At 63.4% G+C, this 457,961-nt stretch carries 410 protein-coding genes, 3 tRNA genes, 1 other RNA gene and 2 pseudogenes (2 of these 416 running past the window's edge); 205 read left to right on the top strand and 211 right to left on the bottom strand.

Annotated elements, in window-relative coordinates; translation table 11 throughout:
- Positions 1-1,827 carry the 5' portion of a DNA polymerase III subunit gamma/tau gene (locus NKH28_RS02355; protein WP_352540491.1) on the bottom strand. Its footprint begins 6 nt before the window's first position, so 1,827 of the gene's 1,833 nt are visible here — the first part of the coding sequence; it begins with the start codon at positions 1,825-1,827; the stop codon falls past the left edge of the window.
- Between the two features lie 104 nt (positions 1,828-1,931).
- Positions 1,932-2,028, bottom strand: an RNA gene (gene ffs, locus NKH28_RS02350) — signal recognition particle sRNA small type.
- Positions 2,029-2,386: 358 nt separating this feature from the next.
- Here ffs and NKH28_RS02345 point away from each other — a divergent pair.
- From NKH28_RS02345 to NKH28_RS02335, 3 genes are read left to right on the top strand one after another with little or no spacing between them, the layout of a single operon-like run.
- Positions 2,387-2,806 carry an HIT family protein gene (locus tag NKH28_RS02345; protein ID WP_023676868.1) on the top strand — a complete coding sequence of 140 codons (420 nt, stop codon included), beginning with the start codon at positions 2,387-2,389 and terminating at the stop codon, positions 2,804-2,806.
- A 38-nt stretch (positions 2,807-2,844) separates the two neighbouring features.
- Entirely contained in the window at positions 2,845-3,786 is a 942-nt protein-coding gene (gene nudC, locus NKH28_RS02340; RefSeq protein WP_352470042.1) for an NAD(+) diphosphatase, read from the top strand.
- Between the two features lie 25 nt (positions 3,787-3,811).
- Positions 3,812-4,114, top strand: coding sequence for a Dabb family protein (locus NKH28_RS02335; protein WP_023676866.1), 303 nt, complete (start codon positions 3,812-3,814; stop codon positions 4,112-4,114).
- A gap of 25 nt (positions 4,115-4,139) precedes the next feature.
- On the opposite strand, the gene NKH28_RS02330 is transcribed toward NKH28_RS02335, so the two are convergent.
- From NKH28_RS02330 to NKH28_RS02300, 7 genes are all read right to left on the bottom strand, one after another.
- Complete coding sequence (locus NKH28_RS02330; protein ID WP_352455091.1) at positions 4,140-5,081, bottom strand: 2-hydroxyacid dehydrogenase; 942 nt, start codon at positions 5,079-5,081, stop codon at positions 4,140-4,142.
- A 94-nt stretch (positions 5,082-5,175) separates the two neighbouring features.
- Entirely contained in the window at positions 5,176-6,807 is a 1,632-nt protein-coding gene (locus NKH28_RS02325; RefSeq protein WP_352977667.1) for an ABC transporter ATP-binding protein, read from the bottom strand.
- Positions 6,804-7,943 (bottom strand): ABC transporter permease, encoded by a 1,140-nt coding sequence (locus tag NKH28_RS02320; protein WP_352540489.1) that lies wholly within the window; start codon positions 7,941-7,943, stop codon positions 6,804-6,806. Before NKH28_RS02320 ends, NKH28_RS02325 begins: the two co-directional genes overlap by 4 nt.
- Complete coding sequence (locus NKH28_RS02315; RefSeq protein ID WP_352470038.1) at positions 7,943-9,037, bottom strand: microcin C ABC transporter permease YejB; 1,095 nt, start codon at positions 9,035-9,037, stop codon at positions 7,943-7,945. The genes NKH28_RS02320 and NKH28_RS02315 overlap by 1 nt, the downstream gene beginning before the upstream one ends.
- A gap of 279 nt (positions 9,038-9,316) precedes the next feature.
- On the bottom strand, positions 9,317-11,185 hold the full coding sequence (locus tag NKH28_RS02310; protein ID WP_352977665.1) for an extracellular solute-binding protein: 1,869 nt from the start codon (positions 11,183-11,185) through the stop codon (positions 9,317-9,319).
- On the bottom strand, positions 11,185-13,068 hold the full coding sequence (locus NKH28_RS02305) for an extracellular solute-binding protein (protein ID WP_352540487.1): 1,884 nt from the start codon (positions 13,066-13,068) through the stop codon (positions 11,185-11,187). The genes NKH28_RS02310 and NKH28_RS02305 overlap by 1 nt, the downstream gene beginning before the upstream one ends.
- A 174-nt stretch (positions 13,069-13,242) precedes the next feature.
- Positions 13,243-13,896 carry a c-type cytochrome gene (locus tag NKH28_RS02300; protein WP_352540486.1) on the bottom strand — a complete coding sequence of 218 codons (654 nt, stop codon included), beginning with the start codon at positions 13,894-13,896 and terminating at the stop codon, positions 13,243-13,245.
- A gap of 192 nt (positions 13,897-14,088) precedes the next feature.
- On the opposite strand from NKH28_RS02300, the gene NKH28_RS02295 reads away from it, so the two are divergent.
- Both NKH28_RS02295 and NKH28_RS02290 read left to right on the top strand, forming a co-directional pair.
- The gene (locus NKH28_RS02295; protein ID WP_352470034.1) at positions 14,089-14,817 is read left to right on the top strand and encodes a 3-deoxy-manno-octulosonate cytidylyltransferase; all 729 of its coding nucleotides are present in this window, start codon (positions 14,089-14,091) and stop codon (positions 14,815-14,817) included.
- 30 nt (positions 14,818-14,847) lie between these two features.
- A complete protein-coding gene (locus tag NKH28_RS02290) occupies positions 14,848-15,711 on the top strand; it encodes a prephenate dehydratase (RefSeq protein WP_023717847.1) in 864 nt (287 codons plus the stop codon).
- Between the two features lie 7 nt (positions 15,712-15,718).
- Here the strand turns inward: NKH28_RS02290 and NKH28_RS02285 are convergent, their stop codons facing one another.
- Both NKH28_RS02285 and NKH28_RS02280 read right to left on the bottom strand, forming a co-directional pair.
- Complete coding sequence (locus NKH28_RS02285) at positions 15,719-16,075, bottom strand: hypothetical protein (protein WP_352470032.1); 357 nt, start codon at positions 16,073-16,075, stop codon at positions 15,719-15,721.
- A gap of 55 nt (positions 16,076-16,130) precedes the next feature.
- Positions 16,131-17,075 (bottom strand): methyltransferase domain-containing protein, encoded by a 945-nt coding sequence (locus NKH28_RS02280; RefSeq protein ID WP_352470031.1) that lies wholly within the window; start codon positions 17,073-17,075, stop codon positions 16,131-16,133.
- A gap of 107 nt (positions 17,076-17,182) precedes the next feature.
- Here NKH28_RS02280 and NKH28_RS02275 point away from each other — a divergent pair, with 107 nt between their 5' ends.
- Both NKH28_RS02275 and NKH28_RS02270 read left to right on the top strand, forming a co-directional pair.
- On the top strand, positions 17,183-18,193 hold the full coding sequence (locus NKH28_RS02275; protein ID WP_352470029.1) for a ligase-associated DNA damage response exonuclease: 1,011 nt from the start codon (positions 17,183-17,185) through the stop codon (positions 18,191-18,193).
- 73 nt (positions 18,194-18,266) lie between these two features.
- A complete protein-coding gene (locus NKH28_RS02270; RefSeq protein ID WP_352540485.1) occupies positions 18,267-19,868 on the top strand; it encodes a cisplatin damage response ATP-dependent DNA ligase in 1,602 nt (533 codons plus the stop codon).
- A 103-nt stretch (positions 19,869-19,971) separates the two neighbouring features.
- Here NKH28_RS02270 and NKH28_RS02265 read toward each other — a convergent pair whose 3' ends face one another.
- Positions 19,972-21,123 (bottom strand): hypothetical protein, encoded by a 1,152-nt coding sequence (locus NKH28_RS02265; RefSeq protein WP_352540484.1) that lies wholly within the window; start codon positions 21,121-21,123, stop codon positions 19,972-19,974.
- Positions 21,124-21,477: 354 nt separating this feature from the next.
- Between NKH28_RS02265 and NKH28_RS02260 the strand changes: the two genes are divergently transcribed.
- A tRNA-Thr gene (locus NKH28_RS02260) sits at positions 21,478-21,553 on the top strand.
- 35 nt (positions 21,554-21,588) lie between these two features.
- Here NKH28_RS02260 and NKH28_RS02255 read toward each other — a convergent pair.
- The 8 genes from NKH28_RS02255 to NKH28_RS02220 form a co-directional block, all read right to left on the bottom strand.
- Positions 21,589-22,209, bottom strand: coding sequence for a LysE family translocator (locus tag NKH28_RS02255; protein ID WP_352470025.1), 621 nt, complete (start codon positions 22,207-22,209; stop codon positions 21,589-21,591).
- Between the two features lie 109 nt (positions 22,210-22,318).
- Positions 22,319-22,996: a hypothetical protein gene (locus NKH28_RS02250; RefSeq protein WP_352501693.1), complete on the bottom strand. Its 678-nt coding sequence runs from the start codon at positions 22,994-22,996 to the stop codon at positions 22,319-22,321.
- A 268-nt stretch (positions 22,997-23,264) separates the two neighbouring features.
- Positions 23,265-25,949 carry an ATP-binding protein gene (locus tag NKH28_RS02245; RefSeq protein ID WP_352977661.1) on the bottom strand — a complete coding sequence of 895 codons (2,685 nt, stop codon included), beginning with the start codon at positions 25,947-25,949 and terminating at the stop codon, positions 23,265-23,267.
- 259 nt (positions 25,950-26,208) lie between these two features.
- Complete coding sequence (locus tag NKH28_RS02240) at positions 26,209-27,798, bottom strand: indolepyruvate oxidoreductase subunit beta family protein (protein ID WP_352540482.1); 1,590 nt, start codon at positions 27,796-27,798, stop codon at positions 26,209-26,211.
- Entirely contained in the window at positions 27,791-29,944 is a 2,154-nt protein-coding gene (locus tag NKH28_RS02235; protein WP_352977658.1) for a thiamine pyrophosphate-dependent enzyme, read from the bottom strand. Before NKH28_RS02235 ends, NKH28_RS02240 begins: the two co-directional genes overlap by 8 nt.
- A gap of 42 nt (positions 29,945-29,986) precedes the next feature.
- Positions 29,987-30,466 (bottom strand): MarR family winged helix-turn-helix transcriptional regulator, encoded by a 480-nt coding sequence (locus NKH28_RS02230; protein WP_352455076.1) that lies wholly within the window; start codon positions 30,464-30,466, stop codon positions 29,987-29,989.
- A complete protein-coding gene (locus NKH28_RS02225; RefSeq protein ID WP_352501691.1) occupies positions 30,466-32,037 on the bottom strand; it encodes a phytoene desaturase family protein in 1,572 nt (523 codons plus the stop codon). Before NKH28_RS02225 ends, NKH28_RS02230 begins: the two co-directional genes overlap by 1 nt.
- Before the next feature lie 131 nt (positions 32,038-32,168).
- On the bottom strand, positions 32,169-32,960 hold the full coding sequence (locus NKH28_RS02220) for a cyclase family protein (RefSeq protein ID WP_352540480.1): 792 nt from the start codon (positions 32,958-32,960) through the stop codon (positions 32,169-32,171).
- Between the two features lie 117 nt (positions 32,961-33,077).
- Between NKH28_RS02220 and NKH28_RS02215 the strand changes: the two genes are divergently transcribed.
- The 16 genes from NKH28_RS02215 to NKH28_RS02140 all read left to right on the top strand — a co-directional run bounded on the left by NKH28_RS02215 (position 33,078) and on the right by NKH28_RS02140 (position 49,986).
- Complete coding sequence (locus NKH28_RS02215) at positions 33,078-34,652, top strand: phytoene desaturase family protein (RefSeq protein ID WP_352540479.1); 1,575 nt, start codon at positions 33,078-33,080, stop codon at positions 34,650-34,652.
- 107 nt (positions 34,653-34,759) lie between these two features.
- Positions 34,760-36,286, top strand: a complete 1,527-nt coding sequence (locus NKH28_RS02210; protein WP_352540478.1) for an ABC transporter substrate-binding protein — start codon at positions 34,760-34,762, stop codon at positions 36,284-36,286.
- 64 nt (positions 36,287-36,350) lie between these two features.
- Complete coding sequence (locus tag NKH28_RS02205; RefSeq protein WP_352540477.1) at positions 36,351-37,358, top strand: ABC transporter permease; 1,008 nt, start codon at positions 36,351-36,353, stop codon at positions 37,356-37,358.
- A complete protein-coding gene (locus tag NKH28_RS02200; protein ID WP_352540476.1) occupies positions 37,351-38,199 on the top strand; it encodes an ABC transporter permease in 849 nt (282 codons plus the stop codon). The genes NKH28_RS02205 and NKH28_RS02200 overlap by 8 nt, the downstream gene beginning before the upstream one ends.
- Positions 38,196-39,086, top strand: coding sequence for an ABC transporter ATP-binding protein (locus tag NKH28_RS02195; protein WP_352540475.1), 891 nt, complete (start codon positions 38,196-38,198; stop codon positions 39,084-39,086). Before NKH28_RS02200 ends, NKH28_RS02195 begins: the two co-directional genes overlap by 4 nt.
- On the top strand, positions 39,079-39,909 hold the full coding sequence (locus NKH28_RS02190) for an ATP-binding cassette domain-containing protein (protein WP_352448550.1): 831 nt from the start codon (positions 39,079-39,081) through the stop codon (positions 39,907-39,909). Before NKH28_RS02195 ends, NKH28_RS02190 begins: the two co-directional genes overlap by 8 nt.
- An 80-nt stretch (positions 39,910-39,989) precedes the next feature.
- Positions 39,990-40,589, top strand: a complete 600-nt coding sequence (locus NKH28_RS02185; RefSeq protein ID WP_023676837.1) for a VOC family protein — start codon at positions 39,990-39,992, stop codon at positions 40,587-40,589.
- A 143-nt stretch (positions 40,590-40,732) separates the two neighbouring features.
- Positions 40,733-43,027, top strand: a complete 2,295-nt coding sequence (locus tag NKH28_RS02180) for a bifunctional salicylyl-CoA 5-hydroxylase/oxidoreductase (protein WP_352977655.1) — start codon at positions 40,733-40,735, stop codon at positions 43,025-43,027.
- Positions 43,024-43,797, top strand: coding sequence for an SDR family NAD(P)-dependent oxidoreductase (locus tag NKH28_RS02175; RefSeq protein WP_352470008.1), 774 nt, complete (start codon positions 43,024-43,026; stop codon positions 43,795-43,797). Before NKH28_RS02180 ends, NKH28_RS02175 begins: the two co-directional genes overlap by 4 nt.
- Positions 43,791-44,261 (top strand): MarR family winged helix-turn-helix transcriptional regulator, encoded by a 471-nt coding sequence (locus tag NKH28_RS02170; RefSeq protein WP_023676834.1) that lies wholly within the window; start codon positions 43,791-43,793, stop codon positions 44,259-44,261. The genes NKH28_RS02175 and NKH28_RS02170 overlap by 7 nt, the downstream gene beginning before the upstream one ends.
- Positions 44,258-45,070: an enoyl-CoA hydratase family protein gene (locus NKH28_RS02165; protein WP_352977653.1), complete on the top strand. Its 813-nt coding sequence runs from the start codon at positions 44,258-44,260 to the stop codon at positions 45,068-45,070. Before NKH28_RS02170 ends, NKH28_RS02165 begins: the two co-directional genes overlap by 4 nt.
- Positions 45,071-45,294: 224 nt before the next feature.
- On the top strand, positions 45,295-46,443 hold the full coding sequence (locus NKH28_RS02160; protein ID WP_352540472.1) for an acyl-CoA dehydrogenase family protein: 1,149 nt from the start codon (positions 45,295-45,297) through the stop codon (positions 46,441-46,443).
- A 71-nt stretch (positions 46,444-46,514) separates the two neighbouring features.
- The gene (locus tag NKH28_RS02155; protein ID WP_352540471.1) at positions 46,515-46,910 is read left to right on the top strand and encodes a RidA family protein; all 396 of its coding nucleotides are present in this window, start codon (positions 46,515-46,517) and stop codon (positions 46,908-46,910) included.
- A 178-nt stretch (positions 46,911-47,088) separates the two neighbouring features.
- Positions 47,089-47,880 (top strand): ABC transporter substrate-binding protein, encoded by a 792-nt coding sequence (locus NKH28_RS02150; protein ID WP_352977650.1) that lies wholly within the window; start codon positions 47,089-47,091, stop codon positions 47,878-47,880.
- Between the two features lie 109 nt (positions 47,881-47,989).
- Positions 47,990-48,664: an amino acid ABC transporter permease gene (locus tag NKH28_RS02145; protein WP_352540469.1), complete on the top strand. Its 675-nt coding sequence runs from the start codon at positions 47,990-47,992 to the stop codon at positions 48,662-48,664.
- Positions 48,665-48,693: 29 nt separating this feature from the next.
- Positions 48,694-49,986 (top strand): cysteine desulfurase-like protein, encoded by a 1,293-nt coding sequence (locus tag NKH28_RS02140; protein WP_352977648.1) that lies wholly within the window; start codon positions 48,694-48,696, stop codon positions 49,984-49,986.
- Here NKH28_RS02140 and NKH28_RS02135 read toward each other — a convergent pair.
- Positions 49,917-50,789, bottom strand: a complete 873-nt coding sequence (locus tag NKH28_RS02135) for an NAD(P)H-dependent oxidoreductase (RefSeq protein ID WP_352540503.1) — start codon at positions 50,787-50,789, stop codon at positions 49,917-49,919. The genes NKH28_RS02140 and NKH28_RS02135 overlap by 70 nt on opposite strands.
- A gap of 93 nt (positions 50,790-50,882) precedes the next feature.
- Between NKH28_RS02135 and NKH28_RS02130 the strand changes: the two genes are divergently transcribed.
- Positions 50,883-51,803 (top strand): LysR family transcriptional regulator, encoded by a 921-nt coding sequence (locus tag NKH28_RS02130; RefSeq protein WP_352977646.1) that lies wholly within the window; start codon positions 50,883-50,885, stop codon positions 51,801-51,803.
- 22 nt (positions 51,804-51,825) lie between these two features.
- Here the strand turns inward: NKH28_RS02130 and NKH28_RS02125 are convergent, their stop codons facing one another.
- From NKH28_RS02125 to NKH28_RS02100, 6 genes are all read right to left on the bottom strand, one after another.
- Positions 51,826-52,656, bottom strand: coding sequence for a dipeptide ABC transporter ATP-binding protein (locus tag NKH28_RS02125; RefSeq protein WP_352540466.1), 831 nt, complete (start codon positions 52,654-52,656; stop codon positions 51,826-51,828).
- The gene (locus NKH28_RS02120; protein ID WP_352540465.1) at positions 52,653-53,528 is read right to left on the bottom strand and encodes an ABC transporter ATP-binding protein; all 876 of its coding nucleotides are present in this window, start codon (positions 53,526-53,528) and stop codon (positions 52,653-52,655) included. The genes NKH28_RS02125 and NKH28_RS02120 overlap by 4 nt, the downstream gene beginning before the upstream one ends.
- Before the next feature lie 4 nt (positions 53,529-53,532).
- Positions 53,533-54,450, bottom strand: coding sequence for an ABC transporter permease subunit (locus NKH28_RS02115; RefSeq protein ID WP_023676823.1), 918 nt, complete (start codon positions 54,448-54,450; stop codon positions 53,533-53,535).
- Between the two features lies 1 nt (position 54,451).
- The gene (locus NKH28_RS02110; protein ID WP_023676822.1) at positions 54,452-55,459 is read right to left on the bottom strand and encodes an ABC transporter permease subunit; all 1,008 of its coding nucleotides are present in this window, start codon (positions 55,457-55,459) and stop codon (positions 54,452-54,454) included.
- 58 nt (positions 55,460-55,517) lie between these two features.
- Positions 55,518-57,110, bottom strand: a complete 1,593-nt coding sequence (locus NKH28_RS02105; protein WP_352448537.1) for an ABC transporter substrate-binding protein — start codon at positions 57,108-57,110, stop codon at positions 55,518-55,520.
- A gap of 94 nt (positions 57,111-57,204) precedes the next feature.
- The gene (locus NKH28_RS02100; protein ID WP_352977643.1) at positions 57,205-57,786 is read right to left on the bottom strand and encodes a hypothetical protein; all 582 of its coding nucleotides are present in this window, start codon (positions 57,784-57,786) and stop codon (positions 57,205-57,207) included.
- A gap of 16 nt (positions 57,787-57,802) precedes the next feature.
- Between NKH28_RS02100 and NKH28_RS02095 the strand changes: the two genes are divergently transcribed.
- Both NKH28_RS02095 and NKH28_RS02090 read left to right on the top strand, forming a co-directional pair.
- Complete coding sequence (locus tag NKH28_RS02095) at positions 57,803-59,548, top strand: long-chain fatty acid--CoA ligase (RefSeq protein ID WP_352813755.1); 1,746 nt, start codon at positions 57,803-57,805, stop codon at positions 59,546-59,548.
- An 85-nt stretch (positions 59,549-59,633) separates the two neighbouring features.
- Positions 59,634-60,290 (top strand): class I SAM-dependent methyltransferase, encoded by a 657-nt coding sequence (locus NKH28_RS02090; protein ID WP_352818783.1) that lies wholly within the window; start codon positions 59,634-59,636, stop codon positions 60,288-60,290.
- Here NKH28_RS02090 and NKH28_RS02085 read toward each other — a convergent pair.
- Both NKH28_RS02085 and pgi read right to left on the bottom strand, forming a co-directional pair.
- Positions 60,274-60,996, bottom strand: a complete 723-nt coding sequence (locus tag NKH28_RS02085; protein ID WP_352448533.1) for an HAD family hydrolase — start codon at positions 60,994-60,996, stop codon at positions 60,274-60,276. The genes NKH28_RS02090 and NKH28_RS02085 overlap by 17 nt on opposite strands.
- 5 nt (positions 60,997-61,001) lie before the next feature.
- Positions 61,002-62,645 (bottom strand): glucose-6-phosphate isomerase, encoded by a 1,644-nt coding sequence (gene pgi, locus NKH28_RS02080; RefSeq protein ID WP_352977641.1) that lies wholly within the window; start codon positions 62,643-62,645, stop codon positions 61,002-61,004.
- Positions 62,646-62,900: 255 nt separating this feature from the next.
- Between pgi and pdxR the strand changes: the two genes are divergently transcribed.
- The 3 genes from pdxR (at position 62,901) to NKH28_RS02065 (ending at position 67,521) form a co-directional block, all read left to right on the top strand.
- Positions 62,901-64,394 (top strand): MocR-like pyridoxine biosynthesis transcription factor PdxR, encoded by a 1,494-nt coding sequence (pdxR, locus tag NKH28_RS02075; protein WP_023676815.1) that lies wholly within the window; start codon positions 62,901-62,903, stop codon positions 64,392-64,394.
- A gap of 192 nt (positions 64,395-64,586) precedes the next feature.
- Positions 64,587-66,176: a trimethylamine methyltransferase family protein gene (locus tag NKH28_RS02070; RefSeq protein WP_352977639.1), complete on the top strand. Its 1,590-nt coding sequence runs from the start codon at positions 64,587-64,589 to the stop codon at positions 66,174-66,176.
- Positions 66,177-66,291: 115 nt separating this feature from the next.
- Complete coding sequence (locus NKH28_RS02065; protein WP_352977637.1) at positions 66,292-67,521, top strand: aromatic ring-hydroxylating oxygenase subunit alpha; 1,230 nt, start codon at positions 66,292-66,294, stop codon at positions 67,519-67,521.
- Between the two features lie 46 nt (positions 67,522-67,567).
- Here the strand turns inward: NKH28_RS02065 and NKH28_RS02060 are convergent, their stop codons facing one another.
- From NKH28_RS02060 to NKH28_RS02040, 5 genes are all read right to left on the bottom strand, one after another.
- Complete coding sequence (locus tag NKH28_RS02060; RefSeq protein ID WP_352469996.1) at positions 67,568-67,966, bottom strand: hypothetical protein; 399 nt, start codon at positions 67,964-67,966, stop codon at positions 67,568-67,570.
- Between the two features lie 117 nt (positions 67,967-68,083).
- Entirely contained in the window at positions 68,084-69,472 is a 1,389-nt protein-coding gene (chrA, locus tag NKH28_RS02055) for a chromate efflux transporter (protein WP_352977635.1), read from the bottom strand.
- Positions 69,469-70,308: a chromate resistance protein ChrB domain-containing protein gene (locus NKH28_RS02050; RefSeq protein ID WP_352977633.1), complete on the bottom strand. Its 840-nt coding sequence runs from the start codon at positions 70,306-70,308 to the stop codon at positions 69,469-69,471. Before NKH28_RS02050 ends, chrA begins: the two co-directional genes overlap by 4 nt.
- Before the next feature lie 318 nt (positions 70,309-70,626).
- Positions 70,627-72,432, bottom strand: a complete 1,806-nt coding sequence (locus NKH28_RS02045; RefSeq protein ID WP_352977631.1) for an IlvD/Edd family dehydratase — start codon at positions 72,430-72,432, stop codon at positions 70,627-70,629.
- A gap of 237 nt (positions 72,433-72,669) precedes the next feature.
- Positions 72,670-73,854 (bottom strand): Mrp/NBP35 family ATP-binding protein, encoded by a 1,185-nt coding sequence (locus NKH28_RS02040; protein WP_352469992.1) that lies wholly within the window; start codon positions 73,852-73,854, stop codon positions 72,670-72,672.
- Positions 73,855-74,048: 194 nt separating this feature from the next.
- Here NKH28_RS02040 and NKH28_RS02035 point away from each other — a divergent pair, with 194 nt between their 5' ends.
- Positions 74,049-74,426: a VOC family protein gene (locus NKH28_RS02035; RefSeq protein WP_352469991.1), complete on the top strand. Its 378-nt coding sequence runs from the start codon at positions 74,049-74,051 to the stop codon at positions 74,424-74,426.
- A gap of 41 nt (positions 74,427-74,467) precedes the next feature.
- Here the strand turns inward: NKH28_RS02035 and NKH28_RS02030 are convergent, their stop codons facing one another.
- Positions 74,468-75,475, bottom strand: a complete 1,008-nt coding sequence (locus NKH28_RS02030) for an inorganic phosphate transporter (RefSeq protein WP_352469990.1) — start codon at positions 75,473-75,475, stop codon at positions 74,468-74,470.
- Positions 75,475-76,116, bottom strand: a complete 642-nt coding sequence (locus NKH28_RS02025; RefSeq protein WP_352469989.1) for a DUF47 family protein — start codon at positions 76,114-76,116, stop codon at positions 75,475-75,477. Before NKH28_RS02025 ends, NKH28_RS02030 begins: the two co-directional genes overlap by 1 nt.
- A gap of 193 nt (positions 76,117-76,309) precedes the next feature.
- Here NKH28_RS02025 and NKH28_RS02020 point away from each other — a divergent pair, with 193 nt between their 5' ends.
- The 9 genes from NKH28_RS02020 (at position 76,310) to NKH28_RS01980 (ending at position 86,125) form a co-directional block, all read left to right on the top strand.
- Complete coding sequence (locus NKH28_RS02020; RefSeq protein WP_352470186.1) at positions 76,310-77,209, top strand: LysR family transcriptional regulator; 900 nt, start codon at positions 76,310-76,312, stop codon at positions 77,207-77,209.
- A gap of 133 nt (positions 77,210-77,342) precedes the next feature.
- Positions 77,343-77,822, top strand: a complete 480-nt coding sequence (locus tag NKH28_RS02015; RefSeq protein WP_352540455.1) for a formate dehydrogenase subunit gamma — start codon at positions 77,343-77,345, stop codon at positions 77,820-77,822.
- Complete coding sequence (locus NKH28_RS02010) at positions 77,819-79,375, top strand: formate dehydrogenase beta subunit (RefSeq protein WP_352540454.1); 1,557 nt, start codon at positions 77,819-77,821, stop codon at positions 79,373-79,375. Before NKH28_RS02015 ends, NKH28_RS02010 begins: the two co-directional genes overlap by 4 nt.
- A 12-nt stretch (positions 79,376-79,387) precedes the next feature.
- Entirely contained in the window at positions 79,388-82,300 is a 2,913-nt protein-coding gene (fdhF, locus tag NKH28_RS02005) for a formate dehydrogenase subunit alpha (protein WP_352977628.1), read from the top strand.
- A 3-nt stretch (positions 82,301-82,303) separates the two neighbouring features.
- Complete coding sequence (fdhD, locus tag NKH28_RS02000; RefSeq protein WP_352540452.1) at positions 82,304-83,134, top strand: formate dehydrogenase accessory sulfurtransferase FdhD; 831 nt, start codon at positions 82,304-82,306, stop codon at positions 83,132-83,134.
- Positions 83,124-83,432, top strand: coding sequence for a formate dehydrogenase subunit delta (locus NKH28_RS01995; RefSeq protein WP_352469984.1), 309 nt, complete (start codon positions 83,124-83,126; stop codon positions 83,430-83,432). The genes fdhD and NKH28_RS01995 overlap by 11 nt, the downstream gene beginning before the upstream one ends.
- Before the next feature lie 107 nt (positions 83,433-83,539).
- Positions 83,540-85,093 carry an alpha/beta fold hydrolase gene (locus tag NKH28_RS01990; protein ID WP_352540451.1) on the top strand — a complete coding sequence of 518 codons (1,554 nt, stop codon included), beginning with the start codon at positions 83,540-83,542 and terminating at the stop codon, positions 85,091-85,093.
- A 110-nt stretch (positions 85,094-85,203) separates the two neighbouring features.
- Positions 85,204-85,677, top strand: a complete 474-nt coding sequence (locus tag NKH28_RS01985; RefSeq protein ID WP_352448517.1) for a carboxymuconolactone decarboxylase family protein — start codon at positions 85,204-85,206, stop codon at positions 85,675-85,677.
- Between the two features lie 85 nt (positions 85,678-85,762).
- Positions 85,763-86,125: a nuclear transport factor 2 family protein gene (locus NKH28_RS01980; protein ID WP_352448516.1), complete on the top strand. Its 363-nt coding sequence runs from the start codon at positions 85,763-85,765 to the stop codon at positions 86,123-86,125.
- Positions 86,126-86,547: 422 nt separating this feature from the next.
- Here the strand turns inward: NKH28_RS01980 and NKH28_RS01975 are convergent, their stop codons facing one another.
- Positions 86,548-87,048, bottom strand: coding sequence for an MmcB family DNA repair protein (locus NKH28_RS01975; RefSeq protein WP_352540450.1), 501 nt, complete (start codon positions 87,046-87,048; stop codon positions 86,548-86,550).
- Positions 87,049-87,262: 214 nt separating this feature from the next.
- On the opposite strand from NKH28_RS01975, the gene NKH28_RS01970 reads away from it, so the two are divergent.
- A complete protein-coding gene (locus tag NKH28_RS01970) occupies positions 87,263-87,586 on the top strand; it encodes a hypothetical protein (RefSeq protein WP_352540449.1) in 324 nt (107 codons plus the stop codon).
- A 671-nt stretch (positions 87,587-88,257) separates the two neighbouring features.
- On the opposite strand, the gene NKH28_RS01965 is transcribed toward NKH28_RS01970, so the two are convergent.
- Positions 88,258-88,557 (bottom strand): DUF1330 domain-containing protein, encoded by a 300-nt coding sequence (locus NKH28_RS01965; RefSeq protein WP_023717905.1) that lies wholly within the window; start codon positions 88,555-88,557, stop codon positions 88,258-88,260.
- Positions 88,558-88,709: 152 nt separating this feature from the next.
- On the opposite strand from NKH28_RS01965, the gene NKH28_RS01960 reads away from it, so the two are divergent.
- The 4 genes from NKH28_RS01960 (at position 88,710) to NKH28_RS01945 (ending at position 90,356) form a co-directional block, all read left to right on the top strand.
- Positions 88,710-89,036 carry a GYD domain-containing protein gene (locus tag NKH28_RS01960; protein WP_352977625.1) on the top strand — a complete coding sequence of 109 codons (327 nt, stop codon included), beginning with the start codon at positions 88,710-88,712 and terminating at the stop codon, positions 89,034-89,036.
- Positions 89,037-89,143: 107 nt separating this feature from the next.
- Complete coding sequence (locus NKH28_RS01955; RefSeq protein WP_302893588.1) at positions 89,144-89,272, top strand: hypothetical protein; 129 nt, start codon at positions 89,144-89,146, stop codon at positions 89,270-89,272.
- On the top strand, positions 89,273-89,398 hold the full coding sequence (locus NKH28_RS01950; protein WP_352540448.1) for a hypothetical protein: 126 nt from the start codon (positions 89,273-89,275) through the stop codon (positions 89,396-89,398).
- A 340-nt stretch (positions 89,399-89,738) separates the two neighbouring features.
- Complete coding sequence (locus tag NKH28_RS01945) at positions 89,739-90,356, top strand: L,D-transpeptidase (RefSeq protein ID WP_352448678.1); 618 nt, start codon at positions 89,739-89,741, stop codon at positions 90,354-90,356.
- Positions 90,357-90,466: 110 nt separating this feature from the next.
- Here the strand turns inward: NKH28_RS01945 and NKH28_RS01940 are convergent, their stop codons facing one another.
- From NKH28_RS01940 to NKH28_RS01920, 5 genes are all read right to left on the bottom strand, one after another.
- Entirely contained in the window at positions 90,467-91,036 is a 570-nt protein-coding gene (locus tag NKH28_RS01940) for a NifU family protein (RefSeq protein WP_023676386.1), read from the bottom strand.
- A 278-nt stretch (positions 91,037-91,314) separates the two neighbouring features.
- Positions 91,315-91,806 carry a universal stress protein gene (locus tag NKH28_RS01935; protein ID WP_352469977.1) on the bottom strand — a complete coding sequence of 164 codons (492 nt, stop codon included), beginning with the start codon at positions 91,804-91,806 and terminating at the stop codon, positions 91,315-91,317.
- A gap of 185 nt (positions 91,807-91,991) precedes the next feature.
- A complete protein-coding gene (gene trpS / locus NKH28_RS01930; protein ID WP_352469976.1) occupies positions 91,992-93,068 on the bottom strand; it encodes a tryptophan--tRNA ligase in 1,077 nt (358 codons plus the stop codon).
- A 281-nt stretch (positions 93,069-93,349) separates the two neighbouring features.
- Positions 93,350-94,948: a murein biosynthesis integral membrane protein MurJ gene (murJ, locus tag NKH28_RS01925; protein WP_352540447.1), complete on the bottom strand. Its 1,599-nt coding sequence runs from the start codon at positions 94,946-94,948 to the stop codon at positions 93,350-93,352.
- A 46-nt stretch (positions 94,949-94,994) separates the two neighbouring features.
- Positions 94,995-97,793: a [protein-PII] uridylyltransferase gene (locus NKH28_RS01920; protein WP_352540446.1), complete on the bottom strand. Its 2,799-nt coding sequence runs from the start codon at positions 97,791-97,793 to the stop codon at positions 94,995-94,997.
- A gap of 226 nt (positions 97,794-98,019) precedes the next feature.
- On the opposite strand from NKH28_RS01920, the gene NKH28_RS01915 reads away from it, so the two are divergent.
- The 3 genes from NKH28_RS01915 to NKH28_RS01905 all read left to right on the top strand — a co-directional run bounded on the left by NKH28_RS01915 (position 98,020) and on the right by NKH28_RS01905 (position 101,909).
- A complete protein-coding gene (locus NKH28_RS01915) occupies positions 98,020-100,524 on the top strand; it encodes a heavy metal translocating P-type ATPase (protein ID WP_352977622.1) in 2,505 nt (834 codons plus the stop codon).
- A 43-nt stretch (positions 100,525-100,567) separates the two neighbouring features.
- Positions 100,568-100,954, top strand: a complete 387-nt coding sequence (copM, locus tag NKH28_RS01910; protein WP_352540444.1) for a CopM family metallochaperone — start codon at positions 100,568-100,570, stop codon at positions 100,952-100,954.
- Positions 100,955-101,063: 109 nt separating this feature from the next.
- Entirely contained in the window at positions 101,064-101,909 is an 846-nt protein-coding gene (locus NKH28_RS01905) for an aldo/keto reductase (RefSeq protein WP_352540443.1), read from the top strand.
- 227 nt (positions 101,910-102,136) lie between these two features.
- Here NKH28_RS01905 and mutS read toward each other — a convergent pair whose 3' ends face one another.
- Entirely contained in the window at positions 102,137-104,827 is a 2,691-nt protein-coding gene (gene mutS / locus NKH28_RS01900) for a DNA mismatch repair protein MutS (protein ID WP_352540501.1), read from the bottom strand.
- A 203-nt stretch (positions 104,828-105,030) separates the two neighbouring features.
- On the opposite strand from mutS, the gene NKH28_RS01895 reads away from it, so the two are divergent.
- Positions 105,031-107,310 carry an NADP-dependent malic enzyme gene (locus NKH28_RS01895; RefSeq protein ID WP_352977620.1) on the top strand — a complete coding sequence of 760 codons (2,280 nt, stop codon included), beginning with the start codon at positions 105,031-105,033 and terminating at the stop codon, positions 107,308-107,310.
- Positions 107,311-107,494: 184 nt separating this feature from the next.
- On the opposite strand, the gene NKH28_RS01890 is transcribed toward NKH28_RS01895, so the two are convergent.
- Positions 107,495-108,487 (bottom strand): adenosine kinase, encoded by a 993-nt coding sequence (locus tag NKH28_RS01890; RefSeq protein ID WP_352469968.1) that lies wholly within the window; start codon positions 108,485-108,487, stop codon positions 107,495-107,497.
- Positions 108,488-108,699: 212 nt separating this feature from the next.
- Between NKH28_RS01890 and NKH28_RS01885 the strand changes: the two genes are divergently transcribed.
- Entirely contained in the window at positions 108,700-109,461 is a 762-nt protein-coding gene (locus tag NKH28_RS01885; RefSeq protein ID WP_352540442.1) for a sulfate transporter family protein, read from the top strand.
- On the opposite strand, the gene NKH28_RS01880 is transcribed toward NKH28_RS01885, so the two are convergent.
- From NKH28_RS01880 to NKH28_RS01865, 4 genes are all read right to left on the bottom strand, one after another.
- Positions 109,392-110,390, bottom strand: coding sequence for a proline racemase family protein (locus tag NKH28_RS01880; protein ID WP_352540441.1), 999 nt, complete (start codon positions 110,388-110,390; stop codon positions 109,392-109,394). The two genes, NKH28_RS01885 and NKH28_RS01880, sit on opposite strands and share 70 nt — an antisense overlap.
- A gap of 14 nt (positions 110,391-110,404) precedes the next feature.
- Positions 110,405-111,208 (bottom strand): isocitrate lyase/PEP mutase family protein, encoded by an 804-nt coding sequence (locus NKH28_RS01875; RefSeq protein WP_352540440.1) that lies wholly within the window; start codon positions 111,206-111,208, stop codon positions 110,405-110,407.
- Positions 111,209-111,285: 77 nt separating this feature from the next.
- Positions 111,286-112,143, bottom strand: a complete 858-nt coding sequence (locus tag NKH28_RS01870; RefSeq protein ID WP_352540439.1) for a hypothetical protein — start codon at positions 112,141-112,143, stop codon at positions 111,286-111,288.
- 77 nt (positions 112,144-112,220) lie between these two features.
- Positions 112,221-112,631 carry an SRPBCC family protein gene (locus NKH28_RS01865; RefSeq protein ID WP_352977617.1) on the bottom strand — a complete coding sequence of 137 codons (411 nt, stop codon included), beginning with the start codon at positions 112,629-112,631 and terminating at the stop codon, positions 112,221-112,223.
- Between the two features lie 76 nt (positions 112,632-112,707).
- On the opposite strand from NKH28_RS01865, the gene NKH28_RS01860 reads away from it, so the two are divergent.
- Entirely contained in the window at positions 112,708-113,292 is a 585-nt protein-coding gene (locus NKH28_RS01860; RefSeq protein WP_352540437.1) for a TetR/AcrR family transcriptional regulator, read from the top strand.
- A gap of 33 nt (positions 113,293-113,325) precedes the next feature.
- Here the strand turns inward: NKH28_RS01860 and NKH28_RS01855 are convergent, their stop codons facing one another.
- From NKH28_RS01855 to NKH28_RS01845, 3 genes are all read right to left on the bottom strand, one after another.
- On the bottom strand, positions 113,326-113,982 hold the full coding sequence (locus NKH28_RS01855; RefSeq protein WP_352540436.1) for an HAD family hydrolase: 657 nt from the start codon (positions 113,980-113,982) through the stop codon (positions 113,326-113,328).
- Positions 113,982-114,467: a dUTP diphosphatase gene (dut, locus tag NKH28_RS01850; protein ID WP_023676369.1), complete on the bottom strand. Its 486-nt coding sequence runs from the start codon at positions 114,465-114,467 to the stop codon at positions 113,982-113,984. The genes NKH28_RS01855 and dut overlap by 1 nt, the downstream gene beginning before the upstream one ends.
- 84 nt (positions 114,468-114,551) lie before the next feature.
- Entirely contained in the window at positions 114,552-115,022 is a 471-nt protein-coding gene (locus tag NKH28_RS01845; RefSeq protein WP_023676368.1) for an Lrp/AsnC family transcriptional regulator, read from the bottom strand.
- A gap of 66 nt (positions 115,023-115,088) precedes the next feature.
- On the opposite strand from NKH28_RS01845, the gene NKH28_RS01840 reads away from it, so the two are divergent.
- A complete protein-coding gene (locus NKH28_RS01840; protein WP_352977615.1) occupies positions 115,089-115,352 on the top strand; it encodes a DUF6356 family protein in 264 nt (87 codons plus the stop codon).
- A gap of 170 nt (positions 115,353-115,522) precedes the next feature.
- Positions 115,523-116,896 carry an amidase gene (locus tag NKH28_RS01835; protein WP_352977613.1) on the top strand — a complete coding sequence of 458 codons (1,374 nt, stop codon included), beginning with the start codon at positions 115,523-115,525 and terminating at the stop codon, positions 116,894-116,896.
- On the opposite strand, the gene NKH28_RS01830 is transcribed toward NKH28_RS01835, so the two are convergent.
- On the bottom strand, positions 116,890-117,966 hold the full coding sequence (locus NKH28_RS01830; RefSeq protein ID WP_352977611.1) for an NAD(P)/FAD-dependent oxidoreductase: 1,077 nt from the start codon (positions 117,964-117,966) through the stop codon (positions 116,890-116,892). The genes NKH28_RS01835 and NKH28_RS01830 overlap by 7 nt on opposite strands.
- A 120-nt stretch (positions 117,967-118,086) precedes the next feature.
- On the opposite strand from NKH28_RS01830, the gene NKH28_RS01825 reads away from it, so the two are divergent.
- From NKH28_RS01825 to NKH28_RS01810, 4 genes are all read left to right on the top strand, one after another.
- Positions 118,087-118,686 carry a TetR/AcrR family transcriptional regulator gene (locus tag NKH28_RS01825; RefSeq protein WP_352977609.1) on the top strand — a complete coding sequence of 200 codons (600 nt, stop codon included), beginning with the start codon at positions 118,087-118,089 and terminating at the stop codon, positions 118,684-118,686.
- Entirely contained in the window at positions 118,683-119,609 is a 927-nt protein-coding gene (locus NKH28_RS01820) for a haloalkane dehalogenase (RefSeq protein WP_352540431.1), read from the top strand. Before NKH28_RS01825 ends, NKH28_RS01820 begins: the two co-directional genes overlap by 4 nt.
- Before the next feature lie 260 nt (positions 119,610-119,869).
- The gene (locus NKH28_RS01815; protein ID WP_352540430.1) at positions 119,870-120,232 is read left to right on the top strand and encodes a hypothetical protein; all 363 of its coding nucleotides are present in this window, start codon (positions 119,870-119,872) and stop codon (positions 120,230-120,232) included.
- Positions 120,233-120,321: 89 nt separating this feature from the next.
- Positions 120,322-121,914 (top strand): peptide chain release factor 3, encoded by a 1,593-nt coding sequence (locus NKH28_RS01810; protein WP_352458663.1) that lies wholly within the window; start codon positions 120,322-120,324, stop codon positions 121,912-121,914.
- Between the two features lie 169 nt (positions 121,915-122,083).
- On the opposite strand, the gene NKH28_RS01805 is transcribed toward NKH28_RS01810, so the two are convergent.
- The gene (locus NKH28_RS01805; protein WP_352458664.1) at positions 122,084-122,557 is read right to left on the bottom strand and encodes a VOC family protein; all 474 of its coding nucleotides are present in this window, start codon (positions 122,555-122,557) and stop codon (positions 122,084-122,086) included.
- A 288-nt stretch (positions 122,558-122,845) separates the two neighbouring features.
- Here NKH28_RS01805 and ilvD point away from each other — a divergent pair, with 288 nt between their 5' ends.
- The 3 genes from ilvD (at position 122,846) to NKH28_RS01790 (ending at position 127,336) form a co-directional block, all read left to right on the top strand.
- On the top strand, positions 122,846-124,690 hold the full coding sequence (ilvD, locus tag NKH28_RS01800; RefSeq protein WP_352977606.1) for a dihydroxy-acid dehydratase: 1,845 nt from the start codon (positions 122,846-122,848) through the stop codon (positions 124,688-124,690).
- A gap of 231 nt (positions 124,691-124,921) precedes the next feature.
- Complete coding sequence (locus NKH28_RS01795; protein ID WP_352977604.1) at positions 124,922-126,196, top strand: amidohydrolase family protein; 1,275 nt, start codon at positions 124,922-124,924, stop codon at positions 126,194-126,196.
- Positions 126,197-126,415: 219 nt separating this feature from the next.
- The gene (locus NKH28_RS01790; RefSeq protein ID WP_352540426.1) at positions 126,416-127,336 is read left to right on the top strand and encodes a DMT family transporter; all 921 of its coding nucleotides are present in this window, start codon (positions 126,416-126,418) and stop codon (positions 127,334-127,336) included.
- Here the strand turns inward: NKH28_RS01790 and NKH28_RS01785 are convergent.
- Entirely contained in the window at positions 127,333-128,235 is a 903-nt protein-coding gene (locus NKH28_RS01785) for a phosphotransferase (protein WP_352977602.1), read from the bottom strand. The genes NKH28_RS01790 and NKH28_RS01785 overlap by 4 nt on opposite strands.
- Positions 128,236-128,338: 103 nt before the next feature.
- On the opposite strand from NKH28_RS01785, the gene NKH28_RS01780 reads away from it, so the two are divergent.
- Positions 128,339-128,971, top strand: coding sequence for a class I SAM-dependent DNA methyltransferase (locus NKH28_RS01780; protein ID WP_352977600.1), 633 nt, complete (start codon positions 128,339-128,341; stop codon positions 128,969-128,971).
- 18 nt (positions 128,972-128,989) lie between these two features.
- Here NKH28_RS01780 and NKH28_RS01775 read toward each other — a convergent pair whose 3' ends face one another.
- Both NKH28_RS01775 and NKH28_RS01770 read right to left on the bottom strand, forming a co-directional pair.
- On the bottom strand, positions 128,990-131,443 hold the full coding sequence (locus NKH28_RS01775) for a GcvT family protein (RefSeq protein WP_352977598.1): 2,454 nt from the start codon (positions 131,441-131,443) through the stop codon (positions 128,990-128,992).
- Positions 131,440-132,324 (bottom strand): phosphotransferase family protein, encoded by an 885-nt coding sequence (locus NKH28_RS01770; RefSeq protein WP_023676353.1) that lies wholly within the window; start codon positions 132,322-132,324, stop codon positions 131,440-131,442. Before NKH28_RS01770 ends, NKH28_RS01775 begins: the two co-directional genes overlap by 4 nt.
- A 435-nt stretch (positions 132,325-132,759) precedes the next feature.
- On the opposite strand from NKH28_RS01770, the gene NKH28_RS01765 reads away from it, so the two are divergent.
- The 7 genes from NKH28_RS01765 (at position 132,760) to NKH28_RS01735 (ending at position 140,397) form a co-directional block, all read left to right on the top strand.
- On the top strand, positions 132,760-133,536 hold the full coding sequence (locus tag NKH28_RS01765; protein WP_352540422.1) for a DeoR/GlpR family DNA-binding transcription regulator: 777 nt from the start codon (positions 132,760-132,762) through the stop codon (positions 133,534-133,536).
- A 66-nt stretch (positions 133,537-133,602) separates the two neighbouring features.
- Positions 133,603-134,529 carry a LysR family transcriptional regulator gene (locus tag NKH28_RS01760; RefSeq protein ID WP_023676350.1) on the top strand — a complete coding sequence of 309 codons (927 nt, stop codon included), beginning with the start codon at positions 133,603-133,605 and terminating at the stop codon, positions 134,527-134,529.
- A gap of 304 nt (positions 134,530-134,833) precedes the next feature.
- Positions 134,834-135,988, top strand: a complete 1,155-nt coding sequence (locus NKH28_RS01755) for an ABC transporter substrate-binding protein (protein WP_352540421.1) — start codon at positions 134,834-134,836, stop codon at positions 135,986-135,988.
- 190 nt (positions 135,989-136,178) lie between these two features.
- Positions 136,179-137,174 carry an ABC transporter ATP-binding protein gene (locus NKH28_RS01750; RefSeq protein ID WP_352540420.1) on the top strand — a complete coding sequence of 332 codons (996 nt, stop codon included), beginning with the start codon at positions 136,179-136,181 and terminating at the stop codon, positions 137,172-137,174.
- A 14-nt stretch (positions 137,175-137,188) separates the two neighbouring features.
- Entirely contained in the window at positions 137,189-138,139 is a 951-nt protein-coding gene (locus tag NKH28_RS01745; RefSeq protein WP_352977774.1) for an ABC transporter permease, read from the top strand.
- Positions 138,129-138,944 carry an ABC transporter permease gene (locus NKH28_RS01740; RefSeq protein WP_352469946.1) on the top strand — a complete coding sequence of 272 codons (816 nt, stop codon included), beginning with the start codon at positions 138,129-138,131 and terminating at the stop codon, positions 138,942-138,944. Before NKH28_RS01745 ends, NKH28_RS01740 begins: the two co-directional genes overlap by 11 nt.
- Before the next feature lie 25 nt (positions 138,945-138,969).
- Positions 138,970-140,397, top strand: a complete 1,428-nt coding sequence (locus tag NKH28_RS01735; protein WP_352540419.1) for a gamma-aminobutyraldehyde dehydrogenase — start codon at positions 138,970-138,972, stop codon at positions 140,395-140,397.
- A gap of 17 nt (positions 140,398-140,414) precedes the next feature.
- On the opposite strand, the gene nhaA is transcribed toward NKH28_RS01735, so the two are convergent.
- The 5 genes from nhaA to NKH28_RS01710 form a co-directional block, all read right to left on the bottom strand.
- Positions 140,415-141,608 (bottom strand): Na+/H+ antiporter NhaA, encoded by a 1,194-nt coding sequence (gene nhaA / locus NKH28_RS01730; protein ID WP_352540418.1) that lies wholly within the window; start codon positions 141,606-141,608, stop codon positions 140,415-140,417.
- Positions 141,609-141,699: 91 nt separating this feature from the next.
- Positions 141,700-142,263, bottom strand: a complete 564-nt coding sequence (locus NKH28_RS01725) for an ActR/PrrA/RegA family redox response regulator transcription factor (protein ID WP_023676342.1) — start codon at positions 142,261-142,263, stop codon at positions 141,700-141,702.
- Between the two features lie 63 nt (positions 142,264-142,326).
- Positions 142,327-143,652, bottom strand: a complete 1,326-nt coding sequence (locus tag NKH28_RS01720) for an ActS/PrrB/RegB family redox-sensitive histidine kinase (protein WP_352813812.1) — start codon at positions 143,650-143,652, stop codon at positions 142,327-142,329.
- 87 nt (positions 143,653-143,739) lie between these two features.
- Positions 143,740-146,358, bottom strand: a complete 2,619-nt coding sequence (gene hrpB, locus NKH28_RS01715) for an ATP-dependent helicase HrpB (RefSeq protein ID WP_352977595.1) — start codon at positions 146,356-146,358, stop codon at positions 143,740-143,742.
- Positions 146,359-146,432: 74 nt separating this feature from the next.
- Positions 146,433-147,323 (bottom strand): DMT family transporter, encoded by an 891-nt coding sequence (locus NKH28_RS01710; RefSeq protein ID WP_352448474.1) that lies wholly within the window; start codon positions 147,321-147,323, stop codon positions 146,433-146,435.
- Positions 147,324-147,350: 27 nt separating this feature from the next.
- Here NKH28_RS01710 and NKH28_RS01705 point away from each other — a divergent pair, with 27 nt between their 5' ends.
- From NKH28_RS01705 to dhaK, 14 genes are all read left to right on the top strand, one after another.
- On the top strand, positions 147,351-148,040 hold the full coding sequence (locus tag NKH28_RS01705) for a PIG-L deacetylase family protein (RefSeq protein WP_352448473.1): 690 nt from the start codon (positions 147,351-147,353) through the stop codon (positions 148,038-148,040).
- A gap of 212 nt (positions 148,041-148,252) precedes the next feature.
- On the top strand, positions 148,253-149,584 hold the full coding sequence (locus NKH28_RS01700) for an ABC transporter substrate-binding protein (RefSeq protein ID WP_352469942.1): 1,332 nt from the start codon (positions 148,253-148,255) through the stop codon (positions 149,582-149,584).
- Positions 149,585-149,694: 110 nt separating this feature from the next.
- Positions 149,695-150,642: a carbohydrate ABC transporter permease gene (locus NKH28_RS01695; protein WP_031211681.1), complete on the top strand. Its 948-nt coding sequence runs from the start codon at positions 149,695-149,697 to the stop codon at positions 150,640-150,642.
- Complete coding sequence (locus NKH28_RS01690; protein ID WP_352448471.1) at positions 150,639-151,589, top strand: carbohydrate ABC transporter permease; 951 nt, start codon at positions 150,639-150,641, stop codon at positions 151,587-151,589. Before NKH28_RS01695 ends, NKH28_RS01690 begins: the two co-directional genes overlap by 4 nt.
- Positions 151,586-151,786 (top strand): hypothetical protein, encoded by a 201-nt coding sequence (locus NKH28_RS01685; protein WP_023676334.1) that lies wholly within the window; start codon positions 151,586-151,588, stop codon positions 151,784-151,786. The genes NKH28_RS01690 and NKH28_RS01685 overlap by 4 nt, the downstream gene beginning before the upstream one ends.
- Positions 151,787-151,789: 3 nt before the next feature.
- Entirely contained in the window at positions 151,790-152,902 is a 1,113-nt protein-coding gene (locus tag NKH28_RS01680) for an ABC transporter ATP-binding protein (RefSeq protein ID WP_023676333.1), read from the top strand.
- Positions 152,895-153,908, top strand: a complete 1,014-nt coding sequence (locus NKH28_RS01675; RefSeq protein ID WP_352448469.1) for an ABC transporter ATP-binding protein — start codon at positions 152,895-152,897, stop codon at positions 153,906-153,908. Before NKH28_RS01680 ends, NKH28_RS01675 begins: the two co-directional genes overlap by 8 nt.
- Positions 153,909-153,975: 67 nt before the next feature.
- Positions 153,976-155,619: a dihydroxyacetone kinase subunit DhaK gene (locus tag NKH28_RS01670; protein ID WP_352977593.1), complete on the top strand. Its 1,644-nt coding sequence runs from the start codon at positions 153,976-153,978 to the stop codon at positions 155,617-155,619.
- Between the two features lie 81 nt (positions 155,620-155,700).
- Entirely contained in the window at positions 155,701-156,303 is a 603-nt protein-coding gene (gene dhaL / locus NKH28_RS01665) for a dihydroxyacetone kinase subunit DhaL (RefSeq protein WP_352469938.1), read from the top strand.
- A complete protein-coding gene (gene dhaM, locus NKH28_RS01660) occupies positions 156,300-156,689 on the top strand; it encodes a dihydroxyacetone kinase phosphoryl donor subunit DhaM (RefSeq protein ID WP_352469937.1) in 390 nt (129 codons plus the stop codon). Before dhaL ends, dhaM begins: the two co-directional genes overlap by 4 nt.
- Before the next feature lie 22 nt (positions 156,690-156,711).
- On the top strand, positions 156,712-157,014 hold the full coding sequence (locus tag NKH28_RS01655; protein WP_023676329.1) for an HPr family phosphocarrier protein: 303 nt from the start codon (positions 156,712-156,714) through the stop codon (positions 157,012-157,014).
- On the top strand, positions 156,998-158,614 hold the full coding sequence (ptsP, locus tag NKH28_RS01650) for a phosphoenolpyruvate--protein phosphotransferase (protein WP_352977590.1): 1,617 nt from the start codon (positions 156,998-157,000) through the stop codon (positions 158,612-158,614). The genes NKH28_RS01655 and ptsP overlap by 17 nt, the downstream gene beginning before the upstream one ends.
- An 8-nt stretch (positions 158,615-158,622) precedes the next feature.
- Positions 158,623-159,045, top strand: a complete 423-nt coding sequence (locus NKH28_RS01645; RefSeq protein WP_023676327.1) for a hypothetical protein — start codon at positions 158,623-158,625, stop codon at positions 159,043-159,045.
- Between the two features lie 26 nt (positions 159,046-159,071).
- Complete coding sequence (dhaK, locus tag NKH28_RS01640; protein ID WP_352469935.1) at positions 159,072-160,058, top strand: dihydroxyacetone kinase subunit DhaK; 987 nt, start codon at positions 159,072-159,074, stop codon at positions 160,056-160,058.
- Between the two features lie 285 nt (positions 160,059-160,343).
- Here the strand turns inward: dhaK and NKH28_RS01635 are convergent, their stop codons facing one another.
- Positions 160,344-161,135: a DUF2259 domain-containing protein gene (locus tag NKH28_RS01635; protein ID WP_352454688.1), complete on the bottom strand. Its 792-nt coding sequence runs from the start codon at positions 161,133-161,135 to the stop codon at positions 160,344-160,346.
- Positions 161,136-161,305: 170 nt separating this feature from the next.
- Between NKH28_RS01635 and NKH28_RS01630 the strand changes: the two genes are divergently transcribed.
- Together NKH28_RS01630 and NKH28_RS01625 are read left to right on the top strand one after the other, a co-directional pair.
- Positions 161,306-163,213 carry a propionyl-CoA synthetase gene (locus NKH28_RS01630; RefSeq protein ID WP_352977588.1) on the top strand — a complete coding sequence of 636 codons (1,908 nt, stop codon included), beginning with the start codon at positions 161,306-161,308 and terminating at the stop codon, positions 163,211-163,213.
- A gap of 193 nt (positions 163,214-163,406) precedes the next feature.
- On the top strand, positions 163,407-164,108 hold the full coding sequence (locus NKH28_RS01625) for a metallophosphoesterase family protein (protein WP_352469933.1): 702 nt from the start codon (positions 163,407-163,409) through the stop codon (positions 164,106-164,108).
- A 15-nt stretch (positions 164,109-164,123) separates the two neighbouring features.
- Here the strand turns inward: NKH28_RS01625 and NKH28_RS01620 are convergent, their stop codons facing one another.
- The 6 genes from NKH28_RS01620 to NKH28_RS01595 all read right to left on the bottom strand — a co-directional run bounded on the left by NKH28_RS01620 (position 164,124) and on the right by NKH28_RS01595 (position 171,734).
- Positions 164,124-166,544, bottom strand: coding sequence for a polysaccharide biosynthesis tyrosine autokinase (locus NKH28_RS01620; protein ID WP_352469932.1), 2,421 nt, complete (start codon positions 166,542-166,544; stop codon positions 164,124-164,126).
- A gap of 151 nt (positions 166,545-166,695) precedes the next feature.
- Positions 166,696-167,592, bottom strand: coding sequence for a UTP--glucose-1-phosphate uridylyltransferase (locus tag NKH28_RS01615; protein WP_352681429.1), 897 nt, complete (start codon positions 167,590-167,592; stop codon positions 166,696-166,698).
- A gap of 75 nt (positions 167,593-167,667) precedes the next feature.
- Entirely contained in the window at positions 167,668-168,618 is a 951-nt protein-coding gene (locus NKH28_RS01610; protein WP_352681431.1) for a glycosyltransferase family 2 protein, read from the bottom strand.
- A complete protein-coding gene (locus NKH28_RS01605) occupies positions 168,608-169,558 on the bottom strand; it encodes a glycosyltransferase family 2 protein (RefSeq protein WP_352540410.1) in 951 nt (316 codons plus the stop codon). Before NKH28_RS01605 ends, NKH28_RS01610 begins: the two co-directional genes overlap by 11 nt.
- A complete protein-coding gene (locus tag NKH28_RS01600; protein WP_352540409.1) occupies positions 169,558-170,550 on the bottom strand; it encodes a glycosyltransferase family 2 protein in 993 nt (330 codons plus the stop codon). Before NKH28_RS01600 ends, NKH28_RS01605 begins: the two co-directional genes overlap by 1 nt.
- Before the next feature lie 11 nt (positions 170,551-170,561).
- Positions 170,562-171,734, bottom strand: coding sequence for a glycosyltransferase family protein (locus NKH28_RS01595; protein WP_352540408.1), 1,173 nt, complete (start codon positions 171,732-171,734; stop codon positions 170,562-170,564).
- A 302-nt stretch (positions 171,735-172,036) separates the two neighbouring features.
- Between NKH28_RS01595 and NKH28_RS01590 the strand changes: the two are divergent.
- Positions 172,037-173,089: pseudogene (locus tag NKH28_RS01590) on the top strand (polysaccharide pyruvyl transferase family protein); the annotation flags it as partial.
- 222 nt (positions 173,090-173,311) lie between these two features.
- Here the strand turns inward: NKH28_RS01590 and NKH28_RS01585 are convergent.
- The 8 genes from NKH28_RS01585 to NKH28_RS01550 form a co-directional block, all read right to left on the bottom strand.
- Positions 173,312-174,775: a lipopolysaccharide biosynthesis protein gene (locus NKH28_RS01585; protein WP_352813834.1), complete on the bottom strand. Its 1,464-nt coding sequence runs from the start codon at positions 174,773-174,775 to the stop codon at positions 173,312-173,314.
- Positions 174,772-175,941, bottom strand: coding sequence for a glycosyltransferase (locus tag NKH28_RS01580; RefSeq protein ID WP_352977586.1), 1,170 nt, complete (start codon positions 175,939-175,941; stop codon positions 174,772-174,774). Before NKH28_RS01580 ends, NKH28_RS01585 begins: the two co-directional genes overlap by 4 nt.
- Before the next feature lie 189 nt (positions 175,942-176,130).
- Positions 176,131-177,210, bottom strand: a complete 1,080-nt coding sequence (locus NKH28_RS01575) for a glycosyltransferase (RefSeq protein WP_352872239.1) — start codon at positions 177,208-177,210, stop codon at positions 176,131-176,133.
- 31 nt (positions 177,211-177,241) lie between these two features.
- Positions 177,242-178,573 carry a UDP-glucose dehydrogenase family protein gene (locus tag NKH28_RS01570; protein WP_352469923.1) on the bottom strand — a complete coding sequence of 444 codons (1,332 nt, stop codon included), beginning with the start codon at positions 178,571-178,573 and terminating at the stop codon, positions 177,242-177,244.
- 85 nt (positions 178,574-178,658) lie between these two features.
- The gene (gene exoK / locus NKH28_RS01565; RefSeq protein ID WP_352767249.1) at positions 178,659-179,525 is read right to left on the bottom strand and encodes an endo-1,3-1,4-beta-glycanase ExoK; all 867 of its coding nucleotides are present in this window, start codon (positions 179,523-179,525) and stop codon (positions 178,659-178,661) included.
- A 131-nt stretch (positions 179,526-179,656) separates the two neighbouring features.
- Complete coding sequence (locus NKH28_RS01560; protein WP_352469921.1) at positions 179,657-180,058, bottom strand: hypothetical protein; 402 nt, start codon at positions 180,056-180,058, stop codon at positions 179,657-179,659.
- 269 nt (positions 180,059-180,327) lie between these two features.
- Positions 180,328-181,350 carry a glycosyltransferase family 2 protein gene (locus NKH28_RS01555; protein WP_352469920.1) on the bottom strand — a complete coding sequence of 341 codons (1,023 nt, stop codon included), beginning with the start codon at positions 181,348-181,350 and terminating at the stop codon, positions 180,328-180,330.
- A gap of 455 nt (positions 181,351-181,805) precedes the next feature.
- Positions 181,806-182,126, bottom strand: coding sequence for an exopolysaccharide production repressor protein (locus NKH28_RS01550; protein ID WP_352469919.1), 321 nt, complete (start codon positions 182,124-182,126; stop codon positions 181,806-181,808).
- A 558-nt stretch (positions 182,127-182,684) separates the two neighbouring features.
- Here NKH28_RS01550 and NKH28_RS01545 point away from each other — a divergent pair.
- On the top strand, positions 182,685-183,362 hold the full coding sequence (locus tag NKH28_RS01545; protein WP_023676307.1) for a sugar transferase: 678 nt from the start codon (positions 182,685-182,687) through the stop codon (positions 183,360-183,362).
- A gap of 207 nt (positions 183,363-183,569) precedes the next feature.
- Positions 183,570-184,781: a polysaccharide biosynthesis/export family protein gene (locus NKH28_RS01540; RefSeq protein WP_352540403.1), complete on the top strand. Its 1,212-nt coding sequence runs from the start codon at positions 183,570-183,572 to the stop codon at positions 184,779-184,781.
- Between the two features lie 125 nt (positions 184,782-184,906).
- On the opposite strand, the gene NKH28_RS01535 is transcribed toward NKH28_RS01540, so the two are convergent.
- Positions 184,907-186,178: an O-antigen ligase family protein gene (locus NKH28_RS01535; protein WP_352919277.1), complete on the bottom strand. Its 1,272-nt coding sequence runs from the start codon at positions 186,176-186,178 to the stop codon at positions 184,907-184,909.
- 341 nt (positions 186,179-186,519) lie between these two features.
- Between NKH28_RS01535 and NKH28_RS01530 the strand changes: the two genes are divergently transcribed.
- Entirely contained in the window at positions 186,520-187,272 is a 753-nt protein-coding gene (locus NKH28_RS01530) for an SDR family NAD(P)-dependent oxidoreductase (protein ID WP_352919275.1), read from the top strand.
- Between the two features lie 40 nt (positions 187,273-187,312).
- On the opposite strand, the gene NKH28_RS01525 is transcribed toward NKH28_RS01530, so the two are convergent.
- Together NKH28_RS01525 and NKH28_RS01520 are read right to left on the bottom strand one after the other, a co-directional pair.
- Positions 187,313-187,894 (bottom strand): DUF1349 domain-containing protein, encoded by a 582-nt coding sequence (locus tag NKH28_RS01525; protein ID WP_352977584.1) that lies wholly within the window; start codon positions 187,892-187,894, stop codon positions 187,313-187,315.
- 37 nt (positions 187,895-187,931) lie between these two features.
- Positions 187,932-189,368, bottom strand: coding sequence for an aldehyde dehydrogenase family protein (locus NKH28_RS01520; protein WP_352977772.1), 1,437 nt, complete (start codon positions 189,366-189,368; stop codon positions 187,932-187,934).
- A 175-nt stretch (positions 189,369-189,543) separates the two neighbouring features.
- Between NKH28_RS01520 and NKH28_RS01515 the strand changes: the two genes are divergently transcribed.
- Entirely contained in the window at positions 189,544-190,575 is a 1,032-nt protein-coding gene (locus NKH28_RS01515) for a hydroxyacid dehydrogenase (protein ID WP_352977582.1), read from the top strand.
- Between the two features lie 27 nt (positions 190,576-190,602).
- Here NKH28_RS01515 and NKH28_RS01510 read toward each other — a convergent pair whose 3' ends face one another.
- The 17 genes from NKH28_RS01510 to NKH28_RS01430 all read right to left on the bottom strand — a co-directional run bounded on the left by NKH28_RS01510 (position 190,603) and on the right by NKH28_RS01430 (position 218,865).
- On the bottom strand, positions 190,603-191,088 hold the full coding sequence (locus tag NKH28_RS01510; RefSeq protein ID WP_352767260.1) for a hypothetical protein: 486 nt from the start codon (positions 191,086-191,088) through the stop codon (positions 190,603-190,605).
- Positions 191,089-191,192: 104 nt separating this feature from the next.
- Positions 191,193-194,024: a nitrate reductase gene (locus tag NKH28_RS01505; RefSeq protein WP_352977579.1), complete on the bottom strand. Its 2,832-nt coding sequence runs from the start codon at positions 194,022-194,024 to the stop codon at positions 191,193-191,195.
- Between the two features lie 3 nt (positions 194,025-194,027).
- Positions 194,028-194,357, bottom strand: coding sequence for a nitrite reductase small subunit NirD (gene nirD / locus NKH28_RS01500; RefSeq protein ID WP_023676297.1), 330 nt, complete (start codon positions 194,355-194,357; stop codon positions 194,028-194,030).
- Between the two features lie 66 nt (positions 194,358-194,423).
- Complete coding sequence (gene nirB / locus NKH28_RS01495) at positions 194,424-196,874, bottom strand: nitrite reductase large subunit NirB (protein ID WP_023676296.1); 2,451 nt, start codon at positions 196,872-196,874, stop codon at positions 194,424-194,426.
- 19 nt (positions 196,875-196,893) lie between these two features.
- A complete protein-coding gene (locus tag NKH28_RS01490) occupies positions 196,894-198,195 on the bottom strand; it encodes an MFS transporter (protein WP_352448438.1) in 1,302 nt (433 codons plus the stop codon).
- Positions 198,196-198,253: 58 nt separating this feature from the next.
- Complete coding sequence (locus NKH28_RS01485; RefSeq protein WP_352919268.1) at positions 198,254-198,451, bottom strand: twin-arginine translocation signal domain-containing protein; 198 nt, start codon at positions 198,449-198,451, stop codon at positions 198,254-198,256.
- Between the two features lie 391 nt (positions 198,452-198,842).
- Positions 198,843-199,640 (bottom strand): ABC transporter ATP-binding protein, encoded by a 798-nt coding sequence (locus NKH28_RS01480; RefSeq protein ID WP_352469908.1) that lies wholly within the window; start codon positions 199,638-199,640, stop codon positions 198,843-198,845.
- An 11-nt stretch (positions 199,641-199,651) separates the two neighbouring features.
- Positions 199,652-200,548, bottom strand: a complete 897-nt coding sequence (gene ntrB / locus NKH28_RS01475; protein WP_352919265.1) for a nitrate ABC transporter permease — start codon at positions 200,546-200,548, stop codon at positions 199,652-199,654.
- A gap of 73 nt (positions 200,549-200,621) precedes the next feature.
- The gene (locus NKH28_RS01470; protein ID WP_352919262.1) at positions 200,622-201,938 is read right to left on the bottom strand and encodes a CmpA/NrtA family ABC transporter substrate-binding protein; all 1,317 of its coding nucleotides are present in this window, start codon (positions 201,936-201,938) and stop codon (positions 200,622-200,624) included.
- A 359-nt stretch (positions 201,939-202,297) separates the two neighbouring features.
- Positions 202,298-203,536 (bottom strand): CmpA/NrtA family ABC transporter substrate-binding protein, encoded by a 1,239-nt coding sequence (locus NKH28_RS01465; RefSeq protein WP_352919259.1) that lies wholly within the window; start codon positions 203,534-203,536, stop codon positions 202,298-202,300.
- 2 nt (positions 203,537-203,538) lie between these two features.
- Positions 203,539-204,138 carry an ANTAR domain-containing response regulator gene (locus tag NKH28_RS01460; protein ID WP_352919256.1) on the bottom strand — a complete coding sequence of 200 codons (600 nt, stop codon included), beginning with the start codon at positions 204,136-204,138 and terminating at the stop codon, positions 203,539-203,541.
- The gene (locus NKH28_RS01455) at positions 204,135-204,338 is read right to left on the bottom strand and encodes a hypothetical protein (protein WP_352540392.1); all 204 of its coding nucleotides are present in this window, start codon (positions 204,336-204,338) and stop codon (positions 204,135-204,137) included. Before NKH28_RS01455 ends, NKH28_RS01460 begins: the two co-directional genes overlap by 4 nt.
- 244 nt (positions 204,339-204,582) lie before the next feature.
- Positions 204,583-207,786, bottom strand: a complete 3,204-nt coding sequence (locus tag NKH28_RS01450; protein WP_352540391.1) for an efflux RND transporter permease subunit — start codon at positions 207,784-207,786, stop codon at positions 204,583-204,585.
- Positions 207,783-208,889, bottom strand: a complete 1,107-nt coding sequence (locus NKH28_RS01445; RefSeq protein WP_352470181.1) for an efflux RND transporter periplasmic adaptor subunit — start codon at positions 208,887-208,889, stop codon at positions 207,783-207,785. The genes NKH28_RS01450 and NKH28_RS01445 overlap by 4 nt, the downstream gene beginning before the upstream one ends.
- A gap of 495 nt (positions 208,890-209,384) precedes the next feature.
- Entirely contained in the window at positions 209,385-210,884 is a 1,500-nt protein-coding gene (locus NKH28_RS01440) for a helicase HerA domain-containing protein (protein WP_352813848.1), read from the bottom strand.
- A 150-nt stretch (positions 210,885-211,034) separates the two neighbouring features.
- Entirely contained in the window at positions 211,035-213,101 is a 2,067-nt protein-coding gene (locus tag NKH28_RS01435) for a PAS domain-containing hybrid sensor histidine kinase/response regulator (protein WP_352769045.1), read from the bottom strand.
- A 52-nt stretch (positions 213,102-213,153) separates the two neighbouring features.
- Complete coding sequence (locus NKH28_RS01430; protein ID WP_352501159.1) at positions 213,154-218,865, bottom strand: HAMP domain-containing protein; 5,712 nt, start codon at positions 218,863-218,865, stop codon at positions 213,154-213,156.
- Between the two features lie 44 nt (positions 218,866-218,909).
- On the opposite strand from NKH28_RS01430, the gene NKH28_RS01425 reads away from it, so the two are divergent.
- Positions 218,910-219,458, top strand: a complete 549-nt coding sequence (locus tag NKH28_RS01425; protein ID WP_352469899.1) for a hypothetical protein — start codon at positions 218,910-218,912, stop codon at positions 219,456-219,458.
- Between the two features lie 228 nt (positions 219,459-219,686).
- Here NKH28_RS01425 and NKH28_RS01420 read toward each other — a convergent pair.
- Positions 219,687-219,762, bottom strand: a tRNA-Ala gene (locus tag NKH28_RS01420).
- Positions 219,763-219,925: 163 nt separating this feature from the next.
- Positions 219,926-220,315, bottom strand: a complete 390-nt coding sequence (locus NKH28_RS01415; protein WP_023676282.1) for a TIGR02300 family protein — start codon at positions 220,313-220,315, stop codon at positions 219,926-219,928.
- 194 nt (positions 220,316-220,509) lie between these two features.
- Here NKH28_RS01415 and aroA point away from each other — a divergent pair, with 194 nt between their 5' ends.
- The 3 genes from aroA (at position 220,510) to rpsA (ending at position 224,695) form a co-directional block, all read left to right on the top strand.
- Positions 220,510-221,868, top strand: coding sequence for a 3-phosphoshikimate 1-carboxyvinyltransferase (aroA, locus tag NKH28_RS01410; RefSeq protein ID WP_352769039.1), 1,359 nt, complete (start codon positions 220,510-220,512; stop codon positions 221,866-221,868).
- A 273-nt stretch (positions 221,869-222,141) separates the two neighbouring features.
- Positions 222,142-222,792, top strand: coding sequence for a (d)CMP kinase (cmk, locus tag NKH28_RS01405; protein ID WP_352681469.1), 651 nt, complete (start codon positions 222,142-222,144; stop codon positions 222,790-222,792).
- 205 nt (positions 222,793-222,997) lie between these two features.
- A complete protein-coding gene (rpsA, locus tag NKH28_RS01400) occupies positions 222,998-224,695 on the top strand; it encodes a 30S ribosomal protein S1 (protein ID WP_023676278.1) in 1,698 nt (565 codons plus the stop codon).
- 104 nt (positions 224,696-224,799) lie between these two features.
- Here rpsA and NKH28_RS01395 read toward each other — a convergent pair whose 3' ends face one another.
- From NKH28_RS01395 to NKH28_RS01385, 3 genes are read right to left on the bottom strand one after another with little or no spacing between them, the layout of a single operon-like run.
- Positions 224,800-225,507, bottom strand: a complete 708-nt coding sequence (locus tag NKH28_RS01395) for an SDR family NAD(P)-dependent oxidoreductase (RefSeq protein ID WP_352625129.1) — start codon at positions 225,505-225,507, stop codon at positions 224,800-224,802.
- 57 nt (positions 225,508-225,564) lie between these two features.
- Positions 225,565-227,145 carry a 5-guanidino-2-oxopentanoate decarboxylase gene (locus tag NKH28_RS01390; protein WP_352540385.1) on the bottom strand — a complete coding sequence of 527 codons (1,581 nt, stop codon included), beginning with the start codon at positions 227,143-227,145 and terminating at the stop codon, positions 225,565-225,567.
- Complete coding sequence (locus tag NKH28_RS01385) at positions 227,142-227,990, bottom strand: dimethylarginine dimethylaminohydrolase family protein (protein ID WP_352681569.1); 849 nt, start codon at positions 227,988-227,990, stop codon at positions 227,142-227,144. The genes NKH28_RS01390 and NKH28_RS01385 overlap by 4 nt, the downstream gene beginning before the upstream one ends.
- Positions 227,991-228,208: 218 nt before the next feature.
- Here NKH28_RS01385 and NKH28_RS01380 point away from each other — a divergent pair, with 218 nt between their 5' ends.
- The 5 genes from NKH28_RS01380 (at position 228,209) to NKH28_RS01360 (ending at position 232,657) form a co-directional block, all read left to right on the top strand.
- Entirely contained in the window at positions 228,209-229,018 is an 810-nt protein-coding gene (locus tag NKH28_RS01380; RefSeq protein WP_023676274.1) for an ABC transporter ATP-binding protein, read from the top strand.
- A gap of 51 nt (positions 229,019-229,069) precedes the next feature.
- A complete protein-coding gene (locus tag NKH28_RS01375; RefSeq protein WP_352469896.1) occupies positions 229,070-229,864 on the top strand; it encodes a transporter substrate-binding domain-containing protein in 795 nt (264 codons plus the stop codon).
- Positions 229,865-230,076: 212 nt separating this feature from the next.
- A complete protein-coding gene (locus tag NKH28_RS01370; protein WP_352470177.1) occupies positions 230,077-230,742 on the top strand; it encodes an ABC transporter permease in 666 nt (221 codons plus the stop codon).
- 14 nt (positions 230,743-230,756) lie between these two features.
- Entirely contained in the window at positions 230,757-231,563 is an 807-nt protein-coding gene (locus NKH28_RS01365; protein WP_352470176.1) for an ABC transporter permease, read from the top strand.
- 92 nt (positions 231,564-231,655) lie between these two features.
- Positions 231,656-232,657 carry an Ldh family oxidoreductase gene (locus NKH28_RS01360; RefSeq protein ID WP_352540382.1) on the top strand — a complete coding sequence of 334 codons (1,002 nt, stop codon included), beginning with the start codon at positions 231,656-231,658 and terminating at the stop codon, positions 232,655-232,657.
- Positions 232,658-232,714: 57 nt separating this feature from the next.
- Here NKH28_RS01360 and NKH28_RS01355 read toward each other — a convergent pair whose 3' ends face one another.
- Positions 232,715-232,987 carry a hypothetical protein gene (locus NKH28_RS01355; RefSeq protein WP_352454720.1) on the bottom strand — a complete coding sequence of 91 codons (273 nt, stop codon included), beginning with the start codon at positions 232,985-232,987 and terminating at the stop codon, positions 232,715-232,717.
- A gap of 243 nt (positions 232,988-233,230) precedes the next feature.
- On the opposite strand from NKH28_RS01355, the gene NKH28_RS01350 reads away from it, so the two are divergent.
- The gene (locus NKH28_RS01350) at positions 233,231-234,205 is read left to right on the top strand and encodes a complex I NDUFA9 subunit family protein (RefSeq protein ID WP_352767290.1); all 975 of its coding nucleotides are present in this window, start codon (positions 233,231-233,233) and stop codon (positions 234,203-234,205) included.
- A 21-nt stretch (positions 234,206-234,226) separates the two neighbouring features.
- Here NKH28_RS01350 and NKH28_RS01345 read toward each other — a convergent pair whose 3' ends face one another.
- Positions 234,227-235,600, bottom strand: a complete 1,374-nt coding sequence (locus NKH28_RS01345; protein ID WP_352919249.1) for a cytochrome P450 — start codon at positions 235,598-235,600, stop codon at positions 234,227-234,229.
- Between the two features lie 184 nt (positions 235,601-235,784).
- Between NKH28_RS01345 and NKH28_RS01340 the strand changes: the two genes are divergently transcribed.
- The 4 genes from NKH28_RS01340 (at position 235,785) to NKH28_RS01325 (ending at position 242,860) form a co-directional block, all read left to right on the top strand.
- On the top strand, positions 235,785-236,354 hold the full coding sequence (locus NKH28_RS01340) for an NADPH-dependent FMN reductase (protein ID WP_352469892.1): 570 nt from the start codon (positions 235,785-235,787) through the stop codon (positions 236,352-236,354).
- Between the two features lie 70 nt (positions 236,355-236,424).
- Complete coding sequence (locus tag NKH28_RS01335) at positions 236,425-239,079, top strand: caspase family protein (protein ID WP_352977577.1); 2,655 nt, start codon at positions 236,425-236,427, stop codon at positions 239,077-239,079.
- Between the two features lie 146 nt (positions 239,080-239,225).
- On the top strand, positions 239,226-241,697 hold the full coding sequence (gyrB, locus tag NKH28_RS01330; protein ID WP_352578576.1) for a DNA topoisomerase (ATP-hydrolyzing) subunit B: 2,472 nt from the start codon (positions 239,226-239,228) through the stop codon (positions 241,695-241,697).
- 245 nt (positions 241,698-241,942) lie between these two features.
- A complete protein-coding gene (locus NKH28_RS01325; protein ID WP_352919244.1) occupies positions 241,943-242,860 on the top strand; it encodes a hypothetical protein in 918 nt (305 codons plus the stop codon).
- A 99-nt stretch (positions 242,861-242,959) separates the two neighbouring features.
- Here NKH28_RS01325 and NKH28_RS01320 read toward each other — a convergent pair whose 3' ends face one another.
- The 11 genes from NKH28_RS01320 to NKH28_RS01270 form a co-directional block, all read right to left on the bottom strand.
- Positions 242,960-244,480, bottom strand: a complete 1,521-nt coding sequence (locus NKH28_RS01320) for a hypothetical protein (RefSeq protein WP_352919241.1) — start codon at positions 244,478-244,480, stop codon at positions 242,960-242,962.
- A 92-nt stretch (positions 244,481-244,572) separates the two neighbouring features.
- Positions 244,573-245,970, bottom strand: a complete 1,398-nt coding sequence (locus tag NKH28_RS01315) for an NAD(P)(+) transhydrogenase (Re/Si-specific) subunit beta (RefSeq protein WP_352919238.1) — start codon at positions 245,968-245,970, stop codon at positions 244,573-244,575.
- A 6-nt stretch (positions 245,971-245,976) separates the two neighbouring features.
- Positions 245,977-246,399: an NAD(P) transhydrogenase subunit alpha part 2 gene (locus NKH28_RS01310; RefSeq protein ID WP_036238371.1), complete on the bottom strand. Its 423-nt coding sequence runs from the start codon at positions 246,397-246,399 to the stop codon at positions 245,977-245,979.
- The gene (locus NKH28_RS01305) at positions 246,399-247,673 is read right to left on the bottom strand and encodes a Re/Si-specific NAD(P)(+) transhydrogenase subunit alpha (RefSeq protein WP_352767303.1); all 1,275 of its coding nucleotides are present in this window, start codon (positions 247,671-247,673) and stop codon (positions 246,399-246,401) included. The genes NKH28_RS01310 and NKH28_RS01305 overlap by 1 nt, the downstream gene beginning before the upstream one ends.
- An 81-nt stretch (positions 247,674-247,754) precedes the next feature.
- Positions 247,755-247,979 carry an aa3-type cytochrome c oxidase subunit IV gene (locus NKH28_RS01300; RefSeq protein ID WP_023676259.1) on the bottom strand — a complete coding sequence of 75 codons (225 nt, stop codon included), beginning with the start codon at positions 247,977-247,979 and terminating at the stop codon, positions 247,755-247,757.
- Between the two features lie 173 nt (positions 247,980-248,152).
- The gene (locus NKH28_RS01295; protein ID WP_013528205.1) at positions 248,153-248,302 is read right to left on the bottom strand and encodes a DUF3096 domain-containing protein; all 150 of its coding nucleotides are present in this window, start codon (positions 248,300-248,302) and stop codon (positions 248,153-248,155) included.
- Between the two features lie 119 nt (positions 248,303-248,421).
- Positions 248,422-249,204, bottom strand: a complete 783-nt coding sequence (locus NKH28_RS01290) for an N-acyl amino acid synthase FeeM domain-containing protein (protein ID WP_352469883.1) — start codon at positions 249,202-249,204, stop codon at positions 248,422-248,424.
- Between the two features lie 150 nt (positions 249,205-249,354).
- Entirely contained in the window at positions 249,355-251,676 is a 2,322-nt protein-coding gene (locus NKH28_RS01285; RefSeq protein WP_352452207.1) for a putative bifunctional diguanylate cyclase/phosphodiesterase, read from the bottom strand.
- A gap of 152 nt (positions 251,677-251,828) precedes the next feature.
- Complete coding sequence (locus NKH28_RS01280) at positions 251,829-255,308, bottom strand: indolepyruvate ferredoxin oxidoreductase family protein (RefSeq protein ID WP_352919233.1); 3,480 nt, start codon at positions 255,306-255,308, stop codon at positions 251,829-251,831.
- 225 nt (positions 255,309-255,533) lie between these two features.
- Positions 255,534-256,064 carry a hypothetical protein gene (locus NKH28_RS01275; protein ID WP_352452209.1) on the bottom strand — a complete coding sequence of 177 codons (531 nt, stop codon included), beginning with the start codon at positions 256,062-256,064 and terminating at the stop codon, positions 255,534-255,536.
- Positions 256,057-256,665 carry a CGNR zinc finger domain-containing protein gene (locus NKH28_RS01270; protein WP_352469881.1) on the bottom strand — a complete coding sequence of 203 codons (609 nt, stop codon included), beginning with the start codon at positions 256,663-256,665 and terminating at the stop codon, positions 256,057-256,059. Before NKH28_RS01270 ends, NKH28_RS01275 begins: the two co-directional genes overlap by 8 nt.
- A gap of 140 nt (positions 256,666-256,805) precedes the next feature.
- Here NKH28_RS01270 and NKH28_RS01265 point away from each other — a divergent pair, with 140 nt between their 5' ends.
- The 4 genes from NKH28_RS01265 (at position 256,806) to NKH28_RS01250 (ending at position 261,317) form a co-directional block, all read left to right on the top strand.
- Entirely contained in the window at positions 256,806-257,711 is a 906-nt protein-coding gene (locus tag NKH28_RS01265) for a branched-chain amino acid ABC transporter permease (RefSeq protein ID WP_352681497.1), read from the top strand.
- A 204-nt stretch (positions 257,712-257,915) separates the two neighbouring features.
- A complete protein-coding gene (locus NKH28_RS01260) occupies positions 257,916-258,500 on the top strand; it encodes a TRAP transporter small permease subunit (protein WP_352919230.1) in 585 nt (194 codons plus the stop codon).
- Positions 258,500-260,278 (top strand): TRAP transporter large permease, encoded by a 1,779-nt coding sequence (locus NKH28_RS01255; protein WP_352767436.1) that lies wholly within the window; start codon positions 258,500-258,502, stop codon positions 260,276-260,278. The genes NKH28_RS01260 and NKH28_RS01255 overlap by 1 nt, the downstream gene beginning before the upstream one ends.
- Before the next feature lie 16 nt (positions 260,279-260,294).
- Positions 260,295-261,317, top strand: a complete 1,023-nt coding sequence (locus NKH28_RS01250) for a zinc-dependent alcohol dehydrogenase family protein (protein ID WP_352540377.1) — start codon at positions 260,295-260,297, stop codon at positions 261,315-261,317.
- 64 nt (positions 261,318-261,381) lie between these two features.
- Here the strand turns inward: NKH28_RS01250 and NKH28_RS01245 are convergent, their stop codons facing one another.
- The gene (locus NKH28_RS01245) at positions 261,382-262,491 is read right to left on the bottom strand and encodes a TRAP transporter substrate-binding protein (RefSeq protein WP_352540376.1); all 1,110 of its coding nucleotides are present in this window, start codon (positions 262,489-262,491) and stop codon (positions 261,382-261,384) included.
- A gap of 284 nt (positions 262,492-262,775) precedes the next feature.
- On the opposite strand from NKH28_RS01245, the gene NKH28_RS01240 reads away from it, so the two are divergent.
- Positions 262,776-263,549: a gamma-glutamyl-gamma-aminobutyrate hydrolase family protein gene (locus NKH28_RS01240; protein WP_352540375.1), complete on the top strand. Its 774-nt coding sequence runs from the start codon at positions 262,776-262,778 to the stop codon at positions 263,547-263,549.
- A 14-nt stretch (positions 263,550-263,563) separates the two neighbouring features.
- On the opposite strand, the gene NKH28_RS01235 is transcribed toward NKH28_RS01240, so the two are convergent.
- The 5 genes from NKH28_RS01235 to NKH28_RS01215 form a co-directional block, all read right to left on the bottom strand.
- Positions 263,564-263,959, bottom strand: a complete 396-nt coding sequence (locus NKH28_RS01235) for a hypothetical protein (RefSeq protein WP_352919227.1) — start codon at positions 263,957-263,959, stop codon at positions 263,564-263,566.
- A 154-nt stretch (positions 263,960-264,113) separates the two neighbouring features.
- Positions 264,114-265,112: a 2-hydroxyacid dehydrogenase gene (locus NKH28_RS01230; RefSeq protein ID WP_352977575.1), complete on the bottom strand. Its 999-nt coding sequence runs from the start codon at positions 265,110-265,112 to the stop codon at positions 264,114-264,116.
- The gene (locus tag NKH28_RS01225; RefSeq protein WP_352540495.1) at positions 265,109-266,131 is read right to left on the bottom strand and encodes a LacI family DNA-binding transcriptional regulator; all 1,023 of its coding nucleotides are present in this window, start codon (positions 266,129-266,131) and stop codon (positions 265,109-265,111) included. Before NKH28_RS01225 ends, NKH28_RS01230 begins: the two co-directional genes overlap by 4 nt.
- A 68-nt stretch (positions 266,132-266,199) precedes the next feature.
- Entirely contained in the window at positions 266,200-267,084 is an 885-nt protein-coding gene (locus NKH28_RS01220; RefSeq protein ID WP_352919224.1) for a DMT family transporter, read from the bottom strand.
- 197 nt (positions 267,085-267,281) lie between these two features.
- Positions 267,282-267,689: a DUF2000 family protein gene (locus NKH28_RS01215; RefSeq protein ID WP_352919221.1), complete on the bottom strand. Its 408-nt coding sequence runs from the start codon at positions 267,687-267,689 to the stop codon at positions 267,282-267,284.
- 52 nt (positions 267,690-267,741) lie between these two features.
- Here NKH28_RS01215 and NKH28_RS01210 point away from each other — a divergent pair, with 52 nt between their 5' ends.
- The gene (locus NKH28_RS01210) at positions 267,742-268,614 is read left to right on the top strand and encodes an AraC family transcriptional regulator (RefSeq protein ID WP_352919380.1); all 873 of its coding nucleotides are present in this window, start codon (positions 267,742-267,744) and stop codon (positions 268,612-268,614) included.
- 1 nt (position 268,615) lies between these two features.
- Here NKH28_RS01210 and NKH28_RS01205 read toward each other — a convergent pair whose 3' ends face one another.
- Together NKH28_RS01205 and NKH28_RS01200 are read right to left on the bottom strand one after the other, a co-directional pair.
- Positions 268,616-269,098, bottom strand: a complete 483-nt coding sequence (locus tag NKH28_RS01205; protein WP_352919218.1) for a MarR family winged helix-turn-helix transcriptional regulator — start codon at positions 269,096-269,098, stop codon at positions 268,616-268,618.
- A gap of 202 nt (positions 269,099-269,300) precedes the next feature.
- On the bottom strand, positions 269,301-270,023 hold the full coding sequence (locus tag NKH28_RS01200) for an intradiol ring-cleavage dioxygenase (RefSeq protein WP_352919216.1): 723 nt from the start codon (positions 270,021-270,023) through the stop codon (positions 269,301-269,303).
- 196 nt (positions 270,024-270,219) lie between these two features.
- Here NKH28_RS01200 and NKH28_RS01195 point away from each other — a divergent pair, with 196 nt between their 5' ends.
- Positions 270,220-271,287, top strand: coding sequence for a CobW family GTP-binding protein (locus NKH28_RS01195; protein WP_352919213.1), 1,068 nt, complete (start codon positions 270,220-270,222; stop codon positions 271,285-271,287).
- A 250-nt stretch (positions 271,288-271,537) separates the two neighbouring features.
- The gene (locus tag NKH28_RS01190; protein ID WP_352919210.1) at positions 271,538-272,512 is read left to right on the top strand and encodes a WD40 repeat domain-containing protein; all 975 of its coding nucleotides are present in this window, start codon (positions 271,538-271,540) and stop codon (positions 272,510-272,512) included.
- An 8-nt stretch (positions 272,513-272,520) separates the two neighbouring features.
- Here the strand turns inward: NKH28_RS01190 and NKH28_RS01185 are convergent, their stop codons facing one another.
- Entirely contained in the window at positions 272,521-272,976 is a 456-nt protein-coding gene (locus NKH28_RS01185) for a hypothetical protein (protein ID WP_352540367.1), read from the bottom strand.
- A 157-nt stretch (positions 272,977-273,133) separates the two neighbouring features.
- Between NKH28_RS01185 and NKH28_RS01180 the strand changes: the two genes are divergently transcribed.
- From NKH28_RS01180 to NKH28_RS01170, 3 genes are all read left to right on the top strand, one after another.
- Positions 273,134-274,516: an aspartate aminotransferase family protein gene (locus NKH28_RS01180; RefSeq protein WP_352919207.1), complete on the top strand. Its 1,383-nt coding sequence runs from the start codon at positions 273,134-273,136 to the stop codon at positions 274,514-274,516.
- 14 nt (positions 274,517-274,530) lie between these two features.
- A complete protein-coding gene (locus tag NKH28_RS01175) occupies positions 274,531-275,952 on the top strand; it encodes a glutamine synthetase family protein (RefSeq protein ID WP_352540365.1) in 1,422 nt (473 codons plus the stop codon).
- A gap of 86 nt (positions 275,953-276,038) precedes the next feature.
- On the top strand, positions 276,039-276,761 hold the full coding sequence (locus tag NKH28_RS01170; protein WP_352470171.1) for a UdgX family uracil-DNA binding protein: 723 nt from the start codon (positions 276,039-276,041) through the stop codon (positions 276,759-276,761).
- Between the two features lies 1 nt (position 276,762).
- Here the strand turns inward: NKH28_RS01170 and NKH28_RS01165 are convergent, their stop codons facing one another.
- The 4 genes from NKH28_RS01165 to NKH28_RS01150 all read right to left on the bottom strand — a co-directional run bounded on the left by NKH28_RS01165 (position 276,763) and on the right by NKH28_RS01150 (position 281,317).
- Positions 276,763-278,028 (bottom strand): glycerate kinase type-2 family protein, encoded by a 1,266-nt coding sequence (locus NKH28_RS01165; RefSeq protein WP_352919201.1) that lies wholly within the window; start codon positions 278,026-278,028, stop codon positions 276,763-276,765.
- Between the two features lie 175 nt (positions 278,029-278,203).
- Positions 278,204-278,710: a heme-degrading domain-containing protein gene (locus tag NKH28_RS01160; protein WP_352919198.1), complete on the bottom strand. Its 507-nt coding sequence runs from the start codon at positions 278,708-278,710 to the stop codon at positions 278,204-278,206.
- A 74-nt stretch (positions 278,711-278,784) separates the two neighbouring features.
- Positions 278,785-280,098, bottom strand: coding sequence for a guanine deaminase (gene guaD / locus NKH28_RS01155; protein WP_352830253.1), 1,314 nt, complete (start codon positions 280,096-280,098; stop codon positions 278,785-278,787).
- Between the two features lies 1 nt (position 280,099).
- Positions 280,100-281,317 (bottom strand): urate hydroxylase PuuD, encoded by a 1,218-nt coding sequence (locus NKH28_RS01150; protein WP_352919195.1) that lies wholly within the window; start codon positions 281,315-281,317, stop codon positions 280,100-280,102.
- A 140-nt stretch (positions 281,318-281,457) separates the two neighbouring features.
- On the opposite strand from NKH28_RS01150, the gene NKH28_RS01145 reads away from it, so the two are divergent.
- The 4 genes from NKH28_RS01145 (at position 281,458) to dps (ending at position 285,345) form a co-directional block, all read left to right on the top strand.
- Complete coding sequence (locus NKH28_RS01145; protein ID WP_352452229.1) at positions 281,458-282,378, top strand: LysR family transcriptional regulator; 921 nt, start codon at positions 281,458-281,460, stop codon at positions 282,376-282,378.
- A 75-nt stretch (positions 282,379-282,453) separates the two neighbouring features.
- Positions 282,454-283,461: an LLM class flavin-dependent oxidoreductase gene (locus NKH28_RS01140; RefSeq protein WP_352919191.1), complete on the top strand. Its 1,008-nt coding sequence runs from the start codon at positions 282,454-282,456 to the stop codon at positions 283,459-283,461.
- Positions 283,458-284,711 carry an LLM class flavin-dependent oxidoreductase gene (locus NKH28_RS01135; RefSeq protein WP_352919188.1) on the top strand — a complete coding sequence of 418 codons (1,254 nt, stop codon included), beginning with the start codon at positions 283,458-283,460 and terminating at the stop codon, positions 284,709-284,711. Before NKH28_RS01140 ends, NKH28_RS01135 begins: the two co-directional genes overlap by 4 nt.
- Before the next feature lie 145 nt (positions 284,712-284,856).
- Positions 284,857-285,345, top strand: coding sequence for a DNA starvation/stationary phase protection protein Dps (gene dps, locus NKH28_RS01130; protein WP_352469859.1), 489 nt, complete (start codon positions 284,857-284,859; stop codon positions 285,343-285,345).
- A gap of 8 nt (positions 285,346-285,353) precedes the next feature.
- Here dps and xdhC read toward each other — a convergent pair whose 3' ends face one another.
- The 4 genes from xdhC to uraH all read right to left on the bottom strand — a co-directional run bounded on the left by xdhC (position 285,354) and on the right by uraH (position 290,614).
- Complete coding sequence (gene xdhC, locus NKH28_RS01125) at positions 285,354-286,343, bottom strand: xanthine dehydrogenase accessory protein XdhC (RefSeq protein WP_352470170.1); 990 nt, start codon at positions 286,341-286,343, stop codon at positions 285,354-285,356.
- Positions 286,344-286,405: 62 nt separating this feature from the next.
- Entirely contained in the window at positions 286,406-288,757 is a 2,352-nt protein-coding gene (gene xdhB / locus NKH28_RS01120) for a xanthine dehydrogenase molybdopterin binding subunit (protein WP_352977770.1), read from the bottom strand.
- Positions 288,757-290,238: a xanthine dehydrogenase small subunit gene (gene xdhA / locus NKH28_RS01115; protein ID WP_352919186.1), complete on the bottom strand. Its 1,482-nt coding sequence runs from the start codon at positions 290,236-290,238 to the stop codon at positions 288,757-288,759. Before xdhA ends, xdhB begins: the two co-directional genes overlap by 1 nt.
- Position 290,239: 1 nt before the next feature.
- Complete coding sequence (gene uraH / locus NKH28_RS01110) at positions 290,240-290,614, bottom strand: hydroxyisourate hydrolase (protein ID WP_352469857.1); 375 nt, start codon at positions 290,612-290,614, stop codon at positions 290,240-290,242.
- Between the two features lie 173 nt (positions 290,615-290,787).
- Between uraH and puuE the strand changes: the two genes are divergently transcribed.
- The 13 genes and pseudogenes from puuE to NKH28_RS01045 all read left to right on the top strand — a co-directional run bounded on the left by puuE (position 290,788) and on the right by NKH28_RS01045 (position 305,274).
- On the top strand, positions 290,788-292,221 hold the full coding sequence (puuE, locus tag NKH28_RS01105; protein WP_352919183.1) for an allantoinase PuuE: 1,434 nt from the start codon (positions 290,788-290,790) through the stop codon (positions 292,219-292,221).
- A 64-nt stretch (positions 292,222-292,285) separates the two neighbouring features.
- Entirely contained in the window at positions 292,286-293,134 is an 849-nt protein-coding gene (locus tag NKH28_RS01100; protein ID WP_502904281.1) for a bifunctional allantoicase/(S)-ureidoglycine aminohydrolase, read from the top strand.
- On the top strand, positions 293,131-293,634 hold the full coding sequence (locus tag NKH28_RS01095) for an ureidoglycolate lyase (RefSeq protein ID WP_352767343.1): 504 nt from the start codon (positions 293,131-293,133) through the stop codon (positions 293,632-293,634). The genes NKH28_RS01100 and NKH28_RS01095 overlap by 4 nt, the downstream gene beginning before the upstream one ends.
- Complete coding sequence (locus NKH28_RS01090) at positions 293,634-294,227, top strand: nucleoside deaminase (RefSeq protein ID WP_352540356.1); 594 nt, start codon at positions 293,634-293,636, stop codon at positions 294,225-294,227. Before NKH28_RS01095 ends, NKH28_RS01090 begins: the two co-directional genes overlap by 1 nt.
- An 85-nt stretch (positions 294,228-294,312) precedes the next feature.
- Positions 294,313-296,295: a CocE/NonD family hydrolase gene (locus tag NKH28_RS01085; RefSeq protein ID WP_352919179.1), complete on the top strand. Its 1,983-nt coding sequence runs from the start codon at positions 294,313-294,315 to the stop codon at positions 296,293-296,295.
- A 154-nt stretch (positions 296,296-296,449) separates the two neighbouring features.
- Positions 296,450-298,036, top strand: coding sequence for an ABC transporter substrate-binding protein (locus NKH28_RS01080; RefSeq protein ID WP_352849757.1), 1,587 nt, complete (start codon positions 296,450-296,452; stop codon positions 298,034-298,036).
- Between the two features lie 16 nt (positions 298,037-298,052).
- Complete coding sequence (locus tag NKH28_RS01075) at positions 298,053-299,012, top strand: ABC transporter permease (protein ID WP_352540353.1); 960 nt, start codon at positions 298,053-298,055, stop codon at positions 299,010-299,012.
- Between the two features lie 11 nt (positions 299,013-299,023).
- Positions 299,024-299,851 carry an ABC transporter permease gene (locus NKH28_RS01070; protein ID WP_352452240.1) on the top strand — a complete coding sequence of 276 codons (828 nt, stop codon included), beginning with the start codon at positions 299,024-299,026 and terminating at the stop codon, positions 299,849-299,851.
- Positions 299,851-301,551, top strand: a complete 1,701-nt coding sequence (locus NKH28_RS01065; RefSeq protein ID WP_352919176.1) for an ABC transporter ATP-binding protein — start codon at positions 299,851-299,853, stop codon at positions 301,549-301,551. The genes NKH28_RS01070 and NKH28_RS01065 overlap by 1 nt, the downstream gene beginning before the upstream one ends.
- A gap of 93 nt (positions 301,552-301,644) precedes the next feature.
- The gene (locus NKH28_RS01060; RefSeq protein WP_352919174.1) at positions 301,645-302,484 is read left to right on the top strand and encodes an alkaline phosphatase family protein; all 840 of its coding nucleotides are present in this window, start codon (positions 301,645-301,647) and stop codon (positions 302,482-302,484) included.
- Between the two features lie 133 nt (positions 302,485-302,617).
- Positions 302,618-303,180, top strand: a pseudogene (locus tag NKH28_RS01055) (sigma-70 family RNA polymerase sigma factor).
- Positions 303,177-303,845 (top strand): anti-sigma factor, encoded by a 669-nt coding sequence (locus NKH28_RS01050; protein ID WP_352830216.1) that lies wholly within the window; start codon positions 303,177-303,179, stop codon positions 303,843-303,845. Before NKH28_RS01055 ends, NKH28_RS01050 begins: the two are co-directional and overlap by 4 nt.
- Positions 303,835-305,274, top strand: a complete 1,440-nt coding sequence (locus NKH28_RS01045; protein WP_352919171.1) for a S8 family serine peptidase — start codon at positions 303,835-303,837, stop codon at positions 305,272-305,274. Before NKH28_RS01050 ends, NKH28_RS01045 begins: the two co-directional genes overlap by 11 nt.
- A 5-nt stretch (positions 305,275-305,279) precedes the next feature.
- On the opposite strand, the gene NKH28_RS01040 is transcribed toward NKH28_RS01045, so the two are convergent.
- Positions 305,280-305,774: a DUF8737 domain-containing protein gene (locus NKH28_RS01040; RefSeq protein ID WP_352919373.1), complete on the bottom strand. Its 495-nt coding sequence runs from the start codon at positions 305,772-305,774 to the stop codon at positions 305,280-305,282.
- Positions 305,775-305,855: 81 nt separating this feature from the next.
- Here NKH28_RS01040 and NKH28_RS01035 point away from each other — a divergent pair, with 81 nt between their 5' ends.
- On the top strand, positions 305,856-306,764 hold the full coding sequence (locus NKH28_RS01035; RefSeq protein WP_352919168.1) for a LysR family transcriptional regulator: 909 nt from the start codon (positions 305,856-305,858) through the stop codon (positions 306,762-306,764).
- Between the two features lie 72 nt (positions 306,765-306,836).
- On the opposite strand, the gene NKH28_RS01030 is transcribed toward NKH28_RS01035, so the two are convergent.
- Entirely contained in the window at positions 306,837-307,859 is a 1,023-nt protein-coding gene (locus NKH28_RS01030; protein WP_352919165.1) for a substrate-binding domain-containing protein, read from the bottom strand.
- 361 nt (positions 307,860-308,220) lie between these two features.
- Here NKH28_RS01030 and NKH28_RS01025 point away from each other — a divergent pair, with 361 nt between their 5' ends.
- From NKH28_RS01025 to NKH28_RS01005, 5 genes are all read left to right on the top strand, one after another.
- Positions 308,221-309,576: an ABC transporter substrate-binding protein gene (locus NKH28_RS01025; RefSeq protein ID WP_352681550.1), complete on the top strand. Its 1,356-nt coding sequence runs from the start codon at positions 308,221-308,223 to the stop codon at positions 309,574-309,576.
- Positions 309,577-309,803: 227 nt separating this feature from the next.
- Positions 309,804-310,817, top strand: coding sequence for a carbohydrate ABC transporter permease (locus NKH28_RS01020; protein WP_352540346.1), 1,014 nt, complete (start codon positions 309,804-309,806; stop codon positions 310,815-310,817).
- A gap of 1 nt (position 310,818) precedes the next feature.
- The gene (locus NKH28_RS01015) at positions 310,819-311,973 is read left to right on the top strand and encodes a carbohydrate ABC transporter permease (RefSeq protein ID WP_352767362.1); all 1,155 of its coding nucleotides are present in this window, start codon (positions 310,819-310,821) and stop codon (positions 311,971-311,973) included.
- 4 nt (positions 311,974-311,977) lie between these two features.
- On the top strand, positions 311,978-313,642 hold the full coding sequence (gene bglA / locus NKH28_RS01010; protein ID WP_352919162.1) for a beta-galactosidase BglA: 1,665 nt from the start codon (positions 311,978-311,980) through the stop codon (positions 313,640-313,642).
- A 25-nt stretch (positions 313,643-313,667) separates the two neighbouring features.
- Positions 313,668-314,780: an ABC transporter ATP-binding protein gene (locus tag NKH28_RS01005; protein WP_352977572.1), complete on the top strand. Its 1,113-nt coding sequence runs from the start codon at positions 313,668-313,670 to the stop codon at positions 314,778-314,780.
- Between the two features lie 177 nt (positions 314,781-314,957).
- Here the strand turns inward: NKH28_RS01005 and NKH28_RS01000 are convergent, their stop codons facing one another.
- The 9 genes from NKH28_RS01000 to NKH28_RS00960 form a co-directional block, all read right to left on the bottom strand.
- On the bottom strand, positions 314,958-315,197 hold the full coding sequence (locus tag NKH28_RS01000; protein WP_352454766.1) for a DUF680 domain-containing protein: 240 nt from the start codon (positions 315,195-315,197) through the stop codon (positions 314,958-314,960).
- Positions 315,198-315,264: 67 nt separating this feature from the next.
- A complete protein-coding gene (locus NKH28_RS00995) occupies positions 315,265-315,471 on the bottom strand; it encodes a DUF680 domain-containing protein (RefSeq protein WP_352743858.1) in 207 nt (68 codons plus the stop codon).
- A gap of 71 nt (positions 315,472-315,542) precedes the next feature.
- On the bottom strand, positions 315,543-315,746 hold the full coding sequence (locus NKH28_RS00990; protein ID WP_352472527.1) for a DUF680 domain-containing protein: 204 nt from the start codon (positions 315,744-315,746) through the stop codon (positions 315,543-315,545).
- A 439-nt stretch (positions 315,747-316,185) separates the two neighbouring features.
- A complete protein-coding gene (locus NKH28_RS00985) occupies positions 316,186-316,932 on the bottom strand; it encodes an FAD-binding oxidoreductase (RefSeq protein ID WP_352923578.1) in 747 nt (248 codons plus the stop codon).
- On the bottom strand, positions 316,929-317,540 hold the full coding sequence (locus NKH28_RS00980) for a molybdopterin-dependent oxidoreductase (RefSeq protein WP_352472529.1): 612 nt from the start codon (positions 317,538-317,540) through the stop codon (positions 316,929-316,931). Before NKH28_RS00980 ends, NKH28_RS00985 begins: the two co-directional genes overlap by 4 nt.
- Before the next feature lie 133 nt (positions 317,541-317,673).
- Positions 317,674-319,227, bottom strand: a complete 1,554-nt coding sequence (locus NKH28_RS00975) for a DegQ family serine endoprotease (protein WP_352923575.1) — start codon at positions 319,225-319,227, stop codon at positions 317,674-317,676.
- 367 nt (positions 319,228-319,594) lie between these two features.
- Positions 319,595-320,320 carry an MBL fold metallo-hydrolase gene (locus NKH28_RS00970; RefSeq protein WP_352923572.1) on the bottom strand — a complete coding sequence of 242 codons (726 nt, stop codon included), beginning with the start codon at positions 320,318-320,320 and terminating at the stop codon, positions 319,595-319,597.
- A gap of 15 nt (positions 320,321-320,335) precedes the next feature.
- Positions 320,336-321,502: a diphosphate--fructose-6-phosphate 1-phosphotransferase gene (locus tag NKH28_RS00965; protein WP_352451606.1), complete on the bottom strand. Its 1,167-nt coding sequence runs from the start codon at positions 321,500-321,502 to the stop codon at positions 320,336-320,338.
- 95 nt (positions 321,503-321,597) lie between these two features.
- The gene (locus tag NKH28_RS00960) at positions 321,598-322,362 is read right to left on the bottom strand and encodes a L,D-transpeptidase (protein ID WP_352923570.1); all 765 of its coding nucleotides are present in this window, start codon (positions 322,360-322,362) and stop codon (positions 321,598-321,600) included.
- Between the two features lie 188 nt (positions 322,363-322,550).
- On the opposite strand from NKH28_RS00960, the gene NKH28_RS00955 reads away from it, so the two are divergent.
- The 3 genes from NKH28_RS00955 to xylB all read left to right on the top strand — a co-directional run bounded on the left by NKH28_RS00955 (position 322,551) and on the right by xylB (position 326,155).
- Positions 322,551-323,174 carry a LysE family translocator gene (locus tag NKH28_RS00955; RefSeq protein ID WP_352977570.1) on the top strand — a complete coding sequence of 208 codons (624 nt, stop codon included), beginning with the start codon at positions 322,551-322,553 and terminating at the stop codon, positions 323,172-323,174.
- A gap of 9 nt (positions 323,175-323,183) precedes the next feature.
- Complete coding sequence (locus NKH28_RS00950; RefSeq protein ID WP_352923568.1) at positions 323,184-324,509, top strand: tetratricopeptide repeat protein; 1,326 nt, start codon at positions 323,184-323,186, stop codon at positions 324,507-324,509.
- A gap of 191 nt (positions 324,510-324,700) precedes the next feature.
- On the top strand, positions 324,701-326,155 hold the full coding sequence (xylB, locus tag NKH28_RS00945) for a xylulokinase (protein WP_352977769.1): 1,455 nt from the start codon (positions 324,701-324,703) through the stop codon (positions 326,153-326,155).
- Positions 326,156-326,193: 38 nt separating this feature from the next.
- Here xylB and NKH28_RS00940 read toward each other — a convergent pair whose 3' ends face one another.
- Positions 326,194-326,556, bottom strand: a complete 363-nt coding sequence (locus NKH28_RS00940) for a nuclear transport factor 2 family protein (protein ID WP_352451610.1) — start codon at positions 326,554-326,556, stop codon at positions 326,194-326,196.
- Positions 326,557-326,666: 110 nt separating this feature from the next.
- Between NKH28_RS00940 and xylA the strand changes: the two genes are divergently transcribed.
- Entirely contained in the window at positions 326,667-327,992 is a 1,326-nt protein-coding gene (gene xylA, locus NKH28_RS00935; protein WP_352451611.1) for a xylose isomerase, read from the top strand.
- 132 nt (positions 327,993-328,124) lie between these two features.
- Here xylA and NKH28_RS00930 read toward each other — a convergent pair whose 3' ends face one another.
- A complete protein-coding gene (locus NKH28_RS00930) occupies positions 328,125-328,757 on the bottom strand; it encodes a TetR/AcrR family transcriptional regulator (protein ID WP_352977568.1) in 633 nt (210 codons plus the stop codon).
- 93 nt (positions 328,758-328,850) lie between these two features.
- On the opposite strand from NKH28_RS00930, the gene NKH28_RS00925 reads away from it, so the two are divergent.
- Entirely contained in the window at positions 328,851-329,507 is a 657-nt protein-coding gene (locus NKH28_RS00925) for an O-methyltransferase (protein WP_352818759.1), read from the top strand.
- A gap of 165 nt (positions 329,508-329,672) precedes the next feature.
- Positions 329,673-329,882 (top strand): hypothetical protein, encoded by a 210-nt coding sequence (locus NKH28_RS00920; protein ID WP_023680243.1) that lies wholly within the window; start codon positions 329,673-329,675, stop codon positions 329,880-329,882.
- 85 nt (positions 329,883-329,967) lie between these two features.
- Here the strand turns inward: NKH28_RS00920 and NKH28_RS00915 are convergent, their stop codons facing one another.
- A complete protein-coding gene (locus NKH28_RS00915) occupies positions 329,968-330,948 on the bottom strand; it encodes a GlxA family transcriptional regulator (protein ID WP_352818764.1) in 981 nt (326 codons plus the stop codon).
- Between the two features lie 76 nt (positions 330,949-331,024).
- Here NKH28_RS00915 and bcoG point away from each other — a divergent pair, with 76 nt between their 5' ends.
- The 7 genes from bcoG to NKH28_RS00880 all read left to right on the top strand — a co-directional run bounded on the left by bcoG (position 331,025) and on the right by NKH28_RS00880 (position 339,036).
- Positions 331,025-331,936, top strand: coding sequence for a 3-dehydrocarnitine:acetyl-CoA trimethylamine transferase BcoG (bcoG, locus tag NKH28_RS00910; RefSeq protein ID WP_352970068.1), 912 nt, complete (start codon positions 331,025-331,027; stop codon positions 331,934-331,936).
- 31 nt (positions 331,937-331,967) lie between these two features.
- On the top strand, positions 331,968-332,597 hold the full coding sequence (locus NKH28_RS00905) for an HD domain-containing protein (RefSeq protein WP_352769763.1): 630 nt from the start codon (positions 331,968-331,970) through the stop codon (positions 332,595-332,597).
- Positions 332,594-333,667, top strand: coding sequence for a carnitine 3-dehydrogenase (locus NKH28_RS00900; protein WP_352977565.1), 1,074 nt, complete (start codon positions 332,594-332,596; stop codon positions 333,665-333,667). The genes NKH28_RS00905 and NKH28_RS00900 overlap by 4 nt, the downstream gene beginning before the upstream one ends.
- A 4-nt stretch (positions 333,668-333,671) precedes the next feature.
- Positions 333,672-334,835, top strand: a complete 1,164-nt coding sequence (locus NKH28_RS00895) for an acyl-CoA dehydrogenase family protein (protein WP_352977563.1) — start codon at positions 333,672-333,674, stop codon at positions 334,833-334,835.
- A gap of 186 nt (positions 334,836-335,021) precedes the next feature.
- A complete protein-coding gene (locus NKH28_RS00890; protein ID WP_352454780.1) occupies positions 335,022-337,100 on the top strand; it encodes an acetate--CoA ligase family protein in 2,079 nt (692 codons plus the stop codon).
- Entirely contained in the window at positions 337,093-337,875 is a 783-nt protein-coding gene (locus tag NKH28_RS00885) for a carnitinyl-CoA dehydratase (protein ID WP_352472543.1), read from the top strand. Before NKH28_RS00890 ends, NKH28_RS00885 begins: the two co-directional genes overlap by 8 nt.
- 222 nt (positions 337,876-338,097) lie before the next feature.
- On the top strand, positions 338,098-339,036 hold the full coding sequence (locus NKH28_RS00880; protein WP_352682187.1) for an alpha/beta hydrolase: 939 nt from the start codon (positions 338,098-338,100) through the stop codon (positions 339,034-339,036).
- Positions 339,037-339,082: 46 nt separating this feature from the next.
- On the opposite strand, the gene NKH28_RS00875 is transcribed toward NKH28_RS00880, so the two are convergent.
- The 3 genes from NKH28_RS00875 to NKH28_RS00865 all read right to left on the bottom strand — a co-directional run bounded on the left by NKH28_RS00875 (position 339,083) and on the right by NKH28_RS00865 (position 340,944).
- Positions 339,083-339,349: a hypothetical protein gene (locus NKH28_RS00875; RefSeq protein ID WP_352682188.1), complete on the bottom strand. Its 267-nt coding sequence runs from the start codon at positions 339,347-339,349 to the stop codon at positions 339,083-339,085.
- Positions 339,350-339,447: 98 nt separating this feature from the next.
- Positions 339,448-340,233: a DUF899 domain-containing protein gene (locus NKH28_RS00870; protein ID WP_352682190.1), complete on the bottom strand. Its 786-nt coding sequence runs from the start codon at positions 340,231-340,233 to the stop codon at positions 339,448-339,450.
- A 156-nt stretch (positions 340,234-340,389) separates the two neighbouring features.
- Positions 340,390-340,944, bottom strand: a complete 555-nt coding sequence (locus NKH28_RS00865) for an autotransporter (protein WP_352929262.1) — start codon at positions 340,942-340,944, stop codon at positions 340,390-340,392.
- Between the two features lie 99 nt (positions 340,945-341,043).
- On the opposite strand from NKH28_RS00865, the gene NKH28_RS00860 reads away from it, so the two are divergent.
- Positions 341,044-341,790, top strand: coding sequence for a GntR family transcriptional regulator (locus NKH28_RS00860; protein WP_352743890.1), 747 nt, complete (start codon positions 341,044-341,046; stop codon positions 341,788-341,790).
- Positions 341,791-341,955: 165 nt separating this feature from the next.
- On the opposite strand, the gene NKH28_RS00855 is transcribed toward NKH28_RS00860, so the two are convergent.
- The 5 genes from NKH28_RS00855 to NKH28_RS00835 all read right to left on the bottom strand — a co-directional run bounded on the left by NKH28_RS00855 (position 341,956) and on the right by NKH28_RS00835 (position 346,923).
- On the bottom strand, positions 341,956-343,614 hold the full coding sequence (locus NKH28_RS00855; protein WP_352977561.1) for an FAD-binding dehydrogenase: 1,659 nt from the start codon (positions 343,612-343,614) through the stop codon (positions 341,956-341,958).
- A 58-nt stretch (positions 343,615-343,672) separates the two neighbouring features.
- Positions 343,673-344,659: a Gfo/Idh/MocA family protein gene (locus NKH28_RS00850; RefSeq protein WP_352977559.1), complete on the bottom strand. Its 987-nt coding sequence runs from the start codon at positions 344,657-344,659 to the stop codon at positions 343,673-343,675.
- Between the two features lie 91 nt (positions 344,660-344,750).
- Positions 344,751-345,326, bottom strand: a complete 576-nt coding sequence (locus NKH28_RS00845; RefSeq protein WP_352451627.1) for a YceI family protein — start codon at positions 345,324-345,326, stop codon at positions 344,751-344,753.
- 67 nt (positions 345,327-345,393) lie between these two features.
- Positions 345,394-345,972: a cytochrome b gene (locus NKH28_RS00840; protein WP_352977557.1), complete on the bottom strand. Its 579-nt coding sequence runs from the start codon at positions 345,970-345,972 to the stop codon at positions 345,394-345,396.
- Between the two features lie 60 nt (positions 345,973-346,032).
- Positions 346,033-346,923 carry a LysR family transcriptional regulator gene (locus NKH28_RS00835; RefSeq protein ID WP_352743896.1) on the bottom strand — a complete coding sequence of 297 codons (891 nt, stop codon included), beginning with the start codon at positions 346,921-346,923 and terminating at the stop codon, positions 346,033-346,035.
- 107 nt (positions 346,924-347,030) lie between these two features.
- On the opposite strand from NKH28_RS00835, the gene NKH28_RS00830 reads away from it, so the two are divergent.
- Entirely contained in the window at positions 347,031-348,026 is a 996-nt protein-coding gene (locus NKH28_RS00830; RefSeq protein ID WP_352744005.1) for an aldo/keto reductase, read from the top strand.
- Positions 348,027-348,296: 270 nt separating this feature from the next.
- On the opposite strand, the gene NKH28_RS00825 is transcribed toward NKH28_RS00830, so the two are convergent.
- From NKH28_RS00825 to infC, 7 genes are all read right to left on the bottom strand, one after another.
- The gene (locus NKH28_RS00825) at positions 348,297-348,899 is read right to left on the bottom strand and encodes a nucleotidyltransferase family protein (protein WP_352501131.1); all 603 of its coding nucleotides are present in this window, start codon (positions 348,897-348,899) and stop codon (positions 348,297-348,299) included.
- Positions 348,900-348,936: 37 nt separating this feature from the next.
- A complete protein-coding gene (pheT, locus tag NKH28_RS00820; RefSeq protein WP_352977554.1) occupies positions 348,937-351,345 on the bottom strand; it encodes a phenylalanine--tRNA ligase subunit beta in 2,409 nt (802 codons plus the stop codon).
- 106 nt (positions 351,346-351,451) lie between these two features.
- Positions 351,452-352,537 (bottom strand): phenylalanine--tRNA ligase subunit alpha, encoded by a 1,086-nt coding sequence (pheS, locus tag NKH28_RS00815; RefSeq protein ID WP_352451635.1) that lies wholly within the window; start codon positions 352,535-352,537, stop codon positions 351,452-351,454.
- Between the two features lie 96 nt (positions 352,538-352,633).
- Positions 352,634-353,035: a 50S ribosomal protein L20 gene (rplT, locus tag NKH28_RS00810; protein ID WP_006201247.1), complete on the bottom strand. Its 402-nt coding sequence runs from the start codon at positions 353,033-353,035 to the stop codon at positions 352,634-352,636.
- A 35-nt stretch (positions 353,036-353,070) separates the two neighbouring features.
- Positions 353,071-353,274 carry a 50S ribosomal protein L35 gene (gene rpmI, locus NKH28_RS00805; protein WP_006201248.1) on the bottom strand — a complete coding sequence of 68 codons (204 nt, stop codon included), beginning with the start codon at positions 353,272-353,274 and terminating at the stop codon, positions 353,071-353,073.
- Between the two features lie 192 nt (positions 353,275-353,466).
- A complete protein-coding gene (locus NKH28_RS00800) occupies positions 353,467-354,108 on the bottom strand; it encodes a methyltransferase family protein (RefSeq protein WP_352451636.1) in 642 nt (213 codons plus the stop codon).
- Positions 354,109-354,308: 200 nt separating this feature from the next.
- A complete protein-coding gene (gene infC, locus NKH28_RS00795; RefSeq protein WP_023677573.1) occupies positions 354,309-354,845 on the bottom strand; it encodes a translation initiation factor IF-3 in 537 nt (178 codons plus the stop codon).
- Positions 354,846-355,060: 215 nt separating this feature from the next.
- Between infC and NKH28_RS00790 the strand changes: the two genes are divergently transcribed.
- The 4 genes from NKH28_RS00790 to NKH28_RS00775 all read left to right on the top strand — a co-directional run bounded on the left by NKH28_RS00790 (position 355,061) and on the right by NKH28_RS00775 (position 358,437).
- Complete coding sequence (locus tag NKH28_RS00790; protein ID WP_352451637.1) at positions 355,061-355,828, top strand: alpha/beta hydrolase; 768 nt, start codon at positions 355,061-355,063, stop codon at positions 355,826-355,828.
- Positions 355,829-355,832: 4 nt separating this feature from the next.
- Complete coding sequence (locus tag NKH28_RS00785; RefSeq protein WP_352819521.1) at positions 355,833-356,975, top strand: benzoate/H(+) symporter BenE family transporter; 1,143 nt, start codon at positions 355,833-355,835, stop codon at positions 356,973-356,975.
- 117 nt (positions 356,976-357,092) lie between these two features.
- Complete coding sequence (locus NKH28_RS00780; RefSeq protein WP_352616779.1) at positions 357,093-357,581, top strand: DUF2852 domain-containing protein; 489 nt, start codon at positions 357,093-357,095, stop codon at positions 357,579-357,581.
- A 97-nt stretch (positions 357,582-357,678) separates the two neighbouring features.
- Entirely contained in the window at positions 357,679-358,437 is a 759-nt protein-coding gene (locus tag NKH28_RS00775) for a M48 family metallopeptidase (RefSeq protein ID WP_352977551.1), read from the top strand.
- 73 nt (positions 358,438-358,510) lie between these two features.
- Here the strand turns inward: NKH28_RS00775 and NKH28_RS00770 are convergent, their stop codons facing one another.
- Positions 358,511-358,729 (bottom strand): hypothetical protein, encoded by a 219-nt coding sequence (locus tag NKH28_RS00770; RefSeq protein WP_254815955.1) that lies wholly within the window; start codon positions 358,727-358,729, stop codon positions 358,511-358,513.
- 162 nt (positions 358,730-358,891) lie between these two features.
- Between NKH28_RS00770 and NKH28_RS00765 the strand changes: the two genes are divergently transcribed.
- From NKH28_RS00765 to NKH28_RS00740, 6 genes are all read left to right on the top strand, one after another.
- A complete protein-coding gene (locus NKH28_RS00765) occupies positions 358,892-359,551 on the top strand; it encodes a phosphoribosylanthranilate isomerase (RefSeq protein WP_352616834.1) in 660 nt (219 codons plus the stop codon).
- Positions 359,552-359,584: 33 nt separating this feature from the next.
- Positions 359,585-360,835, top strand: a complete 1,251-nt coding sequence (gene trpB, locus NKH28_RS00760; RefSeq protein WP_352539997.1) for a tryptophan synthase subunit beta — start codon at positions 359,585-359,587, stop codon at positions 360,833-360,835.
- A 2-nt stretch (positions 360,836-360,837) separates the two neighbouring features.
- A complete protein-coding gene (gene trpA, locus NKH28_RS00755) occupies positions 360,838-361,677 on the top strand; it encodes a tryptophan synthase subunit alpha (RefSeq protein WP_352539996.1) in 840 nt (279 codons plus the stop codon).
- 37 nt (positions 361,678-361,714) lie between these two features.
- Positions 361,715-362,641, top strand: a complete 927-nt coding sequence (gene accD / locus NKH28_RS00750; RefSeq protein ID WP_352539995.1) for an acetyl-CoA carboxylase, carboxyltransferase subunit beta — start codon at positions 361,715-361,717, stop codon at positions 362,639-362,641.
- Between the two features lie 62 nt (positions 362,642-362,703).
- On the top strand, positions 362,704-364,029 hold the full coding sequence (locus NKH28_RS00745; protein WP_352472565.1) for a bifunctional folylpolyglutamate synthase/dihydrofolate synthase: 1,326 nt from the start codon (positions 362,704-362,706) through the stop codon (positions 364,027-364,029).
- 61 nt (positions 364,030-364,090) lie between these two features.
- Positions 364,091-364,510 carry a VOC family protein gene (locus tag NKH28_RS00740; RefSeq protein WP_352977548.1) on the top strand — a complete coding sequence of 140 codons (420 nt, stop codon included), beginning with the start codon at positions 364,091-364,093 and terminating at the stop codon, positions 364,508-364,510.
- 48 nt (positions 364,511-364,558) lie between these two features.
- Here NKH28_RS00740 and NKH28_RS00735 read toward each other — a convergent pair whose 3' ends face one another.
- The 13 genes from NKH28_RS00735 to NKH28_RS00675 all read right to left on the bottom strand — a co-directional run bounded on the left by NKH28_RS00735 (position 364,559) and on the right by NKH28_RS00675 (position 382,721).
- Complete coding sequence (locus NKH28_RS00735; RefSeq protein WP_023718287.1) at positions 364,559-364,840, bottom strand: cupin domain-containing protein; 282 nt, start codon at positions 364,838-364,840, stop codon at positions 364,559-364,561.
- Between the two features lie 128 nt (positions 364,841-364,968).
- Positions 364,969-365,292, bottom strand: a complete 324-nt coding sequence (gene trxA, locus NKH28_RS00730; protein WP_023677558.1) for a thioredoxin — start codon at positions 365,290-365,292, stop codon at positions 364,969-364,971.
- A gap of 73 nt (positions 365,293-365,365) precedes the next feature.
- Entirely contained in the window at positions 365,366-368,875 is a 3,510-nt protein-coding gene (gene addA, locus NKH28_RS00725) for a double-strand break repair helicase AddA (protein WP_352977546.1), read from the bottom strand.
- Positions 368,872-372,009: a double-strand break repair protein AddB gene (addB, locus tag NKH28_RS00720; protein ID WP_352977544.1), complete on the bottom strand. Its 3,138-nt coding sequence runs from the start codon at positions 372,007-372,009 to the stop codon at positions 368,872-368,874. Before addB ends, addA begins: the two co-directional genes overlap by 4 nt.
- The gene (locus NKH28_RS00715; protein WP_352977767.1) at positions 372,006-372,737 is read right to left on the bottom strand and encodes a nucleotidyltransferase family protein; all 732 of its coding nucleotides are present in this window, start codon (positions 372,735-372,737) and stop codon (positions 372,006-372,008) included. The genes addB and NKH28_RS00715 overlap by 4 nt, the downstream gene beginning before the upstream one ends.
- 56 nt (positions 372,738-372,793) lie before the next feature.
- Positions 372,794-374,305, bottom strand: a complete 1,512-nt coding sequence (tsaE, locus tag NKH28_RS00710; RefSeq protein ID WP_352977542.1) for a tRNA (adenosine(37)-N6)-threonylcarbamoyltransferase complex ATPase subunit type 1 TsaE — start codon at positions 374,303-374,305, stop codon at positions 372,794-372,796.
- Between the two features lie 8 nt (positions 374,306-374,313).
- The gene (locus tag NKH28_RS00705; RefSeq protein WP_352977539.1) at positions 374,314-376,875 is read right to left on the bottom strand and encodes a sensor histidine kinase; all 2,562 of its coding nucleotides are present in this window, start codon (positions 376,873-376,875) and stop codon (positions 374,314-374,316) included.
- A gap of 188 nt (positions 376,876-377,063) precedes the next feature.
- Positions 377,064-378,464, bottom strand: a complete 1,401-nt coding sequence (gene ahcY, locus NKH28_RS00700; protein WP_023677552.1) for an adenosylhomocysteinase — start codon at positions 378,462-378,464, stop codon at positions 377,064-377,066.
- Positions 378,465-378,875: 411 nt separating this feature from the next.
- Positions 378,876-379,172 (bottom strand): HPr family phosphocarrier protein, encoded by a 297-nt coding sequence (locus NKH28_RS00695; protein ID WP_352736768.1) that lies wholly within the window; start codon positions 379,170-379,172, stop codon positions 378,876-378,878.
- Positions 379,169-379,570, bottom strand: coding sequence for a PTS sugar transporter subunit IIA (locus NKH28_RS00690; protein WP_023677550.1), 402 nt, complete (start codon positions 379,568-379,570; stop codon positions 379,169-379,171). Before NKH28_RS00690 ends, NKH28_RS00695 begins: the two co-directional genes overlap by 4 nt.
- A gap of 164 nt (positions 379,571-379,734) precedes the next feature.
- A complete protein-coding gene (locus tag NKH28_RS00685; RefSeq protein WP_352977537.1) occupies positions 379,735-380,181 on the bottom strand; it encodes an HPr kinase/phosphorylase in 447 nt (148 codons plus the stop codon).
- Positions 380,182-380,212: 31 nt separating this feature from the next.
- Complete coding sequence (locus tag NKH28_RS00680) at positions 380,213-381,997, bottom strand: sensor histidine kinase (protein WP_023677548.1); 1,785 nt, start codon at positions 381,995-381,997, stop codon at positions 380,213-380,215.
- 22 nt (positions 381,998-382,019) lie between these two features.
- A complete protein-coding gene (locus NKH28_RS00675; RefSeq protein WP_023677547.1) occupies positions 382,020-382,721 on the bottom strand; it encodes a response regulator transcription factor in 702 nt (233 codons plus the stop codon).
- Between the two features lie 342 nt (positions 382,722-383,063).
- Here NKH28_RS00675 and NKH28_RS00670 point away from each other — a divergent pair, with 342 nt between their 5' ends.
- The 3 genes from NKH28_RS00670 (at position 383,064) to NKH28_RS00660 (ending at position 385,940) form a co-directional block, all read left to right on the top strand.
- Complete coding sequence (locus NKH28_RS00670; protein ID WP_352977535.1) at positions 383,064-384,674, top strand: phosphoenolpyruvate carboxykinase; 1,611 nt, start codon at positions 383,064-383,066, stop codon at positions 384,672-384,674.
- 79 nt (positions 384,675-384,753) lie between these two features.
- Complete coding sequence (gene arfB, locus NKH28_RS00665) at positions 384,754-385,191, top strand: alternative ribosome rescue aminoacyl-tRNA hydrolase ArfB (RefSeq protein ID WP_023677545.1); 438 nt, start codon at positions 384,754-384,756, stop codon at positions 385,189-385,191.
- A gap of 131 nt (positions 385,192-385,322) precedes the next feature.
- Positions 385,323-385,940 (top strand): alpha-ketoglutarate-dependent dioxygenase AlkB family protein, encoded by a 618-nt coding sequence (locus tag NKH28_RS00660; protein ID WP_352919882.1) that lies wholly within the window; start codon positions 385,323-385,325, stop codon positions 385,938-385,940.
- On the opposite strand, the gene NKH28_RS00655 is transcribed toward NKH28_RS00660, so the two are convergent.
- The 14 genes from NKH28_RS00655 to hisB form a co-directional block, all read right to left on the bottom strand.
- Positions 385,903-387,336 (bottom strand): hypothetical protein, encoded by a 1,434-nt coding sequence (locus tag NKH28_RS00655; RefSeq protein ID WP_352977533.1) that lies wholly within the window; start codon positions 387,334-387,336, stop codon positions 385,903-385,905. The two genes, NKH28_RS00660 and NKH28_RS00655, sit on opposite strands and share 38 nt — an antisense overlap.
- Positions 387,337-387,583: 247 nt before the next feature.
- Positions 387,584-389,182, bottom strand: coding sequence for a hypothetical protein (locus NKH28_RS00650; RefSeq protein ID WP_352977531.1), 1,599 nt, complete (start codon positions 389,180-389,182; stop codon positions 387,584-387,586).
- Positions 389,172-389,567, bottom strand: coding sequence for a GtrA family protein (locus tag NKH28_RS00645; protein ID WP_352977529.1), 396 nt, complete (start codon positions 389,565-389,567; stop codon positions 389,172-389,174). The genes NKH28_RS00650 and NKH28_RS00645 overlap by 11 nt, the downstream gene beginning before the upstream one ends.
- A 7-nt stretch (positions 389,568-389,574) precedes the next feature.
- Complete coding sequence (locus NKH28_RS00640) at positions 389,575-390,345, bottom strand: class I SAM-dependent methyltransferase (RefSeq protein ID WP_352977527.1); 771 nt, start codon at positions 390,343-390,345, stop codon at positions 389,575-389,577.
- Entirely contained in the window at positions 390,345-391,352 is a 1,008-nt protein-coding gene (locus NKH28_RS00635; protein ID WP_352454814.1) for a glycosyltransferase family 2 protein, read from the bottom strand. The genes NKH28_RS00640 and NKH28_RS00635 overlap by 1 nt, the downstream gene beginning before the upstream one ends.
- Positions 391,353-391,429: 77 nt before the next feature.
- A complete protein-coding gene (coaA, locus tag NKH28_RS00630; protein ID WP_352977525.1) occupies positions 391,430-392,389 on the bottom strand; it encodes a type I pantothenate kinase in 960 nt (319 codons plus the stop codon).
- 18 nt (positions 392,390-392,407) lie between these two features.
- A complete protein-coding gene (locus NKH28_RS00625; RefSeq protein WP_254815934.1) occupies positions 392,408-392,734 on the bottom strand; it encodes a phosphoribosyl-ATP diphosphatase in 327 nt (108 codons plus the stop codon).
- Between the two features lie 36 nt (positions 392,735-392,770).
- Positions 392,771-393,565, bottom strand: coding sequence for an imidazole glycerol phosphate synthase subunit HisF (gene hisF, locus NKH28_RS00620; RefSeq protein WP_023677537.1), 795 nt, complete (start codon positions 393,563-393,565; stop codon positions 392,771-392,773).
- Positions 393,562-394,398, bottom strand: a complete 837-nt coding sequence (locus NKH28_RS00615; RefSeq protein WP_352977523.1) for an arginase family protein — start codon at positions 394,396-394,398, stop codon at positions 393,562-393,564. Before NKH28_RS00615 ends, hisF begins: the two co-directional genes overlap by 4 nt.
- The gene (hisA, locus tag NKH28_RS00610; protein WP_352977521.1) at positions 394,395-395,144 is read right to left on the bottom strand and encodes a 1-(5-phosphoribosyl)-5-[(5-phosphoribosylamino)methylideneamino]imidazole-4-carboxamide isomerase; all 750 of its coding nucleotides are present in this window, start codon (positions 395,142-395,144) and stop codon (positions 394,395-394,397) included. Before hisA ends, NKH28_RS00615 begins: the two co-directional genes overlap by 4 nt.
- A gap of 2 nt (positions 395,145-395,146) precedes the next feature.
- Positions 395,147-395,437 (bottom strand): DUF1330 domain-containing protein, encoded by a 291-nt coding sequence (locus NKH28_RS00605; protein WP_352472581.1) that lies wholly within the window; start codon positions 395,435-395,437, stop codon positions 395,147-395,149.
- Positions 395,438-395,440: 3 nt separating this feature from the next.
- Positions 395,441-396,091 carry an imidazole glycerol phosphate synthase subunit HisH gene (hisH, locus tag NKH28_RS00600; protein ID WP_352977519.1) on the bottom strand — a complete coding sequence of 217 codons (651 nt, stop codon included), beginning with the start codon at positions 396,089-396,091 and terminating at the stop codon, positions 395,441-395,443.
- Between the two features lies 1 nt (position 396,092).
- Complete coding sequence (locus NKH28_RS00595) at positions 396,093-396,566, bottom strand: DUF2628 domain-containing protein (RefSeq protein WP_352451667.1); 474 nt, start codon at positions 396,564-396,566, stop codon at positions 396,093-396,095.
- 4 nt (positions 396,567-396,570) lie between these two features.
- On the bottom strand, positions 396,571-397,170 hold the full coding sequence (gene hisB / locus NKH28_RS00590; RefSeq protein WP_352769582.1) for an imidazoleglycerol-phosphate dehydratase HisB: 600 nt from the start codon (positions 397,168-397,170) through the stop codon (positions 396,571-396,573).
- Between the two features lie 225 nt (positions 397,171-397,395).
- On the opposite strand from hisB, the gene hslV reads away from it, so the two are divergent.
- The 5 genes from hslV (at position 397,396) to NKH28_RS00565 (ending at position 401,540) form a co-directional block, all read left to right on the top strand.
- On the top strand, positions 397,396-397,947 hold the full coding sequence (gene hslV / locus NKH28_RS00585; RefSeq protein ID WP_254815927.1) for an ATP-dependent protease subunit HslV: 552 nt from the start codon (positions 397,396-397,398) through the stop codon (positions 397,945-397,947).
- Positions 397,937-398,479: a GNAT family N-acetyltransferase gene (locus NKH28_RS00580; RefSeq protein WP_352977517.1), complete on the top strand. Its 543-nt coding sequence runs from the start codon at positions 397,937-397,939 to the stop codon at positions 398,477-398,479. Before hslV ends, NKH28_RS00580 begins: the two co-directional genes overlap by 11 nt.
- A gap of 4 nt (positions 398,480-398,483) precedes the next feature.
- Positions 398,484-399,080 (top strand): DUF2585 domain-containing protein, encoded by a 597-nt coding sequence (locus NKH28_RS00575; RefSeq protein WP_254815925.1) that lies wholly within the window; start codon positions 398,484-398,486, stop codon positions 399,078-399,080.
- 4 nt (positions 399,081-399,084) lie between these two features.
- Positions 399,085-400,398 carry an ATP-dependent protease ATPase subunit HslU gene (hslU, locus tag NKH28_RS00570; protein ID WP_254815924.1) on the top strand — a complete coding sequence of 438 codons (1,314 nt, stop codon included), beginning with the start codon at positions 399,085-399,087 and terminating at the stop codon, positions 400,396-400,398.
- Between the two features lie 182 nt (positions 400,399-400,580).
- On the top strand, positions 400,581-401,540 hold the full coding sequence (locus NKH28_RS00565; RefSeq protein ID WP_352977515.1) for a DUF1402 family protein: 960 nt from the start codon (positions 400,581-400,583) through the stop codon (positions 401,538-401,540).
- Between the two features lie 34 nt (positions 401,541-401,574).
- Here NKH28_RS00565 and NKH28_RS00560 read toward each other — a convergent pair whose 3' ends face one another.
- Genes NKH28_RS00560 through NKH28_RS00550 form a run of 3 tightly spaced genes read right to left on the bottom strand, consistent with a single transcriptional unit; the run spans position 401,575 to position 404,310 of the window.
- A complete protein-coding gene (locus tag NKH28_RS00560; protein WP_352769803.1) occupies positions 401,575-402,804 on the bottom strand; it encodes an NAD(P)/FAD-dependent oxidoreductase in 1,230 nt (409 codons plus the stop codon).
- A 2-nt stretch (positions 402,805-402,806) separates the two neighbouring features.
- Positions 402,807-403,121, bottom strand: coding sequence for a MocE family 2Fe-2S type ferredoxin (locus tag NKH28_RS00555; protein WP_352472320.1), 315 nt, complete (start codon positions 403,119-403,121; stop codon positions 402,807-402,809).
- Between the two features lie 40 nt (positions 403,122-403,161).
- On the bottom strand, positions 403,162-404,310 hold the full coding sequence (locus NKH28_RS00550) for a fatty acid desaturase family protein (RefSeq protein WP_502906579.1): 1,149 nt from the start codon (positions 404,308-404,310) through the stop codon (positions 403,162-403,164).
- 116 nt (positions 404,311-404,426) lie between these two features.
- On the opposite strand from NKH28_RS00550, the gene NKH28_RS00545 reads away from it, so the two are divergent.
- The 7 genes from NKH28_RS00545 to NKH28_RS00515 all read left to right on the top strand — a co-directional run bounded on the left by NKH28_RS00545 (position 404,427) and on the right by NKH28_RS00515 (position 411,995).
- The gene (locus NKH28_RS00545; RefSeq protein ID WP_023677522.1) at positions 404,427-405,458 is read left to right on the top strand and encodes a LacI family DNA-binding transcriptional regulator; all 1,032 of its coding nucleotides are present in this window, start codon (positions 404,427-404,429) and stop codon (positions 405,456-405,458) included.
- A gap of 309 nt (positions 405,459-405,767) precedes the next feature.
- Positions 405,768-406,709: a sugar ABC transporter substrate-binding protein gene (locus NKH28_RS00540; RefSeq protein WP_352451673.1), complete on the top strand. Its 942-nt coding sequence runs from the start codon at positions 405,768-405,770 to the stop codon at positions 406,707-406,709.
- 113 nt (positions 406,710-406,822) lie between these two features.
- Entirely contained in the window at positions 406,823-407,899 is a 1,077-nt protein-coding gene (locus NKH28_RS00535; RefSeq protein ID WP_292655972.1) for an ABC transporter permease, read from the top strand.
- 2 nt (positions 407,900-407,901) lie between these two features.
- Positions 407,902-408,669, top strand: coding sequence for an ATP-binding cassette domain-containing protein (locus NKH28_RS00530; RefSeq protein WP_023677519.1), 768 nt, complete (start codon positions 407,902-407,904; stop codon positions 408,667-408,669).
- A 65-nt stretch (positions 408,670-408,734) separates the two neighbouring features.
- Complete coding sequence (gene iolG, locus NKH28_RS00525; RefSeq protein ID WP_352977513.1) at positions 408,735-409,736, top strand: inositol 2-dehydrogenase; 1,002 nt, start codon at positions 408,735-408,737, stop codon at positions 409,734-409,736.
- A gap of 23 nt (positions 409,737-409,759) precedes the next feature.
- Positions 409,760-410,554, top strand: a complete 795-nt coding sequence (locus NKH28_RS00520) for an SDR family oxidoreductase (protein WP_352977511.1) — start codon at positions 409,760-409,762, stop codon at positions 410,552-410,554.
- Positions 410,555-410,903: 349 nt separating this feature from the next.
- Positions 410,904-411,995 (top strand): 3-deoxy-7-phosphoheptulonate synthase, encoded by a 1,092-nt coding sequence (locus NKH28_RS00515; protein ID WP_352977509.1) that lies wholly within the window; start codon positions 410,904-410,906, stop codon positions 411,993-411,995.
- A 229-nt stretch (positions 411,996-412,224) separates the two neighbouring features.
- Here the strand turns inward: NKH28_RS00515 and NKH28_RS00510 are convergent, their stop codons facing one another.
- The gene (locus NKH28_RS00510) at positions 412,225-413,334 is read right to left on the bottom strand and encodes a Gfo/Idh/MocA family protein (protein WP_352977507.1); all 1,110 of its coding nucleotides are present in this window, start codon (positions 413,332-413,334) and stop codon (positions 412,225-412,227) included.
- A gap of 153 nt (positions 413,335-413,487) precedes the next feature.
- Here NKH28_RS00510 and NKH28_RS00505 point away from each other — a divergent pair, with 153 nt between their 5' ends.
- Complete coding sequence (locus NKH28_RS00505; RefSeq protein ID WP_352540037.1) at positions 413,488-414,333, top strand: MurR/RpiR family transcriptional regulator; 846 nt, start codon at positions 413,488-413,490, stop codon at positions 414,331-414,333.
- Here NKH28_RS00505 and NKH28_RS00500 read toward each other — a convergent pair.
- Complete coding sequence (locus NKH28_RS00500) at positions 414,330-415,220, bottom strand: AraC family transcriptional regulator (RefSeq protein ID WP_352977505.1); 891 nt, start codon at positions 415,218-415,220, stop codon at positions 414,330-414,332. The two genes, NKH28_RS00505 and NKH28_RS00500, sit on opposite strands and share 4 nt — an antisense overlap.
- Before the next feature lie 138 nt (positions 415,221-415,358).
- Here NKH28_RS00500 and NKH28_RS00495 point away from each other — a divergent pair, with 138 nt between their 5' ends.
- From NKH28_RS00495 to phnN, 9 genes are all read left to right on the top strand, one after another.
- Positions 415,359-416,087 (top strand): SDR family oxidoreductase, encoded by a 729-nt coding sequence (locus tag NKH28_RS00495; RefSeq protein ID WP_352977762.1) that lies wholly within the window; start codon positions 415,359-415,361, stop codon positions 416,085-416,087.
- Positions 416,088-416,287: 200 nt separating this feature from the next.
- Complete coding sequence (locus NKH28_RS00490) at positions 416,288-418,222, top strand: bifunctional 5-dehydro-2-deoxygluconokinase/5-dehydro-2-deoxyphosphogluconate aldolase (protein ID WP_352977503.1); 1,935 nt, start codon at positions 416,288-416,290, stop codon at positions 418,220-418,222.
- 34 nt (positions 418,223-418,256) lie between these two features.
- Positions 418,257-420,101 carry a 3D-(3,5/4)-trihydroxycyclohexane-1,2-dione acylhydrolase (decyclizing) gene (gene iolD, locus NKH28_RS00485; RefSeq protein WP_352977501.1) on the top strand — a complete coding sequence of 615 codons (1,845 nt, stop codon included), beginning with the start codon at positions 418,257-418,259 and terminating at the stop codon, positions 420,099-420,101.
- A gap of 44 nt (positions 420,102-420,145) precedes the next feature.
- Entirely contained in the window at positions 420,146-421,063 is a 918-nt protein-coding gene (gene iolE, locus NKH28_RS00480; RefSeq protein WP_352453010.1) for a myo-inosose-2 dehydratase, read from the top strand.
- 27 nt (positions 421,064-421,090) lie between these two features.
- Positions 421,091-421,309: a hypothetical protein gene (locus tag NKH28_RS00475; protein WP_023677508.1), complete on the top strand. Its 219-nt coding sequence runs from the start codon at positions 421,091-421,093 to the stop codon at positions 421,307-421,309.
- Positions 421,310-421,311: 2 nt separating this feature from the next.
- Positions 421,312-422,124, top strand: coding sequence for a 5-deoxy-glucuronate isomerase (gene iolB, locus NKH28_RS00470; protein ID WP_352977499.1), 813 nt, complete (start codon positions 421,312-421,314; stop codon positions 422,122-422,124).
- 148 nt (positions 422,125-422,272) lie between these two features.
- On the top strand, positions 422,273-422,980 hold the full coding sequence (locus NKH28_RS00465) for a DUF1045 domain-containing protein (RefSeq protein WP_352977497.1): 708 nt from the start codon (positions 422,273-422,275) through the stop codon (positions 422,978-422,980).
- A 79-nt stretch (positions 422,981-423,059) separates the two neighbouring features.
- Entirely contained in the window at positions 423,060-424,199 is a 1,140-nt protein-coding gene (locus NKH28_RS00460; protein ID WP_352977495.1) for an alpha-D-ribose 1-methylphosphonate 5-triphosphate diphosphatase, read from the top strand.
- A complete protein-coding gene (phnN, locus tag NKH28_RS00455; RefSeq protein ID WP_352977493.1) occupies positions 424,196-424,825 on the top strand; it encodes a phosphonate metabolism protein/1,5-bisphosphokinase (PRPP-forming) PhnN in 630 nt (209 codons plus the stop codon). The genes NKH28_RS00460 and phnN overlap by 4 nt, the downstream gene beginning before the upstream one ends.
- Before the next feature lie 91 nt (positions 424,826-424,916).
- Here phnN and NKH28_RS00450 read toward each other — a convergent pair whose 3' ends face one another.
- From NKH28_RS00450 to NKH28_RS00435, 4 genes are all read right to left on the bottom strand, one after another.
- Complete coding sequence (locus NKH28_RS00450) at positions 424,917-425,447, bottom strand: DUF2231 domain-containing protein (RefSeq protein ID WP_352453004.1); 531 nt, start codon at positions 425,445-425,447, stop codon at positions 424,917-424,919.
- A 153-nt stretch (positions 425,448-425,600) separates the two neighbouring features.
- A complete protein-coding gene (locus NKH28_RS00445; protein WP_023677502.1) occupies positions 425,601-426,596 on the bottom strand; it encodes an ABC transporter permease in 996 nt (331 codons plus the stop codon).
- Positions 426,597-426,619: 23 nt separating this feature from the next.
- Positions 426,620-428,164 (bottom strand): sugar ABC transporter ATP-binding protein, encoded by a 1,545-nt coding sequence (locus NKH28_RS00440; RefSeq protein ID WP_352614992.1) that lies wholly within the window; start codon positions 428,162-428,164, stop codon positions 426,620-426,622.
- A gap of 112 nt (positions 428,165-428,276) precedes the next feature.
- Positions 428,277-429,239 (bottom strand): sugar-binding protein, encoded by a 963-nt coding sequence (locus NKH28_RS00435; protein WP_352614994.1) that lies wholly within the window; start codon positions 429,237-429,239, stop codon positions 428,277-428,279.
- 538 nt (positions 429,240-429,777) lie between these two features.
- On the opposite strand from NKH28_RS00435, the gene NKH28_RS00430 reads away from it, so the two are divergent.
- Together NKH28_RS00430 and NKH28_RS00425 are read left to right on the top strand one after the other, a co-directional pair.
- Entirely contained in the window at positions 429,778-430,800 is a 1,023-nt protein-coding gene (locus tag NKH28_RS00430) for a LacI family DNA-binding transcriptional regulator (RefSeq protein WP_352970335.1), read from the top strand.
- A gap of 69 nt (positions 430,801-430,869) precedes the next feature.
- Positions 430,870-432,012: an alpha-hydroxy acid oxidase gene (locus NKH28_RS00425; protein WP_352472339.1), complete on the top strand. Its 1,143-nt coding sequence runs from the start codon at positions 430,870-430,872 to the stop codon at positions 432,010-432,012.
- A 46-nt stretch (positions 432,013-432,058) separates the two neighbouring features.
- On the opposite strand, the gene NKH28_RS00420 is transcribed toward NKH28_RS00425, so the two are convergent.
- The 3 genes from NKH28_RS00420 to NKH28_RS00410 form a co-directional block, all read right to left on the bottom strand.
- Positions 432,059-432,373, bottom strand: coding sequence for a DUF718 domain-containing protein (locus tag NKH28_RS00420; protein WP_352472340.1), 315 nt, complete (start codon positions 432,371-432,373; stop codon positions 432,059-432,061).
- A 647-nt stretch (positions 432,374-433,020) separates the two neighbouring features.
- Positions 433,021-433,097: transfer RNA gene (locus NKH28_RS00415), tRNA-Arg, on the bottom strand.
- Between the two features lie 302 nt (positions 433,098-433,399).
- Positions 433,400-434,887, bottom strand: a complete 1,488-nt coding sequence (locus NKH28_RS00410) for an ATP-binding protein (protein WP_023677495.1) — start codon at positions 434,885-434,887, stop codon at positions 433,400-433,402.
- 334 nt (positions 434,888-435,221) lie between these two features.
- On the opposite strand from NKH28_RS00410, the gene rpmH reads away from it, so the two are divergent.
- The 5 genes from rpmH to yihA all read left to right on the top strand — a co-directional run bounded on the left by rpmH (position 435,222) and on the right by yihA (position 439,009).
- Positions 435,222-435,356 carry a 50S ribosomal protein L34 gene (gene rpmH / locus NKH28_RS00405; protein ID WP_008833937.1) on the top strand — a complete coding sequence of 45 codons (135 nt, stop codon included), beginning with the start codon at positions 435,222-435,224 and terminating at the stop codon, positions 435,354-435,356.
- Positions 435,357-435,379: 23 nt separating this feature from the next.
- Positions 435,380-435,733: a ribonuclease P protein component gene (gene rnpA, locus NKH28_RS00400; protein WP_352539960.1), complete on the top strand. Its 354-nt coding sequence runs from the start codon at positions 435,380-435,382 to the stop codon at positions 435,731-435,733.
- Positions 435,734-435,746: 13 nt separating this feature from the next.
- A complete protein-coding gene (yidC, locus tag NKH28_RS00395; protein ID WP_352977490.1) occupies positions 435,747-437,570 on the top strand; it encodes a membrane protein insertase YidC in 1,824 nt (607 codons plus the stop codon).
- A 144-nt stretch (positions 437,571-437,714) separates the two neighbouring features.
- Positions 437,715-438,353: a CatB-related O-acetyltransferase gene (locus tag NKH28_RS00390; protein ID WP_023677492.1), complete on the top strand. Its 639-nt coding sequence runs from the start codon at positions 437,715-437,717 to the stop codon at positions 438,351-438,353.
- Positions 438,350-439,009: a ribosome biogenesis GTP-binding protein YihA/YsxC gene (gene yihA, locus NKH28_RS00385; protein WP_031193748.1), complete on the top strand. Its 660-nt coding sequence runs from the start codon at positions 438,350-438,352 to the stop codon at positions 439,007-439,009. The genes NKH28_RS00390 and yihA overlap by 4 nt, the downstream gene beginning before the upstream one ends.
- 21 nt (positions 439,010-439,030) lie before the next feature.
- On the opposite strand, the gene NKH28_RS00380 is transcribed toward yihA, so the two are convergent.
- The gene (locus NKH28_RS00380) at positions 439,031-439,780 is read right to left on the bottom strand and encodes a TetR/AcrR family transcriptional regulator (protein ID WP_352539958.1); all 750 of its coding nucleotides are present in this window, start codon (positions 439,778-439,780) and stop codon (positions 439,031-439,033) included.
- 143 nt (positions 439,781-439,923) lie between these two features.
- Here NKH28_RS00380 and NKH28_RS00375 point away from each other — a divergent pair, with 143 nt between their 5' ends.
- Both NKH28_RS00375 and NKH28_RS00370 read left to right on the top strand, forming a co-directional pair.
- On the top strand, positions 439,924-441,102 hold the full coding sequence (locus tag NKH28_RS00375; protein WP_352819580.1) for an HlyD family secretion protein: 1,179 nt from the start codon (positions 439,924-439,926) through the stop codon (positions 441,100-441,102).
- 67 nt (positions 441,103-441,169) lie between these two features.
- Entirely contained in the window at positions 441,170-442,723 is a 1,554-nt protein-coding gene (locus NKH28_RS00370) for a DHA2 family efflux MFS transporter permease subunit (RefSeq protein WP_245274730.1), read from the top strand.
- Between the two features lie 126 nt (positions 442,724-442,849).
- Here NKH28_RS00370 and msrB read toward each other — a convergent pair whose 3' ends face one another.
- From msrB to NKH28_RS00350, 4 genes are all read right to left on the bottom strand, one after another.
- On the bottom strand, positions 442,850-443,350 hold the full coding sequence (msrB, locus tag NKH28_RS00365) for a peptide-methionine (R)-S-oxide reductase MsrB (RefSeq protein WP_352615007.1): 501 nt from the start codon (positions 443,348-443,350) through the stop codon (positions 442,850-442,852).
- Between the two features lie 174 nt (positions 443,351-443,524).
- Positions 443,525-444,082: a fasciclin domain-containing protein gene (locus NKH28_RS00360; RefSeq protein WP_352539955.1), complete on the bottom strand. Its 558-nt coding sequence runs from the start codon at positions 444,080-444,082 to the stop codon at positions 443,525-443,527.
- Between the two features lie 204 nt (positions 444,083-444,286).
- Positions 444,287-444,991, bottom strand: coding sequence for an anti-sigma factor (locus NKH28_RS00355; RefSeq protein ID WP_352472348.1), 705 nt, complete (start codon positions 444,989-444,991; stop codon positions 444,287-444,289).
- On the bottom strand, positions 444,988-445,527 hold the full coding sequence (locus tag NKH28_RS00350) for a sigma-70 family RNA polymerase sigma factor (RefSeq protein WP_352540035.1): 540 nt from the start codon (positions 445,525-445,527) through the stop codon (positions 444,988-444,990). The genes NKH28_RS00355 and NKH28_RS00350 overlap by 4 nt, the downstream gene beginning before the upstream one ends.
- Positions 445,528-445,635: 108 nt before the next feature.
- Here NKH28_RS00350 and NKH28_RS00345 point away from each other — a divergent pair, with 108 nt between their 5' ends.
- Both NKH28_RS00345 and argB read left to right on the top strand, forming a co-directional pair.
- Positions 445,636-447,150 (top strand): amidase, encoded by a 1,515-nt coding sequence (locus NKH28_RS00345; protein WP_352977488.1) that lies wholly within the window; start codon positions 445,636-445,638, stop codon positions 447,148-447,150.
- A 96-nt stretch (positions 447,151-447,246) separates the two neighbouring features.
- On the top strand, positions 447,247-448,140 hold the full coding sequence (argB, locus tag NKH28_RS00340) for an acetylglutamate kinase (RefSeq protein ID WP_352472350.1): 894 nt from the start codon (positions 447,247-447,249) through the stop codon (positions 448,138-448,140).
- Positions 448,141-448,159: 19 nt separating this feature from the next.
- Here argB and bchE read toward each other — a convergent pair whose 3' ends face one another.
- Positions 448,160-449,698 (bottom strand): magnesium-protoporphyrin IX monomethyl ester anaerobic oxidative cyclase, encoded by a 1,539-nt coding sequence (bchE, locus tag NKH28_RS00335; protein WP_352977486.1) that lies wholly within the window; start codon positions 449,696-449,698, stop codon positions 448,160-448,162.
- Positions 449,699-449,800: 102 nt separating this feature from the next.
- Positions 449,801-450,277, bottom strand: a complete 477-nt coding sequence (locus NKH28_RS00330) for an Lrp/AsnC family transcriptional regulator (RefSeq protein WP_352455982.1) — start codon at positions 450,275-450,277, stop codon at positions 449,801-449,803.
- A gap of 140 nt (positions 450,278-450,417) precedes the next feature.
- Between NKH28_RS00330 and phhA the strand changes: the two genes are divergently transcribed.
- Entirely contained in the window at positions 450,418-451,251 is an 834-nt protein-coding gene (phhA, locus tag NKH28_RS00325; RefSeq protein ID WP_352472351.1) for a phenylalanine 4-monooxygenase, read from the top strand.
- Positions 451,252-451,259: 8 nt separating this feature from the next.
- Here phhA and NKH28_RS00320 read toward each other — a convergent pair whose 3' ends face one another.
- Positions 451,260-451,745 (bottom strand): MarR family winged helix-turn-helix transcriptional regulator, encoded by a 486-nt coding sequence (locus NKH28_RS00320; RefSeq protein WP_352455980.1) that lies wholly within the window; start codon positions 451,743-451,745, stop codon positions 451,260-451,262.
- A 93-nt stretch (positions 451,746-451,838) separates the two neighbouring features.
- Here NKH28_RS00320 and NKH28_RS00315 point away from each other — a divergent pair, with 93 nt between their 5' ends.
- Positions 451,839-452,006 (top strand): hypothetical protein, encoded by a 168-nt coding sequence (locus NKH28_RS00315; protein ID WP_352455979.1) that lies wholly within the window; start codon positions 451,839-451,841, stop codon positions 452,004-452,006.
- 49 nt (positions 452,007-452,055) lie between these two features.
- Here NKH28_RS00315 and NKH28_RS00310 read toward each other — a convergent pair whose 3' ends face one another.
- Entirely contained in the window at positions 452,056-452,817 is a 762-nt protein-coding gene (locus NKH28_RS00310) for a GGDEF domain-containing protein (RefSeq protein ID WP_023677477.1), read from the bottom strand.
- A gap of 161 nt (positions 452,818-452,978) precedes the next feature.
- Here NKH28_RS00310 and NKH28_RS00305 point away from each other — a divergent pair, with 161 nt between their 5' ends.
- Positions 452,979-453,686 (top strand): pyrimidine 5'-nucleotidase, encoded by a 708-nt coding sequence (locus NKH28_RS00305; RefSeq protein ID WP_352455977.1) that lies wholly within the window; start codon positions 452,979-452,981, stop codon positions 453,684-453,686.
- A gap of 34 nt (positions 453,687-453,720) precedes the next feature.
- Here NKH28_RS00305 and NKH28_RS00300 read toward each other — a convergent pair whose 3' ends face one another.
- Entirely contained in the window at positions 453,721-454,560 is an 840-nt protein-coding gene (locus tag NKH28_RS00300) for an LOG family protein (protein ID WP_023718198.1), read from the bottom strand.
- A gap of 145 nt (positions 454,561-454,705) precedes the next feature.
- Here NKH28_RS00300 and dapD point away from each other — a divergent pair, with 145 nt between their 5' ends.
- From dapD to NKH28_RS00280, 4 genes are all read left to right on the top strand, one after another.
- Positions 454,706-455,560, top strand: a complete 855-nt coding sequence (gene dapD, locus NKH28_RS00295; protein WP_023677474.1) for a 2,3,4,5-tetrahydropyridine-2,6-dicarboxylate N-succinyltransferase — start codon at positions 454,706-454,708, stop codon at positions 455,558-455,560.
- Positions 455,561-455,590: 30 nt separating this feature from the next.
- Positions 455,591-455,968, top strand: coding sequence for a DUF805 domain-containing protein (locus NKH28_RS00290; protein WP_352455974.1), 378 nt, complete (start codon positions 455,591-455,593; stop codon positions 455,966-455,968).
- 21 nt (positions 455,969-455,989) lie between these two features.
- Positions 455,990-456,778 (top strand): hypothetical protein, encoded by a 789-nt coding sequence (locus NKH28_RS00285; protein WP_352455973.1) that lies wholly within the window; start codon positions 455,990-455,992, stop codon positions 456,776-456,778.
- 335 nt (positions 456,779-457,113) lie between these two features.
- A protein-coding gene (locus NKH28_RS00280) for a diguanylate cyclase domain-containing protein (RefSeq protein WP_352977484.1) crosses the window boundary here: on the top strand, positions 457,114-457,961 show its 5' portion. The gene runs 253 nt beyond the window's last position; 848 of the gene's 1,101 nt are visible here — the first part of the coding sequence; its start codon is at positions 457,114-457,116; its stop codon lies off the right edge, out of view.

Below are 457,961 nucleotides of genomic sequence, written 5' to 3'. Positions count from 1 at the left end.
TTCGTCGTCGTCGGCCGGCGGCTCGACCGGCACTTCGGCCTCGTCGGCTTCCGGCGCGTCGGGAATGCGCACGTCGATGATCTTGGCACCGGGAAAGCGCGCCAGGATGGCGGCGACCGTCGGGTCGCTCTTGGCATCGAGGAAGGCGTTTTCGCGCTTTGTCGATTCCATCTCGGCCAAGGTCTGGCCGCCCTCGTCCTTCGACAGCGACACCAGCCAGTTGCGGCCCGTCCAGGCGCGCAGCTTGGCGGTCAAATCATTGAGCAACATCTTCGGCGCATCGTCGGTCAGGCTGACGTCGATACGACCGGGCTCGATGCGCACCAGGCGCACGCAACGCTTCACCAGCACCTTGAAGGCCATGTCGCGCTGGGCGTCGGCAAGGGCGATAATGTCGGCCAGCGATTTCACCGGCACCGGCGACGCCTCGACCGCCGGCTCCGGCGGAGCAACGAAGTTGGTCGGCACGGGCTCGGCCTCGACCAGGCGCATCGTCTCGACCAGGCGCATTGTCTGGGCGCCGCCATTGGACGTCGGCATCAGCGCCTGCGCCACGGCGCCACCGCTTGCAGGCGCATGGTTTGCCGGGCCGGGGCTTGCCGGCGTGCCATTCACGCGCGGCGCAGCGCCCGGCAGTGTACCGCCGTTCTCCAGCGATTTCAGCGCCTCGTCCAGCGTCGGCAGGTCGGCGGCATGGGCCAGCCGGATCAGCACCATCTCGGCGGCGCTGACCGGGCGGTTGGAGGTCTGCACCTCGGGAATACCTTTTAAGAGCATCTGCCACGTCCGCGACAGCACCTTGACCGACAGCGTGCTGGCGAAATCGGCGCCGCGCCGGCGCTCGTCCTCGGACAGCGAGGCGTCGTCGATGGCAGCCGGCACGAAACGCAGACGGGTGACCAGATGGTTGAACTCGGCAAGGTCGGTCAGCACCGCGGCAGGATCGGCGCCGGTATCGTACTGGGCACGGAATTCGGCAAGTGCGGCGGCGACGTCGCCCTTCATGACATGTTCGAACAGGTCGACGATGCGGGCACGGTCGGCAAGGCCGAGCATGGCACGCACCGCTTCGGCGCTGACCGCGCCGCCGCCATGGGCGATCGCCTGGTCGAGGATCGACTGCGCATCGCGCATCGAGCCTTCGGCCGCGCGCGCGATCATCGCCAGCGCATCGTCTTCGACTTCGATGCCCTCCAGACCGGCTATCCTGGCAAGGTCGGCCTTGATCATTGCCGCATCGATGCGCCTGAGGTCGAAACGCTGGCAGCGCGACAGGACGGTGATCGGCACCTTGCGGATTTCGGTGGTGGCGAAGATGAACTTGACGTGCGGCGGCGGCTCTTCCAGCGTCTTCAGCAGGCCGTTGAAGGCCTGGTTGGAAAGCATGTGCACTTCGTCGATGATGTAGACCTTGTAGCGCGCCGACACCGGGGCGTAGCGCACGCGCTCGATGATGTCCCTGATGTCGTCGATGCCGGTATGCGAGGCGGCGTCCATCTCGATGACGTCGACATGCCGGCCTTCCATGATCGCCTGGCAATGCTCGCCGAGCACGGCAAGGTCGACGGACGGCTGGTCGACGGACGATGTTTTGTAGTTCAGAGCCCGCGCGAGTATGCGCGCGGTCGTCGTCTTGCCGACGCCACGCACACCGGTCAGCATCCAGGCCTGGGCGATGCGGCCGGTGGCAAAGGCATTGGTCAACGTGCGGACCATCGGCTCCTGGCCGATCAGTTCGGAGAAATTCGACGGTCGGTATTTGCGCGCCAACACGCGGTAGGCGGCAGGCTTGTCCAATTTCCCGGCCTCGTTTCCGGCTTCGCTCATTCGCCCGTTAAGCTCCAAGGGCTGCCACTGGAGGCGGCCGATTCCTGCGCATAGTTTCGCCCGCACGGCTTGGCGCCGTCAATGTCGGGGCAAAAGGCGAAGAGGCGGGAGGCTGGAACAATGACCCGTTCCGGGCTCGTTAGGGCTGCTTCCTTCCGGACCTGACCCGGTTGGCGAGTGGACCGTCCACCACCAACCTCCCAGCCTCCATATCGGCAATCCGGCGATGAAATGCAAGTGCGGATGATAGGGGCCTTGAGCGACGGCGAAAGCTGAAACCAAAAACCCGCCTCGGCGGGCGGGTCGTTGGTGCGAATAATCACCATAGCGAGATTAGTAGCATAGCTGCCGGCACAAAGCAAGAACAAAATGTGGCCGCGATCAAAATCGTCGCCTCGGCGGGGCAGCGCCAAGCTGATGCAATTTGCCCGGGCCTCACTTCTTCGCGCACAATCAGCGCCGCGACGGCCAATGTTGCTTGCTGGCCCCTTGCGGCCCTTCGGAAGCCGCTCTAGCGTCGATGGAGTTCAAAAAACGTCAAAAAGTGAGGGAAACGCCGATGCTGCCGGGCCTCAAGGCCGGATTCACGCTTGACGCCCAGCTGGAAGCCGACAGCGAACAGCTGATGTGGCTCGGCCTGTGCGAATTGCGCGTCATGAACGACCGCCGCTGGCCATGGCTGCTGCTGGTGCCGCAGCGGCCGGGCATCGAGGAAATCCACGACATGACGCCGCTGGACCAGGCGATGCTGACCTTCGAGACCAACATGGTGGCGCTGGCGCTGAAGCGGGTGACCGGCTGCACCAAGATCAACACCGGCGCACTCGGCAACATCGTGCGCCAGCTGCATGTACACGTCATTGCGCGCTCGGAAGGCGATCCCGGCTGGCCTGGCCCGGTGTGGGGGCACGGCCTGCGCGAGCCCTATCAGCGCTCCGACCTTCGCAAGTTTGCGGAAAAGATCAAGGCAGCGCTATAAGCCTCTCCCGTGTCCACCTTGAACCTTCCCGAGTCTGCATGAGCTTTCGCCTGTTTGACGCGCCCTTGCGCGAGCCGAGCCAGTTCGTCGGCTTCGCCGGCAACATTATCGACCGGCAGTCCGAAAACCGCGCCGACGATTCCGTCGAAAAGGCACTCGCCGATCCCTCGGCGCGGCTTTTGCTGATGCGTGGCGGCCGGCTCTATCTGAAGCTTGCGCAAGGCGCATTCGACCCCTGGTTCGGCGTGGCCGAATGCCGGCCGCTCGAAGCATCGCTCGAAAACGGCGTCCTGCTCGGTTTTTCCGAAAGCGGCCCGGTGCTGGCGGTGCCGGCCGGGGTCGAGCCCGAGCAGCTTCCCGAGACGATCAAGGCGATCGACTATCGCTCGGTCTATATGCAGGGGCTGATCGACGAAGCGGCCGCCGGCGCGCTGGCGCAAGGGGCGGCGCTGCTCGCCTGGCATGCCAGCCATCGCTTCTGCAGCAAATGCGGCACCGAAGCCGAGATGCGGGCGGGCGGTTACAAGCGGCATTGTCTGGCCTGCGGTACGGAGCACTTTCCGCGCACCGACCCGGTGGCGATCATGCTGACGGCAACACGCGAAAAATGCCTGCTCGGCCGCGGCCGGCATTTCGGGCCCGGCATGTATTCGGCGCTCGCCGGTTTCATCGAGCCGGGCGAGACGATCGAGGCGGCGGTGCGCCGCGAAACGCTGGAGGAAGCCGGCATCAGGCTCGGCCGCGTCGTCTACCACGCCAGCCAGCCCTGGCCGTTCCCCTATTCGCTGATGATCGGCTGCTTCGGCGAACCGCTCAATGACGATATCCAGCCCGACCTCAACGAGCTGGAAGATTGCCGCTGGTTCTTTCGCGACGAGGTGCTCTCGATGCTGGCCCGCGAGCATCCGGGCGGCCTGGTGACGCCGCCGAAAGGCGCGATCGCCTATAACCTGATCCGCGCGTGGGCCGACAGCGCGTGACACGAAGACATCGCAGGAGCAGAAAATGATCCGTCACACCGTCGTGTTCACGCTGAAACACCCGCCGCATTCGCTCGAGGAAAAACGGTTCCTCGCCGACGCCAAGAGGATTCTCACGGCGATAAAGGGCGTCACGCATTTCGAGCAGTTGCGGCAGGTCAGTCCCAAGAACGACTACCGCTTCGGCTTCTCGATGGAGTTCGCCGATCAGCGGGCCTATTCCGGCTACAACGACCATCCCGACCACGTCGCCTTCGTCCGCGACCGCTGGATCCCGGAAGTCGAGGCGTTTATGGAGATCGACTACGTGCCGCTCGGCTGGGGCTGAGACTGGAAAGCGGCGCTCTAAAAAATTAATACCCGGCGTCGCGATCCACTACATTTTCCAGCGCTTCGCCGCGCTCGAAGGCGTCCATCTGGCGCAGCATGATCGGCGCCAGGTGGACCGGATCGGAAGTTGCCGCCGCGTGCGGCGTCACGAACACTTTGGGGTGGCTCCATAGCGGGCTGGTCTTCGGCAGCGGCTCGACCTCGAAAACGTCGAGGCTGGCTTCCTTCAGCGTGCCGTCGTCCAGCGCGCGCAAAATGTCGGCGTCCTTCTGCAGCCTGCCGCGCCCGGCATTGATCAGCACCGAGCCGCCGAGGCCGTTGCGCTTCCGCAGCTCCTTCAGCACGCCGTGGTTGATGATACCGTGCGTCTGTGGCGTCAGCGGCAGCAGCACCACCAGGATGTCGGTGGCGTTTAGGAACGGGATCAGGCCGGCCTCGCCCGCGTAAGTCGAGACACCTTGCATCGGCCGATCGCTGCGCGACCAGCCATTGACGGGAAAGCCGAGCGACAACAGCACCGATGCCGCCGCGCGGCCAAGCGTGCCGAGCCCCATAATGCCGACCGAGATGTCGCTGGCCGGCCGCTGCTGCGGCTCATGCCAGATCTTCTTCTGCTGCTGGGCGCGGTAGAGCATGCCTTGGCGATGGTGGTCGAGCACCCGCCAGACGACGTATTCGGTCATGTACTGGGTCAGGTTGTCGGCCACCACCTTGACGACCGGTACGTCGGGCAAGGTGGGATCGGCGAAGATGTGGTCGACGCCGGCGCCGATCGAGAAGATGGCGCGCAGATTGGGCAGCGACGACAACAGGTTCGGCCGCTGTTTCCACACCACCGCATAGGTGATCGAGGGATCGCCGGCGCCGTTCGGCTCGAGCACCACCTCGCGCTCCGCCGACAGCAGTTCGCGCCAGCGCAGCGGATGAATACCGGTGAGGGCAAGCAGGATGCGGCCTTTTTCCATTGCGGATTGTTTTTCCCTTTTACCAACAGCGTTCGCGTCCCGACGCGCAAGGCGCGGCTGCGTTTTGATTTTGTGCATGATCTCTGGCGAAAATCTACTCGCTGACGATGCCGACCGGCGCCGTTTCGATCTTGAAGGCGGCCGAGATCAACGCCTTTGTATAGTCGGTCCGCGGTTTGCCGAAAATCTGTTCGGAAGGACCGGCCTCGACGATCCTGCCGTTGCGCATGACGATGACTTCGTTGGCGAGCGCGCGGATGACCCTCAGATCGTGGCTGATGAAGAGGTAGGCGAGGTCGTGCTTGGCCTGCAGGCTGCGCAATAGGTCGACGACCTGCGCCTGCACGCTCATGTCGAGCGCCGAGGTCGGCTCGTCCAGCATGACGAAACGCGGGTTGAGCACCATGGCGCGCGCGATGGCGACGCGCTGGCGCTGGCCGCCGGAGAATTCGTGCGGATAGCGGTTGCGCGTCGCCGGATCGAGGCCGACTTCCTTCAGCACGTCGACGACACGCTCGTCGCGCGCATCAGGCGACAGCTTCGGCTCATGGATCTTCAACCCTTCCTCGATGATCTCGGCGACCGACATGCGCGGACTGAGCGAACCGAACGGATCCTGGAAGACGATCTGCAACTCGCGCCGCAGCGGCCGCATTTCGTTGAAGGACAGCTGATCGATGCCGCGTCCGTTGAACTGGATGGTCCCGGTCGACGAGATCATCCTGGCCAGCGCCAGGCCGAGCGTCGTCTTGCCTGAGCCGGATTCGCCGACGACGCCAAGCGTCTGACCGGCCCGCACGGTGACGTCGATGCCGTCGACCGCCTTCACATTGTCGACGGTGCGCCGGAAGAAGCCCTTCTTGATCGGGAACCAGACCTTGACGTCCTTGCCGACCATCACCGGCTTGGCGGCCTGGTTGGCCGCCGGCGGCTTGCCTTTCGGCTCGGCGGCAAGCAGATGCCGCGTGTAGGCGTGCTGCGGATTGGCGAATATCTCCTTGGTCGGGCCGGTCTCGACGATCTTGCCCTTGGTCATCACGCAGACCCGGTCGGCGATCTTCCTGACGATGCCGAGGTCGTGGGTGATGAACAGCATCGACATGTTCTTGCGGCTTTTCAGGCCGGCCAGCAATTCGAGGATCTGCGCCTGGACGGTGACGTCGAGCGCCGTCGTCGGCTCATCGGCGATCAAAAGTTCAGGCTCGTTGGCCAGCGACATGGCGATCATGACGCGCTGGCGCTGGCCGCCGGAAAGCTGGTGCGGATAGGCGTCAAGCCGCTTCTCCGGCTCGCGGATGCCGACCTCGTGCAGAAGTTCCAGCGTGCGCGCCTTGGCTTTGCGATCGCCCAGGCCCTGATGCAGCTTTAATACCTCGACGATCTGCTGCTCGATCGTATGCAGCGGGTTGAGCGAGGTCATCGGCTCCTGGAAGATCATGGTGATCTTGTTGCCGCGCACGCGGCGCAGGTCTCTCTCGTCGGCGGCAAGCAGGTCGGCGCCGAGGAACAGTATCCTTCCCGACGGGTGGCTGGCGGTCGGATAGGGCAGCAGCTTCAGCACCGACAGCGCGGTGACCGACTTGCCGGAGCCGGATTCGCCGACCAGCGCCACCGTCTCGCCCTTGGCAAGGTCGAAGGAAATATGGTCGACGGCGATCGACTGGTCGCCGGCTTGCGTGAAGGCGACGCTGAGATCCTGGACCGAGAGCAGCGGGGTGTCGCTCATCTGAACGTCTTGCGCGGATCGAAGGCGTCGCGGGTGGCCTCGCCGACGAAGACCAGCAGTGACAGCATCAGCGAGATGACGACGAAGCCGGAAATGCCGAGCCAGGGCGCGTTGAGATTGCGCTGTGCCTGCTTCAGCAACTCACCCAGCGAGGCGGCGCCGGGCGGCAGACCAAAGCCGAGATAGTCGAGCGAGGTCAGCGTCGAGATCGAGCCGCTGAGCAGGAAGGGCAGGAAGGTCAGCGTCGCCACCATGGCATTGGGCAGCAGATGCCGGAACATGATGGTGATGTTGGAGACGCCGAGCGCGCGCGCCGCGTTGACATATTCGAAATTGCGGGCGCGCAGGAACTCGGCCCGCACCACGCCGACCAGCGCTACCCAGGAGAACAGCAGCATCAATCCAAGCAGGATGAAGAAGCCGGGCGGCAGGATGGCGGCGACGATCAGGAGCAGATACAGCACCGGTATTGCCGACCAGATCTCGATGAAGCGCTGGAACAGAAGGTCGGTCCAGCCGCCGAAATAGCCCTGCAAGGCGCCGGCCGCCACGCCGATCAACGCCGAGCCGGCGGTCAGGATCAGGCCGAACAGCACCGATACCCTGAAGCCGTAGATGACGCGCGCCAGCACGTCGCGGGCCTGGTCGTCGGTGCCCAGCCAGTTCCAGTTGCCGACGTTGCAATTGGGGTCTGCCTCGCCTTTCGGATACTGGTTGCAGCGCGTCTTCTTGTCGTAGAGCCAGGACGGCTTGGTCGGTGCTGCTTCGGGAATAGCGTTGTTGACGGTCTGGTAGGAGTAGCGCACCGGCGGCCAGACCATCCAGCCATTGGCGTTGATCTCGTCCTGGATCACCGGATCGCGGTAGTCGGTGACGGCATAGAAGCCGCCGAACTTCTCCTCGGGATAAGCGACCAGGACCGGAAACAGGATCTCGCCCTTGTAGGAGGCGATGATCGGCCTGTCGTTGGCGACCAATTCCGAAACCAGCGACAGCACGAACAGGAACAGGAATATCCACAACGACCAGTAGCCGCGCCGGTTGGACTTGAAGTTCTGCAGGCGCCGCTGGTTGAGCGGCGACAGAAAGGGCCGCGCGATCCGAGCCGGCGCCGTTTCGGCCATGGTCCGCGCCATCAGACGTCTCTCCGCTCGAAATCGATGCGCGGATCGACCCAGGTATAGATCAGGTCGGACAAAAGCCCGACGAACAGGCCAAGCAGCGAGAATATGTAGAGATTGGCGAAGACTACCGGATAGTCGCGCTGCACCACCGAGTTGAAGCCGAGCAGGCCGAGGCCGTCGAGCGAAAATATGTTCTCGATCAGCAGCGAGCCGGTGAAGAAGGCCGAGATGAAGGCACCGGGGAAACCGGCGATGACGATCAGCATGGCGTTGCGGAAGACGTGGCCATAAAGCACCTGCCGCTCCGACAGGCCCTTGGCGCGGGCTGTGACCACATATTGCTTGCGGATTTCCTCGAGGAACGAATTCTTGGTCAAAAGCGTCGTCGTGGCGAAGGCCGATAATACCAGCGCGGTCAGCGGCAAGGTCATATGCCAGAAATAGTCGACGATCCGCGCCGGCCACGACAGCTGGTCCCAATTGTCGGAGGTGATGCCGCGCAGCGGAAACCAGTCCCAGAACGAGCCGCCGGCAAACAGCACCATCAGCAAAATGCCGAACAGGAACCCAGGAATGGCGTAGCCGACGATGACGACGCCGCTGGTCCAGACGTCGAAGGTGGAGCCGTCCTTGACCGCCTTGCGGATGCCGAGCGGGATCGAGATCAGATAGGACAAGAGCGTGATCCACAGCCCGATCGAGATCGACACCGGCATCTTTTCCAGGATCAGGTCGAGCACCGATATGTCGCGGAAATAGCTGTCGCCGAAATCGAAGCGGAGATAGTTCCACAGCATCATGCCGAAGCGCTCGAGCGGCGGCTTGTCGAAGCCGAACTGCTTCTCCAGCTTCTTGATGAATTCGGGATCGAGCCCTTGCGCGCCGCGGTATTTCGAGCCGACGTCGCCGGCGACATCGACATTGGCGCCGCCGGCATCACCGCCGCCGCCGCCGAGGCGATCGCTGCCGCCCTGGTTGGTCAGCCTGGCGATGACCTGCTCGACCGGCCCGCCTGGAGCAAACTGGATGACGGCAAATGACACCGCCATGATACCGAACAGGGTCGGGATCATCAAAAGGATGCGGCGCAATATGTAGGCGCCCATCAGGCTTTACCCTCCTTGAGGACGACCATTGTGTCTGAAGGTGCCCCTAAGGCAATCGCCCCAGGCCAATTGCCGAAGACGGTGCCGCCCCTCATTGCCCTGCCGGACATTTCTCCCCGTATAGTGACGGGGAGAAAGGGGCTGGCCGTAGTCTCGGCGCTTCTATAGCGACGCTTATGGTCGGCGAAACCATCGATGAAGGCGCCCCTCTCCCCGTCGCTATACGGGGAGAGTATGCCGGCAGGCAGGTGAGGGGCGGCGCCAGCGCTCGCAAGAAATTCAGGCTTTGCCAATTTTTGCCGCCTTGTCTTTGTCGAACCACCACGACGTCTCGACCGGAAAGTCGTAATCCGGCTTTTGAGCGGGAAAGCCGAACATGTCCCAGAAGGCCGCCCGGTGATTCGCCAGATGGTATGTTGGAATCCAGTCTAGCCGCGCGCGCAAGACCCGATCGAGCGCGTTGAGCGCGGTGACGAGTTCGATCCGGCTCTGCGCCTTGGCGGCTGCCTCGATCAGCGCGTCGATGGCTTTGCTTTCCGTACCCGGATAGTTGCGCATCCCCGGCGTTTTCGCCATCCGGGAAGCATAGAGGATCTCCAAACCATCGGCGGTTGGCGTCGCTCCGATCGACCATGCGAGCATGTTGAAGTCGAAGTCGAAATTGCTCTGCCGCGCTTCAAACTGCGCCGAATCGACCTGCCGGACCGAAGCGTCGATGCCGATCGCCTTCATATTCTCGGACCACGGAAGGAAGATGCGAACGAGGCCATCGTCCTCGGCCAGCATTTCCACCCGCAGCCGGTCGCCCTTGTCATTGACGACGAAATTGCCCGTTCGCTTCCAGCCGGCTTCGGCAAGCAGTCTCGAAGCCTCGCGCAGCAGCTTGCGGTCGTGGCCCGAACCGTCGGAGACGGGTTGCATCACCGGATCGCCGAAGGTCTCCGGCGGCAACTCGGCTCGAAACGGCTCCAGCAGTTTCAATTCCTGGGGTGAGGGTAGGCCCTTGGCCTTGTAGTCCGACCGCTCGAAGTTCGATTGCGAACGCTCGTAGGAGTCGAAAAACAGAACCCGCCTGGTCCATTCGAAGTCGAAGCAATAGGCGATTGCCTGTCTCACGCGAATGTCGCGGAACTGCGGACGGCGCTGATTGAGTGCGACAGCCTGCATGGATGGCGTTTTCTCGCCGGGAAATTCGCGTTTGAGGACCCTGCCATCCTTCAGCGCTGGAAAGTCGTAGCCGGTCGCCCATACCCGCGCGGTGAACTCCTCGCGAAAATGCGTATCCCCTTTCTTGAACGCTTCAAACGCTGCCTGGCGATCAAGGTAGAAATCGATACGGATACGGTCGAAATTATTAAGCCCGCGGTTCACGGCCAGATCGCGGCCCCAATAATCGGCGACGCGTTCATATTCGACAGTCTGCCCGGCCACCACCCGCCCCACTCTGTACGGTCCGGAACTGAGCGGTGGGGTCATCGTCGAGGCGTCGAAATCATTGGCCGTGTAGAAAACTTTGGACACGATCGGCATTACGACGATGGCGAGGATATTCTGCGCGGACTGCTGGCCGTTGAAGGTAAGGCTGACTGTAAGCGGATCGATTGCGACCGCATCCGTCATATGCCGCAGTGCTTGGGATAGGTTCGGATGTCCCCGGTCTTTGTAGAGGTTCAAGGCGAAGACAACGTCCTCAGCCGTCAGCGGCGAGCCGTCATGAAAGCGCGCTTGTGGCCGCAGGCTGAAGCGGAAGCCGTTGCGGTCCTGCGACAAGGTGACGGATTCGGCAAGCAGGCCGTAGACCGCATCCGGCTCATCGACTGCCCTTGCCATCAGGGAATCGAAGCAGAGCTCGGTGCGCGGCGGCGAATCCCCTTTCAACACCAGCGAGTTCAGCGTGTTGAAAGTCAGGAAGCTCTGATTGAGGGTGGAGTTCGGCGGGGCGAAATTCATCCGGCCGCCCTTGGGAGCGTCCGGATTGACATAGTCGAAATGCGTGAAATCCGGCCCGTATTTGAGATCGCCAAAAGCCGACAACCCGTGCAGTTTCACGCCGGTCGGAATGGCGGCGAAAGCTCGGCCTGGCAGCAGTGCCGCAGCGGCGGCGGCACCGCCCAGGGCGAGGAAGTCGCGACGGGGCAGCGCCGTCATCAATTGCCACTCTTGTATTTGGCCGCCAGCGCCTTTTCCTTGACCGGATCGACCCACCAGGAATTCTGGTCGACGCCACTATAGGCGGGCTGCTTCTCCGGCATGCCGAACTTGTTCCAGTAGGCGAGCCAGACCACGGCACGGTAATATTGCGGCACGACGTAGAAATTCCACAACAGCACCCGGTCGAGCGCATGGGTGGCGGCAACCAGATCGTCGCGGTCGGTGGCATAGATGATCCGGTCGACCAGCGCATCGACGACCGGATTCTTGATGCCGGCGTAATTGCGCGATCCCGGCGAATCGGCGGCCTTGGAACTCCAGAAATCGCGCTGTTCATTGCCGGGAGAGTCCGACTGCCCGAGTATCGAAGTGACCACGTCAAAGTCGAAGTGAGTGACTCGGTTGATATACTGGGTCTGATCGATGAGGCGCAGCGTCGCGTCGACCCCGATCTTGCGCAGATTGGCGATGTAGGGGCTGGCGATGACCTGGTCGGTGTCGTTCCAGCCGAGGATTTCGAACTTGAACGGTTCGCCGGTCTTGGCGTTGACCATCTTGCCGCCTTTGATCACCCAGCCTGCCTTGGCGAACAGATCGACCGCGGTTTTCAGGTATTTGCGCTCCGCCTGGGCGGTGTCGTAGACCGGCAGCTTGAATTCCTGGGTGAAGACTTCAGGCGGCAGCTTGTCGCGGTACTGCTCGAGGATTTCCAGTTCCTTGCCTTGCGGCAGGCCGCTCGACGCCAGCTCAGTGCCCTGGAAATAGCTGCTGGTGCGGGTGTTGGAGCCAAAAAACAGCGTCCGGTTCATCGTCTCGAAATCGAACGGATACATCAGCGCGGCGCGCACCAGGCGATCCCTAAACAGCGGGCGCCTGGTGTTGAGCATGAAGGCCTGCATCGGTTCGGGCGACGCGGTCTTGAATTCCTTCTTGATGACGTCGCCGGCCTTGACCGCCGGGAAGTCATAGGCCGTGTTCCAGCGCCTCGAACTGTTCTCCGGCTTGATGTCGTCCAGCCCGCCCTTGGTGAAGGCCTGCCAGGCGGCATTGTCGTCGAGAAAATAGGTGAAACGCTGCCTGTCGAAATTCTCACGGCCAACTTTCACCGGCAGCTTGGCCGCCCAGTAGTCCGGCACGCGCTGCCAGATGATTTCGGACCCCGGCTTGAAGCTGGCGATCTTGTAGGCGGCCGAGCCGAGCGGCGGCTCCTGCGTCGGCTTTGTGACGTCGCGCTTCTTGCCGTTGGCGTCGGTGCCTTCCCACCAGTGCTTGGGCAGCACGACGAGACCGCCGAGAATCTGAGGTAACTCCCGATTGCCCTTCTGGTTGAAATGGAACTCCACCTCGCGATCGGAGATCGCAACCGCGTCGGTGACGTTCTCGAAATAACGGCTGTACATCGGGCTGTTCGCCTTCAGCACCTGGAACGACCAGATCACGTCGTCGGTGGTGATCGGCTGGCCGTCATGCCATTTGGCGCGCGGGTCGAGCCGGTAGGTCGCCGAGGAATAGTCGGCCGGGTATTTGTAGGCATCGGCGATCAGCGGATGGTTGACGCTGCCCTCATCCGTCGCCTGCTCCATCAGCGTGTCGTAGAGCAGGCCGCCGCCGAACTGCGCGAAGCCGGCGGCCGGCGAACCCTGCACGATGTAAGGATTGAAGCTGTCGAACGTGCCGAGCACCACTGAGTTCACTGTGCCGACCTTCGGTGCATCCGGATTGACGTAATCGTAGTGCTGGAAATTATCGCCGTATTTGGATTCGCCGATCAGCGACGAGGTCGTGCGCCATTCGTCCGCGAAGGCCGCCTGCAGGCCGCCGGCAAAAGCAGCCAGCATCAGCACCGATTTCAGAAGCGTCCGCGCTCGGCCAACCGTCATGCGTTCTCCTCTTCGCGATATAGCGCCGTCACCATAGCGTCTGGGGCCCAATCTAGATCATTTGGCGGCGCTGAAAACCGCAACCGAGCGGCTTTGTCGTCGCATATGCATTTTTCCTAACGAAAAAGCCGGGCTGAACCCGGCTTTTTCAAGGATAATGTCATTACAGTTTTGTTATTTTGCGGGCGCCGCCGGGGCGGCTGGCGCCGCGCCTTCTGCCGGCTTGGCAGGGGCTGCACCTTCGGCCGGCTTGGCGGGCGCGTTTTCGGCCGAGGCGCCGGGCGCCGGCAGCGGCTTCGGATTGTCCGACAGCGTGCGCAGATAGGCGATGACGTTGGCGCGGTCCTCATCCTTCGGCAGGCCAGCGAAGCCCATCGCCGTGCCCTTCACGAACTTCTTCGGCGAGGTGATGAAGTGGTTGAGATTGTCGTAGGTCCACTTCTCGCTGCCGCCCTTGGAGAACTCCTTCATGCCGGCCGAATAGGCAAAGCCCTCATGCTCGGCGACCGGACGGTCGACGATGTCCCAGAGATCGGGCCCAACCTTGTTGGGGCCACCCTTTTCGCCGGAGTGGCAAGCCTGGCATTTCTTGAAGATGGCGGCGCCCGCTTCGGCGTTGGCGGTGGTCAGCAGCTCGGCGATCGGCTTCACGGCCGCGGCGGGAGCGGCCGGGCCGCCTTCGGCGGGCTCGGTCGCCTCGATGGCGAAGCCGGGCTTTTCAGGCGCCGGCGAGGCGAACAGCGCGTCGGACACGATGCCAACGGAAAAGACGATGAACACGGTGCCGAGAAAGCCGGCGAGCAGCTTGTTGACTTCGTTGGAATCCATACGCCCCAGGCTCCCTTTTCCGGCGGACCGATCCGTCCACTCCGTCCGTCGGTATCGTGAACCACCCTGCGAGGCGGTCAAATCGCGCGGAAACTAGGTCTTTTGCTCCGGCGTTGCAACACCTATAAGGGCGCTGCCGGTGAGACCTTTTGCCACTTTTGTCCCCCTCTTTTTCGAGCCCCTGCCCGCCTCATGTCCACGCTCATCCTGATCCCGGCCCGCATGGCCTCGACCCGCCTGCCGGGCAAGCCGCTGGCCGACATTGCCGGCACTCCGATGATCGTCCACGTCGCTCGCCGTGCTGCCGATGCCGGGCTCGGCCGGGTCGTCGTCGCCACCGACACGCAGGGCGTTGCGGGGGCGGTGCGCGCGCATGGTTTCGAGGCGGTGATGACGCGGGCGGACCACGAAACCGGTTCCGACCGCATCTTCGAAGCGCTGACCATTCTCGACCCTGGCAACAGCGTCGAGACCATCGTTAATGTGCAGGGCGATCTGCCGACCATCGACCCCCTTGTTATCGGCGCCGCGCTGAAGCCTTTCGAGAACGCAGCGGTGGATATCGCCACGCTCTGCGTCGAGATCGTACGCGACGAGGAAAAGACCAATCCGAACGTCGTCAAGCTGGTCGGCTCGCCACTCTCGACGACGCGGCTCAGGGCGCTCTATTTCACCCGCGCCACCGCCCCTTGGGGCGAAGGCCCGCTCTACCATCATATCGGCCTCTATGCCTATCGCCGCGCCGCGCTCGAACGCTTCGTTGCGCTGAGGCCGTCGCCGCTGGAGCGCCGCGAGCGGCTGGAGCAGTTGCGGGCGCTTGAGGCCGGCATGCGCATCGATGCGGAGATCGTGCAGTCGGTGCCGCTTGGCGTCGACACGCCGGACGATCTCGAACGCGCCAGGGCGCTCCTTTCCGACTAAGAAATTCCCTCAATTCCCGAGACTCCGCGCATGCCTGAAAAGACCAACAAAATATCCTTCCAGGGCGAGCCGGGCGCCAATTCCGACACCGCCTGCCGCAACATGTTCCCGTCAATGGAGCCGTTGCCGTGCCCGACCTTCGAGGACGCCTTCAACGCCGTCGAGACCGGCAAGGCCGATCTGGCGATGATCCCGATCGAGAACACCATTGCCGGCCGCGTCGCCGACATCCATCATCTCTTGCCGGAATCGAAGCTGCACATCATCGGCGAATACTTTCTGCCGATCCACTTCCAGCTGATGGTGCTGCCCGGCGTCAGGCGCGACGAGATCAGGACCGTGCACAGCCACATCCACGCGCTCGGCCAATGCCGCAAATACATCCGCAAGAACGGCTGGAAGGCGACGGTGGCCGGCGACACCGCGGGCGCCGCCAAGATGGTCGCCGCGATGAAGGACCGCACCATGGCGGCGCTGGCGCCGGCGCTGGCCTCAACGCTCTACGGGCTCGACATCATCGAGGAGAATGTCGAGGACACCGACAGCAACGTCACCCGCTTCGTCGTGCTGACCAAGAACAAGCAATGGGCTGAACGTCCCTCGGCCGACGCCAGGATGATGACGACCTTCATCTTCCGCGTCCGCAATGTGCCGGCGGCGCTCTACAAGGCGATGGGCGGCTTCGCCACCAACGGCATCAACATGACCAAGCTGGAAAGCTACCAGCTCGGCGCGTTTACAGCGACGCTGTTCTACGCCGATATCGAGGGTCATCCCGACGATCCGCTGGTGAAGCTGGCACTCGACGAGTTGCGCTTTTTCTCGCGCGAAATGCGCATCCTCGGCGTCTATCCCGCCAGCGCCTCGCGCGAGCAGTGGAAGGTGGCGGATTAAGATCCGGTCAGGTCAGGCCGAGCTTGTTCCGTTTGGCCGGCTTGCCGCATTCGCGCCGGCTGATCGACCGGTTCATGGCGTCGATCTTGCCGCTTGCCTGGTCGGCGTCGCGTTTGGCTTTTGAGCGCATATCCGGCGTGAACGGGCCAAAGCCCGTCGCCGGGTTGGAGAACGACGGCTTGGCGTCCACCGGCAGATGATATTGCTGCGCCAGGCCGTTTCGTTGCGCCAGCAATTGATCGCAAGGCACCTTGTCAAATAGCAGCGAGGACTGGACGTTTTCGTCCTGCCGTTCGGACATCGAATTGCCGACGCAGCCGGCCATCGCCAGGCAAGATGCCAAGACCGTCATGTTCCAGCGCATGAACGTGCTCCTTGTCTTTCGCAGCTGCGGCTTCTCATGCGCAGCGGCAGAAGTCTTAGCCAGATTTTACGCTGCCGGAAAGCGAGCTTGCCACTACGGCCAGCCCTTCGACCGGTTGGCGGCGATCCTGCCGGATGATCGTTGCCTGCAGCGACAGGATCGAAAAGCCGTCGGCATCCAGAACCCGCTCTACATAGCCTTGCGAATGCGCGTAGCGGCGCGACGGCTGCAAGGCGAAGCCGGCGCTGTCAGACGATTCTCCGCTCGGGAGCGTCTCGACGGAGAACGCAAACAGACCGCCGCCGGCAAGCATTCCGGCAATCTTGTTCACCACCCTGTCGAGCGCGCCGGCATAGATGAACACATCGGCCGCCGTCACCAGATCGGCTTTCGGGCCAGAATAGCAAAAGTCCTGCAGGTCCGTCTTGACGAGCAGATCGTAGACGCCTTTGGCGCGCGCCTGCCTCAGCATGCCGGCCGAGATGTCGTAACCCTCCAGCCGGTCGGCGATCGGCCGCAGCCTCTGGCCCATGAGGCCGGTACCGCAGCCGAGATCGAGCGCCAGCGAAAACCGGCCCGGCCGTGCTGCCCGGATGGCGCGGTCGAGGCATTCGGGCAGACGGTAGCCGAGCCTGTCGACCAGTTCACCCTCGAAACTCCCGGCATAGTGGTCGTACAGCGTCTCGACGAAGGCGCTGGGCGGCGCCTGGGCCGCCGCCGCCCTGCCGATCAATTGCAGCTTGAGCACCGCGCCGAGCCTGTCCGCCGGGTCCAGCCGCAGCGCCGTCGTCCAGGCCTGCGCGGCACGATCGCGCGCGCCCGCCGCTTCCTGCATCTCGCCGAGGCGGAACCAGCCGGCTGGCCATTGCGGCGCCAGTTCGAGCGCGCCGAGCAGCAATTCCGCCGCTGCCGCATGATCGCCGGATGCATAAAGCATTTCGGCATAGTCGGCGCGGCGGTCGGCGGTCAAATCGCCGGACGAGGTCTGGAGCGGTTTCATGCGATCGGGTTCCGCCGGGTGTTTGCAGCCGGCTTGCGCTCTATGCTGGAGTCAGCAGTGACTTACAACAGGCTTCCCGCGCCGGAATTAGCGCCTATCTTGGGGCCATGCGCGCCAGCGACCTGCTTCATCCCCGGCCGGAAGGGCTGTATTGCCCGCCCGGCGATTTCTTCATCGACCCGGTGCGGCCGGTCAACCGGGCGCTGATCACACATGGCCATTCCGACCATGCCCGCTCCGGCCACCGCTCGGTGATGGCGACGCAGCAGACGCTCGACATCATGGGGCTGCGCTACGGCGACAGTTTTGCCGGAACGACGCAAGCCGCCGTGCTCGGCGAGACGATTGCGCTCGACGGCGTCACCGTCAGCTTTCACCCGGCCGGCCATGTGCTGGGCTCGGCCCAGATCAAGGTCGCGCACCAGGGCACGTGCATCGTCGCGTCCGGCGACTATAAACGCCAGAAGGACGCGACCTGCGAGCCGTTCGAGCCGCTCAAATGCGATGTCTTCATCACCGAGGCGACGTTCGGCCTGCCGGTGTTTCGGCATCCGCCCGATTCCGAAGAGATCGCCCGGCTGCTGAAATCGACCGAACAGTTTCCCGAGAGAACGCATCTGGTCGGCGCTTATGCGCTGGGCAAGGCGCAGCGCGTCATGCGGCTGCTGCGCGATGCCGGCTACGAAAAGCCGATCTACATCCACGGCGCGCTGGCCAAGCTCAGCGAATATTACCAGAGCCAGGGCATCGATCTCGGCACATTGGAACCGGCGACCGTCGAGACCGGCCAAAAAAGCGACTTTGCCGGCGCCATCGTCGTCGGCCCGCCATCCGCCTTCGCCGATCGCTGGGCGCGGCGTTTTCCCGATCCGATGTCGTGCTTCGCCTCAGGCTGGATGCGCATCCGCCAGCGCGCCAAGCAGGGCGGCGTCGAGCTGCCGCTGATCATCTCCGATCACTCCGACTGGGACGAGCTGACGGCGACGATCAAGGAGACCGGCGCCGAAGAAATCTGGGTAACGCATGGCCGCGAGGAGGCTCTGGTGCGCTGGTGCGAACTCGAAGGCATTGCCGCCAGGCCGCTGCATCTCGTCGGCTACGAGGACGAGGGCGATTGATGGTGTTTTTGGATCCAGCAATCGCCGGTACGGCGCTCTGCGGCAAGCCTTTCTCATTGGCGTCGCCCCTTCCATGAACCGCTTCGCCGAGCTTCTCGACCGGCTGGTGCTGACGCCGTCGCGCAACGGCAAGCTGACGCTGTTGACCGACTATTTCCGCAGCGTCGAGGATCCGGACCGCGGGCTGGCGCTGGCGGCCATTACCGGCGATCTGTCCATCGCCGCGGTCAAGCCGGCGATGCTGCGCACACTGGTGATCGAGCGCATGGATCCGGTGCTGTTCGGCTATTCCTACGACTATGTCGGCGACCTGGCCGAGACCGTGTCGCTGGTCTGGCCGCAAGCGCCGGTCGACGTTGCGAACCACGAGCCGACGCTGGCCGAGGTGGTGGCCAAGCTGCAGGCGGCGAGCCGTTCCGACGGGCCGCAGGTGCTGGCCCGGCTGCTCGACAGCGCCAGCACGTCGGCGCGCTTCGCCATCATAAAGCTGGTCACCGGCGGCCTGCGCATCGGCGTCTCGGCGCGGCTGGCCAAGCAGGCACTGGCCGATTTCGGCAAGGTCGATATCGCCGAGATCGAGGAACTCTGGCACGGGCTGACGCCGCCCTATATCGGGCTGTTCGCCTGGCTGGAGGGTAAAGCGGAAAAGCCCAGGAAAACGGCGCTGGCGCTGTTCAGGCCGGTGATGCTGTCGAATGCCGTCGGCGACGGCGACCTCGAAAGGCTCGACCCGGCCGACTACGCGGCCGAATGGAAATGGGACGGCATCCGCGTCCAGGCGGCTTGCGAAGGCGGCATTCGCCGGCTCTATTCGCGCACCGGTGACGACGTCTCCGGCGCCTTTCCGGATCTTGCCGAGGCGATGGATTTTTCAGGCGCCCTCGACGGCGAGCTTCTGGTCGGAGACCCCAGGCAGGCGACGGGCACGTTCTCGGACCTGCAGCAACGGCTGAACCGCAAGAGCGTGTCGCCCAAGATCCAGCAGCAATACCCCGCCTTCATGCGGTGCTACGATGCGCTGCAGATTGGTGACGAGGATTTGCGCGGACTTCCCTTCCGCGAACGGCGCGGCCGGCTCGAGGCCTTCGTCAGGACGCTCGATCCGAGCCGCTTCGATCTGTCGCCGCTGGTCGAATTCACCAACTGGCAGGCACTCGAGGAATTGCGCCGCAAGCCGCTGCATCCGGTCATCGAAGGCGTCATGCTGAAGCGCTGGGATTCGCCGTATGTGGCCGGTCGGCCGAAGGGCCCGTGGTTCAAATGGAAGCGCGATCCGCACACGGTCGACGCCGTGCTGATGTATGCCCAGCGCGGCCACGGCAAACGCTCGAGCTTCTATTCCGACTACACATTCGGCGTCTGGTCCGGGCCGGAAGGATCGGAGGAGCTGGTGCCGGTGGGAAAGGCCTATTTCGGCTTCACCGACGAGGAACTGAGGCAGATCGACAAATATGTCCGCGACAATACGATCGAGCGCTTTGGCCCGGTCCGCTCGGTGCGTGCCGACCGCAGGAACGGGCTGGTGCTGGAGGTTGCGTTCGAAGGGCTCAACCGCTCGACGCGGCACAAATCCGGCGTCGCCATGCGCTTTCCGCGCATTTCGCGGCTGCGCTGGGACAAGCCGGCGGCCGAAGCCGACCGCATCGAGACGCTGCAGGCGCTGCTCGATAGTTAATGCATGTCGCGCAAAAAACAGTGCAGCGGTTTTGCGGTAACGACATGCATCAGAACAAGAATCTGAAGCGCGTCGCATGAGGCCGGTCCGAACGCGACGTGCTTTAGGGAACGACTGAGACGCGGATCTCGTAGATGTCGACCGACTTGCCCTGCTTGTCGAAGTCGGAATTGATGGCGATGGTGCCGGCAGCGCCCGGACGCTTGTCGGGAAAGCGCACGTCGAACAGATATTCATTGCGCTCGCGACCGACCGCATAGCGCTTGCGGCCGCAGTCGCCGAGTTCGCCGAAATTGCAATCGACGGAAATCTGCGTCTCCTGGCCCTCCTCGGAGCGCGCGATGATGTCGAATGTGGCATGCTTGCCGGCCAGTTTTTCCAGCACGCCTTGTCCGACGTCGAAGCTGATGGCCGAGCCGGATGCCCCCGAGCGGATGCGCAGGAAGGAACCGCTTTCGTCCTGGATGACGTCGGCCTTGGTGTCCGACGGTGCATTGACCTGCGTCGGGTCACCCGGCGAAAAGACATTGATCCAGTCGTGCGCCTGGTCCTGCTCGCCCTGCTTCGGCGGCGAAGCAGTGTCGTCCGGCGTGAAATCATCGCCGTCGACCGTTGGCGGCGCTTCCGGCGGCGCCGTGTCGAGCTCGGTCGCCGATTTGAAGACGCCGGTCTGGTTGGCGAAATAAAGGCCGATGCCGGCGGCTGCGAGCAGCGTCACACCGAAGAAGATCGCGCTCAAGGGCAGGCGCCGCCGTCTCGCCCGCCGGTCGTCGCGGTCGGGCGTCACTTCCGCGTCGTCCGTTTCGGCGTCGGCTTCGGTCGGAACCGAGGCCGCCATGTCGATCACCGGCGCCTCGGCAACAGGCGCATCGGGCATGATGTCGGGAACGACCGGCAGGACGCGCGACCGCGGCGCATCGGATTCGGGCGGCTGCGCCGGACCGTCAACGACGACATCGGGCGACGGCGCGGCTTCAGCTTCGGCCGGGGGCTCCACCTCCGGTGCTGCCTCCAAACTGTCGGTCGGCGCGGCGACGTCGGCAACCGCCGGCAGGAATTCCGATTCGATTTCGGTGATCTTCGCCTGGACCGCCTTGCGCCGCTTGATGGCGACTTCCACCGTGACGTTTGGATTAGCCTGCAGGGCACGGTCGAGTGCCGCGAAAGCCGATCGATAGACCCGCTCGCGAAACGCCCGGTCGTCGGCATTGCCTTTCTCGAAGGCATTACGGATCGCTTTTTCGATCGCGTCCAAGCGAATTCCCTCTGCAATTTCACTCACATTGCCATGATCGTTAGCCGCAGGCGACCAATCAATCAACAAGCGAGCGGCCGCATTCTGCCTTGCCGAGGGGCACAAAGCTCATTTCGGCGGTTTTCGGTAAAGGAATCAACATTTTTCCCTGATTTTCCCGCCGCGGCCAACGTGGCGGATGGGACGGCCTGCCGATACGGCATCACGCGGCCAATGGTAGATCCGCGCGGCGGCTGCCCTTGCGCCCGGCCGGAGGCGGCACCAATTGCCTCGTCCTGAAATCGCGACTGCCATCTTGAATTCGCGGCCGGTTGCGTCTATCACGCAGCCCATCTTGGAAGCTCGGCTTCCCGGGCCGCTTTAGCTCAGTTGGTAGAGCACATCATTCGTAATGATGGGGTCAGGTGTTCGAGTCACCTAAGCGGCACCAAACGGCCTATCCCGCGCGCCTGCTTCAACCGGCGTTCAGCCGAGTGGAAAAGCTGCCGCCGCCGAGACGAGGGCGAGCATTGCCAGCACGATCCCCGCCGCCCGACAGATGACGCGATGATGCCGCACCGCGGCAGCGCGCACGAGCGGACGCGAAAGCGCGACGGCCAGGAATCCGTACCAGCCTATGTCGATGATGGCGACGATGGCCGCGACCATCAGCATCTCGTTCGAGGTCCGGATCGGCAGCATCAGCCCCATGAAGGCGACGGCGAAGAAAGTGGCGGTTTCAGGCGAGAGAATGCTGATGAGAAACCCTCCGGCAAACAATCCGGCCTGCCGAGGCGCTTCGCCGATGGCCGGCGGCGCCGTTCTGGCGATGCGCAGGGCCATCCAGCCAAGGACGGCCGCACCGGCGATCTTGACCGCCGGCACCGACAGCGACCCGGAAAGATGAACGGCGCCAAACGCCACCAGGACCGCCAGCACGGCGGTACCGGCGCCGATCCCGGCCACCAGCGGGATCGTCCTGCCAAAGCCGTGCAAGGAGGCAAGGCTGCCGGTCGCGAGGCCAATAGGGCCTGGCGTGATCATGATCACCGTATATGCCGCCAGGAATTGCAGCATCGCCGTCGACAGAATAAGCGAACTTGACATGCCAGTCTCCCGTTTGCTGCGCCGGTTACAGATTAGAGAAGAATCACCGTCGCGCTCCCACTCCCTGTTTCTCACCATGCGACGCGAAAATGCTTAGATGTTTTCAGATTTACTTTCCAAATAGAAGAATATCCCCGCGTGCCCAAAGCAGGTAACAGACGAGAAGCGTCGCAGGGATTGCGATAGCCTGGATCTGATCGGTGCGAGCGTCAGCAATGACGCGGGCGACTTCGGTCGCGGTGACGATAATTGCCGGAAAGCGGCTGAGCAGTACCGAAAGGCGGAAGAGCTCCGGCATTTTGAGGCCGAAGAGCACCGCGCCATGCGCGCCGAGCCTGAAGGCGCTGCCGAACTTGCCCACGGCATGGAGCAACCCCGATGTCACGACCAGGATTGGATTGCCGACGAGCAGCAGACTTGACCCGAGCACCAATGACCCGGTGCCGGACAGAAAATCTGCGCGCTGTATTACCGACGGGTCGAGATGTCCGTTGCTGAGGGCGCGATGATACTCCTCGCCGCTGCGCAAGAAGATGGCGCTCGCCACCAGCAGCGCCAGTGAGTTCCAGCCGCCGGCGAGGTCGTGGCCGAACATTAGAGGCGCGGCGAAAGTGCTGCTCGCCTCGGTTAGCGCCAGCCGAATCTGCATGAACATGGCCATGCCGAGGCCCAGCACATTGCCGGCAATATAACAGCCTCCGGGTCCTGAAAGCCGCACCGCGACCGCTTGTGCCAATCGTTGTCCTGGCCAGCGCCGCTGGGCATCCGCTTTTTCGCTTGCCGACATCGCCCCTGCTCCTGGTACGATCCGCCCCAGCGACGGACGCCGGCGGCGGCCCCCGTTCCGCCGCCGTTGCCCGCCTTCTCCCCCGGATCGTGAAGGCGTCGTGGTGTTGGGAGGTCCATCCACGCTGCGAGCAGAAGCCTACGCGGAGCGGCGGGCGTGCAAATCGGTACCGCCACCCATTTTTAGGCGGTCGATTTCCCAGTTTTCGCGGAAATTTTGCTGTGGGAACTACCCAGAGCCTGTTCCATCCCGACAGAATCGGCTGGGATCATGATCCAGTCTGGTGCGGTTCCAGCGGATGGGTGCCCGTCAACAGCCACGGCTCGCCTCGCAGGCGCAGGAGGATTTCCATGCGGTTTGCGGCATTGAGCTTGCCGAGCAGCGAGGAGACGTGATGCTCGATCGTGCGGGGCGAGCGCGACAGATGTCGCGCGACCTCCTTGTTGCTGATGCCCTGGGCGATCAGGGCGAGCACCTTCTGGTCGTGCCGTGTCAGGCCGAGTGGATGGCGGCGAGCTGCCGCATAGGGTCCGCGCTGCACCTTCGGCAGCAGGCCTGACAGGCCCTGACGCTGCGCAAGCTTGCGCGCGAGCGCCGCGGCCGCGGGCGCGTCGATCTGGTCGAGCATCGCCACGGCGCGAGCGAGCGCCGCCCCCGCATCCGCCCCACGAACCTGCATGAGGGAAAGCGCTGCCTCATAGGGCAGCGACAAACGCGTCCACTCCGCCGCGGCGGTCTGCGGATCGCCGAGAAGCTCGGCGGACCAGGGCGAGGGAATCGGCGCCGATTGCGCCGGCAGCGACCCGGGCATTCCGCATCGACGCCACCAGACCGACAATTCGCCAAGGTCCCGGGGGCGGAAATTGTCGAGGTTCATAGCCGCCAGCTCGGTAAGCTGCGCGTGGCTGGCGCCGACATCCTCGGCAAGCCAGGCCGCCTCCGCCAGCGCCAGGCGAACCGGGACGATACGCTGCGGCTCGCCGGTCGTCTGGCCCTCCACAAGCGCGCGCTGCAAAAGGTCGACGCCGTCGGTCTCGCCCAGCCTTACGCGGACCGTGCCAAGCACGGTGAGCGCCGGCAAGTGCATCACCATCGGCAGGCGTTCCACATTCATGACGCCCTGAGCGATGGTTGCGGCCTCGCGAAACCGGCCCTGTTCCATGCAAAGCTGCGCCTGCCGGCCGAGCAGGTATTGCGCCGCCGAATCGAGGTCGTGCCTGGTGCAGAATGCGATGCCTTCGGCCAGCAGCCGCTCCGCCAGCTCGAAGTCCTTGGCCACCACCGCGCATTCCGCAAAGTTCGTATAGGCCCGCGCCGCATGGTCGTGGAGCCCGTGCTCGAGCGCCAGGGCAAGGCTTTCCTCCAGCCGCTCAACGCCGCCGGGGCGGTTGGCAAACATGAGCGCGGTTCCGACATTGTTGAGGGCGTGAACACGCGTCTCGACCTCGCCCAGCCGATCGGCCAGACTGATCGCGCGCTCGCCCCATTCGATCGCCTCATCGAAACGATAGTGCAGCATGTGGAGCTGCGAGCGCGTGCTGTGGGCCATTGCCACCTCGGGACCGGGCGGCAGGCTTTCCACCTCACGCACGGCCTGGTCCGCATATTCCTCCGCTTGCGGGCCTTCGCCGCGCCGCCAGTGCAGGCGCGACAGCCAGCGTAGATTAAGGCCTACCTTGTCGATCCGGCCCAGCTGCCGCCAGATAGCGATGGCGCGATGCCGGGCCTCGATGATGGCGTCATAGACAAGCAGCGCCAACCCGGCCTCGTACGCCCAGTCCTCATGGAGCTGCGCGGCCAGCTCCGGCGGGGCCTGGTCGACATATCTGAGTGCGGTCGCCAGATGCGAGGCCGCCTCCCGATGCGCCCCCAGGCGCGCGGCTTGGCTGGCGGCGAGCGGCGCAAGTTCGAGCACGCGTTCGCCATTGTCGGCGCCGCCGGCGTGGTGCACGCGGCGCGAAAGCAGAGCGCTTGCCTGCGAGGCCGGAACTTCCGAGAGTGCCGCTTCGACCTTCGCATGGAGCGAGCGTTGCACAGAGGGGGAGAGCCGGTCGAGCGTCGCTTCCCTGGCAAGCTCGTGACGAAATGTCAGCGCGCCCTGGTCGTCCCGCCGCAGCAATCCGCGCACGACACATCGATCGACGAGCACTTCGGCCTCGGCCCCGAGAAGGGCCCGGATCAGCCACGGCTCAACGCTGCCCGGCATGATGCTCATGACCTCCAGGACGTCGCGCTCTCCAGGCGTCAGGCGCGACAGGCGCGACCACACCGCGTCGCGTATGGAATCGGGCACACGCGCCGATTCGGTCTCGCTGCTGGACAGGAGCTCGGTAACGAAGAAGGGATTGCCCTCGGTAATGCGATAAAGCCCATCGGCGGAGCGGCCGGCCTGTTCGGCCAGCATTGTCACCGCCTGGGGAGACAGCGGTCTAAGCGTCACGCGGCGTACCGAGGCGGCGGGAAGATCGCCGAGCACGTGGGTCAGCGGGTGATCGGCGTTCAAATCCTCTCTGCGCATGCTCAGCACCAGCATGGTGCGGAGCAGGGAGACGCGGCGCCCGAGATATCTTACGAGGTCGAGCGTCGCATTGTCCGCCCAATGCATGTCCTCGAAGATGAGCACGGTCGTGCCCTTGGCGCGCTGCAGCGCATTCAGCAATGCCGGGAAAAGCCGCTCCGGCGCAGCGGTCTCCTCAAGCAGCGCCGCCACGCGCGGGTCGAGCAAGTGCGCCATGTCCTGGAGAGGGCCCAATGGGCGCGGCGTGAAGAGCGCCTCGCACCAGCCCCACAGCACCCGGCAGTCCCGGTCGGCGTTTTCCGCGAATTCGCGCAGCAGAGAGGTCTTGCCCAGGCCCGCCTCGCCGTGCACCAGCACGGTCCCGCCATGTCCGGCAGCAGCTCTCTCGGCCGCGGCCAACAAAGCTCCAAGTGGGTCCTCTCGCTCAAGCAGCATCAAGCCCGCGCCTCCAGAATATTGAAGGTACAACAGCAGGCAATGAGTGCAACACAGTCGTTTCACATGGCCGGGAATGTTTGGCAAATAGCCGCTCGGAACCGGGCGTCATTTGTCCTGGAGCAGATATGTTTGCCGCTGCCGTAGGCACGAAGGCCACAGAACAGGCAGACCCCGCCACGGCGGGCGTTGACAGCCCAGGCGAAGCGGACTGTAGTTCTGCGAAGCAACCACTGCCCCGAGCCTCGAAAAAGGCCGCTCACTTCACCGGATTGTCGCCCAGCGACGCCACAGTCTTCAGCGCGCCGTCGAGCATGTCGCCCTTCTCGTCCTTCAGCGCCGCTTCGCGCAGGCGCCGGATCCAGTCTGCGGCGTCCGGGCGGCCCTTGAGCTGGTCGAGCGCCGACAGCACCCGGTCGAATTTCGACTGGGCGCGGGCGTGGGTGTCGCTGTAGCCCTTGATCAGCCGGCGGCAGTTGAGGATCTCCGTGCCAAGCGCGTAGTCCTGGCCGACTTGGCCCAGCGCCAGCGCATACCAGCGCTCGATATGCGCGGTCTCGACCTTGTGGCGCAGCAGTCGGCGGCGCCAGCGGCGCAGGCCGCCGATGAACCACAATGCGGCAAAGCCGGCGAAACTGTCGGTGCGGATGCGGCGGCCGCGGTTGATGCGGCGGTCGAGGAAGGCGGCGAGCTTCGGCCGGCTTTCGATGTAGCTGCCGAGCCCGGCCGGCAGCGTGCCGCAGAATTCCTCGATGCGCGGATGGAAATATTCGGTCACCTGCAGGACCGAGCCGTCCCTGACGCCGACCTCGCGGCGTACGCGTCGGTCGCGGCTAGAGCGCGTCTTCAGGTCGGCGACGCGGATCATGTCGTCGTAGCACATGGCGTTGGCCAGATGCTTGGCGGCGGCGATCGACAGCGCGTAGGCGTGTTCGACATCGTCCAGAGCGACGGCCTTGTCGAGCCTATCGAGATACTCGCCGCCATAAGCAACGTCCTGATAGTCAACCACTTTTTTCAGGCCGCGAAGCGCCATGTCGCGCACGGGTACAGGCAGCGTGGCGACGCGCGCCGCCAATTGTTGCCAGCCTTTTAACAGGCTTTCCGGACCGCTGACTTTTGTCGTTGCGGCTAAGCCGGTTTCGGCGGCTGCCGGCTGTGCAGTCTTGTCGCCCGAATGCACACTCGCGATGCCGCGCGCCCGATCGTAGGCGGCGCCGAAGGCGGCGAGGCTGGCCTTGACACCACGGCCGCCGGCACTGACCGCCCGCTCATAGCTTTCGCGACTGAACGGCAAGGCGTCGGAGCCGGCCAGCGCGCCGAGCAGGCTGGCCGAGATCATCGAGCCATTGTCGGCGGCGATCCTCTCCATGTCGAAGGCGATGAAGCGCTTGGCCGCGGCTTCCGCCGTGGCATGCACCTTCGAGGACGAGGCGCGGCCATCGCCGGGCTCGATCTTCTCCGAGACCGCGGCGATGCGGTGCGACGAGGCGATCAGCGTCGTGCGCTCGGGCGTGACGAAGCCGCGGATGATGGCGCGGCCGGCTTCCATCAGTTCGGCGGCAATCAGGATGTCGACGTCGCCCTGCGACGGCGACAGCGCGAAGACCGGCTGGCGGCCGGTATCGCGGCACATTTCGACATAATAGATGGTGGCGCCGGTGCGCTGGGCGACGCCGGCGACCGAGGTCGATTGCGCGACGTAGCCGTTGCGCTCGGCGACGTCGGTGATCCAGTCGGCCAGCACGCCGCCGCCCTGGCCGCCGACCGCCAGCACGGCAAGCTTGATGACGCGCTCGTCGTCCGGCGCGCCGGCCTTTGAACGGGTTGATGGAACGGCGTCAAGCATCGGCGAATATCAGGCGCCGGCTTTCACGGCGCCGCTGCAAGAGACCGATCATGGCGCGACGCGCGGCTTCAAGGAAACGGTCCCAGCGGCTCGGATTGTGCACGACATCGGCGCGGTAGAAGGACGGGCAGAGCACCGCCGCATCGGCAACCTCGCCGCAATTGCCACAGCCGACGCAGCTTTGGTCGATATGCGCCACCGGATCGTCGCGCAACGGATCGTCGAGCGACTTCACCGAAAGCGACGGACAGCCGGACAGCCGCATGCAGGCATGGTCGCCGGTGCAGATATCTTCGTCGACACCGAATTTCGGCTTGACTATGCGCGTCCCGCCCTTGATCGCCTTGTCGACCAGCGGCTTTTCGCGGCGCTGCCGGTTGAGCATGCATTCGGACGAGGCGACAATGACTTTCGGGCCCTTCTCGTCCGTCGTCAGCGCCTCGCGCAGCGTGTCTTGCATCCTGGTTACGTCGTAGGTGCGGTCGATGTGGCGCAGCCATTTGACGCCCATGCCCTTCACCGCCTCGGTGATCGGGTGCTTGGTCGACTTGGTCTTGTTGCCGGCGCGGGACGACAGGATGTCCTGCCCTCCGGTCGCGGCCGAATAGAAATTGTCGACGATGACGATGACGCCGTCATTCTTGTTGAACACGGCATTGCCGACCGAGGAGGTCAGGCCGTTGTGCCAGAAGCCGCCGTCGCCGACGAAGGAGATCGAGCGGCGCTTGGCATCGGGCGAATTGAACGCCGAAGCCGAGGCCGGCCCAAGCCCGTAGCCCATGGTAGTGGCACCTAGCTCGAAAGGCGGCATGATCGAGAACAGATGGCAGCCAATGTCGGAGGCGATGTGGTGCTTGCCCAGCTCCTGTTCGACCAGCTTGGTGGCGGCGAAGATCGGCCGCTCCGGGCAGCCGACGCAGAAGCCGGGCGGTCGGCCCGGGACGACGTTGATCAGGTCGGCGGTGTCGAGCCCGTCGCCGATCTTGTTCGGCGCGCGGACCTCGCTTGGCAGCAGATGCGGGATGGTGGCACGCAGGAACGATCCGATGCCGTCGAGCATCACCTGGCCGGTATATTCGCCGGCCATAGGCAGATGTTCCTTGCCGACGAGCCTGGTGCCGCGGCCGGCCTTGTGCAGCATCGCGGCAAAGGCCTGTTCGATGTAGTTGGGCTGGCCTTCCTCGACGACGAGAACGGGGTCCTTGCCTTCGCAGAAGGACAGGAACTCGTCGTCGACTAAGGGATAGACGGCGTTGAGCACATAGAGCGGCACGTCGGTGTCGCCATAAGTGTCGGCGAGGCCGAGCCGCTGCAGCGCCCGGATGACCGAATTGTACATGCCGCCCTGCATGACGATGCCGACCGAGCCGTGCTCCGGGCCGAAAAACTCGTTGATCTTGTTGGCGCGGATGAAATCCACCGCCGCCGGCCAGCGTTTCTGCACCTTTTCCTTCTCGTGCAGGAACGACGCGGGCGGCAGCACGATGCGGCCGGTGTCGCGGCGCGGCGCCTCGAGCGCATCGGCCACAGTCATTGCCGGGCGCTTGTTGTCCTTGGCGATGAAATGGCCGTGGACATGGCAGCAGCGAATACGGACCTGCAGCATGACCGGCGTGTTGGAAACCTCGGACAGCTCGAAGCCGTCCTCCACCGCCTTGACGATCGACGGCAGGTTCGGTCGCGGGTCGAGCAGCCAGACCTGGCTCTTCATGGCAAAGGCGTGGCTGCGCTCCTGCATGATCGAGGAGCCTTCGCCGTAATCCTCGCCGACGATAATCAATGCACCGCCGGTGACGCCGCCGGAAGCGAGATTGGCGAGCGCGTCGGAGGCGACATTGGTGCCGACCGTCGACTTGAAGGTCGCCGCGCCGCGGATAGGATAATGCACGGATGCCGCCAGCATAGCGGTGGCGGTCGCCTCCGAGGCGCTCGCCTCGAAATGCACGCCGAGCTCGCCCAGGATATCCTGCGCGTCGGCCAGCACGTCCATCAAATGGCTGATCGGCGCGCCCTGATAGCCGCCGACATAGCCGACGCCGCATTGCAGCAGCGCCTTGGTGATGGCGAGAATGCCTTCGCCGGAAAACTCCTCGCCGGCGCCGAGCCTGAGCTTTTCGACTTCCTTGGCAAAAGACCGTTCGGCCATTTTGGGCTCCTTCCGTTACCGCCCCGATGGCGGCGCGTAAGATCAGATGTCGTGCTTGCGAATGTTCTTCAGCATCTTCTGCAATGTCGCGATCAGCGCCGCGTATTCGGCATCGTCGACATCGTCGAACATTGCCTCGAAAGCGTCGTGCATGGCCGGCCAGGCGCGCGCGAACTCGGCGCGGCCATCGTCGGTCAGGAACACATGGCGGATACGGCTGTCGGTGACCCCCTGCTCGCGCCGCACAAACCCTTGCCCCTCCAGCGTGTCGAGCGTGCGGCTCAAGGTCGACTGCTCGATGACGGTATAGACCGAGAGATCGTTGACGGTGACGCCATCGGTGACCGACAACACGGCCAGCGTACGCACCTGCGGAATGGTCAGGCCCTGCTTGCGGAAATTGTCACGTAAGGTGGCGTTGTAGCGGCCCATGATGCGGTTCATCAGATAGGGCGCGAATTGCTGCAGGCCGATCTGGCCCAAAGTCGAGATGCGCTGGCGCTTTTCAACCTTCTGTTCCATCACAGCCTCCCCGCCAGGAGAAAGCCGGAGCCGCCGCCCAAGCCAGCACCCGGATGGGTCGAGGCACCGATGTGGTAGAGACCCCTGACCCCGGTGGCGTGATTGCGGCTCGTCTTGAACGGCCGCCACAGAAACGACTGGTCGATAGCCGAGGAACCGCCATAGGGGTCGCCGCCGACCAGATTGATGTTCATCGCTTCCAGGTCGGCCGGCGAACAGGCGCGGCGTGCGATGACGCTGTCCTTGAACCCATCGATATGGCTGGCAAGGATCGCTTCGGCACGGTCGGCATAGGCTTCGCGCAGCGCCTCGGTCCAGCGACCGTCTGCCGGTGTTTGCAGTTTGCCGGCGGCATCGCCCTTGATATGCCGTGGCGCCTCGGGCAGTTGCAGCCACAGGACCGCCTTGCCGTCCGGGCAGCGCGATGGGTCGAGCGCGTGCGGCTGGCCGATGCACATGGTCGGCACCTCCGGCAGCATGCCGCGCACGGCTTCGTTGCAGGCCTTCGAGACGCCGTCGAGCCCCGGCGTCAGATGCAGCAGCGCGACCTTGTCCAGGCCCTCGCCGCGCCATGCCGGCGGCTTGTCCAAGGCATAGTGGATCTGGAAATTGCCCTTGCCGTAGCGGTATTTTTGCGCTGCCTCGACGTCTGCTTTCGGCGCCGCGTCGCCGAGCAGCCGCTCGTAGAGCTGGGTCGGCGTGACCGAGCAGATGACGCTCTTGTTCACGTTGATCGTTTCGCCCGAAGCCAGCCGCACGCCGGCGGCGCGGCCTCCGCTTTGGACAATAGCCGCGACGTCGGCGCCGGTGCGGATTTCGCCGCCACGTTCCCTGATCAGGGCCTCGAAGGCGGCCAGCAGATTCCTGGCACCGCCCTTGACGATCGGCGCGCCGGCCGCCTCAAGCGCGAAGGCGATGACCTTGGCGATCTGGCCGGAGAACGCGTCCTCAGGCCCGAGGCCGGCATGCAGCACCCAGGGCGCCCACAGCGCGCGCATGGTTTCCGACTGATAGGTGCTTTCCAGCCAACCGCGCGCCGGCACCAGCGCGCTGCCGAGAAAGGCGGCAAGGCCACGCGGGCCGCGCCGCCAGGCTTCACCCGCCAGCAGCCTGGCCGTCGGGTAGGACCACAGGCTGCCACCGAGCAGTCCGAACAGCAGACCGGCGTTGCGCTCGATCTCGCCGACATCGTTTGCGTGCCGGTCGCCGTCGCCCGCGGCAAGCGCATTGATCGCCGCTACATTGGCGATACGGTCGGTGCGCAGGACGGCATGGCTGCCGTCCGGGCGCAGCACACCGGTCGGCGTGGAGCTGTTGCAAAACTCCAGGCCGTGCCGCGCCAGATCCTTGCCCAGCGCCGCATAGGCCGGCGAGGTGATGAACAGGACAAAGGTCGTCGCCATCACGTCGTGGATGAAGCCGGGCGCGGTGATTTCTTCGGTGCGCATGCAGCCGCCGATGCGGTCGTTGCGCTCGAGCACCAGCACCTTCGCCCCCTTGCCGCCAAGCATCGCCGAGCAGACCAGCGCGTTGATGCCGCTGCCGACGACGATGTGATCGGGAGCGCTCATCGATGCGTGCTCCTAGCAGAGATTGGCGCTCTACGGCGCCGTAGAGCCGCAGCTTTGCAAGGCTGCCGCTCCCACTCCGTCACCACAGTGCCACTTCCGCACATGATCTTCTCCCGAAGACCGCAGCTACCCTATTGCCTTGGCACCAACGCCAACGCGCGGATCGGGCTGCCGGTGCCGTGCTCGATCTTGAGCGGCGCCGCGATCAGGATCGCGCCTTTCGGCGGCAGCCGGTCGAGGTTGCAAAGGCTGGCGAGACCGTAGCGGTTAGCCTTGTGCATCAGGCTATGCGCCGGGAACGGCGGCTCCATTCCCCCTGCTTTTCCAGCATCCGTGCCGATCGTCTCGCTGCCCCAGCCCTTGATGTCCTTGCTAATCAGATACTGGATGGCTTCGGCGGTCGGGCCAGGCGTGTGCGGTCCGGTCTCATTGGCGTTGAGGAACTCGGCTTCCGAGCCGTTGCGCTTATACCAGTCGGTGCGCATCACCACCCACTCGCCGGGGTTGATAGCGCCATGTTCGGCTTCCCATGCCTTGATGTGATCGACGGTGAGCAGGAAATCGTGATCGGCTGCCGCTTGCTTGGAACAGTCGATGACGTTGACGGGTCCGACGAAGTTCTGCGCCGGAATGGTGTCGGTGGCGCCGTCCGGATAATCCTTGCCGGTGATCCAGTGGTTGGGCGCGTCGAAATGCGTGCCCGAATGCTCCCCGAGCTTGAGCCAGTTCCACGCCCACCACGGACCGTTCTTGTCATAGGCGGAGATGGCGTGGATCTCGATCTTCGGCGTGTCGACCGCCAGTTCCGGCGGCAGCTTGATCAGCGGTGTGTCGGGCCCGAGCGGCGCCGTCAGGTCGACCACCTGAATGGCGCCTGAAAGCAGCTGGCCGGCGACTTCGCCTAAAAGTTGTTGTGTGTCCATGGTCTCTGTTCCCTCTTTCTCGATGGTGCTGAAGGCTCTCGCGGCCCTTAATATCCTACTAGACGAAAACATATGCATCTGCAATTATCTTTAAGCATAAAGGAAATGGGACGGGGCGTGAGCGAGTTCGACGCCATATTTGTCGGGGCAGGCCACAACAGTCTGGCATGCGCCGCGCATCTGGCGCTCAAAGGCTGGAAAACCGCAGTTTTCGAGCGTAATGCAACGATCGGCGGCGCCGTTCAGACGCGCGAATTGACGCTTCCGGGCTTCCGGCACGATTTCGGCGCGATGAATCTCAGCCTGTTCGCCGGCTCGGCCTTTCACAAGAAATATGCAAATGAATTGAAAACCCACGGGCTGGAATTCGTGCCGGTGGCCGACTGTTTTGCCAGCGCCTTCCCCGACGGTCGCTGGTTCGGCGTCAGCAGCGACCTGGAAGTGACCGCCTCGCGCATGGCCGCTTTTTCCGACGCCGACGCACAGACATGGCGCCGTCTGGTTGCGGCATTCCCGGCGGAGGCCGAGCATCTGTTCCGGCTGCTGGGCTCGCCGATGAGCGGCCGTGCGCTCGCCGGCACCGCCTGGAACCTCTGGCGCAAGAAGGGTTTTGCCGGCGCGCTCGATACAGGTCGGTTGCTGCTTTCGTCACCCCGCGCCTGGCTCGAGGATACTTTCGAGTCACCGCATGTCAGGGCGACGCTGGCCACCTGGGGCATGCATCTCGATTTCGCGCCTGACATCGCCGGCGGCGCGGTGTTCCCTTACCTCGAATCCATGGCCAACCAGTGCTTCGGCATGGTGCTCGGCAGAGGCGGCGCCGACACGATTATCCGCGCTTTGTCGGGCATGCTCACGGCCGCCGGCGGCAAGATCGTCACTGGGGCTGATGTCGCCGAGATCACGGTTTCGGCCGGCAAAGCGACCGGCGTGCGGCTCACTTCCGGCGAGACCCACACCGCCACCAAGGCCGTCATCGCCGGTGTCGCGCCCAAGGCGCTGACCGGGAAACTGTTGCCTAACGGATCCGGCGACACCGGCTTCGACACGGCCGTGAAAAAATTCCGCCACGCGCCGGGGACGTTGATGATCCATCTGGCGCTCGACGACCTGCCGGACTGGCGCGCCGGTGCCGAGCTTCGGCAGTTCGCCTATGTGCATCTGTCGCCGTCGCTCGATGCCATGTCCTGGACCTATCAGCAGGCGATGTCAGGGGTGCTGCCGGACGAACCGGTGCTGGTCGTCGGCCAGCCGACGGCCGTCGATCCCTCGCGCGCGCCGGACGGCAAGCACGTACTTTGGGTGCAGGTGCGCATGCTGCCAGCCGAGATTGCAGGCGATGCGGCGGGCACGATCGCGGTGGCTCACTGGGACGAGGCTAGGGAGCACTACGCCGAGCGCGTCCTCGACATTATCGAGCGCTATGCGCCCGGCCTTCGTCGGAAGATCCTCGGCCGCGCCGTGTTCTCGCCCATCGACCTCGAACGCGAGAACCCGAACCTTGTCGGCGGCGACCAGATCTGCGGCAGCCATCATCTGGCGCAGAATTTCCTGTTCCGGCCGGCGCGCGGTTACGCTGGCTGGAACACGCCGGTCGGCAATCTGCACCTGACCGGGGCGGCAACATGGCCCGGCGCCGGCACCGGGGCGGCGTCGGGCTTCATGCTCGCGCAACAACTTGGCGGGAGGTAGGCTCCATTTTTCATCTAGGGTGAAGGAGGACAAGGCGCGGTTGCCCAAGGAGCCTAAACCCACCGATTGACAACGACACCGCGCATAAAAGCAACAGGGGAACGACCATGACAATCAACAGACGAGAATTGCTCGGATATGGCGCGGCCGCACTTGGCGCCACGGCGCTCGGCCTGCCGCAAATCGCCAGGGCTGCCGGCGAACTGACCATCGCCTACAATGTCAATTTGCCGTCCTGGGACCCGACCACCGGGCCTTCAGCGGTCAACCCGACCATCCAGGGTCTGTACCAGTCGGTGTTCGACCAGTTCATCCCGCAGAAGCCGGATCTTTCTTTCGCGCCCGGCCTGCTCACCGAATGGGGCTGGAACGAGGGTCGCAGCAAGATCATGATGACGGTGCGCGAGGGCGTCACCTGGCATGACGGCTCGCCATTCACGGCCGAAGACGTGGTCTGGTCGCTGCAGCGGGCGGGCGATGAAAAAACCGGCAACCCGATCCAGTTCGTCTGGAAGAACGTCAACAACTTCAAGATCGACGGCGACAAGATCACCGGCGACGTCGTGCAATTCGACCCGGTGTATTTCAAGTGGATGTCGTTCCTGACCGGCTACATCATGCCGAAGGCCTATTACGAAAAGGTCGGCGCCGAGGGTTTTGAGAAAGCCCCGATCGGCACCGGGCCCTACATGGTCGACAAATTCGAGCGCAACGCCTTCCTGCGGCTCAAGGCCAACCCGAACTACTGGGGCAGCAAGCCGGCCTTCGAGAACGTAACCATCAAGTTCGTTACCGATGCGGCGAGCCGCGTCGCCGAGATCGAGTCCGGTTCCTCGCAGGTGACCCTCGAGGTCCCCTATGAGGAATATGACCGCCTGATCGCCAAGGATGGACTTGCCGGCTCATGCAAGAACGTTTCCGACATCGGCATGATCTTCTTCAACGACATCGACGTGATGCTGGACAAGAACGTGCGCCAGGCGGCGGTGATGGCGGTCGACAAAAAGCTTTTGGTCGACCGGCTGCTGCGCGGTTACGGCCAGCCCATCGATACGCTGGAGACGCCGGAATACGCGGCCTACGATGCGTCGATCAAGGTGGAGCACAATCCGGACAAGGCCAAGGAACTGCTGGCCGCCTCCGGCTATTCGCCAGAAAAGCCGGTCAAGTTCACGATACAGACGACGAAGGGCTTCAAGCCCAAGGATTACGAGATGATCCAGGCGATCGTCGGCATGTGGCGCAAGGTCGGCATCGAGGCGACGATCGAGGTCTACGAGATCGCCAAGCACTACGAGCTGCGCGCCGCCGACAAGCTGGCGCCGGCGGCCTTCTACAATTGGGGCAATGCCATCGGCGATCCCACCACGTCGACCGGCTTTGCCATGTATGGCCCGAGCCCGCACTCGGTGTGGGACAGCCAGGACCTGATCGACATGATCAACCCGCTATGGGGCGAGAAGGACGAGGCCAAGCGCATTGCCGGCTGGAAGGCCGTCGACAAATATATCGCCGAACAGGCCTATGTGCTGCCGCTGATCCAGTATGCGCAGCCGATCGTGCATGCCAAGGGCGTCAATGTCGTGCAGCATGTGTCGGGCGCACTTCTGCCGGCGCTGATGAGCCCGGCCTGAGACAGTCTTCGGCTTGTCGCGCGCCGTCCGGAATGACGGCGCGCATTTTCCGCCACGGGCGACCATGCTGCTGCAAAGATTCCTGATCCGTCTTCTGACGATGGCGATCACGCTGTTCGGCGTGGCCGTCGTCGTCTTCGTCGTCATCCGTGTCGCGCCAGGCGATCCGATCGCGATGATGCTGCCGCCCGGTGCAACCGATGCCGACATCGCGCGTCTGCGCGCGCTTTACGGGCTGGACAAGACCATCGTCCAGCAATTTTTCATCTGGCTGGCAGGTGTCGTCAGGGGCGATTTCGGCACTTCGATTTCGCTCCGGCAGGATGTTCTGGGCCTGGTCTTCAACCGCCTGCCGGCGACGCTGGAACTCGCGATCGTCGCGCTTGTGATGGCGCTGGCGATCGGCGGCACGACGGCGATCCTCGGCGCGCGCGAACGCGGCACCGCGGTCGAAGCCGGCATCGACATTGCCAGCGGTGCGGCACTCTCGATTCCCGATTTCCTGTGGGGCCTGGTGCTGATCCTTCTGTTTGGCGTGCTGGTGCCCATCTTCGACATTTCTGGCCGGGTGTCGCCGCAGCTCGACCTGCCCTTCGCCACGCAATTCTATCTGTTCGAAAGCATCGTCCGGCTGCGCTTCGACCTGACCAGGGACCTGCTGGCACACATGCTGATGCCGGCGATTGCGCTGGCGCTGCCGCTGGCCGCGATCATCTCGCAGCTGCTGAAACAGTCGCTGAAGGAAGTGCTCGACCTCGACTACGTCGTGCTGGCGCGGGTAAAGGGCTTTTCGGAAACGCAGGTCATCCTGCGCGAGGCGCTGAAGAACGCGGCCCTGCCGACGCTGACGCTGGTCGGCGTGCAGTTCACCTTCCTCATCGGCGGCACGGTCATCGTCGAACGACTGTTTTCCTATGAAGGTCTCGGCAACATGGCGATCGATGCCGTCATCAACCGCGACCTGCCGCTGATCCAGGGCATCGTGCTGGTCTTCGCGCTGCTGTTCGTGCTGATCAACCTTGCCGTCGACATGATGTACGCCCTGCTCAATCCGAGGCTGCGCCATGGATGAGGCCCGCATTTCGAGACATGGCTCGCGGGCACGCCTGTGGCTGGCCGGCGGCTGGCTGCTGATTGCGCTGCTGGCCGCGATTTTTGCGCCGTTGGTCGCACCGCAGGACCCGCTGGCGCAGGATTTGATGCTGGAGCGGCTGCCGCCTTTCTGGATTGATGGCGCCGAGCCCGGCTACTGGCTCGGCACCGACAGCCTCGGCCGCGATCTTCTGTCACGGCTGATCTTCGGTGCCCGTATCGCCTTCATCGTCGCCTTCGCGGCAGCCTTTGCCGCCTGCCTGGTCGGCTCGACGCTCGGCCTGATCGCCGGCTATTTCGGCGGCTGGGCCGACCGCATCATCTCACGTATCGTCGATGTCTGGATGGCGTTTCCGCCGGTGCTGTTTGCCATCCTTCTGGTCGCCGTGCTCGGCACCGGCTTGAGCTCGGTTATCATTGCCATTGCCGTCATCGACTGGACGCGCTTCTGCCGGGTGATCCGCGCCGAGACGATGGGCCAGTCGCGCATGGACTATGTCGAGAACGCCCGCATCGCAGGCTACGGCCGCATCGGCATCATGCTGCGCGAAGTGCTGCCCAATGTGGTGCCGTCGATCGTCGCGCTGCTGTCGCTGGAGATGGGCATTGCCGTCATCGTCGAGGCGATCCTGTCCTTCGTCAATCTGTCGATCTCGACCGACGACCCGACCTGGGGCGGCATCATCGCCGAGGGTCGCCTGTCGATCCATCAGGCCTGGTGGGTGCTGGTGTTCCCGCTGGTCACCCTGATCCTGACGGTGCTGTCGTTCAGCCAGTTTGGCGAGGGCCTCAGGGCACGTTTCGATCCGGTGCTGCGATGAACGCGCAGGCGAAACCCTGCCTCGACATACGCAGCCTTAGCGCGGTGCTGCCTAATGGCTTGCGCGTGCTGCGCTCGGTGTCGCTCGCCGTCGAGCCCGGCGAGGTGCGCGCGCTGGTCGGCGAGAGCGGCGCCGGCAAGACGATGATCGGCAAGGCGGTGCTTGGCGTCCTGCCTTCGAGCGTGCGCATCGTCGAAGGCGATATGCTGTTCGAGGGCGAGGACCTCGGCAAGCTTCAGCCAAAGGCAAGGCGCACGCTGATCGGCGCGCGCACGGCGCTGATCCCGCAGGATCCGCTTACCGCGCTCAACCCGTCACGCCGCATCGGCCCGCAGATGACCGACCGGCTGGTGCGCATCCTCGGCTGGAGCGGCGAGAAGGCCGATGCACGCATCCGCCGATTGCTGGACGAGGTGCAGATCCGCGACCCCGAGCGTGTCCTCAAATGCTATCCGCACGAGCTGTCCGGCGGCATGCGCCAGCGCGTGCTGATCGCCGCGGCGTTTGCGGCCGAACCAAGGCTGATCGTCGCCGACGAGCCGACCACGGCGCTCGACGTGACGGTGCAGAAGCAGATCCTGCGGCTGATCGCGCAGCTGCAGCGCGAGCACGGCACGGCGATCCTGTTCGTTACCCATGATCTCGGCGTCGTCGCCAAGATCAGCCAGAAGGTCTCGGTGCTCTATGCCGGCAAGGTGGTGGAGGAGGCCGAAACGGCCGCTCTCTTCGCTGCCCCGCAGCACCCCTACACGCGAGCGCTGATGGCCGCGACTCCGCGCTACACCGATCCCTTCGCTTCGCTGAAACCCGTGGACGAGGCGGTACTGGCCGGGCTAGCCGCGGAGATCGCCGCCGCCGATCAGGCCTGGAGGCGCCCGCATGGCTGAGCCGCTGTTTTCCGTGCGTGGGCTGAAGGTCGCGCTGCCCGACATGACGCGCAAGCCGCTGATCGGCCGCGCGCCCTTGGCCGAGATCCTGAAAGGGCTGGATTTCGACCTGCCAAAGGGATCGGTGACCGGCATCGTCGGCGAATCCGGCTCCGGCAAATCGACGCTTGGCCGCGCCTTAGTGCGGCTTCTGGAGCCGAGCGCCGGCAAGGTCATCTTCGACGGCCGCGACATCACACACCTGCCTGAGGCCGAGCTCCGGCCGCTGCGCCGCAATCTGCAGATGATCTTCCAGGATCCGATGTCGTCGCTCAACCCGCGCCGCACCATCTTCAGCATCATCGCAGCACCGCTCAAGCAGAACGGGCTTGGCGACAATCTCAGGGATCGTGTCGCGGAGGCGTTGCAGCGCGTCGGCCTGCCGCAAGGCTTCGCCAGCCGCTATCGTCATGAATTGTCGGGCGGCCAGCGCCAGCGCGTCGGCATTGCCCGCGCGCTGGCGCTGTCGCCGAAATTCGTGCTGGCCGACGAAATCGTCTCAGGCCTCGACGTGTCGACGCAGGCACAGATCCTGACGCTGCTGGAAAAACTCGCCGCCGAAATGGGCCTGACCGTTGCCTTCATCAGCCATGACCTGTCGGTGATCCGGCGGCTCTGCCGGCAAGTGATCGTCATGCGCGAAGGCGCGATCGTCGAAGCCAGCGCGACCGACGCTTTGTTCGAGCAGCCGCAGCAGGGCTACACGCGCGATCTCCTCGCCGCCATTCCGCTGCCCGAGATCGATGATGCCTGGCTACTTCCCGCCGCAAAGGCGCCGGCATGAAACACAATCCTATTCGCACGCTAAAGAGCGGGCCTCAGGCGTGCACCCGGCAAAATGTCCCGCGATGGAGGATGACTGACATGAAGAATGCAATCCGCTACGCAGTGCTCACCGCCACCGTGCTGGGAGGCATCGGCACGGCTTACGCCAGTTCCATTCCCGGCATGCGTGGCCACGACCACACCGGCGTCACCGTCCCCGACATGGAGCAGGCGGTCGATTTCTTCACCGAGGTGGTTGGCTGCAAGAAGGCGATGTCGTTCGGCCCGTTCGCCGACGACAAGGGCACATTCATGCAGGATCTGCTGGGCGTCGATCCCAAGGCGGTGATTGAGGAGATCACCCTGGTCCGCTGCGGACACGGGTCGAACATCGAGCTGTTCAAATACACCGCGCCGGACCAGAAGGACCTGACGCCTCGCAACAGCGACATAGGCGGCTTCCATATCGCCTTCTATGTCGACGACATCGCCGCCGCAAAAGCCTATCTTGACGGCAAGGGCGTCAAGACGCGGATGGGACCGCTGCCGGTTACCGAAGGCCCGGCCGCCGGCCAGACCATCCTCTACTTCCAGGCGCCCTGGGGCTTGCAGTTGGAAGCGATCAGCTATCCCAATGGTATGGCTTATGAAAAAGATGCGGAGACGGTGCTGTGGAGCCCGAAGAACCCGGAAAAATAGCCCGGGGCGTCCCTGGCCTGCGCAAGCCGACTGCCGGCAAGCTGGGTTTCTGGGGCGGATTGTTTCAATCCTGAAACTTTAAGCTTGAATTAATCCGTCTCAGGCGTAAACTCGACAAACAGAAGCGAAGAGGAGATCGCACGATGAAAGTTGCGGTTCTCGGCGGCGGACCAGCCGGGCTCTACTTTGCAATCTCGCTGAAGCTCAGGGATGCCGCGCATGAGGTCACGGTGTTCGAGCGCAACCGTGCCGATGATACGTTTGGCTGGGGCGTCGTGCTGTCGGCCGAAACGCTGGAGAACCTGACCAAGAACGACCCGGTCAGCGCCGTCTGGATCCGCAAGCATTTCGCCTATTGGGACGATATCGCCGTCATCCATGACGGCATGCGCACGGTCTCGACCGGTCACGGCTTTTGCGGCATTGGCCGCAAGCGGCTGCTCACGTTGCTGCAGCGGCGGGCGCGCGAACTCGGCGTCAAGCTGGTCTTCGAAACCGACATCGCCGATCCCAAGCCATATATGGAGACGCACGAGCTGGTTGTCGCCGCCGACGGGTTGAACTCGAAAGCGCGGGGCGCCTTCGTCGACGTGTTCAAGCCCGATATCGACATTCGTAGATGCAAGTTCGTCTGGCTCGGCACCCACCAGAAATTCGACGACGCCTTCACGTTCATCTTCGAAAAGACCGAGCATGGCTGGGTGTGGGCGCATGCCTACCAGTTCGACAGCGATACCGCGACCTTCATCGTCGAATGCAGCGAGCAGACCTGGCAGCGCTTCGGCTTCGGCGCGATGTCGCAGCAGGAATCGATTGCCGTCTGCGAGCGCATCTTTGCCCGTCATCTCGGCGGCCACGCGCTGATGACCAACGCCAATCATATCCGCGGCTCGGCGTGGATCAATTTCCCGCGCGTCTTGTGCGAACGCTGGTCCTACACGAACCTGGCGCTGATGGGCGACGCGGCGGCGAGCGCGCATTTCTCGATCGGTTCCGGCACCAAGCTGGCGCTGGAAAGCGCGGTGGCGCTGGCCGACTATGTCGAGTCCGAGCCAGACCTCGAGGCCGCCTTTAGCAAATATGAGGACGCCCGCCGCACCGAAGTGCTGAAGCTGCAGTCGGCGGCGCGCAATTCGCTCGAATGGTTCGAGGAGGTCGAGCGCTATCTCGGCCTCGATCCGGTGCAGTTCAACTATTCGCTGCTGACGCGTTCGCAACGCATCAGTCACGAAAATTTGCGGCTGCGCGATGCCGAATGGCTGGCCGGCGCCGAGGAGTGGTTCCAGCGCCAGGCCGGCGCCGGGGGCAACAATCTGCGTCGCGCGCCGATGTTCGCGCCGTTCCGGCTGCGCGGCATGGCGCTGCAGAACCGCGTCGTCGTCTCGCCGATGGCGCAGTACAAGGCGGTCGACGGCTGTCCGACCGATTGGCATTTCGCCCATTACGCCGAACGGGCCAAGGGCGGCGCCGGTCTCCTCTACATCGAGATGACGTGCGTCAGCGCGGAGGGCCGCATCACGCCTGGCTGCCCCGGTTTCTATGCGCCCGAGCATGAGGTCGCCTGGAAGCGGCTGGTCGAGTTCGTCCATGCCGAAACCGAGGCCAAGATCTGCGCCCAGATCGGCCATTCCGGTGCAAAGGGGTCGACCAGGCTCGGCTGGCAGGGAACCGACGTGCCGCTGCCCTCAGGCAATTGGCCCGTCATGGCAGCGTCTTCCGTGCCGTGGTCGCGGGAAAACCAGGTGCCGAAGGCGATGGACCGCGCCGACATGGATATGGTGCGCGGCCAGTTTGTCGCTTCGGCCGAGATGGCGGCGCGCTGCGGCTTCGACATGCTCGAAATCCACGCCGCGCACGGCTATCTCCTGTCCTCCTTCATCACGCCCTTGACCAACCGGCGCACCGACTCCTATGGCGGCTCGCTGGAAAACCGCATGCGCTACCCCTTGGAAATCTTTCATGCGGTGCGCGCCGCGTGGCCGGCCGAGAAGCCGATCTCGATGCGCATCTCCGCCAATGACTGGCTGGGCATCGAAGGCGTGACGCCGGCCGATGCCGTAGAGATCGCGCGGCTGCTGCATGAGGCCGGCGTAGACATCTGCGACGTATCGGCCGGCCAGACGTCGGCCGTGGCAAGACCGGTCTATGGCCGCATGTTCCAGACGCCGTTTTCCGATCGCATCCGCAACGAGGTCGGCATGGCGACGATGGCGGTCGGCAATATCTATGAGCCGGACCACGTCAACTCGATCCTGATGGCGGGCCGCGCCGATCTCGTCGCGCTGGCTAGGCCGCATCTTGCCGATCCGTATTGGACGCTGCACGCAGCTGTCACGCTTGGCGATCGCGGCGTCAAATGGCCGGATCCCTATCTGCCCGGCCGCGACCAGCTCTACCGGGTGGCCGAACGCGAAGCGGCAGCGGGGTTGAAAGTATGAGTGCCGCGGTGACGATTTCGCGGCGTCATGCGCTGGTCACCGGCGGCGGCTCCGGCGTCGGCCGCGCGATCGCGCTGGCGCTGGCCGGCGCGGGCGTTGACGTGACCATCTGCGGCCGGCGCGTGGAGCCGCTTGCCGAGGTCGCCGCGGAGAACAAGTCCATCTTCGCCATTGCCGCCGACGTCACCGACGAGACGTCGATGGCGTCGCTCTACGAGGCCGCGGAAGCGGCACGCGGAGCGTTCGACATCGTCGTTGCCAATGCCGGTATGTCCGGCAGTGCCCCGGCGCAGCGGACCTCGCTGGCAGACTGGCAGCGCACGCTCGACGTCAACTTGACCGGTGCGTTCCTGACGGTGAAGCCGGCGTTGGCCGGCATGGCAGTGCGCAAGACTGGCCGTATCATCTTCGTCGCTTCCACCGCCGGACTGAAAGGCTATCCCTATGTCGCAGCGTACGTTGCCGCCAAGCATGGCGTCGTCGGCCTGATGCGGGCACTCGCCGTCGAGACCGCTAAGTCCGGCATAACAGTGAATGCCGTGTGCCCAGGGTTTGTCGAAACCGAGATGCTGGAGAGCACCGTCCAGCGCATCGTCCAAACGACCGGCCGCTCGTCCGAGCAGGCACGGACAAGCCTAGCCGCGACCAACCCGCAAGGCCGCTTCATCCAGCCGGAAGAAATTGCGGCCGCGGTACTTTATCTGTGTGGCGACGCCGCCCGGTCGATTACCGGACAGACGATTTCGATCTCCGGAGGTGAGACATGGTAGCCGGTCCCCTGCCCGCCCCGTCCGGACCCGGCAAGGACCGCCTGCGGCTGTGGATACGCCTGCTGCGCGCCTCGCGCACCATCGAGGCCGAGCTGCGCGAACGACTGCGGCAAGAGTTCAACACAACGCTGCCACGCTTCGACGTGATGGCCGCGCTCTACCGCGCGCCGGAGGGCATGCTGATGAGCGATCTTTCGCGCTTCCTGCTGGTGTCCAACGGCAATGTCACCGGCATCATCGACCGGCTGGTCTCGGAAGGGTTGGTGATGCGGGCCCGACGCAATGGCGACCGCCGCACCTCGATGGTGCGGCTGACGGAAGAGGGATCGAAGATTTTCGCCGTGATCGCCGCCGCGCATGAGAAATGGGTCGGCGAGTTGCTGGGCAATGTGAGCGAGGATGAGGCGCGCCGGCTGACCGGCATGCTGACCTCCTTCCGCAGCAATTGGGAGGGACGGGAATGACGAAGCTGGCCGGCCGCAAGCCGAAGCATTTCCTCTGGCAGGTCGAAGGCAAGATCGCAAAGATCCGGCTCGATCGACCGGAGCGCAAGAACCCGCTGACCTTCGACAGCTATGCCGAATTGCGCGACATATTTCGCGATCTCGTCTATGCCGACGATGTCGACGCGGTGGTGTTCCTTCCCAATGGCAGCAATTTCTGCTCGGGCGGCGATGTCCACGAAATCATCGGCCCACTGGTCAAGATGGACATGAAGGCGCTGCTCGCCTTCACCCGCATGACGGGCGATTTCGTCAAGGCGATGCTGAATTGCGGCAAGCCGATTATTGCGGCGGTCGATGGCGTGGCGGTCGGCGCCGGCGCGATTATCGCCATGGCCTCCGATATCCGCATCGCCACGCCTCAAGCCAAGACAGCATTCCTTTTTGCGCGCGTCGGCCTTGCCGGCTGCGACATGGGGGCCTGCGCGATCCTGCCGCGCATCATTGGCCAGGGCCGCGCCGCCGAGCTGCTCTATACCGGCCGCACGATGAGTGCCGAGGAAGGCGAGCGCTGGGGCTTCTACAACCGGCTGGTCGATACCGCAACGCTTGAGGCCGACGCGCTCGACATGGCCGCGCGCATCGTTTCCGGCCCGACCTTCGCCCATGGCATGACCAAGACGCAGCTGAACCAGGAATGGTCGATGGGTCTCGACCAGGCGATCGAAGCGGAAGCGCAGGCGCAGGCGATCTGCATGCAGACCCGCGATTTCGAGCGGGCGTACACGGCTTTCGTGGCCAAGGAGAAGCCGGTGTTCGAGGGAAATTGAGATGATCGCTTCCACGCTGGCGGGACAGCACCCTCCTCTGGCCTGCCGGCCATCTCCCCCTCAAGGGGGGAGATTGGATATCAGGCCCGCTTTCGCCAATCTCCAACATCGCAGGGAGAGCCGTGGCAGCGAAGCCGCCAATCTCCCCCCTAGAGGGGGAGATGTCCGGCAGGACAGAGGGGGGCGCCGTAGAACGCAAGGTCCGGAGAACAGCGGAGGCAGAAATGCCTGATCCCTCTTTCCTCAACTGGCCCTTCTTCGAGGACCGCCATCGCGAACTTGCGGAGCAACTTGACGCCTGGTGCGCGAAGAACCTGCCGGTCGACCACCACGATGTCGACGCGGCCTGCCGCGAGCTGGTGGCGAGGCTTGGCAAAGACGGCTGGCTGAAGCCAACGGCGTTCGATGTGGACAATCCGGGACCGCTCGACGTGCGCACCCTGTGCCTCACGCGCGAAACGCTGGCCCGGCATGACGGGCTGGCCGATTTCGCCTTCGCCATGCAAGGGCTCGGCACCGGCGCACTCAGCCTGTTCGGCACGCCCGACCAGCAGCACTGGCTGGCTAAGACACGGGCCGGCAAGGCGATTTCGGCTTTCGCGCTGTCGGAGCCGCGCTCGGGCTCGGACGTCGCCAATATGGAAATGACGGCCTTGCGTGACCGCGACAGCTATCTCTTGTCCGGCGAAAAGACCTGGATCTCCAACGGCGGTATCGCTGACTTTTATGCTGTCTTTGCCCGCACCGGCGAAGCGCCGGGCGCCAAGGGGCTTTCCGCCTTTGTCGTGCCTTCCGAAACCGAGGGGCTGATCGTTGCCGAGCGGCTGGAGGTGATCGCGCCGCACCCGCTCGCCCGGCTGTCCTTCGACAATGCACGCATTCCAGCCTCGGCGCTGATCGGCAAACCCGGTGACGGTTTTCGCATCGCCATGTCCGTGCTCGACGTGTTCCGTTCGACCGTCGGCGCAGCGGCGCTCGGCTTTGCCCGGCGCGCGCTGGACGAAAGCATCACAAGAGTGGCCGAGCGCAGGCTGTTCGGTGCGCCGATGGCCGAGCTGCAGATGGTGCAGGGCCACATCGCCGACATGGCGCTGGATGTCGATGCCGCCGCGTTGCTGGTCTATCGTGCCGCCTGGACCAAGGACATGGGCGCGGCTCGGGTTACCCGCGAAGCCGCCATGGCCAAGCTGTTCGCTACCGACAAAGCGCAGGAGGTGATCGACAGGGCTGTGCAGCTGCATGGCGGCGACGGCGTCCGCAAGGGCCATATCGTCGAAAGCCTGTATCGCGAGATCCGGGCGCTGCGCATCTACGAGGGAGCGTCCGATGTGCAGAAGGTGGTGATTGCACGGCAAGTGATGGGAGCGGCCTGAGACGGGAGTTTGCGTGAAATTATTGTCTTCGAGTTTTGAGCGACCGGATTTGAGCATTGGGAGGTTTTGACATGCACACCATCCTGCAGCCGGAAGGCTGGGCGAAACCCGTCGGCTACGCCAATGGCGTCGCCGCGCGTGGGCAGCTTGTCTTCGTCGGCGGGCAGGTCGGCTGGAACGGACAGGGCCGCTTCGAGACCGATGATCTTGTCGGCCAGGTGCGGCAGACGCTGGCCAATATTGTTGCTGTGCTCGCCGAGGCCGACGCCAAGCCGCAACATATCACCTCGATGACCTGGTACTTTACCGACAAGGCGGAATATTTGGCCAATCTCAAGGGGATCGGCGAGGTCTATCGCGAGGTGATCGGCCGGCATTTTCCGGCGATGGCCGCCATGCAGGTGATGGCGCTGGTCGAGGATCGCGCCAAGGTTGAGATCCAGGCCACAGCGGTTATTCCGGAGTGACGGCAACACGCTGCAATTTTTTAAGCTTAAAACTTTCGCCTTGAAAAGCGCGGTACTTTGGATAGCATTCGATGTCTTGCGACTGCCGTGCCGGGAGGGCTTTCCGGCAGTCCCGTCACTTGACGCATCAAAACCGTGCGGGGCCAAACCCGTCCGATCACAACCAGAGGGAACGAAAATGAACTTCACCCGTCGCAACCTGCTGCTTCTTGCTGCTGCCATCGGCATCGCCGGCGGCCCGGCCTACGCCGAAGGCACGCTGAATGTCGGCGCCTATCCGACCAATCCGCCTTTTGAATACAAGAACGAGAGCGGCACGTTCGAGGGTTTCGAAGTCGACATCATCAATGAGGCGGCAAAGCGTATCGGCATGACCACTGATATCGCCGATCTCGGTTTCCAGGCGCTGTTCGCCGCCACCACCTCGAAGCGCATCGACGTCGCCATCTCGTCGATCACCATCACGCCGGAGCGGCTGAAGTCTCAGTCGTTCACGCAGCCCTACTATGATTCCGACATGGGCATCGCCGCGAAGGCCGACAGCCCGATCAAGGCCGAGGCCGACCTCAAGGGCAAGATCGTCGGCGTGCTGTCCGGCTCGACCGGCGAAGGCTGGGTCAAGGCCCACCAGGAAGCGGACGGGTTCAGTGACGTCAAGGGCTACGACACGCAGCAGAACTTGCTGCTCGATCTCAGCTCCGGCCGCGTCGATGCGGCGGTCAGCGATATTCCGGGCCTGGAATATTCTTTCACCAGGATGAAGGATCTCGCCGTAAAAGAGCGCATCAAGACCGGCGAGCAGTACGGTCTGATGATGACCAAGGACCACCCGCTGCTCGGCAAGCTGAACGACGCGCTGACCGCGATGAAGAAGGACGGCACGCTGGCCGCGATCCACAAGAAGTGGTTCGGCAGCGACGCACCTGCCGATTCCTCGACCGTCAAGGAAACTCCTTTGCCGAAGGCCTGAGCGGCAGTTCACGCTTAAATGTCGTGCCGGCTTTCGATGCCGGCACGATTTCGGATTTCGGGCTCGGGCTCGAGCGTCGCGGGACGCCAAACGTTTCGGAAATGCTGCGATGTCGCTGCTGGACACCTTCTTCAACGCCGACGTCATGGTCTCCAGCCTGCCGGCGCTGTTGCGCGGCTTCCTGAACACCCTGCTGCTCGGAATCATGAGCATCGGCATCGGTATTCCCGTCGGCCTCGCGATCAGCCTGGTGCGGCTCTATGCGCCAAAGCCGCTTCGGCTGCTGGCTGTCGGCTACATTGACATTTTCCGGGCGATGCCGGTGCTGGTCGTGCTGATCCTGATCTACTATGCGCTGCCGTTCCTCGGCATTCGCCTGTCATCGTGGACGTCCGCGGTGATGGCCTTCGCCATCATCATGGCGGCCTATTCGGCCGAGGTGTTCCGCTCCGGTATAGAGAGCATTCCGCGCGGCCAGTTCGAGGCGGCGCAGGCGCTCGGCCTGCCGTTCTTGCTGACCTTGCGCAAGGTAGTGCTGCCGCAGGCGATCCGCGTCGTCATTCCGCCAATGACCAGCAATTGCGTTTCGATGTTCAAGGATACTTCGCTCGCTTCCACCGTGGCGCTGCCCGAACTGCTGAAAGAAGCGACCAACGCGCAATCGCTCTATGCCAATCCTTCACCGCTGATCGGCGCGGCGCTGGTCTATCTCATCTTTCTCTGGCCGATGGTCCGTTTCGTCAGCCTCCTTGAACGCCGCTTTCAAACCGAAAAGACCCGCTAATCTGTCAGCGCACTTCGCAGGAGACGACCTTGAACCAGCATCAGATTTCGAAAACCGGCGATGCCGCAGCTTTCCCAGTCGAGACGATCCGCGCCATGTTTCCCGCCTTGCAGCAAGCCGGGGACTTCGTCTTCATGGACAATGCAGCCGGCGCGCAGATCCCGCAAAGCGTGCTCGATGCGGTCACCAACCATTTGGTCGCGCATAATGTGCAGCGCGGCGGCCGCTATGGCCGCAGCGTCACCGTCGACCAAGCCGTCGCCGGCGCTCGCGAAAGCGTGGCCTTGCTGATCAACGCCACCAACCCGGCGGAGATCTGTTTCGGCATGAACGCCACTTCGTTCATCCGCCTGGTCAGCCTCGGCATCGGCCAGATGCTTTCCGAGCGCCCAAACGGGGAGCGTGACGAGATCGTCATCACCGACATGGATCACGACGCCAATATCGCGACGTGGCTGGCGCTGGCGCCCGCCGGCGCCAAGTTCAAATGGTGGCGGATGCGCGACGACGGCAATCTGCATGTCGACGATTTGCGCCCGCTGGTCTCAGAGCGCACCCGGCTCGTCGCCTGCACGGTCACGGCGCATTCGATCGGCTCGATTGTCGACGTTGCTTCCGTGGCTGCGATTGCGCATGCGGCAGGCGCCGAAGTGTTCCTCGACTGCGTGCATTACGGGCCGCACGGGCTGATTGATGTGCAGGCCTGGGATTGCGATTATCTGGTCTGCTCCGGCTACAAGAATTTCTCGCCGCATATGGGCTTCCTGTGGGGCCGCTTCGAAACACTGAAGCGCTTGCCGACCTTCCGCGAGGATTTCATCCCCGACGAGCCGCCCCACAAAATCGAAGCCGGCACGTTCATCTACGAGAACGTCTCCGGCATGGATGCCGCGGTGCGCTACCTCGAATCGATCGGCCGCAATTTCTTGTCCGAGAATAACCGGTCGCGCCGCGACAACATCGTCGCCGGCATGAATGCAATCCGCGACTACGAACAGGTGCTGGCGCGCGAAATGCTGGCGGTGCTCAAGGATTGCGGCGCGACGATCTACGGCGTGGCCGAAGAGGCACGCCTCAGCGAGCGCGTGCCGACCTTCTGCTTCAATGTCGGCACGCTATCGCCGCAGAGGATCGTCGAGGAAATGGCCGAGATGCAGATCGGCATTCGCGACGGCCACATGTATGCGCCGCGTCTGATAAAGCGGCTCAACCTCGGCATGGACAGCGGCGCCGTGCGCGCCTCGCTGGTGCATTACAATACGATCGAGGAAGTCCGGCGCTTCGGCGAGGCGCTGCGCACCATCATCGCCCGGCTGTCCTGATCGGAGTGGGCGGCGGCGCCGGCGCGATCCTCGTGAAGCGCAAAGGCGGTCGCACCCGGGTTCTCCAAGCCGGGGCGCAATTGCATGCTTGGGATCAAGTAATCGCCGCCATTCTGCTGCCGATAACGAATGGGCCGGATTGTCTCGAGCGTTCGCATCCTTTCGCGCAGTCGCTCCGCGACAGGCTCGAAATCCGCCTCCCCGAAACGGTCCACCCTGTAAACCACGAACGGCGGAAGCACGTCGTAGCCCGGATAGTATAGAATCCCGTGATTGATCGGGAACAGCAGGTCGTCGATCGGGCCGTTGACGCCGCGGGCGGAGTAATGCTCTTCCCAGCCGCCTGCGGTCACGATCAGCATTGCGCGCTTGCCGGCGAGCGTTCCCTCACCAAAGCGGTCACCCCACCGCTTGTCGCTGTGCTCGCCAACGCCATAGGCGAAGCCGTAGGCGTACACGCGATCGACCCAGCCCTTGAGGATCGCCGGCATGGCGTACCACCACAGCGGGAACTGGAGGATCAGGGTGTCGGCCCATAGCAGCTTGTCGATCTCGGCTTTGACGTCATCGGTCAGAGTGTTGGTCGCAAAAGCCTTTTTGGAGGCGCCGGCCGGCAGGAAGCGTGCTTCGGGCGGCCACGACGGAAAGTCGGCACGGTCCACCTCGGCTTTCCAGCCGTCGGCATAGAGGTCCGACACCCGCACCTCGTGGCCTTGGGCCTCGAGTTCCCTGATGGCGACGTCGCGCAGCGCGCCGTTGAGCGAACGCGGTTCAGGATGAGCAAAAACAAGCAGGACTTTCATGGGTCTACTCCGAAGAAGGACGATAGACACCAAAGGTAGCCAGCCGCGGAATGATCCGCTATATGTAGGAAATGTATAAGATAATGCCGAATAATGGATAGATCGGACGTCACTCTCGAGCGCATGCGCACCTTCGTTCGCGTCGCCGAGCGCGGCAGCCTCTCGGCGGTGGCGCGCGAGCTCGGAGTTGGGCAGTCGACGGTCACACGGCATTTGCGAGAACTCGAGGAGGCCGTCGGAGTGCCCTTGCTCAGCAGGACCACCCGGCGTGTGACGATGACTGATGAAGGCAGCCGTTACTATACCGACAGCGTCCAGGTCCTGCGCCTCGTTGAGCAGGCCGGCGATGAGGCGCGGGGCACGCGCGGCGCGTCGGCCGGCACGATCCGGATATCCTGCACGGCGGCGCTCGGGGTCTTGCACGTCAGCCGGCTGATCTTCGCCTTTCAGGACCGCTATCCCGATATCGGCATCGATCTTAGCCTCACCGACGAGCGCATCGATCTTGTGCGGGAGGGCGTCGACATTGCGCTTCGCCTGGGTCCGCTCACCGACAGCTCAATGAAACTGCGGGCGCTCGGGCAATCCCGGCGTCTGCTGGTGGCGGCGCCGGCCTATCTGGCGGCGCGGGGCAGACCGGCTGTCCCGCAGGATCTGCCTGGCCATGAAGGCATCCGGATGTCGAACATCGCGGGAAGCGACACGCTCACCTTGCAGGGGCCGGGCGGCGAGACCTTTGCGGTGCCCTTTGGCGGCAGATTTCTGGTCGACCATGGGCTTGCTGCGCGCGAAGCCCTTGTCGCCGGACGCGGCATCGCACCCGCCCACCACTGGCTTGTCGACGATCTTCTGGCGGCCGACCGGCTGGAAGTGGTCCTGCCGGGCTATTTTCCGCCTCCCGTCCCGCTGAGCATGCTGATCGTTCCGGAGCGTGCGGGCATTGCCCGGGTGCGGCTGCTGGTCGACTTTCTCGCCGAGCATATCTCCGGCATTCCGGGGATCGAGAAGCGGTAGCCGGCCGGCAAACCTCGCCGGATCAGGCGGCCCTCTTCTTCGCCAACCGTGCCTTGATGCTGGCAACGTCGGCACGCGGCGTCGCCGCGAACAGCGTCCTGGTGTAGCTGTGCTTGGGGTCGGCGAAGACCTCGTCGCGCGAGCCGTATTCGACCGCTTCGCCGAAGTACATTACCATCACGTCGTCGGCGATGTAGCGCACCACCGACAGGTCGTGACTGATGAAAACATAGGTTAGCTGAAACTCGTCCTGCAGGTCGGCGAGCAGGTTCAGCACCTGCGCCTGCACCGAAAGATCAAGTGCCGAGACCGGCTCGTCCAGCACCAGAAGGCTGGGGTTGAGCATCAGCGCGCGGGCGATGGCGATCCGCTGGCGCTGGCCGCCCGAAAACATATGCGGGTAGCGATTAAAGTGCTCGGGGCCGAGACCGACCTTCTTTAGCATCTTCATGGCAAGATCGCGCCGCTCGTCGGCCGTGCTGTCGGTGTTGATGAGCAGCGGCTCGCCAAGCACGTCGCCGATCTTCTGGCGTGGATTGAGCGAACCATAAGGGTTCTGGAAGACGATCTGGACCTTGCGGCGCATTTCCTTCGACAGGCCATTCCTGCCGATGTCTACCTTCTTGCCGTCGATGAAAAGCTCGCCGGAGGTCGCCGGGTCGATCAGGGTGATGATGCGGGCGAGTGTTGACTTGCCGCAGCCGCTCTCGCCGACGATGGCCAGCGTCTTGCCCTTGTCGACGCTGAACGAAACACCCTTGACCGCATGAACCGTACGGGAGGGGCGGAAAAGCCCGCCACCGACATGATAGTCGCGCACGATGTTCTTGCCTTCGACTACCGTCACGCTCATGAGGCGGTTCCTCCTGCGGACCGGGCTGCGACTACAGATGGGGCCGGCTCGAACAGCATGTCGGAAACAGTAGGCAACCGGTCGCCGACGGCATTTTCCGGCAGCGCCGACAGGAGCGCGCGCGTGTAGTTGCTCTTGGGGGACTCGAACAGCGACAGCACGTCGGCCTCTTCCATCTTGCGGCCCTTGTACTGGACGATGACACGGTCGGCGGTCTCGGCAACCACCCCCATATTGTGGGTGATCATGATCAGGCCCATGCCATATTTGGCCTGCAGGCCGACCAGCAGATCGAGGATCTGCTTCTGGATGGTGACGTCGAGCGCCGTGGTTGGCTCGTCGGCGATCAAAAGCTTGGGATTGCAGGCGATGGCGATGGCGATCATGACGCGCTGACACTGACCACCCGACATCTGGTGCGGGAAGGAGCCCAGCCGATCCTCGGGGTCGGCGATGCCGACCAACTTCATCAATTCGATGGCACGCGCCCGGCGCTGGGCGCGGTCCATGCCCATATGGAAGCGCAGCACCTCCTCGATCTGGAAGCCGACGGTGAAGCACGGGTTGAGGCTGGCGACCGGCTCCTGGAAGATCATCGAAATGTCCTTGCCGACGATCTTGCGCCGCTCGGATGGGCCGAGCTTGAGCAGGTCGATGCCGTCGAAGGCCATGCGGTCGGCCCTCACCGTCGCGGTGTTGGGCAAAAGCCCCATCACCGCCAGCATCGCCACCGACTTGCCCGAACCGGATTCGCCGACGATCGCCAGCACCTCGCGCGGTTCGACCGACAGGTCGATGCCTTGTACCGCCATGAATGGTCCAGCGGCGGTGTCGAAGGAAACGGTCAGGTTCTTGATCTCGAGAAGAGGCATTGGATTATGACCTCTTCAGCTTGGGATCGAAGGCATCGCGCAAGCCGTCGCCGATCAGATTGATGGCAAGCACAGTGATCAGGATGGCAAGTCCGGGGAAGGTCACCACCCAAGGCGCGCGCAGGATGAACTCGCGCGCCGAGGCGAGCATCGTGCCCCATTCCGGCGTCGGCGGCTGCGCACCGACACCGAGGAAGCCGAGCGCCGCAGCTTCGAGAATAGCGTTGGAGAAGGACAATGTCGCCTGCACGATCAGCGGTGCCAGGCAGTTCGGCAGGATCGTCCTCACCATCAAGCGAAGATGACCGGCACCAGCCACCTTGGCGGAGATGACATATTCGCGGTTCTTTTCGGCCATCACGGCGGCGCGGGTGAGGCGCGCGAAATGCGGCTGCAGCACCAGCGCGATCGCCAGCATGGCATTGAACAGGCCCGGGCCGAGGATCGCCACCAGCACCAGCGCCAGAAGCAGCGACGGGAAGGCCAGGATGATATCCATGATGCGCATGATCAGAGTGTCGACCCAGCCGCGGAAATAGCCGGCGAGCACGCCAAGCACGATGCCGCTGGTGAGCGAGAAGACAACGACCACCAGACCGATGAACAGCGAGAAACGCGCCCCGAAGATCAACCGTGAAAGCATGTCGCGGCCGACCGCGTCGGTGCCGAGCAGGAACATCGATTTGCCGCCTTCCTGCCAGGCAGGGGGTGCCAGCAGCGCATCGCGAAACTGCTCGTCGGGCGAATGTGGGGCGACGAACGGCGCAAAGATCGCCACCAGCACCAGCGCCGAAAACACGACAAGGCCGATGACCGCGCCGGTGTTCATCGAGAAGTAGTGCCAGAACTCGGCGAAAGCCCGTTGCCTGCCGCCTGTCGGGATGGAGGCGGCGGTAGCTTCGGCGGCGGATTCGTCGGTCATCTCACTGCACCCGGATGCGCGGATTGATGACGGCGTAGAGCACGTCGACGATCAGGTTCACCGCCATGACGATCAGCGCGATGATCAGCAATCCGCTCTGGACGACGACATAGTCGCGCTTGCCGATGGCATCGATCATCCATTTGCCGATGCCCGGCCAGGAAAAAATGGTCTCGGTCAGAATGGCGCCCGCCATCAAGGTGCCGACCTGCAGTCCAATGGTGGTGACTACCGGGATCAGCGCGTTGCGAAAAGCGTGCAGACCGATGACGCGGCGAGGCGCCAGGCCCTTGGCGCGCGCGGTGCGGACATAGTCCTCGCCCAGCACCTCGAGCATAGCCGAGCGCGTCTGGCGCGCTATGACGGCAAGCGGGATCGTCGCCAGCACGATCGACGGCAGGATCAAATGGCTGACGGCAGATTTGAAAGCGCCGCTCCTGCCGGAGATCAGGCTGTCGATGAGCATGAACCCGGTCGTCGGCCTGAAGAAATACTGCAGGCCGATGCGGCCGGAAACCGGCGTCCAGCCGAGATAGCCGGAGAAGAAGATAATGAGCAGCAACCCCCACCAGAAGATCGGCATCGAATAGCCGGTCAGCGCGACACCCATCGTAGCCTGGTCGAACCACGAGCCGCGCTTGACCGCGGCGAAGATACCGGCAGGAATGCCGAGCAGGACGGCGATGATCAACGCCACTGTCGCCAGTTCCAGCGTGGCTGGAAACAGCGCCTGGAATTCGCCGAGCACTGGCCGCTTGGTGGCAATAGATATGCCGAAATCGCCGGTCAGGACCCTGCCGATATATTCCAGGTATTGGATGACATAGGGCCGGTTGTAGCCAAACTGCTCGATGAGCTGGGCGTAGCGCTCGGGGCTGACGCCGCGCTCGCCCGCCAGGGCCAGGATAGGATCGCCGGGCAGAAGCCGGACGAAAGCAAACGCCGCCAGCGATATGCCGAACACGGTCGGGATGATCAAAGCGAGCTTGTGGAGGAGATAACGGAGCATCTTGCTTCATAGAACGGCGGCGCGGGAAGTCCAGCGCCGCCGTTCAATTTCTCAGGACTTATTCGGTGACGTCGACGCCGTCAAACCGATGAATGCCGAGCGGGTCCATAACGAAGCCCGACACCTTCTTGTTCATCGGCATGAAGACCTTGGAGTGGGCGATGGTCAGCCACGGAGCCTCACGCTTGAACACCACCTGAGCTTCCTCGTAGATCTTGGTGCGCTCGGCGACGTCCGTCGTCGCCTTGCCTTTTTTCAGCAGGGCTTCGAATTCCTGGTTGCACCAGATCGCATAATTGGACTGGCCGATGGCATCGCAACCGAGCAGGAAAAAGAAGTTGTCCGGATCGCCATTGTCACCGGTCCAGCCCAGTTGGAAGGCGCCGTCGCGATCCTTAGCCTTGCCGCGCTGGCGATACTCGGTCCATTCGTAACTGACGATCTCCGCCTTGACGCCGACGGCGGCATAGTCGGCCTGGATCAACTCGGCGACGCGCTGGGCGTTGGGGTTGTAGGGACGGCTGACCGGCATAGCCCAGATCTTCATCGACAGATCCTTGACGCCTGCATCGGCCAGCATCTTCTTGGCCGCCTCCGGATCATAGGGATCGTCCTTGATGTCCTTGTTATAGGACCACATGGTCGGCGGGATCGGGTTGATGGCCGGCGCGCCGGCGCCCTGATAGACCGCGTCGATGATCGCCTTCTTGTTTACCGCCATGTTGAGGGCCTTGCGGACCTCGACCTTGTCGAAGGGCGGCTGCGTCGTGTTGTAAGCCATGTAGCCGATGTTCAGGCCTTCCTGCTCGTCGACCTTGAGGTTCGCGTCAGCCTGCAGTCCGGCAATGTCGGCCGGCGCCGGGTATGACATGATATCGCACTCGCCCGCCTTCAGCTTCTGCGCGCGTACGGCCGGATCGGGCGTGATGGCGAAGATCAGATCGTCGATCTTCTGTCGCCCGCCATAGTAGCCGTCCCATGCTGCATAGCGCACGACCGCATCGACCTGATAGTCGACGAACTGGAACGGACCAGTGCCGACCGGCTTCTGGGTGAACTGCTGCCTGGTGCCGGCCTTGTCGAGTTGGTCGGCATATTCCTTGGAGACGATCGAGGCGAAATCCATGCCGAGGTCCGGCAGGAACGCGACTTCAGGCTTGTTCAGCACGAATTTCACCGTCAGGTCGTCGACCTTGACGATTTCCTTCAGGAGATCGGGGAAGCCCATGCCGGTGAAATATTCCCAGCCGGTGCCTTCCAGATAGCTGTACCACGGGCTTTCTTTCTTCCACTGGCGTTCGAAGGAAAAGATCACGTCGTCGGCGTTGAGGTCGCGCGTCGGCGTGAAATAATCGGTCGTCTGGAATTTCACACCTGGGCGAAGCTTGAAGGTGTATTCGAGACCGTCGTCGGAAACCGTCCAGCTCTCGGCCAGGCCGGGCGAGATGGTGGTCTTGCCATGCTCGAACTCGACCAGGCGCGAATAGATGGTGCGCGACGAGGCGTCGAAGTCGTTGCCGCCGCTCCATGGCGACGGGTCGAAGCCGGCCGGCGAAGCCTCCGAGCAATAGACCAGTTGTTTTGCATTGGCCATGCCGCCGAGGACGCTTGCAGCCAGCAACGCGGCTGCAAAAGTCAGTTTCTTTTTCATTGAGCACTCCCTGATGTTCTTCCAAGCCCCTCTATCAGGCTCGCGAAGGCCGCATATAAGCACCGTTTTTCTAGCTTTGGAACTGCTTGTTTGCCTAACCCACGGGAAGCAGAAAAAAATTCCGGCACGCGGCAAATTGTGGAAAAAACGAGCCGAATCCGCAGATCACGACATTATTAGCGACTTCAATTTTTTGTTGATCGGCGATGCCGCCAATTGTGGGAATCGAGCCGTTCGGTTCAAGAGATGCGCATCCGAAAACCGGTCGCGGCCGAGAGGTTTGACGGCAAGTCTTACCGCACTCCAGGTGGCGAGGCTTGCACGGCCGTCGCTTGTGGCAATACATAGATAGGTGGGCAGCGTGCCGGATTTTCCCACGTTCCGGACATTGCGGCAAGCGTGGGATATCGTTGTGATCAGGGCGGTGGTGGCGCGCAAGCATGCCGAAACAATAAGAACGATTGAGGGAGCGACAGGTGGCAAAACCGGCAAAGACAACCAACGCGGCGAAAGCAAAGGCCGAGGCAACATCGAAAGCAGTCAAGTCAAAAGCGGCCGCCGCCAAGCCGACGGCCACCGCGAAGGCAAGCGCGAAGCCGGCGGCGAAGACCACGGCTGGAGCGGCTGCTAAACCGGCACCCGGCAAGACGGCGCCTGCTGCAAAGTCTGCCGCCAAGCCGGCGGCGAAGGCAGTGCCGACAGCGCGCCGACCGCCGGCAGGTCCGGCCAAGAGATTACCAAAGGCGATCACGTCGCTGGCCGCCGGCCTGCCGGAAAAACCGTGGCTCCAGAGTTACCCAAAGATCGTGCCGGCCGAGATCGGCGCCCTGCCCTCCAGCTCGATCGGCGACTTTCTCGTCGCCGTGTGCAAGCAGTTTGCAAGCCGGCCGGCCTTCGTCTGCATGGGTAAATCGATCACCTATGCCGATCTCGAGCGACAGTCGGCCGCCTTCGGCGCCTATCTGCAATCAACGGGGCTGCAGAAGGGCGCGCGCGTCGCGCTGATGATGCCGAATGTGCTGCAATATCCGGTGGCGATGATGGCAGTGCTTCGCGCCGGCTATGTCGTGGTAAACATCAATCCGCTCTACACGCCGCGCGAGCTGGAGCACCAGCTCAAGGATTCCGGCGCTCAAGCCATTGTCATCCTCGAAAATTTTGCCTGCACCCTGCAAGCGGTGATCGCCAGGACCGCGGTCAAGCATGTCGTGGTCGCCTCGATGGGCGACATGCTCGGCGGGCTCAAGGGAACGATCGTCAACTTCGTTGTACGCCGCGTCAAGAAGATGGTGCCGGCATGGTCGCTGCCCGGCCATGTCAAGTTCAACGCCGCGCTGAAGGCGGGCACCGGCAAGGCCTTCAGGCCCGCAAGGGTCACGGCCGACGACATCGCCTTCCTGCAATACACAGGCGGCACGACCGGCATCTCCAAGGGCGCGATGCTTTTGCACAGCAACATTTTGGCGAACGTCGCGCAGAACGCGCTGTGGGCCGAAGACGCTTTTACCGTCAAGCCGAAGCCGGCGCATCTGAACTTCCTCTGCGCGCTGCCGCTCTATCACATTTTTGCGCTGACGGCGAACGTGCTGGTAGGCATGCAGCAAGGCGCGCAGAATGTCCTCATCCCCAATCCGCGCGACATTCCCGGCTTCGTCAAGGAGCTGCAGAAATACCCGATCCACATCTTTCCGGGCCTCAACACGCTGTTCAATGCGCTGCTCAATAATGAGGATTTTCGCAAGCTCGATTTCAAGCCGCTGATCCTGACGCTGGGTGGCGGCATGCCGGTGCAGAGGGCCATCGCCGAACGCTGGAAGGTGCTGACCGGCTGCCCGATCAGCGAGGCCTACGGGCTCACCGAGACCTCGCCGGGAGCAACGATCAACAAATTCAGCGACGGCGTTTACACCGGCACGATCGGCCTGCCGCTGCCCTCGACCGAGATCGCGATCCGCGACGACGACGGCAACAATTTGCCGCTCGGCGAAGTCGGCGAAATCTGCATCCGCGGACCGCAGGTGATGGCCGGCTACTGGAACCGGCCGGACGAGACCGCCAAGGTGATGACCGAGGACGGCTTCTTCAAATCGGGCGACATGGGCTTCATGGACGAGCTTGGCTACACCAAGATCGTCGACCGCAAGAAGGACATGATCCTGGTTTCCGGCTTCAACGTCTATCCGAACGAACTCGAGGAAGTGGTGGCGCAGCATCCAGGCGTACTCGAAGTTGCCGCGATCGGCGTGCCGGACGAGCATTCGGGTGAAGTGCCGAAGCTGTTCGTCGTCAAGAAGGACCCGGCACTGACCGCCGACATGCTGACGGCTTATTGCCGTGAGAACCTGACCGGCTACAAGCGTCCCAGGTATATTGAGTTCCGCACCGAGCTGCCGAAGACACCGGTCGGCAAGATCCTGCGACGGGCGTTGCGGGGCTAGGCGCAGCTTGAGCGATTGCATCGCCGGCGCCAACGCCGTGAGCATAGGTTCGCGCCCGGACCCGGCACAGTTCATCCGGGCGAACATGCGGATCGCCCCCGTGCCCGCGCTTCCCGAAATTCGGCTTTACACCGCCCATCCGGGAAGCGGGCTCAGGCGGCTTCTCGAATGGAACCAACATGCGACCGAAGAAGACGGACCTGAACCGGAGCCACCGTACTGGGCCTATGTCTGGGCCGGCGGCGCGGTGCTTGCCCGCCACATATTCGACCGGCCGGAGACCGTGGCCGGCCGTCGCGTGCTCGACCTCGGCGCCGGTTCGGGTCTCGTCGGCATTGCAGCGGCAAAAGCCGGGGCAAGCGCGGTCGTCGCGGCCGAGATCGATCGCAACGGTGTGGTTGCGCTCGGCCTCAACGCGACTGCGAACGGCGTCGCTATCATGATCATTGGCGAAGACATCACCAGCGGTCCGCCGCCACCGGTGGATGTCGTGGTGGTCGGCGACCTGTTCTACGCCCATGATCTCGCCGGCCGGGTCGTCCCCTTCCTCGACCGCTGCCTTGCAGCCGGCATCGCCGTGCTGATCGGCGATCCGGGCCGCGCCTATCTGCCCCGCTCGCGGCTTCGCCTGCTGGCCGAATACGAGGTGCCGGATGTCGGCGAAGGCAGGAATGCGGCGATGAAACCGAGCGGCGTGTTCTCGTTCGGACCAGCTAGCTGCGAGTCTAGACTGTCTCGCTGACCCGCGCCGAAAGAAAATCAGGCAGGTCGGCCACCGAATCCAGAATGACGTCGGCTATCTGGGACAGCGATTCACGTGTGCCGGTGCCGGACAGCACGCCGACCGCCAGACCGCAGCCGCCCGCCCGCGCCATTTCAAGATCGTGACGGTTGTCGCCGACCATGGCGATTGCCGAGGGCCTGAGCCCCGTCAGATCAGAGAAGGCAAGGATCGTATCCGGCGCCGGTTTTGGATTGGCCACCGCGTCGTAACCATAGGCGGCGTCGAAAAGCTGCGCGACGCCCAGCGTGACCAGGGTCTTTTCCGCGCCGCTGGTCGAGTCGTTGGTGGCGACACCAAGCCGGTAGGATTTTCTGTGAAGCAGGCCAAGCGTCTCGACCACGCCCGGCAGCGCCACCGCCATTGCCGATCCTTGCGCCGAGGTGATGGCGTTGAAGCGGGCGACGGCAAGCATCTGGTCCTCGTCGGACAGCCGTGGAAACCACAGCTCGACGACGTCCATGTTGGTGCCTGAGGCAAAAATCGAATCCGGCTTGAAGCGCTTGGTGGCGAAGTCGAAGCCCGCCGCCGCAAGCAGCCTGTCTGCTTTCCAGCGATCGCCTTCGGCCGCATCCATCGCCATGAAATCGGCGATGCCCAGCCATGTCGCGTTGAAATCTACGAGCGTGCCGTCCTTGTCGAACAATATTCCCTTAATGTCCGCCAAGCTTTTCACTCCGGGCCGCGCAAGCGGTGGATGTATTCCACCAGTCCAGCAGTCGAGGCATCCCGCTTTGCGGCGTTCTCCTTGCCTTCAACGACGGGCAGCAGCCCGGTCGCCAGTTCCTTGCCGAGCTCGACGCCCCACTGGTCGAAGGAGTTGATGTTGAACAGCGTGCCTTCGACGAAGACGCGGTGTTCGTAAAGCGCAATCAGCCGTCCGAACGTGTGGGGGTCGAGTTTCCTGTAGAGGATCGTCACTGAGGGGCGGTCGCCGGAGAAGACGCGGTGCGGAGCAATCCTGTCGACATCGGCCGGCTTCATGCCTTTCGCCAGCATCTGCGCTCGGGCTTCCTCAAGCGTGCGGCCCTTCATGAAGGCTTCCGACTGCGCCAGGCAATTGGCAAGCAGAAGGTCGTGGTGATGCTTCAGTTCCGGCTCGTGGCCGACGGCAGCGGCGAGGAATTCGACCGGAATGAAATCGGTGCCCTGATGCAGAAGTTGGAAGAAGGCATGCTGGCCATTGGTGCCGGGCTCGCCCCAGACCAGCGGGCCGGTCGGCGTCGTTACAGCGCCGCCGTCCAGGGTGACGGTCTTGCCGTTCGATTCCATGTCGAGCTGCTGCAGATAGGCCGGCAGCCTGGACAGACGCTGATCGTAGGGGATGACGGCGCGAGCGGGGTATTTGCAGATCACGCGGTGCCACCAGCCAATCAGCCCCATCAGCGCCGGCAGGTTCTTCGCCAGCGGGGCGGTGCGGAAATGCTCGTCCATCTCATGGGCGCCGTCGAGAAAGGCGCGAAAATCCTTCGGGCCGATGGCGATCATCACCGGCAGACCGATCGCACCCCAGACGGAATAGCGCCCGCCGACCCAGTCCCAGAAGCCGAAGACGCGATCGGGCGCGATGCCGAATTTGGCGACCAGGTCGAGCGCCGTCGAGACGGCGGCGAAATGCTTGCCGACCGCTTCCTTGCCGAGCGCCTTCTCGACCCATCTGCGCGCGGTTTCGGCATTGGTCATCGTCTCGACCGTGGTGAAGGTCTTGGAGGCGATGATGAACAGGGTGGTTTCGGCGGAAAGACCCTTCAGCGTGTCGTGGATATGGGCACCGTCGATATTGGATACGTAATGCGCGCGCGGCCCGTCATGATAGGGCGCCAGCGCCAGCGTCGCCATGGCCGGGCCGAGATCGGAGCCGCCGATGCCGATGTTGACGATGTCGGTGATCTTCTTGCCGGTCGCGCCGGCCGCCTTGCCGGAACGCACCGCGTCGGCGAACGCACCCATCGCGTCGAGTACGGCAAGGACTTCCGCCTTCACGTCCTGGCCGTCGAGCACGATGCCCTTGCCGGTCAGGTTGCGCAGCGCCGTGTGCAGCACGGCGCGGCCTTCAGTGACGTTGATCTTCTTGCCGGCAAACATCGCGTCGCGCCGGCCTTCGAGGTCAGCGGCCTCAGCCAGTTTCTCCAGCAACTCCATCGTCCGCGCATCGACCGCGCATTTCGACCAGTCGAGCAGCAGGTCGCCGTCACTGGCGGAGAATTTCTCGAAGCGCTGCGGATCGGCAGCGAAAGCCTCGCGCATCGAGCCCGATTTGGCCGCACGGTGATCGCGCAATGCGTCGAGCTGCTTTTGAAAGGACGATTGATCCACTGCTTCGCTCCGGTCTCTTGAGATGCATCTTATCAGGCCGGATGTTTCCGGCGCGTGTCGTCGCGGCAAACTATCGGGTCGAATCCCATCTGTTTCAATGCGCAGCGATGCCGCAGCGCAGCGTGGGCCGGCTCAAAGGATCACTGGCATAAATCCCAGCGATCAGAAAAATTGATTGGCGCAACACCTTGTGCCACCGGTACATTCGACTGGTCCAGCCATGTGAAAAAAGCTGGCCATCGAGGAACATCTCCCATGCCACAGCGAAACGACACGGCCATTTGGTCCGGCCTGTTCCGGATTTCGGCGGAATCCGGTCAGACCCTGCAGGCGCAGATCCGCCAGGCGATCGTCGCCGCCATCCTCGACCGGCAGATCGCGGCTTCCATGCCGCTTCCGTCCTGCCGGATTCTTGCCGAAAAACTCGGCGTGGCGCGCGGCACCGTGGTGCTGGCCTTCCAGCAGCTGGTCGACCAGGGCTTCCTGGTGGCGCGCGAGCGCCGCGGCCATTTCGTCAATCCCGAAGTGCTGGCGACGCCGGCCAAGCCGCATCAGAAGGCGCCCGACCAGGCCAACGAGATCGACTGGAAGGCGCGTCGGCAGATCGCGGCGAGCGACATGCCGCCGCCGGCCAAGCACGACAACTGGATCAAGTCGTCATACCCCTTCGTCTATGGCCAATTCGACCCGGCGCTGTTCCCGACCGCCGAATGGCGCGAGTGCAACCGCATGGCGTTGGCGGTGCTCGAAATCCGCAACTGGGCATCCGACATGGTCGACCGCGACGATCCGCTCCTGATCGAGCAGATCCAGGCACGGCTGCTGCCGCGACGCGGCATCTTCGCCAATCCGGACGAGATCATCGTGACGTTGGGCGCGCAGAACGCGCTTTACATGCTGGCGACGCTGTTGATGACCAAGGGCTCCAAGGTGGCGATGGAGGACCCGGGCTATCCCGATGCACGTTCGATCTTCCGGCTGGCCGGCGCCGAGATCCAGCCGGTTCCGGTCGACCACTCCGGCATCGTAACCTCGGCCATTCCCAATGATTCCGGCTTCGTCTTCGTCACGCCCAGCCACCATTGCCCGACCATGGTGCCGCTGTCGGCGGAGCGGCGGCAGGAGCTTTTGGCGCGCGCCAACCGGCACAACCAGATCATCATCGAGGACGGATATGACAGCCAGCTCCTGGACGAGGCGCCGCAGCAGGCGCTGAAGAGCCTCGATCGCTCCGGCCGCGTCGTCTATGTCGGCTCGATGTCGAAGACTCTGGCTCCCGGCCTCAGGCTCGGCTACATCGTCGCCTCGGCCGGGCTGATCTCCGAGCTTCGGGCGCTACGCCGCTTCATGCTGCGCCATCCGCCGGCGAACAACCAGCGCGCCGTGGCGCTCTTCCTGTCGCTCGGCCATCACGAGGCGCTGGTGCGGCGGCTGTCGAGCGCCTTCGACGAGAGGCGCAAGCGTCTGGTCCATGCGATTTCCGCCTTCCTACCGGAGTGGCGCTCGACCGATTCGGCCGGCGGCACGTCGCTCTGGCTCGAGGGGCCGCGCGGCACCGATTCGCGCGGGCTGGCGGAGGCCGCGGCCTCGCGCAGCGTCATCATCGAGCCTGGCGACCGCTTCTTCGACCGCACCGAAAAGCCATCGCGTTTCATGCGCTTGGGCATTTCCTCGATCGCGTTGCAGCACATCGAACCCGGCATCCGCGAACTGGCGACGGCAGCTGGACGCAGGCCGGCAGCGGCCTGATCTCCCTTCCCCGACCGGAGCCTGGCGCATGTGGTGCGGCTCCGGTTCTTTAGCTCCTTGGCATATTCGACGGGACCGGCTGGCACATAGGCTGTGCCAATGCCGGCGGCATAGTCGCTGTGTAGAGGGACGAAGCAGGCCGATGGTGGACCAACCGCCGCGAGTTCCTGCCGATGAAGGTGGAGTGCTTCCATGCCAGTGGCTGTCGAACAACAGGACACGTCGGCGAACCGTCGTCCACAGCGCTCCGGTCTTCGCGAAACAGGACATGCCATGCGATCAGCTCCTCTGATGGAGGACACCGGACCACGACACCAGGCCATCGAGAGCGGCAGCTACGGGCCGCTGCGCGGGGATGACTGCGAGCGCATCCACGAGGGCGTGCTGACGCTCCTGGAGACGGTGGGTTTCGCCAATGCCATCCCTTCCTGCATAAAGGTGCTGACCAAGGCGGGGGCGGTCCATGGCGACGACGACCGTGTGCGCTTTCCGCGCGCGCTAGTGCTCGACACCATCAAGCGGGCGGCACGACATTTCACACTTCATGGCCAGGACGCCAGGCACGACATGGTGGTCCAGGGCAAGCGCGTGCACTACGGCACGGCAGGTATCGCCGTGCACCTGGTGGATCTGGAGAAGCGCGAGTACCGCGAATCCAAGCTGCAGGACATTTATGATGCTGCCCGCATCGTCGATGGGTTGGACAACATCCATTTCTTCCAGCGGCCGATGGTGGCGCGCGACATCGCCGATCCGCTCGAGATGGATTTCAACACGCTCTATGCCTGTGTGATGGGGACATCGAAGCACGTCGGAACATCCTTCACCGTGCGTGAGAACGTGAAGCCGGCGCTTGAAATGCTGTACGCCATCGCCGGCGGCGAGGAGAATTTCCGCGCCCGGCCATTCGTTTCTAACTCTAACTCATTCGTCGTGCCGCCGATGAAGTTCGCCGAGGATGCCTGCGGCGTGCTCGAAGCTTGCGTTGAAGGCGGCATCCCGATCCTGCTGCTCTCGACCGGCCAGTCCGGCACCACAGCACCCGCGGCGATGGCCGGCGCCGTCGTGCAAGCGGTGGCCGAAGTACTGGCCGGCCTGGTCTATGTCAATGCGCTCAAGCCGGGCCATCCGGCGATCTTCGGCGCCTGGCCGTTCATGTCGGACCTGCGTACCGGCGCCATGGCCGGCGGGTCGGCCGAGCAGTCGGTGGCAACGGCGGCCTGCGCCCAGATGGCGCAATTCTACGATCTGCCCGGCGGCTCGGCCGCTGGCATGACGGATTCGAAACTGCCCGACATTCAATCCGGCTACGAAAAGGGCATCACCAATGTGATGGCCGGCCTCTCCGGCCTCAACCTCGTCTACGAGGCGGCCGGCATGCATGCCTCGCTGCTCGGCTTCTGCCTGGAGAGCCTGGTCATCGACAACGACATGCTCGGTCATTGCCTGGGCTGCGCACGTGGCATCGACCTGACTGACGAGGCCCTGTCGATCGACAGCATCACCGAGGTCTGCCTCAAAGGCCCAGGCCACTATCTCGACAGCGAACAAACGCTCAAGCTGCTGCAGACCGATCATCTCTATCCCGCCTTCGCCGATCGTTCCTCACCGAAGGAATGGAACGAAAAAGGCCGACCTGATATATTGCTGCGGGCGATCACCGAGAAGAAACGCATTCTTGCCGAACGATTTCCGCGCCACGTGCCAAAACAGGTCGACGACAGATTGCGTGCCCGCTTCGGCAGCCTGATCCACCTGCCGCGCACGTATATGGGCGGCTGACCGGAGACGAGTTCGTGCAGCCATACAGCCACCACCCAGAGCCAATTCCGGACGGAAAACCGCTTCACAGTTTTCCTGGAATTGCACCAGGACCAACCATCGGGCAGAACGACAAATGAGTGCGCATCCTATCCTGCAAGCCCACACCGACGGCGACGCGATCGATCGGCTGGTGGCGTCTCACCGGCCCGGCCACGGCCTGGTGCGTGCCTTTTATCATGACCCGGCGATCTTCAAGCGTGACATGGAACGTGTCTTTCGCCGCCACTGGCATTGCCTGGCCCATGCCAGCGTTATCCCGAACCCCGGCGATTTCGAGCTGTTCAAACTGGGCGATGAGGCGGTCATCCTGACGCGCGGCATGGATGGCACCGTGCATGCCATGCTCAATGTCTGCCGCCACCGCGGCGCCGAGGTCTGCACCAAGGAGAAGGGCAACGCGAAGATGTTCGTGTGTCCCTACCACGCCTGGACCTATTCCAATGACGGGTCGTTGCGCGCTGCCCGCCTGATGCCGAAGGATTTCGACCGCACGGCGCACGGGCTGAAGAAGCTTCATGTCCGCGTTGCCTCCGGGCTGGTTTTCATTTCCTTCGCGGAGACGCCACTCGATTTCGATCCAATCGAACAGTCGCTGCGCACAAGCTGCGGCCAGTATGGCTGGGGCGACGCCAAGGTGGCGTATCGCCAGTCCTATCCGCTCGACGCCAACTGGAAGCTCGCCGTCGAGAACTATGTCGAATGCTACCATTGCGGGCCGGCGCATCCGGAATATTCGCAGACGCATGCGCTGGAAAAGCCGGCCGAGATGATCGAGCAGCTCAACGCGGCGATGGAGCAGCGCACCTGCGCGCTCGGCATCGAGATCGGCAGCGCCAACCGCTGGCAGAACTCGGCGGCCGGTCAGGAAGCAATCCATACCTTCCGCTATGCGCTCTATGATGGCGTTTCGAGCGGCAGCCAGGATGGCTCGCCGGTGGCCCCGCTGATGGGCCGCTTCACCGACTATGACGGTGGCGTCACCTCCATCCATCTCGGCGGCACGACCTTCCTCGTGTGCTATCCCGATCACGGCATGATCTACCGCTTCATCCCGAAAACCGCGGGCACCTGCGAGATGGAGCTGATCTGGCTGGTGCGCGGCGACGCGGTCGAGGGCCAGGACTACGATCTGGAGAAGCTGACCTGGCTGTGGAAGGTCACCACCCAAGAGGACAAGAAGATCATCGAGCACACAGCGCGTGGCGTGCGCTCGCACTATTTCGTGCCGGGGCCGATCGCGCCGATGGAATACAACGAACTGCGCTACATCGGCTGGTATCTTGAGGAGATCAGCCGGGCTTGATCGACTCGGCTGCCGCGGGGGGATCCGGCAGATCTTGCCTGTCGCGTCATTCCGCGCTGAGCCCGTATCGGTCGACGACTTCGGCGTTGATCAGCTTGGCATGCAGCGTCATCAGCACGATCTGTGCGTCGAAGCTGTCGCCGGCCTCAAGTGCCGCCTCGATGCGGCGCTCGGCTTCCAGCGTCCGTTGATGGCCATTGGCTTGCTCGAAGGTTTCGGGACCCGCGATGCAATAGCTGCACAATTGTGCCACCGACGCATAGATGCCCGGCGGCGGCTCGTCGGGCCAGTGATCCTTCATCAGATTGACGATCGTGAGTTTTACCCCCTCCGGCACAAGGGCGGGATGCAGATCGGCGCCGCGCAATGCATCGTCGAGCTGCCTCAAGTCGCCCGAGCGACCGAACATTCCAAGGAAGCCGAGGGAAGAACGCCGTTGCGCCATAATGGTCCAACCGTTCCCAACCAGTTAGGTGGTTCACAAGCGGAATACAAAAGCAGCGGCATCCAAAGCGTCGCGTTTAAGTAGATTCAGGCGATGCGCTTCAAGTCCTTGCAGGCATCAGCTACTTACCGCCAGCAACAAGACACCGGCCAGCGCCGATCCGGCAAGCGTCGGCAGCATACCGATCTTCAGCTTCAGAATGGCGATCATCGAGGCACAGGAAAGCAGCGCCGCGCGCCAGTCTATCGATGAAAGCACCGGCACGTCCATTCCAAGCCCGACATTGCGCACTTCGCCGAAGATGACGTGCAAGCCGAACCATAGAGCGAGATTCATGATGACGCCGACGACGGCGGCGGTGATCGCACCGAGCGCCGCCGACAGCGCCTTGTTGCCGCGCAGCGCTTCGATGTAAGGCGCCCCAAGGAATATCCATAGGAAACATGGGGTAAACGTCGCCCACAGCGTGAACAGCCCGCCAAACAGTCCGGCAAGCAGCGGCGCCAGCAAGCCCGGCTGGCGGAACGCGGCAACGAAGCCGACGAACTGCAAGACCAGGATGAGCGGACCCGGCGTGGTTTCGGCAAGTCCGAGGCCGTCGACCATTTCACCGGGTGCCAGCCAGCCGAAGTACTCGACCGCTGCCTGCGCGACATAGGCAAGGGCTGCGTAGGCGCCGCCGAAGGTGACGACCGCCATGACACTGAAGAAGCCACCGATTTGCGTCCAAACGCTGGCAGGGCCGGTGAAAGCCCAGACCAGCAGAACAGGCCCCAGCCAGATCGGCAGCCAGATCGCCAAAGTGCGCGGCGCGTGCCATCGTGTCGGCCTGACGTGGGTCAGTTCACCGCGCTCGAACATCAGATCGACCACGCCCTTTATGTCGGGAACATCGCCCTTGCCATGCGAGGCGCCGGAAAAAACTGCCGGCGCACTACGGTTGCCGATCCAGCCTGCCAGCCCGGCAAGCAGCACGATCAGCGGAAACGGCACGTTCAACGCGTAGATGGCGATGAAGGCGGCGAGTGCGATCGACACCATGACCGGGTTTTTCAGCGCGCGTCTGCCGATCCGGATCACCGCCTCGATGACAATGGCGAGCACGGTCGCCTTGACCCCGAAAAACAGCGCCGCGACGAGTGGTACATCGCCATAGAGCGCATAGAGGCTGCTCAGGACGAGCATGACAAGCGCGCCCGGCACGACGAAGAGGAGGCCGGCAACAAGGCCGCCGACCGTTTTGTGCAGCAACCAGCCGATATAGATGGCGAGTTGCTGGGCCTCGGGGCCAGGGAGCAGCATGCAGTAGTTCAACGCATGCAGAAAGCGCTGTTCGCCGATCCAGCGCCGTTCCTCGACCAGTTCCTTGTGCATGAGCGCGATCTGCCCGGCCGGGCCGCCAAAGCTGAGCACGCCGATTTTCGCCCAGACCTTCACGGCCTGCCGGAAGCTCGGCACAGCGGGCTCCTGGATCTCCGCCGGCTTTTTCGAAAGGACGGCGCTCACGATGGTTTGCCTGCGCCGAGACTGACTGCGCCGGCGACCGGCCAGTTATGCGTCTCCTCGGTGGCATCGCGGCACCAGCGGAAAAACGCATCGTAAAGGAGCATGCCGGCCTCGAGCTGCTCCAGATCGTCGCGAAACATCCGTGACAGGCCAAGCGAGGCGGCCAGGAACCCGGCCGCCTGTGGAACAAGATCGAGGCTCGCAGTATCGGCAGCGCGTATGATCGTGGCCAGGCGATCGAGCGCTTCGGATTTGAGCCCGAACTCCTCGATCATGGTGTCGAAGGTGCAGCGTTCGCCGCGGTGGCTCCAGAACACGTTCTCGATGTCGAAAGGCACGGCCTGAAAGCGATCGGCGACGGCCGCCACTTCGGCCGGCTCGACGAAGAGAAAGACCGCGTGAGGATCGATGAAGCGCCGGATCAGCCAGGGGCAGGCGATGCGGTCGACCTTCGGGCGCGTACGCGTCACCCAAACGGTGCGGCCCTTGGCATCGGTGGGCGGTATCTTGCCGGCGTGAACGAGAAGGCCCTTGGCATCGCGCCACGCTTCAAACCCGCCATCGAGCGATTCGGCGGCAACGCCCTCCTGCCGTAGCCATGCGGCCACGCCTTGCGAGAGCTTTTTTCCCTGTTGGCAGACGACTGTCACTTGCCTGCCGGCGAAGTCGGCAGCCCAGTTCGAGACACTCCTGAAATCACGACGATCCGACCCCGGCAGCAGGCGCGGATCGGCGTTGTAGTCATCATCGATGCGGACGTCGATGATTGCGGGTGCACCCGGCAGCCCAATCAGACGGGACAGTTGCGATACAGTGATAGCGGTTGTTGACGGCATGGCGTCCACCTCCTTGAAAGAGAAGCTTGGACGCGAACGTTGGGCTGACGCCTCACGGGGTCGTCGCGATGCACCCCTTGCGATGATCGTGGATTTGTCACGCCCGCTTGTCAAGCATTGCCGTTCTCGCGGGGGCAATCGCTGTTGACAAATGACCGCGTCCAACCCTGTGCCGGGCATTTCTGCCCATTAACGGCAGGCTATCGCAGGTGGAAAGCCGAGGCTTTCGCTCTACGATGTACCCCCACCCCTACCCCTCCTGGCGCTGACCTCGGCAAATTGCCTGCACCGGCGGCTGGTTCGTGCGACGGATCCTGGTCAGTGATTGTCCCTCGGCACGCCGCTTGTATGAGCCACATCCTGGTATTTCACCGCCGGCTTCAGCACCATGCCTTCGGAAAATTGGTCGACCATGCCGCGCTGGATTTCCTGCCAGGGCGTCTGGTGCTTCGGATACTGATAGCCGCCATTGTCTTGCAGCTCGGCGCGGCGCCGCGTGATCTCGTCGTCGCTGACGAGGATGTCGGCGGTGCCCTTGCGCAGGTCGATGCGGACGCGGTCGCCGGTCTTCAGCAGCGCCAGGCCGCCGCCGATGGCGGCTTCCGGCGAGGCGTTGAGGATCGACGGCGAACCCGACGTGCCCGACTGGCGGCCGTCGCCGATACAGGCCAGCGCGTGGATGCCCTTTTTGATCAGATAGGCCGGCGGCTGCATGTTGACGACTTCGGCGCCGCCCGGATAGCCGATCGGGCCGGCGCCGCGCATGAACAGGATGGTGTGCTCGTCGATGCCTTGTGCCGGATCGTCGATGCGGGCGTGGTAATCCTCGGGCCCGTCGAACACCATGGCGTTGCCCTCGAAGGCTTCGGGGTCCTTCGGGTTCGACAGATAGCGCTCGCGGAACTCGGGCGAGATGCCGCTGGTCTTCATGATCGCCGAATCGAACAGATTGCCCTTGAGATTGATGAAGCCGGCATTGGCTTTCAGTGGCTCGGCAACCGTGCGGATGACGTCGAGGTTCTCGTTGACGGCGCCGCTGCAATTGTCGCCGATGGTCTTGCCGTTAGCTGTCATGGCTTCCGGATAGGGCAGCAGACCGCCCTTCATCAGTTCGGCGACCACGGCCGGCACGCCGCCGGCATGGTGATAGTCCTCGCCGAGATATTCGCCCGTCGGCTGCAGATTGACGATGAGCGGTATGTTGAGGCCGACCTTCTGCCAATCGTCATTGTCGAGCGAAACGCCGAGATGGCGGGCGATGGCGTTGAGGTGGATCGGCGCATTGGTCGAGCCGCCGATCGCCGAGTTGACGACGATGGCGTTCTCGAAGGCCTTACGGGTCATGATGTCGGAGGGCTTCAGATCCTCATGCACCATGTCGACGATGCGCTTTCCGGTCTCGTAGGCGATCTGGCCGCGCTCGCGATAGGGGGCGGGGATAGCGGCCGAGCCCGGCAATTGCATGCCGAGCGCCTCGGCCAGCGAATTCATCGTGGTGGCGGTACCCATCGTGTTGCAATAGCCGGTCGACGGCGCCGAGGAGGCAACGATATCCATGAACTCGTCATAGCCAATCTCGCCGGCCGACAGGCGCTGGCGCGATTCCCAGACGATGGTGCCGGAGCCGGTGCGCTTGCCCTTGTGCCAGCCGTTGAGCATCGGGCCGACCGAAAGCGCGATAGCCGGAATGTTGACGGTGGCCGCGGCCATCAGCATGGCCGGCGTCGTCTTGTCGCAGCCGATGGTGAGCACCACGCCGTCGAGCGGATAGCCGTAGAGCACCTCTACCAGGCTGAGATAGGCAAGGTTGCGGTCAAGTGCAGCAGTCGGCCGCTTGCCGGTCTCCTGGATCGGGTGGCAAGGGAACTCGAAAGGGATGCCACCCATCGAGACGATGCCTTCGCGCACGCGCTTGGCCAGTTCGATGTGATGGCGGTTGCAGGGCGACAGGTCGGAGCCGGTCTGGGCGATGCCGATCAGCGGCTTGCCGGACATCAGTTCGGCCCGCGTCAGCCCGTAATTCAGGTAGCGCTCCAGATAGAGTGCCGTCATGCCCGGATTGTCGGGATTGTCGAACCACTCCTGCGAGCGAAATTTTTTCTTGTGGGTGGGGGCGCCTGCCATCGTGGTCTCCGTATTTGTATGACAAATCGATATGACAACGCGCGGGAGCAGGCAAGGGGCACGCGCCATCCGAATCCGCTCTTTGGTACGAAAGACATACATCTGCCTCCGCGCTAGACGGGATCGTGGTTTGTCAGCCCGCATCCCGGAAAAGTTGGAGTGCGTCGCCGCGGACCCTACCTGACCCTTCCGGCCACCCTCCCCCTCAAGGGGCCCACTTGGGGAGGGACATCCGCATCACTCGAACACGATGCTCGGCACTGCAGCCTCGGCCGCGCCGCGCTCTTCATTGACGCGGTCCCAGACCTTGGCGGCGATGTCGCGATAGATTTTCGCCTCAGCGCCATCCGGCTTGGAGACCACCACTGGCGTGCCGGCATCGGAGCTTTCGCGGATGCCCATCTCGAGCGGCACTTCGCCAAGGAAGGTGACGCCGAGACGCTCGGCCTCGCGGCGGGCGCCGCCATGGCCGAAGATGTCGTAGCGTTTTCCCGTATCGGGGGCGAGAAAATAGCTCATGTTTTCGACGATACCCAATAGCGGCACGTCGACCTTTCTGAACATGTTGAGGCCTTTGCGCGCATCGATCAGGGCCAGGTCCTGTGGCGTCGAGACGATGACGGCGCCGGCCAGCGGCACCTGTTGGGCCATGGTCAGCTGGGCGTCACCGGTGCCGGGCGGCATGTCGACGACGAGCACATCAAGCGGTCCCCATTCGACCTCGCGCAGCATCTGCGTCAATGCCGACATCACCATCGGCCCGCGCCAGATCATCGGCGTCTCCTCATCGACGAGGAAGCCCATCGACATGACCTTGAGGCCATAATTCTGCATCGGCTTCAGGATCTTGCCGTCGACGGTCTGCGGCCTGCCACGAATGTTGAGCAGACGCGGCATGGAAGGGCCATAAATGTCGGCATCGAGCACCCCGACCCGCAGCCCGTTGGCGGCAAGCCCAAGGGCGATATTGACGGCGGTGGTCGACTTGCCGACGCCGCCCTTGCCGGAAGCGACGGCGATGATCGCTTCGATGCCGGGTACGCCGCGCTTGCCCTGGCTGTGCGAGGCGGGCGCCTGCGGCGTGGGACGCGCAGGTGCGGCCGGCGGAGCGGGCCTCTGAGCCGGTCTTTGCGGAACCGGCGCCTCCATGCCGCCGCCCTTCTTTTCCGCCGTCAGCGCGACCACGGCGCCGGCAACACCGGGGATCGCCTTGACGACACGTTCGGCCGCCGCACGCAGCGGTTCCATCTCCTGGGCACGGGCAGCGGGAACGGTTATCGAAAAGAACACCTTGGCATCGGCAATGAAAATCTCGGAAACCAGGCCGAGGTCGACGATATTGCCGGTGAAATCCGGCCCATTGACCGTCTTCAGGCGCTCGATAACGATTTCCTTGGTCACGTTTTCATTGGCGGCGGGCATGAATTTTTCCTCTACTTTTCCGCTCCAGATAATGCAGTTCCGGAACAGAACCAAGCGATGGACCACCAATTGCAGCGGCGTATCGGGGAGGCAGCGAGCATATGACGGCATTTCCAGTGGGAGCAGCCGTCGCCAAATCGTCAGCGCAGCCTATTTCATGAGCATGGAATGACAGCCAGGGAAGGAGACGAATCATGCTCGCAAACAGCAACGCGACGGCCAATCTCGCCGTGAAGGACCTGGCCAAGGCCAGGGCATTCTACGAAGGGGTCCTTGGCCTGAAAGAGGTGCACAATGAAGGTGGCGAACTGATCGTCTATAAAAGCGGCGACACCAGCATCAACGTCTACCGTTCGAACTTCGCTGGGACCAACAAGGCGACGGCTGTGACATGGACGGTCGGCGACGAACTCGGCAAGATCGTTGAGGCATTGAAATCGAAGGGCGTGACCTTCGAGCATTACGACATGCCCGGGCTGACGCTTGAGGGTGACATCCATGTCGGTCACGGCATGAAGGTCGCATGGTTCAGGGATCCGGACGGCAACATCCTGAATCTTGTGGACCGGTAGTCGCCGCGCCAGAGGCGGCTCCAGGCGCCATGATGCTCACATCACCTTGCCAGACCGACCGCGAAGTAGGTGAGAGCCGCGATCGCCGCGGTTGCCGGCAAGGTGACGATCCATGCGACCACGATGTTGCCGGCAATGCCCCAGCGAACGGCGGAGACGCGGCGGGCGGCGCCGACGCCGATGATAGCGCCGGTGATCGTGTGCGTGGTCGATACCGGAATACCGAGCCAGGTGGCGGCGAACAGGGTGATCGCTCCGCCGGTCTCGGCGCAGAAACCCTGCATCGGGTTCAGCCGGGTGATCTTCGAGCCCATGGTGTGGACGATGCGCCAGCCGCCGAGCAACGTGCCCAGCGCCAGCGCCGACTGACAGGTGATGACGACCCACAGCGGCACGTAAAAATTCGCGCCGAGCATGCCTTGCGAATAGAGCAGCACGGCGATGATGCCCATGGTCTTCTGCGCGTCGTTGCCGCCATGGCCGAGCGAATAGAGCGAGGCGGAAAAGAACTGCATAACGCGGAAGGTGCTGTCGACGGCGAACGGCGTCTGCCGCACGAACAGCCAGGAGACCGCGAGGATCAAGACAAGCGCCAGCAGAAAGCCTGCCGCCGGCGATAGCACGATGGCCGCCGTCGTCTTGCCCAACCCGGCCCAGACGATGGCACCGGTGCCTGCCTTGGCAACCCCGGCGCCGACCAAACCGCCGATCAGAGCGTGCGAGCTGCTGGACGGGATTCCGACGAGCCAGGTGACGACATTCCAGACGATGGCGCCGACAAGTGCTGCGAAGATCACTGCCGGCGTGACGATGCTGGCGTCGATGATGCCGGTTCCGAGCGTCTCCGCTACGTGGAGACCGAAGAACATGAAGGCGATGAAATTGAAGAAGGCCGCCCAGAACACCGCATAGTGCGGCCGCAGCACCCGGGTGGAGACGATGGTGGCGATGGAGTTGGCGGCATCGTGCAGGCCGTTGAGGAAATCGAAGAACAGCGCGACGACGACAAGGCCGACCAGCACGGGAAAGGCTATTGCGGCTTCTGACACTATACGTTCTCGATGACGATGCCGCTGATTTCGTTGGCGACGTCCTCGAAGCGATCGACCACCTTTTCCAGCTGGCCGTAAATCTCGCTGCCGATCAGATAGGCCATCGGATCGCTGCGGCCGTGCCGCTTGAACAGGTCCTTCAGGCCCTGCTCGTGCAGGTCGTCGGCCCGGCCTTCGGCGCGCATGACCTCCTCGGCGATGGCGTTGAGGCGCACCGTATGCGCCCCGACCTTGCCGAGCAGCGGGATCGCCTCGGCCACCAACTTGGCGGCCTCGACGATGACACCTCCCATTTCCTGCATCAGCGGGTCGAATTCCTTCTTCTCGAACAGCCTTACCGTCTTGACGGTTTTGTGCATCATATCGATGGCATCATCCATCGACTGGATCAGGTCCTTGATGTCGCCGCGGTCGAAGGGCGTGATGAAGGAGCGGCGCACGGCCAGCAGCACTTCCGCGGTGATCTGATCGGCTTCGTTCTCGAGATCGATGATCGTCTGGCACCAGCGCTCGATGTCGTTGCCCTGCAAAAGCTGCTGCAGTGCCTCGGCGCCACCGACCACGGTGCGGGAATGCCGCTCGAACAGGTCGAAGAAGCGATCTTCGCGCGGCAGCAGCTTGCGGAACCAGCCCAGCATGTTCGGTACTCCCGTCGTGTCCAGTCCACGACCCCGTCTCATCCACATAGCGCCGCATTCCATCGCGGGAAACAGTAAGCCGGCTGAAAGATGTGGATGCGGACGATTTACACAGGCGGCTTGCGGCCGAAGGCGATTTCCCCGACCTTGCGCGCTAAGATCGGACACAGCGTCCATGACAGGCTCCGACGGCATGATCGACAAGCTGGAATTCTTCATAGCACTTGCCAGGGAAGAACATTTCGGCCGGGCGGCGGAGGTGTGCGGCGTCACCCAACCGACGCTTTCGGCCGGCATCAAGCAGCTGGAGGGTCAGCTCGGCGTGATGCTGGTGCTGCGCGGCTCGCGCTTCCAGGGGCTGACGCCGGAAGGCAAGCAGGTGTTGGTGTGGGCGCGCCGCATCGTCGGCGATAGCAGGACCATGCGCGAGGAGATGCGGGCGGCGCGCCACGGCCTGTCGGGGCGCATCCGCATCGCCGCGATCCCGACGGCGCTGGCCATGGTGGCGCGACTGACGACGCCGTTTCGGGCAAAGCACCCCGGCGTCACCTTCTCGGTGCTGTCGCGCACCTCGATCGAGGTGCTATCGCTGCTCGGCAATTTCGACATCGACGCCGGCATCACCTATCTCGACAACGAGCCGCTCGGACGCGTCACCAGCGTGCCGCTCTATGACGAGCGCTATCAGCTGATCACCGCGGTCGGGAACCCCTATTTCGACCGCGACAAAGTGACATGGGCGGAACTCAGCCAGCTGCCGCTCTGCCTGCTGACGCCGGACATGCAGAACCGCCGCATCATCGACCAGCATCTGGCCGAAGCCGGCGTGCAGGTGCGGCCGACATTGGAATCCAACTCGATGATCGTGCTGTTTTCGCATATCCGCACCGGCAAATGGTCGTCGATCATGCCGCTTAACCTTGCGGAAACCTTCGGTTTTTCCGAGCCGATCCGGGCGATCCCGATCGTCGAGCCGGATGCCAGCCACACGGTCGGGCTGGTGGCGGCGCGGCGCGAACCGCACACGCCGCTGGTCTCGGCGCTGTTGGACGAGGCAATGGCGCTGGCGGACGATTTCCACGGCCGCCGCTAGTCTAGACAATGCTGGTGAACGCGAACGATAGAAAATTTCTATCGAGCAACGGATCGGCTTTATTGATTTGGCGGGTTTCCTCTGATTTCCTAACCACTTAGCGGAAGACCGCCACGACCAGGGAGGGCGCTGCATGACGATGCAGCTAGCAAGTACCGAGATCGCATCGCGCACGGCGGCGATCATCCACGAGCTGAAAGGCCTCGAAGGCCCGCTGTTGCCGATCCTGCACGGCATACAGGAAGAGTTCGGTTATGTGCCGCAGGACGCACTGCCGATCATCGCCGAGGCGCTGAACATCTCCAGGGCCGAGGTTCATGGCGTCGTCACCTTCTATCACGATTACCGCAGCCAGCCCGCCGGCCGCCATGTGCTGAAGCTCTGCCAGGCGGAAGCCTGCCAGTCGATGGGCTCGGATGCGATTGCCGCCAAGCTCAAATCATTGCTGGGCATCGGTTTCCACGAGACAACCCGCGACGGTTCGGTGACACTGGAGCCGGTCTATTGCCTCGGCCTTTGCGCCTGCTCGCCGTCGGCAATGCTGGATGACGAGGTGATCGGGCGGCTCGACGGCGAAAAGCTCAACGAGATCGTTGCCGAGGTGCGCTCATGATCCCGCGTATCTATATTCCCGGCGATTCCGGCGCGCTGGCGCTCGGTGCGGAAAAGGTCGCCAAGGCGGTTCGGGCGGAATTGGCCGAGCGCGGCATCGAGGCCAAGATCGTGCGCAACGGCTCGCGCGGCGCCTATTTCCTCGAGCCTATGGTCGAGGTTGCGACAGCCACTGGCCGCGTCGCCTACGGGCCGGTGAAGCCATCCGACGTCAAAAGCCTGTTCGACTGCGGCTTCCTCACCGGCGGCCACCACAAGCGCTGGCTGGGCGCACCGGACAAGATCCCGTTCCTGGCAAGGCAGACACGGCTGACCTTTGCGCGCTGCGGCGTCACCGATCCGCTGTCGCTCGACCACTACAAGGCGCATGGCGGGCTGAAGGGCCTGCAGAATGCAGTGGCGATGACGCCGGCCGAGGTCGTCAAGCAGGTGACCGAGTCCGGGCTGCGCGGTCGCGGCGGCGCCGGCTTCCCGACCGGCATCAAATGGAAAACTGTGCTCGATACGTCGGCCGACCGCAAATACATCGTCTGCAATGCCGATGAAGGCGATTCCGGCACGTTCGCCGACCGCATGATCATGGAAGGCGACCCCTTCGTGCTGATCGAAGGCATGGCGATCGCCGGCATCGCCACCGGCGCGACCAAGGGCTTCATCTATATCCGCTCCGAATATCCGCACGCGGTGGCGGTGATGCAGAAGGCTGTCGAGATCGCCCGCAAGGCCGGCGTGCTCGGCGTCAATGTGCTCGGCTCGGCCAATTCATTCGACATGGAAGTGCGCGTCGGCGCCGGCGCCTATGTCTGCGGTGAGGAGACCGCGCTGCTAGACAGCCTCGAAGGCAAGCGCGGGCAGGTGCGGGCCAAGCCGCCGCTGCCGGCGCACAAGGGCCTGTTCGGCAAGCCGACGGTGATCAACAACGTCATCTCGCTGGCCTCGGTGCCGGTGATCATGGACAAGGGCGCTGCCTTCTACAAGGATTTCGGCATAGGCCGTTCACGCGGCACCATCCCGATCCAGATTGCGGGCAACGTCAAGTATCCCGGTCTCTACGAGGCCGCGTTCGGCATGACGCTCGGCGAGATCGTCGACGATATCGGCGGCGGCACGGCGACGGGACGCCCGGTCAAAGCGGTGCAGGTGGGTGGCCCGCTCGGCGCCTATTTCCCGCGCGCGCTGTTCGACACGCCGTTCGACTACGAAGCGTTTGCCGCCAAAGACGGGCTGATCGGCCATGCCGGCATCGTCGTTTTCGACGACAGCGCCGACATGCTGAAGCAGGCACGCTTTGCCATGGAATTCTGCGCCATCGAGAGCTGCGGCAAGTGCACGCCGTGCCGCATCGGCTCGACGCGCGGTGTCGAGGTGCTGGACAGGCTCGCCCAGAACGTCGAACCGGAAAAGCAGATCGCGCTGGTCACCGACCTTTGCAACACAATGAAGTTCGGCTCGCTTTGCGCTCTCGGCGGCTTCACCCCATATCCAGTGATGAGTGCACTCAACCATTTCCCGGACGACTTTCGGCCGACGCCGGTCGCCGAAGCAGCGGAATAGGAGCGGACAGCCATGAACGCGGCATTCGACATCAAATCGCTGGTCCAGGAAATCGACTACGGCACACCTGCCTCTGAAGCCGAGCAGCAAGTGACGCTGACGGTCGACGGCAAGTCGATAACGGTGCCGGCGGGGACCTCGATCATGCGCGCTTCGATGGAAGCGGGCGTCGAAATCCCGAAACTGTGCGCCACCGACATGCTGGACTCGTTCGGCTCCTGCCGGGTCTGCCTCGTCGAGATCGACGGGCGCGGCGGCACGCCGGCTTCATGCACGACGCCGGTCGGCGAGGGCATGGTCGTGCATACGCAGACCGATCGGCTGAACGCCATTCGCCGCGGCGTGATGGAACTCTACGTCTCCGACCACCCGGCAGCGTGGGGCGAGAAGGCCGGCACCGGCGCCAGCGAGTTCGACAAGGTCGTCACGACGGTCGGCCTGACCAAGAACCGCTATGGCGTGGACGGCCGCAACCACGTCAAGCAGGAAAACGGCGTGGCGCCCGGCCATGGCTCGCTGACCATCGATTACATCGCGCGCGATGAATCGAACCCGTATTTCACCTACGATCCGGCGCAGTGCATCGTCTGTTCGCGCTGCGTGCGCGCCTGCGAGGAGGTGCAGGGCACGTTCGCGCTGACCATCGAGGGCCGCGGCTTCGAATCCAGGGTCTCGGCCGGCATGCACGAGGCGTTTGTCGATTCCGAGTGCGTCTCTTGCGGGGCCTGCGTGCAGGCCTGCCCGACCGATGCGCTGAGGGAGAAGACCGTGCTGGCGAAAGGCCTGCCCGAGCGCTCGACCGTCACCACCTGCGCCTATTGCGGCGTCGGCTGTTCGTTCAAGGCCGAGGTCAAGGGCGACGAGGTCATCCGCATGATGCCCTACAAGGCAGGCAAGGCCAACCACGGCCACTCCTGCGTCAAGGGCCGCTTCGCCTATGGCTACGCGACGCACAAGGACCGTATCCTGAAACCGATGATCCGCGAAAAGGTCAGCGATCCGTGGCGCGAAGTGTCGTGGGAAGAGGCGCTCACCCATACGGCGAATGAGTTCCGCCGCATCCAGTACCAGTACGGCCGCACCTCGATCGGCGGCATCACCTCGTCGCGCTGCACCAACGAGGAGACCTACCTCGTCCAGAAGCTGGTCCGGCAGGGCTTCCGCAACAACAATGTCGATACCTGCGCCCGCGTCTGCCATTCGCCGACCGGCTATGGCCTCGGCCAGACCTTTGGCACCTCCGCCGGCACGCAGGATTTCGATTCGATCGAGCAGACGGACGTGATCCTGCTGATCGGCGCCAATCCGACCGATGCGCATCCGGTGTTCGCCTCGCGCATGAAGAAGCGCATGCGCGAGGGCGCCAAGCTGATCGTGCTCGATCCGCGCCGCACCGACATCGTGCGCTCGGCCCACGTCGAGGCGCAGTTCCATCTGCCGCTGAAGCCGGGCACCAACGTCGCCATGCTGACCGCACTTGCCCATGTCATCGTCACCGAGGGCCTGTTCGACGAGGCCTTCATCCGCGAGCGCTGCGACTGGGACGAGTTCCAGGACTGGGCATCGTTCGTGGCGCTGCCGGAAAATAGCCCGGAAGTGATCGGCCAGCTTGCAAATGTCGATCCCGACGACATACGCGGCGCGGCGCGGCTCTACGCCCGCGGCGGTAACGGCGCGATCTATTACGGCCTCGGCGTGACCGAGCACAGCCAGGGCTCGACCACCGTCATCGCCATTGCCAACCTCGCCATGGCGACCGGCAATATCGGCCGGCCGGGCGTCGGCGTGAACCCGCTGCGCGGCCAGAACAATGTGCAGGGCTCTTGCGACATGGGCTCGTTCCCGCACGAGCTTCCCGGCTATCGCCACATTTCAGGCGACGCGGTGCGCGCCATCTATGAGAGCCTGTGGGGCGTCAAGCTCGACGACGAGCCCGGCCTGCGCATCCCCAATATGCTGGATGCGGCCGTCGACGGCTCGTTCAAGGGGCTCTATGTGCAGGGCGAGGACATCCTGCAGTCGGACCCCGACACCAAGCATGTCGCCGCCGGTCTCGCCGCGATGGAATGCGTCGTCGTGCACGACCTCTTCCTCAACGAGACGGCCAACTACGCGCATGTGTTCCTGCCCGGCTCGACGTTCCTCGAGAAGGACGGCACCTTCACCAACGCCGAGCGCCGCATCAACATGGTGCGCAAGGTAATGGAGCCGAAATGCGGCTATGCCGACTGGGAAGCGACGCAGGAGCTCGCCAAGGCGCTCGGCCTCGGCTGGAACTACACGCATCCGTCCCAGATCATGGACGAGATCGCCAAGACAACCCCAAGTTTCGCCGGCGTTTCCTTCGACCTTCTCGACCGGGTGGGCTCGGTGCAGTGGCCCTGCAACGAGAAGTCGCCGGAAGGCACGCCGATCATGCATATCGGCGGCTTCGTGCGCGGCAAGGGCAAGTTCATCCGCACCGAATATGTCGCGACCGACGAAAGGACCGGACCGCGCTTCCCGCTGCTGCTGACCACCGGCCGCATCCTGTCGCAATACAATGTCGGCGCGCAGACCCGGCGCACCGACAATGTGGTCTGGCATAGCGAGGACCGGCTGGAGATCCATCCGCACGATGCCGAAAATCGCGGCCTGCGCGACGGCGACTGGGTGCGGCTGACCAGCCGCTCCGGCGAGACGACGCTGCGCGCGCTGATCACCGAGCGGGTGTCGCCGGGCGTCGTCTATACGACCTTCCACCATCCCGACACCCAGGCTAACGTCATCACCACCGACTTCTCCGACTGGGCGACCAACTGCCCGGAATACAAGGTGACCGCGGTGCAGGTGGGTGCATCCAACGGCCCGTCGGAATGGCAGCGCGACTATGACGAGCAGGCAAAGCAAAGCCGCCGCATCGCGAAGTTGGAAGCGGCGGAGTAGTCCTTGACCGCGCGCCGCAAAGCCATTGCGCAGATCTCGCGCCTCGCGCGCCGCGCCGGCGGCACTGCGGCCGCCAACCGCATGGTGCCGGAAGAGACGCCGGTGGCGTTCTCCTTTGCCGGCACCACGCATGCGGTGATGATGGCAAGCCCGGCTGATTTCGAGGATTTCGCGCTCGGCTTCTCGCTGACCGAAGGCATCATTGCCTCGCCGGACGAAATCGAAGCGATCGAGGTCGAGGATCACGGCGCCGGCATCGATATCCAGATCCGGCTGAAGGACCAGGCCAACACCCGCTTCGAAGCGCGTCGCAGACGCCTGGCCGGCCCGGTCGGCTGCGGGCTGTGCGGCATCGAATCGATCGAGGAGGCGATGCGCTCGGTAAACCCGGTCGGTGCGTCGCAACTTACACTTCAGGCCAATGACATCGTCCGCTCGGTCAAGCTTTTGTCGAAGCTGCAACCGCTGCACGCCGAGACCGGTGCCGTCCACGCCGCCGGTTTTTACCTTCCCGGCAAGGGCATCGTCATGGCGCGCGAGGATGTCGGCCGCCATAACGCGCTGGACAAGCTGGCTGGCGCGCTGGCCAAAGCCGGTATCGACGGCAGGTCGGGGGCCGTCGTCGTCACGTCGCGCGTTTCGGTCGAGATGGTGCAGAAGACCGCGGCGATCGGCTCGGCCGTCATCATTGCCGTCTCGGCGCCGACCGCACTTGCCATCCGCACCGCGGACGATTCCGGCATGACGCTGGTGGCGCTGGTGCGCGGCGACGATTTCGATATTTTCACCCATCCTGACCGCGTGGTTTCCGGAGTTGCCAAGCATGTCGCATGACGAAGGCCACCTCATGAGCACCAGCGAAAAGCTGGTTCGCATGGCCAACCAGATTGCCGCCTTTTTCCACTCAAAGCCGCGCGAGCAAGGCATTGCCGGCGTCGCCGAGCACATCAACAAATTCTGGGAGCCGAGGATGCGCCGGCAATTGTTCGAGATGCTGGACAGCGGTGGCGAGGGGTTCAACGAGCTTGTCGTCGCGGCCGCGCCACACATCAAGCGGCCGGGCGCGCCGGAGGGCGCAGGTTTTAGCGTCGGCGGAGCGAACACCGAGACTGCCGCCGCGTCACAGAAGTAGGCGCCGCGGGCCCACATTCACACTCTCTAAAGTTTCATCTGCCGCAAGCCGCGCGCCTCTGCTATGATCTGGCGATAAGAAATCGTCGGGTCGGGCGGACAAACTTCGTGAGGCCGATCGAAACTCGATACGCGCTCAGTGGCGACGCGCGGATCGCCTATCAGGTGGTCGGCCAGGGATCGCTCGATCTCGTCTTCGTGCCAGGTTTCATTTCCAATCTCGACCTGCACTGGGAAGACGAGGGCTACACCCGGCTGTTGAAGCGGCTTTCCGCGTTCTCGCGGCTGATCCTGTTCGACAAGCGCGGCACCGGTCTGTCCGACCGCGTCGATGTCCACCACCTGCCCAGCCTCGAAACCCGCATGGACGATGTACGCGCGGTGATGGATGCGACCGGCAGCGGCCGCGCCGCCTTGCTGGGCGCTTCGGAAGGCGCGCCGATGGCAATGCTGTTCGCCGCCACCTACCCGGAGCGGACGCGGGCGCTGGCGCTTTATGGCGGCTATGCGCATTTCCACAAATGGGTGATGCCGCCGGAACGCCTTGAGGCGTTCATCGCGACGGCGGAGACCGCATGGGGCACCGGCGCCACCCTGCCGCATTTCGCGCCCGGCCGCGTCGACGATCCACGTTTCGCCACATGGTGGGCGCGCTTCGAGCGGCTGTCGGCGAGCCCGACCGCGGCAATCGCCCTGGCCCGCATGAATGCAGCTATCGACGTGCGCGGCGTGCTGGCGGCGATCAGCGCACCGACGCTGCTCATCCATCGCCGCAACGATACGCGCGTCGACCCGGAGGCCAGCCGCTTCCTGGCAAGGAAGATCCCGAATGCGCGGCTGGTCGAGGTGGCCGGGCGCGACCACCCGATCTGGACCGGCGATGTCGACCGGGTGGCCGATCTGATCGAGGAATTCCTGACCGGAGCGCGCGCCGTTGCCGAGGCCGAGCGCGTGCTGGCTGCACTGCTGGTCACCCGGATCTACGACACGGCGCGGCTTGGCGACCGTATGTGGAGCGAGCGCAGCCGACGTTTTCAGGAAACATGGCGCCTGCTGGTCGGGCGCCATGGCGGCCGCCCGGCCGGCACGCATGGCGAGCTGATGATGGCGCGCTTCGACGGCCCGGCGCGGGCCGTACGCTGCGCGGCGGCGCTGCGCGATGCGGCGCAGGAGATCGGCGTCGCCAGCGCGCAGGGCGTGCATGTCGGCGAGGTCGAGTTGCGTGGGCCGCCGACGGGGTTGACGGCGCGCGTGACGATGCAGCTTGCCGCGCATGCCGGGCGCGGCGACATCCTCGCTTCGCGGCTGGTCGCCGACCTCGCCGCCGGTTCAGGGCTTCATTTCAATGACGCCGGGCGCATCGCGCTTGACGAGCTGGATGAACCGCTGGCGCTGGTGCAGGCGACCTCGGAACAGCATCTGGAGCCGGCCTGCCGGCCGAAGGCCAAGGCTGCCGAGCCGGCCGCACTGACGGCGCGCGAAAGCGAGGTGGTGAACCTCATCGCCGATGGCAAGAGCAATGCCGCGATCGCCGCCGAACTCGGGCTGAGCGAACACACTGTCAAGCGCCACGTCGCCAATATTCTGCTCAAGCTGGACCTGCCGTCGCGGGCGGCGGCGGCGGCGTTCTCGGCCCGGCACGCTGGCCCGCACGGGCCATAGGAGCCATGGCGCTTTCGGGCGAAGCGGCCGGGCATGCGTAAGCGCTATCACTTCGTCCCATGCAGGCCAGGCGGATGTCGCCGGGAAAGGCGCGCGAAGGGAGGAATAAAATGCTGAAGTCGACACTCAAATCACTGGTGCTGGCGGCAGGCGTTGGCGCGCTGTTGGCGATCGTTCCTGCCAAGGCCGAAGACGCCTCGGCGACGGCTGCCTACAAGGACATCCAGGCAACGCTCGGCTCGGTACCGGACATGTTCAAGACGCTGCCGGACGTCGCCGTTGCCGGCGCCTGGGCCGAGATCAAGGGCGTGCAGCTCAACCCGAACACCGCGCTCGACGGCAAGACCAAGGAATTGATGGGCCTCGCCGTCGCCTCGCAGATCCCCTGCCAGTACTGCATCTATTTCCACACGCAGGCGGCCAAGCTGAATGGCGCCAGCGACGAGGAGATCAAGGAGGCGGTGGCGATGGCGGCGATCGTGCGCCACTGGTCGACGATGCTCAACGGCAGCCAGGTCGATCTCGCCACTTTCAAGAAGCAGTCCGACGAGGTGTTCGCGGCCGTCAAGGCGAAGTCGCAGTGAAGAAGCCACTGCCCGGCGGCGAGCGCCGGGCAGTGCCTGATCAAGCAACCACCCGATCCGAGAAGACGGGCCTATGGAGGAAAAATTGCTGACCAAGACACAGACGATAGACGGCGCTGCGATCAAGAAGGCGATTGAGGGCCGTGATGGAAAATTGCTGGCGAGCTTCTATGCCGACGACGCATTGGTGCGGGTGATCGACCGCAACAACCCGCCGAGCAAGCCGCGCGAAATCCGCGGGCGCGCTGCGATCACCACGTTCTGGGACGACATCTGCAGCCGGGCGATGACCCACAAGGTCGACACCACCATCGCCGACGGCAACAATCTCGCCTTCACCCAGGCCTGCTCCTATCCGGACGGGACCAAGGTATTCTGCGCGGCGATGCTGGAGCTGAAGAACGGCCAGATCGCACGGCAGACGGTCGTGCAGGCCTGGGACGAATAAGGAGGCGGCGATGTTCAGTGCCAGATGGCAGATCGACGCAAAATTCGGCCACAAGCAGACCGTGCTCGAACTGTTAAAGAATGAGAACGCGAGATCGGCTCGCAGGTCGGTCTCGACGATCTCAAGTTCCAGATCATGACCGGATCGAACGGCGCGCGGGAAGCGACGGTCGGGTCACATCACCAGGTCGAAAGCCTCGCCAGTTGGAGGCGTTCTTCGCCAGGATCGGCAAGATCGCCGCGCACGCCAAATGGGGCAAGGAGATGGAGCCCTATGTCGTGTCGGGCACCAGCCTGTAGAACATCTACCGCATCGTGGAATAGCAGTCCGGCCATTTCCCTTCTCCCCGTCACTTACGGGGAGAAGGTGGCGGCAGCCGGATGAGGGGCAGCGCCCACATCTACAATTACGGAGAGCAACCCCTACTCGCTCTCGCCGTCCACCGCCGGCACCGACACGCCGGCAAGCTCGGCCGCGAGCAGCCGCGACGCACCGGCGCGTGCGATCCGCAGCATCAGCGCCTTGCGCGTCGCAGCCGCCATGCGGTGCTCGGGCGCATCGCGCAAAATCTCGGCACCATAGCCGTCGGAGAGGATGAAGCCGCATTCCTCTGGAAAAATTTCCTGGGGCACGCCGGGATGCGTGGCGAAAAAGAAGCGGTCGGAATGCAGCCGGTAGTCCGGCCATTTGCGGTCGACCCTGAAATCCTCGATCGAGGATTTGATCTCGATGATCCAGATGTCGCCCTGGCGCGTCAGCGCGACGAGGTCGGCGCGGCGGCCGGTGGCCAGCGACAGTTCGGGCAAGACATGCGCGCCCATATCCCTGAGCAGCCGCTGCACGCCGCGCCTGACCAGCATGGCGCGCTCCGACTGGCGGCCATCGATGAGCGGATTGAGGGGTAGAGGTGAAATGATCGGCATGGCCGCACCATGGCAGATTTTGTTCACGGTTTGAACCGGTTTTTGCGGGGCGATTACGCACTTTACAAACACGGCGCTGTGCCTGATACCTTGAATCCACAGTAGGAATCCGGGTTATGAGTGTCCTTTTCGAGCCACACTTCCACAACGAAGAAGCTGCTTTCGAACGGCTGGAGACGGGCAAGAAGGCCCGTTAGGCAATGGCTGAGTCACAATGAGCGTCGTGAGCGGTGTGGTGCTTTGTACGTCTTCTGCTGAAGAGCTATCGAGCCCGAACGGCCTGCCCATTCTCTTCGAGAGCATACAGGAATGGCTGGCAGAGCGCGCCCCCTTCCAACAACTTAACAGCGTCGAGGATAGCTTTGGTGGCAGCAAGCACCCGCAAATGTTTGTAGCCGGTGGTGGCTTCAACCATTTCCCTGAAGACGATTTTGCGGCCTACGTGATGTTGTTACCTTGGCAAAACCCAGAAAACGTTGTGCTGGTGATCAAGCCCGAAGAAGGGCCTACCCGCGTCTTCAGGCCTTCCTGTTTGTAAAGTACATAATTTGCCTTTTTGAGAAACGATAAAGGCCCACCCTACCCCAAGGCGGGCCGCTCGCGTTAGCAATGCAATTCCTACGGGTGAGGGGAGCTATGTTTTCGCGAGGCGTCGCCGTTGATCTAATATTCACCGCTGCAGGACCGATAGTGGTCGCAGCCTAATCAAAGAGGTGGCGAAGCATGGTTACTGAGAATGCAAGTTTGACGGCCGAGCAGACCAGGCTCAACAGGATGCTCGTGCGGGGCGTCGTATTTTCCGTCATTTGGCTCGCCGGTTTCGGGTCTTCTTATGCACTCTACCAGGGGCTTCTGGCGCGACGGATGATAAAAATGAATCCCGTGCTTCGGGGAAAAGGCCGCGCCTGGTGGTGCATCATTGTGGGAGGGCTTGGGCCGCAGCCTTATGTGCGATAGTTGGCGCCGGCATTTTCAACGCCATGACACAACCCTAGGTCACGCTGTAACACCGCCTGCCGATCTGGTGTTGGGTCATATTGATTTGTAGGTCCCGTCAATGAGTGCTTCCGGCGTCATCCTCCCATCATTGGCCGTCATTTCCCGCCCGCAAGTTTAAAGCTTGCTGATTCATATCAGAATGCTCCTGTCCCGTCGCCGGGCCGCACCAGATATGGCAACTCAGATTTGCCATTGTCATCGACCCAGCCCTCAGCTAACCGGCATCATGCCCTCCAGAGCAATAATTCTCGTCTTTGCGCAGCGTTCGCGGATGGCTTTGAGGCGGCCGTATTCCGGAGAGTCGTACCATGCCAGGAGGGACGCCATGTCCGGGAATTCGACAATGACGAGGCGATGAGGTTCCCAATCGCCCTCCAGAACTTTGGTGGCTCCGCCGCGAGCGATATACCTCCCCCCATAGCGGGCTTCGGTTGCCGGCACGTCCCGGCGGTATTCCTCGAAAACGGCGGCGTCGGTTATGTCTACATCAGCAATGAGATATGCGGCCATTGACCTTACTCCTCTTGGGAAAGGCAATTGAAACAGGTCTATTAGCGGCCCCGCAACTAAGCCAGCGGTACTACGCCTCGGAAACGACTCGCGTTCTCCGGATTGGGGCGCTTAACTGTCTTGGTGGGGGCAGCTCTGGGAGGAGACGAACCATGCCGATGTATCTCACGCGATTCAGCTACAGGCCCGAAACCTGGGCGCGCTTGATGGATAATCCCGAGGATAGACGCGAGGCTGCCCGTTCCTACATCGAGTCGGTCGGCGGAAAGCTGCACAGGTTCTGGTATGCCTTCGGAGAGTACGATGGCTGGAACCTATGGGAGGCGCCGGACAACGTGTCGATGGCCTCTGTCATGCTGGCCATCGGTGCGGGAGGCGCGCTCAGCTCGTACCAGACCACCGTCCTGTTAAGCGTCGAAGAGACGATGGACGCGCTTGGCAAAGCCAAGTCGATCCGGTACCGCCCACCGGGATCGTGACCGCCGCCCCTGCGGAGTGTCGAAGGCTGGGGAACGCTTGCTCTCGAACGGCGCACGTTGCAGCTTGCGTTTTCAATGTCTGCCACGGATTTTAGGAGGAGCATTAGATGACGGAAGATGACGACCGGAAATCGGCGACGCCGGAGGAAATCCGCTCGGCCATCAGAGGCTGGGCGGTGCTTGGGGCAATTATCGTTGCCGTGTTTGGTGCGGCCTACGTCATGATCGATAGTTGAATGGCCGACGATCCTGGTCGCCCCGATGGATTGCCTGAAAAGATCGGCACGGTCCTTGGTGCATTGGTGGTGATCGGCACGTTCGGGCTTCTGGCTTGGGCCGTGCTTCGCGGCGTCCTTTATTAAACCCGGGCCCGTCTGGACTTTCCCCTGCGGCGGCCGCGTCTCAGGCCGATCTCCTCGTAGCAACGGATGGTCTTGGCCGCAGGCCAGAGCGCCGGGCAGCGTCACCGACATTCATGGGTGATTTCTTCGTCTCCTGGTCCTTGTTCCTGGCCCCATTGATTTTGCAACATAATCCTGCGGGGGCTGTTGCCGAAATGCCATAGTCGCGGGTTTACCAGCACGCAAGTCCAAGGATATAGGCATCGCCCGCTTGGCAAGCAAAGCAAATGCCAGCATGAATGAAGATGAAAAAAGCGGCCGACTCGAGCCGCTGTTGTTTGGGCAGGCATCGGACCTTTTCATGCGCATGAAGTCACTTGCAATCGTCGCGGCCCTGGCGCTGTCGACGGCTGTCGCCGGTTGCAGCACCATCGGCTCGCAGATCTTCACCAACAACTACGGCGCGGTGACCGACGCCGGCTATCACCTGCCGCGCGTTCCGATCGAAAAGGTGCCGTTCAAATACCGCCGGCAGATCGTCGACTACGACACCAGGGAAAAGCCGGGCACCATTATCGTCGATACGCAGAACAAGTTCCTCTATTTCGTCATGGGCGACGGCGAAGCGATGCGCTACGGCATCGGCGTCGGCCGTGAGGGTTTCGAATGGCACGGCACCGCCCATATCGCGCTGAAGCGCGAATGGCCGACCTGGACACCGCCTTCGCAGATGATCAAGCGCCAGCCGGAGTTGGCCAAGTTTGCCGGTGGCATGGAGCCGGGGTTGAAGAACCCGCTCGGCGCGCGCGCCATGTACCTGTTCAACAAGGGCGGCGACATGGGTTATCGCCTGCATGGCAGCCCGGAATGGAATTCGATCGGCAAGGCGATGTCGTCGGGCTGCATCCGGCTGATGAACCAGGACATTATCGACCTCTACGACCGCACCTCGGTCGGCGCCAAGGTCATTGTGATATAAAACCCTTATACGCGGACCGTCTAGGCAACAACACAGACGTCGCAAACAGAAAACCGGGCACTTTGGCCCGGTTTTTTGTTGTCTATCGACGTTGACGATGGAACGGTGCGTCAGGAGACCTGTTCGACGTGCTGCACTTCCGGCACAAAGTGCCGGAGCAGGTTCTGGATGCCGTGCTTCAGCGTCGCCGTCGACGACGGGCAGCCGGCGCAGGCGCCCTTCATGTGCAGGAACACGGTGCCGTTCTCGAAGCCGCGGAAGGTGATGTCGCCGCCGTCCTGGGCCACCGCCGGGCGCACCCGCGTGTCGAGCAGCTCCTTGATGGTGACGACCAGCTCCTCGTCGGCCTTGTCGTAGAATTCGCCGGTCTGGCTGGTCTCGGCGGCGGGGCCGGCCTTGGCCATCACCGGGGCGCCGGACATGAAATGCTCCATGATGGCGCCGAGGATAGCCGGCTTCAGATGCTGCCAGTCGGGGCCGTCCTTGGTCACGGTGATGAAGTCATAGCCGAAGAAGACGCCGGTGACGCCGGGGATTTCGAACAGCCGGCCGGCGAGCGGCGAAGCCGTCGCGGCGCTATCGGCATCGCGGAAATCGGCGGTGCCTTCTTGCAGCACTTCCTTGCCGGGCAGGAATTTCAGCGTCGCCGGGTTTGGCGTCGACTCGGTCTGGATGAACATGGCCGTCTCCGTGCCCGTTTGGGGCAGCTAGTTTGGAATAATTCTAATTAGGCTTTATCCGCCCGACATTCAAGCGAAAGGCATCGCGGGGAACGGCTGGCTGGCGGAATGTTTTGCTAGCGCCCTGAAACGCTTGGAGATGTGTTGAGATTCAGGTCAGGCCGAGCCGAAAATGGTGGGTTCCGAGAACCGGAGCGGAGCGTACTTTTGGTACGTGAGCACCGGAAGCGCAGGAAGCCGCCAATTGCAGGCCGGCCTCACCTGAATATCAGCGCATCTCAGGCGAGGCTGTCGATCTCTTCGTCCGACAGGTTCTGCGGCACCACCGTGACGGGAATCGGAAAGGCGGCGCCCTTGCCGGCGACCGCGCCGACCAGCGGCCCAGGCCCTTCCTTGCCGGCGCCTGCCGCCAGCACCAGGATGGCGATGTCCTGGTCTTCCTCGATCAGCTTGTGGATCTCTTCGGTCGGCTTGCCTTCGCGCACCACCAGTTCCGGCTCGATGCCGAGCTTCTGGCGCACCTTGTTGGCGTAGCTGTCGAGTGCGGCGCGCGCCGTGGCGTTCGCCTCCTCGCGCATGATCTTCTCGACGCCCAGCCAGTGCTGGAAATCATCCGGCTCGATGACATAGAGCAGCACCAGCACGCCGCCCGTGCTTTGCGCCCGCTTCGAGGCGTAGGCGACGGCGCGCTCGCATTCGGGCGTGTCGTCGATGATCGCCAGGAACTTGCGGCGATGACCGGCTTCGCGGCTGAGGCGTTTGGAGACCATATTCACCCTGTTCGATGGTTTCGGTCGCAATCTGCCACCGCCTCAGCCCGCCCGCAAGCGACCGGCGGCTGTGGCAATGCTGGTGCAGCTTAAAGCGCGTCGCGTTCGACCAGCGACGCGCTTCAGGTTCTTGTTTTATGCATGTCGTTATCGCAAAACCGCTGCACACTTTTGCGCGACATGCATTAGCCTTGCAGCAGGCCGATAATGTCGCGCACGGTCTTCATGGTCGCTTCGGCCAATGTGCCGGCACGCTCGCCGCCATCCCGCAGCACCGCGTCGACGTAGGCGCGGTCGCTGGAGATGCGGCGCATCTCGCCGGCGATCGGCGCCAGTTTTTCCACCGCAAGGTCGGCCAGCGCCGGCTTGAACACCGAAAACTGCTGGCCGCCATATTCCTTCAGCACCGCCTCTTTCGAGATTTCGGCGAGGCCGGCATAGATGCCGACGAGGTTTTCCGCTTCCGGCCGGCCGGCAAGCCCGTCCAGTTCGCCGGGCAAAGCCTCCGGGTCGGTCTTGGCCTTGCGGATCTTCTTCGAGATGGCGTCGGCATCGTCGGTCAGGTTGATGCGCGACAGGTCCGACGGGTCCGACTTCGACATCTTCTTCGAACCGTCGCGCAGCGACATGATGCGCGCTGCCGGGCCGCCGATGACCGGCTCGGTCAGCGGGAAATAGCCGTTCACCGTCTCTTCGCCGACCTCCATCTCGACGCCGACGCCAAGCGCTGCGATGCGGTCCGAAAAGTCGTTGTTGAATTTCTGCGCGATGTCGCGGGTCAGCTCCAGATGTTGCTTCTGGTCGTCGCCGACCGGCACGTGGGTGGCGCGGTAGACGAGGATGTCGGCGGCCATCAGGGAGGGATAGGCGAGCAGGCCGAGCGAGGCGTTCTCGCGGTCCTTGCCCGCCTTGTCCTTGAATTGCGTCATGCGGTTCATCCAACCGATGCGCGCCACGCAGTTGAAGATCCAGGCAAGCTCGGCGTGCTGCATCACCCGCGACTGGTTGAAGACGATGTGCTTGGTCGGGTCGATGCCGGAGGCGAGAAACGCCGCGGTGATCGACCGCGTCTGGTCCTGAAGATCCTCATGGACGAGCTGTGCGGTCAGCGAGTGCAGATCGACGACGCAATAGATACAGTCGGAGGTGTCCTGCAGGGCGACGAATTTCTTGATGGCGCCGAGATAATTGCCGAGATGCAGATTGCCAGTTGGCTGGACGCCGGAAAAAACGAGCGGTTTGAAGGGGGGCTGATCGGTCATGGTGTTTCCCTGGCTTGTGGAGGGCCGTTTCGCGCGCGGCGAAAGTCTTGCGACGGCGCGCTTATGGACGAGAGCGAGGAGACGATCAAGAGGGGCGTGGGCCAGGGCGCGCAGGCTTTGACGTCGGCCGAACAGAAGGCTGTTTGAGGGATGGCGCCGACCAGAAACAAAAACCCGCCTCGGTGGGCGGGTCGTTGGAGCCAATTAGCACCATACTGAGATTAATAGCATAGCTGCCGGCACAAAGCAAGAACAAAATTGGCGCTGATGAATTTTCCCCCTCACGGATCCGGAGATTGCTCCTTGACCGGCTGGGAGCCCTTGCGCCCGATATTGCGGCGGATCATGCCGAAATCGGCGCCGCCGGTGGCGAAGGCGGTGACGAAGTAAAGCAGCGCCCCGCCGGCGACGAGCGCAAGCAGGGTTACCGCCTTGATCACCAGCAGCGAGCCGGAGCCGAGACTTGCGGCGAACCAGTGTTCGGCAAAATAGAGCGCCGCGGCCATCACCGCCGCCGACAGCACCAGCCGCGGGATGCGTTTCATGAGCGGCACGTCGCGGCCCCAATGGCCGCGCCGGATCAGCACGGCGAGCAGCATCGCCGCATTGACCCAGCCGGCGACAGCGGAGGCAACGGCAATGCCGGGCGCGCCCATCGTCGGAAACAGCGTCAGTGCCGTCGTAATGTTAACCGCCACCGAGATGGCGGCGAAAATCATCGGCGTGCGCGTGTCCTCGCGAGCGAAATAGCCTGGGGTGAACGCCTTGATCAGCACGAAGGCCGGCAGGCCGAGCCCGAAGATCGCCAGGATTGCCGCGACCGTCGGCGTCGAATTGTTGGCGGCAAAGGCGCCGCGCTCATAGACCAGCCGCACGATCGGCTCGGACATGACCAGCAGCGCGGCCGCCGCAGGCAAGGTCATGAAAAGGGTAAACTCGACCGAGCGGTTCTGCAGATTGGCGGCCTCGACCAGATTGCCCGATTTCAGCGCCCGCGACAGTTCCGGCAACAGCACGATGGCGACAGCGACGCCGACGACGCCCAGCGGCAGCTGGTAGACGCGGTCGGCATAGGCCAGCGACGACACCGCACTGTCCTGCGCCGATGCGATCGCCGTGCCGATCAGCTGGTTGATCTGGGTGATGCCGCCGGTGATCGCCGCCGGCAGCGCCAGGATCAGCAGCCGCTTGACGTTCGGCGTCATCTTCGGCCGCCGGAAGCCGATCGAAATGCCGGCATGGCGCACCGCCGCCCAGACGATCGCCAGCTGCACCAGGCCGGCCGCCAGCACGCCCCAAGCCAGGCCGAAACCAACGGTGCGGGCGTCCGAACCCTTGTACCAGGCATAGGCAAGCACGGCGATAAGGATGACGTTGAGGAACACCGGCGCCACCGCAGCGGCGAAATAGCGGCGCAGCGAATTCAGCATGCCGGCCATCATGGCGCCGAGCGACATGCAGATCAGGTAGGGGAACATGACGGTCGCCAGCGCCACCGTCGTCTCGAATTTTCCCGGCGTGTCGGCAAAGCCCGGCGCCACCAGATAGCGCACGATCAGCGGCATCGCCAGTTCCATGGCGATGGTCAGCGCCAGAAGCGCCGTGAACAAGACGCCGAACACCTCTTCGGAAAAGCGCTTGGCGCCGTCGGTGCCGTGTGTCTCGATCTCCTTGGCGAACAGCGGCACGAAGGCGGCATTGAAGGCGCCTTCGGCGAACAGCCGGCGAAAGGTGTTGGGAAACTGGAAGGCGGCATTGAAGGCGTCGGCGATCGGCCCGGTGCCAAGTGCAGCAGCCATCAGCATCTCGCGGCCGAAACCGAGGGCGCGGCTCATCAGCGTGCCGGAAGCGACCGTGGCGAATTTCTTGACAAGGCTCATGCGCTTGAAGACTGCCTGTGCGATTGGGGCAAATGGAAGGTAACAGTCACTCGGCGGCCGTTTTGGTCTTGCCGCGCTCGGACGCCGTGCCCTCGAGCACCGCGATCAGCCTGTTGCGGATGGTCGCGGTGCGCGACGGGCTGTCGATCTTCTGGCCGGTGAGATCGGTGACGTAGAACGTGTCGATGACTTTTTCGCCGAAGGTGGTGATGTGGGCCGAGGCGATGTCGAGCGACAGGTCCGACAACATGCCGGTGATCTCCGACAGAAGGCCCGGCCTGTCCAGCCCCTCGACCTCGATCACCGAGAAACGGTTCGACAGCGTGTTGCGGATCTCGGCGCGTGGCGGAATACGGAAAACCTTGGCGCCGCGCCGCGGCTTGGTGCGCTTCTCGATCATTTCGGGCAGCCAGCTCTTGCCCGACAGCACGTCCTCGATCAGCCGGCCGACGCGCTCGGCACGGCGGCGCTCGTCCTCGTCGCGGTCGAACTCCCTCGAGATCAGGATGGTGTCGAGCGCGCGGCCGTCCGAGGTGGTGAAGATCTGCGCGTCGACGATGTTGCCGCCGGCCGCGGCACAGGCGCCGGCAATCACCGAGAGCAGGCGCGGATGGTCCTGCGCCAGCACGGTGATCTCGGTCACCGCCTCGAACTGGTGGGTTTTGACCATGGTGGCGAGCTTCTTGCCGGCGTGATCGGCCTCGCGGATGAATTCGGCATGGCGGAGCTGGTCGGGAAGATCGACCGCCAGCAGATAGTTCTCGTAGTGCTGGCCGACATAACGCTTGCGGGCCTTTTCCGGCCAGTCGGCAAGCGCCTCGGCCAGTTGTTCGCGCGCCGCCGCCGTCCGTTTGGCGCGCGACACCTCCGAAAACCCGCCGGTCAACAAAAGCTCGGTCTCGTAGTAGAGCGTACGCAGCAACTGGCCCTTCCAGCCGTTCCAGACCCCAGGCCCGACGCCGCGGATATCGCAGACGGTAAGCACAAGCAGCATCTTCAGCCGTTCGACCGACTGCACGATGGCGGCAAAATCCTCGATCGTCTTGCGGTCGTTGAGATCGCGGGTCTGCGCCGTCATCGACATGACGAGGTGGTTCTCGACCAGCCAGGCAACCGTTTCGGTGTCGGCCGGCGACAGCCCCATATGCGGGCAGATGCGCCGGGCGATCCTGGCGCCGGCTTGCGAATGGTCCTCCGGCCTGCCCTTGGCGATGTCGTGCAGCAGCACGGCGACATAGAGCGCCTCGCGGCTCTTCTTCAGCCCCGGCATCAGCGAGTGGGCGAGTGGATGGATCTTTTCCCCGTCGCCGCGCTCGATCTCGGCCAGCACGCCGATGCAGCGGATCAAATGCTCGTCCACGGTGTAGTGGTGGTACATCGAGAACTGCATCATGGCGACGATCTTGCCGAAGTCCGGGATCAGCTTTGCCAGCAGTCCGGCCTCGTTCATGCGCCGCAGATTGAGCTCGGCGTTGCGGTCCGAGGTCAACACATCGAGGAACAGCCGGTTGGCCTCCTCGTCGCGCCTGAGCGCCTTGCCGACGAGGCCGAGAGAGCGGGTCAAAAGCTTCAGCGCATCGGGGTGGAATTCCAGGCCATGCTTGTCGGCAAACCAGAACAGCCTGAGCAGGTTAACCGGATCGCGCTCGAACACCTCGTCGTCGGCAATGTTGATGCGGTGGTTGTCGACGATGAAATCGGCCGTGCCGGCGAGCTTGCGCTTGCGGCGCGAAAAGGTGAGAAAGATGCGGTTGAAGCCCGGCACATGCTTGGCCTGCTCTTCTTCCAGCGCGGCGCAGAAAATGCGGGTCAGGTCGCCGACATCCTTGGCGACGAGGAAGTAGTGCTTCATGAATCGCTCGACCGCCGACAGGCCGGGATGGGTGGTGTAGCCCAGCCGCTCGGCAATATCGCGCTGGATATCGAAATGCAGCCGCTCCTCGGCCTTGCCGGTGAGGAAATGCATGTGGCAGCGCACCGCCCATAGGAAATCCTCGGCCTTCTGGAATTCCCTGTATTCGGCGTCGGTGAAGACGCCCTTGTCGACCAGTTCCTCGCCGGTGCGCACGCGGTAGAAATATTTGGCGATCCAGAACAGCGTCTGCAGGTCGCGCAGGCCGCCCTTGCCGTCCTTGACGTTGGGTTCGACCAGGTAACGGCTCTCGCCGGCCTTGGCGTGGCGCTCGTCGCGTTCGGCGAGCTTGGCCTGGACATATTCGGGGCCGGTGGTGCGCACCACCTCATGGTCGAAGCGCTGCAAAAGCTCGTCATAGAGCTTTTGCTCGCCCCACAGGAAGCGCGCCTCCAGGATCGAGGTGCGGATGGTGATGTCGGTGCGCGACAGCCTGAGGCACTCGTCGATGTTGCGGGTGGCGTGGCCGACCTTCAGCCCGAGGTCCCACAGCATGTAGAGCATGTATTCGACGATCTGCTCGCCCCACGGCGTCTGCTTGTAGGGCAGTAGGAACAGCAGATCGATGTCGGACCCGGGCGCCAGCGTGCCGCGGCCATAGCCGCCGACGGCCACGACCGCCATGCGCTCGGCCGATGACGGGTTTTTGACGCGATAGACATGGGTGGCGGCGAAATCGTAGAGCGCGCGGATGATCTCATCCATCAGATGCGACAGCCGGGCGGCGCAGGCGGTGCCGCTGCCATCGTCCATCAGCATGCGTTCGGCGACCGTGCGGCCGTCGGCGAGCCGGCTTTTGAGAAGCTTGAGGACGCCGCTGCGCGCGGCCTTACCGGAGCCGTCGCCTGCCGTGGCCGCGGTCAGTTCGGTCATCTCGCGGCGCAAGGCTTCGCCGTCGATCAGTTCCTCGAGCTTCAGGGATATTCTTGCCATAAATGCCGTTCGGCCTCGCCGTTTCGGCGGCGTCTATAGCGCGTTTTCGCGGCGCTGGGTATGGGGCGGACGGACGCGTTCTCCACGGCCACCGACAGGACGATCATCTCGCGCCCGCTGCCGGTTCGGTTAGGGCCTGGCCACGAAAAATCGAAATCGGCCCTTGACCTTCCAGTTACTGGAAGCACTACCTCCGCCGCAACATCGAAATACAGGGGCTTTCGGCATGACGCATTCCGATCACCATCATCACGCCCATGGCAGCTGCTGCTCGGCAAAAGGCGCCCCCTCTGCTGCGGACGCCGTCATCCGCGATCCGGTCTGCGGCATGAACGTCGATCCGGCTGCCGGCAAGCCGACCGCCGAGCATGACGGCCGTCGCTATCATTTCTGCAGCGAGAGCTGCCGCGCGAAATTCGTCGCCGAGCCGGAAAAATACCTGACCGCAATCGATCCCGTCTGCGGCATGAGCGTCGATCGCGCCACGGCCAAGCACTTTTTGCGGCACGAGGGCCGAGGCTTCTATTTCTGCTCGGCCGCTTGCCAGGCGAAGTTCGAAGCCGAGCCGGCAAAATATCTCGGCGACAGGCCGGCGCCGCAGCCGATGCCCAAGGGCACGCAATACACCTGCCCGATGCATCCCGAAATCATCCGCGACAAGCCCGGCTCCTGCCCGATCTGCGGCATGGCGCTGGAACCGATGGGCGTGCCGACCGGCGACGAGGGACCTAACCCGGAACTGGTCGACTTCACCAGGCGCTTTTGGGTGAGCGCGGTGCTGTCCGTGCCGTTGCTGCTCATCGCCATGGCGCCGATGCTCGGCCTGACGTTCCAGGCCTTCATCGACGACCGCGCGAAGGTCTGGCTGGAGCTGGCGCTGGCCAGCCCGGTGGTGCTGTGGGCGGCATTCCCGTTCTTCCATCGCGGCTGGAACTCGGTCCTCAACCGCAGCCCCAATATGTGGACGCTGATTTCGCTCGGCGTCGGTGCCGCCTATCTCTACAGCGTCGTCGCCACGCTGTTTCCAGGCCTCTTTCCGCACCAGTTCCGCGGCCATGACGGCACCGTGCCGGTCTATTTCGAGGCGGCGGCGGTGATCGTCGCGCTGGTGTTCCTCGGCCAGGTGCTGGAATTGCGCGCCCGCGAGAAAACCGGCTCGGCGATCCGCGCGCTGCTCGACCTGGCGCCGAAGACGGCGCGGCTGATCGGCGCGGACGGTTCCGAAAACGACGTGCCGCTCGATACGGTCAAGGCCGGCGACCGCTTGCGCATCCGCCCAGGCGACGCCGTGCCGGTCGACGGCACTGTGCTCGAAGGACGCTCTTCCATCGATGAATCGATGATCACAGGCGAGCCGCTGCCGGTCGAGAAGACCGAAGGCGACAACCTCACTGGCGGCACGCTCAACAAGAACGGCTCGCTGATCATGCGCGCCGACAAAGTCGGCGCCGAGACGACGCTGGCGCGGATCGTCGAGCTTGTCGCCAAGGCTCAGCGTTCACGCGCGCCGATCCAGGGGCTGGCCGACCGCGTCTCGTTCTACTTCGTCCCGGCCGTCGTGCTGGTCGCCATCATTGCGTTCGTCGCCTGGGCGATCGTCGGACCGGAACCCAGCCTGGTGTTTGCCATCGTCTCGGCGGTCTCGGTGCTGATCATCGCCTGTCCGTGTGCACTCGGCCTTGCCACGCCAATGTCGATCATGACCGCCACCGGGCGCGGCGCGCATGCCGGCGTGCTGATCAAGGAAGCAGCAGCGCTCGAGCGCTTCGCCTCGGTTGATACGCTGATCGTGGACAAGACGGGAACGCTGACCGAAGGCCGGCCGCGACTGACCGATGTCGTTGCCGTCGAAGGCATGGCGCAGGACGAGCTGCTGGCGCTCGCCGCCGGTCTCGAAAAAGGCTCGGAGCATCCGCTGGCCGAGGCGATCGTCGAAGGCGCCCGCGAACGCGGCGTGAAGGTCCCCGACTCCGGCGGTTTCGAGGCCGTCACCGGCAAGGGCGTTTCCGGCACGGTTTCGGGGCAGAAGGTGGCGCTCGGCAATGCCGCGATGATGGCCGATCTCGGCATCGACACGGCGTCGGTCCTGGCCAGTGCCGAGGCGCTGCAGGCCGACGGCAAGACCGCGATGTTCGTTGCTGTCGGCACCCGGCTCGCCGGCCTCGTCGCCGTCGCCGACCCGATCAAGGCGACCACCGCCGAGGCGATCAAGGCGCTGCATGACAGCGGGCTGAAGATCGTCATGGCGACCGGCGACAACGAGCGCACGGCAAAAGCCATCGCAGCCAAGCTCGGCATCGACGAGGTGCGTGCCGGGCTTTTGCCCGAGCAGAAGGGTGCGCTGGTCGAGGAATTGCGTGCAAACGGCGCCGGCGTCGCCATGGCCGGCGACGGCGTCAACGATGCGCCTGCACTCGCCGCTGCCGATGTCGGCATCGCCATGGGCACCGGCGCCGATGTCGCGGTCGAGAGTGCGGGGATCACGCTGGTCAAGGGCGATCTCAACGGCATCGTCCGAGCCCGCACGCTTGCCCAGGGCACGATCCGCAACATCCGCCAGAACCTGTTTTTCGCTTTCCTCTACAACGTGCTTGGCGTGCCGGTTGCTGCCGGCGTGCTTTATCCGCTCACCGGCACGCTGCTGTCGCCGATGATTGCGGCGGCGGCGATGAGCCTGTCTTCGGTTTCGGTGATCGCCAACGCATTGCGGCTCAGGACGTTGAAACTCTGATTAAAACTTCCAGATAGACCCTGTTCAAAAAAGGAGACGATGAATGACCCTGGCCAAGAAGATCGTGCTGCTGATGATGGCGGCGGGAATGCTGCTTGCTGTTTTCCTCGAAAGCGTTCCGGCACAAGCCGAGGAGATGAAGCACGACATGGGCGCAATGGGCGCGCAGAGTCCCTCGACCGAGGGCTACAAGGCGGCGATGGACAAGATGCACGCCGACATGATGGCGATCGAATATTCCGGCAATGCCGACGTCGATTTCGCCCGCGGCATGATCCCGCATCACCAGGCGGCCATCGACATGGCCAAGATCGAGCTCGCCAATGGCAAGGATCCGGAAATCCGCAAGCTGGCCGAAGCAGTGATCGCCGCGCAGCAGGCCGAGATCAAGCAGATGCAGGACTGGCTCGCCGCACATCCGGTGAAGTAGGCGTCACGCTGCCGGGGAATCCGGGCGAGAGGCCTCACCTGGATTTCTGCTTCACCTGGATTTGCCTTGGCGACTGTGGTGCTATCCGGGCCTCGGACTGGAGCATGCCATGCCATCGACGATAAGAACGACCACCCTGCCCTGCGGCGAAGCCGTGCCGGTGCTCGGCCAGGGCACCTGGAAGATGGGCGAAGACGGCCGCCGCCGTGGCGACGAGGCCAATGCCCTGAAGCTCGGGCTGGATCTCGGCATGACGCTGATCGACACCGCCGAAATGTATGCCAGCGGCGGCGCCGAGGAGGTGGTGGCGGAGGCCATCGCCGGTCGCCGCGACGAGGTTTTCCTGGTCTCCAAAGTGCTGCCGTCCAATGCCTCGCGCGCCGGCGTGAAACGGGCATGCGAGAACAGCCTGAGGCATCTCGCCACCGACCGCATCGATCTTTATCTGCTGCATTGGCCGGGCAGTGTGCCTTTGATGGAAACGGTAGAGGCGTTCGAAGCGTTGAAGGCGGCCGGCAAGATCCGCCATTGGGGCGTCAGCAATTTCGATACCGATGAGATGGAAGAGCTGGTTCGGTTGCCGGCCGGCGGCAACGTCCAGACCAACCAGGTGCTCTACAATCTGTCGCAGCGCGGCGTCGAGTTCGACCTCGCCCCGTGGAGCCGGCAACGCGGCATGCCGCTGATGGCCTATTCGCCGGTCGATCAGGGGGTATTGGCGCGCAATGCCAGGTTAGATGCCATCGCCGCCCGCCACAGTGCGACGCCGGCGCAGATCGCTCTTGCCTGGGTGATGGCGCAGGACGGGGTGATTGCCATTCCGAAGGCCAGTCGCCCGGAGCATATCCGGCAGAATGTCGCGGCGTTGGACATCGAGCTCACGAGCGAAGATTTCGCCGAAATTGACCACGCCTTCCCACCGCCGAGGCGGAAGTCGGGCCTGGCGATGATTTGAGGGTTCGCGCAGTACAACGTTGCGATCCTTCGCGCCCCCCTCTGTCCTGCCGGACATCTCCCCCACGAGTGGGGAGATTGGACGTCGCATCGGCTTTCGCCAACTTCAAACGAAGAAAAGACACTGCCAGCGAAGCTGCCAATCTCCCCCCAAGTGGGGGAGATGTCCGGCAGGGCAGAGGGGGGCGCGAAGGAATGCCGACAGACGGCGGGCTCAGCCAGCGACGGCTACTGCCCCACCATCCCCTTCAGCCGGTACAGCGCCTCCAGCGCCTCCCTTGGCGTCATCTCGTCGGGATTGATCTCCGCTAGCGCCAAACCCAGCCCATCACTCTTCGCCGGCTTCGACGCTTCCCGCTTCGCCGCCACGGAAAACAGCGGCAGGTCGTCGACCAGACGGTTGGCCTTGCCCGAGACCTCGCCTGCTTCAAGCTGGTGCAGCACTTCCTTGGCCCGGCCGACGACGGCCTCTGGCAGGCCGGCCAGCCGCGCTACCTGGACGCCGTAGGAACGGTCGGCCGCACCCTTGCCGACCTCGTGCAGGAAGACCACGTCGCCCTCCCATTCCTTGACCCGCATGGTGACGTTGGAGAGCCGCGGCAGTTTTCCGGCCAGCGCCGTCATCTCGTGGAAATGCGTGGCGAAGATCGCCCGGCAGCGGTTTTTCTCGTGCAGATATTCGACCGCCGCCCAGGCGATCGACAGGCCGTCGAAAGTGGCGGTGCCGCGGCCGATCTCATCGAGGATGACCAGTGCGCGTTCGCCTGCCTGGTTGAGGATCGCCGCCGTCTCGACCATCTCGACCATGAAGGTGGAGCGGCCGCGCGCCAGATCGTCGGAGGCGCCGACCCGCGAAAACAGCCGGTCGACGACGCCGATATGGGCTGATGCCGCAGGCACGAAGGAGCCGGTCTGGGCGAGGATGGCAATCAGCGCGTTTTGCCTGAGGAAGGTCGACTTGCCGCCCATATTGGGGCCGGTCAGCAGCCAGATCGCGCCGGCCTTGGCATCGCCTTGCGGCGACAGATCGCAATCATTGGCGACGAACGGGCCTTCGCCGGAACGCCGCAGCGCCTGTTCGACCACCGGGTGGCGTCCGCCCGAAATCTCGAAGGCAAGGCTCGCATCGACAAGCGGCCGGCACCAGGCCTCGCTCTCGGAAAGCAAGGCAAGCGCGGCCGAAACGTCGAGCACGGCGAGCGCTTCGGCGCCGGCACGGATCGTGTCGGCTTGGCCGACCACTTCCGCCGTCAGCGCCTCGAAAGCGGCAAGCTCGATCGCCAGCGCCCGGTCGGCGGCGTTGGCGATCTTGGTTTCCAGTTCGGCGAGTTCGGTGGTGGTGAAGCGCATGGCGTTGGCCATGGTCTGGCGATGGATGAAGCGTGCCCTGGCGCCGTCGCTGCCGGTCATCAGCGCATGATGATTGGCGGTGACTTCGATATAATAGCCCAATACGTTGTTGTGCCTGATCTTCAGCGAGCGGATGCCGGTCTCGTCGATCAGCGAGCGCTCCAGCCCGGCGATCACTTTTCGCGACTCGTCGCGCAGCGCCCGCATCTCGTCGAGTTCGGCATGGTAGCCGGAACGGACAAAGCCGCCGTCGCGCCTGAGCAACGGCAGCTCGTCGCTGAGCGCCTGCGCCAGATGCGTCGCCAGTTCATTCGGCAGCGCCTTGATAGCTCCCAACGCCGCGGCCAGTTCGCCCGGCAAGGCGGTTTGGCCGAACAGTTCGGCGATGGCGCCGGCCGCTTCGAAACCGGCGCGCAGCGCGCCGAGGTCGCGCGGGCCGCCGCGGTTGAGCGCCAGCCTGGACAGCGCGCGCGGCATATCGGCGACGCTCTTCAGGCTTGCCCGCACCGCCTGGCAAAGGCGCGTCTCGGAGCGGAAGAACGACACCGAGTCCAGCCTTGCGGCGATTGCCGCCGGATCGGTCAGCGGCGCCATCAGCCGGTCGGCGAGCAGCCTTGCACCGCCGCCGGTCACCGTGCGGTCGATCGCCTTGAACAGCGATCCGTCGCGGCTGCCGGACAGCGTGCGCAGCAGCTCCAAATTGGCGCGCGTCGCCGGGTCGATGAACAGCGTCGAATCCTGCTCCTCGCGCTGCGGCCGCGACAGCGGCGGCCGCTCGGCTTTCTGCGTCTTCTCGACATAGGCGATGACGCCCGAGATTGCCGACAGCTCGGCGCGCGAAAACGAGCCGAAACTGTCCGGCGTTGCCACCTCGAAGAAGCGGGCGATGCGGCCGGCGGCCGAAGCCGAATCGAACAGCGACGGCGGCTGCGGGCTGGCGACGCGGCCGAGCACGTCGAAGACCGGTTTCAGCTCCGGGTCGTAAAACACCGGTTCGGCGACGATCAGCTCGCGCGGATCGACGCGGAAGACATCGGCGAGCAGCCGGTCGGCGGTTGTCTCGGCGACGCGGAAGACACCGGTCGAGATCTCGATCCAGGCTAGGGCGAAACTTCCTTGGTTCCCTGTCGCGCTGCCGCGCTCCCCGCCTCTTGTATCGCCGCTGCCGCCCTTGACTCGTCCCAACGCCATCAGAAAACTCGATTCCGACGGCGCCAGCAATTTGTCCTCGGTGATGGTGCCGGGCGTTACTAGCCGCACCACGTCGCGGCGCACCACCGATTTGCCGCCGCGCTTCCTGGCCTCCGCCGGATCCTCGATCTGCTCGCAGACAGCGACGCGGAACCCTTGGCCGATCAGCTTCTGCAGATAATCGTCGGCGGCGTGCACCGGCACGCCGCACATGGGGATGTCGAGCCCCTGGTGCTTGCCGCGCTTGGTCAGCACGATGCCGAGCGCCCGGCTTGCCTTCTCGGCATCGTCGAAGAACAGCTCGTAGAAATCGCCCATGCGGTAGAACAGCAGCGAATCCGGGTTCGCCGCCTTGATCTCGATATACTGCTCCATCATCGGCGTCGCCGGCGCGAAGGCCGGCGTGGCATTGTCGCTTCGAATGGGCGTCTCGTCGTTCAAGAAGCTGCTTCCAAAATTTTGCAAGCCATGCTTGGCGGTTTACAGCGGCGAAGTGTAGCCTTAATCCCGAACCTTCCACAAAAGAAAGCATGCGCACCCATCTCAAGCGGTGCCGTACGGGCGAGGAAACCAAAAGTACCATGGCCAAGAAAACCGAAAGCAACGGGCCCTCCGTCAGCGCCCAGGAGGCGCTGGAATTCCACGCCATGGGCCGTCCGGGCAAGCTGGAGATCGTCGCCACAAAACCGATGGCGACGCAGCGCGATCTCAGCCTTGCCTATTCGCCGGGCGTCGCCGTTCCGGTTCTCGCCATCGCCGAGGACCCGAGCCGCGCCTTCGACTACACGGTTCGCGGCAACATGGTCGCCGTCATCTCCAACGGCACCGCCATCCTCGGCCTCGGCAATCTCGGCGCGCTGGCCTCGAAGCCGGTGATGGAAGGCAAGGCGGTGCTGTTCAAGCGCTTCGCCGATGTCGATTCCATCGACCTTGAGGTCGACACCGAGGATGCCGACGAATTCATCAACTGCGTGCGTTTCCTTGGACCCTCCTTCGGCGGCATCAACCTCGAGGATATAAAGGCACCGGAATGCTTCATCATCGAGCAGCGGCTGCGCGAGCTGATGGACATCCCGGTCTTCCATGACGACCAGCACGGCACCGCCATCATCTCGGCTGCCGGCCTGATCAACGCGCTGGAAATCAGCGGCCGCGACATGAAGACCACGAAAATGGTCTGCAACGGCGCCGGCGCTGCCGGCATCGCCTGCATCGAATTGATGAAGGCGATGGGCTTTGCGCCCGAAAATATCATCCTCTGCGACACCAAGGGCGTCGTCTTCCAGGGCCGCACCGAAGGCATGAACCAGTGGAAATCGGCGCATGCCGTGAAAACCGGCGCGCGCTCGCTGGCCGAGGCGCTGGACGGCGCCGACGTGTTCCTCGGCCTCTCGGCCAAAGGCACGCTGACCACCAAAATGGTGCAGTCGATGGCCAAGAACCCGATCATCTTCGCCATGGCCAATCCCGACCCCGAGATCACGCCGGAGGAAGTCGCCGAGATCCGCACCGACGCCATCATGGCGACGGGACGGTCCGACTATCCCAACCAGGTCAACAACGTGCTTGGCTTCCCCTACATCTTCCGCGGCGCGCTCGATGTACGGGCGACCACCATCAACGACGACATGAAGATCGCCGCGGCCAAAGCGCTCGCCGAACTGGCGCGCCAGGACGTGCCCGACGACGTCGCCGCCGCCTATCAGGGCATGCGGCCGAAATTCGGCCCCAACTACATCATTCCGGTGCCGTTCGACCCGCGCCTGATCTCGGCCATCCCGATCGCCGTGGCCAAGGCGGCGATGGACTCCGGTGTCGCGCGCAAGCCGATCCTCGATCTCGACCGCTACGCGCAGGAGCTTTCCGCCCGCCGCGACCCGATCGCCTCGACGCTGCAGCGCATCTACGACCGCGTCCGCCGCCAGCCCAAGCGCATCGTCTTTGCCGAGGGCGAGGAGGAGCAGGTGATGCGCGCCGCCGTCTCCTATGTGAACCAGCGGCTCGGCACCGCCATCCTGCTCGGCCGCGACGACATCATCAAGGAAAACGCCAGGAACGCCGGCATCGACCTCGGCAAGCAAGGCATCGAGATCATCAATGCGCGGCTGTCGCGGCGCAACTCCGTCTACACCGATTATCTCTACGAGCGCATGCAGCGCAAAGGCTTCCTGTTCCGCGACTGCCAGCGGCTGATCAACAACGACCGCAACCATTTCGCCGCCTGCATGGTGGCGCTGGGCGATGCCGACGGCATCGTCACCGGCGTTACCCGTAACTATTCGACGGCGCTCGACGACATCCGCCGCGTCATCGACGCAAGGCCCGGCCATTGCGTCATCGGCGTGTCGATCGTGCTCGCGCGCGGTCGCACCGTCCTCGTTGCCGACACCGCGGTGCACGACATGCCGGATGCCGTCGAGATCGCCGACATCGCCGAGGAGGCCGCCGGTTTCGCCCGCCGCATGGGCTACGAGCCGAGGCTCGCCATGCTCGCCTATTCAACCTTCGGCCATCCGCAGGGCGAGCGCTCCGAGCGCGTCCAGGAAGCGGTGCGCATCCTCGACAAGCGCCGCGTTGATTTCGAGTATGACGGCGAGATGGCCGCCGACGTGGCGCTCAACGCCCGCGCCATGGCGCAATACCCGTTCATCAGGCTGACCGGCCCGGCCAATGTGCTGATCATGCCGGCCTTCCACTCGGCCTCGATCTCGACCAAGATGCTGCAGGAGCTCGGCGGCTCGACCGTCATCGGCCCGCTGCTGGTCGGCCTGAACAAGCCGGTCCAGATCGTCTCGCTCAATGCCAAGGATTCAGACATCGTCAACATGGCAGCGATTGCGGCGTATAGCGCGGGGGCTTGAGGAGCGGGGGCAGCAGCAGCGCCTCTCCCTTCTCCCCCTGTGGGAGAAGGTGGCCGAGCGAAGCTCGGTCGGATGAGGGGTGTTCCAGCTTGGCACCGGCAGCACTCCGTCCAGCACCCCTCAACCGTCTCGGCGCTGCGCGCCGATCCACCTTCTCCCACAGGGGGAGAAGGAAGAGATGCCGCTACAGAAGCCCCGCCTGCTCGGCCTCGCGGCGCAGATTCTGCCGTGGCCTTGGGCCGATCTGCTGGATGACCAGCCCGGCTGCCAGCGAGCCGAGATCGCCGCAATCCTTGAGGCTGCGGCCTTGCGTGTAGCCGTAGAGGAAGCCGGCGGCGTAGAGGTCGCCGGCGCCGGTGGTGTCGACCAGCTCGCGGATCCTGGTCGCATTGATGGTCACGGTCTCGTCGCCGCGCACGATCACCGAGCCCTTTTCCGAGCGGGTGACGGCGGCGATCTTGCAGTCCCTGCGGATCCGCGCCAGCGCCTCGTCGAATGAAGCGGTCTGGTAGAGCGACTTGATCTCGTGGCTGTTGGCAAAGACGATATCGACGGTGCCGGAGCGCATGAGATCGAGGAACTCGTCGCGGTAGCGGTCGACGCAGAACGAGTCCGACAATGTCATCGACACTTCGCGCCCGGCGGCGTGGGCGAGCTTAGCCGTCTGCCGGATCGCCTCCTTGGCGCGCGGCGGGTCCCACAGATAGCCCTCGAAATAGGTGACCGCGGCGCCCGAGGCCTTGTCGGCCTCGACGTCCTCCGGGCCGAGCTCGACGCAGGCGCCGAGATAGGTGTTCATCGAGCGCTCGCCGTCCGGCGTGACGAAGATCATCGAGCGCGCTGTCGGCGGTTCGCCGTTAAGCGGCCTGGTGTCGAAGGCGACACCCTGGGCATGGATGTCATGCGCGTAGATTTCGCCGAGCGCGTCGTTGGAGACCTTGCCGAAGAAAGCGGCGCGACCGCCGAAGGAGGCGACGCCCGCCGCCGTGTTGCCGGCGCTGCCGCCCGAGGCTTCAATGGCCGGGCCCATGCGGCTGTAGAGCAGTTCGGCGCGCCTCGTGTCGATCAAATTCATTGCGCCCTTGATGATGCCGTTGGTCTCCAGGAACGCCTCGTCGCACTGGGCGATGATGTCGACGATGGCATTCCCGATACAAAGCACGTCATAGTCCGGCATCAATTCATGTCTCCGCCAAAAACCCACCGGCTTTCTGCCACGCCGGGCGCGGGCGGGTCTAGCGGTTTGATGCGGCTTTGCCTAGGCCGCGAGTTATAAATCCGGGCAGAACGCAGATGCTTCGTATCGCGGTTTGCGCTTGTCTCGCGACCTGTCTCCGCCTATCCCGAAATATCGCCCATGGCCTCGTTTGACATGGAATTGGAAACGCCGTGATCCTCGACGCCGCCCGTGCCGCCTTGAGCCGGCTGTTCTCACCCGAATTCCGTTCCGTGTTCCTGAAGACACTGGGGCTGACCTTGCTTGCGCTGGCGGCGCTGTGGTTCGGGATCAAGAGCCTGTTCGAATGGCTGGCCTGGCCGTGGATCGATGCATGGCTGCCCGCCCTACCCTCCTGGGCCGGATGGCTGGGCGCCGTCGTCGCCGGCATCGGCCTTGCGCTGGGCTTGGCGCTGCTCATCGCGCCGGTGACGGCGATCATCGCCGGCCTGTTCCTCGACGACGTCGCCGAAGTGGTCGAGCGCACGGATTATCCAAACGACCCGCCCGGCCGCGCCGTGCCGCCGTTGCGCTCGCTGGTGCTGGCGATCCGCTTCTTCGGCGTCGTCATCCTCGGCAATATCGTCGCCCTGCTGCTGCTGCTGGTGCCGGGCATCAACATCGCCGCCTTCTTCGTCGTTAACGGCTATCTGCTCGGGCGCGAGTTCTTCGAATTCGCCGCCATGCGCTTTCGCCCGGAGGCCGAGGCCAAGGCGCTGCGCAGAAAGCACTCGATCACCGTGTTCCTGGCCGGGCTGGTGGTCGCCGCTTTCCTCGCCGTGCCGCTGCTCAACCTTCTGACGCCACTGTTCGCCGCCGCCATGATGGTGCATCTGCACAAGGCGATCTCGGCACGGGAAGGGAGCTATCTCAGCAGAAAACCCCTGCCCAGTTCATCATCGTCCTCGACGATGAATTCGGCCCGCCCTGAGTAATAGGCGCGGCCGCCGACGCGGGCGATGATGGCGTCATGCGGCCCGGCTGTGGCCGTGCGTACGACGGCGCCGGAAAAGCGCGAGCCGGCAATGCTCTCGAACAGCCGCGTCCGGCCAATTTCGATCTGGCCCTTGGCGTGCATGGCCGCCAGCCGCGCGGTGACGCCGGAGCCGGTCGGCGAACGGTCGACCTCGGCTTCAGCGAAAACGCAGATGTTTTTGGTCGGCGTATCGGAGAACGCATCCTGTCCGTCGGTCAGGATTGTGCCGTAGAGAAAGGCGAGATCGGCATGGTCGGGATGCGACAGCGGCAATTCGGCCTTCAGCTTATCAGTCAGCGCGGTCGCTGCATCGACGAAATCGCGCACCCGGTTCCTGCCAAATTCCAGCCCGAACTGGCGGCAGTCGGCCAGTGCATAGAAGGCGCCGCCATAGGCGATGTCGAAGCCGACCGGACCATAGCCCGGCAGCTCGATCCGCTGGTCGCCGGCGAACAGAAACGCCGGCACGCTTTCGAAGGACACCGCGCCGGCCTTGCCGTCCCTCACCTCGACCGCAGCCGAAATCAGCCCGCATGGCGCCTCGATATTGACGGTCGTCATCGGCTCGCGTGGCGCCACCAGCCGCTCGTCGACGGCGTAGCGGCCGAGCGCGACGATGGCGTGGCCGCACATCGTCGAATAGCCCTCATTGTGCATGAACAGCACCGCGAGGTCGGCGCCCGGCAGGTCGGGCTCGACCAGCAGCGCGCCATACATGTCGTAATGGCCGCGCGGCTCGAACATCAGGATCTTTCTGAGATGATCGAGATGGTCGCGCACATACGCACGCTTTTCGAGGATCGTGCCCTTGGGAATATCGGGGTAGCCGCCGGTGACGATCCGCAGCGGCTCGCCGCCGGTGTGCATGTCCACGACCGTGAGGGTCATTTGCCGGGCCCGACCTAGGCGGAAGGTTTGGCAAACAGCGCCTGCAGCTTGCCGAACGGCATGGCGGCGCGGGTGAAGCCGAAGGTGCCATCCTGCTGGATCTCGCGCGCCGCGGTCTCCAGCATGCCGAAGGCGAAATTGGTCAGCCATGGGCCGAGCGAGACGCGCTTTACCCCCGCCATGGCCAGGTCGGCGATGGTGAAGCCGGGCCTGGCCATGACGTTGACCGGCTTGGTCAGCGCCGAGCAGACGGTTCGCACCATCTCGATGTCGCCCAGCCCCGGTGCATAGAGCACGTCGGCGCCGGCCTTCTCGAAGGCCTGCAGCCGCTTGATCGTATCGTCGAGGTCGGGCTTGCCCCACAGGAAATTCTCGGCCCGCGCGGTGAAGACGAAATCGCGTTTCAGTGCCCGTGCCGCTTCCGCCGCCGCCGCGACGCGCTCGACGGCATGCGCGAAATCATAGATCGGCTTGGCGGGCTCGCCGGTATGGTCCTCGATCGAGCAGCCGGCGAGGCCAGCCGCCTCGGCGGCGAAGATGGTCTCGCCGGCACTTGTCGCGCTGTCGCCCTTGCCCTTTTCGAGATCGGCCGAAACCGGCAGCCCGGTCGCCGCCGACACTTCACGGCAATGATGGATCATCGCCTCGAACGTCACCGCGCCATCGGGCAGGCCGCGCGAAAAGGCAAAGCCGGCGCTGGTCGTGGCCAGCGCCTTGAAGCCGAACGAGGCCAAGAGCTTGGTCGTGCCGACGTCCCAGGAATTGGCCATGACGAAGATCGAGGCATGCAGGTCGCGAAAAATCTTGCCCTTGTCCATGGATGCTCCCCTCCAGTGCAGAATGTGAGGCAAATTCTAGCCCGGCGGAAGGCGCCGGGCAAACAAATGCGGTTGGCTCAGAAGCGTTTGGCGTTGTCATCTGCCAATCGATCCAGCGCGTCGGAATCCTTGACGTAGCGCGAAGCATTTTTGTCCCAATGATAGGTGACGGAGCTGTCGCGCGAAGACGCCTCTGGCGGCGGCTGGCCGTCGCAGCTTTCTTCTCCCGGCAGCGTCGCGTCGGTCACCGTGACTTTGATGGCTGCATAGGGCTGGCCGTCGGCGATCACCTGGAAGGCCACATTCTGTGTCCTCCTATGGGTGCAGAGGTTTTCGTCGAACGTATAGATCATGTCGATCAGCTCGAACCTGTCGTTGCGGACCATGACCAGCGGCGCGATCACATAGCCCTGGCTCGAATTGAAATGCGTGCTCGTGGTGATGATGACGTCATCGCCGGGCCCGATCGACAGCTTGCCCGGATCGCGAAAGTAGGTGCTGCGGTCGACGGCAACATTGACCGCGTCGAGCAAGGCCGGCTTGCCGGTGATGTCGTAGAGTGCCAGCACGGCATAACCCTCGGCGCTGTCAGGCGAGTCGCCGAGGTCGAGCAGCATCGCCAGCCGGTCCTTGCCGCCGGCCTTGATGCCGAGCACGTCGCCGCTGGAAAGACCCGACGTCGCCGGCGGCGAGCCGTCGTAGTCCGGTCCAGCGATGTGGCGCATCTCGATCGGCATCGAACCTCGGAAAAAGCCGTCCTTGTCCGCCGCCAGATCGGGAATGACCATCCTGGCGAGATCGAGATAGGTGACATCGCCGTGGCCGGGGACGGCGCTGCCGAGCTCCGGGAAACTGACGGCCTCCGCGCTGGCCGTCGTCCAAAGACAGGGCAGCAGCAGGCAGGCAAAGATGAAACGAAGCAGGGAGAAGGTCATGCGCGCGCGCTCGTTATCTCGGGCGCGCGCAAGCTAGAGCATTTTGCGACCAAGAGGAAACACCTGGCGTTGCCTCACTATGTTGGCTTGGCTTGGCTCGCCAGGGTCTGCTGGAAAACCGGCACCAGCTGATCCATGGCGGCTGCGAGCCACGCGCCGAGTTCGTCGGGCAGAGTGTCGTGAATCCAGACCAGGCGGCTCCGGCCCTCGCCCTCGGCAAAGACCTGCATGGAGGTATTATCGTGGGTGACCTCGTCGCCGAGCCATCCCCACACGATCCGCCGGCTCTGCTCGTCGCGGGCGATGAGCCGCTCTCGCACAATCTTGCGGTCGGCGAAGGTAAGGGCCCGTACGTCGCCCTCATCCACCCGACAGTCGACGAAAACGCCTGGGGCTATCCGTTGGGCGCCGCCGGCGAAGTCGCCCACCGTCGCCCATACGCTTTCCGGTGAAGCATCTACGATGATTTCCCTGACTATTGAAACCATGTTCGCTGGTCCTTCTGTTAGTAGGTAGACCTGTCTGTCTACATGTGGATACAGACCTGTCTGCTATAGTCAAGGCATGTCCACAGCCCGAATCAACGATCGTCCCGAAAGCCTTGCGCGTCGTCGAATCCTCGATACGGCGACCGCACTGTTTTCTCTGGAGGGGGTCCGTGCAGTCGGGATCGACCGCATCATCGCCGAGGCCGGCGTTGCCAAGGCGACGTTCTATCATCACTTCGCGGCCAAGGACGACCTCGTCCGCGCCTATATCGAGGAGCTCAGCAAGGGAGGACGGGCGGCAATCGCGAGCCTTGGCCGGCGGCCACCTCGCCAGATGATCCTTGCCATATTCGATCTCATCGCCGACGCGGCGGATCAGCCGGGCTACCGCGGCTGCCCGTTTCAGAACGCCGCTGCTGAATATCCGGATCCCAGCAGCCCGGTTCGCCAGGCGATCGATCAGCATCGTCACTGGAAGTGGGGCACCCTCAGGGACTTGCTGATCGCGGACGCAAATCCCGATCCGGACCGCACAGCGGACGCGCTAACGGTGGCGGCCGACGGTCTCCTTGTCGTCAGCCATCTCGACAGGCCGGCCAATCTGCGCAGTCTCATACGCGACACGGTCGACCGACTACTTGGAGGCCCGCGCCCGGTCTGAGACCGGGCGCGCGTGCAGCCTGCGCATAGGCGATCAGTGGATCGGCACCAGCCCGGCCAGTTCACGCATGTCGTCGAACAGAATGCCGCCGGCTCCGATCAGCCCGTCGCGGTCGGAAAGCGGGTCGCCGTGGTAGGAATAGACGCGCATGCCGGCGGCGATGCCGGCTGTCGTCCCGGCGACGCTGTCCTCGATGACGATACAGTCGGCGGGCGCGAAGCCCATCGTCGCTGCCGCATGCAGGAAGAGGTCGGGGAACGGCTTGCCGCGCGAGACCATGGTCGAGCTGAACAGCGCATGCTCGAACAGCGGCAGCAGTCCGGTCTGGCCGAGCGTGATGTGCATTTTGGACACCCGTGCCGACGAGGCGACACAGGTGGCGATGCCGGCGGCGTGCACGGTTTCGATGAACTCGCGAACGTAGGGGATGGCCTCGACGCCATGCGCGAACAGGTCGGGCAGGCCGGCGTTCCAGCGCTCGACGAAATCGGCGCCGAGGCTGACGCCGGTCGCCTCGACTTCCTTCTGCACCGAGACCATGCTGCGGCCGGAGAAATTCTTGCGGCAATATTCGAAGCTGGCCGGAAAGCCGGCCGCGGTCAGCCACTCGGCGAGGCGCCGATTGGCCAGGTTCTCGGTATCGACCAGAACCCCGTCGCAATCGAAGATGACGAGCTTGGGTATTTTCATCAGGCCGTGCCGGTCGATCCGAAGCCGCCCGAGCCGCGCGTTGTGCCGCCAGCCAATGTGCGCTCCTCGACGGTCGCCTGCGTCACCGGGGCGAAGACGATCTGGGCGATCCGCATGCCGCGCGTCACCGCGAAATCCTCGTCGCCGAGATTGATCAGCAGCACCTTGACCTCGCCGCGATAGTCGCTGTCGATGGTGCCCGGCGTGTTGAGGCAGGTGAGCCCGTGCTTGAAGGCGAGGCCGGAACGCGGCCGGACCTGGCCCTCGACGCCCTCCGGAATTTCCAGGATCAGCCCGGTCGGCACCAGCGCGCGCTTTCCCGGCAGGATCAAAAGCGGCCTGTCGTCCGGGACGGCGGCGCGCAGGTCCATGCCGGCGGCGCCCGAGCTCTCATAGGCAGGAAGCGGCAATCCCTCGCCATGCGGCAGCCTGACGAAGCCGACAGCCGGACCGATGACGGAGGTGGGATAAAGTGCTGCGCGCATGAGGCTGATCCTATCGTCGCGAACGCCGGTTCAGTCAACTCGGCGGCAATGCTATCAACGGCTTTCTTTCAGCACAGTTCCGCTTCAGCGCAGTTCCATCGGAACGACCGTGGTCTCCTTGATCTCCTCCATGACGAAGGAGGCCGAAACGTCCGATAGTGCCACCTTGGCGATCAGCCGTTGATAGAGCCGGTCATAGGCCTTCACATCGGCGACGCGGGCGCGCAGGACATAGTCGAGATCGCCGGACATGCGGTAAGCGCCGGTGATCTCGGCAAAGCCGGTCACCGCCGCTCGGAATCTTTGCAGCCAGTCCGGATCGTGGTTGGAGGTGCGGATCAGGATGAACACCGAAAGGCCGAGCCCAAGCTTGTCGGCGTCGACCAGCGCCACCCGGCCGGTGATGACGCCGTCTTCCTCCAGCCGCTTCACCCGGCGCCAGCAAGCATTGCGCGACAGCGATATTCTTGCCGAGAGCTGGTCGACGGACAGTGTGCCGTCGCGTTGCAGCTCGGCCAGCAATCTTCGGTCTATTTCGTCGATTTCCGGCGCCATGCGGGATGTTTGTCCCAAAATTCAGCCTTTCACAAGGACAATTTGAGACCGATGAACCGAACACCCATGCCAGTATACTCATCGCCGGCTCTTCATGCCGGCAGGAGGGATCGACATGACCGCACGGCTCGCAAGACTTTCACCTCTCACCCGGCCGCGGTCGGCGAGAGTTATTTCGGCCATATGGCTTTCGCCGCATGGTTCTCGTCGCGATTGTTCATGGCGGCCTTTGCCGCGCTCGTTCATGCTTTCTTGCCGTTTCTGTTCGAGACCACGGCAAGCGGCATCATCCGTGAGCTCTATGAGCGGACGCACAACAGAGGACGGTAAGCCGCAGAGGTACCGAGCGCAGCGAGGCCGCTGGACAGCGCCGACCCTCAACAGGCCCCGCAGCGCAATCCCGATCAAGCGCCGCCATCGTCGAATGCCGAGCCAGGCTTGTATCCACGCGCCAATCCGCCATTTTGAGGATCGCGGCGCGATAGCCCGGAGCATTCACCATGGATATCGTCTTTTCCTCGACCACCAAACTGGCCGCGGCCATCCGCGACCGTACGGTTTCCGCAATAGAGGTGCTGGACGAGCATCTGGCGCAGATCGACAGGCACAATAAGGCGGTCAATGCCGTCGTAACCCTCGATCGGGACGGTGCGCGGCAACGCGCCGTCAAAGCCGACGACGCGCAGGCGCGCGGCGAGGCCCTTGGGCCGCTGCATGGCGTGCCGTTCACACTGAAAGACACGCATGAAACCGCCGGCATGAGAACCGCCGTCGGCTTCCCGGCCTTCGCCGACTATGCTCCGAGGGCAGACAGTCCGGTCGTTGCCCGGCTGAAGGCGGCAGGCGGCATACTGGTGGGCAAGACGAACGTGGCGACAATGCTCGGTGACTGGCAGTCGAGCAATCCACTGTTCGGCCGCACCGGCAACCCCTGGAATCTCCAGCGCACCGCCGGCGGCTCCAGCGGCGGTGCGGCGGCGGCGCTCGGCACTGGTATGACGCCGTTCGAGGTCGGCACCGACATGCAGGATTCGATCCGGCTGCCGGCCGCCTTTTGTGGCGTCTACGGCCTCAAGCCGACCGAGCACCGCGTCTCGCTCGCCGGCGCCTTCCCCGACCCGGGCGGGGCGCCGCGCAGCGTGCGGCTGATGTCCTGCCTCGGACCGCTGGCGCGCAGCGTCGAGGACCTGGCACTGATCTACGGCCTCATTGCCGGGCCGGATGGAAGCGATACCGACCTTGCGCCGGTACCGGTCGAAACCATGCCGGAGCTGGATCTCAGAAATTTGCGCATTGCCGTCGCGCCGTCCTTTCCGGGCTTTCCGGTGGCCGGCGAGATCAGCGCGGCGGTCGAAAGTCTGGCAAAGGAGCTTCAGTCGGCAGGCGCCATCGTCGAGGATGCCAAATTGCCGAAGCTCGACCTGCACGACGACCTGGAGCAAGGCGGTGCGCTGATCGGCATGATGCTGGAGGCGGCCCAGCCCGAACCGCGGGAGAAGCCGACGCCGGTCTCGCGCTGGTTCGAGGCGCTCGCCCGCCGCGACCGCTCCATCCTGGCGTGGGAACGGTTCTTCGACGGCTGCGACGCCTTGCTGTGCCCGGTCGCCATGGCCACCGCCTTCCCGCATTGCGAGCCGGGAACGCCGATCGGGGTCGACGGCAAGACGCAAAGCTACTGGATGCTGCCGGCCTATGGCGCGGTGTTCAACTACAGCGGCCATCCGGCACTGTCGCTGCCCTGCGGACAAGATCGCGACGGCCTGCCCATCGGACTACAGCTTGTCGGCAAACGCTGGTCGGAGCGGCGCCTGCTCGGGATCGCCAGGGCAATCGAGCCGCTGGCCGGCGGCTTTCGCCGCCCGCCCGGTTATTGAGTAAACCGCGCCAGTCCGTAGGGATCAAGCAGCGGATCGCGCTCGCCGTCGAGGATTTCGCGGGCGGCGAACAGGGCGACGGCCGGCGCCAGCGTGATGCCGGAATGCATGACCGCAACATAGACGCCGCTCGTGCCTTCGGCGCGGCCTATGATCGGAAAGCCATCGACCGGGGTCGGCCGGTAGCCAATGGTGTGGAAATCGAGTTCCAGCCCATCCGCGCCGCGCAGCATCGCCTTCATCGCCGCAAACAGGTCGCGGGCGGTGGCCGGGGCATCCATGCCGGGATCGGCGCCGCCGAAATCCGAGCCGGCGATGACGCGGCCTTCCGCCGTCTGGCGCATATGCAGGCGGTCGCCGATCACCAGGCCGTTGAGCAGCTTTTCGTAGGGGCGCGAATGCACGATCAGGCCGGGCGGCGTTTCGATCGGCAGTTCTATCCCGGCTGTGGCAGCGATTGCCGGGGAGCCGGCTCCGGCCGCGATCACCACCTCGTCGGCAGCAATCCGCCCGCCGGATGTATCGACGCCGGCAATCCTGCCGTTGGCTTGCACCAGAGCAGCGACGGTCGTCCCGGCTACAATTCGCGCGCCGCGCCGTTCGGCGTCGGCCAGCAGTGCTTGCGTGGCGGCGACCGGCTCGGCAACGCCTTCCTCGGCGACATAAAGGGCGAAATCGGGAAGCTCGGTCAGATTGGGCTCGATGCGGGCCGCTCCGGCAAGGTCGACACGCTCGATGCCGTAGCCCCATGCGGAGTGCTCGGCCGCATAGGCTTCGAGTTCGGGACGTGGCAGGTCCCAGCACAGGCCGCCGCACCATTGCAACGGGATGCCGGGCACCTCGTTCGCCAGTCGCGTCCATTCGGCCATCGATCGAGTCCGTAGTCGGAAGTAAGGCTGCGGATTACCCCAGCTGGCATTGATCCAGGCAAAGGAATTCGGTGTCGCGACGCCGCCGGCGCCGCTGCCGGCAACAACCGTCACCTTTGCTCCAGCCCTGGTCAGGTGCCAGGCGATGGAGGCGCCGATGATACCGGCGCCGATGACGATCACTTCTTTCGCAGCTGTCATGCTTCACTCCTCGTTCCAACGCCACCACTGCGATGCCATTGCCCGTGGGTTCTGCCAAGAGCGAGCCGTATCAAATGTGCCTCTTGACTTTAATACGTACGTACGTATTTTATACCTGGCATGGCTAGACATTCACTTCGCGAAAAACTTCTCGACGCCGGTTTCAAAACCATCTGGAGCTCCGGCTATTCGGCCGCCGGCGTACGCGACATCGTCGCCGCGGCCGATGCCCGTCCGGGGTCCTTCACCAATCATTTTGCATCCAAGGAGGCGTTCACCGGCGAGGTGCTGGACCGCTATTTCGGCTATGTGAGCGGTTTGGCGGAGCAGGCCCTTGCCCGGGACGGCACACCCCCGGTCGGGCGCTTGCGCCGCTATCTCGAAATCATCACGTCGAAGCTGGAGGCGCATGATTGGGCACGGGGCTGCATGATCGGCAATCTCAGCCTCGAGACGGCGGCTCACAGTGAGGCGCTGAGGCTGCAACTCGTCGCCATCTTCGAACGCTGGCGCAAGCCCTTTGCCGAATGCATCGCCGAGGGCCAGGCGGCTGGCGACATCACCGACGCGTTCGATGCCGAGGACCTCGCCGATTTCCTGTTGAGTTCCTGGCAAGGCGCGATGCTGCGCATGAAGGTGGAGCGCAGTCCCGAACCGCTCGAGCGTTTCAAGAATATCGTCTTCAAAACAGTCTTCGTAAAAAAGGAGCTGATCCGATGAACCCGAAACTCGAAAAACAGCAATCCCGCACAATGGTGCCGCGCTCGCAAGTCGCGGTACTCGATTCCACCATCTCCTATGTCGAGGCAGGTACTGCCGGTCCGACGGTGCTATTCCTGCACGGCAACCCGACGTCGTCCTACATCTGGCGCGACATCATCCCGCATGTGGCGCCGTTCGGCCGCTGCATTGCGCCCGACCTGATCGGCTATGGCCAATCCGGCAAGCCGGACATCGACTATCGCTTCTTCGACCACGTCCGCTATCTCGACGCCTTCATCGAGACGCTTGGCATCAGTGACGTGGTGGTCGTCGCGCAGGACTGGGGCACCGCGCTCGCCTTCCATCTCGCGGCCCGGCGGCCGCAGCGGATCCTCGGCCTCGCCTTCATGGAATTCATCCGCCCCTTCGAGAGTTGGGACGATTTTCACCAGCGTCCGCAGGCGCGCGAATTGTTCAAGGCAATGCGCACGCCTGGCGTCGGTGAGAAGCTTGTCCTGGAGGACAACGTCTTCGTCGAAAAGGTGCTTCCGGCTGCGGTGCTGCGCACGATGAGCGATGAGGAAATGGCCTCCTACCGGGCACCGTTCCCGACGCCCCAATCGCGCAAGCCGATCCTGCGGCTGCCGCGCGACCTGCCGATTGAAGGCCAGCCCGCCGATGTCGCTGCCATCAGCGAGCACGACCATCGGGCGCTCCGGCTCTCCTCCTACCCGAAGCTGCTTTTCTCAGGCGATCCGGGGGCCCTCGTCTCGCCGCATGCGGCACGGGAATTCGCGGCCGGCCTGAAGAACTGCCGGTTGATCGATCTCGGACCCGGCGCGCATTATCTACAGGAGGACCATGCCGACAGGATCGGCGCCACAATTGCCGAGTGGATTCCGGAGGTGGCCTTCGAGAGCCGAGCGACCGAATCGGCCTGACGTCGGGACGTGAACCGGCGGCAGCCGGAGAGGTCGACAGCTTAGCTCTGCCGGTGCCAAGCGATGGAGGCGCCAATGATGCCGGATCCAATGACGATGATGTTCTTGCTCACGGCCGTGTACCTTCAAACGCCCAGGACTTCTTGCCCTCATTGCCACCATGCTACAGACTTACCAAGGGCGTTGCCGGGACCGCTCTCGAAGCGGGTCGATGACGATCGCCTCACTGGAAACGTTCAGCTCAATCACATGAGGGTCATTTGCGCCGCTGGATAAAAGGGTTGGTTTTTGCTGCAGCCGGAGCCGCCATTGTCTATGCCGTCTTCTTTGGCCCGCTGCCGTTCGTTCGATCTTGGTGGCAGGACGACAACTGGCTGGATCCTTTGCATAAACGCCATCGCATCGCTGACGGTTTGGTGCTGACCGGGGCGTTGGTTGGGAAATCGCGGGCAGAAGTTGTTGCCATGCTCGGCGAGCCGCCGAAGACGGACTATTTCGAGGACTGGAGTCTGGTTTATATTCTTGGTTCGGAAAGAGGATTTTTTTCGATCGACTCTGAATGGCTGGTTATGCGCCTGGATGACGTTGGCTCGGTCACGCAGGCGGCTATCGTCAGAGACTGAACCTGCTGCCGGGGTATCAGCGGTGTTTCCGTTCGACAGGCTGGAAAAGCGCTGCTAGAAGCCCGCGCCACAGACAGGATTCCATGAAATTGGCTGAAGACATCGAACAAGCGGTATCGCGCCGCCGCACTTTCGCGATCATTGCCCACCCCGACGCCGGCAAGACGACGCTCACCGAAAAACTGCTTTTGTTCGGCGGCGCCATCCAGCTTGCCGGCGAGGTCAAGGCCAAGAAGGACCGCATCCAGACCCGCTCGGACTGGATGAAGATCGAACGCGAGCGCGGCATTTCGGTGGTCACCTCGGTGATGACCTTCGAATACGAGGACACCGTCTTCAACCTGCTCGACACGCCCGGCCACGAGGATTTCGCCGACGACACCTATCGCACGCTGTCGGCGGTCGACAGCGCGGTCATGGTCATCGACGCCGCCAAGGGCATCGAGCCGCGCACGCTGAAACTGTTCGAGGTCTGCCGGCTGCGCGACATCCCGATCATCACCTTCGTCAACAAAATGGACCGCGAAAGCCGAGACCCATTCGACATCCTCGACGAGATCGAGCAGAAGCTGGCACTGGATACAGCGCCGATCACCTGGCCGATCGGCCGCGGCAAGACCTTTTCCGGGACCTACCATCTGGCGCTGAACGCGGTGCGCAAGGGCGACGCCGAAAAGGAGCGCACGCCGGTCAATGGACCCGATTCCAACCGCGTCGCCGGCCTGTTGCCGGAGAACGAGCGCGAGGCCTTCATCGAGGAGCTGGAACTGGCGCGCGCGGCCTGTCGCCCGCTCGACCTCGATGCCTTCCGCGAGGGCCATTTGACGCCGGTCTATTTCGGTTCGGCGCTGCGCAATTACGGCGTGCGCGACCTGATCGAGGCGCTCGGCGCCTACGGGCCGCCGCCGCGCGCGCAGGAGGCCGACAGCCGCAAGGTCGAGGCGACCGAGGACAAGATGACCTCCTTCGTCTTCAAGATCCAGGCCAATATGGACCCCAACCATCGCGACCGCATCGCTTTCGTCCGCGTCTGCTCCGGCAAGCTCGAGCGCGGCATGAAGGCCAAGCTGGTGCGCACGGGAAAACCGATGAGCCTGTCGGCACCGCAATTCTTCTTCGCCCGCACCCGCGTCACGGCCGACGAGGCGTTCGCCGGCGATGTCGTCGGCATCCCCAACCACGGCACGCTGCGCATCGGCGACACGCTGACCGAAGGCGAGGAGATCCTGTTTCGCGGCGTGCCGAATTTCGCGCCTGAAATCCTGCGCCGCGTTCGCCTCGGCGATGCCATGAAAGCCAAGAAGCTCAAGGAAGCGCTGCACCAGATGGCCGAGGAAGGCGTCGTGCAATTGTTCTCGCCGGAGGACGGCTCGCCAGCCATCGTCGGCGTCGTCGGCGCCCTGCAGCTCGACGTCTTGAAGGAGCGGCTAAACTTCGAATACACGCTGCCGGTCGATTTCGAGATGTCGCGCTTTTCCGTCTGCCGCTGGATATCGGCCGACGACAGGGCCGAGCTCCAGCGCTTCATCGAGGCGCATCGCGGCGACATTGCCCGCGACCTCGACAACGATCCGGTGTTCCTCGCCCAGCACGCCTTCTCGCTCAACTACGAGGCCGAGCGCTGGAAGGCGATCCGCTTCGCCGCGGTCAAGGATTATCAGGTCCGCGACAGAGCGGCTTGATGCGCCCCTTCCCTTCTCCCCTTGTGGGAGAAGGTGTCGCCGAAGGCGACGGATGAGGGGTGTTCCAGGAAACACCAACGTCTCATTCCGTCCAGCACCCCTCAACCGTCTCGGCGCTTCGCGCCGATCCACCTTCTCCCACAAGGGGAGAAGGAAAGATCGCGTTCGTTCACCCTTTCGCTGCCTCTTCGATCTTGGCGATGTCGATCTTGCTCATCTGCATCATCGCCTGCATCACGCGGCCGGCCTTTTCCCTATCGGGGTCCAGCAGCAGCCTGGGCAGCTGCTCGGGAACGACCTGCCAGGAGAGGCCGAATTTGTCCTTCAGCCAGCTGCACTGGCTGGGCTGGCCACCGCCCGCGATGAGCCTGTCCCAGAAATAGTCGGCCTCTTCCTGCGTCTTGCAGTCGATGGAGAGCGAGACTGCCTGGGTGAACTTGAATTGCGGGCCGCCGTTGAGCGCCTGGAACTGAACGCCGTCGAGCTCGAATGAGACCATCAGCACCTTGCCCTCATTATCGCCACTGCCCTGGGGCCAGCGCATCACGCTCAGCACCTTCGAATTCTTGAAGATGGAGATGTAATGGTTCATGGCCTCCTCGGCCTGGTCGTCGAACCACAGGCAGGGGGTGATCTTTTGCATTCTCTTGCTCCTCGGGCTGGTTTTGGCTTGTTTCACTCGCAAAACGGCCGGCTGGCAATTGATGCCCGGTCCCGCCGTCAGCTCAAGGACGCTCGAGCAAAACACGATCCGACAGCACTTCTGACTTTTTTACGGCCTGGACCGGCTGCGTCTTTGGCTGGCCGCTCGTTCCGCACCCTGGCGCAGCGCAAAATTGTGGCCAGACCAGAGTGTGCCGTCTATAAGGCCTGCGGCTCAATTCCGGTTTTCCGCACCTTTGGGCGCGACGCAGACAGCAAGGACAGTTCAATGCCCGCCTATCGTTCCCGCACCACCACCCATGGCCGCAACATGGCCGGCGCTCGCGGCCTGTGGCGCGCTACCGGCATGAAGGATTCGGATTTCGGCAAGCCGATCATTGCCGTGGTCAATTCCTTCACCCAATTCGTGCCGGGCCATGTCCATTTGAAGGATCTCGGCCAGCTGGTTGCCCGCGAGATCGAAAAAGCCGGCGGCGTCGCCAAGGAGTTCAACACCATTGCCGTCGATGACGGCATCGCCATGGGCCATGACGGCATGCTCTATTCGCTGCCGTCGCGCGAATTGATCGCCGACTCGGTCGAATACATGGTCAACGCGCACTGCGCCGACGCGATGGTCTGCATCTCGAATTGCGACAAGATCACGCCCGGCATGCTGATGGCGTCGCTGCGCCTCAACATCCCGACCGTCTTCGTCTCCGGCGGGCCGATGGAGGCCGGCAAGGTGGTGCTCGCCGGCAAGAGCCAGGCGCTTGATCTGGTCGACGCTATGGTCGCGGCCGCCGACGACAAAGTGTCCGACGAGGACGTCAGGACCATCGAACGCTCGGCCTGTCCGACCTGCGGTTCCTGCTCCGGCATGTTCACCGCCAATTCGATGAACTGCCTGACCGAGGCGCTCGGCCTGTCCTTGCCCGGCAATGGTTCGACGCTGGCGACGCATGCCGACCGCAAGCGCCTGTTCGTCGAGGCCGGCCACCTGATCGTCGATCTTGCCCAGCGCTATTACGAACAGGACGACGACACCGCGCTGCCGCGCAGCATCGCCTCGAAGGGCGCCTTCGAGAACGCCATGACGCTCGACATCGCCATGGGCGGCTCGACCAACACGGTCCTGCACATCCTCGCCGCGGCACATGAGGGCGAGGTCGACTTCACCATGGAGGACATCGACCGGCTGTCGCGGCGGGTGCCGGTGCTGTGCAAGGTGGCTCCGGCCAAGGCTGACGTCCACATGGAGGATGTCCATCGCGCCGGCGGCATCATGGCCATCCTCGGCCAGTTGGATAGCGCCGGGCTGATCAACCGCGACCTGCCGACGGTGCACACCGCAAGCCTCGGCGAAGCGCTCGATCATTGGGACATTTCGCGCACCACCAGCCAGAATGTCCGGGATTTCTTCCTGGCGGCACCCGGCGGCGTGCCGACGCAAGTCGCGTTCAGCCAAGACCGCCGCTGGGACGATCTCGATCTCGACCGCGAGAAGGGCGTCATCCGCTCGGCCGAACATCCTTTCTCCAGGGATGGCGGCCTTGCCGTGCTGAAAGGCAATCTGGCAATCGATGGCTGCATCGTGAAGACGGCGGGCGTCGATGAATCGATCCTGAAATTCACCGGTCCGGCAAGAGTGTTCGAAAGCCAGGACGCCAGCGTCAAGGCGATCCTGTCGAACGAGATCAAGGCCGGCGATGTCGTCGTCATCCGCTATGAAGGGCCACGCGGCGGACCCGGCATGCAGGAAATGCTCTACCCGACCAGCTATTTGAAGTCGAAAGGTCTCGGCAAAGCCTGCGCACTGATCACCGACGGTCGTTTTTCCGGCGGCACCTCCGGCCTGTCGATCGGCCATGTCTCGCCGGAAGCCGCGGAAGGCGGTCTGATCGGGCTGGTCAGGGAAGGCGACACGATCGAGATCGATATCCCCACCCGCACCATCAGGCTTGCTGTCGACGACGCCGAACTCATCGCCCGTCGCGCCGCGATGGAGGCCAGGGGAACGGCTGCCTGGAAGCCCGAAGAAAAGCGCAAGCGCAAGGTGACGACAGCCTTGCGCGCCTATGCGGCGATGGCGACAAGTGCCGCCAAGGGGGCGGTGCGGTACGTGCCGGAATAGAGGCTTTTCCTTCTCCCTTTGTGGGAGAAGGTGGATTGGCGCGCAACGCCAAGACGGTTGAGGGGTGCTGGACGGAGTGCCGCCGGCGCCAAGCTGGAACACCCCTCATCTGGCCGCTTCGCGGCCACCTTCTTCCACAAGGGAAGAAGGGAAGGGCCGCGCCTGAAGGTTCCGCCTTGCGGCAGCGCGCTGCATGGAAAGAAACGGCTTTTTTGAACGAGGTGGCGCTAGATGGATTTTGACCTTGTGGTGCGCGGCGGGACGCTGCCCGACGGCAGGATCGCGGATGTCGGCATCGTCGGCGAAACGATCGCAGCGATAGAGCCCGAGCTGAACGTCAGCGCCGGCACGGCGATCGATGCCCATGGCAATCTGGTCTCGCCGCCCTTCGTCGATCCGCATTTCCATATGGACGCCACGCTTTCGCTCGGCATTCCGCGCATCAATGTCTCGGGCACGCTGCTCGAAGGCATCTCGCTTTGGGGCGAGTTGAAGCCGCTTTTGACCTACGAAGCGGTGCGCGACCGTGCGCTCGCCTATTGCGACTGGGCGGTGTCGATGGGCCTGCTCGCCATCCGCACCCATGTCGATGTTTGCGACGACCGCCTGCTGGCGGTCGAGGCGCTGCTCGACGTGAAGAAGACGGTTGGCTCCTATATCGACCTGCAGCTGGTCGCCTTCCCGCAGGACGGGTTTTACCGCTCGCCGACGGCGCGCGACAACACCATCCGGGCGCTCGACATAGGCGTCGATGTTGTCGGCGGCATTCCGCATTTCGAGCGCACAATGGCCGACGGCACGCGCTCCGTCACCGAGCTCTGCGAAATCGCGGCGAAGCGCGGCCTGATGGTCGACTTGCATTGCGACGAGACCGACGATCCGCTGTCGCGCCACGTCGAGCAGCTTGCCTATGAGACGCAGCGGCTCGGGTTGCAGGGCAGAGCGGCCGGCTCGCACCTGACATCGATGCATTCGATGGATAATTACTACGTTTCGAAGCTATTGCCGCTGATTGCCGAGGCCGGCGTTTCGGCGATCCCCAATCCGCTGATCAACATCATGCTGCAGGGCCGCCACGACACCTTTCCCAAGCGCCGCGGACTGGCGCGGGTCAAGGAGATGCTGGCGCAAGGCATCCGCGTCGGCTGGGGCCAGGATTGCGTGCTCGACCCCTGGTATTCGCTGGGCACTGCAGACATGCTCGACGTCGCCTTCATGGGCCTGCATGTCGCGCAGATGTCGAGCCCGGCCGAGATGGCGCGCTGCTTCGATATGGTCACCAACGTCAATGCCGCCATCATGGGCCTCGACCACCTTGGCCTGGCGGTCGGCAAGCGCGCCAGCCTGGTCGTTCTCGATGCCGGCAACCCGGTCGAGGCCCTGCGGCTGCGCCCAGAGCGTCTCTGCGTCATCGCCAGGGGCAAGGTGGTGGCCGAGCGCAGCCGGCAGGACACGCGGCTTTCGATCGCTGGAAGGCCGGGCACGGTGAACCGGCGCCACGCTTAAAGCGCGTCGCGTTTGAACGGACCCACGCGACGCGCTTTAAGGTCTTGTTTTTAAGCGTGTCGTTATCGCAAAACCGCTGCACACTTTTGCGCGACATGCATTAGTCCAGCCGATTTCCGGCGCTGGTCTTACCGAATTCTCGATTTTCGTCTCGTCATGGCCGCAGCTTGCGACTACGACGCGGGTCACCGTACCCCACGGCGAGGAACCGGTAACGGAATGGCGCAGCCCGCAGCCCAGTACTCAACGATCATGAACGTGCTGCTGGCCGGCATCCTGCTGATGCTCGCCGGCGACTTCCTGTTTGCGCTGAACGACGCGATGGGCAAGTGGCTGGTCGCCAGTTTTTCCGTCGGCCAGGTCGTGCTGATCCGCTCGATCGGCGCGTTTTTCATACTCGGGCCGATGATTGCACATCAGGGTGCGGCCAAGCTGTTTCGCATGGAGCGGCCGGAGCTGCAGCTGCTTCGCGTGGTGATGACGACGCTCGACACGGCGCTGTTCTACGCGGCGGTCGTCTATCTGCCGCTCGCCGATGTGATGAGTTTTTACATGGCCGGGCCGATCTATGTCGCGGCGCTGTCGCACTTCCTGCTCGGCGAAAGGGTCGGCTGGCGCCGCTGGGCGGCTATCCTGGTCGGTTTCTGCGGCGTGCTGATCATGCTGAAGCCGTCCTCGGCCGCGTTCTCGCTGTCGTCGATGTTCGCGCTCGCCGGCAGCATTTCCTTTGCCTTCGCCATCATCCTCAATCGGCGGCTGCGCGGCACCAGCGACACCTCGCTGGTCACCTGGCAAACCATCGGCACGCTGCTGGTCGGCGCTGCGTTGACCCTCGGCAGCTGGAAGACGCCGTCCTCGCTCGATTTCGGCGCCATGCTGCTTCTCGGCATCGTCTCCTGCGGCGCGCATCTGATGATAACCAGGGCGTTGAAGCTGGCGCCGGCCTCGACCTTGGCGCCGCTGCATTACAGCCTGCTGTTGTGGGCAGTGGTCTTCGGCCTCGCCTTCTTCGGCGATGTGCCTGGGCCGCGCATCCTGATCGGCTCGGCCATCGTCGTGCTGGCCGGCCTGTTCATCTTCCACCGCCAGAAGGTGGTCGACACGGTACCGCCCGAAAACGTGCCGAAGGGTGTGAATTAACTCCGGCGCACCGCTGCGAGATGCCGCGAAAATTCCGGCGTTTCCATCAGCGCCTTGCAGCGCGCAAACCGGCCGTCGGCATAGGCGCGAAAGTCGTCGGCCGGATTTTTGTTGGCAAGCTGGATCAAGCCCCAGAGCGTCCACAACAGGTCGCACATCGCCTTGTAGATGACGATGCGGGCGCGCCACGCCGGCCTCGGCTCGCCGCCGAAATAGGCGCGCATCATTTCTTCGTCCTGCGCGGCGTCGAATTGCCCTTCGACGCTGAGGTCGCCGAGATCCCAGAGCGGATCGTTCATGCCGGAATATTCCCAGTCGACAATCCACATCCTGTCCCCAGTATCGAGAAAGTTTTCGCAGAGCGGGTCGCAGTGGCAGGCGACGATCGGCAGAGGATGAGCCGCAAGTGCCGCGCGCGCGGTCTCCGCCTCGCGGACCACATCGTGGTAGCCGGCAGGCAGGGCGACGTCCTTGGTTGACAGCACTTTCAGATAATCGTCGATCATCGCAAACAGCTCGAAGCGGAAGGGGAACACCGCGCCGGATGTGTGCAGTTTGCGAAAGGCCTTGCCGGCGCGTGCCGGGCTGCCCGGCCGAGTCTTGAACTTTTCCGGTGACATCGTCTCGGCACCGGCGATGAAGCGGGTCACCAACACGCCGGTCTCGGCATCGACATGCAGCACATCGGGACTGACGCCGGCCTTCGCCGCTTCCCGCGCCGCCACTGCCTCGTTGGCGCGGTTGATGTATTCCTCGGTACCCTTGCCGGGGATACGCAGGCAGAAATCCTTACCCCTGAAGACGAGGTTGGTGAGACCGCCGAGCCGTTCCAGAGGGCCGTCATAGCCGGCCAGCATCGGAATGGCCGCAAGTGCGGCGCGCGCCCGGTCGTCCGCCATGGATTTCGCTCCTTTCCCCGTATTATTGGGACGACGACGGTTCCACAGTTTTCGCCGTTTGGCTATGATCGCGTTGCGGATCGATACCAGGCGACGGACAGCAATGACAAACAGCAAACATCAGAGCGCGCTCGCCGCAGCCTATGCGGCGAAGCGGCCGGAAGACATCGCGGCTCTTTACGACAGGTGGGCCGGCACCTATGACGCCGACATGTCGGCGGCTGGCTATCGCCATCCCACCATCTGCCTTGCCTTGCTGGCCCGCCATCTGGCGCGCGGCGCCGCTCCTCTGCTCGATGCCGGCGCCGGCACCGGGCTCATCGGCGAATGGCTTGCCATTACCGGTTATCCGCAGGTCGAGGCGCTCGACATCTCGGAAGGCATGCTGGCGCAAGCCGCGCGCAAGGGCGTCTATTCAGCGCTGCACTGCCTGGCGCTTGGCGGACCGCTGCCCTTCGTGGACGACGCCTATGCCGGGATCATCTCAGCCGGCGTCTTCACGTCCGGCCATGTCGGGGCCGAGGGTCTGGACGAGCTGATCCGCATCTGCCGGCCGGGCGGAGTGATCGTGCTGACAGTGAAGAACACGCTGTGGGATGCCGGGTTTGCCGCGCGGGTCGCCGAGCTCGAGGCGCAAGGCACCGTCACGCGCGCCGAAGAGACGCCGCCCTATGTTTCGATGCCAGGCGAGGCCGATACCGTGCCGAGCCGGGGGCTGGTGCTCATCGTGAACTGAGGCTGAAACCGGAAGGCTCTATGCCTTCACCTTTGCTCCTGCCGGATCGTAAAGCGGCTCGAGGTGTATCTTAGCCGGCGTCCGTTCCATTGCCACCACCAGCTCGTATTTGCCGGAGGTAAGGAAATCATCGTTGACGCCATCGGCATTGCGCACATAGCCGTAGCCGATGTTCTTGCCGATGGTGTAGCCATAGCCGCCGCTGGTGAGATAACCGACCGCCTCGCCGTTGCGCAGGATGGTCTCGCGCCCGAGCAGCACGACGTCCGGATCATCGACGGTGAAGCCGGCAAAGCGTTTGCCGAGCGTCGAGCCATCGAGCTTTTCAAGCGCCCGCCGGCCGAGGAAATCGGTGTTCTTCCTGAGCTTCACCGCCCAGCCGAGGCCGGCCTCCTGCGGCGTGTCGTTGGGTGTAATGTCAGCGCCCCAGGCGCGGTAGCCCTTTTCCAGCCGCAGCGATTCCAGCGCCCGATAGCCGACCGGGCGAATGTCGTGGACAGCGCCCGCCGTCATCAGCGCGTCGAAAACCTCGCCCGTCGCCGCGATCGGCGCATGCAGTTCCCAGCCGAGTTCGCCGACATAGGTGACGCGCAGTGCCCGGACGGCGTGACCGGCAATGGCGATCTCGCGAACATGGCCGAACGGAAAGGCGGCGTTCGAGACGTCGGCATCGGTCACCGCTGACAGCACGTCACGGGCGCGCGGCCCCATCAGCGACAATGTGCCGAAATCCTCCGTGACGTCGGTCAGCGTCACGTCGAACTCCCTGCCGATATGATCGGCAATCCAGGAGAAATCATGCGTGCGGAAACCGGTGCCGGTGACCACGTAGAATTTTTCCTCACCGAGCCTCGCCACGGTCAAATCGGCCTCGATGCCGCCGCGCGTATTGAGGAGCTGCGTGTAGGTCAGCCGGCCGACCGGCTTGGCGACGTCGTTGGCGCAGATCCAGTCCAGCGCCTTCAGCGCGTCGGCTCCGGTCATTTCGTATTTGGCAAAAGACGACTGGTCGAAAATGCCGATCTTTTCGCGCACGTGGCGGTGCTCGTCGCCAACCGCCGGGAACCAGTTCTGCCGGCCCATCGAATAGACGTCCTTCGGCTCGATGCCTTCCGGCGCGAACCAGTTCGGCCGCTCCCAGCCAAGTTTCGAGCCGAACACGGCGCGATGTTTTTGCAGCCGCTCGTAGAAAGGCGAGACGATGCGCGGCCGGCCGCTGACATATTCCTCATGCGGGAAGCCGATCGTGTAGTGCTTGCCATAGGCTTCCAGCGTGCGGTCGCGGACCCATTGCCGGTCGCGGTGGAGATCGGAGAAGCGGCGGATGTCGACCACCCACAGATCGAGCGGCGCCTCGCCGTCGACGACCCATTGCGCCAGCACCCAGCCGGCGCCGCCGCCGGACGCGATGCCAAAGGCATTGAAGCCGGCGCCGACGAACATATTGGCGCATTCCGGCGCCACACCGAGGATGAAATTGCCATCCGGCGTAAAGCTCTCCGGCCCGTTGATCATCTGCCTGACGCCGGCATTGGCGAGCGCCGGGACACGCTCGATCGCCTGGCTCATATGCTGCTCGAAATGATCGTAATCATCGTCGAACAGCCGGAACTCCCAACCGTCCGGCACATCGCCGCCCGGTAGACCGGTCGTCCACGCCTGCGGGTTCGGCTCGTAGCCGCCCATCACCAACCCGCCGACCTCCTCCTTGAAATAGGTGCGGCGATCGGGGTCGCGAATTGTCGGCGCGTCGGTCGGCAGGCCATCGATCTTTTCGGTGATGATGTACTGGTGCTTCACCGGCTGCAGCGGCACGTTTATCCCGGCGAGCGCACCCACCTGCCGCGCCCATTGCCCGGCGCAGTTCACCACCTTGTCGCAGGCGATATCGCCCTTGCTGGTCTTTACCGCGGTGATGCGGCCGTCTCTCATTTCGAAGCCGGTGACCCGCACCTCCTCGAACAATTTTGCGCCATGCATGCGCGCACCCTTGGCCAGCGACTGGGTGATGTCGGAAGGGCTTGCCTGACCGTCGGTCGGCAGCCAGGACGCGCCGACGAGGTCGCCGGTTTCCAGCAGCGGCCACATTTCCTTGACCTCGGCCGGCGACAGCAGATGCATGTCCATGCCGAAGCTCTTAGCCGTCGTTGCCAGCCGCTTATACTCGATCCAGCGGTCGCCATTGGTGGCGAGGCGCAGGCAGCCAGTCATCTTCCAACCGGTGGCGAGGCCGGTTTCGGCTTCCAGCCCCTTGTAGAGATCGACCGAATATTTGAGCACGCGCGTGATCGACGCCGACGAGCGCAGCTGGCCGACCAGCCCGGCAGCATGCCAGGTCGAACCCGAGGTCAGTTTGCCCTGTTCGAGCAGTACGATTTCGGCCTTGTGGTCGCGCGCCAGATGATAGGCCGTCGAACAGCCGATGATGCCACCGCCGATGACGACGATCCCGGCCTGGGCGGGCAAGGTCATGTCCGCGTCCCGTATTTTGTCCTGTAGTTTTCCAGGGCGGCTTCGAGCCGCGCCAGGTTTTCGTCGGCGTAGGCGGCGTAGTCGACACCGGGCGCGTCGAGGTAAAGCTCGGAAACCATGCCCCACATCGCCTCACGCAGCAGCGACGCGCATTGCATGGCGGCGTGCGAGCGCCGTATCGCGGGGTCCGGCTCCTTCATGAAATAGGCGGTGAGGAAGGCGAAGGACTCCTCGTCGCTCATGCCTGCATTCGACGCCGCGCCGGCAAGGTCGAACATCGCGGTGTTGAAGCCTGCATATTCGAAATCGATGAGCCACAGCCTGTGACCGTCGTCGATTATGTTAGCCGGCAAGAGGTCATTATGGCCGAAGACGATCGGAAGCAGCTTTTGCGCGCGCTCGAGCTCGTCCGCCAGCGTCAGCAGGCGCGGCAGTTCGCCCAGCTTACGGCTGCGGCCTTCCTCCAGCGTGCGCGCATAGTCGCGAATGACATGGAATACCCAGAACATGAAGCCGGCGCCGGAGACATGACCGGGCATCTCCCGGTGGAAACCGCGCAGCAACGCGGCAACGCGGCCGAGATCGGCGCGCACGTCCTGCGCGACATAGGCCTTGGCGCCGAGATACTCCGTCACCATGACGCCGGGTCCAGTGTAGTGGACGGCCGGAGCGAAGCCTGCCGCGTGCGCTGCCCGCGCCGTCATCATCTCGCGCTCGCGAAAGACATGGTGGAACGGATAGTCCTGGCCGAGCCGCACGACGTGCCGCCCGGCCGCGTCCTTGACCAGATAATTGGCATTGCTCAGCCCGCCCGGCAGCGGCGCGATGTCGATGCTGCCGGTCCAGCAAGGCAGCGCACGGATGCGGTCTTCGACAGTCACGATGTCGTCCAACATTGGGTCAGTTTTCCACGCATGTCACGGCTGGCCAGCGATGACAATCGGACGGAGGAATGGAGGCAACGCGAAGATCTCGTCGGTGCAGATCCCGGGATCGGTATCCCGCACCGCACCGACGAGCCCCTTTGTGCCGGGTTCTTCGACGCCGGCATCCGCCCCCGCGGATCCTGAATTTCGGGACCCTTGCACCCGACGATCTCCCGGGCGTTCGGGCAAGCGATTTTTCGTGCGGCTCAGCCGTCGTCCTCCGTTCCGAGCCTGTCACAGCGATAATGTCGCGCCACGCTGGAGGCGTTGTCAACGCGAATTTGTGGTATTTTCTGGTTTTTTGCCCGAATTTTGCTAAATTCCTTGGAGTTAGTGGCATTTATGTCGTAGAAGCGGTCAGCGGTGCAACAATCCGACCGGATGGAACCGATGGTCCACTCGAAGCGGCATGGCGAAATCCTGCGCCTCCTCAAGGAGGAAGGCACGGTGACCATTGCGAGCCTAGCCGACCGGCTGGGCGTCTCGCTGGAGACAGTACGCCGCGACGTCAAGCCACTGACCAGCGACGGTTCCATCCTCAAGATGCACGGCGCCGTCGGCCTGCCGTCGATTGCCGGCGAAGCGCCGTTCGAGCGGCGCATGCGCGAGAACGCCGATGCCAAGCGGGCAATAGCGCGCATGGTCGCCGCCACCATCCGCGACGGCGAATCGATCATGCTCGACACCGGCACCACCACCTCTTTCCTGGCCCGGGAACTGCTCGGCCACCGGCGGCTGACGGTCGTCACCAACTCCTCCGACATCGCCCGCACACTGGCCACCGTCAACGGCAATAAGGTCTACATGGCCGGCGGCGAGCTGCGCAGCGATTCCGGTGCTGCCTTCGGCGTCTCGGCCATCGAATTCGTCAGCCGCTTTTCCGTCAGCCATGCAGTGATATCGACCGGTGCGGTCGATGCCATAACCGGCGTCATGGACTATGATCTGGAAGAGGCCGAATTCGCCCGCATGGTGCTGTCGCGCGGCCAGCGTTCGCTTGTCGTCACCGACCATAGCAAATTCGGCCGCCAGGGCCTTGTTCAGGTCTGCGGCTTCGGCGGCTTTTCCGAACTCGCGACCGACCTTCCGCCGCCGCACGACATCGGCGCCGCCCTCGCCCAGGCCGGCGCGCGGCTCAGCATTGCGGACGGCGGAAGCGAGGCCTGAGCTCTATCGGCAGATCGGCACCAGCACCCACTTCCCAGCGCCGCCTCTGCCGTGTTTAGTCTGGCCATGGCTTTCACCATCCGCCAATTGCAGTTCTTCATCGCCGTCGCCGAGCAAGGCACGGTGTCGGGCGCCGCCCAGAACCTGTCGATCTCGCAATCCTCGGTCACCGAAGCGATCAAGGAGCTGGAGCACGATCTCGGCGTCGAGCTGTTCGAGCGCCACCCGCGCGGCTTGAACATCACCCATAAAGGCCACCAGTTCCTGCGCCATGCGAGGAAGATCCTGGCCGACGTTTCCGATGCGCGCCGCGCCTTCTTCGGCGAACAGGCCGCGGCAAGCGGGCGGCTGCAACTTGGCGTCACCTCGCTGGTCGCCGGCTATGTGCTTTCCGATCTTCTTGCCCGCTACCGCCGCGCCTATCCGGGTGTCGAGGTCTCGGCGATCGAGGACAATGGCGACTATCTCGAGCACCTGTTAATTGGCGGCAAGCTCGACATTGCCGTCATGGTCACCTCGAACCTGCGCGACCGCACGGCACTGCAGTCCGAAATCCTCGAAGTCTCGGCCTACCGGCTGTGGCTGCCGCTCGGCCACCCCTTGGCCGGTGCCGACATCATCGGCATCGGCGACATCGCCTCGGAACCGCTGATCATGCTGACCGTCGACGAGATCGAGGAGAATACCGGAAAGCTGCTGACGGCAATCGGCGCCAAGCCGCATGTCGCCTTCCGCACCCGCTCGGTCGAAGCGGTGCGCAGCCTCGTCGCTACCGGCGCCGGCGTGGCGCTGCTGCCCGACCTCGTCTACCGGCCATGGTCGCTGGAAGGCGACCGCATCGAATCGCGCGATATTTCGGGGTCGTTGCCGGTCGTCCAGGTCGGCATGGTCTGGCGGCGCGGCTCCGGTCTGCCGCAGGCGGCGCGCGACTTCATCGGACTTGCCCAGTCGCAGCGCATGGTGCGCCAACGGCCCGAGAAGATTGGCCGCTGACGTATCGGAAAAATCGATATCGGCTTTCTGATAAATGAATTTGCGAAACCGGAAATTTCGCAGCACTTTTCGGTCAGGGAACAAAGCTGCCGTTAGAGCGACGTGCGTCCAATTGGACGCACATAGTACGCTCTAAGACTTTTAGTTTTCGCATCGGGCTTTCCGAAAATCGATTCCGATTTTCGGGTCGATGCGAGGAGCACGGCCCTTCAGAGCCGCGCATCCAACGTTTTTGAACGGGCGCATGATCTTCTTCCGAAACCCGAAACCGGTTTCGAGGTCATGCAAAAATGGGAGATCGACGATGAATTCATTGCTGAAATCATGCACTGCCTTGACGGTCGCGCTGAGCTTCTCCGGCCAGGCCATCGCCCAGGTCAAGGAGCTCGGCAAAGGCGAAGGCGAGGTCAATATCGTCGCCTGGCCGGGCTATATCGAGCGCGGCGAAACCGACAAGGCCTATGATTGGGTCACTTCGTTCGAGAAGGAAACCGGCTGCAAGGTCAACGTCAAGACCGCCAACACCTCCGATGAGATGGTCTCGCTGATGAACGAGGGCGGCTTCGATCTCGTCACCGCCTCGGGCGACGCTTCGCTGCGCCTTGTCGCCGGCAAGCGCGTCCAGCCGATCAACACCGACCTCATACCGAGCTGGAAGACGGTCGACAACCGGCTGAAGGATGCGCCCTGGTTCACCGTCGGCGGAGTCCATTACGGCGTCCCCTATCAGTGGGGGCCGAACGTGCTGATGTACAACACCGAAGTGTTCAAGGAGGCGCCGAAGAGCTGGAACGTGGTCTTCGAGGAAATGAAGCTTCCCGACGGCAAGTCGAACAAGGGCCGCGTCCAGGCCTATGACGGGCCGATCCACATCGCCGACGCCGCCAATTACCTGATGGCTCACAAGCCGGAGCTCGGCATCAAGGATCCGTACGAACTGACCGAGGATCAGTACAAGGCGGCGCTCGACCTGCTGCGGGTCCAGCGTACGCTGGTCGGACGCTATTGGCACGACGCCGCCATCCAGGTCGACGATTTCCAGAACGAAGGCGTCGTCGCCTCCGGTTCCTGGCCCTATCAGGTCAACACGCTGATCGCGGCCAAGAAGCCGGTCGCCTCGACTATCCCCGAGGAGGGCGTCACCGGCTGGGCCGATACCACGATGATGGAGGCCGATGCTGCCCACCCGAACTGCGCCTACATGTGGATGGAGCATTCGCTGTCGCCAAAAGTGCAGGGCGACGTCTCCGCCTGGTTCGGCTCGCTGCCGGTGGTGCCCGCCGCCTGCAAGGGCAACGAACTGCTCGGGGAGGAAGGCTGCAAGACCAACGGCTACGACAATTTCGACAAGATCAAGTTCTGGAAGACGCCGGTCTCGAAATGCGCCACCCAGAACGACCAGTGCGTGCCCTATTACCGCTGGGTGTCGGACTATATCGGCGTCATCGGCGGGCGGTGAGTTCGCCTCACCTACGAAGCTCGGCGCTGCCCCTCACCCTTACCCTCTCCCGGTGAAGAACCGGGGGGTCGCCAGCGTTGCAGCGCCTCCCTTCTCCCCGTCCACTATACGAGGAGAAGGTGCCGACAGGCGGATAAGAGGCAGCGCTACCGCCTGAAATTTGATGAGCCTGACAGATCAGGACAGCCCCATGACCTCCGCCGTTTCCTTCCAAAACGTCTCTCGCCATTTCGGCAGCGTGCGTGCCGTTGACGCGGTCGATCTCGACATCGTGCCGGGCGAGTTCTTTGCCATGCTCGGGCCTTCCGGCTCGGGCAAGACGACGTGCCTGCGCCTCATCGCCGGTTTCGAGCAGCCGACGGCGGGCTCGATCTCGATCTTCGGCGAACGCGCCGAGGGCGTGCCGCCCTATCGCCGCAACGTCAACACCGTGTTCCAGGATTATGCGCTGTTCCCGCATTTCAACGTGCTCGACAACGTCGCCTATGGGCTGATGGTCAAGGGCGTCGGCAGACCGGAGCGGCAACAGGCGGCGGAAGAAGCGCTGGCGCTGGTGCGGCTTCCCGGCTACGGCGCCCGTCGCCCTGGCCAGCTTTCCGGCGGCCAGCGCCAGCGCGTCGCGCTCGCCCGTGCGCTGGTCAACCAGCCCAAGGTGCTGTTGCTCGACGAGCCGCTCGGCGCCCTCGACCTCAAGCTTCGCGAAAACATGCAGGAGGAGTTGAAATCGCTGCAGAAGGCGCTCGGCATCACCTTCGTGTTCGTCACCCACGACCAGGGCGAAGCGCTGTCGATGGCCGACCGCGTGGCCGTCTTCAATGACGGCAAGATCATGCAGATCGGCACGCCGGAAGACATCTACCAGCGCCCCAAGACCCGCTTCGTCGCCGATTTCGTCGGCTCGTCCAACGTGCTGCCGCCGGATTTCGTCCAGCGCTATGCCGGCCAGTATCGCTGGGGCAGCCTGCGGCCCGAATCCATCCGTATTGGCCGGGCCAACGGCGAAGGGGTTGCCGCCCGCCTGGTCTCGACCAACTATCTCGGCGCCACGACAAGACTGGCGCTCGATGCAGAGGGCTTGCGACTGCATGCCATCGTGCCGGCGGGTGCTGTGCTGCCGGGGGAAGGCGAGGCGGTGGTGCTCACCTTCAAGCGCGAGCATTTGCATTTGATGGACGAGCTCGGATGAGCCTCGACACCGTCATGCCGCGCGCCACGCCGCCCGCCGTCCTGCCGCGAAGCGGCGGCCTGCGTGGCGCGGTGTCGGATATTTTTTGGCGACAGCCGAAGCTGCTGTTGCTCCTCATGCTGCTGCCGCCGGTTTTGTGGCTCGGCATCGTCTATATCGGCTCGCTCTTCGCATTGCTTTTGCAGAGCTTCTTTTCGATCGACGAGTTCTCCGGCCTGATCAACCGGCAATTCACGCTGAAGACCTATGGCGACCTGCTGCAGGCCGCCAATCTCGACATTATCCTGCGCACGGTGACAATGGCGGCGCTGGTGACGCTGGCGGCGGCGGTCATCGCCTTTCCCATCGCCTATTATGCGGCGCGCTATGCGCGCGGCCGTTGGAAGGCGCTGTTTTATCTCGGCGTCATGCTGCCGCTGTGGTCGAGCTACCTGGTCAAGATCTATGCCTGGAAGCTGATTCTGGCCAAGGAAGGCATCCTGACCTGGCTGCTGGCCAAATTGCATCTTCTGTGGCTGCTTGATGCCTGGCTGTCGCTGCCGGTCGTCGGCGGCAACTCGCTGTCGGTCTCCTCAACCGGTACCTTCATCGTCTTCGTCTATGTCTGGCTGCCGTTCATGATCCTGCCGGTGCAGGCCGCACTCGAGCGCGTGCCAGGCAATTTGGTCGAGGCTTCGTCCGATCTCGGCGCCTCGCCCGGGCAGACCTTCGGCAACGTGCTGTTCCCGCTGGCGCTGCCCGGCATCGTCGCCGGCTCGATCTTCACCTTCTCGCTGACGCTCGGCGACTACATCATCCCACAGATCATCGGCACCTCGCGGCTGTTCATCGGCCAGGCCGTCTATTCGCAGCAAGGCACCGCCGGCAACATCCCGCTCGCCGCCGCCTTCACCGTGGTGCCCATTGTCATCATGGGCTTCTACCTCTGGGGCGCCAAGCGCATGGGGGCTTTCGATGCGCTCTGACCGTGGCCCATCCGCGCCGATCGGCCTGAAGCTCGCTGCCACCGGCGGCCTGCTTTTCCTGCATTTGCCGATCCTGCTGATCTTCGTCTATGCCTTCACCACCGAGGAGAAGAGCTTCGTCTGGCCGCCGCCGGGCCTGACCACGCAATGGTTCGCCGTCACCTGGAACCGCCCCGACGTCTGGCAGGCGCTGTCATTGTCTGTGCGGGTCGCGGCGATCTCGACTACCATCGCGCTGGTCCTGGGCACGCTGTGCGCCGCTGCCGTGTCCCGCACAAAATTCTTCGGCCGCGAAACCATCTCGCTGCTGGTCATCCTGCCGATCGCGCTGCCCGGCATCATCACCGGCATCGCGCTGCGCTCGGCCTTCGCGCTGGCCGAAATCCCGTTCTCGTTCTGGACGATCGTGCTCGGCCACGCCACTTTCTGCGTGGTCGTCGTCTACAACAATGCGGTCGCCCGTTTCCGCCGCACGTCCGGCTCGATGATCGAGGCGTCGATGGATCTCGGCGCCGATGGTTTCCAGACCTTTCGGCATGTCGTGCTGCCCAACATCGCAACCGCGCTGCTGGCCGGCGGCATGCTTGCCTTTGCGCTGTCCTTCGACGAGGTCATCGTCACCACCTTCACCGCCGGCCAGCAGCAGACGGTGCCGATCTGGATGCTCGAAGAATTGATCCGTCCGCGCCAGCGTCCGGTCACCAATGTCGTGGCGATGGTGGTAGTGCTGGTGACGCTGCTCCCCATCCTCGCTGCCTATTACCTGACCCGCGACGGCGACCAGATCGCCGGTTCGGGCAAATGATCTCGTTCACAAGGGAGAGACTTCCATGGACACGCAGATGCTGATCGGCTCTAAATTCGAAAAAGGCACCGAGACCGAGGAGCCGATCCTCAACCCGAAGACCGGGGCGACCATCCTCAATCTGCCCGAGGCCAGCCCAGCGCAGATCGAGGCGGCCGTGCTTGCTGCCGAAAAAGCCTTCGTCACCTGGTCCCGCACAACACCGGCGCAGCGCGCCGGCTATCTCCTGAAGATCGCCGATCGCATCGAGGCTGCTGCACAGGATTTCGCGGCGCTCGAGGCGCTGAACTGCGGCAAGCCGATCAATGCCGTGCTCAATGACGAGATCCCGGCGATCGTCGACTGCTACCGCTTCTTTGCCGGCGCGGTCCGCTCGATGCCCGGCCAGGTCGCCGGCGAATACATTCCCGGCCACACCTCGATGGTCCGCCGAGACGCCATCGGCGTTGTCGCGTCGATCGCGCCGTGGAACTATCCGCTGATGATGATGGCCTGGAAGCTGGCGCCGGCGATTGCCGGCGGCAACACCGTCGCCTTCAAGCCGTCGGAACAGACGCCGCTGACCGCGCTGAAGCTGGCGAAAATCCTTGCCGAGATCCTGCCGGAAGGCGTCGTCAACGTCGTGCTCGGTCGCGGCGACAGCGTCGGCAACACGCTGATCAACCACCCGAAAGTCAACATGATCTCGATCACCGGCGACGTCGCCACCGGCAAGAAGGTGCTGCAGGCTGCCGCCAAATCGGTCAAGCGCACGCATCTCGAGCTCGGCGGCAAGGCGCCGGTCATCGTCTTCGACGACGCCGATCTCGGCGCGGTGGTCAACGGCCTGCGCGCCTTCGGCTATTACAATGCCGGCCAGGACTGCACCGCCGCCTGCCGCATCTACGCCGGCAAGAAGATCTACGACAAGCTCGTCGCCGACCTCTCCGCCGCCGTCTCGACTATCAAGTATGATCGTCCTGACGATACCGAAAACGAGATCGGCCCGCTGATCTCGCGTCGCCAGCGCGACCGCGTCTCGAGCTTCGTCGAGCGCGCCTCTGAGCTCAAGCACATCGAGATCACCACGGGCGGCAAGCCGGGCGAGGGCTCCGGCTTCTTCTACCAGCCGACCGTCGTCGCCGGCGCGCTGCAGGAGGACGAGATCGTGCGCCGCGAAGTGTTCGGTCCGGTGGTCTCGGTCACCCGCTTTTCCGAAGTTGACGAAGCGGTGAACTGGGCCAATGATTCTGACTACGGCCTGGCGTCGTCGGTGTGGACCAAGGACGTTTCGCGGGCCATGGCGACAGCCGCCCGGCTGCAATATGGCTGCACCTGGATCAATACCCATTTCATGCTGACCAACGAGATGCCGCATGGCGGGTTGAAACAATCCGGCTACGGCAAGGACATGTCGCTCTACGCGCTGGAGGACTATACCGCCGTCCGCCACGTCATGGTCGCTCACGGGTAGCGCCCGCGAGGAGACGCCTATTCTTCCGCCTCCTCCGCCTCGCCTGCGGCCGGCGCCACCAGCAGCACAGCGGCGCCTAGGAGCGCGGCGATGAAGGAGCCGGCGAGGATGCCGACCTTGACCGCGTCCTGCAGGGCGGCGTCGCTGGCGAAGGCGAGCAGGCCGATGAACAGGCTCATGGTGAAACCGATGCCACAGAGCAGCGAAATGCCGACCATGTGCAGCCAGCCGGCATTGACCGGCAGATCGGCGAAGCCAAGCCGGATGGCAAGCGCGGAAGACCCGAACACCCCGACCAGCTTGCCGGCGAGGAGGCCGGCGGCGACGCCGAGCGTCAGCGGCTCGGCCAGGGCGGCAGCGCTGAGACCGGCGAGCGAGACGCCGGCGTTGGCAAAGCCGAAAATCGGGATGACGAAAAAGGCGACGACTTTGTGCAGGCCGTGTTCGAGCCGGTGCAGCGGCGAATGGTCGAGATCATGGCCGCTGCCCGGCGATATCTTCAGCGGTATGGTGAGGGCCAGCGCGACGCCGGCGAGCGTCGCATGGACGCCCGATTTGAGCACCAAAACCCACAGAACGATGCCGAGCAAGATGTACGGCAGCAGCGTCAGCACCCGCATGCGGTTGAGCACCACCAGCAGCGCGATCACGGCGAAGGCGGCGCCGAGATAGGCGAGCGAGAGGCCGCTGGTATAGAACACCGCGATGATGAGCACCGCGCCGAGATCGTCGATGATGGCAAGCGCCGTGAGGAATATCTTCAGCGAACCCGGGACGCGGCTGCCGAGCAGCGACAGCACGCCGAGCGCAAAGGCGATATCGGTGGCGGTTGGGATCGCCCAGCCGGACAGAGCGGCTGGATTGTTGCGGTTGATGGCGACGTAGACCAGTGCCGGCGCTGCCATGCCGCCGGCGGCGGCGATGCCGGGCAGCACGCGGCGCGGCCAGGTCGACAGCTGGCCGTCAAGCATTTCGCGCTTGATCTCGAGACCGACCAGCAGGAAGAACACCGCCATCAGGCCGTCATTGATCCAGTGCGAGACGCTGAGCGGTCCGAGATAGGCATGGAGGGCGGAGAAATAAGCCTCGCCCAGCGGCGAATTGGCGACGATCAGGGCCAAGGCCGCCGCAGCCATCAGGATGAGGCCGCCGGCCGCCTCGCTGTCGAGGAATTCGCGCAGCATGGAGACCAGCCGCTTTTCGTCCTGCATGTCGCCTCCGTCGTATCAGCGGCAAGGTCCGACACCGCCAAGCGATGATGCGCAAACAGCGCTGGCCGGGCAAGCCTGTAATGAGAGCCCTTTAGCGCGGCGCGCGCTTGGCGAGGATGCGTTGCAGCGTGCGGCGATGCATGTTCAGGCGGCGTGCGGTTTCCGAGACGTTGCGGTCGCACATTTCGTAGACGCGCTGGATGTGTTCCCAGCGCACACGATCGGCCGACATTGGATTTTCTGGCGGCGCTGCACGTTCGCCCGCGGTGCGGGTCAGGGCGGCAAAAATATCGTCGGCATCGGCCGGCTTCGACAGATAGTCGATGGCGCCGAGCTTTACCGCTGTCACCGCGGTGGCGATGTTGCCGTAGCCGGTGAGGATGATGGCGCGGGCATCGTCGCGCTTCTCGCGAATCGCGGCGACGACGTCGAGGCCGTTGCCGTCGGCCAGCCGCATGTCGACGACCGCATAGGCCGGCGGATTGGCGCGCGCCTTGGCAACCGCCTCCTCGACGCTCTCCGCCGTCTCGACCACGAAACCCCTGGTTTCCATGGCGCGGGCAAGCCGCGTCAGGAACGGCTTGTCGTCGTCCACGATCAGCAGCGAGGTATCCTCGCCTTCGACCATTGCGCCAATCGTTTCGTCAGTACTCATCGTGCTGAAAATCCTGCTGCCTGATTTTTACGCAAATATAGTTTCGCAACGCTATTGTCCAATTTAGGCCGTGTCGAACATGGTGGCCGAAGCCTGCTCGGGATTGAGGAAGATGCTGCGCGGCCACGATATCTGCACGATAGCGCCCTCGCCGGGCTCGCTTGAATTGCGGAAATCGAGCGTCGCGCCGGAGCGTTCGAGCAAGGTCTTGGCGATGAATAGGCCGAGGCCGAGGCCGCCGCCGGCTTCGGTGCCTTGTCGCGTCGACATATAGGGTTCTCCGATACGGTCGATGATCTCCGGTGGAAAGCCCGGCCCGTCGTCGATGATCGAGAAGCTGACGGCGGCTTCATTCCAGTTCCAGCGCACTGTCACGCTGTTGCGGGCGAAGTCGACCGCGTTCTCGACCAGATTGCCGAGGCCGTAAATGACGCCGGGATTGCGCCGGCCCACCGGCTCCGGGCCGATGCGCTCGCCCGGCCGAAGCTTGATCGAAATGCCGAAATCGCGGTGCGGCGCCGTCACCTCCTCGACCAGCGAGGTCAGCGGCAGGCGCGAGAGGTGCACCTCGCTCTCGGAGGACAGGCTGGTCAGGCGCTTCAGGATTTCGCGGCAGCGCTCGCTCTGCGAACGCAGCAGCTTCACGTCCTCGCCGTATTTCGGATCTTCGCCAAGCGCCTTCTCCATCTCCTTGGCAACAAGCGTGATGGTGGCGAGCGGCGTGCCGAGCTCGTGCGCGGCGGCCGCGGCGAGGCCGTCGAGGGCCGAGAGATGCTGTTCTCGCTGCAGCACCAATTCCGTGGCGGCAAGCGCGTTGGCAAGCAGCCGCGCCTCCTCGGCCACCCGGAAGGCATAGATCGCGGTAAAGGCGATGGAGCAGAACACCGCCATCCACATGCCGGCGACATAGATGAACGGCATCGCCAATGGCGCCCCCTCATGCCAGGGCAGCGGCAGGTGGTAAAAGACCAGCAGCGTCGCCGCCACGATCACCAGCGCGCCGAGCATGGCGGTCAGCCGCAGCGGCAGCGACGTCGCCGAGACGACGACGGGCACGGTCATCAGCAGCGAAAACGGATTCGTAAGGCCGCCGGTCATGTAGAGCAGGCCGGCAAGCTGCAGGCTGTCGAAGGTCAGGATGGCGAAGGCCGAGAACGGGGTAAGCCGATGCGCCGCCGGATAGCGGAAGGTCAGCAAAAGGTTCATCCAGGCCGAACAGGCGATCAGCGCAAAACACATGCTGACCGGCAGCGGAAATTTCAGCCCGTAAGCGACGACAAGCACGGTCAGGCTCTGGCCGACGATGGCAAGCCAGCGCAACCTGATCAGCGTATTGAGGCGCAGCCGCTGACTTTGCTGGAAGTCGGGTGCGTGCAGGATGTTTATCATGGGCGGTGATTATAGAGGGGAAACAGTCGGAGGTCTTTTCCGAAAACCGCCGAAGCTGGGCCGGTTCGGGATGACAGTCTGGAAGCATCAGGTACCGCGCGGCTTGGCGCGGCTAGTGGCGGCGGCGAGAAGCGGGTTCTCCGGCCAGACATGCCTGGGATAGCGGCCGCGCATCTCTGCCCGCACATCGGCCCAGGAGCCGCGCCAGAAGCCGGGCAGGTCGCGCGTCGTCTGGATCGGCCGGTGCGCCGGCGACAGCAATTCGAGCGTCAGCGGCACAGTGCCGTTGGCGATCGCCGGATGCCGGTCGAGGCCGAACAGTTCCTGCACGCGGATCGCCAGCACCGGCCATTCGCCGTCATAGCGGATCGGCAGCCGGCTGCCCGACGGCGCGTCGAAATGGGTCGGCGCCAATGTGGCGATCTTGCGCTGCAATTCGTGCGGCACCAGCGTCATCAGGCCTTGCGAAAGCACGCTGGGATCGATTGCCGCAAAGGATGCCGCGCCGGAAAGGAACGGCAGCAGCCAGTCGTCGAGGCGCTCGAGGAGCGCGGCATCGGAGACATCGGGCCATGGCACGCCGAGGCCGCGATGCAGCCAGCCGAGCCGCTGCCGCAACGTCTCCGCCTCGCTGTTCCACGGCAACAGGGACAGGCCGTGTTCGCGCAAGGCGTCGAGGATGGCGCGATCCGCGTCGGCACCGGTCGGCGCCGGCAGCATGCGTTCGGACAGCGTGATGGCGCCGAGGCGAACCGTTTCGCGCACCCGCACCGCGCGCCTGTCGCGGTCGAAGCTCACCTCGCGGCGGGCCTCGATCTTTTCCGCCAGCGCCGTGCGGATGTCGGCCTCATCGATGGCTGCCGCTGCGGTGATGCGGGCGTTCTGCGCCTTGCCCTGCAGGTCGGCGACGACGAGCCAGGTCTCGCCGGCCAGCGGATCGGAGGCGTCGAGCATGGCGCCCGAGCCGTTGGCAAGCACGAAGCGGCCACGCTCGCCGCGCGCTTTGGCGACCCGATCCGGCCAGGCATGGATGAGGAGAGCGCCGGCTGTGCTGCCCTCCCCCTTGAGGGGGTCGGAAGGACGGGCGAGACCCGTGGCTCGCCCCGGCGCGTCGATCCGCGTACCGGATAGGGGTGGGGCCGCTTCGGGCACGCCATCGACGACCCCGCCCCGTCTCGCTCGTCTCGCTGCGCTCGGCTCGCTTGCCGACCCTCCCCTAGAGGGGAAGGGTGAAGCCTGCTTTGCCAGCCTCTCAGCCAGCTGCCGGGCGGCGGTGGCGCGCGGCGATCTTTCGGCGCGAAAGCGCAGCAGCCGCCGTTCGAGATCGGCACCATCGCCGCCAAGGCCACGCTCGGTCAATAATACGGCGAGCATCGCCGCCTCGAGCGCCTCTCCGGTCCTTGCCGCCTCGGCGACCATATGGGCGAGCCGCACCGGTAGCGCCAGCCGGCGCATCGCGGCACCGGCATCCGTCAGGCGTCCTGCCGCATCGACAGCATCGAGCGCACGTAGCAGTACCCTCGCCTCGGTGAGCGCCGGAGCCGGTGGGGGGTCGAGGAAGGATAGACTGGTCGGATCGGCGACGCCGAACGCTGCGCTATCGAGCAACAGGCCGGAAAGATCGGCCTCGAGGATTTCCGGCGGCGTGAAGGCCGGCAGGGCCGCTGTCTGCTCGGCCCGCCACAACCGGATGGCGACGCCCGGCTGCGTGCGTCCGGCACGGCCGGCGCGCTGGTCGGCGGAAGCGCGGGAAGCACGTACCGTCTCCAGCCGCGTCAGGCCGCTCGCCGGTTCATAGCGCGGCAGCCGCGACAGGCCGGAATCGATGACGACGCGGACGCCGTCGATGGTGATGGAGGTTTCGGCGATCGACGTCGCCAGCACGACCTTGCGGCGGCCGAGCGGCGCCGGCTTGATCGCCGCGTCCTGCGCCTTGTTGTCGAGCATACCATAGAGCGGCACGATGTCGGTATCGGCGCCGACCTTGCCCGCCAGCCGCTCGGCGGTGCGCTCGATCTCGCGCTGGCCGGGCAGGAAAGCGAGCACGCTGCCCTCCTCCCCGGCAAGCGCCGAGCGGATCGCCTTGGCCATGGCGTCCTCGATCGTGACGCCGGCCGGCCGCTCGTCATAGCGGATATCGACCGGGAAGGCGCGGCCCGCGCTCTCGATCACCGGCGCGCCGGACAGCAATTTTGCGACACCCGCGCCGTCGAGCGTTGCCGACATCACCAGCAATCTGAGTTCGGGCCTCAGCGCACCCTGCACGTCAAGCGCCAGCGCCAACCCGAAATCGCCGTCGAGCGAGCGTTCGTGGAACTCGTCGAATAGCACCGCCGCGACACCAGGCAGTTCCGGGTCGTCGAGGATCATGCGGGACAGCACGCCTTCGGTGACGACGAGAACCCTGGTCTTTGCGGAACTGCGGTTTTCCATGCGCATGGCATAGCCGACGGTTTCGCCGGGCTCTTGGCCGAGCAATTCGGCCATGCGGCGGGCGGCAGCGCGGGCGGCGAGGCGGCGCGGCTCGAGCAGGATGATCTTTCCGGCGCCGAGCCATTCAGCGTCGAGCAGCGCCAGTGGAACCAGCGTCGTCTTGCCGGCACCGGGTGGCGCCACCAGCACGGCGCTGTTACCATGGCTCAGCGTTTCATTGAGCGCCGGCAAGACAACGGAGACCGGCAGGTCCGGCAAGGGTTTTGTCGTCATTGTGCTATGCTGTGCAGCCAGTTGGCGCAACCGCATATCAGCGGTGGCGGTCGCGGCGCAACCTCGGCGCCGACTCAAAGCCTGGTCCGCGAAAACGGGTTCCAGCGCACCGTGCCGAGCCGCACCTCCTCGCGCACCATGGTCAGCAGGCCGGAACCGCCGACCACGGCCAAGCCGACCAGCGACAGAAAATCCGGATATTCCCTGAAGAACAGCGCACCCAGAACCACCGCCCAGACGATCTGCGAGTAATGCGTCGGCGCGATGCGGTTGGCCGGTGCGTATTTGACCGCCAGCAGATGCAACAGCTGGCCGCCGGCGGTGAAGGCGCCGGCCAGTACCAGCCAGGCCCATTGCCTGCCATCCGGCAACGAGAACGAGGTAGCCGCCGCACCGGCGCCGTTGAAGAGCAGGCCGTAGCCGATCAGCACGCCGAGCATCGTCGTGCGCTTTTCCTGCGCGGCGAGCGAACGCATCAGGATCACATTGGTGGCGGCCAGGAAGGCGATGATGAACGCCGCCAGATGACCAAGATGCAATTCGCGAAACCCCGGCCTGACGACCAGCATGACCCCGGCAAAGCCGGCGACCACCGCCAGCCACCGCCACGGGCCGACCTTCTCCTTGAGGACCAGCGTGGCCAGGATGGTGACGAACAGCGGCGCCAGAAAGATGAGCGCATAGACTTCCGCCAGCGGGATGGTGGTGAAGGCATAGACGCTGAGCACGCCCGAGGCGATGCCGGCCCAGGCCCGGGCCTGTACCGCCCAGGGCCGGTTGGTGCGCCAGAAATCGAGCCAGCGCTCGCCTGCCGGCCTGGCAAAGAGCAGAAAGCAGCCGGCAAACAATGTCGAGAAGAAGCCGATCTCGAAGACGTTGAACTGCCCGCCCAGGCTTTTGACAACGGCGTCGCTGCACGAATAGCTTGCATAGGCGATGAGTGCGAGCAGAATTCCGTTGGGCACGTTTTTCCATTTCCGGGAGAGATGAGAGTGAAGATATTGGCGCTTGGCGCGCATTCGGACGACATCGAGATCTTCATGTTCGGTACGATGGCGGCCTATGCCGCGCAAGGCGCAGAACTCTTTTTTGCCATAGCCACGGATGGCACCAGGGGCGGCTACGGCGATCCGTCAGCGCTGGCCCGCACGCGCCGCAAGGAGGCGATGGCGGCGGCCGGCCTGCTTGGCGTGACGCCGCGCTTCCTTGACTTTCCCGATGGCGGGCTGGTCGCGGATGCCGCGCTGATCGGGGCGCTCAAAGCACTGATCGGCGAGATAGGGCCGGATCTGGTGATAACGCATGCGCCGAACGACTATCATGGCGACCACCGCGCGCTGTCGGATGGCGTGCGCATCGCAGCGTCATTCTCGGTGCCGGTGCTACATGCCGACACGTTCGGCGGCACCGGGTTTTCGCCAACGCACTACGTCGACACCTCCAGGCATTTCGATCTCAAGGCGGAGGCGATCAGGGCGCACCAGTCGCAGGATCCCGAGCGTTTCGTCGACGCGGCGCGCACGCAGAACGCCTTTCGCGCCGGCCAGTGCAACGGCCCGGCCGGATCGTTTGCCGAGGCCTTCCGCTTCGAGCCAGTCTTCCCCTTCGCCGATATCCGCGCGCTGCTGCCGCCGGCCCCAGTGATCCGTCCGGTGGCTGTCAGCAACAAGACGGTGACCTAGACAGGTCGCCGCAACTTCTCACGTTGCTTTCCTGTCCAGCATGCTGCGGTGCAGCAACGAATTCGCTTGCTTTGTTTAGTAAAAATTGCATCACTAAACAAATTACTAAACATCCGGTGCGCCGCCGCGTCGTTGTGTTTGGGCCCCGGAGGAGGGGTTTAGCGGGCTCTTGAAACCGTCATCCGGACGTGTTTCGCAAATGGGAGGAAGGCATGAAATCGACCTTGAAATTGGCGTTGGGACTGGCATCGACACTCTTTGCGTCGACAGCCGTTTCGAATGTCGCGCGGGCAGAAGATCTGACGCTTTGCTGGGCAGCCTGGGACCCGGCCAACGCGCTTGTGGAATTGTCCAAGGACTTCACCAAGGAAACCGGCATCGGCATGAAATTCGAATTCGTGCCGTGGACCAACTATGCCGATCGCTTTCTCAACGAGCTGAATTCGCACGGCAAGCTGTGCGACCTCATCATCGGCGACAGCCAGTGGATCGGCGGTGCCGCCGAGAACGGCCATTACGTCAAGCTGAACGACTTCTTCGACAAGGAGAAGATTAGCATGGATGATTTCGTGCCGGCGACCGTCGTCGGCTATTCGGAATGGCCGAAGAACTCGCCGAATTACTGGGCGCTGCCGGCCATGGGTGACGTCGTCGGTTGGACTTACCGCAAGGACTGGTTCTCCAAGCCGGAGCTGCGGAAGGAATTCAAGGAAAAGTACGGCTGGGATCTCGGCCCGCCGACGACCTTCGACCAATTGAAGCAGATCGCCGAATTCTTCCAGAAGCGCGACATCGACGGCAAGACCGTCTATGGCGCGTCGATCTACACCGAGCGCGGCTCGGAAGGCATCACCATGGGCGCCATGGACGTGCTCTACAGCTTTGGCTTCCAGTACGAAAACCCGAAAAAACCCTACGAGATGGAAGGCTTCGTCAACTCCGATAAATCGGTGAAGGGCCTGGAGTTCTACAAAGCCCTCTACGATTGCTGCACCCCTCCCGGCGCCTCGAACAGCTACATGGGCGAAGGCGTTGATGCCTTCAAATCCGGCCAGGTGGCGATGCACATGAACTTCGCCTTCACCTGGCCAGGCCTGCAGAAGGACGAGAATGTCGGCGGCGACAAGATCGGCTATTTCGTCAATCCCAAAGGTCCGGACGGGGACCAGTTCGCCCAGCTCGGCGGCCAGGGCATCTCGGTGGTCTCCTATTCCGACAAGCAGGAAGCCGCGCTCAAATACATCAAATGGTTCGCCAACAAGGACGTGCAGTCCAAATGGTGGTCGCTCGGCGGCTATTCCTGCCTCAACGCGGTCGTCAAGGACCCCGCCTTCCCGGCCAGCCAGCCCTATGCGCAGACCTTCCTCGACTCGATGGCCATCGTGAAGGACTTCTGGGCCGAGCCGAGCTATGCCCCGCTGTTGCAGGCATCGCAGAAGCGCTTCCACGACTATGTCGTTGCCGGGCAAGGCTCGGCCAAGGATGCGCTCGACGGCCTCGTCAAGGACTGGACCGAGGTCTTCCAGGACGATGGCAAGATGTAAACGGCTCCTCCCGAGCCCATGACCGAACCGTCCCGTGCCACTTGGCACGGGACACAGTTCAGATAAATTCCATTGTCGAGACGAGCCAAGTGACCGAAGCAGGACTGACCATGCTCAATCGGACGGCGGACAGCGTTGCCCGGGCTACGCCCGAGCCGTTGGCCCGCAAGGTCCGGGGCATCAGCGACAAGGGCCTCGCCTGGCTGTTCATCTCGCCGACGATCCTGTTGCTGTTAGCTATCAACATCTTTCCGCTGTTCTGGGCAATCTATCTGTCCTTCACCAATTTTCGCGCCAATCGGCCCAACGAGGTTGTGAAGAACCTCGGGCTGGCCAACTACAAGCGCATCCTCGCCGACCAGGACATCTGGATCGCCATGCAGACGACGGCGCATTTCGTGTTCTGGACCATCCTGCTGCAGACGCTGATCGGCTTCACTCTGGCCTGGCTGATCGACCGCAAGTTCCGCGGCCACGCCTTCTGGACGACCATCATCCTGGTGCCGATGATGCTATCGCCGGCGGTGGTCGGCAATTTCTGGCGCTTTCTCTACGAGCCGCAGATCGGGCTGTTCGCCTACGCCGTTTCGTTCGTCACCGGCATTCCGGCAACCGAGATCAGCATGCTCTCCAACGTGTCACTGGCGCCATGGTCGATCATCATCGTCGACACCTGGATGTGGACGCCTTACGTAATGCTGATCTGCCTCGCCGGCCTGCGCTCGATCCCCGAATACATCTACGAAGCGGCCGAGGTCGACCGCGCCTCCAACTGGCGGCAGTTCTGGTCGATCACGCTGCCGATGGCGCTGCCCTTCATCATGCTGGCGGTGCTGTTTCGCGGCATCGAGAACTTCAAGATGTTCGACATGGTCAATTTGCTCACCGGCGGCGGGCCGGGATCGACCACCGAAGTGGCCTCGATCACGCTGAAGCGGCAGGCCTTCGAAAGCTGGCGGACGGGCTATTCCTCGGCTTTCGCCATCATCCTGTTCGTCGCAGTGTTTGGCCTCGCAAACATCTACGTCAAGGCGCTCAACAAGGTGAAGCAGAGATGAGCCTGACGTCAGCCCATTCCGTTGTCGCGCCGTCGGCCACGTCGAAGCGCGTCGCCGGCGCCATCATCGTCGCCTACGCGCTGATCTCGATCGTGCCGCTGCTGTGGATCTTCGCCACCAGCTTCAAGACGCCGCCGGATTCGATCGCCTATCCGCCGAAGATCCTGTTCCAGCCCAGCCTCGAGGGCTACTGCAATTTGTTCTCGACCCGGACTCGGCAAACACCGGAATACATCAACTCGCTGGGACCGGCGACGGGCCTGTGCGACGAGACGGTGCGCAAGCGCAATATGGTGATCGCCGGCCCGTCCAACTTCATGCCGCGCTTCGTCAATTCGCTGATTATCGCGTTCGGCTCGACGTTTTGCGCGGTTTTCCTCGGCACGCTGTCGGCCTATGGTTTTTCGCGCTTCAAGGTGCCGCTCGCCGACGACCTTCTGTTCTTCATCCTGTCGACGCGGATGATGCCGCCGATCGCGGTCGCCATCCCGATCTACCTGATGTACCGGGAGCTTGGCCTGTCGGACACGGCTCTCGGCATGATCCTGCTTTATACGGCGGTCAACGTGTCCTTGGCGGTGTGGCTGCTGAAAGGCTTCATCGACGAGATCCCGCGCGAATATGAAGAAGCGGCGATGATCGACGGCTACACCAGGCTGCAGGCGTTCTGGCGCACGGTGCTGCCGCAGGCGACCACCGGTATTGCCGCAACCGCCATCTTCTGCCTGATCTTTGCCTGGAACGAATATGCCTTCGCTGCGCTGCTGACCTCGGGCACGGCGCAGACCGCGCCGCCCTTCATTCCGACCATCATCGGCGAAGGCGGTCAGGACTGGCCGGCGGTCGCGGCCGGCACGACGATCTTTCTGGTGCCGATCCTGGTCTTCACCATCCTGCTTCGCAAGCAATTGCTGCGCGGCATCACCTTTGGCGCGGTGCGTAAATGAGCATGACCGCAAAACGCAAATCGCGCTGGCCCGTCTGGGCCAGGCGCGGGCTGATGGAAAACGTCGCCACCGCGATCATCGCCATCGGCTTCCTGATGCTGTTCCAGCCCTTCGCACTGGTGCTCTACACCTATTCCTTCATCACCATGCTTGCGGGCACGGCGATGTTCATCATCGTCTCGAAATTTCCGGAGTAGACGATGGCCGAGATCAGGGTCGAACATCTGAGGAAGGCATTCGGCGATTTCGTCGCCGTGCAGGATTCCAACTTCGTCGTCGAGGACGGCGAATTCTTCGTCATGCTGGGGCCGTCCGGCTGCGGCAAGACGACGACGTTGCGCATGATCGCCGGGCTCGAACTGCCGACCGGCGGCAAGATCCTGCTTGGCGGCGAGGACGTCACCATGCGACGTGCCCGCGAGCGCGACATCGCCTTCGTCTTCCAGCTGTTCGCGCTCTACCCGCACATGAATGTGCGGAAGAACATCGGCTTTCCACTGCTGGCGCAAGGCATGCCAGGCGCTGAAATCCGGAGCCGAGTGGAGGAGACGGCGAAGCTTTTGCGGATCGACCATCTGCTCAACAAATCGGTCTCCGGGCTTGCCGGCGGCGATCGCCAGCGCGTGGCGCTCGGCCGCGCCATCGTACGGCGGCCAAAATGCTTCCTGATGGATGAGCCGCTCGGCACGCTCGACACCGAATTCCGCGACCTGATGGTCCATGAATTGCGAGAACTGCACAACCGCATTCACGCCACCACCGTCTATGTCACGCATGACCAGATGGAAGCGATGTCGATGGCCGACAAGATCGCGGTGATGAACCACGGCGTCATCGAGCAGTTCGGCACGCCGCGCGAGATCTACGACCGGCCGGCGACGATGTTCGTCGCCGACTTCATCGGCTCGCCGCCGATGAATTTCCTCGGCTTCGGCGGCGGGCTTTCAAAGGGCGCCAGGGAAATTGTTGTGCAAGGCGCGAAGGTGGCCGTGCCGGAGATCCGCGAGGACGTCGCGCCGGCCGAGATGGCGCTTGGCATCCGACCGGAGCACATCCGCTTCGATGACGCTTCGAAGCTGCGCGGTGCTATTTACGGCACGGAATATCTCGGCACCACTCAGATCGTCGCGGTGGAGACAGCGGACGGCATCATCAAGGCCAGGGTGCCGGCCGAAATCCGGCTCAATCCGGGCGATCATGTGGGCCTGGCGCTGAGCAGCGCGCGGCTGTCGCTGTTCGCAAAAGGATCCGGGCGTGCGGTGCGCACCGAAATCCATGACTCGGCCTCCCAGGGGAGAGCACATCATGGCTGACGTTCACATCAAAAGCGTGACCAAGGCTTTTGGCGAGCATGTCGCCGTCGACAATCTCGACCTGCATATCGCCGACGGGGAATTCGTCGTGCTGCTCGGGCCGACCGGCGCCGGCAAGACGACGACGCTCAGGCTGATCGCCGGGTTGGAGCGTCCGGAAGCGGGCTCGATCCATATTGCCGGCCACGACACGACGACGCTGTCGCCGGCCGAGCGCGACACCGCTTTCGTATTCCAGCAATATTCGCTCTATCCGCATCTGTCGGTTTACGACAACCTCGCCTTTCCGCTGCGCTCGCCAGCACGGAAAATGCCGGAGGATCAGATCCGCCGCCGCGTCGAGGACGTGGCCAAGATGGTGCGTATCCACCACAAGCTGAATAATCGCTCGACCAAACTCTCTGGCGGCGAGATGCAGCGCGTCGCCATCGGCCGCGCCTTGGTGCGCAAGCCGTCGATCTACCTGATGGACGAGCCGCTGTCGTCGCTCGACGCCAAGCTGCGCGCCGATCTCAGGCTAGAGCTGAAGCGCATCCAGGCGGAACTCGGCGCCACAATGCTCTACGTCACGCACGACCAGATCGAAGCGATGACCATGGCCGACCGCATCGGCATTCTCGCCGACGGCGTGCTGGTGCAGATCGGTTCCCCGCGCGCGATCTATTCTGAGCCGGCAAACCTACACGTCGCCGCACGGCTCGGCCAACCGGCAATCAATTTGTTGCCGGTCGGACTGCTGCCGGATGGCGGCGCGCCGGCGGGAACAAAGACGATCGGTGCTCGCACCGAACATCTTTCGATCGAGAAGGCGGCGAACGGCCATGCCGACGGCGTCGTCGATTGGGTCGAGCATCTCGGCGACCAGAACCATCTGCATGTGACGGTGGGGACCAGGAAGCTGGTGACGCTAACCGACCCCGACACCGACCTGGCTCAGGGCGACAAGATCATGATCCGCTATCGCTCGCCGCTGTATTTCGGCCCCGATGGGCGACGGCTGATGTGAGCGCTGCGCGAGTGTTTTCCTGGCACCTTTCAACCGGCAATTTCGGGCACCGGACTGGACCAATTCGATGAAGCATTTTTTCAATCGCAGGGATACGATCGTAACTGAGGCCCTGGACGGCTTCCTCGATACTACCGGCGCCGGCGATCTCGCTCGCCTCGACGGCTATCCCGAGATCAAGGTCATTCTCCGCGCGGACTGGGATAAGACCAAGGTTGCGGTCATTTCCGGCGGCGGGGCCGGGCACGAACCTGCCCATGCCGGCTTTGTTGGCATTGGCATGCTGACGGCGGCGGTTTCGGGCGAGATCTTTGCTTCGCCGAGCGTGGAAGCGGTATTGGCCGCCATCCGCGCGGTGACCGGTCCCGCCGGGTGTCTGCTGATCGTCAAGAACTATACCGGCGATCGCCTCAACTTCGGCCTGGCAGCCGAGAAGGCGCGCGCCGAAGGCTTCCGGGTCGAGATGGTGATTGTCGCCGACGATATCGCCCTGCCGGACATTGCCCAGCCGCGTGGCCTGGCCGGCACCTTGTTCGTGCACAAGATCGCCGGCCACCAGTCGGAAGCCGGCATTGACCTGGCGGCGATTGCCGGGGCGGCGCGGGCAGTGGCGGCGGATATCGTTTCGCTCGGCATATCGCTGTCATCCTGCTCGATCCCCGGCCAGAGCCATGAAGAAAGATTCGGGGCGGACGATGCCGAACTCGGCCTCGGCATCCATGGCGAACCGGGCGTTGAGCGGATTGCGGTGCAAAGTGCCGAAAGGCTGGTTGCGATCATGTCGGAGCGCCTTGCCGCGCGGCTTGATCCGGTCAGCCACTACGCCTTGCTGATCAATAATCTCGGTTCGGTGCCACCGCTGGAAATGTTGCTTGTCGCCAATGCGGTACTGGCTTCACCGCTGGCGCAAAAGGTGACGCTGACAATCGGGCCCGGGCAGCTTATGACCGCGCTCAACATGAACGGCTTTTCCCTGTCGCTGATCCGGCTCGATGCGTCGCGCGAAGCGGCGTTGCGGGCGCCGGTAGGCCCCCACGCCTGGCTGCCGGCAAGAGCCGTTCGCCAAGCCAGCGTCGTGCCGATGGCCAAAGCCGCCGGCCCGAACAACGCGTCGAAAGCCAGCCAAGACGCACGCACCGACCGGTTGGTTGTCGCGATCTGCGAACGGCTGATCTCGCTTGAAGGCTCGTTGAACGGACTGGATGCCAAGGCGGGAGACGGTGACACCGGATCGACAGTGGCGGCCGGTGCGCGCAGTGTGCTTGGCCGCATTGCAACACTGCCGCTCGCTGACCCTGCCGCAACGCTCGCCGTCGTCGGCGACATCCTGAGCGCCAGCATGGGCGGCTCTAGCGGCGTGCTGTTGTCGATCTTCTTCACCGCCGCCGCGCAGGCGCTGGAGTCTGGCGAAACGCTTCCCAAGGCGCTTCTCGCCGGCCTCGATCGGATGTCCTTCTATGGTGGAGCGAGGGTCGGCGATCGCACGATGATCGATGCCCTGGAACCCGCCTTGAGGGCGCTGGATAGGGGGAGTCTGGAAGATGCGGCGGTCGCGGCGCAACGCGGCGCCGAGGCCACCGCTGCCATGCGCAAGGCCAAGGCCGGGCGGTCCGCTTATATTGGCAGCCAGCTCGACGGCGTGGTCGACCCCGGCGCCTTTGCCGTCGCCGAGGTCTTCACTGCCCTCGCTGCGTTGCTCGAACCCGCTTGACTGGGGAAAAGAATGCTTCAATTGCCGGATATGCAATTTTCTCGTACTGCCGGCAGCGCAGGGGCCAGGAGCATGGGTGATATGGCGGCAGCGGATATTTCCAGGCTGATCGAGGCGGCGGCAAACACGATCGCCGCACATGCCGACGAGCTGACCAGTCTCGACCAGGCCATCGGCGACGGCGACCATGGGCTCAACATGAGACGCGGCTTCGAGGCAGTGCGGGCCGAGGCCGGCGCGTTTGCGACAAAGCCGTTGCCCGAGGCGCTGAAGGCGATCGGCACCAAACTGGTGATGACCGTCGGCGGAGCCTCCGGTCCGTTGTTCGGCACGCTGTTCATGGCGCTCGGCAAGGAGATTTCCGCCGCGCCGGGTCGCGCCGACCTGGCGGCGGCCTTCGGCAAGGCGATCGAAGCGGTTGCCGCCAGAGGCAAGTCGCAGGCCGGGCAAAAAACCATGTTAGACGTGCTGCAGCCGGTGCATGAGGCCCTGCTGCAGGGAAAGACGGCAGCGGACATCGTCGAGATCGCCGACAACGCGGCCGACGCGACCGTGCCGATGAAGGCGCTGCGTGGGCGCGCCTCGTTCCTTGGCGACCGTTCGATCGGTCATATGGATGCCGGCGCACGCTCGACTGCGCTTCTGGTGCGGGCCGTAGCCGAGGCAATCGAGAGGCGCGCATGAGCAATGTCGGCATCGTCATCGTATCGCATTCGCCGCTGGTCGCCGAAGGCACCGCCGACATGGTGCGGCAGATGGTCGGCAACGAAGTGCCGCTTGCATGGTGCGGGGGAAACGGCCATGGCGGGCTGGGAACCAATGTCGAGGCGATCATGGACGCCATCGACAAGGCCTGGTCGGAGGCGGGGGTCGCGATCCTCGTCGATCTCGGCGGTGCCGAGACCAATAGCGAGATGGCGGTCGAGATGATCGGCGAACCACGCGCCCAGAAGATCATTGTCTGCAATGCGCCGATCGTCGAAGGCGCGGTGATGGCGGCGACCGAGGCTTCCGGCGGCGCCTCGCTCAGGGAAGTGGTGGCGACGGCGCACGAATTGTCGCCGTCGTGAACGAACGGGAATTTTGACAAGCATGTCCGCAGCAGCCGAAGCCAGCGTCCTGATCACCCATGAGGTGGGACTGCATGCGCGTCCTTCGGTGAAGTTCACCAAGCTTGCCAAGACGTTTTCGGCCGACGTCGAGATTGCGCTCGCCGCCAACGGGCCATGGTTCGACGCCAAGAGCATCGTCAAGGTGATGGCGGCGAAAGCGCCGAAAGGCACTGTCCTGCATATCAGAGCCAAAGGGGACGGCGCCGGCGAGGCGGTCGGCGCACTGGTCGAGCTGGTGCGGCGCGATTTCGACGAAGGCAAGGACCATGCCCGAACCGCTTAGGCTGCAGGGCATTTCGGCATCGGCCGGCTATGCCGAGGGGCCGCTGTTCAATCTGGACCAGGCTGCTGTGCGTTATGTCCGCAAGGCGACTGCCGCGGACGAGAAGGCGGCGCTTGAGGCCGCCATCTCCATTGCCGCAGGCCGGCTCGCGACATTGATGGAAACCAGCGACAGCGAGGCGGCCGGTATCCTCGAATTCCAGCTCGCCATGCTGGAGGACGACGCGCTGACCGGCCCGGCCTTTGAGCGAATTGCCGAGGGCATGGCTGCTGATGTGGCTTGGCGAAAAGCGCTCGACGCCGAGATAGCCGGCTATGAAACATCCGAGCAGGACTATTTCCGGGCGCGCGCGGCCGACATGCGCGACATACGCGACCAGGTGCTACGCGCGCTTGCCGGGGGCGGCGACATTGCCGCGCCGGCAGGTGCGATCTTCTACGGCGAGGATATCGCACCGACGCGCTTCCTCGAAACCGACTGGAGTGCCGGCGGCGGCATAGCACTTACGGCCGGAAGTGCCGCAAGTCATGTCGCAATGCTGGCACGCTCACGCGGCGTGCCAATGGTGGTGGGGTTGGGGCTCGTAGCGCGTGGGGTAGCCGGGCCCGGTGCTTCGCCGGCTCACCTTGCCGGAATCGCACTGCTCGATGCCGAACATGGCGGCATCGTGTTGGCGCCTTCGAAAGTGGAGATCGACGCATTCCGGCGATCGTCGTCGTCTTTCGCGGCGCATCGCGACAAAGCGGCAGCCTATTTGACAAGGCCGGCAGCAACGAAGACCGGCATAGCGGTCCACGTGCAGGTGAATATTGCCGATCCGTCCGATGTCGACCGCATCGATGCTGCGGCGTGCGACGGTGTCGGGCTGATGCGGACCGAATTCCTGTTCGGCAAGACGCTGCCGGACGAGGAGACGCAATATCGCGCCTACCGTAGAGTGCTGGAATGGGCAGGCGACAGGCCGGTGACGATCCGTACTGTCGATGCGGGCGGCGATAAACCTGTGCCGGGCCTGACCGTCGAGGAAGGTAATCCATTCCTTGGCCTGCGCGGGATCAGGCTGTCGCTGATGCGTCCGGAGATCTTTGGTGTGCAGATCCGCGCCTTGCTACGTGCCGCCATGCACGGCAATCTGAAGGTGATGTTCCCGATGATCGCCGTTCCGGAAGAGTATGAACACGCCACCGCGCTGTTCGCTGAGGAGCAGGCTGACCTTTTGGCGCGCGGCATCGCGCACAAAATGCCGCCGCTTGGCATCATGGTCGAGGTGCCGTCGGTGGCCATCGCACCGGAGGCATTCGCCAAGGCCGCTTTCTTCTCGATCGGTTCGAATGATTTGACCCAATACGTGATGGCCGCCGCGCGCGACAATGCGTCGGTCGCACATTTGAATTCCGTCAGGCATCCGGCCGTGCTCCGGCTGATCGCCTCGGTTGCCGCCTTCGGCCGCGAGCATAATATCCCGGTCAGCCTGTGTGGCGATGCCGGCGGCGACCCCGCCTCGATCCCGGCGCTGCTCGAAACCGGCCTGCGTGACCTCTCCGTCGCTCCCGCCCAACTCGCGATGGCCAAGGCGGCCATCGCGGACGTTTCGATCTAGGCCCCGGTATGGCAGACAAGGCGTCGCAATCCGGCCCCGAAGAGGCGATCCGCGCCTACAAGACGATCCTGTCGCAGGTGATCGACCAGCGCCCGTCCGGCATGCGCCAGCGCCTCGCCGATGCGCTGGGCAAGCATCGCAGCTTCGTCACGCAGATTTCCAGCCCGGCCTATTCGACGCCGATCCCGTCGAAGCATTTGCCGGCTATCTTCTCCGTCTGCCATTTCAGCCCGGCCGAACGCGATCATTTCCTTGAGGCCTACCATCGGGCGCATCCGGGAAAGATGTCGCTGGCCGCAGGCTTGCGCAAGACACGCCATGTCTCGCTGATCGTTCCCGATTTCGGCGACGACAAGCAGAACGCGGCGCTCGACCGGGCGGTCAACGATTTCATCCAGAAGATCACCAGCATTGCCGGCAAGGGCAGCTGACGCTGGGCTATTTCGGGAGGACGGCCATGAAGAAATTTTTGAATTCGGTCGATACGGTGCTGACCGAGAGCCTCGACGGCTTCGTTGCCGCGCATGCCGATATCCTGGCGCTTGGCGCGGAACACAGATTTGTCCGCCGCAAGCTGCTCACACCGGGCAAGGTGGCGCTGATCTCCGGCGGCGGCTCGGGTCACGAGCCGCTACATGGCGGGTTCGTCGGGCACGGCATGCTGGATGCGGCCTGCCCCGGCCAGGTATTCACCTCGCCAACGCCTGACCAGATGATGGCGGCGGCCGAAGTCGTCAATACGGGCGCCGGCTGCCTGTTCATCGTCAAGAACTACGAGGGCGACGTGATGAATTTCGACATGGCCGCTGAAATGTCGGAAGGCGTGATGCAAATCGTGACCAATGACGACGTTGCGGTCGAAAACTCGTCCTACACCACCGGCCGGCGCGGCGTCGCCGGCACGCTGGTGGTCGAGAAAATCGTCGGCGCGGCGGCCGAACAAGGCATGGCACTGGAGCCGTTGAAGGCGCTCGGCGAGCGCGTCAACGGCGCGACGCGCTCGATGGGCGTGGCGCTGACCAGTTGCACCGTGCCGGCGGCGGGCAAGCCGACCTTCGATATCGGCGACGGCGAGATGGAGTTCGGGGTCGGCATCCACGGCGAGCCTGGGAGGCGGCGCGACACATTGAAAAGCGCCGATGCTATCGCCGAGGAGATCTGTACCGCAATCCTGGGTGACCTGGGCGACGGTGCCAGAGGCCAGGCGCTACTCTTCGTCAACGGCTTTGGCGGCACACCGTTGATGGAGCTTTATCTGATGTACAACAGCGCCCGCAAAATCTTCGAGAAGCACGGCGTGACGGTGATCCGGTCGCTGGTCGGGTCCTATGTGACCTCGCTCGATATGGCCGGCTGTTCGATCACGCTGAGCATGCTCGACGACGAGGCGGCTATTTGGTGGGATGCACCGGTACATACGGCCGCGCTGCGCTGGGGCATGTAGCGGCGGAGAATGCCCCAGAAATAGTCGGTGACAAGACCGGTATCGGCAACGCCGCGCATCGCCAGACAGGTTGCCCTCCTCACCCTGCGTAAGATAAAGAATCTGCGGGTTTGGGGAGTTCGAGCATGCGTTACAATTGGGATCGGGCGCCGACGGGTTTCGAGCGCCATGGAAAGGTGCTGGCAGCCGCCTTGCTGATCGTCGGCGGGGTCGGACTTATGCTCGCTGCCCTCCCGCTTTAGGGACAACAAACTCGGGTAGCGGACTACGTCTCAGCGCGTTGCCTCAGTGCGCCTGGCCAGTCACGGCGATGAAACGGCGGTCGCGCCCTTCAAATCCCTGGCTGAAGCGCTGCACGAGCACCGCAAGCACGCCCGGTTTTCCATCCGGGGTGAATGCGTAAGATTCCGACAGGCTGTAGGAAGTCGGGCAATTCCTCGAACCGGGCACCGCCTTGTCCTCATGCAGCAGCTTGATCGGCTTGCCGTCCTGACCCTGCAGCGTCAGGCGAAAGCCGAGCGCCTTGCCGGTCGTTTCGCCTTGCAGCGTCGCGTCGAAACTCGCTGAACAATCCGCCGTGCTGTCGGCACGGATCTGCTCGAGCTGGATGGTGCCAAGCTCGTCATAGGCCGGCGAAAGCCATTTTTGCGAAACCTGCTCGAGGCGCGCAATGTCATTGTAGGCGACCATGTCGTCGGGAAAGGTGAACCTGTCCAAGGCAGTCCGCTCGCCGCGCGGCGCGATGGCATATTTGGCCAGCAAGGGCGCCGCCAGTTCGGCGGCCTGTGCCCTCGCCTGCGCAAGCGTCAATGTCGAATCCTCCGTCTCGTCGGCGATGACGATCGGCTTGCCGCCGACGAACTCATCGGTCCGCGTGTCGATGATGTCGATCTCCGACCAGCCCGAATCCGAAGCACCGGCATCGAGCGTGCCGTACTGTTCGAAGGCGAAGTAGTTGCCGTCTGGCGAAAAGCCGATGACGCGCCGAGCCGCCGCGTCGCCTGCCTGAGCAGCTGAAGCGAGCACCACCGCCAGCGTCGCAACCGCGGCAAACCCAAGCTCATATCGCAATTTCATCGCGCCCTGCCCCTAGTGCCGAAAATTCGAACGATACCGGCCCCCAGACCACCATGACCCGCACTTGCGGCCAAGTTAGAACGACGGCAAACGAAACGCACAAATACATGGTTACACAAACCAGCATACGCTATTTCAAGGACAGCAAACATTCCTGGGGAGGAAGCTGGATGGCGTCACGCTACCACGAGGTCTATGACGACTGGAAACGCGACTCGGAAAAATTCTGGGCCGATGCCGCGGGCGAAATCGACTGGTTCTCGCCCTTTGAGACGGTGTTCGACGCCAATGCCGGCGTCTATGGCAGGTGGTTCATTGGCGCCTCGTGCAACACCTGCTTCAATGCCGTCGATCGTCATGTGGCGGGCGGCCGTGCCGACCAGATCGCGTTGATCCATGACAGCGCGATTTCCGGCACAATCAGGAAGTTCACCTATACCGAGTTGAAGCGCGAGGTGATCGCGCTGACCTCGGTGCTCAAGAATCGTGGCATCCAAAAAGGCGATCGCGTCATCATCTACATGCCGATGGTGCCGGAAGCAGCCTTCGCCATGCTTGCCTGTGCGCGGATCGGCGCCGTGCATTCGGTGGTCTTCGGCGGCTTTGCCTCGCATGAGCTCGCCACCCGCATCGACGACGCCAAGCCGAAGCTGATCATCTCCGCTTCCTGCGGCCTGGAGCCAGGGCGCGTGGTTGCCTATAAGCCGCTGCTCGACAAGGCGATCGAGATGTCGCGGCACAAGCCGGAAAGCTGCCTTATCCTGCAGCGCGACCAACTGCGCTGCGAACTCAGGGAAAACCACGATATCGACTATGCCGACGCCGTGGCGCGGGAGCGGGCCGCGGGTGCCAATGTCGACTGTGTTCCGGTGCTTGCCACCGATCCGCTCTACATCATCTACACGTCGGGCACGACCGGCCAGCCGAAGGGAATCGTGCGTGACAATGGCGGCCATATGGTCGCGCTGAAATGGTCGATGGAAAACGAGTTCGGCGTCAAACCGGGCGAAGTGTTCTGGGCGGCTTCCGATGTCGGCTGGGTGGTCGGCCATTCCTATATCGTCTACGGCCCGCTGCTGCATGGCTGCACAACGATCCTGTTCGAGGGCAAGCCGGTCGGCACGCCCGATGCCGGCACCTATTGGCGTGTGATCGCCGAGCATGGCGTCGTCGCGCTGTTCACCGCGCCAACCGCCTTTCGCGCCATCAAAGGACAGGACCCGAAGGGCGAATTCGTCCCGAAATACGACCTGTCCAAATTCCGGACGCTGTTCCTCGCCGGCGAGCGCGCCGATCCCGAAACCATCAAATGGGCGGAGCAGAAATTGACCTTGCCGGTGATCGACCATTGGTGGCAGACCGAGACCGGCTCGCCGATGACCATCAACCCCGCCGGACTGGGCCTGTTGCCGGTCAAATACGGCTCGCCCGGCGTGCCGATGCCCGGTTATGACATCCGCGTGCTCGACGATGCCGGGCATGAGGTCAAGCGTGGTACGCTTGGCAATGTCGTGGTGAGATTGCCGTTGCCCCCCGGCTGCCTGCCGACGCTGTGGAATGCCGACGAGCGGTTTCGCCAAGCCTATCTCGACGAGTTCCCCGGCTTCTACAAAACCGCGGATGCCGGCATGATGGACGAGGACGGCTATCTCTATGTCATGGCTCGCACCGACGACATCATCAATGTCGCCGGCCACCGGCTATCGACCGGCGCCATGGAGGAGATTCTGGCCGCGCATCCCGACGTCGCCGAATGCGCCGTCGTCGGTATGGCCGATGCTATGAAAGGCCAGGTTCCACTCGGCTTCGTCGTGCTGAATGCCGGCGTCGACCGCGACGCCGGCATCATCGAAAACGAGGTTGTCACCCTAGTGCGCGAACGGATCGGCCCGGTCGCTGCCTTCAAGACGGTGGTGACGATCAAGCGCCTGCCGAAGACGCGCTCCGGCAAGATCCTGCGCGGCACCATGCAGAAGATCGCCGACAAGGAGGAATGGGCCATGCCGGCAACGATCGACGACCCGGCCATCCTCGACGAGATCACCGCCGCGCTGAACCGCCGCGGCATCGGCCTGTAATGGGCGCCGAAGCCGAGTTGCGTCCGAAGCTCCGGTATGGAACGACCGGCGCCGGACGTGGTATCCACGCGCGGTGTCGTCATGTTGTTTCGGAATCGAGACGCACCCACAGCCATGCGAGACGCCATACGTGACCCTGTTCCAGCGATCGAGAAAGCCCCAGGCCGCGGCACGCCAGCGGCTGGAGATCGATATGCGGGGCGCAGTCGTCTATGCGATCGGCGACGTGCATGGCTGCTACAAGGAACTCCGCGCCCTGGAGCAGAAGATCGTGCTCGATTCGGCGCCCTTCGAAGGGCGCAAGCTCATAATCATGCTTGGCGACTACGTCGATCGTGGACCCCAGTCGGCGCGTGTGCTCGATCATCTGCTGGCGCCACCGCTCCGTGATTTCCAGCGCATCTGCCTTGCCGGCAACCACGAAGTCGTGATGCTGAACTACGTCGACGGGATCATTTCGAGAGAGTCGTGGCTGGCGATAGGCGGCCTGCAAACGCTGTTTTCCTACGGCGTCGACCCGTCGCGCATGGCCGATCTCTATGGGTCAAGCGAGGAGGTCGACAAGCGCATTCGGGAAGTCATTCCAGCCGACCACATTAGCTTCATGCGCGCGCTGCCGGTCATGGTCTGTTCGGCGAAATTCGTGTTCGTCCATGCCGGCATCAGGCCCGGCATCGACCTCGCCGCGCAGGACGAGGACGACCTGCTGAATATCCGTTCGGACTTCTTCGACGCTGCGCATCTTCTCGACCGCTATGTCGTGCACGGACATACGCCGGTCGACACTCCGAAGCTCGAGGGACGCCGGCTTGGCATAGACACCGGCGCCTTCCAAACCGGCCAGCTGACCGCCCTCAGGATCGTCGACAACCGCGCCAGGTTGATATTTTCCTGAGCGCGATGTCGTCGCTCAGGCGGCTGCCTTGGTGCGCGCTTCCGATTTTTCCAGATAGTAGCTCGAATATTTGTCGAAGAATTTTTCCGAGCCGCCGATCGCGCCATATTTGGCCAGCTTCTTCAGTTCGACCTTGTTCAGCACCGCGCCAATGATCTTCTTGGCGATGTAGGGCTCCGAGCTGAGCATGGATTGCACCATCGCACGCGGCGTGCGTCCCCATTCGGTGACCAGCACGAAGCCGTCGACAAGCGGAGCGAAGGCCTTGGCGTCGACGACAGGCCCGAGCGGCGGCAGATCGACGATGATGTATTCGAAGGTTTCCTTGGCGTTATCGATGAAACGCCGCATGCCGGCTGAAGACAGAAGCTCGCTGGTATGCGAAAACTGGCCACGCAGGACGGCCGGGATGATAGCCAGCTTGGTCTGCCGGTCGATCTTGCCGACCGACTGCCATGTCTGCCCGCTCACCACAGCTTCCATCAGGCCCTGCTCGGCCTCCATACCGAGGCTGCGGCTGAGGCCGGGATTGCGCAGGTCGCCGTCGATCAGCAGCGTTTTCGATCCGTTGACGGCAAGCAGCCCGGCAAGATTGGCCGCCACCGTCGACTTGCCCTCGCCGGGAAGCACCGAGACCACGCCGATGACCCGGCTGCCCTGGCCTTCCATGACGACATCGAAGGCGATCTTGGCGTTGCGCAGCGTCTCGGAGAACATCGATGCCGGGGCATCGACGGTTACCCGCATCCGCGCACGTTTTTCGGCTGCCGACAATGTTTTGGAGGGCTGGGACTTGGAGGACTTGGCGGTCTTGGATTCAACGACTTTGACGTCAGGCTGACCGCCATTGCGCTGGTCATCCTTGCCAGCCTTGCCGATGACCGGCAGGTAGCCGAGGAATTTGAGGCCGACCCGGTCGCGCACATCCTCGCCGGTCCTGAAGAAGCGTTCCCTGAATTCATTCAGGCCACCAACCCCTGCCCCCAGCATCATGCCAAGCGCCAGCGAAAGCCCCAGCACGATGGCTGTGCGGGGGGTTGCGGCCGACTGCGGCATCGTCGCGTCCGAGATGACCCGGATCTTGCCGACCGGGAAGGATTGCTGCTGGGCGGCCTCCTCATAGCGGTTCAGGAACGTCTGGTAGAGCGTCGACAGCGCCGTCGCCTTTTGGTCCAGCTCACGCAGCTTGACCTGCGACTGGTTGTCGATGGAGCTCTTGCCAGCCGCCAAGGCGACATTTGCGCGGAGCGCGGTTTCGCGCGCCAGAGCGACCTCGTATTCGTTGCGGTAGCTTTCGGTCAGTTGCTTCAGCTCGCCGAAAATCTGCGCCGATATGTCGGCCTTCTCCTTGGCGAGCGCGACGGCCTGCGGATGTTGCGGGCCGAAATTGGCTTCGACATCCTGCTGTCGCTTGGATACGGTGAGATAGCGGTTCTTCAGCGTCGTGATGACCGAGCTGCTCGGCTGGTCGTTCGATATCGCAGCGTCCTTGAACGCGTTGTCCGAGCCGCTTTCGACGATCGACTTGTACTGCTGATAGCGGGCGCCGGCACGTGCTGTATCGGCCTGCGCGACGATCAACTGGGTGTTGAGATCGGACAATTGCTTGTCGCTGATCAGCTGGCCGTCATTGACGGCCAATCCGTGTTCGGCCCTGAACTTTTCGACCGCCAGTGCAGCCGCCTGGGAGCTCTCACGAAGCTCGGTCAGCCTGCCTTGCAGCCAGACCGCCGCCCGCTCGGTCGCGTCGAAGCTGGCATCGAGTTGATCGGCTAGATAGGCATCGGCATAGGCCTTGGTGATGGCGGTCGCAAGCGCCGGATCCGTCGCCTGGAAGGAGATGCTGATGACAAAGCTCCGGCCGATCCGCTCGGCATCGAGTTGGGTCTGCAGTTTGAAGATTGCGTAGTCACGGGGCGATGAGGATGCGGTGATCGCGTCACGCGTCGCAGCATCAAGCTGAGTGACATCGGTTGTGCTAGCGGCGCGCTTGGGGCGGACAGACTGGACGATACCGCGCACAAAGCCAGCAACCTTCGACAGGGCCGACGTCGGAGGGTTCATGAAAGCGTCGTTCTGATCGAGCTTCAGCTTGTCGACGACCACCCCAGCCAGCCTGGCCGACTGTAGTATTTCGATCTGGCTCAGAACGGCGGAGTCGGTCTGCATGCTGACCGACGCCGCCGAAATGTCGTCGACGACCTTGTTCAATCCTTCGTCGATCAGCACGCTGCTCGTCGCCACATAGGTAGGAGGCGTCGTCTGCAAATAGAGCACGCCGAGAAAGAGACCGATGACGGCGCAGGCGGCAACCACTTTCGCCTGCCGCGCGGCCATGCCAAGCAGGCGCTCGATGTCGATGAAGTCTTCGGCGTTTGCCGCATTAGAAGCCGGCAATGGCGTCCTCTTGTCGACAGGAAAATTGGCATAGTTCATCTTCGGTCCAATTCTAGTTTGCAGGCGCTACCGCCTCGAAGGTCGGGACATAGGGTGCAAACCTTGCGCCGGACACAGTGCGCGTTACGCGCGGCGCAACGGCCTGTCCTGCGTCATCAGCCGCACCCACAATGCCTCGAAAAAATGGACATTATGCGGCTTCTTCCCGACGCTGATGCGACCGGACGAATTCCTGCAGCATCTCGAAGATCGGGCCCTTCATGTCCTCCCGCGCCAGCGCGAAAGCGATATTGGCCTGGATGAAACCCTCCTTCGAACCGCAGTCGAACATGCGGCCGTCGAAAGGCTGGGCGAAGAAGGCCTGGGTCTGTGCGAGACGCACCATTGCGTCGGTCAGCTGGATCTCGTTTCCGGCGCCGCGTTGCTGGCTGGCAAGCAACGAGAATATCTCGGGCTGCAGGATGTAGCGGCCGTTGATGTAGAAGTTCGACGGCGCGTTGGCAGGAGCCGGCTTTTCGACCATGGCCGTCACCTCGAAGCCCGTGCCGACATCCGCGCCGCGCCCGACAATGCCGTATTTGCTGGTCTCGGTCGGGTCGCAACGCTCGACGGCAATAACGTTTGCGCCAGTCTGCGCATAAAGATCGGCGACTTCGGCGAGACAGCCGCGCCCGCCAAAGGATACCATGTCCGGCAACAGCAACGCGAAGGGCTCGTCACCGATGACTTCGCGCGCGCACCAGACGGCATGGCCGAGGCCTTGCGGCGACTGCTGGCGGATGAAGCTCGTCGCGCCGGCGACGGGAAGCAGGCTTTCAAGCGATTCGAGTTGCGCCTTCTTGCCGCTCTGCTCCAGGGTTCCGATCAGTTCAGGATGCAGGTCGAAATAGTCCTCGATCACCGCCTTGTTGCGGCCGGTGACGAAGACGATGTGCTCGATGCCGGCCTCGAACGCCTCGTCAACCGCATATTGCACGACAGGCCTGTCGACCACCGGCAGCATTTCCTTCGGCATGGACTTGGTCGCCGGCAGGAACCGCGTTCCGAGCCCCGCCACCGGTATGACTGCCTTCCTGACTTTTTTCATTGCATGTTCCTTCTGAGGAGATCGATTTCAACCCTGTCGCAGGCGGCGAAACTGTCTTCATTCACCTGCAGCCCTTCACCTCCCCGCCACCACGGCAAACTGTGCCGCTACCCTTCGCAGCCGGACGGCGATCGGCATGCTCATATGCCGAACCGCCGCCGGATCGCTGAGCGCCGTCCATATCGCCTTGAGCGGGGACCGCGCCTTGATGTGCTGGACCAGCGACAGGAATGATGCCGCCCGGCGCAGGCTGCGAGCGCGCCTGGCGAACGCCGCCTCGGCCGCAGCATCCATGGAATGGGTCGCGGCGAAGGTGGCATCGGCCCTGCGCATCGCCTCGACGTGATGAAGTTCGAGCACCCGGGAGATGGAACCGGTGCGAATGTGGTAGATATAGCCCGTCGTCGGCTCGACGACGCATTTGCCGCCTTTAGCCAGAGCACTGGCCAGGAGGATATAGTCTTCGCCAATGATCAGGCTTTCATCGTAACGAAGCCCGTTCTCGTTCAGGAACCGGCGCTGGAAGATCGGCTTGAGGTAGCCGAGATTGAACCTCGATTCGAAGAGGACGTTACCGCCGATGAAATCCGCCAGCGAGATTGAACCGAGGCCTTCCAGATAGTCGGCCGGGAACATCGTCTCTTCGGCAACGCCATCCTCGCGAACGACCTGCAGATTATCGACCGCGATCTCGGCGCCCGCTTTCTCCGCGCGCTCGATCATGGTGCAGATTCGCCCGGGATAGACCGCGTCGTCCGAATCTAGGACCGCGACCCACCTGCCGCGGGCAAGCTCAAGGCCGGCATTCCTGGCGCCGCCGGGGCCACGGTTTTGCTCAAGCGCGACAACGCGTACGATGTCTTCGGGGTAGGATCTCGCCAGGTCGAGCGTCCGGTCGCGCGACTTGTCGTCGACGACGATGACCTCGACGCTGATATTGCGCTGGGCGACGGCGCTGGCAATCGCCCGATCGATGGTCGCCTCGGCATTGTAGGCGGCAATCACGAAGCTCACATCAGGCTGCACGCTTGCCCCCTTGCTGCGGCGAAGACAGGCCGTATTGGCGGATTTCACGAACCCCGACGAGGCCGCTGACGACGCCGACATGCATAATGCCGCGAAGCACGCTGCGGTTCCGACGTACGGGGTCGATGGCGACCGGAATTGCCGACAGGAAACTGTAGGCGGCCTTTGCCGCGGCAATGCCGACCTGCTTGAGCCGGGCAAGGCCGTGTGCGTTGCGCCCCAGAAGATGACCATGCGTCTGCCCAACGCGGAACCGGCGGCGGCCGAGCCAGTCGAATGCCGCCCTGGCAGGTGGCACCGCTTCGTCGACCCAAGCCTCCGGCGAAAAGGCGATGCGGCCGCCGGCCTTGACCATCTGGTCGAAGAATTCCGTATCTTCGCCGCCGGTCTGGCCACGTGCCAGGCTGAAGCGCCGGCCGCGCAGGCTCTCAGCGCCAATCCTGAGCAGGACGTTGCAGGTGTAGCCGGTGCGGATTTCGCCGCTCACCCAGACCGGCAAGGTCGAGTGGAAATCGCCTTTGCGCATCCAGGCGGGCGCATCCGGCAGGTAACGGGCTTGCACCGGCCCAAGCACCGTCGCAGCACCTGTTGCTTCCGCCGTCGCCACCAGTTCGGCAAGCCAGCCAGCGGTGGCCGTCTCGTCATCGTCGATAAAGGCGACGAAATCCGCCGCACTGGTATCGAGGCAAGCGTTGCGCGCGATCGAGATGTTTCGGGCCGGGGCGTGCCGGTAGGTCACCGGCAGCTTCAACTCCGCAGCCAGCGTCGTCACCATCTGTTCGGCCGTCGGCGTATCGTCGTTGTCCGCGATGATAACACCGACGTCGAATCCCGCGGGCATATCCATGGCCGCTATGGAGCGAAGCGTGTCGGCAAGCTCCGGCCGGCGAAATGTGCAGACGCAGATATCGATGCTTCGATTTTTCCTGACCGGGTCCATCACGCTACCCTGCGCTGCGGTCGCGGTGCGAGCAGTTGCAGCCAGAAACCGACCGACCAGCCGAAATGCATGACCATTGCCGAGACGCCAGCAAGGGCAATGTCGGCTTTGCGCTGGCTGAGAGCGGTCCAAAAGCCGTAGCCGAGGCAGACCGACGCCCATAGCAAAAGCGGCACGGCCGCCAGCCAGTGGACGAAGGAAAAGGCGGCGAGAAGAACCACGGGGAACACTAGAAGCGGCATCATCTGCCGGATCTTCGGGATCATGCGGTGCTTGAGAACGTTCTTCGCCCGGCCACGGCCATAGCCGAGATACTGAAAATAGAGGCCCTTCAGCGAGGAACGCGGGTAGTAGACCATTTGCGTCTTGCCGGTCATCCAGATGCGGTAACCGGCCTGGCGGAGCCGATAGTCGAGTTCGGCATCCTCATTGTGGCTGAACGTTTCGTCATAGCCGCCGACCGCGGTGAAGGCCGATATCCGTATCAGTGCGTGGTGGCCATGATCGACCCATTCTCCCGCCGAAAGATGCCGGTGCTTGGAGCCGCCGGTGCCGAGCCTGGAGTTCTGCGCCGCTGCCGCTGCTTTCTGAACCATGCCGCTGCCACTGGTCAGCATCGAGACGACGACCGAATCCGCACCGGTGGCCTGCGCTTCTTCGACCAGCCGGTCGCAATAATCCGCAGGATAGCCGCCATGCGCGTCGATGCGAATGAGATAGTCGACGCCTTCCCCGAACCTGGCGACGGCGAGATTGATTGCCGCGCTCTGCAAGCGCTTTTCATTGTGCAGTAGGATCACCCGCTGATCTTTTGCGGCGATGTCCGCGACGATCGTCCTGGTGCCGTCCGTGCTGCCGCCATCGGCAACGATGATCACGGCGCCCAGCCTCTCGGCCGCAGGGCGGAGCTCTCGAAGCAACGCGCCGATATGGGCCGCTTCGTTCAGGCACGGAACCACGATCGTGCAGGATGGAATTTCGGTTTGCGTCATCGGCAGTCCTTCTATGCCAATGCTTCGGCAGCATATGGACCGGGAGCCGCAGTCAGCCCGCGGAGCTTTTCGACGAGCGCCCGACAATCGGCGCGGTCGTAGCTCCAGGTGCGCGGATTGCGGGCGAGAACACGCGCCCTCAATGTCCCGAACCGATGCTGCTCCATCGTGCCGACGGCGACTTCGAGCGCCTCGGGCGTGGCTTCTGGCAAAAGAACCCCTATGCCTTGCCGGTCGAGGAACCGGCCGGTTTCGGTGGCTCCCATCGAAATCGGCACGGCTCCGAAGCGGCAGCCCTCATAGAGCCGGTTGGGCAGCAGCCATTCGGAGTTCAGGCCCTGCTCAAAAAAGTCGATGGCCCAGGAAAAGTGGACCTCGCGGTAGATCGCCGCCATATCCTCGGGATTGCGGTAGGGCCCGCCAAACGAGAGCCAGGGTTCCGATTCGACGAAACCGTGGAAATCGGGAAATTCGGACAGCGCCGGGCGGCCCCTGAGGACGATTTCAAAGCGGCCGTCGAGGCGGCGCGAAAATTCGGCCAGAAGCTCCAGGGAACGGCGGCAGCGGAGCGCCCCGAACCAGCCGATCCGCCAAGGCGGCGCTACGGGGTTCTCCGGCGCCGCGCGGTCATCCAGCGAGGCCGCGGCTGGCTCGAAATACTTGTTTTCGAGCAGTTCGACTGGGGCGGCAATCTGCCCGAACGGCTTGAAATAGTTGGCGATGAAGGCCGGAGAGCTGGTCACCAGAAGCTTCACATCCCTAGCCAGGAAGCGTTCTGCGCCGCGCATCGCCCATCCCAGTGGATCGTCGCGAAGCAGCAGGCGATGGATATCCAGGCACTCGTAGACGATCGGCACCGTTGCCTGGAAAGCCGATCTGGCGCGGCGGGCAAGCGCCAGCATTTCCAGATTGCGCGCGACAATGAGGTCGGGCCGTGGCATTGAGCCCAGCTTCGAGCCGGTCGAGACAACTGCCTTCATGATCGCGGCCAGACGTTGGGCGAATCGGCCATCACGAGTCGGGCCGAGATCGATCGGCTGCAAGCCCTCGACATCAGCAACTGCGCTTGCCGTACGACGAAAGCCCGCCAGCGTAACCTGGGCGCCGCCTGCCTTGAGCATTATGATCCGCCGGCGCACTGCCGGGTCGGAGACGTCGTGTACCAAGTACAAGACATGCAGCATGAAAACTCGACCGCTGTTGGCCCGCCCGCGACAATGCTAGTACAGCTCTTGCTGCATCGCAACATTTTTGGTTGCAGCGTAGCAAAGATCCCCGTTTTTTGTTGCACTGCAAAATCGATGGGTTAATCTCGCTCTGCTTGGGCCACATGGACCGCGCGTTGGCCTGCCATCGGGCTGCGCGCCAATAATCACGACGCGAGGACCATCCTTGGCGTGCAGCATTTTCGGCCAACCCGCCTGCAATCCGCCCCTTCGCACCCGTCGATGGAAGCACGGGACTACTCACGAAATGAGGTCATTCCATGAAGATCGCGGTTGAAAACACCGTCTGCCTGAATACCGGGGATGCAGCGATTCTCCTGGCGATCCGCCATGTTTTCAAGACGATCGTGCTAGACGATATCCAGTTCTACGTCTTCGACAGCCAGCCGGAGGTGGCGGCGAGGCTCTACACGAAGAAAGAGTATCCTGATCTCGAATTCCACAAGCTGCTGTCGGAATCGCTGTTCCGCTACAAATACGGCAGCGGGCTGAAGAACCTGTTCAAGCCGATCTACAATCGGCTCGTCCTCAATGCCCTGCGGCGGTTCGGCTTCCGCGGCGTTCTCGGGCGTTTGTTCAGTTCAAGCAATCGCCGTGGTCTCGATATCTACAAAGACGCCGACCTCGTGGTCACGACAGGCGGAACCTATCTTGTCGAGACTTACAATCTGGAACGGCGACTTAATCAATTCCGGATCGACGCGATTCTGGGCAAGGACCCCGTCTTCTTCACGCAATCGCTCGGCCCGTTCAACAAAATTTACAATCGCCAGGAGTTGAGCCCGATCTTCGACCGGAGCCCGCTCATCCTGCTGCGCGACGAACGTTCGCGAGGCCACATTGTGGACATAGTGAAAGACCCCGGCAAATGCCACGTCGTGGCCGACGCCGTCTTTGCCCTGGCCGATACTGACAGGATCGGAAAAATTCTGGCCTCCTGCCAGTCGGCGACCGTCACCGGCCGCGTCGCCATTTCCGTCCGTCACTGGAACTATGTCAGCGACGGCGAGGGTGGCATGCGCCGCTACATCGACTCGATCCGCGCGATCGCGACCATCCTGGTCAGGGACCACGCCAAGGAGGTCACCTTCGTCTCCACCTGCCAGGGCGTGCCGGAATACGCCCATGATGATTCCAAGACGGCGCGGGCTATCGTTGCCGAACTCGATCCGGAGATCGCCAAGCATGTCAGCGTGGACGCTTCGTTCCACACGCCGGAGCAACTGATGGCACTGGTGAAAGGCTTCGACTTCGTCGTCGCAACGCGCATGCACATGATGATCATGTCGCTCTGCGTCGGCACGCCGGTGCTGCCGATTGCCTATGAATTCAAGACCAAGGAACTTGCCAAGCGGATCGGCGTCGCCGACCTGCTGCTCGACATCGACACGGTGACGCCCGAGGAAGCGAGCGCGAAGCTCGGCAGACTTACCGCCAATCTCGACCTCTATCGCAGGACGAGCCTTCAGGCAGTGCTTGAGGAGCATGCGTCGGCGATGTCGGCAGGTGAGCTTTTGAGGCCGGTGATTGCCGGCCTAGCGGGCGTTGCGCATGGCGCTGGAAAGCGTGGTGAACAGGGCGCTGCGCGACTGGCGAAGGGCGAGCATGAGGACCAGGCCGATCGAATAATTGAGGGCACCCGCCAGGACCACCGCGAGCAGGTCTGACTGGCTGGTCAGCGATGCCGGCAACTCGCGGTACACGGACCAGGCAAGCAGCGACGACGCGATGAATAGTCCCTGCATGACCAGGAAGTCGGCTGCGGTCACCGGGCCGACCCGGTGGACAAGAACGGCAAGTACCGGGACGCGCAGCACATAACCGCTGATCGCGTAGGCCGCCGCGACACCGACGGCGCCCCAGTGCAGGCCGATGATGAAGGCGGCGACCGTCGTCAGCGACGAGTAGATGCCCCAGTGGAACATGGTCTTGGTCTTGCCCTGGCAGATGAAGATCCATCCGGTGGTGCTCGAGACGGACTGGATCAGGCTGGCGATGCCCAGCCAGGCGAAGATCGGCGCCACCGCCGTCCAGCGCTCGCCGAAGAGGAGCCCGACGACCTGGTCCGACGTCAGCGTCAGCGCCGCGATGCCGGGCATAGTGATGGCCGCCAGCATCCAATTGGTTCGCACGTAGATGTCGCGAAACCGCGCCTTGTCCTCATGGATGCGGCTCAGCAGCGGCACCATCACGCGTGTCAGCGGCTGGTTGATGTTCTGCAGCGGAAACAGCAGGAGCTTGTAGGCGCGGTCATAATAGCCGAGCTCGATCGCGCCCGAATATTTTCCGATCAGGATGTTGTCGAGATTGCGCGAGAAGAAGTTGGCCAGATTGAAGCCGGTCAGATTGGCGCCGAAGGACAATATGTCGGTATCGACCTTCAGGTCCGGCCGCGACGGCGTCCAGCGCGCCACCTGCCATGCCGCGACCAGCGCGACAACAGCCGAAACCGCCGGGCCAATGACCAGCGACCAGTAGCCCAGCCCCGCATAGGCGGCGATTGCGGTAGTCGCAAGTCCGGCAGCGGCGGTAATCACATCGTTCAGCGCGAGTTGGCCAAAGCGCAAGTGACGGTTCATCAGCGCCAGCGGCACCGCGGCGAGGCTGCCAAGCAGCAGCGGCAAGGCAGAGCCGATGGTGATCCCGACCATGCGTTGATCGCCATAGAAGGCAGCGATGGCGGGTGCCAGGCATGCAACCACCACGGCACTGCCCATCCCCACCAGCGCACTGATCCAGAATACCTGGTTGAGCTGCTCGGTGCTGATATCCTTGCGCTGGACCACAGCCTGTTGCAGGCCAAGATTTTGAAGCAGCCCGACAAAGGCCACGATCGGCCCGACGGAAGCCACCAGGCCGAAATCCTCGGGCACGAGCAGACGGGCAAGCACGATGACCGAGAGAAACTGGATCGCCATCTTGAAGCCTTGCGCGCCGATCGTCACCATGCCGCCGCGCAGGGCGACGCGACCGAACTGGGGGGGCGGGTTGGCGTTCATGCCGGCTGCCTGGCTTCGGCCAGTTGAGCAACGATCTGCGCAAAACGTTCGTTGAGTACGTCCGCGTTGAAATCCTGCTCGATCTTGCGGCGCGCCGCATATGCGATGCGCTCGCATTTGTCCGGGTTCTCTGCCACCCAGACAAGCTTGCGGGCCAACGCCGCAACGTCTCGCTCCGGTGCGAGGAAGCCTGTCTCCTGATCCTCGATCAGTTCGGGGATGCCCGAGTGATAGGTGCTGACGACGATCAGCCCGGCGGCCATAGCTTCCATCAGCGCCACCGGAATACCCTCGAGATCGCCGTCTCGCGCGGCTACGCTAGGCAGCAGGAATACGTGGGCATTGCGCAGGCGCTGCTTGACCTCGGCATGCGGACGCGGCCCGAGGAAAGTCACCCGGTCGGCAATGCCGAGATTTGCGGCGAGCTTCTTCAACTCTTCCAGCAATTCGCCGCCGCCAATCACCGAATAGACCCAGTCGCGCCGCGGCAGGCTGGCGAGCGCCCGAAGGGCGAATTCGATGCCCTTCTTTTCGGTCAGCCGGCAGACCGAGATGAAGGACAGCGTGTCCCGGTCCCAGGAACGCCAATGGTAGCCGATCTCACCGGGCCGCACGCCCATATGGTGAACCATGACTTGCGCCGGGGGTGCGCCGACGCCGATCAGGGCGTCGCGGAAAAACGCGTTCACCGGGAGCTGGAGAACGCCCTTGTCGAAGACAACCTTGTAGCGCGTGAGCGTGTTGTCATGCAGCGGTTCGCCGACATCGCGGCCGTGGAATATGGTCACCAGCGGAGCGGAAATCCGGCCTCGTTTCATGGCGCGGGCGACGCGCATGCCGTTATTGCCGAAATGCGCGACGATCACATCGGCGTTCTGCAACTTGCGCGCAAAAGCGATGTCGACAGCGGTCGAGAGCTTATCCCAGAACCTGCCCGACCATCTCCTGAGCGTCGGCCGAAAGCGCCCCAGCCCGCCCCACCAGCAGACGACCTTGCCAGGGAGAGCCTGCCAGCGGCGATCGTCGATGTTGCTGTCCTTGCCGAAGGACGTCTCGTTGCAGACGACGCCGACTTGCATGCCGCGCTCGAGGCACCCTTCTATCTGGTCGAGGACGAAGGTCTCCGACAAAGAGGGGAACTTATCAACTACGAAGCAAATCTTCATCGAATGGACGATCTTTCGAGGCCGGTCGGCGATCTGCTCGCGCGGATGAGGGATGACGCCCGTCGCCGCCGTGCGAGGCGCCTCAAGCGTCCGGTGTTGTGCGTGTCGTTGTCCCAAAGCAGCTCCCACCCCTGGGTCAGGCGCAAAGGCAGGCTTTTGAACGACGTGGATGGTTTTGGACGAATTGCATCAGGCGGCACGCTCCAGCGCGCCTTGCCTGGCGCGGTCGAGAACGCCGAGAAAAGTCGCGAACTGGCCGTCGGGGTTCATTTGCGGCCGCTCCGAAAACAGCTGCGCCGCCGCCGACAGCCGATCGTACTCGGCCTTGTCGCTCCATAGTCGCCTGACCGCGGCGACCCAGTCGTCGAGCGGTGCGTCATAGTCGAGCACCACGCCGCCGGCGCCAATCGCCTCCGGCAGGCCGCCGCGACGGGACCCGACGACTGGAATGCCGCTGCAATGGGCCTCGGATGCCACCCGCCCCCAGGCCTCTTCCCATTTGCTGGGCGCCAGCAGGATCTTGGTGCGGCCATAGACGGTCTTCATGTCGCTGGTGCGGCTTTCCAGCCTGACGTTGCGCAGCGGGGCGATGATCTGTTCGATCTGCGCCCGATGGTCGTCGTCGAGCTTCCAGCTTTCGACGAACAGGAACGGAATTTCGGGGCATTGGCCGGCGATGCGCACGGCGAGTTCGAACCCTTTTTCGTTGTAAGGATTGATCAGCGTGACGAATTCACCGGTGGTCGGCGTGCTGTAGAGCCCGGGATTGATGGTCGGCGGGATCACGGTCGAGTCGATGCCGAACCTTTCCTTATAGGTGCGCGCAGTGAATTCGGAATTGGCGATATAAAGCGCCGAATGCAATTCGCGCAGGTCGCCGGCCAATTCGTGGAATTCGACGTTCCGCAGATAGACCACCAGCGGTATTCCGAGCGCCTGCAGCGCCTTTCCGATCGGCACCGATTTGTGGCACTGCACGACGGCGACATCGGGATCGAGCCGTTCGACCGCGAAGCGCGCCGCCTCCCAGGGAAACCATGCCCGCACGACCGGATAGCCGGGATAGCTGTCGATGACCGCTCGCTGGCGAAGCAGCTTCATCTTGGCGCGCGCCTTGAAGCCGAACATGCCGTCACCGAACAGCGCCGCCAGAACCGAGGCGTCATGACCGTGCTCGCGCAGCTGCTCGACCAGATGATGCGTGCTCGACTGAACGCCACCGCTGAACTGCGGCGTGTAGCCGTTGCCGCCCGCAAACAGAACTTTCATGGACCTGGCTCCTTGCTGGACCGCCCTAGCGTCACGCCGCCATTCTGCCGATGCTGTGGTATTCGATGCCGTGGCGGGCGATGACCTTGGGGTCGTAGAGATTGCGTCCGTCGAAGATAACGGGCGTGGTCAGCGCGTTCTTCAGCGCATCGAAAGACGGCGCGCTGAAGCTTTTCCACTCGGTCACGATCAAGAGCGCATCGGCGCCTCGCAGCGCGGCCTCCTTGGTGCCGCACAGTTGCAGGTCGTCGCGCAGCCCGTAGATCGCCTGGCATTCCTGCATCGCCTCGGGATCGTAGGCCTGGACATTGGCACCGGCGGCCCAGAGCGCTTCCATCAGCGTGCGGGCCGGGGCCTCGCGCATGTCGTCGGTATTGGGTTTGAAGGCCAAGCCCCACAGCGCAAATGTCTTGCCTTTGAGATTGCCCTTGAAATAGCGGTCCACCTTCTCGAACAGGACCGACTTCTGCTGGTTGTTGCGCTCCTCGACGGCACGCAGCAGCTTGGCGTCGAACTTGACGGCCTCGGCGGTCTTGATCAGGGCACGCACATCCTTCGGGAAACACGAGCCGCCATAGCCGAGGCCCGGATAGATGAAGTGGTAGCCGATCCGCGGGTCGCTGCCGATGCCCTTGCGGACTTCCTCGATGTCGGCGCCCAGTTGCTCGGCCAGGTTGGCCATTTCATTCATGAAGCTGATCTTGGTCGCCAGCATGCAATTGGCCGCGTATTTGGTGAACTCGGCACTGCGCACATCCATGACGATCATCTTTTCGTGGTTGCGGTTGAACGGCGCGTAGAGTTCGCGCATCACCGCCTCGGTGTCCTCGTTGCTGGTGCCGACGATGATGCGGTCGGGCTTCATACAGTCGCTCACAGCGGACCCTTCCTTGAGGAATTCCGGATTGGAGGCGACGTCGAAAGCCAGATCCTCGCGCCCGCGCGCCTTCAGCGTTGCGGCGATCCTGGCCTTTATCCTTTCGCAGGTGCCGACGGGCACGGTCGACTTGCCGACGACGATCTTGGGCTCGTCCATCTCACGACCGATGGCCTCGGCGACGGCCAGCACATATTTGAGGTCGGCCGAACCATCCTCGCCCGGCGGCGTGCCGACGGCGATCATCTGGATCTGGCCATGCTTGATCGCCGCGGCGGCGTCGGTGGTGAACTTGATGCGGCCGGCGGCATGGTTCTCCTTGACGATGTTTTCGAGCCCAGGCTCGAAGATCGGGACATGACCCTGGTTGAGCCGCTCGACCTTTTTTGCATCGATGTCGACGCAGACCACCTGATGGCCGACTTCGGCAAGCACCGCCGCCTGTACAAGACCGACATAGCCGATTCCAAAGACAGTCAAATTCATTCGGTTTCATCCCTGTTCAAGGCTTCGGGCCTGTTCGAGCTTCGGTTTTCCGACCACCTTCGGCCCGGCCGGTTCAGATGCGCTTCTAGTTTGTGTTGCATGCCAGCGATTCGGGGAATTGGCAGGGCTGGCCAAGTGCGGTGAATGCAACACGATCCACCTGCATGGTGAGCTTGCGGCCCGGATCCGAGAACGGCCCCATCCAGCCCTTCATCGTATCGCTGCCCCACAGGCTGAAATAGATCCTTTGCGAATGGGTGGGCAGCTTCGCCGGATCGGTGATCTCGTGGACAAGCTTGCCGTTGACGTACCAGCGCAGCCGGTCCTTTTCCCAGACGAAGGCGTAGTCGTTGAAGGCCTTGTCGGTGCCGCCGGCGACGTCGACCAGTTTCTCGTTCTTGCCTTTGCCGGCTATGTAGGCATTGACCTGGACCTTGGACGTGTCCTTGGTCAGCACCTCGAAGTCGATTTCATCATGCGGCTGCTTGTCGGCATCGCCGACGAAGCTGAAGAATGCCGCGTTGACGCCAGAGCCCGTGTCGGTCTTCATCCGCGCCTCGTAGGTGCCGTAGCCGAAGCGCTGCTTGGTCTGGATCTCGGCGCAGGCGAATTCGCGATCCTTCAGCTTGCGCTTCTCGAAACCGAGCGTCAGCATGCCGTCGGAAAGCCCGATCAGGCTTTTGGACCAGGTGCAGTTCTGATGCTTGCCGTTCGTCCAGCCGTCGGAAATGTACCAGCGCGCGCGACTGAGGCTGGTGAAATCATCGACAAAGGACGGCGCGGTTGGGAGATCCTGCGCGCCGGCGGGCACCAGGCCCGCAACCAGACTGCCGAGAACGACCAGCAGAAACGCGCCGTCTGAACGGAGCCGCCGCAGCTTGCCTGGGATCGGGCGCGTGAACGGGGTGCCTCGGGTTGCCGGGGCGGGCGTGCTTTTAAGATCTGCGTTCATATCAAACTCACCTTGTGCTGTGCGCCCCCAAAGCGATCGTTCGAACCGTGACGAAACAACCTGATCTTGACCTCTGTCGCTCCCAAGCTCCGTGTTGTGCCTAAAACCATTGCGCCGACCCGGGTGTTCGCTCAGCCTGTGCCGGAATCGGCGGGCTTCACAAAATCGGTCCTTATGTCGGGACCGTTCTGCCGCTTCTCTTCGAAGATTTCATCCAGCGAATGACGGAGATCCTTCATCTTCTGCATCTGGCGCGACAGCGCTGCGATGCGCCGCTCGCAATTCAGGATCGACCTGGTCAGTTCGCCGACTTCGGAAGACCTGCGAGAGGAGACCGTTCCGTTCTCCATCGCCTCAACCAGAAAGGCGGCATTGGTAGCCGTTGTCCTGTAGCGGTTCTCAAGGCCGCTCTTCTCCGCCTCGACTTCGGCCGAGATCTGGTCCAGCAGCTTTGCCAACCGATCAAGGCGCGAGGTGTCGGTCTGCGTGTCGCGCGCCGGATCTCTCGACCGGAAGCGAAAGATCGAGGCCATGCAGTCAGCGCCCCATCATCGTCGAGCTGGTGAACGGCCTTAGTGCCCGTCCACATTCAAAAGACATTTCTTGCATCGTCCAGCTCCTCCGACAGGGTATGTCTCGGGCCAGTTCGGTTGGCCGTCCAAAATTGCTGCACCGCAACATAGATTGCCATTCCCTGCGCGCATAGGCAACCACCTAGATCGTAAACTCATGAATCTCGTTGAAATGGTGCGAGCCGACCGAAGGGTAAGGGAGTGGCTACCGCCATCGCACGTTGACGTGCCTAGCTTTCGTTGGCCGTGCTGGTTCCGGCCATGAGGAAGCGCAGCGGCGGCACATGCTGACGCTTCGCAGCGAGACCAGCGCGGCGAAACAGCGCATCCAGCTTGTCGGAGGCAACGCCGCGGACGACGGCTGTGAGGTTGGACGAGCCGGCCAAGGCGTAGGCCGCGGCCGGTGCCAACCCGCGCTCAGCCTTCACGTCTAAAAACTTCCGCAACCGGTATTTGTCGCGGATGTGCCGCTCGTGCCTTCTCAGCGCAGCCTTCGATGCCTCCGGCAAACTGTCGATCGCAAGCAGTGCCAGGTCGGCATCGGCCAGATGCTTCAGGTCCTGGGTCTTGTGCCGTCCGCTCAGCGAATCGGCGCGCACGATCGCGCCGTAGCCACAGGATTTGATGACCTTGAAGCGCGCGCCAAGGGCAACCGCGCGCGCATAGAGTTCATAGTCTTCACCCAGGCGCAGCTTCTCGTCGTAGCGCAGCCCATGCCGATCGAGGAAGGCGCGGCTGATCACGGGTTTGAGGAACCCCAGTTCCCCTCGTTGCACACGGCGCCTGGAGATGTTGGCGTCGATGAAACCCTCGAAATCGAGGAATTCCGGCTCGGGCGAGAACGGTGGAGCCACGATTTTCGAAACGTCGGTTGCCGCGTCATCCCTGACAAGCATGATGTTGTCTGCGGCGAAATCCCAATCGGTGCTGGCGAACAGTCTGTGAAACCTGCCTTCGAAAAAGAAATCATCAGCGTCCAGAATGCTGATGAACGGCGACCTGGAACCGGCAATCGCGGCGTTGCGTGCAAAGGATGGGCCGCGATTGGCGTCGAAGCGGATGACGGAAAGACGGCCCGTGCCGTCGCCGGCCGCGTGGGCGACTTTCGCGGTATCGTCGGTGGACGCGTCGTCGACGACGACAACCTCCGCAACCTCAGGCTCGCGTAATGCCGATGCAATGGCAGCCGGGATTGTCCGCGCCGCATTGCGGGCGGCGATGATCACGCAGACCTGGAATGATGTCATAGACATGCCTCTCGGTTGCAGAAGCCGTTGCGGATTTCCTCGCCCCGTCCGCTCAATGCCCCACCGCCCATCCTGAAATGCATCGGCCCAAACGCCTATGCTGCAAGTGCGAAGCAAGCATCGCCAAAATCATCGGCGCCGTCCAGTTTTTCATTTTGCTGGGTGTCATGGCCCGGTTGGGCAGGCGGCGAGCCTCAATCGGGATGGCTCCAGAAATGCGCCGCTTGGCAGAGCCGTTCCTACACGCTCCATCAGAGCGCTCAACTGGCAGAAACCAGTTGCTGATCCTCGCCGACCGGACGGCGGCGGGGCGGAGCGAGCGCGTCGAGGCCCGCAGTGTCAAGGAATTGAAAGAACAGGAATGCCGACTGCCCGTGTCGTTGAGGTGAGCAATTCGTCAGGGGACCGGCGAGCTTGACCACAGGTCACATGGACATCGCAGACCGCGGCCAGGCCCGAAATCAGTGAAGGCCTCTCCTGGCGCTGAGTTTCTCGGCTTCGGCCGCTTCGTTCGAACTCAGCTTTCGTTCAGCGTCGCGGATTTTGTCGGCCGGGGTCGGGGCATTTCTGGCAACCATGGCAAAGACCAGCAGAAAATAACCCAGTTGGATGACTATAGCGCAGCCGATGACACGAAACAGCGTCGTACCGAGCGAGGCGCCGCCTAAATAGGACCAGACGATCACGATCGCCAGCGCAAAACACATTCCGATAATGAACTTTGGCAGTGACATACCCGATAGCCCATCAACCGGCTCGGGAAAAAATGTCGACAAGCCCACCCCGAGCACCTCCCTTAAACTCTGCGAGCTTATTTAGGTTGCCCGCTTCTGGCCGGTTGCTTCCGGCCTAGCCCAATCTGTCCATAGTCCGACAGAAACAATTTGCAACTCTATTGAGCCGCGCAATAGGCGGCAAGGGCAGCTGCGCAATAAATTTTAAACGAATCCTCGGGATCGACTCTGCCATGGTGCAACGCACACGTCGGCATCACCACTGATTGCCGGATATCGACTCACTCCAGTAAGATTTATAATATTGAATAGTATTTTAGCATAACATCAGTCATTATCTTGAAATTCTAAATGACGGCAAAGCTCCACAGGAGGGTATAAAGAGCGATTCGCCTAAAATCAGCCCCAAAATAGGACTAGTTTTTCCAAAATTGCCCATAATCTGTCTCTTTTGCGACATAAAGGCGAAATTTTGTGCAGGACGAGTTTATTATTTAGTCAGTTCATGACGCGACTATTACAGCCGTCTGGGAAATTGTGTGTTGCGCTGCAACATTTTTTTGGTATCGTGCGGTAAACCATCCGTTCAACGTATGGAGTTTACGCATGAGGGACGTAGCCAAGCCGGCCGATGCGGATTTTTCGCAGGCCGGCGTCGATTTTCCGCCACCGATTGGCGGCCTGCTCAAACGCAGCTTCGATATTGTCGGTTCGCTGATCGGCCTGGTCGCTCTCAGCCCGCTGTTCGTGATGATAGCGCTGCTTGTCAGGTTTTCCGATGGCGGGCCGATTTTCTATGGTCACAGCCGGATCGGCCGCGGAGGACGGATTTTTCCGTGCCTCAAGTTCCGCACCATGGTTCCAGACGGCGAGCGGGTGCTTGCTGCCTATCTCGCCGCGAATCCGGAGGCCAACGCCGAATGGATAGCGACCCGCAAGTTGAAGAACGACCCGCGGATCACGCGCGTCGGAGCGGTGCTGAGGAAGCTCAGCCTCGATGAGTTGCCGCAGATCATCAACATCCTGCAGGGGGATATGAGCCTGGTCGGGCCTCGTCCCGTGGTGCGCGATGAGCTGGAGATTTATGGCAATTCGGCCGTCTATTATCTTAAATCGCGCCCCGGCCTGACAGGGCTGTGGCAGGTCAGCGGACGCAACGATGTTTCGTATGACAGCCGCGTCGCATTCGACAGGCACTATGTCGAGAACTGGTCGATGTTCGAAGACATCCGCATCATCATCAAGACCGTACCCGCGGTCTGGATGTCGCGAGGCTGCTACTGACGGCCGCTTGCTGGCCGTGCATCGAGGAGCGACTGTCCAGAATTCGGGCCTGGAACTCAGGCCCCTAACTCAGGCATCGGCAGCTCATCGGGCGGGGCAAACCAGATCGGAAACGCTCAGTTGAAAGCAGATACAATCGATATTTTTTGCACCGGTATTCTCTCCAGACGCATGCGGCGAGTACGGCTTTTGACGACTTGCCTTACAATGGCGACCGGCCTGACGCTGTCGCTCGCCTTGCCACAGTTTGCCTTCGCCGACGACTATCGCCTAGGAGCACAGGACAAGCTGACCATTCGCGTGGCGGAATGGCAGACCGTCGAAGGCACGTTCCGTGACTGGTCGGCCATCAATGGAGAATACACGGTCGGGCCCGCTGGAACCTTGTCGGTTCCCTTCGTCGGCGAGATGCCCGCATCCGGCAAGACGACTTCGGAGATCGCCGCATCGCTCGGCGAGGCGCTGCAGCGCAAGCTCGCTCTGGCCGACAAGCCGGAGGCTTCCGTCGAAATGGCACAGTACCGGCCATTCTACATCTCCGGCGAGGTGCAATCGCCCGGCCAGTATCCTTGTGTGCCTGGGTTGTCCGTGCTGAAAGCGATGAGCATTGCCGGCGGAGCCCGGCGGAACCCGGAGAGCGGGCAGCGCTACGACCGCGACCTGATCAATGCGAAGGGCAATTTCGACGTATTACAAGACCAATTGGTCAGGCTGACCGTCAAGCGCGCCCGCATCGAAGCGGAACTGGCGGACAAGCCGGCATTCGCGGTGCCGAAAGAGGTGGCCGACGATCCGAAGCTGCCCAGCATCGTTGCCGATGAGACGGCGATCCTGGCGGCCGACCAGAAGAAACTCAAGCTGCGCTTGCAGGCGCTCGACGATTTGAAGGCGCTGCTGCAGAGCGAGATCGATTCGCTGCAGAAAAAGATCGTCAACCAGCAGAAGCAGGTTGATCTGGCGAAGGAGCAGCTCAACGGCATCGGCTCGCTGGCGCAAAAGGGCCTGGTCGTCAACACGCGGGTTTTGAACTCGCAGCAAACCATCGCCGATCTCGAGGGCCAGATCCTGGATTACGAAACGGCGATTCTCACGGCCAAGCAGTCGATCAGCAAGGCCACCCAGGACGCCATCGATCTCGAGAATACCCAGAACTCCAGCCTCGCGACCGACCGGCAACAGACGGAAGCCGATCTCAACGAGGTGACGCTGAAGCTGAATATGGAAAAGGCCTTGATGTCCGAAGCCTTGTCGGGCAGCCCCATGCCGCAATTCTACGGCAACAACGAACCAGCGGCCTTATCATTTTCCCTGGTGCGGGTGGTCGACGGCAAGACCAGCGAAATCACCGCCGATGAAGACACGCCGGTGCTGCCAGGGGACGTGATCAAGGTCAAACCGGCGCCCCTGGCCATCCAGTAGCTTCTTTCCACCGGAGCAAAGCACCAACCCCGCAGGCAGCGGTCTGCGGGGTTTTTGCGTTTGGGATCTTATGGGTCAGAAAACAAGGCGGCCTTCGGGCAACGAACCGCCTGGATCCGCCCGCTCTAGCCTCGCACGGCGTCCGGTTCCTCAAGATGGTTCACGGCGCTCCACCGGGAAGGAGCGACGGCCGGCACCCTCACCAGCTTGAAGTAGCTGTAGTACAGCAGGAACGATCCCATGATGTAGGGATTGAGGGTCTCGACCTCGACGAAGGATCGGATGAACAGAAGCACCATGACGCCGGCAAGAATCACGGAGTCGGCTTGCCATGTCCTGAATATCAGCGCCGAGACGTGACCCCAGAGCGTGCGCAGGATGATCAGCGAAAGCAGTGTCGCGCCGACGAAGCCGAGTTCCACCAAGGTCTCGATGTAGGTGTTGTGGAAGTGGAAGCCGCTTCGCGCGGCGATATAGAATTCGTTCCACAGCCGCTCGGCCTCGGAGAAGCCCTGCACCCAATAAGCCGCGTAGCCGACGCCGAGGATGGGCGATTGCTGCGCGGCATTCCAGCCCTGTTGCCAGAGGTAGGTTCGTCCGGTGAGCGTCGAATCCTTGCCGAAAAGGCCAAGGACAAAGTCCATCAGCCCGAGATTCAGCGCAATCACGGTGCAGGAGACCAGCCCGCCCGCACCGATTATGAAAATTACCCGGCGATGGCGGAGCGAAAGCAGCTTGCCGATGGAAAGCAGGGCGACAAGAGCGAGAACCGCGGGGGTAGATGCCATCGAAGTGGCGGAATGCGACACCACCAGCAGATAGCCCGATAGAAGGACAATCGGTACGATCAACAAACAGCTTATCCGGCCGCGCCTGAGAAAGGCCAGGTAGACAACGCAGAAATAGATGCCAAGCGATGCGACAAAGCCGATCTGGTTCTTGGAGCTGAACGCGCCGACGAAATTATACGTCCCATCGAGAACATCGTAGGAATAGCTCGCGACCTTGAGCGAGTAGAGCAGGACGACGAAAATCCCGATCAGGGCGCCTATGGTCAAGGTCCGGACGCTGACGGTGCGCGCGGCAATGTAGGCGCAGGCGATATGGGAGCAATATTGGACGGCCGTTCTTGCCGTGGTGCCGGGAGCCGCCGACCAGAACACCGAGAAGCAGACATAGGTTGCAAAGGCCAGCGGAAGCCAGGCGCTGGAGCCGTGCCTTAATATCTTGCGGTAGTCGACCAGGATGAGCGGTAGCCAGACTGCATAGTAGGCCAGGATCATGGCCTGGCCGAAAATGGTCGAGTAGGAAAACGCCCAGATCGAGACGGCAACGGCAAAGCTGCCATAGACCGTGTTCTTGTCCGGATCGATCAACAGAGATTTTGGAATCTTCATCTCGATAGCGGTTTTCCGTCCTTGCAGCTCAATGCCGATTTCATGGGCCGCTCGTGGGCCGATCCGTCGGATCGATGGGAGCCTCGCCTGCAGGCGCTCGCATTGTGCAGTGCAATATAACCCATCCGGCGCCGCCTGTCACCCGGATGCCAACCGGGCGCGTCGTTCCAGCCGTTCTCTCCGTATCGGGCTCTCCATACCGGGCGAGACGATTTGGCCAGAAGCAGTGCCGTACAATTGACCGGTGCTGGCCCATCATAAGCTGTTCTGAGGTTGCAAGTCCGCGCTTGAACTTGTCCGCCGTTGACTTCACATTCGCCGCCAATTGGGAGGAAGACCACATGCCGATGAGTTTCGCGGGACGATTTGCCGGACGATCTGCCGTTATCACCGGCGGCGCCTCAGGCATCGGCCTGGCCGTCGCGCAAAGGATCACTGACGAAGGCGGGCGTGTTTCGGTATGGGATCGCGATGCCGCCCAGATCGAGCAGGCCAAGGCCATTGTTCCAGGCCTGCACAGCGTGACCCTCGATGTTGCCGACCCCCTAGCCGTCGAAGCCGCCGCCGGAGAGACGATCGAAGCGCTTGGCGCAGTCGATGTCCTTGTCACCAGTGCTGCCATCACCGGACCGAACATGACGACCTGGGAGTATTCCGTAGAGGATTGGCGCCGGGTCATCGACATCAACATCAACGGCGTCTTCTTCTGCAACAAGGCGCTGGTCCCGCATATGCTCGAACGCAATTACGGCAGAATCATCAACATCGCCTCGATTGCCGGCAAGGAAGGTAACCCGAACGCCTCGGCCTACAGCACCTCCAAGGCGGCGGTGATCGGCATGACCAAATCGCTCGGCAAGGAACTGGCCAAGACCAAAGTAACGGTGAACTGCGTCACGCCGGCGGCCGTGCGCACCGCGATCTTCCAGCAGATGAGCCAGCAGCACATCGACTTCATGCTGTCCAAAATACCGATGGCGCGGTTCGGCGAGGTCGATGAGGTGGCGGCGCTGATTTGCTGGATCGCGTCCGAGGAATGCTCGTTCACGACGGCTGCCGTCTTCGACGTCTCCGGCGGCCGGGCGACCTACTGAGGCAGGCCGGACGCAAACCGCCCGACCGGATCGCGGCGCCTTAGTCGTGAAGCTCTCGCGAGATCGGCGGGCCGATCGAAAAATCGCTGAATGTCACCTCGAAGCCCTCGCGCTGCGGCGAACAGCACATCATGCCGACATCGACCGTTTTCGACGGGGGGAAATAGGCAAGCCGCACCGGTTTCCAGTGCTTGTCGAATGCGTCGCGATACTGGACGCGGACCGTCTCGGCATGGCGGGTCAGGCGGATCCTGACCCCGTCCGGATCGGCCGGTATGCTGGCCAGCGACCAGTCGGAGGCATCGTTGGTGACGACGACGGAAAAATACATCAGCCCGTCGGTGTATTCGATGCCGGCCTTGATCCAGTGCGTCTCGCTCAGGCGGACCATAAGCCCGGCCTGATCGTAAAGCACCTCATAGTGCCCCTTGATCGTGACTTCGGCGCTGAAATCGCCCTCGACCTCACGATAGAGGAAATGGCCATTGTCGCGCCAGAAGCCGTAGAACGTCTCGCGCCAGAAGTCGGTCTCCTCGCCGGTCCGTACATGCACCGTATTGTTGCCGAAGGCGTGGTGCGGCGGCGGATTGAGCCAGGTCAGGTCCGTATTCTCAGATGCCATCGACTTGCTCGCTGCCTGGCTGGTCTGCCGCCTTTTCTTAGCCGGCAAACGTGTAAGCGGTCTTCACCGTGGTGTAGAACTCTGCGGCATAGCGGCCCTGCTCGCGCGGGCCGTAGCTCGATCCCTTGCGCCCGCCGAAAGGCACGTGGAAGTCGACGCCCGCCGTCGGCAGATTGACCATGACCATGCCGGCTTCCGAATTGCGCTTGAAGTGCGTGGCATGCTTGAGGCTCGAGGTGCAGATGCCGGAGGTCAGGCCGAACGGCGTGTCGTTGGCCACCGCCAGCGCCTCGTCATAATCCTTGACGCGGATGACGTTGGCGACCGGTCCGAAAATCTCCTCGCGCGAGATGCGCATGGCGTTGGTGGTTTCGGTGAACAGCGCCGGCTGCAAATAGAAGCCGCGGGTTTTACGATCGAGCCGCTCGCCGCCGAAGGCGAGATCGGCACCTTCCTGACGTCCGATGGCGATATAGTCCTCGTCCTGTTTCAACTGGCTCTGGTCGACAACCGGCCCGATCTGGGTCTTGGCATCGAGAGCGTCGCCGACGACCAACTCGGCCATGCGGTCCTTGAGCGCCTCGACGAAGCGGTCGTGAATGCCGTCCGTCACCACCAGCCGGGACGACGCCGTGCAGCGCTGGCCGGTCGAGAAGTAGGCACCGTTGATGGCGCAGTCGACAGCGACGGCAAGGTCGGCATCGTCGAGCACGACAAGCGGGTTCTTGCCGCCCATTTCGAGCTGAAACTTGCGCATGTGCTCGACGCTGGCGGCGGCGACGCGCTTGCCGGTGCCGACCGATCCGGTGAAGGTGATCGCGTTGAGGTCAGGACTGTCGAGCATGGCCTGGCCGACCACCGAACCTTTGCCCATCACCAGGTTGAGCACACCCTTGGGCAGCCCGGCGCGGTGCAGGATGTCGACAATAGTCCAGGCGCTCTCCGGAACGAGTTCCGCCGGCTTGAAGACGATGGTGTTGCCGTAGGCCAGCGCCGGAGCGATTTTCCAAGCCGGAATGGCGATCGGAAAATTCCACGGCGTGATGATGCCGACGACGCCGACCGCTTCACGGGTGATCTCGACGCCGACGCCGGGCCGCACGCTCGGCACCAGCTCGCCCGACAGGCGCAGCGTCTCGCCGGCGAAGAAGTCGAATATCTGGGCGGCGCGAACAGTCTCGCCGATGCCCTCGACCAGCGTCTTGCCTTCCTCGCGCGCCAACGCCCGGCCGATTTCATCTTTCCGCGCGGTGATCTCGTCCGACGCCTTCCTCAGCACCGCATGGCGGGCCAGCAGGCCCGATCGGGACCACGCCGGAAATGCCGCGTTCGCCGCCGCGATGGCCTGCCGGGCGTGCTCGGCGCCTCCCGATGCATATTCGCCGACCACGTCGTCGAGATTGGACGGGTTGATGTTACGGGAGCCGGCATCGCCTACCCACTCTCCATCGATGAGGTTCTTTCGAAACGGGATCATGTCGCTGTCTTCCTTGTCGTCCTTCGATCGCCGTCTATCTGGACCACCGACCGCCGCACCGCAAGGCCGAAGGCAGGCAAACTTCTCCTCCTCGACAGGCATGTGATAGGTGTCAGGGCGGGGAAGACGATTCTAGTGTGGTGCGACGCGGATCGCACGGGAGGAAATCATCATGTCCGACAGCGCCTTACCGCTGGTGATCAGCGCACCCGAACCGCGCACGCTCGACCTGATCTTCACGCCGGCTGCGCTGGCGAAATTTCGATCGAAATACCGCATCGTCGAAATATCGCCCGAAGCGGTGGCGGCGCTGCCGGCCGATATCCTTGCCGAGGCGCGCTACATCGTCGGCCAGCCACCTATCGTGCCGGAGACGCTGGAAAGAATGAAGGCGCTGCGCTGCATCTTCAATGTCGAGAGCAACCTCATCAACAACATGCCCTACGAGACGCTGTTTTCGCGCGGCATCCATGTCGTCACCACCGGGCTGGTGTTTGCCGAACCGGTGGCCGAGCTCGGCCTTGCCATGGCGCTCAACCTCGCCCGCGGCATCGTCGACGCCGACCTCGCCTTTCGACAGGGCAAGGAGCTGTGGGGCGGCGACGGCAACCGGGCGGCGCGGCTTCTTTCCGGCGCGGATGTCGGCATTATCGGCTTCGGCGATCTTGGCCGTGCGCTCAACCGGTTGCTGTCAGGCTTTCGCACGCGGACAAAAGTCTTCGACCCGTGGCTGCCGCCGTCGATCCTGATCGAAAACGGCGTCGAGCCCGCCTCTCTCGACGACGTTCTGTCGAACAGCGATTTCGTCTTCGTTGTCGCTTCGGTGACTCGCGAAAACCAGGGCTTCCTCGGCGCCGAGGCGTTTGCCAGGATGCGCAAGGGAGCCGCTTTCATCCTGCTCAGCCGAGCCGGCGTGGTCGATTTCCCGGCACTGATTGACGTCGTCCGCAGCGGCCATATCGTCGCCGCCAGCGATGTTTTTCCTGAGGAGCCGCTTGCCCAGGATCACCCGGTCCGCACATTGCCGGGGTTCCTGCGCTCCGCCCACCGGGCCGGTGCGCTCGACATCGCTTTCAAGCGGATGGGCGACATGGTGCTGGAAGACATGGACCTGGTCGACCGCGGCCTGCCGCCGATGCGTTCGAAGCGGGCCGAGCGTGAGACCGTTTCGCGAATGCGTTCGAAGCCGGTCGACAAGAATTAGGCCGTCTGCCCGACGGGTCGCACATGCTCAGATGGTGAAGGACCAAAACAGGCAGGCCAGTGTCGCTGCGGCGAAGACGACGAAGAACAGGCTTCGCAACAGGATGTTCCGGCGCAGCTCGTTGATGAAGAGATGGCATCCGACGACGGCTGCGACAAACAGGAACCGCCAGTTCAGCAGTGCCGGGAGCACATCGCGCTGACCGAAAGCAAATCTCGCGGCGAGACATCCAACGATGACCGCAAACAACAAGATGACCGTCCAGAAGATCGCATCGGCGGCATGTGTCAGGACGATGCCAGCGAGCCTGATCGGCAGAACCATCATCAGCAGTGCGCTGAAAAAATACATCGCCGCGAGCGGAATGAACGTCCCCGCATCGGCGATGTCGCTCAAGCGCTTGGCACCGATCGCGCCATAGGGATAGCCATGCCTGGCCACCATCAGGCTGAGCGCCATCAGCAAGGCCGTCAGCGCGGCGGCAAGCGCGAATGAGGTCAGGGCTTTGCTCATGAGGCTCCCGTTGCGAGCGAATCGAAGTCAGAACGTTGGTAGCCCATGGTTTGTAAATTGCTAGTAAGCATCATGCAGCGGCACGGCAGAGTTTCTCGGCGCATTCACTCCGCAGCTTGCAGACGCCGCCCGTCGATAATGGTCTTGATCTCGGCGCGGCAAGAGCCGCAATTGGTGCCGGCGTGAAGGGCGGCGCCGATTGCCGCGACGCTGGTACAGCCGCCGCGTACCGCTTCCGCGATCTGGTTGGCACCAACCCCGAAACAGGCGCAGACGATGGCACCGCGGTCGACGCTGTTGCCGCCCGGCCGCCCGGCGACAATCGCCAGCCGCGCCTGCCGATTGGCATGGTCAGCGCCAAGTTGTTCGACTGCCCAGCCGCGCGACACCGCCACCGGGGTTGGCGCAAGATAGAGCGCGCCGACCAGCCTATTGCCTGCGAAACGGGCGAAGCGATGGTGCCCGCCGGCGATGTCGTGATAGGCGAGCGTCTCGCCTTCCATGCCTAATAGCGCGGCGGCAAACCCGGTCCAGTCGCGGCTGTCCTGCAGCGCAATTTCAAGCCGCCAGCCGGCGGGGCCGCGGGCGAGGCTCCAGTAATCGGCGTCGATCGATGCGGGCCGTTCGGCAAGCACGGCGAAGCCGAAGGCTGTGGCGGCGAACCGCTCGATGCGGGCGGCAACATTCTTCGAGGCCGGTTGGCCTGAAATCGCATCGGTCGTCGGCGCGACCAGTGCATCGACGCGCGCGCGGCCGGAGAACTGATCGGTCCAGTGCATCGGAACGAATACAGAGCCTTGGCGTTGGCGCACCGTCACCAAGGCGCGGACCAGCACCTCGCCATGGGCAGTCGAGACGCGGACGATCTCGGCATCGCCGATGCCGAAGTGCTGCGCATCCGACGGGTGGATTTCGACGAACGGTTCGGCCATGTGCTGCGACAAGCGCGGGCTCTTGCCGGTCCGCGTCATGGTGTGCCAATGGTCGCGCACGCGCCCGGTGTTGAGCACCAGCGGGAAGTCCGGGCTGGTGCGGGTTTGTGCGGCTGGGCGGATGGCAATGAAGCGTGCCTTGCCGTCGGGTGTGTAGAAATTGCCGTTGGCGAAGAAGCGGGTGCTTTTGTCCTCCAGCTGGCGCCGCGCGCGCCCCTCTGGCCTGCCGGCCACCTCCCCCTCAAGGGGGGAGATTGACAGTTTTGCCGGCACCGCCTTTTCAGCAATGGCAACGATTGGCGAAACCGGTGGCGACATCCAATCTCCCCCCTTGAGAGGGAGATGGCCGCCAGGCCAGAGGGGGGTTCCCTGGCTCGGCGCTGGCCATTGGAATGGCGCCAACTCCTCATACGTCCCTGCATCGATCCCGGCGTAGGCGCCGATGTCGAAATCGCGTGCCCCGTCATTCTCGAATGTCGACAACGCGGCATGCTCGGCGAAGATGTCGGCCGGCGACACATGCGAAAAAGCCTCGCCGAAGCCCATCCGCTTGGCGACTTCAGCGATGATCCACCAATCTGGCCTTGCCTCACCAGGCGTGGCCAAAAAGGCTCGCTGGCGCGAGATGCGGCGCTCCGAATTGGTGACGGTGCCATCCTTTTCGCCCCATGCGGTGGCCGGCAGCCGGACATGGGCGTGGCGGACCGTGTCGGTCTTGGCCAGCACGTCCGACACCACGACAAACGGGCAGGCCTTGATCGCCGCCTCGACGGCATCGGCGTCCGGCATCGAATCGACGGGGTTGGTGGCCATGATCCACAGCGCCTTGATGCGTCCGTCGGCCACCGCTTGGAACATCTCGACCGCTTTCAGGCCGGGTTTTTCGGCGGCGGTTGGGGCATTCCAGAAGCGCTGCACGCGTTCGCGGTGCTCGGGGTTTTCGATCTCCATGTGGGCGGCCAGCATGTTGGCCATGCCGCCGACCTCACGGCCGCCCATGGCGTTGGGCTGGCCGGTCACCGAGAACGGCCCGGCGCCGGGCTGGCCTATGCGGCCGGTGGCCAGATGGCAGTTGATGATGGCGTTGACCTTGTCGGTGCCCGAAGACGACTGGTTCACGCCTTGGCTGTAGACGGTCACCGTCTTCGCCGTCGCGGCGAACAGGCTGTAGAAGCGGGCCAGTTCGTCCTCACTGAGACCCGTGGCAGCCGCGATGCCGGCAAGATCGAGCGCCGAGGCGGCGAAAAGCGCTTGCCCGAAGCCGGTCGTGTGCGCCGTGATATAGGTGCGGTCCAGCGCGTTGTGCTGGCCGAGATAGGCGAGCAGGCCGGTGAACAAAGCGACGTCACCATCGGGCGCGATCGCCAGATGCATGTCGGCGATGTCTGAGGTCATGGTGCGGCGAGGATCGATCAGCACCACCTTCATCTCGGGCCGCTTTTCCCGGGCGGCGGCAATGCGCTGGTAGAGTACAGGATGGCACCAGGCGAGATTGGAGCCGACCAGCACGATCAGGTCGGCAAGTTCCAGATCCTCGTAATTTCCCGGAACGGTGTCCGAGCCAAAGGCGCGGCGGTGGCCGGCGACCGACGAGGCCATGCACAGGCGCGAATTGGTGTCGATATTGGCCGAGCCGATAAAGCCTTTCATCAGCTTGTTGGCGACGTAATAGTCCTCGGTCAGCAACTGGCCGGAAACATAAAAGGCGACCGAACCAGGGCCGTGTTCGGCAATGGTTTGCGAGAAGGTCGAAGCGACAAGGTCGAGCGCTTCGTCCCAGTCGGTGCGGCGACCGTGGATCTCCGGGTATAGCAACCTGCCGTCGAGATCGATGGTCTCAGCCAGCGCCGAGCCTTTGGAGCAGAGCCGGCCGAAATTCGCCGGGTGGTCCGGGTCGCCGCGAACGGTTATTTCACCGTCCGCGGCGAGCTTCGCCAGCACGCCGCAACCCACCCCGCAATAGGGGCAGGTGGTCCTCACCTCGCGCGCTTCATCAATCTGCATGGTTCACGCCGCGCGGCTGGCCAGCGCTTCCAGCGCAATGAACAGCCGCTCGCCGTCGATCCGCACCGCAATGGTGCGCACCGCGCCCTCGTCCGCGCCGAGCGCCTTGCCTGTCTCCAGCGAGATCACCCAATTGTGCAAGGGACAGGTCACCGCCGTGCCATGGACGATGCCCTGGCTGAGCGGCCCACCTTTGTGCGGGCAATGGTCGTCGATGGCAAAGACCTGATCGTCGGCCGTGCGAAAGACGGCGATCTTTCCTTCCGGCGTGGCGACGCAGCGCGCGCCGCGACGCGGAATGTCCGAGAGCGTGCCGATCGATACCCAATTCATGTGGCCATTCCTCTTTTGCGCGTGTTCTTGTCCGAAAACCGCATTCCACTTTTCGGGAACACGCGCCTACTCCGCCGCCTGGGCAAAGCCGACCGAAGCCATCGGCCGGAATTCATGCTTGTCCTTGCCGGAAGCACGTTCCGACCATGGGTCGACCTGGGCGAATTTCTGCGAAAAGACGAAGCGGTCGAAATAGGCTTTGCGCTTCTCGCCATCGTCCATGATCTGACGCTTGATCTCAGCTATGCCGACGCGCTTGGCCCATTTGTAGATACGCTCAAGATAGCGACCCTGCTCGCGATACATCTGCGTCAATGCCACGATATGCTCCAGCGCCTCGTCCTCGGTCTTGACCAGGCCGAGCACTTCGGTGCCCTTGATGTCGAGACCGGCGGCGCCGGCGAAATGGATCTCGTAGCCGCTATCGACGCAGATCACGCCGACATCCTTGCAGGTCGCCTCGGCACAGTTTCGCGGACAGCCCGACACCGCCATCTTGACCTTGGCCGGGGTCCACGAGCCCCACATGAATTTTTCGATACGGATGCCCAAGCCGGTCGAATCCTGCGTGCCGAAGCGGCACCAGTCCGAGCCGACACAGGTCTTCACCGTGCGCAGTCCTTTGGCATAGGCGTGGCCGGAGACGAAGCCGGCCTGGCCGAGATCGGCCCATACCGCCGGCAGGTCTTCCTTGCGGATGCCGAGCATGTCAATGCGCTGGCCGCCGGTGACCTTGACCATCGGGATCTCGAACTTGTCGACGACGTCGGCGATGGCGCGCAATTCGGCCGCGTTGGTGACGCCGCCCCACATGCGCGGCACTACCGAATAGGTGCCGTCCTTTTGGATGTTGGCGTGGACGCGCTCGTTGATGAAGCGCGACTGGTAATCGTCGGCGTATTCGTCGGGCCAGTCGCAGACGAGATAATAGTTGAGCGCCGGCCGGCATTTGGCGCAGCCGCAGGAGGTCTTCCACTCCAGTTCCTGCATGACGGCGGGAATGGTCTTCAGGCCCTTGGCCTTGATCAGCCGGCGGACCTCGTCATGGCCAAGCGCGGTGCAGCTGCACATCGGCTGGACCGCCGCGGGGTTGTATTTGTCGCCGATGGTCAGCACCATCAGCTTTTCGACCAGCCCGGTGCAGGAGCCGCAGGAGGCCGACGCCTTGGTGTGGGCGCGCACATCGTCGAGCGAGGTCAAGCCCCTGGCCGTGATCGCGCCGGTGATCTTTCCCTTGCATACGCCGTTGCAACCGCAGATTTCCGCATCATCCGGCAAGGCTGCAACGGCCGCCATAGGGTCCAGGGGGGCGCCTCCCTGGTAGGACTGGCCGAAGATGAGCGTATCGCGCATCTCGGATATGTCGGTCTGCTTCTTCTTGAGGTCGTTGAACCAGGCGCCGTCCGCCGTCTCGCCATAGAGCACAGTGCCGATGATGCGGTCGTCCTTGAGTACGAGGCGCTTGTAGACGCCGGCCGCGGCATCGCGCAGCACGATCTCCTGACGGTCATCGCCCTCGGCGAAGTCGCCGAGAGAGAACAGCTCGATGCCGGTGACCTTGAGCTTAGTCGGCGTGTCCATGTGGACGAAAGCCGCCGCCTCATTGCCGGCCAGATGGCTGGCGGCGACGCGCGCCATCTCGTAGAGCGGCGCGACCAGCCCGTAGACCTGGCCGTTGACCTCGGCGCATTCGCCGATTGCGTAGATATCGGGATCGTTGCTGCGCATGCCGGCGTCGACGACGATGCCGCGATTGACCGCAATGCCGGCTTCCTTCGCCAGCGCCGCATTCGGCCTGATGCCCACCGCCATGACGACGAGCGTTGCGGGAATGACTGTGCCGTCGGCAAGCTCCACCCGCTCGACCTTGCCGTTGCCGGTGATCGCCTGGGTGTTGGCTTTGGTGATGACCTTGATGCCGCGCTGCTCGACGGCGCGCTGCAGGAGATATCCGGCGGCCGGATCGAGCTGACGCTCCATCAGCGTCGGCATGACGTGCAGCACGGTGACGTCCATGCCCTGCGCGTTCAGACCCGCAGCCGCTTCCAGACCGAGCAGGCCGCCGCCGATGACGACAGCCTTGGCCCGCGACTGGGCGGCAAGCATCATCGCCCGGACGTCGTCGAGATCGCGATAGGTGAGCACGCCCGGCAGGTCATGGCCTGGCACCGGAATGATAAACGGCACCGAGCCGGTGGCGATGACGAGCTTGTCGTAGGGCTCGGTCACGCCATGATCGGAGGTGACGGTCTTTGCCTGCCGGTCGATGGCGACGATCTTGTGGCCCTTGTAGAGGGTGATGCCGTGCTTGATGTACCAGCCGTCGCCATGGATGATGATCTCCTCATAGGCCTTTTCGCCCGACAGAACCGGCGACAGCATGATGCGGTCGTAGTTCACGCGCGGCTCGGCGTTGAAGATGGTGACCTGGTAGCGCCCAGGCGCCTTTTCCAGGAGATGCTCCAGCATGCGCCCGGGGGCCATGCCGTTGCCGATGATGACGAGTTTCTCGGTCATGTCCTGATCCACTCCGCTCTCACTCAGCCGCGTAGGAAAGGCCTGAAGCTTCGTCAGACGCCGTGCGCTCCATCCGCCGGATGGAAAAATGCATCCAGGCAAAGCAGGTGGCGACAATGACGAAGAGCAGCATGAAGCAGCTCGACCAGACGCCGGTGAGGTCGTTGAGCACGCCGAAGGCGATTGGCAGGATAAAGCCGCCGAGCCCGCCAATCATGCCGACAACGCCGCCGACCGCGCCGACACTCTGCGGATAGTAAGCCGGGATGTGCTTGTAGACGGCGGCCTTGCCAAGGCTCATGAAGAAGCCGAGCACACAGGCAACGGCTATGAAGGCAAGCGGGCCGATCTCGAAATGGAAGGCGATCGGCCCGCTGATACCGCGCACGACGTAGTCTGCCGAGGGGAGAGACAGAACGAGAGTCGCGACGGCACTGACAGCGAAGGTGCAGTAGAGCACGGTGCGGGCGCCGATCCGGTCGGAAAGCACGCCGCCATAGGCGCGGAAAATACTTGCCGGAATTGAATAGGCCGCGCCAATCATGCCGGCGGTCGCAAGCCCGAAGCCGTAGACGCCGATCAGGTAGCGGGGCAGCCACAGCGAGAGCGCCACGAATGCACCGAAGGCGAAGAAATAATAGAAGGCGAAGCGCCAGACCTGCAGGTTCTTGAGCGGCGCGAATTCCTGCAAGAAGCTTCTCTTGGGCGCTGCCTTGCCGGCGCGGCGCTCGCGGATGACCGGATCGTCGCCAGTCGTGAACCAGAAGACGGCGGCCATGACGACTAGTGCTGCCGCCCAGATCAGCGCGACCGACTGCCAGCCCCAGGAAAGAAGCACGAACGGTGCCAGGAACTTGGTGACCGCGGCGCCGACATTGCCGACACCGAAAATGCCAAGCGCCGTACCCTGCTTGCCGGCCGGGAAGAAGCGCGAGACATAGGCGACACCGACGGCGAAGGAACCGCCGGCGAGCCCAACGCCTAATGCGGCGACCAGCATCTGCCCGTAGGTGTGCGCAAAAGCGAGCAGAAAGGTCGCGACCGCCGCCGCAAGCATGGTCGCGGTGTATACCAGCCGTCCGCCAAAACGGTCGGTCCAGACACCGAGCACCATACGCACGAGCGAGCCGGTGAGGATCGGCGTGCCGACGAGCAGGCCGAACTCCGTCTCGTTCAGCCCCAGCTCTTGCTTTATGCGCACGCCGATGATTGAAAAGATCGTCCACACCGCGAAGCAGACGGTGAAGGCGATGGTGGACATGGCAAGCGCCTGCCGGGGAGCGCTGTCCTGGCTGGGCGCGGCTGGGAGATTTGCGGTCATTTTCTGGCTCCGGTTTGCGGCGTGGGAGGCACCGCCCTTGTCTGTTCGTTCGCGACTGTCAGCGGCGCAGCATCGGCGAACTGGTTGAAACCGACCTTTGCGCGGTCACTTCGAGACCCTTGCCGTCAGTCTTGGCGCCGGCGGGAAAGACGAGGAGCGCGGCGGTGAACAGCGCCGCCGTCAGCGCGCTGGCGGCCAGAAAATCGCGGCGCGTGAAGTCCGCGAGGGACGCGCCAGTTCCGATCCGTTTCGTCATCGTCGTCTCCGGTTGGCGCCGCTTGGGACCAGCGCGTCGATTGCGTCAAAACAAAAAAGCCGCCGGCCAGGTCTTCGCGTCCGGGATTTCGGGAGCGCGTGTGGACCTGAGCGGCAGCTTTGCCTGTGGCGCCCGCCATTGGACGCCGTGTCACTTGGCCCTTGCGGACCCTACATTTTGGAAAGCAGGAAGCGTGCCAATTCGATAGCGCTCTTAATTATAGAATGAAATCAACATGAACCGCAGCCGCGCGACTTTTGACCAAGCTCGGCAGCGGATCAAAGATTAGTCAAAATGCCTTGCACAGCAGCATAATATTTGTGCAATGCGGTAGATTGCCCATTGCCGATGCAGATTTGCCAATGATGATGACGAGTTTCCAATTATGGCCTTACTCCGCCGCTTCGACGAAGCGGTGGCGTTCGTAGAGGAATTTCAGCACCGCCTCGCGGCAGCGCAGGAAGGTGCGGTCGGAGGAAAGCTCAATGCGCCGACGCGGCCGGGCCAGCGGCACGGGAAGAACCTCGCCGATGGTGGCCGCCGGCCCGTTGGTCATCATCACGATGCGGTCGGACAGCAGCACCGCCTCGTCGACATCGTGAGTTATCATGATCGTCGTCGAGCCGAGCCTCGAATGGATATCCATCACCGCGTCCTGAAGATGCGCGCGGGTCAGCGCGTCGAGCGCGCCGAAGGGCTCGTCGAGCAGCAGGATCTTCGGCTCCATGGCCAGCGCCCGGGCGATGCCGACGCGCTGCTTCATGCCGCCCGAAATCTCGGCCGGACGTTTGTCCTTGGCATGCGCCATCTGCACGAGATCGAGATTGCGCATGATCCATTCATGCCGCTCGGCCCGGCTCTTTTTGCCGCCGAAGACCTTGGATACCGCGAGGCTGATGTTTTCGTAGACGGTGAGCCATGGCAGCAGGCTGTGGTTCTGGAACACCACGGCGCGTTCCGGGCCGGGGCTGTCGACCTCCTTGTCTTCGAGCAGGACGGCGCCGGCCGAGACCTTGGTCAGGCCGGCGATCAGGTTGAGCAAGGTCGACTTGCCGCAGCCGGAATGGCCGATGATCGAGACGAATTCGCCCTTGTCGATGGTCAGCCGGATGTCCTTCAGCACGTCGCTGACCTGGCTGCCGCGGGCGAAGGATTTGTCGATGTGGTCGAGTTTCAGATAGGCCGTCATCGTCCCTCTCCTCACTTTGCTGTTGTGCCGCGGGTGACGAAGACGCCGACCGCCGCGACCAGGCGGTCGAGGCAAAAGCCGGTGACGCCGATATAGGCGAGCGCGACAATGATGTCGGGCAGGCGCGACGAGTTCCACGCGTCCCAGATGAAGAAGCCGATGCCGACGCCGCCGGTCAGCATTTCGGCGGCGACGATGGCGAGCCAGGACAGGCCGATGCCGATCCGCAAGCCGGTGAAGATATAGGGCGCGGCCGCCGGCACCATGATCTTCACAAAGAACTCGAACTGGTTGAGCCGGAGGATACGGGCGACGTTGCGGTAGTCCTCGGGGATGTTGCGGACACCGACCGCGGTGTTGATGATTATGGGCCAGATCGAGGTGATGAAGATGACGAAGATCGCCGACGGGCTGGAATCGCGGAACGCCGCCAGCGACAGCGGCAGCCACGCGAGCGGCGGCACCGTGCGCAGGATCTGGAAGACCGGATCGAGACCGCGCATCGCCCAGATCGACTGGCCGACGAGCGCGCCGAGCGCGACGCCGACGATTGCTGCCAGGCCGAAGCCCATGGCGACGCGCTGCAGCGACATCAGCACCCGCCAGGCGAGTCCGATGTCCTGCGGGCCATTGTCGAAGAACGGGTGGGCGATCAGGTCATAGGCCTCGTTCCACACCTGGCTCGGCGGTGGCAGGCTGGCCGTCGGCGACGAACAGGCGACCTGCCAAACGACGAGCATAATGGTGATGACGATGACCGGCGGCACCAGCGTGCTGGCCAGTTTGGCGGCGATCGCGGCCGGGTCGAAGCGGCGCGGCGCCCTGGCGGTCAAGGCGATGATTTCGGCGGGCTTGGCCGGTGCGGGGAACGGCTTCACCTTGCGGTCCTCGATGGCTTGGATAGACATTCTCGAAAAACTCCTTGGCGGCAGGTGCAAGGCAGGCGGCGGTGCCACCGCCTGCCTTGCACCTATGTCAGGCTCAGGCCGACACCTTGATTCTCAGGCTGTCGAGATAGGCCGACGGGTTCTCCGGATCGAAGATCTTGCCGTCGAAGAAGGTTTCGGCGCCGCGCGACGTAGACGCCGGAATATCGGCCGCGGCGACACCAAGATCCTTGGCCGCCTCGCGCCACAGATCCTCACGGTTTACTTGGCCGACCAGTGCTTTGATGTCGGTGGTCGGCGCGAACTTGCCCCAGCGGATATTTTCGGCGAGGAACCAGCTGTCGTGGCTCTTGAAGGGATAGGACACGCCGCCCTTCCAGAACTTCATATAGAGGTCGGTGCCGTTGGCGACGCGGCCATTGCCGTAGTTGATGTCGCCCTTGAGGCGGCCGATGATGTCGGCAGTCGGCACGTTCATCCACTGCCGCTTGCCGATGATGGCGGCCATCTCGTCCTTGTTTTCTTTTGCCTCGCACCATTGCTGGGCTTCCATGACGGCCATCAGGATCGCCTTGGTGGCGTTCGGGTACTTGTCGATAAAGGCGGCGCGCAGGCCGAGCGCCTTTTCCGGATGGCCCTTCCACAGTTCGCCGGTGGTGGCGGCGGTGAAGCCGACGCCCTGGTGGACGAGTTGCTCGTTCCACGGCTCGCCGACACAGAACACGTCCATGTTGCCGACCTTCATGTTGGCGACCATCTGCGGCGGCGGCACGACGATGGTCGAGACGTCCTTGTCGGGATCGATGCCGCCGGCAGCCAGCCAGTAGCGCAGCCAAAGATCGTGCGTGCCGCCCGGGAAGGTCATGGCGGCCTTCACCTCCTTGCCTGCGGCCTTTTTCGCAGCGAAGGCGTCCTTCAGCTTGGAGGCGTCGAGGCCGACGCCGGTGCCGGCATATTCCTGGGCGACGGAAATGCCCTGGCAGTCGTAGTTGAGCCGCGCCACGATCGCCATCGGCAGTGGCTGCTTGTTTTGCGTCACCTTGCCGGTGTGCATCAGATAAGGCATCGGCGTCAGGATATGGGCGCCGTCAATGCCGTTGGCTTCGCCGCCGAGCACCAGATTATCGCGCGTCGCCCCCCAGGAGGCCTGCTTGAGCACCTCGACATCGGGCATGCCGAATTTCTCGAACAGGCCTTTCTCCTTGGCGATCATCAACGGTGCTGCATCAGTCAATGCGATGAAGCCGAGCTTGGCGCCGGTGACTTCCGGCGCGGCGGGCGCCGCATAGGCGCCGGAGGGCAGCAGCGCACGCGCCGCCGCCAGCGTTGCCGCGGTGGCCGCGCTGATCCTCAGGAAATCCCGGCGGCTGATCGCCGTTTGGGCGGAATGGCTATTGGTGCTTTTCGTCATCGTCATCTCCGGTTGGGCGCGGCTTGGGATCGGCGCCGTCGATTGCGTGTTCGACCAAAACAAAAAAAGCCGCCGGCCAGGCCGCGCGCGTCCGTCCATCCGGGATCGCGTGTCGACCTGAGCGGCAGCTTTGCCTGTAGCGCCCGCCATTGGACGCCTATTCCGTGACCCGAGAAGAGTCTGCCTATTGCAAAGCAGGAACCGTGCCAGTTTCGGAATGGATGACAAACATCAATGAGATCAACGGCATGCCACAATCTTCGGCGCGCCGGCCCGCTGGGCGAGCAAGCCAAGGATTGTTCATTAGCGCAGTCGCACGCACATTTTTTGTGCAGCGCACAAGAATGCCGGGGAAATGATCAGGCTTCAGCGCGCGCCAATTTCTGGCCGGCAATGTAGGCGTCGATCTCGTCGGGATCGAATATCTGGCCATCGAAGAAGCCATCGGGACCGAGCACCAGGCTTGCCCCCGCCGAACCGACCGGAGTCGCGGCCTTCAGCGCGCCCTCGACCTTGGCATTGGCACCGGGAAGCGCCACGCCAAGCGGCTTCAACGCCGAGCGGTAGAGATCGGGGCGGTAGCAGTCGCGGGCAATAGCGAGGTTTTCCGGCGTGTGCGCGACATGCCCCCAGCGCACCATCTGCGTGTAGAACCACAGCGCATGGCTCTTCCACGGGAAGTTCGCCGCCTTGTTGAAGGGCAGAAAGAAGTCGCCGACGGTGAGTTCGGCGCCGCCGCCGAGCGCCAGATGCCCGCTGAGAATCGGCATCTGCAGCGCCGGCGCAAGCCCGAGGAAGGCCGGCTGCGCCATCAGGGCCGCGAGTTCGTCACGGTTTGCCGGATCCTGGCACCAGCGCGCCGCGTGATGAAGCGCACGCAGCAGGGCTGAAAGCGCGTCCGGCTCTCTTTCCGCCCATGCCTTGCGCACGCCAACGACTTTCTCCGGGCTGGTCTTCCAGATGGCCGCCTTGACCGTGGCGATGCGGCCGGTGCCGGCGACGACCGCGGCACTGTTCCAGGGTTCGCCGACGCAGTAGCCGTCGATCCTGCCGGCGGCGAGCGCGTCGGCCATGAAGGGGGGCGGCACGATGACGATCTCGATTTCACGCGACGGGTCGATGCCACAGGCGGCGAGCCAGTAGCGCAATTCGTAATTGTGCCCGGAATGCGGATGGACGACGGCGAAGCGCAGCGGATCGCCGCCGCCATTCGCCCGTTCGCGAATCAGCGCTCGCAATGCCTTGCCGGCCCGCGCCGGATCGAGATCGGGTTGGGCGCCGTGCGCGGCCATGCCGGCCCAGACCGCGTTTGAAACCGTCACGCAATTGCCGCCGAGGCCGAGCGAGAACGGCACGACCGTGTCGGAGGCGAGCGGCGTCAGCCCCAGATTGCAGGCGATCGGCATCGGCCCCAGCATGTGCGCCAGATCGAAGTGGCCGATGGCGATGCGGTCGCGGATGTTGGCCCAGGACGTTTCCCGGTTGAGGGTGAGGTCGATGCCTTCGCGCAAAGCAAAGCCGATTTCCTTCGCCGCGACAAGGATGGCGCTGTCGAAGAGCGGCGTGAAGCCAGCATTGATCCGGTGCTCGGCCGCCATTCTCAACTCTCCTCGGGATCCAGAAGCCCTGCCGCCGTCACCAGGCTCTGCGCGATTTCGGCGATCTTGCGGTTCTGGTTCATGGCTGTCTTGCGCAGCAGCGTGTAGGCCGCGTCCTCCGACAGGCCGCGCGATTTCATCAGGATGCCCTTGGCGCGATCGATCACCTTGCGGCGCTCCAACTCGCTGCGGGCTTCTTCCAGTTCGCGCGCCATGCGCGAGAAGGCGTTGAAGCGGCTGATCGCCATGTCGAGGATCGGCTTGACCCGCTCCTGGCGCAGGCCGTCGACGACATAGGCCGATACCCCCGCTTCCACCGCAGCTTCGATCGAAGCCTGATCCGAGCGGTCGACGAACATGGCGATCGGCCGCTTCACCACGCGCGAAAGCTGGAACATGTTTTCGAGCATGTCGCGGTTGGGATTTTCGAGATCGATGACGATCACGTCGGGTTCGATCTCGGCGATCCGCCGCGCGATGCCGGCGACGTCGTGGATGACCGTGACCTGCTGATGCCCGGCTTCCCGCAATCCCGCTTCGATTATCGAAGCGCGGATGTGGTTTTCATCGATCACCAGAACAGTGAGGGATTTGCGGATCATGCCGCATTTTGCGCAGGCGAGACGATTGTGCAATGCGGCATGGCGAGATTCACGGAAACAAAGCCGGCGTCCAGGCGCCGCCTGAGGAATTGGACGACGGCCGGCGCGACGAACTTGACGCCGCGGGCGCCGGCACCCGCCTGATCAGTTGCCTGCAGGTCTGTCGGCGCACGGTGATCGCGTCGGGCGGAAGCGGACATCGCAAGCGAGGACTCCGGAGGTCGTGGTTGCGCCCTCAAGCCCCGCCTGGTCGACCAGATAGAAGATCGCATTGGCCTCTCCGCCCGGCATCGTCTCGCTGAACTGGATGCGGCTGTCAGGCTGGATCAGACCGAGCAGGGTCTCCGCGGCACCTCGACGCCGAGGTTGCGCAGATCGTAGCCGTTGCCGCGCCGCGCCGATTTTCTGGAGTGATAACCGCGCTCGCGCGGCGAATTCGTAACCCTACTCGGCGGCCGTCTCCGATGGCGCCTCTGCCGGCCCCGAAGGTTCGGCCTCGGCACGGGGCTTGCGCCGTGAAAACAGCGACCTGAGCGTGACGTAGAACACCGGCGTCAGGAACAGGCCGACGAAGGTGACGCCGAGCATGCCGGAGAATACCGCGGTGCCGAGCGACTGGCGCATTTCTGCGCCCGGTCCCGTTGCGATCATCAGCGGCACGACGCCGAGGATGAACGAGAAGGCGGTCATCAGGATCGGCCGCAGCCTGAGCCGGCAGGCTTCGACGGCAGCCTCGGCGGCCGACAGCCCGCGTTCCTGCGCCTGCCGCGCGAATTCGACGATCAGGATCGCGTTCTTCGCGGCAAGCCCGATCAGCACGATGAGGCCGATCTGCACGAGGATGTTGTTGTCCAGCCCTCGGAAAGACACGCCGAGCAACGCCGCGAGCACGCCGAGCGGCACCACCAGCACAATGGCGAACGGCAGCACCCAGCTTTCATATTGCGCCGCCAGCGCCAGGAACACGAACAGCACCGACAGTCCGAAGATATAGACAGCGGCATTGCCGGTGTTGCGCTCCTGATAGGCGAGCTCGGTCCATTCATAGGAGGTACCGGCCGGCAGCGTCTTTGCCGTGATCCCTTCCATCAATGCCAGCGCGTCGCCCGTGGAAACGCCGGGCGCGGCGTTGCCCTGCAGCGGCACTGAGACGTACATGTTGTAGCGCTGGACCAGCGCCGGGCCGGTGACGTCGCGGATCTCGATCAACGTGCCGAGCGGAACCAGCGCGCCGGTCGCCGAGCGCACCTTCAGTTTCAAGATGTCGGCGCGATCGAGGCGGAACGCCTGGTCGGCCTGCGCCCGCACCTGGTAGACGCGCCCGAACGCGTTGAAGTCGTTGACGTAGGCGGTGCCCAAATTGATCGACAGCGTCTCGAAGATGTTGGGGATCGGCACGTTCAGGATGCGCGCCTTGTCGCGATCGATCGCCAGGAAGAATTGCGGGCTCGACGCGGAGAAGGTGGTGAACACGCCCGTCAGCCCCGGCGTCTTGTTGGCCTTGCCGGCGATTTCGTAGGCAAGCGCCAGGATCTGCCGCATGTCGGCGCTGTTGCGCTCCTGGATCTGCAGCTTGAAGCCGCCGGCATTGCCGACGCCGCGGATCGGCGGCGGTGGCAGTGCGATAATGAAGGCTTCCTTGATGCTTTGCAGGCTGCCGAACAGATTGCCGATGACCTGGGTCGCCGACTGGCCGGCTTTCAGTCGCTCGTCAAACGGCTTGAACCTGGCGAAGATCACGCCCGCGTTGCTGGCGTTGGTGAAGGTCGCGCCGGAGAAGCCGGCGAAGGCGACAGCGTAATCGACGCCTGGCGTTTTCTGGATGATCTGCGACGCCTGCTGGATGACCGAATCGGTCCTCGACAGCGAAGCGCCGTCCGGCAACTGGACGACGACGATCGCATAGCCCTGGTCAAGCGACGGAATGAAACCGCGCGGCACCGCCTGCACCATGTAGACCGTGGCGTAGATGAGGGCCGCGAAAACGGCCAGCATGGCGGCCATCGTTATCCACGAGCCGACCAGCACACGGATAATGCTCGAATACCAATGGGCGACCCTGTCGAAGCCACGATTGAAGCCGTCGGCGAGCGCCCGTCCGAACCGCGCCAGGAAAAAGCGCGGCGGCGCCGCCGCGGCGTGATGCGGCTTGAACAGCAGTGCGGCCAGCGCCGGCGAAAGCGTCAGCGAATTGAATGCCGAGATCGCCGTCGACACCGCGATGGTGATAGCAAACTGCAGATAGAACTGCCCAGAAATGCCGGGGATGAAGGCTGTCGGCACGAACACGGCTATCAGCACCAGCGAGATCGCGATGACGGCCGTTCCGACTTCGTCCATGGTCAGGTGCGACGCCGGACTGGGCGCCAGCCCTCTGGCGATATTGCGCTCGACGTTTTCGACCACGACGATCGCATCGTCGACGACGATGCCGATCGCCAGAACGAGGCCGAACAGCGTCAGCATGTTGAGCGAGAAGCCGGCGGCGTAAAGTACCGCCAGCGTGCCGATCAGCGACACGGGAATCGCCACGATCGGCACGATCGCCATGCGCCACGATTGCAGGAAGACGATGATAACGATGATGACCAGCAGCATCGCCTCGAGGATCGTCTTGTAGACCTCCTGGATCGACTCGGCGACGAACTCGGTCGGATTGTAGACGATGTCGTAGCTCAACCCCTTCGGGAAGTCGCGGGAAAGCTCCTTCATCTTGTCCTGGATCTCCGCGGCTGCGGCGAGCGCATTGGTGCCCGGCCGCTGGAAGATGGCGAGCGCCACCGCCGGTTTGCCGTTGAGATAGGAGTTGGTGACGTAATCCTTGGCGCCGAGCTCGATGCGCGCCACGTCCTGGAGCGAGATCAGGCGGCCGTCGTCGGTCGATTTGACGATCACGTATCGGAAGTCGCGTGCGTCGTTGAAGCGGCCTTGCGTTGTGACCGTGTACTGGAACGCCGTGCCGGTGCTGGTCGGCGGCGCGCCGATCGAGCCGCCCGAGACCTGGACATTCTGGTCGCGCAGCGCCTGCACCACATCGCCCGAGGTCATCCCCAGGGCGGACAGTTTTTCCGGATCGAGCCAGATGCGCAGCGAATATTCGCGTTCGCCGAAGATGATGAGGTCGCCGACGCCGTCTAGTCTGAGCAGTATGTCGCGCACCCGCGAGCGGGCGTAGTTCGAGACGTAGAGTTGGTCGTAGGTATTGTCGGGCGACAGCATGTGCACGACCATCATCAGGTCGGGCGAGGTCTTGGTGGTGGTGATGCCGAGGCGGCGGACTTCTTCGGGCAGGCGCGGCTCGGCGACCGACACGCGGTTCTGCACCAGCACCTGCGCCTGGTCGAGATCGGTGCCCAGCTTGAAGGTGATGGTCAGCGCCATCGCCCCGTCGCCCGACGAATAGGACGACATGTAGAGCATGCCCTCGACGCCGTTGATCTCCTGCTCGATCGGCGTTGCCACCGTCGCTGCGACCGTCTCGGCGTCTGCGCCCGGATACTGGGCGCGAACGACGATGGTCGGCGGCGCGATCTCGGGATATTGCGCGACCGGCAGCTGGGTATAAGCAATCCCGCCGAGGATCAGCAGGACGATCGAAACGACCGATGCGAAGATCGGACGGTCGACGAAGAAATGTGCGAACCTCATTGCTGCAACTCGGCGGTCTCGGCCCTGGGCGGCAACGTCACCATCTCGACCTTGACCTTGGTGCCGGGCCTGGCGTGCATCAGCCCGTTGACGATGATCGTCTCATCGCCGGTCAGGCCCTGGCGGATCACCCGGTAGCCGTCGAGAAGCGGGCCGGTGCGCACGGGCTTCGCCGACACCATCCCGGCCTCATCCACCAGGAACACGATGCGGCGATCCTGATCGGCGCCGATCGCCTCGTCGGGCACCAGCACGCCGCTATGCGGCAGCGACCCCGGCACGTTGATGCGTCCGAACATGCCTGGCTGGAGAATGCCGTCGGCGTTGGGAAACCTTGCACGCACCCGCATGGTGCCGGTCGCGTTGTCGATCCGGTTCTCGGCAAAATCGAGCTTGCCTTTGAATACTGCCTCCGCGCGGTCGGCGACGCGAACCACCACCTCGAGCCCGCCGGCGCCTTCCTGCATGCTGCCGCCGCGCTCCTTCGCGTCGCGGGCGTAGCTGAAATACAGGCGCTCATCGACGTCGAAATAGAAGTCGATCGGATCGCGCGTAACGATGGTCGTCAGCAAGGTGGAATCCGGCTGCACGAGGTTGCCGACCGACACCAGCCGGCGGTCGATGCGGCCGGACAAGGGTGCCTTGATCTCGGTGAATTCCATGTTCAGTCTGGCCGTCGTCAGCGCAGCCGTCGCGCCCTGCATCTGCGCCTGCGCCGAAAGGTATTCCCGCCGGCGGTCGTCGACCGTCGCGGTTGAGATATTGCCGGTCTTGGCGAGTTCGTCGGCGCGATCCAGCTGCATCTTGGAGAATTCGAGCAGACTCTTGGCGACGTCCACTTGCGACTTGGCAGCATCATAAGCCGCCTGGTACGGACGCTGATCGATGGTGAAGAGCAGGTCGCCCTTGTTGACCAGTGCGCCGTCCTGGAAGCTGACCTTGTCCAGATAGCCGCTGACGCGCGAACGGATGGCGACCTGGTCGAGGGCTTCGAAGCGCCCGACGAACTCGTCGTCTTCGACGATTTCACGGACCACCGGCTTGGCCGCCGTCACCACGGGTAACTGTTGGTCCTGCGCAAACGCAGTGCTGCTGAAAGCCATGCCGAGCAGGAATGCCGCCAACACGGCGGCGCGGGTAAGCCAGCCGGCCGATCGACAGGGTCGCCCGCCCGCGTCGCGATGCAATTGCCCATTCTCTTGGGTGTCCATTTGCGTCCTCGCTCGCTGGACCCGGAGGTCGGTTGATCCGCTTCTACGCTCAGGCTTTTCGTCGAAATCAGAGCACTACAGTGTGTGCATGGCAACATGATCATTTTCGATGTGGGCTGAAATGTCCACCCTGTGGCTGCCCCGCCACCCGCCACTTGCGATGCAGATCCACCGGGCGGTCCGGGGATGCCATTGAGAGGGGGCGGCTAGACCTGGGAACAGACCTTGGTCCCGTCGGGCTGAACGTCCGCAATCCTTCTTCAAACGTTAAAGCCGCCATTTCGCTATCGGCCCCAAACGCGACGTCTGAGTACTGGTTCGGCGATGAACACTCTGGCGCTTGCTGATGTTGAGCGACGTCAGCTTTCGCCCAAACCGCGTCAGCCCTTACACCACCAACCTCCCCTGCTCCGCGTCCTCTGCATTGGGATCGCCCGGCGCGGTCGCCCAGGCGAGCTCCACCAGCGTCACCGTCCGCCTTCCAACCCCGTCGAGCTGGCAGACGATCAGCCCCTGCTCCTCGATATATATCAGCAGGCGCCGGGCGCGGCGTAGCGAGTGCGAGCCGTAGGCGCGGGCGATCGCCGCGTCGCTCGGGCAGGGCCAGCCCTCCTTGGCGGCGCGGGCGATCATCATGAACACGCCTTGCATGTCCTCGGGGAGCAGCGAGGCGCGCGCCGAGACGTCCTGCCAAGCGTCATCGCCTGCCATGTCGGAGCCGAGGCCGGCGCGGGCGCGGGTCAGCATGCGGCGGAACTCCGGCAGGTCCGGCACGACCGAGGCGAGGCCCTCGATGCGGCAGCGGACAACGAACTCCTGATAAAGCACGCCGATGACCCGGAAGCCGGCATCGGGTTGCGCCAGCACGGCGCGCAGCACCCGGTCGACGCGCTCGCGGCGCTCCGCCAAATCCTCGGCGCTGATCGGCGGCTCCACCGCTTCGGGGCGGATTTCCAGCGCCGCCGATTTCGCCGCCATCAGCTGGTCGAGCAGGTCCGGCGACGACCGGCGCTGCGGCCGGACGGTTTCGGGCGGCGGGGCCGCCAGGATGATCGCGCGCGCGTCCTCCAACGCCGATTCCGGCAGCGGCATCAGGCGCGGGGTCGCGTTGCGCGGACTTGTATCGGTCGGGCCGATCCGCAAGCCCAGCGGACGGCGCGACAGCGCCGGGCCGAGCGCCATGAATTGCCCGCGCTCGAGGTCGCGAAAAGCCTCCGCCTGGCGCCGCTCCATGCCGAGCAGGTCGGCGGCGCGCGCCATGTCGATATCGAGAAAGGTCCGGCCCATGAGGAAATTGGAAGCCTCGGCCGCGACGTTCTTGGCAAGCTTGGCCAGCCGCTGGGTGGCGATGATGCCGGCCAGCCCGCGTTTGCGGCCGCGGCACATCAAATTGGTCATGGCGCCGAGCGAGAGCTTGCGCGCCTCGTCGGAAACCTCGCCGGCGACAGCCGGCGCGAACAGCTGCGCTTCGTCAACCACCACCAGCATCGGGTACCAGTGGTCGCGGGCGACCTCGAAAAGCCCGCCGAGAAAGGCGGCGGCGCGCCGCATCTGGTTCTCGGCGTCGAGCCCCTCGAGATTGAGCACCGTGGAGACGCGGTGGATGCGCGCCCGCTCGCCGGCGCTCTGCAGGCCGCGCTCGGTATGCTCCTCGGCGTCGATCACCAGGTGGCCGAAACGGTCGCCCAGCGTCACGAAGTCGCCTTCGGGGTCGATGATGGTCTGCTGCACCCAGGGCGCGCTCTGCTCCAAGAGCCGGCGCAGCAGGTGGGACTTGCCGGAGCCCGAATTGCCCTGCACCAAAAGGCGGGTCGCCAGCAGCTCCTCGAGATCCAGCGCCGCCGGGGCGCCTGCGCTCGTCTGGCCCATCTCGATCGCAACGGTCATGTCTCGACTCTCCTTGCGGAGAGGGCTTATCAATCGCATCACAGCCCGTCGAGCGCGGCATGGCCGGCGCTCCGTGTTGCGCACAGGCTGGATGTCGCGGACGATCGAGGATACGGAACGTACCGTTTCGATTCGATGAGGCTTGTCTCCTCAGGTCGAAAACCGGTACCCGCCTTTCACCGGCTGGGCCTGCCTGGCTTTCTGCGAGCCGGCGCGCGCGGCCGCTGCAAGAATGCTCTCCACCAGATCCTTATCGCGCAGCGGTTTGCCGAGCAGCGGCACGTCGGGGGGCCGGCCGGCGATCGCGTCGGCATCGGCATATCCGGTTATCATCACCGCCGGCCAATCGGCCCGCAGATTGCGGGCGAACCGAATGACCTCCAGGCCCGAGACGAGCGGCATGGCAAAATCGGTGACGATGACATCGAAATCGTACGGCGCGCGCTCGATCATCGCCAGCGCTTCGGCACCGCCCGCGGCACAGGTAACCGCAAAGCCGTGTTGGCGAAGCGATTGCGCCGTCAGTTCCCGCAGTACGTTGCTGTCGTCGATCAGCAGGACCGATGGATAGTCCTCGCCGGCATTCACGACGCTGTCGTCGGCATCGGATTTCTCGGGGATTTCGACCGGACGCTCGATTGAACGCGGCAGCCAGAGCTGGACGGATGTTCCACTGCCGACGGTGCTTTCAATGCGAAGCGTGCCGCCCGATTGCTTGACGAAACCATGCACCGTGCTCAGACCGAGGCCAGTGCCCTTGCCGACCGGTTTTGTGGTGAAGAACGGTTCGACGACCTTGGCGAGAATGTCAGCCGGTATGCCCGACCCGGTGTCCTTGACGGTGACCACGACATAGTCGCCCGCCGAAATATCCTCGGCTGCACGGCCTAGCGTTCGATTTTGCGCCTCCACGATTATCGTGCCGCCGGACGGCATGGCATCGCGCGCGTTGAAGACCAGGTTCATCAGCGCGAGCTCCAGCTGGCTGGCATCGACATGCGCCGGCCACACAGTGTCGTCGACAAGCCAATCGAAACGGATCAGGCCGCCCAGGACCGGGGCCACCAACCCGTTCATTGTATCGCCGAGCGCGGCGAGGCGCACGGCTTGCGGCCTCAGCGTCTGGCGGCGCGAGAACGCAAGCATGCGGTTGACGAGCTCGGCGCCTTGTTTTGCCGACCGGCGTGTCAGTTCCAGAACCTGCCTGGTCTGTCCATCGAACTCGGCGTGGCGCTCGAGCAATCCCAATCCGCTGAGAATTGCGGCAAGCAGATTGTTGAAATCATGCGCCAGCCCGCCGGTAAGCTTGCCGATCGCGTCGAGGCGCTGCGATTGCAGCAGCTGGTTCTCAAGCTCGCGCCGCTCGGTAACGTCCAGCAACGTGCCGAGGATCTCAGGCTCTTTGCCGTCGGAGCCATTCGACAGGACGCCCTGGTCGAGAAAAATCCGGTAATTGCCGTCGGCGCATTGCCAGCGGAATTCGCAGGTGTAGGAGCCGGTGGCCTTGGCTGCGAGCAGGACCTCCCTCACTCTCGGCAGATCGTCGGGATGAACCCGGCTCAGGCCGAAGCCCGGATCGGCGATCAGCCGTTCGGCAGGAAAGCCGGTCAGGCGTTCGACCCCTTCGGTGACAAAGCTGGCGCCGAACGGCGGCTCCGCCGCCCTTGCGTGGAAGCAGACCGGAAGAGAGCTCAAAATGGCATGCTGCCGCTCCTGGGCGCTGCGCAGGGCTCGCTCGGCCTCGAGCTTTTCCTTCTGCGCCTGCAGTGCCTGGGCCAGCAGCCGTTGCTCGGCAGCCGCCTTTTGCTGGATTTCCAGCGTCTTCTCATGAAGTTCGACGAACACGGCGACCTTGGAACGCAGCATGGCCGGGTCGAAAGGCTTGAACACGTAATCGACCGCGCCGGCGTCGTAGCCGCGCAGCATGTGCGCGTCTTCCTTGTTGATGGCGGTGAGAAAAATTATCGGCGTTCGCCTGGATTGCTCACGCTGGCGGATCAATCCCGCGGTCTCGTAGCCATCCAGCCGGGGCATCAGCACATCCAGCAGGATGACTGCGAAATCCTCCTTCAGCAGTGCGCGCAACGCCTCTTCGCCCGACTGCACGCAGACGACTTCACCGATAGGGGCCAGAACCTCGCCGATCGCCAGCAGATTGCGCTCGTCGTCATCCACGGCCAGGATGCGCGCCTTTGCCGGCCCTGCTGCCGGCGCCATAACCTCCAGCTTCCTTGCTCCGTTTCTCGACAGTTTCTGCATCGAGCGGCCGTCAGTTCACTGCCATGAGCGTCTTTTCCGGACCATGAACACGGGATCGCGAACGGCCGATCCAGACACGCAGCAATGCCAGCAGCAGATCAAGGTCGACAGGCTTGGCGATGTAGTCGGAGGCGCCGGCGTCGAGGCACTTCTGCCGGTCGCCCTTCATTGCCTTGGCTGTGACCGAGATCAACGGGATATGGGCGATCGCCGGCATGCTGCGGATCTGCCGCATCGTCTCGTAGCCATCCATTTCCGGCATCATGATATCGATCAGTGCCGCATCGATGTCCGGGCTCTGCTCCAGAAGCGCGATACCTTCCCGGCCACGCTCCGCATGCAGCACCTGGATGTCATAGGTCTCGAGAACGCTGGTGAGTGAATAGATGTTGCGGATGTCGTCGTCGACGATGAGGACCTTTGCGCCGGCGAGGTCGAACTTGTCCGGCTGTTCGGCTGCCGCACTATTGTTGTCGTGGCCTCGCCCCGGGAGCGTCGCGGATATCAGGAGAGCCAGCTGCGCGAAATTCTCCGCCCGCGGAACGTCCGCCAATGCCGGATGCAAGGCGAGCGACTGTTGCAGCGCTTCCGGATGAGGCGCAAAGAACAGCAGCCGCGACACCGACTGTCCGAACAGGACGGCAATCTCATCCAGCATCTGGGCGTTGTCCTTGGCCGAGCGGCCAAAGCCGAGCACAACGGCATCATAGTTGGCGATGCCGATATCGTCCGCATTCGCGGCGACGCGGCCGATCGCCGTGACCGAGGTGACGCCGTCGCGGATCGCCTCGATCAGCGAAAGGCGGCGCTCGGGATCGGGATCGGCAATCAGGACGCGGCTCTGGACGCGGAGCTTTCTGGAATGAATATCCTGGAAGACCTTCATCAGTTCGTCCGACGATACGGGCTTGGTTGAAATGCTGGATGCACCCTTGCGGGCAAGCACCTCGATGTCTTCGGCGCCCGAGATGACATGAACGGGAATGTCCTTGGTTTTCGGGTCATGGCGAAGCAGATCGAACAGCACCCAGCCGTCGATATCCGACAGTCCGAGATCGAGCGTAATCGCGTCGGGAACCAGCTTGCGTGCCAAAGCCAGCGTGCCGGAGCCCGCGGTCGACAGGACGCCTTTCAGCCCGGCCGAACGTGCAAGGCCGAGCAGCAAACCGCCGAAGGTCGGGTCGTCCTCGACGATCAGCACGACCCGATCTTCCGACGAGATCGTGTCGCGGTCATCGAGCAATTCGGAGGACGGCGGGCTCGGCTGCGCCGTCGTCGCGGCCACCTCCATCGCCGGCAGCAACGCCGCTTGCGGGGCCAAGGCCATCCGGGGTCCGTCGAATGGAATGACCAGAGTGAACGTCGAACCCTTGCCCGGCGTGCTCTCGACCCGCAATTCGCCGCCGAGCAGCCGGGCAATCTCCCGGCTGATCGAGAGCCCAAGCCCAGTGCCGCCATATTTGCGGCTTGTTGTGCCGTCGGCCTGCTGGAAGGCTTCGAAGATCAGCTTCTGCTTGTCCTGCGGAATACCGATGCCGGTATCGCTGACGACGATCGCGAGCGCCTCCATCGGTTGCGCCGAACCGTTGTGACGGCCCGCCTTTTCGGCCCGGAAATTCAAGCGGACCTCGCCTTGCGAGGTGAACTTGAACGCGTTCGACAAAAGATTGAGCACGATTTGCTGCAATCGCTTCTCGTCGGTGCGGACGGTCTCCGGAAGCTCGGGATCGACGTTGATGGTGAAGCCAAGCCCCTTGTCGGTCGCCAGCTGCCGGAAGGTTCGCTCCATGTGCTGGCGAAGATGCACCACCGGCATGTCGTTGATGTCGATCGAGACGGTGCCCGATTCGATCTTCGACAGGTCGAGGATGTCGTTGATCAGGCTCAAAAGGTCGGTGCCGGCCGAATTGATGGTGCGCGCGAACTCGACCTGCTTGTCGTTGAGATTGCCCTGCTGGTTGGTTGCGAGCAGGTTTGAAAGGATGAGCAGCGAGTTCAGCGGCGTGCGCAGTTCGTGGCTCATATTGGCGAGGAATTCCGACTTGTATTTCGAGGTAAGCGCCAGCTGCTCGGCCTTCTCCTCCAGCGCCCGCCGCGCCATCTCGATTTCCAGGTTCTTGTTCTCCACCTGCTTCTTTTCGTTCTCGAGCAGCTGCGCCTTTTCCTGCAGCTCCTCGTTGGTGGCGTGCAGCTCCTCCTGCTTCTTGGTCAGTTCGGTCTGACGCGCCTGCAATTCCGAGGTCAGCAGCTGCGACTGCTTGAGCAGGCCTTCGGTACGCATGGTGGCGGCGATGGTGTTGAGAACGATGCCGACGGATTCCATCAGCTGGTTGAGGAAGGACTGGTGCGTGTCGCGGAATTCGCTGAACGAGGCGAGTTCGATGACGGCCTTCACCTCGTCCTCGAACAGAGCCGGAAGAATGATCACGTTCGCCGGCGCGGCATTGCCAAGGCCGGAGGTAACGCGCAGGAAATTCGGCGGCACATTGTCCAGCATGATGGCGCGCTTGTCGGCGGCACTCTGCCCGACAAGCCCTTCACGCAGATCGAGGCGTTGCTTGATTTCCGCCTTGCTTTCGGCGCCATAGGAGGCGGCGAGCTCCAGATAGAATTCATCCTCGTCGCGGTTGGTCACATAGAACACGCCATATTGCGCATTCACCAGCGGGGCGAGTTCGGACATGATGAGGCGCGAGACCGTGGCCAGGTCACGCTCGCCCTGCAGCATGCGCGAGAAGCGGGCGAGATTGGTCTTCAGCCAGTCCTGCTCGGCATTCTTCAGCGTCTGGTCCTTCAGATTGCGGATCATCTCGTTGATGTTGTCTTTCAGCGCCGCCACCTCGCCGGAGGCCTGGACGCTGATCGAGCGGGTCAGATCGCCCTTGGTCACCGCCGTCGACACCTCGGCGATGGCGCGCACCTGGGTGGTCAGGTTGGCCGCGAGCTGATTGACGTTGTCGGTCAGGTCGCGCCAAAGGCCGGCAGCGCCGGGCACCCGGGCCTGGCCGCCGAGCTTGCCTTCGATGCCCACTTCGCGGGCGACGTTGGTCACCTGGTCGGCGAAGGTCGCCAGCGTCTCGATCATGCCGTTGATGGTGTCGGCGAGCGAGGCGATCTCGCCCTTGGCATCGACCGTCAGCTTGCGCTTGAGATTGCCTTGCGCGACCGCGGTCACGACATCGGCGATGCCGCGCACCTGGTTGGTCAGGTTCGTCGCCATCAGATTGACGTTGTCGGTCAGGTCCTTCCAGGTGCCGGCGACGCCCTCGACCCGCGCCTGGCCGCCGAGCTTGCCCTCGGTGCCGACCTCGCGGGCGACACGCGTCACTTCGCCGGCAAAGGAGTTCAGCTGGTCGACCATGGTGTTGATCGTCGATTTCAGCTCCAGGATCTCGCCCTTGACGTCGACGGTGATCTTCTTCGACAGGTCGCCGCGCGCCACAGCGGTGGTCACCTCGGCGATGTTGCGGACCTGGCCGGTCAGGTTCTCGGCCATCGAATTCACATTGTCGGTCAGATCCTTCCAGGTGCCGGCAACGCCGCGCACCTGCGCCTGGCCGCCGAGCTTGCCTTCGGTGCCGACCTCGCGCGCCACGCGCGTCACCTCCGAGGCAAAGGAATTCAGCTGGTCGACCATCGTATTGATGGTGTCCTTCAGCTCGAGGATCTCGCCGCGCACATCGACGGTGATCTTCTTCGACAGGTCGCCCAGCGCCACTGCCGTCGTCACCTCGGCGATGTTGCGCACCTGGCCGGTCAGATTGGCGGCCATCGCATTGACGTTGTCGGTCAGGTCTTTCCAGGTACCGGCAACACCGCGCACCTGCGCCTGGCCGCCGAGCTTGCCGTCCGAACCGACTTCGCGCGCCACGCGCGTCACCTCGGAGGCGAAGGAATTCAGCTGGTCGACCATCGTATTGATGACGTCCTTGATCTGCAGGATCTCGCCCAATGCATCGACGGTGATCTTCTGGGTCAGGTCGCCGGTCGCAATCGCGGTTGCTACCTTGGAGACGTCGCGTAATTGCACGGTCAGATTGCCGGCCATGGCATTGACGTTGTCGGTCAAATCTTTCCAGGTGCCGCCGACGCCCTCGACATGCGCCTGACCGCCGAGCTTGCCCTCCGACCCCACTTCGCGCGCCACACGCGTCACTTCCGAGGCGAAGGAATTGAGCTGATCGACCATCGTGTTGACGGTGTCCTTGAGCTCGAGGATTTCGCCCTTGACGTCGACGGTGATCTTCTTCGACAGGTCGCCGCGGGCAACGGCGGTCGTCACCTCGGCGATGTTGCGGACCTGGCCGGTCAGGTTGGCGGCCATCAGGTTGACGTTATCGGTCAGGTCCTTCCAGGTGCCGCCGACGCCCTTCACCTCGGCCTGGCCGCCGAGCTTGCCTTCGGTTCCGACCTCGCGCGCCACACGCGTCACTTCCGAGGCGAAGGAATTGAGCTGGTCGACCATCGTGTTGATGGTGTCCTTGAGCTCGAGGATTTCGCCCTGCACGGCGACGGTGATCTTCTTCGACAAGTCGCCCGAAGCGACCGCAGTCGTCACCTCGGCGATGTTGCGGACCTGGCCGGTCAGGTTCTCGGCCATCGAATTGACGTTGTCGGTCAAGTCCTTCCAGGTGCCGGCGACGCCGCGCACCTGAGCCTGGCCGCCGAGCTTGCCCTCGGTGCCGACCTCGCGGGCGACACGCGTCACTTCGCCGGCAAATGAGTTCAGCTGGTCGACCATGGTGTTGATGGTCGATTTCAGTTCGAGGATCTCGCCCTTGACGTCGACCGTGATTTTCTTCGACAGGTCGCCAAGCGCCACGGCCGTGGTCACCTCGGCGATATTGCGCACCTGGCCTGTCAGATTTTCGGCCATCAGGTTCACGTTGTCGGTCAGGTCCTTCCAGGTGCCGCCGACACCTTCGACGCGCGCCTGACCGCCGAGCTTGCCTTCTGTACCGACTTCGCGCGCGACGCGCGTCACTTCCGAGGCGAAGGAATTGAGCTGGTCGACCATCGTGTTGATGGTGTTCTTGAGTTCGAGGATTTCGCCTTTCACGTCGACGGTAATCTTCTTCGACAGGTCGCCGGAAGCGACGGCGGTCGTCACCTCGGCGATGTTGCGCACCTGCCCGGTCAGGTTCGTCGCCATGGCGTTGACGTTGTCGGTCAGGTCCTTCCAGGTTCCGGCCACACCTTTCACGCGAGCCTGGCCGCCCAGCTTGCCTTCGGTGCCGACCTCGCGCGCCACGCGCGTCACTTCCGAGGCGAAGGAGGCCAGTTGCCCGACCATGGTGTTGACGATCTTGCCGATGCGCAGAAACTCGCCGCGCAGCTGCCGGCCGTCGATTTCGACCATCATCGTCTGCGACAGGTCACCCTTGGCCACCGCGCCGATGACGCGCGCCACTTCGGCCGTCGGCTGAACCATGTCCTCGATCAGATCGTTGACGGAACGGACGCTCGATTCCCAACTGCCGGTGGCGTTGCGGACACGGCCGCGTTCGCCGATCCGGCCATCCTTGCCGACGACCTTGCTGAGGCGTTCGAACTCGCGCGTGACCTGATCGTTGAGTTCTACGATTTCGTTGAAGGTGTCGGCGATCTCGGAATCAAGGCCGGCGTAGACATTGTCGATACGAACGGAGAAATCACCGCTCCGAAAAGCCTTCAGCGCGTTCAGTATTTGACGACGGTCCAATTGCCTTGTGGATGCAAGCACGCTCACAGCGCCCCTCCCAGCTCACGGATTTCTTGAATGTCCTGGTGAAACTGTCCCCTGCGGCCGACACAACTCCCCGCAAGCGCAAGAACGCGGCATGCTCGATTTGGTTCCAGACGAAATTGCCGCTATGCGGCAGGAATTTCGCAGCCGCATTCACGAAACGACGAGCAACAAAGATCCATAATGATTGTATCGATCAATATTTCTGCCCAACGGAACATCTCGAAAAAACTCTCGTTGGTATAGATCGCGATCCAGCGATGCAACTCGATGGAGACACTAAGATGATGAAAATTCTCTCTGCATCCCTACTTGCTATCGGCCTGGCCACATCTGCCATGGCACAATCCATGGGCTCCGGGACCGGTAGCGCCGATGGCAATACCGGCGTCAACACAGGCACTTCCGGCGGCAACACCGGGACCGGCAGCGCAACTACCCCGAACACAATCGATCCGAACGCAACGAACGCTACCACGCCGCAGACAAACGGTATGGAGGATCGCTGCAAGGATACGGCGGGCAGCGATACCGACAACAACACACCCAGCGGCGCTATGACGTCGGATATGCAGAACTGCAACAAGTAACGGAGTTTTGCGCAGCGGTCATTCAGCCCGCGGCCTGGTCCAGACCGGTGCTCGCGGTTCAAACCACAGCCAGAAATATGCAGAGACCGGGCACGGGCTCATTACTTCTGAATGGATCGGCGAGCCCAAGCCGGGCGGCCGATTAACTAGTTTCAGCTAGGTTCTGCGATAGGCGGCGGCCAGCCCGGCGGGCGGGGCGGCCGTTCTGCTGATTTTCGCGGAGAGAACTGGTGGAGCCAATCGGAATCGAACCGACGACCTCTTGAATGCCATTCAAGCGCTCTCCCAACTGAGCTATGGCCCCACTCCGGCAGTTCACCGGCGCCGTTTCCGGCGAAGAGATCCGGCGCGGGTTCTAGACCGCGCCGTTAGTGAAGGCGGCTTCTAACCCCGCCTTCAGTCAATATCAAGCCTTCAAGAACCGCTTTTTCTAGGCAGCGCCGCGAAAGCCGGCGAATGCGGTTCGCTCAGACCTCGTCGTCGTCTTCGCCGACGCCGATCATGTCGGCAACGTCGTCGTCTTCTTCCTCCTCGTCGGCGAGGAACGTGTCATCCTCGTCATCGCCAAGGTCAACGTCGTCTTCGTCATCGCCGAGATCGGGAAGCTCGTCGGCCTTCGCGTCCTCGTCCGCCTCTTCGAGCGAGACGACCTCGACGCCCTCTTCCTCCTCGGCGTCCACTTCCTTCTCGGCAACTTCCTCTTCCTCCTCGAGGGCGGCGATCTTGCCTTCTTCGAAATAGGAGCGCGGATAGCTCTTGCCCGTGTAAGGCGAGACGATCGGGTCCTTGTTCAAGTCATAGAATTTTCGACCTGTCTCCGGGTCGATGCGTTTGGTGCCAAGTTCGGGTTTTGCCACAGCAAGCCTCGTCGATGAAAGTTTGGTCCCCTTAACCAGAGTTTACGGCGCTGTCAAAGCGAAAAGCCGGCGTCCCAAAAAGCTTGAATTCGAAGGCCTTCATACCAAGGGGATGACCATTTCGGCACGCCATGATAGGAGACCCGGCAAACCAGCAGAAAATGGCCGGCCGCCGGCGTTTCCAGGAAAGAACCATGTCGCACACTGCCGCCCCGAAGCAGGCCACCGCCCGCAAATCATCTGGCCTTTCAGGCGCGGCACGGGTGCCGGGCGACAAGTCGATCTCGCACCGCTCGTTCATGTTCGGTGGCCTGGCCTCCGGCGAAACCCGCATCACCGGGCTGCTGGAAGGCGAGGATGTGATGCGTACGGGCGCTGCCATGAAGGCCATGGGCGCCCATATCGAGAAGCATGGCGCTGAGTGGGTGATCCGCGGTACCGGCAACGGCGCGCTGCTGCAGCCGGAAGGCCCGCTCGATTTCGGCAATGCCGGCACCGGCTCACGCCTCACCATGGGCCTGGTCGGCACCTATGACATGGAAACCACCTTCATCGGCGACGCCTCGCTGTCCGGCCGGCCGATGGGCCGGGTGCTCGAGCCGCTCCGCCAGATGGGCGTGCAGGTGCTGAAGGCGACGCCCGGCGACCGCATGCCGATCACGCTGCACGGGCCCAAGCACGCCGCTCCGATCACCTACCGCGTGCCGATGGCATCGGCACAGGTCAAGTCGGCGGTGCTGCTGGCTGGGCTGAACACGCCGGGCATCACCACCGTCATCGAGCCGGTTATGACGCGCGACCACACCGAAAAGATGCTCAAGGGGTTCGGCGCCAATCTGTCGGTCGAGACCGACGAGCGCGGCGTGCGCCACATTTTCATCGAAGGCCAGGCCAAGCTCACGGGGCAGACGATCGCAGTGCCTGGCGACCCCTCCTCGGCCGGCTTCCCGCTGGTGGCGGCGCTGATCGTGCCCGGCTCGGACATTACAATCGAAAACGTGCTGATGAACCCGACCCGCACCGGACTTCTGTTGACGCTGCAGGAAATGGGCGCGCGCATCGACATAATCGATCCGCGCAACGAAGGCGGCGAGGATGTCGCCGATCTGCGCGTGCGCTATTCCGAGCTGAAGGGCGTCACCGTGCCGCCCGAACGGGCGCCGACCATGATCGACGAGTATCCGGTGCTTGCCGTGGCGGCGAGCTTCGCCGAGGGCGAAACGCTGATGCTCGGGCTGGAAGAGCTGCGCGTGAAGGAATCCGACCGGCTGTCGGCGGTCGCCAACGGGCTGAAGCTCAACGGCGTCGACTGCACCGAGGGCGAGGCCTCGCTTGTCGTGCGCGGAAAACCCGGCGGCAAGGGCCTCGGCCAGCATCCCAACGGACAGGGCACCATCGTCCAGACCCATCTCGACCACCGCATCGCCATGAGCTTTCTGGTGATGGGGCTGGCGACGGAAAAACCGGTGACCATCGACGATCAGGCGATGATCGCAACGAGTTTTCCGGAGTTTATGGGGCTGATGAAGGGGCTTGGGGCGGAGATCGAGTAGCTTGATGGCAATCAATAGCCTTGGGGGTTGGGGCCAAACTGGAACGTCGGCGGGACAGCGCCCCCCTCTGTCCTGCCGGACATCTCCCCCACAAGGAGGGAGATTGGCAGCTTCGGCGCTCCGCTCAATCCTGCGACGTAGACAATTGGCGAAAGCCGCGATGGCCGCCGATCTCCCCCCGAGTGGGGGAGATGTCCGGCAGGACAGAGGGGGGCGCGAAGGATCGCCACGCCTATCTGGATCATTGCGCTTTTCGATTCCGGTGGGCGGCCAATGACCCCAACCTTCACCATCGCCATCGACGGCCCTGCCGGCGCCGGCAAAGGCACCCTCGCCCGACGGCTCGCCGACCATTACCGGCTGAACCTGCTCGATACCGGCCTTACCTATCGCGCGGTGGCGCATGCGCTGCTCCGGCTCGGCCTGCCGCTCGACAATGTTTCGGCCGCTGAAACCGCGGCCCGGCAGGTCGATCTGGCAAAGCTCGACCGCGCAGTGCTTTCGGCACACGCCGTTGGCGAGGCGGCTTCGAAAGTGGCAGTGATCCCGTCGGTGCGGCGCATCCTGGTCGAGAAACAGCGCGACTTCGCAAGAACACCGCCTGGCGCGGTGCTCGACGGCCGCGACATCGGCACCGTCGTCTGTCCCGATGCCGACGTAAAACTCTATGTCACGGCAAGTGCCGAGGTGCGGGCAAAGCGGCGGCTGGATGAAATCGAGAGCATCGGCGGCACTGCCAATTTCGACGAAATCCTTGCCGATATCGTGCGCCGCGACGAGCGCGATATGGGCCGCATGGACTCACCCTTGAAGCCGGCCGCCGATGCGCACTTGCTCGACACGTCGGAAATGGCTATAGAAGCCGCGTTTCTGGCAGCTCGGGCGATCATCGACGATGTCCTGGCCAAGAGAAACGAAGCCTGAGCCGGGTTTTCCTGCCGCCGCCGATTGCCGGCGACAAAAAGAATTCCCATATCGGGCATGAACCAGCCTGTCAGCATTCTTCATGCGCCGGAATTGCCGCTCAAGGGCGGCCAAGGGCTTTTTGCCCGGAACGCCGGCAGGCCAACGCAACGCTAACCCACGGCGCCCGCCCCGCGACAGATTGCGGGGCATTCCAGGAGAAACTATGTCAGTTGCAAATCCCACTCGCGATGATTTCGCGAGCCTGCTCGAAGAATCATTTTCCGCCGGCCATTCCGGCGAAGGCCAGGTCGTCAAGGGCATCATCACTGCCATTGAAAAGGACATGGCCATCATCGACGTTGGCCTCAAGGTCGAAGGCCGCGTGCCGCTGAAGGAATTCGGCGTCAAGGGCAAGGACACGACGCTCAAGGTCGGCGACACGGTCGAGGTCTATGTCGAGCGTATCGAGAACGCGCTTGGCGAAGCCATGCTGTCGCGTGAAAAGGCCCGCCGCGAAGAGAGCTGGGTCCGTCTCGAGGAGAAATTTACCAAGGGCGAACGCGTCGAAGGCGTCATCTTCAACCAGGTCAAGGGCGGCTTCACCGTCGACCTCGACGGTGCCGTGGCCTTCCTGCCGCGCAGCCAGGTCGATATTCGTCCGATCCGCGACGTCTCGCCGCTGATGCACAACCCGCAGCCCTTCGAGATCCTCAAGATGGATCGCCGCCGCGGCAACATCGTGGTGTCGCGCCGCACCGTGCTTGAGGAAAGCCGCGCCGAACAGCGTTCGGAAATCGTGCAGAATCTCGAAGAAGGCCAGGTGGTCGAAGGCGTCGTCAAGAACATCACCGACTATGGTGCGTTCGTCGACCTCGGCGGCATCGACGGCCTGCTGCACGTCACCGACATGGCATGGCGCCGCGTCAACCATCCGACCGAAATCCTCAATATCGGCCAGACGGTCAAGGTGCAGATCATCCGCATTAACCAGGAAACCCACCGCATCTCGCTCGGCATGAAGCAGCTCGAGAGCGATCCGTGGTCCGAGATCGGCACCAAGTTCCCGATCGGCAAGAAGATCAAGGGTACCGTCACCAACATCACCGACTACGGCGCATTCGTCGAGCTGGAGCCGGGCATCGAAGGCCTCATCCACGTTTCGGAAATGTCGTGGACCAAGAAGAACGTGCATCCCGGCAAGATCCTGTCGACGACGCAGGAAGTCGACGTGGTGGTGCTCGAAGTCGATCCGGCCAAGCGCCGCATCTCGCTCGGCCTCAAGCAGACGCTGGAGAACCCGTGGGAGGCCTTCGCGCGCAGCCATCCGGTCGGCAGCCAGGTCGAGGGCGAGGTCAAGAACAAGACCGAGTTCGGCCTGTTCATCGGCCTCGAAGGCGACGTCGACGGCATGGTCCACCTTTCCGACCTCGACTGGACCCGTCCGGGCGAGCAGGTGATCGAAGAGTACAATCGCGGTGACATGGTCAAGGCGCAGGTGCTCGACGTCGACATCGACAAGGAGCGCATCTCGCTCGGCATCAAGCAGCTGGCCAAGGACACGGTCGGCGAAGCAGCGACGTCAGGCGAACTGCGCAAGAACGCAGTCGTCACCTGCGAGGTTATCGGCGTGAAGGATGGCGGTCTGGAAGTGCGGCTGGTCGACAGCGGCATCGAGACCTTCATCAAGCGCTCCGACCTCAGCCGTGACCGCGACGAGCAGCGCCCCGAGCGCTTCACCGTCGGCCAGAAAGTCGACGCCCGCGTCATCGCCTTCGACAAGAAGACCCGCAAGCTGCAGGTTTCGATCAAGGCGCTGGAAATCGCCGAAGAGAAGGAAGCGGTCGCTCAGTACGGCTCAACCGATTCCGGCGCTTCGCTGGGCGATATTTTGGGTGCCGCGCTGAAGAAGCAGGGCAGCTAAGCCAATACCGCGCCTCGCGCGGGTTATAAACGAAACAAATAGCCCCGCCGGAACGATCCGGCGGGGCTTTTGCTTGTGACCTTTGCTTGCGACGGACCGCAGGCTCAGGCCCGGCCGTAGAGTGGCACCAGCGTGCCGCTGATCGCCATGTTGGCCGGCGAGGCAAGGTAGGCAATGGCCTCGGCGGCCGCTTCAAGGCTGACCCATCTGCTGAAATCTGCGTTCGGCATGTCAGCCCGGTTGGCCGGCGTGTCGAGCGTCGAGGGCGCCACGGCATTGACCAGAATGCCGTTGCCCTTCAGCTCTTCGGCCATCGCCACGGTCATCGCGGCGACTGCCGCCTTGGCGGCGGCGTAGGCCACCTTGCCGGAGCCGCGCCGCGGATCGAGCCCGGCTCGCGCGGTGACATTGACGATGCGGCCCGGCACGGAAGATCCCAGCATCGAGCGTATCGCGGCGCGGCAGCACAGAAAGGTGGTGCGGGCATTGGTGTCCATCATCTCGGCGAAGGAGGCGGGTTCGATCTTCTCGACCGGCGCCGCGGTGAAGCCGCCGGCAAGATGCACCGATGCCCATAAATCTGGAACGCTGGCATAGAAGGCGTCGACCTTGGCAGGGTCGGCAAGGTCGACATTGTGCGCCAGCCTGACGCGGTCATGCGCCGGAAAGGGAAAATGCGCAGGCGCGGCAGCGTGGGCATTGGGCACATGGCAGATCGCGCCCTGCTCCAGCAGTTTTCCTACGACCGCGCCGCCAAGGGCACCGGTGCCGCCGGTCACCACGATATGTCTGCCGTCCAGTGTTTCCGTCATATTCGACCGCTCCGTCATTGCGCGCCGCCGATGCGGAAGGTCGCGCCTTTCGCGCGATCACTCAACCGAAATCTCGATGACGTAAGGTCGTCCAGTCGCCCGCGCGCGCCCAAGCGCGTCCGCCAAGCCGCCGGTGCCGGAAATCCGCTCGGCGGCAATGCCGTACGCTTCGGCCAATTTGCAGAAATCCGGCGGTGCCGGGGAGACGCCGACCGGCTCGACGCCGACGTCGAGCATCGAGGTTTCGATCTCGCGGTAGCCACGATTGTTCCAGACGGCGAAGATCACCGGCGCCGCCGCGTCGAGCGCGGCGCCCAGTTCCGGCAGGGTGAACTGGAAGCCGCCGTCGCCGGTGAGGCAAACGACCGGCGCCTCAGGCCTGGCAAGGACGGCACCGATCGCCGCCGGCGGGCCATAGCCAAGCGCGCCGAAGCCGGTGGCGGCGTTGAACCAGCCGCCCGGCCGGTCGTGATCGTAATAGAGGTTAGCGGCGTAGACCGGCTGGGTCGAATCGCCGACGATGATCGCGCCAGGCAGCGCATCGCGGATCGTCTCGACGGCGCGCAATTGCGCCTGCATAGCCGGGCCGATCTCGGCAAAGGCCGCTTGCCGCGTCGCGGCGGCGCGAGCGGCGCCGTCGACCGATTGCGCCTGGCCCGTGCCGAGTTCGGCACGCAGCGCCTCGAGCGCTGCACCGCAATCGGCCTGGATCGAAATCCGAGCCGGCCGGCGGGCAAGCTGGTCGGCGCCGATGTCGATGCGGATCAGATTGGCAGGCAGGACAAAACCGCCGTTGCCATAGCCATCATAGTCGGTCGGACCGAATTCGGTGCCAGCGGCAATGACCAGGTCGGCGCCGGCCATCAGCGCACGCACCGCCTTCAGGCTGGGGCTGGCCGGCACGCCAAGCGGATGGCGATAGAGCAGGCCGCGCGCATTGGCAGTCTGGACGACCGGCGCTCCCAACCTCTCGGCCAGGCGCTGCAACGGCGCTTCGGCAGCTTTGGCGCCGCCGCCGGCAAGGATAAGCGGCCGGCGGGCAGACGCGCATAGCCTTGCCGCCTCGGCAATCGCCGCTACATCCGGCTCGGGCGGCGCTGAATTCCGCAGCAGCGGCACGATGCCGTTGGCCGGCATGGTCATGACATCGGTCGGGATCTCAATATGCACGGGACCCGGACGCGAGGATGAGAACAGCGCAAAGGCGCGGGCGAGCACGCCGGGCAGTTCGCCGGCCTCGGTGACACGGTGCGAAAACAGCGCCACCTTCTCCATCATGCCGCGCTGGTCCGGCAGTTCATGCAGATGGCCAAGGCCTTTGCCCAGCGTCGGCGTGGCGTTGACGCCCGAGATCACCAGCATCGGCACCGAATCGGCGCGCGCCTGACCCATGGCGGTGATGGTGTTGGTCAGCCCCGGCCCGGTGATGACGAAGGCGATACCCGGCCTGCCGCTGGCGCGCGCATAGCCGTCAGCCATGAAGCCGGCGCCCTGCTCGTGGCGCGGCGTGACGTGACGGATCTTCGATCGCGCAAGCCCGCGATAGAGCTCGACCGTGTGTACGCCGGGAATGCCGAAGACGGTGTCGACGCCGTGCGCTTCGAGCAAGGTGATGAGCGCTTCGCCGATGGTCGTCATTGTCTTAACACCGGGCGCGTGAGGCAGGTAGGGCCGCCCTCGCAGGCAATGCACAGCGCATCGGCCTCGAATGTCGAGACCGTACAGCCGGCGGCTTGCATGGCAGCCGCCGTCTTCGGAAAACCGGCAACGGCGATAACCTGGCGCGGCGCGGTCGGCAGCACGTTGAGGCTGAGCCCATTCGAGGCGAAGAATTCGTCGGCGTCGCCCTCGACCAGCCGAATGGCGCGTTCGCGCAGCATCTGGTGGAAGGCGACCGGCAGGAGGGGCGCATAGACCAGCGCCAGATCGTCTGCGAGCGGGCTGATCACCGACATCAGGTGCAGGCAGGCCTCCTCGCCCTGCCAGAGCGGCAGGTCGAAGCCATAGACCTGGATGCCCTTGGGTGAAAGCAGGTTGGAGAGCTGCTGGATGCCGTGCTGATTGGTGCGCACGCCGCGGCCGATGGCCAGCGTGTTTGCATCCACCCACACACAGTCGCCGCCCTCGACCTGGCCGGGAGCCTCGATTCGGCCGAGGACGGGGATGCCCATGCGCCCATAGGCTGCCTCGTGGAGGCTGGGCTCGGGCCGGCGCAGCGCCTTGCCCATGGCAAGGATGACCGCGCCATGATCGGTCATCAGCGAGGGATCGTGGGTAAAAACCGAATCGGCAAGCCCGTCGTCGGCGTCACTCAGCCATTCGATTTCGGCGCCTGAGGCCGAAATCAGCCTGGCCAGCGCATCATGCTGGACCGCCGCTTTTTGCGGATTGAAGCCGGGGCCATAGTGCCACTCCAGCGCTTCGGCCCGACGCATGGCGCCGGCAGCGGAGCGCATCAGCACGCGCTGCAGCGTCCCGGCCATCGACTGCGACCCGTATGCTTTGCCCACTAAATTCTCCTGAAACGCGCCCCTCCTGCCAATAGCCACTCGGCAGGCGGTGATCAATGGTCCAAAAAACTGCGGTTGACGGAGACAAGCGGAACGGTCCATCTTGAGAATCGGAACGCTGTCCAGTGACGGGTAATGGGTAAAAAATTCCAGCAAGGACTGCCTCGGCTGCTCCGCGGGGCACCGCGACGATGACAGCGCCGGCCACTGCCCTGAAGCATACGGCGCAGAACGGCGCTGCCGAAGCCATCCACGTCGAGAACCTGCACAAGAATTTCGGCAAGCTGCATGTATTGAAGGGCGTTTCGCTGTCGGCGCGCGATGGCGAGGTGATCGCCATCATTGGCGGCAGCGGCTCGGGCAAATCGACGCTGCTGCGCTGCATCAACTGCCTGGAGAACCCGACCAGCGGCATTATCCGGGTCAATGGCGAAGAGATAAAGCTGAAGGCCGACAGCTACGGCCACACCGTGCCCGCAGACCGCAAGCAGATCGAACGCATCCGCTCCAAGCTTGGCATGGTCTTCCAGAACTTCAATCTGTGGAGCCACATGACGTTGATCGAGAACGTCATCGAGGTTCCCGTGCATGTGCTCGGCGTCAAGCGCGATGTGGCGATCGGCGAGGCGGAAAAATTGCTCGCCCGCGTTGGCTTGGCCGAAAAACGCGACGTCTATCCTGCCTATCTGTCGGGCGGCCAACAGCAGCGCGCCGCGATCGCCAGGGCGCTGGCCATCAATCCGCGCGTCATGCTGTTCGATGAGCCGACTTCGGCGCTCGACCCGGAACTCGTCGGCGAGGTGCTGAAGGTGATCGGCGACCTGGCGCGCGAAGGCCGCACCATGGTGCTGGTCACCCATGAGATGAAGTTTGCCCGCGAGGTCGCGACGCACGTCGTTTACCTCCATAACGGGCTGGTCGAGGAAGAAGGGCCGCCGGAACAGATCTTCGGCGCACCAAAATCCGAAAGGCTGAAGCAGTTCATCCGCAACATCAGTTAAACTGTGGGCGGACGAAAACCGGGAACAACAACAAAACTGGGAGTCATGACGATGAAGATTATTCTCAAGACCTTTGCCGCAGCGCTGCTGGTTGGCGTTGCCGCCATGGGCGTGGCCAAGGCCGATCCGGTCAAGATCGGTGTCGCTGCCGAGCCCTATCCGCCGTTCACCTCGCCGGATGCTTCCGGCAAATGGGTCGGTTGGGAAATCGAATTCATCGACGCTGTCTGCGCCGAAGAGAAGCTCGACTGCGTCATCACGCCGGTCGCCTGGGACGGCATCATCCCGGCGTTGACGACCAAGAAGATCGACGTCATCGCCAGCTCGATGTCGATCACCGACGAACGCAAGAAGACGATCGACTTCTCCGACAAATATTACAACACCCCGACTGCGATCATCGGGCCGAAGGACCAGAAGTTCGGCTCGACACCGGAGGACCTCAAGGGCAAGATCATCGGCGTCCAGGTCTCGACCGTACACGCCGACTACGCCAAGAAGCACTTCGCCGACGCGGCGGAAATCAAGGAATACCAGACCCAGGACGAGGCCAACCAGGATCTTGCCGCCGGCCGGGTCGACGCGGTGCAGGCCGATTCCATCGCCCTCGACGCCTTCCTGAAATCGGACCAGGGCAAGCAATGCTGCGATCTGAAAGGCATGGTCGCGCCGGATCTGGCCATTCTCGGGCCCGGCGTCGGCGCCGGCGTCCGCAAGGAAGACACCGAGTTGAAGGAAAAGATCAACGCCGGTATCAAGGCCATCCGCGCCAACGGCAAATATGACGAGATTTCGAAGAAGTACTTCGACTTTGATATTTACGGCTCCGACACGCAGTCGAACTGACGGCCTCATCCATGAGCGATTAACCACGCGGCCCCGATAGAGCCGCGTGGTTGGTCGAAATCCATCGACGCGAGCTTCCGCGGGCGGAAATCGCCGGCGGTTTTAGCGCCAGCAATTCGAGGGCGACGCTGATCGACGCATTTGTTCCGGCTTGGGCCGCCTCTGCCATCGCGCTTCTCTCGCCCGTGCCGCCGGGCTGGGGTGGAACGCTCATCGTCGGGCTGCTCCATACGATCGAGATTGCGGTCGGCGCCACCTGTCTCGGCCTTTTGATCGGCATCGGCGGCGCCTCCGGCAAGCTGTATGGTGGTCCGGTGGTGCGCGATCTCCTGGCAGTCTATACGACCGTCGTGCGCGCCGTGCCGGAGCTGGTGCTGATCCTTCTGCTCTATTACGCCGGCACCGACCTGATCAATCAGATGCTGACGGCAACGGGCTATCAGCGTATGGACATTAGCGGGCTGGCGGCCGGCATTGCCGTGCTCGGCTTCGTCCAGGGCGCCTATTCGACCGAGGTGATCCGCGGCGCGATCCTCGCCATTCCGCAGGGCCAGATCGAAGCCGCGCGCGCCTATGGCATGTCTCCCGGCCTGCTGCTGCGGCGCATCACGCTGCCGGCGATGCTGCCGTTCGCCATACCCGGCCTTGCCAATCTCTGGCTGATCGCCACCAAGGACACAGCCCTGCTGGCGGTCGTCGGCTTTTTCGAGCTGACATTGGCGACACGGCAGGCGGCCGGCGTGACCAAAGCCTATCTGACATTCTTTATCGCCGCCGGGGCGATCTACCTTCTGTTGACGCTGGTTTCGAATCTGATCATCGGCCGCATCGAGACATGGGCCCGCCGCGGCATGCCGTCGCTCAAGGAGGCCCGGTGATGGCTGGCCCGGCGATGACTGGCGAAGCGGCCGTCGAGATAGCCGCACGCGCTTCGCTGTGGCTGAAGCCGCATCGTATCGCGCTGATCCTGATCGCGCTGGGGCTGGTTTTGGCGGCGGCCGTCTTCATGCGCTGGGACTGGCTGCCGAAATATTACGGGATGGGACTGCTCGGCATCTGGCGCGCGCTGTGGATTCTTGCCGTCACCTGCACGCTGGGCTTCCTGCTCGCCATGCCGCTCGGACTGGCACAAGCCGCAGGCTCTTTCTGGTTCGCGGCGCCCGCCAAGGCCTTCTGCACGGTCATCAGGGGAACGCCGCTGCTGCTGCAGCTCTGGTTGCTCTATTACGGGCTGGGCTCGCTGTTTCCACAATATCCATGGATTCGCGAGTCCTGGATGTGGCCCTATCTGAGGCAGGCATGGCCCTATGGCGTGCTCGGGCTGACGCTGTCCTTCGCCGGCTATGAGGGCGAGGTGATGCGAGGCGCTTTTGCCGGCGTACCGAAAGGCCAATTGGAAGCCGCCCGCGCCTTCGGCATGAGCCGCTGGAGGATTTTCCGGCGAATCTGGCTGCCGCAGGCCTTCTACCGCGCGCTGCCGACACTGACGGGCGAAATCGTGCTGCAGCTGAAATCGACGCCGCTGGTGGCGACCATCAGCGTGATCGACATATTCGCCGTCTCTTCAAAGGTGCGTCAGGATACCTACCTCACCTATGAACCCTTGCTGCTCCTGGCGTTGATCTATATGGCGATCACCGGCATTCTCGTCTTCACCCTGGGCAAGATCGAGGCGCGGATTCCGAACAAGATCGGTTAGCGAATAGGGAGTAGTGAATAGCGAATAGTTTTGCTGATTTCCCTACTCGCTACTCCCTATTCGCTACTCGCTGAAATTTCAGGGCAGCTACGATGCAACTCAGTCTCGACCAGGCGACAGGGCTGTGCCGGATGGCCGCACTTGGCGCTGGCGCCAACGAAGAGGCGGCGCAGTCGCTGGCTGCCTCGATCGTCGCGGCCGAGGCGGAAGGACTGTCGACCGTTGGGCTGTCGCACTTCATCGATTATCTCGAAGCGCTGGAAGCCGGCCGCATCGACGGCAACGCCGATCCGGTGATCACCAGGCCGGCGCTCGCGGTCTATCTCTCCGATGCGCGCGGCGGACTGGCGCATACCGGTTTCGACCGCACGATCGATGAACTCGCCAAGGCGGCGCGGCTGTTCGGCGTCGCGATTTTTTCGCAGAAGAATGCCTATACGTGCGGCGCGCTCGGCTATTTCACCGGAAGGCTGGCCGCGCAGGGATTGGTGTCGTTCGCCGCCACCAACGGCCCGGCCGTGCTTGCCGGCTCGGGCTCGGTCAAGCCGGTCTACTGCACCAACCCGATGTCCTTTGCGGCACCCGCCGCGGACGGGGCGGCGCTGGTCATCGACCAATCGTCGAGCGCCACCGCCTTCGTCAACATCCGCAAGGCGGCCGAGGACGGCAAGAAGATACCCGAAGGCTGGGCACTGGATGCGAGCGGCAATCCGACCACGGACCCGGCAGCTGCAATGAAGGGCGCCATGCTTGCCTTCGGCGGCCAGCGCGGCGCCAACATCGCGCTGATGGTCGAGGTGCTGGCTGCGGGCCTGTCGGGCGCCAACTGGTCGCTCGATGCGCCATGGTTCAGCGGCGGGCCGGACAGTCCGGGGACCGGCCTGTTCGTGCTTGCCGTCGAGCCCAAGCTGCTCGATCCGGACTTCGAAAAGCGGATGAAGGATCAACTCGACCGGCTGCGGCGGCGCTATGGCGTGCATGTGCCGGGGCGTGCCCGGGCCGAGGCCGCGGAGAAGGCGGCCGCGCGCGGCATAAGCGCGCCGAAAGCCGTGGTGCAGCGCATTTCCGAATTCGCCGCCCGCTATTCGTCCTGAAGAAATTCGTTTGTCCGATGAGCGGCTGAGAACGCCTGCCGATCCGGCAGCGCGAGCCTACTTCCCGCAATAATGATCGTTGATGACGTTCGCCGCATTCGCGTCCGGCCCTACCCTGTTGTAGGAGCAGGGTTCGGCGGCCGTCGTGAACAGGTGGTTGTCATAGTAGCGCGGGCCACCGAACAGAATGTCGATGATGTTGCCGTTGGCCGGAACGTAGCGTTCGGGTTGAGCTTGGTGGTGATGCCGGTTTGCCGCGAATGCCGAGGCACCAATGCTGCAGCCTGTTGCGAAAGCCAGAGCGAAGATCGCAACGCGTTTTGTCGTCATCGGCAATATCCTCCATTCGGAATCAAATCATACATCCTAAAATCGCCGGCCGGAACAAAGGTTCCTGTCCCGAATGGAGTTACCCTAAAGCCCGGCGTCGGCGGGTTTTCTGCCGTTTCCAACGGATACTGGAAATCATGCTTCAACAATGCCGGGCGACCGATGGTCGCCCTTTGCCTTTGGCGCGAAACCGACTATGAAACGGCTTCAACCAAGCCATCTGGATAGCCGCCGGAGCCAGCCATGACCGAAATCCTGCAGACCCCAAAGCTCGTCGTCGTGTTCGGCGGCTCCGGCTTTGTCGGTCGTCATGTCGTGCGGGCGCTGGCCAAGCGCGGCTACCGCATCCGGGTCGCCTGCCGCCGGCCCGATCTCGCCGGCCACCTGCAGCCGCTCGGCAATGTCGGGCAGATCCAGCCGGTGCAAGCCAATGTCCGGGTGCGCTGGTCGGTCGACCGCGCCGTGCAAGGCGCGGACCATGTCGTCAATCTGGTGGCGATCGCGCATGAGGCCGGCCGGCAGAAATTCACTGCCGTCCACGAGTTCGGCGCGCGGGCTGTCGCTGAAGCGGCGCGCGCCGTCGGCGCCGGCCTCACCCATATCTCGGCTCTGGGTGCGGATCTCCACGCGCAATCGGACTACGCGCGTACCAAGGCGCTCGGCGAAAAGGCCGTTCTTGAGACGGTCCAGGACGCCGTGATCTTTCGGCCATCGATCAATTTCGGGCCGGAGGACGGTTTCTTCAACCGCTTTGCAAACATGGCTCGCTTTTCCCCAGTGCTGCCGCTGATCGGCGGCGGGCAGACGAAATTCCAGCCGGTCTATGTCGGCGACGTCGCCGAAGCGGTGGCACACTCGGTCGACGGCAAGGTCCAGGGCGGCCGGATCTATGAACTCGGCGGGCCGCAGGTGCTTAGCTTCAAGGAATGCATGCAAGAGCTGCTTGTCATCATCGAACGCAAGCGGTTTTTGCTGCCCGTGCCATGGTGGCTGGCGAACTTCCAGGCATCAATTCTCGGGCTGCTGCCCAATCCGTTGTTGACCAAGGACCAGGTCCTGCTGTTGCGCCAGCACAATGTGGTGTCGGATGCCGCCGTCAAGGACAACAGGACGCTCGCCGGCCTCGGTATCCAGCCGCGGTCGATCGGAACCATCCTGCCCAGCTATCTCTGGCGCTACCGCGCCGCCGGCCAGTTCCAACGCAAGACCGCCGCATAACACGAACGGACGTCGGGTTGCCTACGCCGCGCGCCTGGTAACCTGCATAGGCAGCCCGCCTTGCGGCTGCGTCGTCAGCTTCTGCACCGGCCAGGGGCGGGTTTGCGCGGTGGTATCGAAACGATAGCGCGACAGCATGATCGCCAACGCGATGATTGCCTCCTGCATGGCAAAGCTGGCGCCGATGCAGACGCGAGGCCCGGCGCCGAACGGCAAATACTGGAAACGGTCGATCTTCTCGCGGTTTCCCGGATGGAAGCGTTCCGGCATGAAGGCGTCGGGCCTGTCCCACAGCTTGCGATGGCGGTGGACGACCCACGGCATCACCAGCACCGCGGCACGTCGCGGTATGTAGAGGCCGTTCCAGGTTTCGGGCTCGATCGGTTCGCGGTTGATCGATGGCGCCGGCGGATAGAGCCTGAGCGCCTCGTCGAAGGCGGCGCGGGTGAGCGGCATGGCGTCGAGCCATTTCGTCGGGTCGGGCTCACGCGCCAACACCGCATCGATCTCGTGCTCGATCTTTTCGCGCTCCCACGGCGCTTCGGCAAGGCAGTAGAGCGTCCAGCCGAGCGCCCTGGCCGTAGTCTCGTGGCCGGCACCGATGAAGGTGATGATGTTGTCCTCGACCTCGGCCCGGGTCAGCCCGCCCGGTCCCTCAGCCTTCAACAGCAGCGTGAGAAAATCCTGCGGCACGGTGTCCGGAGCGCGCCTCAGCCGCGCCTCGCGCATCTGCACCGTGTCGGTGACGATCTTGCGGAAGTAGGCCATGGTCTTGCGGCCGCGGATGCGGGTCAGGCGCGGCAGCCAGTCGGGCGCACGCAAAAGGTCGAGCGGATCGACCCGGCCCATCGTCTCGAACAGGCGATCGATCTCCTTGGCGAAGCTACCGGGCTCGCCCGATATCTCGCCCGAAAACAGCGTCTCGGCCAGGATATCGAAGGTGAGCAGCGTCATGTCGTGGGCGATATCCGACGTGCCACCTTGCTCGTAACGGGTGACGAATTCGAGCGTGCGTGTCAGCATCGGCTCGGCGAAGCCGAAGATGTGGCGCGGCGTGAACACCGGCGCCATCGCCTTGCGCGAACGCCGCCACACTTCGCCCTCGGCGGTCAGCAGCCCGTCGCGCAAGATCGGCCGCAGGATCAACTGGCGCACCGTGGCCATCTTGTAGTTCTTGGCGTTGTCGACAAGCACATGGCGGATGAGGCCGGGATCGTTGGCGATGACCAGCGGTCCCCCGACGCCGTTCACCGAAATCCAGGGCTCGTTGTAGGTCGCCTCACCCCACAGTTCGAGCGGATTGCGGTAGACGATGCGGATCATCTCCAGCGTTGAAGGCGGCGCGGTGCGCGGCTTCGGCGCCGGCGGGACGAAGGGGACGGGCTGACTGTCCATGGCTTGCTCCGCTGACACCTCAATGTAGTGGCGGGCAAGGCAGGCGTCCATGTGACTGGACGACAAGGCGAAGCATCCGCTCTCTGGAATGTGACCGGGGCACCGGAAAGTGCCTGCTTGCTGTGTCGGGCTGCGTGTCTTAGGTGGCAGCACCACAGATGCCACTAACCGGCGGGAGCCTGCCTTGAAGCACCAGTTGAACGTCATCATCGGCAGCACGCGGCCGGGCCGCGCCGGGCCGGTTTTCGCAAATTGGCTGGAGAGCTTTGCGCGCGAGCACGGGAAATTCGAGCCGGTGCTCACCGACATCGCCGCCTTCAATTTGCCGGTGCTGGACGAGCCGCATCATCCGAGGCTCGCCAAATACGAAAACAGCCACACGAAAGCGTGGTCGAAGGCAATCGACGCCGCCGACGCATTCGTCTTCGTGGCGCCGGAGTACAATTATTTCACCGCTCCCGCGATCGTCAACGCGGTCGACTACCTGCTCAGGGAATGGCGATACAAGCCGGCCGCCATCCTCAGCTACGGCGGTGTCTCCGGCGGTTTGCGAGCGGCGCAGGCGGTCAAACCGTTGCTGACCGCCGTCGGTGTCATGCCGATTCCGGAAGGCGTGGCGCTGCCGATGTACCAGAAGCTGCTCGACGAGACCGGCGCCTTCCTGCCCAGCGAGCAGGTGCTCGGCGGGGCCAGGACCATGCTGGACGAGCTGTTCCGCTGGAGCGAAGCGCTGAGGCCGATGCGCGCCAGCTAACAACGCGAACGGCCGAACTGGCCGATGCCATAACTTGCTCATGCCATAAAGAGATGGAATGCTCCGGCAAATGACCGGGCCGGGGCGGTTCGATTTGCGTTTTCTGTTTGCCTTGCTGCTGATCCTCTCGACGGCCTCCGCTGCAATGGCGGAGCGGCGCGCTGCGCTGGTCATCGCCGAGAACGACTACCGGCTGATCCGGCCGCTCGCCAATCCCGTCAATGACGGCGAGATCATGGAAACGGTGCTGAGGAAGCTCGGTTTCGAGGTCTTCCTCGAAACCAACCGCGACCTGCGGCGCATGCGCCGGGCGCTTGACGATTTCCGCGAGGATGCCAAAGGCGCCGACGTGGCACTGGTGTTCTTCTCCGGCCACGGCGTCGAGATAGCCGGCGAGAATCGGCTCCTGCCGGTCGATGCAGACGCGTCGTCGCTCGCTACGCTGGAAAGGACCAGCCTGCCGCTGGAGGAGATCCGCGCGACCGTCGCCGCCACCAGCAAGGTCGGACTGATCGTGCTCGATGCCTGCCGCAGCGATCCGTTTGCGGCTACGGGCGGCGAAGGCCGCGGCGCAACGGCGCTGGTAAAAGAGGTCAGCGACAAGGTCCGGCCGGGTCTTGGCCGCATCGGGCGGGCAGAAAACATTCTGTTTGCTTTCTCGGCGGCGCCCGGCGAGACCGCCGCGGATGGGACCGGCCAGAATTCGCCGTTCACCGCGGCGTTGACGAAATATCTCGGCACCGAAGGTCTCGAGATCCGCTCCGTGCTGACGCTCGTGCAGCAGGAGGTCTACGACCTCTCGCGCGGTAAGCAATTGCCCTATGTCGAGAGCGGCCTGCCGCAGCTGTTCTTTGCCGCCTCGGCCAAGGAGAAATTGCCGGAACGCGAACGCCTGTTGCTGGCCATGGCCGAGGTGACGCCTCAGATGCGCGGCGAAGTGGAGAAGATCGCCAGCGACGCCGACATGCCGCTGGCACCGCTCTATGGCGCGTTGATCAGTTCCGATGCCGGCCACCTCTCCGCGGACAGTCTGAACGCCAGGCTGCGTGAGGCAGCCGACGCCTTCGTCAAGGTGCGGAGCGAAATGCAGACGCTTGGATCCGACGATCTCAGAGTGTCGGCGTTGCGCCGGCAGGCCGAAGAGCAGCTTTCGCTGGGAGCGTTCGATGCGGCTCGGAAAAAGCTCGCCGAGGCAGCCGAGATCGACAGTGTCTCTCGCAACGCTTTGAAGGCCAATTTCGTCAGCCGCACGCTCTCCGAGGCCGCAACGCGCTATTTGTCCGGCGGGGCGGCGCGCGCCGACCTCGACTACGCCACAGCCATCAAGGACTATGAGTCCGTGCTCGCGCTTTATGACGAAGCCGGACAGGTGGTGCTGTCGCTCGACGACGCCGACCGCTTGATCCGCACGCTGGACGAGCTCGGCAAGCTGTATACCACGGTCGGCAATATCGATGCGGCTGGCCGTGCCTTCGAGGCGCTGCAAGCCGATCTCGAGCGGCGGTCGCATCATGAAACCGATCTCAACGTGAAGCGCGACTTCGCCGTCAGCCACGTCAAGCTCGGCAACGTGCGGATGGCGCAAGGCAATCTGCCGTCAGCGCTGCAGAATTATGAGACCGCCAAGACCATTCTGCAGGGCCTGACCGAGGCAGAACCGGACAATCTGGAGTGGTTCGGCGACCTCGCCATGGCCGACGACAAGATCGGCAACGTATTGGCGACGCAAGGCGATCTGGCCGGCGCCGCAGAGGTCTACCAGGAAAGCCTGTCGATCAAGAAACAGCTCGCCGCCGGAGAGCCGGACCGTGCCGAACTGCAGCGCGACCTGACCATCACCTACGATGAGATCGGTCACCTTGCCCATATCGCAGGCCAACTGGACAACGCACAGGCGGCCTATGAAGAGAGCCTGAAGGTGCGGCTGGCGCTGGCGGCGGACAAACCGGGAGACGCCGACCGGCAGCGTGACGTCTCGGTCAGCCACGATACGATAGGCGACCTGCTGCGCGAACGCGGCGACGCCGCCGGGGCGCTGGCGGCCTACAAGGAAGGTCTGGCGATCGTCAAGCAACTGGCGAAACGCGATCCGGACGACACCGAGTTGAAGCGCGACCTGTCGGTCGGCAACGCCAAGATCGGCAATGCGCTCAGCGACCAGCAGAATTGGCCGGCGGCACTTTCGGCTTATCGTGAGGCACTTTCGCAGGCCAGCGTGCTCGCCGCCGGCGACCCGAACAACACCGAATGGCAGCGCGACCTGTCCGTGTGCATCGAGAAAGTCGCCGGCATCCTGGCGATACAGGGCGACCACAAAGGCGCGCTGAAAGCCTATCTGGACAGCTACGCGATTGCGCAGAGGCTGGCCAAGCTCGATCCCGCCAATTCCGACTGGCAGCGGGACTTGTCGATAACGCTGTCCGAAGTCGCCACGCTGCGCCTCAGGCAGCGCGACGTCAGGGGCGCCCGGCAAGCCCTTCAGGACAGCCTGGCCATTCGCGAGAAACTTGCCCGGTCCGATCCGGACAACGCCACCTGGCAGCGCGACCTGGTGGTCGCCTATATCGACTACGCCCAAGTCGCAAAGGACCCGAAGGCTGTGCTTTCCAAGGCGCTCGACATGACGCTCGAGCTCGCCCGGAGCGGGCGGTTGGCACCGCGCCACAAGTTCATGATCAAGTTTTTACGTGAGCGGCTGGCCAGGATCGAAGCCAGGCGCCGATAGCCGGCTCACGCGATGGTCATTCCGTTCCGAAATGCCTGCAAACCTTGGAAAAACCGCCTTTTGCGCCTATATCTACGACATTAGAAATGCGCGATTCGAAGCCGATTTTTCGCGCTCTGCACACGGCATCAATCAGACAGGTTTTCATGAGCGACCAGACCGACATCGCCAACGGCGTTGAAGCCGAATACGGCGCCGATTCCATCAAGGTTTTGAAGGGCTTGGATGCCGTTCGCAAGCGGCCGGGCATGTATATCGGCGATACCGACGACGGCTCGGGCCTGCACCACATGGTCTATGAGGTGGTCGACAACGCCATCGACGAAGCACTGGCCGGCCATGCCGACCTGGTGACGGTGACGCTCAATCCGGACGGATCGGTGACGGTCATCGACAATGGCCGCGGCATTCCGACCGATATCCACACCGGCGAAGGCATTTCAGCGGCCGAAGTGATCATGACGCAGCTGCATGCCGGCGGCAAGTTCGACCAGAACTCCTACAAGGTCTCAGGCGGCCTGCACGGCGTCGGCGTGTCGGTCGTCAACGCCCTGTCGGCCTGGCTGAAACTGAAGATCCGCCGCAACGGCCAGATCTACGAGATGAGTTTCACGCATGGCAATGCCGACGCGCCGCTGCGCATCACCGGCAGTTATGAACAAGACAAGGTCCCCGGCACCTATGAAGGGCGCAGCGGCAGCGAAATCACGTTTTTGCCGTCGTCCGAGACTTTCACCATGGTCGAATTCGACTACGGTACGCTGGAGCATCGGCTGCGCGAGCTCGCCTTCCTGAACTCCGGCGTGCGCATCGTTTTGACCGATGCCCGCCATGCCGACATCATGCGCCATGAACTGCACTACGATGGCGGGCTGGAAGAGTTCGTCCGATATCTCGACCGGACGAAGAAGCCGTTGCTCGACAAGCCGATCTCGATCCGCGCCGAGCGCGACGGCATCACGGTTGAAGTCGCCATGTGGTGGAATGACAGCTACCACGAGAACGTGCTGGCCTTCACCAACAACATCCCGCAACGCGACGGCGGCACGCATCTGGCAGGCTTCCGCGGTGCGCTGACGCGCCAGATAACCGGCTATGGCGACTCCTCGGGCCTGACCAAGAAGGAAAAAGTGGCGCTGATCGGCGATGATTGCCGCGAAGGGCTGACCGCGGTGCTGTCGGTCAAGGTTCCCGACCCGAAATTCTCCTCGCAGACCAAGGACAAGCTGGTGTCGTCCGAGGTCCGCCCGGTGGTCGAAGGGCTTGTCAACGAAGCGCTCGGCACCTGGCTCGAGGAGCACCCGACCGAGGGCAAGGCGGTCATCGAGAAGGTCATCCAGGCCGCTGCCGCGCGCGAAGCCGCGCGCAAGGCACGCGACATCACCCGCAAGAGTTCGCTCGGCGTCACCTCGCTGCCCGGCAAGCTGGCCGATTGCCAGGAGCGCGATCCGGCGAAATCCGAGATCTTTATCGTCGAGGGCGACAGCGCCGGCGGCTCGGCCAAGGGCGGCCGTTCGCGCCAGAACCAGGCCATTCTTCCGCTGCGCGGCAAGATCCTCAATGTCGAGCGCGCCCGCTTCGACCGCATGCTCGGCTCCGACATGATCGGCACGCTGATCACCGCGCTCGGCACCTCGATCGGCAAGGACGAGTTCAACGCCGACAAGCTGCGCTACCACAAGATCATCCTGATGACCGACGCCGATGTCGACGGCGCCCACATCCGCACCTTGCTGCTGACCTTCTTCTTCCGGCAGATGCCGGAACTGATCGAACGCGGGCATCTCTACATCGCGCAGCCGCCGCTCTACAAGGTGACGCGCGGGAAGAGCTCGCAATACATCAAGGACGAAGCCGCCTTCGAGGAATTCCTGATCGGCTCCGGGCTGGAAGAAGCGTCGCTTGCGCTCAGCACAGGCGAGGTGCGGGCTGGACAGGACCTGCGCAGCGCCATCGACGACGCCTTGGCTGTCCGCCAGCTCATCAACGGATTGCACACGCGCTATAACAGAGGCGTGGTCGAGCAGGCAGCGATTGCCGGCGCGCTCAACCCGGAGATCTTCACCGACCTCCGCCGCGCCAACGAAACGGCCGAGCGTGTTGCCCGTCGTCTCGACATTATCGCCGAGGACACCGAGCGCGGCTGGATCGGCCGCATGTCGACCTCGAACGAGGGCATTGGCGGCTATGTCTTCGAGCGAACGGTGCGCAGCGTCAAGGAGTTCGCGCATCTCGACCTGGCATTGATCAATTCCGCCGACGCACGCCAGCTCGACCGCTATGCGCCGCGCCTGGCGGAAATCTACGGCGAGCCGCCGGTGCTGCGCCGCAAGGATGTCTCGGAAACCATTTCGGGGCCGCTGGCACTGCTCAATGCCGTGTTTGCCACCGGCCGCAAGGGCCTGACCATGCAGCGCTACAAGGGCCTTGGCGAAATGAACGCCGAGCAGCTCTGGGAAACGACGCTCGACCCGAATGTGCGCTCGCTGTTACAGGTCAAGGTCAATGACGCGACTGATGCGGACAGCTTGTTTTCACGGCTGATGGGCGACGAGGTCGAGCCAAGGCGCGAATTCATCCAGGAAAACGCGCTGTCGGTTGCCAATCTGGACATCTGAGCCGCCATCCAGATACCCAGCCAGCAGGCATGAAGTGTATTGGTGCGCCTTGGCGCACCAATACGACTGCTGCAACGCAACAAAGATCACCAGGACCGCCGGAACGGAAAGGCTTTCAAGGCATTGTAGTTGATCACAATCGCCGCAGGAGGCATCCATGGGACGTGGCATTTTGCTCTGGCTTCTCGGAGTCCCAATTCCGATCATTATTCTGATCATGCTGTTCGCACGGTAGGGAGGCTTCGATGCAGTCCACCGTAACAGCTGTCGACGTTTCCGCCCCGACGGAATCCGCTTCCACTGCTGTCAGCTGGGGGCCAATCGTCGCCGGCGCCTTTGCTGCGTCAACGCTTACCTTTATCTTGATGCTGCTCGGCTCCGGGCTTGGGCTGAGCATGGTGTCGCCATGGTCAGGCTCGGGTGCGTCAGTCACCACTTTCGCCGTTTCCACCGCCGTCTGGCTGATCGTCGTGCAGTGGCTGTCGTCGGCCCTGGGCGGCTACCTCGCCGGACGCCTGCGCACCAAATGGGTCGGCATCCACACCGATGAAGTCTTCTTCCGCGATACCGCTCACGGCTTCCTGGCCTGGGCGCTGGCGACGCTGCTCGTCGCCGGCGTGCTCGGCACGGCGCTTTCGGCCGCGATAGGTACCGGTGTCCAGGCTGCTTCGACTGTGGCATCGGGCGCGGCAATGGGCGCTTCGGCAGGTGCTGCTGCAAACGCGGGTAGCGCCTCGACTGACAACGCCACATCGTATTTCGTCGATACGCTGTTCCGCCCGGCCGATCCGGCAAGGCTCGCTGCCGCCAATCCGGAGAGCGACGCTGCGGCAACGGCGCAGGCATCGCGCATTCTAATCGCGAGTGCCGCAGCAGGCGAAATATCGGCCGACGACAAGACCTATCTGTCGCGGCTGGTGGCCGCCCGCACAGGCCTGTCCGAAGCGGATGCCACCGCTCGCGTCGATACGGTAATCGCCAGATCGCAGGACGCCAAGGTCAAGGCCCAGCACGCGGCCGACACCGCCAGAAAGGCAGGCGCCACCTTCTCGCTGATTGGCGCGCTGTCGCTGGTCGTCGGGGCCTTCATTGCCAGCGCGGCTGCAGCACTTGGCGGCAGGCAGCGCGACGACGAGGAAGCGATTTTCCTAACCAATCGTTGATCGGTGACTAAGCGAACTCGGTCCGCTTCGGAAAGATTACGCCCGAAGGGGACCTTGCTTTGAACTGCCGCCGCGGCATTGTCGTGCGCTGCTCGCCGCCTACAGCTCAGCTTCCAGTTTGCGGCCGAGATCGACCGCATCGCGCAGCACGGCAAGGTGCGAGCGCGGCTGTACGCCGGCCGGCGCGTTGACCTCGACGCCGCTCGCCGTCAGCGACCAGTAGAGCCTGTGCGTGAAGACGCGGCCGCCCGAGCCGCGCAGCTCGACCTGGATGTTTTCCACGCCGGGACCAAAATTTTCCGTCATCCGCCCTGAAATCGGGTCGCCGGTCAGCCAGCCATTGCCCCTGTCGAAAATATTGGTCCAGCGCGTCGCGGCAAACACCGCGCCATGATGCACCGCCCGCTGCGGCTTGCCGGAATGGCTGCGCCCTTCCTGGTAGAGCATGGTCCCGCCCGCCGCCCTGTCGGCGATCGGCGGGCATGCCGAAAACAGGCGCTCGGCGATGCCGCGCCTGAATTCGGCGAGGTTGTAAGTCACCAGAAACTCGCTGTGGGTCAGCGGACTGCCGAGCGTGACGAAATCGCTGATCTTCCACGGCAGCGGATGATCGGCGTCGCCGACGCGAAGCTGCCGGTAGAGCTCCCATTGGCTGCGCCGGAATGCGGGGAGGTCATCGAGGCTGTCGGGCCACGCGGAGGCATCGGCGGCCAGCGTCGCCTTGTCGACGGCGTGGATCGCCTTCAGCCTCGCTTTGTCGCGAATGGCTTCCAACTTTCTAGGCCTGAAATCGGCCCACAATATCTGCAACAGATCATAGGCGATGATCGACCCGAGGCTGTGCGAGACCAGCACGATGCGGTCATAGGCATCGTCCATCATGAGACGCTTCAGCAGCTTGAGGCCACGCTCGCGGACCAGTGCCCGCTTCTCGACCGTTGCCGCTTCGGCCCGCACATAGGCGGCGACGTCGCCGAAATGAGGCAAGCCAAACTGGTCCACCGACCAGATGACGAACGATGCCAGAACCGTGACAAGCACACCGGTCGTCCAGGAGATGTAGCCTTGCCAGGTCGACGTTGCGAGCGCCAGCGCCGCGCCGAGGACGACGATGGTGGCCAAAAGCGTGACGACATAGAGTTTGAGCACATCGCGCGGAATATCGGCCGGCTTGCGCCAGAGCAGGGTCGTCACCCAGGCAGCAAGGCGGCTTCGGGTCGTGCCCTGGGTGATGTCGGCCCAGTACAGCTCGTAGAAATCGGTGCGGCGGCCATCGACATCATAGGGCGTGGTGATCCGGCGGAGTTCGTGCGAATTGGTCCGGCTGTCGGGCGTGATCCAGCTCTGGTTGATCTTGGCACCCATCGGGTCGGCCGGATCGGGGACATGGGCATAGAACGGTGCACGGGCCGGATCGTGGCTCCATACGGCCTGGACAAACTCCCTCAACGTGTCCATGGGCCGCTGCTCGCCCATGCCGTGCACGACCACCACCGCCTGGCTGCGCTTGCGTGGCGCCTTCTCTGCTGCGGTCAGATCGGCGGCCGGCAATGCAGCAGAACCAGGGTCGGGCACCAGCACCTCCACGATGACGCCGTTAGCAAGACGACGGGTCGGCATCGTAGCTTCAGAACCGGTAGCAGCCAAGAAAAAGCCCGGTGCGGAGCCGGGCTGTATTCGACGATCGGCAGTGAGTTGGCAGCGACGCCGTTTCAGTGATCCATCGCTTTGACGATCTCCTCGGTCATCTTCTTGGCGTCGCCGAGCAGCATCATGGTGCCGTCCTTGTAGAACAGCGTGTTGTCGATGCCGGCATAGCCGGAGCCGAGCGAGCGCTTGACGAACAGGCAGGTGCGGGCCTTGTCGACATCGAGGATCGGCATGCCGTAGATCGGTGACGACTTGTCGTCACGGGCCGAGGGATTGGTGACGTCGTTGGCGCCGATGACATAGGCGACGTCGGCCTGCGCGAACTCAGAGTTGACGTCCTCCAGCTCGAACACTTCGTCATAAGGCACGTTGGCTTCGGCCAAGAGCACGTTCATGTGGCCGGGCATGCGGCCGGCAACCGGGTGGATGGCGTATTTGACGTCGACGCCGTTGGCCTTGAGCTTGTCGGCCATCTCGCGCAGCGCGTGCTGCGCCTGGGCGACGGCCATGCCGTAGCCCGGCACGATGATGACCTTTTGCGCATTCATCATCAGATAGGCGGCATCCTCGGCCGAGCCCTGCTTGACCGTGCGCTCGATGCCGTCATTGGCAATGGCTGATGTCTCGCCGCCGAAGCCGCCGAGGATGACCGAGATGAAGCTCCGGTTCATGCCTTTGCACATGATGTAAGACAGGATGGCGCCCGACGAGCCGACCAGCGCGCCGGTGATGATCAGCGCCAGATTGCCGAGCGTGAAGCCCAGGGCGGCGGCGGCCCAGCCCGAATAGGAATTCAGCATCGATACGACCACCGGCATATCGGCGCCACCAATCGGGATGATGAGAAGCACACCCAGCACCAGCGAGGCGGCAACGATCAGCCAGAACACCACCTTGGACTCGGCGGTGACGAGCAGCACGATCAGCACGATCAGCGCAATGCCCAGGGCCGCGTTGATGAAGTGGCGGCCACCGATCATGATCGGCTTGCCCGACATGCGGCCGTCGAGCTTCAAAAAGGCGATGACCGAGCCGGTGAAGGTGATGGCACCTATGGCAACGCCGAGGCTCATCTCGATCAGTGCCTGGGCATGAATATCGGCGACGGTGCCGATGCCGAAGCTTTCCGGTGCGTAGATGGCGGCGGCCGCCACCATGACCGCGGCAAGACCGACCAGCGAGTGGAAGGCGGCGACCAGCTGCGGCATCGAGGTCATGGCAATGCGCCGTGCCGTGACCGCACCGGCCGAGCCGCCTATCAGCAGCCCGAGCACTATGAGGCCGAAGCGCCCGGCCGAAGGGGTCGCCAGCGCCAGCGTCGTGGCGATGGCGATGCCCATGCCGATCATGCCGTACATGTTGCCCTGGCGGCTGGTGGTCGGATGCGACAGGCCGCGCAATGCCAGGATGAACAGGATGCCGGAGACCAGATAGAGAAAGGAGGCGAAGTTGGCGTTCATAGCGGCCTACTTTTCCTTCTTCTTGTACATGGCCAGCATGCGCTGGGTGACGAGGAAGCCGCCGAAGATGTTGACCGATACCAGCATCAGCGCAACGAAGCCGAAGCCGGTGGCAAGCCCTGAGGCCGAGATGCCGACGGCCAGCAGCGCGCCGACGACGATGACGGAGGAAATGGCGTTGGTGACCGCCATCAGCGGCGTGTGCAGTGCCGGCGTGACGGACCACACGACGTAGTAGCCGACGAAGATCGCCAGGACAAAGATGGCGAAGCGAAAGACGAAGGGATCGATGGCACCGCCGGACAGCGCGTGAGCGGCGTCACCCGCCGCCTCGGTGCCGGGCGCGGCCGCCAGGTTCTGCACCGCGAGCCGCACGGCAGCTGTCGCCTGGTCGAGCTGGTCGAGGGCTTTCTGCAGGGTCTGGTCCATCACGCGATCCCTCCGGTGGTCTTGGGCTTCCTCGAAGCGGCCGTTTTCTTCGCAGCCGGCTTCGCCGAAGCCTCGGCAACCATCGTCCTGGCCGGAATGGCCGGTGGCTCGACATATTGGCCCTTTGGCGGCTCCTGCTCAGCCTTTGCGAAAGCCGGATGCACGATCTTGCCAGCATCGGTCAGCATCGTCGCCTTGACCAGTTCGTCATCGTGATTGATGGCAAGCGTCTTCGCCGCCTTGTCGACCAGCGTCTCGAGGAAGGCATAGAGGTTCCTGGCATAGAGAAGCGAAGCGGAGGCGGCGACGCGACCGGGAACATTGAGATGGCCGACGATCTTTACCCCGTTGGCGGTGGTCACCACCTTGCCGGCTTCGGCGCCCTCGACATTGCCGCCGCGCTCGACCGCGAGGTCGACGATCACAGAGCCGGGTTTCATCGAGGCGACCATCGCCGCCGAGACCAGCTTCGGCGCCGGACGGCCGGGGATCAGCGCCGTGGTGATGACGATGTCCTGCTTGGCGATGTGCTCGGCGGTCAGCGCCGCCTGCTTGGCCTGGTATTCCTTCGACATTTCCTTGGCGTAGCCGCCGGCCGTCTCGGCCGCCTTGAACTCCTCGTCCTCGACGGCCAGGAATTTTGCGCCGAGCGAGGCGACCTGCTCCTTGGCGGCCGGGCGCACGTCGGTGGCGGTGACCACGGCGCCGAGGCGGCGCGCGGTGGCGATGGCCTGCAGACCGGCGACGCCGACGCCCATGACGAACGCCTTCGCTGCCGGTACGGTGCCGGCCGCCGTCATCATCATCGGTAACGCCCGGTCATATTCGGCAGCCGCGTCGATCACCGCCTGATAGCCGGCGAGGTTGGCCTGGCTGGATAGAACGTCCATCGACTGGGCGCGGGTGATGCGCGGCATGAACTCCATGGAGAAGGCAGTAACACCGGCCCTGGCAAGGGCTGCGACGGCAGCATCGTTGCCGTAGGGATCCATGATCGCGATGACAGCGGCGCCGGACTTATAGCCCTTCAGCTCGGCGTCCGTGGGGCGGCGCACCTTCAGCACCACATCGGCCCTGGCTGCATCGCCGGCCTTGCCGATCGCGGCGCCCACCCGGGCGAACTCCTCGTCGGGAATGCGCGACGCTGTGCCGGCGCCGGTTTCGACAATCACGTCGAAACCCAGTGCCGCCAGCCGCTTCACCGTGTCGGGGGAGGCCCCGACGCGCGGCTCGTTTGCGTCGAGCTCACGAGGGATGAAAACCGTCTGTCCCACCGCATGATCCTTTCGGCCGGAACCCTGTTACCGCAAGACATCGACCGACCCCGGCGGCGCCTTCGACAAAGGTTGGAGGAGTTATCGGAGAATAAAGGCGCCGATGGCCAGGATCAGCACGAATAGGATAGTCCCCGAGAAGAAGCCGCCCACAAAGAAGCCGAACGCCATGGCAAGAAGCACGGCGGCGCAAAATAGCGACCCATATTTGGCCAGCATCACAAAGCCGGCATAGGTGCGGTCGTGCTCGGCATAGTCCATCTTCGCGCCTAGTTCGACAGGACCGGTCGGCGTGTGTTCAGCCATTGGAATACCCCTTCGAAGACATCTTTCAGGCACATAGCGAAAAGCCGCGTTAAGGGCAATGGCGCTATTGCCGCATCGCCGCAGCCAACAATCTCAAGCAAAACTTGAAATCGCTGCGCGGAGCGCGGCGATACCAATCACAATGGATGGCAGGTCCGCTATTGCCGATGTCGTTAGCCGGCGAGATGCGGGAACAGGCCGAGCAGGCCGACAACGATCAGATAAAGGGCGACGATATAGTTGAGCAGCCGCGGCATCACCAGGATCAGCACGCCTGCAATCAGCGAGATAAGCGGGGTAAGGGCGAGCGTGGAAATGGTCATATCGGTTCCTTTGATCGGATCGCTATCGAAGCGATGCTTGGCGGATGCCGGCCATGCCGACCTACCACCAGCACCCTTGCCCAGAACGCCGAAGCGACCGGAAGGCTCCATGGGCTCGTTCAGGCGGCTTCGCGAAAATACTTGGCGGTGGGCAGGATGGTCAGCGGCGCGAGTTCGCCGGCACCGGGCGTATCGAACAACATGCGCTGCTCCATTGGCGTCGAACGGAAGAACGGAAAGCGAGCGTAGGTTTCATTCTTGATCGCCAGGACATCGGCTTGATAAAGCAGCGCGAAACAGTTGATCACGCCGGCATAGGGCCGCGCATCGCCAATCGGTCGCGCCCGATAGATGCGCTTGTAGAAAGCCGCATGGTCCTCGCGGATCATGGATATGCAATAAGGCGCGCCGAAATGGAAGCAAGCCATGCCCGCAAGGCGCAGCGTCACATACGGGATCTGCGGGTAAAGCCGTGACCATTCGGCGTCCACGGCAAAACGGCTCGGGTCGATAAAGACTTCGCCGGCCGCCAGACGCGGCATCAACAAGTCCTTGTAGACGCTGAGCGCTGGTGATGTGGCGTTATCAGCGGACACGTTATGCAGGCGCATTGTGCTGACCAGCCGCCCCTCGATATAGATTCCGAACGTATGGCAATTGGGCAGTTCGTCAAACTCGTCATGGACCTGACGAGACGCATTCTCGGGCACCAGATCGTTCATCCGATAGGAATTGTAGCGCAGCCTGTAAATGTTTTCGAAGTCCTCGCCGCTTTCACAGCGTCGGTACTCCGTCCGGTCAAGCAGCGCATAAACATGTTGCGCGAAGCTGGACATGGTCTCGGACGCATCTTTCCCACCAGCGCCCGCCGCATGGCCGAGCGAACTCAACTGGGCACACATGAACTCTATTCCCCGCGATTACCGCCACCAGCCGACACTACGGACGGGTCATGAGATGTAAAGATGAAAATAAGTAGGAGCTCGTTTACCGCTCGTTAAGGTTAACAATTAATAAAATTATACTAAAATACGCGGGTTTTCAGCGCGAAGTCAGCGCCGCGGCGCCTTCCTTGCCGTCTGGATGTCCTTGGCAAAGGGCCAGACGGTGCTCGACATCGTCTCGATGCCGGACGCGCTGAGTGCCGACCCGAACAGAAAGCCCTGGACCAGGTCCGGCTTGACCTGCAATGCCAGGATCTTGAGCTGTTCGAAGGTCTCGACACCTTCGACGGTAACCGAAAGTCCCAGCGGCCGTGACAGGTTGACGATGCCCTTGAGCAATTCGAGCGACCGGCTGTTCTGAGTGACATCCATCAGGAACGAGCGGTCGATCTTGATTTTGTCGAGCGGCAGTTTGTGGAGATAGCTGAGGCTCGAATACCCGGTACCGAAATCGTCGAGCGCAATGCGCACGCCGAGCCGCTTCAACTCCTCGATATATTGGCGTGTCAGCGACTTGTCGTCGAGCAGCGCCGTCTCGGTGACCTCAATCTCCAGACGTCCGGCGGAGAGACCGGATTCAGCCAGCGCGTCGCGAACCTTCTGGATGACATCACGGTTGCGGAAATCCTTGGCCGAGAGATTGACCGACACGCTGGTCTGGGCCGGCCATTTGGCGCATTCCGTGCAGGCCGCATGCAGGACGAAGGTGCTGATGTCGGAAATAATCCCCATTTCCTCCGCCAGCGGAATAAAGATACCGGGGGAAATCGGCCCGAGATCGGGATGATCCCAGCGGCACAGCGCTTCGCAACTGGCGATACGCATCGTGCTCATCGCCACGATCGGCTGATAGACCACCCGCAATTCGTTGTTTTCCACGGCGCTGCGCAGGTCCGCCTTCATCAGCTGACGGCTGCGGAAGGCAGCATCCATGGAGGCCTCGAACAGCCGCCAACCGTTCTTGCCAAGCTCCTTGGCCTTGTAGAGTGCAAGGTCGGCTTTGACGATCATGGCGTCAACGTCGGTATCCTTGACCCGCGACAGCACCGCGCCGCCGGAGGCCTGGATGCGTAATCCGTGGCCGGCGACATCGACCTCGCCCTGTAGATTGACAAAGATCTCGTCAACCTGGCCGGTCAGGTGGCTTTCATCCTCGATGCGCTCGAAGAAGATCATGAACTCGTCGCCGCCGAAGCGGCTGACGGTGATGCCTGGCCCAGCGACTGCCGCCAGCCGCTCGGCAACGGCGTAGATCAATCCGTCGCCGACCGGATGGCCGAGCGTGTCGTTGACGCTCTTGAAATCATCGAGATCGAGCACCACCAGCCCGCAGAGACGCTCGGGATCCCCTGAGGCCATGGCTTCCACCACCAACTCGTGGAAGTAGGCGCGGTTGGGCAGGCCGGTGAGACTGTCGTAGCGCGCCATGAAGCGGATCTTGTCTTCCGCCTCGACCCGGGCGGTCACATCCTCGAAAGTGACGACGCCCAGTTCCTGGCTGCCTTCGCGCGCCGAAAATTCATAGTGCTGGCCGTTGGTGAGCGAGACCAGGACCTTGCGGTCGCGGCCCTCGCGCAACGCACGCGTCAGCTGGGCTTCGATGTAACGGCAATCTTTCGGCGCCAGCATGCCGCCTGCAGCGCCGCGCATCAGCAGACCGTGGATCGAGCGGCCTAGCAGCGCATCGGCCGATTTGAGCGACATCAGGTGCGCGGCTTCGGCATTGGCCACCGCCACCCGGCCGTCGGGACCAAGCATGACAAGGCCATGCGACATGGTGTTGAGCGCGCGGTTGAAACGCTGCGCGATGCGGTTCGCCTTCTTTTCCTCCGACAGGGCGGTAAACAGGACTTCGCGGACGATGTCGGCGAACCGTTTGATCGCAAACAGAAAAGGGGCCGACATCAGACCGAGGATGATGTGGTAGATATCGCCGCGCAGGATAAAGCCAAGCGATATGGGCCATGTGGTGGTTATGATAAAAATCATGACCATCCGCGGCGACCCATAATTGCGGCCGGCAATCGACGTGACCGATGCCAGAGTGACGCAGACAGAGGCTATTTCGGCATAGTTGTCGTGGCTGTCATTTGCCAGATAGATACTGACGAAACAGAACGCGCCAAGCATGAAACCATGCATCGAACCGAAAATTATGTAATCGTTTTCGCGATCATGGGCTTCTTCCCACGTCGTCGGGGAAGGAAGTCGCCCGTATTTTCGGATGTTGCGAAGGCGCAGAGTACCGACAATGATGAGCCCAGCGGCAACTAGAAGATACGCCAAGTCCATGGTCTTCCAATAGACCAGAATGACGAGGAGTGTCTGCGCAACAAGGCCGATCGACAGCGTGAACCCGTCGCGAAACAGCGTTTCCACGAACGGAATGTAAACGTCGACCGGAATCTCGTTTTTTCGTCTCAGATTCACGCCTGGATCCCAACCCTGGGGAACCCAGCAGTGTCACATTGGCCTTAAGAAAGGTTTAGAGCGGCGTTTCGAACCCTGCCAACATCCATTGGTGACGCGGCGGAAGCAGGGAAACTACAGTTCAGGTAAACAAGGCGTATCACAGCGCTGAATTATTCGGCGGCTTGAAGTTGCGGCCGCAGCGGCGCCGTCGAGAGGCGGTCGAGCAGACGCTGGCGTTCGCCGGCGGCTTTTTCGGCACTGGCCTGCTTGACGTGGCCAAAGCCGCGGATGAGCGCCGGTACCGAAACAAGCGCGGCAGCAACCTCGATCTTGCCCGGCGCCAGCGCGCCGGCGACAAGTTCCAGGTCGGCTTCATAGAGGGCAAGAAGCTGCCGCTCCATACGCCTCTCGGCGCTGTAGCCGAACAGGTCGAAAGCGGTGCCGCGCAGGCCCTTCATCGCCGCCAGCAGGCGGAACCCGTTCATCATCCACGGGCCAAAGCTCGATTTCTTCGGCTTCCCGTCACTGCCGCGCCTGCCCATGATCGGCGGTGCGAGATGGAATTCAAGCTTGCCGTAGCTCTGGAACTGCTTTGCGAGCTCTGCGGCAAAGGAGCCGTCCGTATAAAGCCGCGCCACCTCGTATTCATCCTTGATCGCCATCAGCTTGAACAGGTTCTTTGCGGCAGCCTCGGTCACCACGGTCGACCCGGGCACAGCATTGGTTTCGGCCTTGCGCAGCGCCGCCAGTCTGTCGGCATAGCGCTTGCCATAGGCGGCGTTCTGGTAGGCGGTCAGGAAGCCGACGCGGCGAGCAATGATATCGTCCAGCGTCTCGGCAATGGCGGCATGCTGCGTGGCCTTGCCCGGCTGGGCGAGAAGGCTGCGGACGAAATCCGGCTGGTGGGCGGCGCGGCGGCCCCAGCGAAATGCCGCGACATTCATCGCTACTGCCTCGCCGTTGAGCTCGATCGCCTTCTCGACCGCCTCCGCCGACAGCGGCAAGCCGCCATGCTGGAAGGCGAATCCGAGCATGAACATGTTGGCACCAAGCGAGCTGCCGAACAGGGCAGTGGCGGTGCGGGTAGCGTCGAAGAAATGCGTCCTGTCGTCGCCCGCGGCCGTTCTTATCGCCTTCTTCAGCCGCTCGACGGGCAGCGAGAAATCGGCCGAACGGGCGAACTCGCCCGGCATGATCTCGGCAGTGTTGGCGAGGAAGATGGTATGGCCTTCGCGCACCGCGGCCAACACCTTCTTGGCACCTGAAACGACGAGATCGCAGCCGAGCACGAGATCGGCCTTGCCGGCCGATACCCGAATGGCGTGGATGTCGTCCGGCGTGCGGGCGATGCGGACATGGGTGAACACCGAGCCGCCCTTCTGGGCGAGGCCGGCCATGTCGATCATGCCGCAGCCCTTGCCTTCCAGGTGCGCGGCCATGCCCAGCACCGCGCCTATTGTGACGACGCCGGTGCCGCCGACACCGTCGATGATCGCCGCCCAGCCTTGTTCACCGAGCGTAAATTGCGCCGGCGCCGGCACCCCCGCGAGCGGGTCGGCCGCACCGGCTATGCCTTCGGCTTTCCTGATTTTGGCGCCGTGAACGGTGACGAAGGAGGGGCAGAAACCGTTGACGCAAGAGAAGTCCTTGTTGCAGCTCGACTGGTCGATCTTGCGCTTGCGACCGAATTCGGTCTCGACCGGCTGGATCGAGACGCAATTCGACTGCACGCCGCAATCGCCGCAGCCTTCGCAGACCAGCTCGTTGATGAAGATACGCTTGTCCGGATCGGGGAACGTGCCGCGCTTGCGGCGGCGACGCTTCTCGGCGGCGCAGGTCTGGTCGTAGAGCAGCACCGAGACGCCTTTGACCGAACGCAACTCGCGCTGGACGAGATCGAGGTCGTCGCGGTGATGGATGGTGGCGCCGGCGGGAAATTCCACCTTGCCGGTATATTTGTCCGGCTCGTCGGTGACGATGGCGATGCGCTCCACGCCCTCGGCGCGCACCTGTCTTGCGATCATGTCCACCGTCAGGCCGCCCTCGTGCGGCTGCCCGCCGGTCATCGCGACGGCGTCATTGTAGAGGATCTTGTAGGTGATGTTGGCGTCGGTCGACAGCGCGAAGCGGATCGCCAGCACACCCGAGTGGTTGTAAGTGCCATCGCCCAGATTCTGGAAGATGTGCTCGCGCTTCGAGAACGGCGCCTGGCCGACCCACTGCGCGCCCTCGCCGCCCATGGCGGTGAAGCCGACGGTGTTGCGGTCCATCCACAGCGCCATGAAATGACAGCCGATTCCGGCGGCGGCGAGCGAGCCGTCCGGCACCTTGGTCGAGGAATTGTGTGGGCAGCCGGAGCAGAAGAAGGGCGTGCGCGAGGCGATGTCTGACGTGTCGGCCAGCATCGCCTGGAACTGGCGCAACTTCGCCACCCGCGCGGCGATTTCTTCCGACGGGCCGATCGTTCGCAAAATCCTCTCGCCGAGCGCGATGGCAATATCGTTGGGGTCGAGTGCGCCCTTGGCCGGGAACAGCCAGTCGCCGCGCTCGTCCTTCTTGCCGACGATGATCGGCTGCGTCGCGGTGCCGTAAAGGTTCTCGCGCAGTTGCACCTCGATCAGCGAGCGTTTCTCCTCGACGACGACGATGGTATCGAGGCCGCGAGCAAAGTCGGCGATGTGCTGCAGGTCGAGCGGCCACGGGCAGCCGACCTTGAACAGCCTGATACCGATGCGACTGGCGGCCGCTTCGTCGATGCCGATATCCTCCAGCGCCTGGCGAACATCGAGATAACTCTTGCCGATGGTGACGATGCCAAGCTTGGCGCTGCTGCCGCCCGAATAGACGATCCGGTTCAGCCCATTGGCGTGGATGAAGGCCGAAGCGGCGGCGCGCTTGTGTTCATGCAGCCGCTCCTCCTGGCCGAGCATGTCGATCTCGTTACGGATATTGAGGCCGCCGGGCGGCATGTCGAAGTCCGGCACGATGATGTTCAGCCGTTCGAGCGCGGCATCGACCGAGGCCGTCGATTCGATGTTGTCCTTGACGCATTTGATCGCCGCCCAGGTGCCGGCAAAACGCGACATGGCAAAGCCGTAGAGGCCGTAGTCGATGATCTCCTGGACGCCGGCCGGATTAAGGATCGGCACCATGGTGTCGACGAACAGGAACTCGGTGGCATGCGCGTTGGTCGAGGATTCGGCCATGTGGTCGTCACCCATCAGAGCCAGCACGCCGCCATGTTTCGACGACCCGGCGAGATTGGCGTGGCGGAACACGTCGCCGGAGCGGTCGACGCCCGGACCCTTGCCGTACCAGACCGAAAAAACGCCGTCATGGGTACCCTCGCCCAGCAATTCGGCCTGCTGCGAGCCCCAGCAGGCGGTGGCGGCGAGCTCCTCGTTGAGACCGGGCTGGAAGACGATGTCCGACTGCGCGAGCTGGTTCCTGGCCTTCCACAGCTGCATGTCGAGGCCGCCGAGCGGCGAGCCGCGATAGCCGGAGACGAAACCGGCGGTGTTCAGGCCAGCCCGGCGGTCGCGCTCGCGCTGCATCAGAAGCATGCGGATGACTGCCTGGGCACCCGACAGGAAGATCCGCTCCTTTACCAGGTCGAACTTGTCGTCGAGCGCGACATTGTGCAGCGTCATCAGGCATTTCCTGTGCGGAGGCCGCGCCTGGAGGTGCGCGGCCAGCGTCGGAGTCGAGTGCCCACAGTCTTTCTTCCCTTGCCGGGGAGGTCAAACAAAATCGAAGGTGCCAGGCGGTCCGCAACAAACGATCCGTGCGCGGCCGTGTGGCGCCACGAAACGCCTGTCGGGGAGGATGGCCGAGCATGAAAAATTCCGGCGGCGGTCAGTGCCGCTGGTGATGCATCATGCAGCCTTTGGGCAACTGGGCTTCGGTTCACCGGGCAGCTTGCCGTCGACATGGCCGGCCAGGTCCTTGTTGAGCTCGTAGACTGGCCCGACCACCAGAGGCCGGTCGGGCAGGACCGACTGGTCGAGTGAGGACGTCAGAGTGGTCGCGAAACTCTGCAGCAACTTGCCGCTGGAATCCTCGATGCGGATCGACACCGCATAGGGCTTGTCCTTGACAACGCAGGTAAGCGGCGGGCTGGTGAGCGTCACATGCGGCAGCTTCGGCCATATTTTCTGGGTGACGATGATCGGATCACCGCCGGCCGGGTTCTGGAAGGAGACCACAGCGACCTGCCCCTCACCCACCGGCCGCAGCGGATTGAGAGTGATGACATAGGTGGCGATACCCAGCCGGTAGTTGAACTCGAACAGCTTCCCGGAAATGGCGAACAACTGGTCCTTGCCGGAATCACGGCAGGCGCCGAGCGCGGCCGCCGCGAACAACGCCGCGACGACAATCATCGCGCGTGAGAATCTTCTAGACATTGGTGACCTCCCTGGCCGCGGTCCGGCGGCGATAGTGTCGGTTTGCCTTCTGGCGGTTGCCGCACACCGCCATGTCGCACCAGAGGCGGCTGGAATTCCGGCTTTTGTCGACAAACAGCCAGCTGCAGTTCGGACATATCCTCAGCCTGGCAATGGTGTCGCTACGCAGCAGCGACAACGCCGAGACCGCAAGCGCGGCCTCGAAGGCAATCGGCGTCGCCGGATCACCGAACGGTTTTCCAGGCGTGCCGATTTCGGTGCGGCTATGAGCGAGGCCATCGGCGCAGGCTTCCAAGAATTTCGGCATATCGCCGGTCGCGATCGCACCTTTCGATACCGCGCCGCGAAACAGCCGATCGGTCGTCTCCCGGATCGACAGCACCACCGGTGCGATCTTTTCAGGCGCCGGCGCTACGAGCCGCCTGCCACCGAGCTCGGCGGCGCGAAAGGCACTCGCGGCTTCGGCAAAGCGGGCGATCTCGGCCGGATCGTCGAAACGGTCGAAAGTTTTCTCCGGATCGTTCCGCAAAACGACGGTGTTCGCCGTATCGAGCGCCAGCATGCCACCGGTAAAGCGGTGCGGAGTCCAGGATACTGTCATATGGCGAATCTAACTGATAACTCGCGTTTGACAAGTTAGATTCCGGGTGCAACGCTTGTCACTGAGGCGATCGCCGTACTGAGAATATCGTTCGTCCCAAACCTCTGCCCCGATTGCGGGGCATGCATAGAGGGTCTTGCATGCTCTATTTCTTCCAGCAGGTTCTGAACGGGCTGCATTCGGGCGCGCTCTACGCATTGCTTGCATTCGGCTACGTGCTGACCAACGGCATCCTGCACCGTACCAATCTTGCCTATGGCGCGCTGTTCGCCTTTTGCGGGCATACGATGATCCTCACTGCGGCGTTCGGCTATCAGGCGCTGTGGTTAACGCTGTTTGCATCGGTCGCGCTCGGCGTAGCTGCGGCATTCCTTTATGCGGCGCTGCTCAGCCATGTCCTGTCGCGAAGTATCTTCGAACCGCTGGCCGACCGCTCGCCCAACGCCATCGTGGTGACGACGCTCGGCATATTGCTGGTCTTGTCGGAAGCCAGCCGCATCGCCGCCGATACCCATGACCTATGGTTGCCGCCAATGCTGGCCCAGACCATCGTCTTCGCGCAGAATGCCAGCTTCAAGGCGACGTTGACGCTGATCCAATTGCTCGATTGCGCCGCCGTACTGGCGGCCATGGCGCTGGCTGCCTGGGGCTTCGCATATTCGAGCTTCGGCCGGAGCTGGCGCGCCGTATCCGACGATCCCAAGGCGGCTGCGATGTGCGGCGTCGATGTTCGTGCGGTGTTTCGGCACGCGGTGCTTTTCGGCGGCCTTTGCGCGGCACTGGCCGGCGTGCTCGCCGCCTTCTACTACGGTAACATCAGCTTCGGCACAGGGTTGGTCTACGGGTTGAAGATCCTGTTCGTGACCGCAGTGGGCGGCTATCTCTCGCCTTTGCGGGCGGCACTGGGTGCCGCCGCTTTCGGCATGGCCGAATCGCTATGGGCCGGCTATTTCCCGCTCGAATGGCGGGACGGCTGGATGTACCTGTTCCTCGTCGCCATGCTTGTGCTGATCGGCGCCGGCCGCGACCAACAGAAGATCGCCTGAGCCGCACCCGACTTTGCTTGGATGAAAGCGCCGCATGTCCTTGGACATGCAAAGGACGCGGCAGCATTTTGCCGCCCGTCATCTCACAACTGTGTTTATGCGGGGTGTCCCGTGTTGACCCGCCGGACCACGCACTGCATACCGTTGGTCCACAGCGACGCGACGGACAGGGAACCGCCGCGCTCTGACACAAGGGAGGAATGCATGGCAGGGCTTCTCGCTCTTTCCAGAACCATTGACCGTTTGAACGAATTCATCGGCAAATGGGTTTCGTGGCTGATCCTGCTGGCGATCCTGGTCAGCGCCGCCAACGCCGTCATCCGCAAGGTGTTCGACATGTCCTCGAACGCCTGGCTGGAATTGCAATGGTATCTGTTCGGCGCCGCCTTCATGCTGGCCGCCGCCTACACGCTGAAGCAGAACGATCATATCCGCATCGATATCGTCTACGGCATGTTCTCGCGCCGCGTGCAGCACTGGATCGACCTTTTCGGTCACGTCTTCTTCCTGATGCCGTTCGTGACGTTGATGGTGGTCTATTTCGTTCCCTATGTGTCGCTGTCGTATCGCAGCGGGGAGATGTCGAACAATTCCGGCGGGCTGATCATCTGGCCCGCGAAGGCGATCCTGCTGGTCGGCTTTTTTCTGCTCGCGCTGCAGGGCATTTCCGAAATCATCAAGAAAATCGCCATCATGCGCGGTCAGATGGACGATCCCACTCCGTTCATATCGGTGCATGAGCAGGCCGAACTCGAAGCCAAGGCGCTCGCCGAAGAGGTGCGCTCGTGATCGAGTTCATCGCCCAGAACATGGCGCCGATCATGTTCGCCTCGCTGGTCGTCTTCCTGCTGATCGGCTACCCCGTCGCCTTCTCGCTCGCCGCCAACGGCCTGATGTTCTTCTTCATCGGCGTGCTTCTGTCGCCCTATTCGGGCGGTTCGATCAATCTCGCCTGGCCGTTGCTGCATGCGTTGCCGGATAATTTCTATGGCAGCCGGGTGATGTCGAACGATACGCTGCTGGCGATCCCGTTCTTCACCTTCATGGGCATCGTGCTCGAACGATCCGGCATGGCCGAAGACCTGCTCGACACGATCGGCCAGTTGTTCGGACCGGTCCGTGGTGGCCTCGCCTATGCCGTGATTTTCGTCGGCGCGCTGCTCGCCGCGACGACCGGCGTGGTGGCGGCCTCCGTCATTGCCATGGGTCTGATTTCGCTGCCGATCATGCTGCGCTACGGCTACGACCGGCGGCTGGCATCCGGCGTCATTGCCGCGTCTGGGACGCTCGCCCAGATCATCCCGCCATCACTGGTGCTGATCGTCCTGGCCGACCAGCTCGGCCGCTCGGTCGGCGATATGTATAAGGGAGCGCTGATCCCCGGGCTCATTTTGACCGGCATCTACATGCTCTACATCCTGCTCATGTCGATCTTTCGGCCGAAGTCGATGCCGGCCCTGCCGCTTGAGGCCCGCACGCTCGGCCACGGCGTGCTGTCGCTGCTGGCGGCGCTGCTGGCGGCGGTGGTTGTTTCCTATGCGGCGTATCGCTACCTCGCACCGAACCATGGCGGCAACGCCGATATCCTCGGCGCCACTACTGGCGTCATCTTCATCTATGTCGTGGCGATCGTCGACCAGCGCCTGAAGATCAACCTGATGTCCAGACTGGCACAGCAGGTGATCATCGTGCTGATCCCGCCGCTGGCGCTGATCTTCCTGGTGCTGGGCACCATCTTCCTTGGCATCGCCACGCCGACGGAAGGCGGCGCCATGGGCGCCGTCGGCGCGCTTGCAATGGCGGCGGTGAAGGGGCGGCTGTCGCTCGACGTGGTCAAGCAGGCGCTGGCCTCGACGACCAGGCTGTCGTCCTTCGTTCTGTTCATCCTGATCGGCGCGCGGGTGTTCTCGCTGACCTTCTACGGCGTCAATGGCCACATCTGGGTCGAGCACCTGTTGACGTCGCTGCCGGGCGGTGAAGTCGGTTTCCTGATTGGCGTCAACATCCTCGTCTTCGTGCTCGCCTTCTTCCTCGACTTTTTCGAGCTTGCCTTCATCATCGTGCCGCTTTTGGCGCCAGCGGCTGACAAACTCGGCATCGACCTGATCTGGTTTGGCGTGCTTTTGGGCGTCAACATGCAGACCTCCTTCATGCATCCGCCCTTCGGTTTCGCGCTGTTTTATCTGCGCTCGGTCGCCGCGCGCGTGCCCTATCTCGACCGACTCACCGGCAAGCAGATCGCGCCCGTCACCACAGGGCAGATCTATTGGGGCGCAGTGCCCTTCGTCTGCATCCAGGTGATCATGATCGGCCTGACCATCGCCTTCCCGCAGATGGTGATGCACTACAAAGGCACTGTCGTCGATCCTGGCACCATCAACTACCAGGTGCCGGAAACGCCTGGCATCGGCTTGTCGCCGCTTGGCACGCCGCCGGCCAACGGCGGCACTGCCCCGGCCTCACCTTCCCCACCGGATTTGTCGCAGCCGCCGAGCTTCGACGAAAAGCCGCCCGCGAAACCGGCGGCGCCGGCAATCGATCTGTCGCAACCACCGAGTTTCAACTGAGGAAGGCCCGGCAGCCATGAAGGCGGTTCGGTTGGAGCGAGTGGGCAGCCTCGCCGTGTGCGAGGTCGAGAAACCGACCGCCGGGCCGAACGATCTGCTGGTGCGCATCGAGGCGTGCGGCGTCTGCGGCACCGACAGGCATCTTTTCCATGGTGAATTCCCGTGCACGCCGCCGGTGACGCTCGGGCATGAATTCTCCGGCATCGTCGAGGCGGTCGGACCTGCCGTATCCGGCTTTTCCGTCGGCGACCGCGTCACCGGCGATCCCAACATTGCCTGTGGCCGATGCGAGCATTGTCAGGCCGGCCGGGTCAATCTCTGCGGCAATCTACGCGCCATCGGCATCCATCGCGATGGCGGCTTTGCCGAATATCTTGTCCTGCCCCAGAAACAGGCCTTCGTCTTGCCAGGCGATCTGAAGCCTACGCATGGTGCTTTCTGCGAGCCGCTCGGCTGCTGCCTGCATGGCGTGGACCTTGCCGCGATCAAACCAGGCTCGTCGGTCGCGGTGCTCGGCGGCGGCGTGATCGGCCTGCTCACCGTTCAACTGGCAAAGCTCGCCGGTGCGACGACCATTATCTTGTCGACCCGTCAGGCCTCGCGGCGGGCTCTTGCCGAGCAATTTGGCGCAACGGCGACGCTCGATCCCAGCGCCTTCGATGTCATCGATGCGATCGTCGGCCGGTCGGGTTTGATGCCGGGCGGCGTCGACGTGGTGTTCGAATGCGCCGGCGTGAAAGACACTGTTGAGCAGGCGATGCGGCTGGCCAAAGCGGGCGGCACCGTCGTCGTCGTCGGCGTGATGCCGCAAGGCATGAAAGTGGCGTTCGAACCGTTCGATCTGCTGTTCCGTGAGTTGAAGGTCCTGGGTTCCTTCCTCAACCCCTTTACCCATCGCCGGGCCGCCAATCTTATCGCCTCGGGGACGATCGAAGTAGATCGGCTGATATCACGACAGGTCAGCCTCGACGAGGCGGTGGCGATCATTGCCAACCCGCCGGCGCCAGGCGAGGTCAAGGTCGTGGTGGTGCCCGACTGATCGCAAATGAATGCGCTACGGCGCCAGTGTTCCGAAAGGAACACTCCGCCGCGAAGCAACAGGATCAGAGCTTGGCATTGCGCTGCTGGACCATCATGAAGGTGTCATAGTTGTACTCGGCCACCTGCGCCCAGAGATAATGCTCCTTGCGGAACGCCTTGATCGAATCCCAGATCTTCTTGAACGGCGCATTCGAGGCTTCCATCTCGGCATAGACTTCGTTGGCCTTTTCGAAACAGGCGGCCATGATCTCCTGGCTGAACGGGCTCAACTTGGCACCGCCGGCAACCAGCCGCTTAACCGCCGCCGGATTGAGATAGTCGTATTTCTGCAGCATGTTGGCGTCGGCCGCTTGAGCGGCAGTATGCACCAGCGACTTGTAAGCCGGCGAAAGTTCGTCGTATTTCGCCTTGTTGAACATCAGATGGACGGTCGGTCCACCTTCCCACCAGCCGGGATAGTAGTAATAGGGCGCAACCTTATAGAAGCCGAGCTTCTCGTCGTCGTAAGGGCCGACCCATTCGGCGGCGTCGATCGTGCCTTTTTCCAACGCCGGATAAATGTCGCCACCGGCGATCTGCTGCGGAACCACCCCGAGCCTTTGCACCACTTTGCCGGCAAAACCACCGATACGCATCTTGAGGCCGGAAAGGTCGGCGACCGTTTTGATCTCCTTGCGGAACCAGCCACCCATCTGCACGCCGGTATTGCCGCCCGGCAGCCCGAACAGACCTTGCGTCGCCAGGAACTCGTTGAACAGATCGATGCCGCCGCCATGATAGTGCCAGGCGTTGATGCCGCGCGCGTTGAGCGAAAACGGAACCGCCGCTCCCAGCGCCCACGTCGGGTCCTTGCCCCAGTAATAGTATGCCACGGTATGGCAGGCCTCGACCGTGCCGGCTGTGGTGGCATCGGCGGCCTGCAGGCCGGGAACGAGTTCGCCGGAGGCGAAGACCTGGACCTGGAAGTTGCCGTCGGTCGCCTCCGACAGCATCTTGGAAAACACTTCGGCGCCGCCATAGATCGTATCGAGCGACTTCGGGAAGGACGACGCCAGTCGCCAGGTCACTTTCGGATTGGACTGGGCGATGGCCGGCGCAGCAAGTGTCGCGGCAGCGGCCGCAGCGCCGAAACCGGTGGTGCCGGCCTTGCGGATGAACGAACGACGATCCATGAAGTTCCTCCCTTTTGGATCCACTGACCGACATTCGGGACACTTCGGCGCCCGGATCGGCTTCGAGCCGACAATACACAGGCAAGGAGTCGAGTCCAGCACGGCAGCCCGGTTTGAGTGGCGCATTTCGGGGAAATTCACGGCGTTGGGGCAGATCTTGCAACTATAGTCTAAGGTCGATTAACTGGCCTACGCGACACGCCGAAACTTGCCATGGAAATGCGCCTTCGGATCGCCTATTTTGCAGGCAGATAATTCGTTGCACCCGATGGGATCCGGACCAAATGCACCAGCCGCTCGTCGCCGTATCGACCGATGTCCGCCAGTTCGACAATTACACCTGGCATGCCGCGCCACAGCAATATCTCGAAGCGGCGCTTTCGGGTGCAGGCGTGTTCCCGCTGCTGGTACCGTCCTTCGGCGACCGGCTCGACTTCGACGAACTGCTTTCCGCCGTCGACGGCGTCATGGTCACCGGCTCCAAATCGAACGTTCATCCCTCGCTCTATGGCGGTGACGCCAGCGAAGCCAATGGTCCTTACGACTCCGCCCGCGACGCGACGACGTTGCCGCTGATCCGCCGGGCGGTGGAGCGCGGGGTGCCATTGCTCGCCATCTGCCGCGGCATCCAGGAGATGAATGTGGCGCTGGGTGGCACGTTGGCCACCGAAATCCAGGAACGCGCCGGTTCGCTCGATCATCGTGCGCCGGCAAGCGACAATCAGGACGAACGCTTCGCCATCCGCCAGAGCGTGGCGATAAAACCCGGCAGCTGCCTGGCCGGGGTCTTCGGCGCCGGCGATATCATGGTCAATTCGGTGCATCGCCAGGCCATCGACCGGCTTGGCCCAAAGCTGCAGGTCGAAGCGGTCGCCGCCGACGGCACTGTCGAGGCGGTTTCGGTGCGCGATGCACGGGCTTTCGCTGTCGGCGTCCAGTGGCATCCCGAATACTGGGTCAAATCGGACAGTATCTCGGTAAAGATATTTCGCGCATTCGGCGATGCGGTGCGCCTGCATCAGGCGGCGAAATCGGGTGTGCGCGCAGCCGCGGAATAGTCCTGCCGCGCTCGCTAGTTGCCGGCTGACGCCAGCGTCAGCAGCGGCAGCGCCGGCGCGTAGGATTCGTAACCATCGCCGTCGGCGACTGAGAACATGACGATCGGATCGGTGCCGTTGGCGCTGAAGGTGACCGTGCCGTCATCCTGCTCTCGCCAGAACTTCGCCTGCTCGACGCCGGGCAACACCCGGCGGCAATTTGCTGCGACCGTCAACAGCGACAGGCCTTGCGAAATCTCGGCGCCGCGGCTGACCGCACAAGACCCCTCGTTGCCATGGGCTACCAGCCTGTAGTTGCCGGATGAAAGCGGTGACTCACTGGCCGCACGGCTTTCACCGCTACCGGCGTAAAACAGCTGGGCGCTGCCGAACAGCACAGCGGCTGCCATCAATGCAGGAAGCGTCTTCATCCTGGTTCTCCGCGCATTTCAAGCGCGCCGGTTCGAAGAGATCAGGGAGGCGCGCTTCATGTTGCTGTCATGTCCTGTCAGGCGGACATACACTGCGAGGGGACCAGAATGATTCCGAAGGGTTAAGCTGAAGTTAATAGATATGGCAGCCCGCTTACGGCCTTGCCTTGACATTTGCCGTCTCCGGCACCGGCGTCAGCGCCTTGCGCTGCGAAAACCACGAGACCAGATTGTCGACGCAAAGGTCGGCCATGGCGCGGCGCGTATGCTCGGACGCCGAGCCGACATGCGGCAAAAGCGAGGTGTTGGGCGCGGCAAGCAACGCCGCTGGCACATTCGGCTCGTCGGCAAAGACGTCTAGCCCGGCAGCGGCGATGCTGCCGCTGGCAAGTGCGGCGGCAAGGGCTGGTTCGTCGACCGTGCTGCCCCGGCCGATATTGACGAAGACGCCGTTCGGCCCAAGAGCCGAGAGAATTTCGGCATTGACGGCCTTTTCCGTCGAGGCCCCGCCGGGCGCCACCGAGATCAGCGTGTCGACCGCCTCGGCGAGACCTTTCAGCGTCGGGTGATAGTCATAGGACAGGCCTTCGACGCGGCGCCGGTTGTGATAGGCGATGGGCAGTCCGAAAGCATCGAGCCGCCGGGCAATGGCGAGGCCGATGCGGCCCATGCCGAAGATGCCGACATGGCGACCGCGCAAAGTCAGCCGGCTCAGCGGATAGTTGCCGTTGCTCAGCCAGCTTCCGTCGCGCAGCCAGGCCTCGGCGCGCGGCAGTTCGCGGACGGCATTGATCAACAGGCCGAGCGCCGTATCGGCGACCTCTTCGGTCAGCACATCCGGTGTGTTGGTGACCATGATGCCGCGCCGTGCGGCGTGGCGGATGTCGACCGAATCATAGCCGACGCCGAAATTGGCGATAATCTCGAGCTTTGGCAGCGCGTCCATCAACGCGGCGCTTATGCCGCCAAAGGCGGCTATGCCGCCAAAGGCGGCTATGCCGCGCACCGTATGACGCATCTCGTCGGTGACCAGCGACGGATCGGCGCGTTCGATCCGGACGCGGCTGAACGCCCCGTCGATGCGGCCGACCGCATGGTCGTTGAACTGGCCCGGCACCAGAATAGTAACAGCTTGCTGTTCGGTTTTTGTCATGCACGTTCCACCGGTTTGCCGGTCGACTGGCGCACATGCAGTTCCGGCTTGATCAGTTCCTGCGACGGCCGCACCGTCTGTCCGTTGAGTTTGTCGAGCAGCGCGCTGGCGGCGCGGCGGCCAACCTCGCGCTGGCCGTTCCACACGGTAGTCAGCGCCGGCGTGGCGATCGCCGCTTCCTCGAGGTCGTCGTAGCCGGTAACCGAGATGTCGATGCCCGGCACCAGCCCGGCGCGGGCAATGCCATTCATCAGGCCGATGGCGACGAGGTCGTTCCAGCAGCAGGCCGCGGTCGGCCTGTCCTTCAGCGCCAGGAACTGCCCGGCCGCCTCGAAGCCGGCCTGCTTGGTGCGCGGGCCGGGGATGCGCCAGGACGGCCTGACCTCAAGCCCTGCCGCCTCCATGGCGTTGACATATCCCTGATAGCGGTCGCGGCCGGTCGACGTCTGGTCGGTACCGCCGATCATGGCGATGCGCTTGTGGCCAAGCGAGATCAGATGGTTGGTGGCAAGCCCGGTGCCATAGGCGTCGTCGCCGCGAAACACCGGCACGTCGGCACCTTCGACGGTGCGTGCAATCAGCACTGCCGGGAGACCGTTCTCCTCGGCCAAGATTATGTCTTCGGGCGGCGTGCCGATGGCCGGCGACATGATGACCCCGTCAGCGCCAAGCTGCAGAAGCGTGTCTATGAAAGTGCGTTGTTTCTCGAGCTGGTCGTAGTGGTTCGACAGGATGAAGGTTTGCCGGCTGCGGTCGAGCTCGCTCTCTATCGAACGCAATATCTCGGCAAAGAACGGGTTCATGATGTCGTGGACGACGACGCCGACTATGCCCGAGCGCGAGGTGCGCAGGCTGGCGGCGCGGCGGTTGTAGATATAGCCGATGGCGCGTGCATGTTCCTTGATGCGATCGCGGGTGCCGCCGGCGACCAGCGGGCTGTCGCGCAAGGCCAGCGAGACCGTGGCCGTGGACACGCCGAGCGCATCCGCGATGGTCGAAAGCTTGATCTTCTGTGCCAGCGCCCTGCGCTCCCGAAGCAATTTAAACTGTTTAAAGGCCGGCTCTTATGCCATCGATTCCGAGCAAATCAAAGTTTTTTTGCCAGCGCTTCCGCCTCCGCGCCCAGCGTTGCGCGGTTGCGCACACGAAGCCGGTGCTCGCGGTGGACGATGTAGAGACCGCTGGCGACGATGACTGTCGCACCGGCCAGCGTCCAGCGGTCGGGAAACTGGTTGAAGACGATCAGGCCGGAGATGATCATCCAGATCATCTGCGAATAGGGATAGGGGGCCAGGGCCGTGGTGGTGGCAAGGCGATAGGCCTGCACAAGCAGCCAATGGCCGATGGCGCCGAAGACGCCAAGCATCAGCAATATGAACCAGTGCCAGCCATCCTGCGGCAGCGAAAGCGAAAACGGCAGTGTCGGCAGCAGCAGCACGGCCGGCGCCAACGCCGAAAACAGGATGAGGCTTTCCGAGGTTTCCGTCGCCGACATGCGGCGCGTCATGATGACGTAGAAACTGTTCGATAGCATCGAGCCGAGCGCAAAGAGATGGCCGACGCCAAAAACGCCGATGCCCGGCCGGGTGATGATGAGGACGCCGACAAAGCCGCTCATGATCGCCAGCCAGCGCCGCCAGCCGGCCCATTCGCCGAGCAACGGACCGGCAAGCGCGGTGATCACCATCGGGCCGAAGAAGTAGATCGAGGTGGTTTCCGCCAGCTGCAGCGTCCGCAGCGCGAGAATGTTGCATATCGTCGATCCGAACAGGAGCAGACCGCGCGTGAGATGCGCCGGCAGGTTGGCGGGACGAAAGCGCAGCGGCTCGCGCCATCCACGCAGAAAGACGCCGACGAGCAGCACATGGACCGCGAAGCGGGCCCAGGCGACGATCAGCGCCGAGACGCCGGCCAGCACAAGGTACTTGCTGCTGGTGTCGAGGAAGGTGAAAAACACATAGACGGAAAGCATGCACAGGATCGCCGCCGGCGATGTCGCGCTTTCGTCATGTCTTGGGTGAGCATTCAATTTCAGGCCGGACGGGAAGCAAGGCAGTCCTTCACCCATGCGGCAATTGTCGCCTGCGGGCAAGCCAAAACAGTCTGGCACAACGACGGCCGCCGACAGGCTCAGTTTGTTTCCCAGTGGCCGACCTAGTGGCCGACGACTCAGGCGTGCATGCGGGCGCCCTTGGTGATCTTGTCGACGAGTTTCTTTTCGGAGCGAAGCGCGATGCCGACCACCTTGGCATCCTCCGGCGCAAATTCGGCAAAGACGGCACGGTTGGCCAGATCATAACCAGTCGAAAACATTTCCTCGACATAGAGCGATACCGTCACACCACGCTCCAGCGCCCGCCGCTGGATTGCGCCAAGCGTCTGGCCGTCCGCCGAAAGCACGATGACCGGTTGGACCGACAGCGGGTTGTAGATATTGCCGGCGCGATCACGGTAGGGGTCGCCGATAATGTCGGGAAATTGCGCGACGATGCCGCTGGTCAGAAAGGCGGTGACATTGAGCTTTTGCCAGACGGGAAGATCATCCTTGAGCACGATTGCAAATTTTGTATCGAACATGCGACAGTTTCCAATCCGAAAAGGGGGCCAATCCGAGGCTGCGAGTGAAGCGATGCCGCACGATCTAGACCGGGAAGCCTTTCAGGGTCTTGGACGTTTGTGCGTGGATGCAGCCGAGAACTGCATCGTACCGGCACCCGGTGCTGCCGGGATGGAACGCATCGAGGCCCGATTCCACGGCAATGCCTTCGATCTCCATCGCCACGACACCTATGCGATCGGGGTGACGCTTTATGCCGTGCAGCGCTTCTGCTATCGCGGCCAAATGCATCAGAGCCTGCCTGGCCAGATCATTATCCTTCATCCCGACGAACTGCACGATGGCGGTGCCGGCACCGAAGACGGCTTGCGATACAGAATGCTCTATTTGGAGCCGTCCCTGATGCTCGATTGTCTCGGCGGCGGATCACTGCCATTCGTCGGGAATGCCGTGGTGACAGACCGCGATCTCCGCGCGACGCTGCTTTCGGCGCTCGGGCCGCTGGATCAGGAACTGGACGAGCTGTTTGTCGTCGATTTCATGACGCAGCTTATGCAAAGCCTGGCCCGGCACGCCGGTCAGCCGGCGAAACCGGTAGCGAAAACGGCGTGGCGCGCCGCCAGCCTGGCGCGCGACTATCTGGAGGAAAATGTCGCGCGGATTGTACGTTCAGACGAATTGGAGGCGATAACCGGATTGGACCGTTATGCCCTTTCGCGGCATTTCCGCGCCACCTTCTCCACCAGCCCGCACCGGTTCCTGGTGATGCGCCGGCTTCAGCGGGCCCGTCGGATGATCGAAGCCGACGAGCCGCTGGCGCAAATCGCCATCGCAGCCGGCTTCAGTGATCAAAGCCATTTCAATCGGCATTTCAAGAAGGCGTTCGGCGTCACACCGGGACGTTGGTCGGCACTGACGCGGCGGCCGTCAGCGGCGAACGCGTGAGCTATTCAAGCATCTTGTCTTCGATATCCAGTTCGTCATCCGGGAGCACCAGTTCGCCGTTCGACAGGTTCGCCTCGACGCGGGCAAGCAGCTTGAACAGCGCTTTTTGGTCCTTCTTGTCGAGACCCTTCAATGCCTGCTTTTCGGTCTTCTTCACCGACTTCTCGATGGCGTGGATGATTTCGCGGCCGGTGTCGGTGAGGAAAATATGCGCCTGGCGGGCATCGGCGGACGAGGCCCGCTTCTCCAGAAAGCCCTGCGCCTGCAGCCGGTTGATGGTCTTGGTGATGGTTGGCGGACGCACGCCGAGGCGGCCGGCAAGGTTGCCGGGCGTCTGCCCGTCCTCGCGGTCGAGCGCCAGCATGATCTGGTCCTGACCGGCATAGAAACCATGCGCCAGAAGCCGGGCGGCGAGCGCCGTGCGCGCCAGCCGCGCCGCCGAATGCAGCCGGCTCATTGTTGCAGTCTTGTCCGCCTTGGCCATGCTCATCCCTCCTCGGCCGAACCGGAACGGGCAGCATAGAAGCAGGCCGCCGATTGGCAATGACGATCGAAACATTCCGGCTCGGAAAATAGCTTTGCCGGCAAGCTTCGCGGTGTTCGCCGTGGCTAATGCCAGATGTTTATTTCAGTTAGATGACAAACGACTTTCCGCAATGGCTGGATGGGGACGTGACGAGGTGTTCTCAACCAGGTTTCACCGCGACCATCATCAACGCCTGATAGGCGTCCGCCATTTCCCGCAGCGCTGCCTGCGACAGCGGCCCGGCCTGCCGCGCAATGCCGTCCCGCGCGTTCGATGTATCGCGTTTGCCGGGGCGATCTTTATAGGGCGCGACGGTGGCGAATATCTGCTCGCTGAGGCTGTCGGGGAAGAACATCTGGCCGGTCATCACCGAGCGGTCGTCGGGGAAGATCTTGAAATGGATGTGGGTGGTGCGGCCGCGATACCAGCCGGGATAGATGGTGGCGAAAGAAGCGATGCCGCTTTCATCGGTTCTCTGCCAGCCGCGGAGAAAGCTCTGGCCGGACGTGTCGATATCCTGCCCGTCGCCCTGTCCGGGATATCCGGAATAGGCGCCCTGGGCATCGCAATGCCAGATATCGACGCGTGCGCCGGGAAGCGGGCGGCAGGCGGCGTCGACGATTTGCAGCCGCACATTGAGGGCGATGCCCTTCTTGCCCTCGGTGATGTCGGCGCGTTCGAGCTTCGGGTCGAAATAGAACGGCCCTTCTGTAACCTCGGGCGTGATGGTGCAGAAACCAGCACCGGCTTCAAACAAAGCAAGCCCGGCATAGGGCGAAACCTTCCCGGCCCTTGCACCGGCGGGCAGGAATATGCCGCCAGCGGTAACCGCAACGAGACCGAGCGCCTGCCGACGGCTCAGTGGCAAGGACTTGTCGGACATCTGGCGCCTCTTCAACGCGAACAGCTCCGTAAATGACCCCGCCTGTCTAGGGCCCGCTGTCAGGCGGCGCTAATGAAAGTTCGGCAATGTGAGGAAAGTTCGGCAATACCAGCCCCTCTTTGGCCCACCGGTTTGCCTCGTGCAAAAGCCGAGCACACATCCTATATGGAGCCGACAATCCTTTTCGAGGCACAATATGAGCGACGCACAGACGCAGATCCCCGTAACCGTCCTCACCGGCTATCTCGGCGCCGGCAAGACGACACTGCTCAACCGCATCCTTTCGGAAAACCATGGCAAGCGCTACGCCGTCATCGTCAATGAATTCGGCGAGATCGGCATCGACAACGAACTGATCGTGGAATCCGACGAGGAAATCTACGAGATGAACAATGGCTGCGTCTGCTGCACCGTGCGCGGCGACCTGATCCGCGTCGTCGAGGGCCTGATGCGCAGGCCCGGCCGCTTCGACGCCATCGTCATCGAGACCACCGGCCTCGCCGACCCCGTGCCGGTGGCGCAGACCTTCTTCATGGACGACGACGTGCGTTCCAAGACCAGACTCGATGCAGTGGTGGCGTTGGTCGACGCCAAGCACCTGCCGCTGCGTCTCAAGGATTCCCGCGAAGCGGAGGACCAGATCGCCTTTGCCGACGTTGTCGTGCTCAACAAGACCGATCTTGTCACCCCCGAAGAGCTGAGCAAGGTGGAGGCGACGATCCGCGCCATCAACCCGGCGGCACGAATCCACCGCACCACACGCGCCAGCGTGGCGCTGTCCGAGGTGCTCGATCGCGGTGCGTTCGACCTGTCCCGGGCGCTGGAGAACGATCCGCACTTCCTCGAGGCGCATGACGATCACGACCATCATGATCATGATCATGACCACCATCACCATGATCACGACGGCCATGATCACCACGATCATGACGGGCATCATCATGCGCACCCTTCCGACATCCATGACGTGACTGTGCAGTCGGTGTCGCTGCGCGGCGGCGAGATGGACCCGAAAAAGTTCTTCCCGTGGATCGAGAAGGTCACCCAAATGGAAGGCCCGAACATCCTGCGGCTGAAAGGGATCATTGCGCTGAAAGGCGATGACGAGCGCTATGTCATCCAGGGTGTGCACATGATCATCGAGGGCGACCACCAGCGCGCCTGGAAGGACAACGAGAAGCACGAGAGCCGGCTGGTGTTCATCGGCCGCGAACTCGACGCCGAGCGACTGAAGACAAGCTTCGAGGCCTGCCAGGCCGCTTGATTTCCGGACTTTATAGCGCTAGCGCTGCCCCTTCTCTCCTTCTCCCCTTGTGGGAGAAGGTGGCCGAGCGAAAGCTCGGTCGGATGAGGGGTGTTCCAGCTTGGCAAGGACGGCACTCCGTCCAGCACCCCTCATCCGTCTTGGCGCTGCGCGCCAATCCACCTTCTCCCACAAGGGGAGAAGGCGGAGCCTCGCCGACAGCCCGGCGGGGTTAGATGACAAGCAGAAATCTCGAACGGAATGATCTCTCATGCCGACAGTCGCCCCGCTCGATCTCGAAGGCCACTGCCTCGCCGCCGTGTTTCTCGGCGACGTGCCGCATTTTGCGCTGGCCGACGGCACAATCCATCGGCTCGACCACGGCCACAAGACGGTGCAGGCCAATGACGGAATGCTCGCCGCCTTCCATGATGCGGCAAACGACCGACTGATCACCGGTGGTGAGGACGGCAGGATCTTTGCCGTGACCCCAGGCGGCAATACAATGGAATTGGCGACCGCAGGCAAAAAATGGATAACCAGCGTCGCCGCCGGGCCGCAAGGCGCTGTTGCCTATGCTTCGGGCAAGATTGCCTATGTGCGCTTTGCCGACGGCAAAACCAGGGAATTCTCGCATCCGCGCTCGGTCGAGGGGCTTGCCTTCTCGCCCAAGGGCATGCGCTTCGGCGTTGCCCGCTACAATGGCGCGACGCTGCACTTCCCGGCTGCCGACGGCAAGCCGGTCGAGCTCGAATGGGCCGGCGCCCACACCGGCATCACCTTCTCGCCGGACGGCGGCTTCGTCGTCACCACCATGCAGGAAAACGCGCTGCATGGCTGGAAGCTCGCCGACGGCAAGCACATGCGCATGTCCGGCTACCCCGGCAAGGTGAAAAGCCTGTCGTGGAGCGCCAAGGCCAAATGGCTGGCGAGTTCCGGCGCGCCGGCGGCGATCGTCTGGCCGTTTTCCGGCAAGGACGGGCCGATGGGCAAGGCGCCGCTGGAACTCGGCACGCGCGGCAATGCGATGGTCACCTCCGTCGCCTGTCACCCGAGCCAGGACGTCGTTGCTATCGGCTATGATGACGGGATGGTGATGGCGGTGCGCTTCGCCGACGCCAAGGAAGTGCTGTTGCGCCGGCCCGGCAAGGGCGCCGTCACTTCGATGATGTGGGACAAGGAAGAGCGCCGCGTCGCCTTTGGCAGCGCTGCTGGCGACTGCGGCGTCATCGATATTTCGGCGTAGCCTGTTACTTACTCGGCTCCGCAAGATACTTTGCCGGTCAATTCAGCCTGCTTGCCGTCCTTTTCGGCCTCGGCCGTTCCATCATAGATTGAGAGCAAATAGCGGCCGTCATAGACGCCTTCGTCGCTGGCCTTGGTCAGGATCGCCAGTTCGACGTAGCCGTAGGCGTTTTCGACCTGCCGTTCGTGGTAGACGAGCAGCCGCAATTCCTTGTTGTCGAGCCAATATTGCGTGAGGTTCTGATCCTCGAACACCGTCTTGCGCAGACTGTCGGCAGCCGGCCTGCCCAGAATCTCGAGCTCACCGCTAAAATTGAAGGTCGGCCCGCCCATGCCTCTGGTGACCCCGGCACCGATCTGAAATTTGACGGCTGCATCCTCGGCGGAACACCAGATGCCGCCGGACGCCAGAGCCGCACCAACCGACGACAGCAGCGTTGTTGCGCAGACGGTCGCCCGCACCATCTTATGCCCTCCAGCCGAAGTACCATTGGCGCCCGAAGGCGGCTCGCGGTCAAGCGCCTGTTTTCATTCAAATGACCGCTGACCCAACACAGGGCAGCCGCCCGGCCAATTGCGGTAGCGGCCGCCGATTGTCTAATGTGCGACTGAGAGGGCCGCCATGAACGTCATGAACCATGCAAAGACTTCCATCGGCGGCATCGGCCCGGCCCGGATCGCCGAGTTGCGCGCGACCGAGGCAGAAGTCTTCTGCCGGGCGCGGCCGAAATCGATGGCGAAAATCGGCAATGGCCTGCCCGGCTTCTTCGGCGGCGTGCCGATGCATTGGATGAACGACTGGCCGACGCCGTTCCCGATCCTTGTCGATAGTGCCAGGGGCGCCATCATCAGAGATATCGACGGCAACCGGCTCGACGATTTCTGCCTTGGCGACACCGGTTCGATGTTCGGTCATTCGCCGCCGCCGGTCGCACGCGCCATCCGCAGGCAGGCCGGACGCGGCCTGACCTACATGCTGCCTGCCGAGAACGCGCTCGCCATCGGGCCGCTGCTGCAGCAGCGTTTCGGCTTGCCGTTCTGGCAGATCGCGACGACGGCGACCGACGCCAACCGCTTCGCGCTGCGGGTTGCCCGCGCCGTTACCGGCCGGGAGAAGATACTGGTCTTCAACGGCTGCTATCATGGCTCGGTCGACGAGACGATGGTGCGGCTGGTCGCCGGGAAAGCGGTGAATCGACCGGGACTGGCCGGCGAGTTCCGCGACCTGACGCGGGCGACTGATGTCGTCGAGTTCAACGATCTGCCGGCGCTCGACGCGGCACTCCGGGGCAACGATGTCGCCTGCGTCATCGCCGAGCCGGTGCTGACCAATTCCTGCATGGTGCTGCCCGAAGCCGGCTTTCATGATGGCTTGCGGCGTCTCACCCGTGCGACCGGCACGCTGCTTCTAATCGACGAGACGCATACAATCTCGACCGGTCCCGGCGGCTATACAAGCAAATACGGGCTGGAGCCGGACCTGTTCGTGCTAGGCAAGCCGATTGCCGGCGGCGTACCGGCGAGCGTCTGGGGCATGAGCGAAGACGTTGCGGCCCGCTATGCCGCTTATATCAGCCGGAAAGAGCCCGGCTACTCCGGCATGGGGACAACGCTGTCGGCCAATCCGCTGCAATTCGCAGCGATGCGCGCCACGCTCGAATACGTCATGACCGACGAGAACTACAGCCATATGGACAATCTGGCGCGGCGGCTCGACGCCGGGCTGACCGCCGTCATCGATCGCTATCGTCTGCCCTGGCATGTTGCTCGCGTCGGTGCCCGTGTCGAGTTCATCTGCGCGCCGGGCCTGCTGAGGAACGGCGGCGAAGCGGAGGCTGCGCACGTGCCGGAGCTCGAGGCGGCAATCCATGTCGCGCTGGTCAATCGCGGCGTGCTGATCGCACCCTTCCACAACATGATGCTGATCTCTCCTGCGACCAGCGCCGCCCAGGTGAACCGGCTGATCACTGCCTTCGGCGCGGTTGCGGCAAAGCTTACGGCGTGAGACAAGCTTGCGGCATGAAACAAGCGCCCAAGCAAAGTTTGAACCTGGTCACGGCATCCCCTTCGGGCTCGACGCCCGCCGAGGCGCTGGCCTTTCTCGACGCTCATCCCGAGATCGAAGCGTTCGACATCGTGCTGACCGACGCCAATGGCGTCGGGCGCGGCAAGATCGTGCGCCGGCATGAGTTGATGAGCATCTTCGAGGGGGGCCGGCACATGCCGATCTCGATCCTCGGCCTCGACATCACCGGCGAGGATGTTCACGAGACCGGGCTGATCTGGACGACGGGCGACGGCGACCTGCGGGCGTGGCCGATCCCCGGCACACTGGTGCCGCTGTTCGGCACCCAGCCGCCGCGCGGTCAGGTGCTGATGGCGATGTACCATCTCGATGGCCAGCCGATGTCGTCCGACCCGCGGCTGGCACTCGCCCGCCAGGTAGACATCCTCGCGGCCCAGGGCCTGCATCCGGCCGGCGCCTTCGAGCTCGAATTCTTCCTGCTCGCCAACGAGCGCGACGCCGAAGGCAAGGTGCAGCCGGCGCACGCGGTGCTTGACGGACGCCGCTCGGCCAAGACTGAGGTCTATTCCGTCGACCATCTGCACGGCATGGAGCCGCTGTTTTCCGACATCTACGCCGCAGCCAAGGTGCAAGGCATCCCGGCCGAGACGGTCATCTCGGAATATGCGCCCGGCCAGTACGAGCTGACGCTCAACTACCGCAAGGATGTGATGCGGGCGGCCGACGATCTCGTCATGCTCAAGCGACTGGTGCGGGCGCAGGCGCGCCGTCATGGTGTCACCGCTTGCTTCATGGCCAAGCCGATCGAGAAATATGCCGGCTCGGGCATGCATTTTCACGTCTCGCTGCTAGACGATGCCGGCAAGAATGTCTTTGCCGAAACCGGCGGCGAAAGCTGGTCGCTGCCGCTGCTGCGCGGCCTCGGCGGACTGATCCAGACGATGGCGGAATCGATGCTGGTCTTCGCGCCGCACGCCAATTCATGGCGGCGCTTCGTCTCGCAATCCTATGCGCCGGTGGCGCCGACCTGGGGCGTCAACAACCGTTCGGTGGCACTGCGTGTGCCGGCCGGCGATGCCAGGAACCGCCGCATCGAGCACCGGCCATCGGGCGTCGACGCGAATCCTTACCTGGTGGCGGCAACGGTGCTGGCCGGTGTCGTCAAAGGCCTCGACGAAGGCCTCGATCCCGGTCCCGAAACCACCGGCAATGGCTACGAATCAGCCGTCACGCGCACGACGATGCCGGTCGACTGGCGTGCCGCGATCGAGGCGGCAAGGGCGTCGACCTTCCTCAAGGGCGCATTGGGCGAAGACCTGCACCGGACGTTCGTGGCGATCAAGCAGTCGGAATATCTGCGCGTGGCGCGCACGGTCAGCGAACTGGATTATCACCTCTATCTGCACGAGGTGTAGGGCATCACATCGTCGGCCATCCGCCGGTGAAGGCCCATGCGGAATAATTTCAGCGGAACCTTCGGCGGGCTTTGCTCATTGCGTGTCTGATTGCAGGAGCGAGCAAGGCCGCCTTAGTCATGATCGCCAGGATGCAGACAACCCCGACGCCGCACCATGCCAAAGTGCAGGCAAGACGCTTGCCTGCAAGCAAGTCTCCGGAAACGACAGAAATCGACGCCAGGACGATTCCTGAACTGCGCGAAACGGCCAAGATCTGCCGCCGCTGTCCGCTATGGCACGACGCCACGCAGACCGTGTTCGGTGAAGGCCCTGATAAAGCCAAGGTGATCTTCGTCGGCGAACAGCCGGGCGACCAGGAGGACCTGGCGGGCAAGCCCTTCGTCGGTCCGGCGGGCAAGGTGTTCGACGCGATCCTGGACGATGCCGGCGTCGATCGGCTGAAAGTCTACGTCACCAACGCAGTCAAGCATTTCAAGTTCGAGCCGCGCGGCAAGCGGCGCATCCACTCCAAGCCGAACGCCGGCGAGGTGCAGGCTTGTCGCTGGTGGCTCGACAAGGAAATCGATCTGATCAAGCCCAATCTGGCGGTGGCGCTCGGCGCAACGGCGGCGCAGGCGCTGCTCGGCAAGGTGGTGCCGATCATGAAGATGCGCGGGGCCGTCGTGGAGCGTGACGATGGCTTGCGTGTCTTCGTCACCATCCACCCGTCCTTCATCCTGCGCATTCGCGAGCCGGCGGACAGGCAGGCAGAACGCGACCGGTTCCTGCAGGATATGAGAGCGGTGAAAAAGCTGATGGCCGCCTGAGCTATTTGATCAATATCGCCCTGAGATCGTTGACGTTTGTGCCGGTCGGACCGGGTACGAAAAGGTCATCTACGGCATTGAATGCCGTCCAGGCGTTGTTGCCGGCAAGCATGGCCTTGGCATCGATGCCCGCCTTATGCATCCGCGACACTGTCGAGCCGTCGGCGAAGGCGCCGGCATTGTCTTCCGAACCGTCTATGCCGTCGGTGTCGGCGGCCAGTGCGTGGACGCCCGCCAGGCCGCTGATCCCAATGGCGAAGGCGAGCAGGAATTCCGAGTTGCGGCCGCCTTTGCCTTTCGCGCGCAAGGTCACGGTCGTCTCGCCGCCCGACAGGATCAGCACCGGTTTTGCGAATGGCCGGTTGCGCGTCGCCACTTCGCGCGCGATTGCAGCGTGGACGCCGCCGACCTCACGCGCCTCGCCCTCGATGGAATCGGAGAGAATGACCGCTTCGATACCTTGGTACCTGGCTTCGGCCGCAGCCGCTTCCAGCGATACGCCGGCCGAGGCGATCAGATGTACCTCGTTGCGCGAAAAACGCGGATCATCGACGCGCGGTGCATCGGCGGCGGGCGAATTGATGTGCGCCATCACTGAAGCCGGTAGTTTCATGTCATAGGCGGCGATCGACGCTAATGCATCTTCGCGGCTGCCGGAATCGGGAACGGTCGGGCCGGAAGCGACCAGCGCGGGGTTATCGCCCGGAATGTCGGAGACCACCAGCGACACCACCTTGGCTGGATAGGCAGCGGCCGCCAGCCTGCCGCCCTTGATCGTGGAAACATGTTTACGGATGGTGTTCATCGCGGCGATCGGCGCGCCGGAGGCGAGCAGCGCCTCGTTGACGGCGATCTCATCGGCCAGCGTCAGACCTTCGGCAGGTGACGGCAGCAGCGCCGAGCCGCCGCCCGAAATGAGCGCCACGACGAGGTCGTCCGCAGTCAGTCCCTGGACCTTTTCGAGCAGCCGCCGTGAAGCTTCTAGCCCCGCGGCATCCGGCACCGGATGCGCCGCCTCGATGATCTCGATGCGCCGGCAGGCCGCGCCATAGCCGTAGCGGGTGACGACCAGCCCTTCGATCGGCCGGTCCCACACTTTCTCGAAAGCCGCCGCCATCTGCGCCGAGCCTTTTCCGGCACCGATGACGATGGTCCGGCCCTTCGGCCTTGCCGGCAAATGATCCTTGATCGTCCTCTGGGGATCGGCGGCGGCAACGGCGGCGTTGAAGATCGAAATGAGAAAGGACTTGGGATCGAGCGCGGTCATACTGAGGTACCACGGACGCTGTGCGAGCTTCTGCGGCGTTTGCGCTGCCCCTCACCGTTACCCTCTCCCCGCAGAGAGACGGCAAGAGGGGATCGCCAGCGTTGGAGCGTTTCCCTTGTCCCCGTCACTACGCGGGGAGAAGGTGCCGGCGGGCGGATGAGGGGCAGCGCCAACGTCACGATGTTGCTTCCGACGGCAGGACCAACTCCTGGCTATCGACGCCCAAGTAGCTACACAGCGTATCGACGACCACTCCGTGGTCCTCGCGCTCCGGTAGACCGGAGACGGCGATCACGCCGATGACGCCAGCGCCCTTGACAGTGATGGGAAAGCCGCCACCGGCCAGCACATAGTCGGCAATGTCCAGCCCTTCGCCGGGCTTGAAGCTGCGGTCGGGGCGCTGCTGCTCCAGCACCATGCGGTAGGTGCTTTTCAGGAACCGCCGCACGACGTTGATCTTGCGCCGCGCCCAGTCCGGATTGGAGGCGTTCGAGCCGGGCGTTGCCGCATAGAACAGCGGCCGGTCGAAAGTTCTGATATCGACGATGATTGGCAGGTTTTCCTTGAGAGCCCGGTCGCGGATCGCCGAGCCGATCTCGAAAGCGACGGCTTCGTCGAAGGCCGAAAAGACAAGCGTGGCTTCCTGTTTCTTGATCAGAGCGATGTCGTCCGCAACGGCCATGTCGTTCCCCTGTCGATCTCGCCTGTTGCTTTGGCGGATGGCTGCCGCCCGGTCAAGCCGGCCGCATACGACGGCTAAACCGCTATATCCGCCTTGGCCGCCCGGCCGGCGACATAGACCTCGCGCACGGCGCGGTCGTCGCCGAGTGTCTGCAGCAGAAACAATTCCTCGGCGAGCGTGTCCGCCGTCTCCACCCGCAGCCGCATCGCCGGCGTGGCGCGGGCGTCGAGCACGATGATATCGGCGTCGCTGCCTTCCTCCAGGGTGCCGATCTTTTCCGCAAGCGACAGCGCCTCGGCATTACCGCGGGTCAGCTGCCAGAAGGACTGGAACGGATTGAGCTTCTCGCCGTTCAGCGCGATCACCTTGTAGCCCTCGTCCATGGTGCGCAGCATCGAATAGTTGGTGCCACCGCCGACATCGGTGGCTGCGGCGATGCGAAGCGGCTTCTCGCGGCGGCTATAGCGCTGATAATCGAACAGGCCCGAGCCGAGAAACAGGTTGGAGGTCGGGCAGAACACCGCCACCGAGCCGCTATCCGAAAGCGCATCCGCCTCGCGCTCCGACAGGTGGATGCAATGGCCGAACAGGCTTCTGCGCCCGAGCAGCCCATAGTGTTCGTAGATGTCGGTGTAGTCCCGCGTCTGCGGGTATAATTGCTGCGTGAAGGCGATCTCGGCGTGGTTTTCCGACAGATGCGTCTGCATGTGCAGATCAGGATATTCGCGGCAGAGCGCGCCCGCCATCTCCAATTGCTCGGGCGACGAGGTGATGGCGAAGCGCGGCGTGATGGCATAGTGCTGGCGCCCCTTGCCGTGCCACTCATCGATCAACGCCTTGCTGTCGTCATAGCCCGATTGCGGCGTGTCGAGCACGCCGTCCGGCGCGTTGCGGTCCATCATCACCTTGCCGGCGATGTTGAGCATGTTGCGGTCGTGCGACTCTGCAAAGAACGCTTCGGCAGATTCCTTGTGTACCGAGCAATAGGCCGCGACTGTCGTGGTGCCGTGGCGCAACACTTCATCCAGGAACAGCCTGGCGATACGGCGGCCATGCTGGGCGTTCTGGAATTTGGTCTCTTCCGGAAAAGTGTAGGTGTTCAGCCAGTCGAGCAGTTCGGCGCCGAAGGAAGCGATGACCTGCATCTGCGGAAAATGTGCATGCGCATCGATGAACCCGGGCAGCAGCAGATGTGGCCTGTGGTCGATCTTTTTTGTTCCCTCGCCCGCCTTTTTCTCGACCTCGGCATAGGCGCCAGCGGCAACGATCCTTCCGTCGCGCATCAGCAGGCCGCCATCTTGCTCGTAGCGCCAGGCGGAATGGTCGTCGATGGTTTCTGGCCAGCGCAAAAACGACAGCGTGCGGCCGCGCAGCAGCGTGCTGGTCATGCTATTTCCCCGCGCCTTCGAACCAGGCTACCAGCAGTGCCCGTTCCTTGTCGGTGATCTGGGTGACGTTGGCGGGCGGCATGGCGTGGCTGCGTCCGGCCTGCAGGTAGATCTCGCCGGCGTGCTCGGCGATGCCGGCATCGGTATCGAGCATCACGCCCTTAGGCGCGTGGTAAATGCCCTCGTAGGACGGCTCCGCCGCATGGCACATCGAACAGCGGCCAAGCACTGTATCACGCACGGCGGGAAAATGCGCCGAGGCGACGTAGACCTGTGCCGCCGAGGACGTTTTGACCTCGCCGGTCAGCAGCTTCGGTGCCGTCGACAGCCAGATGATGACGACAAACAGGACGGCGGCGGCCAGCCAGGTCCAGGTCGGATTGCCTTTGCGCGCGTGCCTGGTATTGAAATAGTGCCGGATCAGCACGCCGATGATGAACACCAGCGAGGCAATGACCCAGTTGAACTCTGTGCCGAACGCCAGCGGATAATGGTTCGACAGCATCAGGAACAAAACCGGCAGCGTCAGGTAATTGTTGTGCAGCGAGCGCTGTTTGGCGATCTTGCCGTATTTCGGATCGGGCTTACGGCCGGCGATCAGGTCGGCGACGACGATCTTCTGGTTTGGGATGATGACCATGAAAACGTTGGCCGACATGATAGTCGCGGTAATGGCGCCGAGATGCAGGAAGGCGGCGCGGCCGGTGAACAGGTGGGTCAGTCCCCAGGCCATGAATACCAGCACCCCATACAGCACCAGCATCAGGCCGGTGTCGCTGTTGCCGAGCGGCGAACGGCACAAGAGATCGTACATCACCCAGCCGACGCCGATCGTCGCCAGCGACAGCAAGATGCCTGTAGGCACCGACATGGCAAGGACATTCGGATCGATCAGGAACAGGTCCGCCCCGGCATAGTAGACGACGCACAGCATGGCGAAGCCCGACAGCCAGGTGGCGTAGGATTCCCACTTGAACCAGGTCAGATGCTCGGGCATCTCAGCCGGCGCCACCAGATATTTCTGCACATGGTAAAAGCCGCCGCCATGCACCTGCCATTCCTCGCCGAAGGCTCCGGCAGGCATGCCCGGACGCTGGCGCAGCCCGAGATCGAGCGCGACGAAATAAAAGGACGATCCAATCCAGGCGATACCGGTGACGACGTGCAGCCAGCGCACGGCGAAACTCAGCCAATCCCAGAATATCGCGAAATCCATCATGAAAAAATCGTCCCTGCCGATCCACTGACTTTACGGACTGGAGCGCAAACGGAAAGGGCCGAGCTGCACGATGACTTTCAAAAAAAATTGGAAAATACTAGGCTGATCATACGCAGCCACACGAGAGCCACGGAAGCCGCATGGCCTATCTCGACAACATCGCCGTTTTCGTCCGCGTCGTCGAGCTCGGCAATTTGTCGGCGGCTGGGCGCGACATGCGCATTTCGCCGGCGGTCGCTTCCAACCGAATCAAGGAGCTCGAGAAGCACCTGGGCGTCAGGCTGTTCAACCGCACGACGCGACAATTGATGCCGACCGAGCACGGCACCGTGTTCTACTCCGGCGCCAAGCAGGTGCTGGAGGCGGTCACCGAGGCAGAAGCGGCGGTCAGCGCGCTATCCGGCCAGCCGCGCGGCACCATAAAGGTGACAGCGCCGCTCGGCCTCGGGCGGCGGCTGGTAGCATCCGGAATCCCGGATTTCCACGACAGATACCCAGATATCGAGGTGCGGCTCCGGCTTTCCGATCACAATGTCGATATCATGAAGGAAGGCATCGACGTTGCGTTCCGGCTGGGCATCATCGAGGATTCCAGCCTCAGGATGCGCGGCATCATGGACTGCGAGCGCGTGCTGGTAGCGGCTCCGCAATATCTGGACGTGCGCGGCGAGCCGACCGAGCCGCAGGAGTTGATCGGCAAGAAACACGATTGCCTGATGCTGCGCTATTCCGGCGCGCGCGAATATGTCTGGACGCTGCAGACGCCGAATGGGCCGCAAAAGTTCGAGGTGCACGGCCCCTACGATACCGATGATGGCGACGTGCTGACCGGCTGGGCGCTGTCCGGCCGCGGCATCATCAACAAGCCGCGCTTCGAGGTCGAGCCGTTTATCCGCGACCAGCGGCTGAAGGTGATCCTGAGCAACACGCCGCCGACGCCGGTGCAGTTCGCCGCCGTCTACCCGCACAAGAAGCTGCAGGATCCGAAGGTGCGGCTGCTGCTCGATTTCATGGCCGAGCGCTGCCAGCGGCTGATCAGGGATATTCTGGCCGGCAAATGATCGTCGGCTGGCCGGTTGCTTTCCGTCCAGCCGGCGAGATAATTCTCAAGGAATCTCGCTCAACAGGGAAAAGCGATGGCCAACGGCGCCACAATGTGTCTCGCCGTTTCACTGTCTCCGGAAGCCGCCCCTTCCCATCCGCCCGACGCCGGCTCGGACTTCAGTCTGCTGACGCGGTTCGTGCAAGAAGCCGAAGCGGCCGGTCTGGACATGGTGTTGCTGGGCGATTCCGCACCGGTTGCAGGCGGGCCGAACCGGCAAATGCGCTTCGAAGCAACGACCTTGCTGGCAGCGCTGGCGACGGTGACAAGCAGGATCGGTCTCGTCGCGGCAGCGTCGACGGTCGCCCACCAGCCCTATAATCTCGCGCGCCGTTTCGCTTCGCTCGATATTATCAGCCATGGCCGCGCCGGCTGGAACGCGAGCATGATGCCCGACCCGCGCGAGGCCGCCAATTTCAGCCGACAGGAAGGGTTTTCCGGCGATGATTTCCGCCTGCGCGCCGAGGAATTCATCGGCATCGTGCAAGGCTTGTGGAAAGGCTGGGACGCAGACGCGCTGCTGTTCGACAAAGTTGGCGGCCGCTTCTTCGATCCCGAGAAGATGCACCTTCTCGACCACAAGGGCGAATATTTTTCCGTGCGCGGGCCGCTCAACGTGGCGCGGTCGCCGCAGGACACGCCGGTGCTGGTCATGTCCGGCCTGTCCGAGCCCGACATGGATATTGCCGCCCGCACCGCCGATGTTGTCCTGCGGGACCAGCGATCGATCGACTGGGTTGACGATCTGAAGCGCCGTGCGCTTGCGTTCGGGCGCAGGCCGGAGGCGCTGAAAGTGCTGATGAACGTTGTCGCGGTTGCCGAAATAGCCGCCGCCCCGGACATGTTTGCGGATCGGCTCGAAGAGTGCTTTCGCTCCACAGCTTGTGACGGTTTTAACATTCTCATGCCGCGGATGGTAGCGCTCGACAATTTCGTTGATTGCGTGCTGCCGGGCCTTCGCCGCCGCGGCCTCGTTAGGCCTGGTTACCGCGGGGCGACACTTCGCTCCCATCTCGGACTTGCCGGGGAGGATCGGCAATGAGTACCGGTCTACGGCAGATGAAGCTCGGCGCCTTCCTGTGGGCGACAGGCCACCACATCGCCGCCTGGCGCCATCGGCAGGCGCATGTCACGGCCGGCATCGACATCGATCACTACATCCAGCTGGCGCGGACGGCGGAAGCGGCGAAGTTCGACATGATCTTCTGCGAGGACGCCGCCGGCGTGCGTGAGGCCAATGTCGATATCGCCAGCCAGACCTCACGCTCGATCGGCTTCGAGCCGATCAGCCTGCTTGCCGCGCTCGCGGTGCAGACGGAGCGCATCGGCCTCGTCTCAACGGCGTCGACGAGCTATAACGAGCCTTACGGGCTGGCGCGAACCTTCCTGTCGCTCGACCACCTGAGCGGCGGCCGTGCCGGCTGGAACCTTGTCACTTCCGCCAGCCAGATCGAGGCCGCCAATTTCGGCTCGACCGGTCTGCGCCCGCATGCCGACCGCTACGAACGCGCGCGCGAATTCGCTGCCGTGGTTGCTGGCCTTTGGCAAGGCCAGGGCGGACACGAAGGCAGAAGCTTTTCGGTGCGCGACCCGCTCGATCTGCCGCGCTCGCCCCAAGGTGCGCCGGTCATGGTTCAGGCGGGAGCGTCGGACGAAGGCCGCGATCTCGCCGCCCGGACCGCCGATGTGGTGTTCACTGCGGCGCAGACATTCGAGGAGGGGAAGGCTTTCTACGACGACCTCAGGGGACGGCTGGCGGCCTATGGGCGCGAGCCGGACGACCTCAAGATCATGCCTGGCGTCGCGCCGGTGGTTGCGGCAAGCGAAGCGGAAGCCCGGGCAAAACATGACGAACTGCAGGAGCTGATACCGGACGATATCGGTGTCGCGCTGCTTTCCAGCTATCTCAGCATATCCGATCTCGCGCGCTATCCCATCGACGGACCGCTGCCCGAGCTGCCGGCCAGCGAAGGCATGCAGAGCCGGCAGGCGCTCGTCATCGAGCAATCCCGCCGCGACAAGCTGTCCATTCGCCAGCTTGCCCGTCATTTCGCCGGCGCGCGCGGTCATTGGCGCGTCGTCGGAACTCCGGCCCAGATCGCCGACCAGCTCGAGGCACGCTTCGAGGGCGGCGCGGCAGACGGTTTCAACGTCATGCCATCCTATTTTCCCGGCGAACTCGAAGCCTTTGCCACGCTTGTCGTGCCAGAGCTGCAGCGGCGCGGGCTTTTCCGGAAGGATTATGAAGGCAGCACTCTGCGCGACCATCTGGGCTTGAAAACGCCGGCGTAAACGACGAGCGGAACGAAAGTCGGAGATCGCCGTTTTGGGATGCTGTGCCGCGGCGATGAGGGCGTCTGCGCGCATATTCGATTGACCATCCCAAACTTCGCCCTCTTTTCAAACCACGCGGACGCAACCGCCATAGGAGCCGATCATGGATGCCATCGCCACCCGCAATGACCTGCAATCCAATGCCAAGAAAGAGTGTATCGATCTTCTCAATGCCCGCCTCGCCGACGCCATCGATCTGGCCTTGATCACCAAGCAGGCGCACTGGAACGTCAAGGGACCGCAATTCATCGCCATCCACGAGATGCTCGACACGTTCCGCGAGGAGCTCGACGGCCATGTCGACACCATTGCCGAGCGCGCCGTACAGCTCGGCGGCACGGCGCTCGGCACCTCGCAGGAGGTGTCGAAGGCGACTATGCTGGAGGCCTATCCGACCGACATCCACAAGACCCGAGACCATCTGGCGGCGCTGATCGACCGCTATGCCGCGACCGCCAAGCGGGCACGCGCCGCGATCGACGAAGCGGCTGGCGCGGGCGACGCCGACACCGCCGACATCTTCACCGCCTATTCACGCTCGCTCGACAAATTGCTGTGGTTCCTTGAGGCGCACACGCAGGAGAAGGAATAGCCAAAACGTCAGCCAGCCATCGCCTTGCGGTGAGGGGCTTTGGACTGAGCGGACGGTGCCGCCGCATGGCCGGCCAACGCTGTCATAATCTCGGCTACGGCGAGTGCGGCGATCACCTGCGGGCGCTTGTCCTTAACGGCATCGCCGCCGATCGGCGAGACGAGGTGGGCAAATTCCGCCTCGCTTCCGTCCGCCGATTTCAGGAACCAGTTTCGGAACGTCGCCTTCTTGGTTCTGGAGCCGATCATGCCGACATAGGCGGCATCCCGGCGTTTCAGAGCCTCGGCGACGATCAGGAAGTCCAGCGCGTGGTCATGTGTAAGGACGACGAAGGCGGATCCAGCCGGGGCTTCGCGCACCATCGCCTCAGGCATCGGCGTCAGCTTGGTTTCGACCGCTTCCGGCATGCCTTTGAGCGCCTCGGCTCGCGTCTCGACAACGACGACATGCACCGGCAGCAAGGCCATCGCGGAGGCCAGCGCCTGGCCGACATGGCCGCCGCCGAGGATGTAGACATGCGGTCGCTGCGCTTCCTCGGTTTCCGCCGCCGCAACCAGCTTGGCTTCAAGCGCGGGGTCGACCAGCTGGATCAGCAGCTCGACCCTGCCGCCGCAGCACTGCCCGATGTCCGGGCCGAGCGCGATGTCGAGGGTGGCGCGGATATCCCTCCCCCTTGAGGGGAGGGTGGCGGCGAAGCCGCCGGGTGGGGTCGCCGCGGCAGTGCTCGACGCGCTGGCGGTACCTTCTGAGACGACCCCCTCTGGCCGCTCCGCGGCCATCTCCCCCTCAAGGGGGGAGAAAAGCATCTGTCGCGCTTTGTCGATCGCCATGTATTCGAGCTGGCCGCCGCCGATCGTACCGAAAGTGGCCGATCCTGAGACGAGCATGAAGGCACCCGTCTCGCGCGGCGTCGAACCTTTTGTCCGGGCCACCTCAACGAAGGCGACCCGGCCGGCGCCGGCAAGAAAGGCTTTCAGGCTCTGCACTTTCGCGTTCATCATTTGCGTTCCCTATCGGGAAATATAGAGTTTTTCGGCCTGAATTGCACGTTTTCCGGGATTCAAGTGCCGGTTTTGGCTTCGCGCTTCAGCCGTTCGATCGCCATCAGCACACGCTCCGGCGTGGCCGGCGGGTCGAGGCGCGGGCAGATCTTGTGGCTGGCAACGCTCGCCACTGCGTCCGACAGCGCATGCAGCACCGACATTGCGAGCGGAAAGGGCGGCTCGCCGACCGCCTTGGAGCGGTACACCGTCGGCTCGCCTGCTTGCGCCCAGTCGGCCAAAGTCACATTAAAAATCTTCGGCCGGTCCGACGCGAGCGGGATCTTGTAGGTCGATGGCGCATGGGTGCGCAGCCGCCCCTTGTCGTCCCACCACAGTTCCTCCGTTGTCAGCCAGCCCATGCCCTGGATGAAGCCGCCCTCGATCTGGCCGAGGTCGATGGCGCGGTTCAGCGAGCGGCCGGTTTCGTGCAGGATGTCGGTGCGCTCGACGATATATTCGCCGGTCAGCGTGTCGACAGACACTTCCGAGCACGCGGCGCCGTAAGCGAAATAGTAGAAGGGATGGCCCTCGCCCTTGTCGCGGTCCCAATGGATTTTCGGCGTCTTGTAGAAACCCGCCGCCGAAAGCTGGATGCGCGCCATATAAGCCTGCCTGACGAGATCGGCGAAGGCGATCTCCTGGTTGCCGATGCGCACGCGGTTGGGCAGGAACAGCACCTGGTCGCGCGGCACCTGGTATCTCTCGACGGCAAAATTGGTCACCCGGTCCTTGATCTGGCGGGCGGCATTCTGCGCCGCCATGCCGTTGAGGTCGGAGCCGGAAGACGCGGCGGTGGCCGAGGTATTCGGCACCTTGCCGGTCGTCGTCGCGGTGATCTTGACCTGATCGAGGTCGATCTGGAACTCTTCCGCCACAACCTGCGCCACCTTGACATAGAGGCCCTGCCCCATCTCGGTGCCGCCGTGGTTCAGATGCACCGAACCATCGGTATAGACATGCACCAGCGCGCCGGCCTGGTTGTAATGGGTGGCGGTGAACGAGATGCCGAACTTGACCGGCGTCAGCGCCAGTCCGCGCTTGATGAAGCGGCTGTTGGCATTGAAAGCATCGATGGTGCGGCGGCGCCTCGCATAGTCGGAACTCGCCTCCAGCTCGGCGACGATGCGGTGGATGATGTTGTCCTCGACCGTCTGGTGGTAGGGAGTGATGTTGCGGTCGCTGGTGCCGTAGAAATTCTTCTTGCGGATTTCGAGCGGGTCCTTGCCGACGGCAAACGCGACTTCGTCGATGACGCGCTCGGCGCCGACCATGCCTTGCGGGCCGCCGAAGCCGCGAAAGGCGGTGTTCGATACCGTATTGGTGTAGAGCGGCGCCGATTGCGCGTGCACCGCCGGCCAGAAATAGGTGTTGTCGCAATGGAACAGCGCGCGGTCAGTGACCGGGCCGGAGAGGTCGGCCGAGAAGCCGCAGCGCGCCGCGAACATGAAATCTACGCCCAGAATATTGCCTTCGTCGTCGAAGCCGACCTCGTAGTCGACGAGGAAATCGTGGCGTTTGCCGGTGGCGATCATGTCGTCGTCGCGGTCAGGCCGGATTTTCACGGCCCGATGATGTTTCTTCGCGGCGATAGCGGCCAATGCCGCAAACTGATTGCCTTGCGTTTCCTTACCGCCGAAAGCGCCGCCCATCCGGCGGATTTCCACCGTCACCGCATGGCTCGGCACACCCAGCGCATGGCTGACCATGTGCTGGATTTCGCTCGGGTGCTGGGTCGAGGAATAGATGGTGACGTCGTGGTCCTCGCCGGGGATGGCCAAGGCGATATGACCTTCGAGATAGAAATGCTCCTGGCCGCCTATGCGCATTTTTCCCTTCAGCCGGCGCGGCGCCGCATTGATCGCAGCCGCTGCATCACCGCGCCTCAGCGTCAGCGGCGGCGTGACCAGCTTATCTTTCCGGGGATCGAGCTCACCGACATCGGCGACGAACGGCAATTCCTTGTATTCGACCTTGGCCAGCCTCGTTGCACGGCGCGCCTGCTCGCGGGTTTCGGCAATGACGCAGAAGATCGGTTGGCCAAAGAATTGCACCTTGCCGTCGGCCAGCACCGGCTCGTCGTGACGGCCGGTCGGCGAAATGTCGTTCTCGCCTGGCACGTCGCTCGCCGTCAGCACGTCGATGACGCCGGGTGCGGCGCGCACCGCCGACAGGTCCATGCTGGTGATGGTGGCATGCGTCGCCGTCGAAAGCCCAAGGCAGCCGTGCAGCGTGCCGGCCGGTTCCGGCATGTCGTCGATATAGACGGCCGTGCCACTGACATGCTTGTGCGCGGAATCATGGCGCTGGTCGGTGGCGACGCCGCCGGCGATTTTTTGCGCCTTCAGGTTGGGGGTGGCGTGCTTGTTCATCATGCCGCCTCGTGCCGTGATACCTGGATCGGCGCCCGGGTGCCGGTGGTTTCGGCAAAGAAGCGCAGCAGCAGGTTGCGTGCCGCCAGCGCCCGGTATTCGGCGCTTGCCCGCATGTCGGTCAGCGGCGTGAAATCGCCGGCGTACGCGGCCATCGCCGCCTCGACCGTCGCTTCCGTCCAGGGCTTGCCAAGCAATGCCTTTTCGACGCCAAAGGCTCGCTTCGGCGTTGCCGCCATGCCGCCATAGGCGATGCGCACATCCGCCACCGTGCCATGCTCGGCGAGCTTCAGGAAAAACGCGCCTAGCGCTGCTGTGATGTCTTCGTCGCGGCGCTTGGTGATCTTGTAGACGGCAAATTTCGTCTCGCTGCCCGGCACCGGAACATGCACGGCCTCGACGAATTCGCCGGGCTGCCGGTCCTGTCGGCCATAGGCGATGAAAAACTCCTCGAGCGGGATCGTCCGCCGCTTGTCGCCGCGGCGCAGCGTCAGGCGGGCACCGAGTGCGATCAGCGGCGGCGGCGTGTCGCCGATCGGCGAACCGTTGGCGATATTGCCGCCGATGGTGCCCATGTTGCGCACCTGATCGCCGCCGATGCGGTCGAACAGCGGGCCGAGCGCCGGGATGCGTTTCGCCAGCGTCGAGAAGGCTTCGCTATAGGTGACACCGGCGCCGATCGAGATGACGCCCTTGTCCTCGGAAATCCCGCACAGACCATCGAGATTGCCGATGAAAACCGCCGGCGCAATATCGCGCATGTGCTTGGTCACCCAAAGGCCGACATCGGTCGAACCCGCGACGATAGTGGCGCCCGGCTCCTTGACGAGTACGCTGGCCAGATCGTCGGCATTGGCCGGCACGATCAGCCGCTTGTTGCCGGAGCCGATCTCGATGCGCGAACCGTCCTTCATCGCTTCGAGCTTGGCCGTGACTGCCTTGCGCTCCGCCGCCAACGGATCCTTTGCCGCCGTGCGGTAGCTGGAGATGGCGCGCGCCGCGCGCATGATCGCCTCGTATCCGGTGCAGCGGCAGAGATTGCCTTGCAGCGCCTTTTCGATGGCGGCGTCCGACGGCTCCGGCGCCCGCATCCACAGAGCATAAAGCGACATGACGAAACCCGGTGTGCAGAAGCCGCATTGCGAGCCGTGGAAATCGACCATGGCCTGCTGCACGGGATGCAGTTTTCCTGCGTCGCCGCGCAGATGCTCGACGGTCACGACATGCGTGCCGTCTAGCGAGCCAAGGAAGCGGATGCAGGCATTGACGCTTTCATAGACCAGTGTTCCACCGGAGAGCCTGCCGACCAGCACCGTGCAGGCGCCACAGTCGCCCTCGGCGCAACCTTCCTTGGTGCCGCGCAGCGAGCGGTCGAGCCGCAGCCAGTCGAGCAGGGTCTGGTCGGGTGCAATCGTGCCGAGCGCGACGTCCTCGCCATTGAGGATGAAGCGGATTTCGTTGCGTGTCTTGATCCCTGCCATCTCAGCTTCCCCGGTAGGTCGAATAGCCGTACGGCGACAGAAGCAGCGGCACATGATAGTGCATCGGCTCGGCCATACCGAAGCGGATCGGCACATGGTCGAGGAAGGCCGGTTCCGCCAGTTTTGTCCCTTGCCCGCGCAGATAATCGCCGGCCGCAAAGACCAGCTCGTATTCGCCGGTGCGGAATTCCGCGCCGGCAAGCAACGGAGCATCGCAACGGCCGTCATGATTGGTGACGACCGTTTTCAGATGCGTCCGGGCCTGACCGTCAAGATGATAGAGCTCGATCGACAGACCGGCCGCCGGTTTGCCGGCCGCAGTGTCGAGGACGTGGGTCGTCAGGCGCCCGCCTTCGGCTTTCGACGTTTCCGCCACTGGCTGCTCCATTCCCTGAACGGTCGAACACTATTCATGAATTGTGCGCCAATTAAAGGCGATGCATAAGTCCCGGTCGAGCGGAGCGCGACAAAAACACTTTCAAAAATTTCGGGGGAATGCGCAGGCACTCCTTTCGACTATCCTGATCACAATTTCCGGCAGGAGCGAGAATGCGTTACGAACGAGACATGCGCGGCTACGGAGCCAATCCGCCGGATCCGAAATGGCCCGGCGGGGCGCATGTCGCGGTGCAGTTCGTCGTCAATTACGAAGAGGGCGGCGAGAATTGCGTCCTGCACGGCGACAAGGCTTCGGAGGCTTTCCTGTCGGAGATCGTCGGCGCCGCGCCCTGGCCCGGCCAGCGCCACTGGAACATGGAATCGATCTACGAATACGGCGCCCGAGCCGGCTTCTGGCGATTACTGCGCCTGTTCAGCGAGGCACAGGTGCCGATCACCTGCTATGGCGTCGCCACGGCCCTGGCACGTTCGCCCGACCAGGTTGCGGCGATGCAGGAGGCCGGCTGGGAGATCGCTTCGCACGGGCTGAAATGGATCGACTACCGCGACCATACCCCGGAAGACGAGCGCCGCGACATGGAGGCGGCGATCCGGCTGCATTATGAGGTGACAGGGGCGCGGCCGACCGGCTGGTACACCGGCCGCACCTCGATCAACACGGTGCGGCTGGCGGCGGAAGAGGGCGGCTTCGACTATGTGTCGGATACCTATGACGACGAGCTGCCCTACTGGTTCGAGCACGTGGTGCCGGATGGCACGGCGAAACCGCAGCTGATCATACCCTACACGCTCGACGCCAACGACATGCGCTTTGCCACGCCGCAGGGCTTCAATTCGGGCGACCAGTTTTTTGCCTATCTCAGGGATAGTTTCGATACGCTCTATGCCGAGGGCAAGGCAGGGCGGCCGCGCATGATGAATATCGGCCTGCACTGCCGCCTGGTTGGGCGGCCGGGCCGGGTCGCGGCACTGAAGCGCTTCATCGACTACGTCAAATCGCATGACAAGGTCTGGCTGGCACGACGCATCGACATTGCAAAACACTGGCAGGAGACGCATCCGTTCCGGTTGCCGGCGCTGCGCCCGTCGAAAATGGAATTCGAGGCCTTCGTCCACACATTCGGCGGCGTCTTCGAGCATTCGCCGTGGGTTGCCGAGCGCGCTTATGAGCTGGAGCTCGGCCCGGCCCATGACAGTGCCGGCGGCCTGCACAACGCGCTCTGCCGCGTGTTTCGCGCGGCCAGCGAGGCCGAGCGGTTTGCTGTGCTCAATGCCCACCCCGATCTTGCCGGAAAACTGGCACAGGCCAAGCGGCTGACGGCGGAATCGTCGAGGGAACAGGCTTCGGCAGGGCTCGACGCGCTGACCGAGAAGGAGCGCGAGCTGTTCGCAAAACTCAATGCCGCCTACGTCACCAGTTTCGGTTTCCCCTTCATTATTGCGGTGAAAGGAAAGACCAAGGCGGAGATCCTGGCCGAGTTCGAGGCGCGTATCGGCAACAGCCACGACGTCGAATTCGAAACCGCCTGCAGACAGGTCGAGTGCATCGCGCTGCTTCGTCTCAAGGACATGCTTCCGCAATAGGGCTTCGGCTGCCGCCATGGGCCGTGGCTTCCGCAACAGGCTTGAATTTATGGATATGATGAAAATGGCCGAGCGAACCTATTATGCGCCGCAGGGCGGACATCCCGGCCAGAGTGAATTGCTGACCGGCCGCGCTGTGTTCACACAGGCCTATGCGGTCATCCCCAAGGGTGTGATGCAGGACATCGTCACCAGCGCCTTGCCGTTCTGGGATGGGACACGCGTCTGGGTGCTGTCGCGGCCGCTGTCGGGTTTTGCCGAGACGTTTTCGCAATACATCGTCGAGCTCGCGCCCGGCGGCGGCAGCGACCGCCCCGAGCTTGACGCCGCCGCCGAAGGTGCCCTGTTCGTAGTCGAAGGCGAGCTATGCGTTTCGCTTGCCGACAAGAAACATAGCTTAAGGCCGGGCGGCTTTGCCTACCTGCCCCCGGCGAGCGGGTGGACGGTGCGCAATGAAAGCGGTGCCGCCGTCCGCTTTCACTGGATCCGCAAGACTTATGACGCAGTCGACGGCATCGACCAGCCGCAAGCGTTCTTCGCCAACGAACAGGAAATCGCGCCGACGCCAATGCCGGGTACCGAAGGCCGATGGGCGACGACGCGCTTCGTCGATCCGGCCGACATGCGCCACGACATGCATGTCACCATCGTCACGCTCGAGCCTGGCGCGGTCATTCCCTTCGCCGAGACGCACGTCATGGAGCACGGGCTCTATGTGCTGGAGGGCAAGGCGGTCTACCGTCTCAACCAGGACTGGGTCGAAGTCGAAGCCGGCGACTATATGTGGCTGCGCGCCTTTTGCCCGCAGGCTTGTTATGCCGGCGGGCCGGGCAAATTCCGCTATCTCCTCTACAAGGACGTCAACCGCCACGCCAAGCTTGGCAGCGCCGGCGTCGTGAGACCTACACCATGACCCGCATCGTCGCGCGGCCGCTGACCCGCGAGAATTTCGCCGAATTCGGCGACGTCATCGATATGGGCGGCGACAACCATTATCCGATCAATGGCGGCAAGGCTGAGCGCTACCATGACCTCGCCACGGCGGAAGCACGAGGGCCGAATGCGCGCGTGCTGATCTCGATGGTGCGTGGCACGCCCTATGAGCTGCCGTTGAAGCTTACCATGGTGGAGCGCCATCCGTTTGGCAGCCAGGCCTTCATCCCGCTGTCACCACGGCCGTTCCTGGTCGTCGTCTGCCATGACGGCGAAGAGGGCCCGGGCGAGCCGCATGCCTTCATCACCGCGCCCGGGCAAGGCATCAACTATCCGCGCAATCTGTGGCACGGAGTTCTGACGCCGATCGGCGATGTCCAGGATTTTGTGGTCGTCGACCGCGGCGGCGACGGCTCCAATCTCGAAGAGTGCCATTTCTCGCACGCCTACGAGATCGATCTTCCCGACGGGATTAGATGATGACCGACATTTCGCTGATCGACCGACTGCTCGACGTCATCGAGCACGACATCGTGCCGAAGACCGTCGAAGGCGTCGCGCACGGCAATAAGCTGTTCGGCGCGGCCATTCTGCGCAAGGACGACCGCTCGCTGGTGCTTGCCGAAACCAACAACGAGACCGAAAACCCGCTCTGGCACGGCGAGGTGCATTGCCTGAAGCGCTTCTACGAAATGCCTAAAGCCGAACGCGTCGACACCAAGGACGCGATCTTTCTTGCCACGCACGAACCCTGCTCGCTCTGCCTGTCGGCGATCACCTGGACCGGCTTCGACAATTTCTTCTATCTGTTCAGCCACGAAGACTCGCGCGACAGCTTCGACATCCCGCACGATTTGAAGATCCTGAAAGAGGTCTTCACCCTCGATCCCGGCGGCTACAATGCCGAGAATGCCTATTGGAAGAGCTTTTCGATCCGCAAATTGGTGCGCTCGCTGCCCGATGCCGAGCGCGAGCGGCTGGAAGCGCGTATCGGCGCAATATCAGCGCGCTATGACGAATTGTCCGCCGCCTATCAAGCAAGCAAGGCCGAAAACGACATACCGCTGAATTGACGCGGATTGACCAGCCGAATTCGTTGACTGGCCCATGACGCGCTCTCACGGGCTCCATCATCTGGCGCTCCTGGAGTTCGCCCGCATGAAAATCGTCACTGAATTCCCACGAAAGATCGTCGAATTTCCGGATATGGGGATCATCATGCCGGACGGCTGCCGGCTGTCGGCGCGGGTGTGGATGCCGGCCGATGCTGCCGACGATCCAGTGCCGGCAATCCTCGAACACCTGCCCTATCGCAAGCGCGACGGCACGATCTATCGTGATCAGCTGACGCATCCCTATTTTGCCGGCCACGGCTACGCCTCGATCCGCGTCGACATGCGCGGCAATGGCGATTCCGAAGGGCTGATGGACGACGAATATTCCGAGCAGGAATTGCAGGACGCTTGCGACGTCATCGCCTGGGCGGCGGACCAGCCCTGGTGCAACGGCAATGTCGGCATGATGGGCATTTCGTGGGGCGGCTTCAACTGCCTGCAGGTAGCAGCCAAGCAGCCGCCGGCGCTGAAGGCGGTCATCAGTCTCTGTTCGACGGTCGACCGCTATGCCGACGACATCCACTACAAGGGCGGCTGCCTGCTGATCGAGAATTTCGGCTGGGCCTCGACCATGCTGTCCTATTCGTCAAGGCCGCCGGATCCGTTGCTGGCCGGCGACAACAGATGGCGCGACCTGTGGCTGACCAGGCTGGAGAACCAGCCCTTCCTGGCACCGCTGTGGCTGAAGCACCAGCATCGCGATGCCTATTGGAAGCGCGGCTCGATCTGCGAGGACTATTCCGCCATCCATGCCGCGGTGCTGTCGATCGGCGGCTGGCATGATGGCTATCGCAATACGATTTCCCATCTCGCCGTCAATATCGAGGCGCCGGTCAAGGGCATCGTCGGCCCGTGGATCCACAAATACCCGCATTACGCCGCGCCCGAACCGCGCATCGGCTTCCTGCAGGAGGCCTTGCGCTGGTGGGACCGCTGGCTGAAGGACATCGACACCGGCGTCGAGGCCGACCCCGCCTACCGCGCCTATGTCATGGACAACGTGCGTCCGGCGCGCTGGCATCCCGAGCGGCCGGGCCGCTGGGTCGCTGAATCGGAATGGCCGTCGCCCAACATCAAGACCCAAGAGGTTGAGCTTATCGCTGAAGGCAACCACGCCATCGTCGCTTCGCCGCAAAGCTGCGGCCTCGCCGGCGGCGAATATTTCCCCTTCACCTTCGGCCCGGAACTGCCGGGTGACCAGCGCCCCGACGATGCGCTGTCGGTGTGCTTCGACCAGCCGGTGCTGACCGAAACGATCGACATTGTCGGTGCTCCCGAAGTTGTGGTCAGGGTCTCGTCGGACCGGCGCCAGGCGAACATCGCGGTTCGGCTGTGCGACGTCCATCCGGACGGGGCATCGGAGCTGATCTCGTACGGCGTGCTCAACCTGACGCATCGCAACTCGCACGAATTTCCCGAAGCGCTGGTGCCCGGCGAAACCGTCAGCGCCCGGGTGGTGCTCGACCAATGCGCCTATCGCGTGCCGGCCGGCCATCGCTTGCGCGTTGCCGTTTCGAACGCCTACTGGCCGATGATCTGGCCGTCGCCGGAGCCGGTCCGGCTGGAATTGTCGGCCGCGACATTGATGCTGCCGGTGCGCCCGCCAGCGACAGGCGACGAGGTCACCTTCCCCGCTCCCGAAGGTGCTGCGCCCTGGGCAACGGAGACGCTTCGGCCCGCCAATTCCGAGCGTCATGTCGATCGCGACGAAAAGACCGGAATGATTACGCTTTTCATCGTCGACGATTTCGGTGAGGTGCGCGACCTGGGGCATGGCCTCGCCAATGGCAGCATCGCCAGAGAGACATGGGCGATCCATCCCGACAATCCGCTGTCAGCCTCGGGCAAGACGCATTGGACCCAGACGCTGTCGCGAAATGGATGGTCGGTGCGCACAGAAACCTTCGCCGAAATGCGGTCCGACGCGCAAAGCTTCGTGGTTAGCGCCAGAATCGAAGCCTATGAAGGCGAGAAACTCGTCTTCGAGCGCAACTTCGAGGAGAAAATCCCGCGCGCACTGCTTTGAGCGCTTATAGCGATTGGTCCAATTGCGACGCACGATTTACGCCACGGCATGTCGCATTCGGTCTTGCTTACCGCTTTCCCTTACGGTCATTATTCTCCCGATAGAAATGAGAAAAACGACCATAAGGTCGGACCAACAGAGTGAGGAACTCAACATGTCGAACGAACTGGAATATCTGAGCCGGCGCGTTGCGTCCGGCAAGCTGAGCCGTCGCGATTTTCTCGGCCGGGCAGCAGCGCTCGGCGTCACCGCAACCTTCGCCAATTCGCTGCTATCCAGCGCTTCCCGCGCGGCGGGTCCGGTCAAGGGCGGCACGCTCAAGGCCGGCCTGGTCGGTGGCGAGTCCACCAACAGCCTCGATCCGGCGCTGTTTATGACGCAGGTGCCGTTCGCCTTCGGCAAGATGTGGGGCGAACTGATCGTCGAACTGTCTCCCGAAGGCAAGCTCGAGAACCGCATCGCCGAGGAGATCGGCTCGTCGGACGACGCCAAGACCTGGACGCTGAAGATCCGCGATGGCGTCGAGTTTCACAACGGCAAGAAGGTGACCGCAGAGGACGTGGCCGCCACCCTCGAACGCCATTCGGACGAGAAGTCGAAGTCCGGCGCGCTCGGTTACATGAAAGGCATCGAGAGCATAAAGGCCAGCGGCAAGGAAGTGGTGCTGACGCTGAAGGAGCCGAATGCCGACCTGCCCTACCTGCTTAGCGACTATCACCTGATCATCCAGCCGAACGGCGGCAAGGACAAGGCCGATGCCGGTATCTCGGCGGGTCCTTACAAGGTCACCACCAACGAGCCCGGCGTGCGCCATGGCGGCGAGCGCTTCGCCAATTACTGGCAGGGCGACAAGATGGGCCATGCCGACCAGATAGAGATCATCGTCATCAACGACGCCACGGCCCGCACGGCGGCGCTGCAGGGCGGCCAGGTCAACATGATCAACCGGGTCGAGCCGAAGATCGTCGATCTGATCAAGCGCGTGCCCGGCGTCACCATCCGCAACCATTCGGGACCCGGCCACTACGTCTTCATCATGCACTGCGACACCGCGCCGTTCGACAACAACGACTTGCGGATGGCGTTGAAGCTGGCGATCGACCGCGAGGAGATGCTGAACAAGGTGCTGCGTGGCTATGGCTCGCTCGGCAACGACTTCCCGATCAATGCATCGTACCCGCTATTCACCGAGATCGAGCAGCGCAAATACGATCCCGATAAGGCCAAGTTCCACTACAAGAAATCGGGCCATGACGGTGCCGTCCTGCTCCGGACGTCGGACGTCGCCTTCCCCGGTGCCGTCGATGCCGCACAGCTGTTCCAGCAAAGCGCGGCCAAGGCCGGCATCAAGCTGGAGATCAAACGCGAACCGGGCGACGGCTACTGGTCGGAAGTCTGGAACAAGCAGCCCTTCTGCGCCTCCTACTGGGGCGGCCGGTCGACGCAGGACCAGATGTACTCTACCGCCTATCTGTCGACGGCCGACTGGAACGACACACGTTTCAAGCGTCCGGATTTCGACAAGATGGTGCTGGCGGCTCGCGCCGAGCTCGACGAGGCCAAGCGCAAGGCAATGTACCACGACATGGCTGTGATGGTGCGCGACGAGGGCGGCTTGATCCTGCCGATGTTCAATCAGTTCATCGACGCGACGGGCGCCAAGGTCGCCGGCTGGGTGGATGATCCGCATCAGGAGTTGATGAACGGATATGCTCTGGCGAAGTGCTGGCTCGAAGCCTGAGCCCGGCCTTGCGGATATGTCCTCACCCATCGTGAAACTGGTGGCCCAGCGCATTGCGCTGGGCATTCTGCTGCTGTTGGCCGTTTCGGTCCTGATCTTCGCCGGCACCCAAATCCTGCCCGGCGACGTCGCGCAAGCCATTCTCGGGCAGTCGGCGACACCGGAGTCGCTCGCCAATCTGCGCGAGCAGCTCGGCCTCAATGATCCCGCTTACATCCGTTATTTTCGCTGGCTCGGCGGCATCCTGACCGGTGATCTCGGCACGGCTATGTCGAGCGGTCAGGATATCGCAACCTCTATCAAGGGAAGGCTGTGGAACACGCTGTTCCTTGCCTTCTGGGCGGCGATCGTCGCGGTGCCGCTGGCGATCATCCTCGGCCTGATCGCGGTGCGCTACCGCAATGGCTGGGTCGACAAGCTGATCTCCGGGTTAGCGCTCGCCTCGACCTCGTTTCCGGAATTCTTCATCGGCTATGTGCTCGTCTTTTTCTTCGCGGTGCAACATCAATGGTTTCCCGCCATTTCCACGGTCTATGACGGGATGCCTTTCGGCGAACGCATTCAGGCCATAGCACTGCCGGCGGCAGCGCTGACCCTGGTGGTGCTCGCGCATATGATGCGCATGACGCGCGCTGCGATCCTCAATGTGATGCAGTCCGCCTATGTCGAGACCGCCGAACTCAAGGGGCTTTCGGCCTTCGCGGTCATCCGCAGGCATGCCTTCCCCAATGCCATCGCGCCGATCATCAACGTCGTGATGCTCAATCTCGCTTACCTGATCGTCGGCGTCGTCGTCGTCGAAGTTATCTTTGTCTATCCAGGCATGGGCCAATACCTGGTCGACCACGTCACCAAGCGTGACGTGCCGGTGGTGCAGGCGGTCGGGCTGATCTTCGCCGCCGTCTACATCAGCCTGAACATCATCGCGGACATAGCGGCGATCATCGCCAATCCGCGCCTCAGACATCCGAAATGAGGGGGGCGGGTATGCTCGTCATCAAACGCATCCCTATCCCGGCATTGGTCGGCATCGTGCTGACGGCGCTGTTCGTGCTGGCAGCAATTTTTGCGCCGTGGATCGCGCCGCATGGCAATGCCGAGATCGTCAGCGACGTCCCTTGGGAACCGATGTCCGCGGCGCATTGGCTGGGCACCGACAATCTCGGCCGCGATCTGTTGTCGCGCATGATCTACGGCGCCCGCATCACCCTGTTCATCGCGGTGCTGGCGACCGCGCTGTCCTTCTCGCTCGGCGCCATCCTCGGCTTTTCGGCAGCGGTTTTCGGCGGCTGGTTCGACACGCTTCTGTCGCGTCTCGTCGATCTCCTGATGTCGATCCCGACACTGATCATGGCCCTTGTCGTGCTGTCGGTGCTGCCATCCAATCTCGTGACACTGATCCTGGTCATGGGCATTCTCGACTCGACCCGCGTCTACCGCCTGTCGAGGGCGGTCGCCGTCGACATCAACGTCATGGATTATGTCGAGGCGGCCAAGCTGCGCGGCGAAGGCAGCGGCTGGATCATCTTCCGGGAAATCCTGCCCAATGCGCTGTCGCCGCTGGTTTCGGAACTCGGCCTGCGCTTCATCTATGCCGTACTGTTCCTGTCGACGCTGTCCTTCCTCGGGCTTGGCGTGCAGCCGCCGGACGCCGATTGGGGCGGCATGGTCAAGGAAAACAAGGATGGCATCGTCTTCGGCATAGGCGCCGCCCTCATTCCGGCGGCGGCGATCGCAGCGCTGGCGATTTCCGTCAATCTCGTCGCCGACTGGGTGCTCAACCGCACGACAAGCCTGAAGGGAGGACGCGGGTAATGGCTGACAAGCAACCGAAGCCCGGGCAACCGAAGCCCGGGCAACCGAAGCCCGGGCAACCAAAGTCCGGCGTGCTGCTCGACATCCGCAATCTGCGCATCGAGGCCACGGTATATCCGCCGGGTGAGGCGCCGAAGAACATCGTGCTGGTGCACGATGTCTCGCTGACGCTCGAAAAGGGCAAGGTGCTCGGATTGATCGGCGAGTCCGGCGCCGGCAAATCGACCATCGGCCTGTCGTCGATGGGCTACGGCCGCGGCGGCGTGCGCATCACCGGCGGCGAGGTCATCCTCAATGGCCGCGACATCCTGAAGGGCGGCAACGAAGGGTTTCGCAAATTGCGCGGCCGCGAGGTCTGCTATGTCGCGCAATCGGCGGCAGCCGCCTTCAATCCGGCGCACAGGCTGATGGACCAGGTGGTCGAGGCAGCACTCCTGCACGGCACGGCGACGCGGGCCGAAGCCGAAAAGCGCGCCGTGGCGCTGTTCAAGAAGCTCAGCCTGCCGAATCCCGAAAGCATCGGCGAGCGCTTCCCCCACCAGGTGTCGGGCGGTCAGCTGCAGCGCGTCATGACGGCAATGGCGCTGTGCTCGGAACCCGACCTGATCGTCTTCGACGAGCCGACCACGGCGCTCGACGTGACCACGCAGATCGACGTCCTGGCGGCGATCAAGGATGCCATCCGCGACACGCATGTCGCGGCGCTCTACATCACTCACGACCTTGCCGTCGTCGCCCAGGTCTCGGACGAGATCATGGTGCTGCGCCACGGCCGGCTGGTCGAATGGGGCGGCACCCGCCAGATCATCAAGGAGCCGCGCCAGGAATACACCAACGCGCTGGTTTCGGTGCATGAGATCGAACACCAGGAGCAGAAGCCCGGCACGAGCCCGTTCCTGTCGGTCAAGAACATCACCGCCGCCTATGGCCGCAGTCACATCAAGGTGCTGAAGAACGTCTCGGTCGATATTTTCGCCGGCCAGACGCTGGCGGTGGTCGGCGAGTCCGGCTCCGGCAAATCGACACTGGCGCGCGCCATCACCGGCCTCTTGCCGCCCGAACAAGGCACCGTCACCTTCGACGGACGGCCGCTCGCCAACCGGCTTGTCGACCGGCCGAAAGAGGATCTTCGCCAACTGCAGATGATCTACCAGATGGCCGACGTGGCGATGAACCCGCGCCAGACGGTCGGCACCATCATCGGCCGGCCGCTGGAATTCTATTTTGGGATGCGCGGGCGCGAGCGCGACAAACGCGTCGCCGAACTGCTCGACAAGATCGAAATGGGTAAAGGCTATGTCGACCGCTATCCGGCCGAGCTTTCGGGCGGCCAGAAGCAGCGCGTCTGCATCGCCCGTTCGCTCGCCGCCAAGCCGAAGCTGATCATCTGCGACGAGGTGACATCGGCGCTCGATCCGCTGGTCGCCCACGGCATACTGGAGCTGCTGCTCGAGCTGCAGAAAGAGGAAAACGTCGCTTATCTGTTCATCACCCATGATCTCGCAACAGTGAAGTCGATCGCCGATTCGATCGCCGTGATGTATCGCGGCGAAGTGGTGCGCTACGGGGCCAAGAGCAAGGTGCTGACGCCGCCCTTCGATGCCTACACCGATCTTTTGCTATCGTCGGTGCCCGAAATGGAGATCGGCTGGCTGGAAAAGGCGATCAAGGGACGGCGCATGGCCAGCGCGGGGAACTAGCGGGCCGCACTTTGCGCCCGACGATCCTGTCCGGGCGTGGATTGAACGGCAGGCCGGCCCTGACTTTTCCGATTAAGCCGCATGGAGGCGCCCTTGGCGCTCAACACAAAACTATTGCTCATCATCCTCGACGGCGTGCCTTACCGGAACTGGCGTCGGCTGATGGGCAATCTCGAAGGCTGGGTGCAATCAGGCGAAGCCCGCGTATGGAAAATGCGCTCCGTGCTGCCGTCGACCTCGGCATCCTGCTATGCCTCGATCCACACCGGCGTGCCGCCGCAAATGCACGGTATCCTGTCGAACGAGAACCGGTTTCGCGTCGAACAGCCGGACATCTTTTCCGAAGTCAGCAGGGCCGGCGGCAAGACCGGTGCGGTCACCCACTCCTACTGGTCCGAATTCTTCCGGGCCTATCCGTTCGATCTGGTCGAGGACATGGAGTTCGACCAGCCGGGCAGGCCGATCGGCCATGGCCGGTTTCACACCATGACCGGCTACAATGCCAGGAACCAGATGACACCGAGCGACGTCGACCTGTTCGCGACGTTGACCATGCTGACCAGGCGCTACGGCATCGACTACGGCATCCTGCACAGCTGTACTCTGGACTCGATGGGCCACCGCTTCGGCCATGACTGCCACGAGATGGATCATGCCGTCTATGCAATGGACGCCATGCTCGCCGGCTTCCTGCCGCGCTGGCGGGAAGCCGGCTACGAGGTGATCGTCACCGCCGATCATGGCCAGACCGATCGCGGCCATCATGGCGGCCACGACGAGGAGATGCAGGATTTCGCACTTTACTACTTCGGATCCGGCGAGGGTCCGGAAGCCAGTACGCTGCTCGATCAGTTGCAGCTCGCGCCGACGGTGCTTGCGCGCCTCGGCGTGCCGGTGCCGGCGACGATGAAGGCAAAGCCGTTCCTGAGTTGAGCGCGCGCCCTCTTCTCCCTCTGGCAACGCTCCCGCTCTTCAGTTAGCCTCCGCATATATACGGGCGGATGCGGTGAACCTTTTTGGGCCGATCAGCGACAGAGCAGGCAGGAGCCAGGCGGCTCGACCGGCGATGACGGCCGCGGAGACCGATCGCGCGCTTGTCGAGCGGGTCGCGAAAGGCGACCGTGCCGCCGTGCGGCTCCTGTTCATGCGCCACCACGCGCGGGTCTACCGCTTCGTGGCACGCCAGACGGGATCGGAACAGATGGCCGACGATATCGCGAACGAGGTGTTCCTCGAACTCTGGCGGCAGGCACCGGCCTTCGAGGGGCGCTCGGAGGTCTCGACATGGCTGCTCGGCATTGCCCGCTTCAAGGCGCTGTCCCTGCTGCGCAAGAAGAAGGAAGACTGGATCGACGACGATGACGCGGCCCAGGTCGCCGACGGCGCCGACACGCCTGAAGTCGTGACGATGAAGGAAGACAAGGCCGCCGCCTTGCGACGCTTTATCGATGCCATGCCGGAAGAGCACCGCAGGTGATCGACCTTGCCTATTATCACGGGCAATCGGTGAGCGAGATCGGCGTGGTACTCGGCATCCCGGTCGCAACGGTCAAGACCAGGATGTTCTACGCCCGCAAGAAACTCGGCGAAGCCCTCAAGGCCGCCGGTTACGACAGGGGGTGGCCATGAGCGCCGCTGAAAAGATGTCACGCCGCGACGAAATGGAAATGCTGCTGCCGTTTTATCTGAACGGCTCGCTGGAGGGCACCGAGCTCGAAGCCATCGAGGAATGGCTGGCGAGCGATCCGGCGGCGATGGCCGCACTAGGCGAGGCCGAGGCCGAATTCTCCGGCACCGCTGCCGCAAACGAGGCAATCCGCCCGCCGGCCGATGCGCTCAGCCGCTTTGCCAAGGCGCTCGACGCCGAGGCCGGCCCGTCCCGCGCGCCGGCGGCATCGTCCTGGCTGGCGCAGGCCTGGAGCCGCTTCATGGCGGTGCCCGCCGGCGTCGCCTGGGCCGCGGCCGCGGTGCTGCTGGCCCTGGTCGTCGCGCAATCCTTTGTGCAGACCGGCAACAGAGATGGCGATTTCGAGATTGCCGGATCGGAGGACGATCTGGCCAAAATGCCGTTTGCCCTTGTGAAGTTCAAACCGGATGCGAAGCTGTCCGACATCATCGCTTTTCTCGACCAGAACCAGTTGAAGATCGCCGGCGGGCCGACCGCCGACGGCGTCTTCCGCGTCGGCGTCCCGGCCGAGACCGCTGCCGACTATCAGAAGCTGCTTGGCCTTATCGCCGCCCAGCCTTTCACCGAAGCTGCCCTGGAGGGAAGGAAACCGGCTGATGGCGGCTGAGGCGGTCATTCGATTGACGGCGGCGATGACAATCTTCGCCGCGTCCGCAATGGCGCAGACCAATGACCCGAACCTCACCCAGGCTGAGATCGACTGCCTGAACCGGGGAAGTGCTGCCAACGCCGACTGCGCCAAGGATGGCGGCGGCGTGAAGGATGGCGGCAAAGCGCCGGCACATGGAACGACGGGCGCGGTGTTTCTTCCGGGCTTGATTGTCGACCTGTTCCCCAATCCTGCCGTAGTCACCGAGGCGCCGATACCTCCTGGCAATACTGCAACCCCACCCGCCGTCGCGCCGGCAATACAGGCTGCGGTGCCGGGCGGTGCGGTGGTTGCGCCGACCGATCTTGTGGCAACCGAGCCGCCGCGCGCCGTGACCGGCGATTTCGTGCCCGACGAGGTGCTGGTCACCGTCAATGGCGAGGCCGGCGCGGTCCAGCAGATCGCGGCCTCGTTCGGCCTCGAGATACGCTCGCAGCGGCAGTCGCGGCTGCTCGGCAACACGCTGGTGCGCTTCGGCATTCCCGATGGCCGCCCGGTCGGCGTCGTGCTGGCGCAGCTCGCCGCCGACGGCCGCACTTTGCGGCGTGAGGCCAACCATGTCTACTCGCTGCAGCAGGCGGCCAGCATCGCCAATTATGCGTTCGAGCGCATCGCGCTCGATGCCGACAAAGCCAGCGGCGAGAATGTGCGCGTCGGCGTCATCGACACCGGCATCGACGACGGCAATCCGGCGCTCTCCGGCGTCATCGCCGGGCAGTTCGATGCCATGCCCGACGTGCCGATCAAGGCGCGCGACCACGGCACTTCGGTCGATGGACTGATCGCCGGCACCGGCGCGTTCAAAGGCATGGCGCCGGGCGCCAGGATCTATCATGCCCGCGCCTTCGAGGGCGGCAAGTCGACCATGGACGTCATCCTTTCGGCGCTTGACTGGGCGGCGGAGCAGGATGTCCGCATCATCAATATGAGCTTCGTCGGCCCGAAGAACGACCTGCTCGGCATCGCCTGCCGCAATGCGCGCGCGCTTGGCATCGTGCTGGTCGCGGCCGCCGGCAATAACGGACCGAAGGCGCCCTATGGTTATCCGGCCGCCTTCGACGCCGTGATCGCGGTGACGGCCACCGATGCCAAGGATGGGCTGATGCCGCAGGCCAATCGCGGCGCCTACGTCTTCATCTCCGCTCCCGGCGTCGAGATGGTGGCGCCGAGCGGCGCCGGCTCGGACGTGGTGACCGGGACGTCCTTCGCCGCGGCGATCGTGACCGGCGCCGTCGCCAATCTGTTGCATGCCGCGCCCGACCGCTCCGCCGACTGGGTCGAGAAAGCACTTGCCGCCACGGCAAAGGATCTCGGCGCGAAGGGGCGGGACAATGACTTCGGCTACGGGCTTCTGAACACCAAGGCGGCCGAGGCGGCGAAGGAATAGCCCGCTCAGGTCGCGTTTTGCTGAGGACGTAGGAGAAAATAGAATGCGGCGATATGCGTTATCATCAGCAGCGGTACGTAGATGATCGGGATCGCGTAGGTGGCGCCCAGTTCGCCTGCGCGTGCAGGAAGGCCGATCTGAACGGCGTGGTAATAGTCGACGATGAGGTCGACCGTCCCTGCGACGTTGAAGGCGACGACCAACGGCCAGAAGAGCGGGCGTATCCTCACCGTGAGCAGCGCCAGCATGGCCAGCACGCCAGTCGCGAAATCGCCGTAGGCGGCGAACACGGCGAAATCAGCGGGCAGATTGGGGCTTACGACGCCCGGAACCAGGAAGACGAGCCCGAAGAAGCGGAAGCTGTGCAGCATAGCGATAGCGCGTTGCGCCGCGACCCGGTCCATCGACCTGAGCAACGGCAAACCGTACGCGCCGAAGCAAAGCAGCCACGCGACATAGCCGAGAACAAGATGGGTTTGGAACACCATTTCCGTGGACATTTGGCCTACTCTCAACAGTTGGTTCACGCGGCTTTAAGCCCGCTACCGCAATTCGACTATCCGGTGTAATCACAACAACCTATGAAGCAGAACTACACAGTCCGACATGGTGCGCTGGAGGGCCTCGAGGCGTTCCTAGCCGTCGCCAGGCGGCGTAACTTCCGCCGGGCCGCCGCCGATCTCGGGGTGACGCCATCGGCCGTGAGCCAGGCGGTGCGCGCGCTGGAAGCTCGCCTGGGCACGGCGCTGTTCGTCCGCACGACGCGGAGCGTTGGCTTAACCGAACCTGGCCAGCGGTTCCTCGACCGTGCCGGCCCGGCATTCGAGGAGCTCGTTGCGGCCGGCGAGGCTGCTCGCGATATCGGCCAGCGGCCGACCGGTCTGCTACGTCTGTCTGTGCCTCGCGCCATCGTGCCGCTGATGTTGGAGCCGGTGCTCGCGTCGTTCTGCCAAGCCTATCCTGAGATCGAACTGGAGATCGCCGTGAGCGACCAGATGGTCGATCTCGCGACCGGTGGGTTCGATGCCGGCATCCGCCTCGGGCAACTCATCGCCGCCGACATGGTGGCGGTGCGGTTGACCCCGCCGTTCTCGTTCGTAGTCGTCGGCAGCCCTGACTATCTCGAGCGCTACGGCCGTCCCGAGCGTGTCGACGACTTGCGCCACCACGCCTGCTTACGCTTGCGTCGCTCGAATGGCGCCATCGCGCCCTGGTCGTTCATCGACGGCAACGGTGCAATCGAAGCGATCGTCTCAGGCCCGCTGATCGCGCACGACTATTCGACATTGGTCGGGGCCGCGATGCGGGGCGTCGGGTTGGCGCAGACGCCGCGACCACTCGCCGAAGGTCCGATAGCCGAAGGAAAACTCCAGTCGGTGCTCGACGGCGTCGCCACGACGACACCGGGTGTCTTCCTTTATCATCCCGGCAAGCGCCAAGTCCTGCCGAAGCTGCGCGCCTTCATCGATCACCTCAAATCCGCGGCCTGAGACCAGGACGCACCCGCTGGTGCTGGCCAACAGCCGCCAAGAGTCGACCTCGGTCGTTCAGAGTGATTGCCTCTAGGCCGGCGCGCCGGCGACCGATCCCCTGACCACCAGGTCGACCGGCCAGACTTCGCCGCGAGCGCCCTCCTCCAGGCCGGAAATCCGCGCCGCCAGCCGTTCGGCGATGCGCGCGCCGGCGAGGCGGATCGACGAACGCGTCGTCGACAATGGCACCGAAAAATTTTCCGGCTTCAGCCAGGGAAAGACGTCGTCATGGGCGATCAGCGACAGGTCGCCCGGAATGGTCAGGCCGAGATCGCGCACCGCGCGCACCACGCCGAGCGCCATAATCAGGCTGGAGCAGGCGATCGCCGTCGGCGCGTCGCTTCGTTCCAGCAGACGCCTGGCGGCGCGGTAGCCGTTCTCCTCGGTCATGGTGAGGGAACAGATATGCTGATCTCGAAGCACCAGGCCGTTCGCCGCAAGCGCGCGGCGCACGCCGCGCTCGCGATGGATAGCGAAGGTCTCGCGATCGTCGCCGTTGATCAGCGCCAGACGCCTATGACCGAGCTGAACGAGTAGCCGCGCCGCCTCGTGGAAGACGCCCTCATTGTCGATGTCGGTGAACGGATAGTCGAAATCGAAGCCTTCGCTGCGGCCATGGACGATGAAAGGAATGCCGAGCGTATTGACCAGCGCCACCCGCCGGTCGGCCGGCCTCGGCGACGAGATATAGACCGCGTCGACCTGCCGGTTGGCGACAATGCGGCGGTAGGTCGTCTCCTGGTCGTCGGCATCGGCCGGTGACAGCACCAGGTCGAGCTCGTGCGAACGCGCATAGTCGCCGAGGCCGGACAGGAACTCGACGAAATGCGGGTCGATGTCGACGGTCATTCCCGTCGGCAGCACATAGCCGATCATGCCGGTCTTGCCGGTCGCCAGCCGGCGGGCGCTCGGATTGGGGCGATAGCCGTGACGCTTGGCGGCATCGACCACCCGCCGGCGCGTTTCCTCGTTGACTTCCGGGTAGCCGTTCAATGCGCGGCTCACCGTAGTCTGCGAAAGCGCCAGCATGTGGGAGAGCTGCTTGAGGTTCACCGGAGGCCTCCAACCTCAAAGCGCTTTTAATCTGAATCGAGCTGGCCGCTACGAACCGCGTTGCCGAGCGCACTGACCATACGCACGGTTCGGACCGGTTTGAAGCCGAATTTGCTGCTGCACCGCCAGAAAACTGTGCTGCAGCGCACTTTTGCCGGCACCCGGCCGCAGAAATTAAATCGATTAGTCTGGCTTTCTCTTGACTCCGGATCAATTCAGTGGCGAGATCAAAATCACCAAAGCGCTTTGGAAGACTCTACGAAAGGTTGCAGTTCCTTTCCGACTGAGTCACAGTCCTGCAGCGCCGGCGGACGGAATGGAGGTTTCGTTCGGTGTTTGTCACCACTGGGAGGGAATACCGATGAAGAAAATGCTTCTGCTGGGTGCTGCGTTCGCCACGCTTGCGCTCGCCATGCCGGCGCAAGCCGAACTGAAGTTCAAGCCGGGCGAAGATCCCCGTTTCAACTGGGCGAACTACGAAGAGCTCAAGAAAGTCGACCTCAAGGGCGAGACGCTGACGATCTTCGGGCCGTGGCGCGGCGAGGACGAAGGGCTTATCCGCACCGTCCTCGATTACTTCTCCGAAGCCACCGGCGCCGAGATCAAGTACTCCTCGTCGGAGAATTACGAGCAGCAGATCGTCATCGACACGCAGGCCGGCAGCCCGCCCAACATCGCCGTGCTGCCGCAGCCGGGCCTGATCCAGGATCTGGCATCGAAGGGTCTTTTGACGCCGCTCGGCGACGACACCGCCAACTGGGTCAAGGACAATTACGGCGCCGGCCAATCCTGGGTCGATCTCGGCACGTTCAAGGACAAGGACGGCAAGCCCGGCTTCTTCGCCTTTCCGTATAAGGCCGACGTGAAGTCGCTGGTCTGGTACTCGCCGGACAATTTCGAGGAAGCCGGCTACAAGGTGCCGAAGACGCAGGAAGAGCTTGCCGAGCTCGAAAAGAAGATCATCGCCGACGGCGGCACGCCATGGTGCATCGGGCTTGGTTCGGGCGGCGCCACCGGCTGGCCGGCGACCGACTGGGTCGAAGACATCATGCTGCGCACCCAGACGCCCGAGACCTACGACAAATGGGTGAAGAACGAAATTCCGTTCAACGATCCGGCAGTGGTCAACGCCATCGACATTTTCGGCAAGATCGCCACCGACGACAAGATGGTCGAGGGCGGCGCCAAGGCGGTTGCGGCGACCGATTTCCGTGACAGCCCGAAGGGCCTCTTCTCGGTGCCGCCAAAATGTTATCTGCACCATCAGGCATCGTTCATCCCGACCTTCTTCCCGCAAGGCACAAAGATGGGCGAGGATGCCGACTTCTTCTACTTCCCGCCTTACGCTTCCAAGCCCGAGCTCGGCACTCCGGTGCTCGGCGCCGGCACGCTCGCCATGATCACCAAAGACAGCAAGAGTGCCCGCGCGTTCATCGAATTCCTGAAGCTGCCGCTCGCTCATGAGATCTGGATGGCGCAGGGCGGCTTCGTGACGCCGTTCAAGTCGGTCAACAAGGACGCCTATGCCAGCGACGCGCTGAAGAAGCAGGGCGAGATCCTGGCCAACGCCTCGACCTTCCGCTTCGACGGGTCCGACCTGATGCCGGGCAAGATCGGCGCCGGTGCGTTCTGGACCGGCATGATCGACCTGGTCGGCGGCAAGTCCGCCCAGGACGTCGCCACCGACATCCAGAAAAGCTGGGACGCGATCAAGTAAGCGGCCGGCTTGAGTTCCCAATGTGATGTGGTCCGGGCCTCAAACGGCCCGGACCTTATCCGGTGCTTGGCGTCGCGTCGATTGTCGTGAGCACAACGCATTCCGGCATGACGCGCGCCCAGTGACCTGCTTTCCGGCTGGTCGCGCTCCAGACAACTGAATCAGCGCATGATCCCGTCGCCAAAGCCATTCTCGACTGGCGGATCCGTGCGCAGGGGGAGGGACCCATGGCGGCTCAGATTTTTTCGGCGATATTCGTCATCATCATCGGCGTGGGCGGCTGCGTCGCCTATTTCTGGGGCGCCAACAAGGCACTCGATACGATCTTTCCGGCACGTGGCGTTTCCGGCAAGGCGGCGATCAACAATCTGCGCCGGCAGGGGGTGATCCGACCCTGGCTGTTCGTCGGCCCGGCGATGATCATCCTCACCATCTACCTGATCTACCCGGTAGTGGAGACGCTGAGGCTGTCGTTCCTCGATCGCGGCGGCGCCCATTTCGTCGGCTTGGCCAACTATCAATGGGCGTTCGGCGACCGCGAGTTCCGCAACTCGATCCTCAACAACATCATCTGGCTGGCGGTGGTGCCGGCCGCCTGCACCTTCCTCGGGCTGATCATCGCCGTGCTCACCGACAAGATCTGGTGGGGCACCATCGCAAAAAGCCTGATCTTCCTGCCGCTCGCCATCTCGTTCGTCGGCGCCAGCGTCATCTGGAAATTCATCTACGAATATCGCGGCGAGGGCCAGACGCAGATCGGCCTGCTCAATGCCATCATCCAGTATTTCGGCGGCCAGCCGCAGGTCTGGATCTCGCTGCCGTTCTGGAACAACTTCTTCCTGATGGTCATCCTGATCTGGATCCAGACCGGCTTTGCCATGGTCATCCTGTCGTCGGCCTTGCGCGGCATTCCGGAAGAGACGCTGGAAGCCGCCGTCATCGACGGCGCCAACCCTTTCCAGATCTTCTGGAAGATCATGGTGCCGCAGATCTGGGGCACCATCGCCGTTGTCTGGACCACCATCACCATCCTGGTGCTGAAGGTTTTCGACATCGTGCTGACCATGACCAACGGCCAGTGGAACAGCCAGGTGCTGGCCAATCTGATGTTCGACTGGATGTTCCGCGGCGGCGGCGATTTTGGCCGCGGCGCCACCATCGCCATCATCATCATGATAGCGGTCATTCCGATCATGGTCTGGAACATCCGCCAGGCAAACAAAGAGACGGAAGGGCATTGAGATGGCCGTGGCGACCGGAAAGTCCTTTGTCAGCCGTTTCGGCGTCCATATCGCCGTCTTCATCTTCGTTGCGATCTGGACGATCCCGACGCTCGGCATTCTGGTCTCGTCGCTGCGCGACAAGGACCAGATCATCGCTTCGGGCTGGTGGAACTCGTTCACCAGTTCCAGCCAGACGGAGGCCGGACGGCTGCCGCCCGCCTCGGCGCAAGTCGAGAAGGACGGCAAGTTCATCCTGCAAGGCAATATTTTCGGCGACGGTCCGGCCCGCAACATCAGCGCCTTCGGCGTCAAGTCGGCAGCGCCGACGCAATATCCCGCCGGCACGACAGCCGATCTCGGCGACGGCGTGACCCTGCAGCTCAATGCCGACGGCAGTTTCGTCATGACCTCGCCGAAGGCTTTCGAAGGCGAGCGCGGCCAGCGCGTCTATTACGCCTCGTCGGCGCCGCCGAAATTCACCACCGACAATTACGACACGGTGCTGTTTTCGGAAGGCATCGGCCGCTCCTTCATGAACTCGCTGACCGTCACCATTCCGGCGACCGTCATCCCGATCCTGATCGCCGCGTTCGCCGCTTACGCTTTGGCCTGGATGCGCTTTCCCGGCCGGGCGCTGCTCATCGCCGTCATCATCGGCCTCCTGGTCGTGCCGCTGCAGATGTCGCTGATCCCGCTGTTGAAGCTCTATAACGGCGTCGGCAGCTTCTTCGGCGTGCCGTCGAAGACCTATCTCGGCATCTGGCTGGCGCATACCGGCTTCGGCCTGCCTTTCGCCATCTATCTTCTGAGGAGCTATATCGCCGGCCTACCACGCGAGATCATGGAGTCGGCGCGCATCGACGGCGCCAGCGATTTCGAGATCTTCGTCAAGATCGTGCTGCCATTGTCCTTCCCGGTGCTGGCCTCGTTCGCCATCTTCCAGTTTCTCTGGGTGTGGAACGATCTGCTGGTGGCGATGGTTTTCCTTGGTACCGAGGGCGACCAGATCGTGCTTACCGCCAAGCTCAATGCGTTGCTCGGCTCGCGCGGCGGCGACTGGGAGATCCTGACGACATCGGCCTTCGTCACCATCATCGTGCCGCTGATCGTGTTCTTCTCGCTGCAGCGCTATTTCGTCCGCGGGCTGCTTGCCGGCTCGGTGAAAGGAGGTTGAGATCATGCAATCCGCTTTGAAGGCCACCCCGAAGCCAGATCTCGCTATAGATCGCGACTGGTGGCGAGGTGCCGTGATCTACCAGATCTACCCGCGCAGCTATCAGGATTCGAACGGCGACGGCATCGGCGACCTCAGGGGCATGATCAGCCGGCTGGCCTACATCGCCTGGCTCGGTGTCGACGCCATCTGGATCTCGCCATTCTTCAAATCGCCGATGAAGGATTTTGGCTACGACGTGTCGGATTATTGCGATGTCGATCCGATGTTCGGCACGCTGGCCGACTTCGACGCGCTGACCGCAGAGGCGCATCGGCTTGGCCTCAAGGTGATGATCGACGAGGTGCTCTCGCACACCGCCGACATCCATCCCTGGTTCAAGGAGAGCCGCTCGAGCCGGAGCAATCCAAAAGCCGACTGGTATGTCTGGGCGGATGCCAAGCCGGACGGCACGCCGCCCAACAACTGGCTGTCGATCTTCGGCGGCTCGGCCTGGCAGTGGGACACCAGCCGCCAGCAATATTACCTGCATAATTTCCTGGCCGAGCAGCCCGACCTCAATTTCCACAGCCGCGCGGTCCAGGACGCGCTGCTCGACGTCACCCGCTTCTGGCTGGAGCGCGGCGTCGACGGCTTCCGCCTCGATACCATCAATTTCTATTTCCACAGCCAAGGCCTGGAAGACAATCCGCCGCTGCCGCCCGAGCAGCGAAACGACCAGACGGCGCCGGCCGTCAACCCCTACAACTACCAGGACCATCTCTACGACAAGAGCCGGCCTGAAAACCTCGGCTTCCTCGAACGCTTCCGCGCCTTGCTCGACGAATATCCGGCGACGGCCGCGGTTGGCGAGGTCGGCGATTCGCAGCGTGGGCTGGAAGTGGTGGCGGCCTATACGGCCGGCGGCAAGCGCGTGCATATGTGTTACTCCTTCGACTTCCTGGCGCCGGAGAAGATCAGCGCGGCAAAGGTACGCTCGGTGCTGGAAACCTTCGGCAAGGTGGCCAGCGACGGCTGGTCGTGCTGGGCCTTCTCCAACCATGACGTGATGCGTCCCGCCTCGCGCTGGGCAGCCGGCGAGCCCGACCCGACCGCCTACCTCAAGGTCATCTCGGCGCTGCTGATGTCGTTGCGCGGCTCGGTCTGTATCTATCAGGGCGAGGAGCTCGGGCTCAGCGAGGCCGAGCTCAGCTTCGAGGATCTGCAGGACCCATACGGCATCCGCTTCTGGCCTGAATTCAAGGGCCGCGACGGCTGCCGTACGCCGATGGTTTGGGACGGCGCTGCCCGCAATGGCGGCTTCTCGACGGCAAAGCCCTGGCTGCCGGTGCCCAGCAAGCACCTTGCGCAAGCCGTCAATGTGCAGCAAGGCGACGACGGCTCGCTGCTCGAGCACTACCGGCGCTTCCTGGCTTTCCGCCGCGCCCATCCGGCACTGGCCAAGGGTGATATCGAGTTCATCGAAAGCGAGGGCGACACCGTCGCCTTCACCCGCCGTGAAGGCAACGAGCAGATCGTCTGCGCCTTCAATCTCGGAGCAAAGCCTGCCGAAGTCGATCTTGGCGGCCGCTCATTGCAGCCCTTGCCGGGACACGGGTTTTCGGGACAGACTGGCGCCGGCACTATCCGCCTCGGCGGCTACGGCGCCTGGTTCGGGCGTATCGACTGAATTCAAGGAAGAACTGGAGGGTACCATGGCCGATGTCACGCTAAGGCAAGTGAGGAAATCATATGGCAATCTCAACATTCTGCACGGCGTCGACCTCGACATAAAGTCGGGCGAATTCATCGTCTTCGTCGGCCCCTCTGGTTGCGGCAAGTCGACCTTGCTGCGCTGCATCGCCGGGCTGGAGGAGATCACCTCGGGCGAGCTCAAGATCGACGGCGAGATCGTCAACGACATGCCGCCGTCAAAGCGCGGCATCGCCATGGTGTTCCAGTCCTATGCGCTTTATCCGCACATGACCGTCTACGACAACATGGCGTTCTCGATGAAAATCGGCAAGGAAAGCAAGGCCGAGATCGACAAGCGGGTGCGCCAGGCGGCCGAGATCCTGCAGCTGACCAAATATCTCGACCGCCTGCCCAAGGCGATGTCGGGCGGCCAGCGCCAGCGCGTCGCCATCGGTCGCGCCATCGTGCGCAATCCCAAGGTCTTCCTGTTCGACGAGCCGCTATCCAACCTCGACGCGGCGCTGCGCGTCGCCACCCGCATCGAGATCGCCAAGCTCAAGGAGTCGATGCCGGCCACGACGATGATCTACGTCACCCACGACCAGGTCGAGGCGATGACGCTGGCCGACCGCATCGTCGTGCTGAAGGAAGGCCATATCGAACAGGTCGGCACGCCGATGGAGCTCTACAAGCGGCCCGGCAATCTTTTCGTCGCCCAGTTCATCGGCTCGCCGGCGATGAACATCCTGCCGGCGACGATCGACAAGACCGGCAACCCGACGGTCGTCAGCCATGTCGGCGGCCGCAAGGCAACGGTGCCGATCGCAACGCCTGCGTCGGCGAAAGGCGCAGCGGTGAGCTTCGGGGTGAGGCCGGAGGATCTGATGATTGCCACCGGCGCCGACTATTTGTTCGAAGGGACGGTCGATTACGTCGAGCAGCTCGGCGAGGTCCAGCTCGTCTATGTCGACATCGGCCGCGCCGACCTGCCGCTGGTGACCAAGCTGCCGGGCAATGTCGAGATCAAGCGCGGAGCGACACTGCGGCTGACGGCGGACGCCGGAGACCTGCATATTTTCGACGCGGACGGGCGCTCTTTCGCGCTCCATGAAGCAGAAGCAAAGGCGGCTTGAAGCAGGCATTCTTCCGCCATGCAAGGGACAAGAGCGGCGGGCATGGCCCGCCGCTCTTGTCTGGAATTCCAGTTCGGCCGTTAGAGCGGTTCATCGTTTCACGGAACGCCGAACCGCTCTATGTCCTTGTTTTGACGCAATTCCGGACGGCCGTTTCACACTTTTCCTGGAATTGCTCTAGTTGTTGCCGAAGAGGTTGCGGTCGGCGCCCTGAGGCGCGGACTTGGGCACATCGCCAGACGAATTCAGCAGCTTGTAGATCGGCGAGTTGCTGTCCCGCACCGAATACGTCTGCGTCTTGTCGACGTTGACGGTCGACTGCTTGTTGATGTCGGTCCCGCCAACATTGTCGTTGCGGGCATAAGCGCTGCCGGCGGCAATCAAGAGCGCGGCGGCAGTAAGAACAATCTTTTTCATTTTGGGTCTCCTGGATTTTCGAAATCAAGCGGCGGGCATGCCGCCGCCCTGATGCTGGGATCGGCTGTTAGTTGTTGCCGAAGAGGTTACGGTCGGCGCCCTGGACAACCGGCTGCTTTTCAGCCTGGTCCGACGTCTTGACGGAAGCCGTGTAGGAGCTGTCGACCGAGACAGCAGGCGGGTTGGCTCCGTTGGAACCAAAGTTGTCGCTGCCGGCGAAGGCGCTGCCGGTGATGGCCAAAACGGCGGCGGCAGCAAGAACGATCTTTTTCATCTTAATACTCCTGAATTTTTCAGATCCCCGGACGGCGGATATGCCCGCCGCCCTGATGCTGGGATCGGCTGTTAGTTGTTGCCGAAGAGGTTACGGTCGGCGCCCTGGACAGCCTGCTGGTCAGCATGAGCCGGCTTCTGAATGGAAGCCGTATACGAGCTGTCGACCGCAGCGGCAGGCTGGTTCGCACCCTTGGAACCAAAGTTGTCGCTGCCAGCGAAGGCGCTGCCGGTGATGGCCAAAACGGCGACGGCGGCAAGAGCGATCTTTTTCATTTTTTAGTACTCCAGTATCTTAGTTTTCCGTCCGTCTAGCTGCGTGCCTTGGGGGGAATTCGCGTCGTTCGGACAGCCCCGATGTGGGAAAGCCAATGGCCAGTTTCCAATCACGAAGTTTTTTGGTGTGGACCAAGAATCTACACCTTGAAATTGTGCCAGAGATTCCCTTCGCCACATTTTTATCGTTTAATGTCAAGCAGATAGTCTATCGCCTCGGTCTGGCTGCAAGGTGACTTGGGAGGCAGCGTTCACAGCGTCCTGCACGCATTGTCAACAGAAACGAACCGTTCGGTTCGATTTTTTAAACCGATAAAAGTCGCAGCCGAGGTTCTTTGTCGAATCGTTAACCATTTCGGCCAAACGCGGCCTCACCGTTCTGCCGGTTTTCGGCCCGCTTGTGCCGGCCGGCGAAGCCAGCAACCGCGCAAGAACCAGGTCAGACCCCGTAGCGTTCGGTGCGGATGAGTGCCGCAGGCACCCCGGCATCGATCAGTGCCTCGGCGGCGGCCGTCACGAATGCGTTCGAGCCGCAGACAAAGGCGAGCTTCGGCGGCGCGGGCAGCCTCGTCATGGCTTGCACCATCATCGCGGCGTCGACCCGCCGCGCATAATCCGCCGGACGGCGGGCCGGCTCGCGCGTAAGCGTCAGCACCAGGTCGAAGCCATCCCGGCGCTCGGCGAGGTCGATCAGCTCATCGCGAAAGATCACCTCGTCCCAGACCCGCGCCGAAAACACCAGGGCGGCGGCGACCAGCGATCCCCGCATCGCCCGGTGGCGGAGCATCGACATCAGCGGCACCACGCCCGACCCGCCGCCGGCGAGCAGGAGCGGGCCGCCATCGCCGTCTGACCAGACGAAATGGCCGCCGAGCGGCCCGCGCAATTCGACCTCGTCGCCCACCGCCGCTATCTCGTGAAAGAACGGCGAGACCTCGCCGTCCTCGAGTTTTTCAATCGCCAGCTCGATGGTCTCGCCGGTCTCCGGCGCCGAGGCGATGGAGTAGGAGCGGCGCGCCTGATAGCCGTCCGGCGCCGTCAGCCTGACATCGACATGCTGTCCGGCACGATAGACGAAGGGCCGCGACGGCTGCAGGAAGAAGCTGGTGACCCGCGGCGTGCGCTTTTGGATGCGGGTGATGGTGACCGTCTGCCAGGGCGACTGCGCCGCCGGGCCGTCGCTCATGGATCGTTCGTGTAGCGCTGCTCGCGCCACGGATCGCCATAGATATGATAGCCTCGCAACTCCCAGAAACCCGGCTCGTCACGCTCGGTGAACTGCAGCCCGTTCAGCCATTTGGCCGATTTCCAGAAATAGAGATGCGGAACGAGCAGCCGGGCCGGGCCGCCATGGTCGGGAGTGATCGGCTTGCCTTCATAAAGCAGTGCCACCATCGCCTTGCCACCGGTGATATCCTTCGTCGGCACGTTGGTGGAATAGCCGTCGAAACCCAGCGCCAGCGTGAAGGCGGTGGGCGGCTCGATGCCGGCGTCGGCAAGGATGTCGTCGACGAGCACGCCCTGCCACGCCGTGTCGAACTTGGTCCATGCGGTGACGCAATGGATGTCGCGCGTCATCTTGGTCAAGGGCAGCGCGTTGAACTCGGCCCAGTTCCACTTCTTGATCGGCCGCGGCCCGTGCTTAAGCGTGAACGACCAATCCTCGGTGCGGACATGCGGCGTCGGGCCGGCCGACAGGACCGGGAAACCTTGCTCGAGATATTGCCCCGGCGGGATACGTGCATCCGTATCCGTCGGCGGCTTTCGTCCGGAAGAGAAGCCTCGGGTAACCATCGAGAATATCCGTTTGCGCAAGGTCCAATCGAGCTTTGTCAGTTTTCTCGAAGACGCGAGCGCGGGCAACCGAAATCTTGGCTCCGGCCTGGCGGCAATGCTCTACATTGATCTTGGCAGCGCGGCGCCCGCTTCAGCCGCTGGCGAAGGGGACGGCGACGAACATCTGGGCGTCGCCGCGCTCGACAAGCAGCAGCACCGATTTCTTGCCGGATTTGGCAGCCTGCACAATCGCCTGATTTGCCTGCCTGGCGCTCCTCACCGGAGTCTGGTCGACGCCGACGATGATGTCGCCGGGCTGGATGCCGGAAGCCGACGCCGCCTTGTTCGGGTCGACGCGCTCGACCAGTGCGCCGTGCTGGTTTTCTGGCAGGTTCATTGCCTGGCGCACATCAGGAGTGACGTCCATCAGGCCGAGACCGAGCGCCGGTGCGCGAAGGCCCTGCCCCGTCGACGGCTGACCTGACTCGCCGGTCACCGATCCCGTCGCCGTGTCGTCTTCGTTGCGCCCGATCTCGACGGAGATCTGCAGGCTTTTCCCCTTGCGCCAGACATTGAGGGCTTCCCTCGTGCCAGGCGCAACGTCAGCGACGGCGCGCGACAGATCCCTCGGATCCTTTATGTCCTGGCCGGCGAAGCTGGTAATGACATCGCCGGTCTCGATGCCGGCCTTGGCGGCCGGCGATCCGTCGCTGACCTGCGCGACCAGCACGCCGGTAGGGTGATCGAGGCCGATGGCGCTCGCCACATCAGGCGTCACCGGCTGAATCTGGACGCCGAGATAGCCGTACTGGATGGAGCCGCCCTTCATCAGCTTGGCGACGACCTTTTGCGCCTGGTCCGAGGGGATGGCGAAGCCGACGCCGACACTGCCGCCATTCGGCGAAAAGATCGCGGTGTTGATGCCGACGACATCGCCGTACACATCCGTCAGCGGGCCGCCGGAATTGCCCCGGTTGATCGGTGCGTCGATCTGGATGAAGTCGTCAAACGGGCCGCTGTGCAGATCGCGGCCGCGCGCCGAGACAATGCCGGCGGTGACCGTGGTGCCAAGGCCGAAAGGATTGCCGAAGGCGAGCACCTGGTCGCCCGGCATGAGCTTGTCCGAATCGCCCCATTTGACGGTCGGCAGGGGCTTGCCGGCGTTGACCTTGAGCACGGCAAGGTCGTTCTTCGTGTCATGGCCGATCAATTTGGCGGGAAGCTCGGTGCCGTCGTCGAGCATCACCTTGACCGACTGGGCGCCGTCGACGACGTGATTGTTGGTGACGATCATGCCGTCGGCACCGACGATGAAGCCTGAGCCGAGAGCCTCGGTGCGCGGCGCCTGTTCCGGCGGTGTCTTGGGGGCGGGCAGTCCCTGGTCACCGAAGAAACGGCGGAAATAGTCGTCGAAAGGCGAGTTGCCACCGAACTCGTTGCCACCGAATGGGGAGGCCTCGCTCGTGGTGTCCGACTGCGCCGATTTCATGAGGGTGGTGATGGTCACCACTGCCGGTTTGTCGGCCGCCACGACCGGAGCGAACGAGCCGCGGGGCGCCGTCATGCCGGTGACAGGTGGGGTCACTGTTGCCGCCAGGACATCATTCAGCCTGGGAGCGAAAGACAGGGCGAAGGGGCTGACGATCAGCGCGGCGCCCAGCAAAGCGGCGACGCGATGTCTGCGAAGGGTGTGGATTGGTGACATGGCCGTTGTCCGGGCGAGAGATTGGCGGAGCGCCGCAACGTTCCGTCACCGGAACAATTCGTCGGCGCGTCGGTCGTCGGCGTTGCCTGTCTCGCCTGTCACGGCAGCCGACCGGATCGACAGCCCCGCATCTAGGGCACCGATGATGGTTTCCAGATAATATTACGAAGATTTAATTTCCAGCTGGCAACCGCCTCGCGGCGTTGGCGCCGAGACCCGAAAATACAAAACCCGCCTCGGGAGGCGGGTCGTTGGGGCGAATCAGCACCATAGCTAAATTACTAGCATAGCTGCCGGCACAAAGCAAGAACAAAATAGCTGCGCAAGACAAATCGCTTCAGATTTGCGCCGCCTCAGCCGAGGCCTCCTATTCGCCTGTCCCGTCGGTCCGGCTGAGATAGGTGGTGGCGATCTCGCGCATCCGCCTGCCGTCGAAGCTCGGTCCATGGCCGCCATGGCCGATGCGGATCGGCAGGTCGAGCAGGCGCTGCATCGTGCAGCGGTAGGCGGCACGATCCGAATCCGGCAGGTCGTCGATCAGCATGGCGTCGTAGATGGCGTCGCCGGCGAAGAACAGGCCGTCTGCCTCGTCGAACAGCGCGATCGAATCAGGAGAGTGGCCGGGCAGATGCAGGACGCGGAATTGGCGGTCGCCGAGATCGATCCTGTCGCCCTCGTCCAGGGTCCGGGCCAGAGGCGCCGGCGGAATCCTGTAATCGGCGGCTCTCCAGCCCGGCGCCGGCAGCTTGGAAACAGCGCCTTCCAGATCATGGAACATGTCCGCGTAGGTCACCGCTTCATCCATGCTGTCGAACTGCGCGGCGCTGTGGCGCGGCCCTGCCCGCAACGGAAACTCGTGCAGCGAGCCGACATGATCGAGATGGATATGCGTGGCGACGGCGAGCAGCGGCTTGCCGGACGGCGTGTCGATCTGCGGCGCCAGCGGGCAGATACCCATGCCGGTGTCGACCAGCAGGTCGACATCGCGGCCGCGCAAATGCCAGATGTTGGCACGCACGAAATCATGCACGAAGGGCTCGGTCAGCATCGTCGTCTTGGCGTCGACGATGGTTTTGCTGAACCAGCTGTCCATCAGATCAACGCCGCATCAGACGAACGGCTTGCCGACCTTGTACTTTTGCGGGACCAGCCGCTTCAGATAGGCCATCCCCGCATCGGACAGCCGGTTGACGTCGGGCAGCATGAAATCATCCGGCATATGGCGCGTCTTGCCGGCGACGTTCTTCAGCGGCACCTTTTTCAGCACGGTTTTCTTGCCGTCATATTGCAGCGCCACCGAACCGCCGCCCTCGTCGGCCACCGTGACCGCGAAGGCACCGGCATCGAAGGCCTCCTGCGCGTCCACCGCGCTGATGGCGCCGACATAGCCGCGCGGCATATAGCCGAGCGCATCGACGCGCGCCCGCTTGCCCGGCAATCCTTCGGCGAGCGCGCGCTCCAAGGCTGCCGGCAGGTCGCTGCCCGACAGCTTGACGTTCCCGTGTTGGTCGCGCTCCAGCCTTTCCGGCGGCACCAGGCTTTCGACCAGCGCCTTGCCGTCGGCGGTGCTGACGCCTTCGGAGACGGCAACGATGCAGCGCTTGTGGCGGTCGAGCGTGGCGCGCACGTCGTCGATGAAACCGGCCGCCGAGAACGGCCGCTCCGGCACGTAGACGAGATGCGGGCCGCTGTCCTGGTCGAGCTGCCAGGCCGCGGACGCGGCCGTCAGGAAACCGGCATGCCGCCCCATGACAATGCCGACATAGATGCCCGGCAGAGCGCGGAAATCGAGATCGACCGAAAGGAATGCTCCAGCGACGAACTCGGCCGCCGACATGAAGCCGGGCGTGTGGTCGTTCTCCTCGAGATCGTTGTCGATGGTTTTCGGCGCATGCACGAAGGCGATCTTGCCGCCGGCGGCGTCGGTGAGGATCTGCTGCGTGCCCGAGGTGTCGTTGCCGCCGATATAGATGAAGGCGTCGGCACCGGCTTTCTTCAAGCCGTTGAGGATGAGGTCGCAATAGGCCGCATCCGGCTTGTCGCGCGTCGAACCAAGCGCGGCGCTCGGTGTCGCCGCGATCAGCCGCAGGCGATCCTCGGGGATGGCGGAAAGATCGACGTAATTGCCGTCACGAATGCCGCGCACGCCGTGGATGGATCCCAGCACCTTGGCGCCGGGATGCCGCTTGCGGATTTCGAGCGCAGCACCCACCACGGTCTGGTTGATGACGGCGGTCGGGCCGCCGCCTTGCGCGATGACAAAAGTTCCGGCCATTGTTCACGTCTCCCGGGCGATGAAATCGCAGGCACATTCGCCTGTCTTGCGGCATCGCGCAACGGCAGAGTGATCGCTGAAGGCGAAGCCGCCGTTCAGACGACGACGACCGGGTTTTTCTTGGAGACGCGGCTGTAGAGGTCGATGATGTCCTGGTTGATCAGGCGCACGCAGCCCGACGACATCGCCTGGCCGATGCTCCACCATTCGGGCGAGCCGTGGATGCGATAGCCGGTGTCGCTGCCGTTCTGATAGATGTAGAGGGCACGCGCGCCGAGCGGATTGTCGAGGCCGCCCGGCTGTCCGCTTTGCCATTTCACCAGTTCCGGCCTGCGGGCGATCATCTCGGGCGGCGGGGTCCAGACCGGCCATTCCTTGCCATACTGGATGTTGGCGCGGCCGGACCAGCGGAACCCGTCCTTGCCGATGCCGACGCCGTAACGGATCGCATCGCCGCCGGGCTGCACCAGATAGAGCAGCCGTTCCTGCGAGTGAACGACGATGGTGCCGGGTTGCTCGCCGGTCGGATCGACGACGATCTGGCGGCGGAACTCCGGCTTGACCTTGAGATAGGGCACTTCCGGCACATTGAAGCCACCGTCGGTGAGCGAAGCGTACATCACGTCGGGGCTGGTGATGTTCTTGTCGACGCTGATACTCGGACGGATGGGCCGGATCGAGCCGGTGGTGACGTCGTCGAGCTGAAGCGACGGCAAATCCAGCGTCTGGCTGCAGCCGGCGATGCCGAGCAGCGCCAGCGCGCCGGCGCCGGACAGCACCGTGCGACGGGAAAGCTGTATTTCGGTTTCGATTGCGTCGCCAATATGCGGCAGCGACAGACCGTGCGGCAACTCACGCATTTACCCAAACCCTACGCTGTCGACGGGAAACACGGTCCGGCCGAATAGCAGGCATTTTCGCCAATCATGGTTGAAAAAGCGTGAAGGCCAGCCGCCTGGCATTAACGAGGGGCTTTTTCGATTTTTGCCTCTTTACATCTGCGCGGGACCAAGGATTTATCCTCTTCGTTGAGCTCAAGGAGAAGAAAATGTCCTTCGAAAACTGGGCCGCTTTTGCCGCTGCCTCGGCAGTCCTTCTGGTCATTCCAGGTCCGACCATCCTGCTGGTGGTTTCCTATGCGCTCGGCCAGGGCTGGCGCACCGCGCTGCCGATGGCAGTCGGCGTGGCGCTCGGCGACTTCACCGCGATGACACTGTCGATGCTGGGCATCGGCGCGCTGCTGGCGGCGTCCGCCACCGTGTTTACCGTGCTGAAGGTGATCGGCGCCGGCTATCTGATCTATCTCGGCATCAAGCTGTTTCGCGCCGGCGGCGCGCTCCGGGCCGAACCGCGCACCGATGCGGTGTCGTCGGCGAAAATGACGGCGCACGCCTGGCTGGTTACCGCGCTCAATCCGAAAAGCATCACCTTTTTCGTCGCCTTCCTGCCGCAGTTCCTCGACCGGCATGCGGATTTCTGGACACAGATGCTGATCTTCGAGACGACCTTCCTGGCGCTCGCCTTCGCCAATGCCTTCGGTTATGCGCTGATCGCCGCAAGGGCGCGCAACTTGGTGCGCAACCCAAAGGCGATCCGCATCTTCAACCGCACCGGCGGCACGCTGCTGGTCGGCGCCGGGATCGCGACAGTGGCGATGCGCTCGGGCAACTGAGGACAGACCATGGCGGTGAGCGACGCATTCGGCCTGACACTGTCTGGCGCGACGGAGGCCGGGCTCTCGTCCTACAGCCGGGCCGTTCGCGAATTGCAGTGCTTCATCGGCGATCCGGTCGGTTCCGTTGACCGGGCAATCGCCGAAGATCCCGGCTTCGTCATGGCGCAGGTGTTCAAGGGTTATCTCTTTGGCCTCGCCACAGAGCGTGAGGCGACGGCGGTGGCCAAGGCATGTCACGAGGCGGCGCTGCCGCTTGCCGCGACAACACGCGAGCAGGCGCATGTCGCCGCCCTTGGCCATCTTGCGGAGGGACGCTGGCACGAGGCCGCCCGCGTGCTGGAGGATATCGCCATCGAGTTTCCGCTCGATGCGCTGGCGCTGCAGACCGGCCACCAGATCGACTTCTTCACCGGCAATGCGCGCATGCTGCGCGACCGCATCGGTCGCGCGCTGCCGTCCTGGCAGAGCGACATGCCGGGCTATCACGCCATACTCGGCATGCAGGCCTTTGGCCTGGAGGAAATGGGCGATTACGCGCGCGCCGAAAAACTTGGCCGCATGGCGGTCGATATCGAGCCGCGCGACGGCTGGGCCCAGCATGCGGTGGCCCATGTCATGGAGATGCAGAGCCGGCAGAAGGACGGCATTCTGTGGATGCGCGCCAATCCCGAAGCGTGGACGCGGGACAGCTTCCTGCAGGTGCATAATTGGTGGCATCTGGCACTGTTCCACTATGATCTCGGCGAAATCGACGAGGTGCTGGCGCTCTATGACGGGCCGATCTATGGCGAACGCTCGATGCTGGCGCTCAACATGGTCGATGCCTCGGCGATCCTGTGGCGGCTGCATCTCGGCGGCGTCGATGTCGGCGAGCGCTGGACGGCACTGGCCGCCAACTGGGTGCCCATGGCCAGCGCCGGCCACTATGCCTTCAACGACGCCCACGCGATGATGGCGTTTGTCGGTGCCGGCCTCGAAGCGCCCGCCCGCAACTTGCTCGAGGCGCAGCGCGAGGCGATGCGCGGCAAGGACGACAACGCCGGTTTCACCAGGGATGTCGGCCATCCCCTGACGCTCGCCATCAAGGCATTCGGCGAGGGCAATTATGCCGGGACGATACGCCTGATCCGGCCGATCCGGGCAATCGCCCATCGCTTCGGCGGCAGCCACGCACAACGCGACGTCATCGATCTGACGCTGATCGAAGCGGCATTGCGTTCCGGTGATGGCGCGCTGGCGAGGGCGCTTGCGGCGGAACGCGCGCTGGCACGGCCGGACAGCCCGTTGTCGGCACTGTTTTCACGGCGTGCAACTGCTCCCGCGGCGAATTGACCACGGCCACATCTTGCCTTAAAAACTGCCCCGGCCTGATTTTTTCGAGCGTCGAAAAAATCTTCGCGTGTTGACCGGGGTGCGTTTCCGGCGGCACGATTGCCGGGATATCTTCGCCGCCCGTGTCACAGGACTGGGCAGCGAAGCAAGAAAGACCGTCGCCGCCAGGCATGACGGACATGGGAGGAAACATGTATCTCGGCCTCGATCTCGGCACGTCGGGCGTCAAGGCGCTGCTGATCGATGCAAGGCAGAGCATCGTCGGTTCCGGCCATGCGCCGCTCGACGTGTCGCGCCCGCATCCCGGCTGGTCCGAGCAGAACCCGGCCGACTGGATCCGCGCCTGCGAAGCGGCGGTCGACGAGCTGCGGTCAATGCATGCGAAGGAACTCGCGGCGGTCAAAGGCATCGGCCTTTCCGGCCATATGCATGGCGCCACTCTGCTCGATGCCGCCGACCAGGTGCTGCGCCCCTGCATTCTATGGAACGACACACGCAGCCACGCCGAGGCGGCCGCGCTCGATGCCGACCCGCGCTTTCGCAAGCTGACCGGCAACATCGTCTTTCCCGGCTTCACCGCGCCGAAGCTCGCCTGGGTGAAAAACAACGAACCGGCTGTTTTTGCCAAGGTGGCAAAGGTCCTGCTTCCGAAGGACTTTTTGCGGCTCTGGCTCGCCGGCGACCATATTTCGGAAATGTCGGATTCGGCTGGCACGTCGTGGCTCGATGTCGGCAAACGAGCCTGGTCCGCCGAACTGCTCGCCGCGACGTCGCTCGACGAAAGCCAGATGCCGTCATTGGTCGAAGGCACGGCCAAGGCCGGTGTCTTGCGCGCCGAACTGGCCGCCAAATGGGGCATGCAGCCGGGCATCCCGATCGCCGGCGGGGCCGGCGACAACGCGGCCTCGGCCTGCGGCATGGGCACGGTCGGCGCCGGGCAGGCGTTCGTTTCGCTCGGCACGTCGGGCGTGCTTTTTGCCGCCAACGCGTCCTATCTGCCCAATCCGGAAAGCGCCGTGCATACCTTCTGCCATGCACTGCCCGGCACCTGGCACCAGATGGGCGTCATCCTGTCGGCAACCGATTCGCTCAACTGGCTGTCGGGGATCGCTGGAAAAAGCGCCGGCGAGTTGACCGCCGAACTCGGCGATGCGCTGCAGGCGCCGGCCGGTGTCTCCTTCCTGCCGTACCTGTCAGGCGAGCGGACGCCTCACAATGATTCCGTCATTCGGGGCGCCTTTACCGGGCTTGCCCACGAGTCCGGCCGCGCGGCGCTGACCCAGGCCGTGCTCGAAGGCGTCGCCTTCGCTTTCCGCGACAGCCTCGAAGCCCTGGCCAAAGCCGGCACGACGCTGACCCGGGTGACGGCGATCGGCGGCGGCTCGCGTTCGCGCTACTGGCTGAAGGCCATCGCCACAGCGCTTGGCCTGCCAGTCGATATCCCAGCCGACGGCGATTTCGGCGCCGCCTTCGGAGCGGCCCGGCTTGGCCTGATCGCGGCGACAGGCGCCGATCCGCGCGCCGTGTGCACGGCGCCGGTGACGGACGCCACGGTCGAGCCGGTCGCCGCCCTCGGCGGTGCCTATGCAGATGCCTATCAGCGCTACCGCCAGCTTTACCCGGCGATCAGGAGCGCCACGGCGTGAGCGGTTTCCCGCCCTCGCCGTGGCCTGCCGAGAAGGCCTCACTGTGCCGGCACCTTATCGAGAAAGCCGGTGACGCTTTTCAGCCGGCCATTTTCGATGACGCCGATATCGGTGCCTTCGATGACGGATTCGGTGCCGTCCGGCCCGAGGTTCCAGGAGAAGCGGATGGTATCGGCGAAGCCGTCCGGCTTGCCTTTCAGCGAGAACCTGAAGCCGGCAAAGCGCTGCTGCACGCCGTCGATCAGCGCCGCGATGCCGTCATGGCCGTCGCCCCGCATGATCGGATCGCGATAGCCGACGTCCTCGGTGAAGGTTGCCTCGAGCAAGGCTTTTCTGCGCGCGGCGTCGCTCTCGTTCCAGGCGGCGATGTAGTTTTCGGCAATGGTGTTGAGGTCGGTCATGGTCTGTCTCCTTCGTTGGGTGGCTTTGACATGAGCCTTTTCGACCAGCGTCAGCGCGAAACCAATTACGCCTGAGGTAATCAGGCCGGACCATGCGAGAGGAAAAGAACATGAGCAGCGGTTTTTTCGGCGACATCCAACAGATCAAATATGAGGGACCGGATTCGACCAATCCGCTGGCCTACCGGTTCTACAATCCCGACGAGATTGTCGCCGGCAAGCGGCTGGAAGACCATCTGCGCTTTGCCGTCGCTTATTGGCATTCCTTTGCCTGGCCGGGCGGCGATCCGTTCGGCGGCCAGACATTTGACCGGCCGTGGTTTCCGAAGGCCGGCAGCACCGACACCATGGAGTTGGCCAAGCTCAAGGCCGACGTCGCCTTCGAGATGTTTTCGTTGCTGGGTGCGCCTTATTTCTGCTTCCACGATGCCGACGTGCGGCCGGAGGGCCGGGACTTTTCCGAAAGTGCGGCTCGGCTCGACGAGATCGCCGATTACTTCTCCGGAAAGATGAAGCAGACCGGCGTCAAGCTGTTGTGGGGCACGGCCAACCTGTTCTCCAACCGCCGCTTCATGTCAGGCGCCGCCACCAATCCCGATCCGGACGTCTTTGCCTATTCGGCGGCGACGGTGAAACACTGCATCGACGTCACCAAGCGGCTGAACGGCGAGAACTACGTGCTGTGGGGCGGCCGCGAGGGCTATGAGACGCTGCTCAACACCGACCTCGCCCGCGAGCAGGAACAGGCCGGCCGTTTCCTCAATCTGGTCGTCGATTACAAGCACAGGATCGGCTTCGAAGGCACCATCCTGATCGAGCCGAAGCCGCAGGAGCCGACCAAGCACCAGTACGATTACGACGTCGCCACCGTCTACGGCTTCCTCAAGCGCTTCGGACTGGAGAACGAGGTCAAGCTCAACATCGAGCAGGGCCACGCCATCCTGGCCGGCCATTCGTTCGAACATGAACTGGCGCTGGCCAATGCGCTCGGCATTTTCGGCTCGATCGATATGAACCGCAACGACTACCAGTCGGGCTGGGATACCGACCAGTTCCCCAACAATGTACCGGAGATGGCACTGGCCTATTATCAGGTGCTGCAGGCCGGCGGCTTCAAGACCGGCGGCACCAATTTCGACGCCAAGCTCAGGCGCCAGTCGCTCGATCCGCAGGATCTGCTGATTGGCCATATCGGCGGCATGGATTGCTGCGCTCGCGGCCTCAAGGCAGCGGCACGCATGGTCGAGGACAAGGCGCTGTCCGCCCCGCTCGCCGAGCGCTATGCCGGCTGGGATTCGGCCGAGGCCAAGGCGATGCTTGCCGGCAAGCGCACGCTCGAGGAAATCGCCGAGCGCGTCGTCAAAGAGAAGATCGAGCCGCAGCCCAGATCCGGCCGCCAGGAATTGCTCGAAAACATCGTCAACCGGTACGTCTGAGGCGTACCCGGTTCGCGGCCGCATTGTTCAGCGGCCGCCGGCTAAAGACGGCTTTCCGCGGGGCTGAACCGACGAAGGTTTTGCCCCGTGTGAAACTCGCGTGGCCTGTTCGCTGACCGGGTTTGGCGCGTCTTAGCCGTGATCGAGGCCTCTCAGGTAGGCGCAGAACATGTCGGCCATGGCGTCGGCGTAGGCTTCAATCTCCGCGGGGGTTCGGGGCAACTCCGAGAACTGCTTCCCCACCGTGCTGAGCGTCGTCATGACCAGATCGCCGGCCAATTCGCGAGTCGCTTGCGCGGCGTTGGGCAACGCCTCCTGCATGAAGAGCTGGATGGTGCGGTCTCCGGACGCCCTTGCCGTCTGCGCCTCGGGCGCGTCGCGGTAAAGCGGGGCGGCGTCGTCGAGCGCCACACGCACCGCAGCCTCCTCACACTCCGAGCGGAGGAAGGCGTGGACCAGGGCGCGCAGCCGGTCAAGCGGCGGTTTCCTGACGTCCTCGAGGATGTCGCGCAGCAAACTGGTCGTCTGCCGCCATTCGTCGCTCTGGAGCCGGAACAGGATCGCCGCCTTGTTCGGAAAATACTGATACAGCGATCCGACGCTGACGCCGGCCTTCTCGGCCACGCGCGCCGTGGTGAAGCGCTGCGCGCCTTCCCTCGCCAAAACCTGAACAGCAGCCTGCAAAATCGCAGCGACGAGCTCCGCCGAGCGGGCCTGCTTCGGCTGTTTTCGCGAGGAAATCCGCGGACTTCGGTTGTCGCTCATTGAGAGCCGCGCCAATGCGATTAGTGAATGCGAATGATTAGTCGTATTTTGAATGTCGCACAAGAACGCGTTCAATTCCGACTGGAGACCGATATGACCACACTGACGACAACGCCGCTCGCGCCCCTGCTGGTCCGCCTGTTCGAGGAAGCCGCTGCGGCAACAAGCCCTGCAGTGGCGGAACTCTCCGCCGAGGAGCGGATGCGGCTGGTTCGAAGCAAGACCGAATACCTCGATTTCTATGGGCGGCTAAGGGATCTCTGGCTTCCCGTTTCGCGAGAGACCGGCACGCTGCTCTACATGCTGGCACGAGGCAGCAGCGCACGGACGATCGTTGAATTTGGAACCTCGTTCGGCATCTCGACCCTGCACCTTGCCGCAGCCTTGCGGGACAATGGCCGTGGCCGCCTGATCACCAGCGAGTTCGAGCCATCCAAGGTCGCGCGCGCGAGGAGTAATCTGACAGCAGGCGGTCTCATTGACATGGTGGAAATCCGCGAAGGAGACGCGCTGCAAACATTAAGCGTCGATCTTCCCGAAAGCGTCGACCTGCTTCTGCTCGACGGCGCCAAAGCGCTCTATCCCGAGATCTTGAGTCTGGTTGAAAGCCGCCTCAGACCGGGCGCCTTCGTCGTTGCCGACAACGCAGATCTTTGCCCCGAATACCTCGAGCGGGTGCGCTCGACCGGGAGTGGCTACATGTCCACGCCGTTCGGCGAGGATGTTGAACTGTCGATGCGGCTTGGCTGAAGCACTGCGTGACCTCCGGAACGATCGTGCCCAAGATGGGCGGCGGCGGACAAAACTTTGCCCGGCATCGCCCATCAATCGCCTCGCTCTTGCCTTCAAACAGCCGTCACGAACCTCCTATAGTGTGGTTCGTGGCGGGATTCAGAAAGAAGGAGGCGAAACGATATGCAGCACGAACGCGAAATCGACGCCCTGCTCTCATCTGGCGAGGCTGGATCGATCATCGACCGGCTGATGGCGCTGCCGCACCCGAAACAAGGTGCGCTGAGTGCAAACGAATGGGATCGCGCGGTCGCCAGCCGCTTCGAGACCCATCTTGCGAGACAGATGCGCTCGCAGATCGACGGCAGCAGCGACCGCCAGGACGCTGCCTGATCTACCTTTGCCTATGCATGTCGTTATCCCAAAACCGCTACGCACGCTCGGGCAAGCCCGTGGCCAGGCTTTTGGGCGACATGCATTATCCCCGACGCAGCCTGACCGGCGCTTCGCCGAACGCTCTTGAAAACGCTCTGGAAAATGCCGCGGCGGACGAAAACCCCGTTCGCCCGGCAATGTCCGCCAAGGCGATGCGCGTGTCGACCACCAGCCGGCGCGCGGCGCCGAGGCGCAGCCTGAGGTAATAAGCGCCGGGCGTTTCGCCGATCGACTTGCGAAAGATGCTTTCCAGCGTCCGTGCCGTCACCCCGGCGCGCTTTGCCACGGCGGCGATAGTCAGCGGCTGGTCGACATGCGCTTCCATCAGCCGAATGGCTTGCGCCAGCCTGGGATCGTAGCCGTCGAGACGGCCGAGCGAGACCAGCGGTTGCGCGTCCGTCGCGGCGCGCGCCTGGTCGTAGATGAAGACGCTCGCGACATCTAGCGCCACGGCCATGCCGAGCCGCGTGCGGATCAGATGCAGCATCAGGTCGAAGGTCGGCGAGGCGCCGCCGGTGGTGAACACCGGGCCATCGATGACGTAGCGGTCGGGGCGCACGTCGACGCCGGGAAAGGCCGACGAGAAATCCTCCATGTCCTCCCAGTGGGTGGTGGCGCTGCGCCCCTCCAGCAGACCGGCGCGGGCAACCAGCCAGGTGCCGGCCTCGACGCCGCCGCAGGCGCGTGCCGCGCGCGCCGCCCGGCGCAGTCCGGACAGCAAGGCCGATGTGGCATGGTTCTGCGTGCCGAAGCCGGCGACGACGACCAGCATATCGGTTGTGTCAGCCGCATCGAAGCGGCCGCTGACCGCCACCGGCAGGCCGCATGTGGTGACCGGCGCCTCGCCTGTCACCGAGACCAGCCTGAAATCGAACAGCGTCTCACCGGCAATGCGGTTGGCGGCGCGCAACGGATCGACGGCCGAGGCGACGCACATGATCGACGAGCCGGAGAATACCAGCAGCGTTACCTTGAGCGGCAAACGCTCGGCCCGAAAGATCGTCGGTTTTTCGTTTTTGGTCACACGATCTTCGTAAAACGCAAAACAGTTTCCGGCAAGTCAGGCATTCTTGCCCTACGTTCTATTGGGAGAGACTCCGATGCCGTTAGCGATGAACCGTGAGGTTTTCATTACCTGTGCCGTGACCGGGTCGGGCAGTTCGCAGGATCGCAGCCCGCATGTGCCGCGCTCGCCCAGAGAGATCGCCGATTCGGCCATCGAGGCGGCAAAGGCAGGTGCCGCAATCGTGCACTGCCATGTGCGCGATCCCGAGACCGGCAAGCCTAGGCGCGACGTGCATCTCTATCGCGAAGTAACCGAGCGCATCCGCGCGGCAGACGTCGACGTGGTGCTGAACCTGACCGCCGGCATGGGCGGTGACATGGTATTCGGCCCGCCGGAGAAGCCGCTGCCGCTGAACGAAAAAGGCACGGACATGGGCGGCGCGAGCAACCGCATGGAACATGTGCGCCAGTGCCTGCCGGAAATCTGCACGCTCGATTGCGGCACCATGAATTTCGCCGAGGCCGATTATGTCATGACCAATACGCCCGGCATGCTGCGTGCCATGGGCGGCATGATGACGGCGCTCGGCGTCAAGCCGGAGATCGAGGCCTTCGACACCGGGCATCTGTGGTTCGCCAAGCAATTGGTCGAGGAAGAAGTGCTGAAGCCGGACGCCTTGGTGCAATTGTGCATGGGCGTGCCGTGGGGGGCGCCGGACGACCTCAACACCTTCATGGCCATGGTCAACAATGTACCGTCGACCTGGAACTGGTCGGCCTTTGCCATTGGCCGCAACCAGATGGCCTATGTCGCGGCCGCGGTGCTGGCCGGCGGCAATGTCCGCGTCGGACTGGAGGATAATCTCTGGCTCGACAAGGGCGTGCTGGCGACCAATGCGCAGCTGGTCGAGCGGGCGGTCAGCATCGTGTCGAATATGGGCGCCAGGGTCATCGGCCCGGACGAAGTCCGCAAGAAGCTGAACCTGACGAAGCGCGCACCGCTTTGAAAAGCCGGTAGCCGGTTGGGAGGAGCCGCCGATGAAGACCGTGAAATTCACCGCCATGAAGGACGGCGACCGCGAGGATTACGCCTTCCTCACCGGGCACGAGATCGACTACGCGGCAAAGACCGGCGAGCGGCTGCTCGACGCGCTCGTCCAGCTCGATGCGGGCCTCTCGGGCTACAAGATCACCCGGCTCGGCCATTCGCTGCAAGCGGCAACGCGGGCCTGGCGCGACGGCGCCGACACCGACTGGATTGCCTGCGCCTTGCTGCACGATATCGGCGACATCTACGCGCCCTATAACCACGACGAGTATGCGGCGTCGATCCTGAAGCCTTTTGTGCGCGAGCAATGCACCTGGGTGGTGGAAAAGCACGGCGATTTCCAGCGCCTCTATTACGCCCACCACCTCGGCGGCAATCCGCACGCCCGCGACCGTTTCGCCGGGCACATCTACTTCGACGATTGCGATGAGTTTTGCGAACGCTGGGATCAGTCGAGCTTCGATCCCGACTATGAGACATTGCCGATCGATTTCTTCCGGCCCTTCGTGCTCGAAGTGTTCGCGCGCAAGGCCTATGACGCGTCCGTGATCCGTGCCGGCGAACGCGTCGCCCTCACCGACCCCGCAACAGCCAGCACAAGAACCGGAGCTTCCGCATGAGCATCATCAACAAGGCGGCCGCCATCGGCGGCGGCGTCATCGGCGCCGGCTGGGTGGCGCGGCTGCTGCTCAACGGCATCGACGTGTCGATCTTCGATCCCGACCCCGAGGCGTCACGCAAGATCGGCGAGGTGATGAAGGGAGCACGACGCGCCTACAAGCAGATGCTGCCCGGCGGCCTGCCGAAGGAGGGCAAGCTTACCTTCGCCAAGACGATCGCCGAGGCGGTGGCCGACGCCGACTTCATCCAGGAAAGCGTGCCGGAGCGGCTCGACCTGAAGCACCGCGTGCTGGCCGAGATCGACCTTTATGCGCCGGCCAACGCCATTGTCGGATCCTCCACCTCCGGCATCAAGCCGACCGACATGCAGGTGGCGATGAAGAAGCACCCGGAGCGGCTGGTCGTCGGCCATCCGTTCAACCCCGTCTATCTGCTGCCGCTGGTCGAGATCGTCGGCGGCGAACAGACCTTTCCCGAGGCGATCGAGGTCGCCAAGGAGATGTACGCCTCGATCGGCATGAAGCCGGTGGTGATCCGCAAGGAGATCGAAGCGTTCGTCGGCGACCGGCTGCTCGAAGCAGCCTGGCGCGAGGCGCTGTGGCTGGTCAAGGACGGCATCTGCACGGTCGAGGAGCTCGACGACATCATGCGCTACGGCTTCGGCCTGCGCTGGGCGCAGATGGGCATGTTCCAGGTCTATCGTGTCGCCGGCGGCGAGGCCGGCATGCGCCACTTCATGGCGCAGTTCGGCCCGTGCCTGAAATGGCCGTGGACCAAGCTGATGGACGTGCCGGAGTTCAACGACGAGCTGGTCGAGCTGATCGCGACCCAGTCGGACGACCAGGCGCACGGTCTGTCGATCCGCGAGCTCGAAAAGATCCGCGACGACAATCTGGTCGCCATCATGGAGGCACTGTCGAAGCAGAACAAAGGCAAAGGTTGGGGTGCCGGCGCCTTGCATAAGGACTACACCAGGCAGTTGGCCAAGCTTGCTGCGAAGAAGCCCAACGCCTCCAAAGCGGCCGAAAAGGCCAAGGCTGAAAAGCCGAAGAAAAGGAAGAAAGGCTGAGACCATGGATTTTGGTCTTTCGGAGGAGCAGAAGCTCATCGTCGAGACGACGCGGGCCTTCGTCGAGAACGAGCTTTACCCGCATGAGCGCGAAGTAGAGCGTACCGGCGTGCTGCGCCGCGAGCTGATCGAGGAGATCAAGGCCAAGGCGATCGAAGCCGGCCTCTATGCCGCCAACATGCCGGCCGATGTCGGCGGCGCCGGGCTCGATACGGTGACCTGGCTGCTCTATGAAAAGGAACTCGGCCGCGCCAATTACGCGCTGCATTGGACCTGCGTGGCGCGGCCCTCCAACATCCTTCTCGCCGGCACGCCGGAGCAGCGCGAAAAATATCTGTTTCCCTGCATTCGCGGCGAGAAATGGGATTGCCTGGCAATGACCGAGCCGGGCGCCGGCTCCGATCTGCGCGGCATGAAGGCAACCGCCGTGCAAGACGGCGACGACTGGGTGCTGAACGGCACCAAGCATTTCATCAGCCATGCGGATCTCGCCGATTTCGCCATCGTCTTCATGGCCTCGGGTGAGGAAGAGTCTTCGCGTGGAAAACGCAAGAAGATCACCGCCTTTTTCGTCGACAAGGGCACCAAGGGCTTCACCGTGCGCGACGGCTACCGCAACGTCTCGCATCGCGGCTACACCAATGCCATCCTCCAATTCGACGATTGCCGGTTGCCGGCCAGTCAGGTTCTGGGCGAGGTCCACAAAGGCTTCGACGTCGCCAATTCATGGCTTGGCGCGACGCGCCTGCAGGTCGGCGCCACCTGCCTCGGCCGCGCCGAGCGGGCGCTTGGCCACGCCGTCGAATACGCCGCGCAGCGCCAGCAGTTCGGCCAGCCGATCGGCAAGTTCCAGGGCGTGTCGTTCAAGCTCGCCGACATGGCGACCGAGTTGAAGGCCGCCGACCTGATGGTGTTCGAAGCCGGCTGGAAGTACGATCAGGGTACCGTCACCGACCAGGACATGGCCATGGCCAAACTGAAGGCCACCGAGATGCTCGCCTTTGTCGCCGACGAGGCGATCCAGATCCATGGCGGCATGGGGCTGATGGACGATTTGCCGCTCGAGCGCATCTGGCGCGACGCCCGCGTCGAGCGCATCTGGGAAGGCACCTCGGAAATCCAGCGCCACATCATCTCGCGGGCGCTGCTGCGCCCGTTCGGGGGCTGAACAGCGCAATGTTTGCATTCCTTCGCGCCCCCCTCTGTCCTATCGGACATCTCCCCCTCAAGGGGGGAGATCGGCCGCCATTCCTGATTTCGCCAGTTATTGCCGTTGCATGCCTGGGGCCGGCGGCCCAGCTGCCAATCTCCCCCCTTGAGGGGGAGATGCCCGGCAGGGCAGAGGGGGGTGTTTATGCACAAACTTGAGCGCCTTCTGCGCCCACGAACGATCGCCGTCTTCGGTGGTGCGCAGGCTGCCGCCGTCGTCGCGCAATCGATCAAGATGGGCTTTGCCGGCGAGATCTGGCCGGTGCATCCGAGCAAGGCCGAGGTCGCCGGCCGCAAGGCCTATCGCTCGGTGGCCGAATTGCCCGGCGCGCCGGATGCCGCTTTCGTCGGCGTCAACCGGCACTTGACCATCGAAGTGGTCAAGGCACTGGCCGAGCGCGGCGCCGGCGGTGCGGTCTGCTTCGCCGCCGGCTTCCTCGAAACCGAGGCCTATGACGAGGACGGCGAGCGGCTGCAGGCCGAGCTGGTCGCGGCGGCGGGCCAAATGCCGATCATCGGGCCGAACTGCTATGGGCTGATCAATTACGCCGACGGCGCGCTTTTGTGGCCCGACCAGCATGGCGGCATCAGGCTGCCTGAAGGCGGTCGCGGCGTTGCCATCATCACCCAGTCGTCGAACATCGCCATCAACATGACGATGCAGAAGCGCGGCCTGCCGATCGCCTTTCTGATGACCGCCGGCAACCAGGCGCAGACCGGGCTTTCCGAAATGGCGCTCGGCCTGATCGAGGACGACCGCGTCACCGCGCTCGGCCTGCATATCGAGGCCTTCGATTCGGTAGCCGGCTTCGAAAGGCTGGCGGCACGGGCACGCGAGCTGAAGAAGCCTGTCATCGCCATGAAGGTCGGCCGCTCCGAGCAGGCGCGGCAGGCGACCGTTTCCCATACCGCGTCGCTGGCCGGCTCGGACGCAGCGTCCGGCGCCTTCCTGAAGCGGCTCGGCATCGCCCGCATCGATTCGATCCCGGCCTTCATCGAGGCGCTCAAGCTGCTGCACGTCACCGGCCCCCTGCCCGGCTACCGGCTGTCGTCGATGAGCTGTTCGGGCGGCGAGGCGTCGGTGATGGCCGACAGCGCCGAAGGCCGCTGGGTGACGTTTCCGCCACTCACCCCCGAGCACCGCGCGCATGTCAAATCGACGCTCGGGCCGCTGGTCGCGGTGGCCAACCCGCTCGACTACCACACCTTCATCTGGAACAACGAGCCGGCGATGACCGCCACCTTCACCGCGATGGTGTCGGGCGGCTTCGACCTCAACATGCTGGTGCTCGATTTCCCGCGCCCCGACCGCTGCTCGGACACCGACTGGTGGGCGACGCTGCGCGCCTTCGAATCGGCCCTGAAGACCAACAGCGCGCAAGGCGCGATCGTCTCCTCGCTGCCGGAGAACCTGCCGGAGGAATACACTGCCGGCCTGATGGCGCGGGGCATGGTGCCGCTATTCGGCATCTCCGAAGCCATGGACGCCGCCCAGGCGGCGGCCTTCATCGGCTGGGCCTGGCGCGAGCCGCAGGCGCAGCCGATCGACACTTCGGCGTCCGGCGCGCCGGCCGGCGATCATGTCACGCCGGACGAGGCCGAGGCGAAGGCGCGGCTCATCGAGGCCGGGCTCCCCGTGCCGAAGGGCGAGCGCGCCGGCAACGCGGTCGAAGCTGTCATCTCCTCGATGGCGCTCGGCTTCCCGGTGGCGCTGAAGGCCCTTGGCGTCATCCACAAGTCCGAGCTCGACGCGGTCCGGCTCAATTTGAGGGATGCTGAATCCGTCAGCACCGCCGCCCACGATCTCGGCCCGCTCGGCACGGGCCTTTATGTCGAGCGCATGGTGCGCGACGGCGTCGCCGAGCTGCTCGTCGGCTTCACCCGCGACCCGATGTTCGGCGCCGTGATGACGCTCGGCACCGGCGGCGTGCTGGTCGAGCTGTTGCGCGACAGCGTCACGCTGATGCTGCCGGCGACCCGCGACGATATCGAGGCCGCTTTGCGTGGGCTGAAACTGTTCCCGCTGCTCGACGGCTATCGCGGTCGGCCGAAGGCCGATGTCGCGGCGGCAATCGATGCGATATCGGGCATTGCCGCTTTCGTGCAGCAAAACGCCGGCGAGATCGAGGAACTCGACATCAATCCGCTGATCGTCTGCACCGAAGGCAAGGGCGCCTGGATCGCCGATGCGCTGCTGGTGCTTGGAGAGAACAAAAATGTCTGACGTCATCACCACCCGCCGCGAGGGCACTATCCTCGAAGTCACGCTCGACCGGCCCAAGGCCAATGCCATCGACCTGAAGACGTCGCGGCTGATGGGCGAGACTTTCAAGGCGTTTCGCGACGATCCCGACTTGCGCGTCGCCATCGTCAAGACCGCCGGTGACAAGTTTTTCTGCGCCGGCTGGGACCTGAAGGCAGCGGCCGGCGGCGACGCTGTCGACGGCGACTACGGCGTCGGCGGCTTCGGCGGGCTGCAGGAACTGCGCGACCTCAACAAGCCGGTGATCGCCTGCGTCAACGGCATGGCGGTCGGCGGCGGCTTCGAACTGGCGCTATCCTGCGACCTCATCTATGCGTCGGACCACTCCTCCTTCGCGCTGCCCGAAATCCGTGCCGGCACGCTGGCCGATGCGGCGACGATCAAGCTGCCGAAGCGTATCCCCTACCATGTCGCCATGGACCTTCTGCTCACCGGCCGCTGGATGGATGTCGCCGAGGCGCATCGCTGGGGCCTGGTCAACGAGGTGCTGCCCAAGGAAAGACTGGAGGACCGCGTCTGGGAAATCGCGCGGCTGCTCGCCAGCGGCCCGCCGCTGGTCTTCGCCGCGATCAAGGAGACGGCCCGGGTCGCAGAATCGCTGACTTTCCAGGACGCGATGAACCGGGTGACGCGCCGGCAACTGTCGACGGTTGACGCACTCTACGGCTCGGAGGACAATCTCGAGGGCTTTCGCGCCTTTGCCGAGAAGCGCGATCCGGTGTGGAAGGGGAAATGAAGGTATTGCCGAAATGACGGCACTCCGTCACACCCCCCTCTGGCCTGCCGGCCATCTCCCCCTCAAGGGGGGAGATCGGATGTCGCTTCGGTTTTCGCCAATCTCCAACGTTGCAAGATGGGCTGCAAGGCCGAAGCTGCCGATCTCCCCACTTGAGGGGGAGATGGCCGGCAGGCCAGAGGGGGGTGTTCAGGCGGATTCATTGCGATCCATTCAGCGCCCATGACCGACTACAAAACCCTCATCGACGCCGAGACCTGGGCCTTCATCGAGCGGACCAATTCTTATTATCCGCCCGATACGATCGACTACACCGTCGCCGAGCAGCGCCAGATCTATAACCGGATGTGCCGCGAGTTCTTTGCCGGCTATCCCCAAGGCGTCACGGCGGAAACCACCGCCATTGCCACACCCTGGCACATTCCGATCCGCATCTACCGCGCCCCGGCGCCGGAAGCTTCGGCAATGGTGCTTTATTTCCATGGCGGCGGTTTTATCCTCGGCGGGCTCGACAGCCATGACGACCTCTGCGCCGAGCTTTGCAGCCGCACCGGCTACGAAGTGGTTTCGGTCGACTACCGGCTGGCACCTGAACACCTTCATCCGGCCGCCTTCGACGATGCCATCAGCGCCTTCGAATGGGCGGCGGCGACTTACGAGCGTCCTGTCCTGCTCTGCGGCGACAGTGCCGGCGGCAATCTCGCCGCCGCCGTCAGTCACGCAACGCGCGGCCATGCGCGCAAGCCGATCGGCCAGATTCTGGTCTATCCCGGCCTTGGCGGCGACAGCTCCGCCGGTTCCTACGTCACCCACGCGGAAGCGCCGATGCTTACCGCGCGCGACCTCGTTTTCTACAGGGACATCAGGACCGGTGGCGAGGATCGCACCGGCGATCTCACTCTGTGGCCGCTCGCCGACGCCGAGTTCGCCAATCTGCCGCCCACCGTCGTGATCACCGCCGAATGCGACCCGCTGTCGTCGGACGGCGAAGCCTATCGCGACCGCATCGTTGCCGCGGGCGGGCGCGCCTGGTGGCTCGAGGAGCCGGGGCTGGTGCATGGCTATTTGCGCGCCAGGCACACGGCCGGCCGCGCCCGCTCGAGCTTTACCCGGATTGTCGATGCGGTAGCGGTTTTGGGAAGGGGCGAGTGGATCTGGTGAGGGATGTCTTCCCGACCAGAACGGGCCTTTGTCGGCCGGTACAGCTCTATTTGCGGCGGCGTCGCCGGCCGGAAACCTGCTTCAGCCAAGGTCCTAAATGGAAGCCGCTCATCAGCAGGTACATCGGGACCATGCCGTCGAGCGGTGACGCCTCTTGCCCGGTCGAGCACATCATGTCCGGCGCTCCGCCGAGAAGCGTCAGCAGCGCCATGGTTGCGAAGGTCGGCGCGGCCGCAAAGGACAGCCAATCGGCTGCACTATGGTCGGCCGGGCTCGCATCGCCGGTGGATCCGCCTGCATGAATCTCGCTCATGTCCGTAGTCCTGCATAGCGAGCGGGATGCGTCGAATTGAACCGTGCATCCCGCTCCTCCAATTGTCCTGGCTGCATTTCCGCGACGCCAAAGACGTTCTATTCGGTGCGATTCCGGAACGCGGCCTCTCCGGCGTCCGATATCTCGACCCATTTTTTGTCGGGGACGGCTTCGGCGCCGTAATTGTCGTGCCAATTCCACCACTTGTACGTCGGCGTCTGCGGATAGCCCTCGGGCGAATCCTCCCAAACCTCCTGGCGGCCGAGCGGCGACAGGTCGAGATAGCTCCATACGGTCCCCATCGCCTCGTCACCGCGGTTGTTGATGAAGTAGGTGCGGAACACGCGGTCGCCGTCGCGGATGAACACGTTGTGGCCGTGCCACTCGTCAACGCCGAAGTCGGCATCGAAGCTGTCGGTGATGGTGTACCAGGGCATCTTCCAGTCCATCCGCGCCTTCAGCCGCGCAATGTCGGCCTGCGGTGCGCGCGAGGCGTAGGCAAGCGTGGTGTCGCGGGCGTTCAGATGGGCGAGGTTGCCGACCTGGTCCGCCCCCAGCGAACAGCCGCGGCAAGCGTGGTCGGGCCAGCCGAATACGCCGGGCTCGAAGAAGGCGCGGTAGACGATCAGCTGACGGCGGCCCTCGAACAGGTCGAGCAGGCTCACCTTTCCATCAGGCCCTTCGAACGTATAGGTCTTCTCCACCGCCATCCACGGCATCCGCCGGCGCTCGGCGGCCAGTGCGTCGCGAGCCCGGGTCACGGTCTTCTCTTTCACGAGCAGTTGCTGGCGCGCGGCCTCCCACGCGTCAGACGAAACGACCGGTGGTGTCTTCATCGCGAGCCGCTTCGTCTGCTCGCCTGTGCCATTCTGATGTGCCGTCATTGTGCATCTCCTTGCTGGTTTGTCGCCGCAGGCGCGACGTGTTGGGTCGTCAGATAGGATAGGGGCGATAGCGGGTTGGCGAGAGTGACAAGTGTGACGCGATTCCGACGGGTCCGCTGATCACGGCCAATTTCGCCGCCCGCGACGCCCCTGCGCTCATTCGTGCCCGGACTGCTGAATGGGCCGAGCGCCGGCCAGATAGCGGTCATTGTCAAACGGCTCGGCCTGGTTGCTATCCGGACTCCACAGCTGCCGGTGGGTTCGTGTGAGATCGCCGAGGTAGACATGCAGCGCACCCGATCGCGCACCGCCCGTATTCGCAACCGCATGAACGGTATTTGACGCCATGTGCACCACGGCAGGCGCTGCGATGTCCTGCCTTTCGGGAACATCGAGTTCGCTGCCGGCAACGGGATAGATGAAGTTCGTCTCGCTGCCCTTGTAGATGCCGATCAAGGCATCCATCAGGTGGTTATGAGGCGGGTACTGCAGGCCGGGCGACAGCGTGATGTGATAGATCGTCAGGTTCGGGCTCGCATGCAGAAGCACCTCGTCGTCGTCTTCTTCGTGAGCGAGTGTTCCCGATGCGTGAAAGCGGTTGGTATAGTCGCCCAGGACCGTCCTTACCGCTTCGAGGGGATCTGGCCCCTTCGCGGCATTGACGATGTCATCGGCAGCGGCGTAGAGAGGCGAGTTGGCGTGTAAAGGCATATCAGTTATCCTCGCTGAGATGCTCAGATCATCAATCTGAGATGCTCACGCTAGCGAATGCTGATGCCAGCGTCAACGGGACAGCCAGACGGACGGAATATGAAAACGACGAAGTTGACCGCCGAACCGGCAAGGCCGGCCACGGTCGAGGCGACAGCACTGTCGGCCGCCGACGTCCTTCGCAGGGAACAGGCATATGAGCAGCTGAGGAACGACATCATTGCCTGCGTGCTGCGCCCCGGTGAAGCGCTGACGGAGAAGCAGATCGGTGACCGGTACCAGATCAAAAAGGCGACCATCCGCGCGGCGCTGGCCCGACTGATGCAGGAAGGGCTGGTCAGGAGCGAACCGCGCCGCGGCTACGTCGTTGCGACGCTTAGCCTGCGGGACGTCAACGAGATCTTCGATGTCCGCAGCTTGATCGAACCGGAAGTGTTCAGGGTGGCGGCATCGAACATGACCGAGCGCGGGCTCGAGGATGTCAGGCTGGCGGCGAAAAAGGTGCTGAAGCCGGAGACGCTACGCAGCCACGTCGCCTTCCTTGCGGCCGACTGTGCCTTTCGTCTGGCCCTTGCGGAGCTCTCGGGAAATTTACGACTGGCGCATCTGCTGGACCAGATACTCGACCAGTCGGCGCGGGTTCTCCACCTCGGCTTCAAGTCCCGCGACTTCACCCAGTTGATCATCGCCCAGCAAAAGGAGTTGGTCCTTGCCTGCGAGGCAGGCGAGGTTTCCGCCATCGTCAAACTTGCCCGTTCGCAGTGCCTGTCTCTCAAGAAGCAGGTGCTCGAGGCTTTGCTTGCCGGTTCCAAGCTTCAAGACGTCAATTTGCAGCCCTTCGCCTAGAGCCGGTTCCGGTTCTCCTGGAACCGGTAACCCGCTCTAACTATCTGTTTTGTCGCATTTATGCGGACGCCAAATGATTCCATTTGGCTGCAAAATGCTCTAAGGGAAGTTGGCCACTCGGTGCGACCCGCCACCTTGGCGCAACGGCCGCCCGCGGGCCTTGTTTCACCCCACCGCGCGTGCCGCCGCCCGTCCGGCACTGCGGCCGGAAAAGATGCAGCCGCCGAGAAACGTGCCTTCGAGCGCTGCATAGCCGTGCATGCCGCCGCCGCCGAAACCGGCGGCCTCGCCCGCCGCGTACAGCCCCTCGACTGGTTGGCCGCCGGCGCCCAGCACGCGGCTGTCGAGGTCAGTCTCCAGCCCACCGAGCGTCTTGCGGGTCAGGATGCTGAGCCTGACGGCAATCAGCGGGCCATTGGCGGGATCGAGCAGCTTGTGCGGTCTTGCGGTGCGGATCAGCCGGTCGCCGAGATAGGCTCGCGCACCGCGCAACGCAGTAATCTGCATGTCCTTGGAGAACGGATTGTCGAGCTGCCGGTCGCGGGCGCGGATTTCGCGCTCAACCTGCGCCAGTTCGAGCAGCGGCTCGCCGCCGGCCACTGCGTTCATGCGGGCGACCAGCGCCGGCAAATCAGGCTCGACGATGAAATCCTCGCCCTTCTCCATGAACGCCTTGACCGGCGCGGGCACGCCGCTGGTGGCGCGGCCGAGCACCTGGCGCCAGCTCTTCCCCGTCAGATCGGGGTTCTGCTCGGAGCCCGACAGCGCGAACTCCTTCTGGATGATCTTTTTGGTCAGGATGAACCAGGAATGATCGAAGCCGGTGCTCATGATGTGGCTGAGCGTGGCCAACGTGTCGAAGCCGGGATAGAGCGGGACCGGCAGGCGCTTGCCGCGCGCATCGAGCCACAGCGATGACGGGCCGGGCAGGATGCGGATCGCATGATCGGTCCAGATCGGTGCCCAGTTCCTGACGCCCTCGACATAGTGCCACATGCGGTCGCGGTTGATCAGCCGGCCGCCGGCGGCTTCGGCGATCGCCAGCATGCGGCCGTCGACATGATCGGGAACGCCAGTGATCATGCGTTTCGGCGGCGCGCCCATCCGCCTCGGCCAATTCTCCCGGACCAGCTGGTGATTGGCGCCGATGCCGCCGGAGGCGACGATGACGGCCTGCGCCTTCAGCTCGAAATCGCCGGTGATCTCGCGCGAGCTCTTGCGGCCGCGCTCGACGTCGCTCGCCGCCAATATGTCGCCGCGCACGCCGTCGACGACGCTGCCCGTCCGCGTCAATTCGTTGACCCGGTGACGGAATTTGAAGCGGATCAGCCCGCGCTTCTCGGCCTCGCGTACGCGCTGCGCGAACGGTTCGAGCACGCCAGGGCCGGTGCCCCAGGTGATGTGGAAGCGCGGCACCGAATTGCCGTGGCCGACGGCATTGCCGCCGCCGCGCTCGGCCCAGCCGACCACCGGAAAGAATTTCAGGCCGCGCTGCATGAGCCAGGAGCGCTTCTCGCCGGCGGCGAAGCCGAGATAGGCCTCGGCCCAGCGGCGCGGCCAGAGATCTTCCGTGCGGTCGAAGGCTGCGGTGCCCAGCCAGTCCTCGAGCGCCAGCTCATACGAATCGCGGATGCGCATGCGACGCTGTTCGGGCGAATCGACAAGGAAGATTCCGCCGAGCGACCAGAATGCCTGGCCGCCAAGCGACTGTTCCGGCTCCTGCTCGACGATGATGGCCTTCTTGCCGGCCGCAGTCAGTTCGGCCGCCGCGACAAGGCCGGCAAGGCCGGCGCCGACAATGATCACATCCGCATCGTCGGACATCTATTTGGCCATGATCTTGTCCAAAAACCGGTCCCCACTTTTTGGGATCATGGCCGGCCTAGACTGTTTCCCAGCCTTCCTTCTCGCCGGCGCGGAAGATGGCATCGATGACCTTCTGGTTGAGCACCGATTCTTCCAGAGTGAAGACGCGGTCCTTGCCGCCCCGTGCCGCCCGCGCGAAGGCCTCGACTTCCAGCCGGTATTGCTGCGTGCCGGGAAAGCGGAACACCTGCGCCTCGCTGTGGTTCTGGTTGTGCAGTTCGACGCGGTGATGGTCGTAGAGTCCGGCGTTGAACGGTGAGAACACCTCGATGAAGCCCTTCTCGCCGTGGAAGACCATCACCTGGCGTGCCGCCATCTGCGTCGACAGGTAAAACGACAGCTCGAAGTCGCCGAAATCGGCGCGGATCGAGGAATAGATGTCGGTGCCGAATGTCTTGTCGCGCTCGATCGTCGCCTGGACGCGCAGCGGCTCCTTGCCGGTCGAAAAGCGCGTCGATACCGTCGGATAGACGCCGATGTCGGGCAGCGCGCCGCCGCCGAGATCGAGCTTGTTGCGCATGTTGTTGGGGTCGACATTGTAATAGGAGAACGCGCCCTGGACATGGCGCAGCCGGCCGATGGCGCCGTTGGCGATGAGGTCGCGCACCTTGATCCATTGCGGATGGTAGACGACCATGAAGGCTTCGCAGACCAGCACCTTCCTGGCATCACGCAGCTTGATCAGCGGCGGAATGTCCTTGGCATCGAGCGCCAGCGGTTTTTCGACCAGAACATGCTTGCCGGCCTCGATCGCCTTGGCCGTCCATTCGACATGCTGCGAGGTCGGCAGCGGAATGTAGACGCCGTCGATGTCGCTGGAGGCGAGCAGCTCCTCATAGGAGCCGAACGCGTGGCGCGCACCGAAGCGTTCGCCCAGCGCCCGCGCTTTCGACAGATCGCGGCTGGCAATCGCGGACAGCACGCCGTTCTCCGCCTCGACGATTGCCGGCAAAAGCTGCTCGCGGCCGATCTTGGCCGTCGACAAAGCACCCCATCGGAACATCAGATTTCTCCTCTCGATTGCAGGCCTGGAGGTTTGCCCTAATTCAGGAGAAAAGCCAATGCGGGGGCGAGGAACCCCGGTCCTGCAAAGACTATCCCCGCTTGCCGGTCAGCGTCATGTCGAAATCGACGACGTTGGAGTAAATCGGCGTGCCGACATCCATGCCATAGCGCGACCGCAGCACCTTGCCGGTGACGTGGAATTTTATCGCGCCCGCCCTGAGGCCGCCGAGCTCGGCCGTGAATTTTTCCTGAAAGGTCTTGCCGCGCGCCGTCAGCCGGCCGGTGACAAGGGCTGACGTGTCGCCGGTGCGTTTGACGCTGGTCGAACGGAACTGGATCTCCGGATTGTTGGCCGCGTCGAAAACAGCGTCCGAGCGGAGAAAGGCATCGATGCGGCTTTGGCCGGTACCGACGCTTTCGGGGAAGATGGTGAAATTGACCTGGGACCGGCCGACATCGCTGTTGTCGATAAGGATACTGCCCTTGAAGCGGGAGAAAGCACCGTCGAGCCCGCCGCCGCCGAGCTTGCCGATGGAGAAATGGATGCTGGAACTCCCCGGGCTGATCGTGTAGCTGCCGGCCGCCTCGCCAAGGGCAACGGCGGCGAAAACAGGCATGGCAAAACAAGCGGCGGCTGCCGCAAATCCGAAGATGCGCGCGTACATGGAAATGGTCCTCTTTGCAGGAACGCTTTCTTGCGTCCTCGCCCCATCAACGAATGAGCCGTCCGCTCTATTCCCTGTCGTGACGTGACGAAGCCGTGATCATGCGCGTCAGCACGGTATCCCTCAGCCAGAAATGATGACGCAGCGCTGCGGCCAGATGCAATGCGACAAGTCCGATGCCGGCATAGGCGAGATACCAGTGCGTCGCTGCCCAGAAGCTTTCTGCCGTGTCCGATTCACCGAGCGGCAGATTGGGCATGACGAACAGATTGAACGGCACGCTCGGGATCTCCAGCACCGAGACCGAGACCAGCGCCCAGCCGGACAACGGCAGAGCGAGCTGAAACGCATAAAGCGCGAGATGGACCAGCGGCGCCGCACGGCGCTCGAAAGGCCCGACCGAGCGCGGCAGCGGCGGGGCCGGTCTGCCTAGGCGCCAGGCGATGCGCAGGATGACCAGTCCAAGCAGCAGGAAGCCGAAGGATTTATGCAGCTGGATCAGCTCGAAGGTGGTGCGCTGGCCGGACAGCCGCACCATGACGAAGCCGAGCACGAACTGGCCGATAAAGAGCGCCGCGATCAGCCAGTGAAGGATGATCGCCGTCCAGCCGTAGCCGGCAGTCTGGTTTTTGGGCAGTGCTGACATGGTCGGTGAACGAATGCCAGGTCGGCTTTCTTCCACCTCTCCCTTGTGGGGAGGGTTGGCTTACTCGCCGACCTTGAAAAAATCGACAAAGGCTCTGAGCGCCGGCCGCATCTGGCGGCGGCTGGGGTAATAGACGAAGAAGCCGTCGAAGCGCGGGCACCAGTCCTCCAGCACGCGAACGAGCTTGCCGGCGGCGAGCGCGTCGCGGACATAATCCTCGAACACGAAGGCGAGCCCGGCGCCGTCGACTGCGGCGTTGGCAATCAGATGGTCCTCGTCGAGGATCAGCGGCCCCTGCACCGCTATCTCGATCTCCTCGCCGTTTTGCTCGAATTCCCAGCGGTAGAGAATGCCGCTGGAGAAGCGGAAGCGGATGCAGCGGTGAGCGGCGAGATCGCGCGGATGCTGCGGTTTTGGCATGGTCTCGAAATAGGCTGGCGCGCCGACCACGGCGCCCCGAAGGTCTGGTCCGATGCGCACCGCGATCATGTCGCGCTGCAGGCTCTCGCCCAGTCGCACACCGGCATCGAAGCCGCCCTCGACGACGTCGGTGAAGCGGTCCTCGATGACGATCTCCAGCACGATGTCGGGATAGGCAGCCGCAAAGGCGCTGAGCCTCGGCGTCAGCGCCAGATGGGCCGCGGTGCGCGGCACGGTCAGCCTGAGATTGCCCGCCGGCCGGTGGCGCGCCTCGATCGCCGATTCCAGCGCCAGCTCGATTTCCGACAGCGCCGGCCTGAGGCGCTCGAGCAGTTGCGCGCCCTCCTCGGTCGGAGCGACGCTGCGCGTGCTGCGCGCCAGAAGCCGCACGCCGAGGCGCGCTTCGAGGCTGGACACCGCGTGGCTGACCGCCGATGGCGCGATTGCCAGTTCCTTGGCGGCGCCGCGAAAACTGCCGCATTGGGCGACCATTGCCAGTACCGCGAGCTGTGAAAGATGGGTTCGCTTCATTGATCTATTTCTTGGAACAGCCCGTGCAAATGAGAGCCGATTATCGAACTCGGCGCAAGACGCTATCTCTGCGGCATCACAACCATCACAACAAGGAGACACGCGTGATGCAAACCCGCAAGCTTGGCAATGAACTTGACGTCTACCCGGTCGGCCTCGGCTGCATGGGGATGAGCTTTGCCTATGGTGGCCAGCCGGAGGCGGAGGCGATTGCCACGTTGCGCCATGCCGTCGAGATCGGGGTCAATTTCTTCGACACGGCCGAGGTCTATGGCCCTTACGAGAACGAGATCCTGGTCGGCAAGGCGCTGAAGCCGGTGCGTGACAAGGTGACGATCGCAACCAAATTCGGCTTCAAGATCCTCGAAGAAGGCAGCGGCATGGAGCGCATGGCCGGTGTCGATAGCCGCCCGGAGCATGTCAAGGCCGTGGCCGAAGCGTCATTGAAGCGGTTGGATACGGAGGTGATCGATCTCTATTACCAGCACCGCGTCGACCCCAACGTGCCGATCGAGGATACGGTCGGCGCCATGGCCGAGCTGGTGCGCGAGGGCAAGGTGCGGGCGCTCGGCCTGTCGGAGGCGAGTGCGGCGACCATCCGCCGGGCGCATGCCGTGCATCCGATCGCCGCGGTGCAGAGCGAGTATTCACTGTGGAGCCGCGATCCGGAGGGGGAAGTGTTTGCCGTCTGCCGCGAGCTCGGCATCGGCTTTGTCCCGTATAGCCCGCTCGGCCGCGGCCTGCTCACCGGCACGATCGCCAAGCCCGATGTTCTCGGCGCCGACGACTGGCGCCGCGGGTTGCCGCGCTTCCAGGCCGACGCCATGGCGGCCAATGCGGCGGTCGTCGCCGTGCTGGAAAAGATGGCCGCCGGGAAGGGCGTGACGCCGGCGCAGCTGGCGCTCGCCTGGGTGCTGCATCAGGGCGACTTCATTGTCCCGATCCCTGGTGCGCGAAAAATGCGCCATCTGGAGCAGAATACGGCGGCAGCCGATATCGTGCTGAGCCAGGCCGAGGTGGCATCCATCGGCGACGCCCTGTCGCCGGAAAAGGTGGTCGGCAAGCGCTATACCGAGGAGCTGCTGGCGCTGGTTAACGGGTGAACGGCAATCGACGGCCTAATCGAAACGGGGCGTTTCGGCACCCCTTTTCGACTAATACGGTGCGATGCAAAGCGTTGTGAGACCTCGGCGCGAGGCACCCCCCTCTGTCCTGCCGGACATCTCCCCCTCAAGGGGGGAGATTGGCAGTTCCCGCGCCCTGCCCGCCCTTCCGGCGCCGGTGATTGGCGAAAGCCGAGGCGACATCCGATCTCCCCCCTTGAGGGGGAGATGCCCGGCAGGGCAGAAGGGGGTGCCTCGCGCCGACATTTCCTACCAAGGCACGACACTGATCTCCGGCCAGTTCTCCCTGGCACGCGCGCCCTTTGCCTCGTGCGTCTGGCGACTGTCCAGTACCCGGTTCGGCGTGATGCGAAACGAGAAGATGTCATCCAGGCCAAACGGCGCAACGAGATCAAGTCGCCCGTCCGTATCGAAGCGGACACCGACCGCATGGGTCTTCGAGGCGAAGAAGCGAACCGAGTCGCTGGAACTGGAATAACATGGACAGGACCGTCCGAACTTGGACGGATACCATAGATGCACCCGCGCCTGGTTGCGAATCTCGACCGGTAGGGGCAGATCGGCAAAGACCGGCGCGGCGCGGGCGATCACACTGTCCTCGGCTTCATAGGACAGATCGCTCTCATCGAAATAGAACAGGTCGACATCCCGGATGCCGTACCCCGAGGGCTTTCCGGTCAGATGATTCCAGACGCTGTTGTAAAGCGCGCCGGACACGACCAGCCAGTCCGGCAGGCCCAGCACCCGTACCCGCGACAGCGTCTCGGCAATCAGCGGATCGGCCGAGACGATATCGAGAAAGGCTGCACGCTGTTTCTCGAAAGACAGCCCGCAATAGCGCAAATGGTCCATCGCCCTTTGGACGGCGATTCGCCATATGTCCGCAAGCTCAGCCGCGCAGCACGCCGCCGGTCTGCTTGCCGACATTATCGACGATGCGCTTGGCCAGCGCCTCGAAATCCTCGTCGGTCAGCGTCTTTTCGACCGGCTGGATCGACACTTCGATGGCGATCGATTTCTTCGCCGCGCCGAGCGCTGCACCCTCGAAAACATCGAACACCGAGACGCCGGAAATCAGCTTTCGATCGGCGGCAAGGGCGGCGCGAACGAGTGTGCCGGCTTCGACCGCCTTGTCGACGACGAAGGCGAAATCGCGCTTGACCGCCTGGAAGGCGGACAGATCCAGTCTCGGCTTTGTTCGCGTCGGCTTGGCCTTCGGCTCGGGCACGGTATCGATGAACACTTCGAAGCCGCAAAGCGGGCCGGAGACGTCAAGCCCCTCCAGCGTCTTCGGGTGGAACTCGCCAAACGTGCCAAGGATTACCTTCGGCCCAAGCTTGATCGTGCCGGAGCGGCCGGGATGATACCAGGCCGGGCCGCCGGCCTCGATCTGCAGCCGCTCGACCGGCGCGCCGCAGGCTTCGAGTGCTGCGATCGCATCGGCCTTGACATCGAAGACGCCGACGGCGCCGGCATTGCCGGCCCAATGGCGGCCGGAGCCCTCGAGCTTGGCGGTGCCGCGCCGCACGCCGGCGGCAACACGCCGCTGCTGGTCGGCGCCGTCGCCCTCATAGGTGCCCGACACTTCGAACAGCGCGACATCGCCGATGCCCCTGTCGGCATTGCGCTGTGCTGCCGCAATCAGCCCCGGCAGCAGCGACGGCCGCATGTCCGACATATCGGCGGCGATCGGGTTGGCAAGCTTCAGCGCCTGCTGGCCGCCGCCGAACAATTCGGCGTGTTTTGCCGGAATGAACGACCAGGTGACGGCCTCCATCATGCCGCGCACGGCAAGTGCCCGCTTGGCGGCGCGGGTGCGGATCTGCAGCACAGTCAGGATCCTGGCGTTGACCGCATCGTGCGAACCGAGCGGCTGCGGCGCGATGTTGTCGACGCCGTGGATGCGCATGACCTCCTCGACCAGGTCGGCCTTGCCGTCGACATCCGGCCGCCAGGACGGGACCGCCACATTGACGACATCGCCCGTGCCCTCCGGCCTGAAGCCGAGGCGGGCAAGAATGTCGAGGCTTGTCGAGCGCGGCACTTCGATGCCGGTCAGCCGCTTCACTTCCGACAATGGGAACGAGACGATCTTCGGCTGATGGCCGGCATAGCCGACGACTTCGGTTTGCGCCGGCGTACCGCCGCAGAAATCGAGCACCAGCTTCGTCGCCAGCTCCAAGCCGGGAACCATCATTTCCGGGTCGACGCCACGCTCGAAGCGGTAGCGTGCATCGGTGATGATGCCGAGCGTGCGGCCGGTGCGGGCGGTGGTGATCGGGTCCCAAAGCGCCGACTCGATCAGCACGTCGGTGGTGTTCTCGTCGCAGCCGGAATGCTCGCCGCCCATGATGCCGGCAATCGATTCGATGCCGTCCTGGTCGGCGATGACGCACATCTCCGGCGTCAGCGTGTATTCGCGGCCGTCGAGCGACAGCACCTTTTCGCCATCACGCGCCCGGCGCACGGCGAGATTGCCGGTGACCTTCGCAGCGTCGAAGACATGCAGCGGCCGGCCGCGGTCGAAGGTGACGTAATTGGTGATATCGACGAGCGCGCTGATCGGCCTCAAGCCGATGGCGAGAAGCCTTTGCTGCAGCCATTTCGGCGACGGTCCGTTCTTGACGCCGCGCACCAGGCGCAGCGCAAAGCCGGGACAGAGCTCCGGCGCTTCGATCGTCACCTTGACCGGCGTCTCGCCCTTGCCGGGGATCGGCTCTATCGGCGCGCTCTTCAGCGTGCCGAGCCCGCTCGCCGCCAGATCGCGGGCGATGCCATGGACACTGGTCGCATCCGGCCGGTTCGGCGTCAGATTGATCTCGATCAGCGGATCATCGAGATGGGCATAGGCGGCGAAGCTGGTACCGACCGGCGCATCGGCCGGAAGGTCAATGATGCCGTCATGCTCCTCGGACAATTCGAGCTCGCGCTCGGAGCACATCATGCCGTGGCTTTCAACGCCGCGGATCTTGCCGACGGTCAGCGTCACGTCGATGCCGGGAATATAGGTGCCCGGTGCTGCAAAGGCGCCGACCAGGCCCGCGCGGGCGTTCGGCGCTCCACACACGACCTGCACCGGCGGCTTGCCGTCGCCTGTGTCGACGGTCAGCACGCGAAGCCGGTCGGCGTCGGGATGCTGGACCGCCGTCAGCACCTTGGCGATGACGAAGGGAGCCAGGCTCGCCCGGTCGTCGACATGCTCGACCTCGAGGCCGATCGAGGTGAGACGCTCGACGATTTCCGCCAGCGAGGCGTCTGTCTCGAGATGATCCTTGAGCCAGGAGAGGGTGAGTTTCATGACTGTGTTCCGTCTGGTCTGGGCATGTTGCACTTGAAGCTATGCGCCCGCGCGTCGGACATGTGCAGGAAGGCGAGCTGCCTGCGGATTTGCTGCGGCCCGGTCGTCACGCGCTCAAGCCCCCGAACAGCGTCGGCATGTCAAGCGGCCTAAAACCGTAATGCGACAGCCAGCGCACATCGGCGTCGAAGAAGGCGCGCAGATCCGGCATGCCGTATTTCAGCATGGCGATACGGTCGATGCCCATGCCCCAGGCGAAGCCCTGGTATTCGTCGGGATCGAGCCCGCCGTAACGGAGCACATTGGGGTGGACCATGCCGCAGCCGAGAATCTCCATCCAGTCGGAGCCTTCGCCGAAGCGCACCTCGCCGGGCCGCGAACGGTCGCACTGGATGTCGACCTCGAGGCTGGGCTCGGTAAACGGGAAGAAAGACGGCCGGAAGCGCATCTTGACGCTCGGCACCTCGAAGAAGGCTTTGCAGAACTCCTCCAGCACCCATTTCATGTTGGCGACGTTGGCCGATTTGTCGATCACCAGCCCCTCGACCTGATGGAACATCGGCGAGTGGGTGGCATCGGAATCCTGCCGGTAGGTCTTGCCGGGGATGACGATGCGGATCGGCGGCTTCTGCATCTCCATGGTGCGGATCTGCACCGGCGAGGTGTGGGTGCGCAAAAGCTTGCGCTCGCCCTGCTCGTCCGGCTGAAAGAAGAACGTGTCGTGCATCTCGCGCGCCGGGTGGCCTTCCGGGAAGTTCAGCGAGGTGAAATTGTAATAGTCGGTCTCGATGTCGGGACCTTCGGCGATGGCAAAGCCGAGATCGCCGAAAATCGCTGCGATCTCGTCGATAACCTGGCTGATCGGATGGATGCGGCCGCGCTCGGCCGGCGATTGCCTGACCGGCAAGCTGACGTCGACCTTCTCGGCGGCAAGCCGTGCCGTGATCGCCACATCTTTCAGCTCGGCGCGGCGCGCCGAAAGTGCCTCGGTGACGCGGTTCTTGAGGCCGTTGATTGCCGGGCCCTTGACCTGTCGCTCCTCGGCGCTCATCGAGCCGAGTGTCTTCAGCATCTCGGAAACCGAGCCCTTCTTGCCAAGGGCAGAGACACGCACCGCCTCGATCGCCTGCTCGTCGGCGGCCGAGGCGATCTCGGCCATCAGGGAATTTTCGAGAGTTTCCATGTCACTCATGTTCCAGATCCGATTGGAAGCAAAGAAAAACCCGCGCCAGCCCTGCCAGCGCGGGTTTCCCAAATCAAGTGTCGAATAGCTTGGGAAGCGCTGGTCTTAAGCGACAGCGCTTTCAAAAGCATTCGGCGTGGTATTCTTCAGGTATTCGAGCGCGACTTTGGCCTTGGCCACGAGTGCGGCGAAGGCCTGCGGCTCGTGGATGGCCATGTCCGACAGGATCTTGCGATCGATCTCGATCCCGGCCTTGTTGAGACCGTCGATGAAACGGCCATAGGTCAGGCCATGCTCATGCGTCGCCGCATTGATGCGCTGGATCCACAGCGCGCGGAACGAGCGCTTGCGGTTCTTGCGGTCGCGATAGGCGTACTGCAGCGACTTTTCCACCGCCTGCTTGGCGATGCGGATGGTGTTCTTGCGACGGCCGTAAAAACCCTTGGCGGCTTTCAGGACCTTCTTGTGCTTGGCGTGCGAGGTGACGCCTCTCTTTACGCGTGCCATGTCATGATCTCCTTAACGCTGTCCAGACCGAATGCTCAGAGGCCGTTCGGCAGAAAATTCTTGATGACCTTCTTGCCATCCGGTTCAGCCAGAACCATCGTGCCGCGGGCATTTCGAATGAACTTGTTGGACCGCTTGATCATGCCGTGACGCTTGCCGGCTGCAGCCGACAGAACTTTACCCGTACCTGTGATCTTGAACCGCTTCTTGGCGGCCGATTTGGTCTTCATCTTGGGCATTTTGCTACTCCGTTTATATGCGCACCAATGCGCTTGTTTGTTCGCTTCAGGCCGACCAAAGCCCGAAAAGCAAATGAAACCGCCACGGCATGCCCTGCCGGGCGGTTTTTTGGGAACGGCGGTCCTATACGTCAAAGCGGGGGCGCGCGCAACACCCCGTGCCCAGCAACACTGTACTCAGCAACACCGTACTCAGGGGAAACGGAACAGCACCGGCAATATGCCGGACTGCTGGGCGCCGTCGATCAGTTCGAAAGCCGGCAAGGCAACCAGGAAGACCAGACCGTCGAGCAGCGTGGTTCGCAGCAGGCGCGGCTTGAAGCCGCCGGTGTCGCCTTCCTGATACAGCGACAGTTTCGGGAAGAAGCGCGGCACTTTCAACAGGTAGGCCTGGTATGGCGCGCCAAGAACCTGCCTGAGGAATTTCTCCTCGCGCAGGATAACGATGTAAAATGCACCCGCGCAGAGCGCTCCAAAGCCGATCGTGGCGGTGATGGAGCCGATCTGTGCGCCGACACCGGCGGCAGCTAAAGTAGAGAAGACATAGAGCGGGTTGCGGGTGATCGAATAGGGTCCGCCGGTCACCACTTCGGAGGATTTGCGTCCACCAATATAGAGCGTCGACCACAAGCGTCCGACAACGCCGAGAAAGATCAGCAGGACGCCGACCATTTCGATCGTTTCATGCACAGGCGTATCGGGCGGAAAAACCGACTGCCCGAACAAAAGCATCGCGAAAAGGACGACGACGACGACGGCAAGCACCATCCTGCGCGTGTGCTGGTAGCTGCCCAGCCCATATTTGGCTTCCGAATGCTTGACGTCATTGACCATGTCGGGAATCCGATCGTCGAGGGAACCAGAGCGTCTTTGCTCTCGCCGGCGATCGCAGCGTCTGGCCAAGAAACAGGCGCCCCGCCGATCGCCGGGACGCCTTGCAACATGATTCAGGCGGATTTAATGCACGTCGCCCAAAAGTGCGCTGCGGTTTTGCGACAACGACATGCACAAACAGAACTAAAGCGCAACGCGCTTTAGCGGGGCGCCAGCACCATCATCATCTGGCGGCCTTCGAGCTTCGGTTCGGCTTCGACCTTGGCGATGGGCGCCACTTCCTCGCGAACCTTGTTCAGAAGCTGCATGCCGAGTTCCATATGCGCCATCTCGCGACCGCGGAAGCGCAATGTCAGCTTGACCTTGTCGCCTTCCTCGAAAAAGCGCCGGACGGCCTTCATCTTGGTCTCGTAGTCGTGGCTGTCGATGTTCGGGCGCATCTTGATCTCCTTGATCTCGATGACCTTCTGGTTCTTGCGCGCCTCGGCCGCCTTCTTCTGGTTGGCGTATTTCAGCTTGCCGAGATCGAGGATCTTTACGACGGGCGGCACTGCATTGGGCGATATCTCGACCAGATCGAGCCCAGCCTCTTCGGCGAGCAGCAATGCGTCGTTGATGGAGACATCGCCGCGGTTCTGGCCTTCGGCGTCGATTAGCTGGACCCGGGGAACCCGGATGTCACGGTTGGAGCGCGGGCCTTCCTTGGTGGGCGCCGCTGCTTTGAAAGGTCTGCGAATGGTCGTGGTCTCCTTGAGCCGTTTCGTTAAGGGGTTCTTCGGTTCAGAATTGCGAACGCGCAATGTGGTGAGCGCGCGGTCGGAGTCAATAGCACAGCATTCTCAGGAAATCACCTGCTCGATGGAATGCTCCTCTGCACCAAGCGAAGAAAGTGGCGGAGCACTTTTCGTTGAATGCCTTGCTGTGCCAAAAGACCGGCGTGAGGGAATACACCATGAGCACCACCCCGATCTTCCTGGACGTCGACGGGACGAGCATCGCCGTCAGGCATGCGGCAGGTGTCGAGCCCGGCATCGTCTGGCTTGGCGGCTACAAATCCGACATGCTGGGCACCAAGGCCGAAACCTTGTCGGAATGGGCGCTCGGGGAAGGCCGCGCCTTCCTGCGCCACGATTATTCCGGCCACGGCGAATCGGGCGGCGCCTTTGCCGACGGCACCATCTCGAAATGGCTGGGCGAGAGCCTGGCGGTTTTCCGCCGTTTCACCCAGGGCAGGCAAATCCTGGTCGGTTCGTCGATGGGCGCGTGGATCGCGCTGCGCATGGTGCAGGAATTGCGCAAGGCGGGCGAGAACAGCGTCGCCGGCCTTGTGCTGCTGGCCCCGGCGCCCGATTTCACATTCGAACTGGTGGAGCCGGTGCTGACCGGGGCGCAGAAGCGCAACCTCAGGAAAAAGGGCTTTTTCGAAGAGCCGTCGGACTATTCCGCCGAACCGTACATCTACACGCGCGCACTGATCGAGGACGGCCGCAACAACCGGGTGATGACCGGGCCGATCGACACGCACTGTCCGGTCCACATCCTGCAAGGCCTGGCCGATCCCGACGTGCCGTCGAGCCATGCGTTGAAGCTGGTCAGCCTGCTGCCGGCCGACGACGTCACGCTGTCGCTCATCCCCGACGGCGACCACCGCCTGTCGCGGCCTCAAGACCTCGACATGCTGGTGCGGGCAGTGGACGCGATGGTGCGGCAGGCGGGATAGAGACATGCGCATTTCCATTCCGGTGTCCGCCTTCGTGGCGGCGATCGTCGGCTTCGGCGGTACGCTGGCCATCGTCATTGCCGCCGCCAAGGCGGTCGGCGCAACGCAGGTCGAGACCGCAAGCTGGGTGACGGCGCTTTGCCTGGCGATGGCGATCGAGAGCCTGTGGCTGTCCTGGCGTACGAAAATGCCGGTCATCACCGCCTGGTCGACGCCAGGCTTGGCGCTGATCGCCGCGTCGACCGGCTTTTCGATGGGTGAGGCGGTTGGTGCCTTCGTCGTCACCGCGGTCCTGCTGATCACCACCGGCCTGTTCGGGCCCTTGACCAAGCTGATCGCCAGAATACCGGCGTCCGTCGCGTCCGGAATGCTGGCCGGCATCGTCGTCACCTTCGCCATCAATGCGGTGAAAACCGTTCCCGTCGACCCCTGGCTGATCCTGCCGCTGGTTGCGGCGTTCTTCGTCATCCGCCTGTTCAACCCGGCCCTGTCGGTGCTGCTGGTGCTGATCGGCGGCGGTCTCGCCGCCTTCCTCACCGGCCGGGTCGGCGGTCTGCCGGCACCGGAACTCTCGAGCTTGACGCTGGTGATGCCGCAGTTCACCGCCACTGCGATCATCGGCCTCGCCTTGCCGCTCTACCTCGTCACCATGGCCTCGCAGAACCTGTCCGGCCTCGCCGTGCTGAGGGCAGCCGGCTATCATCCCGAACCCGGGCCGCTGATCGGCGTCACCGGCCTGTTTTCGCTGCTGACGGCGCCGTTCGGCGCCTCGACCACCAATCTGGCGGCAATCTCGGCGGCGATCTGCACCGGGCCCGACGTGCATCCCGATCCGGCCGAGCGCTGGAAGACCGGGCCGTTCTATGCGTTGGCCTATCTCGTCTTTGCCCTGTTCGGCGCCTCGCTGGTGGCGATCTTCGCCGTATTGCCGCAGAGCCTGATCGCGCTGGTCGCCGGCCTGGCGCTGATGGCGCCGCTCGCCAATGCACTGTCGATCGCCTTGAAAGACGAGGACGAGCGGATGGCCGCCACCGTCACCTTCGCCGTCACCGCATCGGGGCTGACGCTGTTCGGCGTCGGTGCGGCGTTCTGGGGCCTGATCGCCGGATTGGTCGTGCTTTTCCTTGAAATGCTCAAAAAGCGATAATCATTTCAGCCGCTTGTCCGGTTTTGGCGGTTGCTGTCTTGAATCGCCGTTTTCTTCATCCCATTTCGATTCCACGCAGCCGGATTTGGCTGTCTCCAACTGAAGGATTGGGAGAAAATGAACACATCTGCATTGATCCGTCCGGCCTGGACGCCGGCAACCATCGCGTTGATGGTAATCGGGTTCATGGTGTTCTGGCCGCTCGGCTTCGCCATGCTCGCCTACATCATCTGGGGCGATCGGCTCGAGGGCTTCAAGCGCGACGTCAACCGCGCCACCGACGGCATCTTCGCCGGTTGCCGCCGCGGTTCCGACAGGGCCGCGCGCTGGGGCCATGGCTCTGCACGCACCGGCAACGTCGCTTTCGACGACTGGCGCGAAAAGGAACTCGAGCGGCTTGCCGAGGAACGCCGCAAGCTCGACGAGATGCTGAGCGAGTTCGATGAATATGCCCGTGAATTGCGCCGCGCCAAGGACCAGGAAGAGTTCGATCGCTTCATGGCCAACCGCAACAAGTCGACGTCGCCCACGACGGGTGGGTCAACTGGCTCGACGACGAACAACAAACGCGGCGGCAACTCCACGCCAGGCCTGCTCGACGAGTAAGGTCCCGTGCCCAGATAGATAATCCAACGGCGTCGCGTCAGCGGCGCCGTTTCTTTTTTGTTCTAGTCGTTTCCCTCGAATCACGTATCGTCCCGGAATGTCCTTCGGCTTCTTCCGCACCCCGACGAAACCCAAGCCCACGCCCGTCGTGGAGCGCGAGCATTGCGTTGCCGGCCGCACGCTGCCGCTCAAGATCGTCGAGAACGACCGGGCGCGGCGCCTGACGCTGCGCATCGATTCCGGCGGCCGCGGTTTGCGCATCACCGTGCCGCCGGGGCTGCGCCGCGGCGAGGTGGAAAAATTCCTCGACCGCCATCAGGACTGGCTGGAGCAAAGGCTGGCCAAGGTACCCAACCGGCCGCAGGTGCGGCCCGGCATCAAGGTACCGGTGCGCGGTGTGCCGCATCGCATCGTCCATGAACCGTCGAAACGCGGAACCGTCACGCTGTCGCGCGACGAGCGCGGACCGCTGATGATCGTGCATGGCGAGCGTGTGCATCTGCCGCGCCGCATCGCCGATTTCCTGAAGCGCGAAGCCAAGCGCGAGATCGAGGCGCTGGTGACGAAGCACAGCGCGGCGATTGGCAAGCGAGCCAAGGCGATCCGTTTCAAGGACACGTCGAGCCGCTGGGGATCCTGCACGTCGGACGGCAATCTGGCGTTTTCCTGGCGCATCATGATGGCGCCGCGGCCGGTGATAAACTACCTCGTCGCGCATGAGGTGGCGCATCTCAAGGAGATGAACCACGGCCCGAAATTCTGGAAACTATGCGAGCAGCTTTGCCCGGATACCGAGCGCTGCAAGGACTGGCTCAAGCGCAATGGCGGCGCGCTGCAGGCGATCGCGTTCGAGTAGGATGCTTGTAGGGGCACGAATTGGAAACTGTAGCGATCCTTCGCGCCGGCCTCAATAGATTCTGCACTGCCGATCAATCGTCATTGGCTGCGTTCAACTCCTCCGGCCGCAACCCCTCATCGACATGGCGCGGCCAGGGCAGGAAATCCTTCTCGAAGGTCTCGTTGCTGAAATAAGCCAGCGCCCGGTGCGCCTCGGCGCCGTTGAAGGCTGCCTTGTCCATCAAATGAGCGATGACCTCATGGGCCTGCGCCAGCTTTTGCCTGAGTTCCGCGACGGTCTTTTCCGGCATGATCTTTGTTCTCCCGCCTCTGTGCCTGAGCAAGTAGCGTTGCGCTTATATTAGCAAGGTCGCGCGTTCCGCTCTTACATTAGCAAGGTAGCGCGTTCCGCGCTGGCGGCAAACAGGATGCTTTTTCTCGACTCTTTGGCCGTTTCATGCCAATCCCGCGCCATGGCGCTGGACATCAAGATATGCGGGTTGAAGACCGACAAGGCACTGGCTGCGGCATTGGCCGGCGGCGCCAGCCATGTCGGCTTCATTTTCTTTGCCAAAAGCCCGCGCTATGTCGAGCCGGCGGAAGCCGGCCGCCTGCGCGAAGCGGCGCGCGGCAAGGCCAAGGCGGTTGCCGTGACGGTCGACGCCAGCGATGCGTTCCTGGATGACATCGTCGAAAAGATGCAGCCCGATATGCTGCAGCTTCACGGCGCCGAGCCTCCCGAGCGGGTGGCCGAGGTGAAGGCCCGCTACGGCTTGCCGGTGATGAAGGCACTGCCGGTCAGCGAGGCCGCCGATCTCGGGCGAGTCAAGCCCTTCATCGGCATTGCCGACCGCTTCCTGTTCGATGCCAAGCCGCCTAAGGGTTCGGAATTGCCGGGCGGCAACGGTCTTGCCTTCGACTGGCGCATTCTGGCTGGCCTTGACGCCGGCGTCGATTACATGCTTTCCGGAGGGCTCAATGCCGGCAATATCGGCGACGCCTTTCGGCTGGCGAACCCGCCCGGAATAGATGTTTCCTCGGGCGTGGAGAGCGCGCCGGGCGTCAAGGAACCGGCGCTGATCGAACAATTTTTCCGCGCCGTCGGGGCAGCACGCGACAACCGCGCCGCCTGACCACGCTTCAAACCACAGACCAGGAGATCGGCGATGGACAAGCCGGCGATACCGAATTCCTTCCGCACCGGCCCCGACGAGCAGGGCATGTTCGGCATTTTTGGCGGTCGTTTCGTTGCCGAAACGCTGATGCCGCTGATCCTTGAGCTGGAGCGGCACTGGAACGAGGTCAAGAACGACCCGGATTTCAAGGCCGAACTGACCGATCTCTCGACGCATTACGCCGGGCGGCCGTCGAAGCTCTATTTCGCCGAAGGCCTGACCAGGCATCTTCGTGAGGTGTCCTCGGCGAAGGGCCTAGGCGGCGGCGCAAAGGTCTATTTCAAGCGCGAGGACCTGAACCACACCGGCTCGCACAAGATCAACAACTGCCTCGGCCAGATCCTGCTCGCCAAGCGCATGGGCAAGACGAGGATCATCGCAGAGACCGGTGCCGGCCAGCATGGCGTCGCTTCCGCTACGGTCGCGGCGCGCTTCGGGCTTCCTTGTATCGTCTATATGGGCGCGACCGATGTCGCCCGGCAAAGCCCCAACGTCTTTCGCATGAAGCTTCTGGGCGCCGAGGTGCGGCCGGTGACCGCCGGCCACGGCACGCTGAAGGACGCCATGAACGAGGCCCTGCGCGACTGGGTGACCAATGTCGAGGACACCTACTACCTGATCGGCACCGCCGCCGGCCCGCATCCCTATCCGGAGTTGGTGCGCGACTTCCAGTCGGTTATCGGCACGGAGGCGCGCGCTCAGATCCTCGAGCAGGAAGGCCGACTGCCGGACACCATCATCGCTTGTGTCGGCGGCGGTTCCAACGCCATCGGCCTGTTCCATCCCTTCCTCGATGACAGGCAGGTTCGCATCATCGGCGTCGAAGCCGGCGGCCGCGGCCTCGACGGCATCGAACATTGCGCCTCGATGAATGCCGGCGCGCCCGGCGTGCTGCATGGCAACCGCACCTACCTCCTGCAGAACGCCGACGGCCAGATCATGGACGGCCACTCGATCTCGGCCGGGCTCGACTATCCCGGCGTCGGTCCCGAGCACTCATGGCTGCGCGACTCCGGCCGCATCGACTATGTGCCGATCCTCGACGACGAGGCGCTGGAGGCGTTCCAGCTGACGACACGCGTCGAGGGCATCATTCCGGCGCTGGAATCGGCCCATGCCATCGCGCAGGCGGTGAAGATCGTGCCTGATATGGACAAGGACCAGATCGTCATCGTCAACCTGTCCGGCCGCGGCGACAAGGACGTGCATACGGTGGCCAATATGCTGGGCATGGAGATCTGATCATGGCCACCCGTATCGACCGCCGCATGGCAAAGCTGAAGGCCGAGGGGCGACCGGCACTCGTCACCTATTTCATGGGCGGCGACCCAGACTACGACACGTCTCTGTCGATCATGAAGGCACTACCGGGCGCCGGCAGCGACATCATCGAGCTCGGCATGCCGTTTTCCGATCCGATGGCCGACGGCCCGGCGATCCAGGCGGCCGGCCTGCGGGCGCTGAAGGGCGGCCAGACTCTGGTCAAGACGCTGAAGATGGCCTCGGAATTCCGCGCCGGCGACAGTGAAACCCCGATCGTCTTGATGGGCTATTACAATCCGATCTACATCTACGGGGTCGAGCGCTTCCTGAGCGATGCGCTGGCCAGCGGTATAGACGGGCTGATCGTCGTCGACCTGCCGCCTGAGATGGACGAGGAGCTTTGCATCCCGGCACTCAGGGCCGGCATCAATTTCATCCGGCTGGCGACGCCGACCACCGACGACAAGCGCCTGCCCAAGGTGCTGCAGAACACGTCGGGTTTCGTCTACTACGTCTCGATGACCGGCATTACCGGTTCGGCGCTGGCCGACACCGGCAGGGTGGCGGCAGCGGTCAAGCGCATCAAGAGCCATACCGACCTGCCGGTCTGCGTCGGCTTCGGCGTCAAGACCGCAGAGCAGGCGCGCACCATCGGCGCGTCGGCCGACGGCGTCGTTGTCGGCACCGCGATTGTCAATGCCGTCGCCAACGTGCTGGGGCCGAAAGGCGAAAAGACTGCCGATCCGGCCGAGGCCGTCGCCACGCTGGTCAGCGGGCTTTCGCAAGGGGTTCGCGCGGCTCGCCTTGCTGCCGCCGAATAATCTTCCTACGTCTTCTTAAGGGACAGGAGCCGAAGCGATGAACTGGATCACCAATTACGTCCGTCCGAAGATCAATTCGATGCTCGGCCGCCGCACCGACATGCCGGAAAACCTGTGGATCAAGGATCCCGAGACCGGTGAAATGGTGTTCCATAAGGATCTGGAGCAGAACCAGTTCGTCATTCCGTCCTCCGGCCACCACATGAAGATATCGGCAAAGGAACGGCTGAAATTCTTCCTCGACGACGGCAAATACGAGACGCTGGAAAACCCCAAGGTCGTTCAGGATCCACTCAAGTTCCGCGACGAAAAGCGCTACATTGACCGGCTGAAGGATGCCAAGACCAAGACCGGCATGGAAGATGCCATCATCAATGCGCTGGGCACGGTCGAGGGCCTGCCGGTGGTGGTGACGGTGCAGGATTTTGCCTTCATGGGCGGCTCGCTCGGCATGGCGGCCGGCGACGCCATCGTGCATGGTTTCGAGGTCGCCTTGCAGCGCAAGCGGCCGCTGATCCTGTTTGCGGCCTCCGGCGGCGCCCGCATGCAGGAAGGCATCCTGTCGCTCATGCAGCTGCCGCGGACCACGATTGGCGTCGACAGGCTGAAGGAGGCCGGCCTTCCCTACATCGTCGTCCTGACCAACCCGACGACCGGCGGCGTCACCGCCTCCTACGCCATGCTGGGCGACGTGCACATTGCCGAGCCCGGGGCGCTGATCGGCTTTGCCGGACCGCGCGTCATCGAGCAGACCATCCGCGAAAAGCTGCCCGACGGCTTCCAGCGCGCCGAATATCTGATGGAACACGGCATGGTCGACATGGTGGTGTCGCGGCTGGAGATGCGCCAGACGGTTGCGCGGCTGCTGAGAATGCTGCTCAAGCTGCCGGAAGAGCAAAACCCGCGGGAGCCGGAAATTCTGCCGCCGGTGGCGATACCGGCCGAAGCCCGGCCGCAAGCCTGACGCGACATCACGCGGCGCGAGCGGCTGTTGTGTGCCGTTGTGCGCGCGCGTAGGATTCCTTCATGACCACGCTTGCCGCCGACCGCGAAATCGAAAGCCTGATGGCGCTTCACCCGAAGGGCTTCGACCTTTCGCTCGACCGCATTTCGCGGCTGCTCGAGCGGCTCGGCAATCCGCAGGACCAGCTGCCTCCGGTCATCCACATCGCCGGCACCAACGGCAAGGGCTCCTGTGCTGCTTTTTCACGGGCGCTGCTCGAAGCCGCCGGCTACCGCGTCCACGTCCACACCTCGCCACATCTGGTGAACTGGCACGAGCGCTACCGGCTGGCCGCAGATGGCGGCGGCAGGCTGGTGGACGACAAGGTCTTCGCCGAAGCCATCGCCCGCGTCGCCAAAGCCAATCAAGGCCAGAAGATCACCGTCTTCGAAATCCTCACCGCCGTCACCTTCCTGCTGTTTTCCGAACATCCAGCCGATGCCGTCATCCTCGAGGTTGGCCTTGGCGGCCGCTTCGACGCCACCAATGTCATCGCCGAGCCGGCCGTGTCGGTGATCATGCCGGTGTCGCTCGACCACGAAGCCTATCTCGGCGACCGCGTCGAGCTGATCGCCGCCGAAAAGGCCGGCATCATCAAGCGCGGATGCCCGGTCGTCATCGGCGCGCAGGAAAGCGAGACGGCCCAGCAGGTGCTCATCGAAACCGCCGAGCGGCTCGACTGCCCCGCCTTCGTCTATGGCCAGGATTTCCTTGCCTATGAGGAAAACGGGCGCATGGTCTATCAGGACGAAGACGGATTGATGGACCTGCCGCCGCCGCGCCTGCCGGGGCGCCATCAATTCGCCAATGCGGCGGCGGCGATCGCGGCGGTCAAGGCGGCGGGCTTCGAGATCAGCCACCGCGCTGCCGAGAAGGCGATGGCGAATGTTGCCTGGCCGGGCCGCATGCAAAAGCTGCCGCAAGGACGGCTGAGCGAACTGGCGCCGAAGGGCGCCGACATCTGGCTCGACGGCGGCCACAATCCCGGCGCTGGCGTGGTCGTCGCCGAGGCGCTGGCCGAGCAGGAGGAAAAGAACCCGCGTCCGCTGTTCCTGATCTCGGGCATGATCAACACCAAGGACCAGAGCGGCTATTTCCGCGCCTTCAAAGGGCTGGTCCGGCATGTCTACACCGTGCCGGTGAGCCTGAGCGACGCGGGCGTGCCGAACGATGAGCTGGCGACCCGCGCCATTGAGGCCGGCCTGTCGGCCGAACCGGTCAGTTCCGTCGCCAATGCGCTGATGCTGCTGCGCGACACGTGGGACGGACCGCCGCCGCGCATCCTGATCGGCGGGTCACTTTACCTGGCCGGCGCGGTGTTGGCCGAAAACGGCACGCCGCCGGTTTGAGGCGTGCTTCAGCCGGGCCACGGTGACGCCAAACTTGTCAGACCACCGCGAGGAGCCAATCATGATCAAGGTAAAGCAGCTCGCACACGTTTGCATTTTCGCGAATGACCTGGAGATGACGCGAAGCTTCTATCGGGACGTCCTCGGCATGGACACCCAGTTCAATTTCCTGCGCGACGGGACGATTTTCGGCTTCTACCTCAATTGCGGCAGCCGTAGCCATGTCGAGGTGTTCCAGAAAGACGGCGCCAGCTATGGCGACTTGAACCAGATCAACCACTTCTGCCTCGAAGTAGACAATATCGACGCCGCGATCGCCCATCTGAGGTCAAAGGGGGTTGATGTCACTTCCAAGAAACGCGCGTGCGATGACACCTACCAGGCTTGGATCCGCGACCCCAACGGCGTGAGGATAGAACTGTTCGAATACACTGAGAAAAGCGCACAATTCGTCGGCGGCGATCGTATCGCGGATTGGTGATCGCGCCTCGCCGCGACAATTGTAGCGGCGCAGCCGATGGTTGGTGGACTACTTCAGCTCGACCTCGATGAAGGCGAATTCGCCATCGTTTGCGCTGATGACGTCATGTTCGACGCCCTCGTTGCGGAAATACGGCGCGCCCTTCTTCATCTCGGCAAAGGATTCGCCATCCTTGGTCAGGAGCTTCACCTTGCCGTCGGTCAACGGCACGATCACATAGTCGTGGCCATGGCGGTGCCAGCCGGTGTTGTCGCCCGGGGCGAAGCGGTATTCGGTGACGATGACGCGCTCATTGTCGATGAAGACGGTGGCCTTGGCGGATCCGGTCATATCGCTTCTCCTGCTTTAAGCCAGACAAGAGCATGAGACGGCAAGTGGCGAGTGCCAGATCTGCGGATCGGTGACGCCACAATAAAGCCCGGCGCGAGGCCGGGCTTTTCTGCAAAATTTTGATCGGATCAGGCGAGACTGCCGTTGATCCAGTGCGACAATGCCGTTTTCGGCGCAGCACCGACCTTCATGTCGGCGACTTCGCCGCCCTTGAAGATCATCAGCGTCGGGATCGAGCGCACGCCGAACTGCGCGGCCAGCTCAGGATTCTCGTCTATGTTGAGCTTGGCGATCTTTATCTTGCTGCCGAGTTCGATGGCGATGTCCTCGAGCGCCGGGGCGATCATCTTGCACGGGCCGCACCATTCCGCCCAGAAATCGACCACGACTGGCTCCTTGGCGTTGAGCACGTCGGCCTGGAAATTGCTCTTGTCGACCTTGACGGTAGCCATGCTGAGATCCTTTCGATTTATTCGTCGCACCAAATGTGGTGGTGATCGCGTCCGTCTTCAAGCAAGTGTTGTGTCACGCTCCCGTGAGTCTAGCAAGCGCGTCGTCCATGACCGCTGCCGGCAGCTCGATCAGCCGCGGCGCCTCGGCGAACAGCAGCGCCGCCGAGACCTCGCGTCCCGGATAGAGCGGCTGAAGCAGCGCGCGATAAATTGCGAGCTGCAGAACATAGGCTTGCGGCACTTCGGCGAGCGTAGCTGGCGCTGGCCGATTGGTCTTGTAGTCGACGATCGAAACCTTGTCCGGCGTTACTGCCAACCGGTCGATCTTGCCGGAAATCGAGCGCAGTTTGCCCCTTACCTCCAGGCTGCCCATGATGGCGACTTCGGCGCGCGAGTTTGGCGCAAACAGCGGCGCGAAGCGGCTGTCGGCAAGAATTCTGAAAACGCCAGCCAGGGCCTTGTCGCGCTCGTCGTCGGGCCATGCCGCGCCGGCTCTTGCCAGATAGCGTTCGGCGGCATCCCGGCGTGTTCCCTCGGCGATGCCGGGCAGCATCTGCAGCAATTTGTGCAGCGCCAGCCCGCGCACGACGGCAAGGCCGGGCTCGGCGTCGGCATCCAGCACCGGCGAACGCGTGTCGGCCACCGCTTGCCGCGCCTCGTCGATCAGCACCGAGGCGCCGGACGGCGAGAGCGGCCGCGGCAATTCCTCGAAGGGCGGCAGAGGCCGGAACAGGGTTTCCGGCAATGGCGCAAAGCGTTCAGTCTGTCGTGCCTCATCCACTGACGCCGGTGGCATGGGCGGCAGTTTCGTCACCTGGAAACGATGCACGGTCTCGCCAGTGGCGGGATGCCGGCGTTCTTCGCTCTCCGCGGCACCGACCAGTGCGCGGCTGACGATCGAATGCCAGGTACCGGTATTCGGCGCCCGTTTGCCATGGTAGCCGCAGACGATCAGCCGATCCTCGGCGCGGGTCATGCCGACATAGAGCAGCCGGCGGTATTCGTCGTCGGCGAGCTCGCGGGCGCGGGCCGATGCGGCGCGTGAAAACCCATTTGCGACATCGCTGGCCGAACGCCAGAGATAGCCCTTGCCCTCCCAGCAGTCGCCCGAGCCTTCGAACGGCATCAATCTCGGCAGATGCTGGTCACTGAACGGCGCGGAGCCGCCATCGACAAGGAATACCACCGGCGCCTCCAGGCCTTTGGCGGCATGCACGGTCATGACGCGAACCTCGTCGCGGGTCTGGTCCATTTCGCGCTTGATCTCGGGGCCGGCGTTTTCCAACGTCGACAGGAAGGATTCCAGTCCCGGCAGGCCGGTCCGCTCCTCGGCCAGGCAGAAATTCAGGAATTCGTCGAGGACGTCGCCGGCCTCCGGCCCGAGCCGCGCGATCATCTTCTTGCGCAGGCCGTCGCGGGCGAGAGCTGCAGCATAGAATTCGAACACCGGCTTGAATGCGGCCTCGTTCGACCATGTGCCGAGCCGGCTGACGACGGCGGCCAACGCCTCGCTTTCGCCGGCATGCCGGCGCAGCGAGGCGATCAGCGAGACGCTCGATGGCCTCTCCGCAGCAAGCGCGAAAAGCTGCTCTTCCGAGACATCGAAGATCGGGCTGCGCAGCACGGCGGCCAGCGACAGATCGTCCTCGGGCTGGATGAGAAAGTGACCGAGTGCGATCAGGTCCTTCACCGCGATATGGCCAGGCAGGCTGAGCCGGTCGGCGCCGGCCACCGGGATGTCGCGGCGCTTCAACGCCCGTGTCAGCGCATGGACGAAGCGGTCGCGCTTGCGCACCAGCACCAGCACGTCGCCGGGCCGGAGTTTCTTGCCACGCCCTTCGATGACCTCGCCGCCGCCGATCCAGCCGGCAATGGTCGCTGCAACGTTTTCGGCAACGCGCACCGCCGGTGCGTGGGCGTGATCCACCGCTTGCGTCCAGTCGTCCGGTTCGTCGACGATGTCGGCGCCGAGCGAGGGCCAGACGTCGACATAGCCCGGCGCATCGTTGCGGATCGCCTTGTGGTCGAGCGGATCGGGATCGTGGCTGATGCCGCGCCGCACGTTCGGGTCAGCAAAGACACGATCCACCGCCGCAAGCACGTCGTCGGTCGAGCGAAACGACCAGGTTAGCTTGAGATCGGCGAAGGCGGCGGCGGATCTGACTTTGCCGGCAAACAAAAGCCGGCTGTCGGCAAAGGAGTCCGGGGCGGCTCCCTGGAAGGAATAGATCGACTGCTTTTCGTCGCCGACCGCAAAGATGGTGCGGTGGACGGCGTCGCGTGCGCCGAGCCCGGCAAAGAACTCCTCCGCCAGCCGCTTGACTACCTCCCACTGGTCGGGACTGGTGTCCTGCGCCTCGTCGAGGAGGATGTGGTCGATGCCCTGGTCGAGCTTGTACTGCACCCATGGGCCGGCGTCGGGCCGCGCCAGTAGATGGACCGTGCGGGTGATCAGGTCGTTGAAGTCGAGGAAGCCGCGCGCGCGCTTCAATTGCTCGTAGCGGGCGATCAGCCAATCGGCGATGGTCAGCGCTGCACGCGTGCCTTCCAGCATCCTGAACAAGGCCAGCCGGTCGGAGATTTCGAGAATGGCGTCGACCGCCGCCAGATATCGTTCGGCAAGATCGGGCAACCGGTCCAGCAATGCCCTCTTAAACGTCTTTGCCGGATCGTAAGGCTCGCCGTCGGCCCTCAGGAAAGCCTTGGAGAGCAAATTCAGGCGACGTACCGGATCCTCCTCGGCAAAGGCAAGGCGGGCGTATGGCAGCAGATTGTTCAGCACGATGCGCGCATCGGCGGCCTCGGCTGCCCGTGAAAAGGTGACGAGATAATCCGGCAGGAAGCCGGGCAGCGGCCAGACCGAGGCGGCTATACCTTCGGCCATCTGGCCGGCGCGGAAATGGAACTCGTCGAACAGCGCCTGAAAACCATCGCCGCCGGCCGCGGCGATGAACGCACGCAAACCATCGCGCTTGCGCACGATCTCGGCCAACAGTGCGTCGAGCCCATGCTCGCCGCCGCGCTCCAGCACGGTGGCGAAGGCCTCGGACAATGCCGCATCGCCTGCAACGCCGCCCGAAATCATGTCGCGGCGGGCGGCGGCAAACAGCGAAGCCTCCATTTGCGGATCGAGCATTTCGAAATGCGCAGGGATATTGGCTTCCAGCGGGAACTGATGCAGCACCGATTCGCAGAAGGCGTGGATGGTCTGGATCTTCAGCCCGCCCGGTGTTTCCAGCGCCTCGGCAAACAACCGCCGCGCCCGGCGCATGGTTTCGCGGTCGGGCTGGCGGCCGTCCAGCGCCTCTATCCGTGTCGAGAGCTCGGCATCGCCCAGGGCCGTCCATTGCGACAGCGTCGAAAACACCCGGTTCGACATGTTGGCGGCGGCGGCACGCGTATAGGTCAGGCACAGGATCTTGGACGGATCGGTGCCGCGCAGCAACAGCCGGATAACGCGCTGGGCGAGTACATGGGTCTTGCCCGATCCGGCATTGGCCGACACCCAGGCGGAATTGCGCGGGTCGGACGCGCTTGCCTGGCTCGCGGCAGTGTCGCTTGGAATGGGGTAGGCCTTTTTCATGCCTCCCCTCCCTCGTCATCGGCGTCGCCGCCGGCGGACCATTCGAGCACGCGGGCGAGATGGTCGTAGTCGCCGTCGGTCTCGCCCTCGCGGAACGGCAGCGCCCGCGACAGATAGCCGGTCGCCGGGTCGGCGTAGTGGATCAGCAGTTTTTCCAGCCGCGCCCACGCTTCTTCGGCGAGATCGGCGGCGGTTCGCGGCTTGCGGTTGTATTCGAGGATGGATTCCTCGAACACTTCGCCATTCGGCCTCAGCCGCACGAAGGCCAGTTGCGACGGCTCGCATGCGCCAAGCTCCTTGAAAGCGCCGCGCCTGAGCAGCGCGCCCTCGAGTGCCAGTTGCGGCGCGAGCAGTGTGTGCGCCTGTGCTTTGGATGGCGAGGAGCCGGTCTTGTAATCGAGGATGTCGGCCATGCCGCCGGCCAGCAGATCGATGCGATCGGCATAGCCGGACAGGGTCACACCGGATCGGCCCACACCGGTCTTTTCGGCGCGTTCCTCGGCGTACCGCCGTGCCACGGCTGCGGCCCGGCCGCGCTCCCATTCGATGATGCCGGCGGCAAGCTTTTCGAAGCGTGGCCACCACACCGCCTCGACATCGGCCGGCAGCGCCGCCTCGGTAAAGCAGGAGCGGCCTGCGGCGATGAGCCCGTCCAGCGCCTCCGGCGCGCGCGGGTCGGCCACCCTCGCCGAGAAGAGGTGCAGAATTGCGTGAAACAACGTGCCACGCTCGGCAGCACCCGGATCGCGAATGACCGGATCGAGCGGCATCAGGCCGAGTATCCTTCTGGCATAGACCGCATAGGGATCGCGGCGCAGCGTTTCGATCTCGGTGACCGAGAAGTGGTGCGGCCGCGCGGCGAGGGGCGGTTTCGGCTGCGGCCGCGGCGCAAAGTCCTGCTTTTCGCCGGCATCGAGCACACGCGCCCAGGCAAGCAGTTCGTCGCCGCGCCGGCGAAGTGCAGCAGCGTGGTCCTCGCCGACGAATGTAAGGATGCGCTGCAGCCAGCGCGAAGGTACCGACGGTGCATCGCCGGAGCGGCCGGAGCGAGCCAGCACCACTTTTTTGGCGCCCATGGCCATCTGGAAATCATGGGCGGCAAGGCCGATGCGCCGCTCGGGCGGTTCAAGATCGATGCCGGTCTTCATCAGCCGCGACATGAAGCGGTCGCTCTCCGGCTTGCGCGGCCACACGCCTTCGTTGAGGCCGCCGACGACCAGCGTGTCGACATCCTGAAGCCGCGCTTCCAGCACACCCCAGATGGCGATGTTCCTGTCGGTGCCCTGCGCCGGCTTGACCGTCTCGGGCGCGATCATCGCCTCCATCACGTCAGGCCATTCGTCAGCGGCGAAGGAGAACGACACCGAGGCCGCGACCAGCTCGCGCAAGAGCTCGGCGAGCTTTTCGCCGGCATCGCCCGCATAGAGTTCGCTCGGGCTGCCGTCAGCGGCGCGGCCGAGACTTTCGAGCGCAACGACGCTGGCGCGCACAAGGGTGGCAAGATCGGCATTCTCGTCGCCGCGAAGAGCAACCAGCGGCGCCAGCGCGGCCGTTAGCCGGATCAGCAGGTCGCGCGCCTGTTCGATGCGCCTGACCGAAAGCCGCGGCCACCAGAAGGGTGGGCGGCGATTGCCGCTGCCGTCGAATTCGAGGAGCCGGGTGTCGAAGAGCTGCGGCAGCGACGCCACGTCCGGACGCCCGGTGCCGCCGCGCAGCCCCACGAGTTCGACGATTTCGGCCGCATGGCGCACGCTTGCCCGCTCCAGGCCGAGGCCAAGCAGGGGATGCTTGAGCAGCGACAGCAGGGCGACGGGGTCGCCCGGGCGGAAGGCTGCCTGAAGCGCCAGCCTGAGCAGGCTGGCGGCTGGTGTGTTGATCAGCGGCGTGCCGCCGGAATCGTCGGCGGCAACGCCGAAGCGCAGCAGCTCGACCGAGACGCGCCGCGCCAGAGCGCGGTCGCCGGTGACGAGTGCGGCGCGCTGGCCGGGCCGTTCGACAGCCTGTTTGAGCGCGACGGCGATCGCCACGGCTTCGTCGCGTTCGCTGGCGGCTTCGAGAAGCGTCACATCGGCGAAGGCCTCGGCAATATCGCCGGCCCTAAAGCGGGCGCGCGTCTCGGCCCAGAGCTCGGTGGTCTCCGCCGGGCGCAGCGCTTCGCCGACAAGTGCGGCGCGCAGCGCAAGCGGTCGCGGCGCAACAGCAAGCTCCTCGACATCGGCGCGCGGCACGCCGATCTTGCCGATCAACTTTGCCAGGCCGTATTGCGGGTGGCCAAGCACGGCTGGCCGCGCGCCCGGTGTGGTGATCGCGGCAAAGGACGGCTCGTCCAACGCCCGGTCGAGCCCGGGCAGCACAACGGCGCCATTGGGCAGACCGGCGATCACGGCAAGCAGCTCGGCCGTGGCGGGAATGGAGCCGGTGGAACCGGCGGCGATCACCGGTCCGGCCGGCGGATTGCGCTTCAGCCGCGCCGCCTCCAGCCTAATCAGGGCATTACGATGCGCGGCCGGATTGGAACGATGGCGTTCCTCGAGCAGGTTCGGCCAGTTCTCCGTCACGATGGTCAGGAAGTCGAGTGTCACCTGCCACCAGCCTGCAAGATTGCCGGTTACAAGGTCGGCGAGCCTTGCCCAATCGGTGCCTTCGGTGTCGATCTCATCCATCAGGCGTGCAAGGTCGCGCGCCAGCCAGATGGCGTCGGCGGCGGAGGCCGGTATGACGATCTCCTCGTCGAACAATGCCGCGACATGTGCCGGCAGGCGGCGTTTCCACGCCCGCACCAGCGGCGCAAGCAGCAGAAGACGCTCGACCGCGGCGATCGGCGGCGCAAGGTCGATGGCGGCCGAACCTCCTGCCTCGAAGGCGGCTTCATCCTCATCGAACTCACCAAGCGGGCGGATGACCGGCAGGATCGCCGAGCGGCTTCCCGAGCGCGAGAGAGCATCGACGAAGACGCCGCGAAGCGCCCGCGCCGCACGGCGCGTCGGCACATAGATGGTGAGATCGGCCAGCGCCAGCGGATCGCCGTCATAGGCGAAGCCGGGAACCAAGCGCCCCGCAAGCAGCGCCTCGGCCAGCGTCGGCAGGAACGGCGCTCCGGGCGGGATCGAGAAAACGCGGCGGGAGCCGCTCATTTCGACTCGGGAAGAGCGCCGGGTGCCTTGGGCGTGCCGGCAAAAGCGGCGGCGACCGCTGCTTCAGCCCGCGGGATCGCGTCAGGTGTGCCGACAGTAATCCAGTGACCCTGCATTTTCAGGCCGAACAGGCGCCCGGCGGCGATTGCCGCATCGAAATAGGCGTTGAGAGAGTGTGGACCGGCCGGCGCATCCTTGAAGATGCGCGGATGGACGATTGCGGCGCCGGCATAGATCAGGCCGGCCGGATCGTTGTTCGCACGCCGCAAGGCGCCGTCCGGCGCCATCAGGAAATCGGTGCCGCCGCTATGTCCGGTTGCCGACTGGAGATCCGCAAGCATCAGCAGAATGTCCATTGTCGCGCCCTCCCATGCAAGGGCAAGTCGCCTGAGACTGGAAACGCCGCTGTCGATCCAGAAGGTGTCGGCGTTGAGCACATAGAAGGGCGCCCCTAACCTGGGCAATGCCTTGACGATACCACCGGCGGAGTCAAGCAAGCCCCTACTCTCATCCGAGATGACGATTCTCGGCGCACTGCGGCGGGCTACATGGTCCACGATCTGTTGCGGGAGGTAATGGACGTTGACGACGGCCTTGGCGACGCCGGCTCCGGCTAGGCAGTCCAGCCCCCAGTCGAGCAATGTCTTGCCGGCGACCTTGACCAGCGGCTTCGGCATGGTGTCGGTGATCGGCCGCATGCGCTTGCCGAGCCCGGCGGCGAGCACCATGGCGGTCGTCGGCATCGGCTGCTCATCCGCCGCCTTCAGGCCCAAATCCTTAGCCGTCAAATCGAGCGTTCCTCCAGGAAGCCGTGGGCGATGTAGAAATCCTGCAGCCCGGCCAGCGCCGGATGCGCCAGTGCCCGGCGAAGATAGTCGCGGATGCGCGGCAGATGCTTCAGATAATAAGGCTTGCCGTCGCGTTTTTCGAGCCGCACGAAGATGCCGAGGATCTTGGAATTGCGCTGTGCGGCCATGATTGCATAGGTTTCGCGGAATTCGTTCTCATCGAAGGCACCGGCAGCACGTCGCGCGGCGATGTAGGCGGCGAGCGTGTGCTTTTCGATTTCAGGTGAGATGGTGACGCGCGCGTCCATGGCGAGCGAGGCGACGTCGTAGGCTGACGGACCGATCAGCGCATCCTGGACATCGACGACGCCGAGGCGGTCGTGACCGAAACGGTCAGCGCGCCAGATCAGGTTGGGCGAATGAAAGTCGCGCAGCATCAGCGTGTATTCGCGCCCCTCGAGCCGATCGACCACCGCACTCCATTCGCTGCGATAACCGGCGCGCAACGCCTCGCTTGGCGAAGCGCCTGATATCGCCGGGACATACCAGTCGACCAGCAATTCGGCCTCGATCATCATGGCGTCGCGGTCGAAAGGCGGCACGTCGTGGAAGACGCCGGGGCCGGCCTGCATGCGGGCCGGCCATGTTTTGCCGTGCATCATGGCAAGCAGTTCGGCCGCCGCCGCATAACGCGCGGCCACCGGCTGGCCGCGCTTGTCGAGGAAGCCTTGGGAACCGAGATGCTCCAGCAGAAGAAAACCCTGCTCGAGATCCTGGGCATGGATTTCCGGGACGCTGACGCCGCCGGCCCGCAAGGCCCGGTCGATGGCGACGAACGCCGAAACGGATTGCGCGGTGTGAGCGATCTCGGCATAGGGTTTGCCGTCGCGGACTGGCGGTCCGAGCACCAGCCTTGGCGAGTTCATCAGCACGCGCGGCGGAAATCCGGCGAGCGTGACGATCTCGTAGGAGCGAGCCGAGGCATCACCGATGAAATATCGTCGCTGCGCTTCGCCCCAACCGGCCTGCCCGAGAAAATCGCGCATTGCCAGCGATCGCGCCGCGCGCTCGAAGGCGGCGCCCTCTCCCGATAGTCTCGCCAGTCGGCCGTCGCCCTGCTGGAGAAGTTCGACCAGCACCGAGGTTTTCGGCAGATATGCCTCTGCCCGCTCCGGCCATTCGACCAGCGCGGCGCCTTGCGTCAGCGCCTCGTCGAAGCCCAGCTCGTCCAGCTCGGATGCCGTGCCCAAGCGGTAGAGATCGAAATGATGAACCGGCACACGCGTGTCGTAGCTCTGGACCAGCGTGAAGGTCGGGCTCGGCACGTCGAGCCCGGCATCGTCGGCCAGTGCCCTGATCAGCGCCCGTGCCAAGGTCGATTTGCCGGCGCCGAGATCGCCCTTGAGGGCGAGCACGTCGCCAATGCGCAGCGACATGGCGAGATCCTCGCCGAACCTTGCCGTCGCAGCCTCGTCGGCGAGAAAACGCTCCAGCACCAATACCGCCATCGAACGCGCTACTCGGCCGCCGCGCGGATGCCGGACGGCGTGTCGGGAAAGGCGCAAACAACCGTGGTGCCCTTATCCCTGCCGGTCTCGATGCGGACGCTGCCGCCATGCAGTTCGACAAAGCTCTTGACGATCGACAGGCCGAGCCCGGCGCCACGGCGGCGGCCGCCATTGGTGCGCGGCTCGAAGCGCCGGAACACTGAGTCAAGCAGGTCCGGCGGCATGCCGGGGCCGTCATCGTGAACGGAAAATTCTACGCCGTCGGCAAGTTGGCGGCAGGCGAGCGTTATGGTGCTCGCCTCCGGCGCGTAATTGGCGGCATTGCTGAGCAGATTGAAGAGGATCTGGCGGACGCGGATCTCGTCGCCGTGGAAGGTTTTCGGCGCGGCCGCCGCGTCGATCCTGAGCTTGATCGCATGTTCCTCCAGCCGGTCGGCGACCAGTTCGGCGGCAGCCGTAATGGTTCGATCGATGTGAACTTCGGAAATGTCGAGTTCCATGATGCCGGCATCCACCGTCGCCAGGTCGAGGATGTCGTTGACGATGGTGAGCAGGACCGAGGAGGACGAGCCGACATGCCCGATATATTCGCGTTGCTTCTGGTTCAGCGGACCAGTCGACGGCAGTGAAAGAAGCTCGGTAAAGCCGATGATGTTGGTGAGTGGCGAGCGCAGCTCATAGGAGACGTGCTGCACGAATTCGTTCTTGATCTGGTCGGACTTTTGCAGCGCCTCATTCTTGTCCTTCAGCGCCCGCTCGACATTGACGCTGTCGGTAACGTCGACGAAGGTCATCATCACTTGGCCGTTGGGCAAAGGGATGACGGCGTAGCGCAAAACGGTGCCGTTGTTCAATTCGGTTTGGCCGTGGCGGTCGCGGCGCTCGTCGTCGAAGCCGGTGATGGCGGCAACGAACCCGCCCCACGGACTGTCGACGGCACTGCGGTCGCAAAGGTCGCGGATCGTCGAGACATGGACGTTGGGTTTTGAGGCATCGGCATCCAGCCCCCACAATGCCGCGAACGCCGGGTTCGACAATCTCAGCCTGCCGTCGGGGCCGAACACAGCGACGCCTTCGGCGAGGTTGTCGAGCGTCTCGCCCTGGACCCGGACGGCGGTCTGGTAGCGGCTTTCAAGGTCCATCTTCTCGGTCAGGTTCTCGAACACCCAGGTGACGCCGCCCTTGGGCTGCGGATTGGCGACGACGCGAATGGTCTTGCCGTCCGGCAGATGCCACCAATGCTCCTGCGATTCAACCGCGCGGTAAGCGCCGAGCAGGCTCTCTTTCCAGCGCCGCCATTCGGGCTGCTCGGCGATCTTGCCTTCGCTGCGCAGGCGGTCGAGCAGCAAGGCGTTGTCCGGCGCGCTGTGCAGGAAGCCGCTGTCGAGGCCCCATAGTTTCTGGAACGCCTGATTGAAAAACCGCAATTTCTCGTCGGTGTCGAAAATCGCCACGGCGGTGTTGAGCTGATCGAGCGTGTCGGCGTGGCTCTGCATGGTCCGCTCGTATTCGGCGCGAATGGCCTCGATAGCGCTGATGTCGCAGGCAAGACCAGCCGAACCATCCGCCCCGGCAAAATCGGTCACGGCAAACATACGGCGGTCGCCTTCGATGACCGTGGAGAGCGTCTGTTCAAAGACCGCGCGCGACTTGTGCTGCGCAGCGATCGTGTCGCGCGCCTGGCCACCGAGGAATTCCTTGCCATCGCGGACCGCCGCTTCGGCATTCTCGGCCTCAACCGCTTCGGCATAGGCGCGGTTGACCCATTTCAGCCGCCCGTCGACAGTACGCAGCCATGACGGCATCTTGAGCGCATCCAGAAGACCGATCAGCGTCTCATGGTCGGCGGCTAAGCGCTGGTTCTCGATCTTCAGCCTGGCCTGGCTTCGCTGTGTCTCCGAAAGCGAGACGAAGCGAACCAGCACATGCGCCGCACTCTTGCGGCCGTGAACCTCGAGCGGCTGGCCGGCCTGCGATTCGATGACCAGATCGAACGGCTTTGCCTTGTCCCGCAGTGCCGCGACGGCATGTTCGAGTGCGGCCGCCGAACGCGGCATCAGCCAGCGGCCGAAAGCCAGGAAGGCCGCCCGGTCCTCCGGCGCGCCGCTCTCGATCGGCAATGTCCCGACAAGCTCGGGCTTCTTGTTCTCGGCCGCCCATACCACCACGCGCTGATCGCGGGAATGGAGCAGCGCCTCCGAGCGCTGCAGCGCGGCATTGACGTCGGCGATACGGGTCCTGAGCTCGGCATTTTCCGCCGCGGTGCGCGCCCGTTCGCGGATCAGAAATATGGCCGACAGCAATGCCGCCCCCATGACGCCGACGAACATGGCGAGTTGCATGACCTCGACCGTGCTGACCGACAGCCCGGCCTTTTGCGCCACGCGGGTTTGGGCATGTGCAGTAAAGCCAAGCAGCGGACCAACCAACGCGGAAGAAGCAAGCAGCACCCCGACACGGCTGCCGGCGCGCCAAAGAAGGCTGCCGCCTCTGGCAGCGGAGCCCGTGATCGAATCGTTATGGCCGCCGGAAACGGCCTGTCCCGCGCAAGGCGGGTTATCCCCCGGCATGTCTTGGTCCTCTTCGCCGCCTGAATACAAGACCGCCCTGATGCGTGCGCCCGGGCCTCGTCCCCGGACCGCGAATCAGCACCATAGCGCTTGCGCGAATCGGCGTGAAGAATCAATCAGCGCAAAAATAAAGCCGGGCGAAAAGTCAATCGCCTGGCTTCAATATCTAGTGGCAAGTTTCGCCGTGGTTAATAGCGGTAGTGTTCCGGCTTGAACGGTCCCTGCGGAGTGACGCCGATATAGGCGGCCTGTTCGCCGGACAGTTCGGTCAGGCGGGCACCGAGCTTGTCGAGATGCAGGCGCGCGACCTTTTCGTCGAGATGCTTCGGCAGGACATAGACCTGGTTCTCGTACTGGCCGGGCTTGGTGTACAGCTCGATCTGGGCCAACACCTGGTTGGTGAAGGACGCCGACATGACGAAGCTCGGGTGGCCGGTAGCGTTGCCGAGGTTGAGCAGGCGGCCTTCCGACAAAAGGATCATCCGCTTGCCATCCGGGAAGGTGATCATATCCACCTGAGGCTTGATGTTGGTCCATTTCAGGTTGCGCAGCGACGCCACCTGGATCTCGTTGTCGAAGTGACCGATGTTGCCGACGATCACCATGTCCTTCATCAGGCGCATGTGGTCGAGGGTAACGACGTCCTTGTTGCCGGTGGTGGTGATGACGATGTCGGCCGTCGGCGCTGCGTCTTCGAGCGTGACCACCTCGAAACCGTCCATCGCCGCCTGCAGCGCGCAGATCGGATCGACCTCGGTGACCTTGACGCGGGCGCCGGCGCCCTTGAGCGAAGCCGACGAGCCTTTGCCGACGTCGCCATAGCCGCAGACAACCGCGACCTTGCCGGCCATCATCGTGTCGGTGCCGCGGCGAATGCCGTCGACAAGCGATTCCTTGCAGCCATATTTGTTGTCGAATTTCGACTTGGTGACGGAATCATTGACGTTGATCGCCGGGAACGGCAGCAGGCCTTTTTTCTGCAACTGATAGAGCCGGTTGACGCCGGTCGTCGTCTCTTCGGTGACGCCGCGGATCGCTTCCTTCTGCTTGGTGAAGAAGCCGGGCGATGCCTGCATGCGTTTCTTGATCTGGGCAAACAGGATCTCTTCCTCTTCGCTGCCCGGATTGGACAGCACATCCTCGCCGGCCTCGGCGCGGGCGCCGATCAGGATGTACATGGTGGCATCGCCACCGTCGTCGAGGATCATGTTGGAGGTGCCGCCATCGGCCCACTGGAAGATCTTGTCGGTGTAGACCCAATAATCCTCCAGCGTCTCGCCCTTGACGGCAAACACCGGAATTCCGGCCTCGGCAATGGCCGCGGCAGCGTGGTCCTGGGTCGAGAAGATATTGCAGGAAGCCCAGCGGATGTCGGCGCCGAGCGCTTTCAGCGTTTCGATCAGCACCGCCGTCTGGATGGTCATGTGCAGCGAACCGGTGATGCGCGCGCCCTTGAGCGGCTTCTTGTCGCCGAATTCCTCGCGGCAGGCCATCAGGCCGGGCATTTCGGTTTCGGCGATCTCGATCTCCTTGCGGCCCCAGCCGGCAAGCGCGATGTCAGCGACCACATAGTCCTTGCTACCCGTCATGGCAGTGCTCCGATGCGAATTGATTGCGGGACGCGCCCGCCCCGAAGGCATTTCGGAGGGCGCGAGTTGCCGGCCTGACTAGCAGATCGGGAGTGGGACGACAATGGGATATAAAGAAATCTTTATCCGTGCATGTCTTCAGCGGCGGCGGCCATGAGAGCGCGCAGAAGGGGTGCTGTCCAAGGTGGCCGTCCCTCAGACCTCAAATCGGCAACACTTTCAAAGCCGGAAACAAAAACCCGCCTCGGCGGGCGGGTCTTCGGGGCCAATTGGCACCATAGCGAAATTAGTAGCATAGCTGCCGGCACAAAGCAAGAACAAAATACACGACGGTCGCGCAAAAATGCGATTTCCTTCACCGCCGCAAGGTTGCGCCCGAACATGCCGTACCAGGTGCCGTCGGCGAAGCCGTCAGCACTCCTCGCCGAAACGGGAAGCAACCAGTTGCTCCAGCGCATCGATGACCTCTTCGGCCTCCGGGCCGGTGGCGGTGACGCGTATCGAATAACCGGGGCTCGCCGCCAGCATCATCAGGCCCATGATCGAGGTGCCGCCGACCTTGACGCCGTCCTTCTCGACCTGGACCGTGGCGTTGAAGCCGCTGGCGACTTGAACGAACTTGGCCGAGGCGCGTGCGTGCAGGCCGCGCTGGTTGACGATCGGAAAGTCGCGAACGATCTTGTCCTTTTCCGGCAACAGCGCGCTCATTTGCTGCTCAGGAGTTGACTGGCGACATTGATGTATTTACGGCCGGCAGCCTGCGCCTCATCCAGCGCGGCCGTCATGTTGTCGCCCTTGCGAACGCTGGACAGCTTGATCAGCATCGGCAGGTTCATGCCGGCAATGACCTCGATACGCCCGGATTCCATCACGGAAATGGCGAGGTTAGAGGGAGTGCCGCCGAACATGTCGGTCAAAACGATGACGCCTGATCCCGTATCGACGCGGCCGACTGCCTCGATAATGTCGCGGCGGCGCTGTTCCATATCGTCGTCGGCACCGATCGCCACGGTCTCGAAATTGTCTTGTGGCCCAACGACATGTTCCACGGCATTGCGGAACTCGGCGGCCAGTTGACCGTGCGTTACAAGCACGAGTCCGATCATTCTTTGGTGGCTCCCGTCATCGCCGCTTCACAGGCGCATTTTATGCTCGCCGACCGTTCCAGGTGGCGGGAGCGCTATCTTGTCGACGCAAGGCCCGTTGACAAGCCCAAAATTGCGCCGGCCCAAGCCAATTTGACGCATTGCAGCAAAAAATCGAAATCGGATCACAGGAAAGGCGCAATCGACAGGCGCGACATCACTGCCGGCAAGGCCGCCGCTACATTGCGCCCGGCAAGATCGATGCGCGGCACTGGTACGCCGACAACGAGTTCGCAGCAGTCTTCCTGGAAGCGGGCCATTTTGCCGGCTGGCACCAGCCGGATAATGAGGTCGAACACGCAGCTTGGCTCGAACCGTATCGGTTTGGGGCCGAATCCCGGGACCTCGACGAGGCCGGCTATGCTGGCTGGTGCGCGGCAGACTAGCCGCCCGTCGCAATCTGCAGCATAGAGCTGGTCATCGCCGATCAGCCGGGAAAACAGCCCACGCTGGCTGCAATGATCGATCAAGGCGAGCGCCAGCGTCGTCTTGCCCAAGCCGGACGGTCCGGTGATGAGAATGCCGCGATCACCTATCAGGATCGCGGTGCCGTGAATATTTTCAGGCTGCACAATAGGACCAGGCGTGATTGGAATTCATCCGTCAGCCTTCCGCCGGCAGCGTCACCACGAAGCGCGCGCCCTTGATCTCGCCAGGCTTGGTGCCCGGGATGTTCTCGGCGCTCAGCGTGCCGCCATGGGCTTCAACGATCTGCCTGGATATCGACAGGCCAAGGCCCGAGTTCTGACCGAACGCCTCGCCGGCCGGCCGATCGGTATAGAACCGCTCGAAAATGCGATCGATGTTATCGGCCCGGATACCGGGTCCATTGTCGTCGATGGTGACGATGTTGAACTTGCCGGCGCGCGCCAGCGATATGGTGATGTGGCCACGTTCCTCGGGAACGAACGAGCGGGCATTCTCGATCAGGTTGGTGATCACCTGGCCGATCCTCAGATCATGACCGACGACGAAGTAGCCTTTCACGCCCTGTGGCAGTTTGGCGACCTTGAATTCGATCTCGACCGCCTTCTTGTTGCGCGTGGCCTCGCGCGAGACGGCGACCAGATCGGTGATGAACTTCTTGAGGTCGACGGTTCCTGCATCTTCCCGCGCCAGCTCGGCATCGAGACGGGAGGCATCGGAAATATCGGTGATGAGACGGTCAAGCCGCCTCACATCGTGCTGGATGATATCCATCAGCCGGCTGCGCGAATTGTCGTTCCTGGCCAGCGGCAATGTCTCCACCGCGCTGCGCAGCGAGGTAAGCGGGTTCTTCAACTCGTGCGAGACATCCGCGGCAAAACTTTCGATCGCCTCGATGCGGGCGTAGAGCGCGTTGGTCATGTCGCGCACGGCGATCGACAGATTGCCGATCTCGTCCTGGCGGTCGGAGAAGTCGGGGATTTCCTCGCGGTTCTTGACGCCGCGGCGAACCCTGACCGCCGCCGCGGAAAGCCGGCGCAGCGGGTTGGCGATGGTGGAGGCCAGCAGCATCGACAGGATGGCGGTAACCAGGGCGGCAATGCCGAACACGCGCAGGATCGCCTTGCGCTCGGCCGCGACGATCTTGTCGATGTCGCCGCCTTCGGTCGACAGCATCAGCACGCCGAGAACGGCACGGAAGCGCTGGATCGGCACCGCCACAGAAACGATCTGCTCGCCCTGCTCCGAGATCCGCACGATCGTCGACGGGCTGCCGGTAAGCGCCTTGACCACTTCCGGAAACGCGGCGCCGTTGCCACCCGGCTGCTCGCGATAGACAGGCAGCTGCTTGTTGCGGAAGAAATCGAAGACGAATTTCTGGATGCGCTCCAGAAGGTCTGGCTGTTCCTCTTCGACCGGCGGCAGGTCGTAGCGAAGGATCTGGCCGCGCGAATAGAGATGGCGGGAATCGAGCAGCAGGTTGGCGTCGCGGTCGTAAATGCGGGCGCGTGTGCGCGTCGGCGAGATCAACCGCCTGAGCACCGGCGCCACGCGCTCCGGATTGATCGGGAAATCGAGGTTGTCGAGCTGATCGGAGCCCGGGCCGAGGCTTTCGCCGGCCTGCAACTCGAGCAGCTTCTCCGGATCGATGCTGATCGAATCGGTCTCGACCGTCGCCGAGGCGGCGATCGCGCCGGCGATGATCTCGCCTTGAGTCATCAGGCTCTCGACACGGGCGTCGATCAGCCCGTCGCGAAAGGTATTGAGATAGAGAATGCCGGTGACCAGGACGGCAAGGCCGGCAAGGTTGAGAAAGAGGATACGCCGCGTCAGGCTGGAAAAGATGTGATGGCCGAGAAACCGGCGCATCGGCACCGTAATTTTCGACACGAAGGCGGGCAGAATCCGCGGCGGGCGCCTGGCGGCGCCCGACCGTCTCACTCGCTCTACTTGCACTGCCATCGAATAGCAGCTCCCGCTCGACTCAAGCTTCGCGGAACCGATATCCGACTCCGTAAAGGGTTTCGATCATTTCGAAGTCATCATCGACGGCCTTGAACTTTTTGCGCAGCCGCTTGATGTGACTGTCGATGGTGCGGTCATCGACATAGACCTGCTCATCATAAGCCGAATCCATCAGCGCATCACGGCTTTTTACGACCCCCGGACGCTGTGCCAGCGAATGCAGGATGAGGAACTCGGTGACGGTCAGCGTCACCGGCTCGCCCTTCCAGGTGCAGGTGTGGCGCTCCTGGTCCATGACAAGCTGGCCGCGCTCAAGCGACCGGGCCTGCTGGTTGGGCGCCTTGGCCGCCGCCTCGCGGGTGCTGGCGCGGCGCAGCACGGCGCGGACGCGCTCCACCAGAAGACGCTGCGAGAAGGGTTTGCGGATGAAGTCGTCGGCGCCCATCTTGAGGCCGAACAGTTCATCGATCTCATCGTCCTTGGAGGTCAGGAAGATTACTGGCAGGTCGGATTTCTGACGCATCCGGCGCAGCAACTCCATGCCGTCCATGCGCGGCATCTTGATGTCGAGGATGGCGAGGTTCGGCGGGCGCGCCGCCAGTCCCTCCAGCGCCGATGCCCCATCGGTGTAGGTTTCGACCCGATAACCCTCGGATTCGAGGGCGATCGAAACCGAAGTCAGAATGTTGCGATCGTCGTCGACAAGCGCGATTGTTGCCATTTCAAGCGGCTCCCTCATGAGCTGTCCCTTCTTTCGTCGAGAAGGGGCTTTTGCAGGACAAATTAGGTACAAAATGTGGCACAGGCTGTATCCGCTGTCACGCGCGGCATGTCGACGGCCACAATTGTACCTCGATATGGATTGGACGAATGAACATCGCCAATCCTTTGGGCAACCATCAGTGTTTTTGCACATATAAACGATTTAAACAACTTTCAAAATATTTAAATCGATTAATGATTTGATATCATTCGCCTTTTCTGGTTTTGACGTTTTTAGCTCCTGCAATGGGGGTTCCGGAATTCGCCGGTAAAGACGCGGTAAATCGAAGAAGGGACACCCATGTCGGAAGCCGGCAAACGCAATCCTGCATGTGCAATCGATCGCATCGGCCTGAGAACCACGGGCGTGGTACGCTATAATTTCGGCGCGGCCGCGCTCTACGAGGAGGCAATCCGCCGTGGCGAGGCCCGACTCACCGCGCATGGCGCGCTTGCCGCCGAGACCGGGCAGCACACCGGCCGCTCGCCCAGGGACAAATTCGTGGTGCGCGACGAAAGCACCGCGCCGCATATATGGTGGGACAACAACAAAGCGATTTCGCCGATCCAGTTCGATACGCTGCTTGCCGATTTTCGCGCCCACGCGGCCGGAACGGACCTTTATGTGCAGGACCTGGTCGGCGGCGCCGACGAGGAACTGAAGCTGCCGACCAGGGTGATCACGGAGCTTGCCTGGCACTCCTTGTTCATCCGCAATCTGCTCATCCGACCGGCCGCCGCCGAACTCGAGCATTTCATGCCCGATTTGACGATCATCGACCTGCCGTCGTTCCGCGCCGATCCCACCCGCCACGGCACGCGCGGCGAAACGGTGATTGCCGTCGATCTTTCGCACAAGATCGTGTTGATCGGCGGTACCTCGTATGCCGGCGAGATGAAGAAGTCGGTGTTCACCGTGCTCAACTATCTGCTGCCGGCAAAGGGTGTGATGCCGATGCACTGCTCGGCCAATGAAGGGCCCGTCGGCGACGCGGCCGTTTTCTTCGGCCTTTCCGGGACCGGCAAGACGACGTTGTCGGCCGACCCGTCGCGCACGCTGGTCGGCGACGACGAGCATGGCTGGGGACCGCACGGCATCTTCAATTTCGAGGGCGGCTGCTATGCCAAGACGATCAAGCTTTCGGCCGAAGCCGAGCCGGAGATCTTCGCGACCACCCAGCGCTTCGGCACGGTGCTGGAGAATGTGGCGCTCGACGCAGGCCGCGTGCCGGATTTCGACGACGGCGGGCTGACCGAAAACACACGCTGCGCCTACCCGCTCCACTTCATCCCCAATGCCAGCAAGACGGGGCGCGCCAGCCACCCGAAGAACATCATCATGCTGACCGCCGACGCATTCGGTGTGATGCCGCCGATCGCGCGGTTGACCCCGGCGCAGGCCATGTACCATTTCCTCTCCGGCTATACCGCCAAGGTGGCGGGGACCGAGAAGGGTGTTACGGAACCCGAAGCGACATTTTCGACATGCTTCGGCGCACCATTCATGCCGCGGCATCCGTCGGAATACGGCAATCTGCTGCGCGAGCTCATCGCCCGCCACGGCGTCGATTGCTGGCTGGTCAACACCGGCTGGACCGGCGGCGCCTACGGCACCGGCAAGCGAATGCCTATCAAAGCAACGCGGGCGCTGCTTGCGGCGGCGCTCGACGGCTCGCTGAAAGCGGCCAACTTCCGCACCGACGCCAATTTCGGTTTCGACGTACCGGTGACGGTTGCCGGCGTCGACCGCGCCATTCTCGACCCTAGATCGACCTGGATCGACAAGCCCGCCTACGACCGGCAGGCGGCAAGGCTGGTCGGCATGTTCGTCGACAATTTCGAAAAGTTCGAAGCCCATGTCGACGCCACCGTGCTCGGCGCCGCACCACGCATGCAGGTAGCGGCTGAATAGCCGTCGCCCCTGGTGATGCTTCAAGGCCCGGCTTCAATCGGGCCTTTTCTTTTTTCGCCTGCCGCGCCATGAGTGCGGCATGAACGCCGACGACAAGATCATCATTACCGACGATGCGGTGATTAATCCGGGCGACCTGCACGAGGACTTCATCCGTTCGTCCGGCCCGGGCGGCCAGAACGTCAACAAGGTGGCGACGGCAGTGCAATTGCGCTTCGATGCCGCCAATGCGGCTGGCCTGTCGGAGCGGGTGCGCGAACGGACCATCAAGCTTGCCGGCCAGCGCGCCACCAAAGACGGCGTCATCGTCATTGAAGCCGGACGCTTCCGCACCCAGGAGCAGAACCGGGCGGACGCCCGGGCGCGGCTGACGGCACTGGTCGCCAAGGCCGCCGAACCACCACCACCGCCGCGCAAGAAGACCAGGCCGTCCAAAGGCGCGGTCGAAAGACGGCTCAAGAGCAAGGCCGGGCGCGGCTCGATCAAGAAACTGCGCGGCCGGGTCGGGGATGAGTGACTGCCGAAGCGGCTTCGGATCTCAGATCGCCGGTTAAAGCGCGCAGCCACCGTCGGAGGCGGCTTTCGGGTCGCCGTTTTCATTTGACGGTGGCATTCTGATTTTTCCAGACCAACGGATTAAGCGACGCGATGCTCGTACTGCCCAAAGGCGTCCGCCATATGCCCGGCTACCTGTCGCGCGCCATGCAGGAAGTGCTGGTGGAAGATATCAGGCAGATCGTGCAGAACGCGCCGCTGTTCGTGCCGGCGATGCCGCGTACCGGCAAGGAGATGAGCGTGCGCATGACCAATTGCGGTCCGCTGGGCTGGGTCACCGACAAGGAGCACGGCTATCGCTACCAGCCGACCCATCCGGTGACCGGAAGGCCTTGGCCGCCGATCCCGGAGATGCTGCTCGAACTGTGGCGGGATGTGTCTGCCTATGCGCACCCGCCGGAAGCCTGCCTGGTCAATTTCTATGCGCAGGATGCCAAGATGGGTCTTCACCAGGACCGCGACGAGAGCGATTTCTCCGCGCCTGTCGTCTCGGTGTCGCTTGGCGACGATTGCCTGTTCCGGGTCGGCCAGACGACGCGCGACGGCGCCACCAAATCGTTCAGGCTGAGGAGCGGCGACGTCGTCGTGCTTGGCGGCGAAGGGCGGCTCTGCTTTCACGGCGTCGACCGTATCTACCCGTCGACCTCGGCATTGCTCAGGAGTGGCGGCCGCATCAATCTGACGCTGCGACGGGTGACGATGCCGAAATAGGCTGTTCGGGTGGCCGGTGGCCCGGGCGGACATAATCGTCGCGCAGATAGATGCGCTCGGTCTCGTCCTCGATAAGAATGCGGTAGTGCGCCAGGATGGCGTCAAAGCCAAAACGCCCCATCAGTTGGCTTGTCCACATCGTGTTGTTTTTCTTGAAGACGACGATATCCGGGCGCAGACGCGCGAACTCTTCGCGTTTGCTTTCGACGTAGCGCGCCATGATGGCTCGGTAACGCATGGCTTCGGCGGTGTCACCCGAGAGAGCTGCCTGCCGGGACAGGGAAAGTGCGAACGCTCCAAGCCAATCGCTGACGTGGGTCGAAACGAACTGCCCATCGATCATACGGTTCAACGGATGTCCCGAGGAAATATCCGAACTGACCAACGCTACGGTCGGCCGATCGGTGGCGGCGCGAATTGCGGCAACCAGCGCCGGCCCTGGTTTCTGGGTGCTCCAGTACGGCAAGAAAGCGATTGCCACCGCCGCCAATGCCCAAGCTCGCGAAGGAGCCGTCACGAACGTCAACAGCTTCGACGACTGCTGCACGATCCTGGGCAGTGCCAACAGGCAGAAAATGGCTGCCACAGCGCAAAAGATCGCGGGATAGGCATGATAAGACCAGCCTTTGGCTTGGTAGAACAGGGGAAACATGCCAGCGATCGATGCCGCCAACGCTACCGCCGCCAGCTCTGGAAATCGCTTGGCAGGCCACAGCCACCAGATCAGGAAGACAAGGAAACACCACGAGAAACCGTAGCCGATCACAATCGGCCAAAAGATGCCGATCTTTGCATAAACGTCCGCCAAGAGGGGATAGATGTCGCGCACGAATTCCGGATGGATCAGCGTGACGGTGCCGAGATAGACAACGCAGATGCCGCCAATGACCCAGTGTTCCAGGGCGAAGATCGATTTCAGACTGCGCCGGCGCACTGCAACGACCAGCGCCGGCGCCAACACCATGATCGCATAGTAGGGCTTGACCAGCAGCAGAATGCTGCCCGACAGGCCGGCGAGTACGGCGAGCCCGGGGTCTGGTTGGGCAGCTGCATCTCTGCGCGCGCGCCAGGCATGAAGCGCAAGCAGCGGCATGAAAAGTGCCATGCCGATATGCTCCCGCTCGCTGAAGGCATTTCCGGGGAAGACCACCAACATTGCGCAAAACGCTGGCCCCAGTGCAAACAATGATGCAGTTTCGGTGAAACCCGCACGCTTGACGATCACGCCCGAGAGCGAAAGTCCGATAAGCACGGCAAGGTATGTCCAGGCCTCAACCAGGATTTCCGGGGCGGTGCCCAGCAATCTGGCCGCAGCCACTGGCGGCAGATAGAGCCAGACGCTGAATGGGGGATTGGTCTCGTAGATTTGCGAGTAAAGCCGCTCACCGGACAGCATACGCTCGCAGACCGTGATCAGCCAGCTAGTGTCGGGAACAGTCCCCCAACGTCGCTGCCAGAAGATCGAGAAGACGGTGACTGCGGCAATGGCCAGGACATTGCGGCTAGGAAGCAGCGGCGCCGCAATATCCCGTTCGCGCCAGCGGCTCAAGCCGCTAATGTCGTTCGAGACGCTCATGCTGTTGCACCGAGGCTCTCGAGATCGAGCCATATGTCGTCCAGCGGAGCGATTGGATCCAGCCGTGTCATGGGTTTCCGGGGGCTCCTGCTCTATCGGTTTGGAGCGGCGCAGGCGCCGTGTAACGCAGATAGACAGTGATTTCCGGCTCGGCGTGCAGCAGACGATAGTCGGCCAAGGCGACCTGGATCCGCTTGTCCTGCAGCATCAGGGCAGTCCACGCCGGCGAGCCTGACAGCACGATATCGGGCTTCTTCGCTGATATCTCGGCGGCGTTTTCGCCGATCACCCGATCGCGGATGCTTTCAAGTTCCGGTCTCCGTTCGAGATCGCCGGTGACGCGGGCGAGCGTGTCCGCGTTGGAGACCGCCCAGGCGCTCGGATGGCGTGATATGAACCTGCCGCCGACCAGCCTGGCGAGGGGATGGGCAACCTGCATCTGGTCGGCAATCGACATGATGGCCGGGGTTTCGACCGTTGCGCGGATCGCGGCGACAGACCGGGCGATCGGGCCGTTATCCGTCGTCAGCGCCGCGTACTGTGCCCTGACCGCTATTTGCAGCACCAGCACGCAGCCGAAGATCAGGGCGGCCTTGCGAACGATGCCTGCACTGCCGAATGTGCCGAACCGCACAAGCTGCATGCCAAATGCAAGTGTCGCAACAACGACCATCGGCAGCGCGTGATTGGGCCAACCCTTGCCCATGACGATGAAGGCCGGAATGAACCCCAGGGCGGTCAGGAGCGGAATCCTGACGTCCCAGTTCGTGTTTCTCAGGCCGCCGGCCGCTAGCATGGTGGCGGCGGCTAGAAGCAGCACCACTTTCGGCCAGTTTGCCAGCATATCGGCGGCAGAGGCCCTCAACGGAAGATAGACCTCCCTGACCAAGGGCAGGACGTCGCTGACGTAAGCGCGGTCGAAGAGCGCGATGGACGCGATATAGGCGGCCACGATCGCAGCGCCCATCAGGTTCTCTGCGACGAAGAGCGGTCTCAGCGACCGCCTTTCAAGCGCAAGACAGAGCGACGGCAACATGAAGGCCAGCACAAAATAGGGCGGCTTGACCATGACCACGACCGCCGCGCAGAACCCGGCGACCATGTGCTCCAGGCGCGAGCCCGCGCTGAAATCCAGGTTCCGCTGACGTGTGCATTGCAACGCCACCCAAGGCAGAATGGCAATCAATGCGAAGTGCTCGCGTTGGCCGAATTGATCCGGCATGAAACACAGGATCAAAAACAGGGCCGCCGCTGCCGCCCACAGCGCATGGGGCTGCCGGTAGACCGGTTCATCGCGCGCGAGAATACGGACGGAACCGAAAAGACTGGCCAGGCTCAGGCAAACGACGCCAAGCGTCAGCCAGAATTCCGCACGTATGCCGGTGAGCTTTTCCAGGAGCATGAATGGCATGTAGAGCCAGATCGAGAAAGGTGGGTTCGTCTCCACGATGTCCGTGTTGAGCCGCTCTCCGCCAAGCAGGCGGTCGCAGACGACCAGAAGCCATGACACGTCGACATTGGTCGGGATTGCAACGGTGGATAGCCAGACGGCGTATGTGACGACCAGGCAGGCCAGCAGCAACGGAGCACCCGCTACGCCCGCAAAGGGCGAGAAGCGGTTGGCGCCGGGCAGCAGTTCATTGAGGGGTCGCGCGCTAGAGACCACGAAACACCCAGCGCCCGAGGACGACATAGTTGATGACCGGCACGGCAATGCAGGTAAGCAGGATCGGGACTGCGGCGGGGATGCCGAGCATCTGGGTCAAAAGCGCCGGCAGGGCGATCGCGACGGCGAGGCCGGAAGCGGTGAGCAGGAGGAAGCGGGGCAGTTCCATCGCGTGGCTGCCGCCCGAGGTGAAGGTGAAATATTTATGCCCGGTGTAGGAGAACAGCGCGGCGACGGCGTAGGCCGCAAACGATGTGAGCGCCGCCGGCAGGGCCGCCGTTGCCTGTCCACGCGACAGCAGAAAAGCGCAAACGGCGTAGATCAGCGTCGACACGATGCCAATCAGCGCAAAGCGCGATAGTCGACGATACGAGCCGGTGGCCATGACGCGGTCAAGCTGCCAATTTCTCGTCGGGGCGAGCGGTTTCGACGGCGCTGTCCTTGCGGAATACCGCCAGCAGCGAAACCCCGAAGGGCAGGTTTGCATTTGGTATGATGCGGCCTTCCGCCGAAAACACTGCCTTCATCGCCGCATTCAGTGGTTTTGGCGGCGTGGCATGGCCGGCTGGCAAGGCCGATTTGCGCAACCTGTCCACCAGTCGTGCCAGCGCCGCTACCGGGAAGAGCGCGGCATTTGTGTAGCTCAGCCGGTCGATCGCGAAACCAGCCCTTTCGATTCGTTCACGCAGCAGATTGCGTGAATAGCGCCGCATGTGATGCAGCCCAACATCATGCGTGCTCCACAACCATTGGTGTGCTGGCACCGTGAGGACGACGCCGCCGCCCGGCTTCAGCATCTGGCGGATCGCGGCAAGCGACGCCTCGTCTTCGGCGACATGTTCCAGCACGTCGAACAGGCAGACGAGGTCGCAGCTTTGCGGCGCGACAGGAATGTTGTCCGGCAGATGTCCGGCGAGGAAGTCGCGGCCGGTCTTTTCCCAGGCAATCCTGCGCGCGAGATCGCTCATCTCGACTGCCGTCACTGCGCCGAACTGCTCCAGCATCCGGATGTTGCCGCCGGTGCCGGCGCCGATCTCTACGATGCGCGCGTTTTCAGGCAGGCCGATGCTGCGAATGACCGCCTCGGCGATGGCGCGACGCCCGCAGAACCACCAATGCTCGTCTTCGGTGGCGGCCATCTGTCGGTAAGCGTCGATCTCCATCAGCTCATTCCCTCATATTTGCGGCGCACGATATAGATCGGACGCTGCTTGATCTCGGCGTAGACCCTGCCGAGGTATTGTCCGATGATGCCGATGCCGAGTAACTGGATGCCGCCAAGGAAAAGAACACTGACCAGCAGGGAGGCGTAGCCGGGCACATCAACGCCAAAGATCATTGTCTTGGCGACGATCAGCAGGCCGTAGAGGAACGACAGCGCGGAAATCGTCGCGCCGACATAGGTCCAGATTTCAAGCGGAGCGGTGGAGAAGCTGGTGATGCCTTCGAGCGCGAAGTTCCACAGCTTCCAGCCGGAGAATTTCGACTGGCCGGCGATGCGCTGATCGCGGACATATTCGACGCTTGCAGTACGGAACCCGACCCAGGCGAACAGGCCCTTCATGAAACGACGGCGTTCGGGCAAAGACCGCAGCGCCTGGATGACCTGGCGGTCGATCAAACGGAAGTCGCCGACATCGTGCGGGATCTTCTGCTGCGCGATCCAGTTGTGAACGCGGTAGAACATCGAGGCGGAGCGCTGCTTGAGAAAGCTGTCGCTCGACCGATTGGCTCGCTTGGCCAGAACAACCTCAAAACCCTCGCGCCACTTTTCTACAAGCAGCGGAATGACATGCGGCGGATCCTGCATATCGACATCCATCGGGATCGCTGCATCGGCATCGCAGCTGTCGAGCCCCGCGGTCATCGCGGCTTCCTTGCCGAAATTGCGTGAAAGGTCGATTACGTGGATGCGTGGATCGGTTTGTTGGGCTTCGATCAGCTTTTCGAGCGTCGTATCGCTGCTGCCGTCGTTGACGAAGATGAACTCGAGGGCAACGCCTTTGTCCTTCAGCGGCGCGGTGCTTTCGCATACCGCCTTCAGGAATGGAGCAATTGCGCCTTCCTCATTGTGGACAGGCACGATCAGGGCAATCGTTGCGCCGCCGCTGCCCGGACGTGCGATGCGGTCAGCTGCCGGCCGATCGATGTTTAGGAATGGCGCATTCATTTGTTTGCCGAGCCCGCAGATCAGGCCCGACAATAGAAAGACTGGGTTAAGATGACTTTAAGGAATGTCCCGGGATTTCACAGTTTCCTGAGCGCCACTTCCTCGACCAGATGGTTGGCGCCCTTGCGCAGGATGAGATCGGCTCGGGCGCGGGTCGGCAATATATTCTCGCGCAGATTCTTCAGGTTGATGTTGGTCCACAGGCCCTCGGCGATGGCGCGGGCCGCATCCTCGGAAAGTTGCGAATAGCGGTGAAAGAAGGAGGCCGGGTCGCGGAAGGCGGTTTCGCGCAACCGCATGAAGCGGGCGATATACCAGTGATGGATCAGCGCCTCCTCGGCATCGATGTAGATGGCAAAGTCGAAGAAATCCGACAGGAAAGGCACGATCTTGCCATCCTTCGGCAGCTTGCCCGGCTGCAGGACGTTGATGCCCTCGAAGATCAGGATGTCCGGCCGGTCGATGGTCTGGAACGCGCCCGGGATGACGTCATAGGTCAGGTGCGAATAGACCGGCGCGCGGACGTTGCGCTGCGCCGATTTGATGCCGGACAGGAAGCGCAGCAGCGCGCCGACGTCGTAGCTGTCCGGAAAGCCCTTGCGCTCCATCAGGTTGTTGCGGCGCAGGACTTCGTTCGGCAGCAGGAAACCATCGGTGGTGACCAGGTCGACCTTGGGACTCGACGGCCAGCGCGCCAGCAGCTCCTTCAGCACGCGCGCCGTGGTCGATTTGCCGACCGCGACGGAACCGGCAATGCCGATGATGAACGGTGTCTTGGCCGCGTCCAGCGCGTTGAAGAAGGCCTGGCGCTGCCTGAACAGGAGTTGACTGGCTTCGACATGAGCCGACAACAGCCGCGACATCGAAAGATAGATGCGCTCGACCTCGTGGAGATCGACCGGATCGTTCAGCGACCGCAGACGATGGATCTCGTCTGCGGTCAGCGTCATCGGCGTATCGGCGCGGAACCGCGACCATTGCTCGGCCGAGAAGAAACGATAGGGTGAATACTTCTCGGTAGGAGCGAGCTGGTCCATCGAGTTCCTCCGCAGCGATCAGCCCCGGTCCAGCCGAGACGCCTTTTCGGCGATGCCCGAACGACCGGTGCGGCGTTCAAGCTCGTTGAGCACATCGCTCAGCGGAATGTCCGCTATGCCGAGAACGACAAGCCAATGATAGATGAGATCGGCGCTTTCCGAAACAAGCGCGTCCCGGTCGGCGCTGACGGCTGCGATCACCGTTTCGACTGCCTCTTCGCCGAGTTTCTGCGCTGCCTTGCTCATGCCACGCTGAAAGAGCTTGGCCGTCCACGAATCCGGATCGCCGGAACGTGCGCGTTCGCCAATAATCTTCTCCAGATCGGAGAGCGAGAACTCGGTCATGACGGCGTTTACAGCCTCTTCTTAGCCGGAAAGGCTCTAGGACCGATTACCCGGCGAGTCCAGCCGCATCGGCAGTCCGGCCTGAGCCATGTGCAGCTTGGCTTCGGCGATGCTGTAGGTGCCGAAATGGAAGATCGACGCCGCCAGCACCGCGCCGGCATGGCCGTCGCGAATGCCTTCGACAAGGTGGTCGAGCGTGCCGACGCCACCGGAAGCGATGACCGGCACGCGTACGGCATCGGCGACCGCGCGGGTAAGGGCTATGTCGTAGCCGGCCTTGGTGCCGTCGCGGTCCATCGATGTTAGCAGGATCTCGCCGGCGCCGAGATCGACCACTCGCCGAGCGAACTCGACGGCGTCGATGCCGGTCTTCTCGCGGCCGCCATGGGTGAATATCTCCCAGCGATCAGCCTCGCTCGCAGCGGACACTTTCTTGGCATCGATGGCGACGACGATGCACTGGTTGCCGAATTTGTCGGCAGCCTCGGCGACAAAATTTGGGGTCTTCACCGCCGCCGTGTTGATCGACACCTTGTCGGCGCCGGCCAGTAGCAGCTTCCTGATGTCGGCGACCTGACGGACGCCACCGCCAACGGTCAGCGGCATGAAACATTGTTCGGCGGTGCGGGCGATGACATCGAAAATGGTCTCGCGGTTTTCCGACGAGGCGGTGATGTCGAGAAAGCAGAGCTCGTCGGCGCCGGCCGCGTCATATGCTTTTGCCGCTTCGACGGGATCGCCGGCATCGACCAGGTCGACGAAATTAACGCCCTTGACGACACGGCCGTTCTTGACGTCGAGACAGGGGATGACGCGGGCTTTCAGCATCAGATCCTCTCGATCGCCGCAAGAAAATCGACAAGCAGCTGGCCGACGACGACCGGAACTTCGGACTGGGAATCAAAGGCCGGGTCGTAGGCCGAGAGCGTCACGCCGACGATTGGGATTGACCTGGCCAGTCCGCAGGCAAGCTGCCGCAGCTGTTCCGGACTCGGGCCGCCCGGGTGCGCGTAGCGGTTCACCTGCAACACATCCGGATCGAGGACATCCAGGTCGAGATGCAGATGCGCCCGCACAGTCCCTGTCGCCGTGAGCTTTCCGATCATATCGAGTGCACCGGCACATTCGGTGCGCACGATCGGCAAAGTTTCCAGCAGTCGCTTTTCGTCGGGATCGAGGTCGCGGGCATCGACCAGCATGCAGCGCGCCGGGTCTATCGGCCGGAACCCCGGAATTGCTGCCGCCATCGGATGCCAGCAGAGCCCGAGCGTCGCCGCCAGCGCCATGCCGTCGAGAAAGCCGTAGGCCGACGTCTCCGGCGTGTTGAGATCGCCATGCTGGTCGATCCAGATGATCGAATCCGCCGCTTCGCCGGCAACCGCACCGGCGGCGGTCAGGCAATTTCCAGCAAGGATAATGGGGAAGCGTCCTCCATCGCGGGCGAGGTTAACCTTGGTCGCGACGGCGTTGCAGACGGCGAAGCCGGTTGCAATTTCGCGCCCCTGCTCGTCTCCGACCTTGCCGATATCTTCGACGGCGACGTCATGGCCAGCCACGGTCAGGGCTTCGACCAGCCCACCGCCGACGATGGCGTCCGGCCCCTGGCCGCACCCTTCGAGATAGTGCCCGCTGTCGTAGGGAGCAACGATAATCGAGACCTTCACGTTTCACACCCTGCCATCGGTTTGCCACGCAGGATCGCCAATGCCTCGGCCGGGTCGATGCGGCCGTCGTAGAGGGCGCGGCCGGAGATCGCGCCTTCGAGCTTGCGGGCATCGGGCATGGTCATGCGCACGATGTCGGCGATCGAGGCGAGCCCGCCCGAGGCGATAACCGGGATCGACACCGCGTCGGCGAGATCGATGGTGGCGCCCCAGTTGATGCCAGTCAGCACACCGTCGCGGTCGATATCGGTGTAGATGATGGCGGCGACGCCGGCACCCTCGAATTTCCTCGCCAGTTCAATGACGCCGAGGCTCGAAGCCTCAGCCCAGCCTTCGACCGCGACCTTACCGCCCTTGGCGTCGATGCCGACAGCGATCTTGCCCGGGAATGCCTTGCAGGCCTGCCTGACCAGATCCGGATCGCGGACCGCCACGGTGCCAAGAATGACGCGGGCCAGCCCACGGTCGAGCCAGTCCTCGATCTGCGCCAGGGTGCGGATGCCGCCGCCGAGCTGCACCGGATTGCTCGTCGCCTTCAGGATGGCGCCGACCGCGGCGCTGTTGACGCTCTGGCCCTTGAAGGCGCCGTTGAGGTCGACGACGTGCAGCCATTCGAAGCCCTGCTCTTCGAAGACGCGCGCCTGAGCGGCGGGATCGTCATTGTAGATGGTGGCGGTCGCCATGTCGCCATGCCTGAGGCGCACGCATTTGCCGTCCTTGAGGTCTATCGCCGGAAACAGAAACACCTTCAGGCGCCTTCGACGATGACAAAGTGGCCGGTCGAGCCGGCGAGCCTGTACTTCAACGCCTCCTGGTATTCAGGCGAGCCGTAGCATTCCAGCGCCTTTTCATAGGATTCGAATTCCACCAGCACGTGGCGATTGCCTGCCGGTCCTTCCGGGCTGGTGTACCGCCCGGCGCGCACCGGGAACTTCGCGCCGTATTTCGCGAAAGCCGCGGCATTGGCCTCGATATATCGCTTGTAGATCTCGGGATCGCGGACATCGACCATTGCCATCCAATAGCCCTTCTTGCTCATGGTTCAGGGCCTCCAGCCTAGGAAATTGGTGATCAGCGCCAGGCCCAGCGCCTGGCTCTTCTCGGGGTGGAATTGCGTTCCGGCGAGGTTGTCGCGAGTGACAGCGGCCGTTACCGGGCCGCCATAGTCGGCAACCGCCAGCACCTCATCCTCCTTCCGTGCATCGAGATGGTAGGAGTGGACGAAATAGGCGTGCAGTCCCTTGCCACCCGTCGCAATGCCGGAAAACAGCGGATGCTTGCGCTTCAGGTCAATCGTGTTCCAGCCGATCTGCGGGATCTTCAGTGTCGGATCGGCCGGCGTGATCTCCTTGACGTCGCCGGCGACCCAGCCAAAGCCCTTTGTGACGGTCTTTTCCAGGCCTCGCTCCGACATCAGCTGCATGCCGACGCAGATGCCGAGGAACGGCCGAGCCTTGGCGATCGCCACCTCCTCGACCGCTTCCCACATGCCGGCGACCGCACGCAGTCCAGCGGCGCAATCGGCATAGGCACCGACGCCGGGCAGGACGATGCGGTCGGCGGTCCTGACCCGCTCGGCATCGGCGGTGAGTTCGATCGCGGCGGCAATACCGGCTTCATGCGCGGCACGCTCGAAGGCCTTGGTGGCCGAGCGCAGATTGCCCGACCCGTAATCGATGATCGCTACCCTCATCTCAGGGCTTTCCCGGAATATGGTTCAGCCCCAGCGCCAGGCCCATCTGCGCCGACCGGGCATGTGCTGCGTCTGGGACGATGCGTTGCACCGTCGGTTGTTCATCCGACTGAGCATCGGCTTCCAATGCATAGCGGAGGTCTGCGTCGTCGAGCCTGTCGGCCTCGACCACGCCCCATTCATGCCAGCCGCGACGGCGCAGGGCTGCGATCCGCAAGCCCTGCCCTTCCAGTCCGACAAAGAGCATGACAAGCAGGGATAAAAGCGAGCCGGTTGTTTCCAGGTCCAGCCTTTCGCCTAGCATCGAGAGCAGGCCCATTGCGACAAACGCCAATGCCGCCTCGACCCACAGCCGGTGCCAGGCCAGCCACAGCGGCGGCACCAGGAAGCCGAGCCAGGCAAAGCCGTCACGGATAAAGGTAGTGTCCACGCTTTCGCTGCGGCCTGGCGGCTTCATCACGACATAGATGGCCATGACGCTATCCTTTCAGGGATCCCTTGGTGGAGGGAACCGCGTCCGGCTGGCGCGGGTCGCGCTCAAGCGCCGAACGCAACACACGCGCCACGGCCTTGAAGCAGGTCTCGGCGATGTGGTGGTTGTTGGCGCCGTAATGATTGGTGACATGAAGCGTGATGCCGGCATTCTGCGCCAGCGCGTGGAAGAATTCGCGCACCAGCTCGGTGTCGAACGTACCGATCTTCGGCGACGAGAACGAAACATTCCAGACCAGAAAAGGCCGGCCGGAGACATCGATTGCCGCCCGCGTCAGTGTCTCGTCCATGGCGAGATCGATCGAGGCGTAGCGCATGATGCCGCGCCGCTCGCCCAACGCCTTGGCCAGCGCCTGGCCGAGCGCGATGCCCGTATCCTCGACCGTATGGTGGTCGTCTATGTGCAGGTCGCCCTTGGCCTTCACGGTCATGTCGATCAGCGAATGGCGCGACAACTGGTCCAGCATATGGTCGAAGAAGCCGACGCCCGTCGAAATGTCGGATTTGCCCGAGCCGTCGACCTGAACCGACACGGCGATGTCGGTTTCCCTGGTCTTGCGGCTTATCTCGGCGGAACGGGGCGCCATGACCTCATCCTTGTCTCAGATTTGCACGGTTCAGGCCTTCACATGCCTGAAAACGAAAGCCTTCTAGCAGCATGATCCGGCGATTGCCAGTTACCGCTGCGGAGCCCGATCCGACCCGGTGGATGGCCGGTTTGCAATCATCCGGCCTATACATACATATGGCCGATCAAATCACTCGTAACGCGCCGATCGCCTTAATGGGATCGGTGCTGAACGGAGCAGAAAATGTCGAATGAACTGACCATGCATGCCACGACCATCCTGACCGTGCGCAAGGGCGGCAAGGTGGTGATCGCCGGCGACGGCCAGGTCAGCCTCGGCCAGACCATCATGAAGGGCAACGCCAAGAAGGTGCGCCGCATCGGCAAGGGCGGCAACGTCATTGCCGGCTTCGCCGGCGCCACCGCCGATGCCTTCACGCTGCTGGAGCGGCTCGAAGCCAAGCTCGAACAATATCCCGACCAGCTGACACGCGCCTGCGTCGAGCTCGCCAAGGACTGGCGCACCGACCGTTATTTGCGCCGGCTGGAAGCAATGATGCTGGTGGCCGACAAGTCGGTGTCGCTGGCGTTGACCGGCACCGGCGACGTGCTGGAGCCCGAATTTGGCGTCATGGCCATCGGCTCCGGCGGCAACTACGCGTTGGCCGCGGCCCGCGCCCTGATGGACAGCGACAAGGGCGCAGAGGAGATCGCCCGCAAGGCGATGCAGATCGCGTCAGACATTTGCGTCTACACCAACAACAACTTCGTCGTCGAAACCCTCGATGCCGCCTGAGCGGAGCCTCCGCTATGGTTTTCGGCCGGTGACCCAGAGGGACCTGCCGATGATCGCCGGCTGGCTTGCCGAGCCGCATGTCGCCGAATGGTGGAACGACCCAGAGACCGAGATTGCGGAGATCCGCGAGCATATCGACAGCATTTCGGTCGAGCCGCTGATTATCGAGCTCGACGGAAAGCCCATCGGCTATTTGCAGAGCTACGATCCGCATCTGGAGGACGGCCATCCCTATAGCGACCAGCCGTTCGGCACGCTCGGCATCGATCTGTCGATCGGCGTGCCGGGGCTTGTCGGGGTCGGCCACGGCTCGGCGATCGTCCGGCAGTTCGTCGAGCAGCTTTTCGAGGAAGGTACGCCGCGCGTCATCATCGACCCGGACCCCGCCAATGCACGGGCTATCCGTGCCTATGAAAAGGCCGGTTTCAGGGCTATCGATCGCAGGAAGTCGGAATATGGCGATGCCGTGCTGATGGCGATTGATGCCCCAGAGGGTGACGCCGAACAGGGTGACGCAAAAGAGGGGCAATAGCAGCATGAGCGTATCCAGCGACAAAACCGTCTCGGCCTACGAAGACAGCTGGCGAATGGGGCTTCTGCTGGTCCTCGGCCTGGTCATCTTCCAGGCCGGGGTCCTCTACGGCATGGGGCGGACGCCGATCTGTACCTGCGGCTATGTCAAGCTGTGGCACGGCATTGTGCAGAGCTCCGAGAATTCCCAGCATATTTCCGACTGGTACAGCTTCTCGCACATCATTCACGGCTTCTTGTTCTATGCGCTGGCGTGGTTCCTTTTCCCGCGCTCGCCGATCGGGCTCAGGCTGGCCTTTGCGGTGGTTATAGAGGGCGGCTGGGAGTTGCTCGAGAACAGCCCTTTCATCATCGACCGCTACCGCGCCGGCACAATCTCGCTCGACTATTATGGCGACAGCATCATCAATTCGGTGTCCGACACGCTGGCCATGGTGCTGGGGTTTGTCATGGCGCGAAGGCTTCCTATATGGGTGATCGTGACCCTCGCCCTCATCTTCGAATTCGGTGTCGGCTATCTCATCCGGGACAATCTGACACTCAACGTGATCATGCTGCTGCATCCGTTCGAGTCCATTCGGCAGTGGCAAAGTGGAATTTAGTGACATGAGCACCTTCTCTCCCCGCGAAATCGTTTCGGAACTCGACCGCTTCATCATCGGCCAGAAAGACGCCAAGCGTGCCGTGGCGATTGCCTTGCGCAACCGTTGGCGCCGCCAGCAGCTCGAGGGCCAGATGCGCGAAGAGGTGATGCCGAAGAACATCCTGATGATCGGCCCGACCGGTGTCGGCAAGACCGAGATTTCACGCCGCCTGGCACGCCTTGCCGGTGCGCCTTTCGTCAAGGTCGAAGCCACCAAGTTCACCGAGGTCGGTTATGTCGGCCGCGATGTCGAGCAGATCATCCGCGATCTGGTCGAGATCGCCATCGGGCTGGTGCGCGAGAAGATGCGCGAGGACGTCAAGGCGCGTGCCCACATCAACGCCGAGGAACGGGTGCTCGAAGCGCTCGTCGGCAAGACGGCGAGCCCGGCCACCCGCGACAGTTTCCGCAAGAAGCTGCGCGACGGCGAACTCGACGACAAGGAGATCGAGATCGAAGTGGCCGATACCGGCAATGGCGGCATGCCTGGCTTCGAGATTCCCGGCATGCCGGGCGCCAATATCGGCGTGCTCAACATCAACGACATGCTGTCGAAGGCGATGGGCGGCAAGAAGACCAAGTTGCGCAAGACGACCGTCAAGGAATCCTACGGGCTGTTGATCAGCGACGAGTCCGACAAGCTGCTCGATCAGGACGAAGTGGTGCGCAGGGCACTCGAATCGACCGAGAATGACGGCATCGTCTTCCTTGACGAGATTGACAAGATCGCCTCGCGCGAAGGCGGCATCGGTGCCGGTGTTTCGCGTGAAGGTGTGCAGCGCGACCTGCTGCCGCTGGTCGAAGGCACCACGGTTGCGACCAAATATGGACCGGTGAAGACCGACCACATCCTGTTCATCGCCTCGGGTGCGTTCCACGTCGCCAAGCCCTCCGACCTGCTGCCGGAATTGCAGGGCCGCCTGCCGATCCGCGTCGAGCTGCGGGCGCTGGAGAAGGACGATTTCGTCCGCATCCTCACCGAGACCGAAGCCAGCCTGATCAAGCAGTATATCGCGCTGATGAAGACCGAAGGCGTCGACCTGGTCTTCACCGATGACGCGATCGATTCGTTGGCCGGCATCGCCGTGGACCTTAACGCCAGCGTCGAGAATATCGGCGCCAGGCGGCTGCAGACGGTGATGGAACGGGTGCTGGACGATATCTCCTATGACGCGCCGGACCGCAACGGCACCTCGGTGACCATCGATGCCGCCTATGTCGAGAAGCATGTCGGCGACCTCTCCAGAAACACGGACTTGTCGCGTTTCATCTTGTAGGAGACGCTTCATTCTCGAAGAGGGTCGGGGAATTGCTCCCGGCCTCCCCAATTTGGCCCAGCATTCCCGATGTGTGGCCAAATGGAAGCATCCGGCAAGCTTTCGTCCCGTCGGGTGCAGGCGTCTCTCGACTCCCGGTGGAGCATTACCTAGTTTGCCGGCGACTATTTGGGCGGCGGCGCATGAAAAAACTGATCCTCGTCATTTTGGGGCTGACGCTGGCGGCAGCCATGTTCGCCGCGCAAGCGGCAACGATGGTGCCGCCGGGCAACCGCAACACCGAGCAGCCCGACATACCGGGCGCTTCGAGCCGGCGCACCCAGGCGACCAACACCACCTTCCAGGCGAAATACCGCAAAGTCTTTGCGCTGCTCCAGAACGATGCCGAGTTGCGCGGCAAGATCAAGCAGGCAGCCGCGGCCTATGGCATCGACCCAATGCATATCGTCGGCGCCATCGTCGGCGAGCACACCTACAATGTCGATGCCTACGACCGGCTGCAGACCTACTACGTCAAGGCGATTTCGTATCTGTCGAGCAAGCTCTCCTTTGCCTATGATGGCGAGGATATCTCCGATTTCGTGCAGCGGCCGCAATTTGCGAAATGCGCAGGGAAGTCCGACAGCTACGATCTGTGGGAGTGCCGCGAACAGGTGTGGAACCGGTCGTTCCGCGGCAAGACCGTCGACGGCGAGAGCTTTCCCAACGACCGCTTAGGCGCCACTTTCTTCCAGCCTTATTATGCCGGCCAGACTTTTGGCCTTGGCCAGCTCAATCCGCTGACGGCACTGCAAATGAGCGACCTCGTGCACAAGGTTTCCGGCCTGCCGGAACTCAACGTCGGCGATCCCAACGCGGTCTACAAGACCATCATGGATCCTGACCTGACACTGCCTTATGTCGCAGCAACAATCCGGAAATCGATCGACGCCTATAGAAGCATTGCCGGCTTTGACATCTCAGGCAATCCCGGCATCACGTCGACGCTCTACAATGTCGGCAACCCCGAACAGCGCGCCTATGCGCTGAAGGCCGAGAACGACAAGCGCCGCGCTGCGGGCGAGCCGGAAAAACTGCCCGAGGAAAATTACTATGGCTGGCTGGTCAACGACAAGCTGCCGGAGCTGAAGGCGCTGTTTTAGCCGAACGCGCTCGGCCAATTATCCACGCGGCGGATCAAGCCGCCAGCAGCGACTTTAACTTGATGGTCTGCGAGCCTAGCGCTTCCGGCGCCGGCCTTGCCTGCTTCGCAATCAGCATCTCGGCCAGCCTTATGTCGCGGGCGACCGCGTTGCCGGCGCCGATGCCGCTTGCCGCAACCAGCCTGCCGTCCTCGGCGAGGTGGAACAGGATGAAGGCGCCGTCGCCGAGGTCGCGGCGCACGATGCTGCGGCCTTCGTCCGACAGGCCGGCGATCTGCAAGGTCAGGCCGTACTGATCCGACCAGAACCACGGCACTGCGGCGTGGGCCTCGCCGGCGCCAAGCATATTCCTTGCGGCGAGCGCGCCCTGCTCCTGTGCGTTGCGCCAGGCTTCGAGCCGCACGCGCCGGCCGCCATAGAGGGCGAGCGGAAACGAACAGCAGTCGCCGGCGGCAAAGATATCCGGGTCGCTGGTGCGAAGCTCGGCGTCGACGGCGACACCATTGTCGACGGTCAGCCCCGCCTCCGCGGCAAGTCCGGTCACCGGCACGGCGCCGATGCCGATCACGGCAAGATCGGCGACAATGTCGTGTCCACCGGCGAGCGCGATGCGCACTTCGGCGCCATCATCGGCAATGGCGGCGATGCCCTCGCCGCACAGGATTTTCACGCCTTCCGCTTCATGCGCCTGATGGATGACCTCAGCGATCTCGGCTGGCACGCCGCGCATCAAGATGCGCGGCTGCGCCTCGATGATGGTGACCGCGGCACCCAGTCTGCGTGCCGCCGCGGCAAGCTCAAGCCCGATGAAGCCGCCGCCGACTATGGCGATGCGATTTCCGGCGCTGAGATGGGCGCGAATGGCCAGCGCGTCGTTGAAGGTCCGGAGGTAGACGCAGCGCCCGCCAAGGCCCGGCATAGGCAGCTTGCGCGGCACCGAACCGGTCGCCAGCAGGAGCTTGTCGTAGGCCAGGGCGGAACCGTCCGAGAGGCGCACGACATGCGCCTCTCGGACGATCGCCACCGCCTGGACCGAATGGATATGCCTGATCGATCTTTCGGCCAGAACCGCCTCACTGGCGATCGCCTTGATCAGGGGCGCGTCGGCAACCATCGCGTCTTTCGACAGCGGCGGGCGCTCATAGGGCAGATGCGGCTCGTCGCCGACCAGCGTCACCGGGCCATCATAGCCGAGCTCGCGCAGCGCAAGGGCGGCGCGCCCGCCGCATTCGCCGGCGCCGATGATGACCATTCCCTTCGTCATCATCAACCGATCCGGACAAGGACTTTGCCGGCGTCGACTTTGACCGGATAAGTTCTTAGATCGACGCAGACCGGCGCGCCCCTGGCAGCCCCTGTCTTGTAGTTGAAGCGGCCATTATGCTTCGGGCACTCGATGACGTCGTCCATGACCAGCCCGTCCGCCAGATGCACCTTCTCATGCGTGCAAAGCCCGTCGGTGGCGAAATACCCGTCGTCGGGGCTGCGATAGATGGCAAAGGTGCGGCCGCCATGGTCGAAGCGCATCACGTCTTCTTCGTCGATGTCCTCGGCGTCACAGGCCTCGACCCAGTCGCTCATTTACGGGTCCCTCGATGTTTGGTGCGTTGGCATGGGCTTGTCATTCAGCAGCCACCGCAACAGCAGCGTTATCGCTGTGGAAATCCTCGCGATAGGGCCGCGCCGTCGGCGGCAGTTCGCGCTTGATGAAATAATCCTCATTGCGCAGCTGGCGCAGGAAAGCCGGTATCATCTCGCGGTAGCCGGCCAGGATGGATGGTGTCGGCGCCGGCAGATCGTGCTTGATCAGTTCGTGCAGCCTGGGCAGCGCGTGATAGGGCACCATGGGAAACATGTGATGCTCGACGTGGTAGTTCATGTTCCAGTAGATGAAGCGGCTTATCGGGTTCATGTAGACGGTGCGGCTGTTGAGCCGGTGATCGGTGACGTTTTCAGCCAGGCCGCCATGCTGCAGCAGGCCGACCATGACATGGTGCCAGGCACCGTAAAGCCTGGGCAGACCGACCAGCATCAGCGGCAGGAACGAGCCGGTATAGAGCGCCAGCGCAATGGTCGCGGCATAGATTGTCGTCCAGATGCGGGCAATGCGAATTGCCTTCGGCTGCTCCTGGTCGGGAATGAAGGTTCTTTCGGCCGGACTGACGATACCGGCTGCATTGCGCAGCATGTCGCTCATCGCATGCCAGGCGTCGAGAATGCCGACGAAGTTGAGCACCGCGCGCAGCAGATCGGGCGGACGCATCACCGAGATCTCCGGATCGCGGCCGACTATGATGGTATCGGTATGATGTCGCGTGTGGCTCCAGCGCCAGGTCACCGGGTTGCGCATGATCATGAAGCAGGCGACCTGATAGACCACGTTGTTCATCCACTGCGTCCTGAAAGCGGTGCCGTGGCCGCATTCGTGCCAGCGTGAGTCGGTGGAGGAACCGTAGAGGACGCCGTAGACGAAGAAGAACGGCACGCACCACCAGCTGCCCCAGAACCAGGCGGCGCCGGCGCCGCTGAGGATCATGGTGCCGAGCCAGATGATGGTGTCGCGGATCGCCGGGCCGTCGGAGCGCTGCATCAGCTCCTTCATCTGCTTGCGCGGCACGTCGGTGTGATACCACTCGGCCGCCGCCAGCCCGCTCTCGACGGCAAGCTTCGCGTCGCGGCCGATCAGGCTGTAGTCGCGTCGGGACGCTGCTGCGGCTCTCGTATTCCCGGTTCGGAGTCCAATATCCACCATAGCGGAGGCCTCGATCATATTCGGTCAGCGTTCAAAATAACGCCGAGCCCTGATAGGCTCAATATCACAAAGATAGTTTCTATCATTTTCCATCAGAATGGTGTAAAAGGACCAAACAGTGGAATGAGGCAGCGATGGCGAAACGCCCGACGATCACCGACCTGGCGCGCATTTCGGGGGTCAGCGTTGCCACCGTCGATCGAGTGCTGAACAACCGCTTGCCGGTGCGCGAGGAAACCGCGCGCCGCGTCTATGAGGCCGCGACCAGCATCGGCTATCACGCAGCCGGATTGATCAAGCAGCGGATGCGCCATGAATTGCCCGAATACCGGCTCGGGTTCCTGCTGTTGAGGCGGGAGGACGTCTTCTACAGCGAATTTGCCCGCGAGCTTGAACTGGCGGTATCGCAGTCGCCGCGCTTTCGCGGCGTGGCGACCATCGACTTCGCCGCTTCGCTGGCGCCGGACGAGATCGTCGAGCGGATGCGCAAGCTGGCCGCCAAATCCAGGGCCGTCGCCCTGGTCGGGCCTGATCACCCGACGCTGACGGTCGCCGTCGAGGCTCTGAAAGCCAATGGCGTACCGGTGTTCTCCCTGCTTTCCGACTTTGCATCCGGTATTCGCGAGGGCTATGTTGGCCTGGACAATCGCAAGGTCGGCCGCACCGCTGCCTGGATGATCTCGAAGGCCGCGAAGAGACCTGGCAAGGTTGCCCTCTTCGTCGGCAGCCATCGCTTCCATGGCCATGAGCTTCGCGAGATCGGTTTTCGCTCCTTCTTTCGCGAGCAGGCGCCGGAATTCACTCTCCTCGAGACGTTGGTCAATCTGGAAGCGAACCAGATCACGCATGATGCAATGATCGAGCTTCTGGCCCGCCACCCTGATCTCGCCGGTTGCTATGTCGCCGGTGGCGGCATGGAAGGCGCGATCTCGGCGCTGAGGGAGGCAAAGCCGGCTGAGATGCCGGCGGTCGTCTGCAACGAGATCACGCCCGACTCCCGCGCGGCGCTGGCGGATAATTTCCTGACCATGGTGATCTCGACGCCACTGGCGGCGCTTTGCCGCGAGCTTGTCGGGCTGATGGCGCATGCCATCGAGACCGGCGCTGCGAATGCGCCGGGCCAGACCTTTCTGCCCTTCGACATTTATCTGCCAGAAAACATCTGACGTCGCAGTCATCGGCGGCAGACATGATGTAATCTATCAGAATGCTTTCAGGCCTCGCTTGCCTGAGCGTCCGTCCAAAAGCGCTCGAAATGCCGAAAATCCATTCCTCATGGCGAAATCTCGCTTGACGCCCACGCGAAATGGAATAAATATTTCACCATCTGAGCATTTTGGTTCTTTCGTTCCGGAAGATCTGTTTCAGGCAAATGCCTCTGGAACCAAAAATGGCAATCGGGAGAGAATTCCCTGCGAGATCGGGGATTCCGGGTAGATCGGTGCAGCCGGACACCAATGTGGAGGAGAAATAAAATGAAAAAACTGCTTTTGGGCGTCGCGTTCGCGGCGCTGATGAGTTCGTCCGCCTTTGCCGCCAAGATCGGCGTGTCGATGGCGTTGTTCGACGACAATTTTCTCACCGTGCTGCGCAACGGCATGATTGAACAGGCCAAGGGCATGGACGGCGTCGAGCTGCAGGTGGAGGATGCGCAGAACGACGTCGCCAAGCAACTCGACCAGATCAAGAACTTCGCCGCCTCAGGCGTCGACGCCATCATCGTCAACCCGGTCGACACCTCGGCGACCCAGGCAATGTCGGACGCAGCCGCCGCTGCCAAGATTCCACTGGTCTATGTCAATCGCGAGCCGGTCAACGTCGACACGCTGCCCGAAAACCAGGCCTTCGTCGCCTCGAACGAAGCCGATTCCGGCACGCTCGAGACCAAGGAGGTCTGCCGCCTCTTCAAGGAGGCCGGCAAGACTGAAGCCAATGTCTATGTGATCATGGGCGAGCTGTCGAACCAGGCAGCGGTGCAGCGCACCAAGGACATTGATGACGTGATCGCCACACCGGAGTGCAGCTTCATCAAGATCATCGACAAGCAGACGTCGAACTGGAAGCGCGAAGAAGCGCAGAACCTGATGACCAACTGGCTGTCGACCGGCAAGCCGTTCGACGGCGTCATCGCCAATAATGACGAAAGCGCCATCGGCGCCATCCAGGCGATGAAGGCCGCCAACATCGACATGAAGTCGGTTGTCGTCGGCGGGGTCGACGCTACCCAGGATGCGCTTGCCGCGATGCAGGCGGGCGACCTCGATGCGACGGTGTTCCAGGACGCGGCCGGCCAGGGTGCCGGCGCGCTTGACGCGGCGCTCAAGCTGGCGAAGGGCGAGAAGGTCGAGCACAAGGTCTACATCCCGTTCCAGCTGGTCACGCCGGCAAATATCGACAAGTTCCTGAAGAAGAACTGAGGCGGACCTGTCCGATACGGAGCGGCGCGCCAAAGTAAGACAGCGCCGCTCTGCTTTTCCCTCTCGGCCTGAACAGCGCCGAGTGGAGACCGTGGCTGACGGAGGAAGCACGATTGGCACAGACATCTCACGGCGTCGGCGGGCTCAGCTATGATGCGAAACGGCGCGCATGGCCGGCCGAATTCAACGTCTTCCTGGCGCTCGTCATCCTGGTCGGCGCTTTCGAGCTGATCGGCCGGGTTTTCCTGGGCGACAGCTTCCTTTTCAATACCCGCGACAATATCGATGCGATCTTCAACGAAGCGCGCCTGCAGATCATCATCCTGCAGGTGTCGATCGTCGGCATTATTGCCATCGGCGTGACGCAGGTGATCATTACCGGCGGCATCGACCTGTCCTCAGGTTCGATCGTCGGCGCCACGGCGATGATAGCCATGAGCTTCGCCCAGGTGGCGACCGTCAATGGCAACCCGAACCCGAAGGCGATGTTCATCGCCCAGGGCTGGACCGACCTGCCGGTGATCGTGCCCGTGCTGGTCGCGATCGGCTGCGGCCTGCTGGCCGGCCTGGTCAACGGCGCTTTGATCGCCTACACGCGCATCCCGCCGTTCATCGCCACGCTCGGCATGATGGTCACCGCGCGCGGCATCGCCAAATGGTGGTCAAAGGGGCAGCCGATCTCGTTTCCGACCGAGAGTTTCGCCGCCATCGGCAAGGGGCTGATGCCGGTCATCATTTTCATATCGCTCGCAGTGCTGTTCCAGCTGATCCTGAGTTACACCAAATATGGCAAGCACTGCTATGCGATCGGCTCCAATGAGGACGCCGCGCGCATGTCCGGCATCAACATCGCCAACCACAAGATCCTCGTCTACGTCATTGCCGGCGTCCTCGCCGCGCTCGCCGCCGTGGTGCTGAGCTCCAAGAATCTCACCGCCCAAGCCGGCATGGGTGTAATGTACGAGCTCGATGCGATCGCCATGGCGGTTATCGGCGGTGTCTCGCTGTCGGGCGGCCGCGGCTCGATCATCGGAACGGTGATCGGCTCGCTGATCTTCGGCGTGATCATCTCCGGCTTCACCTTTCTGCGCCTCGACGCCTATTATCAGGAGATGGTCAAAGGCGTGATCATCGTCGGCGCAGTCGTTCTCGACCAGTGGCGCCAACGCCTGCGGGCAATGAGGGCTTGATCATGTCGGACATCGTCCTGAAGACCGAAAACCTGACCAAGTATTATGGCGGCGTCCATGCGCTGGAGGGTGCCGACTTCGAGCTGCGCAAGGGCGAGCATGTCGCTATCATGGGCGACAACGGCGCGGGGAAATCGACCTTCGTACGCCAGATCACCGGCGTCGAGCAGCGCACCAGTGGCAGGATGTGGTTCGACGGCAAGGAAGTGAATTTTGCCGGCCCCATCGAAGCCCGCGAGGCGGGCATCGAGACGGTGTTCCAGAACCTGGCGCTCGCCGACGACCTCGACGTGCCGTCGAACCTGTTCCTCGGCCGCGAGCGGGTGCTGTTCAATCTAGGACCCTTCTCGATCCTCGATCGCAAGTTCATGCGCAAGGCGACCGAGGCAGCCTTGGTCCGCACGGCGGTCAAGATCCCCAATCTTTCCAACACCATCCGCCATATGTCGGGCGGCCAGCGCCAGTGCGTGGCAATTGCCAGAACCGCAACCTTCGCCTCCAAGCTCATCATCATGGATGAGCCGACGGCGGCACTCGGCGTGCAGGAGACGATGCAGGTCGAAAACATTATCCGCACGCTGAAGGAGAATGGTGAACCGCTGATCCTGATCTCTCACAACATGCGCCAGGTGTTCGACCTGGTCGACCGCATCGTCGTTTTCCGGCGCGGCCGCATCGTCGCCAATTTGCGCAAGCAGGACACCGACGGCAACGATATCGTCTCCTACATCACCGGCGCCAAGACCGGGCAGGCGGAACTTGCCGCGTAACGGCCAACGCCGAGCCACAGGCGCTGACGCCTCCCCTCCGAACCATCTTCAAAGGAAAATTCTTCATGCCTCTTCGCTTTGCTCTTCTCGGTGCCGGCCGTATCGGCAAGGTCCATGCTCGCGCCGTTGGTTCCAATCCGCAGGCCAGGCTGGTTGCGGTTGCCGACGCCTTCGAGAAGGCGGCGACCGATCTGGCCTCTGCCTATGGCGCCGAAGTGCGCAGCATCGATGCCATCGAGAAGGCCGGCGATATCGACGCGGTCGTCATCTGCACGCCGACCGACACTCATGCCGACCTGATCGAACGCTTCGCCAAGGCGGGCAAGGCGATTTTCTGCGAAAAGCCGATCGATCTCGACGCCGGCAGAGTGGAAGAATGCCTGGCCGTCGTCGACAAGGCCGGCGCCACCCTGATGGTCGGCTTCAACCGCCGCTTCGATCCGCATTTTGCCGCCGTGCGCAAGGCGATCGACGACGGCGCCATCGGCACTGTCGAAATGGTGACAATCACCTCGCGCGATCCCGGCCCGCCGCCGCTTGATTATATCGGCCGCTCGGGCGGCATCTTCCGCGACATGACCATTCATGATTTCGACATGGCGCGCTTCCTGCTCGGCGAGGAGCCGGTGGCGGTCAGCGCGCATGCTTCGGTGCTGGTCGACAAGAAGATCGGCGAGGCCGGCGACTTCGACAGCGTCAGCGTCATCCTCGAAACTGCCTCCGGCAAGCAATGCGTTATCTCCAACTCACGCCGCGCCACCTACGGCTACGACCAGCGCATCGAGGTGCATGGCTCGAAAGGCATGATTGCGGCCGAGAACCAGCGGCCGGTGTCGATCGAACTGGCCAATGAGAAAGGCTATACGCGGCCGCCGCTGCACGATTTCTTCATGACCCGTTATCTCGACGCTTATGCCAACGAGATCGCTGCCTTCATCGCGGCAGCGACGTCAGGCAAGAAGGCGACGCCGAGCGGCAAGGACGGGCTGGTGGCGCTCAGGCTGGCGGATGCGGCGCTGAAATCGGCCAAGGAAGGCAAGACCGTCCGCCTCGACAAAACAATCTGACTATCAAGCACAGGAGCAAGGCGATGAACGGTTCAGCCGGTCGCAATTCCGAAACACGCGCCATCGTCACCGGCGGCGCACAAGGCATCGGCTTTGCCGTCGCCGAAGCGCTGGCCGATGAGGGCTGCCGGGCGCTGGCACTGATCGGCCGCTCGCAGGAGAAGGGCGACAAGGCTGTCGCCATCCTCAAGGGGGCAGGCGTCGATGCCATCTTCATCAGCGCCGACGTCTCAAAAGTGGCCGACTGCAAGCGTGCGGTCGAAACGGCGATTGGCCATTTTGGTTCCGTCAACGCGCTGGTCAACGCCGCTGCCACCTCGGCCCGCGGCTCGCTGGTCGAGACCTCCGAGGATCTGTTCGACCAGATATTCCAGACCAATGTGCGGGGCCCGTTTTTCCTGATGCAGGGCGTGGTGGCGCATTTGCTGGCGCGCCAGGCACCGGGCTCGATCGTCAACGTGCTGTCGATGTCGGCGCATTGCGGCCAGTCGTTCCTGGCGCCCTATTCGTCGAGCAAGGGAGCGCTGGCGACACTCACCAAGAATGTCGCCAACGCCTATCGCGGCAATCGCATCCGCTGCAATGCGGTGCTGCCCGGCTGGATGGACACCGAGGGCGAGGCGATCGTGCAGAAGAAATGGCACGACGCCCCGGACGACTGGCTGGAAAGGGCCGAGGCCGCGCAGCCGATGGGCCAATTGGTGAAGCCGGCGCAGCTTGCCCGGTTGATCAGCTATATAATCAGCCCGCAGTCCGGCGTCATGACCGGGTCGCTGGTCGACTACGATCAGAGCATCGCCGGGGCGTCACCGGAATAACGCCGGCAAGTCTAGCGGAACGCCGCCCATCACTTCGTCATCCACGGGCGGAGCAAGGAGCGCAGCGACGCGGCGCAGACCCGAGGATGACGAAGTTCGGGGGGCTTCAGCCAATCGCGAATGGGCTGGAGTAAACCTCCTCCTCACCAGACACGTGACAAGCGCCTACGCTTCGACTATATGAACCGGATGATCCACCTGACCGCCTCGTTTTGGTACTTTAGCTACTCGCTGGCGGCGGGAGGATTGCGCTCGATCTGAAGATTGCAGCAACAATATCCGAACAGCCGCCAGACCTGGCGGCTTTTTTGTTTCAGCCGGCAGGTCTCCCCAATCAGGAGCATAAGCCGTGTTGACGACCACAGACGATCTTCGGGTCAAAGAAATAAGGGAACTGAGCACACCCGACGAGGTGATGCGGGAGATACCGCGCACGCTGACGGCGACGCGCACCGTTGCCGCATCACGCAATGCCATCCACGCCGTGCTGACCCGCGCCGACGACCGGCTGGTGGTTGTCGTCGGCCCCTGTTCGATCCACGACCCGGCCGCTGCCGTAGACTATGCCAGCCGTTTGGCATCGCTGCGTGAAAGCCTGTCGGACCGGCTGGAGATCGTGATGCGGGTTTATTTCGAGAAGCCGCGCACGACGGTCGGCTGGAAGGGCCTGATCAACGATCCCGACCTCGACGGCAGCTTCAACATTGACAAGGGCCTGAGGATGGCACGCAACGTGCTCTCCGCCGTCAACAATCTCGGCCTGCCGGCGGCGACGGAATTCCTCGACATGGCCACCCCGCAATATATTGCCGACCTCGTCGCCTGGGGAGCGATCGGCGCGCGCACGACCGAGAGCCAGATCCACCGCGAACTCGCATCAGGCCTGTCCTGCCCGGTCGGCTTCAAGAACGGCACCGACGGCAATTTGCGGATCGCGGCCGAGGCCGTGAAATCCGCCGCCCAGCCGCACCATTTCATGGCGGTGACGAAAGGTGGGCGCAGCGCCATCGCGACGACCACCGGCAACGAGGACTGCCACGTCATCCTGCGCGGCGGCATTGTGCCCAACTACGACGCGGCAAGCATAGCTGCTGCCTCCGCTGAGCTCGGCCGGATCGGCGTGGCACCTCGGCTAATGATCGATGTCAGTCATGCCAACAGCAACAAGAAGCCGGAAAACCAGCCGCTGGTGGCGGCTGACGTGGCGGGCCAGATCGCGGCAGGCGACGAGCGCATCATCGGCATCATGATCGAGAGCAACCTCGTCGCCGGCCGGCAGGACGTCGTGCCCGGCAAGCCGCTCCTCTATGGCCAGAGCATCACCGATGGCTGCATCGACTGGGCGACCACCGAGACCGTGCTGCACGGCCTTGCCGACGCCGTCGAGCAGCGCCGGTCGGCGCGACGCGCCACGATCGCTGGCCGTCCGGGAGCCGCCTGAGGCAGCCAATGCCGGCCCTGACCCTTCTCCCCTTGTGGGAGAAGGTGGATCGGCGCGCAGCGCCGAGCCGGATGAGGGGTGCTGGAAGAAACTCGGCGCAAAAAAATTGAGGGATTTTAAGCGTTTATTGCTTCGCTGTAGCGATCCGTCCAACACCCCTCATCCGACCGAGCTTCGCTCGGTCTCCCCTTCTCCCACAAGGGGGGAAGGGGAGACCAGCGCGGGCTTACTACCGCACCTCCATCCAGCGCTGTTCCGCGAACGAGCGCGCCATCGCGTGCACCGTGCGCTCGATCTCCAGGCCTTCGTCGAAATCGATGATCCGCGCCGGCTTGCCGGCAAGTCGCGTCAACAGTTCCCGGCATTCGATAATCTTGAGGTCATTAAAGCCGAGGCCGTGGCCGGGCGCCGGCAGGAAGGCGTCATAAGGCTTATGATGCGGCGCCACCAGGATGGTGCGATAGCCTTGCTCGGTCGGCCGGTCGGCCGTCAGATAGAGTTGGAACTCATTCATCCGCTCCTGGTCGTACAGGATCGAGCCCTTCGAGCCAAAAATCTGGATGGCGATCCGGCCTTTGCGGCCCCAGGCCGAACGGTTGACCAGCAGCGTGCCGGCGATGCCGTTTTCGAGATGCATCAGGATGCTGGCGATGTCGTAGGTCTCGACCGCGCGGCGCCCGCCCGAGGCGACGCGGCGGTCGGCATAGGGTCTGGCCATGTCGCACATGACGCGGGCAACGCGGCCGAACAGTACGGCGATGAGCGACAGCGGATGCACGGCGAAATCGTCGAGCGCGCCGTAACCGGACGCCGCCTCGTGCTTCCAGAAGAACAGCGCCTCCGGATCGGCCATGAAGTCCTCGTCCATCTCGATACGCAGATGGTTGACCTCGCCGATGATCTTCTCGTCGAGCAGCGCGCCGATATGGCGGATTGCGGGGTTCTGGATGTAGTTATAGCCGAGCGCGGCGACTTTGCCCGACTTTTGGGCCGCCGCAGCCATTGCTTGCGCCTCCGCAAAACTTGGCGCCATCGGTTTTTCACACCACAGATGCTTGCCGGCTTCGAGGATGGCGATGGCCATTTCCGGGTGGAACTGGTTCGGCGTGGTCAGCGAGATGACATCGATATCCGGGTCGTCGACGACGGCGCGCCAGTCACCGGACGCCTTGGCGAAGCCGAATTCGCTGGCACGGCGTTTGGCAAGATCCTCGTTGACCTCGCCCAGATGGACCAGCCTTGGCTTGGCCACATCGGGAAAGACGGTGCCGACCGCGTTCCAGGCAATGGCGTGGCACTTGCCCATGAAACCCGTGCCGATAAGACCTACCCCGACCATCCGCTTGCCTCCCTGTGCGCAAAATTTGTGTGGATGAATTAGTCCATTTTGTCTGCAGATGGAACGCTTGTCTCATTTTTTATGGTGTTCTTGCACAGGCCCGCTATGATGGGCCACAGAGGGAACCAGACGATGAGCCTGGGCGGAGCGACGATGGACGAACGGGTGCCGCGCGATTTCGAGACGCTGCGGGCGACGATACTGGAGCGGCGTCAGAGCCTGCCGAAACGTATCGCCCAGATCGCCGCCTATGCGCTCGACAACCCAGACGATATCGCCTTCGGCACCGCTGCCAGCATCGCCGCTTCCGCCGGTGTCCAGCCTTCGACCCTGATCCGCTTTGCCCAGCAGCTTGGTTTTGATGGTTTCACCAGCCTGCAGTTGGTGTTTCGCGAGCGCCTGCGCGAGCGCAACTCATCCTATGATGAAAGGCTGGCGGCATTGCGCGCCAAGGCCGAGGAAGGCGCCGGCCACCGCGCGATTTTCGACGGTTTTGTTGCCGCAGCCAGTACCTCGCTCAACGACATTTCGCGCACGCTGAATGAAGACCATTTCGAAGATGCGATCACCGTGCTGGCCAAGGCCGAAACCATTTACGTGCTGGCCAAGCGGCGCTCCTACCCGGTCGCCTCCTATATCGCCTATGCATTGGGCAAGCTCAAGATCCGCAACCAGCTGATCGAATCGGCCGCCGGCCTCAATGCAGAGATGATCGGCTTTGCCTCTCCAAGGGACGCCGTGATCGCCATCAGCTTTTCGCCCTATGCCCCGGCCACCATCGAGGAGGCGCGCGTCATTTCGGAGCAAGGCGTGCCGATCGTGGCGATTACCGACAGCTCCTTTTCGCCACTCGCTCAATTCGCCAGGGTCTGGTTCGAGGTCGCCGAGGCCGATTTCGCCGGCTTCCGCTCGCTGTCGGCGACGATGGCTTTGGCTATGGCGCTGACCGTCGCGGTCGGCGAGAAGCGGCGCGATAGCGGCCGCAAGCGCAAGCCTTAGATCACCTCTATTGCCGTTTCGCCTTCTGCCGAAAGCCGCGCTGCGTCGCGTGCAGGCGGCGACCCGAACTGGCGGGCATACTCCCGGCTGAACTGGGAAGCACTCACATAGCCGACGGCGAAGGCGACACGTGCGACGTTGCCCGGCTGGGCAATCAGCAGATGGCGGGCTTCCAGCAAGCGGATTTGCTTTTGATACTGGATTGGGCTCATGGCCGTTGCCGCCTTGAAGTGACGATAAAACGCAGCACTGCTCATACGGGCAATCTCGGCCAGGTCGCCGACCCGGACCGGCTGATGGGGATGCGAACGGATCCAGGCGATCGCCCGGCCAATCCGGGACAGATGGCCATCGGCGCGCGCAAGTTCACGAAGCTTTCCGCCTTGGGGGCCTTGCAGGAGCCGAAACAGCATCTCTCGCTCGATCATGGTCGCGAGCACGGGAATCTCCGCTGGCCGGTCAAGCAGCCGCATCATTCGACGCAACGCGTCGAGCAGATCGTCATCAGCGGGAGAGGTGGAGAAACTGTCGCCACTGAGGGCCGGCGCGTGCTCGACGAGGAGCGCGGCGACGGCCTGCAGGTCAAGGGTCAAGCCAATGGCCAGGTAAGGACGCGCCGTGCTCGCTTCGATTATCTGGCTGATGGTGGGCGTCTCGACAGTATAGATGAAATAGCTGGCCGGATTGTAACGAAGAGCCCGGTCGCCGATCAGAACCGTCTTCGCGCCCTGCAGTACGAATAAGATCCCCGACCCCCACACTCCTGGTATTGGCGCCGTGGCGACTTCGCTGCGGCCGATCGAAACGCGGGGAATCGCCGTTCTTGTTCTTCGCCCGCGCGCATGGCGGCTGGCGATCTCGATCAACTCCTGCAGCGCTTCGCTCATTGCGCCAGCATCGCGCATTCGCACCGGCTGCGCAACAGCGTGAGAGGATTAGGCAAGAACCGGAGAATTTCCGGCGCGCAACGCCCGCTGCCTCGCACCATTTGTGGGTCTTCCACAAGAAAAATGGAGACACCGATTATGAGAACATCGAAAAGCGCGCTGGTGACCGGCGCCAACAAGGGTATAGGCCGTGAAATCGCCCGGCGACTGGCGACCATGGGCTTCAAGGTCTGGCTCGGCGCCAGAAGCGCCGAACGCGGCATGGCGGCGGCGCAGGCATTGCGTGCCGAAGGCCTCGACGTAGAGTGGCTTGAGCTGGACGTCACGCGGGATGACAGTGTGGCGGCGGCAACCGAGGCGTTCGGGCAGGCCAGTCCCTGCCTCGACGTGCTGGTGAACAACGCCGGCGTCGCCATCAATTACGACCTGCCGCCGAGCCAGCAGCGGATCGCCGACATCCAGGCCACCTACGACGTCAATGTCTTCGGCCCGATCCGCGTGACCCAGGCATTCCTGCCGCTGCTGCTGGCAGCACCTGCTGCCCGGATCGTGATGGTGAGCAGCTCCACCGGGTCCATCGGCCGGGCGCTCGATCCCGCCACTGCGAACCACGCCGTTAACATGATGGGCTACGGCAGCTCCAAGACAGCCTTGAACGCCATCACGGTGGCCTTCGCCAGGGAGCTCGCACCGCAAGGCATCAAGGTCAACGCCGCGGCGCCCGGCTACACTGCCACCGATCTCAACGGGTATAAAGGTCACCGCACGGTGCAGCAGGCGGCCGAGATCGTCATTCACCTGGCGACCTTGGACGCCGATGGCCCGACCGCCGGGTACTTCAACGATGATGGCCCGCTTCCTTGGTAAATCAGCTGGTTTCAGTGGTAGACACTTGACGTTCGTCTGACTTCAAAGTTTCTGAACGCGCGAGCCTTGCACAGCACTTTTCAGCCTTGGGAATGCTCGTTCCATATTGACTATGGATTGGAATTATTATTTCATATTGCCGGCGCCACGCTGCCGCTCGCGCGTGTTACCCAAGACAACAAAGCCGATGGGAGGTTCGAATGGGCGAAGCCGTGGAAGCGAGACATGCGCCGCTCGACATCATCACAATCGGCCGCGCTTCCGTCGATCTCTATGGTCAGCAGATCGGCTCGCGCCTCGAGGACATTACTTCCTTTGCCAAGTCGGTCGGCGGCTGTCCGGCCAATATCGCGGTCGGTACTGCCAGGCTCGGCCTGCGCTCGGCGCTGCTCACCCGCGTCGGCAATGAGCAGATGGGCCGCTTCATCCGCGAGCAGCTGACCCGCGAGGGCGTTTCGGTCCAAGGCCTCAAGACCGATCCGGAGCGGCTGACCGCCCTGGTGCTGCTGTCGGTCGAGGATGAAGGCGTCTCGCCGATGATCTTCTATCGCAGCGATTGCGCCGACATGGCGCTTTCGAAAGACGATATCGATGAGGCGTTTATCGCTTCGGCACGCGCGGTCGTCGTCACCGGCACGCATTTTTCACGGCCCAACAGCGACGCCGCCCAGCGCAAGGCGATCCGTGTCATGAAAGCCAAGGGCGGCAAGGTGGTGTTCGACATCGACTACCGCCCCAACCTCTGGGGTCTCGCCGGCCACGCCGAAGGCTTCGAGCGCTATGTGAAATCCGACCGCGTCTCGGCGCAGTTGAAGACGGTGCTGCCCGATTGCGATCTCATCGTCGGCACCGAAGAGGAAATCATGATCGCCTCGGGCGCAGACGATTGCCTGAGCGCGCTGAAAACCATCCGCTCGCTGTCGGCGGCAACCATCGTGCTGAAACGCGGCGCCATGGGCTGCATCGTCTATGACGGGCCGATCAGCGACGACCTCGAGGACGGTATCGTCGGCAAGGGATTTCCAATCGAGGTCTACAATGTGCTCGGCGCCGGCGACGCCTTCATGTCGGGCTTCCTGCGCGGCTGGCTCGGCGAGGAAGGCTTGGCGACGGCGGCGACCTGGGCCAATGCCTGCGGCGCCTTTGCCGTGTCGCGGCTCCTCTGCGCACCGGAATACCCGACTTTCGAGGAATTGCAGTTCTTCCTGAAAAACGGCAGCAAGCATCTGGCGCTGCGCAAGGACGAGGCGATCAATCACATCCATTGGGCGACCACGCGCCGGCGCGACATCCCCTCGCTGATGGCGTTCGCCTGCGACCACCGCGTCCAGCTGGAGGATGTCGCGGCAAAAGCCGGCGCCGATCCGTCGCGAATCCCGGCTTTCAAGGTGCTGACGGTCAAGGCTGCGGCCAAGGTCGCGGCTGGCCGCGCCGGCTACGGCATGCTGCTCGACGAAAAATACGGACGCGAGGCGATGTTCGAATTCGCCCACCATTCCTTCGCCTGGCTCGGCCGGCCGGTCGAGTTGCCGAGTTCGCGGCCGCTTCGCTTCGAGTTCTCGCAAGACATAGGTTCGCAACTGACCGAATGGCCGGTCGACCACTGCATCAAGTGCCTGTGCTTCTATCATCCCGACGATCCCGCGGCGCTGAAGAGCGAACAGCAGCAGAAACTGCGCGCTTTGTTCGAGGCCGCGCGGAAAATGGGCAGAGAACTTCTGGTCGAGATCATCGCCGGCAAGCACGGCAGGCTCGACGACATGACCATCCCGCGCGCGCTCGAGGAACTCTACGCACTCGGCATCAAGCCCGATTGGTGGAAGCTCGAACCGCAGGCATCGGCCGGCGCATGGGCAAAGATCGAGGCGGTGATCCTGAAGCACGATCCGTGGTGCCGCGGGATTGTGCTGCTTGGCCTGGAAGCGCCGCAGGACGAGCTGGAAGCGGCCTTCGCCGCCACCGCCAAGGCGCCTATCGTCAAGGGCTTCGCTGTCGGCCGCACCATCTTCATTAACGCGGCCGAACAATGGCTTGCCGGCAAGATGTCGGACGAGGAGGCGGTGGCCGACATGGCATCTCGCTTCGAGAGACTGACCGAGGCATGGCTTGCGGCGCGCGGTCGCAAAGCAGCATAAGAAGGCGCGACATAAGCACTGCGGAGGAACCGACATGACCAAGACAATCCGCCTGACGATGGCGCAGGCGCTGACCCGCTTTCTTGCCCGACAGATGACCGAGATGCACGGCAAGAAAGTGCCGATCTTCGGCGGCGTCTGGGCGATCTTCGGCCACGGCAATGTCGCCGGCGTCGGCGAGGCGCTCTACCAGGTTCGCGACGAACTGCCGACCTTCCGTGCCCATAACGAGCAGGCAATGGCGCATGCGGCGATCGCCTACGCCAAGGCCAATTTCCGCCGCCGCTTCATGGCCGCGACCAGTTCGATCGGCCCCGGCGCGCTCAACATGGTGACCGCTGCGGCGCTTGCGCATGTAAACAGGTTGCCTGTCCTGTTTCTGCCCGGCGACGTCTTCGCCAATCGCATTCCCGATCCCGTCCTGCAGCAGGCCGAGGATTTTTCCGACGGCACGGCGACGGTCAATGACTGCCTCCGCCCGGTGTCGCGCTATTTCGACCGCATCACGCGGCCGGAGCAGATCATGCCGGCGCTCAATCGCGCCATGCAGGTGCTGACCGATCCCGCCGAATGCGGCCCGGTGACGCTGGCGCTGTGCCAGGACGTGCAGGCCGAGGCCTATGACTACCCCGAGAGTTTCTTTGCCGAGCGACTCTGGACGCCGCGACGGCAGCGCCCGGACCGCAACGAACTGGCGGCCGCAGTCGCGGTACTCAAAGCGGCGAAAAAGCCGCTGATCATCGCCGGCGGCGGCGTACTCTATTCGCAGGCGTCCGAGGAGCTGGCAAAACTGGTGCAAGGCGCCGGCATTCCAGTTTGTGAGACGCAAGGCGGCAAATCCTCGCTCCCGGACGATCATCCGTTGAACATGGGCGCGGTCGGCGTTACCGGCACTTCGGCGGCCAACAGGCTGGCCGAAGAGGCCGACGTCGTGCTTGCCGTCGGCACCAGACTGCAGGATTTCACCACCGGCTCCTGGGCATTGTTCAAGCATGCCGGCAGGACCATCATCGGGCTCAACGTGCAGCCTTTTGACGCCGGAAAGCACCAGGCGCTGCCGCTGGTCGCCGATGCGGCGGAAGGGCTCGCCGAACTCGCTGCGGCGCTGAAAGGCTGGAAAGCCCCTTCAGGCTGGACCGACAATGCGATCGCGGGCAAGAAGAACTGGCAAGCGGATGCCGACAAGGTGACGGCGTCGACCAATGCCGCCTATCCGTCCGACGCGCAAGTGATCGGCGCAGTACAGCGCGCCATGGGCTCCGGCGTGGTACTGCTTCATGCCGCCGGCGGCTTGCCCGGCGAATTGCACAAGCTATGGCAGGCGGGCGCGCCCGGCTCCTACCACGCAGAATACGGCTTCTCGACAATGGGCTATGAAATCGCCGGCGGGCTTGGCGTCAAGATGGCCAAGCCGGACGAAGAGGTCGTGGTCATGATCGGCGACGGCTCTTACCTGATGCTCAATTCCGAGATCGCGACCTCGGTGATGCTCGGCCTCAAGCTGACCATCGTGCTGCTCGACAACCGCGGCTATGGCTGTATCAACCGGTTGCAGATGGCGACCGGCGGCGCCAACTTCAACAATCTGCTGAAGGACGCCCGTCACGAAACCTTGCCCGAGATCGACTTCGCCGCACACGCTGCGAGCATGGGTGCGATTGCCGAAAAAGTGCCGTCGGTCGCCGGGCTGGAAACGGCGCTGGCGCAAGCGAAGAAGAACACGCGAACGACGGTGCTGGTCATCGACACCGACCCGCTGGTTTCGACCGAGGCCGGTGGAAGCTGGTGGGATGTCGCAGTGCCGGAAGTCTCGGCACGGCCGCAAGTGAATGCGGCGCGCAAGAAATATGAGGAAGCGCTGAGCGGGCGGGTTCTTTAGCCATCCGCGAACGCGCCTCGAATGTCTGAAACTGGAGTGACGACTTGAAAGCCAAACTGGGCATGTCCCCCATTGCATGGTGGAACGACGATCTCGCCGAACTCAGCGATGATGTGTCGCTGGAGGAGTGCCTGCGCCAGTCGCGCTCGGCTGGCTTTACCGGAATGGAAATGGGCCGCCGCTTTCCCAACGATCCGCAAATCATGCTGCCGATCCTGAAAGAGGCCGACGTGACGCTTTGCGGCGGCTGGTTCTCGGGGACGCTGGTCGACGAAGACATGGCGAAGAACAAGGATCGTATCCAGCCGATGATCGACCTGTTCAAGGCGGTGAACGCGCCATGCATCGTCTATGGTGAAGTCGGCCGCTCCATCCAGGGCGACCGCTCGAAGCCGCTCGCCAGCAAGCCCAGGCTTTCGGACGAGGAAATGAAAGCCTACGCCCGGCGGCTCACGCAGTTCGGCGAATGGTGTGCAGAGCAAGGCATGCCGCTCTCCTACCATCATCATATGGCGGCAGTAGTTGAGACCGAGCCAGAGCTAGATGCCTTCATGCGTTACTCGGGAGAAGGCATTCCATTGCTGCTCGACGCGGGTCACCTGGCCTTTGCCGGCGGCGATGTGCTGCGCGCTATTGATAACCACCACCCGCGCATCAACCATGTGCATGTGAAAGATGTGCGCATGGAGGTGATCGCGGGACTGGATCGCGAGAAGCAATCGTTCCTCGACGCGGTGGCACTTGGCGCCTTCACCGTGCCGGGAGATGGCTCGCTGGATTTTGGCGCCATCGTCCAGAGGCTCGCCGACCATGGCTATGAGGGCTGGTTCGTGGTCGAGGCCGAGCAGGATCCGAAGAAGAACCCGCCGCTCAAGATGGCGCAGGTCGGCTACAAGGAATTGATGCGGGCTATGACGGCGGCCGGCTATACGGTGGAGACACAGGGCTTTCCCAATGCTTGAGAGTTCGCGAGGAAAGGTGTTGATCCGATGAAAGACTCCGAGCACCCGTTTTTCCGGCCGCTGTGGCGGCGCGTCGCCGTTGTCGCGGTCTGCCTGGTCTGGTCGGTAATCGAATTCGCCACCGGCACGCCGTTCTGGGGCGTGATCGCGCTCGGCTTCGCCGGCTATGCCGTCTGGCAGTTTTTCTACCTCTACAAGCCGGCTGACGAGGACGAGCCATCGGCAGACGCCAAACCGAAGGAATGACCATGTCTAAGCTGCTCGTCAAAGCCAATAAGGGCCACGGCCGCATCGCTCATGTGACGCCGCAAAACGCCGGCTGGACCTATGTCGGCTTCGATCTGCATCGGCTCAGGCCCGGCGAGAGCGCTTCCGGGCAAACCGCGGATCGTGAGGTCTGCCTGGTGTTCGTCACCGGCAAGGGCAAGGCCAAGGCCGGCGGCAAGGATCTCGGCTTGCTGGGCGAACGCATGTCGCCGTTCGAAGGCAAGCCTTGGTCGGTCTATGTGCCGCAGGGGTCGGAGTGGTCGGTGAGCGCCGATACCGATCTCGAACTTGCCATCTGTTCGGCGCCAGGACTGGGCGGCGGTCTGCCGGTCCGTGTCATCGCGCCCGACGATCTCGGCCACGAGGTTCGCGGCAAAGGCACCAACACGCGCTACGTCACCAACATCCTGCCGGAGGGCAAGCCGGCCGATTCCTTGCTGGTGGTTGAAGTCATCACACCCGGCGGCCACACATCGAGCTATCCGCCGCACAAGCACGACCAGGACAATCTGCCGGCCGAATCCTATCTCGAGGAGACCTATTACCACCGTCTCAACCCGCCACAGGGCTTTGCTTTCCAGCGCGTCTACACCGATGCCGACCAGAACGGTGCTCGTTCGCTCGACGAGGCGATGGCGATCGAGGACGGCGACGTCGTGCTGGTCCCCAAGGGTTATCACCCCTGCGCCGCCTGCCACGGCTATGATCTCTATTATCTCAACGTCATGGCCGGACCGAAGCGGACGTGGAAATTCCACAACGCGCCCGAGCACGAATGGCTGATGAAGGCCTAACCACTTCCCCTTCGCCCCAACCGCTGGTCCAAGCGAAAAATCGTCGGCTAACGACCCGGCTGTGTGGTTTTGTTACCGAAAACGCCGCAAAGCTTCGTCAATTCGTCATGGAAATCACCTATGGCAGCGGGGCTGACGAGGACTTTCGATGCGCTACGCGATCTATTTCACCCCCCGACAGGACGAACCGCTGGCACGGATCGCTGCCGACTGGCTCGCCCGCGACCCATTCGGTGCCGCCACAAAGCCGGTCGAGGCTGCGGGCGAGTTGTCGGCGGCAGAAGTTGCCTTCCATACCGCCTCGGCGCGCCGCTATGGCTTTCATGCGACACTGAAGGCGCCCTTCAGACTGGCCTCCAACGAGACGGAAACGTCGCTTCGTGCAGCACTCGACGATTTTGCCGAGGCGACGCCGCTGGTTACGATCCCGCGCCTCGTCGTCAGCCAGATCGACGGCTTCTTCGCGCTGGTGCCGGAAGCACCGCTGCCGGCGCTCAACCGCTTCGCCGACGACGTGGTGCGCGACTTCGACCGCTTTCGCGCGCCGTTGACGGAAGCCGAGATCGAACGGCGCAGCCCCGATTCGCTGAAGCCCGACGAGTTCCGTAATCTCTGCCAGTGGGGCTATCCCTATGTCTTCGAGACGTTTCGCTTCCATATGACGCTGTCCGGCCGGGTGTCGTCACAGGAAAGCCCTCGTCTTCGCCTAGCAATCGACAGCCTGTTTGCGGACGTGCTGCAACGGCCGGTGGCGGTGGACGCGCTGACGCTGTTTGTGGAAACTGAACCGGGCGCACCGTTCATGGTGCTGTCCCATCACGCGCTCGGGCGCCGCCCGGCCAGAAGAACTGCCTAAATGACTATTTGCTTTAACCGCATGGTGCGAAGCCAATTCATTTTCAATTGGCTGCAAAATGCTGCAAGGACTGCCTGAAATGACTGCCGAGACCGTTCTTGACAATGCCCGTATCGTGCTGGCCGACCAGATCGTCGAAGGGTCGATCGTGCTGCGCGACGGGGTGATCGCCGCCATCGATCCCGGCGCTGGCCGCAGCGGCGAGGACATGGGCGGCGACTTCATCATCCCTGGCCTGGTCGAGCTCCATACCGACCATCTCGAAGGCCATTACGCGCCGCGGCCGAAAGTGCGCTGGAACCCGATCGCCGCGGTTCTCGCGCATGACGCGCAGGTGGCGACGGCCGGCATCACCACCGTGCTCGACGCCTTGCGCGTCGGCATGGACGAGGACGCCGACCTGACGGCCGCCGACATACGCAAACTGGCCGACGCGATCGAGGACAGCGTGCAGCAGGACCGGCTCAGGGCCGACCATTTCATCCATTTGCGCTGCGAGGTTTCGGCGCCGGACTGCCTCACAGCCTTCGCCAATTTCGAAGGCGACGAGCGGGTCAGGCTGGCGTCGCTGATGGACCATGCGCCGGGACAGCGCCAATTCGTCGATCTCGAAACCTATGCCTATTATTACCAGCGCAAGCTGAAGCTGACCGATCGCGATTTCCAGAAATTCTGCGAAAAGCGGATGGCGGAATCGGCGAGGAATTCGAGCCCGAACCGCAGCTTCATCGCCGCTGCCTGCCAAGAGCGCGGCATCGTGCTCGCCAGCCATGACGACGCAACCGTCGGCCATGTCGACGAAGCGATCGAGCAAGGTGTGCGCGTCGCCGAGTTCCCGACCACCGAGGAGGCGGCGCGGGCTTCAAAAGAGGCAGGGCTCGGCGTATTGATGGGCGCGCCGAACGTCATGCGCGGCGCGTCGCATTCGGGCAATGTCTCGGCCCGCACGCTGGCCGGCGATGGCCTGCTCGATATCCTGTCGTCGGACTACATTCCCTTCAGTCTGATCCAGTCAGCCTTCTTCCTCGGCGACGTGGTCGAGGGCATTTCCTTGCCACAGGCGGTGGCGATGGTCTCGAAGAACCCGGCCGAGGCGGTCGGCCTCACCGATCGCGGTGTCATCGAGCCCGGCCGGCGCGCCGATCTGGTTCGCGTGCGCGTCGACGACCATGTCCCGGTCGTCCGCACGGTCTGGCGGCAGGGACGCCGGGTCGCATGATGGTGTCGGCATCGGTCGAGCGTGAATTGTCCGCTACGGGATTTCCGATCCGCGACGGTGTCTTCGTCGCCGTCGTCGGGCCGAGCGGTGCCGGCAAGGACACGGTGATCGGCTATGCGCGCGCCGTGTTTGCCGACGAGAGCCGGCTGGAGTTCGTGCGCCGGGTGATCACCCGGCCGAGCGATGCGGCCACCGAGGACCACGACACGCTCGCCGACGTTGCCTTCGTCGAGGCCGAAGCGGATGGCGCCTTCGCGATTTCCTGGGAGGCGCATGGCCTGCGCTATGGCATCCCGGCCCAAGTCGATTGGTCGGTCTCAAACGGCCGTGTCGCGATCGCCAACGTCTCGCGCGCGATCATCCCGGCGCTGCGGGAGCGCTACGCCAATCTGGCTGTCGTCGAGATCACGGCTACACCGGATATCCTGGCCGAGCGGCTGGCATTGCGCGGTCGCGAATCGCGCGGCGAAGTGCTGGCACGGCTGGCGCGCAGTGCCAATGTCGCGCTGTCCGGACCGGGTGTCACCTCGATCGACAATAGCGGCCCTCGTGAAGCCGCCGGCGAGCGCTTCGCCGAGGTGCTGCGCAAGGCCATGGCCTTCTCCGACATGTCGGGCCTTATCTAAAGTAGCGCCCATCCGATGCATTCGGTATGGGCGCTACTTGTCTAACCGATATCTTTTTGGAAACCGGTATCCACTTTTCGGGATTATGGCCTCATGCGGCGTGCCGGTCCCGACCAGCGTGACGAGTATCCGTGGCAGTGGTTGTCGAAGGCTTCGCTGGCGCATCCGCTGGTGTGTCCAGAACTGCAACGTGGTGCCGATACACCATCTCCCAGCCCTTCCAGCCGGTGAACAGCAGTATGCAGACCACTATGAACGACAAGAGCACACCCCATGGGCGAACCGCGGCTTCGGCGCCTTGCGCATAGCGAAGGTAGAAATTGATCAGTGCCACAACGACCGCGGTCAAGTTGCCTAGCATGTGGTACCAGGCGTCGGACAAGGCGCGAATGCGCGGCTCGTTGAGGAAGTCGATAAATCCGGCTGTCGCAGCGAGAAGGGCCATTACTATGGCTGCCCCGATCAGCCACATCGATGCCCGTGCCCAGAAGGCATCGGCAGTCCCCCAGAAAACCAGGTCGGTGACAAACGCACCGACAAGAAACGCGACAGGAAAAGGTATCAGCATCGGGTGGAGGGGGTGAGTTCCTACTTTGGCGGTACTAACTGGATTCGTGGGCATGGAACGCCTCCGCGTAGCAAAGCTTAAATAAACGCTCAGATACGGGTTTCGTTCCAAATAGAGACCGACCTGAACTGCTGTCGCGAAGCTCCGGCTGACTCTTTCACGCCACCTGCTATGGCCGTCGGCGTATTTCATCCAGCTATTTTTGCGTCACTCGGCGGCAGCACCCGCCACGCCCTTGCGTGTGGCTTCCAGCATCCGCCGCCGCGCCCTGAACACGCCCCATTGCTGGTCGACCAGCACGCCGATGAGGATCACCCCGCCCATGACGGCGAAGTTGAGCGAGGACGGGATGCCGAGCAGGTTGACGAGGTTCTGCAGCTCCTGCAGCAGCACGGTGCCGAGCAGGACGCCGATCAGCGAGCCTTCGCCGCCACGCAGCGAGAAGCCGCCGAGCACCGCGGCCGCGATGGCATAGAGCTCGTAGAACTGACCGTGGCTCGCCGGCGAGATCGAGCGTGTGTACATGGCGAAATAGATAGCTGACAGCGCCGTCAGCACGCCGCAGATAACATAGGCGGCCATGACGATGCGGCCGGTGCGGATGCCGGAATATTTCGCCGCTTCCTCGTTCTTGCCGATGGCATAGAGATAGCGCCCGAACACCGACCGGTGCAGCACCACCCACATGACGACGGCGATGACGATCAGCGCGATGAAGCTGTTCGGCACGCCCCAGGACCGCCCCGCCGTCAGGAACTCGAGTTCCGGGAAGTTCTGTCCGAAGGCAAAGCCGGCGGTGCCGTCAGCGGTGTAGAAGCGCGCCACGCCGCGATAGATCAACAGGCCGCACAAAGTCACCACGAAAGGCTGCAATTTGAGCCGGGTGATCAGCCAGCCATGCGCCAGCCCGATGATGCCGCCGAGCACCAGGATCAGCGGCAGGGCGACCGGCCAGGCCATGCCGCGCGTGGCGATGAAGTCGATGAACAGCACGCCGAGCAGCGCAACCACCGAGCCGACCGACAATTCGATGCCACCGGTGATGATGACGAAGGCTTGGCCAATCGACAGGATGCCGAACAACCCGATCAGGTTCGAGGTGTTGGCGAGATTGATCGGCAGCAGGAAGCGTGGGTTGATGATTGCCACCACCGCGCCGACCACCAGGATCAGGATCAGCAGGCCGAGATCTTTCTTGCTCATCGTCTTCTCCCAGTGCCTGCGAACTACTTCGGCTGCTTGCCGACCGCCAGCAGCAGCACGTTTTCCTGGCTGAACCGGTCCTTGTCGAGAATGCCGGAGATCTGGCCTTCATGCATGACGGCAATGCGGTCGGAAACGCCGATCACCTCCTCCATGTCGCTGGAGATCATCAGCACGGCGACGCCGGCATCGGCCAGCGCCCGCATCAGCCCGTAGATCTCGGCCTTGGCGCCGATGTCGATACCGCGGGTCGGTTCGTCAAGAATCATCACCTTCGGCTTCATCGCCAGCCATTTGGCCAGCACGACCTTTTGCTGGTTGCCGCCGGACAGCGTGCCGGTGCGCGTCTGGACGGAGGGCGCCCTGATGCCGAGATCGGTCTTCTGCTTCTCGGCGGTGGCGGATTCCGCGCCGGCCGAGACCAGCGAGCGCCGCGAATGCGCCGGCAGATTGGGCAGCGAAATGTTCTGGGCAATCGACAGGTCGAGCAGGATGCCGGTCAGCTTGCGATCCTCGGGGACGAGGAAAATACCGTTGGCCACTGCGTCCGCGGCCGAACCAAGAACCAGATCTTTTCCGTCAAGCTGGAACGAGCCGCCAAAGCTCTTGTCGATGCCGAACAGGACGCGCGCCAGCTCCGTCCGGCCGGAGCCGACGAGACCGGCGAGGCCGAGGATCTCGCCATGCCTGACATCGAGGTCGACGGGCCGGTCGGGATAGGCAGCGGTGCGAATGGCCTTGACCGACAGCGCGACAGAGCCCGGCGGGCGCGCCGATTCCGCGGCCTTCTCGCGCTCCTTCAGCATGCGGCCGATCATCAGCTTGACCATCTGGTCGTGATTGATCGCGCTCTTCGGCAAGGTTCCGGCGAGCATTCCGTCCCTGAGCACGACGACGCGGTCGGCGACGCGCTCGACCTCGTGAAGGCGGTGCGAGATGAAAATGACACTGATGCCGTCTGCCTTGAGCGCCTTGATGACGCCGAGCAGCTTGTCGGTTTCGGCGATCGGCAGGCTCGAGGTCGGTTCGTCAAGGATAACCAGCCTTGCCTCGATCGACAGCGCCTTGGCGATCTCGACCATTTGCTGCTGCGCCAGCGACAGCGCCGACACCGGCGTATCGGCCGAGAAATTGGCGCCCACGCGTTTGAGCAGCGGCGCCGCCTGCGCTCGCAGCCTGGCGCGGTCGACGAGCTTGAGCGGCCCGGCGCGCAGCGGTTCGCGGCCAAAGAAGATATTGGCGGCCACGTCGAGGTTTTCGAACAGGTTGAGTTCCTGGTGGACGAAAGCGATGCCCGAGCCGATGCTCGCCTCGACAGTCAGCCCGTCATGGGCGACGCCATCGACGGTGATGGTGCCGGTGTCCGGCCTGGTCACGCCGCCGAGGATCTTCATCAGCGTCGATTTGCCGGCGCCGTTTTCGCCGACCAGGCCGATGACCTCGCCGGGCCTTACGTCCATCGAGAATCCGTCCAGCGCGACGACACCGGGATAGGTCTTGCGCACACCGTCGAGGCTCAGGAACGGAGCGGCCGTGGATGCAACGATGGATGGGTCGGAATAATTCATCACGCCTGACAGCAGCCGGTGAGCCGTTTGGTCTCAGACTGACGGGCCTCGCGAAGCCCGTCAATAGAACGCCGGCTCAAGGCGAACCTTGAGCCGGCGCAACCTAATTCGCTCAGTTTCCAGACATCGCCTTGAGGCTGGCGGCGTAGGCGTCAACATCGTCCTTGCCGATGATCTTGGTCGGGATGATGATCAGTCCATCGGCGGGAATGCCCGACTTGTCGCCCTCGAGATAGGCAGCCATCAGCTTCATGCCCTGATAGGCCCATTCGAAGGGCTGCTGCACGACGGTGGCGGCGACGGTGCCTTCCTTGACGCCGCCCAGCGTGATCGGATCGTCGTCGAAGCCGACGACGGTGATCTGGCCGAGCTTGCCGGCATCGCGCAGCGCTTCATAGATGCGCGGCGTGTTGTAGGAATAGAAGCCGACCATGCAAGTGACGTCGGGGCTGGCGACCAGCGCGTCCTCGACGTTCTTCTTGGCGCGAGCCTGATCGATGTCGTCGCCGCGCACGTCGACCAATTCGATCTTGGTGCCGGCGAGACCTTCCTTCATGCCCTGGATACGTTCCTTGGCATTGTCGGCGCCGAGCAGGCCAACGAAGCCGAGGCACTTGCCGCCGTCAGGCATTGCCTTCTTGGCGATCTCTGCCGCCTGCTTGCCGGCATCGACATTGGAAGAGCCGATATAGGCGACACGCTTGGTCTGCGGTGCGTCGCTGTCGGTGGTGAACAACGCCGTTTCCGAGGCGATCTTGTTCAGCCCGTCGGTCGACGTCTTGGGATCGACGGCCGAGACCATGATCGCCTTCACGCCGGCCGTCACCAGATCGTCCATCAGGCGCTGCTGGATGGCGACCGAGGACTGCTCCGGATATTTGAGCTCCAGATTGTATTTGGGCAGTTCGCCTTGAGCCTTCTTGACGCCGGCTTCGGCCGCCTTCCAGAAATCGGAAGCGCCGTTGACGACGAAGGCCAGTGTCGGCTTGTCGTCGGCCCGCGCAATTGCGCTGACGGACAGGCCGAGCAGCAGGGCCGCAGCGGCGACGGACGCATTTCGTATTACAGATTTCATATTCAACCTCCCATTTGACTTAGTAATTTTCGCTGATGATGAACGTGCCGACGCGGCTTGGACGCCCTCCTCCTCAGGGTTCCGGCAGCGAGGAACGACGCCATTCCAGCCGCGATCATCGACTTTAGAGACTCATTCGCCGTTCGTAAATAGTCCGATTTGTCTGACATTTCCCGAAACGGCAGGCGAACTTCGGCTGACGGGAACCGTCCGATACCAGGCTGGCTTGCATTCCGAACACGCACGGTCCGATGTCGTCCGGGCATGACGGATTGACGTTATAGGGATGCCAGATATTAGTAAAGAGTATTAGTGGATCGGGGGATCCTCGCCACAAAAGAGAGGTCTTCCAATCGTTGCCGCTTGGGATTGGCGACTAAATCGCGTAAGAGGGTAGATTATATCTATTAGTAGCGCTTTGCCTTATAAATGCGAAATTCGAGGGACTAACGACGTGAACGAACCACTTCGGGATGCGGTCCTTCAGGGTACCAGACGGCGAAAGCCGTCCGGGAAAAACCCCAAGGGCCGCGTCACCATGACCGACATCGCCAGGGCCGCAGGCTGTTCGCAGGCGACGGTCTCGTTCGTCCTCAACAACACGCCGGGCATAAGGCTGTCGCAGCAAACCCGAGAGCGGGTGATTGAGACCGCACGAACGCTGGGCTATTCGCCGCCGGTGTTTTCTGCCTTGCGAGCCCCTGTTGCCGCATTCGGCGGGCTGGATGGCGTGATCGGCTTCGCAGTCGACCAACTGGCGACCAGCCCGGAGGCGGTCGTCGCCATTGAAGGGGCGCGGCAAGCCTCATGGAACGCCGGCAATGTGCTTTTGGTGGCGCAGACCATGGGCGACGAGGTGATGGAGCCTCGCGCCATCGCGGCGCTGACCAAGCGGGGCATTTCGGCGCTGATCTACATGACCATCTTCACCCGCGAGATCGTCGCGCCGGACTATCTCTACGGCCTCGACATTCCGGTCATCCTGCTCAACTGCTACACCGCCGACTATGCCTTCCCCGCCGTGGTGCCGAGCGAGATCGCCGGCGGCCAGAGCTCCACCCGCCACTTGATCGGCCATGGCCACCGGCGCATCGCCACCATTACCGGCGAGCCCTGGATGCAAGCGGCGCAGGACCGGCTGAAGGGTTACCGCCGGGCGCTGGCGACGGCCGACATCCCCTTCGACCCGGCGCTGGTCGTCGAAGGCGACTGGTCGGCGAGCGCCGGCTATGCCGCGACCGTCAAGCTCTTGGCGCTGAAGGACCGGCCGACCGCCATCTTCTGCCAGAACGACCGCACCGCGATCGGCTGCTACGAGGCGCTAAAGGAGGCCGGCCTGCACATCCCCCGGGATATTTCGGTGATCGGTTATGACGACGAGGAGATCGCGCGGCATCTGTTCCCGCCGCTGACGACGTCGATCCTGCCGCATATGGCGATGGGACAATGGGCGATCGAGCAGCTCGAAGTCCCCGCTGCTCCCGGTCGTGGCCGCTATCCCATCACCAAGCTCGAATGCCCGCTGGTGGAGCGGGAGTCGGTTGGCGCTCTGGCGGGCTGAGGCGAGAGCGCCGGCGATCGACAATGGCACAGGCTTGACATCGGGCCCGGCATATACCCGATTGATTTCATGAGATTGCAAAGCTGCTACAATTTTCAGGACTTCCGCCGGCTGGCAAAACAGCGCCTGCCAGGTCCGATCTTCAATTATATCGATGGCGGCGCGGACGACGAGACGACGCTGCGGCGCAACACGGCGGCGTTCGAGGACTGCGATCTCGTCCCCAACGTCCTTGCCGGCGTCGGACAGGTCGACATGTCGGTCACCGTCATGGGCCAGAAGCTGGCGATGCCGGTCTATTGTTCGCCGACGGCTCTCCAGCGACTGTTTCACCATAGCGGCGAGCGCGCCGTCGCCGCGGCGGCGGAGAAGTTCGGCACGATGTTCGGCGTCTCGTCGCTCGGCACGGTCAGCCTGGAGGAAGTCCGCAAGCACAGGACGCCGCAGGTCTATCAGTTCTATTTCCATAGGGATCGCGGCCTGAACCGCGCCATGATGGAGCGCGCCAAGGCGTCCGGCGTCGAGGTGATGATGCTGACGGTCGACAGCGTCACCGGCGGAAACCGCGAGCGTGACCTGCGGACCGGCTTTTCCATCCCATTTCGGCTTACGCCCGGCGGCATGATGCAGTTCGCGATCAAGCCGAGATGGGCTATCGACTATTTGACACACGAAAAGTTCAGCCTGCCGCAGTTGGACGGCCATATCGATCTCGGTGGCGGAGCGCTTTCCATCAGCCGCTATTTCACCGAGATCCTCGATCCATCGCTGGATTGGAAGGACGTCGAAGACATGGTCCACTTCTGGAACGGCCAGTTCTGCCTGAAGGGGATCATGAGCGTCGCCGATGCCAGAAAAGCCGTCGACATCGGCTGCACCGGTATCGTTCTGTCAAATCATGGCGGCAGGCAGCTGGACGGCTCGCGCAGCCCCTTCGACCAGCTGTCGGAGATCGTTGACGCGGTGGGCGACAAGATAGACGTCATCATCGACAGCGGCGTCCAGCGCGGCACGCATGTGCTGAAAGCCCTGTCGTTGGGCGCCAAGGCCGTCGGCGTCGGGCGCTACTATCTCTTCCCGCTGGCAGCCGCCGGACAGGCCGGCGTCGAACGGGCGCTCGGCCTGATGCGAACCGAGATCGAACGCGACATGCGGCTGATGGGATGCAGGTCGGTGGCAGAGCTTTCCAGGGGGAATGTGCGGTTTAGGTGATAGAGCCGGGAAGTGGCGCACGGCATAAGCTTTTCGAAGTGCGAAGCTATACCGACCTGCCGCCGCTGCTGCCGTCCGTTTCGAAGACAGCCTCGCCGGAAACAGCATCCGTATATCCGCCCTCAAGCTGCTGCAACGTATGCCGGAACCGATCAGGATTGCCTAGCATTTTGGGCCTGGCATCGACCATGTGCTGGAACGTGTCACACTCTCCAATCGAGAAGAAGGCGCCGTCTCCCGATTTGATGAGAGCCATTTTTCGCAATCCCTCGAAGTTGCGCGGAGCGCTGCTGAACAGTTCAACGAATTCGTCTTCACTACCCGGCTTGACCCGGAAGCGGACGCTGTTGAATGCCGTCATCTACGTTCCCTCGTGAAAGAACTGAAGAACCTCGAATTTGCGAAAGCCTAAGGCACCTCAAACCCTTCGAACAGGTGTACAGGAAAATCGGAAGGTTGGCTTCAGTCACCTCTGGCCGAAAGCCCCGTTTCTGGCGCTATTTTGCCAGGAAGAGGACGACGCTCGATCTCAATCGGTACGCCCTTCCGACCGGCAATGAAACGCACTGTTAACGCCGTTCGCGGGTGACAGGATGTTGGCCGCAGTTCGAAGGTATAATCTGCGTCTCGCTGTCAGTTGCGGAGGCGAAAATGAATTTGCTTCGGATTGCGCTCTTGTGCACGGCCATGATCGACCTTGGAACGCCGGCCGTTCGCGCTGAGGATCGGCCTGTGCCGCAGAACAATAAAGCCGCAACAACGCAGCCGCCCGTTCATTGTGAAGGCCAAAATTGTCTCCCGCCGGCGAAAGATCCCGTGCAGGAATGCACTGGCCAGGATTGCACGCCAGGCCCGCCGACTGAACCGGCCCCGGAGATTAAGCAGGCCGACTGAGTCGCATCAGCGGACCATCCGCTCTTTGCAAGGACGGCGCTCACTCAAGGCAACCTTCCGGCCAGTGGCGGCAGATTCTGTTACCTATGTCCCCGGGCCGTACATTGAGTTTAATGGCGCGCCCGAAGAGATTCGAACTCCTGACCCCCAGATTCGTAGTCTGGTGCTCTATCCAGCTGAGCTACGGGCGCGCAACAGGCCATGCTTTGCATAGCCCCGCGATCCGATCCTGGCGACCGGCCGCGAATGTGAGCTGTTCCCTAGCGACTGAATTTGCGAAAAGCAAGCCGATCCTGGCCAAAAGTTTTGCCGTCATGTTTTGCCGTCATGCGCCGGCCGGCGAAGGCAAGATCACTTCACGCAGCGGCCGAGCCGATAGGTCGTCGTCTTGGACCGGTCATTTGCCAATCGGAACGGTCCGTAACGAAACGAGCCGTTGCACGGCGGCCGAGCCACCCTTTGTGATTGAAACGATCCGTAACGAAACGGTTCGTTACGCCGGGCGGCGCAGCCCGTTGCGGGCCTGGTCGAGCCGGACCGGCTGGTCGGGAATGGTGACCGCGAATGTGGTGCGACCGCCGATCGATTCGACCAGCTCCACCGTGCCGCCATGGGCGCGGATCAATTCATGGGCGATCGCCAGGCCAAGGCCGGTGCCGCCGCTGCGGGCCGAGCCGCGAAATGCCGCGAACAGGTTTTCGCGCGCCTTAGGCGGCAGGCCGGGGCCGGTGTCGGTGACGACGATGCGGCTGACGCTGCCGATGCGCTCGGCCGATATGGTCAGGCGGCGCACCACGGCGCTCTCGGTGTCCGCCGCCATCGCCTGCACGGCGTTGCGGCTAAGATTGGTGAGCACGCGGAACAGCTGGTCGGAATCGGCATCGACCTCGAGCACCGGGTCGACGGCGTTGACGAATTCGATGCCGCATTCGATGTCGAGCAGGCCCTGGACGTCTTCGACCAGCTGGCGCAGCCGCAGCCTGCGGCGCGACGGCGGCGGCTCCTGGGTGCGGCCATAGGCCAGCACGCCCTCCGAGTAGGACACCGCACGGTCGAGCGCGCGCAGCAGTTTTGGTGCGAAGGCCTGCACGGTCGGGTCCTTGACCTGGCGCAGGCGGTCCGACATCAGTTGCGCCGAGGCGAGGATGTTGCGCATGTCGTGGTTGATCTTCGACACGGCCAGGCCGAGATCGGCCAGGTGCTTCTGCTCGGTCAGCATCTTCTGCAGCCGCTCCTGCATCTGCGACAGCTCGCGTTCGGCGACGCCGATCTCGTCGGCCCGGGCGGCGGGGTGAATGATCCGACCGGGATCGTCGGGCGCCTCGGAAAAGGACAGCATCGAGCGTGTCATCGTCCTGATCGGGCCGATCATGATCAAGTCTATCGCGGCGTAGACCAGCATGGCGGTGAACAGCGAGATCAGCAGCGAGACGAAGGCGACGTTGCGCGAATAGATCAGCATGGCATTGCGCAGGCGGTGGTCGGGCATGATCAGCTCGAATTCTTTGTCGCTGTCGCCGACCGGCCCGAAAACGCGCAGCATCCGCTTGCCGCCGAAAAACAGCGTGTCCAGCGCGCCGGTCATACCCTTGATCATGCCGACATTGGCGATATCGATATGCTCGTCGACCTGCGGCGGCATTTCGGCCACCACCAGAAGCCGCGAGACGCCGCCGTCGCGTACGGCGATCGCCTTGGCGCCGATCGCCATCAGTACGTCGTTCTGGGCGGCACGCGACAGCGAGGCAGGTTCGCCCTGCACCAGGACGATCGAAACCGCGGCGGCGGTGCTCAGCCTCTCCTTCAGCCAGCTCAGCCTGTAGCTGGCGATCCAGGGCACGAAGATGAGGATTTCGGCCAACAGCACGAAGACGATGGTGAGCAGCAGCAGCTTGGTCGACAGGCCGCGCGCCAGCGGCACCCTGCGGGTGGCGGCCTTCGCCTGGGCGATGCTTTCGTCGGTTGCTGGGACTTCACTCATGCTCGTCGTCACGGCTGCCTGTCATCACGGCTGCTTGTCTTAGGGACTGCTCGTCTTCACGATCGCTTGATCGGGTGAGATTAGGCGATTGCGGCTTTTTTGCCAAATTCATCCTTGGCCGAAGCCGGACAAAGGGCCGCAAGACTTCGATGCCGGTCCGACAATGCCGGCCCGACACGCTGGATTGACTTCCAAAACCCTTCTTTCTATAAGCCCGCTCACGCTCGGGCCATTCGTCCCGGCGCGGTTTCGATCGCGCCAAAACCGGCCCGGCAAAGCTCCTGTTACAAAGTGACAGAATCAAGAAGGGCCGCACCCCGCGGTATTTAAACAAATGAAGCGTACTTACCAGCCGTCCAAACTCGTCCGCAAACGCAGGCACGGTTTCCGCGCCCGCATGGCCACCAAAGGTGGCCGCGGCGTCGTCGCAGCCCGCCGCAACCGCGGCCGCAAGCGTCTCAGCGCCTGAGCACCAAGCGAGAGACAAGATCGTTGCCCGCAACCGGCAAGCCAACGGGTGCCCATCCCAAGCGGCTTCTGAAGCGCGCGGAATTCCTGGCTGTCCGCCGCGGCGAAAAGCGCCGCGGGCGGCTTTTCCTCGTCGAGGTCCTGGGCCGCGGCGACAGCGAGGCGCCGCGCGTTGGCTACACCGTCACCAGGAAGGTCGGCAACGCCGTCGTTCGCAACCGCATCCGGCGGCGGCTCAGAGAGGCCGTGCGCACGCATGCCGCGGATGACATGGCGCCGGGCAATGATTATGTCATCGTCGGGCGCGAAGACGTGCTTACCACTCCGTTCGGCCAGTTGAAGGCCGAACTCTCCCGCAGATTGCGTGGAACACGATAGGCCAAGGGCTTCGATGGAAAACAACCGCAACTTCTTCATCACCATCGCACTGTCGGTGCTGATCCTGGCGCTTTGGCAATATTTCTATGTGATGCCCCGCAGCGAGATGCAGCGCGAAGCCGCCCGCATCGAAGAACAGCGGGTGGCGGAGCAGAAGAAGGCCGCCCAAGGCACCAGCCCGGGCGCCAGCGAAACACCGGTGCAGCCGGGCGCCATTCCGAACGCGCCTGGCGGCGAAGCCGTCACCGCGGCCGGCCGCGAGCAGGCGATTGCCTCGACCAGCCGCGTCAAGATCGACACGCCGAGCCTCGAAGGCTCGATCAACCTCACCGGTGCGCGCCTCGACGACCTCCGGCTCAAGCACTACACGGAGACGGTCGACAAGACTTCGCCCGAGATCGCGTTGCTCAACCCGGCGTCGCTGCCGAACGGCTATTTCGCCGAGATCGGCTTTTCCGGCACGCCGGATGTGGGCAGGCTGCCCGGCCCTGACACGGTCTGGCAGACCGACGGCAATGCGACTCTGACGCCAGCGACGCCGGTCACGCTGACCTTCACCAATGACAAGGGCCTGACCTTCAAGCGCACCTTCTCTGTCGACAGCCAATATATGTTCACCGTGTCCGACACGGTCCAGAATGGGGGCTCGGCACCCGCGACGTTGTCGAACTATGGCCGCGTCACCCGTTTCGACAAGCCGGCTATCGCCAGCACTTATGTGCTGCACGAGGGCCTGATCGGTGTTACCGGCAGCGAAGGCCTACAAGAATACAAATACTCCAAGGTCGAATCGGAGAGAGAATTCAAGCCAGGCAAGTCGACCGACGGCTGGCTCGGCATCACCGATAAATACTGGGCGGTGACCCTGGTGCCGCCGAGCGGCCGCGAATTTCAGCCCAAATTCTCTTATTTCGAGTTCAAGAGCGGGCCCCATCCGCACAGCTACCAGTCCGATTTCCTGTCCGATCCGGTCACGATCGCTCCCGGGCAATCGACGACCGTGGAATCGGAGATATTCGCCGGCGCCAAGGAAGTTTCGACGATCAACGCCTATGAAAAGGACCGTCATATCCGCCAGTTCGACCTTCTGATCGACTGGGGCTGGTTCTATTTCATCACCAAGCCGATGTTCTGGCTGATCGACACGCTCTACAAATTCTTCGGCAATTTCGGTCTGGCGATCCTCGCCACCACCGTCATTGTCAAGGCGCTGTTCTTCCCGCTCGCCAACAAGTCCTATGCGTCGATGGCGAACATGAAGAAGGTGCAGCCCAAGATGCTCGAGATCCGCGAGAAATACGCGGACGACAAGATGAAGCAGCAGCAGGCGATGATGGAGCTCTACAAGACCGAGAAGATCAATCCGCTCGCCGGCTGCTGGCCGGTGGCATTGCAGATCCCGGTGTTCTTCTCGCTCTACAAGGTGCTCTACATCACCATCGAGATGCGGCACGCGCCGTTCTTCGGCTGGATCCAGGATCTGGCGGCGCCGGACCCGACATCGATTTTCAACCTGTTCGGGCTGATCCCCATTACCTTGCCGCACATGCTGATGATCGGCGTCTGGCCGCTGATCATGGGCGTGACGATGTTCCTGCAGATGCGCATGAACCCGACGCCGCCGGACCCGACTCAGGCGGCGATCTTCACGTGGATGCCCGTGATCTTCACCTTCATGATGGCGGGTTTTCCGGCCGGCCTCGTCATCTACTGGGCCTGGAACAACACGCTGTCGATCCTGCAGCAGGGCGTGATCATGAAGCGGCAGGGCGCCAAGATCGAATTGTGGGACAATCTGGTCGCGCTGTTCCGCAAGAAACCGTCGCCGGCGGAATAGCCGGCGCTCCGATAGTGCGAAACCAGAAAGCCCCGGTTCGTCCGGGGCTTTTTGCACAGGCTGCCCGCCTGGATTAAGCGATTGGTACTGCCGGACGGATCGCGCTATTTTGACCTGGCTGGCAGTTGCCCGACGGAGCTCGATATGACCGGACCCAATCCATCGATCAAGCATCCAATCCCGTTGCACACGCGCGTCGGCTTTCTGAAGCCGCTGGTGACGGCGCCGAATATCGAGATCGGCGACTTCACCTATTATGACGACCCTGACGGACCCGACAAATTCGCCGAAAAATGCGTGCTGCATCATTATCCGTTCATCGGCGACAGGCTGATCATCGGCAAGTTCTGCGCCATTGCCGAAGGCGCGCGCTTCATCATGAACGGCGCCAATCACGCCATGTCCGGCTTTTCGACCTATCCGTTCAACATCTTTGGTCACGGCTGGGAGGAAGGCTTCGACCCGGCGACATGGTCGAAGGAGGTGCGTGGCGACACAATCGTCGGCAACGACGTCTGGATCGGCATGGAAGCGGTTATGCTGCCGGGCGTGAAGATCGGCGACGGTGCCATCGTCGCGGCAAAGTCGGTGGTGACGCACGATGTGCCGGCCTATGCGATCGTCGCCGGCAATCCGGCCAAAGTGGTGAAGATGCGCTTCGATGACAGGACCATCCGGCGGCTGCTGGCGCTGGCGTGGTGGCACTGGCCAGTGGAAAAGATCAGCCGCAATCTCGATGCTATTCGTGGCAGCAACATTTTTCTTCTGGAGGCGGCGGTTTGAACGCGTTGAACAAGACCACGATCGGCATCGAATTGTTCACGCGAGCCTGGATCTTCATCCGCGGCGTGCCGGCGATGAAATTCCTGCCGCCGGAGGGACCGCCCGAGATCGCCTTTGCCGGCCGCTCCAATGTCGGCAAATCGTCGCTGATCAACGCGCTGGTCAACCAGAAGGGGCTGGCGCGCACCTCCAACACACCGGGCCGCACGCAAGAGCTCAACTATTTCGTGCCGGGCGGATTTTCGGGAGAGGGCGCCGACCTGCCGCCGATGGCGCTGGTCGACATGCCGGGCTATGGCTACGCCACGGCGCCGAAGGAAAAGGTCGACGAGTGGACGAAGCTCGTGTTCGACTATCTCAAGGGCCGGGTGACGCTGAAGCGCGTCTACGTGCTGATCGATGCCCGCCATGGCATCAAGGCCAAGGACGACGAGGTGCTGTCGCTGCTCGACAAGGCGGCGGTGTCGTATCAGATCGTGCTGACCAAGACCGACAAGATCAAAGCGGCGGGGGTACCGCGGCTGATCGAGGAAACGCTCCAGAAGATCAAGAAACGCCCGGCGGCATTTCCCTTCGTGCTCGCCACGTCGTCGGAAAAGAGCGAGGGTCTCGAGGAACTGCGTGCGGCGATCGTGCTCGCCGCCAATGGCGGATAGGCCACCGACCCTGGCAGCCTGTCAGGCGGGGCTGGAGGCCCGTTCCTGCTCTGCAAGCTGTTCGGTGCCGTAGGCCTTCAGGAACACATCGACGCCCGACCTGACGATGTGTTCGATCTCGGCCACACTTGGCGCCTTGGTGCGATAGGCGAAAATGCACTGGCGGAAAAGACCGGCCAGACACAGTTCGGTGAACTGATAGGCGGCAAGCTCGACGTCGTCGATCTTCAGCAGGCCGCGTTCGATAGCCATGTTGAGGAAAACGACGACCCTGTCATGGCCACGCTTCGGGCCGCGTTCGTAGAACCGGGCACCAAGCTCCGGGATGCGTTCCGACGCGCCGATCACCGTCCGCTGCGCCAGGATGACCCTCGCGGAAGTGATCTTCATGGACAGCACGATGCCGAACTTCACCAACGTCTGGCGAAGGTCGCCGATCTGGTCGAGCACCTCATACATGTTCTTGAAAATCGTGCCGCGCTCTTCCTCGATCAGCGCTTCGAAGAGCTCTTCCTTGTTGGCGAAGTAGACATAGATGGTGCCCTTGGACACGCCGGCCTCGCGCGTAATGTCGTTCATCGACGCGGCTTCGAAGCCCTTTTCGATGAAGACACGGCGCGCACCGTCGATGATCTGGCTGCGCTTGACCGGGTCTTGACCCGCGGCCGGGCGGCCGCGCGGCAGGCTGTCCAGCAGATCGCACTGGTCCTTGCCAGCGCTGGGCAATGGGCCTGAATCAGGCAAAGGAGCGGCCTTGGGGGCTTCGGCCATAATGTCACACCTCGTAAAATAATTCGAACCATCCGGTTCGATTGCTCTTGATATGGTCCTCTTTAAGCGCTAAGTCAACGTCGAGATCGAACCGAACGGTTCAGTCTGACAAAATTCAGCGCCAGTTAATTTAGAGAGATATCATGTCCTCGAACGCGCCCACCAGTGCCGAAGTCCGCCCCTTCCCCAGTGCCAAGGTCCAGCCTGCGATCGAAGCGCCGGAAACCCCTCTCAAGCCCGCCGACGTCACCCCGCTGGCTCCCGCCAAGAAGAAGCGCTCGACGCGCTCGATGTTGTTGCCCATCATCGGCCTGGCCCTGCTGGGCGCCGGCGCCTGGTATGGCTATGATTACTGGACCGACGGGCGCTTCATGATCACGACTGACGATGCCTATGTCCAGGCCGACACCGCGTTCATCTCGCCAAAAATCTCGGGTTATGTCGATCAGGTCAAAGTGACCGAGAACCAGCAGGTGAAGGCCGGCGACCCGCTGCTGATCGTCGATGACGGTGACTACAAGATAGCCGTTGCCCAGGCCGAGGCGCAGATCGCCACGTTGAGCAAGACGCTCGACCGCATCGATGCCCAGACCGAGGCGGCGCGCGCCTCGCTCAAGCAGGCGCAGGCGCAGAAGACCGCCGACCAGGCCGCGGCCGATAATGCGAAGCGAGCTCAGGTTCGTGCCGCCCAGTTGCTCAAGACCCGCGTCGGTACCCAGGCCCAGTTGGACGATGCCCAGACGGCGGTCGAGCAAGCCAATGCCGCACTAGCCGGCGCCGACGCGCAGATCGCGGCGGCTCAGGCGAATATCGGCGTGCTCCAGGCGCAGCGGGCGGAATCGGCAAGCACGTTGGGCTCGCTGCAGCTTGCCCACGACAAGGCGGTGCGGGATCTGTCCTTCACCGTGCTGCGCGCACCCTATGACGGCGTGGTCGGCAACCGCTCGGTCGAGCAGGGCGACCTGATCAGCCCCGGACAGAAGCTCGCCGTCATCGTGCCAATGGACAAGCTCTACATCGTCGCCAACTTCAAGGAGACCCAGCTTGCCCGGCTGGTGCCTGGTGAAAAGGTCAGAGTGTCGGTCGACGCGATCGACGGTCAGGACATCGAGGGTACCGTGTCGTCGCTGGCCCCGGCTTCGGGAGCAGTGTTCTCGCTGCTGCCGCCGGAAAACGCCACAGGCAATTTCACCAAGGTGGTGCAGCGCGTTCCGGTTCGCATAGACGTGCCCGCGGATGTGCTGAAGACGGGCAAGCTGCGCGCCGGCCTGAGCGTCGTCGTCGCCGTCGACAGCCGCACCGCGCCTTCGGCATCGAAGTAAAGCGGAACCGGGAGCAAGGGTCATGGCGACCGCAACCCTAACTGCAGGATCGGCGCCGGCGCCAGCCATGCCGGTGCCGGTCGACCACATCTCGACGCGCCGCGTCATCGCCTTCCTGGCAATGGTGTTCGGCATGTTCATGGCGATCCTGGACATCCAGATCGTCTCGGCCTCGCTGGCCGAGATCCAGGCGGGCCTGAGCGCCAGTTCGGACGAGATTCCGTGGGTGCAGACGGCGTATCTGATTGCCGAGGTGGTGATGATCCCGCTGTCGGGCTTCCTCAGCCGGATGCTGTCGACGCGGGTGCTGTTCACAATCTCGGCGGCAGGTTTCACGGCGGCCAGCGCGCTGGCGGCGACCGCAACCAATATCGACCAGATGATCGTCTACCGCGCCGTGCAGGGCTTCATCGGCGGCGGCATGATCCCGAGCGTCTTTGCAGCCGCCTTCACCATCTTCCCGCCGTCGCGCCGCGCCATCGTCTCGCCGATGATCGGCCTGGTGGCGACGCTGGCGCCAACCATCGGCCCGACCGTCGGCGGCTATATCAGCCATGCCATGTCCTGGCACTGGCTGTTCCTGGTCAACGTCGTGCCCGGCATTCTGGTGACGACGGCCGCCTGGTCGCTGATCGACTTCGACAAACCCAATCTCAAGCTGTTCAGCAAGTTCGACTGGTGGGGGCTTGCCGGCATGGCCGCCTTCCTGGGCTGCATGGAATATGTGCTGGAGGAAGGTCCCAACAACGACTGGCTGCAGGATCAGGCGGTGTTCATCTGCGCCGTCATCATGACCTTCGGCGCGGTGCTGTTCTTCTGGCGCGTGTTCACCGCCGAGGAGCCGATTGTCGATCTGAGGGCTTTCAGCAATATCAATTTTGCCTTCGGCTCGTTGTTCTCCTTCGTCGTCGGCATCGGCCTCTACGGTCTGACCTATCTTTATCCGGTGTTCCTGGGGCGGATCCGCGGCTACGATTCGATGATGATCGGCGAGGCGCTGTTCGTCAGCGGCCTAGCCATGTTCTTCACTGCGCCGATCTCCGGCATCCTGTCGAACAAGATGGACCCGCGCATCATGATGATGATCGGCTTCTTCGGCTTCGCCACGGGGACCTGGTGGATGACGCATCTCACCGCCGACTGGGATTTCTATGAACTGCTGATCCCGCAGATCCTGCGCGGCTGCTCGATGATGCTTTGCATGGTGCCAATCAACAACATTGCGCTCGGAACCTTGCCGCCGGAGCGGCTGAAGAATGCGTCTGGCCTGTTCAACCTGACCCGCAATCTCGGCGGCGCCGTCGGCCTGGCAGTCATCAACACCGTGCTGATCGACCGCAATGCCTTCCACTACGCCAGGCTTTCCGAGCACGTGCAATGGGGAAGTGCCGCTGCGCAGCAGAAGCTGCAGAACATGACGCTCAACTTCGAGCAGACCGCCGGGCTAGACGCCTCCAAGGCGGCCATCTCCAAACTGTCAGGCATGGTCCAGCAGCAGGCGTCGCTGCTGTCGTTCATGGACGTATTCTTCATGCTGACGGTTTTGTTCGCGACGCTTGGGCTCTTCACCCTGGTGATCCGCAAGCCAGCCGCTCAGGGCGGCGGTGGCGGAGGCCATTGAGGCGCGCTGGATCCCCCGCCTGGCGCCCTCGCGCATGACCCCGAAAAGCGATTTTCGGGGTCATGCGCAAAATCAACCATTACGAAGTCCTCTCGCGCTCCGACAAAGTCAGGGTCGCAGCCGTCCTCACCCGGTCGCCGGCTTGAAGGTCAGGGCAACGCCATTGATGCAGTGTCGCAACCCGGTCGGCGGCGGACCGTCGTCGAATACGTGGCCGAGATGGCCGCCGCAGCGGCGACAATGGACCTCCGTGCGGGTCATGCCCAAAGACCTGTCCACGGTCTTGCCGACGGAATTCGGGATTTCCTGCCAGAAGCTCGGCCAGCCTGTGCCGGAATCGAACTTGGTCTCTGACGAATAGACCGGCAGGCCGCAGCCGGCGCAAGCGAAGATGCCTTTGCGGTGCTCGTTGAGCAGCGGACTGGTGCCCGGGTATTCCGTGCCCTCCTTGCGCAGCACATTGAAGGCCGCGTCGGACAGGATGGCGCGCCACTCGGCTTCGGTCTTGGTAACCTCGAAAGTCTCAGCCGCGCGTGCATCCTGGGCTCCGCCCATGCGCAGCGCGGTGGCGCCTGCGACAACGCCAATGGCTGCCGCACCACTCAAAAGAAGCTCGCGACGGTTCATGGCCATTCCTCCTGTCATTGCTTGTGCCAAATTCGACCGCCACACGGAAATCAAAAGCCGGTGACGTTCGCTGTCCTCAAAGCGGGACTCCGCGCCTATCCACATCTTGCGTGAACGGCGCGGAGCGTGCGCAGGGAGGCACTTAGCGATATCTTCGCCGGCAGCGTGCGTTTGTTACATCTTCGGCAGGAGAACCTTGTCGACGACGTGGATGACGCCGTTGGACTGCTCGACATCGGCGATCGTCACATTGGCGACGTTGCCGTTCTCGTCGGTCACGGTGACCTTGCCGCCGTCGGCCTTGAGCGACAGTTCGCAACCACCGACCGTCTTGACCTTGTGGGTGCCGCCGTCGTTCTTGACCATCTTGGCGACGTCGGCGGCCATCGCTTTGGCGCCGATGACATGGCAAGTCAGGATCTTGACAAGCTTGTCCTTGTTTTCAGGCCTGAGCAGCGTCTCCACCGTGCCGGCTGGAAGTGCCGCAAAGGCCTCGTTGGTCGGCGCGAACACAGTGAAGGGGCCAGCGCTTTGCAGTGTATCGACCAGGCCGCCTGCCTTGACGGCAGCGACCAGCGTCGTGTGGTCCTTCGAGTTGATAGCATTTTCGACGATGTTTTTCTGGGCATACATGGCGGCGCCGCCGACCATCGGATTTTGAGCATAGGCAATGGTGGCGAGCGCGGAAATGGCGACCGTGCCGGCAAGCAAAAGGGTGGCGAATTTACGCATGATTTCAATCTCCTCGGGTTATCGTTCCCCTCATTTGGGAACGCAAGGAGATACGCGATAGAAATGCTGGAGTTTCGCCCTCTCCGCAAAAAAATATTTGTCGCTGCAATTTGCCGGGCTCGGATCGACAGCCGCCAACAAGCTTTGCAGGCGTCTACATCGCGGGAGATAGATTTCAGGTCTGCTTCCCGCGATGAGAAGCGGTCAGATGCTCTTCAGATCGCCCGCTGCGACCACCGGTCCAGTCGGCTGGCCGGTCGGTGAACCGCCGGCCGGCTCAACGCTGACCGCAAGCACGGCGCCTTGCGCCAATTTCTCCTGGACGGCGGGCGGGATGGCCAAATGCGCGGTCGCACCGGCCGGGATGACGCCCATCGACACCGGCGCCTTCTTGCCTTCGATCATCCACAGCTCGAAGTCCTTGCCGGCGGCCCGCTCGCCGGAAACGTGGGAAAGACCGACCTCGTGACGGGCGGCATCGTAGACGACGAGATATTTGACGTCGCTGCCTTCGGCCGCCAGCGAGGCGACAAGCCGCGCCTGCGGCGGCTCGGTGGACGGGCGGAAGTAAGGCACGGCGATGTAGATCGCCAGCGCCGCAATGGCGGCGGCGGCAAGACCGCGCCAGAAGCCAAGGCTCGACCACAGGCCGGCGCGCGGCTCTGCAGCGAAAAGCCGGCGGTCCAATGCTTCCTTGACCCTGATCGGAGGCTCTGTCTCCGGATAGGCGGCGGCCATCGGCGAAAGATGCGCCTCCCAGGCATCGACAAGGCGCGCGAAGGCGGCGTCCGCATCGATGCGGCGCGACGCGATCTCGCGTTCATCGGCGGCCAGAACGCCAAGAACGTATTCGGCGGCGAACAGGTCGTCGCCCCCACGTTCCGGTCCATTGTCGTCAGCCAGCGTCATCTCTCCAGGCATTCTCTCAGTTTCAACAGGCTGCGCCGCAGCCAGGTCCGCATCGTGTTCAGCGGTACGCCATAGCGCTCCGCCAGTTCGGCATAGCTTTTGCCATCCAGATAGGCGCCCCGAACGGCCGCCGCCCGGTCCTTCTCCAATTCCTCGAGACAATGGTAGATGCGTTCGGACTCACCGCCCGCCACGGCCATGGTCTCCGGCCCCGGCGCCGGATCGGCCACGTCGAGCGCGGCATCGATATAGGCGGCAGGCTCTCGCCGCGCCCTGATCCGATCGATCGCATGATTGCGCGCAATGGCCACCAGCCAGGAGATCGGGCTCAGATCCGAAACGGCGAAACGGTCCGCCTTCGTCCATATCTTGACGAAGACCTCTTGAAGCGCTTCTTCAGCATCTCCCCGATCCTTCAATACACGAAGGCAGACGCCGAAAAGTTTCGCGCTGGTCTGCCGGTAGAGCAGATCGAACGCAGCCCGGTCCTTCATCGAAGTCCGGACAATCAGGTTGCTGATGTCCTGCGGCGTCATTCGCCGCCAAATTAGGCGATTGTAATGTATTTGCAACGACTGAAATGGTCTTGCGCACCGGCAGCGCCAGCGTCGATTGCCAATGAAATCGCCGCCCGCTAGCTTGCAATGAGCGGGAGGGCGACCATGTCGATCGAGCGGGTTCTGTGGGAGCATGACGCAACCGGCCAGGCCGCACTCGTGCACAAGGGAGAGATCACACCGCAAGATCTCGTCGATGCGGCGATCGCCCGGGCCGAGGCCACCCTGCCGGAGATCAACGCCATCGCCGAACCGCTTTTTGAGGCGGCGCGGGCGCGAGCGAAAACCGTCGACCACAAGCTGCCGCTTGCCGGAGTGCCCTTTGCGCTGAAGGACCTCGGCATCGCCATGAAAGGCGTGCCGACGCATGGCGGCAGCCGCATCCCAGCTTTCACCCCCGATTTCAGTTCGGTGATGACGGAACGCTATCTGGCCGCCGGCCTGATCCCGATCGCCACCAGCACCGCACCCGAACACGGGCTGAGGCTGGTGACCGAGTCGGTGGCTTACGGCGTCACCCGCAATCCATGGAACACCGCGCATACGACCGGCGGTTCCTCGGGCGGTGCGGCTGCGCTGGTCGCGGCCGGCGTCGTGCCGGTGGCGCATGCCTCGGATGGCGGCGGCTCGATCAGGGTGCCTGCCGCTTGCACCGGGCTGGTCGGGCTGAAAACCTCGCGCGGCCGCGTACCCTTGACGCCGCTCGTCACCGAAAGCTGGTACGGCTTCGTCGTCGACCATGCGTTGGCCCGCTCCGTGCGCGATACGGCCCTGCTGCTCGACCTGACCCACGGGCCCGACCCGCTGTCGCCCTACGCGGCACCCTCGCCGAACGGCAGTTTCACTGCGGCCGCCGGGCGCGATCCGGGCAAGCTCAAGCTCGCCTTCTATCGAAAATCGCCGCTCGGCTTGCCGATATCCGAAGAGACGTTGAAAGCTCTGGATGCGGCGATTGCGCTGGCGCGCGAAGGCGGGCACGGCGTCGAGGAGATCGACCTGCCCTATATCGATCGTGATTTCATCGCCGATTTCGCCAGAACCGTCGCCGCGGCGGTGGCCGGCACGATGCGTGGCGAGGCCTTGCGCGTCGGCCGCTCCATCTCAGGCGACATCGAACGCGCCACGCGCGTGATGAGCCGGTTCGGTGAAATCCTCTCGGCCGGCGAAATCTATGCCGGCCTGCAGCGGCTGCACGCAACCTCGCGCCGGCTTATCACCGAAACCGCGCACTATGATGCAGTGCTGATGCCTGTCATCGCGCACCCGCCGCTCGCCTGCGGCACCATGGACCCGAAAGGCGCCGACGAATTCATCGAGAATGTCCTGGACAGACTGCGCCTCGCCGGCCTGCTGAAGTTCAAGCCGCTATTCGGCCAGCTGATGGACAAGAGCCTGTGGTTCACCCACTGGCCGGCGATCCAGAACGTCAGCGGGCAACCGTCGATCACGCTTCCGGTTTACGTCACCGATGCCGGCCTGCCGCTCGGCGTCCAGGCCGCCGGCCGCCCCGGCGACGAGGAAACGCTTTTGTCGTTCGCCGCGCAGATGGAAAGGATCTCGGGCTGGCTGGGCCGACGGGCGCCGCTGCAGCGGCCGGCATAGGCGGTGATTTGATCGATCGTGACAGCAAAGCCGTTTGCCCCGTCGTCTAATTCCCGCTAAGACGCCGCCGTTCATGCCAAGCTGGGAACCACGCCGATGACGGATGTCGCCGCCACCGCCGAAATGCAGGCCGCGCTGCTTTCAAGGGCGCTGCCCTACATGCAGCGCTACGAGAACAAGACGGTCGTGGTGAAATATGGCGGCCACGCGATGGGCGACATCGCGCTCGGCAAGGCTTTCGCCCGCGACATCGCACTTTTGAAACAATCCGGCGTCAACCCGATCGTCGTGCATGGCGGCGGGCCGCAGATCGGCGCCATGCTCGCCAAGATGGGCATCGAATCCAAATTCGAGGGCGGCTTGCGCGTCACCGACCAGAAAACCGTCGAGATTGTCGAGATGGTGCTGGCCGGGTCGATCAACAAGGAGATCGTCGCGCTGATCAATGCCGAGGGCGAGTGGGCGATCGGCCTGTGCGGCAAGGACGGCAACATGGTGTTTGCCGAAAAGGCACGAAAGACCATGATCGATCCGGATTCCAACATCGAACGGGTGCTCGACCTGGGCTTCGTTGGTGAGCCTGTCGAGGTCGACCGCACATTGCTCGACCTCCTGGCGCGGTCCGAAATGATCCCGGTGCTGGCGCCGGTGGCGCCCGGCCGCGACGGCCATACCTACAACATCAACGCCGACACTTTTGCCGGCGCCATCGCCGGCGCCTGCCAGGCGACGCGCCTGCTGTTCCTTACCGACGTGCCCGGCGTGCTCGACAAGGACAAGAAGCTGATCGACGAGCTGACCGTGGCCGAGGCCAAGGCCCTGATCAAGGATGGCACGGTCTCGGGCGGCATGATCCCCAAAGTCGAGACCTGCATCGAGGCAATCGAGCGCGGCGTCGCAGGCGTCGTCATCCTCAACGGCAAGACGCCGCATGCGGTGCTGCTCGAGCTGTTCACCGAACACGGCGCCGGCACGCTGATCGTGCCGTGAGGCCGGGTGTCTGAGGGGCTCAAGCGTTTGGCGAAATAGCGGTCACGGACTTACGCGGCAGGCGTTCGACAACCATCGATTCCTCTTCCTCGTCTTGCGGCGCGCCCCAGAATTCGGCGAGCGTCGGGCCATTTTTGAGGCGGCGGTCGCGGACCAGAAAGCCCCAGACTTCGCGAAACCAGACGCGGCGGCCCATTCTGGTGTACCAGCGCATCGAATGCCTTTGCTCCGGATCCTTGTGGAACAGGATGCGCGCCAAGGCCTTGGGCCGCGACTGCACCGCCAGTTCGATCAGCTTGACGGCGAAGAACAGCATCCACGGCTTGAGGCGGGTCATCCGCAGGACCTGATGCTTGTAGTCCCACAGGCGGGCGTCCAGCTGGATCACCTTGCGGTCCCTGGCAATCCTGAAGAACGGCGTCCAGCGATGCGGCGTCACATAGAGCGCCTGGATCTGGTCGGGGTCATAAGCGATCAGCTGGCGGAAGCCGCGCCAGAGGTCGCGCAAGCCTTCGTCCTCGAAACCGACCACCCAGGTCGCCATCGACAAGATGCCGTTGAGGCGCAGCAGCCGTATCGCCTCGCGGTCGGATGAGGTGCTGCCGCCCTTGCGGATCAATGCAAGCGTCTGCTCGTCGATGTTTTCCATGCCAAGCAGCCAGCGGATGACGCCGGCCTGGCGATAAAGATGCAGACTCTCGGCGTCGCGGACGATGTCGTCGGCGCGGGTGGAGCCGACGATCAGCACCGGCACATTCTCGGCGATCATCGCATCGAGAAAGGCGCGCCAGGCTTTTTTGGACGACGTCGGGTTCTCGTCGGCAAGGTTGATCAGTTCGACGCCATGCTCGCGGTATAGCCAGGCAATCTCCCGCGCGAACTTCACGGAGTCGCGGTGCCGCCAGCGCGTCCAGAAGCCGCGCTGGCCGCAATAGTTGCACAGATGCGGACAGCCTCGCGAGAACTGCATGACCACCGCGCGCTTGCCTCCCCAATAGCTGTAGCGACTGAAATCGATCAGTTCCCAGCCGATGCGGTAGTCGTCTAGGTTGGCGATCGTTCTTGCCGGCTTGGTGGCAAAGGGCTGGCGCAAATCGTCAGGAAAGGCGATGCCCGCCACATCCGACAGCGGCTTGCGTTTCTCCAGCGCTTCGGCAAGCGCCACTATGGTCGCCTCGCCCTCGCCACGAACGATGACATCGAAGGCATCCGTTTCGGCCAGTATGTCGCGCCAGTGATAGGTCGGAAACACGCCGCCATAAATCAGGATTGCCGCCGGATCGATGTGCTTGACCATGCCGGCGATCAGCAGGGCTGTCGGATGCGCAGACGTCGAGCCGGAATGGCCGATCAGAATGCAGTGGGGATGGTCGCTCAAGGCGTCCCGGACCAGCGTGGCAAGCGCCATCGGCCCGAATTCGGCGTCCACAAGCCGCACTTGATGTCCCGCGTCGATCAGCGGACCGCCCAGTGCCAGCAAACCGAGCGGCGGCAGATGGTCGTCCGGGACGCGGCTGCCGATAGCTGTATGTGGCGGGTTGATCAGGACGATTTTCATGGCGGACCTTATGCAATGGCGGTCCGCATGTCGTAGTCGGCGATCTAGCTCTGGAGATTGGCTCGATTCAGCAGTTCGTGTGCAGCTTTTCCGCAGAAATGCCTATCGTCTGAGATGTGCAAGCGGGACATGGCCTGGCCCCTTGATGTTCTGCAGCACAAGCTGCGTGTGTACGTCGCGCACGCCTTCGAGCCGCATCAGCCGGTGCATGACGAAGGCATTGAGTTCGTCGACCGACGGCACCATGACATGCAGCAGGAAATCGTAGTCTCCAGTCATCGTCCAGCACGACGACACCTCGTCCATGCGCTGCACGGCGGCGATAAAGTTTTCGGGCGAGCCGTCGCTGTGGGTTACGAGGCGCACCTGGATGAACACCTCGACCATCAGACCGACGGCGCGGCGGCTGAGCACCGCAGCGAAGCCCTTTATGATGCCCGCCTGCTGAAGGGCCTCGAAGCGCCGCGCGCAAGGTGTCGTCGACAGGCCGATCTCCTGCGCCAATTCGGAGACCGGCTTGCGCCCGTCGCGCTGCAGGATGTCGAGCATCTTGATCTCGAATTCGTCAAACTGAGGCATTTTCACTCTCCCAAAGCTCGATCGTGCAGCCTTTTACCTCCAACCCTGCGTTTGAGCCACCATCAAAGCTGATTTGCCTCGCGCGATCCGGCTAGAATTTCCGGCAATTGGCTGGTCATGATTTCCAGGGAGAGCAAGCCATGACAATGAACGTTGCCGACTATGCCCGCGAATGCGCGGCGCGAGGCCTTCGCGGCGATTATTCGGTCTGCCGTGCCGATTTCACCGTGGCGCAGGGCTACAATTATAGCGACGAAGAACAGGCGGTGTGGCGCACGCTGTGCGACCGCCAGACGAAGCTGACCAGGAAGCTCGCCCACCATTCCTATCTCGATGGCGTTGCGGCGCTCGGCCTTCTCGACAAGATCCCGGATTTCGGTGCGGTCAGCGAGAAGCTGCGCAAGCTCACCGGCTGGGAGATCGTCGCTGTGCCGGGGCTCATCCCCGCCCAGCCGTTCTTCGACCACCTCGCCAACCGCCGCTTCCCGGTCACCAACTGGCTGCGAACCCAAAAGGAGCTCGACTACATTGTCGAGCCCGACATGTTCCACGATTTCTTCGGTCACGTGCCGATCCTGACGCAGCCGGTCTTTGCCGACTTCATGCAGATGTATGGCAAAAAGGCCGATAACGTGATTGCGCTCGGCGGCGACGAGATGATCACCAGGCTTTACTGGTACACCGTCGAATACGGGCTGATACGCGAGCCGGGCCAGCCGCTGAAGGCTTTCGGCGCCGGGCTGATGTCATCCTTCACGGAGCTTCAGTTCGCGGTCGAAGGCGGCGAGGCGCACCATGTCCCCTTCGACCTGGAAACCGTAATGCGCACCGGCTACGAGATCGACAAGTTCCAGCGTGCCTATTTCGTGCTGCCGTCGTTCGACGCCCTGCGTGATGCTTTCGAGACCGCCGATCTTGCGGCGATCGTGGCGCGCCGCAAAGGCGAGCCAGCGCTCGACCCGGCGAGCCTATAGGCTGTCGGTTATTCCAACGCCTCGGCCTTCAGCCGGGCCAGCTGGTCGCGCTGAAGGTCGAGGGACGCCGTAACGAAGCGCAGGATCGTGGCGAGCTCAGTGTCGCTGAATGTGGCGATCACCTTTTCCCCCTCCTGCGCGATCGCGCCATAATAGCGCGTCGATAGTTCTCGTGTGAGTTCCGTCGCCTCTATGACCACCTTGCGCCTGTCCTCAAGGCTGCGCGTTCGTGTCAGCAGGCCGCGTGCCTCCAGCCGGTCGATCAGCGCGGTGACCGCGGCCGGCGTCAACCCTGTTGCGGCCGCGACCTCGCCAGCCGATCGCGGGCCGCCATAGAGCAGCGCCAGGCAATGGCGTTCCGCCATACTCAGCCCAAGCCTATCGCCCACTGCCTCGTCATAAGCCTGCGTCGCGTCCTGCCAGCCCATAATGGCAAGGCTGATGGCGGTCTTCATGTCGGCCCGATTCATGCTTGACGAATTTATTTCGATCATCTAACTATCAAACTGCCTAACATTATGGCTATTATAGTAATATGCTGCATCAGGCGCAAGGCAAGGCCTGTCGCAGCCTGCAAGGAGTGAAACATGAATCAGACCCCGACGCGCGGCCCACTCACACCGGCCGAGGAGTTCAAATATGCCAAGCTGGCGATGGAGTGGTATGGCTGGGGCTCTCCCATTGGCCTTGGCATCGCTCTGGTGGCGGTGGCGGCGGCCGCCCTGCTGTTCCGCATCGCCATCTTCGGATTTTGACAGTCTGGCAGCGGCGCGGTTGAATGCAGCAGAAGGCTTAGGGCCGAGCTCAGGCGGCTTCGGAAATATCGCGGTCGATGATCGACAGATTACGGCCGCGATGCTTGGCCTCGTAGAGCCGCTGGTCGGCGGCGCGCATTAGCTCCGACACTGCGGCGTCTCTGCCGCAGGTGATGCCGCCAATACTGACTGTCAGCGGAACCGTTCGTTCGTCGACGGGCCGGAAACGGATACGCTCGACTTCACGGCGGATGCGCTCGGCGATGCGCCTGGCCTCGTGTTCGGTGGCACCAATCAGAAGGGCGCAGAATTCCTCGCCGCCGATGCGGCCAAGCACGTCGCCGCTGCGCACGCCACGCTCTATCGCGTTTGCAATCAGGAGCAGCGCATCGTCGCCGATCAGATGGCCGTAGCTGTCGTTGATGGTCTTGAAATGGTCGGCATCGACGATCAGCAATGCCCCGCGATCGGATTTGCGCCGGGAGCCGTCGAGAGCGGCAAAGAAACTTTCGCGGTTGAGCATGCCGGTCATGTCGTCGCGGCTCGCCTTTTCCGCCAAGCGCCTGTGCGCGGCGGCGAGTTGGGCATGGGCGCGGGCGAGCTCGCGATGCGCGGTCTGCAACCTTTCGCCCTGCCAGAACGTATAGGCGCCGACGCTCCAGGCCAGCGCGAGCGGGCACACGGTGGATGTCAGCCAGATGGTGCGATTGATCGGAAACCCCATTGCCGGCACGACGATCAGCGTCAGCAAAAGCGAGACCGCGACGGAGGCGAAAGCGATGGCGGCAGACTTTAGAAATATGCGATTCATCGCTTGCTTCCACTGGTCCGTCTTGGTTCCAGCAAAGCGCTGAATGTCACCTTTCGGCGATGCTTAAGATTTTAATCATGGCGCCATTTTTACCACCCAGGGCGCGCATAGGTTGTGGATAAACCTCCTGTTAGAAAGATCGTTTCGTGCCATAAGGACGTATGACGACACTTCCCGACCCCGCCCGCTTTGCCCATGTCACCGACTGGGTGTTCGATCTCGACAACACGCTTTATCCGCATCATTCGAATCTGTTCTCGCAGATCGATGTGAAGATGACCGCCTACGTCGGAGAATTGCTGACGCTGCCGCGCGAGGAAGCACGCAAGCTGCAAAAGGAGCTCTACCGCGAATATGGCACGACGCTGAACGGATTGATGACGCGCCACGGCATCGACCCCGACGATTTTCTCGAGAAAGTGCACGACATCGATTATTCCTGGCTGGTTCCAGATCCCGTCCTAGGCACCGCCATTCGCCAGCTTCCCGGCCGTAAATTCATCTTCACCAACGGGGATCGCCGGCATGCCGAACGCACCGCGCGGCAGTTGGGCATTCTCGAGCATTTCGATGATATTTTCGATATCGTCGCAGCCGGACTGAACCCGAAGCCGGCGCGGCAATCCTATGAGAAATTTGCCGAACTCCACGCCGTTACCGGACAAAATGCGGTGATGTTCGAAGATCTTGCCCGCAACCTGTCGGTGCCGAAATCGCTGGGCATGACTACGGTGCTGGTGGTGCCGCGCAATTTCGAGCCGACCTTCTCGGAAATCTGGGAACGCGACCCGGCCAACGAGGACGATGTGGACTTCGTCACCGACGACCTCGCCAGCTTTCTCACGGCGATCGTGGAAGTCCCTGCTTGAGGCAGCCGGCGCGCTTCAAGTCCTTGCTTGCATGTCAAAGTTTATAGAAGCGGCTGACGATCCCCCAGGCCTCGTCAGCGGTGTCGACGAAATCGATGATATCCTGATCGCCGGGTGTGATCGTGCCTTGCTCGGCGAGGAAATCGAGGTCGATCGCCCTTGCCCAGAAAGCCTTGCCGAACAGAATGACCGGCACGCGTTCCATGCGGCCGGTCTGGATCAGGGTCAGCGTCTCGAAGAACTCGTCCATCGTGCCGAAGCCGCCTGGAAACACCGCAACGGCCTTGGCACGCATGACGAAATGCATCTTGCGGACCGCGAAATAGTGGAAGTTGAAGCAGAGTTCCGGCGTCACGTAGGCGTTTGGCGCCTGCTCGTGTGGCAGCACGATATTGAGACCGATCGACGGCGCGCCAACATCGTCGGCGCCACGATTGCCGGCCTCCATGACGCCCGGCCCGCCACCGGTCACCACGACGAATTCGCGATAGTACGAGGTGGCCGACTGCTGTGAGCAGAGGCGGGCGAATTTGCGCGCCTCCTCGTAATATTTGCTGTTTTGCTCGAGGTTCTTCTTCTGCGTCTCGTTCTTGGCCGCCCAGGCTTCGCCGCCGGGCTCGGGAATGCGCGCGCCGCCGAACAGGATGACGGTCGATTGGATGCCGCGCTCGGCCAGGATCATCTCCGGCTTCAGCAGTTCGAGTTGCAGCCTGACCGCGCGCAACTCGCGCCGCGTCATGAAATCGGGGTCGTTCCAGGCCAGCCGATATGTCTCCGCGCGCGTTTGCGGCGTGTCCGGCACGCTTTTCGATCGCTCCAGATCCTCGTCCGAATGCGGCAGCGGCGTCCATCCCGCCTTTTCCATGGGAGTCATATTTGCTTTACCCGTCCAATCATTCACCTGCGCCGTCCCGTGACGCTGCCGCGATTGACCCTCCCCAAGCCTTCACATAGGGTCCGCGCGACTTTCAAACAGGTTAAGGCGCCGGCCCTTAACAGCTTGGTAATGGAGCGAATTCATGTCGAAGCCCGATCTCGCGAGCCTCGAGGAGATCATCGAGAACGCCTTCGAGGAACGCGACACGATTTCGACCGCAACCCGCGGCGAGACGCGCGAGGCCATCCAATCGGCGCTCGACCTGCTCGACCGGGGCGTCGCCCGCGTCGCCGAGCGGCAGGCCGACGGCAAATGGCACGTCAACCAGTGGCTGAAAAAAGCGGTGCTGCTGTCGTTCCGGCTCACCCCGATGGAGATCATAAAGGGTGGTCCCGGTCAGGCGGTATGGTGGGACAAGGTGCCCTCAAAATTCGACGGCTGGAGCGCCGTCGATTTTGAGAAGGCGGGCTTCCGCGCCGTGCCGTCGTCGATCGTGCGCCGCTCCGCCTATGTCGCGCCCGGCGCCGTGCTGATGCCGTCCTTCGTCAATGTCGGCGCCTATGTCGACAGCGGCACCATGGTCGACACCTGGGCTTCGGTCGGCTCCTGTGCCCAGATCGGCAAGAATGTGCATCTGTCGGGTGGCGTCGGCATCGGCGGTGTGCTGGAGCCGATGCAGGCCGGCCCTACCATCATCGAGGACAATTGCTTCATCGGCGCCCGTTCCGAAGTGGTCGAAGGCTGCATCGTTCGCGAAGGCTCGGTGCTCGGCATGGGCGTCTTCATCGGCCAGTCGACCAAGATCGTCGACCGTGCCACCGGCGAGATCTTCTACGGCGAGGTGCCGCCTAATTCCGTCGTCGTCGCCGGCTCGCTGCCGGGCAAGCCTTTTCCAAACAACGAGCCCGGCCCCAGCCTCTACTGCGCCGTCATCGTCAAGCGGGTCGATGCCAGAACCCGTTCCAAGACATCGATCAACGAATTGCTGCGCGATTGATCTTTCTCAACGAATACGGACGGAATTCGCTTGCCTGATAGATCAGACCTCATCTGGCTTTTCTTCAAAGCTTCGGGCCGCGTCAGCCGCGCGGCCTATTTTCTTGGAGGACTGCTGGTGGCCATCATACAGGCCTTCCCGCTCTACCGTTTCACGCTGGTGCCGGAAGGCACCACCGAGAGCAACATGTGGTCGTTCATTTTCTTCATCGCCTTCATTGCCTCGCTTTGGTCGAACGTGGTGCTGGCGGTCAAGCGGTTGCACGACCTCGACAAGCCGGGCGTTGCGGCGCTGGTGCTGTTCGTGCCGGTTGTCTCGATCATCGCTTTCCTCGTGCTTTGCCTGTTTCCAGGGCAACCCGGCCCCAACCGCTACGGCAAGCGCACCAACGCCCCGGCCGAACCCTGAGCACCGATCGGACATTTCGTCATGCGCTACCGCTCGCTTGATCCGAAACTGATCCTCGAAACCGCCGAACGGCTGGAAGGGCGCGTCGCCGAGCGCTTTCCCGATGCAGGCTTGCGCGGCGTCGCCGCCGAGCTCGTGTCGCTGTCGCGCGATCTGGCAAAGGCAGCCAAGGCGCTGGAGGCGCCGATCTGGTGGCTGCGTGGCCTCATCATCGCCGCCTTCGTCGTCGGAGCGCTGATGTTCCTGTTCGTCGGCACAATCCTGCCGCTCGGCCGCATCTCGGGAAACCACGATGCCTTCCAGTCGGTGCAAGGCATCGAAGCCTCCCTCAACATGATCATCCTCGCGGTGCTGGGCTTCCTGGCCCTGATTCGCTCCGAGGAGCGGATCAAGCGCAAGCGGGTGTTTCGCCAGCTCCACGGGCTGCGGTCGCTGATCCACGTCATCGACATGCACCAGCTGACCAAGGATCCGGCAACGCTTTCAGCCAGTTTCAAGCCGACTGCGCATTCGCCAGCCCGCATCACCAACGCCGCCGACCTTGCCCGCTATCTCGACTACTGCTCCGAAATGCTGTCGATCACCGGCAAGATCGCCGCGCTGTTCGCGCAATCGGTGAATGACGCCGTGGTCATCGACGGCGTCAATGACATCGAGAACCTGGCTTCGAACCTCTCGCGAAAGATCTGGCAGAAGATCACGCTGATCGAAACCCCTCATGGGCAGCCGGCACGTGCGGCGAAGACCGATCCCGAGCCGGGCCCGCCGCGCCGGCCTGCAGTCCGCAGACGACCGGGGCCGGCAAGCTAAAACCGGCAACCCGGCGGCAGATCCGCTAGAGCGGTTCATCGTTTCGCAGAAACGCCGAACCGCTCTATCTTTTTTGTTTTGACGCAATTCCGGACGGAAAACCGCTTCACACTTTTCCTGGAATTGCTCCAGAGCGGCGGAGCGGGGAGTTCCGAAAGCCCGGTTTGCGCCGGATGCTCTAAGCGAATGTTAATCACCCTGGCCCAGCATGCCGGCGAAGACTGTGTCGACCGGCACGGAGCGCTCGACTGGCAAGCGACCTATCCCTGATCACCAAGGAGCCGCGCAAAACGTGGAGCGCCGCCGCTCGCCTCTTTGCCTGGTTCTCTTCGCCGATGAAATTGGAACCGGAAGCTGTCCGCGCCCGGCTTCTCGACACCACCTTCGACCGCAAATTCGCAGTCCTGTTCGGCACCATCAGCGTTCTGTTGGTTGCAGTCAGCGCCGCTCTTGCCACCGGGGATTGGTGGCCCTACGCTTGGATTGCCGCCGACCTGATGCTTTTCACCGTCCGCGTTCTGCTGATGCGGGAATGCGAGCAGGCCCGCAGGCGCGGCTCGAAAGGGCCGCTGGCGGGCCTGATGGCAGCCAGCGGCGTCTGGTCGGTCGTTTTCGGCCTCGGCTGCTATGGCTGTGTTGCCAGCGGGAATATGGCGCTTTCCGTACTTGCCGCCTTGAATGTCGCAGGCGTCGTCGGCGTGGTGTCGTCACGCAATGCGGCGACCCCGCGCTTCGCCATATTCGTCATGTTGGCCGTAAGCCTGCCTTACGTGGTCGGTGCATTGTTTTCTGCGGCGCCCGGAATGCCGATCGTCGGAATTCAAACGCCGTTCTATGTGGCCGGCGTCATCGTCGTGCTGCTTCAGAACCACGCAATCAATGCCCGCATGATCCGCGCCGAACTGGACAATCGCGACCTGGCCATCAAGGACGCGCTGACCGGCCTGCCAAACCGCATCTTCCTGCAGGAGAAATTGCGCGACATGTGCCGCGACCTTGCGGCGCCGGCCGCTAATGGCGGCAAGCCGTTTGCAGTGCTCAGCATGGATCTCGACGGTTTCAAACACGTCAACGACCGTTTTGGCCACGCCGTCGGCGACGTGCTGCTGCGCAAGGTGGCCGAACGATTGAAGCGGGGCTTCCGTCCGGGGGACGTGGTCTTCCGCATTGGCGGCGATGAATT

Source organism: Mesorhizobium sp. M1227 (genome assembly GCF_040318315.1).
Taxonomy (GTDB): Bacteria; Pseudomonadota; Alphaproteobacteria; order Rhizobiales; family Rhizobiaceae; genus Mesorhizobium.
Note: the sequence above shows the minus strand (reverse complement) of the source record. Positions and strands in the feature narration are given on the sequence as shown.

Excerpts from the sequence above, each read along its gene's own strand:
- NKH28_RS02345 (WP_023676868.1), top strand. The coding sequence starts at position 2,387 with ATGCTGCCGGGCCTCAAGGCCGGATTCACGCTTGACGCCCAGCTGGAA.
- nudC (WP_352470042.1), top strand. The coding sequence starts at position 2,845 with ATGAGCTTTCGCCTGTTTGACGCGCCCTTGCGCGAGCCGAGCCAGTTC.
- NKH28_RS02335 (WP_023676866.1), top strand. The coding sequence starts at position 3,812 with ATGATCCGTCACACCGTCGTGTTCACGCTGAAACACCCGCCGCATTCG.
- NKH28_RS02330 (WP_352455091.1), bottom strand. The coding sequence starts at position 5,081 with ATGGAAAAAGGCCGCATCCTGCTTGCCCTCACCGGTATTCATCCGCTG.
- NKH28_RS02325 (WP_352977667.1), bottom strand. The coding sequence starts at position 6,807 with ATGAGCGACACCCCGCTGCTCTCGGTCCAGGATCTCAGCGTCGCCTTC.
- NKH28_RS02320 (WP_352540489.1), bottom strand. The coding sequence starts at position 7,943 with ATGGCGCGGACCATGGCCGAAACGGCGCCGGCTCGGATCGCGCGGCCC.
- NKH28_RS02315 (WP_352470038.1), bottom strand. The coding sequence starts at position 9,037 with ATGGGCGCCTACATATTGCGCCGCATCCTTTTGATGATCCCGACCCTG.
- NKH28_RS02310 (WP_352977665.1), bottom strand. The coding sequence starts at position 11,185 with ATGACGGCGCTGCCCCGTCGCGACTTCCTCGCCCTGGGCGGTGCCGCC.
- NKH28_RS02305 (WP_352540487.1), bottom strand. The coding sequence starts at position 13,068 with ATGACGGTTGGCCGAGCGCGGACGCTTCTGAAATCGGTGCTGATGCTG.
- NKH28_RS02300 (WP_352540486.1), bottom strand. The coding sequence starts at position 13,896 with ATGGATTCCAACGAAGTCAACAAGCTGCTCGCCGGCTTTCTCGGCACC.
- NKH28_RS02295 (WP_352470034.1), top strand. The coding sequence starts at position 14,089 with ATGTCCACGCTCATCCTGATCCCGGCCCGCATGGCCTCGACCCGCCTG.
- NKH28_RS02290 (WP_023717847.1), top strand. The coding sequence starts at position 14,848 with ATGCCTGAAAAGACCAACAAAATATCCTTCCAGGGCGAGCCGGGCGCC.
- NKH28_RS02285 (WP_352470032.1), bottom strand. The coding sequence starts at position 16,075 with ATGCGCTGGAACATGACGGTCTTGGCATCTTGCCTGGCGATGGCCGGC.
- NKH28_RS02280 (WP_352470031.1), bottom strand. The coding sequence starts at position 17,075 with ATGAAACCGCTCCAGACCTCGTCCGGCGATTTGACCGCCGACCGCCGC.
- NKH28_RS02275 (WP_352470029.1), top strand. The coding sequence starts at position 17,183 with ATGCGCGCCAGCGACCTGCTTCATCCCCGGCCGGAAGGGCTGTATTGC.
- NKH28_RS02270 (WP_352540485.1), top strand. The coding sequence starts at position 18,267 with ATGAACCGCTTCGCCGAGCTTCTCGACCGGCTGGTGCTGACGCCGTCG.
- NKH28_RS02255 (WP_352470025.1), bottom strand. The coding sequence starts at position 22,209 with ATGTCAAGTTCGCTTATTCTGTCGACGGCGATGCTGCAATTCCTGGCG.
- NKH28_RS02250 (WP_352501693.1), bottom strand. The coding sequence starts at position 22,996 with ATGTCGGCAAGCGAAAAAGCGGATGCCCAGCGGCGCTGGCCAGGACAA.
- NKH28_RS02245 (WP_352977661.1), bottom strand. The coding sequence starts at position 25,949 with ATGCTGCTTGAGCGAGAGGACCCACTTGGAGCTTTGTTGGCCGCGGCC.
- NKH28_RS02240 (WP_352540482.1), bottom strand. The coding sequence starts at position 27,798 with ATGCTTGACGCCGTTCCATCAACCCGTTCAAAGGCCGGCGCGCCGGAC.
- NKH28_RS02235 (WP_352977658.1), bottom strand. The coding sequence starts at position 29,944 with ATGGCCGAACGGTCTTTTGCCAAGGAAGTCGAAAAGCTCAGGCTCGGC.
- NKH28_RS02230 (WP_352455076.1), bottom strand. The coding sequence starts at position 30,466 with ATGGAACAGAAGGTTGAAAAGCGCCAGCGCATCTCGACTTTGGGCCAG.
- NKH28_RS02225 (WP_352501691.1), bottom strand. The coding sequence starts at position 32,037 with ATGAGCGCTCCCGATCACATCGTCGTCGGCAGCGGCATCAACGCGCTG.
- NKH28_RS02220 (WP_352540480.1), bottom strand. The coding sequence starts at position 32,960 with ATGGACACACAACAACTTTTAGGCGAAGTCGCCGGCCAGCTGCTTTCA.
- NKH28_RS02210 (WP_352540478.1), top strand. The coding sequence starts at position 34,760 with ATGACAATCAACAGACGAGAATTGCTCGGATATGGCGCGGCCGCACTT.
- NKH28_RS02205 (WP_352540477.1), top strand. The coding sequence starts at position 36,351 with ATGCTGCTGCAAAGATTCCTGATCCGTCTTCTGACGATGGCGATCACG.
- NKH28_RS02200 (WP_352540476.1), top strand. The coding sequence starts at position 37,351 with ATGGATGAGGCCCGCATTTCGAGACATGGCTCGCGGGCACGCCTGTGG.
- NKH28_RS02195 (WP_352540475.1), top strand. The coding sequence starts at position 38,196 with ATGAACGCGCAGGCGAAACCCTGCCTCGACATACGCAGCCTTAGCGCG.
- NKH28_RS02190 (WP_352448550.1), top strand. The coding sequence starts at position 39,079 with ATGGCTGAGCCGCTGTTTTCCGTGCGTGGGCTGAAGGTCGCGCTGCCC.
- NKH28_RS02185 (WP_023676837.1), top strand. The coding sequence starts at position 39,990 with ATGAAGAATGCAATCCGCTACGCAGTGCTCACCGCCACCGTGCTGGGA.
- NKH28_RS02180 (WP_352977655.1), top strand. The coding sequence starts at position 40,733 with ATGAAAGTTGCGGTTCTCGGCGGCGGACCAGCCGGGCTCTACTTTGCA.
- NKH28_RS02175 (WP_352470008.1), top strand. The coding sequence starts at position 43,024 with ATGAGTGCCGCGGTGACGATTTCGCGGCGTCATGCGCTGGTCACCGGC.
- NKH28_RS02170 (WP_023676834.1), top strand. The coding sequence starts at position 43,791 with ATGGTAGCCGGTCCCCTGCCCGCCCCGTCCGGACCCGGCAAGGACCGC.
- NKH28_RS02165 (WP_352977653.1), top strand. The coding sequence starts at position 44,258 with ATGACGAAGCTGGCCGGCCGCAAGCCGAAGCATTTCCTCTGGCAGGTC.
- NKH28_RS02160 (WP_352540472.1), top strand. The coding sequence starts at position 45,295 with ATGCCTGATCCCTCTTTCCTCAACTGGCCCTTCTTCGAGGACCGCCAT.
- NKH28_RS02155 (WP_352540471.1), top strand. The coding sequence starts at position 46,515 with ATGCACACCATCCTGCAGCCGGAAGGCTGGGCGAAACCCGTCGGCTAC.
- NKH28_RS02150 (WP_352977650.1), top strand. The coding sequence starts at position 47,089 with ATGAACTTCACCCGTCGCAACCTGCTGCTTCTTGCTGCTGCCATCGGC.
- NKH28_RS02145 (WP_352540469.1), top strand. The coding sequence starts at position 47,990 with ATGTCGCTGCTGGACACCTTCTTCAACGCCGACGTCATGGTCTCCAGC.
- NKH28_RS02135 (WP_352540503.1), bottom strand. The coding sequence starts at position 50,789 with ATGAAAGTCCTGCTTGTTTTTGCTCATCCTGAACCGCGTTCGCTCAAC.
- NKH28_RS02130 (WP_352977646.1), top strand. The coding sequence starts at position 50,883 with ATGGATAGATCGGACGTCACTCTCGAGCGCATGCGCACCTTCGTTCGC.
- NKH28_RS02125 (WP_352540466.1), bottom strand. The coding sequence starts at position 52,656 with ATGAGCGTGACGGTAGTCGAAGGCAAGAACATCGTGCGCGACTATCAT.
- NKH28_RS02120 (WP_352540465.1), bottom strand. The coding sequence starts at position 53,528 with ATGCCTCTTCTCGAGATCAAGAACCTGACCGTTTCCTTCGACACCGCC.
- NKH28_RS02115 (WP_023676823.1), bottom strand. The coding sequence starts at position 54,450 with ATGACCGACGAATCCGCCGCCGAAGCTACCGCCGCCTCCATCCCGACA.
- NKH28_RS02110 (WP_023676822.1), bottom strand. The coding sequence starts at position 55,459 with ATGCTCCGTTATCTCCTCCACAAGCTCGCTTTGATCATCCCGACCGTG.
- NKH28_RS02105 (WP_352448537.1), bottom strand. The coding sequence starts at position 57,110 with ATGAAAAAGAAACTGACTTTTGCAGCCGCGTTGCTGGCTGCAAGCGTC.
- NKH28_RS02090 (WP_352818783.1), top strand. The coding sequence starts at position 59,634 with ATGCGGATCGCCCCCGTGCCCGCGCTTCCCGAAATTCGGCTTTACACC.
- pdxR (WP_023676815.1), top strand. The coding sequence starts at position 62,901 with ATGCCACAGCGAAACGACACGGCCATTTGGTCCGGCCTGTTCCGGATT.
- NKH28_RS02070 (WP_352977639.1), top strand. The coding sequence starts at position 64,587 with ATGCCAGTGGCTGTCGAACAACAGGACACGTCGGCGAACCGTCGTCCA.
- NKH28_RS02065 (WP_352977637.1), top strand. The coding sequence starts at position 66,292 with ATGAGTGCGCATCCTATCCTGCAAGCCCACACCGACGGCGACGCGATC.
- NKH28_RS02060 (WP_352469996.1), bottom strand. The coding sequence starts at position 67,966 with ATGGCGCAACGGCGTTCTTCCCTCGGCTTCCTTGGAATGTTCGGTCGC.
- NKH28_RS02050 (WP_352977633.1), bottom strand. The coding sequence starts at position 70,308 with ATGCCGTCAACAACCGCTATCACTGTATCGCAACTGTCCCGTCTGATT.
- NKH28_RS02045 (WP_352977631.1), bottom strand. The coding sequence starts at position 72,432 with ATGGCAGGCGCCCCCACCCACAAGAAAAAATTTCGCTCGCAGGAGTGG.
- NKH28_RS02040 (WP_352469992.1), bottom strand. The coding sequence starts at position 73,854 with ATGCCCGCCGCCAATGAAAACGTGACCAAGGAAATCGTTATCGAGCGC.
- NKH28_RS02035 (WP_352469991.1), top strand. The coding sequence starts at position 74,049 with ATGCTCGCAAACAGCAACGCGACGGCCAATCTCGCCGTGAAGGACCTG.
- NKH28_RS02025 (WP_352469989.1), bottom strand. The coding sequence starts at position 76,116 with ATGCTGGGCTGGTTCCGCAAGCTGCTGCCGCGCGAAGATCGCTTCTTC.
- NKH28_RS02020 (WP_352470186.1), top strand. The coding sequence starts at position 76,310 with ATGATCGACAAGCTGGAATTCTTCATAGCACTTGCCAGGGAAGAACAT.
- NKH28_RS02015 (WP_352540455.1), top strand. The coding sequence starts at position 77,343 with ATGACGATGCAGCTAGCAAGTACCGAGATCGCATCGCGCACGGCGGCG.
- NKH28_RS02010 (WP_352540454.1), top strand. The coding sequence starts at position 77,819 with ATGATCCCGCGTATCTATATTCCCGGCGATTCCGGCGCGCTGGCGCTC.
- fdhF (WP_352977628.1), top strand. The coding sequence starts at position 79,388 with ATGAACGCGGCATTCGACATCAAATCGCTGGTCCAGGAAATCGACTAC.
- NKH28_RS01995 (WP_352469984.1), top strand. The coding sequence starts at position 83,124 with ATGTCGCATGACGAAGGCCACCTCATGAGCACCAGCGAAAAGCTGGTT.
- NKH28_RS01985 (WP_352448517.1), top strand. The coding sequence starts at position 85,204 with ATGCTGAAGTCGACACTCAAATCACTGGTGCTGGCGGCAGGCGTTGGC.
- NKH28_RS01975 (WP_352540450.1), bottom strand. The coding sequence starts at position 87,048 with ATGCCGATCATTTCACCTCTACCCCTCAATCCGCTCATCGATGGCCGC.
- NKH28_RS01970 (WP_352540449.1), top strand. The coding sequence starts at position 87,263 with ATGAGCGTCGTGAGCGGTGTGGTGCTTTGTACGTCTTCTGCTGAAGAG.
- NKH28_RS01965 (WP_023717905.1), bottom strand. The coding sequence starts at position 88,557 with ATGGCCGCATATCTCATTGCTGATGTAGACATAACCGACGCCGCCGTT.
- NKH28_RS01960 (WP_352977625.1), top strand. The coding sequence starts at position 88,710 with ATGCCGATGTATCTCACGCGATTCAGCTACAGGCCCGAAACCTGGGCG.
- NKH28_RS01955 (WP_302893588.1), top strand. The coding sequence starts at position 89,144 with ATGACGGAAGATGACGACCGGAAATCGGCGACGCCGGAGGAAATCCGC.
- NKH28_RS01950 (WP_352540448.1), top strand. The coding sequence starts at position 89,273 with ATGGCCGACGATCCTGGTCGCCCCGATGGATTGCCTGAAAAGATCGGC.
- NKH28_RS01945 (WP_352448678.1), top strand. The coding sequence starts at position 89,739 with ATGCGCATGAAGTCACTTGCAATCGTCGCGGCCCTGGCGCTGTCGACG.
- NKH28_RS01940 (WP_023676386.1), bottom strand. The coding sequence starts at position 91,036 with ATGTTCATCCAGACCGAGTCGACGCCAAACCCGGCGACGCTGAAATTC.
- NKH28_RS01935 (WP_352469977.1), bottom strand. The coding sequence starts at position 91,806 with ATGGTCTCCAAACGCCTCAGCCGCGAAGCCGGTCATCGCCGCAAGTTC.
- trpS (WP_352469976.1), bottom strand. The coding sequence starts at position 93,068 with ATGACCGATCAGCCCCCCTTCAAACCGCTCGTTTTTTCCGGCGTCCAG.
- murJ (WP_352540447.1), bottom strand. The coding sequence starts at position 94,948 with ATGAGCCTTGTCAAGAAATTCGCCACGGTCGCTTCCGGCACGCTGATG.
- NKH28_RS01920 (WP_352540446.1), bottom strand. The coding sequence starts at position 97,793 with ATGGCAAGAATATCCCTGAAGCTCGAGGAACTGATCGACGGCGAAGCC.
- NKH28_RS01915 (WP_352977622.1), top strand. The coding sequence starts at position 98,020 with ATGACGCATTCCGATCACCATCATCACGCCCATGGCAGCTGCTGCTCG.
- copM (WP_352540444.1), top strand. The coding sequence starts at position 100,568 with ATGACCCTGGCCAAGAAGATCGTGCTGCTGATGATGGCGGCGGGAATG.
- NKH28_RS01905 (WP_352540443.1), top strand. The coding sequence starts at position 101,064 with ATGCCATCGACGATAAGAACGACCACCCTGCCCTGCGGCGAAGCCGTG.
- mutS (WP_352540501.1), bottom strand. The coding sequence starts at position 104,827 with ATGATGGAGCAGTATATCGAGATCAAGGCGGCGAACCCGGATTCGCTG.
- NKH28_RS01895 (WP_352977620.1), top strand. The coding sequence starts at position 105,031 with ATGGCCAAGAAAACCGAAAGCAACGGGCCCTCCGTCAGCGCCCAGGAG.
- NKH28_RS01890 (WP_352469968.1), bottom strand. The coding sequence starts at position 108,487 with ATGCCGGACTATGACGTGCTTTGTATCGGGAATGCCATCGTCGACATC.
- NKH28_RS01880 (WP_352540441.1), bottom strand. The coding sequence starts at position 110,390 with ATGACCCTCACGGTCGTGGACATGCACACCGGCGGCGAGCCGCTGCGG.
- NKH28_RS01875 (WP_352540440.1), bottom strand. The coding sequence starts at position 111,208 with ATGGACAAGGGCAAGATTTTTCGCGACCTGCATGCCTCGATCTTCGTC.
- NKH28_RS01870 (WP_352540439.1), bottom strand. The coding sequence starts at position 112,143 with ATGACCTTCTCCCTGCTTCGTTTCATCTTTGCCTGCCTGCTGCTGCCC.
- NKH28_RS01865 (WP_352977617.1), bottom strand. The coding sequence starts at position 112,631 with ATGGTTTCAATAGTCAGGGAAATCATCGTAGATGCTTCACCGGAAAGC.
- NKH28_RS01860 (WP_352540437.1), top strand. The coding sequence starts at position 112,708 with ATGTCCACAGCCCGAATCAACGATCGTCCCGAAAGCCTTGCGCGTCGT.
- NKH28_RS01855 (WP_352540436.1), bottom strand. The coding sequence starts at position 113,982 with ATGAAAATACCCAAGCTCGTCATCTTCGATTGCGACGGGGTTCTGGTC.
- dut (WP_023676369.1), bottom strand. The coding sequence starts at position 114,467 with ATGCGCGCAGCACTTTATCCCACCTCCGTCATCGGTCCGGCTGTCGGC.
- NKH28_RS01845 (WP_023676368.1), bottom strand. The coding sequence starts at position 115,022 with ATGGCGCCGGAAATCGACGAAATAGACCGAAGATTGCTGGCCGAGCTG.
- NKH28_RS01840 (WP_352977615.1), top strand. The coding sequence starts at position 115,089 with ATGCCAGTATACTCATCGCCGGCTCTTCATGCCGGCAGGAGGGATCGA.
- NKH28_RS01835 (WP_352977613.1), top strand. The coding sequence starts at position 115,523 with ATGGATATCGTCTTTTCCTCGACCACCAAACTGGCCGCGGCCATCCGC.
- NKH28_RS01830 (WP_352977611.1), bottom strand. The coding sequence starts at position 117,966 with ATGACAGCTGCGAAAGAAGTGATCGTCATCGGCGCCGGTATCATCGGC.
- NKH28_RS01825 (WP_352977609.1), top strand. The coding sequence starts at position 118,087 with ATGGCTAGACATTCACTTCGCGAAAAACTTCTCGACGCCGGTTTCAAA.
- NKH28_RS01820 (WP_352540431.1), top strand. The coding sequence starts at position 118,683 with ATGAACCCGAAACTCGAAAAACAGCAATCCCGCACAATGGTGCCGCGC.
- NKH28_RS01805 (WP_352458664.1), bottom strand. The coding sequence starts at position 122,557 with ATGCAAAAGATCACCCCCTGCCTGTGGTTCGACGACCAGGCCGAGGAG.
- ilvD (WP_352977606.1), top strand. The coding sequence starts at position 122,846 with ATGCCCGCCTATCGTTCCCGCACCACCACCCATGGCCGCAACATGGCC.
- NKH28_RS01795 (WP_352977604.1), top strand. The coding sequence starts at position 124,922 with ATGGATTTTGACCTTGTGGTGCGCGGCGGGACGCTGCCCGACGGCAGG.
- NKH28_RS01790 (WP_352540426.1), top strand. The coding sequence starts at position 126,416 with ATGGCGCAGCCCGCAGCCCAGTACTCAACGATCATGAACGTGCTGCTG.
- NKH28_RS01785 (WP_352977602.1), bottom strand. The coding sequence starts at position 128,235 with ATGGCGGACGACCGGGCGCGCGCCGCACTTGCGGCCATTCCGATGCTG.
- NKH28_RS01780 (WP_352977600.1), top strand. The coding sequence starts at position 128,339 with ATGACAAACAGCAAACATCAGAGCGCGCTCGCCGCAGCCTATGCGGCG.
- NKH28_RS01775 (WP_352977598.1), bottom strand. The coding sequence starts at position 131,443 with ATGACCTTGCCCGCCCAGGCCGGGATCGTCGTCATCGGCGGTGGCATC.
- NKH28_RS01765 (WP_352540422.1), top strand. The coding sequence starts at position 132,760 with ATGGTCCACTCGAAGCGGCATGGCGAAATCCTGCGCCTCCTCAAGGAG.
- NKH28_RS01760 (WP_023676350.1), top strand. The coding sequence starts at position 133,603 with ATGGCTTTCACCATCCGCCAATTGCAGTTCTTCATCGCCGTCGCCGAG.
- NKH28_RS01755 (WP_352540421.1), top strand. The coding sequence starts at position 134,834 with ATGAATTCATTGCTGAAATCATGCACTGCCTTGACGGTCGCGCTGAGC.
- NKH28_RS01750 (WP_352540420.1), top strand. The coding sequence starts at position 136,179 with ATGACCTCCGCCGTTTCCTTCCAAAACGTCTCTCGCCATTTCGGCAGC.
- NKH28_RS01745 (WP_352977774.1), top strand. The coding sequence starts at position 137,189 with ATGCCGCGCGCCACGCCGCCCGCCGTCCTGCCGCGAAGCGGCGGCCTG.
- NKH28_RS01740 (WP_352469946.1), top strand. The coding sequence starts at position 138,129 with ATGCGCTCTGACCGTGGCCCATCCGCGCCGATCGGCCTGAAGCTCGCT.
- NKH28_RS01735 (WP_352540419.1), top strand. The coding sequence starts at position 138,970 with ATGGACACGCAGATGCTGATCGGCTCTAAATTCGAAAAAGGCACCGAG.
- nhaA (WP_352540418.1), bottom strand. The coding sequence starts at position 141,608 with ATGCAGGACGAAAAGCGGCTGGTCTCCATGCTGCGCGAATTCCTCGAC.
- NKH28_RS01725 (WP_023676342.1), bottom strand. The coding sequence starts at position 142,263 with ATGAGTACTGACGAAACGATTGGCGCAATGGTCGAAGGCGAGGATACC.
- NKH28_RS01720 (WP_352813812.1), bottom strand. The coding sequence starts at position 143,652 with ATGATAAACATCCTGCACGCACCCGACTTCCAGCAAAGTCAGCGGCTG.
- hrpB (WP_352977595.1), bottom strand. The coding sequence starts at position 146,358 with ATGACGACAAAACCCTTGCCGGACCTGCCGGTCTCCGTTGTCTTGCCG.
- NKH28_RS01700 (WP_352469942.1), top strand. The coding sequence starts at position 148,253 with ATGAAATCGACCTTGAAATTGGCGTTGGGACTGGCATCGACACTCTTT.
- NKH28_RS01695 (WP_031211681.1), top strand. The coding sequence starts at position 149,695 with ATGCTCAATCGGACGGCGGACAGCGTTGCCCGGGCTACGCCCGAGCCG.
- NKH28_RS01690 (WP_352448471.1), top strand. The coding sequence starts at position 150,639 with ATGAGCCTGACGTCAGCCCATTCCGTTGTCGCGCCGTCGGCCACGTCG.
- NKH28_RS01685 (WP_023676334.1), top strand. The coding sequence starts at position 151,586 with ATGAGCATGACCGCAAAACGCAAATCGCGCTGGCCCGTCTGGGCCAGG.
- NKH28_RS01680 (WP_023676333.1), top strand. The coding sequence starts at position 151,790 with ATGGCCGAGATCAGGGTCGAACATCTGAGGAAGGCATTCGGCGATTTC.
- NKH28_RS01675 (WP_352448469.1), top strand. The coding sequence starts at position 152,895 with ATGGCTGACGTTCACATCAAAAGCGTGACCAAGGCTTTTGGCGAGCAT.
- NKH28_RS01670 (WP_352977593.1), top strand. The coding sequence starts at position 153,976 with ATGAAGCATTTTTTCAATCGCAGGGATACGATCGTAACTGAGGCCCTG.
- dhaL (WP_352469938.1), top strand. The coding sequence starts at position 155,701 with ATGGCGGCAGCGGATATTTCCAGGCTGATCGAGGCGGCGGCAAACACG.
- dhaM (WP_352469937.1), top strand. The coding sequence starts at position 156,300 with ATGAGCAATGTCGGCATCGTCATCGTATCGCATTCGCCGCTGGTCGCC.
- NKH28_RS01655 (WP_023676329.1), top strand. The coding sequence starts at position 156,712 with ATGTCCGCAGCAGCCGAAGCCAGCGTCCTGATCACCCATGAGGTGGGA.
- ptsP (WP_352977590.1), top strand. The coding sequence starts at position 156,998 with ATGCCCGAACCGCTTAGGCTGCAGGGCATTTCGGCATCGGCCGGCTAT.
- NKH28_RS01645 (WP_023676327.1), top strand. The coding sequence starts at position 158,623 with ATGGCAGACAAGGCGTCGCAATCCGGCCCCGAAGAGGCGATCCGCGCC.
- dhaK (WP_352469935.1), top strand. The coding sequence starts at position 159,072 with ATGAAGAAATTTTTGAATTCGGTCGATACGGTGCTGACCGAGAGCCTC.
- NKH28_RS01635 (WP_352454688.1), bottom strand. The coding sequence starts at position 161,135 with ATGAAATTGCGATATGAGCTTGGGTTTGCCGCGGTTGCGACGCTGGCG.
- NKH28_RS01630 (WP_352977588.1), top strand. The coding sequence starts at position 161,306 with ATGGCGTCACGCTACCACGAGGTCTATGACGACTGGAAACGCGACTCG.
- NKH28_RS01625 (WP_352469933.1), top strand. The coding sequence starts at position 163,407 with ATGCGGGGCGCAGTCGTCTATGCGATCGGCGACGTGCATGGCTGCTAC.
- NKH28_RS01620 (WP_352469932.1), bottom strand. The coding sequence starts at position 166,544 with ATGAACTATGCCAATTTTCCTGTCGACAAGAGGACGCCATTGCCGGCT.
- NKH28_RS01615 (WP_352681429.1), bottom strand. The coding sequence starts at position 167,592 with ATGAAAAAAGTCAGGAAGGCAGTCATACCGGTGGCGGGGCTCGGAACG.
- NKH28_RS01605 (WP_352540410.1), bottom strand. The coding sequence starts at position 169,558 with ATGGACCCGGTCAGGAAAAATCGAAGCATCGATATCTGCGTCTGCACA.
- NKH28_RS01600 (WP_352540409.1), bottom strand. The coding sequence starts at position 170,550 with ATGACGCAAACCGAAATTCCATCCTGCACGATCGTGGTTCCGTGCCTG.
- NKH28_RS01595 (WP_352540408.1), bottom strand. The coding sequence starts at position 171,734 with ATGCTGCATGTCTTGTACTTGGTACACGACGTCTCCGACCCGGCAGTG.
- NKH28_RS01585 (WP_352813834.1), bottom strand. The coding sequence starts at position 174,775 with ATGAACGCCAACCCGCCCCCCCAGTTCGGTCGCGTCGCCCTGCGCGGC.
- NKH28_RS01580 (WP_352977586.1), bottom strand. The coding sequence starts at position 175,941 with ATGAAGATTTGCTTCGTAGTTGATAAGTTCCCCTCTTTGTCGGAGACC.
- NKH28_RS01575 (WP_352872239.1), bottom strand. The coding sequence starts at position 177,210 with ATGAAAGTTCTGTTTGCGGGCGGCAACGGCTACACGCCGCAGTTCAGC.
- NKH28_RS01570 (WP_352469923.1), bottom strand. The coding sequence starts at position 178,573 with ATGAATTTGACTGTCTTTGGAATCGGCTATGTCGGTCTTGTACAGGCG.
- exoK (WP_352767249.1), bottom strand. The coding sequence starts at position 179,525 with ATGAACGCAGATCTTAAAAGCACGCCCGCCCCGGCAACCCGAGGCACC.
- NKH28_RS01560 (WP_352469921.1), bottom strand. The coding sequence starts at position 180,058 with ATGGCCTCGATCTTTCGCTTCCGGTCGAGAGATCCGGCGCGCGACACG.
- NKH28_RS01555 (WP_352469920.1), bottom strand. The coding sequence starts at position 181,350 with ATGTCTATGACATCATTCCAGGTCTGCGTGATCATCGCCGCCCGCAAT.
- NKH28_RS01545 (WP_023676307.1), top strand. The coding sequence starts at position 182,685 with ATGAGGGACGTAGCCAAGCCGGCCGATGCGGATTTTTCGCAGGCCGGC.
- NKH28_RS01540 (WP_352540403.1), top strand. The coding sequence starts at position 183,570 with ATGGCGACCGGCCTGACGCTGTCGCTCGCCTTGCCACAGTTTGCCTTC.
- NKH28_RS01535 (WP_352919277.1), bottom strand. The coding sequence starts at position 186,178 with ATGAAGATTCCAAAATCTCTGTTGATCGATCCGGACAAGAACACGGTC.
- NKH28_RS01530 (WP_352919275.1), top strand. The coding sequence starts at position 186,520 with ATGCCGATGAGTTTCGCGGGACGATTTGCCGGACGATCTGCCGTTATC.
- NKH28_RS01525 (WP_352977584.1), bottom strand. The coding sequence starts at position 187,894 with ATGGCATCTGAGAATACGGACCTGACCTGGCTCAATCCGCCGCCGCAC.
- NKH28_RS01515 (WP_352977582.1), top strand. The coding sequence starts at position 189,544 with ATGTCCGACAGCGCCTTACCGCTGGTGATCAGCGCACCCGAACCGCGC.
- NKH28_RS01510 (WP_352767260.1), bottom strand. The coding sequence starts at position 191,088 with ATGAGCAAAGCCCTGACCTCATTCGCGCTTGCCGCCGCGCTGACGGCC.
- NKH28_RS01505 (WP_352977579.1), bottom strand. The coding sequence starts at position 194,024 with ATGCAGATTGATGAAGCGCGCGAGGTGAGGACCACCTGCCCCTATTGC.
- nirD (WP_023676297.1), bottom strand. The coding sequence starts at position 194,357 with ATGAATTGGGTATCGATCGGCACGCTCTCGGACATTCCGCGTCGCGGC.
- nirB (WP_023676296.1), bottom strand. The coding sequence starts at position 196,874 with ATGACCGAGAAACTCGTCATCATCGGCAACGGCATGGCCCCCGGGCGC.
- NKH28_RS01490 (WP_352448438.1), bottom strand. The coding sequence starts at position 198,195 with ATGACCGCAAATCTCCCAGCCGCGCCCAGCCAGGACAGCGCTCCCCGG.
- NKH28_RS01485 (WP_352919268.1), bottom strand. The coding sequence starts at position 198,451 with ATGACGAAACGGATCGGAACTGGCGCGTCCCTCGCGGACTTCACGCGC.
- NKH28_RS01480 (WP_352469908.1), bottom strand. The coding sequence starts at position 199,640 with ATGACGGCCTATCTGAAACTCGACCACATCGACAAATCCTTCGCCCGC.
- ntrB (WP_352919265.1), bottom strand. The coding sequence starts at position 200,548 with ATGTCTATCCAAGCCATCGAGGACCGCAAGGTGAAGCCGTTCCCCGCA.
- NKH28_RS01470 (WP_352919262.1), bottom strand. The coding sequence starts at position 201,938 with ATGACGAAAAGCACCAATAGCCATTCCGCCCAAACGGCGATCAGCCGC.
- NKH28_RS01465 (WP_352919259.1), bottom strand. The coding sequence starts at position 203,536 with ATGGCGGCCGAGCACCGGATCAATGCTGGCTTCACGCCGCTCTTCGAC.
- NKH28_RS01460 (WP_352919256.1), bottom strand. The coding sequence starts at position 204,138 with ATGATCCGCAAATCCCTCACTGTTCTGGTGATCGATGAAAACCACATC.
- NKH28_RS01455 (WP_352540392.1), bottom strand. The coding sequence starts at position 204,338 with ATGTCCGCTTCCGCCCGACGCGATCACCGTGCGCCGACAGACCTGCAG.
- NKH28_RS01450 (WP_352540391.1), bottom strand. The coding sequence starts at position 207,786 with ATGAGGTTCGCACATTTCTTCGTCGACCGTCCGATCTTCGCATCGGTC.
- NKH28_RS01445 (WP_352470181.1), bottom strand. The coding sequence starts at position 208,889 with ATGGCTTTCAGCAGCACTGCGTTTGCGCAGGACCAACAGTTACCCGTG.
- NKH28_RS01440 (WP_352813848.1), bottom strand. The coding sequence starts at position 210,884 with ATGACCGTTGCGATCGAGATGGGCCAGACGAGCGCAGGCGCCCCGGCG.
- NKH28_RS01435 (WP_352769045.1), bottom strand. The coding sequence starts at position 213,101 with ATGGCGCCGGCAGCAGGGCCGGCAAAGGCGCGCATCCTGGCCGTGGAT.
- aroA (WP_352769039.1), top strand. The coding sequence starts at position 220,510 with ATGTCGCACACTGCCGCCCCGAAGCAGGCCACCGCCCGCAAATCATCT.
- cmk (WP_352681469.1), top strand. The coding sequence starts at position 222,142 with ATGACCCCAACCTTCACCATCGCCATCGACGGCCCTGCCGGCGCCGGC.
- rpsA (WP_023676278.1), top strand. The coding sequence starts at position 222,998 with ATGTCAGTTGCAAATCCCACTCGCGATGATTTCGCGAGCCTGCTCGAA.
- NKH28_RS01395 (WP_352625129.1), bottom strand. The coding sequence starts at position 225,507 with ATGACGGAAACACTGGACGGCAGACATATCGTGGTGACCGGCGGCACC.
- NKH28_RS01390 (WP_352540385.1), bottom strand. The coding sequence starts at position 227,145 with ATGACGACCATCGGCGAAGCGCTCATCACCTTGCTCGAAGCGCACGGC.
- NKH28_RS01385 (WP_352681569.1), bottom strand. The coding sequence starts at position 227,990 with ATGGCCGGGACGCTGCAGCGCGTGCTGATGCGCTCCGCTGCCGGCGCC.
- NKH28_RS01380 (WP_023676274.1), top strand. The coding sequence starts at position 228,209 with ATGACAGCGCCGGCCACTGCCCTGAAGCATACGGCGCAGAACGGCGCT.
- NKH28_RS01375 (WP_352469896.1), top strand. The coding sequence starts at position 229,070 with ATGAAGATTATTCTCAAGACCTTTGCCGCAGCGCTGCTGGTTGGCGTT.
- NKH28_RS01365 (WP_352470176.1), top strand. The coding sequence starts at position 230,757 with ATGACTGGCGAAGCGGCCGTCGAGATAGCCGCACGCGCTTCGCTGTGG.
- NKH28_RS01360 (WP_352540382.1), top strand. The coding sequence starts at position 231,656 with ATGCAACTCAGTCTCGACCAGGCGACAGGGCTGTGCCGGATGGCCGCA.
- NKH28_RS01355 (WP_352454720.1), bottom strand. The coding sequence starts at position 232,987 with ATGACGACAAAACGCGTTGCGATCTTCGCTCTGGCTTTCGCAACAGGC.
- NKH28_RS01350 (WP_352767290.1), top strand. The coding sequence starts at position 233,231 with ATGACCGAAATCCTGCAGACCCCAAAGCTCGTCGTCGTGTTCGGCGGC.
- NKH28_RS01345 (WP_352919249.1), bottom strand. The coding sequence starts at position 235,600 with ATGGACAGTCAGCCCGTCCCCTTCGTCCCGCCGGCGCCGAAGCCGCGC.
- NKH28_RS01335 (WP_352977577.1), top strand. The coding sequence starts at position 236,425 with ATGACCGGGCCGGGGCGGTTCGATTTGCGTTTTCTGTTTGCCTTGCTG.
- gyrB (WP_352578576.1), top strand. The coding sequence starts at position 239,226 with ATGAGCGACCAGACCGACATCGCCAACGGCGTTGAAGCCGAATACGGC.
- NKH28_RS01325 (WP_352919244.1), top strand. The coding sequence starts at position 241,943 with ATGCAGTCCACCGTAACAGCTGTCGACGTTTCCGCCCCGACGGAATCC.
- NKH28_RS01320 (WP_352919241.1), bottom strand. The coding sequence starts at position 244,480 with ATGCCGACCCGTCGTCTTGCTAACGGCGTCATCGTGGAGGTGCTGGTG.
- NKH28_RS01315 (WP_352919238.1), bottom strand. The coding sequence starts at position 245,970 with ATGAACGCCAACTTCGCCTCCTTTCTCTATCTGGTCTCCGGCATCCTG.
- NKH28_RS01310 (WP_036238371.1), bottom strand. The coding sequence starts at position 246,399 with ATGGACCAGACCCTGCAGAAAGCCCTCGACCAGCTCGACCAGGCGACA.
- NKH28_RS01300 (WP_023676259.1), bottom strand. The coding sequence starts at position 247,979 with ATGGCTGAACACACGCCGACCGGTCCTGTCGAACTAGGCGCGAAGATG.
- NKH28_RS01295 (WP_013528205.1), bottom strand. The coding sequence starts at position 248,302 with ATGACCATTTCCACGCTCGCCCTTACCCCGCTTATCTCGCTGATTGCA.
- NKH28_RS01290 (WP_352469883.1), bottom strand. The coding sequence starts at position 249,204 with ATGTGTGCCCAGTTGAGTTCGCTCGGCCATGCGGCGGGCGCTGGTGGG.
- NKH28_RS01280 (WP_352919233.1), bottom strand. The coding sequence starts at position 255,308 with ATGACGCTGCACAATGTCGCGCTCGACGACAAGTTCGACCTGGTAAAG.
- NKH28_RS01275 (WP_352452209.1), bottom strand. The coding sequence starts at position 256,064 with ATGTCTAGAAGATTCTCACGCGCGATGATTGTCGTCGCGGCGTTGTTC.
- NKH28_RS01270 (WP_352469881.1), bottom strand. The coding sequence starts at position 256,665 with ATGACAGTATCCTGGACTCCGCACCGCTTTACCGGTGGCATGCTGGCG.
- NKH28_RS01265 (WP_352681497.1), top strand. The coding sequence starts at position 256,806 with ATGCTCTATTTCTTCCAGCAGGTTCTGAACGGGCTGCATTCGGGCGCG.
- NKH28_RS01260 (WP_352919230.1), top strand. The coding sequence starts at position 257,916 with ATGGCAGGGCTTCTCGCTCTTTCCAGAACCATTGACCGTTTGAACGAA.
- NKH28_RS01250 (WP_352540377.1), top strand. The coding sequence starts at position 260,295 with ATGAAGGCGGTTCGGTTGGAGCGAGTGGGCAGCCTCGCCGTGTGCGAG.
- NKH28_RS01245 (WP_352540376.1), bottom strand. The coding sequence starts at position 262,491 with ATGGATCGTCGTTCGTTCATCCGCAAGGCCGGCACCACCGGTTTCGGC.
- NKH28_RS01240 (WP_352540375.1), top strand. The coding sequence starts at position 262,776 with ATGCACCAGCCGCTCGTCGCCGTATCGACCGATGTCCGCCAGTTCGAC.
- NKH28_RS01235 (WP_352919227.1), bottom strand. The coding sequence starts at position 263,959 with ATGAAGACGCTTCCTGCATTGATGGCAGCCGCTGTGCTGTTCGGCAGC.
- NKH28_RS01230 (WP_352977575.1), bottom strand. The coding sequence starts at position 265,112 with ATGACAAAAACCGAACAGCAAGCTGTTACTATTCTGGTGCCGGGCCAG.
- NKH28_RS01220 (WP_352919224.1), bottom strand. The coding sequence starts at position 267,084 with ATGCTTTCCGTCTATGTGTTTTTCACCTTCCTCGACACCAGCAGCAAG.
- NKH28_RS01215 (WP_352919221.1), bottom strand. The coding sequence starts at position 267,689 with ATGTTCGATACAAAATTTGCAATCGTGCTCAAGGATGATCTTCCCGTC.
- NKH28_RS01210 (WP_352919380.1), top strand. The coding sequence starts at position 267,742 with ATGCCGCACGATCTAGACCGGGAAGCCTTTCAGGGTCTTGGACGTTTG.
- NKH28_RS01205 (WP_352919218.1), bottom strand. The coding sequence starts at position 269,098 with ATGGCCAAGGCGGACAAGACTGCAACAATGAGCCGGCTGCATTCGGCG.
- NKH28_RS01200 (WP_352919216.1), bottom strand. The coding sequence starts at position 270,023 with ATGTCCGACAAGTCCTTGCCACTGAGCCGTCGGCAGGCGCTCGGTCTC.
- NKH28_RS01195 (WP_352919213.1), top strand. The coding sequence starts at position 270,220 with ATGAGCGACGCACAGACGCAGATCCCCGTAACCGTCCTCACCGGCTAT.
- NKH28_RS01190 (WP_352919210.1), top strand. The coding sequence starts at position 271,538 with ATGCCGACAGTCGCCCCGCTCGATCTCGAAGGCCACTGCCTCGCCGCC.
- NKH28_RS01185 (WP_352540367.1), bottom strand. The coding sequence starts at position 272,976 with ATGGTGCGGGCGACCGTCTGCGCAACAACGCTGCTGTCGTCGGTTGGT.
- NKH28_RS01180 (WP_352919207.1), top strand. The coding sequence starts at position 273,134 with ATGAACGTCATGAACCATGCAAAGACTTCCATCGGCGGCATCGGCCCG.
- NKH28_RS01175 (WP_352540365.1), top strand. The coding sequence starts at position 274,531 with ATGAAACAAGCGCCCAAGCAAAGTTTGAACCTGGTCACGGCATCCCCT.
- NKH28_RS01165 (WP_352919201.1), bottom strand. The coding sequence starts at position 278,028 with ATGACCGCGCTCGATCCCAAGTCCTTTCTCATTTCGATCTTCAACGCC.
- NKH28_RS01160 (WP_352919198.1), bottom strand. The coding sequence starts at position 278,710 with ATGGCCGTTGCGGACGACATCGCTCTGATCAAGAAACAGGAAGCCACG.
- guaD (WP_352830253.1), bottom strand. The coding sequence starts at position 280,098 with ATGACCAGCACGCTGCTGCGCGGCCGCACGCTGTCGTTTTTGCGCTGG.
- NKH28_RS01150 (WP_352919195.1), bottom strand. The coding sequence starts at position 281,317 with ATGATGGATTTCGCGATATTCTGGGATTGGCTGAGTTTCGCCGTGCGC.
- NKH28_RS01145 (WP_352452229.1), top strand. The coding sequence starts at position 281,458 with ATGGCCTATCTCGACAACATCGCCGTTTTCGTCCGCGTCGTCGAGCTC.
- NKH28_RS01140 (WP_352919191.1), top strand. The coding sequence starts at position 282,454 with ATGGCCAACGGCGCCACAATGTGTCTCGCCGTTTCACTGTCTCCGGAA.
- NKH28_RS01135 (WP_352919188.1), top strand. The coding sequence starts at position 283,458 with ATGAGTACCGGTCTACGGCAGATGAAGCTCGGCGCCTTCCTGTGGGCG.
- dps (WP_352469859.1), top strand. The coding sequence starts at position 284,857 with ATGGATGCCATCGCCACCCGCAATGACCTGCAATCCAATGCCAAGAAA.
- xdhC (WP_352470170.1), bottom strand. The coding sequence starts at position 286,343 with ATGAACGCGAAAGTGCAGAGCCTGAAAGCCTTTCTTGCCGGCGCCGGC.
- xdhB (WP_352977770.1), bottom strand. The coding sequence starts at position 288,757 with ATGAACAAGCACGCCACCCCCAACCTGAAGGCGCAAAAAATCGCCGGC.
- xdhA (WP_352919186.1), bottom strand. The coding sequence starts at position 290,238 with ATGGCAGGGATCAAGACACGCAACGAAATCCGCTTCATCCTCAATGGC.
- puuE (WP_352919183.1), top strand. The coding sequence starts at position 290,788 with ATGCGTTACGAACGAGACATGCGCGGCTACGGAGCCAATCCGCCGGAT.
- NKH28_RS01100 (WP_502904281.1), top strand. The coding sequence starts at position 292,286 with ATGGCCGAGCGAACCTATTATGCGCCGCAGGGCGGACATCCCGGCCAG.
- NKH28_RS01095 (WP_352767343.1), top strand. The coding sequence starts at position 293,131 with ATGACCCGCATCGTCGCGCGGCCGCTGACCCGCGAGAATTTCGCCGAA.
- NKH28_RS01090 (WP_352540356.1), top strand. The coding sequence starts at position 293,634 with ATGACCGACATTTCGCTGATCGACCGACTGCTCGACGTCATCGAGCAC.
- NKH28_RS01085 (WP_352919179.1), top strand. The coding sequence starts at position 294,313 with ATGAAAATCGTCACTGAATTCCCACGAAAGATCGTCGAATTTCCGGAT.
- NKH28_RS01080 (WP_352849757.1), top strand. The coding sequence starts at position 296,450 with ATGTCGAACGAACTGGAATATCTGAGCCGGCGCGTTGCGTCCGGCAAG.
- NKH28_RS01075 (WP_352540353.1), top strand. The coding sequence starts at position 298,053 with ATGTCCTCACCCATCGTGAAACTGGTGGCCCAGCGCATTGCGCTGGGC.
- NKH28_RS01070 (WP_352452240.1), top strand. The coding sequence starts at position 299,024 with ATGCTCGTCATCAAACGCATCCCTATCCCGGCATTGGTCGGCATCGTG.
- NKH28_RS01065 (WP_352919176.1), top strand. The coding sequence starts at position 299,851 with ATGGCTGACAAGCAACCGAAGCCCGGGCAACCGAAGCCCGGGCAACCG.
- NKH28_RS01050 (WP_352830216.1), top strand. The coding sequence starts at position 303,177 with ATGAGCGCCGCTGAAAAGATGTCACGCCGCGACGAAATGGAAATGCTG.
- NKH28_RS01045 (WP_352919171.1), top strand. The coding sequence starts at position 303,835 with ATGGCGGCTGAGGCGGTCATTCGATTGACGGCGGCGATGACAATCTTC.
- NKH28_RS01040 (WP_352919373.1), bottom strand. The coding sequence starts at position 305,774 with ATGTCCACGGAAATGGTGTTCCAAACCCATCTTGTTCTCGGCTATGTC.
- NKH28_RS01035 (WP_352919168.1), top strand. The coding sequence starts at position 305,856 with ATGAAGCAGAACTACACAGTCCGACATGGTGCGCTGGAGGGCCTCGAG.
- NKH28_RS01025 (WP_352681550.1), top strand. The coding sequence starts at position 308,221 with ATGAAGAAAATGCTTCTGCTGGGTGCTGCGTTCGCCACGCTTGCGCTC.
- NKH28_RS01020 (WP_352540346.1), top strand. The coding sequence starts at position 309,804 with ATGGCGGCTCAGATTTTTTCGGCGATATTCGTCATCATCATCGGCGTG.
- NKH28_RS01015 (WP_352767362.1), top strand. The coding sequence starts at position 310,819 with ATGGCCGTGGCGACCGGAAAGTCCTTTGTCAGCCGTTTCGGCGTCCAT.
- bglA (WP_352919162.1), top strand. The coding sequence starts at position 311,978 with ATGCAATCCGCTTTGAAGGCCACCCCGAAGCCAGATCTCGCTATAGAT.
- NKH28_RS01005 (WP_352977572.1), top strand. The coding sequence starts at position 313,668 with ATGGCCGATGTCACGCTAAGGCAAGTGAGGAAATCATATGGCAATCTC.
- NKH28_RS01000 (WP_352454766.1), bottom strand. The coding sequence starts at position 315,197 with ATGAAAAAGATTGTTCTTACTGCCGCCGCGCTCTTGATTGCCGCCGGC.
- NKH28_RS00995 (WP_352743858.1), bottom strand. The coding sequence starts at position 315,471 with ATGAAAAAGATCGTTCTTGCTGCCGCCGCCGTTTTGGCCATCACCGGC.
- NKH28_RS00990 (WP_352472527.1), bottom strand. The coding sequence starts at position 315,746 with ATGAAAAAGATCGCTCTTGCCGCCGTCGCCGTTTTGGCCATCACCGGC.
- NKH28_RS00985 (WP_352923578.1), bottom strand. The coding sequence starts at position 316,932 with ATGAGCGACGGCCCGGCGGCGCAGTCGCCCTGGCAGACGGTCACCATC.
- NKH28_RS00980 (WP_352472529.1), bottom strand. The coding sequence starts at position 317,540 with ATGGTTACCCGAGGCTTCTCTTCCGGACGAAAGCCGCCGACGGATACG.
- NKH28_RS00975 (WP_352923575.1), bottom strand. The coding sequence starts at position 319,227 with ATGTCACCAATCCACACCCTTCGCAGACATCGCGTCGCCGCTTTGCTG.
- NKH28_RS00970 (WP_352923572.1), bottom strand. The coding sequence starts at position 320,320 with ATGGACAGCTGGTTCAGCAAAACCATCGTCGACGCCAAGACGACGATG.
- NKH28_RS00965 (WP_352451606.1), bottom strand. The coding sequence starts at position 321,502 with ATGGCCGGAACTTTTGTCATCGCGCAAGGCGGCGGCCCGACCGCCGTC.
- NKH28_RS00960 (WP_352923570.1), bottom strand. The coding sequence starts at position 322,362 with ATGCGTGAGTTGCCGCACGGTCTGTCGCTGCCGCATATTGGCGACGCA.
- NKH28_RS00955 (WP_352977570.1), top strand. The coding sequence starts at position 322,551 with ATGTCCTTCGAAAACTGGGCCGCTTTTGCCGCTGCCTCGGCAGTCCTT.
- NKH28_RS00950 (WP_352923568.1), top strand. The coding sequence starts at position 323,184 with ATGGCGGTGAGCGACGCATTCGGCCTGACACTGTCTGGCGCGACGGAG.
- xylB (WP_352977769.1), top strand. The coding sequence starts at position 324,701 with ATGTATCTCGGCCTCGATCTCGGCACGTCGGGCGTCAAGGCGCTGCTG.
- NKH28_RS00940 (WP_352451610.1), bottom strand. The coding sequence starts at position 326,556 with ATGACCGACCTCAACACCATTGCCGAAAACTACATCGCCGCCTGGAAC.
- xylA (WP_352451611.1), top strand. The coding sequence starts at position 326,667 with ATGAGCAGCGGTTTTTTCGGCGACATCCAACAGATCAAATATGAGGGA.
- NKH28_RS00930 (WP_352977568.1), bottom strand. The coding sequence starts at position 328,757 with ATGAGCGACAACCGAAGTCCGCGGATTTCCTCGCGAAAACAGCCGAAG.
- NKH28_RS00925 (WP_352818759.1), top strand. The coding sequence starts at position 328,851 with ATGACCACACTGACGACAACGCCGCTCGCGCCCCTGCTGGTCCGCCTG.
- NKH28_RS00920 (WP_023680243.1), top strand. The coding sequence starts at position 329,673 with ATGCAGCACGAACGCGAAATCGACGCCCTGCTCTCATCTGGCGAGGCT.
- bcoG (WP_352970068.1), top strand. The coding sequence starts at position 331,025 with ATGCCGTTAGCGATGAACCGTGAGGTTTTCATTACCTGTGCCGTGACC.
- NKH28_RS00905 (WP_352769763.1), top strand. The coding sequence starts at position 331,968 with ATGAAGACCGTGAAATTCACCGCCATGAAGGACGGCGACCGCGAGGAT.
- NKH28_RS00900 (WP_352977565.1), top strand. The coding sequence starts at position 332,594 with ATGAGCATCATCAACAAGGCGGCCGCCATCGGCGGCGGCGTCATCGGC.
- NKH28_RS00895 (WP_352977563.1), top strand. The coding sequence starts at position 333,672 with ATGGATTTTGGTCTTTCGGAGGAGCAGAAGCTCATCGTCGAGACGACG.
- NKH28_RS00890 (WP_352454780.1), top strand. The coding sequence starts at position 335,022 with ATGCACAAACTTGAGCGCCTTCTGCGCCCACGAACGATCGCCGTCTTC.
- NKH28_RS00885 (WP_352472543.1), top strand. The coding sequence starts at position 337,093 with ATGTCTGACGTCATCACCACCCGCCGCGAGGGCACTATCCTCGAAGTC.
- NKH28_RS00880 (WP_352682187.1), top strand. The coding sequence starts at position 338,098 with ATGACCGACTACAAAACCCTCATCGACGCCGAGACCTGGGCCTTCATC.
- NKH28_RS00875 (WP_352682188.1), bottom strand. The coding sequence starts at position 339,349 with ATGAGCGAGATTCATGCAGGCGGATCCACCGGCGATGCGAGCCCGGCC.
- NKH28_RS00870 (WP_352682190.1), bottom strand. The coding sequence starts at position 340,233 with ATGACGGCACATCAGAATGGCACAGGCGAGCAGACGAAGCGGCTCGCG.
- NKH28_RS00865 (WP_352929262.1), bottom strand. The coding sequence starts at position 340,944 with ATGCCTTTACACGCCAACTCGCCTCTCTACGCCGCTGCCGATGACATC.
- NKH28_RS00860 (WP_352743890.1), top strand. The coding sequence starts at position 341,044 with ATGAAAACGACGAAGTTGACCGCCGAACCGGCAAGGCCGGCCACGGTC.
- NKH28_RS00855 (WP_352977561.1), bottom strand. The coding sequence starts at position 343,614 with ATGTCCGACGATGCGGATGTGATCATTGTCGGCGCCGGCCTTGCCGGC.
- NKH28_RS00850 (WP_352977559.1), bottom strand. The coding sequence starts at position 344,659 with ATGTTCCGATGGGGTGCTTTGTCGACGGCCAAGATCGGCCGCGAGCAG.
- NKH28_RS00845 (WP_352451627.1), bottom strand. The coding sequence starts at position 345,326 with ATGTACGCGCGCATCTTCGGATTTGCGGCAGCCGCCGCTTGTTTTGCC.
- NKH28_RS00840 (WP_352977557.1), bottom strand. The coding sequence starts at position 345,972 with ATGTCAGCACTGCCCAAAAACCAGACTGCCGGCTACGGCTGGACGGCG.
- NKH28_RS00835 (WP_352743896.1), bottom strand. The coding sequence starts at position 346,923 with ATGAAGCGAACCCATCTTTCACAGCTCGCGGTACTGGCAATGGTCGCC.
- NKH28_RS00830 (WP_352744005.1), top strand. The coding sequence starts at position 347,031 with ATGCAAACCCGCAAGCTTGGCAATGAACTTGACGTCTACCCGGTCGGC.
- NKH28_RS00825 (WP_352501131.1), bottom strand. The coding sequence starts at position 348,899 with ATGGACCATTTGCGCTATTGCGGGCTGTCTTTCGAGAAACAGCGTGCA.
- pheT (WP_352977554.1), bottom strand. The coding sequence starts at position 351,345 with ATGAAACTCACCCTCTCCTGGCTCAAGGATCATCTCGAGACAGACGCC.
- pheS (WP_352451635.1), bottom strand. The coding sequence starts at position 352,537 with ATGAGTGACATGGAAACTCTCGAAAATTCCCTGATGGCCGAGATCGCC.
- rplT (WP_006201247.1), bottom strand. The coding sequence starts at position 353,035 with ATGGCACGCGTAAAGAGAGGCGTCACCTCGCACGCCAAGCACAAGAAG.
- rpmI (WP_006201248.1), bottom strand. The coding sequence starts at position 353,274 with ATGCCCAAGATGAAGACCAAATCGGCCGCCAAGAAGCGGTTCAAGATC.
- NKH28_RS00800 (WP_352451636.1), bottom strand. The coding sequence starts at position 354,108 with ATGGTCAATGACGTCAAGCATTCGGAAGCCAAATATGGGCTGGGCAGC.
- NKH28_RS00790 (WP_352451637.1), top strand. The coding sequence starts at position 355,061 with ATGAGCACCACCCCGATCTTCCTGGACGTCGACGGGACGAGCATCGCC.
- NKH28_RS00785 (WP_352819521.1), top strand. The coding sequence starts at position 355,833 with ATGCGCATTTCCATTCCGGTGTCCGCCTTCGTGGCGGCGATCGTCGGC.
- NKH28_RS00780 (WP_352616779.1), top strand. The coding sequence starts at position 357,093 with ATGAACACATCTGCATTGATCCGTCCGGCCTGGACGCCGGCAACCATC.
- NKH28_RS00775 (WP_352977551.1), top strand. The coding sequence starts at position 357,679 with ATGTCCTTCGGCTTCTTCCGCACCCCGACGAAACCCAAGCCCACGCCC.
- NKH28_RS00770 (WP_254815955.1), bottom strand. The coding sequence starts at position 358,729 with ATGCCGGAAAAGACCGTCGCGGAACTCAGGCAAAAGCTGGCGCAGGCC.
- NKH28_RS00765 (WP_352616834.1), top strand. The coding sequence starts at position 358,892 with ATGGCGCTGGACATCAAGATATGCGGGTTGAAGACCGACAAGGCACTG.
- trpB (WP_352539997.1), top strand. The coding sequence starts at position 359,585 with ATGGACAAGCCGGCGATACCGAATTCCTTCCGCACCGGCCCCGACGAG.
- trpA (WP_352539996.1), top strand. The coding sequence starts at position 360,838 with ATGGCCACCCGTATCGACCGCCGCATGGCAAAGCTGAAGGCCGAGGGG.
- accD (WP_352539995.1), top strand. The coding sequence starts at position 361,715 with ATGAACTGGATCACCAATTACGTCCGTCCGAAGATCAATTCGATGCTC.
- NKH28_RS00745 (WP_352472565.1), top strand. The coding sequence starts at position 362,704 with ATGACCACGCTTGCCGCCGACCGCGAAATCGAAAGCCTGATGGCGCTT.
- NKH28_RS00740 (WP_352977548.1), top strand. The coding sequence starts at position 364,091 with ATGATCAAGGTAAAGCAGCTCGCACACGTTTGCATTTTCGCGAATGAC.
- NKH28_RS00735 (WP_023718287.1), bottom strand. The coding sequence starts at position 364,840 with ATGACCGGATCCGCCAAGGCCACCGTCTTCATCGACAATGAGCGCGTC.
- trxA (WP_023677558.1), bottom strand. The coding sequence starts at position 365,292 with ATGGCTACCGTCAAGGTCGACAAGAGCAATTTCCAGGCCGACGTGCTC.
- addA (WP_352977546.1), bottom strand. The coding sequence starts at position 368,875 with ATGAAAAAGGCCTACCCCATTCCAAGCGACACTGCCGCGAGCCAGGCA.
- addB (WP_352977544.1), bottom strand. The coding sequence starts at position 372,009 with ATGAGCGGCTCCCGCCGCGTTTTCTCGATCCCGCCCGGAGCGCCGTTC.
- NKH28_RS00715 (WP_352977767.1), bottom strand. The coding sequence starts at position 372,737 with ATGGTGCTCGCCGCCGGGCTCGGCAAGCGCATGCGGCCGATCACCGAC.
- tsaE (WP_352977542.1), bottom strand. The coding sequence starts at position 374,305 with ATGGCGGTATTGGTGCTGGAGCGTTTTCTCGCCGACGAGGCTGCGACG.
- NKH28_RS00705 (WP_352977539.1), bottom strand. The coding sequence starts at position 376,875 with ATGCCGGGGGATAACCCGCCTTGCGCGGGACAGGCCGTTTCCGGCGGC.
- ahcY (WP_023677552.1), bottom strand. The coding sequence starts at position 378,464 with ATGACGGGTAGCAAGGACTATGTGGTCGCTGACATCGCGCTTGCCGGC.
- NKH28_RS00695 (WP_352736768.1), bottom strand. The coding sequence starts at position 379,172 with ATGAGCGCGCTGTTGCCGGAAAAGGACAAGATCGTTCGCGACTTTCCG.
- NKH28_RS00690 (WP_023677550.1), bottom strand. The coding sequence starts at position 379,570 with ATGATCGGACTCGTGCTTGTAACGCACGGTCAACTGGCCGCCGAGTTC.
- NKH28_RS00680 (WP_023677548.1), bottom strand. The coding sequence starts at position 381,997 with ATGGCAGTGCAAGTAGAGCGAGTGAGACGGTCGGGCGCCGCCAGGCGC.
- NKH28_RS00675 (WP_023677547.1), bottom strand. The coding sequence starts at position 382,721 with ATGGCAACAATCGCGCTTGTCGACGACGATCGCAACATTCTGACTTCG.
- NKH28_RS00670 (WP_352977535.1), top strand. The coding sequence starts at position 383,064 with ATGTCGGAAGCCGGCAAACGCAATCCTGCATGTGCAATCGATCGCATC.
- arfB (WP_023677545.1), top strand. The coding sequence starts at position 384,754 with ATGAACGCCGACGACAAGATCATCATTACCGACGATGCGGTGATTAAT.
- NKH28_RS00660 (WP_352919882.1), top strand. The coding sequence starts at position 385,323 with ATGCTCGTACTGCCCAAAGGCGTCCGCCATATGCCCGGCTACCTGTCG.
- NKH28_RS00655 (WP_352977533.1), bottom strand. The coding sequence starts at position 387,336 with ATGCTGTCCGGTGAGCGGCTTTACTCGCAAATCTACGAGACCAATCCC.
- NKH28_RS00645 (WP_352977529.1), bottom strand. The coding sequence starts at position 389,567 with ATGGCCACCGGCTCGTATCGTCGACTATCGCGCTTTGCGCTGATTGGC.
- NKH28_RS00640 (WP_352977527.1), bottom strand. The coding sequence starts at position 390,345 with ATGGAGATCGACGCTTACCGACAGATGGCCGCCACCGAAGACGAGCAT.
- NKH28_RS00635 (WP_352454814.1), bottom strand. The coding sequence starts at position 391,352 with ATGAATGCGCCATTCCTAAACATCGATCGGCCGGCAGCTGACCGCATC.
- coaA (WP_352977525.1), bottom strand. The coding sequence starts at position 392,389 with ATGGACCAGCTCGCTCCTACCGAGAAGTATTCACCCTATCGTTTCTTC.
- NKH28_RS00625 (WP_254815934.1), bottom strand. The coding sequence starts at position 392,734 with ATGACCGAGTTCTCGCTCTCCGATCTGGAGAAGATTATTGGCGAACGC.
- NKH28_RS00605 (WP_352472581.1), bottom strand. The coding sequence starts at position 395,437 with ATGAGCAAGAAGGGCTATTGGATGGCAATGGTCGATGTCCGCGATCCC.
- hisH (WP_352977519.1), bottom strand. The coding sequence starts at position 396,091 with ATGAGGGTAGCGATCATCGATTACGGGTCGGGCAATCTGCGCTCGGCC.
- NKH28_RS00595 (WP_352451667.1), bottom strand. The coding sequence starts at position 396,566 with ATGGCCATCTATGTCGTGATGAAGCCGCCAGGCCGCAGCGAAAGCGTG.
- hisB (WP_352769582.1), bottom strand. The coding sequence starts at position 397,170 with ATGGCGCCCCGTTCCGCCGAGATAAGCCGCAAGACCAGGGAAACCGAC.
- hslV (WP_254815927.1), top strand. The coding sequence starts at position 397,396 with ATGTCGAATGAACTGACCATGCATGCCACGACCATCCTGACCGTGCGC.
- NKH28_RS00580 (WP_352977517.1), top strand. The coding sequence starts at position 397,937 with ATGCCGCCTGAGCGGAGCCTCCGCTATGGTTTTCGGCCGGTGACCCAG.
- NKH28_RS00575 (WP_254815925.1), top strand. The coding sequence starts at position 398,484 with ATGAGCGTATCCAGCGACAAAACCGTCTCGGCCTACGAAGACAGCTGG.
- hslU (WP_254815924.1), top strand. The coding sequence starts at position 399,085 with ATGAGCACCTTCTCTCCCCGCGAAATCGTTTCGGAACTCGACCGCTTC.
- NKH28_RS00565 (WP_352977515.1), top strand. The coding sequence starts at position 400,581 with ATGAAAAAACTGATCCTCGTCATTTTGGGGCTGACGCTGGCGGCAGCC.
- NKH28_RS00560 (WP_352769803.1), bottom strand. The coding sequence starts at position 402,804 with ATGACGAAGGGAATGGTCATCATCGGCGCCGGCGAATGCGGCGGGCGC.
- NKH28_RS00555 (WP_352472320.1), bottom strand. The coding sequence starts at position 403,121 with ATGAGCGACTGGGTCGAGGCCTGTGACGCCGAGGACATCGACGAAGAA.
- NKH28_RS00550 (WP_502906579.1), bottom strand. The coding sequence starts at position 404,310 with ATGATCGAGGCCTCCGCTATGGTGGATATTGGACTCCGAACCGGGAAT.
- NKH28_RS00545 (WP_023677522.1), top strand. The coding sequence starts at position 404,427 with ATGGCGAAACGCCCGACGATCACCGACCTGGCGCGCATTTCGGGGGTC.
- NKH28_RS00540 (WP_352451673.1), top strand. The coding sequence starts at position 405,768 with ATGAAAAAACTGCTTTTGGGCGTCGCGTTCGCGGCGCTGATGAGTTCG.
- NKH28_RS00530 (WP_023677519.1), top strand. The coding sequence starts at position 407,902 with ATGTCGGACATCGTCCTGAAGACCGAAAACCTGACCAAGTATTATGGC.
- iolG (WP_352977513.1), top strand. The coding sequence starts at position 408,735 with ATGCCTCTTCGCTTTGCTCTTCTCGGTGCCGGCCGTATCGGCAAGGTC.
- NKH28_RS00520 (WP_352977511.1), top strand. The coding sequence starts at position 409,760 with ATGAACGGTTCAGCCGGTCGCAATTCCGAAACACGCGCCATCGTCACC.
- NKH28_RS00510 (WP_352977507.1), bottom strand. The coding sequence starts at position 413,334 with ATGGTCGGGGTAGGTCTTATCGGCACGGGTTTCATGGGCAAGTGCCAC.
- NKH28_RS00505 (WP_352540037.1), top strand. The coding sequence starts at position 413,488 with ATGGACGAACGGGTGCCGCGCGATTTCGAGACGCTGCGGGCGACGATA.
- NKH28_RS00500 (WP_352977505.1), bottom strand. The coding sequence starts at position 415,220 with ATGAGCGAAGCGCTGCAGGAGTTGATCGAGATCGCCAGCCGCCATGCG.
- NKH28_RS00495 (WP_352977762.1), top strand. The coding sequence starts at position 415,359 with ATGAGAACATCGAAAAGCGCGCTGGTGACCGGCGCCAACAAGGGTATA.
- NKH28_RS00490 (WP_352977503.1), top strand. The coding sequence starts at position 416,288 with ATGGGCGAAGCCGTGGAAGCGAGACATGCGCCGCTCGACATCATCACA.
- iolD (WP_352977501.1), top strand. The coding sequence starts at position 418,257 with ATGACCAAGACAATCCGCCTGACGATGGCGCAGGCGCTGACCCGCTTT.
- NKH28_RS00475 (WP_023677508.1), top strand. The coding sequence starts at position 421,091 with ATGAAAGACTCCGAGCACCCGTTTTTCCGGCCGCTGTGGCGGCGCGTC.
- iolB (WP_352977499.1), top strand. The coding sequence starts at position 421,312 with ATGTCTAAGCTGCTCGTCAAAGCCAATAAGGGCCACGGCCGCATCGCT.
- NKH28_RS00465 (WP_352977497.1), top strand. The coding sequence starts at position 422,273 with ATGCGCTACGCGATCTATTTCACCCCCCGACAGGACGAACCGCTGGCA.
- NKH28_RS00460 (WP_352977495.1), top strand. The coding sequence starts at position 423,060 with ATGACTGCCGAGACCGTTCTTGACAATGCCCGTATCGTGCTGGCCGAC.
- phnN (WP_352977493.1), top strand. The coding sequence starts at position 424,196 with ATGATGGTGTCGGCATCGGTCGAGCGTGAATTGTCCGCTACGGGATTT.
- NKH28_RS00450 (WP_352453004.1), bottom strand. The coding sequence starts at position 425,447 with ATGCCCACGAATCCAGTTAGTACCGCCAAAGTAGGAACTCACCCCCTC.
- NKH28_RS00445 (WP_023677502.1), bottom strand. The coding sequence starts at position 426,596 with ATGAGCAAGAAAGATCTCGGCCTGCTGATCCTGATCCTGGTGGTCGGC.
- NKH28_RS00440 (WP_352614992.1), bottom strand. The coding sequence starts at position 428,164 with ATGAATTATTCCGACCCATCCATCGTTGCATCCACGGCCGCTCCGTTC.
- NKH28_RS00435 (WP_352614994.1), bottom strand. The coding sequence starts at position 429,239 with ATGAAATCTGTAATACGAAATGCGTCCGTCGCCGCTGCGGCCCTGCTG.
- NKH28_RS00430 (WP_352970335.1), top strand. The coding sequence starts at position 429,778 with ATGACCGACATCGCCAGGGCCGCAGGCTGTTCGCAGGCGACGGTCTCG.
- NKH28_RS00425 (WP_352472339.1), top strand. The coding sequence starts at position 430,870 with ATGAGATTGCAAAGCTGCTACAATTTTCAGGACTTCCGCCGGCTGGCA.
- NKH28_RS00420 (WP_352472340.1), bottom strand. The coding sequence starts at position 432,373 with ATGACGGCATTCAACAGCGTCCGCTTCCGGGTCAAGCCGGGTAGTGAA.
- NKH28_RS00410 (WP_023677495.1), bottom strand. The coding sequence starts at position 434,887 with ATGAGTGAAGTCCCAGCAACCGACGAAAGCATCGCCCAGGCGAAGGCC.
- rpmH (WP_008833937.1), top strand. The coding sequence starts at position 435,222 with ATGAAGCGTACTTACCAGCCGTCCAAACTCGTCCGCAAACGCAGGCAC.
- yidC (WP_352977490.1), top strand. The coding sequence starts at position 435,747 with ATGGAAAACAACCGCAACTTCTTCATCACCATCGCACTGTCGGTGCTG.
- NKH28_RS00390 (WP_023677492.1), top strand. The coding sequence starts at position 437,715 with ATGACCGGACCCAATCCATCGATCAAGCATCCAATCCCGTTGCACACG.
- NKH28_RS00380 (WP_352539958.1), bottom strand. The coding sequence starts at position 439,780 with ATGGCCGAAGCCCCCAAGGCCGCTCCTTTGCCTGATTCAGGCCCATTG.
- NKH28_RS00375 (WP_352819580.1), top strand. The coding sequence starts at position 439,924 with ATGTCCTCGAACGCGCCCACCAGTGCCGAAGTCCGCCCCTTCCCCAGT.
- NKH28_RS00370 (WP_245274730.1), top strand. The coding sequence starts at position 441,170 with ATGCCGGTGCCGGTCGACCACATCTCGACGCGCCGCGTCATCGCCTTC.
- msrB (WP_352615007.1), bottom strand. The coding sequence starts at position 443,350 with ATGAACCGTCGCGAGCTTCTTTTGAGTGGTGCGGCAGCCATTGGCGTT.
- NKH28_RS00360 (WP_352539955.1), bottom strand. The coding sequence starts at position 444,082 with ATGCGTAAATTCGCCACCCTTTTGCTTGCCGGCACGGTCGCCATTTCC.
- NKH28_RS00355 (WP_352472348.1), bottom strand. The coding sequence starts at position 444,991 with ATGACGCTGGCTGACGACAATGGACCGGAACGTGGGGGCGACGACCTG.
- NKH28_RS00350 (WP_352540035.1), bottom strand. The coding sequence starts at position 445,527 with ATGACGCCGCAGGACATCAGCAACCTGATTGTCCGGACTTCGATGAAG.
- NKH28_RS00345 (WP_352977488.1), top strand. The coding sequence starts at position 445,636 with ATGAGCGGGAGGGCGACCATGTCGATCGAGCGGGTTCTGTGGGAGCAT.
- argB (WP_352472350.1), top strand. The coding sequence starts at position 447,247 with ATGACGGATGTCGCCGCCACCGCCGAAATGCAGGCCGCGCTGCTTTCA.
- bchE (WP_352977486.1), bottom strand. The coding sequence starts at position 449,698 with ATGAAAATCGTCCTGATCAACCCGCCACATACAGCTATCGGCAGCCGC.
- NKH28_RS00330 (WP_352455982.1), bottom strand. The coding sequence starts at position 450,277 with ATGCCTCAGTTTGACGAATTCGAGATCAAGATGCTCGACATCCTGCAG.
- phhA (WP_352472351.1), top strand. The coding sequence starts at position 450,418 with ATGACAATGAACGTTGCCGACTATGCCCGCGAATGCGCGGCGCGAGGC.
- NKH28_RS00320 (WP_352455980.1), bottom strand. The coding sequence starts at position 451,745 with ATGATCGAAATAAATTCGTCAAGCATGAATCGGGCCGACATGAAGACC.
- NKH28_RS00315 (WP_352455979.1), top strand. The coding sequence starts at position 451,839 with ATGAATCAGACCCCGACGCGCGGCCCACTCACACCGGCCGAGGAGTTC.
- NKH28_RS00310 (WP_023677477.1), bottom strand. The coding sequence starts at position 452,817 with ATGAATCGCATATTTCTAAAGTCTGCCGCCATCGCTTTCGCCTCCGTC.
- NKH28_RS00305 (WP_352455977.1), top strand. The coding sequence starts at position 452,979 with ATGACGACACTTCCCGACCCCGCCCGCTTTGCCCATGTCACCGACTGG.
- NKH28_RS00300 (WP_023718198.1), bottom strand. The coding sequence starts at position 454,560 with ATGACTCCCATGGAAAAGGCGGGATGGACGCCGCTGCCGCATTCGGAC.
- dapD (WP_023677474.1), top strand. The coding sequence starts at position 454,706 with ATGTCGAAGCCCGATCTCGCGAGCCTCGAGGAGATCATCGAGAACGCC.
- NKH28_RS00285 (WP_352455973.1), top strand. The coding sequence starts at position 455,990 with ATGCGCTACCGCTCGCTTGATCCGAAACTGATCCTCGAAACCGCCGAA.